Source organism: Halohasta litchfieldiae, assembly GCF_002788215.1.
GTDB lineage: Archaea > Halobacteriota > Halobacteria > Halobacteriales > Haloferacaceae > Halohasta > Halohasta litchfieldiae.
The window spans coordinates 109151-562890 of the sequence record NZ_CP024845.1 but is presented as its reverse complement, the minus strand read 5'-3'; the positions used below and the strand labels follow the sequence as shown (position 1 = coordinate 562890).

Sequence of the window (453740 nt, the reverse complement as noted above, 5' to 3'; positions counted from 1 at the left end):
ATCGCCGCGGCGTTTGCCGACGGCCCCGCCTTTATTCCGTATCTCGCAGTTGGCGATCCATCGTATGAGGCCTCCAAAGCGTATGTCGAGGCACTCGCCGAGGGCGGCGCGGATATCATCGAACTCGGGCTTCCCTTTTCGGAGCCCATCGCTGAGGGGCCGACGATCCAGAATGCGATTGTCCGTGCACTGAAAGGCGGGATGACGCCCTCGAAGTTTTTCGAGTTCGTCGAGGAGTTGGATGTCGACGTGCCACTCGTCTGTATGACATATTATAACCTCATTTACCAATACGGTCGCTCCCGTGGCGGTGAGGCCGGTCCCGAAGCCTTTGTCAAGCGGGCCGCCGAGGTCGGGATTTCTGGCTTTGTCGTCCCTGATCTCCCGGCAGAGGAGGCTGACCCGCTCCGTGAGGCGTGTGACAAACACGGACTGGATCTGGTCTTTATTGTCGCTCCGACCACGGAAGGCGAGCGACTCGAAGGGATGATGGACCGCGTTTCGGGCTACGTCTACGTACAGGCGCGACTCGGAACGACCGGCGCGAAAACGGATGTCTCGGACCAGACCTCCCAGAGTTTAGCGCGGCTCTCCGAATGGGACGTCCCGAAAGCGGTCGGCTTCGGGATCTCCTCGGGCGATCAAGCCGCGCGGATCGTCGCCAATGGAGCCGACGGAATTATCGTCGGCTCTGCCTTAGTCGACATCGTCGCGGAGGGAGCCGACTCCGACCGGCCGGTCGACGAGACCGCCGCACAACTCGAAATGAAGGCTCGCGAACTCGCAGACGGCACACACAAGGGTGCGGCGCGTCAGTCGCCGGACGTTGACACCGTCTGAGACGGTGTCGGAGTCGCAAGCTACATAGCCCACTACTGACAGAGAGTGACACAACAACTATGTCCGCAGGACTCAGCGCACGACTCGAACGCATCTCCACAGACGGTCGCTACCTGATCGTCCCAATGGATCACGGGATCACACTCGGGGCGGTCAATGGCCTCAAAGATCTCGAAGGAACGGTCGACAGTATCACGAGCGGCGGCGCTGACGCCGTCCTCACCCAGAAGGGCGTCGCCGACCGCGTCCACCCGCACAAAAACGGGAGCGGCTATATCGTCCACATGAACGCCTCGACCTCGATTGGGCCCGACGAAAACGACAAACGCGTCACCTGCAACATCGAGGAGGCGATCCGCGCAGGTGCCGACGCCGTTTCGTTCCATATCAACGTCGGCTCCAACTACGAGCCCAAGCAGATCGAAGATCTCGCCGAACTCACCAGTGAGGCTGCCCGCTACGGACTCCCCGTCCTCGCGATGGCCTACGCTCGCGGACCGGGCATCGAAGGCGACGAGCCGGAGTATCTCGGTCATGCGGTCCGACTCGCCGAAGAACTCGGCGCGGATGTGGTGAAAACCGGCTACAGCGGTGACGCCGAGAGCTTCCAGCACGTCTGTGATTCGACGAACCTCCCAATCGTCATCGCTGGCGGGAGCCGCGGGACGGACTTCGAAACCGCCGAAATGGTCCGTGGGGCGATGGATGCCGGTGCATCGGGTGTCTCGATGGGACGGTCGATCTTCCAACACGAAGATCCCGAGGCGATCACGCGTGCAGTAGCAGCGATTGTTCACGACGACCACGACGCTGAGGACGCACTTGCTGCGGCCGGACTTACTGTCGAAGCCTGATTTTGCTACTGACGAGACTGTCGTTCCGTCACGTTCAAGCCGTCCGGCTTTGACCAACAGGTAATGACGCGAACGGTTTGGCTGAAGGCCGACGACACGGTCGGCGACTGGGAGACTCGCAAGCAACGAATCACCACCGCAATCGAGGCGGGCGTCGACTGGATCCTCGTCGACGAACACGACGTGGGGCGCGTCCGGGAGCTCGGCGACATCAACGTCGCCGCATTCCGCTCGGACGCCGACATGGTCGACGAGGCCGAAACCGAGACCGCAGTAGCCGATGCCTACTTCGTGGGCAAAGACGGCGAGGGCGACGGGACAGTCGACCTCCCCTCCGACTTCTCGGGCTCCGCTGATCTGACGACACTTCGACACAGCGATGATCGGGCACAGGGAGCCTACGTTCGGATCTTCGATCAGGACTACGAGGCCTTCGCCGAGGCCGCGGCCCTCGATGCCGACTACACCATCGTCATCGGCGAGGATTGGACGATTATCCCCCTCGAAAACCTGATCGCCCGAATTGGCGAGGAAACCGATCTCTTGGCTGGTGTGACAACCGCCTCCGAGGCACAGACCGCCTTCGAAACGCTCGAAATCGGCTCTGATGGCGTCCTGCTCGACACAGACAATCCCGACGAGATCCGCGAGACTGTCGAAGTCCGCGATGCCGCCGAGCGCGAAACACTCGATCTGCAGTACGGCGAAGTCTTGGAGGTCGAACGAACCGGAATGGCCGACCGCGTCTGTATCGACACGGGAAGCCTGATGGACCACGACGAGGGGATGTTGATCGGTTCGATGTCCCGCGGGCTGTTCTTTGTCCACGCCGAAACCGCCCAGTCGCCGTACGTCGCCTCCCGACCGTTTAGAGTCAACGCCGGCGCGGTCCACGCCTACGTTCGCACGCCCGACGGCGGTACGAAGTATCTCGCCGAACTCAAAAGCGGCGACGAGGTCCAGGTCGTCGACACCGAGGGCAACACGCGCGAGGCGATTGTCGGCCGCGTGAAGATCGAAAAACGACCGATGTTCCGGATCGAACTCGACGTCGACGGCGACCGGATCGAGACACTGCTCCAGAACGCCGAGACGATCAAGGTCGCAACCAGTGAGGGTCGAAAAGCCGTCACCGACCTCGAACCCGGCGACGAGATGCTGGTCTACTACGAAGACGTGGCCCGACACTTCGGTGAGGCGGTCGAAGAAAGTATCATCGAAAAATAACGCGATACATACCACTCAGTCCAATATCACTGTTCTTTATACCACATCAGCACACAGGATGGTGTATACTAATGATCGGCGTATCCGAAACCGGATCAATCACAGAGGAGTATCCGCGGATTGGTCCCTGTTTACTCGGTCCGATCAGCGAGGAGACGACCTATCGCCGCGCTGCGTCGGTCGCCCATGCACTCGCCACGAGCCGAGAGTGTGACCTGCTTGTCAGCGCCGAGGCTGAAGTGGCTGACACGGCCGACAACCCAGACTCGCTTCCCGAAAGCCATCGTGACGGTCACTGCTCGCAGACGTCACCAGTCGAAACCGAACTGTCGCTTGACCCGGTGGTCAGCCAGCACAAGCCCTCGGCGCTCGTTATCGAACGGGACGCCAAACAGCATCTGATCGGCGAACTGTTCTCGGATTGCGCCGAGCGACTTTCCTCGAAAACTGATGTCCTCACCGTCGACGGTCGGGGGACCACCGACCGGATTGCCTCGATTCTGGTCCCGATTGCGGGCGGCCACCACAGCCAGTTGGCCGTCGAAACCGCGGTTGCGGTCGCCCGCGCCAACGATGCCGCAGTCGACCTGTTTCACGTGATCGAATCCGACGACGACGAGAGCCACGACCGGGGGAAGACCGTACTGAACTCGGCGCTGGCCACCATCTCCGAGGAGGACGCCGAGCGCGTCGACACCTGGCTCTACGAAGCGTCGGATGCAACCGAGGCAATCACCGAGCAGTCGAGTTACTACGATCTCACTGTCATGGGGGCGCCGACGGTCGGCCCGCTCGAACGGTTCGTCTTTGGCTCAACCACAAAACACGTCCAGCGAGAGGCCGACTCACCCGTTATCGTCGCCCACGCCAAGGATTCGGAGTGACCGGTTCGCGACGCTACTGAGTAGTCGTTTTCTAAAAGTCGACACCTGCGTTACTTGATCTCTACTCCCGTTAGTCACCGACTACGATCAGTCGTCGACTTGGTCGACCAACTCGTCGGCAACGCCAGTGTAGCCGGTCGGCGTCAGTGCGAGCAGTTCCTCACGAACTGACTCGTCGACATCAAGCGACTCAAAGAGGTCGTAGAAGTCTTCGATTGTCACGTGTTTGCCGCGAGTGAGGTCCTTGACACGCTCGTAGGCGTCGGTGTCGCCCTCTCGTCGGAGGATCGTCTGAACCGCCTCACCGATGATCTCGGGGGTGGCCTCCAGCTCCTCGGTCATTACCTGCTCGTTGGGGACGATCTTGTCCAATCCGGCTTGGGCCTTTTTATACCCGATCAGACAGTGACCGAAGGCCGCACCGATGTTGCGTTTGACCGTCGAATCCGAGAGATCCCGCTGGAGTCGAGAGGTTGTGATGTAGTCAGCGAGGAACGTGAGATCCGAGTTGGCTTTCGAGAGGTTGCCCTCGCTGTTCTCGAAGTCGATGGGGTTGACCTTGTGGGGCATCGTCGACGAGCCGGTTTCGCCTTTGACGGTCTGTTGACCGAGATAGCGATCCGAGATGTAGAGCCACATATCCCGATCCATATCTGTTAGAACGTTATTAACGCCGCGCAGGGCGTCGAATACCGCGCTCAGATCGTCACAGGGGTTGACCTGCGTGGCGAGTTCGGTGTGGTCGAGACCGAGGTCGGTGACAAAGGATTCCGAAAAGGCCTGCCAGTCGACATCGGGATAGGCGGCGTGGTGGGCCGCGTAGGTCCCAGAAGCCCCTGCGAGTTTGCCCGAGAGGTCGTCAGTGGTGGCCTGCACACGCCCGATGGCCTTGCCGAGCCGGGAGGCGTAGACGGCCATCTCCTTGCCGAACGTGGTCGGCGTCGCGGGCTGGCCATGGGTCCGGGCCAGCATCGAGAGGTCGCTGTGTTCGTGGGCGAGGTCGACCAGTTCGTCGCGGAGATCCTGCAGCGTGGGGACGAGCACGGTCTCAACAGCCGGTTTGACCAGCAGTCTGTGAGCGAGATTGTTGACGTCCTCGCTGGTGAGGCCGAAATGAATCCACGGGTAGAGTCGTTCGGCGTCGTCGACAGCCTCCGAGTCGTCCAGCTTGATGCGGAGGAAGTATTCGACCGCTTTGACGTCGTGGTTAGTCGCTGTGTACCCGGCGGCGCCGTCGACTTCGAGTTCTTTGATCAGTCGGGCGTCCTCGGCCTTGAAGCTCTCGTAGGTCTCACGGAGGGTGGTCGACTCGGCGTCGCTCAACTCGATTGGGACGGCATCGAGATCGGCGAGGGCGAGCAGGTAGTCAGCCTCTACGTGGACACGAGCGCGCATGAGACCGGATTCGCTGGCGTACGGTGAGAGTGGGGCCGTCCGGCGGGCGTACCGACCGTCGAGCGGCGAGACCGCCGCCAGTGGGTCGGATCGCGGAAGTTCAGTCATGGCTGAGTCAGGTGGTGGTACTCCCAAAAGAATGTCGAAAGCAACCCTCAGCCTCGTGCATATTTTCCAGCGTTCGGCGGTGTTCAGTGCGCTATCTATCCACAAACACGTACAGGTCGCAGTCGACCGCAACTGTTTTTCGGTCGCCACGGGTGGCTCACATATGGTCAAAATCGCTGGCTTAGCGAGCAATCGCGGCCGAAATCTGCTGCATATCGCCGACCGGATGCCGGGCGGTGCGGAGCTGTCTATCGTTCTCACAAACGAAGACGGTGCACCGGTTCTCGAAGGGGCCTCCGAGCGCGGTATCCCAACCGAGGTCGTCACCCGCGATGAGGGTGAGTCCCGCGAGTCCCACGAAGAGCGTATCCTCGAAACACTCGACAGCTACGATTTCGATATCGTCTGTCTGGATGGCTACATGCGTGTGCTGACCGAGGCGTTCGTCGACAACGCACCAACCACGCTGAACATCCATCCCTCCCTCCTGCCTGCGTTCCCCGGCATGGACGCCCACGAGCAGGTCTTGGACTCCGGAGCGAGGATGACCGGCTGTACGGTCCACGTCGTCACCGAGGAGGTCGACGCCGGACCCATCGTCACCCAAGAGGCCGTCCCGGTCTACGAGGACGACGAGACGGACGATCTCAAAAAGCGTGTGCTGTACGATGCCGAGTTCACGGCCTATCCCCGAGCCATCCGATGGGTCGCCGAGGATCGTGTAAGCGTCGACACCGACGCCGAGACGGTCGAAATCGAGGGCGACACTGGCGGGGACTTCCCACAGCGTCGACTGGTCTCTGACGACCTCTCGAATACGCTGCGATACGGCGAGAATCCCCATCAGGACGGTGCCGTGTACGCCGACGGTACCTGCGAGGAAGCCAACGTCGTCTCTGCGCCGCAGCTCAACGAAGGCGCGAAAGCGCTGTCGTACAACAACTACAACGATGCTGACGGCGCGCTCAACCTGATCAAGGAGTTCGACGAGCCAGCCGCAGCGGTGATCAAACACACCAACCCGGCGGGCTGTGCGACCGCCGACTCACTGTCAGAAGCCTACGACAAGGCCCTCCGAACCGACCCCAAAAGCGCCTTCGGTGGCGTCGTCGCGCTCAACCGCGAATGTGATGCCGAAACCGCCGAGCAGGTCGTCGACTCGTTCAAAGAGGTCGTCGTTGCGCCGGGGTATACCGACGCTGCACTTGACGTGCTGACCGATAAAAAGAACCTCCGCGTGCTCGACGTCGGCGAACTCGGCGAGATTAGTGAGCGCCTCACCGAAAAACCGATTGTTGGTGGTCGACTCGTCCAAGAGCGAGATCTGGCATCGCCGTCGATAGAGGAGTTCGAGGTCGTCACCGAGCGGGAGCCAACCGACGCGGAACTGAAGACGATGAAGTTCACGTGGCAGACGCTCAAACACGTCAAATCGAATGGGATCGTGTTTGCATCGGGGACCGAGACGGTTGGCCTCGGTGTGGGCCAAGTGTCGCGTGTCGACGCTGTTGAACTGGCTGGCAAGAAAGCAGGGCGTGACGCCGAAGGCAAGAGTGCCGAGGGTGCCGTGATGGGGTCGGATGCCTTCTTCCCGTTCCCGGATGGAATCGAGGCCGCCGCAGAGGCCGGAATCGAGGCCGTGATTCAGCCCGGTGGCTCGGTGAACGACGAGGACGTGATCGAGGCGGCCGACGAACACGGGATGGCGATGGTGTTTACCGGGATGCGTTGTTTCCGACACGATTGAGCGAAGCGAAAGCGTGTCGGAAAGCAGTGAGTGAACGAAGTGAACTCACGCGCCTTCCGCCACGACTGAGCAGCGCGAAGGAGTTGCAGAAGTCAGCGAACGAGCGGAGCGAGTTCGCGCGATTTCAGACATGACTGAACGAAGTGAAGAAATGTCTGAAGCCTGTTGGGTGAGCAGTGAACCGTGATATTATATCTTCAACGCTATCTTTGGACCGGCAGTAGCCGTCGACTACCTGTTTAAAGACCGAGCATAGCCGTCGACTACCTGTTTAAAATCGTGAGTAGTCACCGACTACGTTTTTAAACGCCGGGAACGCCGAACGCACCGATGCCGAGGCCGAGGATCGAGTTCACGACGAACAGGATGACGAGTGCGGAGAGCCACGCACCGAGTCCGATGATCGCGGCCTTCGTCCAGCCGCCGGGGTAGCGCCAGTTGATGACGCCGACCCAGACGATCAGTGCGATGACGGGCCCAATGAGCGGAATCCACGACGTGAGCGCCCAGCCGACTGCGCCAAGGACCGCCGTGACGACGGCGTGACTGTAGTCGTCGACGTCAATCAGGAGTCGGGCGCTGATGTAGATGGCCAATCCACCAATCAGCAGCGCGATGACGAACGCAACAAGAGAACCGATAATTGCGACCATGAAGAGATACTGGCCGCACGCCCGGTATAGCTGGTGATGTCGACTGAGTCGGTAAAACGGGGTAGTGTACCGCTACAGGAAGTCTTCGATGGCGTCAGCGACCTCTTCGGGGGTGTCGCCGACCGGAACGCCTGCATCGTTGAGTGCGTTGATCTTCGACTCTGCGGTGCCGGTACCCGAACCCGAGACGATAGCGCCAGCGTGGCCCATGCGCTTTCCTGGCGGTGCGGTCCGCCCGGCGATGAAGCCAGCAACCGGGGTGTCCATGTTCTCGGCGATGTACTTTGCTGCCTGCTCTTCGTCCTCGCCACCGATCTCGCCGCACATCACGACTGCTTCGGTGTCGGGGTCGGCCTCGAAGGCTTCGAGGGCGTCGATGAACGACGTTCCGATAATCGGGTCGCCACCGATTCCAATCGCGGTCGTCTGGCCAATGCCGCGCTCGGTGAGATTCGAGACGACTTGGTAGGTCAGGGTACCAGACCGGGAGACCAGACCCACATTCCCTGACTCGAAGATGTTGCCGGGGAGAATGCCGAGTTTGGCCTCGCCAGGGGTGATGATGCCCGGACAGTTCGGGCCGAGCAGTTTGGTGTCGACCTCACTGAGTCGTTTGTTCACTTTGGCCATATCCTGCGTTGGGACACCCTCGGTGATCGCAACGACGAGATCGAGGTTCGTGTCGAGGGCCTCGAAGATCGCGTCGCCCGCGAATGCTGGCGGGACGAACACGACCGAGGCGTCGGCGTCTTCGGCTTCGACGGCCTCGTAGACGGTGTCGTAGACGGGGACGCCTGCGACCTCTTGGCCGCCCTTGCCGGGGACCGCGCCAGCGACGACGTTGGTGCCGTACTCCAGCATCTGCTCGGTGTGGAACTTGCCCTCGCCGCCGGTGATTCCCTGCACTACTACTCTGGTGTCGTCGTCAACGAAAATGCTCATTGTGCCACCTCTTCGGCGTTTTTAACCGCACGCTGGACCGCTGACTCTAGGGTTGCTTCGACCTGCACGAGGTCGGTGTTCAGGATCTCCATCCCTTCTTTGGCGTTGGTTCCGGCCAGTCGAACAACGACCGGTTTGGGAATCTCGTCGAACTGTTCGAGTGCTTCGTTGATTCCTTTCGCTACTTCGTCGCCGCGGGTGATCCCACCGAAGATGTTGAAGACGACGCTGTCGACGTTCTCGTCGGAGAAGACGACATCCAGCGCGTTGGCCACGCGCTGGGCCTTCGCGCCGCCGCCGATATCGAGGAAGTTCGCGGGCGTCCCGCCGTAGTAGTCGACCAGATCGAGGGTGGTCATCACGAGTCCGGCACCGTTGCCGATGATGCCTGTATTCCCTGAGAGTCGAACGTAGTCGAAGCCGTACTCGCCAGCTTTTCGTTCGAGGTCGTTCTGGTAGGCGTCCTTTTCCATCTCCGCGAGGTCCGAGTGCCGGAACAGCGCGTCCTCGTCGATGTTCATGACGGCGTCGGCGGCGATCACGTCGTCGTCGGCAGTGCTCATCACCGGGTTGACCTCGATGTCGCTGGCGTCGTTGTCCTCGTAGAGATCGTAGAGTTTCGAGAGGATCGCGGTGACATCGCGGGCGTACTCTGCGGGCACACCAGCATCGTAGACGACTTTTCGGGCCTGATATGGGTGCAGGCCAAATGCGGGGTCGATGTGTTCCTGTGCGATGGCCTCAGGGTCTTCTTCGGCGACCTGCTCGATGTCGACGCCACCCTTGGTGGAGACCATGGCGACGGCTTCGCCCTCGCTGCGGTCCATCGTCACGCCGACGTAGTACTCGTCGACGAAGTCGACGCCCTGCTCGACGAGCACTTCGTTGACGTGGTAGCCTTTGAGATCCATGCCGAGGATCGATTCGGCTGCCTCGCGGGCCTCGTCTTCGTTGGTTGCGATCTTGATGCCGCCGGCCTTGCCGCGGCCGCCGACGTGGACCTGTGCCTTGATAGCTGCTGGATACCCAATCTCGCGGACAGCGTCGAGTACACCCTCGACACTGTCTGCGAGTTGAGATGCAGGGACTGGAATCCCTGCGTCTGCAAAGATTTCCTTCGCCTGATACTCGTGGAGTTTCATACGTCAGTATGACCTCGGTTGTCATGCTTAAAGCCGTCCATTCGGTGCGATTCAGGGTTGGTCGACTGTCCAGTAAACCGGACTCTCAGTGCTGATTGAACTGTGCCTTTTGGGGTGTCGGCGCGAAAAACAGAGTATGGTTCGACAGATACTGGTCCCCCTCGATGGCTCACCGCTCGGGAACAACGCCCTCTCGGTGGCGCTTGACGACTACCCCGACGCTGAGATCCATCTGCTGCACGTCATCGACCCGACCGAACCGGGGTACAGTTACGTGTCGCTGGGTGTCGAGGCCTACGACACGCCCCAGCACGGCAGCGAGGCGTGGTACGACCGCGCCGAGGAGTACGCCGAGGAGTTGTTCGAGACGGCCCGCGAGCAGACTGATGAGGATATCGAGTTAGATACTGAGACGCGGGTTGGTCGACCAAGTCGAGAGATCGTCAACTACGTCGAAGACAACGACATTGAACACATTGTCCTCGGCAGTCATGGCCGAGATCGTGAATCGCGAAATCTCGTTGGCAGTGTGGCCGAAGGAGTCGTTTTTCGGTCACCGGTGCGGGTGACGCTGGTAAAGTAGGGTGGTTAGGGTTTAGTCTTCGGTCGACCGGTCTTGGAGGACGCCGCCGAGACCGACAGCGAGGCCAGCGACCGTGAGGAGTCCACCGCCGGTGACCAGTGGGTTGACGGTCTTTTCGTTACAGCCATCGGAGTACTGGACCGAGAGACCGTCGACGCCAGCGAGGCTGTAGTCGGGCTCGTGATCCTCGCAGAGGGCTTCGGTGCTTGCGGAGACGGTGCCGAAGGCGACCGCCGAAAACAGCGACAGACAGAGGCCAACGCCCACCAAGAGGACGCCAACGCGTTTGAATCCCATACGTCACCCACAGGAGACGACATTAAATGTGCTGTGGGTTCAGTTGTCGTCGACATCTGCATACCACCGAACGAGTCCACATTCGGGGCAGATGTAGCCGAAGACGTCGACCGTTTCTTTCGCGCCGAGCGAGCCGAGGATTCCCTTTCGCGGCTCATCAGTTCGGAGTTTGATTTTCTCGCGGTCGAGGGCCGTCATGGGTGTCGACCGTTCGAGGCTGACGCCGCAGTCGGGACACCGGGGGTCCATGGGTGGTGATTGGTGGCTGTGAGCCTAAGACTGTGGGTGGGTGTCGACCGGAGCGTGAAAAGAAAGGACTATGTAAATCGGCGGTCCGAACTGTAGACGGAGTCCCGTGGTGTAGTGGCCAATCATATGGGCCTTTGGAGCCTATGACGGCGGTTCGAATCCGCCCGGGACTATTCTGCCGCAAGCAATACTGCGAGCGGCGAATATCGCTCTGCGGATTCGGAACAGGGAGCGACTGAAAGGAGCGACCGTGGTTCGAATCCGCCCGGGCTATTTTGCAACGAACAACGTCGTGAGCCGTAAAATCGCTCTGGGAATTATTCCTGATCGAAGACCTCAGTAACCTTCTCCCGTGGAATCCAGTGCGTACCGGGATCGTCTTCAATTTTGACCCAACTGGGGTAGATTTCGACCGCAACGTCGTTGTACTCACCCATCTGTGTCTGCACAGCCGCCACTTCGATCCGCGTTACAAAGTCGGTCTCACTCATCGATTGTCACCACCACTCGAATTATCGTCAAGATACCTTACTGTTTTGCCCGTCACAGTCTTGTTATGCGAACGCTCTTTTGATACGATACCCGACTATTCACCAACGAATGAGCCCGTCGACCACACCTGAGACAGTCCTCAAAACCGCCGCGAGTCGCATCCACAGTCGACTCACGGAGACTGTCGACCCCTCGCTCGACCGCGAGGTCGACGCATGGTGTGAACTTCAGGGTCTCGACCGACTCGACAACCCCCACAAAATCGTCGCCCGCCAAGCCTCCTTCAACACGGTGCTCAAGGCGACCCTCTACGAGCGATACCACCAGCAGGGTCGACTGCCCGAACTCCCCGCAGACCCCCAGACGGCCTTTAAAAAGGCCCATGCCGAAACCGACGACTCGGCGTTTGCACCGTACGTCCTCGATAGGGTGGCCGGAGTGGTCGACGCTGACGCCCTCGCAGACCTCCTCGATGCTCGCCACAGCCTCATTGCGGCCGACGAACCGGCCGAGATGATTGGCCACCTGTTTGAATCCCTGACGCCGCAGTCGGCCCGCCGCAAACTCGGCCAGTTCAGAACCCCGCTGACGATCGCCTCGCTGATGGCTGAATGGCTGATTCAGGACGGCACCGAAACCGTCCTCGATCCGGGGATGGGCGCTGGCGCGCTGGCGGCGGCGGCCTACCAGACGAAACAACAACACGTCGACCAGCCACCGCTGACTGACATCCACGGCGTCGACCTCAATGAACTGTCGCTTGTGATGGCCGCGACCTCGCTGGCCCTTTTAAATCATGGCGAGCCACACAGCCTCCGGATCGATGACTTTCTCTCTGTCGAACCGAACGAGATCGAAAACGGTGCAGTCGACGCGATCATCTCGAACCCACCCTACTCGCGGCATCACGAACTCGATGCCGACTACAAGCAGCGTATCAACGACCAAGCCGAACGCGAGACCGGTCAGACCATCAGCGCGCTGTCACCGATGTACGCCTACTTCTACTACCACGCCGCTGCGTTCCTCAAACCGGGCGGTCGACTCTCGTTTATCACTCCCAGCGAGTTCCTCGAAACCGGCTACGGCGAATCCCTCAAACGGTTTCTGGTCGAGGCGTTCGACATCAGGGCGCTCGTGCTGTTCGACCGCGACGACAGTTCAAAATTCGATGAAGCACTGACCACGAGTCTGGTAAGCTTTCTGGAAAAACCCGACGGCGAGGCCAGCGACCTGACACGAATGATTCGCGTCGACGGCGACCCCAGCGAAGCCGAGTTGCTGGCCGCAATTCGTGGTGAGCAGGAGGGCGAGACTGACTGGGGTTTCGTCAACGTCGTCCCGCAGACCGAACTGGAGCCAAGCGACAAGTGGACTGGCCTCTTCGACCCCCTCAATATCGATACGACCGATCTCGTTGCCCTATCGGACCTCGCAACCGTCACCCGCGGCATCGCCACCGGCCAGAACGACTACTACTGTCTCACAGCTGAGGACGTTGCGGCGTGGAACATCGACGAACGATATCTTTCGAAGATCATCCGCAACGCCCGACACGTTCCCGGCTATGAGTACACCGTCGACGACTGGACCGTCGACCGCGAGGCTGGCGAGGAAGTCTGGGTACTGTATCACCTGACGGCTCTGGATTCCGAAATCGCAAGCGCACTCCAGTCGACCGAGATCGAGGGCAACAGCACGCTCGCAGCCTACGAGGATCGTGCCCAACCGGGTGGCGAGACCGAAGGAATCGTCGACTACCTTCGCCACGGTTGCAGCGAGGATATCGGGGCCCACAGTGGCTATCTCGCCGAGCATCGGACGCCGTGGTACGTGGTCGACCGCCGTGATCCACCGCCGGTCGTCTTTACTTATATGAGCCGCGGTGGAAGCCGCTTCATCAAAAACGAGACCGACGCCCGAACGCTGAGCAACCTCCACGGGATCTATTTCGACGTCGACCTCAGCGAATCGGAACAAAAAGCGCTGTTGGCCTACTTGAATAGTGGGTTCGCAAGCGAGGTCGTCCGGCGGTCAGGACGGACCTATTCGTCGGGCATGGACAAAATCGAGCCAAAAGAGTTGGAGGGGGTGCCGGTGCTCGATCCCCGAACCCTTGATAGCGAGACGGTGGCCGAACTGGCCGAGCGGTTCGACGCGTTGCGGCAGGCCGCCCGTGAGGAACGGGCGACTGAGCCAGCCGTCGACGCCATCGACGATCTGTTAGAGCGCGTTCGGTAGCCCTTAGGTCGGTATGCTGAGGTCAGTATACTTAGGTCGACAGTTCAAACGTCCACGAGCGGTTCGAGAGGATTTCGACATACCCTACGCCCGATATCGGGCGGGTCACGGTCTGCTCATCTTCGCCGTTGAACTGGGCGACCGTGAGCGAATCAGCCCCGTCGCGGTCGGTGAGGAAGACCCTGTGGAGACCGGGGCCCGTTGCCGAGAAAGAGGGTGTCATAGAAAGCGTCACACACGAAGACGCAGGATGTTGGAACTGTGTCTACGAGCGCCAGCATCCTGCAAGAGGAGACTTCTATCGACGAGTTCTTCAATGTAATGGCGACCGAGACGCTCGCGTTGTTCGAGCATCTTGAGTTCGACTTTCTCGAAGAATTCGATGTGTTCGCCCCCGCTCGCCGGGGGCGAACACGAGATCATCACCCACCAGCACTCTTCCGAGCGTTCCTGCACTGCTACTACAAGAACGTCTACGGCATCCGTCCAGTCACGCGAGAACTCCAGAACACGGTCGTCTGGCTCAGCTGTGGCTTCGATCGACCGCCGTCGAGAGACGCGGTCGATCGCTTCCTCACCGACCTCGAACACGTCGTCGACGAGGTCTTCGACCGCCTCGTCGAGCAGGCCGCCTGCCGCGGCCTGCTCGACTTGACCTACTCCATCGATTCCACCGACGTGAGGACGATGCCCGCCGACCAAGACGCGTCGAAAGGCTACGATCCAACCGCCGAAGAGTACTACCACGGCTACGGCTGTACGATCGTCTCGACCGGGCAAAAGATCCCGATTGCCGCGGAGTTCACCGAGAGCAAGCAAGCGCCAGAGGAGACGGCGATGCGCGTCACGTGTGACGCGCTCGCCGTCGAGAAACCGATCTGGATGCTTGGAGACAGCGCCTACGACACGCTCGGCTGGCACGACCACCTGCTGGCCGCAGGGGTCGTGCCAGTCGCTCCGTACAACGCACGAAACACCGACGATCCGAAAGACATCGAGTACAGGGTCGAAGCCCGCATCGACGAACACAGCGAGGACGTTCAGCTGAAGCAATCGACGCTAGACGAGACGTACAACCGCCGGAGTGGAGTCGAACGAACCAACGACGCCGTCAAGGACTGCGGCCTCGGGCACGTTCGCGCCCGAGGCCGCGTCCACGCACGAGCACAAGTGTTCCTCGCGCTGTGCCTTCGTCTCGTTATTGCGATCACCAACGACGAACGCGGAGACAATCCAGGAAGCACCGTCATCACGCTATGAGAACTATTCTATGACACCCTCGAGAAACTGAACTCCGTCTCTGTCTGTTCGCCGAAGTTGATCGGGCCGATCACATCGTACTGCTCGCTTTCACGTTTGAGGGGAAGGTCGATACCCACACCGTCCTCGTACGACGGGAGATCGTAGATCGTCGCCGTCCATTCGGCATCCGCCTCCAGTACGCTGAGTACGTACGAGCCCGTCGAAACCGGCAGCAGTGACCGCCCATCGTAGGGACCGATCGCATCCACGACGGAGGCAACCACCGGGTCGGGTTCGGCTTCGTCCGTCGACTCGTTCGTCTCTGTAGACTCAGTTGTCACGTTGGACTCGTTGGACTCGTTGGTCTCGTCGTCCGTTTCGATATCAGGATCGTCGAGAACGACGATGAAGTTGTCCGATCCCATATGCTCGGCGTCGACGAGCGTCGGCCCATCCTGCGTGATCTCGAAGCGCTCTGTGGTATCGGGTCCATCCCCTGACAACTCAATCGTCTCAGCATCCGGATACGGTGGATACTCACTGCCATTGGCTGCCGAGGTACAGCCAGCCACCGACCCAATCACACCCGTCGCCGCAAGCCCAAGATATGTGCGTCGCTGCATACTCGGAGCAGTGAGTATTCGGGCCTAAGCCTGTTGCTCCGATTCTCAGTGCTGAAAGACGGTCGCGTGCTACGACTCGGTCGACGACTCGACGTAGTCGACGGCCTCGCTTGGCGTCGCAACCGCTTCGATCCACGGCAGGTCGTGGGTTCGGAGTCCGGCCACTGGCCGGTCGTAGACGTTCGCAAACCCGATCTCTGAGAGCGTTCCACCGCTTCCAGAGATGGCGATTACCGCCTCGCCATTGAGTGGAACGAGAACGTTTCGGGCGTGGCCCATCCCGGTCGCAATCGGGGTTGAGACCCACTCGTTGGCCGCCGAAGGGTCGTCGACCGGCAAAATCCCAATCGTCTCGCCGCCCGCCTCGCTCGCGCCCCGACAAACCGCTTTCATCACGCCACCCATCCCGCCGCAGACGACGGTATGACCTCGCTCTGCGAGGAGTCGACCTACTGCCTCGGCATCTTCCGCCGTCGACGCGTCGAGTTCCGAACCGCTTCCAATCACGCTGATTCGCATGGTGAGTGGTCGACTGGCCCGCACCAAACCGTTACTGATCGAACAGACAGCAAATACCACCAAATGACATATTTTGGTAGCAGATGGTAACAAATGGTATTTGCTACCGACCAGTCGTCTGTGAGTGGTGGTCCCACGAGACAACCATCTCAGTACGTGGGAATCCGGGGGTGATTGATTACCCCGTGGACTGATCTATCAACTATGGCAAGAGTAGTCGTGAGCGACGACGCGATGATTCGGACCGAGACGCTGGCGTCGGTGCTCGGTGAGCGGGCAACAGTCGACTCGGCTGCGTTGGAGACGACCGAGGATATCATCGACGCCGTGGGCGACGCCGAGGCGCTCGTCGTCGACGTTAACACGCCGGTTCCGGCCGCGGTGTTCGAGCAGTGTGACCGACTCGAAATCGTTGCCCGCGCAGGGGTCGGCGTCGACGGGGTCGACATTCCGGCGGCGGCCCACGGCGTGACCGTTACCAACGTGCCGGAGTACTGCCGGGAGGAGGTCTCGACGCATGCCGTCTCGCTGCTATTGGCCTCGGTGCGTCGACTCAACGTCTACGACCGCGCAGTAAAGCGCGGCCAGTGGAGTTGGACCGACGGCCAGCCGATCCACCGGTTGGCTGGCGAAACCGTGGGCTTTCTCTCGTTCGGCCAGTTGGCAAAAGCGACCGCCGAGAAACTCGCGGGCTTCGACTGTCGACTCGTCGCGACCGACCCCTTCGTCGACAGCGAGGCAATGGCAGAGTACGGCGTCGAGAAGGTCGGCTTCGACGACCTGTTGGCGGAGGCCGACCACGTCTCGATCCACGCGCCGCTGACCGACGAGACCCGTCATTTGTTCGACCGCGAGGCCTTCGAGCGGATGAGCGAGACCGCAGTGGTGGTCAACGTCGGTCGCGGTGGGATCGTCGACGAGGAGGCCCTCGCATGGGCACTGCGGAACGATGAGATCGCCGCGGCCGCCCTCGACGTGATCGAAGACGAACCGCTGACCGACTCGCCGCTGGCCGACCGCGACGAGGTAATCTTGACACCGCATGCCGCCTTCTACTCGGAGGAGTCGGTCACGGAACTCAACAGATGGATCGCCACCGACATTCTGGCCGTCCTCGCGGGCGACCGGCCCGAAGGCTACGTCGACCCCGAGGCCGACTGGCTCTGAGTAAGTAACGTTTAGGAGTGGTCGGTCCGCATTCTCGGTCATGACAGTAAGCGACTGGGGCGACTGGCTCCCGAAGGCGGTTGCGGATGCCGACCCCGAAACCGTCTCACTCTGGTATTTGGGCTGTAACGGCTTCGTGATCAAAGGCAGCGAAGGCACGACGCTGTGGATCGACCCCTACGTCGGACTGGGCGACCCACCGCGAACCATCCGCATGGTTCCGGTCCCGTTCGACCCCGAAGACGTGACCGAAGACGCGGTCGACGCCGTCCTCGCAACCCACGAACACACCGACCACACTCACGGCCCGAGTCAGGGTCCGATTCTCGAAAACACAGGTGTCGACTTCTACGCGCCCGACGACAGCCTCGCGGTCGCCTTCGACGACGAGGAGTGGCTCGAAACCTACGACGTGAGCGAGGAGCAGTTCACCGAAGTCACCGAGGGCAACAGCCTCGACATCGGCGAGTTCACGATTGACGTCGTCGAGACCGAAGACGCCGACTCGACCCACCCGGTCGGCTACATGATCCAACACGAGTCGGGAACGATTTTCCACGCGGGCGACAGCAAACCGTCGAGCAGCTTTGTCGACCACGGCGAGAACTACGATATCGATCTCGGTATTCTCGCATTCGGCGCGATTGGCAACATTCCCGACAAGGAGACCCGCGAGCCGGTCCGAACCAAGTGGTACGCCACCGAAAACGAGACGATCAAATCCGCCTCGGATCTCCAGCTCGACCGCCTGCTGCCGAGCCACTGGGACATGTGGAAAGGGATGACCGCCGATCCGACCGCGCTCCACCACCACGCACAGTCCTACGAGTACCCACAGCGACTCGACATCGCCGAGATCGGCGACCGCGTCGACCTGTAAGTAGCTGCCATCGGGTGATCGTGTGCTGGCTCCGATACCCATCTAAAACGTTCATGACGAATCTGTCTGTGACGCTGTATTTCAACATTCCAGCAACCTAACTGGACAAATAATTCCTTATATTTGTTTTAGCGAAACATTTTGTAACAAGATTGTATGTTAAGAATATGAACGGTCAATTTAAGTATCATGGCATCGCATACCATGGTGTAGACAAACACGAATCGCAGACAACCATCCTACAGTATGTAGGAGGAACCAACAATGACAACAGATTACCAATTTCCCACGTGGTTTTGGGACCCGGAAACAACAGATGAAGACCGGCACATCTGGATGACACAGGACCGCTGTCGACGACAGGCGATGCGACAGGACACGCCGTATGCCCGAGCGGTCCGCAAGCAGATCGAGCGCGAACAGCGTCGACAAGAAGCCCGGTCGGACACGGTCAACGTGGCGGACTACTGCTAAGTCGGCATCCTATCGACGACAATTTTTATTTGGTCCACAGTAGCCAGCGACAGCCTTCTTCGAGGTCGGACAGGGCGTCGACCTGCATCGAGGCGTGGGAGTTTGTAACAGTGCCATTCTGAGTCACCTCGAACAATCGAACATGAACGGATTGTTCGCGGTTCTACAAAATACAAATTAAATATTTATAGTCAGAGTAAATAAATTTCATATAACCTTCACTCATGTCAGTTGGAGAGTAGTTGACTATCAAACACGAAAACTGGCCCGTACAATTTAAGATGCTGGTGTGAAACACCCTTTTATGAGCCAGGGGTCAAACAGCAACGAGTCTGTGACAGTCTCGAAAGACGGGATCACCGTCGACAAAACTGTCACTGCCGATGAGTTCCCCGTCCCAGCGGTTGTTTTTCTGCTTGAGTCGACGAAATCGGAGCCAACCCACGTGCGGTTGACCGATGAGATCCCCGAATCGTTCCCGATGGAACGAGTCGGGTTCCACCCCGACTTCGAGAGCGACCGCTGGACGGCCTACAAAGATCACCGCGTCGAGTTCGAACGGGATATCGATCCGGGCGAGACAGTCAAAACCGTCTACGGGATTCGAACCGACGACACGAGCGATCTCTCCGAGTTCCTCATCGAGCCGAAACTCAAGGAGCTGTCGCCCCGCGAACAGGAGGAGGCCGCCGACATCGAGGGTGTGCTCGGTCCCGACAACAGCCAACTCGTCCGCGACGTGCTCTCGGGTGACCGAAGCTCGCTGCCGGGCGTCGACGGCGAGGAGCCCGCGGACCCACTCGGTACCGACGCCGACGACCCGCTTGCGGGTGCGACCGGTGGCGCGTCGGCCGAGGCTGATCTCGGCGAACTGGCCCCTGAAATGGAGTCGGAAGACGTCGAACCCGCCGATCCGTCAGCCGTGAATGGCGATGGAGACGGCGCGGCTGTCGACATCGAATCCGCCGATACTGCGGCCGCCGACAGCGAGGAGTCGGCCGTACCTGAGGCCGAACCCGACGCCACCGATGAGGCTGACCCGGCAGTCGACGATGAGGAGATCGACGACCAGCCGGAGACGGACGAGCAGCCCGAAATAGATGACCAGCCGGAGACGGACGAGCAGCCCGAAATAGATGACCAGCCGGAGACGGACGAACAGCCGAAGACGGATGACCAGCCGGAGACGGACGAACAGCCGGAGGCAGACGAGCCGACCACCGTCGACGATACCGAGCCGGACCCAGAAGCCACCACTGAGCCAGTGACAACAAGCCCCCGAGCAGTCAACGACGATCTCGAATCGGCAGTCAGCGCCACAGCAGATGGCGACGACGAGGACTCCTCGTCGGTCGTGGCCGTGGAGGGCGGTATCGCTGCCGTCCTCGCCGCCGAACTCCGAAACGGCAACGTCTCGGAGGAAGACCGCGCGCTGCTGAAAAAAGAACTCGGATCGGGCGTCCCACGGAGCGTCGAGGTCCGACTCAGCCGGGTCCAGTCGCAGGTTGAGGATCTCTCGGCGTACACTGACGCCCTCGAAGAGTTCATCGACGAAAACGGCACCGCAACGGAGATCTTCGGCGACCTGCGGTCGGATGTTGAGGAACTCTCCTCGGAACTCGACGAGATCACCGTCGACCTCGATTCGGCAGCCGCCGAGCGCGCTGATCTCAGCGCGGATCTGGCGACGGTCCGAACCGGCGTCAATACGGTCGAACGTGATCTCGAAGCACTCGACGAGCGGGTGGCCGGCAACGAGGAGTCGGTCGACGACATCAACAGGCGCATCCAAGAGACCGAAAACACAGCCGACGACGCCGCAGCAAGAGTCGACGATCTCGATTCGTCGGTCTCGAAGCTCTCCAGAGACGTCGAGACCGCAACCGAGACCGCCGAGGGTGCCGAATCCACCGCGAGCGAGGCAGCCAACACCGCAGAGACTGCGACCGCAGAGGCCGAGGAGGCCACCGAAGCCGTCGCGGATCTGGATACGGATCTCGACCACGCCTTCGACAACATCAGCGACATCGGCGAGACGGTCGACGACCTCAACGCGAGAGTCGGAGACCTCAATGCCGATATCGGTGGGATGGACGACGACATTGTGGACGTCCAAGACGACATGGAAGCCCTCGACGACTCCATTCGATCTATCAAGCGGCGGCTTCGAGCCGATATCGACGATCTCGAAGAGACGGTCGCAGACGTCGACGAACGGAGCAAAACCGCGGCCGACGCCGGGGAGGTCGACGCACTCACCGACCGCATCGAGGAGCTAGAGGCCGAAATCGAGGCTCTCGAACAGTTCCGCAACCAACTCAGTAGTGCCTTCGGCGGTGTCGGCGGTGGCGGCATGGGCGGCGGCGACGGCGACAACTGAGTTGTCATCGCGACTGTGGCCGCGACCGAAGCCGGGTGTCAGCCACTGACGCACAGCCAGCGAAACGGAATCTGTTTAGGAGGTGGTTCCGACACTCCGGTAATGAGCCGAACGGTTCCGGTGGCGGTTCCCAGGAAGGGTCGACCGCTCGAAGCGGTGCTCGAACGACTCGCAACGGTTGCAGACTGCGAGGCACTGGCTGATTCCGTGAGTTCGACACTCCGCTACGAGAAAGCGATCACCAAAGGCACCACCGAACCCGAGCATGGTCCCTACGAACGACTTGCTGACTACAGCGACCCCACCGACCCCGAAGCCCCCGAGTACACCCTCCTGCGCGATAGCCGCGATGGCTTTCCGCGACGCGTCGTCTTCGACAGCGCGACCGTCGACTGCGGCGACACCAAACTCCAACTGATCGGCCGCGAGGAGCCGTTCCGCGCGCTCCGAACCCACGAGTTCGCTCTCGGCTTCGACAGCGCCGATCTGGTCCTCGAAGAGGTCGTCGAACTCCAACCTGAGGGGTTGGGCTCGCTGGCCGAGATCAACCAGCGGATCAATCCGAAAGACACCGACGTTCGTGTGGTGACTGGCCTCGGCGACACAGTCTACCACACGCTGATGGCGATGCCGGAACTGCTCAACGGCGCAGATCTTGACCGCGCGTTCGTCGACGCCCACACGGGACCGCTCTGTATCTCGCCCCGATACGAACGACTTATTGAAGCGGTCTTGGGCACGGATGTTACCGACGACATCGAGTTCGTCTATCCGAGCGAGGACGCCGAAGAGGAGGCCGCAATCGCCGACAGTGGACTTGGCGTCTATCTGACGATGACGGGTTCGACAGCCCGGGAGTACGGGCTGGTGCTGGGCGAGCATCTGTTCCCCAGCGAGACGGTGCTGATGGAAAACGCCTCGGAGGGCGGCGAGACGGTCGACCAAATTAAGGCCCTGTTGAGCGAGGCCGTCGAAGAGACCGAACTCCGCGTGCAGTAATACCCCACTACTCCTGTCCGGAGGTGTCTCAGGCGTGGCGCTGTCTCACCGCTCAGCAAGCGTGGTGTACTGTGCCCACGAAGGCTCGATTGCTGGAGCGACGATCTGCATCGGTACCCCACGCTTGTCGACCGGCGGCTCTGCCGGCACTGACGCCAGCGGCTGCTGGCCAGCAGCACACAGGATCATCGCGTCGACGATATCATCTCGGGCGACATCCTTCCGATAGTACGCCGCAAGCGCGTCCTCGTAACACGACTGCCAGCCCGCAGTCCACTCAGCAAACACCCCGAACCGCGCCGCACGGCCCCGCTGACTGGATTTCGGCTGGGGAATGGGGTAGCCGTCGTTAAGGGCCGCAAAACAAAGCTCCGGGTGGCTCTCGTAGACGTCGACTGCCGGAGAATCCGCTCGTAGATACGTATCCATCGCCGCAATCTTCGGCGTGATGTTCCATGCCTGCCGCGAGATCCCCGAGTTGAGTTGCTCGCGCTGCATCTCGTTCGCCCGCTCGTAGGTGGCCGCCTCGCCCTCCTGCTGGCGGTATTCGACAACAGCTCGGCAGGGAGCCGGAAACACAGAGGTTCCACGCGCGCCGAGTCGACGCCGAGCGATCCGGTCGCAGTCCCGAGCGGTCGACGATTCGAGCCCAATCGGAATGTCGACGAGCAGACGGTCGGCATCACCGTGGGCCTCAAACAGCGCCGAAATGTCGACGTAGAGGCCACTCTCAAATCCGTGCTCGTCCGGCTCGGTCCAGACTGCGAACCAGCCACCGGCACAGCCGTCGACGCCGACGACCCGACCCGTCGACTCGCCTGCCAGTCGCTGGTCAGTCATCGGCCCCACACAAGATTGTCGTCGGTAGTATCCAGTGACATCGGTGTTATCTAGTGACATCAGTATCCGCGAACTGATATATGGAGTGGACGCCTCGTGTCGGGTGTGACGACTCGCGATGGAACCCCCGACGAGTTCGGCTCTGCCTATCGACTGCTGTCGACCGCCGTTACCCCGCGCCCAATCGGCTGGATCAGCACCACGAGCACCGAGGGCGTCGACAACCTCGCGCCGTACAGCTTTTTTAACGTCGTCGCCGTCGACCCGCCGGTCGTGATGTTCGCGCCGGTCGGCAGTGGCGAGTTAAAAGATACGCCGCGGAACGTCCGGGAGACCGAACAGTTCGTCGTCAACACGGTGACACGGGAGCTGGTCGAGCAGATGAACGCCACGAGCGCGACGCTCGGACCGGGCGAAAGCGAGTTCGATGCGGTTGAGATCGACCGAGCCGACTCCGTGTTGGTCGACCCGCCTCGCGTCGCCGCCGCGAAGGTCGCCTTCGAGTGCGACCTCTACGACTGGATCGAGGTCGGCGGCAGCGTCCTCATTCTCGGCGAGGTCGTCCATGCCCACGTCGACGACAGTGCCCTCACCGAGGGAAAACTCGACATCGAGAAACTCGACACGGTGGGTCGACTGGCCGGAAGTCAGTACGCCTCAACCGCGGATCGGTTCGCGTTCGACCGCCCCGATTGAGTCTGGCTATCAGTCGCTGTATTTCAGGCCGTGCGTTTTTGTACTCATAGACAACAGGTTCGGTATGATACGGGTCTCGGGCTTACGGAAGACCTACGGTGATTTTGCCGCCGTCGTCGACAGCTCCTTCGAAGTCGAAACGGGCGAAATCTTCGGCGTCGTCGGGCCGAACGGGGCTGGAAAGACGACGACGTTAAAAATGCTCGCCGGGCTGATCGAGCCGACGACGGGCAGCGCCGAAGTCGCGGGGTTCGACGCCGAGGACTCGGCGATGCGCCACCGCCTCGGCTTTCTGCCCGAGGAATCGCCCTTATACGAGGATATGACCCCCAAATCATACCTCCGCTTTTTTGCCGATTTATATGATGTGCCACGGTCGACGGCCAACGACCGAATCGCCGAAACCCTCGACCGACTCGAACTGGAGTACCGCGACCGACGCATCGGCGACATGTCGAAAGGGATGAAACGCAAGGTCGCCATCGCCCGCTCGCTGATCAATGATCCTGACGTCCTGATCTACGACGAGCCGGCAAGTGGACTCGATCCCCTCACCACGAACTCGGTGCTCGAATTCACCCGCGAACTCCGGGACGATGACAAGACGGTGATCTTCAGCGCTCACAACCTCTACCACGTCGAGAGCGTCTGCGACCGGATCATTATCATGAACGAGGGGCGGATCGTCGCTCGGGGGACGGTCGACGACATCCGCGCAGAGTACGGCGAGACGACCTACCACGTGTATACGGATATCGATCTCCCCGAAACAGAACCCACGAGCGATGGTCGACGGCGAGCGATAGTCGACACGATGGACGCGGTCGAATCACTGCAGGACGACGCCGAAACTGCGGGTGGCTCGGTCGTCGACATCCGAACCCACGAGCCGAGCCTCGAAGAGCTGTTCTTGGACATCACGGGTCGACAGATGGCCGGAGCACGAACCGCGACCGCCACCGAAACAGAACCACCAGTCGAAGAGCCACCAGTTGAACCGGAGGAGCCACAGTGAGCGTCAGGAGCCGTCTCCGCCAGATCTGGCGTATCGCACGGTGGGAGGTCAGCATGGGGTCGACGAGTCTCGACCGCCAGACAGTGGTGATCGCAGTCGTCCTCCTGCTGTTTGCCGGTGGGGTCGCCGGTGCGGGTCTCGTCTTCGGTCTCGGGGAACTCTCGCCGACCCAAGACATCTATCGTGTCGGCGTTGAGGCCGACAGCCCCTACCATGACGTGGTCGACCGCCACCCCGCACTCGCCCCACGGGAACCCGACCGCGAGAAACTCACAACCGGCGAACTCGATCTCATCGTCTCTCCATCGGGCGGCAGTAACACCGTCTCGCTTGCCGTCGGGGGAGTCAGCGAGGGAGCGGTCGACGTCGGCGCGCTCAGCCCGTCGACGGTGTCTGTCGCCCACGCACCCACTGAAAAGGGAACCGCGGCACTCACCGCCTTCAGATCGGCTGTGCAGGGGTACAACGACCGGCTGATGGCACTCGAATCCAACGCGACTGCCGCCTACCCGGTGAACGTTCGACTCCAGTACAGAACCCAAGAGTCACTCGTCACGGGTGGGCAAAACCGGCGTGTCGACGGTGGCGACAGCACACAGGGGTCGACTGACGACGACAGTGGGAGCACGGATGCCGAAGGGAGTACCGACTCGTCGACCGATGGCGAAGATGGGTCGACCGGCAGCGATGAGGGGTCGACTGGGAGCGACGACCCGAACCGAGACAGTCGACAGGACGATCCCGAGTTGGCTGATGACGACAGATCGCTGCTTGATCGGCTACTCGGCAGCGGCTCCGCAAGCGGCTCACCGGCCGAGATCAGCCCGCCGTTCCCGTTTCAGTCCCTCGTGTTGGCGTTCGTCTTCCTCGTGCCGATGAACTTCATTATCCAAGCCTACGGCGGGACGATCCTCAACGAGCGGATCAACCGCCGCGGTGAACTCCTGTTGGTCGCACCTATCAAGCGACTGGATATCGTCGCCGGCAAAACCCTACCGTATCTCGTGGCGGCAGTCGTCGCCATCAGTGGGGTCAGTTACGGCGTCGACGGGGGTATCCTCTCGGTGGCGGCCGTCCTCCCGGTTGCGCTGGCGTTCCTCGCGTCGACGTTCGTCGGCGCGATGTTCGCCCGCTCGTTTAAGGAACTCACCTTCGTCACCGTCACCGTCTCGGTGGCGCTGACGAGCTACGTCTTCGTCCCGGCGATCTTCACGAACGTCACGCCAATCGCGCTCATCTCGCCGCTCTCGATTGTCGTGATGGAGCTTCAGGGCGAAACGGTCGGTCTCGGAGGGTACATCTTCTCGACTGCACCCTTCTATCTCGGCTCTGCGATCCTCTTTCTGCTCGGGGTCGGCGTCTACCGCGAGGAGGATATGTTCACCCAGAAGCCGGTGCCGCTCAAGTTCCTCGATGCAATCGATGCCCGGCTTCGCGGGCCAAAATCGGTCGCGGTCGCCTCGGCGCTGACGATCCCGTTTGTCTTCATCGCCGAACTGCTGGCGATTGCGGTGCTGTTCGTCATGCCGGTCGACCTCTCGGTGCCGCTGATTCTCGTGGTCATCGCGGCCATCGAGGAAGTCGCCAAAAGTATCCACATCTACGCCGGCTTCGAGAGTGATCGGTTCGGTCGGTCGACGAAGATGGCCCTGCTGTTGGGCGGACTTTCGGGGCTCGGCTTCTTCGTCGGCGAGAAGTTCACCGTCATCGCGCAGGTGGTTGGGCTCCCGGAACTCGTGTTGGGACAGGCAACGCTGACGCCTTCGGGGGTGACACCGTCGGCGACAGCGGTGCTCTTCTTTGCGCCGCTGGTGTTGCACGCCGTGACGGCGGCCATCTCCGCGCTAGGTGCAAAGAAGAATCTGCGGTGGTATCTCCTCGCCATGCTGGTGGCGACGGTGGTTCACGCTGCCTACAACTTCGGGGTGGTGAGCATCTATGGCTGAGCAGGGTCTCGGCCAGCGATTGCGAGCATGGCTCCGCAACCAGCGGCTCACGATTGCCAAACGAGAGCTGTGGGTACTCGGCCGCGAGAAGACCATCATCCTCGCGCTGGTGATCCAGCTGTTCGTCGCTGGCTTCTCGGGATTCCTCGTCGTCGGGCTCGTCTCGCTGTACGATCCGGGAAGCGTCGACGGCTACCAGATCGAGGCCGCCGTGACCGGCGACGCGAGCGAGGAGATGCTGACGGCGCTGGACGAGGAAGATGCGATCAGCGGGACCGCATACAACTCCTCGGCGGCCGCGTTCGAAGCCTTCGACGAGAGGCGGGCACAGGCGGTGTTCGAAACATCGGTCCAGAACGACCGGATCGACGTGGTGTTGACCGCCCCAGAGGGATCAATCGAAACGACGCTTGTGGTCTCCGAGAGCCAAAGCGCCCTCCGGGCGCTCGAACGCCAACAGCGAGTCGACCGGTCGGCGTCGCTCTCAGTGGTCCCGCTCGAACTCCCACCGGACCGCGGCGGCAACCCGTACTTTGATTTCACCTACACCATCCTGCTGCCACTGCTGGTGTTTTTGCCGGTGTTTATCAGTGGCTCTATCGCCGTCGACTCGATCACCGAGGAGGTCGACCGCGGCACCCTTGAGTTGCTTCGGGTCGCGCCGGTCTCGCTGACCCAAATTGTCGACGGCAAAGCCCTCGCCATGATCGCCATCGCCCCGCTGCAGGCGATGACGTGGCTGGCGTTGCTCTCGCTGAACGGCGTGAGTATCGCCAACGGCGGCTGGCTGTTTGGGCTCGTGACCGCCTCGACGGTGATCGTGGTCGCCTTCGCGGTCGCCACCGCGCTGCTGGCGTCGGATCGTCGGTCGGCACAACTGCTGTTTTCGGTCGGTGTGCTGCTACTGTTCGCGGCGGCCTCGTTCCTCCCCAGCGCCCCGGCGAACATGGCGGCACTGCTGGCGATTGGGAGTGCGACCACCACAACGTTCGCGGCTGTCGGTGGCTACGCGCTGGTGGCGGTTATCGCGGCTGTTGGAGTCCGGTGGCTGGCGGGGCAGGTCGACCCCAACGGGTTGTGAATGCGTAGCAATCACAACCGTTAGGAATTCGTAGCCCCCAGCAGTAGCACATGGTCGAACCCGCGCCCCGTCGACCGCTACGGGACCCACAATGACTACCCACACGAATCCGGACGCGCTCCCGCAGGCAACGCATCTTGGACGGACCGCCCTCCGTGTTACCGACGTCGACGAGATGACCGAGTTCTATCGGGATGTTGTCGGACTCAGTGTGCTAAACCACTCCGAGACGCGTTCGGTGCTCGGGAGTGCGGACACACCGCTGCTCGTCTTGGAAGGCGATGAAACCGCCCCCGAACGACACCGCTCGGGTGCGGGGCTTTTCCACAACGCGTTCAGAGTTCCCTCGCGCGAGGCGCTGGGTGATGCGTTGGCCCGAGTGCAGAATCACTGGCAACTCGCCGGCGCATCCGATCACGGCGTCAGTGAGGCGCTGTATCTGACTGACCCGGCGGGCAATGGTATCGAGATCTACCGAGATTACCCGCGTGAGCAGTGGCCTCGCAGCGACGACGGGACGATTCAGATGGGTACCTACCGCCTCGATCTTGACCCGGTGAAAGCCGCAGCCACGGGCCAGTCGACGGTCCCTGCTGGGACGGATGTCGGACACGTCCATCTCGAAGTCTCCTCGCTTGCTGCGTTCAGCGAGTTCTACGTGGATCTCATCGGCTTTGAGCTGCAAGCGTCGATGCCCGAGGCACGCTTCGTCTCGGCCGGTGGCTATCACCACCATCTCGGCGCAAACACGTGGAATCAGCGCTCGGGGCCAGTCGACGGCAGCGGGTTGTCGTGGTTCGAACTGGTAGTTCCCGACACAGCATCCCTCGCGGAGATCCGAGACCGAACGGCGGACAGTGGGTATCCGGTAACTGAGACGGACGAGGGGTTCTCGGTCAGCGGGCCGGACGAGATCGAGGTACGGTTCCGCGTCTGAATGGTTTCGGCCCCGTTCAGCACGCGCTTCTCACACCACGATTTCCAGATTGAATAGTCGGTGTGCAACTCGGTGCTATCGCATATCCGTGGTGGACCAGACGGTGTGCTGGAACGTAGAAAACAGCTCGCCAAGACGTGGGCGAGTTAGTACCCTAACTGCTCGCGGACCAGTACAACTGTCGTTCGGCCCTCGTCGAGTTCCTGTCGGAAGATGAGTTGTTTGGCGATCTCCGACTCAACTCCGTAGGCCTCTTTCGCTCGTTCGTTTTCGAGCGGATAGGCCACCGATTCGAGCCGATCAAGCGCATCCGAAAGCGTCGACACGATCTTGTTCGCGCCACTGACAATGACGACGTTGCTCGCAGCGAACGGATAGGCACCGATCCGACTGCCGGAGCGGTCGGCCGCCACGAGTTCGCCAGTCTGGGCGATGGCGTTGATCCCGCCGAGGAAGTAGTCAGCAGTCTGGGACTGTCGACGAGCGGCTTGACGCTCTGCGTCATCGTCAATACCCCAGATTTCGTCGGCCAGACTCTCCCATCCGTGGTCGGCCTCCGAGAGATACTCGACGAAGCCAATCTCTTCGAGCGTCGTCGAGTGACCGTTCATCACCGAGACGCCGTCGGGGATCTGCGACTGTACTGCCTCAAGGGCTTCTGTGGACGAGTCGGCAACGACAACCTCGAAGCCGTTGGCCCGCAGGTTTTCGACGGTCGCGTCGAGCGTCTCGTCGTCCGGCAGTTCGTCGAGCGTTGTGTCGATTTCGGTATCAGCCGCGTAGGTGGATTTCTCTTGGGACATCGGTGACTGTACTGTATGTAGCACCAAGACCATGTTAAGCGCTCGCTGACACCGATGTCACGTGGTTACACTAGCGTTACTGGGTCAGCAATCCGTGTTCGGACCGATCACGTCGACCCGAAACGCGTCTCTGCGATTACTCCGAGGCGTCGACGATTTCTGGCGGGGCGGCCATCTCGATGTCGCCGGAGAGTTCCCGCTGTGGGTACGGGATGTCGATGCCCGCCTCGTCGAACCGCTGTTTGACAGCCTTGACGTACTCGGCGCGGGTCCGCACGAAGTCCGACCGCTTCGGCTGGCTGATCCAGATCCGCGACTTGAGACCGACAGACGAGTCGGCTAACTCGGTCAACCGAACCGATGGCGCTGGGTCGTCGAGAACATCGGGATGGTTTTCGGCCTCCGCAATAATGATTTCTGTGGCCCTGTCGATGTCGTCATCGTAGCCGATCCCGAACAGGAATTGGAGTCGGAGTTTCTCGCCGTCGACGGGGTTTTTCACCACGTCCTCGGTGAGCGTCGAGTTCGGCACTGTCAGCAGTTCGTTGTCGAACGTCCGCACGCGAGTGACCCGAAAACTGATGTCTTCGACGACACCGGAGTACTCTTCCCACTCGATCCAGTCGCCGATCTTGAACGGCTTGTCGGTGAAGATGAAGACGCCAGCAACGAAGTTCTTGAGCACGTCCTGCATCGCAAAGCCGACCGCGAGTGTGGCTGCGGCTGCAATCGTCGCCAGCGAGGTGAGAAAGTTGCCGAAACCGGCCAGCCCGAAGGCAACCGAGACGGCGAGAAACACCATGACGATGTGGGCGATCTTTTTGAGCGGTCGCCTGGCGTGTGTTTCGAGACCACGGCTGGTCAGCATGCGACCGAACAGTGGTAACAGGATGAGTTTGCCGACCGCATACACTAGCAACAATGAGATGACGAACGTCAGTGCCGCCCCGATTGTACCACCCGCTGGAACGCCAACGTTTGTCAGCAGATCACCGAGCGGCGTCCCCGCTCCCGATGGCGCTGTGGCAGTCATGTAAGAACGGCTGTGTTACCCCGCGTTTCGACCAGTTCGGCGTTCACCATCTCAGCCAGTTCTTCGGCCAGCTCGTCGGTCTCTTGGCTCCCGCGGGCCGCTCGCAGGAACTTGACTTTCACCAGTTTGCGACTCTGGAGCTGGTCGTGAAGCTCATCTATTACTGAGTTGATACCGCTCTTGCCGACCCAGACGGTGACGTCGAGATCGTGGGCCTCCTTGCGGAGCTCGTGGTCTACCATATGGCCCATAGAGGCAGTCGACGGGTTTCAAGCGTTCGACTCACTGACGGCAAACTGCGGCTCAGCAATACACCCCACATATCGGCGTCTGGGACCCTCAGTGTGGGATAATCATTGGCTCACACTGCAGGAAGGACGGAGCGCTACGAGTCGACAGCGGGCTCGGTTGGCGGCGGACTCACGTATTTGAAATAGCCGAACAGACAGACGACGAGAGCGAAATAGTAGATGATTTGGGGCCACGCAGCCGGTGCGCGAGCCCAGACCATCGAGATAATCGCGAAAATCAGCCCCGACATGAACAGGTCCTCGATGAGGTGCGTCTCGTACTGTTGAATGCGGCCGAACAGCGATTTCGGTCGGCTCATGGCGACAGCTCCCAACTCAGTAGCGAATACGACATCTATGCATAATTGTTCTGTAGCACTGATAAATAACTACGTGTCGACAACAGCCTTGATGCCGTCGTCGGTCGACTGTGGCTCGCCGCGATAGAGGACCACGAGGAGACCAGCCAACAGGAGTTCGAGCAGCTTCGAGACCATGTCGAGTGGGCTGGCCAACAGATGCTCGGCGACGAGACTGACCGTCGACTGGTCGTGGGTGATCGGTGCGGGGGCCCACGGCCAAAAGAAGCCGCCGTGGCCCGAGTAGGCGTGCCACGCAACGTACCCCCCGAGGTAGACGATCATCAGCCCGAGCCCAGCGAGATAGATCGGCTTGGGGTTCCGGCCGTCGAGAATCTGGGCGATGCCGAACAGGATCGCCACGCCGGAGCCGATAAACAGCAGTGGCCGTGGGTCCGGCACCATTCCGGCCTGTATCTGTGTCAATAGCCGTGGAAACGCCCAGTAGAGATGAATCGCGGCCACCGCAACCGCGAGGGCTCCTGCAGCATACCGGAGTCCAGCCCGTGTCATGACTGACGATAGTGAGTCGACGCTACTGAGCGTTTCGAAGGGGCGATTCTCTGTGTGGGTCGCGTACTCGCAAAACCGAGGAGTTCCATACCGTAGAGCACCTACCGATAGTGGGTACCGGTTCAGTGATGAACTGAGATAACAGCTACTCTTGGAGTTGCCCGTGGTCGTCGGCTTCGTACTCCCAGCCTTGGGCTTCGACGAATTCCACTACGTCTTCGAATGCTTCGTCGACGAGGAGTGCAGTGTCGTCACGTCTCTCCTGGTTGAATTCGTCTTCCAGTAAGTGAATCTGCAGATAACGGTATTTTAGGAACCACTGTTGAGAGACGCAACTCTGCGAGAATCAAGTATCAATATTCGAATAGTGGTGTAATTCACATGCAAAATCGAAGGCGCACGTCGGTCAAAAACCAGTAGTTCGACACCCTTATTCATGTCATTGGTAGATTATTTGTATGGGTATCCCCGCATCACGACGCCGATACCTCCAGTTCGTCGGAGGAGCCGGAGTAGCCAGTCTCAGTACTTCACAAAGCCGCTTAGTTAGAACGTCTGCTTGCTGAAGGTGTGTCTAAAACCAAACAAGCAGACGGTGAGATCCACGAGGACCAGCTTCTTAACTTTCTCGTCAACCGCCTTGACGAGGAAGTTTCGCTCTCGTTAGCCAATAACGCTGAAATCACTGCTGAAGACATCTATGAGGTCCTCGTCGGCGCTTGCGCCGACGGGACCTCTGTCTCTACGCTCTGTGCGTCGAGCCAGAACTCACCCGCTGGGAACACGGTCCTCTACCATCTTCGGACGAAGTTCGAGCCGGAACGGCTCGAACGAGTCGCTAACACGCTCCTGCGAAAGGATCTCGATGAATTGCTCCCCGAACAGGTGGAGGTCTGCGCAGACCTCCACCTGCGGCCCTACTACGGTGACGAAGACGACACAGACGGCCTCTATCACTCGGTAGCGAAGCGTGGAACCACTGCGTTCCACGCCTATGCCACACTCTACGCGCGTGTGAAGAACAAACGCTACACGCTGGCGGTACGCCGTCTCAAAGACGGCGATACCGCAAGTAGTGTCCTCGCTGAGTTCTTCGGTGTCCTCGACGGCCTTGACGCCGGGGTCAAGGCCGTCTACCTTGATCGCGGATTCTACGACAGTAAGTGTCTCACGCTGCTTCAGGCGCACAATTACGCGTACGTGATCCCGATCATCCGGTGGGGTGAGGCGATTCAGCAAGAGCTCTCGGAAGGATGGAGTCGCGTCATTCAGCATGATCTGACGGGGAAACTCGACGGTCACAGCTGGACCGTCGATTTTCCCGTCTACATCGACTGTACGTACCTAAATGGGAAGTATGACGAGAACGGTGTGGCGCGTCACGGCTACGCCGCTGACGCGCCGTTCATCGACTCACCACGGGACGCTCGATACCACTACTCGAAACGCTTCGGTATCGAGTCAAGCTATCGCTTGTTTGAGCAAGCGATAGCGACAACGACAACACGAGATCCAACGGTACGGCTGCTGTACGTGGTGGTGAGTCTCCTCTTACAGAACGTCTGGCGGTACCTTCACTACGAGTATGTGGCGACGCCCCGCCGAGGCGGGCGTCGCCTCTGGTGGTGGCCGTACAAGGAGTTCGTCAATATGATTCGACGAGCTGCGTGGACGGCCCTCGCGGTGCGTCGGGCCGTCCCCGCGAATCGGCCACCTGACGACCGATTCCACCGCTAACCACCGACCGAGCAAGCCAGCGGAGTGAGTGGCGACGCTGTCGCGTCGGCGGCTGACCGCCGCCGACAGCGACAGCTCTCCGTCGATCCGTCCGTAATTCTCTCGTCGAGACCGTCAGTACAACCGCTTCGACACAGAACTCAGGCCGCAGAAACAGCTAGCCGAGGATGCTTTGTGAGGTACTGATTATATGATAAAGTGGGCTGACAGCGTCGTGGATCAAATAGCTAGTTACACCAACCAAGGAGCATCGATTCTGAGTGCGACAGGAACTCGTGAAGGGTGGCGGCTTCGCTTTCGATTTGCAAATCGCGACCATTTCGAATCCTTCGTTGAAGCCCTGAACGAACGGAACCAATCATACTCTCTATTGGAACTAATAGAACCAGACAAACCTCGCCTATCAGTGGGAAGTTTGACACCCCGACAGCGAGAAGCCCTTGTAGCAGCGTGGGAGCATGGCTACTATAACATTCCACGAGAGACTTCGGGCGAGGAAATCGCAGCAGAACTCGATATATCTCACCAAACGCTCTCCGAGTTACTTCGACGTGGGACGGAGAAGCTCATTAAGTCGCAATTGGTGACAACCGGATAATCCTGCCCCAGTTTCCGTGAGAACATTCGCTCCCCTATTTAAAAGCCAGAATGAGCAGGGGCGGAAGTCATGCCGTTAGAGTACCCGAGTTAGTTTGGGAGTCCCCCATCCCGTTAGGTGATTACTCCCCCAAAATCACCAATCGCCCTCCTTCCACAAATCAGAGTGCCAAATGCCCCCACATTGGGCACTCTTTGATAGAGAAACCACTCCGCTAGTGCCCCTGTTTCTCTATCAAATGATGGCTTAGCTTGAAAAGATAAAAATAGTTGTTTCAGATTTTTCCCTGATCGAATATTTCTGCATATTAACTTAGATTAATCACGGCTATGTGCTGGCCAGCAGCCGATCACATCGACATCACCGGAAGCTTCTGTCGACGGATCTCTTCGCTAGTCGTAAGGTTCCCGTCGACGATATCCTCGTCCTGGATGGTCTGGTCGCTCGGGTTCTCGCTCGGCGAGTTCTGCGTCCGTCGGCCGCTTTGACGACTCCCGGCTCGGGGGCTCATACTGCTCCCACCTCTGGGCCTCCTGGGAGTCATATCGGCAGGCAATCGAGCAGTACTCAGCACGGAATGACGGCGTCGGGTGCCCACACTCGGGACAGTGACCGTTCGGGTGACCACAGGCTCGTCGGTCAGTGAGATCGAATGGTCCCATCACAGACCACCCTCGAAGACAGGAAGCTGGTGGATCGCGCCGATACCATGACCGCGGCGGGTGAGTTCCGAGCGGATCTTATCCCAATCGGTGATGTTCGCAAAACCGAGCAGTTGGCGACCAATCTTGACTTCGCGGTGAAGGTGAGCGCGGTGTTCGGTCCGAACGTCGTAGACTAACGTGCCGCCGTCGACGAGGTCGTATTCTCGGAACATTAGCGCTCCAACTCTCGAAGCGGCCTCACACGGAAGGTATCTAGCTCCTCAACCGACTCCTGGATACCTCGCTTCGTCCCGACCGTTTCACGCGATAGTCGATTGATTAACTCGCGGCGCACACGCCGCCTACTGAGCAGCGTATTGTGGCTACCCAGTCGGTCATCAGAATATCGCTTCTGGAATCTCTCGCCCGAATCGTCGACGGCGAAGAACTGCGTTCGCTTCGTACCCCAGATCTCCGATGAGACGTATTCGGCAGCCACTGGTTCATGGGTGAGCTCAACGAGGACACACTCGACGAAAGAAATAATCGAGATCGGGCTCCGATCGTTGGGCACAGTGAGTTCGAGATTGGCCCACGGTGGATCGGTCGTATAGTCGGTCTGTTTCGGATTCAGTTGATACTGCTGTAGATTGTATTCAGTCGACATAGTTTGTAGTTCAGAAGGCGTTTTTGTGCGCCCTCACCCCCTCAGGGGGCGATAAAATGCTGAGTCGTATACAAGCACAAACACGGATAGCTCGGTATGCCGACCGAAGCCACTAGGGTGGATTCGGTTATTGGAGTTGACGAAGGTCACCAGTCTCGACCATCTCGCCACAGTTGGGGCACACTGAGTGTTACTCCAGAATTTCGAACACCTCGACTGCTTTGTATTCCTTCCCGCGTTCTTTACCGGTCACTTCCTCAATGAGGCCATCCGATTCGAGGTCATCGACGACCTTGTAGGCAGTCCGGCGTGAGACGTCGAGATACTCCACGAGGTCTAGTGCCGTGAAATACGGATACTGGAGTAACTGCCGAGCAAATGTGTCCGTATTCGTGCTGCCGGGGTACTCCTTCTCGTAGCGCTCTTGGAGATCTCGGAGTCGGTGAGTCCGGTCGTACGACGTCTCAGCTTGACTTCTGAGTCCTTCGAGGAAGAACGTGAGCCACTCATTCCATGCCCCTTTCTCGCTCACCGCACGCATCCGCTCGACGTACTCGACTTTGTGACGATTGAAGTACGCACTCGGGTAGATGTATGGACTTTCGAGGTACCCTTCGCTCGCCAAATACAGAATAATGAGTAATCGACCGAGTCGACCGTTCCCATCCGAGAAGGGGTGGACTGTCTCGAAGAAATAGTGAATGATGGCGGCATCGACGAGGGGATGGTACTGTCCACCCATCTGGATGTACGACTCAAGTGAGGCCATGAGTCCAGTGAGTCCCTCCGGAGTCGGTGGGACGAACGGACGCTGTCCTGACTCTGGACTCGTGAGATGAACCATATGGTCACGGAAGTCACCGACAACGTCACCCTCGTTTCGGACATCCTCAAGCAGCATCGAATGGAGTTCATTGAGAAGCGAGAGTGTTATCGACGCTCCGCTCTCGATTCTGTCGAGTCCGTATGTGAGTGCAGTCTCGTAATTGAGGGCCTCTTTCAGGTCTTTCTCAATTGTCGCACTAGCCCCGCCTTCGGGATGCTTTGTGTGGTATGATTCGACGTCTTGATATGCGACATCTGCTCCTTCGATACGCGCTGACTCGACGGCCTCGATACGTATGAGAGAGGTATACAGAACAGCTGAGAAGTCGACTGTCGAGCTGATGCCGTCGACACGACCGATTTGATACGCTGCATCGGCCACCAGATCGTTTGTCTGTTCGGAGAGTTCGAGCTTCGGCTCTACTGGGAGCGGATCCGGTGAATAGTATGGATTCGGATGATAGGAGACATACTTTCCCGGTGCACTATCGGGGAGCTCTTTCGGGGGCATTTCAGTGATACCACTATCTGCTTCTATTGGTATAGTTGTTTTTATAGTGAGTATACGTAGAGGCTGTGCGAGCGCTATCGTAGAAGATCAAGCGCGAATAGTATACATGCGAACACCGGCACGGCCCCTATGTATAGTATATTTATAAACGAGTATACTAAAGTCGAGGATTTCAGGGCTACTGTGTCACGGTCATCAACGCAGCATCTTAACCAACAAAATAGAGCCCACCCAGCAAACGTTGGTTAACGCAGCTTCGATTAGAGCTACGATTCGTGGACTGTACTGAGAAAGAAGAGATCTGGATCGTCGAAAGTAATTTTATAGAATGCTTTAATTAGTCTCGAAGCTTGGCAACGGATCGGCCAACCTCTCGGACGTGCTCACTTCGCTCGAGATCCAGTTCCTTTGCGAGGTAGTCGACAGTCTCTTCGAGATTCATACTGATAGACAGTCCACCAAGCAGTATAAATTTGCTATTGAGCAGCCAACCAAACAGATTCCAGACTAGTCAGTCGCAAGCAGAACGAGGCAGTCCCCACACCAAATCAGTGTTCAAAACACCCCACGAATTGTAGCTCCGCTAATTATAGTTCAAACTATAATAGTTGAGACTATAATCTTGGAACTCCACTCGAATCAGCTATCTCATATACTCAAACCCCCAAACGGATACTGATACAGCAAGACGGCCGTTCCCCCCAGAATGGCCGGTTGCTGGATTATCAGTCTGCCCGGTTTCAATACGACTGCTGCATTCCCCCATACAGCAGTCTGAGTGGAACTCAATCCACGTTTGTATTCAAGACGGCTAAGAATATAACGAGCGAAGCTGACTAGTCAGTGTGTGGCTTTCCCGGATGCTTTGAATAATTTTTCGAAGACCGCATGTTCGGCTTTGCGGAGGTGGCGATTATATGTTTACCGGGTGATTCCCAAGCGATCTGCTAACTCGTTGCCGGAGCTTGTCCGTGGGGTCTCAAAGTAGCCGCCATAGTAGGCTATCTGTACGGCCGTGAGCTGCTTTTCGGTCAGAACATCCTCGATGATATTGTACAAGAGCCGCGGCGAGTAGTCGAGTTCGTGAGACACTAGTTCAATATCCGAATGCACACGCCGAATCTCTCCAAGCGCAGTTCGCAGATCAAGATCTCCCGGTATTTTTCCAGTACACACAGGTTGACCATCCGACTGTGTTTTGATCAGAGAGATCATTTTCCCTCCGAGTTGGTCAAAGACCAACGGTATACTCAAGCCATCTACATGAACTTCTAGGCGACAGCCTTCGTCAGTCGACTGGAGTAATTTCGTATCAAGGACAGTGGGATCTTGGGCGAACACTTCGTATACTGTTTTTGTTGGAATGCCAGTTGCGGTGAGGTACTCAAGTGCGGTCCCATTAGGGAGTCTCACAACCTCATCGATATCGATCTGGAACTCGGAATCAGCAACGGCCACGAACGGCTCGAAAAGCTGTTCTGAAGAAAGTTCGATCAGTCGTGTCTCTTCGCTCGTCAATTTCTCTTCGCGGTCTTTCAGCGCTGTCGCATCTTCAATGCCGACAACAACATAGTCGACATCTCCACTCTCGGTAACTACGGGTGCTGAGTTACTCGACAACCATCGTTCAGTCCCATCTGGGAGTTCGATCCCGTGTTCGAATCCATACACAGCCTGTCTCGTTTTCAAAACTCGGGTGATTGGGTGTTCATCCACAGGTACTGGCGTTCCATCGTCGTAATAGATGTTCCATTCTGGTTGTTTGTAGGTCCGGCTCGTGATCTCACTCCGTTCGAGGCCTAACATTTCCTCAGCACGTTCGTTCGCAAATTCGATCGTACCAGAAGGGGCGACAACGACGATACTCACTGGGCTGGCCTCTAGAATCTGCTTGATTAGCGTATGTTCATCTAGACCACGAACAACTCCACCAGTGCTGTCGGATTCAGTACGTCGATGAGCCAGATCATTCACTTCCGGTGGTCGCCACCAAACCCGTGTGTGCTCGCCAATCGGTTTGGACTTCAACAGGCCTTGACTGCCCAGAGAATCCAATGTGGCCTGCACTACAGATAGCTCACATCCCACGGCACTGGCAACCTCTTCCGTAGTGAGAGGCTCTGTAGGATTACTCACCGTATCGAAGGCCTTGAAAATCGCTTGCGTATCGAATTGGCCCGAACGATCCATTATTTACTCTAGGTGTGTACGCAAATAGACGTTGTTGACTATTTTCTTGGTAGTCGGACTTCGGGTTCGCTAAATAGAGAAAAGTGGGGCTACCCACCGGACTCAGTAGTCGACTGTTTTTTCGAGTTCCTCGGGGAGTCGGTCGAGACATATCTCAAAGAAACTCAGCGGTGCTTCAACCTCAATCTCTCCTGGATCATGGACTGATTCGTCGGTCGTTTCGAGTTGGAAGTGCGTTGTTCCAAGATCCGAGTGATCATCGTCTTTGTGCCAGCCAAGACTGACACGATCATCTGCCCAGTGCACACGCTGGACGTCAGTACCCTCACGCGGTCGCCAGAGTATCTCAAGTGTTGCGTCTGTCCGTGGAAATGAGTCACTAAGGAAGATCTCAATGTCGACATCAGCAATAACGTTCCGAGGACGGATTCGAGACGGTTCATATCGAACGCTTTTGAATCCAGGAACGTTCTCCATTCGTTCTTTGAGTCGACGAAGACCCTCACGCCGGGTGAATCCCCGGCCACCTGCGAGAAAAATCACCATCTAGTGACTACCCTTCCTGCGGGAGTGTTGTCGACGAACTACCAGACAGCGAGTCAGTACCGAGTGTCGACAGCGAACTTTTGAGACTGATTGCAAGCTGAATTGATTCGCGTATTTCGACGTTGTATTCCCACTCTTCGATTACCTCTAAGCGCTCATGGCGATCCTCGCCAGTAAGGTCCTCACTACCGATACTTTTGCGCAGCTCGGCGAGTGAGTCGACCCCGAATCTCTCTTTCCATCCATCGATTTCCTCCCCGATCGCGTTGAGCTCCTGGGTGAGTTCGTCGAGTGTGTGTTCTTCGGCCAGCTGTCGAACCTCTCGAAGCAACTGGGTGACGCTATCTGGCTTGTAGCACATCCCTTCGGCTGTTTCAGTGACTTCGAGTTCGCCGCGGTCGACCATCCGGGTGAGGTACTTCACAGCCGTATCGCGTGAGACGTCTGCTTCGGTGGCGATCCATCCTGCATTCTGTGGCTCCGTCTGAGTCAGCACAACGTGGCGGACGCGTTCTGCTGCATCCGCTCCAGGAGGCCAACTCGGTTCTTTCTCACTCATGAGTAGAATCTTCGTCACCAGTACACTAATAATTTCGTACTAGCATGGAATATTTGGTATTAGCTCTCAACCGAGTTGAGGGGCTGAGTAGTAATCAATACTATTGACCAACACCTTTTCACCCATCAGTAGGAGACAAATCACAAAACAAATTGGGCTGTTATCGTCTGAGTGTTCTCTGATACATCATCCGTATGTCTTAATCTCCTGATGGCCTTTCGGCCGGAGAGAGCCAGCGGCGTTTGCACCGTTGTACCCTAGCCTTCCTTTGGACGATTCTGGAGGTGCAAAGTGATCTGATACGGGCTTAGATTTAGCAAGAGGTCCGTCGGGCAGTTCTCAGCCGTTATTGATGTCCTCGACGAACTGCAAGACACGGTTCTCTGGGATAATTGTGCTTGACGGGGTAGTTAGAGTCCTGAATTCGAGGGAATTGGTGTCATATATTGGGCGAAATCCAACGACAGCGAATTACAGCAGTTGACGGTATTTCGTTGCAACTCGTGGCTAATTTCCCCATTTCAGACGAAGACAGATAATACAAGGCCTGAAAAGCACATGACGAGAGTTCTGACCTCTTCGAACCATACCTTTCATAAAATATAGTAATTATGGCAGATTTCTCACGGATGACGAAACGTGACGACTAATCGATCGGCGTAAAACGACAGCCAGTCCTCCTCAGGATATTCATTCGAGAAGAAACTTCTGCGTCAGGAAACAACGGATTCGATCCATTCCCAGTATCGAAGCCGGCAGACCTACCATCTACTAAGGACTTCAACAGAGCCGACGGACTGCTTCAATCTATACCAGTGAAGGGTCCATGCGGACTTTTCAGTCGACCCGTCCAAGGATACCGTATGGACGATCTCCAAATCGACGACGTGGACCGGAGCATCTTGCACCAACTCCAGCTCAACGCTCGCCAGACCGATACGGAGATCGCCGAGAAAGTGGATGTGACCTCCACGACGGTCCGGAATCGCCTCGACAAACTCGAAGACGGGGGCGTCATCCGGGGCTATTACCCCGATATCAACTACGAGCAAGCGGGCTACCCCCTCCACGTCATGTTCGTTTGCACCATCAATCCGAATAATCTGGATTCACTGGCCGAACAAATCCTCGACGTTCGCGGTGTGGTGACCACCCGGGATTTGCTTGGTGGCGAACGGAATGTCCACGTCGAGGTCGTCGCTGGCACGGTCAGGGAGATCGAAGAGATCCGCAACGAACTAGCGGATTTGGGCATGATGATCAACAGTTCTGAGATCATATCCGAGACGGAGGTCCAGTCATGGGACCACTTCTATCCACGGCCGGGTCCCGACGCGGACCAGGACGACGACACTGACGACGCGTCGGTCACTGATCAAGGATAGCCGGGAGATCAATTGAAATTTTCAAATTTAATGGCGTCTATCAGCCCTCATCTCACATTCAGATTTCAATATATCCACTAAAAACCGGATTAGTTTGGATTTTACAAATGTGACGGTTATATGGATAAAAGAGTTTATTCGTGTGGGAATTCTTGCCACGGTATGGCCCAATCAACCGAGGCGGTAACCAATACTTTCAGTATTGGCAGACCCCGTTCGTCGGTACGTCCTGTACTACTTCGACGAGCAGGAGACTCCAGTCTCCTTCGACCGCCTCGCCACGCGGGTTGCCGCCTGGCACACCGACAGCGACCCGTACATCGTCGACGACGCCACCCTCACCGAGATCCGCACGGCCCTGTCTGCGAGAGAACGTACATCAACAAAGCGATGGACGCCTGCTCGAAGTGTGGAGGATCAGTCGCCCAAATCCCGACCGAGCGTGAATTAGCCGTCTCAACCAACCGAACATGACCGGACCAGCTATGACCGCTGAGCAACATAAAGCGGAGACGGTGAGTCTGTTGCAGGACCTCGGGTTGAAGGAGTACGAGGCGCAGAGTTTCCTGGCATTGACCCAACTCACCACGGGGACTGCCAAGGAAATCAGCGAGATCTCGGAGGTTCCTCGGACCCGGGTGTACGACGCCGTCCGAGTGCTGGAATCGAAGGGGCTGGTCGAAGTACAGCATTCCAGCCCGCAGCAGTTTCGCGCGGTCAGCATCGAGGAGGCAACCGCGATCTTGCATCAGCAGTACGACACGCGGATCGACGACCTCCAGTCACACCTCGAAGCGCTCGATCTCCAACCAGAGATCGACGACAGCGACCGAATGCAGGAGGTATGGGCGCTATCCGACCACAACGCCATTGAGTCCCGAACACACACGGTGCTGGAGGACGCCGAATCGGAGATCGTCCTGCTGGTCGTCGAGGAGGAGCTCCTGACAGAGGCGTTGTACGATCGGCTCCACGACGCAGTCGACCGCGGCGTCGACGTGATCGTCGGTGGCGAGACGGACGCGATCATCGCCAAGCTCGATACCGAGCTGCCATCCGTGAAGGCGTTCGAAACCGAACTGGACTGGCTCTTGGGACCCGCGAGCGACGACGAGATCGCCATCAGCCGCCTGCTATTGGTCGACCGCACAACGTTGCTGGTCAGTTCCTTCTACCCGGACGACGACCACGACGAATCACACGAGCAGGCGGTCTTCGCCAACGGCCTGGAGAACGGTATCGTCGTCCTCCTTCGCCGGATAATCTCCTCGGGGGTGCTCCCCGTGGCGACCCCGACGCGGTAGCCGGTCACCGGTTCTCTGACCAGACTGCACGGACAGAGTGATGACTACAGGCTCTCAATTCAGCACAGCCTCAACGAACCGTCAGCGATTGAGAATTCCATCAGGCCGCTTTGGTCGCATCCAATTGGTTCCCAGCGGAGCTAGAACTCCTCTCCGGTAGATCTGGCCTCATCCAGCTGGTCGTACATCTCATCTGGGAAGGGGAGACTTCCCCAGATAGAGTATGGACACTGGTCCTGTCCGATACAGTACCGCTGCAGATCGTCGTTGTCGCAGTTCATCGGAAGCGGGGTGTCGCCACCGATCGTGTTCGAGAACTCGTAGCGAACTTGGTAGTCGGTGACCTGTTCGTCGTACCACGGCCACCGCGAAAAGACGTTTTTGAGGTCTGCGACGATCGTTTCAAGATCACTGTCCTGATACTGTGGCAGCCACATCACCATTCGGGCAAAGTTGTACAGGTCTTTTCGGACTGGCTTCTTCTCGTGGAGGCGTTCGGCCATGTTCGCCATGCAGGGGAGTTCGAACAGATCTTTGATCGACTCGACCTCAAGCGGCTGGACACCACGCGAAGACTCCTGAATCCGATAGTGGTTCGTATTTCCGTGCTGTCGGATAGTGAGATTCCGGTGGTCGCGCTGGGATGCAAGGAGATTCCCAAGACACCGAGGACTCGAGATGCGATTACACATGTCTCGCTTCCAGCTCGCTTCCGGGTCGTACGCCTCTACTGCTTCAAACAGCTCCTTCGCCGAGTTGAACTCCCCCAGTGAGACGATCTCGTCCGGAGCGTCTCGAATCGCGTCCCGGAGCACACGGATTGTCCGTTCACCGGGGTCCCAGTTTCGCCAGATACGCTCGTTGTGTCCGGTTTCGGTGAAGCGATCAATACGCTCAGAGATAGCCGTCTCGTTCGTCGTCAGCCATGTAAGTTGATCCTCAGAGAGGTTCTTCTCGTGGGCCCACAGCAGTTTCTTGAACGCACGTTTGGCGTACTCTCGATACTTGGTATCGAAATCGCTGACCGGAACATAGAGCCGGTTGTTCTTCACCTGAGTGAGTAACTCACCGGGTTCACCGATCTCAATTCAAGTGTAACGAGCTACCTGTTTTAAATTCGATAGATCACACACATCAGTTCATCTGTAACAGTTTGATTTCGAATCGCGGAATACCTACCACACACCCCAGTCCATCTGTAAGTCGAGGGTAGACACACACCTCAGTCCAAGTGTAACGAGTCATGGGTAGGGACCACTTGAAGGACTGGTCGACGTGGTCAGCGGTGCTCAATAGTCCTGAAAACAATCGGTAGAGTATCTGTACCCGACCTGTGGTTCATGTAGAGAACACCGAAAAGAATTCGCTGATAACTATATGCTGAAAAGGTACTGCAGTGTCCTACGTCAACACACCACATAAAACACTAGCATTCAACTACAACCACACAACCGCATTAAACTGTCGACAGCCACCACAGACAGCCGACCGCCTCCGCATTTGTCTGGTTTACACTTGGACTGGGGTGTGTCTGTAACAGCATCGAGAAACGGCAACCTTCGTTACTAACGTGACATCCTTTGTGAAAGCGATTATTGATCCCCGTCTGCTGTGTATGTCGTCAAATCCATCTTTTGAGTTCCTGTGAGTTCCCGTCGAATGTCTGTTCGGTCCCACCCAAACGGTAAGAGGACACTTTCGACAGCGTGGACGAGTTGCATCTCATAGTACGACGGATCATACGTCCCAACATCCTCGTGAGTAAGAGACACACGATCTCGTGAGGATTTCTCGTCGTCGACAACCATGTATTCGATATCCTGTCCAGGATGAACACTGAGATCTTGATCGCGAGCTCGTTTGAGTGCTGCAACGTTCTGTGTATTCTGTGAGTATCCATCGAGTGGTTTTGAGACACGATTCCGCTTTACGAGCTGTTCTATCTCCACATCACTGGTATATAGCTCCTCAATAGCTTGTTTGAGACAACCAAGAACGGCCTCTGGAGATCATGTTTCGTCGAGGCGGTCGAGACACTCACGCTGGACATCCTCAATGAACGGTGGTGTTGACCGTTGTCTCCTAGTACGTTGCTGGTGAGCGCGTTCGTAATATTACAGCACCTCTAGAGCCTCACTCAATGCGATTGATGTCGCTGAACCTGATGTGTATGTAAAATAGTAAAATTGAGATTAGTAAAACTCAAATTTAGATAACTAACGCTATTATAATGACCTCTCACTAAGTAATTGTATGCCAACGTCCCCATTCATCAACCGTCGTGATGAGTGGAATCCAACGCCCTCGGAGCGTATCTCTCGAAACTCCGTCGACTGAGGCTGGTTGAGCGTGATATTCCTGTGACTGCGAATCCAAACGCTACTCGAAAGAGCCGATACCGGCTGAAGGAACCACTCTTCCGCTTTTGGTTCCGCTACGTCTACGGCCAAACAGGCGAAATCGCACAACTCGGTGATGATGCCTACGAGCAACTTATCGAACCATCCTTCACAGACTACATGGGTCCGATGTTTGAGTTGGTCTGCCAGAATGCGCTCCCTTCACTGATCCCGAAGACGTACCGACAAATCGGGTACTGGTGGCATCAACACCATGAACTGGATGTCGTTGGTCTCGCAAGTGATGGAACGCTCGTTGCCGGTGAGTGTAAATACACGACACGAGCGATGCATGAGGGTGATCTTACAGATCTCGAACGAAGTGCTTCCCAAGTAGAATGGACACCGCCCGAGGGAGCAGAGCGAACCTATCATTACTGTTGTTTCTGCCGCTCTGGTTTTTCAGATGGACTGCAGAACGCCGCTGACAAACGAGACGATGTCTCATTGTTCACTCCTGATGATATCGTTTCTGCGTGAGAAGGCCGTTTGTGGTCTTCCTCACAAGATAGCGTACCTCTAAGCTGGGTTAGTCCTTCTCAAGCAGTTGCTGGTTATTTGGGTCGTGGTACTCGGGGTACATATCGAGGAGTGTGTACGCGACCGTAGCCTTCAGACGACCATTGCCGAGAACACGGAACTGTTCGGGTGGCTCAACTCCCATGCCGATAAAGCAATCACGTATCTGGCACTTGAGGTGATGATCGAGGTATTCGCGGAATTCCGCGAGTGGACCCGGATTGATCGGCGGGAGTTCGATTAGCGTGTCGGGGTCACGATCAAATGGATCGGTTTCAGGGTCGGTAACGGTGACTTCGCTGTGGTCGTCCAGATACGACGCATAGAGCGACGACACAGCGTCGATATACATCCCGGAATCAAGTTCGATCTCCCTGTCGGTAGCTCGTTCAGCAATCTCATCTGTCACCGACTTCCAGTCTTCGATAGCAGCCGCCGAAAGATCATCCAGCGACTGTGTAAGTGTCTCGTCGGATAGATCCAGATCGTAGGCACTGGCGATATCCGTTGCATCGGCAGCAATATCGGTTTCGAGTGGATCGACACCGAGATACACATTCTGGCGGTAGAGGACACTGTCCTGTCCCGCTGCCTGGGATGGCACCGAAATCCGCCGATCAACATCTTCGTGATAGCTCAGCATCTACGTTTGCAGATCCCCGAACAACGCCTCGAATTCCGTGTCGTTGAGTTCCCGGATGGCAAGCCTGACGGCGTTAATTCGTTCAGGATGATCTGTCGACGGAACGGTGTCGTACCTTCGGTCGACGTAGACATAGTACTGAGCGAATCGACGGGCCTGCTCGACGTGTTCGTTTCCTTCAGCCGTTCGGTTGGCTGCCTTATCTGGGTAGCCCCCCTGTTCATGGTAGGTGATCTCGCCGTCGAATGCAACGTGGATTCCGTGGCTCACGTCGTTGTTGTCGATAACTCTTAGACCTACTCCATTTGTGTCTTCATCTCCAACAATTCCCTTCATTTTATACACCTTCTAAATTCGGCACGCTCTCTGGACGGTCACCTGAGACAGTATCAGACCTATCGAGATATTTCTCAAGTTTCTTCTCGATAAGCCGGTCGACGTACTCTTTCGCATCGCTTGCTTTCCCGCTTACAACCTCACTGCCTTTTTCGTAGGCGCTACCGGTGAGCATTTTCGTGACATCACCGGCAATACCCTTGGCCATCTCCGCGAATAGCTTCGCCTGATTTGCCTTGATCTGCTTGACCTCCTCGGCAAGTGCCTCAGGATCGGCTGTGACTTCATCAGCAACCAGATTCACCTTCTCATTGGTGGATGAGGTTGCCTTACCAGCACTGTCACCAAGGTTCCAGGTACTGTTTGAGGACAGATTCCCGAGTCCGGCCCGCTGAATGTGGACCTCGGCATCAGCTAATCGCTGAATCCCGAGTTTCTCTCCCTCCATCACCTGCTGGGCGGTTTCCTCGGCCTCACGTTCGAGGGCTGGTTCGGGATCAATCTCCAACTCTAAGTCCTCATGTGGCAACATACTTGCCGAACAGTTAGTATTCTAACATTCGGACACAATAATTAATCACAGTTGTCCGAATAGGCTTCCAGACTCTGTATCAGATTTGTGGAATTTTGGGTACAGATCGTAGTGGTCGTACCGACGAGCATACATGAACTTCCCGTATCCAATCGTCTGGAACGGCTCTGGTGGAAGCAGCCCCATACCAACAAAGCAGTCCCGAACCTGACACCGTAAGTGGTGATCCAAATACTGACGGAATTCGTTGATTGAACCAGGTTCGGCGGGCATCAGTTCAAGTCTTGCGTTGGGTTCTCGGTCCAGTGGCCGATCTGCCCATTGAACCTCATGTTCTCCACGGCTATTTGGATAGCCGACATGGATTCCTGAGACAGCACTCAGATCGAGTTCGATACTGTCCGGGTTAGCGAGGTCGGTCAGGTGCTCTCCAAATTCGGCCCAGTTCTGTCTCTGACTTTCGTCGACCATTGCACCGGATCGTGCGGTGGTACCACTCTCATAATCGAGCCCATGAGCCTCGGCCAGCGATCTCGCCTGATCTGTGAGGCCGCTCTCGGCAATATCAACGCCGAGATATAGATCTAACTCGTAAATAACGGCATCTGGTTTCTGGACTCCGTCTGGTAGGTCGACTGGTCGCTCAACATCCTTATGATGACTCTGCAATTGGGTGTACAGCGGGCCAAAGAGTTGTTCGAATGCTTCGTCGGATAGCGTCAGGATGGCCTGACGGACTGCGTTGACGTAGTCTGGATTGTCGATATGGTCGACTGTGTCGTAACCGCGTTCACGATAGACGTAGTATTTTGCATACCGACGGGCCTGTTCGTTATGTTCGTTCTCATCAGATGTTCTGTTTGCGGGTTTGTCAGGATATGCATCACATTCATGTGTTTGAAATGCTCCATCGAAACTTAACGCAATTCGGTGTTCTGAATCGTTATTGTCGATTACTGTGACGCCGATCCCTCTTTCATCTTCTCCATCAATTGTTGCATTCATAATTTAAAATCGGTAACTCTCTCCACCATTCGCAGACCCTTCTTTGAGTTCCTGATACATCCGAGAGATCTCTTGATACATCTGTTCGAGTTCTTCACCCTTTCCACCTGGGCGGTTTGAATCCATGAACTCGACAGTTTCCTTCATCACGTCGGATACAGCAGCACCAGTAACGGCGCCGACTGTTGTCCCTATTCCTGGAATCACTGAGCCAGCAGCAGCACCGAGCAAGGCACCGGTTCCAGCACTAGCAAGTGAGCCAACGACACCTTTTGTGGCTGCCTTTCCCCACTCACCATCGGTTGCTGCTCCGGGTTGGGCCGTCGTCAGCGTCTCCATCATCTGCTCTTGACGCTGTTTGATCTCTTCGACTTCTTTGGCTAGGTCCTCTGGATCAGCTGAGACACTATTGTTTTGATCGTCCTGCAACCGTTCTGTAATTTGCTCGCGGGCCTGTTCAACGCGTTCTTGGCCGGGATACCGCTGGAGATGGACCTCTGTGGCAGCCATCCGTTGAATTCCTAACTCACCACCCTGCATCACCTGCTGGGCAGTAGCTTCGGCCTCTCTCTCCAACTGTGGGTCTGGATCGATCTCCAACTCCAATCCCTCTTGTGGCAACATCGACACGGCTCCGCCAGTCTGCTGGCGGACGTGCGCCAGTTCATGAGCCAAGACGTGCTGGCCCTCCGGTGATTCCGGATCATATTCTCCCTGATTGAACGCGACATGATTCCCGACGGTGAACGCACGGGCATTGATCGATTCACACGCGCTGGCTGCTGTCGGACCGGTGTGAACCTGAACATCCCCGAACGAATCGCCCATACGGTCTTCCATTGCGCGCTGGATCGAGGCATCGAGCGACTGGCCCGTCGACGAGATTACGTCCCGAACCGAATCGGGAACGCCCGTCTCACCCGATGGCCCTGTCTTCGAAGCGGCTTTTTCACTCCGCTGGACCGACCGCTTGTTCTGTCGTTCGATATTCGTGGGCACCTCTGGTGGACGCTCGGCCTGGCGTTCTCGAAACGCCTCTATCGTGAGTGGGTTGCCCATATCCTCGATGGTCATTCCCTCATCGACCCAGCCACGAACACGCTCGGTCGTGTTCATCGCTTCGAGTCGTTGGAGCCGAAACATGGTGTCTTTGTCCGGAACATCCATCCCGAAGTGGGCTTCAGTCTCTTCGAGCGTCGCCTGCCGTGACCAGCCTCCTGAGTCGGATGACGCCTCCGTCGCAGTTCTATCCACGACACGATTCGTCGTCACCCCTGTGTCTGACTCTGATGTGTTTTCGTTTCGCTTCGAGGCTCTGAATACCATGAGTGTGATTTGGGGATGCTTGCCTCTCAATGAATTATAAATATTCGCACGAGCACATGTTTGCCCAATCGACGGTTAATCCCTACAGAACCCATGGCCTACACCAGTACCCAAGCCCACCTCCTGGACGAACTGCGTCGTATCGATGCGATCCTGGACGCCTATGCAGAGACACAGCAAGCAGACACAACTGACAATCGATCGGAAATCGAACCCGAGACCGTCGTTGACGATCCGAGTCGGATACCGTTGGCACTCCCTGAAGCGAGCCGCGAGGAAATCGCCACACTGACCGACCGGATCGAAGGGCAGTGCAACCAAACCGAATCAGTCAGCCTTCGACTTCGGGTTCTTGCAGAGACGTTCGATCTCTCTCGTCGCCATCTCGATGTGCTGCTGCTCGCGCTTGCGCCACGAATTGATGAGGACTACACCCAACGGTTCGAACGGCTTCACGAGGACACAGCACTGTCGCGGCTGACCGTAATTCTCGTCGAGAAGCTGTTTAGTCGGACATCCACTGAAGCGCTCACTGCGGGTGTGTTGCTCGGAAGCGACTCTCCGCTTCGGGAGCATGATCTACTCACGTTCAGGCCAGCACCCGATGGATACGAATCCGAACGCGGTCGACTCATCACCGTTCCCGACCGAATCACCGACTATCTCAAAGGCTCCGACGGTGTCGACCCTAATCTCAAAGCCACACTCGCCGACCATTCTACTACCCAAGATACCGCCCTCACCACACACGAGGCCACCACGACGCTCTCCGAACTCACTATCAGCGACGACCTCTCCGACAGACTCAACAACTGCTCAGTCACTGCCGGCAGTCGACGATACTACTGGTATGGTCCTGCCGGAACCGAGAAACACCGGGCTGTTGAGACACTGTGTCCGACAGACTACTATCTCAAAGCCGATCTTAGAGCCGTCTTGGATGCCGGTGCACTGGAGGGGCTCAGTCGTGAGACAGCCCTGCTCGGTCGACCGCTCCATCTCACGCATGCAACGGCTGCAGTCACGGCCCACGGAGCGACGAACACGACACTCGAATCCGTTTTTCGCGCACTTTCCGAGCTGGATGTCGACGTGTTCGTGACTGGCTCGGAGTCCTGGACACCAACTGAATCGACGACAGGCATCGACGAAATCATCGAGTTTCCCTACCCATCAATCGAACTGCGCCAGCAGTTCTGGGAGTCCCACAGCTCCGAACTGCCAGACGACGTCGACCCAGCAGTTCTTGCGGGCACGTTTCGACTCACCCACGGACAACTCAGAGCAGCCCTGTCGACTGCACACTCGTTGGCTGACGACGAACTGACTTCCGAAGATATCTATGCGGGCTGTAGTGCCCAGTCGGCCGACGGCCTCGGTGAGCTAGCCGAACGGATCGACCCAGACAGCGACTGGGACGAGATCCAACTGCGAGCCAAAACGAGGCGGAAACTCCGACTCGTTCGCACCCATATCACACAGCAGGCGACGATCTACAGCGACTGGGGGTTTGCCGAGCAGTCAACTCGTGGAACCGGAGTCGTCGCCTTGTTTGAGGGGCCATCGGGAACGGGGAAAACGATGGCTGCCGAAATCCTGGCTGGCGATGTTGGGATGGACCTCTACCGGATTGACCTCTCGTCGGTTGTTTCGAAATACATCGGCGAGACCGAGGAGAACCTCGAAGAGATCTTCGAGGCGGCAACCAACTCGAACGCCGTGTTGCTCTTTGACGAGGCTGACGCCGTGTTTGGCGACCGAGCCCAGGTGTCGAATGCCACCGACCGGTATGCGAATGCCGAGGTGAACTACCTGCTCCAGCGAATCGAGAGCTACGATGGGATTGTGCTGCTGACCACGAATTACTCCTCAAATATCGATTCGGCCTTCCAGCGACGTATCGACCATACTGTCTCGTTCAAACAGCCACAACAAGACACTCGCACTGCCATCTGGCAAGAGATCTTCCCCGAAGATGCACCACTAGGCGAGATCGACTACGAATTCCTCTCGTCGTTCAAATTCACCGGCGGCCAGATCAAAACGATTGGCCAGACAGCGGCGATCCTGGCGGCTGAAGATCGTGAAGCCATCGAGATGGAACACCTCATCCAGGCCGTGCAACTGGAATACGATGAAAACGGTCGTGTGATTGATCCGAGTGAGTACGAAGAGTATCAAGAGTTGCTCTACAAGGAGTCGGAAGACACTGAAGCCGACCAGACGGATGTGAGAGACGATGAGAGGATAGTCAGTACCGAGAGAGACTCGGAAGATGACATCGATTTCGACTCTAAATCAACCGATGAGCAAACAGTCGACGACACAACTGAGACAGATCACGACTTGGAAGTCGACCCTGCAGACAATGACGATGTGTCTGACTCAGCGGTCGACACTAGGAGTGACGACGAACGAGAGTCTGCCGACGAACCACAGTCACCGGATCGTACTCCCGAGGAGATTGTGCGTATGTTCATTGATCGACTCGCGATGGGAGATGGGAACGGGGTGGCTGAACTCTACCATCCGAAGGCCGCTATTGATCGGTTTTCTCGGAAGGATCTGGTACGGTTGAAGCAGGGAGAGCTCTCGATTGTCAGCGAACTCAAGCAAGTCCGCGAGGATCCCAGTCGAGTTGTCATTGAGTTTGTCCAGGAGATGAATGGGACAGAAGAGACGGTCTCATACGAACTCCGGCTAGATGATTCTGTCTGGCAAGTGTTCAACATACAGCGAACATCGAATAATCATAACCGTGTGACTGAATAATCCAATTACATTTTGATCTCCAGCGTCAAACGGCCCTTCTAGGGATATCCATTGCCATTGGTATCGAAATCTAGTAAACCGACCATCAGAGATAACACGCTTCGGGACGCGAACGGTTCTATGGCACCGACAAACGAGAGCGGCACATTCGATCTCGATGGCGAATTAACAGTGAACCGACTGGGCTTCGGCGCGATGCGTCTCTGTGGCGAGGATATCATCGGGCCACCTGAGGATGAACAGTCTGCCAAAGAAGTCGTCCAACAGGCCGTCGACCTCGGCGTCGACTTCATCGACACCGCAGACTCATACGGACCGGGTGTCAGCGAACGCCTACTGCGTGACGCCGTCGATACGTCCGAGATAACGGTCGCTACGAAGGCCGGGCTGCTTCGAAACAGCGATGGCGAGTGGCTCAACCACGCCGATCCCGACTACATCCGCAATCAAGTGTTAGTCAGTCGTGACCGCCTCGGCGTGGATTCAATTGATCTCTACCAGCTGCACAGCCCCGATCCGGACACGCCGTTCGAGGACAGTGTCACAGCGTTCGCAGAGCTCAAAGACGAGGGATTCATCGATCACATCGGGCTTTCGAACGTCAGCGTCGACCAGCTCGAAGCGGCCAAAGAGCACGTTGAGATTGCAACCGTCCAGAACCAGTACAACGTGTTGAACCGCGACCACGAGGATGTTCTTGAAGCCTGTGAGAAGTACGGGATTGGCTTTATGCCTTACTTCCCGATCGCCGCCGGGTCGATCTCTGGCATTGATGCCATCCAGGAGGTGGCCGATGCACACGAGGCATCAGTCTACCAGATTGCGCTTGCGTGGTTGCTCGAACACTCGGATGTGACGCTGCCGATTCCAGGTACCGCAAGCCTCGAACACCTCAAAGAGAACGTCGCTGCCTCTTCGATCTCACTCTCGAATGAGGAGTACAGCCAGTTAGTCGGGATCGCGTCGACCAGTCAGTAGATTCCGGTACGCGGCTGGATTGACATCCTCCCCGCCCTGAAGGGCAAGGATTCCCACGGCACCGCGCCGCTGGGTTGGGATATTGTGGTTTACGATGTTACCTGTTCTTGAGGCGCGAATGCGCCAGTTTCCTTGTCAAACAGGAACGTCGATGGCTGTGCCAACCAGCCGTTACTCCTATCTCGCCCATCGCAGGCAAGACTCGGAGATACTTTCTGTCGAATATTTTCGGCTCCGTTCACATCAGCATTCGCCACCGTATCACACTCATTGCAGACGTACAACCCACGTTCAACACGGTTCGCGTCACGCGTACGACCACAGCACGAACACGACTTCGAGGTATCGCGTTCGGACACCTGCTTGACCGTGATGTCTTTCATCTTGGCTTTGTGACCGTGATGTCTTTCATCTTGGCTTTGTAGATGAGCAAGTCTGTGAAGCGGTCGAACGCCCACGAATGCAAGTCGAGGTTTCCGTTCTTGCCCCAATTCTTTGACTCGTCATTGTCCTCATCCTCACGGATCCCCGAGAGATCGCCAATTACGATGGTTCCAACACCGTCTTCAACACACCGCTGAACGATGTGTTTTGAGAGGGTATGGAAGTGGTGTGTGCGGCGCTCCGATTTCTTGTGGTTCAACCGGTCGACTATCTACAGTCAGCCGAGGTGTCTCGATCATCTCACCGTCGAGACTGAACTGCACGGGGTCGCCCTTGACTCGCACTGCGAGATGGTCGGATTTGAGTCGGGTGAGATGGCTCGCGCCACGTCGAAGTAGTTTGTCAGCCGCACCTTTCGAGAGGTAGTCCATCGTTGGTGCATCCTCCATAATCACGACGTTGACGAGCCCGTCTTCCATGTTCGCCTGTCGCATTTGCTCGCCGGGGAAGCGTCGACCGTTGCGCATAAGCATCATCAGTGCGGTGCCGGTCCAAATCGGCTCGGCGTCAGGGCCGACCGAAATCTTCAGTTCAAGTCCTTCGAACGTCCGCATCGTCGACAGTGTGGTGAGCACGTAGGCCAACACACCGAAGTCGACGTTTGTGGTCCGGGGAGGTCCGACTGCTCGACTCGGCGGTCAGCGATCAATCTACGTAGCGAGGACTCTTTTCGAATGTTCGCTATGAAAACCACGCTGGACCATCCGGAAATTCATTTTCCGACAACTAAAATACAGTTTTTTGTTTCAGTTCGGTCTAGGGTTAAATCGTCGACAGCAGTAACTTGTTCGGACTGTATTCAACGAGCAAACCACGAGCGTTCGTCCACAAAGAGTTCGACGGCGAGTGGACGCCCAGTCGACTGGGCAAACAGACGAGCAGGCAGTAACCAATCGGACAGCTATTTTTGCGAAGTCTGTTTATAAACAGAGACCACTCCCTGATGAGAGCGATGAGAAAGGCTGTCAAAACAACGAATTAAAAAGATAGCTTCCTATCAGTTGGATTCGTAGACACTCATAGAATTATGTATTTTTATGGGTTACTCGCGTATGGAGGCTCAGCAGTCATTGGGGGAGTGCTTGCGATTTCGTTACTTACCAAGCATGACTGGCGACAGCCCGCCTTTGCGTTTGGACTGTTTATGTTCTCGATTAGCTTCTGGGCGGCAATCTACATCGGCTATCTCACTGCCTCGACGGAGTCGTGGCTGCTGTTTTTCACCATGCTAACGTATCTATCGGTCGTCTCTGCGCCGGTCACCTGGTTCGTCTTTGCACTCCGATACACTGACCGTAGCGAGTGGTTGTCGACGATCCGAGTTGGACTCCTGTTGGTCGTTCCGGTCGGGGTTCTCGGCCTCGTGTTTACAGTCCCGTTTCATTCGCTTTTTTACACCGAGATCACCGTGATTACGGTCGACGGGGTAGAACTACTCGAAACGACAGGCGGCCTTGGCCATACGATCAATATCATCTACGCCTACGGCCTGTTGTTGGTCGGCAGTGGCCTGATCGTCAGTGAGCTATTTACGACGAACCGGCTCTACCAACGTCAATCGGTGGTCCTACTCGCCTGTCTCAGTGCGCCCTGGGTTGCCAACGGCCTGTTTCACCTCGGATTCCAACCGATTCCGACAGCAGATCTCACACCGGTCGTCTTTGTGTTGGTCGGGATCCCACTCGCCGTGATCGTCCACCGGGCCGAACTAACCGGGTTCGTCCCAGTCGCACACGAACAGGTCTTTCACACGCTCGAAGATCCGGTGTTTGTTGTCTCCCCAAAAAACCGGATTCTCGATGCGAACCGCACTGCACGGCGCCTCGTCACCGAGACCGACTCTGAGACGGAGTGGACCTCGATTGAGGGAACACACATCGCTGCGGTCCTTCCCGAGACACTACTCGAAAACAGCAGCCTCAATCCGGAGTTGGAGACGACACTGGAGTGTGAACTGACTATCGGCGGGAGACCACGTCAGTACATCGCCCGTCTCCGTGGGACCGACTCCGACCACCGAGATGATCCGCGTGGTACCATCGTTTCGCTAACGGATATTACACTACAAAAAACACAACAGGAGCGTCTCGCGAGGAAAAACAGCAGACTTGCCACCCAAACAACCAAGCTCGAAGCGAAAAACGAACAGTTAGAACGGCTCGCGGGCGTGGTTTCTCACGATCTGGCAACACCGTTGGCGACCGGTGAAAGCCTCCTCCACCTCATCAAAGCCGATCTGACCGACCCACCACATGAGGTCCAGCAGTCGCTTGCTGATCTCGAAACCGTCCACGGTCGACTGCGGACGTTTGCCGAGGCCTTACCCGCACTCGCCCGCGAGAGTACCGATGTCGCAACGCCGACCGACTGCGATCTCGAAACGGTTGTCCGTGCCGCATGGCGTGTCGTCGACACCGCGGATCTAGAGCTAGACGTCCAAGAGAGCTGCCAACTCAGTGCCGACCCCAACCGACTTCAACAGGCCTTCGAAAACCTGTTTCAGAACTGTGCCGACCACGGCTCCGCCACCACAGACGCCGCCTCAACCGTCACTGTCGGGCTGCTTTCGTCGACGCAGGGGTTTTATATTGAAGACGACGGGCCGGGGATTCCAGTCGACCGCCGCGAGGACCTCTTGGAGTTCGGTGTCAGTACCGGCACCGGATCGGGATACGGACTGGCAATCGTCCGGACCATCGTCGAAGCACATAGCTGGGTGCTCTCAGTTACGGAATCGACTACCGGTGGGGCACGGTTCGATATCATAACTGAACCGTTCGATCCGCCGGAACACTGATTTGTAGCATACATACTGATCGCCATCAGAGCAACCGGACTTCGATCAACACCACAATACCACCATATAGTGGTATATGTATTAAGAGGTGGTTCAGAGATTGTAGTAGTAGATGAAACAGAGTCCTCCTTCGACCAGTAGCTCGAATCACAGTCGACGGCAGGTGAGCTGAGGCGATGATAGAACGGCCCGAGACTGTCGACCCACCACTCACAGACCCGGTCTCAGTGCTTCTGATCGATGATGACGAGACGTGGGTTCGGACACAGCGTCGGCTGCTCGAACGATACGCCGACGTGCTCGATGTGTCGACAGCAACGAGTTACGCCGAGGCCCAGAAAAAACTCCAGTCGACAGCGCCAGACTGTATTGTCTGTGATTACCAACTCGGAGATGGAACCGGAATCGAGTTACTGGCGAGCGTCCGTGAGCAGACACCGACGCTCCCGTTTATACTCGTTACCGGCGAGGGTGATGAAGGGGTTGCCAGCGATGCGATCAGCCACAGCGTGACGGACTATGTCAGAAAGATCGAGCTCGGCTCACAGCCGACCCAACTGGCCCAACGGATCGAAACCCTCGTGTCGGCCACTCGAACCCAACAGGCTCTCGACCGAGAGCGACGAAGCAAAGAGACACTTCTTCAACTGGTTACGTCGGGGTCGACACGAACCGAAATCGGACACCAGCTTTGTACGCAACTGGTCGACGAGCGAGGCTACAGCTGTGCATGGGTTGGCATCCTCGACGAGCAACAAGGGGTTGTGCCGCTGTCGAGTGCCGGGACGACGGGGTATATCGAAGCCGCAATCAAACCCGGAACTCGACCAGCAGAAAGCACCGAGCCGACGTTCACCGCCCTCTCGGAGAACAGATCCGTCGTCAGATCGCTCACGGAATCCTTATCGTCGACCGACAGTAACCCGACGCCCACACCGGACTCATCGACCGAAGACGCGCGGTGGATAGATCATGCACACGCACAGGGCTTCGAAACGATAGTCGCAGTTCCGATCCGGTACAACGAACTCACGTTTGGTGTCCTCAGCGTGTACAGTCGAGCAGCGACACAAATCGACGACCACGAACGCGAGCTGCTCGAAGAGTATGCCGAGACGCTCGGCTACGTGTTCCACACGACGGCGTGGAAACGGACGCTTCATTCGTCGACGATCACCACGGTTCGGTTTCGATTCACAGACGACCGACTCCCACTTGTTGCTCTCTCGTCGGAGCTCCCGGCGGAGACCACGATTCGGACACGAACCGTCATTCCGAAAACGGACACCACAGTGTTCTATCTTGCGACCATTGAGGGAGCGACGAGCGATGACCTCTTCGACGCAGTCGACGAGACCGAGGCGATCCACTCGGTCGACGTGTATCGGACGGACGGCGAGATCCGGTGTGGACTCGTCGTCGACTCGCCGGTCCCCGAGCAATGGATCTTGGATAATGAGACACAGTATGTCCAGACGGTCGCCGAGGATGGCCATACGGATCTTATCGCCGTACTGGGCGACCAGACGACGGTCCAACAGTGTGTCGACGGCCTCACAACGGTCACTGGGTCGACACCCGTCGCAACACTCTATGCGGATGAGACGCCGTCCAAAGCGGCTGATACAACCCCAATCAACCGCCTGACAGACCGGCAACAACAGGTACTCCAGCTTGCGATTTCGGCGGGGTACTTCGAGCGGCCTCGCCACAACAACACCGGCGAGCTCGCCGAGACGCTGAATATTACGCGGGCCACGTTCACGCAGCATCTCCGCGCTGCACAACGAAAAGTGTTCGAACAGTACACAGAACTCAGATAGAGGGAGCCGTCGAACGGCGCTCGCTACGGTCAGCCGCCAGCGGGCTTCGGAGGTCTTTCCACGTCGCGGTGATCCGTTCGCCCGACTCGTCTAATTCGATCAGGTATTCGTCGACCGTCGGGTCGTGGTCGACGACAATGCCGTGGAGTCCGTGGTAGTCGTAGTCGAGGACACTCTCCCGTGTAATATCGATTCGAACCCGGCTCGTTACGTCGTAGGCAGGCCCACTGCCACTAATGTCCGATCCCCAGTCGATCTCGTGTCCGCAGTCGGGACAGTGACCGGTTTCGTACGACGAGCTCTCGATAAACCCGGACGCCATGATCGATGCCGGGAGGGCGAACAGCCCGATTCCGAGAATTGCGACCACACTGCCGATGACCTGGCCCAGCGGCGTAATGGGTGTGACATCACCGTAGCCAACAGTTGTGAGGGTGACAATTCCCCACCACATAGTCCCCGGAATCGAGGGGAATGCCTCGGGCTGAGCAGCGTGTTCGGCAAAATACATCAGCGAGGAGGAAACGACCAACAAAATTAGATTGCCGGACATGGCCACGACGAGCTGGCCGCGTTTGAGATAGAACGCCCGCCCGAAGGCTTGCATCGACTCGCTGTACCGAACGAGTCGGAACAGACGGAGAAACCGCATCAAGCGGAGCGCACGCAGAAACCGGAGATCCGAGACTCCGCCTAACATTGTAATATAAAACGGCGCGATGGCGATGAGATCAAACAGCAACAGTGGCCGCGTGGCATACCGCAGTCGACCCACAATCGGTCGCTCGTAGGGTTCGCCGGCTTCGACGGCACTCCAGATTCGAGCCAGATACTCGATGGTAAAAACAGCGACCGAGACCGTTTCCAACAGGAAAAACTGCGTGCTGTAGGCTGCATATATCGAGTCGACTGTCTCAAACATTACCGCAAGGACATTCAGAAGAATGACACACATAATGACCCAATTAAAGAGCTGTCCACCCCCACCAGTGTGCGTTGGGTCGACCAACTGGCGCGTTCGTTCTCGCAACGAGATATAATCCATTTGCTACCACATAGTAGCAGGATATAATATTCCTTCGCAATAAGCCAGATATCGCGACCCTCTAGCCTTCTACCGCACGATTTCTCGATACCACTATGCGCTGGTATTGGCTATATTTACTCCGTCTGAGACAGTCACATAAGAACGGTAGTCTGGATCGTCTGCAGTATTCTCGGTGGACACCGCTACTGGTCGACAACCCATGAACCCCATCGCTAATCACTCCTGGAACGACAGACCCGAAAAAGACGTGCAATTCTATTTGTCACCCTTGGCTAGCAGCCTCGGGGGACGGCTGCTGGCAGCGAAGACCACCAGTCGACGGGACTGTGGTGGTCAATGAGTCGCCGAGGCTGCTGGTATGCCATCTTCGCCGTCGTCGTTGGGCTGACGCTGTGTTCAGGGGTGGCGGCTGCCGAGCCGCTCGTCGACCTCGATCCGGAGACGGATTTAGCGGGGAACGGAACCGAATCGGATCCCTACCAGATCGGCAACAGTTCGGAACTCCAAGCCATAACCGGGAATCTGAGTGCGAACTACACGCTGACGTCGAGTATCGACGCGAGCAATACCTCGGCGTGGAACGGCGGGGCGGGGTTCGAGCCGATCGGAAATTCGACCGACCCGTTTACCGGTTCGTTCGACGGGCGCGAGCAGACGATTTCGGGGCTGTATATCAATCAGACCACTGATGACGCCGTTGGACTGTTCGGTTCTGCTGACGGTGCAGAGATCGAACGGGTCGGTCTTGACAGTGTTAGCATCGTTGGGAACGCATCCGTCGGTGCCGACATTTTCGTCGGGGGGCTGGTCGGTAACATGAGTGGGACGGTCTCCAACTCGTCTGTCACCGGCACCGTCGACGGATCCGATACTGCCGGTGGATTGGTCGGTCACCTGCGTGGGACCGTAACGAACTCGTATGCCAACAGCTCGGTCGACGGCGGCTCGTTTGTCGGTGGACTGGTCGGCCAAACCGCCACTACCGGCGAGATACGCACCTCGTATGCCGTCGGCAGGGTCGACGAAAGCGGCTTGGCGACCGATGCTGGCGGGCTGGTCGGCACTAACGGTGGCAATGTCGTCGACTCCTACTGGGATACCGAGTCGACCGGCCAAGCGACATCTTACGGTGGCACCGGTCTGACAACCGCCCAACTGACCGGTAACAACGCCACCGTCGACGGCACCATGGATGGCTTTGCGTTCTACGATCACTGGATTCCGACCGAAAGCTATCCGGCGTTGACGTGGCAGTTTGTCGCCGAGTCGACCGGTGATGGCACGGAACAGAACCCGTATCACATCGAGGATTCCTACGGCCTCCAGGCGATCACCGTCGACCTCGCTGCGAACTACACGCTGTCGGAGTCTGTTGATCTGAGCGAGACCGCGGAGTGGAACGATGGAGCCGGTTTCGAGCCGATTGCCAACAACTCCGATTTCAGCGGCTCGTTCGATGGTGATAATCATACGATCAGTGATCTCACGATCAATCGGTCGACTGCATCAAATGTTGGGTTGTTTGGCAGCATTGGCTCTACAGGCACGATTTCAAACGTTACACTAACGGACGCGACAGTGTCGGGGAATCGAGATGTTGGTACGCTCGCGGGAGCTAATCAGGGCTCGATTTCCGATGTCCAGGTCTCTACAGTTGTACAAGGTAATCGGTCACCCGGTGAAGGAAACGCAAGTTCGATCGGTGGTTTCGTTGGGGAGAATGCCGGAAACATTACTCAGTCAACGGTAGACGGAAATGTCTCAGCGGATGATGGCGGTGGTTCTATTGGAGGATTTGTTGGTGTTCTTTCATCGGGCGGACAAATCGCCGACTCTCACGCAACCGGAACCGTCTCTGTAACCGATGGTGGAAGTGTCGGTGGGCTTGTCGGATCTGCGTCCGGGGACCAAGATTCTGACGAGATTTCGAATTCTACCGCAAACGTTTCTATCGATGCTGTTCGAAGTGACAACGTCGGTGGACTTCTCGGTAGTGGCTCTGCTTTCGCTGTTATTACCGATTCGTCCGCGAGAGGGACTGTCAGCGGTGAGATGAATGTCGGCGGGCTGGTCGGTAAGACAGAAAGTGACATCTTCCGATCGTTTGCGACTGGTGATGTGATTGGGAATGATACCTCTGGCCAGAACATCGGTGGGTTGGTTGGTTCTACTAACGGGCCAACCCGAAACTCTTCAGCGCATGGTAATGTCACTGGTCATGAGTATGTTGGCGGGCTTGCCGGAGAAATAACTGATACGGCATCAACAGTTGCTATGTCGACTTCGTTCTCAGTCGGCGATGTTGATGGCAACGCTACCAATGGTTCGTTCGCCGGTCGTGTCGCTACAGGCGTCACTGTCGACGATTCGTACTTCGATTCGTCGACCAGCGGCGTTTCGGCGGCTGTCGGCGACGGCCCGGACGACGGCATCACCGGTCTCACAACGAGCCAACTGCAGGGATCGGCGGCGACAGAAAACACGAATCTCTCGTTCAACCCGGTCTGGATCGCCACCGACGGCTATCCCCTCCACGTCTGGCGCGTCGACGACTACACGCTCTCGTTGAGCGGGACCGATATCGACACCGACGACACCGCCATGTCGACGGTTACGCTCTCGTTGTCGGACGACTCGACACAAACGGCCACCGAGCCAGCGGCGTATTTGAGCAGCGATAGCTCGGTTGCGACTGTCGATGACGGCGGCGAGGTCACGGCCGTTGATTCGGGGTCGACGGTGATTTCGGCTGAAGCCAGCGGGTTCGATGCTTCCATCTCGTTGTCGGTGAGTTCACCCTCGACTACTGGCTCTTCATCTTCTTCGTCCTCGTCGTCCTCGTCAGACGACCCTGAACCCGAAGACGACCCTGAACCCGAAGAGACTCCTGAAGACGAAGACGAGCCAGCGGACTCGTCCCCACCGTCGTCTGGGGCCGACGGATCCAGCGAGCCACCGACCGAAGAGGACGACGAGACAGAGGCCATCCAGTCGGTGCCGTTCTTGACGCCGACGCGAGTACTCGGTGGCGGTGCGGCCGCCATCGGGTCGTATGTCGCGGTCGTGCTGGTCTCACGCACCGAACTGTTTGTGGCTGCCGCACCGGCCAGCGTCGCCAAGGCTGTCGCGGCTATGCCGGGAACGGCTGGCTTCCTGTTGTCTGAACCCGAGCAGGCGGCGTTCGTCGTTGGTTCGGTCACACTCGCCGACAACGATGATGATACAGACGACGAAACCGACAGCGACGTGGCCGCTGGTGAGACGATCGCTATCGACGTGACAATCGAAAACAAAGGGGATATTCCGGGTGCAAGGGTAGTCACACTCACACTCAACGAGGCTGAGGATTCAGCCACCCTCGATATCCCGGCCCACACAGCCCACTCGGTGGTCTTAGAGTATCAGACCTCACTCGCCGACGCCGGCAAAACACTCGGCTTTACGATCGACTGTGAGACCGATTCGACTGATATCGATATCACTGTCGCCGAGCTGACCCACGAGGACGACGAATCAATGAACGAGACGACAGCAGACCCAGACGACGCAGGTACCGACGACGACCAGACATCCGGTGAGACAGTCGACCCGGACACAACCGACGACGAGGAGATCGACACTGAAGTATCTGAAGACGAACTCGATGAGGGCACTCGAACCGGGTTCGTCGACCGGCTCTGGCTCCAGAAAGGCAAAATTCTCAGCTACACCGCCGGGCTGATAATCATCTACATCGGGACGACGAACCTCGAAACCAACGTCTTTGCCGGTGGACTGGGAATTTTCCTTGGCGTGATGGCACTCCCCATTGTTCGTGCCCAACTGCCGACCTCAACGCGGGTGTTGATCAGCCGCTACGGCAAGGTCGTGGTTGTTATCATCGCCGCCCTGTTCAGTGGCGTCCTAGTCGACCCGGCAGTCGTTTTCGAAAGGATCCAAGAGCTATTTCGGTGATCGTGGATCCGTTGATTCAGCAGTGATCCCACCGGAGAGAACGGTTCGGCGATTCAACACTCCCTGCGAATCACTCGACTTTTGAACCCTGAACAGATCGTTCCGGATTCGTCGATCTGCGTTGGCCCAGGGATCGTGTGCTGAACTGACTCCAGATGAGGGAGAAGCTCCGGTGAACCGCAGCTTCCACCTCTTTGATTGCGTAGAACACCGTTTGTACGCTCGATCCAGGGCTCCGTGTTCACGGATTATAACAGCAACCAATGCATCAGTGTCGACTTTTCGCGGGAGTTCCGCTACTGTCTAGAAAGCGGGATTGACCCAATGCCAGCGAGCGACCTGTCGAAGCTTCGGCTCAGCGTCCCGATGACTGAAACCAGCGGTGAGATGTACACCGAACTGTCCGTTGGTGGCAACACCGTCACTGGCTCACCAGCAGAGATTCTGACAGCCGTCGAGGCAGCGGTCGACGACTGTAATCCAGACATTCTCGTCTGCTCAACGAGCCAGACCATTCCCACCTTATATGAGATGGCTACGAGTGCAGGCATCGAGGACTTTACGCTGAGTCGGTGGTCCGATGTCGGCTACCAGCAGCTCGCGAGTCGGTCGACGTACTCAAGCTACGGTCGCGTCGGCCACTCGCCGGCGCGGTACAACGTGCCCGGTCGCGCGATCATCGACGAGTCGAACACGTTCTTCTACGGCAAGACGAACCTCGACGGCGTCCTCGACCTTGTGTCGCGCTCGAAGAAGCCGATCCAGGAACTCGCCTGGACGAGATCGTGTGGCTCTTGGACACGAGGATGTCGAGACGTATGATCCGTCGTACTACGAGACACAACTCGTCCGAGCTGTCGAAAGTGTCCTCTCACCGCTTGGGTGGGACCGAACAGATATCCGACGGGAACTTGCAGAGACTCAGAAGACGGATTTGACGACATTCACAATAGACAGACAGTAGTAATTAGTTTCACAGAAGATGTGACCCCACTCCCTCCCCCCGTCATCGATGTGTAAAACCCTGCGAGGGGAGTGGGGGTTCGAACGTGAAGAACGTAATAACAGGCGAGAAACCGGGTAAATAGGCGAGAGAAGCTCTCAAACCTCCGAACCATATACTAACTCACGTCCTTCTTTGATTTAAGGAAGATTTATGTAGTAAGCGTATAAACCAAACCCGTAGTGGATCTAATTACGAGGTTAGGAGGAAACTGTCTCCGACTAACCGAGTATTAGTCTGTTTTCTTGTCGATAGCGTCAAACCGACTGTTCGTCCTGATATCGTTATCCTTGCGGCTCCTATTGTCGACTGAGTCTGTCATTCCGTGTTTGATCCCCTCCCTTCGACTATTATTTACACATCGATGACGGGGGGTGGGTGTTCACGAGATCGTCTAAACACAGTATTCATTCACGGATTTGAGTAGGTATAATGAGCTACATCTTCTGTTTCTCACTCATCTCTCGTCAGTTATGATTCGTTGATTTTGATACGTGTCTTTACACATCGATGACGGGGGGAGGGTCTTCAGAGAAACGTATGGACACAGTCCTCTTTACACATCGATGATGGGGGGAGGGGCTCAAGAACCTCCACGGCGTCGACCCCCTACTGATTGTGAAATTCTTTGAGCTGTGAGTTGACAACAGATCGGAGCAATTCTTTTTGATTGGATATTGCTTCCAATCGAGTGTCGTCGACGATTCGGTTCATCATCGCTGCGGGATCTCCAGTGAAAGTAAACTCCATATACATTCCACCGCCACGCCCTCGACTCTTCCGAGAGGTCGAGATAAGACCATACGTAGAGAGTTCTTTGACATACTTGACGTAGGTTTCGCGAGTCATCTGGTCTGCATCGAGTTCATTGGTCACCCACTGGTAGACTTTGAAGCCAACAGGACTCGGAACTGAACTTCGTGATCGATTCGAGTGACAGGCAACAGCAGCCGTAGCGTACAGTGAGATTTTTTTCTGTGTCGTCAATCCCTCTACGAGTTTCAGCGAGCGATCTTTGTCGATTTCCTCTTGAGACTCACGGACGTGATCTTCGGTAACTCTGCTATCGTCTCGCTCATCTGTGAGATCTCCAGCGCCACGGAACAGATCAATTGCCTTCCGGGCATCACCGTGGCTTTGTGCCGCAAACGCCGCAACGAGTGGAATCACATCATCTTTGAGTGCATCCTGGCGGAATGCGTCACGTCGGTTTTGGAGTATTTCGCGCAGCTGCGTAGCATCGTAGTCAGGAAAGTAGATGTCTCGAGGATTGAACGAACTCTCGGCACGACCATCGATGTCCTCCATGAACTTCGGGTCGTTGGTCAGCGCCGCAACCGACACGCGGCCTTCAATCTCATTCGTGTTACTCGCTCGCGATAGCTGGTACAAAAGTTTCGAGTACGCTGGCTCATCATTTGCTCGTCGACCGACTAGCAGGTCAATCTCGTCGAGGATGAAAATAACCGAGTCGTAGTGTTCATTGATGAGTTCATACAGGCGTCGGTACTTCCGCTTCGTAGATACACCTGTCTCAGGGACACCGACCTCTGCACCGACGTCTTTCGCGACAGTCTGAACGAGATCGTAGACGGCTTGATCGAGCGTATTGATTGGCTGGCAGTTGATGTCGACCACACCGAAACGTTCGCCCTTCGATTGACAGAGTTCGATGATTTGTTGTGTGACTGCTCCAATGATGAGGGATTTCCCTGTCCCAGCAGGACCATACAGCAGCATATTTGGAGGACGATTTCCCTGAAGCGTCGGTTTCAAAAATGAGACAACAGATTCGAGTTGATCGTCGCGCCCGACAATCCTCTCTTCATCGATAATCGTATCTGGCTCAACGAGATCCCGATTGACGAAAACCGATGCCTCCCCCTCATCATCGAGCATATCCCGGATTGACCGCTGGGTATTATCTTCAGCAGCCACTCCATCTTGATCTAGCATCGTGTCTCCGGTAGGGCCCTCGTGAGCGGCTTCTATTTGTTCGTCGTCGTCTCTAGAATGAGTTCTTTCATCAAGGGTAGATTGATCCGCCCCATTCTGATCACCACCGGCCATACGGCTTCTGTACGCCGGAGTACTAAAAAGGTTAACCTACGTCGATGTTTATACACTAGATAAGGCCAATCTATCACCCGTATTCTACGGTTCTATATATCTGGGTTAGAACCAACACCGATGTATATTGGTTGAGGGCCTCCCCGTCGTCGAAGTGTAAGCTGTGCGTCTGACACCCCGGCATCGAAGTGTAACTTCTCATCCCACACTCCCCGTCATAGATGTGAAAAACACCCTTCTCTACCCTTATTGTCGGTGTTTATGGCAGATTTCATATCGCACACGGAAGTCCCTAATCGTTGGATTTGACTGGACCTTTATATTTGGACTTGATTTTGTCTCCCTCCCGCCACTGCCAGTAGTAGTAGCGATTGTCGTTGATCTCCTTGATCGTAATCGTGGCCTTCGTCGGAACATTATCTGGAAGGTCGTCCGGCCGTTCCTCGATCTCGTCGTCATCTGACTCCTCCTCGAGGCGGGCCCTGCGACCTTTGTGCTCGGCCAGTGCCTCGGCGTAGCGGGCAATGTCTTGGAGTTGGTCTGGAGAGAATCCGTTGAGTATGTCGACGGTCTCTGTCGGAAGTTCTGCTGGTGGCGTCGGTGGCTCGTAGGACATCAGCGGTCGCCTCGTGTTAACCAACACAGCGGCCGACTGCATAGTTTTGTTGGTTAAGCAGCGGCTGAATACGAAATCGAACGGTGATCGAGTACTGATACGGAGCCGGTCCTGCAGGAGTTAGGCTTCGTCCGGTCGGGGGGCGTTCTCGTACTTGACCATCTTCTCGGGCTTGTCGGAGATGGTCTCGTAGATCTGTTGGAGGGTTTCCTCTGCAGCGAGGAGGTTGTGTTCGTCAAGGAAAGTTCGGCCTTCCTCTGTAAGGCCATAGAACTTCCAGGGGTAGCCCTGTCGACGCTCGTCGTCGTCCAGCGCGACTTCTTTCACGATGCCAGCGTCGATCAGCTTCTGGATGTGCTTGTAGACGGTGGCATCGCTCACGCTGAGGTTGAGCTCTTCGAGCTCGTACATCGAGGGGAGCTGATCGGGATGCTGGAGGATGTTGTTGATGAGGGCAAATCGCGTCTGCTGGGTGACGAAGTGAACGAGTTCGCGCGGTTCCATCTCCTCAGCAGTCTCAGGCTCTGTGCTCATACCGTGCAGTACACGGCGTGGTGACAAGTAGTTTGCCCTTGGGTAAACTACCCTAGAGTAAATCAGACAGTTGAACAAGTAATTTACTCCATAAATCATATCTCTCTGCTCGAGAGACATTCAGTATGTCCGATGAGGAGTCGCCTGTTCCTGAGGACGTTCTCAAAAGTGCCAAAGACCAACTTGATGAAGAGGAAATAACGCTGGCTGACAATGAGGAGATCCTCCACGCTTTGAGCGAGTTAACTCCGGTCTACGAGAACGACCGGTCGTACTTTGTGCTCGGGAACTACGACCGAGAGCCGATCCGACGTCTGAACTTGGTGGTTGACCGCCTCAACCGTCGCACTGACGGGTACGCCTTCCGGATGGTCGACATCCGCGGTGAGTGGGACAACAGCATCCAGAAGTTCTGTCTCATCGCCGATATCGTGACGTACCTCGTCGGCGTTGCCGAGAAGGATCCGAGCGACTTCCTCGTCGAGCAGGGTCTGCTCGTCGGTACGACCGAGTACTTCGCAAAAAGTCACGTCCTCAAGCGGACGTACGAGGATGAGGAGCATCCGTTCGGCTGGATGCAGGATGGTGTCTTCGAGTTGTTTGACCGGGAAAGGCGGCTGTATCGGTGGCGAACCGAGGAGGATCTCGTCGACATGACCGGCGAGCTACCGTAACCTGGCTCCGAACAGCCTACGTAGTATCATTCTATGGTGATTGAATCCATCGATGCCAGTTAATCATTGGTCACCCTTTCGACCGGGGGGCTGACCATCCGGCTGGGAGACGCGTCCCTGCTTGATCTCGTGGTCGACACGGCGCAGATGCTTGCAGCCACCTTCGGGTGCTCGCTGCTGCCAATCGAGACAAGTACAGGATTCGCCGCCGGCGTCGATCTCGTACCAGTTCCCAGACTCAGACTCAGTACTTCACAAAGCCGCTTAGTTAGAACGTCTGCTTGCTGAAGGTGTGTCTAAAACCAAACAAGCAGACGGTGAGATCCACGAGGACCAGCTTCTTAACTTTCTCGTCAACCGCCTTGACGAGGAAGTTTCGCTCTCGTTAGCCAATAACGCTGAAATCACTGCTGAAGACATCTATGAGGTCCTCGTCGGCGCTTGCGCCGACGGGACCTCTGTCTCTACGCTCTGTGCGTCGAGCCAGAACTCACCCGCTGGGAACACGGTCCTCTACCATCTTCGGACGAAGTTCGAGCCGGAACGGCTCGAACGAGTCGCTAACACGCTCCTGCGAAAGGATCTCGATGAATTGCTCCCCGAACAGGTGGAGGTCTGCGCAGACCTCCACCTGCGGCCCTACTACGGTGACGAAGACGACACAGACGGCCTCTATCACTCGGTAGCGAAGCGTGGAACCACTGCGTTCCACGCCTATGCCACACTCTACGCGCGTGTGAAGAACAAACGCTACACGCTGGCGGTACGCCGTCTCAAAGACGGCGATACCGCAAGTAGTGTCCTCGCTGAGTTCTTCGGTGTCCTCGACGGCCTTGACGCCGGGGTCAAGGCCGTCTACCTTGATCGCGGATTCTACGACAGTAAGTGTCTCACGCTGCTTCAGGCGCACAATTACGCGTACGTGATCCCGATCATCCGGTGGGGTGAGGCGATTCAGCAAGAGCTCTCGGAAGGATGGAGTCGCGTCATTCAGCATGATCTGACGGGGAAACTCGACGGTCACAGCTGGACCGTCGATTTTCCCGTCTACATCGACTGTACGTACCTAAATGGGAAGTATGACGAGAACGGTGTGGCGCGTCACGGCTACGCCGCTGACGCGCCGTTCATCGACTCACCACGGGACGCTCGATACCACTACTCGAAACGCTTCGGTATCGAGTCAAGCTATCGCTTGTTTGAGCAAGCGATAGCGACAACGACAACACGAGATCCAACGGTACGGCTGCTGTACGTGGTGGTGAGTCTCCTCTTACAGAACGTCTGGCGGTACCTTCACTACGAGTATGTGGCGACGCCCCGCCGAGGCGGGCGTCGCCTCTGGTGGTGGCCGTACAAGGAGTTCGTCAATATGATTCGACGAGCTGCGTGGACGGCCCTCGCGGTGCGTCGGGCCGTCCCCGCGAATCGGCCACCTGACGACCGATTCCACCGCTAACCACCGACCGAGCAAGCCAGCGGAGTGAGTGGCGACGCTGTCGCGTCGGCGGCTGACCGCCGCCGACAGCGACAGCTCTCCGTCGATCCGTCCGTAATTCTCTCGTCGAGACCGTCAGTACAACCGCTTCGACACAGAACTCAGGCCGCAGAAACAGCTAGCCGAGGATGCTTTGTGAGGTACTGACTATTCGATAGGCGTAGTTTCATGAAGATAGTACCGACCTGTTTCCAGAGGATAGAATGGTAATGAGGCAGAGATTCTTGACATCCTCCCCGCCCTGAAGGGCGAGGTTTTAGCCTTGAAATTTCTAATAAATGTCGACGTCATCTGGAGCAGCGCGGTTTCGACACGACAGTCGTGAGACGAACCATCGAACGGCACGAGCCTCGTTCAGCCGTTGTTGAGTCCGAATGGTGGTGTCGTCTTGCAGGTATCTGATCGCTCGAACGAACAGGGTAATTGAATTGCTAACAACGCATTCATCCAAGCAAAAATCATTATCAGAAATTATTGGTTAAGGGGTGTACGAGGTTGGAACGAGGTCCAGTATTTCGTACACAAGGTAAGGCACCCCCATCGTACACTCGTACACATGCACGTACATCTTGGTCAGACGGGTATTTTCAAATGTAGATTTAGAGGGTGTACGATCCACACTTATTGGTGTATATTTGACTCACGAAGCTATTTTGGGGTCTCTTTTTATTTATGAACGTAGGATGATATTACTTCGTTTGAGGAATTCGAATGCGTCTACAAGACTGGCCTCTATTAATCCAGCTATAGTCCAACAAGCGTCAATCGAATTGTATTTACCTGCTCCTTCGGATGTCCGGTGAAGCCGATCATTTACTCGCTTCGGAGCCCAATTCTTTTCGTTGCCGCCGAAGCGTCCTCCATCTAGCTCAACAAACCCGTGCGTAACGAGGTGGTTCCAGAAACGAATCATCGTCTGTCGGTTGGGGAATACCCATATCGTTGGACCAGCTTTCGGCTGCGACCAGTGTTCAAACTTAGATTCCCAGCTTTCAGTATTCCGGTGAGCAGTTAGCACCTCCACCCGTGCGAGTTGGTTACCGTTGCTCCACAGACGGAGGTCTGGCCGCTGTGGGAGGTTTACCCGAGGATACACATCTATACCAGTGCAACGCTCCAACCGGGAGAACACGTTTGCTGCCGCCATGGTCCCTTTTCTGTGCTCCAACAACTCGCTTCCATCACGGAATATCGGTGGCGTGGGTGTTCGTCCAAGACCCACTTCGGGTAAATACCATCTGAGTGAGCGAAGATGTGTTCAATAATCTTCATACATTTTTCAGTTGGTGACCACTGGCAGCGACGCCCTGCGACGTAAGTATCCTCGCCTCTATCCTTGCTTTTGAAAACCCCACGGTCAACTAACAATTCATGTTCGTGGTCAACAGCTGGCTCCCACCTCTCGCCCATAATCTGTCGGAGTGTCGGCTCATAGTCGGCTCCAATCGACATCCTCTGGTTTTGAACTTTGAAGACGGTTGCGTTAAACCAAGCTGTGACCCGGTAAAGAATATCTACTTGGTGGTTTGAAAGGCTGTACGTCTGTGCTTTTTCGTACGGGGATCGGCTGGACATACATTATTTAAGTCGCGTTATATTTAAAACTCAGCAAAATAGACCAGAAGCATTGTTCTCTTGAATAATGAGAAAAAATATGAGACAGAGAATATTGTGTAGTGTGCTATTTCCATAGATGAGATAGGAGTAGCACGAACATTGGATGTTCTATCATGGAGAATCGTCGTTTTTACCACCCGTTGATAGAATCATTGCTTATTTTTGACCATCTTCGATGGCTCAATAATTTAAATAGCCCGTCTCTTCACCTCTCAGAGAGCATATTCTCTTATGACAAATATCTATTTGTCCGACGCAAACACCAAGTATATAAGCACATAATACGTACAGGATTTTAGAAATCACCACCGGACAGCCAGCAACTTTGTGGATGCGTAATCCCTGCATCCGTAGTTTTTGAGGGAGAGTCCGGCTCCCTCGCTAGCAGATCATGTAGAAAAATCTGTAAACAAACAAACTATGAAAAAGTACAACATAAGTAATCCAGACTGGTTGGATGAAGATTTAACAAAAGAACTAGAAACTGCTGGCTCAAATGAGTATGGAACACCACCACAAATCATTGAACCGTTAAAATATGCAGTTGGAGGACAGTTCGATCTCGATGCTGCGACTTGCAAAAAAATAACGCACATCGCAAAGAACTACTACACCAAAGAGGACGACGGACTGGAGAGTCCTTGGTTTGGTAGGGTGTTCGTCAATCCACCGTACTCAAGAGAAAAGAAGAAGTGGGTGGCAAAGGCACGCAAGGAACTAACAAAAGACCGCGTTGAATTCATTGTATTCCTTTGTCGCGGCGACTCATCAACTAACTGGTGGCATGGCTTGTTCGAAGACGCATCGTACGTGTGCTTCCTTGATTCTCGAATGAAATTCATCGGTGCGAAGTCATCAGCTCAATTTCCAAGTCACATCTTCGTACTGGGCGATGCACCGAGTAAATTGTCAGATGAATTAGATGAATTAGGTTCAGTGAAAAGACTGACTGAAAGAAAGCCGCTAGCAGACTAAGATCAGCGACAATTAAATTTTAAAATCGTTATTCACTAATTATTTGTTGAACATGTTTCTAATAGAATTTTAAATCACGTTGTTCATTATAACTCACATTGGCGGCTCGTGTTATTATCATATTATTTAACCTAAGTTTTTAAAGCAACTGGTTTCTGTCATTGTGTACTCGATGAATCAAACAGACAAACAAAATAATCGACAAACGCGTGAAAACCACGCAACGGCCGACAAAACCACAGACCACCGAAACCTCCGGGAAATCAACCCAACCTGTTCAGGCAACGAGGATGGTGACGATGAGTAATCGCACGAAAAATGAACTGAGCCAGTCATTCTCAGAGTTGGGTCAGCGGCAACAGGACATCTTTGAATCGAAGGTTGAGCGATTTAAGCAGTACTTGCGCTCGGAAGGTAAAGATCCATTAAAACAAAAGGGATATGCAGAAAAATCGATTGGCACGCGAGTGTCACGAGTGCTGCAAGCTATTCAATGGATTTGGGAGCAAGATGGTGCTACGACGGAAATCACACCTGAGCAAGCAGATCAAGTAATTGAGTCACTCGCCACCGACGATTTCCGTCGTCAAGATAATGGGCGATACCGGGAAGATAGCAAGCGAAAGATTTCGGACGCGCTAGTCAACTGGTTTCAATTCAAAGACTCTGACTGGGAGCCAGATATCACATTTCAGGGAGAGGCGTCTACGGATAATGCGGACCCATTTACAAAAAATGAGGTTAGTACACTTTGGGAAGCATCACTGACCTACAAATCCATCCCGAAGTACAACAATCTCACTCCAGAAGAGCGGGATCGCTGGCGGAGGTACCTTGCACAGGAACTCGGTAAGCCTAAAAACGATGTCAACCCTGCAGATTGGGAAAAAGTAAATACGAGCTGGAAAATCCCGTCAATAATCGGAACCGAAAGAGCAGCGGGTTGGCGGCCAGCACTCATTGAACGAATGAAGGTCGACTGGTACGACGCTAACTCAAAAACAATCATAATTCCTGGAAGCCAGGCGGTCAAAAATGACTCACAATGGGTGCAACACCTCCCAAACAAAGCGACAGACCCATTAGAGCGCTGGATTGAGCAGCGAGAAAACATTAAAAAATACGACAACTCAGACTATATGTGGTTGAACCGGAAGGGTAACCCGTATAATTCAAAAACCCTCAACGACCTCCTTGATGGACTTATAGAGGAAGCAGAAGTCAGTGTCGGGGGTCGGAAGATTTCCTGGTACTCATTCCGGCATACACTCGGGACATACACGTACGAGGAATTCCACGACCTCGAAATCGTTGCTGAGACACTACGACAAAACAGCACGGCATCAGCCGCTCGATACGTTCACCCGACTGACGAAATCCTGCGAAATGCCGCGAATATTCTTTGATATTCACCCCATCCGATCTAATGCGTCTTGCCGGTCTTCGACTGGTGCTTGATCATACTTCATCGTCGTCTCAGCACTCTTGTGCCGGAGCTGAGCTTGCGTCGCTGCCAAGTCCTCCTCTCGCGTCATATACGTCCCGACAGAGTGACGAATCGTGTACCAGCTCATTTGCCGGTGGGTGGTGTCAATATCGGCAACCTCACAGAGTTGTTGAAGCAGGTAGCGAAGTGATGTTGTTTGGTACGAATTCGAGTTTCGAGTAAGCCAGATCGCGTCTGTATCGTCGTACTTTTCATATGTTTCACGCTCTGCAAGCCAATTATCGAGTGCTTCTGCAGTCCTGGATTGAAGACCGATGACCCAGTGTTCTCGATTTTTTGAACTGTCTTCCTTCGGGATGCGGAGAACTGCGTTGTCGACATCGATCCAACTAATTGTTGACCGTTGTACTTCGATTGGGCGGAGCCCGGCATCGAGACTCGTCCAAACCAGCGACGGGACTTTCCACCCGTTTGCGCGCTCCCAGTCGGCTGGTTCAACCTCTGATTTTGGTTTCTCGAATCGCTGGGCGAGATACTGCTTCCAGCGGTCTCGCGCCGCCGGTGTGAGGTTGTTGTACTTGGGAACGGAACCGTATTCGAGTGCGGCTTCACGCACAGCAGAGCGCTCGTCACGAGTCAGGTAATCTCGGGGACTTGTACTCGTCTCGGCTGCGAACGTGATTTCTGGGTCCCACACGCTGAGCCCGTGTTCATGATGCCGCCATTTGAACAGTCGTTTAACGGCTTTCTGGCAGTTTCGTTTGTGGGTCACACTCACGTTCTCGCGCGCGAGATGTTTCATCCACGCGTCGGCATTCTCATGTGTGACGTTCACTGTGTACCCGCCTTCTTGCTCCCAAACGAACCGGTAGAACCGGTCCATTCGGTACGCACCGGGTTTCAGGGTACCGAGAGCATACCCACTTGCTTGGTCAGGGCGTTTTCCGAACGTAAGCAACCATTCGAGGCAGGCTTCACGCTCGTTGCGGTAGTCGAGTTGCTGGCGCGGGTTGAGGTATTCTGTCGACGTTTCGGTGACGACGGGGAGTTCGTCGAGTTCGTCCATCACTCCCGCCTCCGTCGACGGGTTCGTGTCCACTTGGCGAATCCTTTGAATCTACTTGGTGGGGCAAAACGGCTAATCGCAAGACTGCGTCGGGGTCGTCGAATCCTGGGAATTAACTTGGCCTGAATCATTGGCTATCAGCTCTGAGTTCACGGCCAATAATCGCAAGACGGCGGTAGAATGGAATGCTCGATCAGGGATTCGAACCCTGGTCCTCGGCTCGAAAGGCCAAGATGATTGGCCGGACTACACCAATCGAGCTTCCGCATTACATCGGATGAAGCACGGACATATAAATCTCATCAATCGCCGGTCCTGTGGGTCGGTGTATCAGACCACAGCCGTGACTCATTCGCGTTGGAAATCAACACCGACGGAGACCGCTACTCGCCGGTGAAATCCGGCTCTTCGTCGTTCATGAACGCCGTGATCCCTTCGAGCAGGTCGTCAGTATGCATCAACTGGCCGAACGATTGGGCTTCGATCTCCAGCCCGGCGTCGGTATCCTCGCGGCCAGCCAGCATCGCTCGCTTGGTGAACTTCTGGGCAATCGGCGGTCCGGCCGCCAGTTTTTCGGCCAGCTCCATCGCTGCCGCTTCGAACTCCTCGCTGTCGACGGCCTTCGTCAAGAACCCATAGTCGACCATCGTCTCGGCGTCGTACCGATCACCAGTGAAAATGATCTCCTTGGCTCGGCTCTCGCCGATGAGGTGGCTGAGCCGCTGGGTGCCGCCCCAGCCGGGCAACAGCCCGAGGTTGTGTTCCGGCTGGCCAAACGTCGCCCGCTGGCTGGCAATGCGGAGATCAGCCGCCGTCGCCAACTCCATCCCACCACCCAGACAGAAGCCGTTGATTGCGGCAACCACTGGCGTGTCGCAGGATTCGAGTTTCCCAAACGTCTGCTGGCCGGTCCGCGACAGTTCGACTGCTTCAAGCGGATCGGCGTCGGTGGCAAAGCTCGAAACATCGGCTCCGGCACAGAACGCCCGGTCGCCTGCACCCGTGATCAGGAGACACCGAACGTCGCTGTCGGCATCCAGTTGGTCAATCGCGGTCGACAGCTCGTCCAACAGCTCGGGGGTAACCGTGTTCATCTGGTGGGGGCGGTCAATAACGACTCGCGCGACTGTCCCTTCGCGTTCGATCTGAAGTGTTTCGAACTCCATGGAGCCATCTGTGTCGCTGGTGGGATAGAACTGTTCGTCCTCGCCTGCCAGTTCGCGGAGTCGGTCGACTGGCTCGTACCGTGGCTCCCCAGTGGTCTCGTAGCGATCGTCGAGCGTCTCAACAAGCGGCTTCAGGCCTCTGTTGTCGGCCATCTTCGCTGGGCCATCGGGGAACCCCGCGCCCAACTGCATCGCTCGGTCGATAGCCGAGGCGTCGGCTACATCGTGCTGGATCAACCCCGCAACTTCGTTCGCCATCAGTGCCAGTAGGCGGTCGGCAATCTCCTGTCGACCGGCATCGGGTTGAATGTCGACGCCGCCGTTATCGTATTTATAAAACCCTTCTCCGGCCTTCTTGCCGACCTGTTCGGTTTCGACCTTCTCGGCGAGCAGCGGACAGGGCCGATAGGCATCGCCTAACGTCTCGTGCATGTAGTCCAGCACGTGGTAGCTCACGTCGATGCCGACCTGATCGGCGAGTTCGAAGGCTCCCATCGGGAGTCCCATATCGAATTTGGTGGTCGCGTCGACCTCGCCAATCGTCGCGGTTCCCTCCTCGACCAGCCACGCGGCCTCGTTGAGCAGCGGAATCAGGACCCGATTAACAATAAAGCCGGGACTGTCCTTGTGGACTCGAACTGGCGTTTTGTCCATCGATTCGGCCAGCTCCTCGACGACGGCGAGTGTCTCCTCGCTGGTGTGGTCGCCAGCGATTACTTCGACCAACTGCATCCGGACCGGCGGGTTGAAAAAGTGCATTCCACAGAACCTCTCGGGCCGGTCGGTGGCCTCCGAGAGTTCGGTAATCGAGAGACTGGAGGTGTTGGTTGCGAAGATTGCGTGGTCGGGCGCGTACTCGTCGACCTCACTATAGACGTCGCGTTTGATATCCATCACCTCCGGAACCGCTTCGATGATCACGTCGGCCTCGGCGACGGCGTCTTCCATGTCGACCACGGGCGTAATTCGCTCGCGTGCGGCGTCGGCCTCTTCGTCTGAGAGCTGATCTTTCTCGACGAGTTTGTCGAGGCTCCACTCGATCTGCTCGTAGCCCTTCTGGACCAGTTCCTCGTTGATATCTCGCAACGTCACATCGTAGCCTGCTAACGCACTGACCTCGGCGATTCCGTGGCCCATGTTCCCGGCTCCAAGCACTGAAATCGTCGTCACGTCAGCTAACTCCATACGGGTGGGTCCACGCCAAGGTGATTCAACGTTTCCCCCGAACTTTTTTCGCCTCGGGTTCGCCGGAGGCGAACCGCTCGGCGCAAAAACTTCGATGAAAAAGGCCGAGGGCTCGGCCTTCGGCCTCGCCCTCGGAGAACCGCGCTCGCTCCGCTCGCGCGGATGCGAGTGAGAGTTTTAGCCTTTGAATATAGTAAATCACAGTCGACTAATAATATACCGCACCTATGCGGTATCTTAAAAGGGCCGTGACGGGGATGCATCGTTCAGTACTCATCCGTCGACTGCTCAGTGCCGGTTGATCAGTTGCAAGACTGCGAGCGCCTGTGAAGCATTGCACTGTATTGCTCCAACTATTCACAACTTTCGCTGGTACCATCTGGAGAACGTTAGCTTAGTACGTCTGGGTTCAGCTACCCGCAGTCGACATTTGTTGTAGAAGTCACGCCCAGAGTCCTTCTTGGGTCCCGTCAACGAAGATTCCTCCATCACTTGTGACGGTTACTTCATGCTCAGAGAGTTCAAATGTCAAGGTCCATGATGCAGTACCATGTGATGCCAACCGGTGAATTGCCTCGGGGTCAATATACTCGTAGAGAGTAAGATCGAGTTTGGAAGGTTCAGTCTCTTTTGCCTCTGCAATAGCTTCGACAATATCCGGAACCGGAGACTGTTCCATACGACAATATAGAAATTGAGCACGAATAAATGTAAGACCCTATTTATATGTGTGTCAAAAAGTGAAAATGACTTAAGAATCAATTAGTAGAGTATCGCTACACCTATTCCCTATATCTTGCACGCTATCCGGTAGAAATATTAGTAGACTTAACTTTTTCACTGGATCTGCCTTGATTTATGTGAACTTTGGATTCTATAGAGTACAAAGTTTGACTTAACGGTTAGCACGGCTCGATCACGGGGCGTGACCAACTAACCCATCTGGATTCTATCAGAACGTCCCGTGCAAGATAGAACGCGCGTATACAGCAAAAAGTAACTCCGGTCGGAGACTACTCAAATTTACTCTAATCGCTCCTTGTCAAACTGAGGGCCCTTCGTTACGAGATGTTCGTCTGTATCCCACTCAACGAGTCCCTTTGATTCTAACTCTGGAAGTGAGAAATGCTTCAATTGGAGTCGAAGCTTCGCTACATCCTCGTTAGCAGATGGTGGGTCGTTACCCAGCACATCGTGCGGTGCGATGGAATCGCTCATTACGTTCGATAACACTCCCCATACCAATCAAATACATAGTATTTGATGCAATTAATAAACGCGACTTGGATGAAAATCGAACCAACGCATGCTGCATCTATGCTCTGTATCTTGCACAGCCCTCTCTGTCAATTCTGAAGCAGCTACTCTTATTTCACTATCTTCGATACGAACCGACATCGACACACCCGACAGCGATGGCTAGCCACGGTGGACTGTTCGGTTTGGGGCCGCAAACGTGTGGCCGTCGGGAAGGTCGCGCCCGGCGGCCCGCCCATTGAGTTTCGCCGCCGCCGGTGACTCACGAACGTCCGCAGCGTCGTAACCGGCGTCCTCAAAGGCATCCAAGATCGCCCGTTTGGCTCTGAGACTGTGTTTCTGGTGATAGTCCTCAGCGAGATGGAACCGCGAGAGCTGCTCGATACGGGTTTCGATCCCATCGCGGCCCAACCCTCGTGCGTCGAGATAGCCTTCGACTGTTTCGGCCTGCTCGGGTGTCGACACAAACAGAATGTTCTGGTACTGGACGTTCGAGGACTGTCGGTTGAGGTCGTGACTCCGGACGGCAAGATCAAGTAGGTCTCGGTACGACCGCTCGGTGGGATCGTAGTCGACCTGAAAGGCCTCAGTATGCTCGCCGAGGTCGTGGTAAGTTGGGTCGACCTTCGACCCACCGGCGTAGCCGACGCGGGTGCGGATGACGCCATCCAGCGCGCCGAACCGTCCGTCCGGTCCCCAGAAACAGCCGAGGGCGAACGTTGCGGTTTCGGTTTCTTCCCGCGTCGGTGCCTGCTGATCGTACTGCTTGATTGTGGTTGGTGTCGGACTCATGCTGGGGTGTGCTGATTCAGGGTGCGCTATTCGTCCTCGAAATCCAGCGCGATACCGTTGATACAGTAGCGTTTGCCGGTCGGTTCGGGGCCGTCATCGAACACATGGCCGAGATGGCCCTCACAGTTGCTACAGACGACTTCGGTTCGGGTTCGACCGAGGCTGTGGTCCGGTCGCGTCTCGACGGCATCGCTGTCGGCCGGATCGTAGAAACTCGGCCAGCCAGTGCCGGAGCCGAACTTTTCGTCGCTCGTGAACAGCACCGCTCTACAGCCAGCACACCGGAACACGCCGTCGTCGTCGACTTTTAAGAGGTCGGATGTGCCACTCCGCTCGGTTCCGGCCTCTCGGAGAATACGGTACTCTTCGGGCGACAGTTTTGCTTTCCACTCCGCATCCGTGTTCGGTTGCTCAGTGTCAGACGATTGGTCGACCATACTACCCATTGGCATCACACGACCATAACCATCCGGGCTCTGACCAGCGGACGCACACAATCGCGAAACGCAGTCTCCGTCTCGGAGCTGCAGATTGGTCGGGGAGAAAAGAGGATGTTTCGACTCAGCTGTGTCGTCGGAATCGGCCAAAAGTGTGGGAAGGGGGGTCGAAAACTGCCAAGAGTATGGAAGGGGTAGGGAGGATTGTGTGGGAGTTCCCTTGGCAGTATTCGGTATGGGGCACTTGATTATAGTGTTATCCCGTGGGTTCTGTGCATACCACTCACACTATTCACCTGATTTACAGATTCGTGAGCCGCTTAACCGACGACTCACGGTACTCAGCAAACAGCGATTCGGCCCAGCGATAGACGGTTTCGTTTTCGGTTTCAAGAAGCGCTTGCGGAAACCCATCGTCGTCTTCGACACCGATCTGCGTGGTTCCGGTCTCGTTGATCCCCAAATAAAAGGGGACACTGTCGACGACCGAGAGGGTTAGCCCACCAGTCGAAATCATCTCGTTGAAGAGGGGGACGAACTGCTTGCCGTGGATCGTGTCTTCGACATCGGAAGAAACGATGATTTCGGCATCGAACTCGCCGTCGACGATTCGCTCGTGGACCAACTCGGAGCCACGGAGGTCCATCGATGGAAAGAAGCCGCGGAATCGGTCGGTCGTCCGCAGCATATCGATCTGTTTTCGCGCCGGAGCAAGTGGATCGCCATCCGAAATCATGGTGATCTCACCGTCACGTAGATCCGCAACCTCGATATCGAACTCGGAAAGCGGGAACCATTCGAGAAACGGTGACAGCTCTTCAGCAGTCGACATCGTCTCGGAGAACTGGAGGAACGACTCGATGACGATTTCGCCAACCGGTGTGAGTCGAACCTCACCACTCCGTTCGGTCACCCAGCCGACCTCGGCCAGCGAGTCCAGCGAACGAGCAACCGTAGATCGGGACAGCGACAACTGATCTCGGAGTTCCCGTTCAGTTACCGGTACCGAATCCGAGAGAAACTCCATAATACGAACCCGAGATTCAGCCCGCGACAGAAAGCAGATTTGATCAATAACAGTCTCTGGAGTCTCCATATACGGTGGGCTTTGACCATCAACTCAAATATACTGTCCGGTTGAACACCGGATACGGAGCTCGGTTCGGCGAGCCGCTCATCGTGCTGAGCCGTCGAGCGATCTTAGAGTCGCGACTCACGGACGACGACGTTGACGACCGCACCGATCAACACGGTGAGCGCACCGATGTAGAGCCACGTAATAAACAACAGCAGGGCACCCAGAACCCCGTATACCTGATATTCGGCGGCATAGACCGCGTACAGTTCAAACCCGAGCCGCAGCAGTACCCAGCCGGTAGCCGCAACCAGCGCGCCCGGCAGGACCTCCCGCACGCGGAGTCGACCGGGTGGCAACAGCGCGTACAGCGGGAGCAGCGCCACGAGAAGCGAGACGAACAGTGTCACCTGTTCGAGCGGACCGACAATCCACTTCGGTACCCGTCCGAAGGTGAGAGCGAGATCGAAACCGATCAGCACTGTCACCGCAACCAGTAGGGAGCCGAAAACGATGCCGATGTTGACGATCTCTCTCCGAATCGTGATCGCCGACTCGTAGTCGTAGAGTTCGCCAAAAGCCCGTGAAAGCCCACGTGAGAGTTTGAGTGTCCCCCAAATGAACCCGAGGGAGCCGACAACACCCGCACCGGTTCGCCCGGTCGTATCCGCGAGTGCCTCGGTCAGGAGCTCTTGGCCGGTGTTGGTAAGCAGGTTTTCGACGACACCCAAAATCTGTTCCAACACGAGTTCGAGACCGACCGCGGTCGTGATTGCGAACGTCAAAAGCAACATTGGAACCAGCGAAGCCAGTGCGTAGTAGGCAACACCCGCAGCAACAAAGGTGATGTTTCGGTCGAGAGCCAGCGAAACGACCTGCTCACCCAGTCGAACCGGGGTTAAATTGGTGAGTCGGTCGACGAACCGGGTTACGCCACCCATCTATTGTTTTTCGTGCGCGAGCCTCAAGGGTGTTTGTTAGACAGTACCTGACTGTCAGTAGCCAGTTCATATATCGACCCCCCGACCCCCCGACCCCTCGACCCCTCGACCGCGAAGCGACCCCGTGGCAATAAATACGAGTGGGCAGTAGCCCCCGATATGTACGCGGTCGTCGGCTGTAACAACTGTAGCATGCTGTGGTTGGTGTCCGATCCCACGAGTTCGACCACCGCTCAGTGTCCACGCTGTGGGAAGACCCACCAGACGAAAAAACTCAACCGCTTTTTCGAGTCCGACGACCGGACGGCCGCCCAGCAGGCGCGGTCGGCGCTGCTCGCCAAGAAACAGGGCGACTCCGAAGCCTTTGCCGATGTCGACCACGTTGCCGATCTCGAAGCCCAGACCGACGAACCGGTAGTCGAGGACCGGGAGTATCTCGAAGCGAGTGGAGTCGATGCCGACGCGGCCGCAGCGGCGGGCGACACCTCGGCTGGCGGCTCCAAATCCCGCGACGAAATCATCCGCGAAGCCGTCCGCGAGGCAGGTGGCAAGGATCGACCCACGGAAGCCGAGATCGTTTCGTATACCGAACAGCGGGGCGTCCCGGCGGAGAAAGCGGCGGAGTTACTTATAAAACTGTGTCGACAGGGCGAAGCCTCCGAGAGCGGCGGTCGGTATCGGCTGCTATGATTCTACATTATAAAAAACACATAAACCGGCGCTATGAAATGTCTATTTTTAGATCTTTAGATCGTCGGATCGCTCCGCGTCGAGTGCGTGGTCGGAGTCGACCAGACGGGAGAGTAGCATGCGGATACCGGCATGAAACTCGACGAGGATAACGATACTCACGATGATCGTTAGAACTTGGAGTGGCGTCGACAACAGCCCAAGCGAGACGATGAGCGTCGTTGCGCAGGCTGGAGCGTGGACCCGATTGGTTGCGATCATTCCCCAACTCGTCAGGATCATCGAGACGACAGCACTCAGCGTGAGCCGCAGCCCGTCGGTCGACAGCTCGGGCGGGATCGTGGTAAGCGAGACATCCCCCGCAATAACCGCGTAGGCAACCAGTCCAGCAACCCCGCCGATGAGATGGCTCCCGACGATCCGGGAGCTGTCGGTTCGTTTTCCCCGTTGCTCGAAGGCGAGAATGAACGCGGAGGGACCGAGACTCGGGAAAATAAACGGCTGGCCGCTCACCCACGCGAGAAGTCCAAGGACGGTGAACAGCAGCCCTGCATAGAGGCTTGTCCCGAGTTGGCGACGTAACACAGCTACCGCTCACAGTTCCTGATTTAAAAAAACATCCAATCTCTGCGAAAATACGGCTCGAAATTCTGTCTTTGTCAAAGAATCGTCGACAACTTACCGGCCGAGCGACTCGTGGGCGCTCGACAGATGCAGGGGCAAGGCTTCCGATAATTGTGGGCAGTTTGACTGTTGTGCTCTCGTTCGAATTCCATAACACACATAAATTAGTTTATTTTGGCAGATTATTTTTGCTATGATGTGTGTATATTTTGACCCGACAACTGTCGAGAGATGTTTCAGTGTGGACAGTTGTTTCAATTACTAGTTGTGCAAAATATCGATAAATAACATACAAAATATAAATATCATATTAGCAGGTGGTTATTTGTATCTAACCGCTATTAGTACGGTATAAACAGTGAACCGTGAAAATAGATGCGCCACTGTTTGTAGCTTATGGGTCGTGTTGCAAAGCGGTCTAGACTTTGCCGCTGGTACTCTCAATTGAGAGGTCACAGTTGATTGCTGTTTTGGTCGAACGTTGGAGCAGTTCGTCGAGGAACGCTTGGTAGTACTCGGGGTCGGCGTACTTCACCAACCGAAGTTGGAGTATCGCTTCCAATCCCTCTGCTGTCCAGCGCATCCACTGGTTCTTGCACCGCTTGCTGACCTCGCCCATCAGTCGTTCGACGGGGTTCGAGGTCCACGGAACCTCGAACCCCTCGACAGCGTGCTCGGCGAACGTCACAATCGACGGCAGCCACCGCCGAAGATACCCTGCAGCCTTTGCTGACCCGAACTGCTCCAGTTGCCACGCTGTCTTCTCTAATCGCTCTCTCGTTCGCGCGATCCGCGAGCGGATCGCCGCGAACTCCTCCGCTGGACGATGCTTCGCCACAGAGTTCTTCAGATGGAACACCTCGTCGATCACCTCCGAAACGATCTCCTTCCGACGGTCCAAGGAGAAGACGCCATCGTCCCAGAGGGTGTAACCCAGCGTTCGGCCGACGTGGACGAGATCGAGCTGGTGGTCACGGTTTTCGTCGGTAAAGGCTGTGACGATGCCGCTATCAGCGTCACTGACGACCGTCGCGTCGTCAGTGACTGCGCCGATATCATCGAGTTCGGCGGCAGTTTCGTCCCAGTCAGCGTTGACCGACAGATCCAGCAGGGAGCGTGACTCTTCGGCGGTGTCTTCGCCGAGCGTTGCTTGGACGGAGTGGGACGAGCGGTCGTCGTCTTGGCTGTGGCACTTTGTCCCGTCAGGAATGACGGCGTCAGCGTCTGTGCCAGCGACACAGTCTGGAAGGAACTGTTTGAGCTTGTGGCCGTATTTCTTGGCACGGCGGTTGATGGTGGTCGGCGACGGCATCGAGACGAAGCTGTCGCCGTGATTGGCAGCGTCTCGATAGCTGAGCGAGGTAGCGAGATCGACGCTTTTGGCGGCGATGTCCTGCTGATAGCGGTTCTGCCCGTCGAAGTCGAGAACGTCTTCGACGGGCCGGAAGTAGCTGGATTCGTCTGGGGAAGCGGCTGTATCTTCGACGTAGTGGAGAGAGAACTCGTGTTCTCCGGCAGTTGTGACAGCTGTGCGGGTGTCGGTGCCGGCGCGTTGGAAGCGCTGGTCACCGTTGCCATGTGCGTGTTTCTCACCACAGAGCGCCTCGACGCTGGCGGCGTCGAGGCTCTCGACCAGCGATTCGAGAAGGACTGCTTCGAGGTTCTGGTCAGTGACGGCCTCGGCAAGCGTGGCGAGCGGTAGCGTTTTGTCGTCGTCGATACTCAGTTCGAACCGCACGTCGATTGTGGCGTGCATGGGGTACCTCGGTTTGGACACCAGAGGCAACCCCGCCTTCACGGGAGTCAGTTACTACTGAACTCTAGAGGACTTTGCGACACGACCAGCTTATGTTGACAGTAAGAGATTGAATTATGCAAATCGAGTTTACACCTGTCATCGCAGTAGTACTGATGTCTGTCGGTATCCTCCCATCACTGGTCGTCGTCAACTCACTGTACGATGAGTGGCAGAAACCGGGTGTTCTGTGGTTCATCGTCTCGATGATCACTGGGGGCCTCTGGGCACTCATCTATACACTGATGACGCTGATTCCGTCTCCCGAGATAACACGTCTCCTTGCCAATTTTTTCTGGCCAGTTGTCACCACAGCTGCAGTGTCGCTATTCCTTCTCGCCTACGAGTTCGTTTTCAAGGAGATTGCTTCGCGTCGACTCGTGATTTTCCTGTTTGCTCCTGTGGTGATCTTGTTTCTGTTGTCGTGGGGCAATCCGGCAAACATCGTCTTCGGATCCAACTACTATGTCGACGCCAATGGCTATCTTCGGTTCTCGATGTTCGGCGATCCACTCCGTCTACTCGTGGTTCAGATCTACGGCTACTCGCTTGCGTTTTTGGCTGCCGGAATGTTCGTCGGTGACATGATACGGTCCGATGGAATCCACCGCCAACAGGCCTCGTATTTGTGTGTCGTGTTCGTGATACTGGTGTTCTCGTCGATGATCAAAGTCGGGGAGTTGGTACCGATATACTATGACCCCACCTCGACAGTGTATGCCTTTTCGGGGCTGCTGTTCGCCCACTCTATCCAGAAACACGGCCTGTTACAGTACGGTCCCGTTGCCCGGGAGTCCGCGTTCGAAGAAATCGAGGACATCATCCTCGTCGTCGACGCCAACGATGTCATAATCGATACGAATCGGGCAGGCCGCCAGCAGTTCGGCTCCAAAATTTACGACAGATCGATACAGGATCTCCGCTCGGAGTATGCGACTGCCGAAGACGACAACCCACACGAGACCGTTCAGTTGGACTGCGGCGATGAGCAACGGATCTTTTCGGTACACAGTTCGGTACTCAACTACGGACGTGGCATCCAAGGGAAGATCATCATACTGAGCGATATCACCGATGTAACCGAACGTGAGCGTGAACTAAATCTCCTCAAAGAGATTTTTTCGCGAGTCTTCAGACACAATATCCGCAACGATCTCACAGTGATCACTGGCTATGCTGATCTCATTACAGAACAGCAGCAAGACAACGAGCGCGTGGCTGAGTTGACCGCTGGAATCGTTCGGAAATCGAATCATCTACTCAAACAGTCAGAGAAGGCCCGATCCATTGAAACAGTCATTATGGATGATAATCTGGTGACTGGATCGATTCAGGACGCGGTCGACGATGCGATCTCGTCCTGTGAACTGACCGACAACTATACTGTTCAGTCTACAGTCGAAGCTATTCGTGTCGAATTCCATCCACAGTTTCACCTCGCAGTCGTCGAACTTATCGAAAACGCAGTTGTCCACCACGCCGGTCCTGAACAGCCCGAAATAACCCTCTCTACGGAGTCGACAGACACCCGTGTTTGTCTGATCGTCGAGGATACCAGCGGCGGTATTCCACAGGCCGAAATAGATGTCTTGGAGGCCCAAGAGGAGACAGACCTCCAGCACAGTTCCGGTATCGGACTCTGGCTCGTCCGATACATCATCAAGCGATCAAACGGACAGCTTTCGGCGACAAACACAACGGAGGGAACACGTATCAGAATTCACCTTCCGAAAGCCAATGACTGAAACCGAGTCGGATAACTAACAGAATGTTGCCAGTATATGTGCCAGTGGCATCGTTTATCAGCAGAGTCCACTCAGTCACGTGATAATAGGGTAATAAAGATACATACAGTCTTGGATTAAATATACGTCACATGATGAATGGTGCTCCCACATACTTGTTTCTAAAACTTAATATTTGGTTATGCATGACGGCGGTCATCATGGTTGTCGCATCCGCCATGGCGCTATCGATCCCGTTGCACGCTGTGGGTGGTGGCCTACTGCTAGCCCCACTTTTGTTTTATGTTATTTATGTCGAAGATCGTCGGACAGTGAGTGACGAAGATCAGATCAACAACCCACACCGAACGCGACTCGTCCAACGGTATCGCACCGAGCTTCTGGCTACAGAGATCTTTGCCTTGATCTGTTACGAGCTGCTTCTCGTCTGGCTCGTCGCTGTCACTCCTGGCCGAGGGGTCGGGTTTCTGCTGCTTGGACAGCTTCCGTTCGGTGTCCTCCTGCTGTACGGATCGCTGAAACAGTATCCAACGTTTGACTCGCTGGCTGTCGGGGGGACGTGGGCGTTCATGATCGTCTTCTCGGTAGTGGTCTCGACGACCCACGAGGTGACGATGGATCTCTTCGCTGTGTTCGGTGCATGGTTCCTCATCGTATTCGCTGGCGTCGAATCACGAAACCTTCAGGATCTCGATGGCGATACAGCAACCGACAAAACCACATTAGCAGGCCATCTCGGCAGACCAGCGACAACGATTATGGTACGAACGCTCAAGTCGACAGGTGTTATTATATTCTGGTATATCGCCGGGATCTGGGTCGCTGGCATCGTCATTGGATACCTACTGCTTCTAACTCTGTTTCGGAGAATTACACAGAATCAAGACGAACGAATCGAGATCAGAACCGATCAGACGAACGCCGAACAGCTGTAGGTGTGATCTCGGTCCATGCCTCTCTGTTCACAATATGTTATATATTTATACGATTGATTTAAATTATTTACTTTGAATTAATAATACGCATGAGAGACAATTCTACAAACAATGAGCAAGCACCTACAAACGGGCAGTCCAAGACGTCCCTTTCTCGGCGGCGGTTTGTGGCCACAAGCGCGGTCACAGCCAGCGCCCTCATCGGTGGGCTCGCTGGGACTGCTGGAGCAACCAAAGAAACGGGACGGTTCAACGACTCGCCTGGACGGGGTGGAGAGTCAATTGTGCCTGAAACAGACTACCGTGAACAGGCGTTCCACATCACCGGTCGGACTGGCGATACCGCAACCGAGATCGATGGCGCGGTGTTCAACTGCAACGAAGGCAACGGAGAGAGCATCTTCTTCGTCGGCTGGTATTTCGAATACGTCGACGAAGATCAACAGCGGCTTTTGTTCACCCGGTCGAATAATATCGATACGGAGCGAACCTACAACTGGAGCACCAACGGCGCAAAGGAGTGCGGCGATTCGGGTGTCGTGTTATCAGTCGGCGGAGAGAGAGTCGACTTCGTGCAGACTGCCTACAAAGCGACTGGTCCGCAGTAATATACTCGCAGGCTGATCACTGATCGGTCAGATTTTCTCAGTACATTGGATTATACAGACGTCTCTCTGTCGACGACTTACCGACCCAGCGACTCGTGAGCGCTCGACAGGTGCTGTGAGCCGAGCGCGGCGAGCAGTGAGAGTTCGCCAGCCAGCGAGCCGACAGCAATCGCTTCAGCGAATGCGTCGGCATTGCTTCCGGCCGGATCACCGCCCCCGCGGACCCCGAGAATGTCGAGGGCCTCCGACTGGGTCGGCAGTTTGGTGCCGCCGCCGACGGTACCGATTTCGAGACTCGCCAGCGAGACTGAGAAGTAAAGATCGCCGTCATCGGTTACCTCGGCAGTCGTGATCGCGTTTGCGCCTTCGACGACTTGGGCCTCGTCTTGGCCGGTCGCCAAAAACATCGCCGCAACCGGATTGGCGACATGGGCATTGAATCCGAAGGAGCCAGCCTTTGCCGAGCCGACGAGGTTTTTGCGCGTATTTATTTCGGTGATCGCCTCCGGCGTCGTGTGGAGTTTGGCCTCGACGACCTCGCGTGGAACAACGACATCCGCCGTCACTGACCGACCCCGTCCCTCGACGGCGTTGATCGCGGCGGGCTTTTTATCCGTACAGAGGTTGCCAGAAAGCGCGACCAGCGAGGCAGTTGTCTCCGCCTCAATGAGACTGCAGGCTTCCTTGGTTGCGATGGTGACCATGTTCATTCCCATCGCGTCCTTCGTGTCGTAGCGGAAGCGGAGATAGACGTTGTTGCCAACGACGTAGGGGGTGACCTCTTTGAGTTCGCCGTGGTTGGTCGTCGACTCGGCGGCCTTGCTGAGCTCCTCGCCGTGGTTGCGGACCCACTCGACGAGGGCGAGCCCCTCGGCCACATCGCCGACCTTGAACACGGGCGCACGCGTCATGCCGGATTTGGTGACGCGGGCGGTTGCACCGCCAGCACGATTGATAACTGAACAGCCACGGTTGACTGAAGCAAGTAGCGCGCCCTCAGTTGTCGCCAGTGGGAGATACCGTTCGTCGTCTAATGCGGCCCCGTTGATGTCGACCGGGCCAACGACACCCATCGGGACCTGCACGGTGCCGATCATGTTTTCGATGTTTGGCTCGGCGGTTTCGGCGGGGAAACCATACGAGCCGGTCGACGAGAGATCAGCGCCCGACTGGTCTTCGACGAGCAGTCGACGGGCGGCGGCGGCCGTATCTGGATCGGTGTGGTCTTCGAGTTCGTGGAGACGGCGCGTTCCGTCTTCGACCTCGGCTGCGAGTTCGGCCGCGCGCTCGTAGTCGACGGCGTCTGGACCCCCCTCTGAATCTGGATCGGCGTCTGCGGTCATGCCACACCATGGTTGGGGCGGTTGCTAAGGGTTGTCGGTCCACCTCGGCTGGGCGGTAGTCGCCGCCTACCGATGGCCGACGACCGTTCGCAGGAACGCCAACTGGTGGCCAACGATGGTCTCGAAGTCTTCGCCGAAGACGCTCATGTGGTCGACCGGCAGTTCGAGATACGTCGAGTCGGCGATCTTGTCGGCGGCGGATTCCGCCTCCTCTGCCGGTATCACCTGATCGTCGCGACCGCCGATCACGAGCGTCGGACACCGAATCTCTTCGACGCCTGTAATCGGTCGGTACCGTGGCAACGCGAGCAAAATGCGGGCCGGAACTCGGTTCTGCCAGTCGGCGTGTCGGTCGACCAGATCAAAAACGGCGCGCTTGGCACCCGGCGCGGTGATCACAGCAAAGCCGTCTTCGTCGTCGACGATCCGAACGTCGGTGCCAAACCCGAGGCGGTGACCAATGGCGTCCCGCAGCCCGGCGACCAGCGATTTCAGCAGGCGTTTCGGCTGGCGAATCCGCCCCAGTGTTTGGGAGCGCCCGTCGACGAACGGATTGGTTGCGATCACTCCGGCAACACGGAAGTTCTCGGCGGCCACCGACAGCACGTGACCACCCGACAGCGAGTGGCCCCAGACGACCAGTCGGTTGCTGTCGACGTCTTCTTCGCGACCCATGGCCTCGATAGCCGCCTCGTAGTCAGCGATCTGTTTGGGTGGGCTTACGAGGCCACGTGGCTCGCCCTCGCTGTCGCCGTGATGGCGGAAATCGAACGTGAAGGCGGCATACCCCGACTCAGCGAACCGTTCGGCGACCGCCGGGAGCGCGAACGTCCGCCAGAATCCCAGTCCCGGTGCCATCACGATGACCGGCGGGCTCTCTGGGCGATCCGGCAGATACAGTGTCCCGACGCAGGTCTCGCCATCGCTGTCGAACTCGATAGTCCGTGTCGAGTACGCCTCGCGTGAGGGTCGACGCAACGATTGTTGGCTCCGGTTTTGTGGTTTGCGCCGACTACTGGGTCGACTACTCACCTGTCGTGGCTCGCTGGCGGCCGACCGCTCTTGGTCCGCGCGAACGAACTCGGTCATCGTGCCGCCTCCGCGGCCATACTCCCGTTCATACGCTGTCTACAACTGCAAGTGGGTTAATGATTACCCGCTCAACATGCGAAGAGATGAGTTGACGTCCGGTCGACAGAATACAGGTTTTCGAACTGAGTCGGAGGCCACTGTCTCGAAGACGCTTTTTATAAGGAAGTATGTGAACAAAATGAACAATTCAGACATTCATCGTCAGCCGATGTATTTTTCATGAGTTGGTAACTGAGTCGACACAGACACCTCCATGAAGCGCCTCCTAACCAAAGGGTTCGAGACTGCGGGGTCTGCCGGCGTCTTTCTGACGTTACTGCTGCTCGGGCTCTATCAGGGACTCCAACAGACGGTCCTCTCGCTGAATCTGGTATGGCTCTCCTTCGAAATCGTGTGGATGGATGCGGTTGCGACGAGTATCGTGTTTATCGGCTTTGTGGCGCTTTCCGGTGGGTTGTTGCTCCGTGAAGTGTGGACACCGGCGACAAACGTCTCGTCGCGAGACGACGGTCCACAACTGACGGCGATCATCCCGGTGTACCGGGATGGGGCCGTACTCCACCGAAGCGTCGAGAGCCTCAAACGGGCCAACTACGAGAACCTCGAAATAGTCATCGCCTGCGAGCCGGACGATAAGGAAACGCTGGCGGTCGCCCATGAGTTGGCCGGCGGTGCGGTGTCGGTCATCGAAAGCCGATATCCCGGTTCGAAAAGCGGCGCGATCCAGACCGCCGTCGAAGCCTCGATTGCCGACTCGTTTGCGGTGTTCGACGCCGACGAAATCGTCGACGAAGATTTCCTCTCGGCCGGCATGGGCGCGCTCGTCGACGGGGGGTACGACGTCTTTCAGGGGCGGCGGATTCCCGAACCGACCGGCTTCGTCGAGGCACTCGCCTACTGTGAACGCGTCATGTTCCACGCGAGCTACAAGATCGTCGAACCCAGCGGCTTCTACAACTGCCGCAGTTCGTCGACGCTGTTTTCCCGCGAAGCCTTCGAGACGGTTGGCGGCTTCGACGACCTGCTGACCGAGGACCTCGCGTTCGCCCACAAATGCTTTCGTCATGGGCTCGACGTCCGACAGGCGCGGAACTACACGAACGTGATGGAGGCCCCCCACACGTTGGCGGACTTCTGGGGACAGCGGAAACGCTGGCGGATCGGTCAGGTCGAAGTGCTGGACGCGACGCTCCGTGGCAGGCTGACCGATGGCCCACTCCACCGACGCGTGCTCTCACTCGGACGCATGGTAACGAGCCTCGGCGGGAGTATCTTCACCGTCGTGATTCTCTCGAAGTGGAGCCTGTTGGTGCTAACCGATGCCGAACTGTTCTATCTGCTTCCCATCGTTGCGGTCGCGGTGCTCGCCATGGGCGTTGGGTTGGCCGACTCCCGGAGCGGATCTATCGACTCCGTGGTTCCGATCACTCTCTGTGCCCCACTGGTGTATCCAGTATTCGGGCTGCTCTCGATCAAATCCATCCTTGAGTACACCGTCAGCTGGGATGGGACGTGGTACCACGTCGAGAAAACCGGCAGCTAAGGCCGCTTCGGTCCCGGTGACTTATTTTCTGCCGTGCTGAAAGCTCTGTATGGGTTGGATTCCGAGCGGTCGACAGCTGCCCTCACGAGACCGTCTCCCACGTTGGCTTGCGCCGGTGCCGTCGGTTCTCGAAACCATCGGCCTCCGGCTCGTCTGGCTCGTCGTCGCGATCAATCTCGCGGGGACGGCCTTCGGCTTCTGGTACTACTTTCCACAGCTCTCCCGCACGGCTCCAGAGATGTGGATTTTCGTCCCCGACAGCCCGATGGCGACGCTGTTTATCGCTGGTGCGTTCGCCCTGTGGGCGGTCGACCGATCCAACGACTATCTGACTGCACTCGCCTTCTTCGGCAACATCAAACTCGGCCTCTGGACGCCATGGGTGCTTGTCATTTTTGCTGACGCGTTTTTGGAGTTCACCGCGCCCGCGATGTACGCCTTCCTGCTGGTGAGCCATTTGGCGATGGTCGTCCAAGCGTTCGTCCTCCACCGCATCACCGACTTTCCGGTGGCGGCTGTCGGCCTCGCGGTGGGGTGGTATACGATTGATCTGACCGTCGACTACTTCATCCCTATTGTCGGCGAGCCACACCATACCACGATTCCGGTGGCCCGCGGAACGGAGATCGCCGCCGGGGCGACAGCATTCCAACTGGCGGCGTGGGGTGCGGTCGTCCTCACGATTCTCCCGCTGTTTTGGGCGCTGGCAACACGGATCAACAAATCGGAGCCGGCAGACGCCTGACTGCCGCACGCAAACGACTCTTTCAGTCATACACGTATTGATAGGAACCGGTCTCATAGCAGGAGATATGCAACGACGACAACTCCTCGTTGGCAGTGGAGCCGTAGCAACAGCAGCACTCGCGGGCTGTATTGGGAGTGCCCAGACGAACGAGAGTGATAGTAGCCGGACCCTAACCGTCCGCAAATCCGGCGAGGTAACCGCCGAGCCGGATCAAGCAGTCGTCCACGTCAGTATCGAAGCCACTGGCGACGATCCCGCGGCTATCCGGGACGAACTCTCGGATCGCTCCCAACAGCTCACAGATGGACTTGTGACGTCCGGACTCGATGAAGCCCAAATTACGACCGGCCGGTTCAGCATCCGAGAAGACGTCGACCGAGAGCCGAGGCCAGTAGACGACACTGAGCCAGCGGCCAGCGAGTCGACTCGCTACGCCGGAACCCACGCGTTCCGGATCGCAGTTGACGATGTGGAGTCGACCGGGAATGTGGTCGATACGGCCGTCGAATCGGGAGCCGACACCATCGAATGGATCGAGTTTACACTTTCCGCCGAGCGCCGGGCGGAGCTACGGCAGGAGGCCCTCGACACAGCGCTTGAGGCTGGCCGAACTGAGGCAGAGTTCGTCGCTGGAGAGGTAGACAGATCGGTCGTCGATGTGCAGCACGTCGACACGGGCGACGGTGGCGTGTCGACGGTTCGCCAGGAGTTTGCGATGGACGAAGCGAGTGGCTCCGGGCGGTCGACGGAGCTACAGCCGGACGATGTAACGGTTCACGCGACAGCAAAAATAACCTACACGATTGAGTGAGGACCGCGAGCCAGTGTCGAGAGCGTCGTTAGCTGCTTTCGTTTTCGCTATCCGTCTCGTTGCCCCCCATTCCGTCTTCGCTGCCCAGATCCATCCCAGCGGAGTCCTCGACGACTTCGACCGAGAGCTCCTCGTCGGCTGGTGCATCGTCGGGTTCGAGGTAGCCGACGACGAACGCCGTATAGACGCTTCCGGCCTCGACGCTCGCATCGAACGTTGCCACCGGATCCTCGTCTTCGCCGGTCGGGAAGATTTCGAGCGTGTAGTCGCCCGGCGGTGCGTCGCCGGTTTGGTCCTCGCCGAAGGCGAGGTCCTCGAACAACAGGTCACCGGTCTCCTCGTCGGCGATGTCGACCGCTGGCGCGTCGGGAGCCGCGTGAATGCCGCGGAGACGGGCACTCTCGCCCGGATCGCTCAGGTCGTCCTCGTACACTTCGACTGCGAACGGCTGGTTCTCCTCGCTGATCTCGCCGACCGCCGCAACCGTGTAGTTGGCCGCCTCGACTTCAAGGGACTCGTCGTATACGGCCTCCTCGGTGCCGGCTTCGGTGATCTGCACGTCATAGGTGCCGGCTTCGAGTTCGAGATAGTCGCTGATGGTGCTGAACGACACGTCTTCGAGCACCGCCTCGTCGTCGACGTAGACGTCGACGTTCGGCGCGTCCGGTGCGAGATGGGCCACACGGACGTTGGCCATCTGGCTGCCATTGTCCATCCCCTCATCGGAGCTATTCGTCTCGTTGCCGTCGTCCATCTCCGAGTCGTTTGTCTCGTTCGTCTCGTTGCCTTGTCCCTCGCCGCCAGCACAGCCAGCGAGACTGCCGATAATCGCAACGCTACCTGCCGTCTTCAGTACTGCTCGTCGGTTGTGAGTCTCTATATGATACAAAACTACAAATGAGTGGTATACGTATAAACTATTCGACACATTCACCAAATATTATCATATTAACCTATGATATGAAGCTGATATGAAATATACTAGTGTTATATGTACGTTAGATCGCCTCTAGCGGCAGTATACTCATCTCATATATCCACATCTGTCAGACATTCTTAAATATAGATTCGTCTCTGCGTGGATTTTATACAGAATATATCAGTTTTTGAGGATGCGATCTCAGACTGTTGCGGACCGACAGAGGTCGACGATATCGTGGAGATCTTCGACGATATGTGTCGGTCTTGGCGAGGGGTCGTGGCTCCGGCGGTGGGGTCTGCGGATGAACGCCGAGTCGAGTCCGGCATTGTTGGCGGCGGCGATATCCGAGTCGTTGTCCCCAACAAACAGTGCCGAGTCGGCATCGAGGGCGTCGACCGCCTGCGTGAGATAGTAGGGGTCAGGTTTCTGTCGGTCGAGTGCCTCGGGCGTCGGTTCGCGGCCGAGTGCGACCGAAAAGTAGGGCCGAAGGTCGAAGTAGCTCAGCAGGAAGTCGACGGTCGCCTGTTGGTTGGAACTCACGACACCCATTGGCATCGACAGGCGGTCGAGCGCACTGAGATCCTCGTAGGGGGTTTTGCGTCCGGCGCAGGCCTCGGTCTGCTGTCGCTCGCTGGACAGTTGGTCACGTTGGGCCCAGAACGTCTCGGGATCGACCCCATAGCGTGCACAGACGTCTTCGACCTCAGTCGAACTCACGTCGACCACCATCGCCTTCACGTCGTCGGGATCGGGATCGGAGACACCGGCCGCGTCGAACGCCGCCCACGTGGCCTCGTGGAGCACATCGTAGGACGTCCGGGAGACCAACACTCCATCGTTATCGAATATCACCGCATCGTACATACCAGTACCAATGAAGTCAGACGGGAAAACAGTGTGCAACGGGGATTTTAGCCGCTGGCTGCCGTTTGGGACCGTATGGAAGCAGACCAACCCACTCACAGGCTCTGTGTCGTGGGTGCAGGGCTGGCGGGTGTCGGTGTCGCCGATAGGCTCCGAAATCAGCCGATTGAGGTAACGATCCTCGAAAAGAGCCGGGGTGTCGGCGGCCGCGCGGCTACCCGTCGCAAACACGGCTGCCACTACGACCACGGCGCGAACTACATCAAGGACCCCGACGGTCGGACCACCGAGTTGCTCCACGAACTCGGCGAGGAGGGACTAGTCGACATCACAGAGCCAGTTTGGACGTTCGACAAACACGGCGAGATCAGCCCCGGTGACCGCCGAGAGGCCCACAAGTGGACGTGGACTGAGGGGATCACCCAGTTCGCCAAACGACTCATAGCGCGGACCGATGCCACAGTTCACAACACGACACGCGTCGACAGCCTCGCCCAAACCGCGGCTGGCTGGACGTTGACCGACACCGATGGCGACGATCACGGACCCTTCGAGAACATCGTCCTCACGCCACCGGCCCCACAGACCGCCGATCTGCTGGCCTCTACCAGCTTTGCCGATGGTTCTGCCACCGACCAGCTCACCGAGGCCGTCGACGCAATCCGGTCGGTTCCGTTTCGGACGATCCGAACGGTCGTTCTGCAGTACCCTTTCGAGATCGACCGTCCCTACTACGCGCTGGTCAACACCGACCGCGCCCATCCGATTGGCTGGCTCGCCCGGGAATCCTGTAAGGCGGGCCACGTCCCTGACGGTCAGAGTTTGCTCATCGCCCAGATGGCTCCCGACTGGTCGACAAATAACTACGACGTGCCGCTTGCGAAGGCAAGCGAGGAGGTGGCCGGAATGGTTGCCGATCTCCTCGATGACGACCGTCTCGACGAACCGGAGTGGGTCGACGATCAGGGCTGGCGGTATGCCCTCCCTAACGCGGGACTCGACGGCGAGATCGTCGACCCACTCCGCGAGGAGGGACTGTTCGTCGCCGGCGACTGGCTCAGCGGCGAGGGTCGCGCACACGAAGCCTACTGGAGCGGCGTCGACACGGCCGAGGAACTGTTAGCCACTCGCTAACTGTCGACTGTGGTATATCGCAATCAGTAATAAAGTGTCATCTGAGTGCTCTCAAAGGGCCGTATCTGTCAATATCTGACGAGTGACTTTTTCCCTGTCGGCTTGATAGTGGTCGTCGACATGGATATTCCGCTCCAGATCGATTTACATGTACATTCGGACGGCTCCTACGACGGGAGCGAACCGGTCGATCTGATTTTAGAACACGCCGCAGACATCGGACTCGATGGGGTCGTGATCACCGACCACGACGCAATCGGCGAGTCGCTCCGGGCAGCGGAGTTGGCACCCGAGTACGGCCTGATTGGGATTCCCGGAGTCGAGGTGTCGACGGCTCACGGTCACCTGCTTGCGATTGGCGTCGAGGAGATGCCACCCCGTCGCGAGCCGTACGCAGAAACTGTCGACTGGATTCGCGACCACGGCGGCGTCGCTATCGTTCCCCATCCCTTCCAGCGAACCCGCCACGGTGTTCGGAAGAAGAACATCCCCGATGTCGACGCCATCGAGTCGTTCAACGCGTGGCTGTTTACCGGATATAAAAACCGCCGCGCCCGGCGGTTTGCCGACGCCCACGGCTATCCGGCGGTGGCGGCCAGCGATGCCCACACCCTGCCGTATGTGGGGCGTGCCTACACCGAGATCACGCTGGACGCCGAAAGCAGGGACTCAGTTACGGCCAGCGATGTCTGTGCGGCGATCCGCGAGGGGTCGACCGCGGTACAGGGTCGACGCGCCCCGATCCCGATGGCGGCCAAACACTACTGTATCGGTGCGGCCCGCAAAAGCGGCTACTACGCCAAAGCAGGTGCGGTCACGACCGCGTCGTACGCCAAATTTGGCGCGCTGAAAGGTGGCTCGCTGGCGAAACTGGGCGCGGTGAAAAGTGTGCGTGGCGTTGCTGGCGTCGTTTCCGCGATCAAATAATCCTTGGCGTCTCTGTTGAAATCCTCTTCTTTGAGATATTTTTGTCTGAAACAGCTGGTCACTGAAGTCTGCGTCTTGAGCATAGTCAGGAGAATACATCAACTGCCGAGTGTTTCGGTAGATCCAAAACAATAAATCCTAACAGTTGACATGAAGTGAAATGATTGATAATACTTGTCGTCCAACTGGAAGTCAGTAGGTAGATGAGTTACTTACTCGCTTCACTGTTATTCATAACGATGGGTATTATTGGGTTTCGCAGACCAGAATTAGGTGGTCGTACATGGGGAAGTGTTGAAGAAGTTAGAAACGATCCTGTGAAAGTCGGTGAACGAACAAGGAGACGGAACAAACAGCTCTCAGTGATTATCCTACTGTTTGGTGTGGTGCTTTTGATACTCGTTTTGACTCAGTAGAATCCACATATATGCTAAACAAGAATCCTTGCTGGCCTTAGACCGCGGACCACGACACGGCGTCGGAGGTGTCAGATAGACCGAGTCTCAGTGAAACGGTGTAACTGTGACTTCGGGAAGCGTTCATCTAGTCGAATTACAGGACGAACGTGTGACTCTCTGAGGATTTCAACAGGGCTCCTCGGCAGCTACTCTTGACTCGCGGCGGGCCAGTCGAGAACGTCGGCGAACTCGTCGCGGAGTTTTTTGGTGTTGACGGGTTTGGTCACATAGCCGTCAGCGCCCGCCTTGGCGGCCTCTCGCATCTTCTGTTTCTGCTTGACGCTTGTCACCATCACGATAATCGTCTCCGGCGAAATCTCCTTGATGTTCTTGACTGCCGTGATGCCGTCCATCTCCGGCATCATGATATCCATCGTCACCACGTCGGGCCGTTCCTTCTTGAACTGCTCGATGGCCTCCTTTCCGTTTTCGGCGGTCGCGACGATGTCGAACCAGTCCTCGATGGTGTTTGAGACGATAGTTCGCTGGAACGAAGAGTCGTCGACGACAAGGGCCCGGTCGCTCATGCCACTGGATTGTCGGGAGGATATAAAGTAGTTACCCCCTCCCTATTTTTTATGATTTTCACCTCTTTTTGGCTATAGGTTAAAAGCTGTTTTAGGATTATTAGTGACCAAATAATTAGGAATAGTACAAAATTTGTTATTCTATATTATAATAACCGATATAATTAAATGATCATAGTATCCAGAACAGTCAGGAAGGACAGACTGTGACGGATTCTGATGAGGACAAGCCGATCAGCGGGCCAGCAGATCCGGGTCGACGAGAGACACTCAAACTCCTCGGCGGGGTGGTCACCGCGCCGTTCGGGATCGGTACGACGGCATACAGTCTCGACCGCTCCTATGAGGACGCCGACAGCGACGCGATTCCCGACTCCCTCGAAGGCTCCGAGGAGTTCACTGCGTGGCTGACCGACCTGTTCGGGGTCGATCAGTTCGAGGGGTTCGATCCCGACCGGCGAGATCTGTTGGTCGACATCCGGTATGTCGGTGCAACGACCGTCAGCGAACGGACGAAGACGGCGCTGGTCGAGTTGTTTCGGTCCAACGGGATCTATCTCCAGTGGCTCGACTATCCCGAGCGCTACGACCGCGCATGGTTCGAGCGGCGGTATGGCTACGACGCCCGGCGAATCCTCTGGTCGCCGTGGAGTTTCTATCACCGGACCGTCGAGCGTCGACTGAAAAACGTTGCCCTCCAACTGGTCGTCGTTCCGGGGTTCGGTGAGGGACCCCATCACGGCCGACTGTACAGTCCATGGACGAAGTTCCACACCGGGTCGGGTTACGTCAGCGGTCTCAGCACGGGCAACCGTGCGGTGGTCGCTGATCGCCAGAGCCCCGAAATCGAGGCCAAACTGATTCTCCACGAGATCGCCCACTATGCAGTGTGTCACTCGACGGACCCCGAAAACACGGGCGTGATGGGTACCAACGAGAAGTTCAACCTCATGGCCCACGAATGGGAAGCCCTCCGGACGGGTCTCGGGTCGATTCGGGATACAACTGGGTTCGACGTCGCCTTTCAGCGCTGTCTCTGGGCGGAGCTCCAGCCCTCGATGTTTGGGCTTCCCGACCAACTCGATGGACGGGTCGACTGCGACGGCTGTCGCCCTGAGTGAGGCGAACTCAGATCTCGCGGATACGGATTTCGTCGTCGTCGACTCCCTCGATCTGGTCGGCCTCAACCGGGTAGCTGTCCTCGGTTTCGCCCCAGTCGAGGGCGGCTTTGATTTTGTCGGCCAGACTCGGTTCGGGATCGACGTACAGCCTGTTGGCATCGGTGTCGACATCGCTTACCATCCCAACCTCCTTGTCGCCTGAGACGACCTGTTTGCCGATCTCGTCGTCGGTGATTTCGGTTGCGGTCGACATCCCGGCCTCGTCGGTTGTGGTCGTTCCGGCCTCGCCCGTTTCACCACCGGGTTCGGCCGCCATCTCCGCGTCGGCGTCTGCAGTGGTCGCGGACTCCTCGGCGGCGGTGATCTGATCGTCGGTCGTCGCCACACCGGCTTCGGGCTGGCGAAGCATGACCTCCTCACCGGCCTCTCGGTCGACAATCGCTCGCTCGACGATGCTGCTTCGGCTGTCGACGGTATCGACCAGCTTGTGATCGGCGATATCTGCTGTCACCCGGTGATGTTCGGTCGACTCCGTTTCGATCAGCCGGCGTTCGACGAACTGGCTTTGGACTGTATCTCCTTCGGTCTGCTCGCTGGTGATCGCTCCGCTCGGCAGGCCTGCTGTCGTGGTCTCGCCGGTCTCGTCGCTGACGATCTGCCCGTCGATCAGATCGCTCTCCAGCAGACTTTCTTCGATACCCTCGATGTTGATCGCGTCGCTCTCGACGGTGTCCGTTTCGGTGATTTCCTGTTCGACGATGCGGCTCTCGACGGTTTTCCGGTCGAAGATCTCCATCGCTGTCCGGACGGTGTCGTTGACATCGAGGACGACGGTATCGTCGACCGCGAGTCCAACTGTCGGCTCTTCTTGCTGTCGGTTACTCACCCGTCGCTCGCTTGGCTGTCGATCACTCGTTTGGTCGTCACTCTCCCGGTGCTCACTCGCCCGTCGGTCGCCGGGCTGTTGGCCGGTCGCCGCACGCTGGCTGGACTGTTCGCTGGTCGCCGTTCGGTTTACCTCCTCGCGGTCAGTCGACCGTCGGTCGACTGGTGGCTCGGGTGTCGTTTTGTCGGCTGGCTCGTCGACCGGACTGTGTTGTGGCCCACCGCTTTCTCCCTCGGTGTCCATCCGTGTCGTCTCAGTCATTCCGTCGTCGGTCATCTCTTCGTCGGTGTCCATCCGTGTCGTCTCTGTCGTCTCCGATCTGAGCCTCGCTGAAAGCTGGTCCGGACTCCCCTCGAAGGAGACGCCAACGATCTCCCGTGAGATCGTCTCCCGGTCGACGAGAGTACTGTCGATGATCTCGCTGTCGACGACTTCGCTTTCGATCTGGTCGGTTTCGACCACCGTCGTCTCGATAACTTTTGTCTCGGTGATCTCGCTGCGGACAACGTCGCCTTCGACCAGCGACTGCTCGACATCGGTGGTTTCGAGCGAGGCCCGTTCGGCGACTTCGTTGCGGTCGATCAGGTCGTAGAGCCATTCGTCGGTCTCGCCGACATCCCGATCCTGATAGACGAACGCCAACCCCTCGGCGTCGAACGTCTCGAAGAACTCGTCCCACGAGAGGGGATCGAGTCCCTCCATCTCCTCGTCTTCGCGGACGATATAGAGGCTGCTGGCGTCGTCGTCGACCTGACCAGTAATATGGGCGGGTGTCCCGCTCCGTTGTTCGACCCACTGTCTGATCGTCTCATGATCCGTTGTAATGTCGCGGGGACCGGTGTCTGTGTCTGCCATAATGTCCATCTAATACAGCCGCCGCTGAGTTACTTAGCTCTGATTTCCGAACGAAAGATAGATCCATTTGGGGGAGTCTCTGTGCGGATCGACAGTCGACGACAGCGGTGCAATCTCGGTGACCAGACTGGTGTCACAGTTCTCGCCAGAACTCTCCGGCACCACGCCACCGCCTCGGTAACCATTTTGAGGCTCCACCACCTCACCTTGTGTACTCTCCCCTCGCCTCTCAATGGAACCCGCCACCACCGTCGACAGCGTCGTTGTGTGCAACCCCGAGAGCGGTACGGGCGACTATCTCTCGACAGTTCGGCAGCAGGCCGCCGAACACGGCTATCGGGTTCGTAAAACCGAGCGAGCGGGCCACGCGGTCGACCTCGCGGGCGAGGCCGTCGACGCCGGCGCGACGTTCATCGCTGCAGCCGGTGGGGACGGCACGCTCAACGAAGTCGTCCGGGGCATCGAGGCCGTAGGGGCCCTCGACAGCGTCACAGTTGGTGTCATCCCCTGTGGGACTGGCAACAATTTTGCACGAAACATCGGAATCACGGGAATCCACCAAGCCTTTGAGACCTTTGAGTCCGGCGAGCGCCGCTGGGTCGACCTCGCGTTCGCCGACGGTCGACCCTTCGTGAACTCCTGTGTCGGCGGTCTCACCGCGGAGGCGAGCGCGGAGACGAGCGCCGATCTGAAACGTCGGTTCGGGACCACGGCCTACGTGATTTCGACGCTGCGGACGGTTCGGAGCTTCGAGAGCATTCGGGTCAGTGTTGAGATGTACGACGATCCACATGTTGCCCCGGTTTGGTCCGGGGATGCCGTCGGCGTGCTGATCGGTAACGGTCGACGGTTTCCGCCGAGTGGCAGCGAGCAGGCGAACATGGAGGACGGACGGTTCGACGTCACCCTCGTCAGGGCAACCGGCTCGGTCGGGCTGTTGCGAACTGTCGCCGCCGAACGCCTATTTAACCAACACACACCCTGGACCTCCCGATACACGGTCTCGGCGGTCGACATCAGCGTCGCCGATGACCAACCGGTCGCGTTCAGTCTCGACGGCGAGATCATCCGCCGGACGCAGCTCTCGCTTCGTCTCCAGCCCAAGACACTCCGCATCGCTGTCGGTGACGGTTACGAGCCAGCCCCCACGTAGCGGCTGTCGACGGAACCCAGTCTGGGTTCCGAATCCAATCAGTCGTCGACCGCAGCCGGACGGTAGGCCCGACTGACCGCCTTCCACCGGTCAGTGCGGAATCGCCACAGAGAGATTCCCGCCGGAACGGTCGTCTCAACGACGAGTGCGATATACAACGCCGAGACGCCCAGCGGCGTCAGGAGTCCCAAATACGCTGTCGGCAGCGCACAGAGATAGAGACCGATAAGGGAGGCATAAAAGGGGATTCGGGTATCGCCCGCACCGCGGAGCACGCCAGTCGCCGAGCCGCCGACGCCGAGCGGGATCACGCTTACCGCCGCGACGAGTACGAAACTCGTCGTCAGCGCGACTGCGGCCGGATCGTCGACGAAGACAGTCGCAATCGGTTCGGCCAAGCCCGCGACACCGGCGGCGACGAACAGATAGATCACCAGCGAGAGCGCGATAATCTCTCGGCCGAAGGCTCCTGCTTCGGTCTCCTCGCCGCGGCCGAGTCGCTGGCCAACCAGTGTGCTCGCGGCAATCGAAAACCCCCACGTCACGCTGTTGGCGAGGTTTCGGACTCGCCTGCCGACTTCGAGGGCGGCCACCGCGTCGGCACCGAAGCTGTCGGCGATCCCCAACAGCGGGAAGACGACCAGTCCCTCGGACAATCGGCGGGCGACCAACGGCGTCGACACCGTTACCAACTGGCGCATCAACCCGACATCGAACTGCGGCCCGCCCATCGAGAGCGCGACCGGGCTTGCTCCGGTTCCGAAATACGTTCGGCCGAACATCCCCCATGAGAAGACGAGCGTGACGAGTCCGGTCGAGACCGCCGTACCGAGGGCGGCTCCCATGACACCGAACCCGAAGCCGAAGATGAGGACCCCGCTCAGCAGGATGTTCATTATCGCGCCGCCAGCGCGAACGATCATCGGCGTGAGCGTGTCGCTGACGCCAGCGTAGGTCCGGCTGGCGATCATGTTCAGGAACTCAAAGACGAGTGCGGGCGCGACGACCACGAGATAGGTCGTGCCGTGGCCGATAGCCGCTTCATTCCCACTCAGGAGACCGATCAGCGATGGGGCAAACACGACGTAGCCGACGACAATCGGAACCGAGAGGCCGAGGGCGATCCAAATGCTCTGTTTGACGACCAGTGCCGCCCGGCTGGCCTCGTCACTGCCGTAGTTCTGTGAGACGAGACTGACCGTCCCCCCAGCCACGCCGATAGCGACGAACTTGCCGACCGACCAGTAGGCTCCGGCGAACGCCAGTCCTGCGACGGCGGGCGCACCCAAGACGACGCCAACCATGGCGAGATCGGCGGTCTGTTTCGACATGATCGCAAAGCCGGTGATCACGCGGGGCCACGCGAGGTCGACCGTCTCTCGGAGTCGACTGCGCTCGATAATCCCTGCTCGTTCGAACAGCGCGGCGACGAACCCGAGCAGTCGGCCGAGCAGGTCGATCATACAACCGTTGGGTTTCGGCTCCCAGCGTTTGCGTTTGTTGGTTTCGACGATCACACAGGCCGTAAAATGATAGCAACGGACCGTAACCCGCTTCCGTGATGACTGTTGACTACCATGCATGAATCCAGACCAGTGGCGAACCTATCTCGTCACACAGGAGTCGCTGTCGGAGGGTCGGTCAACAACCGAAATCGTTGAGGCAGCCATCGAGGGCGGCGTCGACGCCATTCAGCTCCGCGAGAAGGACACCGACGCCCGCACGCGCTACGAACTGGGTCGTGAACTCCGCGAACTCACAGCCGAAGCCGACATCGACCTGATCGTCAACGACCGCGTCGACATCGCCCGCGCCATCGATGCCGATGGCGTCCACCTCGGCCAATCTGACCTCCCCGTTTCAGTGGCCCGTGAGCAGTTGGGTGACGACGCCATCATCGGCGCGTCAGTGTCGACCGTCTCCGAGGCCCGATTGGCGGCGATCACCGGCGCGGACTATCTCGGTGTCGGAGCCGTCTACGGCACAAACTCGAAAGTCGACGCCCCGACAGCCGATGACGGACTCGGGGTCGACGAGCTCTCCAACATTGTCGAGACGGTCAAGATCCCGGTGGTCGCAATCGGTGGCATCACGCCCAACAACGCGGCGGCGGCCATAGAGGCCGGTGCGACCTCGGTCGCAGCCATTAGCGCGATCACTGCCGCCGACGATCCGGCGGCCGCCACCCGCGAGCTTCGAGCCGCAGTCGACAGTGCGATGGGTGACGAGGTAACGGCCGAAGATGCTGTCGAGGCCGACGATGACTAAGGGCTCAGAGGTCTCGACGACCGCGCTGGCCGATTCGTTGTCGGCCATCCGGGAGACCGAACCACTGGTCCAGCATCTCACCAACCGCGTGACGATCAACGATCTGGCCAACATTACCCTCCACTGGGGAGCGTTGCCGGTGATGGCTGACTCACCCAACGACGGCCCGGAAATGGCCCAAGCCGCCGGTGCAGTCCTACTTAATACGGGCCAGCTCAGCGAGTCGATCAACGAAGCCCTCCTCGAAACGGGGCTGGCGGCCAACGAGCGTGGCATTCCGGTCGTTCTCGATCCGGTCGGCATGGGGTCGACGCCGAGCCGAAACAACCTCATCAAACGGTTGGTGGCCGATATCGATATCGCGGCGATCAAAGGCAACTACGGCGAAATCACCGCGCTGGCTGGCGCGGAAGCCGAAGTCAAGGGCGTCGAATCGGTCGGCGACTACGAGGAGATTGAGGCGACCGCCCAAGCGCTCGCCGAGTCGACCGACACCGTCGTCGTCGCCTCCGGGGAGGTCGACATCGTCGCCTCCAGCGAGGCGGTCTACCGCGTCGACTCCGGCCACGAGATGATGGGCGAGGTCGTCGGCACGGGCTGTATGCTCGGCAGCAGCGTGGCGACGTTCTGTGGGAGCGTCGACGACCCCCTTACTGCGGCGCTACATGCAACGCTCGCCTTCGGGCTTGTCGGTGAACAGGCCGACGACCTCGACTACAACGGTCCGGCAAGCTACAACGTGAACTTCCTCGATACCGTCTGGAACTTCACGCCCGATGTGGCACGCGGGCTGGATGTCGACCTCGTCGAACGGGTCGATCACGTCGACTAAACAAAAAAAGCGGCGTCGATCAGACGCGGTCGACATCCGGCGGCGACAGCGGCTCACCGATGGCTGCAATCGCCCGGTCGACCGCATCGTCAGTTACTGATGGCCTAATTCGGGGGTTCGTTTCGCGTGTTTCGAGTCGTTTGTACCAAGCGTCGGCGTCGTTCATGGGGATCATGTGCCCGTGGCACTCCGTCACAGGTTCGTCGACAGAATGCATAAATCGATGGACGCGACCGATCTCGCGACTGTCTTTTTAAGTGTTAGTCGGCGACTACCGCGTCGACTGCTTCCACAGTTTCAGGTCGACGATCTCGCCGTTAATCGTCTCGGGGTCGGCCTCGCTGGCGGCCCACAGGTACATCGGTGCAACGTCGCTCGGATCGCGAGCCTTCTCGATGCCTGTCAGATCAGTCGCCACGAGGCCGGGGTCGACGACACACACTGGCTGGTCGAGGTCGACTGAAAAGCTGCGGGCCACCGCCTCCGCACCGGCTTTCGAGATCGCGTACGCACCCATCCCGGCCTTTGCCTCCCGAGCAACTCCACCGGAGGGAACTAGAACGCGGCCATCAGCCGCGAGATGCGGCACGGCCTCCGTGATTGTTGCAAACACGCCGCGGAGGTTGGTCCGCATCGTGTCGTCGAACCGGCTGTAGGACTCCTCGTGGGTCGGCATCTCGCCGGGTGTCCCGTGGTTGACCGCCGCGTTGGCGACGACGATGTCGATACCACTGCCGCGCCGCGCGGCGTGTTCCATCAGCCGCTCGACCTCGTACTCGTCGCGAACGTCTGTCCGGAGCCCCGAGACGCGGGCTTCTTCATCTGGGTCGGTGTGTGTATCGTTCAGTTCGTCGACCGTCTCGTCGATGTCGGCAGTCTCTCGTCCACAGATCACGACACGTGCACCAGCGTCGACGAACGTCTCGGCGACGGCGCGTCCAATGCCTCGGGTCCCACCAGTAATGACTGCTGTCCGGTCGTCCATAGCAATTGATGGTCGCGGGTGACCCTAAAACTGGGCCTCGGTCGGCTCGAAGTCCGTTCTTTTATACTGATGTCGAACTTATTTGACCTATACATGGTCACCGCCTCAGGAGACGACAGCGACGAACACGGCGGTAACGAAGGACGATACGATGGCGACCTCTCGGTGGTCGACGACGAGGATATCGTCATCATCGGCAGCGGCTTCGGTGGGTTGTCGACGGCCTGCTATCTCGCCGACGCTGGCGCGAACGTGACGGTCGTCGAGAAAAACGAACAGTTGGGTGGCCGCGCGAGCCAACTGGAGATGGACGGGTTCACCTTCGATATGGGACCGTCGTGGTATCTGATGCCCGACGTCTTCGAGCGGTTCTTCGGTCATTTCGGCAAGCAGCCAGACGACTACTACAGCCTTTCGCGGCTCGATCCCCATTACCGGATTTTCTTCAAAGACGGCGATCAGGTCGACCTCCTACCGCATGTCGAGGCCAACAAGGAGCTGTTCGAGAGCTATGAACCCGGCGCAGGAGAGGCGCTTGATCGGTATCTCGACAAATCCCAGTACACCTACGAGGTCGGCATGGAACACTTCGTCTACGAGGACCGCCCCCGACTACGGGACTACATCGACCTTGACGTAATGCGCTACTCGTGGGGACTCTCCTTGCTCGGCAAGATGCAGGGCCACGTCGAGAGCTACTTCGAACACCCGAAACTCCAGCAGATCATGCAGTACACCCTCGTTTTCTTGGGTGGTGCGCCAACCAACACGCCCGCGCTCTACAACCTGATGAGCCACGTCGACTTCAACATGGGCGTCTACTACCCCGACGGCGGGATGGGGGCGGTTGTCGACGGCATCGTCGAACTCGCTGAGGAGTTGGGGGTCGACTTTGTTACCGACCAGCCAGTGACCGAAATCGCAGGCCGAAAGGGAGCCTTTGCGGTCCGAACCGAACACGGCGAAGAGTATCTCGCGGATCGGGTGGTCTCGAACGCGGACTACGCCCACACCGAGCAAGAAATGCTCCCACCCGAAAAACGGCAGTACGACGCCGACTACTGGGACTCTCGAACCTACGCGCCCTCTGCATTCCTGCTGTATTTGGGTGTCGAGGGCGATGTCGACGAACTGGCCCACCACAGCCTCGTTTTGCCAACCGACTGGAGCAACCATTTCGAGACGATTTTCGACACCCCAGCGTGGCCCGACGATCCGGCCTACTATCTCTGTGTCCCCTCGAAAACCGACGATTCGGTCGCCCCGGAGGGCCACAGCAACCTCTTTGCCCTCGTGCCGATTGCGGCTGGACTGGAGGACACCCCTGAGCTACGCGAAACCTTCCGTGATCTCGTTCTCGATGATATCGCCGACAACACGGGCGTCGACCTCCGAGATCGGATTGTTGCGGAAAAAACGTTCTGCGTGAACGATTTCACCGACCGCTACAACTCGATGCAGGGCACTGCGCTGGGCATGGCTCACACGCTTCGCCAGACCTCGCTGTTCCGTCCTTCGCGGAAGTCCTCGAAAGTAGACGGCCTCTACTTCACTGGATCGTATACGACCCCCGGTATCGGCGTTCCGATGTGTCTGATTAGTGGCCAACTAACTGCGGATGCCGTCGCGGAGTGATGTCATCTGTGACCACTGACGAACAGGCGGACTCGGGACTGGTCGACCGACTCAGCTATCTGGTAGCACTCTCGCGGCCACGCTTCTGGTTCTACCTCGCTGGCCCGGTGGTGGTCGGCGTCGCGGTCGCCGCAACCAGCGTCGACGAACTGTTTGGCTCGACCGCAGTCGCGCTGTTCGCGTACTTTCTGCTCCCCGCCAATGTGTTACTGTACGGTGTCAACGACATCTTCGACGCCGAGGTCGACACCGAGAATCCGAAAAAAGACGACAAAGAGGTTCGCTGGCAGGGCGACCGTAGCGTCACCGCAGCAGTTGTCCTCTCTGGGCTTCTCGGCGTTGGGTTGCTCGGAGTGACTCCACCTGCAGCGTGGCCGTGGCTAGTTGGGTTTCTGTTCCTCGCGGTCGAGTACAGCGCCCCACCGCTCCGATTTAAGACGACACCGCTCTTGGATTCGGTCTCCAATGGCCTGTATATCCTGCCGGGGATCGCTGCCTACGTGGTTGTCGCGGGAGGACAGCCACCCGCACTGGCCGTCGTCGGAGCGTGGCTCTGGACGATGGGGATGCACACGTTTTCGGCGATCCCCGACATCGAACCGGATCGACAGGCCGGTATCCGGACGACCGCTACTGCTCTCGGCGAACGACGGACCTACGGCTACGTCGCGGGCTGTTGGCTGGCCGCGTCGCTGGCATTCGGGCTGGTCGACCTACGACTCGGTGGCCTGCTCGCAGTGTACCCCGTGTTCGTTGTCTGGGTCACCCAGTCGTCGGTGGCCGTCGACCGAGCCTACTGGTGGTTTCCGGCGCTCAACACCGCCGTTGGCACCCTGATCACCCTCGGCGCGCTGTGGCAACTCGTCCCCGTCTGGGAGGTGCTGCCGTGAGCGAGTCGGTTACTGACAGCGAGTCGCCCAGGCCGCAGATTCGTGAAGCTGAGGGGCTGTCTGCAGTCATATCCGGTCGACCGCGAACCCGCGAGGAGACCGAGGCATGGCTGGATGCCTTCGTCGACGGGAACCGATTCACGATAGCCGTCTTTTTCCCGCTGATCGGCGCGCTCATGCTACTGGGAAGCGCCGAAGGCTGGTCGTTCATCCCTGAACTACTCCAGTTCAACGCACCCCTAATCCTGTTCGGAACGGTGGTGATGGCCGCCCCGCTGATCGTGGGCGTGATTCCGGCGATTGATCGGCGGGCACTTGGTGGGATCGGGCTGTTGACGGGGTATACCTACCTCATCGAGTACGTCGGCGTGTCGACTGGCTGGCCCTACGGCGAGTTCGTCTACGGGATCAGTCTCGGGCCGATGGTCGGTGAGATTCCGGCGGCGCTGCCGGTATTTTTCCTCCCGATAGTACTCAACACCTACATCCTCTCACTGCTGTTGCTCGGCGACCGAACAACTTCGCGTCTGGTCCGGCTTGCAGTCGTGATTCCGGCGGTCGTGGCGATGGACGTGGTGCTCGATCCGGCGGCGGTCTCGCTAGGCTTTTGGACCTACTCGGCTGGAGGTGCATTCTACAACGTACCGGTGTCGAACTACGCGGGGTGGGTGCTGAGCGCGGTCATTTCTGTGGGGGTCCTCGACTGGACCGTCGACCGAACGATGCTCAAAGAGCGACTCTCGCAGTGTGAATTCATGCTGGACGATCTGGTTAGCTTCGTGATCCTGTGGGGCGCGATCAATGCTTGGTTCGGCAACTGGATTCCGGTCGGGGTTGCGCTCAGCTTCGGTGTGGCAATCTTACGAGCCAAACGGTTCGATACCGGACTGCTTCGTCCCTCACGAGGACTCTACATTCCGCGTGTCGACAAGCCGTAACCTCCCGTTGTAGCCACAGCCTACCGTCGAGAAGGCAGTGCCTGAAACGAGAACCGTAATGTAGCTGGTCGGCGTCTGAGTGGGTATGGGAGAGGCAGAAACACCGCCGGGTCGACCCTGTCCGATCTGTGAGGCGTCGATGGACCACCGCCACTGTAAGTACATCTGTCCGACGCATGGAGTGGTCTACGACTGTTCTGATACCTTTTATTGAGCGACACCTCCACAAGTTACCAAACAACAGTGACAATCTGTTCATGTACGAACTGTTATGTTGATTGCGCCCGTATACAGATCATATGCTGTGCCGCCGGAACCGGCCGACGAGACGACCGACGGCTCTGAGAGAGCTATGGTAGGAGACGACCAAATCGCCCGTAGCAAGGCGATCCAACAACAGACAGGCAAAACCTTCCACGTCGCCACACGGCTGTTGCCGCCACGGATCAGAGAGGCGACCTACGTGTTGTACGCGTTTTTCCGTGTCGCCGATGAGGTAGTCGACGATCCGGGCGACAACACACCAGCCCAACAGCGAGCGGAACTCGAAACGATCCGGGCGGCCGCCCTCGGAGAGACCGAAACTGACGATCCGGTGCTCGCGGCGTTCGCCGAACTCCGCGAGGAGTACGATATCGACCCCGACGACGTCGACACGTTCATCGATGCGATGGCGTCGGATATCGACACCGACCGGTACGAAACGTACGCCGAACTCGAAGCCTACATGGATGGCTCGGCCTCCGCTGTCGGGCGAATGATGACCGCGGTTATGGCTCCCGACAATCCCGAGCAGGCACTCACCCACGCGACCGCACTCGGCGAAGCGTTCCAACTCACCAACTTCCTTCGGGACGTCCGGGAGGACATCGTCGAACGCGACCGGATCTACTTGCCGCAGTCGACGCTTGACCGTCATGACGTTACCAACGACCAGCTCAGAAACTTCGAGATGGATACGGGCGTCGCCGCCGTGATGCAGGACGAACTCGCCCGAGCCGAAGACCTCTACAGTGAGGGTGTCGCCGGAATCAAATATCTCCCCGAGGACTGCCAGCTTGCGGTGTTGCTGGCGGCAGTGCTGTACGCCGACCACCACCGGCTCATCCGTAACCGAGAGTACGACGTCCTCTCGGAGACCCCACAGCTCAGTACGGCCCGCAAACTCGCCCTGCTGGCTCGGACGCGGTGGCAGTGGATCTGGAATAAAGACCCCGAAGCTGTCTTCCGAAATATCACCGAAGGCAAAGGTCGCGGCGGCATGTTCACCCGCGGCGCAAAGTTAGTCGACAGGCTACCCGTCCGGTAGCCGGTCGTTACTGCCATTCAGCACCAGTGACATCCTCCTCGCCGTAAACGGCGAGGCTTCCCCCGCACGAGGAAACCCGGCCCGTTACCGAGCAGGTTTCAGGACCTTCTCTCCCGAGGTCGGTGGGACGGGTTTCGTCCCTCGCTCGGGAGCGTCCTGTGGCGCTGTCACGGGCGCTCCCACCCGCGAGCGAGTCATCGACGCCCGGTTTCTCGGGGCGTCTCTCTCTCAAGCGGTCATGCCTCACGGCACGGTCGGTTCGGTCACACTTCCCCGACCCGTAGGCCGGGTTCCCGTGCTGACGAACGACGCGAACCCCGCAGTCGGTTGCAGAACCGACCCGTGGGAACCGACGCCCGGAAATACTCGGGACGCTAGTTTCAGCGCGTCTCGTACTCCCGCGCAAGTGCCGAGAGCCGACGCAACCCTTGCTAACGTGTACGAGACGGCGTGTACTAAGCATTTGGGTTTCGGTGAGCAATCGTCGGCGGTTGCTCAGCACCGTGTCGGATTCACGCCCGCCGTGAACGGCGGGATTCTCTCCTTGAATCAAGATAGATACCATCTACTACCATTTTATACCCTCTGCTGAGATCACAGGATTCACAAGATTCGTTTTCCGAGTGCGCTTGCGGCGAGTTCGGTCGCCAACTCGGCGGTTTCGTTGTGTTGATCCAACGTCGGATTGACTTCGACGAGATCCAGCGACCGGACTGCTGAGGTCGCTGCAACCTGTTCCATCGCCGAATGGGCCTCACGGTAGGTGACACCGCCGCGAACCGGCGTCCCAACACCGGGAGCTTCGGTTGGATCGAGCCAGTCGAGATCGAGACTCACGTGGATCTCATCGACGCCGTCGGTCGCCACTGCAAGGGCCTCCTCGACGACAGCAGTGATGCCGCGGCTATCGATTTCGGACATCGTGAACACGGTGAAATCCCGCTGTTCGATGAGTCGCGTTTCGGCCTCGTCGACGCTCCGTAGTCCGACGAGGACGAGGTTTTCTTCGCGGAGATGTGGGGCAGTGGCCCACGATTGGTCGGCGAACTCCCCGATTCCGAGGAGCGCTGCCAGCGGCATGCCGTGGATGTTTCCCGACGGCGACGTAGCAGGAGTGTTGAGATCCGCGTGGGCATCGAACCAGATCGCGCCAAGCGGTCCGGCTGCGGCCGAGCCACGCACCGAGCCGATAGCCACCGAGTGATCGCCGCCGAGAACAATGGGGAGTTCGTCAGTTTCGAGCGTCGACTCGACGGTGTCGGCGAGCTGCGTGCAGACGGTTTTCGTCTCCTCGAAGAATTGGGCGGTGCCGGTGGGTACCGACCGCGTGTCGGGATCACACTCCTCAGCGTGCGGTGCGCGGATATCGCCCGCGTCGACCGGCTCTGTGTCCGCCGACCGGAGCTGATCGGCCAGTCCGGCGTATCGGATCGCCGACGGTCCCATGTCGACACCCCGTCTGTTTGCCCCGTAGTCGGTTGGCGCGCCGATGATGCGGACGGTCCGTGTCATACAGTCGCCTCACCCGGCGGCCTCTTAGCAGTAGGGGTGGACGACTAGTCATCTCTCGGATGGCTCACCGAGGCTATTCGTATAGAGAGTCACTACCGTATGACAGTCGACACCGTGAGTCGCTTCATACCACCCAAATGGTGACCGGAAGACATAACGAGCGGGTTTCTCGCACTGAATTGTTACTAGTTTTCCATCGGATTTATGAACGATCCGCCCTAACCGGCTCATATGTCATCAATCGAACTCACGCCGAGTCAGAAAACCATACTGACAGCACTCACGAACCTCCACCGCCAGAGCGAAGACGCCGTCAAAGGCGAAGATATTGCCGAGGAGGTAAATCGAAATCCCGGAACGATCCGCAACCAGATGCAGAGTCTCAAAGCCCTCCAACTCGTTGAGGGCGTCCCCGGACCCAAAGGCGGCTATAAGCCGACCGCCAATGCCTACGAGGCGCTGGATGTCGACGAGATGGAGGAGCCAGCAGCGGTCCCGCTTACGCACAACGACGAGAAAGTCGAGAACGCGAACGTCGAGAGCATCGATCTCTCGAGTGTGCACCACCCAGAACTCTGTCGAGCCGAAATCCACCTGCAGGGCTCAGTCCGAGACTTCCACGAGGGCGACGAGGTAATCGTCGGGCCGACGCCGCTGTCGAAGCTCCGTATCACCGGCACGCTGGATGCGAAAGACGACACGAACAACATTCTCATCCTGCAGATCGACGATATGCTCGCTCCCGCAGAAGAACCGGCTCACTGATCACGCGACTGCAGTTCGGTTTTATTCCCGCTATAAAAGAGATAGCAACGCGAACTGTCGACTGTCTATATTCAGTGCCCCGGCTGTTACATATCGCTCCACGCCTTCGCGGCGCGTTTGAGCGAGGTAACATCCGAGATCCAGCGGCAGGCGATGCCTTTCTTGAGTGCTTTGGCGGCAGGACCGCCGAAGGTGTTGATCGGCAGCCCCATCACGTTGTGAGCGACAGCCTCGTCACCGACCGAGATGACCGTCCCCTTGTCTTTGTGTTTCCACGATTTGAGTGGTGCGCCGCGAACCGCTCGCGCGAGGTTCTCACCGGCGACCTCGGCGGCGGTCCAAGCGGCCTGTGCGGTCGGTGGCGCGACGTCGTCGTTGCCTTGGTCGACCAGTGCGGCGTCACCGATGGCGAACACGCGGTCGTCGCTGGTCTGGAAGTCAGACTCTGCGAAGACGCGGTTCGAGCGCTCGTCTTTGTCGAGGTCGGCCTCAGTAATCTCTTCGTGGCCGGTGATACCGCCGGTCCAGACCAGGACATCATAGTCGAGTTCGCTGTCCTCGCCGAGGGAGACGGTCTCGGCGTCGACTTCCGAGATGAACTCGCCGGTGAGGATCTCGACATCGCGATCCAAGAGTCGCTTTTTGAGTGCGCCTTGGACCTCCGGATCGTTGCCGGGGAAGATCTCTTCGAGCCCCTCGATGAGTTTGATGTCGAGCGGCGCGCGCGTATCGTCGCGGTAGCCGGCGATCTCGCCGGCGGTCTGAATTCCCGAGAGTCCGGCCCCACCGACCAGAATCTGGGCCGGTTCGCTTTGGGTTGCCTCCTCGCCAGCAGCGCGGACGGCCTCGTGGATCTCGCGGACGTCGTCGAGACTCTTGAGCGTCAGGGAGTGTTCTTTGAGCCCGTCGATGCCGAAAAAGGCGGTTGCACTGCCGATGCCGACCAGCAGGTAGTCGTAGTCGACGCTGTCGCCGTCACGGAGTTCGACCGTTCGCTCGTCGGTGTCGACGCCGGTGACGCGGTCTCGAACGAAGTTCGTTTCGGGAGCCTTGATTTCGTCGACCGGGATGGTGACCTTCGATTCGGCCTGCGGGTTGCGGATGACGCGGTGGGCCTCGTGGAGGACGAGATGGTAATCGTGTTCCGAGATCCAGGTAAGCTCGGCTTCGCCCTCCTCGATCTCGTCTTCGAACGATTTGACCGTGCCAGCACCCGCGTAGCCAGCACCAACGACCACAACTTGTTCTGTCATGTGTGTGTATCCAACGGCATCGAATAAATCGGCTTTGAAACGCTGGGCGGAAGCACTGTGCGACGATTGTCAGCTTAAATCCGATTTCAGGCCCCAAAACAGACGAGACAGGGTGTTTCAGTTAATCAAGTGAAAGCCCGGCATGCCACTGGCTCACACCCACCTCACGTTTCCGCCGATCCATCTCGGCCAGCAGGGCGACCGCGAGACTTGCAGTTTCGGCCGCTCGTGAGTCACCTTCCGTCCGGAACTCGCCAGTTTGGCGGTTGGCGTACACCGCACAAACGGCTCCCGCCCGGAGTCCGTAGATCGAAGCCAGCGTCAGAATCGTTGCGGCCTCCATCTCGATGTTTTTGACGTTCGCATTCCGCAGGGAGTCGACGAGATCGTCGCTCCCGGGGGCTTCGTAGCCGTCGAATCCGGGTCGACCCTGACCAGCATAAAAACTGTCGGCACTCATTGTGACGCCGACGTGGTAGTCGTAACCTAACCGCTCGGCGGCGGCGATCAGCGCGGAGACGACCTCGTGATCGGCAGTTGCCGGATAGGTGGGGTTGACGTACTCCTCGCTGGTTCCCTCTTGGCGAACCGCGCCGGAGGTGATAACGAGATCACCGACATCGATTTCGGGCTGGATTGCCCCACAGGAGCCAACCCGGATGAACGTCTCACTGCCAACGCGGGCGAGTTCTTCGAGCGCGATTGCCGCCGATGGACCGCCGATTCCGGTCGACGTCGCCGAAATGGGAGTTTCATTGTAGTTCCCGGTCGCAGTGCGGTACTCTCGATGGGTAGCGACGGTGGTGGCATCATCCCAGAGATCCGTGATTGTCCCGATCCGGTCGGGATTCCCCGGCAGGAGAACGCTGTCGGCGACATCCTCGCTGGTGACTTCGAGATGGTACTGGCGGTCGGCGTTGGGATCTTCGCTGTCGCCCGGAACAGCGGTATCGTTGGGGGCGTCTTCGGTGACCGTAGACTCCTCGACATCCGAGGGCGTGGTCATTGGTCGGCTCCCTGCTGGCTGGCAGCATCAAGTGTTTCCTCCGAGATGGTGTTCGGCAGCAGTTCGCCGAGCGTGTAGGTCGCCGTTTCGTCGCCGAGATCGCAGACGATTTCAAGGTCTTCGTTGGCGAACTCCGATAGCGTCTGTCGACACATTCCACAGGGGGTAACGCCATCGCGGGCCGCAGAGGTAACTGCGAGTCGGTCGAACTCCGTGTGGCCGGTTTTGACCGCCTCGGCGACCGCAACCTCCTCGGCGTGGAGGCTGTTGGAGTAGTTGGCGTTCTCGATATTACAGCCGACGAACACGCTGCCGTCGACGGTTCGAAGCGCTGCACCGACACGGTACTCAGAGTAGGGAACGTGGGCAGCATCCAGCGCGCTCCGAGCCCGGTCGATCAGTGAATCGGTCATACCGTATGCGTGAGGTCAGTCGGTATATAACTCCGGGCTGGAACGGAAACGTGCTTTAGTAGTGGCTGCCTACGGGCATATATGAGCGACGACACGCCACAGCCCGGGGTTGCAGGGTTAGGTCGACGCATTCTGCTCGGTCTCGGTGGACTGATGGTTCTGTTGGGCGGGCTTCTCGGTTTTATCGTCGGTGCCAACGGCGGTGAGGCCCTGTCTGAACTGACGGTGTTCGGTATTGTGACCGTGCCGATCTCACCGGGGGCGATGACACTGTATGGAATGGTCGTCATTGCGGTCGCCATTACGGTCCTCTACAGCGCAGTGTCGCTTGCCTCGCGGTTCGACAGCAATGCACAGTGAATGTGTGACTGTTTTTGCCCCTTCGCCCCGTAGCCGGGGTATGGACTCTCCGACCGGCGATCCCGACGACTCCGCGACAACAGCACAGCCGTCTCGGGAGGAACTACTCGACAGCGAGGTGCTCGACTCCGGCCGGAAACGGAAACGGGCGATACTGTACTCGTTGCCGTTCTTACTGCTTGGACTGGGCAACGCCACGTTAATTCTGATCTGGGGGATCGACCCACTGTGGGCGTTTTTACTCCTGCCGCCAATTTTGTTCTGTACGGGGCTGACCTACATCGTGTTCAGCACCGACTTTCTCGAAGGGCGTGAAGGCGTCCAGTAGTACGCTATTGAGCCAGTAGTCGACGGCTACTCCCCGGTATCGTACTTATAGGTCGCCGTCTCGGGATCGATGCCGAAATCTTCGGGCGACTCTTCAGGCTCGCTGTCGCCATCCTCGGCGTCGGCGTCTTTGAACGCCTCGCGGAGTCGACGCGGCATCTCGAAGGCCTCGACGCCGAGCGCCAGCGGGACGACCTCATCGTCGAGTTGGTCGCGTTTGCGGTCGAGTCGAGCCGACAGCTGGTCGGGAAGTTCGTCGACGTCGATCCGACCAAATCCGAACTGGGTGAGATACGCCGGCTGGTCGGTCAACACGTAAACCGTTTCAAATTCGTCGTCTCCGGCCTCGGCGACCAATCGCTCGATGACGTGGCCACCCACACCCTGGTCACGCCACGTGGGCACTACGCCGATGCCCGTGAGTTCGCAGACGTCCGGCTCCCCGGAGTGAATCCGGCGTCGACCGAAGCCGACCCGCGTGTTGGATTCCTCGTCGACCGCGAGCACGTAGTCGCGGGACCGAAACGACTCAGCGTCGACTCCCAGCGCCTCGATCTGGTCCAACAGCCACGGCTCATCACGGTTTTTGGCATCGCGGACGTACATGCGCAGTCCTACGCGCCCAAGCGCTAAACGTTCTGGGAGGTGTCACAGTCGAAACCTATATGAATGATTATGAGGGTTGGGAGCGAACGACATGGCATGTCGACTCCGCCAATGACCGACGACGTGGTTCACGAGCCGGACCCCGAGTTCATCGACTCGACGAACGTCGCCGCGTTCATGGATAGCTATGGGATCGACGACTACGAGGAGCTGATCGCCCGCACGGGTCCGGGTCTGGAGGGCGAACCCGACTCCGGCGTCGAGTGGTTCTGGGACGAGTTGGTCGACTACCTCGACATCGAGTTCGACAAACCCTACGAACAGGTCCGGGACAACACCGAGGGGCCGCAGTTCACCCAGTGGTACCCCGGTGGTCGACTCAATATTGCGCACAACACCTTGGATCGTCACGCTACGGTCGACAACCCACATCGCAACCGCGTGGCCTGCATCTGGGAAGGCGAACCGGGTGAGACTCGCGAATACACGTTTCACGAACTCCACCGAGAGGCCAATCGCGTCGCCAACGCCTTAGAGGAACGAGGGATCGAAACCGGCGACACGGTCGGCCTTTATATGCCGATGGTGCCGGAGGTTGTCTCGATTCTCTACGGCTGTTTCAAAGTCGGCGCGATTGCGGTGCCGATCTTCTCGGGGTTCGGCGTCGACGCCACGGCCACCCGGATTGACGACAGCGAGTGTTCGATGCTGTTCACCGGCGACGGCTTCTATCGGCGCGGCGATCCCGTCTTTCTGAAGGAAACTGCGGACAAAGCAATCGAACAGACCGAGTTCGTCGAGCACTGTCTCGTCTACGACCGACTCGGCTCGGCCAACCAGTCGACCGAACACGAAATCGCCTTCGACGAGTCCCGCGACGAGTGGTGGCACGACGCTATCGCCGAGCAGTCCAGCGAGTACGACACCAAATCGCTCCCGGCCGACCAAGAGTCCATGCTGTTGTACTCGTCGGGAACGACCGGGAAACCGAAGGGAATCGTCCACACCCACGCGGGCATCCTCATGCAGTGTGCCAAGGAGATCTACTTCGGCTTCGATCACAAGCCCGCCGACCGCTTCTTTTGGGTTTCGGATATCGGTTGGATGATGGGGCCATGGATGCTGCTCGGCAACCACACCTTCGGCGGCACGGTCTTCATCTACGAGGGTGCACCGGATTATCCGGAGCCTAACCGGTTTTGGTCGATGATCGACCGGCACAACCTGACGGTCTTCGGCATCTCACCAACTGCGATTCGGGCGCTTCGAAAACACGGAGATCACTGGGTCGACAACCACGATCTATCGAGTCTCCGCCTGCTCGGGTCGACCGGCGAACCATGGGACCCCGAATCTTGGCAGTGGTTCTACGAGCAGGTTGGGGGTGGCGAGGCACCGATCATCAACATCTCCGGCGGCACCGAGATCTGTGGCTGTTTCCTGATGCCGATGCCAACACAGCCGCTGAAACCCTGCACGCTCGGCGGTCCCGGCCTCGGAATGGATGTCGACATCGTCGACGAGGCGGGGAACTCGATCACAGACGATCACGAGCGCGGCTATCTCGTCGCCCGCGACTCCTGCCCATCGGTGACGAAATCACTCTGGAGCGGTGACGAGCGATACCTCGATGAGTACTGGTCGACGTGGGACGATCTCTGGGACCACGGCGACTGGGCCCAGCAAGACGAGGATGGCTTTTGGTTCCTCCACGGGCGGGCCGACGACGCACTCAACGTTGCGGGTCGAAAGATCGGTCCTGCCGAGATCGAGGGCGTCCTGACCGACCACGAAGCGGTCAATCAGGCCGCTACAATCGGCGTTCCCGACGAAACCACCGGAACCGCAGTCGTGGTGTATGTCGTCTGTGAGAACGGCGTCGACCCGAGCGACGAACTGCGAGGGGAGCTCCGGGAGGTAGTCGGCGAAAAACACGGCAAACCGTTCCGTCCCCGTGAGATACGGTTTGTCGAAGGATTACCCAAAACCCAGAGCGGTAAAATCGTTCGGCGGGCGATTGCGGCGGTCCACACCGGACAGGAGTTGGGTGATCTATCGAGTATTGAAAACCCCGAACTACTGGAGACACTCGCCGATCAATCCTAAGTGGTCGACACAAAAGTAGGGAGCCACTACCCTCCCAAGTAGCGACTCCCGCTGACAGAGACATGCGAACCCCCCAGAGGTACACTCAATCCCTGTCATTTGACTAGTCGGATTGGATTAATAAAAGTGCTGTGGTGTATGACAATACAACGTCAGTTGCGGCATCGTGGGACTGTGTTGGGATGGTACTTGTAGCTGGAGGCAGACAACCGGGTATGGACAGACGGAGTTTCATGCAGGCTGCTGGGGCCACGACTGGAGCAGTCGCGCTTGGTGGCTGTCTCGGTGACAACGAGGATTCAGTCCCAGAACTCGGGGATGGCCCCCAGCGATACGATCTCCCGACGTACAGCGAGCTCACACCCGCCGAGACGCAAAGTGGCGATGGCGTCGTGTTCCTACATCTACGGCTTGCGGTGGTTGGGGCGGTCCAACGGGCAGCGACAGCCGGTCGACTACCTGACGGACCGCTCGTGGAGTTCCCGCTATCCGGTATCGAGACGGTTGCCGACGCCGTCGAGACGCTGTCGAGCTATCCGGTTGCAGCCCCTCTCCGTCGGGCAGTCATCGACGCCGCCGGACCACTTCCCGATGGGACTGCGTTCGGTGCCAACGGGACAGTCGCCCCCGACAACGAACGTATCGACAGAAATACTACGATCAACGAAACCGAAACGGAAAACGAAACGGAAAACGAAACTAAAAACGAGACGAACGGTGGGATTCTGTCGGGCGAGAGCACTGAGACTGGTACGCCCGGGATTGGCGTCACCGATCTGACGCTGACCGACGAACTGGTGCTCTTCCACGGGAGCTTCGACCGGCAGGTCATTGCGGATCGGTACACTGAGGGGTTCCAACAGGTCGACCAACAGCGTGGGCTGCGGATATACGAAGGGACTGGCGACCGCTCGGGACAGGCGTTCGCAGTTGCTGAGGATATGCTCATCATCCCAACCGAGAACAGCAGTCGGTCCTCGGCCGCCGAAACCCTCCTTGCTCACAGTCTGAGCGGCTATATCAACACACTTGATCGTGTCGTCGACGACGAAGACGGCCAGTGGCTGTTCGAAACCACCGGCCCGGCAGCGTTGAGCCTCGGCGTCTGGGGTACCGATACCCCACTCAGTCTCACTGCTGACAGGGTCGGTGTTCGGACCGACATAGTCGACGGACTGGGCCCGGTGTTCGGGACCGTCGACGGCTTCATTAGCGCACTGGCGGTGACTGTCGATACTACGGGGACAGTATCAACCCTCGAGGGGCGGTTCGCTGGGCTGTTCGAAGAATCAATGCCAACCGAAGACGAACTCCGAACCAGCCTTGTCAGCGACGAAACGGCTGCCGAAATCGTGCTTGACGCACCGCGGGCACACCTGACAACCACATTTGAGGATGCCTAACGCCCCTCAGTAAGTAGCATCGAGATTCTGTTTGCTGATTTCCTCTCCCGATTTGTGATTTCTATTGCTTCGAATTCTTGGAATGAATGACCTCGTTTGTCGACGCCTACCACCTCGTAGCCACCGCTTACCGGTGTCGCGAACCATGGTATCTCACCTCGCGCAAGCCTTATTCATCCCCCGGCGTTGTACACAAAGGCAATGGCAAACGGCACGGTTGATTTCTTCAACGACACTGGCGGCTACGGTTTTATCGAGACAGAAGATGCTGACGACGACGTGTTCTTCCACATGGAAGACGTTGGTGGTCCGGATCTCGAAGAGGGTCAGGATGTCGAGTTCGACATCGAGCAGTCCCCGAAAGGCCCACGCGCAACGAACCTAACCCGTCTGTAAGTTCGCTCACGCGAACAGTCACAGACAACTACATTTTCCCTTTATTTTCACCCGCTGAGAGAGATCACCGCCACACAGACTGCCTCTAGTGTCCGCTGTACCCAGCCATCGATAGCGATGTCACTCCGGCGCGCTGGGAACGCCCGCTCGGGCAATCAGCATCTGTCGCAGTGACGACGAATGCGACACCTGACGAAACATCTTTGTATCATCCGACTAATCTAAAGATTAGATGAGTCTAATTAGTTTGCGGGCGACTACTGTCGACGGGAGGTCGATCCCCGATGGCGGGTGAGGTCGTCGACATCTTCATCGCTTCTGTGAGAGACGGCTATGTACAGGTGAGTGCGTTCGTCGCCGTGACCGTACTGCTGTTTAGCTACATTCAGTACCGGACCCGCGGAAAACTGACTGCCAAACTCGGCGACAACAGCCGAATCCAACCGCTCGTTGGGGCGCTCATGGGACTCACACCGGGCTGTGGGGGGGCTATCGTGATGATGCCGCTCTACCTTCGGGGAACGGTGAGCTTCGGGACCGTTGTGGCGACACTGATTGCCACTGCTGGCGACTCGGCGTTCGTCATCCTCGCGTTGGCGCCGAAAGCCGCTGCCTACTCATACGGACTAGCGTTCGCTGCGGCAGTTATCTTTGGCTATGCAATAGATCAGTTTGGGTTAGGCGTTGGCTACGTCGACCGTGCGGTGAGCCAACTGAGTCGACCGGTCACCGACGGCGGCTCCTCGGTCAGTGTGCTCGGGCGGAGTTCAAACCCGGCCCACGAGTACGAGGGCCCCTCACCAGGACACTCCCACGAGACGGGGCCTGACAGAGAGTCCACGGTTCTCACACCGCTGACTCACGGGGTCCACGGGCTGTGGTGGCTCGCAGCCGTTGGGGGACTCGCACTCGGCACGACATATCTCCTCCGTGGCGCACCCGAGGTCCCACTCTCGACGGGCATGTCCTTTTCAGGACTGTTCACTATCGTCGGGATCACCGGGACGTCACTCTCGTTTTACCTGTATTTCGTCGGTCGACACTACATCGGCGAGGGGGGTGTCGGCCGGGCCAAAGACACGTTTGGGAGCCTCTACGAGACGTTCCAGCACGCGGCGATGGAGACTAGCTTCGTTACAGTCTGGGTGTTGGTTGCCTATCTGCTCTACGAGTATCCCGTCTTCCTGTTCAATCTCGATATCGCGGCCATTGCAGCCGCGGCTGGTATATTCGCACCGATAGGGGGTGCCCTGCTCGGATTAATCCCCGGCTGTGGACCACAGATCGTGTTAGCCAGTGCCTACGCGCAAGGTGGGATTCCGTTTTCCGCATTGACGGCCAATGCAATCAGTCAGGACGGTGACGCGCTGTTCCCACTGATCGCCATCGACAAGAAGGCTGCCATCATCGCCAGCCTCTATACGACTGTGCCCGCGCTCGTCGTCGGTATCGGGTTACATCTCCTCTGGGGACCGCTGTTCGGCTTCGGCGTGCTTGGGTCCTGACGACAGTCGACCGCTCACCCGTTCGGATTCATCGGTAGCCCGAGCCTCGATGGCTCTAGAACAAAAAGCCAGTCGACCGCAGCGGTGGCCTATAGGGCCGTAATACCGGTGAACTCGAACCGCGCGCCGCCGTCGGCGCTCTCAGTGATCTCGACGCTCCAACCGTGAGCTTCGGCGATCTCACGGACAATATTCAACCCGAAGCCGGTTCCGTCTCGGTTGGTTGTGTAGCCTGCCTCGAAGACTTCCTCCCGCTTGTCTTCGGGAATCCCCAGCCCATCGTCTTCGACATAGAAGCCACCGTCAACACGGCCGATATGGATCGAGACGTCCTCGCCAACGTGTTCTACGCTGTCGTCGGCCTGTGGCCGACTGCCCGTGGAACTGTGTTCCACGCTGTTGCGAATCAGGTTTTCCAGTAGCTGTCGACACCGGCTCTGGTCGGCCATGATGGTTATCTCGTCGTCGGTCGACAGCGAGGCACTGGCGGTCTCGACGTTCTCCCAGCATTTGACCGCGAGCGACGAGAGGTCGACGGGTTCAGTCTCCTCGACGGATTTTCCCTCGCGGGCGAGCGTCAGGACGTCCTCGATAATCGTCTCCATTCGGTCAAGGTTCCGTTCGATGACGTCGGCGTGGTCGTCGTCGACCATCTCGATGCGGCCTGTGGCGACGCTGAGGGGGTTCCGCAGGTCGTGGCTGACGACGCTGGCGAACTGCTCTAATCGCTGGTTCTGTCGACGAAGCTCTTGCTGTTGGGCGTGGCGCTCCAAGGCGTAGCGAAGCGTCCGGTGGAGGACGTTCTCGTCGACGTTATCCTTGACGAGATAATCCTGCGCGCCGCGTTCGATGGCTTCGACCGAGGCGGCATCGTCTTTCAGTCCCGTCAGGACGACCACCGGCACCGGCGTTAGCTCCTCGCGCTCGATGGCCTCGTTGTACCGATTGAGGGTTTCGAGGCCGCTGCTCTCGGGGAGTCCCAGATCGAGCAACACGAGGTCGTAGGGTTCGGCTTCAAGTTCGTTGACGGCCGCCGCGAGCGACTCGACATGGCTGACGGTCGCGGGCGGAAACGCTTCGCTCCGGCTGGTTGTAAGGTGGTGTTCGAACAGTTTGGCGTCGCCGGGGTTGTCCTCGACGAGGAGCAGATGGAGTTCGTCGTCCGGGCTGATCGACATCTTACTTCTCCGGGAATTTCACGACCTTGAACCAGAAGTTCTCCAGTCGGTTGACAATCTCGATGAAGCCATCGAAGTCGACGGGTTTGGTGAGATAGGCATTCGCGTTGAGTTCGTAGGATTTGGCGATATCCTCCTCGGACTCGGAACTGGTCAACACGACGACCGGAATCCGACATAGATCGTCGTCGTTTTTGAGTTCTTTCAGTACGTCTTGGCCATCCTTTCGGGGCATGTTGAGGTCCAACAAGATGATATCCGGTCGGGGTGAATCCTCGTACTCACCCTCCCGTCTGAGGAATTCGAGGGCCTCGACACCATCGGTGACGACGTGGAGGTTGTTGGCGAGTTTTCCCTTTTCGAGAGCCTTCTTGGTCAACATGACGTCGCCCGGATTGTCCTCGGCCAGCAGTATCTCGGCGGTCTTGTCCGAATCAGTCATCGTGACACACCGACCCCACAGTTATTCAGTCGACATGAGAGACTCATTATTCCCACTACACACTCTTCTGATTTAGGTATTCGTGTCCAAAATATTAAGTATTCTACAAAAGATGGATGATAATCTTGCAGAGACAGTCGACACAGCCCGACAGTTTATATTTCGGCTACTGTTATCACGTCACATTCAATGAAAGAGACTATTTCGACCGTGTTTGACGATCTGGAGATCGGGATTACGTTACACGATCCGGAGACGGGCGCGATTGTCGGCGTCAACAGTCGACTCGAAGAGCTGTATGGCTACAGTTCGGCTCAGCTCAAGGAGATGGAGGTCGCAGACTACACGCCTGCGGACTCCCCGTTCACCCAGGCGGATGCTGTGGAGCGAATTCGGGCTGCTGCCGAGGGCGAGCCACAGACATTCGAGTGGCAGATCGAGCGGTCGAATGGCCAGCAGGTCTGGGTCCGAGTCCGGTTGGCCGAAACCCAACTCGACGGCGACCGCTATGTAATCGCGGAGATTCGGGATATCACCGAGCGAAAGGAGCGCGAGCAGGAACTCGCGGTGAAAGATCAGGCCATCGAACAGGCTCCGGTTGGGGTCACAATGACTGATCCAGCCCAGGAAGACAATCCGCTCGTCTATGCGAACCCGGCGTTCACCGATCTCATTGGCTATTCCGAGTCGGAGATCACCGGCTGGAACCATCGGAAGCTGCAGGGAACCGACACGGATGAGGCGGCGACAGCCGAGTTCCGGACTGCAATCGACACCGAGGAGTCGACGACGGTCCAGCTCCGGAACTACAGGAAGGACGGAACGATGTTCTGGAACCGGGTTTCGCTGGCACCGCTATACGACGACTCGGGGAGGCTGACTAACTGGGTTGGCTTTCAGCAGGACGTCACCGACCGAAAGAACTGGGAAAACAAGCTGACAGCGCTCCATACGGCCACCCACGAACTCATGAGTGCGACGACATCCCAAGACGTGGCTGAGATTGCCTGTCAGATGGCTGAAAACGTGCTCGGGTTTCCGATAAACAGCGTCAATTTCTACGACGAGGCTGAAGGTGGGCTGGCACCCATAGCGGTCTCTGAAGGTGTCACCAACCTCTTAGACAGCCCGCCCGTACTCGACTCGGGGCTTGCATGGGAGGCCTACCAGCATGAGGACGCTCATATTCGTCACAATCTCGATAAAAGCGATGATCTATACAATCCAGAGACCGAGATCAAAAGCGAAATATTCGTTCCATTCGGGGCCTACGGCATTATGATCGTCGCCTCAACCGAGGCGGAGGCGTTCGACGAGACCGACCTCAGTCTGGCCAAGATTCTGGCTTCGAACATCGAGAGCACGCTGGACCGCACCGAACAGGAACAGCAGTACCGCCAACTGACCGAACGCATCTCGGAGGGCTACTACGCCGTCGACACCGACTGGACGGTCACCTACTGGAACGAGGTGGTTGCCGAACGTGTTGGGATCGCAGCCGACGACATCCTCGGTGAGAACATTTTCGAGCAGTTCCCGCAGATCAACGGCACAGAGTACGAGGAGGTACTCCGGGAAGCAATGGAGTTACAGACCCCTCAGTCTCGTGAGTTTTACTACGAGCCTGGAGCGTACTGGATCGAGATTCACGCCTATCCTGACGAAGACGGGATTGCAGTCATTTCCAGCGACATCACCGAGCGCAAGGAACAACAGCATCAGCTCGAAGCCGAGCAGGCGTTTATCCAGCAGAGCCTCGAAGCGCTCGACGACTCGTTTTATATGTTGGATGCCAATGGGTATTTGGAGCGGTGGAACCCGGCACTTACTGAAATTACGGGCTACTCCGATGCAGAACTCGCTGAGATCAACGCTATAGAGCTGTTTTCCGAGGTCGACCACGAACGGGTCACTGAGGCAATTGGAGCGGTGTTGGAGACCGGATCGGCCGTCGTCGAGGCCGAACTGCTCACCAAAGAAGGGAAGCCGATCCCCCACGAGTTCACCGGCACACGACTGACCGACGCCGAGGGGAACGTGCGGGGAATCATCGGCATCGGCCGCGACGTCTCCGAGCGACGGGAACGGCTCCGTCGACTCCAGAAACAAGAGACTGCGTTCCGTCGACTCCACCAGACGGCCTCAACATCCGCACCGTTCGAAGAGAAGATCGCCGACCTGCTGAACTTCGGGCGGGAGTATATGGGTGTCGAACAGGGCTTTTTCACTCGGTTCGAGAACGGCACACAGCGAGTCGTTGTCGGTGTCGGCCCGAACGAGCAGCTCCAAGACGGGGCCGAAGCACCGTTTTCGGAGTCCTACTGTCGGTACACTGTCGACCCAGACTCGGAGAGCCCACTGACGGTGACGAACGCGGCCGAAGAGGGCTGGAAGGACGACCCTGCCTTCGAGCGATTCGGACTGGCCTGCTATGCTGGCTCGAAGATTACCGTCGACGGCGAGACCATCGGCACCATCTGTTTTGCCGACCGGAACCCACAGGATCGGGAGTTCACCGAGATTCAGGAGACGTTTATCGAACTGCTGACCGAGTGGGTGAGCTACGAGATCGAACGCGCCGAGCGCGAGCGGAAGTATCGGCGGCTCACTGAACGCATTTCGGATGCCTACTACGCCGTCGACACCGATTTCACGGTCACCTACTGGAACGACGTGATCGCGACCCGGATCGACGCCCCGGCCGAGGAGGTTCTCGGGACAAATCTCTGGGAGTACTTCCCCGAAATCGAGGGGACTGTCGTCGAAGAGCGGCTCCGGGAGGCGATGGAAACACAGGAGCCGACAAGCTGTGAGTACTACTACGAGCCAGCCGACTACTGGACGGCCCTCCAGATCTATCCTGACAAAGACGGACTCGCCGTCATCTCGAAGGATATCACCGACCGAAAGGAGTACGAGGCCCAACTGGAGCGCTCCAACGAGCGACTCCAAGAGTTCGCCTACATACTCTCGCATGACCTCCAAGAACCCCTCCGGATGGTTTCAAGCTATATCGATCTCCTGGAGGTCGAACTCGATGAGTATCTCGACGAGGAGACACAGGAGTACATGAACTTCGCCGTCGACGGCGCAGATCGGATGCGCGGGATGATCGACGGCCTCCTGCAGTACTCGCGGGTCGAAAGTGAGGGCGAGGAGTTCTCTGAAACAGACGTTGAAGATGTCGTCGACGGGATTCAGGATGACCTCCAGCTCAAGATCGACGACGCCAACGCCGAGGTCGTGGTCGACGAGCTCCCGACAGTGCAGGCCGATTACGATCAGCTGGGCCAGCTGTTCCAGAACCTCCTTAAAAATGCTATCGAGCATGGCGGATCGGGAACACGGATCGAGATCTCAGCCGCGAAGACGCCATCGGGCTATCAGTTCGCAGTCAGTGACAACGGGCCGGGGATTCCGGTCGACGAGCAGGACGACATCTTTGGACTGTTCGACAAAGGTGGCGACAGTGAGGGAACTGGAATCGGGCTGGCAGTCTGTGAACGGATCATCACCCGACACAACGGCGATATTTGGGTGGAGTCGGACGGTGAGTCAGGGACGACGTTCCACTTCACGATTGAAACCGAGTAGTTCGGGTCGACTGCTGTGCGAACGCATGGCGGTGCAGTCGTGGAACGAAACCCTTTATTATACCTGTCCGGTAGAGAGAGGTAGAGGGTTCGTGGGTTAGCTTGGCCATACTTCGGGCCTTGGGTGCCCGTGACCCCGGTTCGAATCCGGGCGAACCCATTTTTGCGACGAACTACGTAAAGAGTGTGAACTGAGTCACAGGATTTGAACCAGCGAGCAGCGCGCGGCGTAGCGCCACGCTGGCGAACGGCGAAGCCGTGAGCAACTTTGCTGCGAGTGATGTTCGAATCCGGTCGACCCTTATTCAACTAGTCGACACGCGGTCTAGACACCGTTGGGTGAGATAATGACAGTCATCTGCTGGTCGTCTCGGCCCATCGCTTGGACAGTCCAGCCGTGACGCTCGACAGCCGTCCGAAGGTCGTTGGGAACGAGATCCGGGTCGCCCGCGTTGCAGTAGACTCGTGAGAGGAATCGTCGCAGGCCCGTTGGTGGGTCCCGACGATGCTGTTCGGGGAGTCGGACCTGTCCGCTTGCCTCGTCCGGATAGCCGTCGGTCGACGTGATATCATCGTATCCGAGTGCGTGGACCGAATCAAGAACCGTCTCAAACGGGACCTTCGTCTCACTCATCTGTGACCACACTCCTGTTATACTACTTGACACAAAAACGGTCGACACGAATACCCGGTCGATGCTGTTCTACGGATAACCTCATAGCGACTGCTTGCAGTCCGTCCGCCGAACGACACCGATCAGGCCAACGCGTACCGCTCGCCGTCTTTCGAAACCATGTCGTCTTTTTCGAGGGTTTTGAGAATGCTGTAGAGAGAGATTTTCTTCATATTCAGTCCGTCCTGCAGTTCGCTGATCGATGTCGTCCCGTTCATTGAGAGAAAGAGATAGATCAGCTTTGCCTGCGGCGACCGAAGATCGGTTGGAATGTCGACTGCGGGCTTCTGCTGTGTGATCATACAACTGAATTAGGTTCGACAATAATAAAGGTACCCTACGACAGTCGTCGAAAGGCCAGATATTGCCTGACGCGGCCGATTTCTGGCAGTTGTGGTTGAGAGGCGGAGTTGGGCCAGTGTCGACGCTCCCCGAAACAGCCGAAAATCGCCGGTCGATTTCGACTCATGACGAATCCATGTGAGAGGCACTCAGACACGGGATCGAGCTACAGGATGCCGTAGACCACACCCCACCATGCGGCGGTCTGTCCGACCGCCAACACAACCATCGCTCTCACCCACGCCAGCGCTGCACTGATACCCATCGCGTAGACGACACCAGTAGCAGCAGTTGGTCAGGTCGACTCATCCGAATCAGGGCCACGGCGACCGTTGAGAGAGACACGTCGGTGTCGGTCGACTGCCAACCGAGAGCAGTAAAAAGACGCGGCAAAATGGGAATCCAGATCAGTAGCTACGGATCTTCGGCTCGTATTTTTTGTCCTCGCCTTCGAGGATGACAGGTCGGTACCAGAGTTCCGGCGTGCCGTCGTTCCACGACAGCAGCGTGTGTTTCAGCCACTCGTCGTCTTTTCGCTCTTGAGCCTCGGCGCGCCAGTGAGCACCGCGGAACTCCTTGCGGGCGAGCGCACCAATCGTGATCGACTCGGCGAGATCCAGCAGGTTCTGGGTCTCGATGGTCTGCAACAGATCAGTGTTGAACGTCTGTGATGGGTCCATCACCGTCACGTTCTGGTACTCGTCGCGAGCCTCTCGAATATCGCGGAGCGCCTGCTTGAGGCCTTCTTCCTCGCGGAAGACGTTGACGTTCTGGGTCATCGTCTTCTGGACCTTGTCGCGGACCTCCGAGTGGTGGATTCCGTCTTCGCCCTCTTGGAGTGTTTCGATTCGCTGGCGTTCAGCGTCGACTGTCTGTTCGAGGAGCGTGTCGGGATCGGCCGAGCCACCGGCGGCGACTGCGCCACCATCAGCCACGGCGTCACCGGGCGAGCCGCCCTCGCCGAGCTCTACGGGGCTGTCGATAGTCGCGGTTTCGTACTCGCCGCGTTTGCCGGTCTGGACCTCTGCGGGCTCCATCTCCTTGCCAGCAGCGTGATAGCCTGCGCGCTTTCCGAGGACGATCAGTTCCGGCAGTGCGTTGCCACCGAGGCGGTTCGCGCCGTGAACCGATGCACAAGCACACTCGCCGGCGGCGTACAGATTGCCGACGCAGGTCTCGCCGTTCTCGTCGGTTTCGATGCCGCCCATCGCGTAATGCTGGCCGGGTTTGACCGGCATCGGCTCCTCGATACCATCCGCGCCCTCGAAGTCCTCTGCAAGGTGGAGGATGTTTTCGAGCCGGTCGATGATCCGCTCCTCGCCGAGATGCCGCATGTCGAGGTGGACGTACTCGTCTTCGATCCCGCGGCCCTCGTTGACCTCTGTCAACTCGGCACGGGAGACCACATCACGCGAGGCGAGTTCGCCGTCGTTGTTGGCGTAGCCGCGTTCGAACATGAACCGTTCGCCCTCTGCGTTGTACAGAATGCCACCCTCGCCGCGGACACCCTCGGAGATGAGGACCCCGGTCGACGGAAGCGTCGTCGGGTGGAACTGAATGAACTCCATGTCTTCGAGTGGGACACCAGCGCGGTAGGCCATCGCCTGGCCGTCGCCGGTACAGGAGACCGCGTTGGTCGTGTGGTCGAAGGCCTGTCCCGGACCACCGGTTGCGAGAATAACGCCGTCACGAGCCTTGAAGCCCGCGACTTCGCCGGTTTGGACGTCGTAGGCGACGACGCCGTGGCAGTCACGGTCCTCGGGTTTCTCCTCGTCGGAGACCGCGAGGTTCGAGACGTACCATTCGTCGTACACCTGAATGCCGCGTTTGACGAGCTGTTCGTACAGTGTGTGTAGGAGCTGGTGGCCGGTTTCGGCTCCCGCGTAGGTGGTTCGGGGGAACGAAAGTCCGCCGAACGGTCGCTGTGAGACGCGGCCATCTTCCTCGCGGGAGAAAGCCATCCCCCAGTGTTCGAGTTGGATTACTTCGTAGGGGCTGTCTTGGCACAGTGTTTCGATAGCCGGGGCATCGCCCAGATAGTCCGATCCTTTCATCGTATCGTAGGCGTGGTCCTCCCAGGAGTCGCCCTCCCGGAGTGCGGCGTTGATTCCGCCCTCGGCCGCGCCCGTGTGGCTCCGAACCGGGTGGAGCTTCGAAACGATGGCCACGTCCGCGCCTGCCTCGTCGGCAGCAATCGCTGCTCGAAGCCCGGCACCGCCCGCACCGACCACGATTACGTCGTGTTCGTACATAATTGGTTGTTGGTTTGTGTTGGGTCTGGAGGCTATTCAGCGTACCTACCAGAACTTGAGGTTGTTTTTGACTGCTTCGCGTTTCAGTTCCTGGATATGCTCGGTGAGCGGGATATCCTTCGGACAGACGTTGGTACAGGAGAACTGGGTCTGACACCGCCAGACGCCGTGTTCCTGCTCGATGGTTTCGAGCCGCTGTTGTTTTTTGCCGTCGCCCTCGCGGTCGTCCATCGCAAACCGGTAGGCCTTGTTCAGGGCCGCAGGGCCGAGATACTGGTTGTCCCCGGCGGCGATGTTACACGAGGAGAAACAGGCTCCACACCAGATACACCGCGTCGACATCTTGACCTTCTCTCTGTTTTCTCGTGACTGGCGCTGCTCTTCGAGTTCGCCCTCCGGCGTCTCGTCGGGATCGAAGAAGGGGTCGACGGCTTCCATCTCGTCGTAGAAATGGTCCATGTCGACGACCAGATCCTTGACGACCTCCTGATGCGGCAGCGGCTCGATCCGGACTGGCTCCTCCAGCTCCGAGAGCTGGGTCTTGCAGCCGAGTCGCTGGTCACCGTTGACGAAGAAGGCGTCCGAGCCACAGACGGCCTGTCGACAGGAGTGCCGGAAGGTGAGCGAGGGATCGTAGTTGTCCCGGGCGTAGATCAGCGCATCGAGGACGGTCATTCCCTTCTCGAAGGGAACATGGAACGTATCGAACCGCGGCTCCTGTTTGTCCTTGATCTCGGGATCGTAGCGGAACACCCGGATTTCGCGTGTTGGCTCGTCGCTTTTGGCCGCGGCGTCGTCTTCGGCCTGTCGCTGGGCGTCCCGACTCCGCCGGTCGGCTTTGGCGTCTTCGCGTCGCTGTTGGGCGGGCGGCGTCGACTCGGCCTCCTCGACTGGCTCCTGTTCGGCGGGCGATTCCTCGGTTTCTTGCTGTGGTGGGTGTGTGCTCATGGTTAGAAGAACCCGATTCCGGCCCAGGCGTTTGCCGTCCGGACTCCTTGGGTGAGGAGCACGACGCTGGCGGCGACGAGGGTCCATTTAACGACTTGGCGCTTGGTGCCTGTCAACCCTTGGTTGATCAGGGCGTTGTAGACGCCGTTGACGCCGTGGAACGTCGCCGCAAACAGGAACAGGATCATCAGCGAGTAGTAGCTCAGCGTCTCCATCCGAGCCTGACTCAGCGCGAAGGTCACCTCGTCGGCGTGGTAGACGAAGTGGAGCAGGAAGAAGTGGAACGCGAGCACGACGACGAGGAACGCCGCCGTAATTCGCTGCCAGAGCCAGAGTCTCCCGCCCTTCGTGAACGAGGAATAGTGCTCTGCCATCTCAGAACGCCCCCGCGACGAACGTTGGGACGGAGGCCACCGTGATCGCTCCCGTGAGGATCAAGGAGGCATAAAAACTCTTGTCCTGTGATTCCAGCCCGATACCAAGGTCGACGAACAGTAGGCGAAGCCCGTTGAGGATGTGGAAGACAGCGACCGCGAGCAGGCCCACTTCGAGGATTCGAACCACAAGTAGGCTTTCGAGCGCGACGATCGTTGTCGTGTAGATGTCCTCGTTTGCGGCCAGCGTCGCAGCGTCCTGGCTTGATGCCGGGATCGCCGTGCTGAGAACCGCAATGTGGGTGAACAGATAGCCCACAAGCACCCAGCCGGTGAACTTGTGGAAGATCCACGCCCACATTCCCGCGGAGAACTCCCGCCAGCGGCCGAAGTCCTCGATAAGGCCCCGATTGTACGACTGACTCATGTCGTATGTGGATCTGTACCGGGGTAGTATAGAAGTTACGTCGTAGGGCTGTCAGCAGCCCAACGGTCACCGGAGAGATGGATGCAAAAATAGACAGGTGTCCGGTTTTGTCGACCTCAACCCTCCTGACTGGTCGACCCGCGTTTGAGTTCGACCACGCGCTTGGTCTGGCCGCCGAGTTCGACCAGATGGCACAGCGGGTTCCCGGGATAAACGACCGGGTTTTCGAGAATCCCGACCATCAGCCCTGTAAACGGCGCGCTGACGCTGATATCGTCGTCCTTGAAGGGATTCGTGATCGTACAGATCACGTCGCCCTCGTGGACCAGCGCGCCGCGGTCGTGATGCATGTCGACGATCCCACCCACGTCAGCGCGGATCCACGTCTTTTCGTGATCGCCGGTGATGATCGTCCGCCAACCGGGCCACCGGACGGTGGTCTCATCGAGCATCTCGTACTCGGCAAACACGCTTTCGACGCCTCTGAGCGCCTCGTCGATCAGTTCGCGCTGGAAGCGGTGTGCCTCGCCCATCTCGATGGTGATCGTTGGAACCTCGTCTGCGGTCGCCTCCCCGCGGAGCGTTCCGTCGGGGCCCTCGCTGTCGATAATGACGTTGGTGCCGAACGCGAGCGCGAGTCGATGGGTGCCAGCATCGGCCATGTCGGCCCGGACGTGGAGCATGTTCGACCGCCCACGCGTGGAGGTATGGAGATCGATCCCGAAGTCACAGGGTTCGATGAAGTTGGTATAAATCTGGTAGGCCATCCGTTTGGCGCTCGTCGAGCCCTGTCGACCCGGAAACGAGCGGTTGAGATCCCGGTCGTAGATCGGGAGATAGCGCTGTTGGGCCAGAAAGCCGGGAACATTAAGCACTGGCATGCAGACGAGCGTGCCAGCGAGGTTCGAGAGGTCCCAGTCGTGGGCGACCTCCCGAACGACTTCGATGCCGTTGAGTTCGTCGCCGTGGGCCGCCGCCGAGAGAAAGGCGGTGGGGCCGGGTCGACTACCGTTGATGATGGTGACCGGAATCCGAACCGGATCGCCGAGATACGTCTCGCTGATCCCATACCGGATGTTTTGGGTCTCGCCGGGGTCGACCTTCCCCCCGTTGTAGGTGAAGGCCCCGTCATTGCTCATGGCTGTCTGGTTAGAGGGGCTGTATATAAATCCACGCGCGGTCGGACTCGCAGTGGCCGCTCTAGAGCCACGATACGTCGACTTTGTATCGAACCGGAATCTCAACAGACTCGGCTGCCCTGCGGCTTTTTAACTAAAATTTCGTCCCCAGCTACGACTAATCGACGCCTGACTCATCGGTCGACCAGCCCGACACGTCGCGGGCCACAATCAGGTGCAGTGCGGTAAACAGGACACAGGCACCGAGGCCACCGTATCCGATATCGGCAAGCAGTAGCGTCGGAACCACCGGGGACTGTGCGCCGACTGCAACCCCGATAGCAAAGAGGACGATGAGTGTCCCCCGGCCGCGGTAGCCGATAGTTCGAAACCAGTCGCCGACTCGGCGGCCGACAGTCGAGTTCGCTACGGGACCGATTGCCAGAGAAAACAGGACGAACCCAGCGAGTACTGCGGGGAGCCACGGCGATCTGAACTGAAGGGACAATCCATGGGTGACGACGACTAACACTGCGAGCCCGACTTCTGTCCACGTCGGCGGGCGATCCGGGACGTATGTCGACAGTCGAAGCCATTGAGCCATACAGTACCTACCACGCACAGATAAATAACAGTTGCTTAGCAGGTCCGTCTGATCGATTCCAGAACGGTCGACAGCTATTCGAGGTGGTCGATGTGCCCTGAGAAGTCCAACTCCCACTCGCCGTCTCGCTGGTCTATCCGTGTGATGCCACACAGCGGCGCGTCGACGCCCTCAGTCGACCCAACCAATCCTCGCACAACCCCACCGATGGTCAGCCCGTGGCCGACCATCAGAACCGGGCCATCGTGGGCGTCGACGATCCGCCGGGCGGTCTCGCCAGCCCGCCGTTCGGCCTCGTGATGCTCCTCGGGGAAGTCGGGGATGACAAACGGCTCGTGATCGCTCCGGATCGGCTCGAAGTAGTTAGCCAGCGTCCGGTGTGAGAGCGTCTCCGGCTCGCTGTCGAACCACTCGGCGTTCCGGTGCTCGCCGAGTCCGGGCTCCAGCCGCGCTTCGTGGCCGGTCTCCCCGTAGATTTCGGCTGTGGTCTGGACCGTCCGCAAAAACGGCGAGCAGTAGACGGCCTCGAATTTGATGCCTCGGTCGGCGAAGAACCGACCGCATCGCCACGCCTGCCACCGACCAAGTTCGGTCAGTCCGGGATCGTGAATCCGGTCTGCGGTGAGTTCCCAGTCGGGGTCGACCGTATCCTGTCGCTGTCCGTGTCGAACTACCCAGACGTCCTGTGCCATGTGAACACCAACCGTGCGAGGCTACAATTAGCTGTCGACCGTCACGTAGGCGATCCGACCAATCAATAGCAATGGAGGTCGGCTCAAGCCGCCTACCGGTGTCTCTTTCCCCATGTATCCGGTATGTATCTCTATGACTGACGACACCCCTGTTCGGGTTGGCGTGCTGTCGCTCCACACGAGCAAGGAAACGAAGGCGATTCTCAACGCAGTCGACGATCTGGGCCACGAGTCGGTCTGGCTCCGACGTGAAAACACCGCGATCAGCATCGAGGACAGCGAAGTGACTCTGGAGCCGGACGTCGACATCATCGCAAATCGGCTCCTGCTGTCGAACACCGAGGAGCCAGCCGAGGGACTGGGCCTCGCCGCAACGTTTGAGCACATTCGCCCGATGCTCAACACCCCCGATGCCGTGCTTGGTTCGATCCACAAGTTCGCCACCGGCGCGACGCTGGCCGACTGGAACATCCGGGTGCCCGATGCCCTGCTGGCGCTCTCCAACGAACGGCTCAACGCCGGCCGCGAGCGGTTCGGCGACGTCGGCGTTTATAAAACCGCCATCGGCACTCACGGCGGCGGCACGTGGAAAGTCGACCTCACCGAGCCGGTGAATCCGAAGGTCGGCAACCGACAAGCGTTCCTCCAAGAGCTGATCGACCGCGATGATCAGAAACATCGTGATCTCCGGATATATACCGTCGGCGACGAGGTCATCGGCGCGATGTACCGCTATGCGCCGGAGGGCGACTGGCGAACCAACGTCGCCCTCGGTGGCTCGGTCCAAGACGCCATGCCCGAACTCCCCGAGGAGGCCGCCGAAACCGCGCTCTACGCGGCCGACGTGTTAGGACTCGACTACGCCGGCGTCGACCTCGTCGAGGGCCACGACGGCTGGTTCGTCCTCGAAGTCAACCCCACGGCAGGATTTAAAGGATTGTACGAGGCGACGAACAAGAGCCCCGCGCCCTACATTGCCAAACTCGCCATCGAGCGCGCCGGGGGGACTGTCGACGACGAACGCGTCGAGGGGTTGTCGACCAGCCTAGACGATTCGCGGCCGAAATCGATGCCGAGACCGGAGCCCCAATCGAGTGAGGAGACGCCGTTGATCGGCTACATCGAGGAGGTAGTCGTCATCGGCACCAGTGGCTCGCGGCAGACCCACGCCAAATCGGATACGGGCGCGACCCGGAGCAGTATCGACACCAGTCTCGCCGCCGACATCGGGGCGGGACCGATCAAAAGCATGACCCGCGTTCGCTCGGGGAGCAGCAAAACCGGGAAAGCCCGACCCGTGGTCGACCTCGTGATCGGGGTCGGTGGGAATCAACACACTGTCACCGCGAGTGTCGAGGATCGTGGGCATATGGACTATCCGCTCCTCCTTGGGCGGGATATTCTCCAGCATTATCAGGTGGACGTCCGCAGGCGTGCCGACAGCGAGCATGCCGGGCGTGACGAGGACTATCTCGAAGAGTAATCGGTTGCGGGACAACGGGCCTAACAAACCCGTAGTTCACCCGCCAGTAATGAACTCGTTTCGCGTATCGTTCAGCACCTCACGGGCATGCCCTGCTGGGTCGGCGAGTTCGGGATTGTACGTGGCGAAAATCTCACCATTGGCGAGGACGAACGTCCGGCGATCCGTGTGACCCTCCGCGGTGTCGAGACCGAAAGCTTCGGCCACAGCACCGTCCGGATCGGCGAGCAGATCGAACAGAATTCCCTCCTCGTCGGCGAACTCGGCGTGGCTGTCGACGTCATCCATCGAGATGCCATAGACGGTGATCCCTGCTTCCCGATATTGGGGGAGCACGTCTTGGAAATCGTTGGCTTCGATGGTACAGCCGCCGGTGAAGTCCTTCGGGTAGAAGTAGACGACTGTTGGCTCCTCGAATGTGGGCGTAATTTCCTCGCCGTACTGGTTGGTGGCGGTAATCTCGGGTGCTGGGTCACCGGATTCAAGCATACTGGACAATCAAGCCCATCCTACTTGATGGCTTTCGTCCGTCGACGCTCCCACCGCATAGCCGAGGTAATCACGACAGTGGTGGCGAGAATTGGGTGCTGCAGACCGAGCAGCGAGGCACACGGCGTCGACTGCACCGATTGGTCGACCATCTGGACGGAGGAGTTAGATCGAGTCGCCACAGTGGTCACATGTCTCCGAAGTGGGTGGGTTCAGGCTCCCACAGGCAGGACAGTTTTCCTTATCAGAACCACCTGTGGGCGACTCTTCGAGTAACGAACGGAGTACCATAGCACCGATTGCGATGAATACGACAGTAAACCAGCCAATGGGGCCTGTAAGGAGCAACAAAACCACGATGAGAAGAATCGGGCCACCGACAACCACGTAGAGCAGGAGTTCAGAAATGTCGGCCATATGTCCGTGGTTTACCACAGTAATATAAAATGTTTCGTAGGCACAAACGCTGGTTTCTGCGTTTCGACGAGGATTCACACAGAGGGAGAATACGGTACAAAAGTGAGCATCCACGACTGAATCGTCGACACTGCGGTCGCATACTGGAACGGTGAAGTAACTGTTTACCTTTCAGATAAAACTACATAGAGAGGGTGGCTACGATAAGCTATGGACCACGCACGTCGACGGTATCTCCGCTATTTCGGTGGAACCGGGGCTGTACTGCTGGGTGGGCTTGCTGGCTGTACCGGCCGTAGCCCAGATGGCCTTCCGCCATCGGAAACGAACGGCTCCGATAACAGTGCTGGTGGCACGCGCCCTGAGGGAACGGGCGGCCCCGGCGTCACGCTTGTCTCGACTGACGAGGACCCGGATATTCCCGTTCAACCCTCGGTCGAGATTGTTCGTGATACCGCCACCGAAGACCACCCGCCACGGCTCCGGACGACGCTCGAAAACACCAGCGACGAGCCACTGCGAGTCGGGGAAGGCCGCGCTGTTCATTTCGAGCATGTCACCGCCGACTCTGGATTGCTCACACTCCTGCCGGGCGACGGCGAGTATCCCGCAGAGGCCGACTGCTGGCGGCTGACCGAACTGATCGCCACTACCGATGAGTATCAGACCTTCGAGATCGACGCCGGTGACTCCAGCAGTCGACTCGTCGATCTGTATGCCACGCCCGACGCTGATGGCTGTCTGCCTGTTGGGGAGCATCGCTTCGAGTCGACGATTTCGATTGTCTCGGACAATGCCGAGCCGCAATCGTCCGCAGAGTGGGGATTCTCTGTCATCTTAGAGTAGCCGTTTGAAGCTCTGTATTCGTTGGTATGAAGAGAGGACTGCTTTTATCCAAATCCTACTCGCCCAACTGTTCACGAGCCGCAGCCACGATCAGCGGGAGATGCACCGTCGCATCCCCAAGCACGGTCACGTTGCGCGCCTCCTTCGTCAGTTTCCCCCATGACCGCGCCTCGTCGAGCGTCGCCCCAGAGAGCCCGCCAGTCGACGGCGAGTCCATCGTGATCTGGACCCCGTAATCGTAGGCCCCGGGCGTCACCAGCATCGTCTGGAGCGTGAAATTCTTCGGCACGCCGCCGCCGACGAGCAGACAGCCCGCAGTGTCAGCCTCGTAGGCCAGATCCGTCAGCGGCGTCATATCCGCCAGCGCGTCGAGGGTGAGATCCGAAATTTGGGAGTACATCCACGCCTGCAAGCCAAAGACCGAATCCTGCACTGCCGGGCAGTAGATCGGCACGTCGTTCTCGTAGGCCGCCGCGGCGATGCCAGCGTCTTCGTCGATTCCTTCCTCATCATTCCGCTCCGAGTTCGCCTTGCCGAGTTCGGCGCAGAGTTCCGCAATACTGACCGACTCCTGGTCGGCCAGCGGCGGGAACACGTTGTCACGGAGATGGGCTTCGAACAGCGAGAAGTGTTCCTGCGGGAGATACACGTTATAAATTCGGTCGACCTGCTCGTCGCGGAGCTGTTCGTCGAACTCCCGGTCGTCGAGATCGGGATGCTCATGCTCGCCATGGTGGTGTTTGCCGCCGATGGCCTCGATGGCGTCGTGGGTCAGGTTCGCGCCCGTGGTGATCAGGGCGTCGACGTGGCCATCCCGAATCAGATCCGAGACGATCCGCCGCATGCCGGTCGGCACCATCGCCCCCGCCAGCGACATGAAGACGGTACAGTCGTCGTCCGCGAGCATTTCGGTGTAGATGTCGACTGCTTCGTGGACGCCCGCCGCGCCGATGCCGGCGTGTCCGTACTGGTCGGCCAGATCGCCGACGCTCATGCCGGCCCAGACGTGGCTGTGGTCGACTGGATCGTGGTCGAAGGTGGTTCGTTCTGGCTCCTCGTACTCGTCGGCTGCGTCGGCCTCCGCGTCGGAATCGTGGCTGTCTGTCATGGCTCGGTCTGGGTCGGCCACCCGTTTGAAGCGTGCGGTTCAGCCAGCCGCTGCGGTCCCGAGAGCCGCAGTAACCGACCGAGTCGCCCCAAATCGAGTGCGCGAGTGGTCGACCACCACAGATAGTTATGGTCCTATCTGTAGTAGACCGTTCTACTCGTGGGTAATAAACAGACAACGACTAGTCAGGTAGCACAACATATAACGAGTTGCCCACGAATTATGACTTGTTTCGTATGGGTATGAGTGACCTCACAGTAGGTGGCATCTACATCGCTGCCACTGTGATTGCGCTGTACACCGGGGGCGTCCTCTGGCGACACCGCGAAAAGACGGCTGCCCTCCCGTTGAGCATCGCCGGGTTTTCATCAGCCGTCTGGTCGTTCGGACTGTTCATAACGACGCTCCCGTGGGGATCGGTCGCACTCTCCGGAATTACGGTGGTGTATATCGGCGTCGCCGTTGGGCTGGCGGCGGTGTTCGTGTTCGCACTCGAATACACCGGTCGCGAGCGATACGTCACACCGACCCTTCTGGGACTGCTGTCGATTCATCCCATCTTCCTTCTGGGATTCGTGATTTTCAACCCCGGCGATCTCTTTTTTATCGGGCTCGATCCGGCCGCCCCAATCGGCGTCGACCAACAGTGGGGCCCGGCATTCTGGCTCCACTCGACCTACGCCTATCTGCTGGTATTGGTCACCTCGCTGCTCATTGTCGAACGACTCGTCAGGACCAACCGGGCGCTGTACAAAGGGCAGGCGATTCTGTTGGCAGCCGGGTTGTTCGCTCCGTTGCCGATGAACGCGGTCTTCATTTCGGGGGTGATTAGCTTCGATACCACGCCGTTAGGGTTCGTGATTATGTGTTCGCTTTTTGCGGTCGCAATCATCAAATACCGATTCGTCGACCTCTCGCCGATTGCCCGCGAGAAAGTCATCGACAGCGTCCGAGACGGAATGGTCGTCGTCGACACCGATGACCGAATCATCGACATCAATCCGGCGGCCGAACGGATGATGAACATCGAGACGTCGGTTCTTGGGGCCAGTGTAAGCGAGGTCCTCAATCTGTCCGAGTCAGTGGCGGCCTACGAGGAGTTGACAGCGACCACCGACACCAGCGAACTCACGGTCGAACTCGGGGACGTCTACTACGCTATCGAGTCGACGCCGATCTTCGATGGGCGGGACCGCCACGTCGGCTGGCTATTCTTGCTACAGGATGTCACCGAGCAGAAGCGCCGCGAGCGGGAACTCGAACAGCAGATCGAGAAACTCGATGAGTTCGCCAGTCTCGTCAGCCACGACCTCCGCAGTCCGATCAACGTCGCCAACGGCTACATCGAACAGACACGAATCACCGGCGATCTGGACAATCTCAATGAGATCGAGCGGGCGACCGAGCGCATGGAGGAGATCATCGACGACGTCCTGGAGTTGGCCCGCGAGGGACAGGCAGTGACCGAGCCGGAAGCCGTCTCGGTCGACACCATCGCCCGAGAGGCGTGGGACCACACCGAGGCCAACGGAGCATCGCTCTCGGTCGACGGCGACACAAAAATCGTCGCCGATCCGGATCGACTCACGCGATTGTTTGAGAACCTGTTTCGGAATAGCGTGGAACACGGCACCGAAACCAAAGGCGACGATTCGACACCCGAATCGCTTGCGATCACCGTCGGAACCGCCGACGAGACGTCGACGAAGTCGACGCTCTACGTTGCCGACGACGGGGTTGGGATTCCGACAAACAGGACCGAGTGCTCGAAGACGGCTACACGACCGACGCCGACGGGACGGGGCTGGGTCTCGCAATCGTCGAACAGATCGCCGACGCACACGGCTGGACCGTCTCGGTAACTGACAGCCACACCGGCGGCGCACGCTTCGAGATTGGCAATATCAGCAAGGAGTGGTAGGCCGCAGTTCCGCCTCAAGATCCATGTACCCGGAGAGTCACGCATACGTATGTATCTCGCCGACGAAACGTGGCCGGATCTGGGAGCGTACTTCGAGGACGAATCACTCGCCATCGTACCGCTGGGGTCGACCGAACAACACGGTCCACACCTCCCCGAAGGAACCGACCACATCATCGCCGAGGGGTTCGCCACCGCTGCCGCCGAGCGCACAGGCTATCTCCGGACGCCAACGATCAACATCGGTGTCAGCCCCCATCACCGCCAGTTCCACGGCACGATGTGGGTCGAGCCGCCAGTGTTCCGCGACTACGTCGAGTCGTTCACGCGAAACCTCGCGTACCACGGTATCGACCGCGTCATCTTCGTCAACGCCCACGGCGGCAACGTCCAGCACCTCCGTGAAGTCGGCCGTCGACTCCGCGATGACAACGTCATCTACGCCATCGAGTGGATGTGGAACGACAGTATTCCCGAGTTGGTCGAGGAGTTGTTCGCCCAGCCCGGTCCGCATGGAGGACCGAAGGAGACGTCGATGATTCAGCACCTCCAACCGGAGTTGGTCCACGACGACCAGCTCGAAGCTGCCCGCGACGGTGGAATGACGAGCTTTGATCCCCAGTCGGTCCAAAAACACGGCTCGCGGACGTTCTACGATGCCATCGACAACACCGCAAACGGTGTGCTCGGCGATCAGACCGATGCCAGCGCCGCCAAAGGCGAGCAGCTGTTCGAGGCCGCCAGCGATCAGCTGGTCGACCTCTGTGAGTGGCTCGCTGCCCAGCCGTTTGAGGCTCTGATGCCGAAAGATCACGTCTAAACGGGATCTGTGACGTTCTAATGGGAATCACGGAACCCAGTCGGTCGACGCGGTAGTATATCGATATAAAAGACGAGTCGGAGTCGGGCCACCGTCTCGGAGAGTCAGTCGATGAGCTGTGTGAGCGTTTCGGCTTTCGCTTTAATTTTGTTCGCCACGTCTACAGTATCGGTTTCGGCTGGGTTCGAGCGCAGTTCCTCGGCCAGCGCGATGATTTCGGTGAGCTCGTCTTGCTGCTGGAGCTCGCCGGTCACGTCCGTATAAATGGCAAATCCGTGATCGTCATCGTACGGAATCCCTCGGTAGAGGAACGTCCGGTTCCCTTCGGTCGTCGTTCGCTCGACGAACGCGACGTTGGAGCGTCCATCCGACGTACGCTGGTCGAACTGCTTGGCTTCTTCTTGTTTGGTTGCCGGGACAATGAGATCGTTCAGCGGGAGCCCGATTACGCGTTTCATATCCGGACTGAAGATGTCGCGAAACGCGTGGTTGGCGTCCACAATCACCGGCTCGCCATCGCCGGACTGCGTCCGGCTGCCTGAGGAACTCCGTTCCTCTCTGTCGACAATCTCGAACTCGACAACCGCATCGTCGATCTCGTGGAGCAACTGCTCGAACTGCGTCGGTTTGTGAGCGTTCATATCGTCTCACCTCTGGATGTCGACCGCGGTTCGGGAACGAGTCGCCACCGAGAACCGTCTCCGGTGGGTCGAGGCAACGGATTCGCTGTGGGTCGCGTGTGTGTGGTGTGAGTCATAGGGATTGTCTGACTGTGGTCGACCCGTGCAGAGCGGACGCCATCGCACTGGCTCGCTGCAGGGCGTCGACCATGGTCCGGGAAGCAACACCGGGTGTCGAATTCCGAATACAGAATTTCCATTTTTCTACAGTCAAACGTATTACCTATTCGTAGTTAACCCATCGACGAGTAAAAGACTTTATTCACGAACTATAAACGCAGTTCGCATACTATATCCAAATATTTGAGCCGGAGTTCGAAACTGTGTGCTTCTCGTCGTCTACGACGAGTGGATCGACTCGCCCTTCGCAGCAGCCGCGGCATCCGACAACGCTTCGGGGAACGTCGGATGGGCGTGCATCGTGTTGGCGAGGTCGTCGAGTGAGCCACCCATCTCCAAGGCAAGCGTTGCCTCGCCAATCGTGTCGGAGGCTCGGGCGCCGACGATCCGCACACCGACCAACTGCTCGTCGCCATCGGCGATCACTTTGATATAGCCCGACGGCTCGTCGGTCGTGAGAGCGCGTCCCGAGGCAGCCAGCGGGAATGTGCCGACCATGATCTCCTCGTGTTGCTCGGTGGCCTCGGCCTCCGAGAGCCCGACGACAGCCACCTCGGGATCGGTGTACATCACTGCCGGCGTGTACTGGGCGTCGGCCGGTGGCTCCTCATTCGCGGCCACGCTGGCTGCGCGTTTCCCCTCGTGGTAGGCGATGTGGGCCAGATACGACGGCCCGGCGGCATCACCGATACAGAGAATATTGTCGTCGGTTGTCTGCTGCTGGTCGTCAGTCCGAATGATCCCGTCGTCGTTCAGTTCGATATCGGTGTTGTCCAACTCCAGCGCCCGATAGGAACTCCGCGGCTCTCGCCCCGCAGCGACGATGATATAGTCGCCCGACAGCCGGAGTTCGTCGCCATGCTGTTCGGCAACCAACACTGGTTTCCCCTCATCGTCGTACTCGATATCTTGGGCCAGCGCGGCGGTATAAATGTCGTCGCTGTACATCTCGCTGGTCTCTTGGATCGAGTCGACGATCTCCTCCTCGAACCCGGTCAGCACACGGTCGAGCGCCTCGACGATTTTGACGTGGGAGCCGAACTTCGAGAACTTGGTCACCGCCTCCATCCCGATGTAGCCACCGCCAACGACCACGATCTCGGCGGGAACCTCGTCGACCTGCAGGATCTCTCGGGAGGAGATCACACCCTTCTGGTCGAACTCCAGACCGGGGATCTCGATGGGCTGGGAGCCGGTGGCGATGATCGCCGTTTCGAAGCCGATAGACTGCTCGGTTGTGTTCTGTTCGACCCTGATCGTGTTCGAATCCTCGAATCGGGCGGTGCCCGTGATATAGTCGACGCCGTGGTGGTCTAACTGGTCGAGGATCCGGTTGTCGAGTCGGGTGACTACATCGTCTTTCCAGTCTTGGATCGCGCTAAAGTCGGCCTCGACGGGACCGGTCTCAATCCCGATCTCGTTCCAGTGGGCGATGTTTCGCTGGAACCCCGCGGCGTGGATCAACGCCTTGGCCGGAATACAGCCGTGGTTCAGACAGACGCCGCCGACAGTTTCTTTCTCGATGAGGGCAACGTCGAGCCCCTTCTGTGCGCCGCGGATCGCGGCGGTGTAGCCGCCAGGCCCCGCGCCGATGACGGCGAGATCGACAGTCGAGGCAGTATCGCTTGCAACCATTCTGTGTACACTATTCACCCTTCAGGTTGTTTACAGTTTGGGTCAGACCGTGTATCAATGTAGATTCCGTCTGAGACAATCACCGAAACGAGAGAGTCAGTTTGCTGTGGCAACAGGCTATCTACGGTGTTCGGTGTACAGGGTGTATGCGTCTCGTCGAAGTATTTGTGCTCCAAGGCGACCGCGAACTCGTCGTTGATACGGCCGAGACGATGGGCGTCGACTACGCCGTCACCGAGGAGGTGAGTCGCGGGGAGTTCGAGGCAGTTGTCTCGATGCCTGTCCCACCGGCTGCGGTCGAGCCGCTCGTCTCGGCGCTTCGGTCGGCCGGTCTGGCTGAGGAGTCGTATATCGTCGTCACGGCCGCCGAAACGGTTATTTCGGATCGATCCAAGGAGCTGTTCGAGCAGTTTTCGGCATCCCGGATCTCTCGGGAGGAGTTGCAGTCGCGGGCCGAGGAGCTCGCACCCGCCACCTCCACCTATTTTATACTCCTCGTTGTGAGTTCGGCGATTGCCACGGCCGGACTGTTGATCAATTCGGCGGCCACGATCATCGGAGCGATGGTGGTTGCCCCCCTGATGGGGCCGGCACTCGCCGCCAGCGTCGGTGTCGTGGTCGATAACGATGAACTCACGACCCGTGGCGTGGGTTTGCAGATCGGTGGACTCGTGGCCGCGATAGCGACCGCAGCGCTGATCGGCTGGCTGCTCAGAGGGACCGTGTTGCTCCCGCCGGGGTTCGATATCACGACCGTGCCGCAGATCCGCGAACGGATCACCCCGAACCTGCTGGCGGTGTTTCTCGCCCTCGGTTCGGGCGTGGCTGGTGTCGTCAGTCTCACCCGTAACGTCGGCTCGGTGCTTGTCGGCGTCGCCATCGCCGTCGCGCTCGTACCGCCGGCGGCCACTGTCGGCCTCGGTATCGCTTGGGGACACCCCGAGGTCGTCGCCACCGCCGGCGCACTCGTGTTGGTGAACATGCTGTCGATCAATCTCACCGCGCTCATCCTGTTGTGGCTCTCGGGGTATCGCCCCCACCAGTCAGCGCGGATCGACCATGTCTATGGTCGACTGCGCTCACGTGTCGCCGTGCTCGTCGTTGCAATCCTACTCTTATCAGCGGTGCTCGGCGGCGTCACCTACGCCACCTACCAGTCGGCTGCGGTCGAGCACGATATTCAGACCGAACTTCAGACGATGAGTGCAGATCCGATCTTCGGCGACCTCCGGTTCCGCGAGGGGGTGGTCGACTACCAGCCGTTCGACGTATACGCTGGCACCCACCCGTCGGTAACTGTAATCGTTGAACGTCCGCCCGGCCAACAGGAGCCTGTCGACTTCGCCGACGACGTCCGCGCTCGGTTGGAATCGGTCACCGGCACCGAACTCACGGTCACTGTCGAACTGATCGACAGCCAGCGAAGCGGCTGACTCCGGCTCCGGAGCAACGAGACCGACCGAGTGACCGAAGCTTCATAAGACAGCTCTGGGATGGTGATCCATGGCTACGGCGTCGACGCTGTCGGAACCGCAAGTGTTGGCCCACACGAAGCGTCGACTGTTCCCCGACGACGAGGCCGAAAACGCCTACGCAGTCGTCGACACCCAGTTCGCACAGGACGAGTGGCTGCCGAACAGGCCGATTCCCGAAGCACTCCGCAAGCAACTCGCCCCGTTCAATCACGTCCGGATCGGCTCGGGGTATCCGGATCTGGTCGGTGTCCGACTGCTCGATTCGGAGTTGCTTGCGGTCGACCGAGTCGGCGATGAGCCACCGCTTGTCGCAATCGAGGCGAAAGGCTACACCGGCGATGGCGCGGTCGACGTCGAAACCGGCGTCGTGCAGGCCTACGACCGACTCAACGAGGTCAACGCCGCCTACGTCGCCGCACCGGGGGCGGCCATCTCCCAGTCGGCCCGCACGCTCGCCCGCGAACTCAACGTCGGCGTCCTCGCAGTCGACGTCGATGGCGAGGTCACACCGTGTGAGGTTCCGCGCATCGTCGGCAACCACACCGCCGAGGAGGCGACTGCAATCCGATTTCAGGCGACTGCACAGGGCGTCGCCGACAAATCCTTCGGTCTCAACCATCCCAAAAACTACCTCGGCTATCCGCTGGCGATCTATCACACCGCTGAAACAGAGACCGTGCTCGCCGAGCGCGTGGTTGGGGCCGTCGACAGCGCCCGACAGGGAGCCACCTTTCTCGGACTCATAAATAACGAGCCGGACGGCGAGCGACTTACGCCGCTCGGCCAGGAAGTCGTGCGATTCGCCCTGAACCGGTACGGATCGGTCGACGCAGCCCTGAACGAATTTGCGGGCTGGAAACGGTCACGCAAGCGATTCTGCGAACTGGCCCCTGAGTGGGGATTAGTGACTCGGCGCGTGGTCTGGGCGTATCCGGCGACCCAGCTACTCGTTGAGGAACTCCAGACGATGCACGATGACGGTATCAGCAAACCATCGCTTGTCGACCTCGTCGAGTGGCTCCACGTCCACCATCCCACCTTTACGGTCGAACTCTTTTTAAAAGGGAGCGACGACGTGCGGCGTCGGGTGCTGACCGAAGACGGTGAGCTTCGCCCCAGTGAACTCGCAGATGGGGCCGTATTTCACTCGCCGACAGTGTTCCAACTGAAGGCGATGCTGTACCATGCAGGCGTCCTCACCGAGCGCGGAGCCGAACCGAATCGGCTTGATCCTCATGCCGACGACTGGGCGCTTCGACAGCCCTTGGATCGGTTTCGGTGACTGCCTAGATCGGTTTCCGGTGACCATCCGCTGGCTCGACTGATTCGTCCACAACAGATTAGACCGCGGCCGCCGTCGGCTGTCGACAATGACTGACTCACTCGATGGACAGACCGCGATTGTCACCGGGGCGAGCGCAGGAATCGGCGCGGCGACCTGTCGACAGCTTGCGGCCGAAGGCGCGAACGTCGTGCTCGCGGCCCGGAGCAAAGACAAACTCGCAGAGCTTGCAGACGACCTCGAAACCACCCACGGCGTCGACACGCTGGTGGTCCCGACCGACGTCCGCAAGGAGTACGCGGTCGACGCCCTGCTGACCGAGACTGTCGACACCTTCGGCGGCATCGATATCGTGGTGAACAACGCCGGACTCGCCCGCGGCAGTGACGTCGAAGAGCTGACCAACGAGCAGTACGACACGATGCAGGAGACCAACGTCGACGGCGTCTTCTATATGACTCGCGCAGCTATTCCCCACGTCCGCGAGCGCGAAGGACACCTGATCTTCCTCGGGAGCTTCGCCGGACAGTACCCTCGGTCATTTAATCCCGTCTACGCTGCCTCGAAGTGGTGGGTTCGTGGCTTTGCCAAAAGCGTCGCCGCCCAAGTCGGCGACGAGGGGGTGGGTGTCACCGTGGTCAATCCCTCGGAAGTTCGGTCGGAGTTCGAGGCAACCGACGGGCGGACGTTCGCTGAGGTGTTCGACGAAGACGAAGCCACCGAACCCGAGGAAGTCGCTGAAGCCATCGTCTTCGCGGCGACCCGCGAGGGATCGAGCCTCAGCGAGATCGACATCAACCGCCGGGACAAGTTCGCCGACGGGTTCTAATTCGGAGCGCCAGCAATGAGCGAAATCCGACTCTGTGATGATCACGGTCCCTTCAGCGGTGGGCAGTGTCCCGTCTGTGATGCCGCGGGAACACAACGTCTGTCGAGTCGACGGCGAACCCGCGTTTCGAAGTTTCTGAGCGGCGCGTTACGCCATTTTCCCGAGGACGTTGGCCTCGATCTCGACGCCGCAGGCTGGGCCAATCGGTCGACTGTCGTGAGCCGAGCCACGGAAAAATACGACTGGGTCGACGAGACGGCAGTCGACGCGGTCGTCCGAACCGATCCCAAAGGTCGGTTTGAGGTCGACGACGACCGGATTCGAGCCGCCTACGGCCACTCGGTGCCGGTCGACCTCGAATCGGGCGACAGGCCCGTGCCAGCTATCTTGTATCACGGCACGGCCCCCGACAACGTCCCGTCGATTCTGGATGGGGGACTCCGCCCGATGTCGCGGCAACACGTCCATCTGAGTGGCTCGGTCAAGGCGGCACGCGAGGTCGGTAGTCGACACGCCGCCGACCCAGTGGTGCTTCGGGTCGACGCCGCAGCGATGGTCGACGACGACAACTCGATTACGAAGCGTGGCCGGGACGTGTATACGACAGACCACGTACCACCGAGCTACCTTTCACGCCACGACTGACCGAAGTGGATCATCGGGCAGTCAGTTACCGTACACCTGATAGACGGCATCAGCAAGCTGATTCACGCGGGCAGCGTGTTCGTAGGACTCCTCACGGATGCCGTTGCAGACGTAGGCGAACGTGAGATTGGTTGTTGGATCAGCCCACGCAACGACACTGCCCAGTCCAACGTGGCCGAATGTTTCGGGCGACGAGAGCGTCCCAAAGAGATCCGAGACAGCGCCGCCGCGCCAGTAGCCCATCGCGTACCGCATCGGCCGCGAGAGCGTGCCGTCGTCGGCCGTCTCGATTTGAAGTTCGGTTGCTTTGTCGACGGTCTCGGGCTCCAACAGGCGAGTCCCGTCCAGTGCGCCGCCGTTGGCCATACAGGCGAAGAATTTGCCCAGATCACGGGCCGTGCTGATCCCGTTTGCGGCCGGGACCACCGACTGCAGGACGCCCGGACTGTTGCCGAGTCCGGCGGCGTCCTCGGGCGTGAGGTCGACTAGTCCCTCCGTAGGATCTCGACAGCGGTCGAAGATATCGAATCCCGCAACATCAGCGACCGTCTCCGGCCGGCCGTCGCGGACGCCGACGCTCGTCTGATCTAATCCGAGTGGCTCGAACACGTTCTCGGCTGCATACTCTTCGATCCGCGTCCCGGTGACCTGCCGAACGAGTTCACCCACGAGCCAGCCGTAGCTCATCGTGTGGTAGGCCGCGGTGGTCCCCGGTTCGTCCTGAAGCTCCTGTTGTTCCATCGTGTCGACGATCCCCTCCCAGTCGCCCCACGCTGCAGGGTCGCCATCGAGCGGGCTCGTCGGCATCCCGGTCTGGTGGCTCAGCACGTGCCGAACAGTCACCTCCTGCTTTTGCTCGTCGCCGCGGTCGAACGATGGCCAGTGGTCGACGACCGGATCGTCGTAAGCGATCTGGCCGTCCTCGACGAGTTGGTGGACACAGGTGCCGACCAAGGGTTTCGTACACGACCAGATGAGATGCCTCGTGTCGGGCGTCGTCGCCTCGCCATCGGGACCGGTCGTGCCGCCAGCGAGGTCGACGACGCGCTCGGTGCCGTCATAAACGACAAGCTGAGCTCCATGCTGGAGTCCAACCTCCAACTGCCGGTCGAACAGTGCCTCGATTCCGTCCTCTCCGTGCGTGTTAGTAACTGATGCCATGGTAATCAATCATGAACAACAGGGAAAATAGTTGGTGCGTACAGTACAGAATGTATTTATTTATGATATTTTAGGTTCGGGATTCCGGAGCCGTCGACCGGCAGACGTCTTTTGATCCTGCCACTGCTACGGGCGGTATGGACGTACCGCTGTACGACACGCTGGAGGGACAGGTCGCACTCGTCACCGGTGCGACGCGTGGCATCGGCAAACGAATCGCTGATGGGCTTGTCGACCACGGGGCGACAGTTTACGCAGGGGCACGAGATACAGGCGATATCACCGCCACCGACCGGCGGGCTATCGAACTCGATGTGACCGTGGCCGACCAGCGACAGGCCGCAATCGAGCACATCGAGTCGGAGACCGGTCGACTGGACGTCCTTGTCAACAACGCTGGCGTGATGGACAGCCGCGAGTCGCTCGACGAAATGTCGACCGAGGGTGTCGACAGAACGCTCGATACGAACCTTCGTGGTCCGATCCACCTCACCAAGCAGGCACTCAGCCTGCTGTTGGACCAGCCCGGCGGTCGGGTGATCAACATGTCGTCGGGACTCGGTGCGATTACCCAGCCACAGTCCGGTGGGATGCCAGCCTACCGCATCTCGAAGACCGGACTGAATGGGCTGACCTGCTATCTCGACGGCGAGTACAGCAACGATGGCCTCCTTGCCAACTCCGTCTGTCCGGGCTACGTCCAGACCGATATGGCCGACGGCAACGCACCGCGAACACCCGAGAAAGGAGCCGAAACCCCGATTTGGCTCGCCCGGTTCCGCCCCGAGGCTCCCAGCGGGCAGTTCTGGCGAGACAAATCACCGAAAGATTGGTAGCGAGTTCGGCGTCGACGGTCGACTGAACACTGACTGTGGTGCCAGACAGTCCCGACACAGCGTGATGTTTTGTATCCTGCTCGAAAAGAGGCGGTTGTGACGGCCTTTGACGCAGTGGTGTTCGATCTGGACAACACGCTCTGTCGACACGACGGCGATCTGGCGGCGGCCTACCGGCGTGCCTTCGAGGCGGTCGACAGCGAGCCGTTCGGCACTCCCGAGGCGCTGTGGGCCGAACTCGACGGTCCGCTCGATCCTGACGACGAACGCGGCTATCTGGGTGCGGGGTTCGCTCGGCTGTCGGCTCAGCATGGGCACTCGGCAGTCGACCCCCTCGCGCTGGCGGCCGCCCTGATCGCAGAGATCGATACCACCGCGGTTTCGTTCCTGCCGGGGGCGGAGGCGGCGCTGACCGCCGCCCGCGAAACCGGACCGATCGGGATTCTCACGAACGGTCCCGCCGACCGCCAGCAGGGAAAGCTTCGGGCGCTCGATCTCGAATCGCGGGTCGACACGGTCGTCTACGCCGGTGATCTCCGGCGACGGAAGCCGCATGTCGACCCGTTTGAGACGATACTCGCTGAACTTGGCACAGCGGTCGACCGGACGCTGTACGTCGGCGACTCGCTGAAATTCGATGTCGCTGGCGCACAGAACGCTGGCCTGCCAGTTGCGTGGCTCCGCGAGGAGGGAGCCGAGGCTGGTCGGTACCAACCGGAGTACGTCCTCGATTCGCTGCATGACCTCGAAGCGGTATTACGCGAATAGTAACGCCGTGTCGACTACTCGGCCGAAACGAGTCGCTCAATGAACGTATTCGTCATCTTGATCTCGTCGTCGTTGATCGCATGCCCCAGCTCATCGTAGAGCCGGGCCATAACCTCCCCACCGAGCTGTTCGAACACAGTCTGAGACTCATAAATTCGCTCGGCAGCGACGTACGGATCGTCGGTACTACAGCCGAAGAAGACCGGACTTCCCTCCAGTGAACCTGTGTACTCGGTCCCTGTTTCCGGGCCGAGGAGACTCCCCGATAACGCGATGAGACCGCCGTACTGCCGCGGGTTGCGTGCGACGAACTCGCTGGCCAGACAGGCACCCTGTGAGAATCCGAACAAGAGGATCTGTTCAGGGTCGATATCGAGATCAGTAGCCATCTCGACTGCAGTCGACACATGCTCAAGCGCGGAGGAAAACCACGGTTCGTTGTCCGCAATCGGCCCATAGCCGGAACGGGGATACCACCGATTACGGGCGGCCTGCGGCGCGAGATAGATCACCCCGTGGTGGTAGAACTCGTCGACGAGCCGGAGAATCTGCTGGGCCGTCGACCCACGACCGTGGAGCATGATCACCGCCGCCTCGGCCGCCTGCGAGGGTGCGCCAGCCGTTTCGATTGGCTGGCCGCGGTGTGGGTCATCCGAATCTCCCGATTGTGGAAGATGGGCCATTAGGTTCGCTCCGACTCAGTCGACAGTTCGATTGGTGGGAGTTGGTCTTCGATTAGCTGTCGGTCTGCTTCGAGCCAATCCGGTAGATACAGCGACTGGCCGAGCGTCTCGATATCCTCGGTGGCCGTCAATCCCGGTTTCTCCGTTGCGAGTTCGAACAGAATTCCACCCGGCTCGCGGACGTACAATGAGTGGAAGAAGTGTCTGTCAGTCACCCGCGAGACGTCGTAGTCGCGCTCCCGAAAGAGGTCGTGCCACTCGTAGAGTTGGTCGACGTCCGGGACACGCAGGGCGACGTGATGGATCGAGCCTGCGCCCTCACGGCCGAACTGGCTTGCTGTGTCGAGTAGGTCGACGATAGTCGCTCGATCACCCGCCGCCCGGTACCGAACCTGCTGGCCGTCTTGGTCGTGGAGGTCGAAGCCAAGCGTCTCCAGAACGCTCGCAGTCGCAACGGTGCTCGCTGACAGCAGCGTCACGCCGTGAATCCCGCGGATTGCGTGCTGGGTCGGCACCGGGCCTCCAGTCCACGGGTCGACCGACGACTCGCCGGTGACGAGTTCGAGCTGTGTGCCATCCGGATCACGAAACCGGATCGCCGTCTCGTCGAACCGTTGGGAAATCTCGTCGACGGCGACATCGTGGGCAGCGAGTCGGTCCCGCCAGTAGTCGACCGACTCCGGCGGGATGACGAGCGCGGCGGTGCTGACCTGTGGTTTGCCGATCCGACCGCTCTCTTCGTAGGGGTAGGCAAAGAACGTGAGACTCGTGCCGGGCGAGCCGGTTTCGTCGCCGTAAAACAGGTGCCGCGTGAACTGGTCGTTGAGGTTCACCGTCTGTTTGACGAGCCGGAGTCCGAGGGTGTCCGTATAAAAGTCGACGTTCTGCTGGGCATCACGAACGATGCCGGTAATGTGGTGGATGCCGGGTGTATCTGTGAGCATTGAAACTGACGACAGTGAGTGTTCCACGGCGGTTCGTCTTCACTCTTTGTGTGGTCACGGTCGACCGGCGGCAGGTTGTGATTCGGTCAGTAGTCCGGCTCACCGCTTGTCGCGGAATAGGTCGTCATGAGCAGCCATGCGACCCATGTGCCCGCTCCGATCAACCCGATCCACACGGCAGTCGGTAGATCCACACCGATCCAGACGCCGCAGCCAGTCAGGAGCGCTATCAACAGGAGGGCCAACAGGCGATGACTGTCGGCACTGGTCACTGCCACACGCTTGTCGTTCAGCGCTACATCATCGCGTGTCTCCTCCAGAAGGTCGTTTTCGGTGACTCTCCCCCCACACAAACAGCGGTTCGTCGCGTAGTTCAGTCGACCACACTCCTCACATCTCCCCGTTTGGCGGTCCCTGATCGCCTCGTAGTAGGCGACTATCGCCGCACTGAGCATTGCTACTGGTTGTTGCAACCTCTTTGAGTCCACTATCCGTTCGTCCGGGCGCTGAGAGCATCCTCTTGTCGGATCGGTGCAACCGAGTGAGTAGCTGACTGTCAATCCTCACTGTCCCGCCAGCGTTCCGGACTATCTGGGCAGTGCCGAGTTCCCAATCAACTACCTCCTCGACTGAGATTCGTTCGTCCATGCAGTCGACGCGGAGCAAACGTCAATTCAGCCTACACATTGCTTATGCGAATGGGTCACATACTCGCAGGTGATGTCCCAACAGATCCAACAAGAACTCGATGTCGACCAGTTTACCCTCGGTCTGGTCGGCCCTGATCAAGAGTGGGCGGGCACGGTTGCCGATGGTGGCACCGTTCGAACTCACACCCCAGCCGGCTGCTGGGGACCGATGATCACACCCTCGTTCCGCGGCGGCCACGAGGTGACCCGACCGATCCGTGTCGAAAATGCCGAGCCCGGTGACGCACTCGTCGTCCGAATCAAAGACGTCCAAGTGACGAGTGTCGCCACCAGCACCGGGAGTATGGCCGAGCGGAGCGAGGCCTTCGGTGACGATCCATTCATCGACCATCGATGTCCCGACTGCGGAACCGAGTGGCCCGACACCGTCGTCGAGGGAACTGGCGAAGGGTCGATTCGCTGTGCAGAGTGTGGAGCCAACGCCTCCTCATTCGGCTTCGACTACGGCTATACCGTCGTCTTCGACGAGGATCGAACAGTCGGGTTGACCGTCGGCCCAGAAGGAGCCGACCAACTTGCCGAGAATGCCGAGGAGAACATGGCTCTCCCGGAAAACTCTCGACAGCACCCCATCTTGCTCTACAAACCCGACGAGATTCCCGGCGCACTCGGCCACCTCGCTCCCTTCATCGGGAACATCGGAACCACCCCGACAGTCGAACTGCCGGACTCACACAACGCTGGTGACTTCGGTCAATTCCTCATCGGTGCCGAGCACGACTGGGGGATCGTCGACGAAAGCGAACTCGACGCGCGGACTGATGGCCATCTCGACTCGAACGACGTTCGACCGGGTGCGACGCTCATCTGTCCGGTCGAAGTCGACGGCGCGGGCCTCTACGTCGGAGATCTCCACGCTAATCAGGGCGATGGCGAACTCTCGTTGCACACGACCGACGTGAGTGGGACAACCGAACTCGAGGTCGAGGTCATCAAAAACGTCGACATGGACGGGCCACTCCTCCTGCCGAACGAATCTGATCTTCCGGATATTGCCAAACCCTACACCGACGAGGAACGCGAGGCAGGCAGTGGGCTTGCAGCCCAGTACGATGTCGACACGGTTGCCGACGCCATGCCACTCCAGTTCATCGGGTCAGGGGCGACGATCAACGACGCGACTGACAACGCCTTCGACCGGGCTGGCTCGCTGCTCGGCATGACCGAAGGCGAGGTTCGAGCGCGCTGTACGTTTACCGGCGGCGTCGAAATCGCTCGCCTGCCGGGCGTGGTTCAGCTCTCGATGCTCGTGCCGACCGATCTGCTCGAAGCAATCGGGTTGGATTCGGTAGTCCGAGATCAGTACGGTCTCTAAACAGCGATCTGTCACGCATCACGCGACGACTACGATTATCCGCCCTGGGCGGCCGGAATAAGAGACACCTCGGCAGTCGACGGACACGGTGTGTCCGGCGCTGCCCGTTCGCCGTCGACCAAAACGCGGACACTTGCCCGGAGTGTTCCAGCGTCGTCGAACAGTTGGGCGTCGGCTCCGGGATACTGTTCGACAAACCGTTCGAGCACGGTTTGAACTGACGCTTGGTGGTCGACGTCAGGAAGTGAGGCCGTTTTCGACCCCGTCACCCCGCGGAGTGGCCCGTAGACAGTCAGTTCCATGTATGATTCACGGTGTCACACTACATGATTGTTGTGTCTTTTCGACTCATGGTCGGAACTACTGGGAGAGCGTCTCACGCTGCTGCCAGTCGACAGCATCAGCTGTCGCGGGATGGCCATAGTCGCTGTCGTCGCTTGCTCTACTCGGAGGTGATCGTATTCACGCCCACTGGACACATCGAGACCAGCCCACTCGACGAGGCGACCAAATTCGTTCGAGTCTGGCCAGCACAGCGACAGCGAAGCCACAATGTTTGTACAAGCGATTTGTTAAATTGTGTGTGGATTGATGCCAAATCCGGCAAAAATTGATAAACATGTTTGTTTAATGGACAATATTAATATGGCAACGGAATAACTATTTGGCGATGACTGCATCCAACCACGACTGGTGGCCGAATCAGTTGAATCTGGAAATTCTCGATCAGAACGCCCGCAATGTTGGTCCTATGGACGAGGAGTTCGACTACGCTGAAGCGTTTCAGACACTCGATCTCGAAGCGGTAAAGGCGGACCTCGAAGCGCTGATGACGACCTCCCACGACTGGTGGCCAGCCGACTACGGCCACTATGGGCCGCTTTTCATCCGGATGGCATGGCACAGCGCCGGCACGTATCGTACAGCCGACGGTCGTGGCGGCGCGGCCGGCGGTCGACAGCGCTTTGGGCCGATCAACAGTTGGCCTGACAACGCGAACCTCGACAAGGCGCGTCGACTCCTCCTGCCGATTAAACAGAAGTACGGCCGCAAACTCTCGTGGGCCGACCTGATGGTGTTGGCGGGCAACGTCGCCATCGAGTCGATGGGGTTCAAAACGTTCGGCTACGCCGGCGGGCGCGAGGACGCCTTCGAGCCCGACGACTCGGTCGACTGGGGACCGGAAACGGAGATGGATACGAACGAACGGTTCGACGAGCCGGGGGGAATCGAAGAGGGACTCGGGGCCTCGGTGATGGGGCTAATATATGTGAACCCGGAGGGGCCGGACGGCAACCCCGATCCCGAGCTGTCGGCGAAAAACATCCGCCAAACGTTCGACCGCATGGCGATGAACGACAAAGAAACAGCCGCGCTTATCGCTGGCGGCCACACCTTCGGGAAAGTCCACGGTGCCGACGATCCCGACCAACACATGGGCCCCGAACCGGAAGCCGCACCCATCGAGCAGCAGGGCTTCGGCTGGGAGAACGACCACGGCACCGGCAGCGGCGCTGATACGATCACCAGCGGAATCGAGGGCCCATGGACCGGATCACCAACGGAGTGGGACATGGGGTATCTCGACAATCTACTCGACTACGAGTGGGCCGCCCAGAAGGGACCCGGCGGCGCATGGCAGTGGCTCCCGGTCGACGCCAGCGACGTCGAGAGCGCCCCGGATGCCCACGACTCCGACAAGGAGGTCACACCGATGATGCTCACGACCGACATCGCCCTCAAACGGGACCCGGAGTACCGGGAGATCATCGAGGAGTTCCAACAGAACCCGATGGCGTTCGGAATGGCCTTCGCAAAGGCGTGGTACAAGCTGACTCACCGCGATATGGGACCACCGTCCCGGTTCCTCGGCCCGGAGGTCCCCGACGAGGAGATGCTGTGGCAGGACCCCATTCCCGACGTCGACCACGACCTGATCGGCGACGAAGATATCGCCGCGCTCAAAACCGACATCCTGGACTCGGGGCTGTCGATCCCACAACTGGTGAAAACCGCGTGGGCATCGGCCTCAACCTACCGCGACAGCGACAAGCGCGGTGGTGCCAACGGTGCCCGCATCCGACTCGAACCCCAGCGAAGCTGGGAGGCCAACGAGCCCGACCAGCTGTCGACGGTACTGGAAACCCTAGAAACGATTCGAGAGGAGTTCAACGGCTCCCAGTCCGACGGGACACGAGTCTCGCTGGCCGACCTGATCGTTCTGGGCGGCAATGCGGCCGTCGAGGAGGCGGCAGCCAAAGGTGGCTACGATGTGACAGTCCCATTCGAACCGGGACGGACCGACGCTTCGCAAGACCAGACCGACGTCGACTCCTTCGAAGCGCTCAAGCCGAGCGCCGACGGGTTCCGGAACTACCGTGCGGATGGGGTCGACCGACAGCCCGAGGCGTTACTGGTCGACAAGGCCCAGCTACTGACGCTGACGGCCTCCGAGATGACGGTGCTGGTCGGCGGGATGCGGACGCTGGGCGCGAACTACGGGGAGTCTGATCTTGGCGTCTTCACCGACCGGCCGGGGACGCTGACCAACGACTTCTTCGTGAATCTACTCGATATGGACACCAAGTGGGAACCCTCGTCGACGTCGGACAACCGGTTCGAGGGGCGAGACCGTGACACGGGCGAACTGAACTGGGAAGCGACCCGCGTGGATCTCATCTTCGGGTCGAACTCCCGGCTGCGAGCCATCGCGGAGGTCTACGGTTCTGACGACGCCGAAGCGAAATTCGTGCACGACTTTGTTTCTGCGTGGCAGACCGTGATGCGTCTGGATCGGTTCGATTTGGAGATCTGATCGGCTGTCGGTACGTGAATCCATCTCACGACTCTCCTCTGTTTCCCAACCCGCATTTGTCGGGACAGAGGCGGCCGATTTTGTGGTCGGAGCCGAGCCACCGAAGCGTTGTGTGGAGGAGAGATCCCGCTGGCGGGCTTTCAGACTACGGCGAGATCGTCGACGCCGGCGTTCGTTCGGACCTCGGCCTCAACGCTCAAGATCCGAATTCGGATCGGGAATCAGTAGCTGGTCGAACCGAGCCGATCACACGGGCGATGTACACCCCCGGAGACATACTATCTCTGATATATTTCTGTTGTCTTTTCATTATTCTTTGATAATAATACTGTTATTTATCATCAACGGTGTAGATATGCTCCCATGGGCTTGGACGAAGACGCGTTAGAGTACCACAGTACTGACCCGCCCGGAAAAATAGAGATTGCGACGACCAAACCGACCAACACCCAGCGGGATCTCTCGCTGGCGTACTCACCCGGCGTCGCCGCACCCTGTGAGCGAATCGCTACCGACGTCGACCAGGTGTTCGACTATACCGCGAAGGGGAACTTGGTGGGCGTCGTCTCGGATGGGTCGGCAGTGTTAGGTCTCGGCGACATCGGCCCCGAAGCCTCCAAGCCGGTGATGGAGGGGAAAGGCGTCCTTTTCAAACGGTTCGCCGATATCGACGTCTTCGACATCGAGATGGACTCGGATGACACCGACGCGATGATCCAAGCGATTGCGATGATGGAGCCAACGTTCGGCGGCATCAACCTCGAAGACATCGCGGCACCGAACTGTTTCGAGATCGAACGTCGACTCGGCGATCAGTTGGATATCCCCGTCTTCCACGACGACCAGCACGGCACCGCCATCATTTCGGGCGCTGCACTACTCAACGCCTGCGAGATCGCCGACAAAGAGCTCTCGGAGCTCGACGTCACCTTCGCCGGTGCCGGTGCCGCCGCGACCGCCACCGCCCGGTTCTACGTTTCGCTCGGCGTTCCCCGAGAGAATATCACGATGTGCGATGTCGACGGGATTCTAACGACCGAGCGCGCGGAGGCAGGCGAACTCAATCAGTACACCCGCGAGTTCGCCAGCGATGTCCCCGAGGGCGAGCTGGCGGAGGCGATGGCTGGCGTGGACGTGTTCGTCGGCCTCTCTGTGGGCGGCATCGTCGACCAAGAGATGGTCCGGTCGATGGCCGCCGATCCGATCATTTTCGCGATGGCAAATCCGACTCCCGAGATCGGCTATGAGGAGGCCAAGAACGCCCGCGATGACACTGTTATCATGGCGACAGGCCGCTCGGATTACCCGAATCAGGTCAACAACGTGCTGGGGTTTCCCTTCATCTTCCGCGGCGCACTCGACGTTCGGGCCACCGAGATCAACGAGGAGATGAAAGTCGCCGCCAGCGAGGCACTGGCCGAGTTGGCCCGTCAGGACGTCCCCGATGCGGTCGTCAAAGCCTACGGCGATCAGCCACTCCAGTTCGGCCCCGACTACATCATCCCCAAGCCGCTCGATCCACGGGTCCTTTTCGAGGTGACCCCCGCGGTCGCCGATGCGGCCATGGAGTCCGGCGCGGCCCGCAGGTCGCTCGACGTCGAGACCTACGTCGAGGCACTTGAGGCTCGTCTGGGCAAATCCCGCGAGATGATGCGGATCATCCTTAATAAAGCCCAGACCGACCCCAAGCGCGTCGCGCTGGCCGAGGGCGACGACGAGAAGATGATCCGGGCGGCCTACCAGCTCGTCGACCGGGGAATCGCCGAGCCGATCTTGCTGGGCGACCGCGACCGCATCGAGGCGATCAGCGAGACGCTCGGGCTCGATTTCGACCCCAAGATCATCGACCCCAGCGAGGGCGATCTCGACGCCTACGCCGACCGACTGTACGACCTGCGCAAGCGCAACGGCGTCACGCGCAGCGAGGCGGGCAAACTCGTCGAGGACAGCACCTACCTCGGCAGCGTGATGGTCGAGACCGGTGACGCCGACGCGCTGCTCACCGGCCTGACCCATCACTACCCGTCATCGCTGCGGCCGCCGCTGCAGGTGATCGGGACGGCCGACGATGCCGACTACGCTGCCGGCGTTTACATGCTCACCTTCAAAAACCGCGTCGTGTTCTGCGCCGATGCTACCGTCAATCAGGACCCGGATGCGGACGTCTTAGAGGAGGTGACGCGTCACACCGCCGACCTCGCTCGGCGGTTCAATGTCGAGCCACGGGCGGCGCTGCTGTCGTACTCCAACTTCGGAAGCGTCGACAACGAGGGGACCCGCAAACCCCGCGAGGCCGCCCGTCGACTCCGCGAGGACCCCACAGTCGAGTTCCCCGTCGACGGTGAGATGCAGGCCGATACCGCGGTTGTCGAGGACATGCTTTCAGGAACCTACGAGTTCGCCGAGCTGGACGAGCCCGCGAACGTTCTCGTGTTTCCGAACCTCGAAGCCGGCAACATCGGCTACAAACTCCTCCAGCGACTGGGCGATGCGGAGGCCGTCGGGCCGATGCTCGTCGGGATGGACAAACCGGTCCACGTCCTCCAGCGCGGCGACGAAGTCAAAGACATCGTGAACTTAGCTGGCGTTGCCGTTGTCGACGCCCAACATGAGTAGCGAGCAGACCACCTATTGTTGACTTGACTGGTGAATAGTTTACCGCTCAACGGCGACTAAATACGCTATCTACCGCGTTCTGCTTCCAGTCGACGAGATCATATCCCGAACTGGATCGGGAACACCAAATTTACCAGCAGAGCTGGTATCAGCCGGAGTCTGTCGTTGTTGTGCTAACTATCGAGAGGGGATTACCGATATCTTCGACGATCATTCCTTCATTGACCCAGCCACGAACACGCTCAGTCGTGTTCATCGATTCGAGCCGCTGGAGGCGAAAGACGGTGTCTGTGTCCGGGACTTCCATCCCGAAATAGGCTTCAGTCTCTTCGATAGTCGCCTGCCGTGACCAGAGCTGCCTGTCGCGGATGTCGAATCCGCTGCGGTGCGATTTGCGACCCGACTCGTCGTCACCCCCGTCTCTGTATCCGAGGCGTTCTCGTTTCGGTGCGATGATCTGTATACCATGAGTCCGATTTACCGATGCTTGCCTCTCAATGAATTATAAATATTCGTGCGAGCACATGTTCGTCCAGTCGACGCTCTCATTCACGATAGAATCATGGCCTACACCAATACTCAAGCCCACCTCCTCGACGAACTGCGCCGTATCGATGCGATCCTCGATATATATAAAGAGACACAGCAAGCAGGGAGAACCGATGAGCGACCGGCAATCAAACCCCAAACCGTCGTCGACGAGCCTAGCCGGGTTCCGTTGGCACTCCCTGAAGCGAGCCGCGAGAAAGTCGCCACACTAACCGACCAGATCGAAGAGCAGTGCCACCAAACCGAATCAGCCACCCTTCGGCTCCGAGTTCTTGCAGAGAGTTTTGATTTCTTCGACAGACTCGCCAACTGCGCTGAAACCGCTGGCTATGGATCTCAGAGAGTTTACTCTCTGTTCGATTATCAAACGAAAGTAACGGCACTGTGATTTCCCGGGATATAGACTCGACGCTGTCTTGCGATTAGACTGCCGAAAAACTGAATGGGCGCTGCAGGCTCTCGTTCCACTGCGGAACGATTTGTCCTTTCAGCCGTCTGTCGGCTGATTTGAATGGTTTGAGATTGGGGTAAATCGGGCCTTTCTCCGATTCAGAGGAGATCAATAATGAAGCTCGAACCAATCGCACCCGAGACAGCACTCGAAATGTATCTAACTGACCGCGAGAATGAGGTCGCACAAGCAACCCTGTACTCTCACCGTTCACGACTCAGCCACTTTGTCCGATGGTGCGATGAGAATGAGGTTGGGAACCTCAATCAGCTCACTGGCCGCATGCTACACCAGTATCGTCTATGGCGACGTGATGAGGGCGACATCGGCGTTGTGACGGAAAAGACACAGATGGATACACTCCGTGTGTTCATCAGGTGGCTCGAATCAATCGATGCCGTCGAACCTGACCTCCATACCAAGGTTCTCTCGCCAACTCTGAGCTCCGGTGACAATGTCCGGACAGAAATGCTGGAGACGGAGCGAGCAGAGCAGATACTCAGTTACTTCGGCAAGTATGAGTATGCATCACGACCGCATATCGTCGTCTCGCTAATGTGGCACACAATGATGCGTGTTGGTGCGATTCATTCGCTGGATCTTGAGGACTACAATAGTGATGGTCAATATCTCGAAGTAGTTCATCGGCCAGAGACAAAAACGCCGATCAAGAATGCAGAGGGTGGAGAACGACACGTTGCCCTCTCAGAGTCGATCAGTGAGTTACTCGATAGCTGGATTTCTGACCGTCGACCCAGTATAACGGATGAGAAAGGGCGTCAACCACTGGAATCCACAAGTCAGGGACGTGCACACATCACCACCCTCAGAGGAGATTGCTACCGGAGTACCCGCCCGTGCGAGTACACTGGTGAGTGTCCGCATGATCGCTCTATTTCTGACTGTGATGCCGCCGAATATGGGTCTGAATCCGAGTGCCCATCGAGCGTGAGTCCACATGCATTGCGGCGAGGAGGAATCTCTCACCATCTCAATTGTGATGTCCCGAAAGATATTGTAAGTGATCGGGCTAATGTATCGAAAGATGTGCTTGACACACACTACGATAAGCGAAGTGAACAAGACAAAATGGAGCAGCGCCGAAAATATTTAAATAATATATAATTCGCTCTTCATCGCGGCTGTAAGACTGCGAACGCGAATACAGCACAGAACTTCGTCAATTAGGACTCTCGTTCTCGTTTTTGTTTCTCTTTACACCAATCAAATAGTCTCTGTCGCTGGTCATCGTCTGTTTCGCCAAATATGCTTCCAAGGCGGTACCCGAGATTATCCCACGTAAGGGTTTCTGGTGGTGGACCCTCAGAATATTTTGATGATTCTCCATCGTCATTGAGATCTTTCACAGCTGCTGTCCAGCCTCGTTTGAACGCTCCTTGCCGGTCGCTTCCGGGATCTCTCTGTCGAATATCTCCGAGAGGAATCGTTGGATCATCTACCATACTATTAGCCGAGCAGTCCAATTGAAAAAAGTCTGATGCCGGTAGCCCGAGAAATGTAGCCTCTGTGTATAGCACGGAGAACAAAAATGTGAGTTAATTAGTATTCCAACAGGATCCTTCAGGACCACATTCGCTATTGGCTACTCCAAGAAAGTGATTCGACGGTCGGGAACTGTTTTTTTGCTTTCTGTGGTGGGTTGTAGTACCGTGATTCAATATCGTAGTATCCAAATTCAGGCGGAATACGGGCGCAAGCCTGAGCCAGAGTCTTATCTGCTGTGTGAGTGATAACGCGGATTCGAGTGTTTTGTTCAAACAATCGTACAGCCAACGCAACCACAGATGCGTCTCGCCAGTTATTGGTATTTGGATACTTGCTCTGTTGGTTCAAATATTCGTCTGCGAGATGCTGTGCTTGTTCAACAGGGTCAGTAACCGAGTCAAATGCCGAATTCCGATTATTCGGTAGCGGAGTTGCGACGCGAATCCATCCTTCCTTGATGCCTGTATCAAGATATGGATTTCTCGGAGGATCTTCCCCATAGTTCGTCAGCTCACGGTAGATCGATGGTGAAACCCAGAGTTCTGTATCCGCCTCAGCGACGGCTTGTTTCAACGACCGTAACTGAGGACTTGGTGATTTACCCAGACTCCGGAAGATAACTGTATCCACAATATTCGCCGTGTACAGTTGCTCTGACCGAGGCATCTATTCGTCGGCCAACTCTGACTGTAGATCGTCGTCGACCACGTCATCGGGAGTATATGTCGTTGGGCTCGGATCGTCGCCACCGAGATCGTGAATCTCGTAGAGTGCCTCGACGAGATCATAAGTTGTTCCGTGTGAAAGGTCGGTCAGCGTACCGATTTGTCGGATCGTGACATCGCCGTCGCTATGTGCGTTGATCAGATCGTGAGCAAGTGCGAATGTCACAAATCCGTGTTCGTCACAGACACGCTTGATAATTGGATATTCATCAGACTGTGCGATGACTGCAACGAGCTTGGGGGTGATCGTTATCTCTATCCCACGAATTGTGAGCGTCAGTTCGAACTCCTCTGCGTCGTACGCACTTGTACCACCGCTATTTTCTGTTTCACTGATTAGCCCTGCACGTTCTAACCTATGTAGATACTCGTAGACGGTCTTTTTTGAGACCGCTACTTGATCGATGAGTTCGGGAGCAGTCACACCTGGCGACTGGCGAATAGCGGTGTACAGCTCAGCGAGGTTCGCATTTGTGAGTAGGTCTGTGAAGGTAGGAAGCCCAGTAATCATCGCGGGACCGTTGCCCGCATTACGCACATGTTCTGTATCGTAACTCATTGTATAGAGTTACGAAACTCGAAACAATAAACGTTGGCATCAATCAAGCGGCATAATCTTGGACACTGCAGGCTCTCGTTCCACTGCGGAACGATTCGTCCTTTCAGCCGTTCCCCAGCTGATTTGAGAGAACAGTTCTATTTGAGTACTTACTCATTGTAACAGTTTGAAATGAAAAATACTTACTCAATAAATGTGATAAAAATCATGTATTTGAGTTTGTGTTTCGTCACCCAGATAGCTACTGGCGATGAGATACTAGAGCCCGTTCTCACTGTCGTGAACTGGAACTCACACCCAGTATACGATGGGAATTCTCCTCTGTTGAAAATGTGCCACGCGGCATGCTAGGCTGCCCCATACTCTGATCTCTATTAGCCGCTAATCGTGTAAATTAGGTAAGGACTTGATACTAATGAGATTGGAACTGAGAAACTGTATTATGGTCTCTAGAATTAAAAACAAGCAATCTGTTTGCATACCGGCTGGTCTCGATTCGAGGAGTTACTCCTGTGTGCGATCACTGTCGAAACAAGGGATCCACACAATTTTGGCTTCGATAGAGGCTGAAGTTGCGGCAGGTGCATCACGATTCTGTGACGAACAGATTCAAATCCCATCTCCAAAGCAAAATATACTCGCCTATAGGGATGCCCTGCTCGACATTGCTTCTCGCCGGGATGTAGAGACGATACTCCCTGTACGACCCCACGATGCGTATCTGTTTGCACGGTACAACGACTTGTTTGATCCTCACGTCTCGCTGACCACACCCTCGTCCGACCTACTTGAGACTGTTACCGACCGGTTGCAGCTCGCAGCGGCAGCCGAATCAGCAGACGTTGCCGTCCCTCACACCAGGCTAGTAACAGATGTCGACGATTGGAGCCCAGAACTCATAGTCAAATCCCGGTTCAATTTATTGGTCGTGTTGCAAAGCGGTCTAGACTTTGCCGCTGGTACTCTCAATTGAGAGGTCACAGTTGATTGCTGTTTTGGTCGAACGTTGGAGCAGTTCGTCGAGGAACGCTTGGTAGTACTCGGGGTCGGCGTACTTCACCAACCGAAGTTGGAGTATCGCTTCCAATCCCTCTGCTGTCCAGCGCATCCACTGGTTCTTGCACCGCTTGCTGACCTCGCCCATCAGTCGTTCGACGGGGTTCGAGGTCCACGGAACCTCGAACCCCTCGACAGCGTGCTCGGCGAACGTCACAATCGACGGCAGCCACCGCCGAAGATACCCTGCAGCCTTTGCTGACCCGAACTGCTCCAGTTGCCACGCTGTCTTCTCTAATCGCTCTCTCGTTCGCGCGATCCGCGAGCGGATCGCCGCGAACTCCTCCGCTGGACGATGCTTCGCCACAGAGTTCTTCAGATGGAACACCTCGTCGATCACCTCCGAAACGATCTCCTTCCGACGGTCCAAGGAGAAGACGCCATCGTCCCAGAGGGTGTAACCCAGCGTTCGGCCGACGTGGACGAGATCGAGCTGGTGGTCACGGTTTTCGTCGGTAAAGGCTGTGACGATGCCGCTATCAGCGTCACTGACGACCGTCGCGTCGTCAGTGACTGCGCCGATATCATCGAGTTCGGCGGCAGTTTCGTCCCAGTCAGCGTTGACCGACAGATCCAGCAGGGAGCGTGACTCTTCGGCGGTGTCTTCGCCGAGCGTTGCTTGGACGGAGTGGGACGAGCGGTCGTCGTCTTGGCTGTGGCACTTTGTCCCGTCAGGAATGACGGCGTCAGCGTCTGTGCCAGCGACACAGTCTGGAAGGAACTGTTTGAGCTTGTGGCCGTATTTCTTGGCACGGCGGTTGATGGTGGTCGGCGACGGCATCGAGACGAAGCTGTCGCCGTGATTGGCAGCGTCTCGATAGCTGAGCGAGGTAGCGAGATCGACGCTTTTGGCGGCGATGTCCTGCTGATAGCGGTTCTGCCCGTCGAAGTCGAGAACGTCTTCGACGGGCCGGAAGTAGCTGGATTCGTCTGGGGAAGCGGCTGTATCTTCGACGTAGTGGAGAGAGAACTCGTGTTCTCCGGCAGTTGTGACAGCTGTGCGGGTGTCGGTGCCGGCGCGTTGGAAGCGCTGGTCACCGTTGCCATGTGCGTGTTTCTCACCACAGAGCGCCTCGACGCTGGCGGCGTCGAGGCTCTCGACCAGCGATTCGAGAAGGACTGCTTCGAGGTTCTGGTCAGTGACGGCCTCGGCAAGCGTGGCGAGCGGTAGCGTTTTGTCGTCGTCGATACTCAGTTCGAACCGCACGTCGATTGTGGCGTGCATGGGGTACCTCGGTTTGGACACCAGAGGCAACCCCGCCTTCACGGGAGTCAGTTACTACTGAACTCTAGAGGACTTTGCGACACGACCAATTTATTGACCGAAGAGTCGATTGAATCGTTTGGTCCTCATGATGTAGCCGAGGTGAATACTATCAAGCATCTGTATCCGGGTGAGACACCCGACGTCGAGGTGATTATCGAGGAGATGAACCACGTCCCTATCGTTCAGGATTACATTCGGAGCGCCGACGAGTACGTCTTCGGCGCGCTCTACGATCACGGCCAGCCGCTGGCGACGTTCCAACACCGTCAGATTCGGGGGGATTCCTACATCGGTGGTGGCGGCGTCTACCGTGAGGCGGTCTCGATGCCGGCCCTCGAAGAGGCAGGTCGAACCCTACTAGACAGTCTGGAGTACCACGGCCTCGCGTGTATCGAGTACATGGAGGACAAAGAGACCGGAGAGTTCGTGTTGACCGAAATCAACCCGCGCATGTGGCAGTCGCTGCCTTGTGCAGTTCAAGCCGGGGCTGATTTTCCATACTACTATTGGCTCTCGACGCAAGGATTGAGTTCCAAGATCAACCACGAGTACGATGTGGGCGTCGGAAGCCACCTGCTGTACGGTGAACTCGGCTATCTACTCAGTATTTTGCGAGAGGAGTCTCCACTGGTCGACCGACCGTCTCTAGCCACGGAACTACATGCAGTCCTTCGATCGTGTTACGACATGCCCCGGTTCGATACCCTTCGGGCCGATGATCCACGTCCGTTCCTCCGTGGGTTGAAATATGTTATTGAGAAAAAACTCACTTAGTAACTATTAGATGAACGACTTCTATGCCGTTAGGTTAAAGATTTAATACCAGATATATGTGCTCGATGATACCACTTTTGTCAGATGGTGTCGATTAGCTGACAATGGCTATTGGTGAAGGCCTCAAAAAGTTATTAGTAGGTTGTAAGAAGTCTCTACCAGCAGATCTTGTAGCAACTGCAATATTCACAATACTGATGATTATCGCAGTTTCGCTACCGACAGTCAGAGAGTCTGTCCTCAGATTCGTTCTGGGTCTGGCCTTCGTGGCCTTCATTCCCGGGTATGCGTTTATTGCGGTTCTGTTTCCAGAATCATATCTTTCTGCCGACCCCGAAGCTGAAGAGACAACTACTGAAGAGGCAAGTAATATGTTGGCTGCTCGCTTGCCTGGCACCGGCGGCATAGACAGAATCGAAAGAGCCGCCTTAGCATTTGGGACAAGTATCGCCATCGTCCCGCTCACCGGGATTGGCCTCAGTTTCACACCGTGGGGTATCCGTCTGATTCCAGTTATTTTCACACTCGCCGGAGTTACGTTGGTGGGAGTGGTGCTCGCCGCGTATCGTCGACAGAAACTCCCTGAAGACAGACAGTTTACCGTCTCGTTTCGACAGTGGATGGACACTATGTGGACACAGAATTTGAAGCCGGACACGCGGCTTGATTCTGTTCTCGTGATTGTCCTTGCGATTAGCGTCGTTTTCGCCTTCGGTACTATTGGTTACGCTGTGGCTGTGCCCCCCGACGGAGAACAGTTTACGGATTTTTATATCCTGACAGAGACTGCTGAGGGCGAACTCGTAGCCGAGGAGTATCCGAGCGATCTCGTAGCCGGTGAGCCCGAACCGATCGTCGTCGGCCTAGAAAATAATGAGAACGTCGGGACGGAGTACACGATTATTGTCGAGATACACAACACAACGGTTCCAGAAACCAACAAAGCGGAGATCGTCGACCGACAGCGGGTGACAACTTTCAAACCGGTTGTCGAACCTGGAGAGGAGTGGCGTACCGAACACAACCTCACCGCGGCGATTACTGGAGAAGACCTCCGTGTCACCTACCTGCTTTATATTGGTACTCCTCCGGCCCAGCCGACGCCCGACAACGCGGATCAATCATTACATCTGTGGGTTGATGTACGCAATTCAGAAGGTTCGGTGGCTACGTGAGTTGTGATCAACAGTCCGTATACACGGTAATTGACGGAGGAACGAAAACTCCCCAATAATACTATTTATATCCATAAAAATAGTTTGTAATTGGATATTAAGGTAGTAATGGAACATCCTACATAAATAGTAAAAATGGTAGAACATAAATAAAAGTAATATAGAGATATTATAGCTACTTGTACTATCGAAATATATATGATGGCCTATGTAGATTATGTAATCTAGACGACAGCAATACAGTCCCTGTCTGACCCGAAAGGAGTGAGATTACATGGATATCCCAAAAGCAAGACATCGCGATGTATCGGACCAATCACTGTACAAAATTTGCATTGTTGGACTCGGCTACGTTGGCTTACCGTTAGCGACGGAGTTTGATCAGGCAGGCTATGATGTAGTCGGATTCGATATCGATGAAGACAAGATCAATCAGCTAAAAACGGGACAGGATCCAACCAATGATGTCGGTGCCGAGAGGGTCGAACGGTCCGATATCGACTTTACGACCGATACGGCATCATTTACACATGCGGAATACGTTATCATTACAGTTCCAACTCCCGTCGACGAACTCAAGAAACCGAATCTGAAGTACGTCGAACGGGCCGGCGAACTTGTTGGTCATACCATACGACCCGGAACGAAAGTGGTCCTTGAATCGACCGTGTATCCGGGGGCAACACGAGAGATTCTCGGACCGGCGATCGAACGTACATCCGAACTGGAAGCTGGCGAAGGGTTTTATCTCGGTTACTCACCGGAGCGATTGGTTCCCGGTGATGAGGACAACGGATTTCGTGATATCGTCAAGATCGTGAGTGCAGAGAATGACACCGTACTCACCGAGATCGCCGAACTCTATGAGTCGGTAGTGGATGCGGGCGTCCATCGAGCACCAAGTCTCAGTACTTCACAAAGCCGCTTAGTTAGAACGTCTGCTTGCTGAAGGTGTGTCTAAAACCAAACAAGCAGACGGTGAGATCCACGAGGACCAGCTTCTTAACTTTCTCGTCAACCGCCTTGACGAGGAAGTTTCGCTCTCGTTAGCCAATAACGCTGAAATCACTGCTGAAGACATCTATGAGGTCCTCGTCGGCGCTTGCGCCGACGGGACCTCTGTCTCTACGCTCTGTGCGTCGAGCCAGAACTCACCCGCTGGGAACACGGTCCTCTACCATCTTCGGACGAAGTTCGAGCCGGAACGGCTCGAACGAGTCGCTAACACGCTCCTGCGAAAGGATCTCGATGAATTGCTCCCCGAACAGGTGGAGGTCTGCGCAGACCTCCACCTGCGGCCCTACTACGGTGACGAAGACGACACAGACGGCCTCTATCACTCGGTAGCGAAGCGTGGAACCACTGCGTTCCACGCCTATGCCACACTCTACGCGCGTGTGAAGAACAAACGCTACACGCTGGCGGTACGCCGTCTCAAAGACGGCGATACCGCAAGTAGTGTCCTCGCTGAGTTCTTCGGTGTCCTCGACGGCCTTGACGCCGGGGTCAAGGCCGTCTACCTTGATCGCGGATTCTACGACAGTAAGTGTCTCACGCTGCTTCAGGCGCACAATTACGCGTACGTGATCCCGATCATCCGGTGGGGTGAGGCGATTCAGCAAGAGCTCTCGGAAGGATGGAGTCGCGTCATTCAGCATGATCTGACGGGGAAACTCGACGGTCACAGCTGGACCGTCGATTTTCCCGTCTACATCGACTGTACGTACCTAAATGGGAAGTATGACGAGAACGGTGTGGCGCGTCACGGCTACGCCGCTGACGCGCCGTTCATCGACTCACCACGGGACGCTCGATACCACTACTCGAAACGCTTCGGTATCGAGTCAAGCTATCGCTTGTTTGAGCAAGCGATAGCGACAACGACAACACGAGATCCAACGGTACGGCTGCTGTACGTGGTGGTGAGTCTCCTCTTACAGAACGTCTGGCGGTACCTTCACTACGAGTATGTGGCGACGCCCCGCCGAGGCGGGCGTCGCCTCTGGTGGTGGCCGTACAAGGAGTTCGTCAATATGATTCGACGAGCTGCGTGGACGGCCCTCGCGGTGCGTCGGGCCGTCCCCGCGAATCGGCCACCTGACGACCGATTCCACCGCTAACCACCGACCGAGCAAGCCAGCGGAGTGAGTGGCGACGCTGTCGCGTCGGCGGCTGACCGCCGCCGACAGCGACAGCTCTCCGTCGATCCGTCCGTAATTCTCTCGTCGAGACCGTCAGTACAACCGCTTCGACACAGAACTCAGGCCGCAGAAACAGCTAGCCGAGGATGCTTTGTGAGGTACTGAGTCTTGCCGGGTGTATGCGCGCCACTGACGACGGGACAGGGACCGAAAGAACCGCCGGCCCCACCGGCGCGCCGATGTTCCGATACACCCCCGCCCGGACCGGTGGACCGCCCGACGCGACCGGCCCAACTGACTCGGTCACCGAACAGTGGGCCGTCGAAATAGACGAGAATCCCGCGGAGTGGCTCGTTGTCGACGACGACACCGTTTACGTCGTGAGTCACGACAACGCGATCTACGCCCTCGCTGCAAGTGATGGGTCCGAACAGTGGTCGGTTGCAGTCGATGGAAGGATCGCCTCGTCGCCGGCGGTCGTCGACGGCACCGTCTACGTCGGACGCGGCGGCGGAAATCTGTGTGCGTTGACTGCGAACGACGGCACCGAACAGTGGCGCTTCGATACCGGCGCATACGTGACGCCGTCACCAGCAGTGGGCGACGGCATCGTCTACGTCGGGGGCGGCGACGGGCTGTTGTATGCACTGGACGCCACCGACGGCACCGAACAGTGGTCCCGCGAGCTACGCTATTTGGGCGGCCCAACGCCAGCGGTGGCCGATGAGACTGTCTACTTCAAACTGAGTGGGGAGGTTTGGGCAGTGGATGCCGCCGACGGTACCGACCGGTGGACGTTCGATCTGGATAGGGGGGTTCTCAGGTCCGGTATAAGTGAACTAGCCGTACTGGACGATACCGTCTATGCAGGGACTGGCCACGGCGTCTACGCGCTGGCCGCGAGCGACGGCACTGAACGGTGGTTCTTCGAGACCGATGTCGGATCGCCGCTCGCAGTGACAACCAATGCGGTCTACGTCGGCGATATGGAGGGCACCGTCTACGCCCTAGATCCACGTAACGGCACCGAACACTGGCGCTTCGAGACGGGAGATCGCTGGGTGTGGTCGACGGTGGTGGTCGACGAGACTCTCTACATTGGGACTTCCAATGGCACAGTATACGCACTTACAGAACAGTAGCGACCATTGTAAGAGAGAATCGACACCTTGCTTTAGATACCCTCTGTATCTTGCACAGCCCTACCTACTAACTTCTGAACATATACTACTGTTACGCTGCCTTCGGTACGTGCCTCAGAGACAAACAGGCGCTCAACGGAGGTTCGACGAGGAGTCCAAACGTGGCCCCGCCGTTCCCAGACAGTTCGAACGAGCGACCCGGTACTGGGTCGCCCATCGAATGTAACAAAAGCTATCCTGTCGGCCGAGAGCATAGGGAGTATGACAGAGTTCTCCTCACGTGTCGAGCGCATCTCGATCAGTGGCATCCGCGAAGTGTTCGAAGCCGCCAGCGAAGACGCCATCAACCTCGGCTTGGGCCAGCCGGATTTCCCAACGCCAGAGCATGCCCGACAGGCCGCCGTCGACGCCATCGAATCAGGCAAGGCCGACGGCTACACGGGCAACAAGGGGATCGAACCGCTCCGCGAGGCAATCGCCGACAAACACCAGCGAGATCAAGGCATCGACGTCGACCCAGCCGACGTGATCGCCACCTCAGGAGCCAGCGAAGCCCTGCACATCGCTCTCGAAGCCCATGTTGATGCGGGCCAAGAGGTCATTATTCCAGATCCGGGGTTCGTCTCGTATGACGCCCTCACGAAACTCGCTGACGGTGAGCCAGTCCCAGTCGACCTCCGCGAGGATCTAACGGTCGACCCCGCTGCAGTCGAGAAGGCGATCACCGACGACACCGCGGCGTTCATCGTCAACTCGCCTGCCAATCCGACCGGCGCGGTCGCAAGCGAGCAGGACATCAAAGAGTTCGCCCGCATTGCCGACGAACACGACGTTCTGTGTGTCTCCGACGAGGTCTACGAGTACACCGTCTTCGAGGGCGACCACCACTCGCCAATCGAGTACGCCGACAGCGACAACGTGGTTGTCGTCAACTCCTGTTCGAAACTGTACTCGATGACCGGCTGGCGACTCGGCTGGGTTACCGGCTCCACCGAGCGCACAGAGCGCATGCTCCGGGTCCACCAGTACGCCCAAGCCTGCGCCAGCGCTCCCGCCCAGTACGCCGCTGAGGCCGCGCTCACTGGGCCACAGGAGATCGTCGAGGAGATGACCGACTCGTTCAAACGTCGACGGGATATCCTGCTCGATGGATTAGCTGATCATGGCATCGACTGTCCGACCCCCCACGGCGCGTTCTATGCGATGCCGAAGGTGCCCGAGGGATTCGTCGACGAATGTATCGACCGGGGTGTGATCGTGGTGCCGGGCGAAGCCTTCGGCGAGGGCGGCGAGGGGATGGCGCGGATCTCGTATGCGACCGACGAGGAGACGCTGCGTGAGGCCATCGAAATCATGGGCGAGGCGGCTGCTGCGGCGCGGTCAGCCTAACGCGTTTTGAGTGGACTGTCTCGGGAGCCGGACGGTGCTAACAGGCTTTAGCGTGGCGACCCCTGACTGTGATATGGATGACCGACTGCTCGTACTCAACCGGGACGACGACTGCGTCTCAGTTGTCGACCCCGAATCCGGCGAGACGGTCACCGAAATCGAGACGGATTTCGGCCCGTGGACGATAGAAACTTCGCCTGACGGTGCCAAAAGCTACGTTACCTGCTCGCAGGGTGATGCGCTGAATATTATCGACAACGAGAGCTATTCGGTGACTGCTCAGGTCGAACACGATCTGTTCGACGGCCCACGTGGGATTGCGGTCCGCGAGCAGTCGACCGAAATCTGGGTCGTCTCGCGGAACAACAGCCGGGTGTTCGTGTTCGATATTGAAACAGACGAACTGCTGGATGTGATTCCGACCCACCAGTCCCAGTCGAATTCCCTCTCGTTGAGCGGCGACGAGTCGCTGGCCTACGTCACAAACAGCAGTGGCAACACACTCACGATCATCGACTGTGAGGAGCGTCGGATCTCAGTCGACGTCCCGGTCGGCGACGGGCCCGAAGGTGTGGCGGTCAACCCCAATACCGAAAACGTCTATGTGACGATCCAAAACGAGAGTCGACTGACCGTCCACGACCCGGAGCACCACGAAATCATCTACAAAACGGGACTCGGCGACGCGCCGATGGGGATCGTCTTTTCGCCGGATGCCAGCGTCGCGTTGGTTCCCAACCGGATGTCGAACGATGTCTCGGTCATCGAGACACGGTTCCACCGCAACGGCACCGGTCGACCGTGGGAGGTCGAACGTATTCCGGTCGGCATCTGGCCGAGCGAGGTCGTGTTCAACACCGACGGCTCGATGGCCTACATTACGAACAACAAAACCAACGACGTCTCGGTGATCGATATGAACGCCCGCCAAGAAGTCGACCGCATCGATGTCCGGACCCATCCCGACGGTATTACCTATCTGTCGCGGGGGTCGGACTGAGAGGAGCGAACGAAATCCCTCGGACGGCCAGCTATCCGGTGTTTTTCATGCCGGCTGCGATCCCATTGACGGTGAGCCGGAGGGTGCGTTCCTCGGCTTCGGTCAGGTGGGTCTGACTCAGCAGGTGGGTCTGCAGCAGGTTGAGTGGGTCGACGTAGGGGTTCCGGCGTTCGAGACTCTCGTCGAGCCAGTCGCGGCGAAGCAGGTCCTCGCGACCAGTGATCTCGGCAGTGAGGTCGACGGCCGTCTCGTACTCACCTTCGATTCGCGGTTGGAACTCCTCGCGGAGTTCCGTGTCGGCCAACGCAGCGTACTCGTCGGCGATTTCGAGATCTGTCCGGGTCAAAGACAGCGCCGCCCGGTCGAAGGTGGTCTGGAAGAACGCCCACTCGTCGTACATCTCTTGGAGCGTCTCCATGTCGCCGCCATCGTCGAGGTAGGCCTCGACGCCGGCCGCAAGCGAGAACCAGCCGGGGAGAATACACCGCGACTGGGTCCACGAGAACACCCACGGGATCGCCCGCAGGTCCTCGACCGAGCGATCATCCGACCGCGAGGCCGGACGCGAGCCGAGGTTGAGATCCTCGATGACCGTAATGGGCGTGGCCTGCTCGAAGTAGCTGACGAAGCCATCAGTTTCGAGCAGGTCACGGTAGGCCGACCGCGCCGCGGCGGCCATCGTGTTCATCGCTTCGGCCCACTCGTCGGGCACCTCTTCGACCGGCTCGTTGAGTGCGTTGTGGCGGGCACGGATCTGGGCGTCGAGCATCTGTTCGAGATTCCGCTCGGCGATCCGTTCGTTGCCGTACTTCTCGGCAATCGCTTCGCCCTGCTCTGTGAACTTGACCTGACCGGTGACGGTCTCATTCGGCAGCGCCAGCAGTGCCTTGTTCATCGGGCCGCCACCGCGGGAGATAGAGCCACCGCGACCGTGGAACAGCCGCATCGTCACGTCGTAATCGTTGGTGATTTCGGCGAGGCGTTTCTGGTTCTTATAGAGGTCCCAGTTGGCCGCGAGGAAGCCGTTTTCCTTGTTGGAGTCGGAGTAGCCCAGCATGATCTCCTGGGTGTTGCCACGGGCTTCGAGAACCTGTTTGTAGGCCTCGTTTTCGAACAGCGTCCCCATGATCCGGTCGGCACCGTTGAGCGCCGACTCGGTTTCCAGCAGCGGCACCACATCGAGACCGGCGTGGTCCGGCAGCGAGACTGCGCCGACCTGGTCGGCGAGGAACAGCACTTCGAGCACGTGGCTCGGCTCCTCGGTCATCGAGATACAGTAGGTGTCGATGGCTTCGACGCCGAACTCGTTTTGCCAGTCGCCGAGTGCGGCAAACCGCGTGAGCACTTTCTCGGCCACTTCGGAGACATCGCCGGGGTTCTCGGGGTCGATCAGCGGCTCGTCCTGCAGGATCGCATTAGTTAGGAGGTCGACGCGCTCGTCTTCGTCGAGGTCACGGTATTCGATGCCTTCCTCGGCGAGTGCCTCGTCGATGGCCTTGGTGTGCTGAATCCGGTGGTCCCGTAGATCGAGGCTCGCCAGTGAGAAGCCGAAGGTGCTGACTTGGCGGAGCAGGGGTTCGACGAAGGCTTCGGCGATGTCGCTGCCGCCGTAGGCCCGAAGGCTGGAATCGATGGTTTCGAGATCTTCGAGGAGTTGATCGTCCTCGTCGTAGCCGCCGGGGCGAACGTCACTAATGCGGTTGAGTCGTTCCCGCATGAGCCGCAGCTTCTGGCGGTATGGCTCGTCCGGATAGCGTTCCTCGGCCTCCCCGGTGATCATCGGGAAGTCTTCGAAGTCAGCATCGAGAGAGGCTTGGAAAGCCCCAGTCGTCGGATAACGGTCGCCGTCCTGACTCAGGACCGCAGACAGCTCTTTGAGAAGCGTGCGGTAGCGTTCGAGGACGATCTCTCGCTGGCGTTCGAGGGTGTCTTGGGTGACGTCGACGGTCACGTATGGGTTGCCGTCTCGGTCGCTGCCGGCCCACGAGCGGAACTCGAAGAGCTTCGGTAGGTCGATGTCGGGGTACTCGTCGGTGACGACGTCCTCGAACTCGGAGTAGACCTCGCCGGTAACATCGAACAGCGTGTTTTCGAGGTACCACTGAATGTTTCGGGCCTCGTCCTGTGGTTCGGGCGGCCGCTGTCGAACCTGTCGCGTCTGCCAGAGACTCGTTACTTCGGCGTTGATATCCTTCCAGACCGAGTTGGATTCGCGGTCGGTCAGCGATTGGGAGTCAAGCGTTTCGAGGTGGTCCGCAATCGAGCGGAGTTTTGCTTTGACCGTGCCGCGGCGGGCCTCGGTCGGGTGGGCGGTGAACGTCGGCTCGATGAGCACGTCGTCGAGGACGCTTTTGACGAGTTCGCTGTCGGCTCCGGCCTCCGAGAGCTCTTCGATGGTGTCTTCAAGGCTGTCATCGAGCGTGCCCGCTTGGGAACCTTTGCGGACTGCGCGGACCCGCTCGCGCTCCTCAGCGAGATTGATGAGTTCGAAGTACGTGGTAAACGCCCGCGCCACGTCGCCTTCCTCGCTGGCCGACAGCTGTTCGAAGGTGTTGCGAAGCTCCTCGCGGGAGTCGATATCGCCCTCTCGGTAGGCAATCGCGTTCTTCCGGAGCTCCTCGACGGTTTCGAAGGATTCGGTCGACGTCTGTTCTTTGAGTACGTCCCCGAGCAACGCACCCAGTTCACGGACGTCTTGGCGCACGCCCCGATTGTGTAATTTCATACCATATGGTAGATGCACCCACTGGTAAAAGTCTCACCAAGTTTGGAGAGCAGTTACTAATGATAAATGATAGTAGTTCGCCGCCGACAGTGACGCTGCTCCGGGAGAAGCACGTGGTCGACGATCTAAAAATGTGGCCGACAGCAGCGGTCGGAGTGCCGATACCTACTCCACAGGAAGCGTCAGTCCGCGGTCAGTCCGCGCTCAGTACGCACCTAGTCCGAGATGAACTCGTTGTCCCGCCAGTCGACGCCCGTCTTACCGGAGTTGTTTTTCCGTGGGTTCTCGACGACCTCGACGGTCGCCGACCGCTTTTCACCCTCGACGATGCGTGTGGCTTCCAGATCACCGTCGTGTTCGGTGATCGCGGTCAGGGTTCCCTTCTCGGAGAGCAGTGCGATCTCTCTGAGCACGAGGAACATCGCGTACTGGACGGCGGTGTTTTGGAGGACGGTCTCGCGGTCGCCCTTGAAACAGGCGAACTCGACGAGTTCGGAGGGGATCTCCTCTTCTTCCTCGTCGCCCCAGCGCGGGCCACCGGCTCGCGGTGGCTCTTCCTCGTAGACCCGTGTCTCGGTCACGCTGGCCTTCAGCTGGGCGGTTGGCGTGTACTTGCTGAGACTCTCATCAGTGGCGACGGCCTTGATGATCAGCGTGTTGTTGCGTCGAGTGATGTCGACGTCCTCGATCTCCTCGGGGAGATCCGGGTCCTCGTCGAAATACGAGTGGACGTCTTCGAGTGGCAGTTCAAGCGTCGAGTGGAGACGGAATACGCGACCTGTCATAGTGGATTAGGTTGACGAGTACTTCCCCGCGGCTGCGCCGATACCTACTGTCAGTAGGGGACGGTGATTATTTATATCTGGTGAGAATACTGTACTAGTTCTCTTGGTACAGACTCTCACTGAACTGTGAGGGTCGACCGCGCTCAAGCTGTGAGTTCGGTTTCGAGTTCGCCGCGTTCCTCAAGCTCTTCGAGAATGTCGCTGCCGCCGATAAACTCGCCGTCGACGTAGGTCTGTGGGATCGTCTCCCAGCCGCTGTGGGCTTCGAGTGCGGCTCGATACTCGTCGAGTGCGGGGAGGACGTCGACCGTTTCGAACTCCTCGACGTGGCTGCCGATGAGTTCGACGGCTTTCGAGGAGTAGCCACACTGCGGCATCAGTCGGTTCCCCTTCATGAAGAGGACGACGTCGTTGGAGTCGAGTGTCTCGTCGACCTGCTTTTCGACCGACTCGGCGTCGAGATCGCTGTCGGGCTGGAATGTCATACCTGTAGTAGGAGCCGTGTCCTGAAAGGTATTGCGTCCCTCGGTGGCTCCCGTCGCGATAGGCGTCGCCGCTACTCCTCGCGGCCGACGCTGACGACGTTGATCAGCGAGTACACCGGGACGCCGTCGATCTCTTCCAGTCCCTGTTTGTCGACTAGCACCACACAGCCGACGGGTTCGCCACCCCGGGCGCGGATCGCCTTGATCGTCTCTCGAAGGGTCGTCCCCGAGGTGATCGTATCGTCGACGATGTAGCATTCCTGATCGTTGATCGGCGAGAAGTTCCGCGAAAAGCCACCGCCGAGGTCGTCGATGTCGCCCTCATCCCACTGGTGTTTGGCCGGGGCGTAGGCGCTCAGATCGGTGTCGAGTTCACGGGCGACGATTGTCGCCAGCGGGACGCCTGCCTTCTCAATACCGACCGTGAGCCTGACATTCTTGCCCTCTTTCGAGATGATGTCGGCCATCGCTTGGCTCACGTGTGTCAGCCGGTTGCTGTCCCGACCGATATCTTTCCAGTCGACGTGGATATCCTGTGGACTCGTCGCCTCAGTGATTCGCGGTTCGGGCTCGCTCGTGGTGCCGCTGCGTTCGACCAGCCAGCTTGCAGTCTCGCGCGAGACGTTCAGTTCGTCCGCAATTTCTCCCTTCGAGAGTCCTCGCTCGGCCAACTCGGCTGCGCTTTCGATGAGCGTGTCAACGTTTTTCATATGTACTGAATTGGACCGCGTTTTTTATAGTCGTGTCGTCGTCCACAAACGCCCCTTCGAACTCGTCGAGTTCGTAAATGCCAGTGACGAGATCCGAAATGAACGAGTCAGAAAGCGACGAAAGCGAGTCGACGGCGGCCTCGAACTGGCTGACGTTGGAGTTGACGCTGCCGACGATAGCCTTGTTGTGCAACACGAGCTCGCGGTGGAGTTTGCCGCCGTTGATTTCGAAGGTCCAGTCACCGGGGACGCCCAGCGCCGCAAGCACGCCGTTGGGTGCGAGTGCCTCAATCGACTCGAAGGGATGTTTGGCGTAGCCGGTGGCTTCGTAGATCAGATCCGGGGCCTCGTACTGCTCTGGGATCTCCGGCACGGGAGTGTCGTTGCTGTTGATGTAGGTGCTGTCGAGCGATTCGATGATGTCGATGGTCGGATCGGGCCGTTCGCGTCGACCCAGACAGTAGGTCCGGTCGAAGCGCTGTTCGAACATCGCCAGCGTCAGCAGCCCCAGACTCCCGTTGCCCAACACGAGAGCGGATTCGGGGCTCCACTCGAAGGCCGACCGACTGGCCATCGCGTGTTCGACCGCTTTTTCGGTGATCGAAATCGGTTCGACCAGAAAGCCGAGTTCGGCGAGTTCGGGCGGCAGGCTGACGAGTTTTGATTCGGGGCTGGTGAAGTATTCGGCCATGAAGCCGTGTGCGCCCACGATACCACGTTCGTAGTACTGGCCTTCGGGGGCCATATCCGGTTCCTCGTTGTCGAAATATCTGTTCGAGCCGTTGGGTGGTCGACGCACTGTCGGGACAACCACGTCACCGACAGCGAGGTCTGTATCGTTGGGGTCCTCGACGACGCCGACTGCCTCGTGGCCGAGAATCAGGTAGTCCTCGCCGTCGGGCGCGCCGCCGTGGGCCCCTGAGATCACTTCGTGGTCGGTGCCGTCGACGCCCACCCGAAGCGTCCGAATCAGTGCCTCGCCCGAGTCGGGTTCCGGTTTGGGAATCTCCAAGAGCTCAGCCCGCTCTGCACCCTCTCTGACGCCAATTGCTTTCATTGAATCATCGTACTCGGTCGACGGTAAAAGAGTTATTCGTTTGTGAGTAAATTTTTATATGCTCAATTAGACAGTCAGGACAGACACGGACGGTCGACCTGAAACGGCGTTGTATGGTAGTTGGACTGACTGTATGGGTTATAACGACTTGGTGAGTCGATATTTCAGGGTCGACAGTGGCGACCGGTCGGTGGAGCCAGTGGGTGGTCGACTGGAGTCAGAAATTCTGTCGCTACCACTCACCGAGTTTGGATCGAAACAAGCAGGTCTGCGTCGCAGCCAACAGCCGCAGTTGGGGTGCCCAGGGTGGGGGCTGACGGGTCGAAAACCCGTCGGGACCACGAGACGGCACCCACAACTGCGGGCCGTGTGACTGACCAAGCCACTGTGGGAGCACTAGTCCACAGCGTATCGGCGCACCTGACGTAGCCGCGTCAGCACGCCACCAGAGTATCGAACGTATGTCGTCAAAAAGGCTTGTGTTACACTAAATTCGACCATTGTACGCACTGATTCTGTCTGGGTCGTGGATATATGTGGCATATTTCAACGCATCACCGATTCGAGCGTTGGTTATCGGACATTTGTCCGTTTGGCCACGGTCACCGGACGTAGTAGGGGTCGCTGCCGGCAATAAAACGCCCGAGGTCGGTTTCCCGTCGGAAGTCAGTCGACCGAAGCTCTCGGATCGCCTCGCCGAGTCGGGTTTCGTCCTCATCCGACCAGTCGGTGGGCTCTTTGATCGGGATCACGAGCCAGCCGCTGCCGCGGAGTTCGGTGGCGTGGAGCCGGTCCATGTCGACGGTCGTCTTCCATGCCTGAGCGGTGTACTCTTCGAGGACGTGCCGTGTGGCTCGCTCGCCGACCGGAAACAGGACGTGGGCGGCGATGGCCCGCAGTTCGGCGTCGAAAAACCGCTCCATATCGGTGTACTCGGCCTCGGTGGGGTCCCCACCGGGATTGGGGACGCACATATGGAGATACGAAAAGAACGTCTCGTCGACGATTGGCTCCGAGCCGGTGGTTCGAAGCAGCCCAGTCGTCCGGAGGACCTCCTGAAGCCGCATGGCTGAATCGAGATCGGTAAACGGCACGCCGCTTTCGGCACCGCCGTGGACGCCCGGATGGTCGCCGATGACGTGGAAGGCGGCGTTTGCGTCACCGTAGCCGGGGACAAACTGGCCACACGATGGCTCCATCCCGAACGGATTGCTCGTGCGGTCGGTAACGTTTTTCACGGTAGCTGGTATCTGAGGACGGAATAAATGTCGACCGGTTCGGTTCGATGACGGTGCGGCTACGACCGATTCAGAGTTCGACGCCCGAGGGAATCAGACTCTGTGCGCGCAGGAGATCACCCTCTTCGTCGTAGACGAGGAAGGTCCCTTTGTCGTAGGTAACCGTCTCGCCGTCGACGACGATTTCGATCCGGTAGCGGTCGCTGGTGTTGGTTTCCCGGCCGTACTCGCGGGCGGCATGGATAAACTGGAAGACGTCGTCGGCGTCCTCGTTGGTTTCGAAGATGAAATCGCCGGTCAGTCGGTTGGCGACGCTGACGACGCCATCGGCGGTCGGATCGTCATCCATGGACTCGGTGAGCCGGAAGGCGACGTCGATCATATCCGCAGAGAGGCGGTCGCCGTCTGCGCCTTTCAGTCGGGACTGGAGCTGTTCAGTAGTGCCGGTGACCGAGATCCGAGCCAGCGGCTGGCGAGGATCGTTGTCGGTGTCGACCCACTCATGGTTTCGAACGTCAAGGTCAAACTGTTCTCGCCGCATTCGGTACCACTACTTTCGTGTCCGGGCGTATCAACGTAACGCCTCCCTCTTGGCAAGTATGTATCAAATCTGTCGACTGTCCCTTCGATATGGGCCGGGGTCGGTGCTGGCGTCGACGGGACGACAGTCCGAGATAATGGAGTCTCGACTCAGCCAAACAGCCGAACTACTGCCGGGCGAAGTAGGTGATGTCGCGTTCGAGTGTGAACCCCTGTGGAACGCCAATGTCTTCCAGACAGTCCGTACAGAGCGGTTTGAACATCGTGCTCGAATCCTTGTCGAGACCGACTGCGTCTTCGAGATCGATCACGTCCTCACATTTGCTACACTCGATTTGGTTGCCCTCCAAAATCTCCATGGCATTCCTTTCATGCCATCCATAATAACACTTTTTCTGTCTTGTCAGCTAGTGTATGATAGTCGACAGGGCCATCGGTTTGTGGCCCTGAGCTATGGGCTATCAGTTTGGGCCCCCGAGCTATTTGCGTTAGCCGCGTGTTGAGGGGTGTATGTCACTCTACGACCGAGTTGCGGATCTGTCGCTCGACGTCGACGCGGTCGACTACAGCCGCCACGAGCGGGAGACGACCAGCGATTTTACCCGGACGACAACGGTCATCAGTCTTCACGGCGACGGTGAGACCGGTCGCGGCGAGGACGTGACCTACGAGACCGCCGACCACGATGCGCTACAGGCGGCCGCGCCCTCGTTCGATCTGGCTGGAACATACACCGTCGACTCGTTTTCGGAGACGCTCGCCGAGCGGGATCTGTTTCACGGCCGAACCCCCGATCAGGACGCCTTTCGCAACTACCGGCGGTGGGGGTTCGAAAGCGCAGCTCTCGATCTCGCCCTCCGGCAGGCCGACACGGATCTCGCCAGCGTACTCGACCGGCAGTATGACTCCGTGGAGTTCATCGTCAGCACCCGGTTGGGGAGTCCGCCGTCGACCGACAGAATCGAAACGCTGCTCGGTCGCAACGCCGCCCTCGAATTCAAACTCGATCCCACCAACGAGTGGACCGCCGAGCTAATCGGGGAGGTAGCCGACACCGGTCGGGTTCGAATCCTGGATCTCAAGGGCCACTACGAGGGGACGGAGGTCGACCAAGAGCCTGACCCGGAGCTATACAGTCGACTGCTCGAATCGTTCCCGAACGCGATTATCGAAGACCCTGCACTGACCGCCGAGACCGAACCGCTGTTCGATGGTCACCGCGAGCAGGTCTCGTGGGACGCGCCGATTCACGGCGTCGACGACGTCCAGTCGCTCCCGTTCGCCCCCGACTGGCTCAACATCAAACCCTCGCGGTTCGGCTCGCTGGCCTCGCTGTTGGCGACCATTGAGTACTGCACCAGCCACGGGATTCGCATGTATGGCGGCGGTCAGTTCGAACTCGGTGTCGGTCGCCAACAGCTCCATCTCATCGCCTCGCTGTTCTATCCCGAGGCCCCGAACGATATCGCCCCGGCGGCGTACAACGTCCCCGCACTCGACGCCGAACTACCACGTAGTCCGCTTTCGCCGCCGGAGGCTCGCAGAGGCTTTGGGTGGCCGCCAGCGTCGGTCGACCACTGAGCGGTCGACACTCCGTGGCCGAGAACAGCCGACCAGAAACGCGGTCAATTCACCTACATTGGGACAGACCAAACAGATTTCAATCAAGTCTGATTTGTCCGAATACACCACCAATACGACTGGTAACCATACTATACGTGCGCCTATTACCGTTGGGCGACAATTAGCGTCTGATGGACGAGTATGGAGAAAGATTCCGGATGACGAGAGCCGACGACGCCCAGCAGGCAGTCGACGGCTCGGCAGTGTTGGCGGAACTGGTCGACGAGGCCGTCTTCAAACTCGACAGCGATGGCAGGATTAGCGCCGCAAACAGCCGCTTCGAGATTCTGACCGGCAGGAAGCGCCAAGAGCTGGTCGGACGTCAGCTGTCGGCGTTCGTTGTCGAAAGTAAGGCCGACAACGTGGCGGCAGTCGTTCGTGCGCTCCGAACGCGTCCCCAGGGCGAGCAGACAACGCTTGCGGTGAGTGTGCAAACCGGGGGCGACGAGCCGATTGCCTGTCAGCTCTCGCTTGCGGTCGTTTCCCGAGCCACAGCCGGCGATAACGGCGAACTCGTCGGCACAGTCCGGCCAGTCGACACCGCCGGTGCCGAACTCGAACGCCGCGCGAACCAGCAGGCTGCCGTCGCAAGGCTCGGCCAGCTAGCGCTCGAATCCGACGACCTCGACGACCTCATGCTGGATGCCGCCCGGCTCGTCGGGTCGACGCTCGACTGTGCGTACTGCAAGGTTCTGGATCTCGATCTTGACCGCGAGGAGCTACTGCTCCGACAGGGTGTCGGCTGGCAGGACGGTATCGCCGGGACTGCGACTGTCGAATCGAACACGAACTCGCAGGCTGGCTATACACTGTCGACCGAGGAGCCGGTGATCGTCGACGATCTCGACACCGAAACGCGGTTCAGCGGACCGGAGCTGCTGACTTCCCACGACGTGACAAGCGGCATTAGCGTCAGTATCGGCTGTATCGAGAACCCGTGGGGCATCCTCGGCGTCCACGACACGCGCAGTCGAGCGTTTGCCGAGGACGATGCCAACTTCGTCCAGAGCATGGCCAACGTTCTGGCCTCGGCTATCGACCGCCACGACCGCACCCAAGAGCTCCAGCAGTACGAGCGGATCATCGAGACAGTCAACGATGGTGTGTATACGATCGGCCCCGAGGGCCGGTTTACGATGGTCAACGAGGCCTACTGTGAGCTGACGGGGTATGATCGCGAGCAACTCATCGGTGCGCAGACCTCCTTAGTGGTCGACGAGGGGGTACGCTCGGACGTCGTGGAGTTGGAGGCAGAAATGGCAACGGGCAGCGTCGACTTCCCATCGATAGAGGCCGAAATCAGGACGGCTGACGGTGAGACTCGGGTTGTCGAAGCGACGTTAGCACTGCTCCCGACCGGCGACCAGTGGGAGCGAGTTGGCATTGTGCGGGACGTGAGCGAACGGAAAGCATGGGAGAAACGACTCAAAACCAAACGGACGAAACTGGCTGCGCTCAACGAAGTGAACACGGTCGTCCGAGAGGTTACCAATGGGATTCTCGACCAGTCGACGCGCCACGAGATCGAACAGTTGGTCTGTGAGTCGCTTGCCTCGTGTGGCTCCTACCTGTTCGCGTGGATCGGCGAGGTCAACGCTCGCACACAGGAGCTAGAGCTCCGCGCAGAGGCGGGCATCGAAGGCTATCTCGACAATATGACGATCTCGGTCGTCCCCTCGAATCCGATGAGTCAGGGGCCCGCAGGAAAGGCGGTACTGACCCAAGAGATACAGGTCTCACAGAACGTGTTCACCGACCCGGCCTTCGAGCCATGGCGACCCATTGCCAACGAGCGAGGCTACCAGTCGGTAGCCGTGATCCCGATCACCTATAACGGAACGTTGTACGGGGTTCTCGGGCTGTACTCGGATATCGCCGACGCCTTTGTGGACGAAAAACAGGCCATCATCGAGCAGTTGGGCGAGATCATCGGCCACGCAATCGCCGCGGTCGAACGTAAACAAGCACTGATGAGCGATGCGGTCACTGAACTCGAATTCGAGATCCGAGACGTGTTTGCGGCGTTCGATGTTCCCGAGCTCTCTGGCACGATTACGTTCGACCATGTGGTGCCGGTCGACGGTGACAGCTATCTCCAGTACGGCCGAACAACGCCGGAGCTGATGGCCGTGCTCGAAACGCTCGAAGCACGGCATCCCTCGTGGGAGTCGTGTACCGTGCTCTCGGCGTCCGAGACGGAGGTGCGGTTCGAACTCCGTATCACGGAGCCGCCAGTCACCTCACTCGTCGCTGATGCGGGGGGCTCGATCAAACAGGCAATCATTGAGGACACTGATTTCCGAATGACGATCCATCTGCCACAGTCGACGGATGTCAGAGGGGTACTCAACCGGATTCGTGAACGGTATCCGACCACTCGTCCTGTCGCCCGTCGACAGGTCAAACGATCCGAGACCAACCCGGAGCAGATCATCAGCACGTGGACCGAAGCACTGACCGACAAACAGCGTGCCAGCCTCGAAGCCGCCTACTTTGCGGGCTTTTTCGAGTGGCCACGGAACAGTTCTGGTAAAGATCTCGCCAACGCGATGGATGTCTCACCGGCAACCTTCCATCAGCATCTCCGCCTCGCCGAACAGAAGCTGTTTCGGATTCTCCTCGACAATCCCGAAACACGCCCATCAATCCCGCAGTGACCACTCACCGAGAGCCCGTCGACTGCCCGCTACCTGTCGCATCGACTGTGCGATCCATTCAAGCCCACTCGAAGCCTCAGTCGAGTTCAGTAAGCAGGTTGTAGACATAGATCGTCTGTAACATCGCTGCGGATGCGCCGCGGTCGAAGACGAGTCCATCTGTCGACCGAACGTGGTCGAGCACACCCGCTGAGGAATGGTCGGGAGCCGCACTCAGCCCGCAGTTGTCGGCTGCGACCCATTCCATCACCCGCAGATCGGATTTGCTGTCGCCCATCACGAGCACGAACGGATCGTCGACGTCGACCACGTCCAGTGCGGCCTCGACACCGGCGGCCTTGTTGAGTTCCAGCGAGCCGATCTCGGCGGCATCGGCGTGGTAGTAGGCGACATCGATTCGGTCGAACGTCGACCGGAGGGTCTCGGGGATATCGTTCACCGAACAGTCGGGCAGCGCGTCTTCGCTCGCCAACACGTCGTGGATTTCGGGGTCCGCGTCGGCGTAGTAGGCGCGGGCTACCGCCGGTAGCGAGTGGCTACCGTCGACAGCCTCAGTGTCGACGGTGATGCCGACGGCCTTCGCCAGCAGATCGATCAGATAGACGAGCCCGGCGTCGATCACACTCGCTGCGCGCTGGCTGCCGGTCTCGAAGTTCGGCTTGAGCGTGATGTTGAACTCGTTGCCCTGCAGGTGACAGCCGCGGCGGAGCTCTGGGGGTGCCTCGGGCAGCACGCGACTCCGAACCGAATCGAAGATTGCCTGGATGTCGTCGTCAAGCCCTTCGTACAGCAGCTGTTTGGTCTCCGAGCCGTGGCCGGGTGTAAACACGCCCGTTCCGGCTTCGTAGACGATGCTCAGTTCGCCGGAGTGGACGATTTCGCTGCCCAGTCCCTGAATCATGAACCCCTTGACGTTTTCGAGCGTCTGGCCCGTACAGATGATGATCGGCACCCCGGCCTCGTGGAACTCGACGAGGGCGTGGAGCGTCTCCCGTGGGATTTCGTTGTCGGTCCCGCCGGCCGACCGGAGCGTTTCGTCGACGTCCAAGACGAGCGCGTTGACCGCACGGTCGTAGCTGCTGTCGAGATCAAGTGCGGTAAACGCCTGATCGTGATCCGCGCGGGCGGCGATCTCGGCGAACGTCTCGCCCGCGGTGACATCGTCACCGGCAGTGAAACTGGCGGCGATCTCGGCTTTCAGTCGACCGAGTTCCTCGGAGGCTTCCTCCCAGTGGGAGAGTGCGACCGGCGAGTCGACCGGCGGAAACAGGTCGACAAAGCGCTGGTGGGCCTGCAGCGTCTCGGTATCGAACTCCTCGTAGAGCCGATGGAGGCGGTCGTAGCGTTGGGGTGCCATTGGTGAGGACTCCCGGCCACCGATACAAGAAATGATCGACCCACCGGAACAGTCGACTGTCTCAGGAGTGGTCCGATGTCGCCCGCCCCACCGCAGCCGAAACCGTATCCGGGCTGAGTTTCGACAGTGGAACGGTCTGGCCGTCGGTTTCCTCGGCAATGAGCGGAAGCAGCCCGCTGCGCCCGTTGCTGCCCGCGTCGACGATCACCACCTGCGCGCCGCTGGCGGCCAACCGCTGAGCAGCCTGCCGAGTGGCCTCGGTCGGACTTCCCTCGGCGACGTTCGCTCGACCGTCAGTTACCAGCACGACCACGCCAAACGAGCTATCAGTGCTATCGAGAACCTGTCGAGCGTTTATAAGTCCGTCCGGTAGCGGCGTCCGGTCGCCGGTCGGCAGGGTTTTTAAATGTCGAGCCGCCAGCGAGACGCTCCGGGTCGGCGGCAGTAGCACCTCGCTCTCCTCGCCACCGAACGCAACAAAGGCCACCTCGTCGCGCTGCTGGTAGGCATCCCGAAGCAGGTCGAGAACCACCCCTTTGGCGGCCTCCATCGCCGGACGCATCGAGGCACTGGCGTCGACCGCGAACACAATGGTTGCGGCGGTCTCGCGCTCCCGGACCGACTGGCGGAGGTCGTCGCGTTCGACCCGGTCGTGGCCGCTGGTCGCGGCGGCCCGGACCGAGGCCGCGGCGTCGACCCCGTCCTCGCCGGTGGCCTGCTCGGTGTGGATGCGGGTGCCACGGCCGCCAGCCTGCTGGCTCCGGCCGCGTCGACCCGACGCGGCTGACTCGTCGGTTTGTCTCTCCGGGTCGTCGATGTCGGGAGCCGCACCCTCACCGATAGCTGCGCGCTGCTGGCCGGGGATGAGGGGTGTTCCCTCGGTTTCCTCGTCTCCCTCGTCGGGAGCCTGCTCCTCGTCGCCCTCATCGGCAGGGTCGCCCTGCGACATGTCGGTCGACTCGGGGTCACTCCCTCCGCCGTTTCGGTCACCTACCGCTGGGCTGTCGCTGGCCCCATCGTTCTCGTTTCCCTCGTCACCGCCCTCATTCGATTCCTTATCCGATTCCTCATCGGCCTCGGTCGACTCATCGCCGTTTCCGTCAGTCGACTCGTCATCGGACCCTTCACCAGTCGACTCGCTGTTGTCATCGGCTGGTTCCGAGTCATCTGTCGACTCCGAGTCGTCTTCATCGTCGCCGTCCTCGTTATCAAAATGGTCGTCCAGTAGCTCCTCGGGATCGGGTGGCTCCTCGAAGGGCTGGCTCTGGAGGCGGTGTGGCAGGGTGTAGCTGGCGGCCTCCTGAATATCCGATTCGATGACTTTCGGTCGACCATCCAGCGCGGCCAATGCCAAAGCCGCCCGGGCAGTCGCAATATCGGCACGGTGGCCGTCGACCTCGGCGTCGGTACAGAGCTCCGCAATTGTCCGTTTAAATTCCGCGGGCAATGAGACGCTGTCGACTGACTCGCGGGCGTCTTGGATCGACTCGCGGAGGACGTCGATCTCCTCGCTGAACTTCTCGGTGGCCGCCTCGTCGTCAGCACCGAGCGCACGGTCGATGATCTCGACACGGTCGTCAATCTCTTGGCTCCCAGTCACGGTTGCCTGCAGATCGAACCGGTCTCTGAGCTGGGGCCGCAGCTCGCCCTCCTCGGGGTTCATCGTCCCAATAATGGTGAACTCCGCGGGATGGGAGACGCTGATTCCATCGCGTTCGACCGTGTTGACACCGCTTGCGGCCGCATCGAGCAGGACGTCGACCAAGTGGTCGTCTAAGAGATTAATTTCGTCGACGTACAGAATCCCACGATTCGCGCGGGCGAGCAGACCCGGATCGAACTCCGCTTCGCCAGCCATCGCATCCTCGATTGAGAGCGTCCCAACCACGCGATCCCGCGTTGCACCCAGCGGCAGCGTCACCAGCGGGACGGACCGCGTCTCGACCGGCAACTCCGCTGTTGGCCGCGCTTGGCACTCGGCACACTGCCCACCACGGTCGTCAGGATCGCAGCCGTAGGGGCAGTCGGCGACCACCCGCTGGTCGCCAAGGAGGTCGACCAGCCCCCGAACCGCGGTCGACTTGGCGGTCCCCTTCTCGCCCGAAATCACGGCGCCACTGAGGTCATCGTGGGCCGCAGCAAGCAGCAGGACCTGTTTGAGATCCGGCTGGCCGACAATCGCGGGGAAGGACACTGTCGACGGCTTTTTGCTCGCGGGATCTGCAACCATACTTGCGCTAATACAATAGTGGTTTATAAATATGACACGGATCGGCCTCTACACGGCAACTGAAAACGAACTCGGCTCCGTCCAGCGGGCGGCGGGCCGACTCGATGGTATCGAACTCGTCGTCCGCTCCGAAAGCGATCTCGACGAGCAGACCGACGTTGAAGACTTCGTCGACGACTGCGAGGACGCCGCGGCGGTCTGTTTCTGGCTCCACGGCGGCGAGGACAGCATGCCCGGCTACGAGTACGCCGTCGAACGCTTGCGGGAGATGGGCGTCCCCCTGATCGTCAAGGCGACCGGCGATGCGTTCGCCTTCGAAGACACCTCCGTCGCCGATTCGGACCGAGATCTCGTTTATGAATACCTCGAACGCGGCGGCACGATAAACATCGAGAACTGTTGTCGGTTTCTGGCCATCGAGTACGGGACCGACGACCTGGATTCGATGGTCTATGATACGCCGACCGAACTCCCAACAGAGGGTGTCTATCACCCCGACCATCCCGGAATCGGCTACGAGGAACTACTCGACAGCTTCGATCCCGACGCGCCGACCGTGGCGGTCTGGTTTTATGAATCCCACTGGACCCACGAGAACACCCGCTACGTCGACGCCCAAGTTCGCGCCCTCGAATCACAGGGTGCAAACGCACTGCCGATCTTCTGCAATCCGGCTGCCGATGAGGAGGGCCAGGAGAACGCAGAGTGGATAACCGACAACTGGCTCCTGCAGGATGACGAGCCGATTGTCGACGCGGTTCTCTCCTCGTTTATGTTCTCACTCTCGATGGACGAACGCGGTCGGTCGGCCAGCGATGAAGGCGACAGCGCCGAAGACGTCTTTCTCGACCGGCTTGGCGTCCCCGTCCTCCAGACGATTACGACCATGCGCTCGCGCTCGCGCTACGAGTCCAGCGATACGGGCGTGATGGGCTTCGAACTCGCCTTGTCTGTCGCCCTCCCCGAATTCGACGGGAACGTGATCACCCACCCGATTTCGGGCAAGGAGCGAATGGACGACGACGCGGGGATCGGCAGCGCGCCGAAACAGCATTTCCCCATCCAGGATCGGGTCGACCACGCCGCCCGACTCGCGGTCAACTGGGCCAATCTCCAACACACGCCGAACGAAGACAAGCAGGTCGCGGTCGTCCTCCACAACTACCCGCCGAGTGATGACGGGATCGGGACCGCCTTCGGCCTCGACTCCCCCGAAAGTACGGTCAATCTTTTAAAAGAACTCGACACACGAAACTACGATCTCGGCGGTGCTGTACCGGACTCCGGCCAGACGCTTATAAACACGCTCACGAGCCAACTCACCCTCGACAACCGCTGGGTTGCGCCCGAAGACGTGCGAGAGCGGTCGGTCGACGTTGTTTCCACCGACCAGTACGCCGAGTGGTTCGAACAGGCCGACGAGCGGTTTCAGGATAATATCGTCGACGAATGGGGCGAGCCACCGGAGCGACCCTTTGCGATTCCGGGAGCCGAGTTCGGCAACGTTCTCGTCACGGTTCAGCCACCGCGAGGGTTCGGGATGGACCCCTCGAAGGTCTACCACGATTCGGATCTCCAGCCGCCACACGACTACTACGCCTTCTACGCGTGGCTCCGCAACTCCTTCGAAGCCGACGCAGTCGTCCATCTCGGCACGCACGGCTCGCTCGAATGGCTGCCGGGCAAGACGGTGGGTCTCAACGGTGCAAGCGCGCCGGACCAACTGATCGGCGACCTGCCGAACGTCTACCCATACATCGTTAACAATCCCGGCGAGGGAACCCAAGCCAAGCGACGATCCTACGCCGCGATTGTCGACTACCTCACACCGGTCATGAGCAACGCCGGCACCTACGACGAGCTGGCCGACCTCGAAGAACTCGCCAATCAGTACCGCGAGGCCGGAATGGAAGACGCTCGCGAGGATGACGGCGACCATCTCGAAGACCTCATCCGAAGCCGCGTCGACGAACTCGATCTCGCAGTCGAACTCGGAACGACAGGCACCATCGACCAGCAGATGGAGGTCCGTGGGCCCGACGAAACGGGGTCGACGCTGGCTGAGGGCGCAGTCGACGGCGAGGACCTCGCTATCGACGAACTGGTCGAACGTATCCACGAGTATCTCACGGATGTCAAAACGACTCAGATTCGGCTGGGGCTGCACACGATGAGCGAACCGCCGGTCGACGACCGCCTCGTGGAGTATCTGGTCGCACTCACGCGACTCGAAAACGGCGACGCGCCGAGCCTCCGAGAGAGCGTTGCAGGTGTGTTAGGCGTCGACTACGACCGCCTGCGCAATGCTCCCGGCGAGTACGACGAGGCGTTGGGCATGACCTACGCCGAGGCCGCCGACCACGTCCACGAGACGAGCCTCGACCTTATCAACACCCTTGCAGAACACGAGTTCGACGTGCCTGATTCGGAGCGAGAGGCGGGGCCAGATGACGAGGTCAACGTCAATCTGCTCGTGGTCGACATCGACACGCTGGGCGATGGCCGAGCAAAGTCCGGCGCACACAACGACCTCCGGGAGGCACTGGCGTTCATTTGTGAGGAAGCCGCACCCAGAGTCCAAGGTGCCGAAGACGAGATCCCTCGAACCGCCGACGCCCTGAGTGGCGAATACGTCCCACCGGGCGGTTCCGGTGCGCCAACGCGTGGAGGTGTCGACCTCCTACCGACGGCCCGAAACTTCTACACGCTCGACCCGCGGAAAGTGCCCGCCAAATACGCGTGGCAGGTCGGCCGCAATGTCGCCGAGGGCGTGCTTGACCGCCATCACGACGAACACGACGCCTACCCCGAGGAAATCGGCGTCGTCGCATGGGGGACACCCACAGTCAGAACCAAAGGTGAGACCATCGGCCAGGTGTTGGCCATGATGGGCGTCAAACCCGAGTGGACCGAAGCGGGTCGGATTGACGATGTCGACCCGATTCCGCTCGACGAGTTGGGTCGACCACGAATCGACGTGACGACCCGCGTCTCGGGACTGTTCCGGGATGCGTTCCCCGCCGCGGCGGGTGTTATCCACGACGCCGTCTCGGCAGTGGTCGACCTCGACGAGCCACACGAGATGAACTACATCAAAAAGCACGTCGAGGAGGAAGCCGAGGAACTGGAGGCCAACGGCATGGATGCCACGGAAGCCAAAAGCGCGGCGACCAACCGCGTGTTTACCACCCGGCCCGGCGGCTACGGCGCGGGGACGAACAAGGCCGTCGACGAGGGCAACTGGGAGGACCGATCCGATCTCGCCGACGTGTATGTCCAGTGGGGCGGCTACGCGATGGGCAAACGCGGGAAAGTGAGCGAGGCCCACGATAGCTTCGAGCGGCGACTGTCGAGTGTCGACGCGACGGTCAAAATCGAGGACACGATGGAACAGGACGAACTCGATTCGTCGGACTGGTATGCCTTCCACGGTGGCTTCATCTCCGCCGTCTCGGGAATCTCCGGCAGCGAGCCAGCCTCCTATGTCGGCGACTCCTCGGACCCCGAAAACGTCTCGGTGTACACCAACGAGGAAAAAGTTCGCAAGGCAATGCGAGCACGCGTGCTCAACCCAGAGTGGCTCGATTCGATGGAGGAACACGGCTACAAGGGAGCCGGAGACCTCTCGACGACGGTCGACGTCGTCATGGGGTGGGATGCCACCACCGGCGTCATCAGCGACACGCTCTGGGAGGATGTGGCTGACAAATTCGCCTTCGACGAGCACCGACAAGAGTGGATGCGGGAGGTGAACCCGTGGGCGCTCGAATCGATTTCTGATACCCTTCTGGAGGCCATCGAGCGCGGCCTCTGGGAGGCCGACGAAGAGACGGTCGACCAGCTCCGAGATATCAACCTCAGCGTCGAGGGTGATCTCGAAGCACGTGCCAGTACCCCGGCTGCGGAGGTATCCGATGACTGAGCAAGAAACCGAATCCGACGACGATTTCGAAGAGGAGTACGCCGATCTCGGCGCGACGACCCAAGAGGCGATGGACATTGCGGAGACGAGCATGGACATCGTTCGGCAGTTCGTTCCCGACGAGACGCTGGCCGACCGCTTTCGCCAAAAATCGGTCCACTCGATGGGCGATATCGAGTTTCAGCACCTCCTGCGGTTTACCGGCACCGACGAGGCAGGCGAGCCGGACGACGAGGCTCCGATTCGGGCCGGAGCTAACGCAGTGCTTCGGGAGTCGACAATCGTCACCGACATCACGATGTCGAAAGCTGGCGTCACGGGGCGGGGTCACAACTGCGAGAAACGCAAGGCAATCGGCAACGGTGCGGAACTCGCCAAGAAAACAGGGATGACCCGCACTGCGGCCTCTGTCCTCGAACTCGACAAACAGAGCGTCTACGACGACGCAATCGCGGTGATCGGCAACGCCCCAACCGCGGCGTTCGCGCTCGCGGATTGTATCGAAAACGGCACTCGCCCGGCGGTGATCGTCGCTACACCGGTCGGTTTCGTGAAGGCCGTCGAGAGCCGCGAGCGAATCCGCGAGGTTGCCGAAGAGTACGACGTGCCCGCGATCACGAACGTCGGTCGACGTGGCGGCAGTGGACTGGCCGCCGCGCTCACGAACGAACTGATTCACGTCGCCAAAGACGTCCGAACCGGTGAACTGGATCTTGATCTCGGCGTCGATATCGAGGTCGACCAGTGAGCGACTACGACCTTGATTCGGGTCCCGATCCGGCAACAGTTGCGGCAGCCGCGGCTGAAGCCGATCCGGACTCAGTCGACTCGCCAGTGTACGCGGTCGGTATCGGCCCCGGAAATCTGGAGTATCTCACGCCCCGCGGCCGCAGAGCTATCGAGGAAGCCGATGTCGTCGTCGGCTTTTCGACAGTGGTCGACTTCATCGCTGATCTCACCGACGCCGACTTGTTAACCTGTGGCTACCGAGACGAAAGAGAGGCCCTAACCACCTTTGCGGATCGCGTGGCCAACGGTGAGCAGGGGACGGCGGTGTTGATGGGCGATCCGAACCACTCGGGCTACCAGTTCGTCGGCAAAGTACAGGGGGTTGTCGACACCCCCGTCCGCGTGATTCCAGGAATCTCCTCGCTCCAGATGGCCGCGAGTCGTGCCCGGACGCCGATGGAGGACACCGAGTTCGTCACGCTTCATAAAAGCGGAGACATCACGCCGGGACTGGATCGACTTATAAATAAAGTCGGAAGTCGACATCTGCTTGTGCTTCCGCGACCATTTGACTGGATGCCCGGCGATATTGCGGCGCATCTGCTGGACCACGGAGCCGACCCCGATCTGGAGGCGCTGGTCCTCGAACAACTCACCCACGACGACGAGTCAATCTCTCGGTTCTCGTTGGCAGAGCTGTCGGAACACGCCGGTGGCTCGGGAGTCGACGACACGCCGTTTTCGGACCTCTCGGTGCTGGCTGTTCGACGGACTGAACCGCAGAGCGACTCAGGGGGCGACCAATGAAGGGATTCGTCCTTGGGGGCGTCAGCTCCGGCGTCGGCAAAACGGTCGCCACGCTGGCGATCATCCGCGCCCTCGATGAGGCTGGCTACGCGGTCCAGCCAGCAAAAGCAGGTCCCGACTTCATCGACCCCAGTCATCACGAGGCCGTCGCCGGTCGACCCTCTCGAACACTCGATCTGTGGCTCGAAGGCGACGACGGATTGGCTCGCAACTACGCCCGCGGCGAGGGCGACATCTGTGTCGTTGAGGGTGTGATGGGACTGTACGACGGCGACGGCTCAAGTACGGCGATGGTCGCCGAAGCCCTCGATCTGCCGGTCGTCTTGGTTGTCGACGCCAAAGCAGGCATGGAGAGCGTCGCCGCCACCGCCTACGGCTTCCGGGAGTACGCCGAGACGATTGACCGCGATATCGATGTGGCAGGGGTCATCGCTCAGCGTGCCCATGGTGGTCGACACCAGCAGGGCATTCGTGATGCGCTCCCCGAGAGCATGACCTACTTCGGGCGGATTCCACCGTCCGGCGATCTCGAAATCCCCGACCGCCATCTCGGACTGGAGATGGGCGCGGAAGCCGCGCTTCCCCACGAGGCACTCTCGGCGGCCGCCGAACATCTCAAAACCGACCGACTGGTCGACGTGGCACGCCAACCACCGCAAGTCGACCCCGAGCCCTCACCGCGCGGCAAAGCGGGTCCAACAGTCGCGGTCGCCAGCGACGCCGCCTTCTGTTTTCGGTATCCAGCCACCATTGAACGACTCCGCGAGCAGGCTACTGTACGGACTTTTTCACCCATTGCTGGCGACCCAGTGCCGGACTGCGATGGGGTGTATCTGCCGGGTGGCTACCCCGAACTCCATGCCGAGGAGTTGGCGTCGACGGACACACTCTCGGACCTCGGCGAGTTGGCCAGCGACGGCCTGCCGGTCTTCGGCGAATGTGGCGGCCTCATGGCGATGAGTCAGTCGCTGACGACTGTCGAGGACCAGATGTATGCGATGGCCGGTATTCTCCCGGCGGACGTAACGATGTGTGATCGGTATCAGGCACTGGATCACGTCGAACTCGAAGCCACGTCGGGCACGCTGACTGCACGGTCGGGAGAGACGATCCGGGGCCACGAGTTCCACTACTCGACGGCGTCGGTCGACAACGATGCCCGATTCGGCTTTAAAACTGTCCGCGGCGACGGAATCGATGGAGATCATGACGGCCTGCTCGAATACGAATCACTGGGAACCTACGCCCACGTCCATGCCGAGAGTGGGGCGTTTGACCGGTTTGTCGACCGGCTTGGATAACCGTCTGCAGTCAATCTGCGACAGAACCTCTCGTATCCGAACCAGTCTGGAACGGCCATACTACTTGGTCGCCATCTACTGCTGCTGTACTGGTGTATTGAGCTTCGATACTCCGAACAGGTTCTCAGCTCCGTTTATAATACCGACATATTCGGAACACCAAATACGACCCATGGTATCATTGCACATGGAGTGTGGACCAACACAGCGGTAGCTGTGGTGCCAACACACCAGAAACGGAGGTAATCACATGTCGACACAACAATCAGTACAACAGGAACAAGCAGTCGAGTTCGGTTCAACGCTCTGGAACGGTGCGTTGTTGATGGCGCTTGCCGGTGTCGCGTTCATCGGCTACGGGATCGTCTTTCTCGTGTTGAACTTCGTTGGTGGCGGATTTGAACTCGGTGTGAGCCATCTCGGTGGCATGACGCCCGCCCAACTGGACCCCACGGTTGCGTTCTACATTAGCCACCTCCATGTCGCCACAGCGGCGTTCATTATCTCGACCGGAATCGCCGTGACCGCTCTCTCGTGGTTCGGGGTCCGCCAGCGACTCCGGTGGGCATGGGCCACCGCCGTCATCACCGCAGTCACCGGACTGGCAATCGCACTGCCGATGCACTACATCGGTGGCTTCGCCCACGACTGGGTGACTCATCTCGGACCGATCTATCTGGCTACGGCTGTCTTCGTCGGCGGTGTCGTACTGGCGTACAAAGGGATGTCGACGCCAGCGCAGTGAGATCTCATTGCGACCTATTTTTAGGTGTCGACACAGTTTCCGAGACAACTGCGCTTAAACAAGTAATCGAGTGCAACTGAAGAGAGGTGGGCGGCGAGACTACTTCAACCGTTCCTGCAGGAAGGAGGGATGGGCCGCGGTCACTCCCTCGATCTGGAGGATGTCATCGCTGATCACATCGCCCAACGAGTCGCCGTCTTGGGCACGGACCTCGGCCATTAGCATATGGTCGCCCGACGAGGTGTAGAGCGATTCGACAGCAGCCAGCGATTTGAGCGCGCGGGTGGCTTCGACATACAGTTCGCTGGCGACGTCGATGCCAACGAGGGCAATCGTCTGCGAGGAGAGTTTTTTCGGGTCGACGTCGGCCGAGTAGCCGACGATCACGCCCTCGGACTCCAGTTTCTGAATGTATTTGCGAACCGTCGGCTTCGAGACCTCCGCACGGTCGGCAATCTCGGAGTAGGAGGCCTGTGCGTCGTCTTCCAGCACAGAGAGAATACGATCCTCCGTTGCGGTAGTGCTCATGAGTAACTGTTTTGCTCCAACAAAAAAATATCTTGCGAACAGAAAAACGCTTTCGGTACAGCAAACCGGAGCGGTCGACCCGCTCTATTTGTGTTTGTCGAGGAACAGGTCAGCCGACCGTTCCCACTCGTAGTCGTCGTCGAAGTAGCGCTCTGCCAGTGGTTCCTCGGGCATTTCGCCGATTGCGCGCTTTTCTTGACCGTAGGATGGTCGATCCTCGTCGACGTAGAACCGACCGGTGAGGACCTTGCCCTCGTGGAGGGCTTCCTCGGTTTCGGTCATCATCTCGGATGCCTCACGTCGGTCCGTTGGGTCGAAGTCGTAGTCGTCGGACTCGTTGACGTCGATGTACGGGACGTACTGACGGGCGTCCTTGTTCCAGGTCGGACACTGGGTGAGGAAGTCGATGTGCGCAAAGCCGTCGTGCTCCATCGCCTCGATGATGATCTCTTTGGCCTGGTTCGGGTTGACGGCGGCCGTCCGGGCGACGTAGGAGGCACCCGAGGTTAGACTCAACGAGAGCGGGCGAAGCGGCTCTTTGGCGCTGCCGTGTGGCTGGGTCTTCGACTTGTGACCTTTCGGGCTCGTTGGCGAGGTCTGGCCCTTCGTGAGGCCGAAGATCTCGTTGTTGAACACGATGTAGGTCATGTCGTGGTTCTCGCGGGCGGTGTGCATGAAGTGGTTGCCACCGATCCCGTAGCCGTCACCGTCGCCACCCGCGGCGATCACTTCGACGCCGGGATTGGCGAGTTTGGCCGCTCGCGCGACCGGCAGCGAACGACCGTGGATCGTATGGAACCCGTAGCTGTCGAAGTAGCTGTTGAGTTTGCCTGAACAGCCGATCCCCGTCGTGAGCAGCATCTCTTCGGGGGATTTGCCGAGTTCCTGGGCGGCGCCCTTCAGTGCCTTCAGGACACCGAAGTCACCACAGCCGGGACACCAAGTCGCCTGGGGTTCGAGCCCCGGCGTGTACTCGTCCTGTTCGATCTCGCGTCCTTCACCGATTGCTGAAAATGCACTCATAGTTAGTCACCTGCGGCTGGTACGAACTTGGTCTCGATGCCAGTTAGCTCTTCGTCCTCGACGATTGTCGTGGTAAAGCCCTCGACAATGTCGGCTGGCTCGAAGGGGTTGCCGTTGTACTTGAGCAAGCTCGATAGTTTCTCGCCGTACTGACCCAGTTCTTTCTGGGTTAGTCCGCGGAACTGTGCGGAGGCGTTCATCTCGACGACGAGCACCTCGTCGACGCTCTCGATGAACGCCGTGACTTCCTCAACTGGGTACGGTGCCATATCCGAGACACCGAGGGATTTGACCGAGTAACCCTGATCGTTGAGTCGGTCGACAGCCTCTTCGACGGTTCCCTGCGAACTGCCGAAGGTCATCAGCCCGTAGGTCGCCTCGTCGGGACCGTTGTAGGTCTGGTGACTCTCGTCCTGAGAGGTCAGGTCGTCAGCGATGGCGTTGAGCTTCTGCTCGCGGCGGTCCATCTGAGCGACACGGTTTTCCGGGGACTCTTCGATGTGTCCCTCCGGCGTGTGCTCGTTACCGGTTGCGAGGAAGCGACCGCCCTTCTGGCCGGGGATCGACCGCGGGCTGACGCCATTGTCGACGTCGTGCTGGAAGCGACTGTACTTCCCACTCTGGTCGTGTGGTGCGTCTTCGAGCTCGGCTTCGGTGAGCGTCGAACCCAGCGATGGGTTCGGTGCTTCGTCGAAGACCGAGGCGTCGACGTTCATCAGTTCGCCGCCGAGCTTCTGATCGTAGAGCACGATCACTGGGATCTGGTACTCGTAGGCGATCTGGAACGCTCGGCGGGTCTGGGTGTAGGCCTCGGCGACGGTGCCGGGGGCGAAGACGACGCGCTGGGAGTCACCCTGTGAGGTGTACAGCACGTGTTCGAGGTCGCCCTGTTCGGGCTTCGTCGGCATCCCCGTACATGGTCCCGCGCGCATGGCCTCGATGAGGACCAGCGGCGTCTCGGTCATCTCTGCGAGACCGAGCGGTTCGCTCATCAGGGCGAAACCGCCACCGGACGACCCGGACATCGCCTTCGCACCAGCGTGGCTGGCACCGATGGCGAGTGCGGCTGCGGCGATCTCGTCTTCGACCTGCTCGGAGATCCCGCCCAGTTCGGGCAGGTTCTGGGCCATGATGGTGAACACTTCGGTCCACGGGGTCATCGGGTAGCCCGCGATGAACCGACAGCCCTCGTCAATCGAGCCGTAGGCGATTGTATCGGAGCCCGACAGTAGGACCTGCTCTTCATCGTGGCTGCCCTCGGGAACCTTGATGTCGTGGGCGTCGACGTCGTACTCCTCGTTGACCATCTCGTAGGCGTTGTGGAGAATCTCGAGGTTGGGGTCGAGAATCTTCTCCGGCATCGCCTCGGTCATGAGGTCTTCGATCCACTGGAGTTCGATGCCTGCGAGCGCGCAGGTCGCGCCGACACCGGCGGTGTTGCGCATGACCTCGCGGCCCTGTTCGCGGGCCATCGTTCGGAGATCGAGATCGTAGACGTGCCAGTTGTTCTCCTCGACGCGCTCGTCGAAGTTTTCGATCTCCGAGGCGTCGAGAAGCCCGGAATCGTAGATGATGACGCCGCCCTCGCGGAGTTCGTCGAGGTTCTCCGAGAGCGGTTTGATCTCCTCGTTGCCGTAGACGGAGCCTTCCTTCGGGTTGCGCGCAAAGGAGTCACCCAGCGCGAGCAGGAAGTTGTAGCCGTCACCACGGGATTTCACCGTCTCCGAGGCGGCACGAATTTCGGTATAGGTGTGACCACCGCGAATCCGCGATGGATAGTGTCGATGCGTGAATACGTCCAGCCCTGAACGCATCAGTGCTTTGGCGAAGTTCTGGCTTGTTGAGGCAATTCCGTCACCGGAACCTCCTGCAATTCGCCAGATAAGTTCGTTGTCAGTCATAATTTGATCTCACGGCCCCTCTGGGCCACTCGTAGGCGTTGTTTGCCAGTCCGGGGTAAAAGAGTTTGCTATGGATTGACAAGGAACAATAATGAAAGATTTAGTTTGTTGAATAAATGTCCAGTGGTTAGTCGTGTCTGTGCAGATATACAGAATGTAATGGCACATTGAGTTTAACTATACTTAATTACGATAGTGAATGTCATACGAATTCCCACCGAATCTGGCCGTCGACACGTCAAATTGAGCCGAGGCGGTACAGAACGGGTCAGATTAGTCACAGATAAGCTCCAAATAAATGTCTCAAAATTGTCAAGTGAAGGTCGACACCCCATTCGGCTGTACCACAGACCGTTTCCGAGAACAAATGTCGCCGAGAGCCGTCGATGGCGACCGAAACGACGCCGTGGAGGCAACTTTCTTGAGAGTTACAACCCCGAGCGTGGGAACACTGTCGACCGATCGCTTGAAAATAGATATAAACTCGACAGCGGCAGTCGATCAAGCAGTGACAAAGAGGAACGAAATTCGAGTCCGACAGTCGACCCTCAGTCCATATTGCCCGGACTGCGTGGGTGGTAGTCCGTATCGTACTCGCCGACGTCGCCGTCGAGTCGGTCGGGATTAATCTGCCCCGACAGCAGCATGAAGTCGACGATCAGCAGATTCAGCATGGCCTCGACGACCGGGACGCCGCGTGGCGGGAGGACAGGGTCGTGTCGACCAACCACTTGGATCTCTTTGGACTCGCCGGTCTCCCAGTCGACGGTCTCCTGTTTTTTCGGAATCGACGTCGGCGCGTGCCACGTCGCCTCGCCCCAGATCGGCTGGCCGGTGGTGATCCCGCCCTGCAGGCCACCGTGTTTGTTGCCCTTCGGAACCGGGTCGCCGTTGTCGTCGAACGCCCAGTCCTCGTTGCGGTCGCTGCCGGTCCATTCGCGGGCCTCCTTGCCGAGGCCGAACTCGACGTGGGTACAGGCCGGAACCGAGAACATCGCTTGGCCGAGCCGCGAGGGGAACGAATCAAATCGGGGCGATCCCAGACCGCGGGGAACCCCGCGGGCCTCGAAGTAGATCGAGCCACCGATGGAGTCACCCTCCTGCTGGTATTTATCCGCGAGATCTCGCATCTCCTCAGCGGCTTCGGGGTCAGCACACCGGATCTCGTTGTCCTCGGTGTGTTCGAGCATGTCTTCCCACGTCACGTCGCCAGCTTTCACGTCGCCGATCTGGTTGACGTGGGCCTTGACCTCGATGCCGTGGGCTTCGTTGATCTGCTTGGCAATCGCCCCGGCGGCGACCCAGTTCACCGTCTCCCGTGCAGAGGATCGGCCACCGCCACCCCAGTTTCGGGTCCCGAATTTCGCGGAGTACGTGAAGTCGCCGTGTGAGGGCCGCGGCGCGGTGACGTACGGTTCGTACTTGCCCGATTGGGCGTCCTTGTTTTCGATGACCATCCCGATGGGAGTGCCGGTCGTGTAGCCGTCTTGGGTTCCAGAGTTGATCTTGACTGCATCCGGCTCCCCACGAGAGGTTGTGATCATCGACTGGCCGGGTTTCCGCCGGTCGAGTTCCGCCTGAATGTCGTCTTCGTCCAGTTCAAGCCCTGCTGGACAGCCACTGACAGTGACGCCCATCGCCTCGCCGTGGCTCTCGCCGTAGGTCGTCACCTGAAAAAGTCGACCGAACCGATTGCCATTCATACCGAGTGGTCTGTTCCCATCCCATTTGAACCTTACAGTACGCGAGGAGCTGGTGCTGTCGACGTGCTCGGTCGTAACCCAATATAAAAAGAATCCAGCGAGACTGACTCTCGCGTTAGTCGTTGGTGACTGGCCCGGTCGGCTCGAACTCCGCGGAGTCGACTTCGACCGATCCAGTGAGTTCCGTGTGCGGGTACGGCATCCCGACTCCCTCTGCATCGAAGCGGTTTTTGACAGCCTCGACCCACTTCGTTTTCACGCCACCGGCACCCGTCTCGCGTGGGTTGATCCAGACGCGACCGTTGAGGACGACCGCCGAGTCTGCGAGCCCGGTAACAGGTGCGGTCGGTGCTGGGTCAGCGAGAATGCCATCGATCTTGTTTGCTTCGTCGATGATGATGTCACGAGCCAACTCGATGTCAGCGTCGTACTCGATGCCGAAGTCGAACGGCACCCGGCGCGTCTCGTTGGCGACCGGATTCATCACGACGGAGTTGGCCAGATCGCTGTTCGGCACCGTGACCTGTTCGTTGTTGAACGTATCGAGTTTCGTGACCCGGAGGTTGATCTCGCGGACGATCCCGTCGTTGCCACTCCACTGGATGTGGTCACCGACGGTAAACGGCTTGTCCTTGAGAATGAAGATGCCCGCGACGAAGTTCTCGATGATATCGCCCGCGGCGAACGCAAAGCCCAGTGCAAGCGCACCGGAGATCGTTGCGAACGCCGTGAGGATCGCCGGAAACCCGGCGACGGTCGCCGCGATTGCCACCGCGCCGAACAGCGCGACAATCCCGGCAATACTCGATCCGAGACTGACGACCGCCGTGGAGAACTCACGTGCGTTGAGCGCTCGTTTCGTCGCCCGAACGAGGACCGACTTTCCGATTCGGTAAATGACGAAAAACGCAATGATGAACGTGAGTGCTGTAACCGCGACCGATAGCAATGCCCCGCCGTACTGTGTGAGAATGCCATCTACACTGGTTGGAATCCCCTGAAGTATCAATGATAACGCCACATTCGTATCAATTACTGCGAAGACATAAACCTACGCTGATGTATACAGGTAGACAAAACTTGGTTATCGAAATTACACGTCTACGAGGCGTCGACAGCTGATTGTCCACGAATTAGTATATCGTTGATCAGGTGTCAGCAGACTGAACAACATGCTTTTTGAGAGGTACCCCTGTATACAATTCAGATGAACCGTCGGCGCACGATACTCAGCGTCCTGCTGGTGTTGCTGGCTGGCTCCTACGTCGTAGCCACCGGTATCGGAACGACCGTAGACGAACCCGGAGACGGTGTCTCGACAGTGCGGGAGTCACAACTCATCCAGCCCGTCGACAACGGAAGCTATCTGTGGCCCTACACCAGTCGTTCGGCGTCGGCCAGTGGGCGGACACTCGCGGTCAACGTCATCATCTACGGCCCGCCGGATCGGACGCGAACTGCGCTCGTCGACTCCGCGAATCTAGATTGGGAGCCGGTCAACGACTCCGAGACCGACGCCGACGCCGAGAGCTATGTCGTCGACGACGGCGTCGACTGGGACGATGCGGCCGGGTCGACGCGCTACAGCTACGTCGACCAACGACTCGATGACGGCCAACAGCAGTGGGTCGACGAGAGCTACCAACTCCACACCGGCTCCTATCTCGGCTCGCGGTCCCATATCCGAGCCTACAGCCCTCCATCCGGCGAGTGGACAGCCATCCAAGTTCACGAGGAGTACTTCGATTGGTTCCGGCTCCGACACACCGTGACCGACATTCACGACTCCTCGCGGCTCATCGAGCGGACGTTTATCGACCAGCCGTTCGTCGACGGAGTGAGTCGGACCTACTACGGCACCACTGGGGGCTGGAACGACGGCTGGATCACCGAGATCCAACTCACTGTTGGCCTCTTGCTGTCGACGATCCTCGCCCCACAGAGCCGGCAGCAACTCCGGCGTGCCGGGCATGATCTCAGCCGTGCGGCGATCAGAAACCGATACGGGTTCCTGCTGGCGGGAGCGTTGGCCGGGCTTCTACTTGGGGTTCGGATCGCCGGAATCGCACTCGAAACGGCGATTCCAACCCAGTCACCACAGCTGTTTGCGGGGCTGTTGTACCCCCTTATCGCCCTTGGTCCACCAACTCTTGTTGCCCTACTGGCCCCGCGGCTCCGCCCGCAGGGGGCGTTTGGATTTACAGTTGCTGGGCTGGGTGCCGGCTTCGTCTACGATTTCGCCGCCATCGATGTCGGCACGGTGCCGCTCCAGCTTATCTTACATCGACTTGGCCTGCTATTCACGTTGGGTCTGCTCGCAGTCGGGGTCGTGAACTCACACAATTCGGGACGATTCGGCGAGGAGGGAACGGTCACGGAGTCGGATCCGCCACTGATCGTGATCGCCTGTCTCGGCTGGTTTGTCGGGCTTGGACTCCCGCTGTTCGGCTATCTTTGAGAACCGATACCACTGCAGGGTTATGATCGTAGTCTTATTATATCTACCTGCGAACAATACATGACGAACAGATTTCGCCATATTTGATGACTCCCCCCAATACATCTTCGTCGCTCTCCCGCCGTGCAGTAATTGCTGGAGCCGCGGCCTCGACAGTCTCGACAGCAGGCTGTGTGGGCCAATTTCAGAACATTGGCGACGATTCCGAGCGATCACAGCTCTCGCTCGATATCAAGGTGCTGCCTGCCGACAGCGACCCCTTTGGGATTCAAATCGCTCAACAGCTGCGGTCGAACCTCGAAGCGGTCGGCATCAATGTCCGCCTGAGTCTGGTCAGTATCGGACAGTTCACCCAACAGGTGCTGTTGAACCACGACTTCGACATCTACGTTGGACAGGCCCCCTTCGCACGCCCACCCGATCCTGACGCACTGTATCCATTATTCAACTCGGCGTACACAACTGAAAACGGCTGGCAGAACCCCTTTGGGTTTACCAATCAAACTTGTGATACCCTTCTGGCGGCCCAACGCTCACACACAGGAGATAAGCGACAACAGGACGTGACGGCACTCCAAGAGGAACTCGCCCGCTCCCAACCGATATCGCCAGTTGTCTTTCCGGACCTGCTCACGGGGGTTCGGACCGACCGGTTTACGGGCTGGGATCCCGAGGAGCGTGATCCCGCGCTTGGAGAACCGACACGGCCACACAACCTCCTGTTGTTAGAGGGAGGCGACAACGAACAACCCACGCTCCGACTTGCGACCGCCAACGACCGACTCACCTCGAACCGGAACCCGATTGTGTCGACCTATCAGGGCGAGCAGTCGCTGCTCGATCTCGTCTACGATTCGGTCGCTCTCGAACAGGGCTCGGAGTACGTTCCGTGGCTCGCTCGCGAGATTAGCTGGGTCGACGGCACGGACACACCTGAGGTCGAAATCAGGCTCCGGGACGAGTTGCTGTGGCACGACGGCAAGCAGCTGTCGGCCTTCGATGTCGGCTTTACCTACGAGTTCCTCCAGGACACCTCGCTCGGAGCGGCGAGCAAACCGATCCCCTCGGAACGGTTCGGTGGGGAGGTCTCAGTTGTCGACGAGGTGACGGTGAAAAACTCCCGGCGACTGCGGCTCACGTTTACCGATACCACGCGGGCTGTCGCCCAGCGAGCCCTCACCGTCCCAATTTTGCGTGAAGACATCTGGGAGCCGCGGACACAAATCGGCCGACCGTCGAGTCGCGCAGGCCCGACGACCGAGGCACTCACGACGAACAACAGCGCGGCAATCGGGAGCGGGCCACTCCAGTTCGAAACCGCAGACAGCAGCGTTGTCGAGTTCTCCCTGTTCGACGATCACTTCCTCTGGCCGTCAGAGACGTCGACCCCAGACGGGACTGGCGATTCGAACGAAAACGGGTGGTCGTTCCCGTTTTTCGGCGGCGACGATGACAGCACCGCGTCGACGACAAACACGACAAACAAGACAAACACGACAAACAAGACGAACACAACGAACACGACGAACACGACGAACACGACGACCAACAGCACTGCCCCACAAACCGATTCGCAGCTGACAGCTGACAGCGACCTCGCGCCGCCGCCAGAACCGTATGGTGGCCGCCCGCCGTTCGAGACGGTCACGCTGGAGTCGGTGTCGACGACCGCGGTTGTCGGCCTACTCGCCTCGGGCAGTGTCGACGCCACGCTGGGGCCTGTGAGTCCGCAGATCGCGTCGATTGCCGACAATAGCTCCGATATCGAACTTATCGAGAATCGGTCAAACGCGTTTTATCATCTCGGCTTCAATACTCGTCGAGAGCCGCTTCGGGATCCGGACGTTCGACAGCTTGTCGCCCAGCTCGTCGACAAGTCGACACTCGCTCAAGAGAACTTCGATGGCTATGCCTCGCCGGCAGCGAGTCCGCTTGCCGGGACCGACTGGCTTGCCGACTCCCTCCAGTGGGACGAGGACACAGACACTGATCCGACGGTCCCGTTTCTCGGCACTGATGGTGAGCTGTCGGTCGAAGACGTACGTGACCGGTTCCGCTCGCTCGGCTACGAGTACAACAGCGATACCGAACTTATTTCAAAAATATAACTATGTTACGTGCAATCCTCGTGGAAGTCACAGCCGTCGTTGCGACACTCTGTCTCATCGGTGCAGTTACCATTGTCGGCCGGAACCGGCTCATGGAACTCCGCACGGAACTACAGCCACGTCTCCGTGACTCGGCTCCCTATCTGGCGGTCCTCACCGCCGTGCTGATACTCAACTCGGTTATCCGTGACTCGGCTCAGGATCTCTCCTGGCAGATCGGCTTCGAAATCACGTACTTGCTGGCGGAGTACGACGCTGGTATCGTCGCTGCGATTCAATCCTTCAAATCCGACGCACTGACGACGTACTTTTCATCCGTCTACGTCTATGGCTACGTCTTCGTGCTCGCCTTCCCGGTTTTGGCGTACATCGCGCTGTCGGATCGCAAGCACTTCCAGCGGCTCGTCGTCGCCTACAGTATCAACTATTTCATCGGCTTAACGTTGTACATTCTCTTTGTTGCGTACGGTCCACGAAACTGGTATTTAGGGGTAGATGCAGGCGCAGTTGTCTATGAGAACCTCCTGTACAGTGTGACGAACTCGGGAACTGCAAACGAGTTACTCACCAGTGAGGTCAACAGCCGCACCAACGTCTTCCCGTCGCTGCACACCTCGCTTTCGGCGACCGTCGCGCTGTTCGCCTACAAAACACGCGAGGACTATCCGATATGGCTCGGCATCGCGACCGTCCTCGCGGCCAGCATCATCATCTCAACGATGTACCTCGGTATCCACTGGGCCGTCGACATTCTCTTCGGCCTCGGACTCGCGGGGTTCTCGGTGTACATTGCCGAGCGGTATATCGACTGATCGGACCGTGGGAGCCGGTCAGCCGAGGTTTTCGAGCGAACTAAAATCGTCGACCGGCATCACCGAGTAGTCGACTGTCAGCGTGTCCTTGGTGGCCCGGATCTTGCCGACGAACGTCGAAATCTCGTCCAATCGGCCTTCGAGGACGAACAGTTCCATACAGTAGTGGTTGCCGACGTGGCTGTGGAAGTTCGACGAAACGAGTTCTTCGTGTTCGTGCCGCAGATGCATCATGCGTTCCTCGACAGTGGTCGTCTCGTAGTTGAACATCACCGTCACAATCGAGATCAGATCTCGGTCTTCGAGTCGCTTGTCCTCGAACTCGCCCAACAGGTTCCGGGCGGCCTCGCGGACGACCTCGCTTCGCCCTGTGTAGCCGTGTTCATCGGCAAAGGAGTCGATTCGGCTGAGTAGATCTTCCGGCATCGAAACGCTGACAACGGTCATATATTAACACATGGTGCGTCGAATAATAGACCTTATTATTAATTCGACTGACAGCCGCCGCTCATTGTGAATCGTGCCAAACAGTAGTCCGGATAGAAACCGTCGACCGCTCTTAGGAACTGTAGTTGTCTTTGAGATACGTCGAGATCTCACCGCTGTCAGCAATGAAGCCGTCAGAGTGGGTGTCGTCGACCAACACCGGGACGCCACGCTGGCCGGTAATCGATTCGAGTTCGTTCCGGTCGTCCCTCGACTCGGGGACGACGACCTCCTCGTAGTCGACCGAGAGCACATCGAGGACACGTCGCACGCGTTTCGAATACGGACAATCCGGCCGGTCGTACAGTTCGAGTGGTGGCATATGCATCCGTATGTGTCTCTCAATTATATATGTATTTCTGCGATGTATGAGTGGTACACAACCGCCAAACGCGGCACCGACAGCGAACACAGATCCACGTCGTATCGGACAGGACCGGTCGACACAGATGGTCGACTTACGGTATCTGATCGTGTTTCGGCTTCGTCAAACAGCGCGGAGCAAAGCTCCGCTGGCTTGACGAAGCTTACGCCTCGTCGAACAGGGAAAATCAAAGATTTTCCAGCACGACTTCGCTACGCTCAGTCGAACAGCGCAAATCGGAGATTTGCTGGCTCGATGAGGCTATGCCTCATCGAACAGCGTTTCGCCGTCGACCATGTGTTCCTCGACGGCATCCATGTCGAGGGTCACGCCGAGACCCGGCTTTTCAGGGATCTCGATGTAGCCGTCCTCGATGACGTCCTCCTCGACCAGATCCTCCCACCAGCCGAGTTCGTAGCTGTGGTACTCGACAGCCAGCGAGTTGGGGATCGCCGCGCCGACGTGGGCCGAGGCCATCGTCGCCACCGGCGAAGAGACGTTGTGCATCGCCACGGGGATGTAGTACTGGTTGGCGACATCGGCGATTTTGCGGGTCTCGCGCATTCCGCCGACCTTCGGCAGGTCTGGGGCAATGATGTCGACGGCTTGGTTCTCGATGAGTCGACGCTCCTCGGTGACGCGGTAGCGGTTCTCGCCGACAGTGATCGGGGTGATCGTGGATTTGGTGACTTCCTCTTGGACTTCGAGGTTCTCCGGCGGGACGGGGTCTTCGAGCCACCAGACGTCGTACTCTTCGAGTTCGGCCGCGAGCCGCTTGGCACTCCCACCGGAGAACGTCCAGTGGCAGTCGAAGGCCACGTCGGCCCGGTCCTTGACGCGCTCGGTGACGGCCTCGACGATCTCGGCTTTGTGGCGGATCTCGCCGGGTCGGAGATGGCGGTTGGCGCGGTCCTTTTCGAGCCCCGAGGGGACGTCGAGGTCGAACTTCAGGGCGTCGTACCCCAGTTCCTCGACGACGCGCTCGGCCTCGTCGGCGCAGGCCTGCGGGTCGGCCTCGTCGGCGGTGTGGCAGTCACAGTAGACCCGGACCTGATCGCGGTACTTGCCGCCGAGCAGCTGGTAGGCCGGAACGCCGAGGATCTTGCCCGCCAGATCGTGGAGCGCGATCTCGATACCGGAGATGGCGGTGACGGTGACGCCCTCAACTGATCCCTCGCCGGACATCTTCTGGACGAGATGTTCGTAGAGGCGGTCGATGTCCAGCGGGTTCTCGCCGATGACGAACGGTTTCATCCGCTCGATGAGTTCCGGGACGCCCGCGCCCCAGTAGGCTTCGCCGGTGCCGACGACGTCCGCGTCGGTGTAGATCCGGACGAGCGTCCACGGGAAGTTGCCGTCGACCATCGTCGTCTGTACGTCGGTAATCTCGACGTCGCGGCCGCCGCCGCGCTCGCCGGTAACACCCATCGTTTCCGAGGAAAGTTCCCGCATCGTGTACTCCGCGTTCGGATCGTGGAGTTCGTCGTAGCTGACCATACTCCGGTATCTATTCCTAACGGTAAATAGTACTGGCGTTCGTCGACAGGCGTCATACCCCGCATAAACGCCTGGTAGAGAAAATTTATTGTACTTCGAGTAAATATTTTCATGTTGAGGCGACTTCTCGGAGATCTCGTCGACGAACCCGAAGATTCACTCCCTCGGCAGCCTGAACGACACCAATGAGCGGGACGGAACTCTCACAAACCCGTGCGTGGGTGCTGGCAGCCAGACCTCAGACGCTGCCAGCGGCCGCGGCACCCGTCGTCGTCGGTGCTGGGCTCGCGTGGCACGACGGCATCTTCGCACTGTTGCCGACGCTGGCGGCGTTCGTCGGCGCGGCACTCATCCAGATCGGCACTAACTTCGCCAACGACTACTACGACGCCATACAGGGCGCGGATACCGACGCCCGCGAAGGGTTCACCCGCGTCACCCAGTCGGGGCTGATCGCACCCAAGAGCGTCAAACGGGCGATGTACCTTACGTTCGCCGCCGCCATCGGCGTCGGCAGCTACCTCGTCTACGTCGGTGGCCTCCCCATCTTGGTTATTGGCCTCCTATCAGTTCTTTCAGGCATCGCCTACACCGGCGGTCCCTACCCGCTGGGCTACCACGGACTCGGCGATCTGTTCGTCTTCGTCTTCTTCGGCGTGATCGCCGTCATGGGGACCTATTATGTACAGGCTACTGCCGTTCTCGCTGCGCCACTGTCGACCACAATCCCTCCAAATACGATCACGTGGACGGCGTTTCTCGCTAGCCTGCCGGTGGCGGCCCTGTCGACGAACATTCTGGTCGTCAATAACATCCGTGATCGGAAGGAGGACGCCACGACCGGCAAACACACTCTCGCAGTTCGGTTCGGCTACCGGTTCAGTCGACTCCAGTTTGCCGGGCTTGCAACGCTTGCTTACCTGATCCCGGTTTGGCTCTGGCTGGCCGAAGGCTTTGGGTCGACAGTACTGCTCCCACTGCTTACGATCCCGATTTCGGGACAGGTCACACGGACGGTCTGGAACCAGACCGCTGGCACGGCACTCAATCCGGCGCTCGAAACGGCAGGGAAACTGCTGGCGGCCTACTCGCTGCTGTTCGGGCTCGGGTTGGCATTCTAATGTGGGTCGACGCGTTTTCGCTCCGGCTCGACTCGCCGCTGACGACCGCTGCTGGACAGATCACCGAGCGTCGGGGGTTTCTTGTCGGCATCCAACAGGATGGCGTCTCGGGTCTCGGCGAGGCGACCCCACTACCCGGCTGGACGGAATCCTACGATGCCTGTCGGACTGCACTTGAGACCGTTGCTCAGTCGACCGACTCGGAGACCGAGCCGCCGGATCCAACCGACACGCCGGCGGCCGCCCACGCGGTCGAACTCGCCCACCTCGATGCAATTGCCCGGCGCGACAACCGACCGCTGGCCGCGGTGCTCCGTGAGGGTGTGTTCGATGCCGACCGCCCGCTTCCCGACTCGGTCCCTGTCAACGCAACCATCGGCGACGGAACTGTCGCGGAGACAGTGCATGCGGCTACTACCGCTGTCGACGAGGGGTTCGACTGGCTCAAACTCAAAGTTGGCGCACGCGAGCCGGATCAGGATCTCAGGCGGGTTCAGGCAGTCCGTGAGGCGGTCGACGACGGTGTTAGCCTCCGCCTAGACGTCAACGGTGGGTGGGATCGCTCGACGGCGCGAGCGATGGTCGACCAGCTCGCGGTAGTCGACATCGAGTATCTCGAACAGCCGCTTCCAGCCGACGACATCGAGGGGCTTGCCGAACTCCGCGGCCACGGTGTCGACATCGCAGTCGACGAATCGCTGGCCGAGCGGTCGCTTTCGGCGGTGCTTGCGTCGGGGGCGGCCGATGTCGCGGTGCTCAAACCGATGGCAGTCGGTGGCCCACGTCGGACTGTTGAGGCCGCAGCCACCGCCCGAGCCGCGGGTGTCGAGCCAGGCGTGACGACGACAGTCGACGGTGTGGTTGCCAGAACGGCGGCCGTCCACACGGCGGCCGCGATTCCTGCTGTGACTGCCTGTGGGCTGGCAACTGGCTCACTGCTTGCAGGTGATCTCGCAACCGATCCGGTCTCGATAGCTGATGGGCGCGCACAGCTACCGGTAGGTGACGGAGTTTGTGGGGACGGGTTTGCCGAGTTGCGACGCTAGAAAATAGATTAGTCAGTGGCTACTCGTCGACGACTTCGACGACGCCGAGCATACCCTGTGTCTGATGGGGCGTACAGACGTACCGATACTGTCCAGAATCGGTGAACGTGTGGGAGAACGTCTCGCCCTCTCCGGACTGGATCTCACTTTCGAAGACGCCGTTTTCCTCGGCAACGTTGTGGCCACCGCCGAAGCTGGTCCACTCCCACAGAACCTCTGTCCCCGTTGTGATACGAACTGCTGCCGGATCGAAAGACAAGCCGTCGACGGCTCCCACGGCGACGGTCACTGTCTCTTGGCCCGTCCGGTCGACCATGCCATCGTAGTTGTTCGCGTTGCTCAGCCACTGTTCGGTGGTCCCGCCGTCGCCGCCGAGACAGCCTGCGGTTGCGGCCGCAATCCCACTGGCAGCGGCTGTGAGCACGGCACGTCGACGCGGAGCTTCGTCCATAGACGGCGTAGGAACTCAGTACCAAAGAGTCATGCTTTTCAGGTCGACGACTGCGATCCCGTAGGCTGAAACGCTGGGGGTTCGTAGCCGTGCCCATGAGCCACTGGACGGATGCGATCATCGGCGAGCGAATGGCCGTCGACCAACAGTTCAGCGACCGCGTGGCGGCCTCGCAGTTCAGCAATGCCGAATGGGACCTGATCATGACCGCAACTGACCTCGACATGGAGAACGCCGACGACCCCGAAGCCGCACGGATCGTCGCCGACACCGACAGCGTGGCGGCGATCATTCCGGAGCTTGCGAGTATCCGCGCTCAAACGGCCTCAATGGCTGGCCAGCCCGGCGGTGACAGTCAGCAATCGGGTGGCGGTATTCTTGAATCGATTAAGCGGGCACTCGGATTCGGCGGTGAGGACAGTGACGAAGATGAGGTCGACGCCGAGAAGCTAGCGGCGGCAGAGGGACTCACACAGGAGTACGCCGAGGCTCTGCAGGCGCATCTCGAAGACAGCGGGAGCTTCGAGCAGGCCAGAGCCGCCTATCGTGAAAGCTGATCGGGGGAGAGGTCGATAAGCACACTCAGAGGTCGCCGCTTCTGAACATGGTAAGCTCCTCGGTCTCGAAGATGTTGATGAGTTCGGTGACGATCTCGTCGTACGTTTCGTCGTCCTGACGAAGCTGGTCGAGCCGGTCGACAGTCGCCTCGTCGAGTTCGATCTGGACCATGCCGACAGTACGGTTTCGGACCTCTTAGGTCGACTGGCAGTTCACATACTGAGAACACGTCAGTTAGTGTGAGTCGACGTTCGCCGCGTGAGTCGACTGATGGGCCGAGGCACGTGGGAGCGTCAGGATGATTCGCGTGCCAGCATCGTGGTCGGCTATCGTAATCTCGCCGCCGAGCAGCGAGACGGTCCAGTAGACGAGCCACAATCCCAGCCCGGTGCCGTGCTGGAGCGGCGTCTCCTCGCCGGTTTCGATAGCCCGCCGCTCGTCGTCCGGAATCCCGGGACCGTTGTCGGTGATCGTGATGTCGACCCAGTCGTCGGACCCCTTGGTTTCGGAACGACCGACAGCGACGCTGATCGCCGGCACCGCCTGATTGTTGTGGACGACGGCGTTGTCGACGATCTCCAACAGCGCCATTTTCAGGCGGACGTCGGCCCGGACCGCAACCGGTTCGAACGGTTCGATTGTCAGTCCCGCCGTGGGATGGCGCTCTTCGAACTCGCTTTTGAGCTCCGAGAGGAGTTCGCCCACGTCACAGGTGACGTTGACCTCTCGGCCCTGATCGAACAACGACCGAACGGTGCCGGCCTTCTCGCTGAGCTGCTCTAAGTTCTCGACGCGTTGTTCGATTGCGGTGACGTGTGTTTGGAGCGTCCCGTCGTCGATTTCGGCACTGAGCAGCGAGGTGTTGCCCCGAATAACGTTCATCCCGTTGCGGAGGTTGTGCCGCAACACCCGGTTGAGCACGGCCAACTGCTGTTGGCGCTCCTTCCGCTCGGTGATGTTCTGAAGCGCCAACTCGAATACCGTTTCGCCGTCTTCTTCGACGGCGATGCCGGAGATCTCACACCAGATTGGGTTGCCGTCGACCGTCTGGAGCTGGAGTTCGACCCCGTCGACCGATCCCTGTTCCAACAGCTGGTTGCTGAACCGCTCGCGATCCGTTGGGTCGACGTAGATATCGGCGACCGACAGCCCCTCGAAGTCGGCGCTGGAGTCGCCCTCGAAGATGTCGACGAACCCCTGATTGACGAGTCGAAACTCTCCTTTGGGACCCGGTGTCGTCCGGAAGACGCCAATCGGGAGGTTCTCGACGAGCCGCTCGTAACGCTCTAACTCCTGTTGGCGCTTCTTTTGGCTCGTGATGTCGACGTAGAGATGGATATACTCTCTGGACCCTTGGGAGTCGACCGGCACCCGGCGAAACAGGAACTCGCCGATACCGGTGGCGGTCTCACACCGGACCTCTCGTGGCTCCGATCCGTCGTGGAGACTGGTCGGTGAGATGTCCCCATCAGTTCCCTCGGGGATGATGAGATCGGTGATTGGCCGGTCACGGGCCGTCTGTTCGGTGTAGCCGAACGTGTTCTCGAACGGTCTGTTGACCCGTTTGACGCGCTCCTCGCCGTGTTCGATCACCGTGTTGACCACCGGCTCCGGAATCGCATCGAACACGGCTTCGAACCGGTTCCGTTCGGTGCGGAGCTGGCCTTCGACGAGCTGGCTCCGACAGGCTTCGGCCAGTTTCTCGTTGAGCGGTTTGAGTGCCGATTGGGTGATCTCGTCGATCTCGCCGCCGCGTTTGCCGAGCACGAGCACGCCGAACTCCGGCAGTTCCATCAGATAGTAGTGGGCACCGTTGTCGGTCTCGCCCGAAATCGGAAGCGCCTCGATGAACGACCGGTGGTCGTCGACCGTTCCGGGAAGGTGATCGATTGCAGCCATCAACGTGTCGTTGCCGTGTGGAGACGCAGGAATCGTCGCTGTGATGTCGTATCGAACGTCATCGTCGTTGAGCGTCCGCTGGAATATCGTCCCGACCGAACAGTTCAGTTTCTTCAAATAGCCAGAGAGTGCGTTGTCGGCGGTCGCTTTGAGCGTCTCCTTCGGCCCGATTGACAGCGAGATCTCGTACAGTGCCTGAATCCGTTGCTGTCTGTCGATCATACGTCCGAGAGTGCCCCAACGACGGCTGTTTTGTTGTAGTAGTCCAGATGCCCCGACCCATCGTTGGCGATCTCACCGATTGTCAGAGCACCAAACAGCGGTAGCGTTTCGGACCGAACGGCGTCCAGTTCACGGTCGAACTCCTCATCGAGATATAACATCCGCGACACGCAGTCGAACACGCAGAGCGCGTCGGGCCGCCGTGCCCCACTCAGCGCGTGGTCGTGGGCCGCTTGGGCCGCCGCGACAAGCGAATCGGGATCGCCCTGCAACACCGTGACGAACTCACCTTCCGGCATCTCACCGAAACAGGTCATCGAACCATCCGCGGCCACGCGGTAGGGATCACGAACGATCTGCTCGGCAGCCATCCGGCTGATACCGAACAGATAGGATTTCGCGCTCTCGAAGAAGTTCTTTTTCGTGACAGTTTCGCCTGCGGCCTCGCCGATAGCCTCACCGTAGACCGAAAAGGCGGGTTTTCCGTCGAGCGTACTGAGCGTCGACCCCTCGGCTTCGGTCACTCTAAATGGGCCGGCAATCTCCTGCCAACCGTGGTTGACGCCGATTTTGATCGGCTCTCTGAGCGTTGCGATGACGGCCCCGTCTTCGATCACGCCCTCGTTGGTGAACAACACGGGTCGTTGGTCGCCGTCCACCGTGCCAGCGCCTCCTCCAAGGAAGTTCAACTCGACGCTGTAGGTTCGGAACAGGGCCTCGATGAACTCCTCGACGTTGGTGGCGTAGGTGTCGACGAAGACGAACGCCGTTTCGTACCCCTTGGCGGGGAGATCCGGATCGAGTTCGTCCCTGAACGTTGTCGTGGGATCGCTGAGGTCCGTGACGGTGGTGACATCCGGTGTGGTCGACAGCCCAACGGTCAGTGCGCCGGTGTCTTTCCGGTCGCCCTGATACAGGATCTCCGGGAAGATGCCGCCGAAGATGGGCACGTCGAGAGCCCGGAGTACTGACTCGAAGTCGTCGGACAACAACTCCTCGTCAGGGGCCGCCAACAGCAAGATTCCCTCGACGGAATCCGAACTCGCCGTCGACGCGAGCGTCTCTCGAAGCCCGTCGACAGTCGAGTTGTACGTGACCTCCATTGTATATGATCATTCACAACAAACAGTAATATAATTGTGGTGAACCTCTCGTATACTTACCACTGAAACCGACGCCACGAGATCGGCTACTGTCGGTCGACGATTTTACAGTCGGTCGACAATTGCGGCCGTAACCTCGTCGGTGTCGGCGTCGCCGCCGAGATCGCCCGTTCGTGGGCCCTCAGCCAGCACACTTTCGACAGCGGTTTCGACCCGGTCGGCCTCCTCGGTGTAGCCGAGATGGTCCAACATCAAAGCCGCCGAGAGGATCGTTGCGGTCGGGTTGGCGATGCCCTGGCCCGCAATGTCGGGTGCGGTGCCGTGGACCGGCTCGAACAGGGCGTTGTCGTCGCCGATATTTGCGGATGGCAGCAGGCCGAGCCCACCGACGAGGCCAGCTGCGAGATCAGACAACACATCGCCCGCGAGGTTCGGACAGACGATCACGTCGAACTGCTCGGGATCAAGACAGACGTGCGTTGCAAAGGCATCCATCAGCACCTCGTCGGTGTCGACGCCCTGCTCTTCTGCGACGCCAACAACAGCATCGCGGAACCGGCCGTCGGTTTTCCGCATCACGTTGGCCTTGTGGACGACGCTGAAGTCGTCGTGGTCGTCGCTATCCTCGACGTAGTCGCAGGCGAAGTGAGCGAGTTTTTCCGAGGCCGAGGTGGTGACGACGCGCGTGAGCGTCGACAGGTCATCCGAGAGGTCGTCCTCGTGGCCCGAGTAAACGCCCTCGGTGTTCTCACGGAGAAAGACCAGATCGGTTTCGGGGCGGACGGCGTCGACGCCGGGATAGGCTTTCGCGGGTCGGATGTTGACAAAGGAGTCGACGGCATCCCGGAGCGGGAGGATTACGTCGGCGGCGGTCTCGCCAGCGGCTCCAAAGAGGGTGGCGTCGGCGTCGGCCGCGAGGTCGTAGGTCGACTGTGGGAGTGCCTCGCCCGTTGCCTCTTTGACTGCGTCGCCCGCCTCGCCCTCGACGAATTCAAAATCGAGATCGAGCGATTCGAGAACGTCGATAGCTGCCGGAATAACCTCCTGTCCAATGCCGTCGCCTTCGATGACGGCGATACGTTCACTCATGGAGTACTCTCTACGGAGGAATATAAAGAGAATGTCGATGTGTCGACCGAGTAGCTGAGAGCCGCAGCAGGTGGTCAGTTCTCAGTCGTCGGCCGGAATCTCGCTGTCCCGAACGTACGGCAGCGACTTGGCCTTCTCACGAACCGTGTTCGCGTTCGACTTCATCAGCGCGGTCGTATCCCAGACACCCTCGACCAGCGCCTTTCGCTGGGCATCGTCGACCGTCGCCTCGACGACCGTCTCGCCGTAGGAGACGGTCTCGTTTTCGACGTCGACGTCGATTTCAGCATCAGGGTTCTCATCGATGAAGTCCTGCAGGGCTTCGGCCTCATCGGGCGAAACCGTCACCGTCGGAATGCCGAGTGCCAGGCAGTTGCCCGCGAAAATCTCGGCGAAGCTCTCGCCGACGATGGCGTCGATCCCCCAGCGCATCAGCGCCTGTGGGGCGTGCTCGCGGGAGGAGCCACAGCCGAAGTTGTTGTTGACCGCCAGCACGTTCGCGTTCTGGAACTGCGGCTCGTTAAACGGATGGTCCTTCTCGTTGTCGTCGTCATCGAACCGGAGGTCGAAGAAGGCGAACTCGCCGAGGCCTTCGAAGGTGACGACCTTCATGAACCGCGCCGGGATGACCTGGTCGGTGTCGATATCGTTGCCGCGGACCGGAACACCGGTTCCCGAAACGGACGTAACGATCTCTGCTGGTCCGTCGCTCATGCGGCGACCACCTCCTCGAGTTCGCGGACGTCAGTGACCTCGCCGGTCACCGCGGCGGCCACGACCATGATCGGACTCATCAGGATCGTTCGGCCATCCTTCGAGCCCTGTCGACCGACGAAGTTCCGGTTCGACGACGAGGCACAGGCTTCGTCGCCTTCCAGCTGATCCTCGTTCATGCCGAGACACATCGAACAGCCAGCACCGCGCCAGTCGAAGCCAGCCTCCTTGAAGATCTCGTCGAGACCCTCTTTCTCAGCGGCGGCTTTGACGCGCTGGCTGCCGGGGACGACCATCGCTCGGACGTCTGGGTCGACCTCTCGACCTTCGACCAGTTCGGCGGCTGCGCGCAGATCTGGCAATCGGGCGTTCGTACAGGAACCGAGGAAGGCGACATCGATTGGGTAGCCCTCCATCGACTCGCCGGGCTCGACGCGCATGTGTTTCATCGAGCCACGGGCGGTCTCCTGTTTTTCCTTCGACAGCGTTTCTGGCTCCGGAATCTGTTCGGAGATGCCGATCCCCTGACCGGGAGTCGTTCCCCAGGTGACGACCGGCTCGATTTCCGAACCATCGATGGTGACGACATCGTCGTACTCAGCGTCGTCATCGCTGCTGATCGACTCCCAGTACTCTTTGAGTTCCGCGAATCGCTCGGGTTCGTGTTTGAACGCGTCAGTTTGTTCGAGCCACTCGTAGGTGGTCTCGTCGGGGTTGACGTAGCCCGCGCGAGCACCGCCCTCGATGGACATGTTACAGATGCTCATGCGGCCTTCCATCCCGAGGTTCTCGATGGCCTCGCCGGCGTACTCGTAGACGTAGCCGACGCCGCCGTCGGTACCGAGTTTCCGGATGATCGTGAGGATGATGTCCTTGGCCGTGACGCCCTCACCGAGTTCACCAGTCACTTCGATCTTGCGGACCTTCTGTTTCTCCATCGCAATCGTCCCCGTCGCGAGGACATCGCGGATCTGGCTGGTGCCGATCCCGAACGCAAGCGCGCCGAACGCGCCGTGGGTCGACGTGTGGCTGTCACCGCAGACAATCGTCATCCCGGGCTGGGTGATTCCCTGCTCGGGTCCGATAACGTGGACGATTCCCTGGTTGCCGGTGTTGGGGTCGTCGAAGACGATGCCCGAGTCACGGACATTTTCTTCGAGTTCGGCCATCATCGTTTCGGCCGCATCGTCGCCGTAGGGACGGGACTGGTCGGCGGTCGGAACGATGTGGTCGACAGTTGCGTGGGTGAGCTTCGGGTAGGCGACATCGAGTCCGCGCTCGCGGAGCATGCCGAAGGCCTGTGGACTCGTCACCTCGTGAATGAGGTGAAGGCCGACGAACAGTTGTGTCTGTCCGGTCGGCAGTTCAGTTACCTTGTGTTGCTCCCATACCTTGTCGTACAGTGTTCCCTTGCTCATCTGTGTGCTCCGTTCTGGGTCCCGCGATCCCAGATGTGTCGTACCGTGCCAGCCGTTGAGGTGTGGTCGACGTCTTTCATTGTAGGCGTCTCTACGTCCTCAACGGTTGATTTGTCTGTCGCCGCATCCGTGCCACCGTCGGCGGCCACCGGCCCGCGCCGGTAGACCGACCCAAACGTATCGCCGGTGTGTGGATGAGTGTGATCGGTTTCGCTCATCGTCTGGTCGTCTGTCATATATCTATTCCTCGTCGGCCCACGAGAACAGGCCGCGAAGCTCCTTGCCGACGGCTTCGATCTCGTGGTTCTTCTCGGCGTCTCGAATCTGGTTGTAGCCTGGTCGACCGGCCTGGTTCTCCAGAATCCACTGGCGGGCAAACGTGCCGTCTTGGACCTCTTCGAGAACCTGCTCCATCTGCTCGCGTGCGTGTTCGTCGACGACGCGGTCGCCGCGGGTGAGACCGCCGTACTCGGCGGTATCAGAGACTGAATCCCACATTTCGCTGAGTCCGCCCTCGTACATGAGGTCGACAATCAGTTTGAGTTCGTTCATACACTCGAAGTAGGCCATCTCCTCGCTGTAGCCTGCTTCGACGAGCGTCTCGTAGGCCTGTTTGACGAGGCTGGTGACGCCGCCACAGAGGACGGCCTGTTCACCGAATAGGTCGGTTTCGGTCTCCTCGCGGAACGTGGTCTCGATGGTGCCTGCACGGGTACAGCCGATTCCTTTTGCGTAGGCCAGCGCGCGCTCTTTGGCGTCGCCGGTGACGTCCTGGTAGACCGCGACCAGTCCGGGCGTTCCCTCGTCGGCCTCGTAGTTCCGGCGGACCAGGTGGCCCGGCGATTTCGGGGCGACGAGCGTCACGTCGATATCGTCTCGTGGCTCGATTTGGCTGTAGTGGATGTTGAAGCCGTGGGCGAACTGGAGGGTATCTCCCTCGTCGAGTTCGTCTTTGATCTGATCGTAGACGGTTGCCTGAACCGTGTCAGGGACCAGAATCGAGACGACCTCGGCCTGTGCGGCGGCTTTGACCGGGGTCAGGACATCGAGTCCGTCTGCTTTCGCGGCTTTGCGTGACGACGAGCCCTTTCGGAGCCCGACAACCACGTCGACACCGCTGTCGTTGAGGTTCTGGGCGTGGGCGTGGCCCTGGCTGCCGTAGCCGAGGACCGCAACCGTCGTGTCGTCGAGATACGTGCTGTCTGCGTCGTCGTCGTAGTAGATTGTCGCGTCGAGTTCGTCTGCCATGTATGTGTAAATTACTCCGCTGTTAGTTGGTGGTTTCGGCTTGGCTCTCGCTTTCGCCGGTCTGTTCACTGCCGCCGTCTGGCTCGACGCCGACCGCCGTTGCCTCCGCAGCGGGCTTCTCGCCGGGGGTTGTGGGCCGATCACCGCGCGAAAGCGCGGTTGGCCCCGTCCGGGCGATCTCGATGATGCCGAACTGCCGGTAGGCGTCGAGTGCGTCTTCGATCTCGTCGTGTTTGCCGGTCAACTGGACAGTGATCGTTCGCGGACCAGCATCCAGCGTTGTCCCGTCGTACATCTCGGTGATCGCCTGGACCTTGTCCGGCTCGCCGCCGTTGACCTTCAGGAGCACGAGTTCGGAGCGAATCGCGCGCTCTTCGAGTTCGCCCACCGAGATCACCGGCTTGAGCTTTGCCAGCTGTTTTTTGACCTGATCGATGCCGGGCTCGGTCTCTTCGACGATCAGCGTGATTCGGGCGTTGCCGTCGACCGTCGTTGGGCCGACGGTGAGGCTCTCGATGTTGAACTGTCGACGGCTGAACAGTCCCGAGACACGGGCCAACACGCCCGGTTCGTGTTCGACCAGCGCCGACACCATCGCGGTCCGGCTGTCAGGCTCGGCTTCGACCTCGGGGTCGATCCGAATTCCTTGGCTATTGCGCCGTCCATCTGGGTGTGGTCGTTCTTCAGGTCGTGGGCCTTCGAGACCCTGCTCGTTCTGACTCATAGCTGATCCTCCGAGAGTGCAAATTTGCCATTTGGTGCGCCGCTGGCGACCATCGGGTAGACGTTCGCTTCGGGGTCGATATGGAAGTCGATCACCGAGGGGCCGTCGTAGGCGAGTGCCTCTTCGACGGCGGGGGCGACCTCGTCGTAGTTGTCGACGCGCCAGCCCTGTGCGCCGAAGGCCTGGGCCAGTTTGTCGAACTCCGGCATCCAGTTGTACTCCGAGGCCATGTGGCGGCCATCGAAGAAGGCGTCCTGCCACTGCCGGACCATCCCGACGTACTCGTTGTTGAGCACTGCAATCGTGATATCCAGATCCTCGCGGACCGCGACCGAAAGCTCCTGCAGCGTCATGAGGAACGAGCCATCGCCGTCGAAACAGACGATGTCTTGGTCGTCGTCGGCCGCAAACCGCGCGCCGATAGTTGCCGGAAGCCCATACCCCATCGTCCCCAGTCCGTGGGAGGAAACCCACGTCCGGGGCTGGGTGAACTCCCAGTACTGGGCGGCCCACATCTGGTGTTGGCCGACACCAGATGTCACGATGGTGTTGTCGTCGGTTGCCTCGTCGAAGGCTTCGACGATGAACTCCGGTCGCAGGGGAGCGTTCTCGTCGACCGGGTAATCCATCGGATACTCGTCTTGCCACGTCAGACACTGCTCGCGCCATTCGCGGGCATCCGGGTTGTGCTCCATCTCGTCAGTCAGCTGATCGAGGACCGTGCCAGCATCCCCGATACAGGGGTAGTCGGCGTGAATATTCTTGCTGATTTCGGCGGCATCGATGTCGACGTGGACGACCTCCGCTTCGGGCGCGAAGGTGTCGATCCCACCGGTGAGTCGGTCGTCGAACCGCGTACCGACACCGATCAGACAGTCGGTATGGGTGATCGCCATGTTGGCGTAACCGGTGCCGTGCATGCCCGCCCACGAGAGACACAGCTCGTCGTCCTCGGGGAACGTGCCGATACCGGGCATGGTTGTGACGACCGGGATACCGTGATCGCGCGCGAAGGCGCGGGCGGTCTCGCAGGCGTTGGCCTTCATCACGCCGCCACCGAGCAGGAGAAGCGGTTTCTCTGCGCGCTCGATTGCGCGGGCGGCCTCGTCGATCTGCTCGGCGTCGGCCTCGGTCGGCGGCTCGGAGCCAGCCGGAACCTGTGGCTCGCCCGGTTCGACATCGGTCTCCTCGAAGCTCACGTCTTTCGGCAGGTCGACAAGCGTCGGCCCCGGTCGACCGGATTCGGCCAGCGCAAGCGCGTTGCCAACCGTGTTGCCGATGGTGTCGGCGGAGTTCGCAAACCAGTTGTGTTTGGTGATCGGCATCGTGACGCCGGTGGTGTCGGTCTCTTGGAACGCGTCGGAGCCGACCATATCGCTCGGCACCTGGCCAGTGAGTGCGACCATCGCGTCCGAATCCATGTTGGCGTCCGCGATCCCGGTGACGAGGTTCGTCGCGCCCGGCCCCGACGTGGCGAGACAGATGCCCGCCGAGCCAGCGACGACACCGTAGGCGTCGGCGGCGTGGGAGGCACCCTGTTCGTGGGCCATCGTGATGTGTTCGATATCGGAGTTCCACAGCGCGTCGTAGATCGGCATGATTGCGCCGCCCTGAACGCCGAAGGCGTGTTCGACGCCGGCGTTTTCGAGGGCGCGAACGACCGACGACGAGCCGTCAGTGACGGGCTCCTGTTCGTGGGCGTCGTCAGCTGCCGTCGACGCCTCGGAGTCAGCATCGGTGTCGGGAGTAGTCTGTGCGGAGTCGCTCATGTATAGGCTCCTCCCGCTGGAGTAGGTGTCAGTTTCGATCCGCTGGCTGTGCGTCCGGGCTGTGATGTGTGTGTGAATCTGGTCATATGCTGTCGGCTCGGGTTATGTTGGGAACTGACCACCAACTGGGTGGTCGGCTGGAAACTCGGCTCGTCTCGGTGGTAAAAGGTGTATGTGGGGCTTAGGCCCCTACAATACCGAGGACGTCGACAGCGACCGCTCGACGGGACCGAAGACCGCGAGTTGAGGTGCGCTGTCGCATTGTACCCGATGGAACACGGTCTGTCATTATAATACTTACGCGTTAGACGAGCCTCGGGATACTGCTGTTGCTCACCGGTAAAAGCTGTCCCGGGAGAGGCCATCAGGTCCGGACCTCCTCGGGCTCCCGCTGAACACCAACCTCGTCGGCAAACCGCTCGATGACAGTGTCGGTGACTTTCTGCTTTTCAGCACCGAACTCCTTGACGAGCTTGGTGACCGCCCGCACTTCGGAGTCAGTTGGCGCGTAGCCAGCCTCCTCCAGCCGTTTGCGCACCGAGTGGGTCCCGGTGTGTTTGCCGAGGACGAACTCTCGGGAGGCCCCGACCATCTCGGGGGTCATCACGCCGGGTTCGAACGTGTCGGTGTTTTCCATCACGCCAGCGGCGTGAATCCCACTCTCGTGGGCGAACGCGTTGCGGCCGACAACCGCCTTATTGACCGGAATCGGGATGTCCGACTTCTCTTCGACCAAGCGAGCCAACTCCGTGATCCGGGTTGTATCGATCCCGGTGTCGACGTTGTAGAGGCTCTCGGCCGACATGACGACCTCTTCGTAGGCCGCGTTGCCGGCGCGCTCGCCGATCCCGTTGACCGAGACCTGTGCCTGATGGGCACCGGCCTCGAAGCCCGAGAGGGCATTTGCGCTGGCCAGCCCGAAGTCGTCGTGGGTGTGGACATCGATCCGTGCGTCGGTGTGTTCGCCGACTACCTCGATGAGCTTCGCAAACCGCGAGGGGGTTGCGACACCGCAGGTGTCGGGGATGTTGATCCAGTCGACGCCAGCCTCGGTGACTGCCTCGACTACCTTGATGAGGAACGCCTCGTTGGTCCGGGTGGCGTCCATCGGTGAGAACATGACCTCCAGCCCAGCGTCCCGTACCATCTCGACGCAGTGGACCGCGCGATCGATTGCCTCGTCGCGGCTCGCGTGCATCGAGTCCTGGAGCTGCACGTCGCTTGTGCTCACGAAGACGTGAACCATATCCACGCCCGCGTCAATCGCCGCCTCGACGTCCTTGTCGACGACCCGGGCGAGGCCACAGGTCGTCGCATCGGTTGAGGCCGCAATGTCCGAGACCGCCTCGAACTCCGGCTCGGAGTTGACGGGGAACCCAGCCTCGATGACGTGGGTACCCATCTCGTCGAGCAGCTCGGCGATGGCGCGCTTATCATTGTAGTCGAACGACGTCCGTGGCGACTGCTCGCCGTCACGCAGCGTCGTGTCGAAAATACGTACTGACTCTATTTCGTCAGTGCTGTCTAATGTGCCCTCGAAGAACTCGATCCGCCGGTGAATCCGACGAGTCCTCCGTGTCGTTGTGAGACATGTACTTCATGGCATGGCCGACAGTGTATATAAATCCTCCGTTTTTGTGGGTCGGATGACCGTCCGTCGACCGGTACCGTTCGAATCTCTCTGGAGACATCTCGGGTTTCAGCCCTGCCCCATCCAGTTGGTCGACCACGGACTGATCGTCGAAACGGTTCCCAATCGTACATTTATATACAGCTCTCGACAGTACGAGTCCACTGTTCGGGCCACGAGATGGAGAGAGACGGTCGACCGAGGCCAGCAGTCAGCCGTTCAAATAGGTCCCTGCGTCCGAACGCTTTTCGTCTCCGGTGATAACGAACGGGTATGACCGATTTCGATCTCGATCTGCGGGACGCAGAGGCGGAACTCGGCGACCTCCCGAGCGATCAGGTAGTGCTGGGCGTACTCAACGGCGAGACATCCTCCGAGGAGTGGATTCAGGCGGTCACACAGGGCAACATCCTCGTCCTCTCGGTGGAGGGTGATCTCAACACACTGGCCTCCGGCTTCGCCCGTGAGGTCAAGGATATGGGCGGCGAACTCATGCATTTCCGAGAGTTTCTGGTCGTCACGCCGGCGGAGATACAGATCAATACCGACCGATTGTAGCCGACTCGACCGCCGCTTGCCCGGTTTTTAAGCCTGTTCGGCACCTGTATCCGGTATGCCGATGAAAGGAAACGGGTCGACAGCGCTTCGCGAGATAGACCGCTTCGAGGGTGGCGTGGGATGGATCGCCTACCCCGATGAGGCGATGGAACGCGCGAGTCACGCCCTTGCCACCGACGACGGCCTCTGGCTCGTCGACCCGGTCGACGCCGACGGTCTCGACGACCTGCTGGCGGAGTTCGGCGACGTCGCTGGCGTCGTCGTCTGTCTGGATCGCCACAAGCGCGATGCCGCCAAAATAGCCCGTCGACACGATGTTGCGGTCCACCTCCCGACGTGGATGAGCGGCGTCGCCTCGAAGATAGACGCCCCCATCGAGCGGTTCACCGGAGAACTCGGCGAGTCCGGCTACGAACTATTCGAGATCCGCACCTCGTCGCTCCCGCCGTGGCAGGAGGCTGGACTCCACAACCCCGACACCGGAACGCTCGTCGTCCCCGAGTCGGTCGGCACAGCCGACTACTTCCTCACTGATGGCGAACGACTCGGCGTCCATCCCATGCTCCGGCTGAGTCCGCCACGAGACGCGCTCGACCGATATAGTCCCGACCGAATTCTCGTCGGTCACGGCGATGGCGTGCTCACGGATGCCGCGAGCGCGCTGGATACAGCCCTGTCGACCTCGACACGGGATGCGGCCTCACTGTATGGAAAAACCGTTAAGCAGTTCCTACTGGGGTAGTAGTGGCCGTTTACGCTACTGAGGGACTCATCGAAGTCCTCATCGAGTTCGCCGAAGACCGGGAGCCACAGGAGGCAAACGTGCCCATTGCTGCCACGCCCGCCGGTGAACTGGAGGGAGTCGACGGCCACCTGTCGGGGTTAGATCCGGAGACGCCGGTGCTTACTCACTTTTATTTACCCGATGCCGCCGGCTCGGTCAACGCCGTCTTCGGGATGGATCTGGGGACGCCGTCGGGGGGTGCACAGGCACGGTTCGTTTCTCATCCAACCGGGCCACAGGCAGTGACGAAAACGGACGATCTGGCGGGAATCATGCTGGTTGCGGTTCCGCCGTGGGAGACCGAGACAGTCGCCGCCTTCGACCGGAGTGGGAATCGACTGAACCTCGTGCAGCTCGATGCGGAGCCACCGGTCGAAACAATCGACTAACGTTACTCTAGATAACCAAGATCACGAAGCTGATCGGTGATTTCGGTGAACTGGTCTTCGGTGAGTTTGCCGTCGGCTTCATCCACATCCTGTTGGTGTTGGATCACGATACTTCGCAGCAGGAATCGAACCAGATCACTCGTCGAGGTGAAACTCGTCCCCTCGATTGTCTCGTCGACACGTTCGGCGAGATCTTTTGGGATCGAAACCGTGGTATAGTCGGCCATATCGACCCAACGGTTGGCACGCTGAATAAAATACGTGTTTTTGTCGTTTCAGTCAGTGACGTACTGCCGATGTGGCTGGCTTTTTACTCCGTGAGTTCGAATACAAACTGATGGGAGCCAGACCGCCGCAGAACGATAGCTCGGAGCCCGAAGTAATCGAGTTCGGTATTGCCGCGCTTTCTGCACGGCTTGATGAGGCAGCTGTCGAGTTTCCGGCAACGAGCAGCGAACTCTGTGCAGCGGTCGACGACACCGCGATACCGGTCGACGGAGCGGGCAACACCATGGAGTTGGAGACGGCGCTCCAGCGGCTTCCACAGGACCGCTTCGACAACGAATCGGCGCTCCTCGATATGTTGCACCCGGTGTTCGAGGAGTACCGAAAGCAGGCTGGAGACAGCATTTTCGGTCGGCTTCGGACACTGCTGCCGTTCTGAACAGAACTGACTTCATTACTCTGATTACTCTGGTTACTCCGGTTACTCCGGTTTCTGCGGTGGCGAATCCGTCTCAGTCTCGGTCGACTCGCGAGGCTGAGACGGCGAGTCCTCGAAGTTATCGGATTCGAGGCGGTCGATCCGGGTAAGCTGTTCGCGGTGCAGTGACAGAATTAGATCCGCGAGTACGCCGAACATCAGCAGTTGGACGCCAAAGAGGAGCGATGCGGTGGCACCGACCGCGATGATCTCATGACCGATGCCGTCGACGATCCAGCGAAAGATGACGAAGGCGGCCAGGCCGAGACCGGTGATCGTCGAGGCGAGACCGACACTTCCGAAGTAGAACAACGGATTGCTCGTTTTGGCCTTCCGGTAGAGCTCCAGAAAGATGATGCCCCCGTCCTTGACCGGGTGAAGGTTCGTCGAGGAACCATCGGGTCGCTGGCGGTAGGTGACAGGGACGACCTCGGTTTTGACCCCGTTTTTCGCACATTCGACGGCCATCTCGGTCTCGATGCCGAATCCGTCGGCCGACAGCGTGAGCTGTCTGAACGAGTCGGTCCGAAACGCACGGTACCCCGAGAGGATGTCGCGGTAATTTTCGCCGTGAATGAACGTAAACCCGCGATTGATCATCCGGTTGCCGACCCGGTTGAGCTTCGTCATCGCGCCGGATTCCATATCCGCGAATCGGTTGCCGATAACGTGCTCGAAATCACCGACGAGCAGGGGTTCGAGCATCCGCTCGGCGTCTTCGGCCCGGTAGGTCATGTCTGCATCGGCCATCAGTACGTACTCGGCGTCGATCCGCGCGACGGCCTCGCGGATTGCCTGGCCCTTGCCGGTCCCCGACTGTTTTATCACGGTTGCACCGGCCTCGCGTGCGAGTTCGCACGTGTCGTCACCCGAACCGCCGTCGACGACGAGGATATTCCGAAGCCCAACCCCCTGATAGGCCTCGATCACGTCGACAATTGTTGCGGACTCGTCGAGGGTCGGCAGGAGAACACAGATATCCGCGCTGGGTGGCATTACCGTGGTGTCACGAGCCAGTAGGTAAAACTGTGTTCGTTTTGTGGATATCTGTCGACCGAACTGAGAGACGCAATCCCTCGTCTGAAATTCATAATACATTATAATGTGATTTAAATTTATACATTAAATACCAAATGCTATAACAAACAGAGGGAGAAATATACAGCGGATGTACGATCTAACCGGGTTCCAGCGGGATCTGATTTACACAATCAGCGGAACTGAGGAGCCATACGGGTTAGCCATTAAAGAAGCCCTCCAACAGTATCGTAACGAAGAGGTCAACCACGGTCGACTGTATCCGAACCTCGATACGCTCGTCGAAAAGGGATACGTAGAGAAACGGGCAAAAGACAGACGGACGAATCTCTACACGTTGACCGAGAGTGCCAGAACGGCAGTCAACGAACGGCGGATCTGGGAAGACAGCCAGTTGGCCGACTGACGGCCGCAGAAGGAAACGCCTTTTAGGTGGTGTCGGATAGAAGGGAGTGAGGGCTGGTAGCTCAGTTTGGCAGAGCGACGGACTCTTAATCCGTCGGTCGCGTGTTCAAATCGCGTCCAGCCCGCTTTTGCTCCGAACACTCTCGTGAGGAGCAACGCGGTTACAGTGATTTGAACGCAGCGAGCGAACGCAGTGAGCGAGTGAGTGTTCAAATCGCGTCCACCCCGTTTTTGCTCGGTTGATTCATCGAAAACAGAGCACAGAACCCAGTCGACGGAGCCAACTTTCAGATACAACCCGACTACCCACCACATATCAACGCAGTGGTATGAACCTCAGTAACAATCATCGCAAACAGGGTTATGACCGTCGAGACCCTAGTTTCGCGCATGAACGGACAGCCCTCCACAAAACAGACGCCAACGCGGCGGAAAACAGTCCTCTTCTGTCGAGGCTGTGAGTATCAGGGGCCACCCGACGGGCCGTGGATCATCCACCGGAAACCCGACAGCGACGTGTATCTCTGTCCCAACTGCAACACGACCGTTACTGTGCGTGATCGGTTCGACAACTGGGAGTAGGTTACTCGCTTTGTGTCGACTGGCGTATCGCAACTCTCGGAGCCTCGCTTCGGAGCCGGAGCTGGGTAGCGACTACGAGACCAACAGTGAGGAGATAGAGGCCGAAGTTGATCGATTGGACGGTGGTGGTGTAAAGTATCAGATCGCGTCCGAGGAGCATCGAGACGAACAGCACCGCGAGTGCGCTGCCGGCCAGCCACGCCCCGCGCCGGTCGACTGACTGAAGCCAGACAACTGTCGCAAGCAATGCGGCGACTGCGAGCAACGAGATGGCATAAAACCAAGCCTGTGCCCCCGGCGAGTAGCTCAGCAGTGGGACGCCACGGCTGAACAGCCCACTGACGAGCAGCGCGCCGAGGGCGACACCGACAGCGAGTCGACTCCGACTTCGTGGCGGTCGACGGTGGTGGTCTCGATAGGCAAACAGGGTCGTCATCGTCAGGAGCGTGAAGATCGACAGCGCGACGATGAGATGGGCCGCGTGTGTCGGCGGCGAGTAGCCGCCGGGGACGAGACCACCAATCGTCACCGTAATCGCGCCGACTGTGATCTGGAGCGGCAGCAGGACAACTGCGAGCGTTGCCGAGAACTTTGTCTGCCGGTTACCGCGTGTCCACGCCCAGCCAGCCGTGCCGAGGATGAAAAAGCCGGTAATCATCGCGACGACACGGTGGAACCATTCGATGAAGTCCGGATTGATCGTCAGTGCCGGAATCAGTTGGTCCGAACACAGCGGCCATTGGGCCTGACATGCGAGTCCGGAGCCGGTCGCTGCGGTGTACACACCGAGCGTGATCAACGACAGTGTGAGTGCGGTTGTAAACGCCGCGAACCGACGAAAAGACAGCCAATCGAGGCGGTCGGTCATTGGTTGTCTGTCGGGCCGCAGGCTACTTATCGTTATCCAACTGCAGCGAGGAGGGAGTGCTTACTGCTGTGCTTCCTGCGTGGGTGAGACGTACTGTCGTTCCCATCGACGCCGGTCTTCGATCAGCTCGTCGCCCTTCTCGGTGAGTTCGTAGTAGTTGGTTCGCTGGTCTTGACTGCCTTTCTCGACGAGGTCGTGTTCGACGAGCGCATCGAGGTTCGGATACAGTCGACCGTGGTTGACGTTGTCGACATGCTGTTCCATCTCACGGCGGATTGTCTGGCCCGAGGGCTTGTCGGAGCCTGCGATCACGTACAGGAGGTCGCGCTGGAAGCCGGTCAGTTCGAATATCTGAGTCATACAGGTGATATACTGTGTAGCCGTGTATTGTTAGTCGGTGAGAAATATGGATAATGGCTGAAAAACTCACACGCAAACCTGTTTATAATCCGTTGCGAATCGTTGCTAATATCGGCTGTTATATTCGTCACGACCACGCGTGAGTAGGAACCTCTTACTGATAGTAGAGAGTGATTAATCAGCAATATACGCCGTTTACGGCGGATCTCGGCTGTGAATAAGATCGCAGTACGGGTCGGTTCGGATTGAAGTAGCCTGCGCCTGTAGTGGACGTATGTCCAACTCACATCGTTCCTCGGAGTCAGCGGAGCGCCGAACTCACATCACAGCGTTTCTCGACGATCACGGTCTCGACGCGCTGTGGCTTGCCCGACCGGCCAACTTTGCGTGGCTAACTGGAGCATCCAACGTCGTCGACCGTGATTCGCCGATTGGTGTCGCGGCGGCTGGCTACAGTCGAGACGCGGGATTTCAGGTTCTCACAAACACGATTGAAGCACCCCGACTGCGAGACGAGGCACTTCCTGAGGGGTTTACCCTGACGGCCGCCGACTGGTACTCGGGGTCGCTGGCGGATTTGGTTGCCGCGGAGTCACCAACACCTGCGGCTGCCGACTTCGATGTTCCGGGACTCGCCCAGCCGGATTTCTCACACCTCAGACAACCACTGGCCGAGTTCGACATAGACCGATACCGCGCGCTCGGCGAGGAGACCGCTACCGCCGTCGAATCCGTCTGCCGAGAGCTCTCGTCGACCCAAACCGAACGGGCGGCGGCGGTCGACGTTCGGGCCGCACTCGAAGCACGCGGGATCGAAGCCCCGGTCGTGCTCGTCGGCGGCGACGAGCGCGCCCAACAGTACCGGCACTACACGCCGACGACCGCGGAGTTGGGCGACTACGCACTCGTCTCTGTCACGGCCCAGCGCGGTGGGCTGTATGCAAGTACAACCCGAACAGTCGACTTCGACGCGCCGGAGTGGCTTACAGAGCGGTTCGAGGCGGCCGCGAAGGTCGAAGTAAGCGCGTTGGCGGCCACCCAACGGGCCGCCCACGAGGAGTCGACAGCTGGCGATGTGTTCGGGGCGATCCAGCGAGCCTACGACGCGGTTGGGTGGCCCGACGAATGGAAACAGCATCATCAGGGTGGGGCGGCAGGGTTCGCGGGCCGGGAGTGGATCGCGACACCTACCCACTCGGCGCGCGTGGTCGAACCACAGGGGTATGCGTGGAATCCAACCGTTCAGGGGGCCAAAAGCGAGGGAACGGTGTTGGTGACCGCCGACGAAATCGAACCGTTGACGCTGACCGACTCGTGGCCGACGCGGTCGGTGTCGGCTGTCGAGTCGGTTGGGAGTGATCTCACCCTCCAGCGTCCCGCACCGCTGTCGGTGTGAGGTCGACGCCTCATTACGAACTAGTAACTTATTTTTCAGTTGAACGAAAACAGTGAGCTATGTCATGGTATGCTATCGAAAGCGTCGACGACGCTATCGAAGCCACTCGGTCGTTCCTGTTCCCCGTTGAGCTCTCCACGTGGCTGAAACTGGCCCTAATCTCGATCTTCGTCGGGGTAGGTGGCGGCGGCATCTCCTCAGTGTCAAATCTGGGTGGTGTTCCCTCGGAGACCCCTTCTGACCCCGCCACACAGCCGTCTGCGGGGGCACCAGCCGAACAAATGCCGGATCTCGTCCCGACTGACCCGGCCGTGATTGCTGCTATCGTGGGGGTCGTGTTCCTTTTCATCCTTGCGCTGACACTGCTGTCGGAGACGCTCCGACTCGTTCTGTATGATGCTCTCCGCACCCAAACCGTTCGGCTTCGGAAGCCATTCCGTCGACGGTTTGGACAGGCCGTTCGACTGTTCGGGTTTAAATTGGGAGTCAGTGCCGCCTTCGCGATCCCGTTTGTGGTGATCGGCGCGACCATTGCACTGACCGGCTTCGACCTCGGCGGTGGACCAGCACTCATCGTCGGAGCACTGCTTGCGGCAGTCATCGGCATACTGTCGTTCATCGCCTATCTTGTCATCAATCGGGCCACAAACGAGTTCGTCGCGCCGATAATGGTGCTGACCGACAGCGGTGTGCTCGACGCATGGCGGCAATTCTGGCCGGTGCTTCGAGGAAATCTGGCCCAGTTCGGCGTCTACGTCGTCGTTCATTTTCTGTTGCTGTTGGCGATCTCAATCGGACAGTCGATCCTCGCTGTCATCATCCTCGGCATCGTTGGCACGGTTGGCGGACTCATCGGCCTGCTACTGGTCGTCGGCATCTTCGGGGGACTCGGCGCGACACTCGCGTCGACGGCCGGGCTCGTTGCAATCGGCTTGCTCGTGGCGCTAACGCTGCTTGCGATGTTCGTGTTATTCCTGCCGATCAACATCGTCGTGCTCACCTACGTCTTCAGCTATGAACTGTCGGTGCTTGGGGCCGCCGACGAGGACCTCCGACTCCTTCCGGACTCCAGCGAGGACAGTACCGCACCAGCGTCGACATCGTCGGTGTAGCCCACCGGAGTCGACAGTCATCGAACCGATGAACCACACATAACTTTTTCAACTACCTTCCGCACCGCTTGGTATGAGTTTTGATGACGATACACGGGAGTATCACGTGATCCGCCCGGCAAGATCGAGATAGCAACCACGAAACCGACGAACACCCAGCGGGATCTGAGCCTCGCCTACTCGCCGGGCGTCGGTGCTCCCTGTCGGGATATCGCCGTCGACCCGGATCAGGCCTACAGGACACCGCCAAGGCTGTCGTCGAGGACATTCTCGATGGGACCTACGGCGAATATCGCCGGTATGGCCGTCGTCGACGCCCAATCGGAGTAGTTTCTCGTTGCACGAATGTATGATACATATTTATAATCTGATTGTCTATTGGTTGTCGTATGGCTGAGCGAGGCCCCGAGCTATCGGCTCCAGAACGGATCGAGAGTGGCGAGTTTGCGGGCGCACTCCGGATCGGCTCGCAAAACGAAAGGGAGGTCTACTGGTACGTCCCGAAGAACCTGATCATCGAAACCGAGGCGCCGGAGACCGCGCCGGACGACGCCGAAACCTACCGGCTCTCCGAGGAGACTGTCGGCGAGTACATTCACCGAACCGAACGTGACGGCAGTGTGTGGACACTGAACCAACTCGGCGAGTTCCTCCGGAACGTCGCCTCGTTTCGGGACGTTCGCATCCTCACGCTGAGACAGGAAGAGGCATACGCTCTCTGTCGGATCTCGGGCGTCGACAGCACAACGGCGTCGGAACTGCTTGGTATCTCCGAAACCCTGCTCAACGACCATTTGTCGACCGCACAGAAGAAGATCACCTGTGCGTTCAACCTCGTCGAAGCCGTCAACAAACACTGACTGGAACCGACCCACCTCAGCCACTGTTTGTGTTCGTGATATCCGGCTCCCACAGGCAGTAGCCACCGACTACTCGGCGGCTTCGGCCTCGATGACCGAGCCGATCATCGACCACCCGTCCTCATCTGCGCCACTGCGGCCGACCAAAATTGACTCGTTGTCCTCGCTTGAAACGAGTCGGTAGTCGGCGTCGTCGTCTTCGCGGGTCGCTTCGGCCTGAAACTCCTGTTGGAAAAACTGGGTCGACGACATCTGAAAAACTGCCTCGGTGCCGTCGTCGAGTGTGAGCCGAATCGGTTTCGGCGTCAGATTGTGAATCCGCTTTGCAATCGGGTTGAGATCCGCCATACGAGGGCGTTGGCGTCGGCTCGAATAAACGTCGACGGTTTCGACTGCTGATTACGTTCCAGCTTCCGATTGATTGTGACCAGCAACTGTACCCATAGTAATAGTATGTAGTTCCTACTGTTGTCGCAACGGTCTCAAGCAGTGCAAACGCTCTGCGGGGTATTTGTGGTTGGCCAACCGTTTCGTTCTTAGTGGTCCCACAGATGTCGCTCCCGCCTTCCATTAGCCGTCTCGGTCGCTTACTGCACAGTTTCCCGCTCTCCAGTGGCTATTTGCTTGCCTCAGCCCGTGGTATCGCGTTCTGGACTGCGATTGCCCTTCCGTTCGGCTATTTGCCGATGTTCGGCCTTGAGATGGTCCAGCTCTCCCTGGAGACGTTCGTCGTCCTCCTCGTTATTAACATCGTTGCACTGGTCGTTGGCCACTCCTACCATCGCTAATCCATCGTTTCGGCTTTTCTCACTGACGCCTAGTTTTGGTCTCCTCGAGTTCTGAGAGGAAGTCATGTCGCTTGAAACCGTGCCACTGAGACGGACCGGGCTTTCGGTGAGCGAACAGGCGGTTGGCACGGTAAGAGAGTTCCATTCCAATGGGGTTAGGTTCCCTCGGGACGGAGTGGGAACTATGACTGAGACTGACGATGAGACGCTCGAGGATGTCGACCGCTGGATGACGGAAATCCGGCAGATGCGCGCCGACAAGGACGAGTTCTTCACCGACCATCCACAGTCGCCAATCGATCCTGACTACCGCGATGCGTTCGAAGGATTGGACTACTTCGAACCGGACCCGGAGTTTCGGGTTCCGGCCCGCGTTCGCGTGTACGGCAACCCCGATCCAATCGAACTCGATGTGACCGCCGGTTCGCCGATTCGGTATCTCCGCTCGGTGATCTTCGAGTTCGAACTCCGCGGCGAGCGGATTCAGATGGCCGGCTACCGGCAGGAAAGCGACGATGACCGGACGATATTTATTCCGTTCCGCGACAAGACGACCAGCCAGCAGACCTACCACCGCGGTCGATACATGGAGATGGAACCGGACGACGATCTCGTCAACGGCGATGTGGTGACCCTCGACTTCAATCTCGCCTACAACCCTTTCTGTGCCTACGCCGAGACGTTCGCCTGCCCGCTTCCGCCGGAGGAAAACTGGCTTGAGGTCGTCGTTCCGGCCGGCGAAAAGAAGCCACCCGAAGCAATCGTCGACGAGTAATACCTGTGTGAATCGGTCGACACTCCGAGTCGACTGAAGGAAAACGCTCAATATCGTCCGCTTGTGTCGACAATGTATGGTAGACGTACCGAACCAAGCAGGCCTCGGCATCGGACTGATCGTCATCGGGACGCTGCTTTTCATCCCCGGTGCTGGAGTCAGCACCAGTGGACCTATCCTCGCCTCGTTGGTGGCTGCATCAGTGCTGTTGACTATCGGCACCTATCTGTTCGGTACTAGCGAACCCGGCCGCTCGGTCTGAAACCAACTGTTTGTCTCGGTTAGTCATCGTGTCGGCGAGCCGTGACTCGGTTAGTCATCGTGTCGGCGAGCCGTGACTCGGTTAGAGAGTTACTACTACGGCGTAAATGGTCTCTACTGTAGTTCTCAGTGTGAAGATAGCAAAGACAGACGTATCACTTAGACGTTGTGACGTGTCGGACAAAAAGTGGCCGGGGTGGGCTCCGAACCCACGATCTCCGCATAACCCAGGTACGAGGCTCGGCAGGCCTCAATGGGGCGGACGCTTCCAAGGCGATTACCGCACCGAATCTCAGTAACCCTATGAGTGCGGCGCTATGTCCAGCTAAGCCACCCGGCCTCACCTTCCTATAACCCGATTGCACTCTTTAAGCTTCTCATCTCCACCGGCTTCGTGGCATGCGATCAGGTCACTCTCTGTGAGTCAGTCACAGACGACGGTCAGTCGACAGTCCCAACCCAGCGAACAGATCAGAAATACTAATGTTCAGACCCGCGGATTTATCAGCCACGGACGGTACTCCCTCACAATGAGCCTGCCCGAGCTACTCGAGTCCGCCCTGGACGGTGAACCATCTGTTGCACAGGTCCAACTCGGCGGGGAAGACGTGTTAGTCGTCACCCCGAGCCGGACAGTGGTCTACCGCGCGGACGGACTGCTGTCGGACGAATCAATCGAGAGCTACCCGCACGATGCCGAACGGCTCGATCTCTCAGTTGGTCGACGGAAGGCCAAACTCTCCTTAGATTACGGGCTTGACGGGTCCGAAACGCTCGGGTTTCCGGCCAAGCGCGTGGAAAAGGTGCTGCATCCCATTTTGGCAGGCGTTATCAGCGCCGCAGGAATCACCGAGGCCGGCGAAACGGTTCACAAAACGTTCCGTTTCAGCGATCTCACGCTGATCGTCACGAGCAAGCGCGTCATCAAACACATCGGCTCGGCGGTCTGGGACACCGATTTCGAAGCCTTCGAGTACAGCGGACTGACCGACGTCGACTTCGAGGAAGGAAGCGTTGCGACCTCGATTGTCCTCACCCACAACGGTCGACAGAACCGATTTAAAACCCCAAACGACGACGCCAGAGCGGTCCGCGAAGCCATCGTCGAGGCGGTCTGTGAGTTCCACGGCGTGACGAGCATCGACGAACTCCGCCGGGCGATGGCCGGTCAGGGTGAGGGTGATGCCGAACCCGTCGACCGACTCGATTTCGGCGACGGTCCCGATCCACTGAGCGCCGAACCGGGAGAACTCGAAGACACACCGACGAACTCGACACAGACAGCCGCAACCGACACGACAACCGACGAGGAGCTGGCTGCCTCACTCGAGGAGACCGATACACAGTCGACCGACACGGCGCAAGCGACTAATCAGTCTCAGTCGGTCGATCAGGCTCAGTCACCCGACCAGACGGGACCGGCCGACACAGCCCAGTCGACTGAGCAGACAGAGGCCATCATCGAATCGACACCCGAATCGGAGCCAGCAGAAGCCGAGACGGTCGATGCTTTCGAGGGTTCGCCGTTCGAATCGGCTGGCCCAGTCGACGAGGAGGATCTCTCGGCCCAGATCGCCGCGCTCACCGAACGCGTCGACCAGCAGGAACGCCAGCTCGCCCGGCAGGCCGAGCTTCTTGAGACTCTCATCGAAGAACTCCGCCGCGGCCGGTAGGATTACTCCTCGCGGCCGAGAACTTTCCGAATACACGACGAGCCGAACGGTCCGAGTTCGCCCGATTCGAACTCGATGAAATGGCCCGTCGACAGCCCAGATCCACAGCGTCGACACTCGAACTCGCCCTCACGCACGGTCACCTGACTCTCGAACCGAACGAAGGTACCACCACGCCGGGTCCGAAGCCGTCCGTCCTCGCGGTCGATGATTCCCCGTTTATCGGCCGTATCCAAGATCTCCCGCGTGAGCGTGGGGTTTGTGGTGACGCACTCGAGCCGGTCGATAGCCTCGGCAAGGTCGAGTGCCTCGGTTTCGAGGTGGGCCAGCAGGTCGACGCCGAGCTCTATTTTCGACTGTCGGCTAGTTGGTATTGTCCCGTCTTCGTCGCCCGGCATCTCTGTCACACGCGGTGATTTCACGCCGGGTTACATAATCGTTCGTTTGGCGTCGAACACAAAGCGTATGTCAGTGCCTGAAAGCCGACAGGTATGCAGCGACGAACACGCCTCGGGATTGGCGGTCTGACACTGTTGGGTGTCTGCCTCATGGCGTGGTTCGTCTCACCCGCGGTCGCGCTCGCCCGGTTCGAGGCGCTCGCAAGCAGGCCGCTGTTGTTTGGGGCCGTGGTGCTTGCGGTTGCCATCGTCCGCCCGGTGTGTGCATGGCCAACGCTCCTGTTATCAATCGGCGTAGGCTATGCCTACGGGCTCGCTGGCCTTCCGCTTGCGCTGACCGCGCTCGTGATTACGAGCCTCCCGCCGTACTGGTTTGGAGCCTCGACTACCGGAGACGGTCGACTCACGACCGCGGGACAAACACTGGGGGCCGAGACCGGTGGCGTTCGTGGAATGACCGCCGCCCGCCTGTTTCCCCTCCCATCGGATGCGGTGTCGGTTGCAGCGGGGGCTGTGGGTGTTCGACTTCGTCCATACCTCGCCGGGACTGCTCTGGGTGAGCTCCCGTGGGCGATTCTCGGCGTTATCGTCGGCCGGTCGGTCGACCATCTCACCACCGGTGAGCTCTCGGGGGCGGTCGATCCGTGGCTGCTGGCTGGGATGACCGCCGTGGCTGTTCTGTTGCTGGCTGGCCCTTGCTACCGACTGCTGTCGACTGAGCAGTCGATGGAACTGCCGTCGACCGAGTAGGCCGCGCCTACTCCCCGAACGGTTACTCCAGCAACGACTCGCCGGTCATCTCCGCGGAGGGCTCTAGCTCCATCAGTTCGAGCAGGGTCGGGGCCAGATCACAGAGCGCACCGCCCGAGCGGACGGTTCGACCGCCGTTATCGCCATCGGGCGTGAGGTAGATTACCGGGGCCGGATTGAACGTGTGGGCCGTGTGGGGGTCGTCGACCGTGCCCATATCGTCGGCGTTGCCGTGGTCGGCGGTGATCAGTGCGTGGCCGCCAGCGTTCTGGATCGACTCGACGAGTCGACCGAGTTGTTCGTCGACGGCCTCGACAGCCGTGATAGCGGCCTCGTAGTCGCCGGTGTGGCCCACCATATCCGGATTCGCGTAGTTGATCACGAGGAAGTCAGGATTGTCGGAGTCAATCACCGAGAGGGCGGTGTCGGTCACTTTTGCGGCGTTCATCTCCGGCTGGAGGTCGTAGGTCGGCACGTCGGGGCTTTTGACGATCTCTCGGCGCTCGCCCTCGAATTCGACCTCCCGGCCCCCGTTGAGGAAGTACGTAACGTGTGCATACTTTTCGGATTCGGCCAGCCGGAGCTGTTTCAGCCCGGCATCCGAGACGATCTCGCCGATAGTGTTTTCGGGCTGTTCAGGCGGGTAGGCCACCGGCAGGCCGAACGTTTTGTCGTACTGTGTCAGCGTAACGAGTCTGATGTCCGGGGAAGCGGTATCAATCTCCCAGGCGGGGTCGATGTTCGCCAGCATCCGAACGATCTGGCGGGCGCGGTCCGCACGGAAGTTGAAGAAGAGCACTGAATCGCCATCATCGAGTGCGGGCTGATCGTCGATCAGGGTCGGCTCGATGAACTCGTCAGTGTCGCCGCGCTCGTAGCTGTTCTCGATAGCCTCGACCGCTGTTGGGGCCGTATACTCGGCCTTGCGGTTGACAATTGCATCGTAGGCTTTGTTGGTTCGCTCCCAGTTTTGATCCCGATCCATTGCGTGGTAGCGACCCGAGACAGTGGCAACATCGCCAGTCTCGTGGTCGTCGATCATTGCTTCGACTTCGGCGAGATAGCCAGCGCCGGATTTCGGGGCTGTATCCCGCCCATCGGTAAAGGCGTGGGTGACCGCCTCAACGTCGCGGTCACCCGCGAGTTCGATCAGCGCTTCGAGATGGCTGATGTCGGAGTGGACGCCGCCGTCGCTGACCAAGCCCATCAGGTGTACCTTTCCGTTGTGGTCGGTCGCATAGTCAAGGGCGGAGTTAATCGCCTCGTTTTCACGGAAGCTCCCGTCTTCAATGGAGTCCTGAATACGCGTAAAGGACTGTTTAACGACCCGGCCTGCGCCGATGTTGAGATGGCCGACCTCGCTGTTGCCCATCTGTCCGTCGGGGAGGCCAACTGGTCGACTGTGGGTTTGGAGCGTCCCAAACGCGCCGGTTTCGCGGAGTCTATCGAAGTTCGGGGTGTCGGCCGCACGGACGGCGTCGAGATGGTCGTGATCGCCGAGTCCCCAGCCGTCGAGTACGATGAGTGCGCCTCGCATGCGTGAATGTTCTCCCGCCGGAACTAATTACGCTTTGCTTCATTCGGTCGACTGTCCGGGAGAGAAACCGGTTTGAGTCGGCATCACGAACCAACTGTCAATGGTAGGCTCCGAGGGCCAGTCGCCGACGCTCCGTCGACCGCTCCCCGAGCAATACGCCGAGTCGTATCTCTCCGACGGCCCGAGTTTGGTCGCCTTGCTTGTCGTCACCGCGACGGCGTTTCTGGTCGGGATTCGGTTCTATGTCGACACAATGCCGGACGTGCCGACCCTGCTGTGGCCGCTGTATGCGGACTCACCGACCGCCATTGCCCTAGTGACACTGTCGCTGGCAACGCTGTTGCCGAATGTGGGGCGTCGACTGCGCTCGGCCCCGAGCAATCGACCGCTGGCCTATCTCCACACGTTGGCATTCGTCTGGCTCATCAAATACGGTCTGTGGACCGCGATTGCGCTGAACCTTCGACCCGCGCTGTATTTCGGGTTCAGCGGGACGGCAGTCTACGACTACTGGTTTATTATCGGCACACATCTGCTGTTTGTCGTGCTCGCGTTCGCAGTGCTCCACTACGGCCGGACGACACGCGGGGCGCTCGGCGTGTCGCTTCTGTTACTCGTTGTCAATGATTTGGTCGACTACGGGGTCGGCCTCCATCCACCGCTTCGGTACGAACCGGGGGTCGTGTTACCAGTAGTAACGGTCAGTCTCTCGGTCGGGGTCGTCGCACTAGCCGCATGGCAGTTTGAGCCGCTTGCTGACGGCTAAGCAGGACATCACCATCCCGTACAGCGATCTGACAATGTGTGACAGGGACTCATCAGCGTGGTAGACAACGTTTTATTCGCGCTCACGTATTATCCGGTATGGATTCGGCGGTACTCTTGGATCTCCTCGGCAACGAGAACCGTCGACGGATCCTCCGGCTGCTCTCACAGAAGCCCTGTTATGTCACCGAGATTAGCGAATATATCGACGTGAGTCCGAAAGCTGTCATCGACCACCTCCGCAAGCTCGAAGAAGCGGGGCTGATCGAGAGCCGAACCGACGACCAGCGCCGGAAATATTTCCACATTACCCGAAGCCTCCGACTGGAGGTCGACGTCTCGCCACACAGTTTCGGTGCGAAAAGCGCCTATCCAGCCAGTTCGACGCTGGATATGTCCGGTCGGTGTCCACATCTCTCGCTCGAAGAGACGGCGAAAAACGGACATGACGATGGGGACAGCGACCACACGGAGGGCGACCGGGGCGACATCGAGGAGCTTGCGGCCGAATTCGGTCGACTCCAATCACTGGATCGGGAGCTGTCGTTGGCCCAGCGCTGGGTTCACGGTCGACTCACCGAGACGCTCGAGGAGCTGACCAGTCGAACCGGCATCGATGCCGACTGCCGGTTTTACGCCAAGATACTGGCCGCAATCGTCGAAACTGATGGATCGACTGAGGCGGTCGCCGACCAGCTGACTGCGTCCAGCGACGTTATCGAAGACTCTCTCTCCCGGCTCGAACGTGCCGATGTCATCGAATACGATGGCAACTGCTGGCAGATCGGGTCGCTGGACGCCTGACCAGTTAGACCTCTTGGGTCAATCCATCGCGAAGATCTCGGCCGAAGTAGTGGCCAAGGAGGCCGACGACCACGCCGAGAGCGACACCGACGCCTCCGAAGGCGAGGCCGTACTCCCTGAAAAAGTCCATGCCGACCGGCAGGACGCCGGTCGACAGCAGACTTACTGCGAAGCTCGCGCCCACGATCCCGCCGCCAGCAAGCGCTGTTTCGAGATACCGTCGTTCGCTGGCTATGAGGCCGATGATGAACGTGGCAACAAATAGCCCACCCAGTGAGCCGAGGGTTCCCACAAGCGGGATCGCGCCGCCGCCAACGACACCGACGCCGATCAGCGCCGCCGACAACAAGAACGCTTTGAGCGAAAACAGTCCTGCAAGTCGACCAGTCGAGCCGTCATCGCTGGTGTTGGTGGCTGCCGAGCCAGTAGTTGACTCGTCGGGTGCCACCTCGTCGCTGACGATTTCGTCGACTATCTCCTCGTCGGAACGCGCCATACCCCAGTATTGGAAGCCCGAGGTATGGATGTTGTGGCGTTGTTCGCTTCACCACGGAGCGCCGGCGCTCGATCCGAAAGCATGGTTTCAAGTCAGCCGCTGGGCAACCCTGCGGTATGAATCCAGGCGACCGCATCCGCATTGAGGCCGGCGGCGTCGACAACGAGGGCGTCCTGATGCCCTCCTCGACTGCCGACCATCTCGTGCTCAAACTCGATGGGGGCTACAACATCGGTATCGACCGCGAAGACGCGACCGTCGAGGTCCTCGAAACCGACGTGTACGATGTCGGCGATGAGGACGAACCGGACGACGGCAGCGTCTCGGAGATCGAGTTCGACGACGACCTGCCGACGATCTCGCTTATTTCGACCGGCGGGACGATTGCCTCGACGGTCGACTACCGAACCGGCGCGGTCACCGCCCAGTTCACCGCCGAAGACGTGCTTCGGGCCGTCCCCGAACTCGCCGGGCGCGCCAACTATCGGGGCCGTGTCGTCGCCAACATCCTCAGCGAGAATATGGACCCCTCGATCTGGCAGCAGCTCGCTCAGGCTGTCCATGAAGAGATCGAGGCCGGAGCCGACGGTGTCGTCGTCATGCACGGCACCGACACGATGCAGTATTCGGCCTCGGTGCTCTCGTTCATGCTCGATACCCCCGTCCCAATCGTCTTCACAGGGAGCCAGCGTTCGGCCGACCGGCCGTCCTCCGACAACGTGATGAACGCGGTCTGTGCGGTCGAAGCCGCCAAAGCCGACTGCGCTGAGATCCTCCTCTGTATGCACGATTCGGCCAGCGACGATCACTGTGCGCTCCACCGCGGCACCCGCGTCCGGAAGAATCACACCTCTCGCCGGGATGCGTTCGAAACCATCGGCAACAAGCCACTGGCCCAAATCGAGTACGCAGCCGCCCAAGACGATGGCGCGGACGGCGACGTCGCCGCCGATGCCTTCGAGTTCCGTCGGGAGTACACCGAACGCGGCGCAGTCGACCTCGCACTCGACGACGACCTCGACTCTTCGGTCGAACTCGTCAAGTTCACCCCCGGTATGGACCCCGCGGCGTGGGACTACCTTGATGACAAGGCGGGCGTCATCATCGAGGGCACCGGCCTCGGCCACGTGCATACGGACCTGATTCCACGGATCGAGGAGTTGGTCGACAACGGAACCGTTGTTGCCATGACCAGCCAGTGTCTCGAAGGCCGCGTCTGTGATCGAGTGTACGACACCGGTCGTGACCTCATCGATGCGGGTGTTATCGAAGCCGGTGATACGCTCCCCGGCACGGCGAAAGTCAAACTCATGTGGGCACTGGCGAATCTCAGCGCGCCGGGCGAGGCGATGGGTCGCTCGCTCGCTGGAGAGATTACTGAAGCATCTCAGCCGTGGGAATAGCCACCGACTACTAAAGGCTAAACCGCTGGCTTCTTTCGTCTCTCGGAAAAGGAGTAGCTATGTCACCACTCACAACCACTGCACCACTGGTTGTCTCAGTCTTCCTTGACCAGCCGATTTTAGCCGTGATCTACCTCGTGACGATTGCCGTCGCAGTGTGGCTGTTCCGTGATGCTCTCCGCCGTGGAAAATCAATCATCGTCGCTGCGATATGGGCGGTTGGCGTCCTAATCCTCCCGCCAATCGTCTTTTTCGCCTATCTGTATCTTCGCCTCAAAACCGAGGGGAGCATGACCGAGCCACCGATCAGCGACTCCGAGTGACTGGGACAGAACGTCGATCAGTAGTCCTCGTCGACCGGGAGCATCACAACTGGCCGCTTGCTTTTGGTGATGAGTGCGGTCCGAACGCCACCTAAAAGCAGATCGAACCACGCACCATCGTCGCGGGAACAAAAGACAATTGAGGACCCATTGTACTCCTCGGCGACGTCGATAATCGTCTCGGAGACCGGTTTTCCGTACCTGATTTCGGTCCCGACTATCATCCCATCAGCAGCGGCCCGTGATTTGAACTGCTCGCAGGCGTCGTTGGCGTGCTGGTATTGGGCGTTGATGCTGTCGCTACCCTCGGTGTCGACGATCACATGCAACACGAGCGGTCGGCAGTCCGCTGGATCGGTGTGGGCCACCAAGGCGTTGTAGGTCGCCTCGGCATCCTCGGGTCCCGAAATCGGGACAACCGGACGGGAGAGCAGTTCGTCACTCGTCATGGGATGGGCCTCCCCAAACTGCTGGTGTCACCGTCGACGGTAGCCACTGACTACTATGCATACCGACCATTCAGCACGAACCGCAGAGACTCTTTGGTCAGTTATATGGCTGTTTACTATCCACGATCTCTCTGAGCTGTTCGGTCGCCGCCTCGTCGAACCAGAGCCGTCGACGCCACCACGGTCCCTTGCCCGAATCGTTCGAGAGCTGGGTGACGAGTCGGTTGGCCGTCGACCCACTGTCGACCGAACTGAGCGGGACGGCCCGGTCAAAGAGCTGTGAGTCCGAATCACCGACCACGAGCACCTTCGCGTCAAAGGGGTCGCGCTTGCAGTGGGCGTTGCTGGCGAGGCGTTCACGGTCGGTCTCCGAGAGGCTCGCGCAGGCCTCGGCATCGAACACGCGGTCGACCCGGAACTCGCCAATTATGTATGCACCCCAGTCGGGGGCGACCCAGTCGACTGCCGGGCCAGTGTTTAGCGAGTCGGGTGGCTCGTGGTAGCTCAGCGTGGCATAGAAGTAGAGCGAATCACCGGGCTGGAGTTCGGACAGCGGTCCGGCTTTGACGCCGTGTTCATCACCATAGGTGTACTGCGAACAGGTGGGATAGCCCGCGAACTCGGGATCGAGATGAACCGGAAGCTGTCGGATCTCATCGTCGACCACAAACGGAAGTGGATCGAGTCGATCAAGCAGGTCGGCGTACGTCGGCACCGCAGTCGTTGTCGGCTCGCGTTCCGGAATCGGTATATAAACGAACCTGCCGTCGGGATAGATCGGGCCGCGAAACCCCGGGAGGTTGGTGTTGGCGGCGACGTTGATCGCGATGCTTCGGGCCACACGGTCGACTACTGGGCGTCAGGCTGCCCTGCGTCCGGCAGGTCAGCAGCGTCGGGGTGTTCCGGAGGTTGCTTGGCATCCGGCGGCGACAGCGTCCGCTGGAACTCGTCGAAGATTTCAATCTCGTTGTCGATCTCGTATTCGATTTCGCGGTCGGTCTGGTTGGTGTCGAGTCGACCGTCATCGATGGGGTCGGCAACCGATTCCCAGCCGGGTTTGATTTTGACGCTCTTGGCTGGCATCCCGACGACAATGTGGTGAGCCGGCACGTCGCCTTGGACCACCGCACGCGCGCCGACGATAGAGTTTGCGCCGATCCGACAGCCGGCCCGAACCATCGAGTCGTAGGTGACGCGGGCATCGTCCTCGATGATCGTGTGGTAGTTTCGCACGGAGGTCTGGTCGACGATGTCGTGGTCGTGGCTGTAGATATGAACCCCATCGGAGATCGAAACCTGATCGCCAATAGTGAGTTTGCCGCGGTCGTCGAGATGGACGTCGTCGTGGACGACCGTGTTGTCGCCAACGGTGATGTTGTGGCCGTAGGTGAAACTGATACCCTTGAAGAATCGGCAGTTGTCGCCACACTCCTCGAAGAGGTGGTCGGCGAGCATGCGGCGGAACTGGAGGGCGAACTCGACGTTGTCGGCCATCGGTGTCGCGTCGAACTGTCGCCAGAGCCACTGGAGATGCTTCGAGCGTTCGAACTTCTGTTCGTCTTTTTCGGCGTAGTACTCCGCCTCGACAGTCGTGTTACAGGGATCGTACCCCTGCAGTCGGACGCGTGTCGCCGGCGAGACAGACTCTCCGGCCTGCCAGGCTTCGTAGGCCTCTCGGTCGCCAAACAGGTCGACGAGAACGTCTTCGACGACCTTGCAGGTTTCTTCATCCGAGGACAGGCGTTCATCCACCTCGTCGATGAATCCTCGGACCCCCACGGCGGCATCCGCAGGCAGTGACACGTGTCGCTTCGTCATTGCCTCTCGTTGGCGGCGAGTATGTAAAGGAATTCGGTTGTGCATTCGGTCTGTCCAGCCATCGCGCCTATTGTCCCCGAAAAATCAATATAGTTTGAGTGCGGAGTTGTTCGAATGCGCGTCAAGGAACTGATGAGTGCTGATATTGTGACAGTTCCATCGGGAGCAACGATGAAGGGGGCTGCCGGGCAGATGCTCCACAACGGTGTCGGCAGTGTCATCGTGATGAACGACGGGACGCCCGCCGGAATCATCACCGAGATGGACGCGCTGCGTGTCGGTTACGGCACTAACCGACCCTTCGAGAACGTGCCCGTTTGGAAAGTGATGAGTCGACCGCTGGTCACAATCGAGCCGAGCAAAACCATCCAGACGGCAATCGGTCGTATGGAAAAACAGGGAGTCAAAAAGCTCCCGGTAGTCTCTGGGTTCGATCTCGTCGGCATGCTGACGATGTCGGATATCGTCAGAAACCACGGCGAACTGTTGACCGAAGCCCGAAATCTCGAATCTGGCCACGGGAGCCGAGACCCCGACGAGTGGCGGGGCAACGACGACTAACCGTTCCCACTGAGTGAAAACGAACCAGTTTCGCTAAGTGGCCCGGCTTCCTACGGAGGAGTATGCAACAGCGAGAACTCGGCGAGTCCGGTGTTGAGGTCAGCGAGGTCGGCTTCGGTGCATGGGTCGTCGGCACCGACTGGTGGGGCGACCGGTCGAAAGACGAGGCTATCGAGATGATCCACCACGCTATCGATGAGGGGATCACCTACTTCGATACGGGCGATGTCTACGGCCACGGCAACTCCGAACAAGTCCTTGGCGAGGCACTCGTCGACCGCCGCGACGAGGTCACGCTCGCCACCAAGGTCGGCTACGATTTCTACAACAATCCACAGGCTGGCCACGGTGAGCTTCCCAAGGAGATCACTCCTGAGTACGTCCGCGAGGCCACCGAAAAGAGCCTCGACCGACTCGGCGTCGACTCAGTCGACGTGCTCCAACTCCACAACGCCAACGTTGAGGAGGTCGACGAAGATATCCTCGAAGTGTTTGACGAACTCAAAGCAGAGGGCACAATCGAGGCAACCGGCTGGGCGCTCGGTCCCTCGATTGGCTGGCTCGCCGAGGGCGATATGGCGATTGCCGAGGAATTCGACTGTCTCCAGTTGGTCTGGAACGTCTTCGAACAGGAGGTCGGCAACCATTTCCTGGAGACCATCGAAAAGACAGGGTCGTCGACGAGTCTGATCCCGCGAGTCCCCCACTCCTCGGGACTGCTCAACGAGCAGGTCACCCCCGAAACCGAACTCGGCGAGGGCGACCATCGCGGCTTCCGACCCGACGAGTGGTACGAGACGGGCTGGGAGAAGCTCGAAACGCTTCGGTTCCTTGAGGGCAGCAAGGATGGCGTTCCAGAACGAACGATGGGTCAGGCCGCCATCGCCTACCTGCTGAGCCACGAGGACGTGGCGACGGTGACCCCGACGTTCCGGACGAAAGCCGACATCACCGAGTGGGCCGGTGCCTCGGAGGTTCCGCTCACGGATGGGGAAGTCGACCGCGTCGACGACCTCTACGAGACGAACTTCGACATCGACCGCTTCGATGGGATGGACAGCCTTCGGTCCTCGGTCGACGGGGAGGATCTCCGAGACGCTGGGCTCGCCCGAAAAGTAGCCGGCGACTAACGATGGGTCGACTGGCAGTGCGGCGACGACTGACGGCGGTCCTGAAACTGACGACCGTGACCCACGCGATCCTCGCGGTGGGCGTGGTCATCCACAGTCGACTGACCGACCGCGAGGCCGGAATCTGGATTCCGCTTACGTTCGTTTTCGGTCTCCTCGGCGTCGCGGGCTACCTGTTGGATCGGTAGTTCACGTCGACGGCTTCCCCTCTGGTTCCGCTTGAAACCGCAGGACAGCAGCGGTGGTAGATCGTCTGTAACCACTTTCACTCCGAGGCATAAAAGCTGTCCGCGAACAACAGGTCAACTGAATCTGTGGCCAATGGCGGGAGAGACACAATCTGTAAGTGACTGTCTCACGACAGATCTAACATGTCGATTGCGTCACGGATCAAAGCTGACGGTCGACGGCTCCTCCACTCACCGTTCTGGACGGGAACTGCGGTGACGCTGTTTTTGGTCATGCCGACGTTCATCATACCGACGGTTCCGCTATGGGTTTCGATGGCGACGTTGGTCACGATGGGACCGATGATCGTGCTGGCCTGCTACCTCCTGTATGAGCGGTACGGTCGACCCGGCTCCGGGGACGCGTCGACCGAGGCCAGCGAGGAACGAGCCGACGCCGAAACGCCGTTCGACCTGCTCAAGCGTCGGTACGCAACCGGTGAGATTGACGAGGAAACGTTCGAGCGGCGGCTCGAACGGTTGTTGGAAACCGAAGAGCGGGCAGCTGAAATAGCGAATCACGAACCGGTCGACGAAGAAATGACGGTCCGAAATCGGTAGTCGGAGTGACGATCAGGCCAAGAAGACGTGTCGCGGCCGGTCGGCCAGTACATCACGGCCCCACTCGACGGTGTCGCGGAACTCCTCGGAGCCGAAGAAGCCCATCGCATCCTGTTGGGAGTTCCACTGACTGGCGATGAACATATCGTTTTCGTCCTCGTGGTTCACCATGAGATCCGTCTCAATGTGGCCCTCCGTCTCGGCGAGCACCTCGCCGACGGTGTCGAACTTGTCGACAAAGTCCTCGCGGGAATCGGGTTTGACGGTGTAGAACATCCCCATCGTGCCGAAGCCCGATTCCTCGCCTGCCCGCTCGACGATGTCGGGGAGTTCCGAGAGGAAGCCCGCGGCGGTGTCGGCGGCGCTGGCGGTTTCCCAGATGGAGACGACCGCGTTTCGGCTGTCGTCTTTCGCGCCGTAGACAGCGGTTTTGACGTGGGTATCGTAGTGATCGAAGTTCTTTCTGAGTCCGTCGACCTCCTCGAACAGCTCGGTTCGGTCGGCCTTCGAGTAGAGCACCGTCGCATACACGTCCTCGCCGTGGGGTTTGCCCGCATAGATGTCGAGATCGGCCAACTCGCCGCGGATCGACTCCTCGTCTGCTGGGTCCTCGCTGTCGGCGGTCGACTCGTCGTGACTGTGGGCGTGATCTTCGTCATGACTGTGGGCGTGATCTTCGTCATGACCGTGAGCATGGTCCTCGTCATGATCGTGGGAGTCACCGTGTGCATGGCCCTCACCGTGGCCCGCAGTCTCCCCGTGTGGGTGGCCTCCCGACTGGTCGGCCTCGCCCGTCGGGACCGTCTCGCCAGCGAGATACGCTCCCAGATCGCTCGGCGGGAAGCGTCGACCGATGTAGAAGGAGCCGAACTCGCCGTACTTCGAGGTTGCCTCGTCGAACCGCATCTCGTAGACGATATCCTTGATATCAGTCGGCTCGGCCGCAAACAGCGTCACGCCCCACTCGTGGTCGTCGAAACCGACCGACGAAGAGATGACCTGTTTGATCTTGCCGGCGTACCCTTTGCCGGTCTCGCCGTGGCCGCTCATCAGTTCGGCGCGGTCGTCGAACGAGAGGTCGTACCAGTTGTACTCCTCGCCGCGACGCTTACTCATCGGGTAAAACGAGACGTACTCGTCGTCCGGGATCTCGGGTTCGAGTTTCCCCTCGATGTATCGTTTGAGGCCCGTGTCGACCTCGCCGCCCTCGGTGAAGTAGTCGTCCGAAACGTAGCCCGAGACCTCGGTGACCGAAACGTAGGACGTCGACTGATCGGTGACGCCTGCAAGGGCAGTGGTTTCGAACTGGCGTTCGGCACGCGAGACCGCATCGAGCGTGGGTCGGAGATGCAAAATCAGCAGGTCGGCTTTGTGACCGAGGATAGAGAACACCGCCGAGGCTTCCTCGTCGACCGCCTCGTGGCGCTCGAAGTAGTCGACGCCCTCGCTGATCGCGCGCTGTCGCTCTGCGTCGGGGGTTTCGCGCCACGCGTCCCAATCAATCGTCCGAAAATCGTGCAGCACGTACCAGCCTTCCTCTGTCTGTGGAGCTTCGGGCATAGCTAACCCTTCTCTCGCTGGAAGTATGGGTTTTGCGTGTCGAGCCGACCCAAAAAGCGACGGTCCCGAGGAATCAGTTCAACAGCCGCGGCCCGAAGATCATGAGCACGAGGCTGACCAGCATAATCAGACCGACGCTAGTGGTGATCGCCCGCGTGAAGGCGGGTTTGGAGTCAATCGGGAGCCGCGAGACAATCGATTCGGTCGACGTTCGCAGAATCCGACCCCCGTCGAGCGGGAACGCCGGAATGCAGTTGAACAGCGCGAGGTTGACGTTGATCCAGCCGGTCCAAAACAGGATATTGGCCAGCAGGAACACCCCGCCCTCGCCGAGTACCGACAGCGGACCGACGACCTCGTAGAAGGCGGCGTTGGCGTCGACGAAGCCAGCGAAATTAAAGCCGAACGCTGGGTCGACAATCGAGGCAAACGGCAAGATCAGCAGGAACAACAGCGAGATTGCCAGCCCGTCACCGATATCTCCGGAGAGCACAGCGAGGAACTGATCGGCGGGGTATGACTGAATACCGAACCCGTCGACGCCGACCCCGCTCAGCGACGCACCGCCGAGAATCCCAACGATGGCCCGGTCGTCGTCGTCGGACTCACCAGTGAAAAACTCGACAGTGGACTCAACCCAGCCGTCGGGTTCGCTGGCGAGCTCGGCACTGTATTGGTCCCGCTCGCCGTCGACGTAGGCGACGACCGAGACAGTCTCGCCGGGCTCTCGATCATCGAGTACCGCTGTGACGTCCTCGAAATCAAGGATTCGCTCGCCATCGATACTGGTTATCACAATGCGCTCGCCGGTCGGTGCGCCGTCGGAGTCCAGTGGTCCACCATCCGAGACCTGTGTCAACACACCCAGCGGGCCGGTAGTCGTCCGCTCTTCGCCGGAGGTACTGTTACTGTAGGTAAGGGTGACGACTGACTCATTTGCGGCCGCCGCCTTGATCCCGCGTTCGGTCGAGACGGGCGTCTCGTTGACCGCGGTAATCGTATCGTTGACCGAGAGTCCCGTCTCGCCAGCAAACGGTGAATCCTCGGATAGTCCGGTGACGAACGCCGACCGTTCGACAGTCACTGTCCGACCGTCAGCCAGTTCGACCGACAGCGTCTCGGCGGTGGTCTCGTCGAGCACCGTCGACAGATCTGCGTTCGAATCGACGGTGACTCCGTCGACGGCAACGATCCGATCTCCTTGCTCGATGTCGGCAAACTCGGCCGCACTGTTCGGGAAGACTCCGCCGACGCCCGCACCCGGAGCGACCGCAATCGCACTCCCGACCGGGCCGAAAAGCAGTGCGAACACGAGCGCGGTGATCAACAAGTTGTTCAGCACGCCCGCGGCGAACATGCGGGTTCGGGCCCCGCGATTTGCCTCGCCGGCACTCTTCTCGTCGGGTTCGACGAACGCACCGATGGGCAGCAGGGCGAACAGCACGACCCCCATCGAGTCGATATCGATGTTCTCGACGCGACAGAGCAGTCCGTGGCCACCCTCGTGGACGACCAGCCCGACGAGGAGCCCGATGATGATTTCGGGCGCGACAGACAGCGGGAGGAACTCGTTGACGCCGGGGATGACCAGCGCGTTACGTGGGTTCTGGAGGACGGTCTCGGCGGGCGGCGACTGCAGGATCGAGACGCTCTGGACGATCAGCATGAAGAACGTGCCGACCATCGTCACCAGCGCGATCCCGACGCCGATGTTCGCAAGCGCTCGCCAAGCGCGTTTCGGGGTCGACAACCAGTTGAGAAAGGCACGGCCGCGGCCGGTGTGGATCGTCATCAGCGGGCCAGACACCTTGAAGGAGTCGGGCAACACCCCCCGTCTATCGAGGAGGACCGCAATGACCGAGTAGGCCAAAATCCCAGTGAGAATCCAGAGTAGGGTACTCATTGCCATTGCTTGGTTTCCCTAACACGAAAGCGGTTCGGGTCTCGACTGGTCGGTGATACCTGAACACACATATACCGGGAGTTCAAAACAGGAGCTATGAATGTGTTCGTCGACTTCATCGTCCGCCTGCTCACTGATGCGATCCAGATGCCGGGGCTGCTCGGCGAGGTCGCGCTTCGAAGCCCCCTGTCGGCGGTAATCGTCGCCACCGGAACCGTCTTCATCCTGCTTTCGGTCGGCGTGCTGGGATACAGCGCCCTCGGCGCGCTCGGCATCCCGCTGCCGAATCTCGGTCGGGGTCCCGGCGACCGAATCGAGTAACGGCCACAGCTGGTTCTCTGTGGAATCTATTGGTACTGAACAGTATCAAACGGTATCAGATGGTACACAAAACCAATAGCCATGACTCACACCGCAATAAAACGACAGAAGTTCGTTATTCGGCACCTACGATCGGTAAACAGTCTCTACGCCCAGTTAGTCGACGCGGTCGTAGGCTTCGGCTGCGAGGTCGATGGCGTTCTCCAGATCCGGCCCAAGCGGTGAGCCGACAACGATGCTATCGGCGTGATCGAGGACAGCGGCCATCCGGTCGCTGACCGCATCGACCGTTCCGGCCATACAGAAGGCATCGATCATCCCCGGGGTGACCAGTTCGAAGGCCTCGGAGAACTCTCCGGCACTGATGTTGTCGCCGATTTCGTTTGCGGTCTGCTTGTCGACGTTGTGCCGATCTAGGACCGGCGGAGCCGCCCCGGCCGTAATAAAGGCGACCGGCGGCCGGGCGGCCTCGCGGGCGGCTTTTCGGTCTTCGTCGACGCTCACACTCGCGTAGGCCGCGAGATCGAACTCGCCGCGGGAGTCCGGGCGGTCGGCGAGTCCCTTTTCAACTTGGTCGCGGGCCCACGCGAGGTCGGCCTCGTGGGAACCGTTAAACAGCAGTCCACCGGCGTGTTTGGCGGCCATCCGGCACATATGCGGGCCCTCGCCGCCGACGTACACTGGAATGTCGCTGCCGCTCGGTGGTTCGTAGTTGAGTCCGGCGTCGGTTGCCTCGAAGGTGCCGTCGTTGTTGACGCGCTCGCCGGCCCAGAGTTTCTGGGCGGTTTTAAACGCCTCAAGCACCGGGCGAAGGCCGCGGTCGTCGGCGTAACCGAGGTTTGAGAGCGTCGACGGATCGCCCGGTCCGATGCCGAAGACAGCTCGTCCCTCGGTCGCCTCGTCGATGGTGGCAACTTTCGAAGCCAGCGTGACGGGATGGATCTCAAAGGGGTTGGCGACACCCGGTCCGACACGAAGTTCGTCAGTGGCTGCGCCGATGTGGTGGAGCGCGGCGAACGCATCGCGGTTGTTGTAGTGACACGAGGAAAACAGGGTGTCGTAGCCAGCGTCCTCGGCCCGAACCCCGAGATCAGTGAGTCGCTCGATTGGGTGTTCGGGCGTGAGTTCGATCCCGAACATTAGGCTTCACCTTCCGTTGGGCTGTGGGACCAGCCACGCAAGGCTTGGCGAACGTAGTCGCCATCCAGATCACGGAAGTGGTTCTGACTCCCCGGCAGGTCGCCGAACTCGAACCCTCGGACGACGACAACCGGCGTGCCACCGTTGCCCTCACCGGCGACGAGGTTGGCGGCGGCGGCGAGTTCGTCGATGACGTTCTGGACCGTCACACCCATTTCGCGGCCGTCGCGGTCGACCTGTCCGCGCCAGTCGCGGCTTGCAGGCATGCCGTCCCAGCCGATGGCGACCCCGCGCTGGCCGTAGCGGAACGGTCGACCACAGGTGTCGGTGACGATCACTTGGTCGGCCGGCAGTTCGGTCTGGATTCGCGCCGCGCTTTCGCTGGGCCGCTTGGGGAGGAGAAGCAGGTCGCCGTCCGGCACGTTCGAGCGGTCGATACCCGCGTTGACGCCGACGTGACCGAACCGCGTTTCGGTGAGCAAAAACGGCGACTCCATGATGATCTCGACGCTCTCTTCGAGCACTGCCTGCGCAAATCGTGGATCTTTCTCGCGGTCTTCGAGATCAGAAAGATGGTCGGCGATCTCACGGGCGCGTGGTCCGGCAGGGTAGTCGTCGAGGTCGGCGATCCGGCCTTCGGCCTTCGAGACGACCGTGCTGGCGACACAGACGACGTCATCGGGTCGGAGGTCGACCCGCTCGCGGATGAGCGAAGCGAGATCATCGCCCGGCGTTACTTCCGGGATATCGGCGACAGCGAATAGTTCCATGGCATGTGTTTGAACTGTCGACTCAAAAAGGCCGACGATAGGGGCCGGTCGAACCGGTGTCGGCGACAACGCTCCGTCTCGAATACTGACCTCACAGATGTATAAGATACTAGAACAATGGAAACCATGGTATCGGTCGGCGACAACAGTAGAACGATGACAGAGATCGTCATTGCGTTCATCCGGAACCGTGGAGAGGTGCTGCTGACACGGCGTGGGGGCGACGTCGACATCGCGCCCGGCCACTGGGATGGGATCTCCGCGCGGATCGACGAAGGTACCAGCGCCGTCGACGCGGCCCGTCGACTCGTGCTGTCGGCGACCGGGCTGTCGTCGGTAACCTTAGCCTACGCGGGCGAGTCGTTCACCGCGCGGGAGGCGGGCCGCGAGCGAACGATTCACCCGGTCCTGTTCGATTCGCCGGGCCGTGATATCGGGGCGGTCGAGGGTGTCGAAACCGTCGAATGGGTGTCGCCGACGGCGATGCTCGAACGCGAGACAGTGGCCGGGTTATGGGAGGCCTACGAGCAGGTCGCACCCTCGCCGACGACGATTGGGGCCGATACGATCCATGGGGCGGCCACGCTGTCGATTCGGGCCTTAGAGGTGGTTCGAGACCGGGCGGCGGTCGCCAGCGACTGGAGAGAGTTGGTCGAAACGGCACTCGAACTCCAAGATGCTCGGCCGAGTATGGCGGTGTTGGAAAACCGGCTCAATCGCGTGATGACCACCGCCGAGCAGTCGACAAGCGCGGTCCACGACCGGGCCATCGAAGAGATCGGTGCGGCACTCGATGCCGATGCGACCGCGGCCGAAACCGCCGCCAACCGCATCGAGGGACCGATTGCGACGCTCTCGTGGTCCGGCACCGTCGAGGATGCACTCACCGAACTCGGTGCGCCCGTTACGGTTGCCGAATCCCGACCCAACCGCGAGGGAATCGAGATCGCCGAATCCCTCGCCCGGAAGGGCCTCGACGTGACGGTGACGACCGATGCGGCGCTCCCTGCAGTGTTGTCGGATCGAGAGTTCGAAGCTGTCCTCGTCGGTGCGGACACCATCCTCCCAAACGGTGATATCGTCAACAAGGTCGGCACGCGAGCGCTCGCGTTGGCCGCCGAGCGCGCTGATCTCCCGGTGTATGTGGTTGCAGCACGCGATAAGGTCGCCACCGACGACACGTTCCATCCCGAGCAGGGACCGGAGACGGCGGTCTACGACGGGGGTGAAGCGATCACGGTCCGGAATCCGGTTTTCGATCTGACGCCGGGCGATCTCGTGACCGGCGTGTTGACCGAGGACGGCCTGCTCGATCAGCGTGGCATCTCGGTGGTGGCGGCCCAACATCGGTCGAACGCCGACTGGGTCGACGATCTCTGAAAGGATTACTCGTAGTCGCGGAGTCGACAGAACGCGGCCATCACCGCCGCTTCGGCTTTGCGGAGGTGTTCTGCGGCCGTGCTCGTCGAGCAGTCCAGTGTGTCGGCGACAGCCTCGATACTGCCTTCGCGGGGGACCGCGTAGTAGTCGGCGTCGACGGCGGCCCGAACCGCCTCGCGCTGGCGGTCGGTCAGGCCGGGATCGAACAGCGACTGCCGCCAGTCATAGTCGCCGACGCGTTCGACGGTGACGTCGACCGCGGCCGGCAGCGACTGGAGCGTCGACTGGAGGGCTTCTGCCTCGCCGACAACGGTCAGCGTCGCTACGCCGTCAGGCAAAAACTGGATCGGCGGGACGACGATCACGCCGGTTCGCTGGAACGCGGCGAACATCGCCTCGTCGACGTCCGGCCGCTGCTGCTTCAAAAAGGTATAAAAACTCCGGTCGTCGATCTCGGTGATCTCGAAGTCGATGACACTCTCGGCGGCCGCAAGCGCGGCGGCGTAGGGGTTGCGGTCGCCGACGACGTAGAACAGGAAGGTGTCCTCGTCGCCGAGGGTGTTGCCGTGAACGAGCACGTCCCGGTCGACCGCGTCGGAGGCGTCGATGAACTGGTGGATCGGATGCCGCACCTCGGGAGCGAACCGGAGCCTGAGGTCGAGGTAGTTCACACCGGGCGTTTTCCATCTGCTTATAAATAACCGGCTGGGTGAGGCAGAACTGTCGGGTAGACGGCCGGGAGTTCATCGAGTATGTCGAGCCATGCCGCGAGCCAGTCTGTGGCGGAGTCGGATGTTCCAGCCGTTCTCGGGCCAGTTGTCGACCGGCTACAGGGTCGGGAGCAGCACCGAAACGCCCCCGCCGGGCGGGTCGCTCCGCAGGACGTGCCGGAGGTACTCAGCACGCTGAAAACCGAGGCCGGGTTGGACCATCTGGCCTGTGTTACCGCCCAGCAGTACCCCGACCGCTACGAGACGATCTACCACCTGCGGGACTACGACGACCCCACGCAGGAGGCCAGCATCGTCGTTCCGACCCCTAGCGGGGAGCCGCGGTCGACCTCCGCCGCAGAGGTATTCGAGACCGCCGCGTGGCACGAACGCGAGGCCTACGACCTCGTTGGAATCGAGTACGACGACCACCCCGACCTGCGGCGGATTCTCCTGCCCGAGACGTGGCAGGGTCACCCGCTGTCGCTGGACTACAACGACGACCAGTCCCAGATCGTCCCGCTCCGCGAGCAAGACGGGAGTCTCCACGACCGTGTTGCCCAAGCCGGCGAGGGCACGATGTTCCTCAACATCGGCCCCCACCATCCCGCTACCCACGGGGTAATGCACCTCAAACTCAGCCTCGACGGAGAGCAGGTCGCGGCCGTCGACCCCGACATCGGCTACATCCACCGCTGTGAGGAACAGATGTGCCAACAGGGGACGTATCGCTACCAGATCATGCCCTACCCCGACCGCTGGGACTGGGGCGGTGGCGGCCTGCTCAACGAGTGGGCCTACGCGCGGGCCGCCGAGGATCTGGCCGACATCGGGGTGCCGGAGTACGCCCAAGTGATCCGGACGATGGCCGCCGAGTTCAGCCGGATCCTCTCGCATATGCTCGCCATCGGGGCCTACGCGCTCGACGTCTGTGGGGATTTCACGGCGACGTTCATGTACGCGATCCAAGAACGGGAACGCGTTCAGAACATTCTCGAAGACCTGACCGGCCAGCGACTCATGTTCAACTACTTCCGGCTCGGCGGGGTCGTCTGGGACCTCCCCGAGCCGCGCGAGGACTTTTTTGAGGACGTTCGGGAGTTCGTCGACGGCCTCCCCGAACGACTCACCGACTTCCATAACCTCTTGACCGGCAACGAGATCATCCAGACGCGAACGGTCGGCACGGGTGTGATCGACGCCGAAACGGCCAAGGACTACGGCTGTACCGGCCCCGTGGCTCGCGGGTCGGGCGTCGACTACGACCTCCGGCGAGACGACCCCTATGGCTACTACGAGCATCTCGACTGGGACGTGATCACCGAACCCGACGGCGACAACTACGCCCGGCTACTGGTTCGCCTGCGGGAAGTCGAGGAGTCCGCGAAGATCATCGGCCAGTGTGTCGACCTGCTGGATGACTGGCCCGACGACGAGCGGACGATCCAGTCGAACGTCCCGCGGACGATCAAACCCGACGCCGACAGCGAGATCTATCGCGCCGTCGAAGCGGCCAAGGGCGAGTTGGGTATCTACATTCGGTCCGACGGCACCGAGACGCCGGCGCGGTTCAAGATCCGCGGGCCGTCGTTTTCCAACCTACAGGCGCTACCGGAGATGGCCGAAGGCGAGTACGTGCCCGATCTAATCGCCACCCTCGGGAGTCTGGATACGATTATGGGTGAGGTCGACCGCTAACCATGCCGCAGCGTGGCGGCGGATGCGTGGATTACTTACTCAGGGAGTTCGAACAGTGGCCGGTGGCAGTGACGACAGTTACCCCCTCCGAGCCCTTTGTGACGAGGACTTACCCTGAGCCACCAACTACTTTCCACACAGAGGTTCTATATACACGATCCGGAGTGCTTCATGACGAGGCCGGTCGACTACCGTAGCGACCCACCAGAGACCGCTTCTTTCATAGGTCCCAACACACACCCGCCGATGAGAGTCAGTAACACACGGAAAAGACGTTACAGTTCCACGGGGAGAACTTGTTGCTGATTAGCATGCCACGCTCACAACGCAGAGCGGTTCTCAGAGCGGTCGGGTCAGTAGCAGTACTTGGAAACCTCACTGGCTATACCCAACAGAACGGCACTGAAACAGCCGCACAGGACGACCAGCCGCCAGCAGCGTCCGACGAATCCGCCGTGTACCGTGTCGTGCATGCCGCACCGGCTGCACCGGATATCGACGTCTACGTCGACGACAGCAGTAGCGTCACGGATATGAACTTCGGTGATGTGAGTCCGTATTTCACTGTTGAGCCGGGAGAGTACCGAATGGAGGTCACTGAGGAAAACGACCGGGAGCAACAGTTAGCTGCCGAGGAGATCACAGCGACCGCCGGCAGTGTCACGACTGTTGTGGTCTACACTGAGACGACCGGCACGAACAGCACGGTCGCGGTCGACCGGCTCGAAGACGACCTCAGCCAGCCGGCTGACGGAACAGCCCGCGTCCGGCTCTTTCATGCCTCGCCGGACGCGCCACCGATCAAGCTCCGTGTTACTGAATCACTCGGCCCCAATACGAACGGATCACCGCGCAGTGAGGCGCTGGGTTTCGGTGAGGCAGCATCCATCGAGCTGTCATCCGGCAGACAAACGCTCGGGGTCTTCCCGGCAGACCAACAGCAACCTCCCAACGGCACTGCTGAATCGGGAGGGGCGCTTGCAGAGAGGGACCTGTTGCTCCAGAACGGCGGCGTCTACTCGCTGTTTGCAGTTGGCAACCTCAACCCCACAACAGGCGTCGCTGAGGAGGATGACGAGGAGTTCGAGTTGGTAGCGGTCCAAGACGCCGTCGACGGGACACGCTCCAAGGGAGGCATCCAGTAACTCGCTCGCGAGACGTGAGCAACGCCTCGCTTATTGAGTAACTGCTCTATCGAGTGCTTCACGGTTGACCGTCGACTCCGGCAGGCCACCCTCGTAAACTGTCCGGATATTCGCTGCGGCCCCGCGGCTCATTCGCGCTAATGCGTCGTGTGTGACGCCGCCGACGTGGGGCGTGAGAAGCACGTCGTCACGATCCAGCAGTGGATTGGCTTCATCCGGTGGCTCCTGTTCGAAGTTGTCGAGTCCGGCTCCGCCGATGACGCCCGCATCGAGTGCGTCGAGGAGTGCCCCCTCGTCGACGATGCCACCGCGGGCCGTGTTGAGGAGAATCCCCGTCTCACCGAGGGCCTCGAATTCGGCCGTCGAGACGGCGTGTCGCGTGCCGTCGACCAGCGGCACGTGAATGCTGACGGCATCCGAGCGGGCGAACAACTCGGTGAGGTCCGCAACTTGCTCGATGCCGGCCGGAACATCGTCGGCCGAAACGTACGGATCGTAGACGATGACGTCTTGACCGATGCCGCGGGCGATTGTGGCAGTCTCTTGGGCGATTGCACCGAACCCCATCAGTCCGAGGCTGTTGCCCTGTAGCTCGTGGCCGGTGTAGGCGGCCCGATCCCAGCCACCGTCGCGAACGTGGCGGTCCGCAGCTGCGAGGTTTCGTTGGACGCCGAACTGCAACGCGATAGCGTGTTCGGCCACCGACCGGGAGTTGACACCCGGCGTGTTGCAGACGACGATCCCGTTCTGCGAGGCCGCGTCGATGTCGACGTTATCCAGCCCGCTGCCGTGTTTGGCGATCACCTTGAGGTTCTCGGCGCGGTCGATGACCGCGGCGTCGAGTTCGGCAACCCTGACGATCACGGCGTCATATGTTGCAATATCATCGAGGGCAGCGTCGACGCTGTCGTACTCGTCCATCCCGGTACACTCCGCGAAGTCGCTGATCGACGATGGCCCTTCGGGGTCGATCTGAGGCGGCAGTAGTATCTGCCACGGTTCGGACATAGCATGCTGTTTCAAACAGAGGGTCAAAAGGGAACCTAAAACAGTCTGCTCGCTGCAGAGACACGTTTTCAATTGGACGCCAAACAGCGCAGTGATTTCACGTCTTCATCATAACGAGAATCCCAACTACGAGCAGTCCTACCCCCCACCACAGCGAGTCACCGGGAAGCGCCTTCAACATGAGCGTGACGATACCTGAGCTGATCAGCGACCAGCCTGCGGTCGTGTTGCGAGCCATACACCCGGTCGTGTCGCCACGCCCTTCAGAATCAGTACCGTCACGGTCGACTGAGTATCAGTAGTCGGTGCCTACTTTTTGACGAACTGGAGGAGATCGTCGCGCTTGGCCTCGTGGAGGTGATGTGAGAGCGCCTCGCGGAGCGAGTTGATCCGACCCTTTTTCGCGGTGATTGGCGCTATCGTATCGTCCTGCCACTGCTGCCACGGCGGAAAGAGACCGAGCCGATCACAGAGGTCGTTGAGCCGCTGGTCTTTGTCGTCGACTTTGTCCATCTTATTGACCGCGACGACGACCGGAATATCAAGCTCTTCGAGGAAATGGAACATCTCGACGTCGTGGGGGATGTTCCCGCGCTCGCTGTGGCGGTCGATGATATCGATCACGCTCTTGCCGTCGACCACGAGCACGGCTGCCAGAATCCCCTCGGCGTTGTCCTCCAGATAATGGACGATATCGGTCTGGATCGTCTCTTGGTGTTCGCCTTCGACGCCGGACATGAAGCCGAAGCCGGGGAGGTCGGTAAACATGAAGCTCTCGCCCGACCAGTCGAAATGGTTGGGTTTGCGTGTGACGCCGGGTTTCTTGCCTGTCGGCACTGCGTGGCCGGTTAGCTCCCGCATAATCGTCGACTTACCGACGTTCGACCGGCCGACGAGAACGATCTCGTTGTCGCGGGCGGGGCGATCTTCGAACATACAGTCGGTAGGGTGGTCAGCGGGTAAACGGCTTGCGTGTGACCGGTGTCTCTGCTACTCAGCAGTGACACGTGATCGGTTCGTAGCGCTTCCGGCGAGCGTCGGTCGGATCGGGTGATTCAGTCACGACTCCACAGTCGACAAGCTTCGACACCGACCGCTGGATCGTCTCGCGGTTGAGTCCCGTCTCTTGGACAAGAGCCGACTGTGTCCGTCCACCCTCGTGGCAGAGCACGGTGTACAGCAGTTTCGCGCTGGCGGTTGTCTCGGCCACGCAGGCGCGACCGTCGGTTGCGGTGGACATCACTGAGTCGCCAGCAGTTCCTCGAACAGCGCGTCGACGCGGCGTTCGATATCGTCACGGATCGCCCGGACGCTATCGAGTCCCTGTCCATCGGGATCGTCGAGATCCCAGTCGCGGCTCTCGCCGTTCCACGCCGCGGGACAGACGCCCTCGGCCGAACAGCCCATCGTAATCACGAGATCCATCGCCCGCAGATCGTCGGGGGTGACTTCCTTCGGAACGCGATCCGAGAGGTCGACCCCCTTTTCTTTCATCACCTCGACGACTTCAGGGTGAACATGGTCGGCAGGGTCGGTGCCGCCAGTAACGATCTCGATGTCGTCTTCAGCGCCGTGTTCGGCGCGAGCCAGTTCGGCGAAGGCGGTTGCCATCTGACTTCGACCGGCGTTTTGGACACAGACGAACGCAATCTTTGTCGACATAGCTTGATTTCGGGTGGGTGCCTCTTTGCTATTCCGCTCAGAGATTATATACTGCTCAATAGCTCTCGGTAGGCAGTGGCTACTAGCCAGTGAGGCCGCCTTGATGAACGAAACGGCAGTCGACAGACACCGTTTTCGGCGAGCCAACCAGTCACTCAATATGACCAAAGATGACCTCCGCGAGCGAATCTGGGACCATCTCGAAACCGAGGGGATAGCTCGGTTTCCGTTCCCACCCCATGGCCGGATTCCGAACTTCGAAAACGCCCGCGAGGCCGCCGACCGGCTGGCCGACACCGAGGCGTGGAAGCAGGCAGACACGCTCAAATGCAATCCGGATGCGCCACAGCTTCCGGTCCGTCGACGGGCGCTCCGCGACGGGAAAACCGTCTACATGGCGGTGCCGCGGCTCCGCGACGAGAAGCCGTTTCTCCGACTTGCCCCCGACGAGGTCGACGACATCGACGACGCAACAACGGTTTCTGGCAGTTCGAAACACGGCGTTCCGGTCGACCCCGAGGAAATGCCCCACATCGATCTCATCATCGCCGGGAGCGTCGCGGTCGACGAGACAGGTGGCCGCGTCGGCAAAGGCGAAGGGTACAGCGACTTGGAGTTCGCCGTCTTGCGGGGATTCGACCGCGTCGACCAGTCGACCACGGTTGCGACGACCGTCCATGACTGCCAACTCGTCGACGAAATCGAGACGGATCGTCACGACGTGCCGCTGGATCTGATCGTGACGCCGACCCAGACCATCGACACCGAGTCGAGTGGGCGTCGACCCGAGGGACTCTACTGGGAGGATCTCGACAGCGAGACAATCGAGGCCATTCCAGTGTTAGGTCGACTGCAACCCTAGCCTGCTAGGCGATTCGTTTTTGATCGCTAGAGGATCACCAAATCGAGGCTGTACTGAGTTCTTTAGTCGACCGCATGGAGGGATGAGTCGTGCGACTCGTTCAGGTGCGGGTTCCGGCTGGGAGCCAACAGAACGTGACCGAGACCCTCGACGATGCCAACGTCGACTACGTCGTGACCGACGAAATCAGCAGCCGCGAGTTTAGCGCCATCGTTACCTTTCCACTCCCGACCAACGCGGTCGAGTCCGTCCTCGCGGATTTGCGTGAGGTCGGGATCGACGAGGGGACCTATACTGTCGTTGTGGAGGCTGAAACGGTTATCTCCCATCATTTCGACGAACTCACCGAGGAGTACAAAGAGAAGGAATCGGGCGAAAACAAGATCGCCCGCGAGGAGATCCAGACCGACGCGAAGAATCTGGTCTCTGGGACGCAGACCTATCTGACGATGACGGTCATCAGCTCAGTGGTCGCAACGGCTGGGCTATTGTTGGATTCGGCAGCGACCGTCGTCGGCTCGATGGTGATCGCGCCGCTGATCGGCCCCGCGCTTGCGGCCAGCGTCGGCACGGTGGTCGACGACCACGCATTGTTCGTGCGGGGAGTCAGACTCCAGATCACCGGAATGATGGTGGCAGTCGGCAGTGCAGCCGTCTTTGCGGCTGTCCTCCGCTTTGGAAATCTCGTCCCACCAGGGCTTGATCCACTGACTATCGGCGAGGTCCGCGAGCGACTTGCCCCGAACATCCTCGCGCTTGCGATTGCACTCGGTTCGGGGGTCGCGGGGATTCTCAGCCTCATGACCGGTGTCTCGGTCTCACTCGTCGGCGTGATGATCGCCGTCGCGCTGATCCCGCCAGCGGCCGCCATGGGTATCGGTATCGCCTACGGGATTCCATCGCTGACGCTGGGCTCTGGCGTGTTCGTCCTCGTCAACGTGTTGTCGATCAATCTCGCAGCACTGCTCGTCCTGTGGTACTCCGGCTACCGTCCCGAAGCATGGTTCCGCGTCTCCGACGTCCGTAGCGCGGTGTTCAAACGTATCGTGATCCTCGTTGTCTCTATTCTGATCCTCTCGCTGTTTCTGGGTGGGATCACCTACGATTCCTACACCACATCCGTCGAAGAACAGGCCGTCGAAAACGCGGTTGCCGACGTGCTCTCCGAGCCACGCTACGATACCACACGAGTCGACGAGATAACCGTGAGCCGTACTGACGGGATCCTCTTCAGCCAAGTCGACCACGTGGTTGTCAGGATCTCAGTGCCGACGGGCCACCCCCTCCCAGCGATTGCCGAACCGATCCAAGATGCAGTCCTCGAAGCACTGGGCCACGAGGTCTCGGTCGAAGTGCAGTTCGTCTAGGTCGAAACAGCCGCTTAAAAATCGGCGTTTGGGGGGGACTGAATCAAGGTCGGTTAGTCGTCGTCGGCCGTCGACCCCTCGGGGCCCGACTGTCGGTTGCCGTAGGCTGGAGCAGCCTCACGAGCAGAGCCCATCCAGCGAGCGATATTCTCTTCGACGTACTCCCGACCGCCGAGTCCGATTGCGACACCAGCGCCGATGGCGATGGCGGCGGCGATTCCCCATGCCAGCGCGCGAGCGAAGATGTACAGAATCCCGACGTCGATGCCCATCGTGTCGAGGCCGATGACGATGGCCATGAAGTAGAGGAACAGCTTCGTTCCGGCGGAAAACGCCCCTGCGTAGGCGCTTTGGGTTGCTGCTTGGGTTCGTTTGATCGCATCGCCGAGGAAGTCGGCGACGACGAAGCCGAAGACGATCACTAACAGGCCAGCGATGAACGCCGGCAGATAGGAGACCGCGGTTGCGACCCACGTCGACAGCGTCTCGATGGCCAGCGCGTTGGCGGCCGCCAGCACGGCGATTGCGTAGACGAACCACGCCGCAAGCGTGCCGAAGGCGTTCGACACGGACTGTTCGGTCCCACCCAACATCTCGCCAAGCGGAGTGCTGAGGACAGCCTGATCGAGTTCGACCGCATCGGCCAGTCGACCGACGACTTTGGCCACAGCCCGGCCGACGATCCACCCGACCAGCAGAATAACAATCGCACCGATCAGCCGCGGGACGAACGCGAGCGTCGTCGCAATCGTCTCTTGGAGCCACGATGGAACCGTCTGTGCAACCGTCACCGTACTCGTCATCGGCGGTCACCTCCGATATTGATTGCACGACTGAGCTGTTCGTCGTGAACTGCGCGGGTGACTGGGGTGTGTATCTCGAACATGTGAATCACGGCAAGCTACCTTGTCGACCTGCGTATTTTGTTAGCACGTGATTTGAGATACCGCGTGGAGTGAGTGTCAACAAAGCAGGAGCCTGAATCGTCGTTCTGCACAGAGGCTTTTGGGACTGTCAGTGATTCGCTACCAGACACATCCAACAGTTACCATCAAGCGGTCTCTCAGGGGGATTCCGACCGAGAGCAAGTAAGCACAGCTTGTCTGTTGGGTCGCGTGACGAGCGTCCCAACAGGTTACTCGCCGCGGGAGGGGAGTTCGGGCTCGAAGTCGACCGCGTCGATGGCGAGATCGAGTACCTCGTCTACACCCTCGTTGTTTTTGACACTCATGTACGCGTCTGCTTCGACAGCGGTCGACTGGTCGCTCTTATTGCAGATCGTCAACACGGGAATATCACGGTCTTCGAACCGAGCAGCCACCGAGTCGCGAAGCTCCAACTGGACGTCAAGGGGGTAGCCACAGTTACCGGAGGCGTCGACGAAGAACAGAACCGTGTCTGCGAGATGCTCGATTGCGCCAGCGGCCTGTCGCTCGATATCGTTTCGCTCGTCTTCGGGGCGGTCAAGCAACCCCGGTGTGTCGATAAGCTGATACCGGATGTGGTCGCGTTCGACGTGACCGATCTGGACGTCTCTCGTGGTGAAGGGGTATTCAGCGATTTCGTTCGAGGCACGGGTGACGTGGTTGACGAACGAGGATTTACCGACGTTCGGGTAGCCGGCGATAACGATGGCTGGCTCGTCGGGTCGGATGTCGGGGAGGTTCTTCAGGGCATCGCGGGCCTGACCGATTGCCAACAGCTCGTTGGAGATCTGCTCCATAATGTCCGCGATCCGTGCAAACGCCTGCTTGCGATGTTTGCGGGCGACTTCGGGGTCGGTTTTGCGGAGCTTCGGCTGATACTCCCGGCCGAGGTCTTCGATCTGTCGACTCGCCCACGTTACTTTCGACAGCGACTGTCGGAGTTCGTCGACGTCGACGATGGCGTCGGCCAGTTCGTAATAAAAGGGATCGATGTATTCGAAATCCGGCCACGCTTTGACAACGTTCTCCAGATTGTCGGAGGTGATGTTAACCGCAATCGTCAGCATCGACTGCTGGGCTTCGAGGCCGCCTTTGGCCTTGCCCGAGCGAGCGGCCCGTGAAAAGGCCTTGTCGATGAGTTCCTCCGACCGAGGTGTCGTCGGAAGGTTCTCGAAAATCATATCCCGTAGTTAGATGCCGGGTACCTAAAAGCGCGTCCGTTTGGCGGTGCGGTCGCTCCTGCTGGAAAAACTGGGCTGAGAGGAGTAAGCCCCCTTCTGTTTCGACCCGACATTCGGCTGAGCGTCCGTCGTCGTGTTCGGACTACCTCGACGGTCGACCATCCACCTGCTGCGGACGGGGACCGACCGTCTGACGCGGACTTGCACCGGTGAGGATTCACCGTTCCATCCGTTCCTGCCCGTCAATATTATAATCATGGTGCTACGCACCACGCTCCCTCTGCGGGTTAACTCCCTTCCCTTACGGGTTGGTTCGCTCGCTCGCGGCGAGGCCGCGGGCGACGTCGGCCACCAGCGGCGGCCGCACGCGCTTCATTGGTCGGGGCAGGTGGTCTCGTTTCTGTTTCAGAGCCAGTCGTCTCCGACTCCGGGCTTGTGCCCGGTCACCTGTCCGAACGGTGGGGGGACTTTCCTCATGGCCGACGAAACTGCTCCGAACTGGAGTCAGTGTGCGCCGGGCCACGGGAATCGGGCTCTCTCTACCCTGTTAGTCTATGGCTACGGCTCAGATAAGACGTTCGGTCAGCCGAAGGCACTCCCTAACTCTGTTCCAAACAAATGGGAAGAATTCAAGTCATTGCTCTTCTTGTATATTGTTATGTCCGAGGCACAGACCGTTCAGCTGAGTTATGATGACGGCGCACGAGCAGTCGAACTCGCACGAGAAGCAGTCGAATCGTATGTCCTCCATGGACAGCGAGAGCATCCCGGCAGTATGCGGGATGCCTTCTATGCGAGAACCGGAGCGTTCGTCCGCATTCAGTCGACACGCGGACGAGGACGACTTCGGGGCTGTGCGGGAGCCTATCACGGCTCGGATCAGCTCGGTCACGCAATCGTCGACGCCGCCATTCAGGCCTCGTCGGCCGACTCGGCGGGATCGGAGATCGGCTCCAAGGAGTTGGACGATCTCTCGATTTCGGTCTGTGTCGTCAGCAATACCCTTCTCACGAACGATCCGCTGGAGGATCTGGAACTCGGAACCCACGGCGTTGCGATCGATCAGGGCGACAAACACGCGTGGCTCTACCCCACACTGCCGGTCGAGCAGAACTGGAGCAAAGAAAAGTATCTCTCCTTGGTCTGCAAAAAGGCCGGTATCTCGCCGGTCGCATGGCAGGACGACGACACCATGATTACGCTGTTTGAGGGACAGGTCTACCGCGAGCGACCTGACGGCGGCAGCGTCGAATCGCTTTAGAAGTCGACCAACGACGCATCTCGTGCGGCCCGTTCGATAGCAGTCTCAAGTGAGTAGTCGAAACTGTCGATGACGGATCCGTTCCGGATGAGTGGCTCCAGCAGTGCTTCGCTGTCGGGAGGTGCCTCAGTACCACGGAGACCGATATGGTGTTCGCCGTCGGCGGTTCTGTAGGCTGCTTTGATCCCTGAGAGTTTGCCACGTTTCGACACTGGTTCATTGTCAATGGCGACGATATCAAGGGCGAAATCGACTGGCTCGGCGTTCGAAATGTAGCTTCCGACACCGAAGCCGTCAGCGATATCTCGGAGTTCGCGCAGTTGTTGTGGTCCCAGCCCGCCGCTGAGAAAGATGTCGACGTCTTCGCGGCCGCGGGCATCGAGTTCCCACCGCACCTCGCGGATGATGTGGCGGAAATCACCACGCCGGGAGCCGGTGGTGTCGATCCGGACGCCATCGAGTCGGTCGCCGAGGGCCTCGGCGGCGCGGATCACTTCGTCTTTCTCGTCGCTGAAGGTGTCACAGAGCGCGATCCGGGGGACATCCTCGGGAACGCTCTCGTCGAAGGCTTGCCACGCATCCTCTTGATGGCCGTTGCCGAAACAGATGATCAGCGCGTGGGGCATCGTTCCACTGGCCTCCCGGCCGATCACGTCGCCTGCGGCCACGTGTGAAAACCCATCGACACCGCCCAACAGTGCGCTTCGCTCGACGACCGCCGCAATCGAGGGATGGACGTGGCGCGCGCCAAACGAGAGCACCGAGGAGTCAGGGGCGGCGCGTCGAGCCTCTAGGGCGGCGGTCGCAATACCGGAGGCATGCGAGAGCAGTCCGAGCAGGGAGGTTTCGAGGCGGGCGAATTCGAGATACGGTCCTTCGATGCGGAGCACGGGGCCGCCGTCGAACAGTCGACCCGGCGGGATCGCGTCGACGTCGAGATCATGGCCCGACAGCAGGGCGGCGGCGTCTTTGATACCCGCCAAGAGTTCGAACTCGCCGTCGGGGAACTGGTCGGCAGTTACCTCGGCGGCGACGTGTGGGTTTTTGTCAGCGGCTCGGAGCGTCGACTCGGTTCGCTCGAAGTAGGCGTCGGTTGCCCGCCCCTCTCGGATCGCTTCAGGCGAGACGATATCGAACGGGAGATCGGTCATACGCGGTGTTGGTGTGGCCGTCTCAAAAAGAGGTGGGCTGTCGGTTCAGTCGAGTCGACCCGCGATCACGACCGCGAGCAGTGCAGCCACCGCGGCCGCCACGCCGAAGCCGGGAACATCATCTTGGAACAGTCGTGACCCATCGTCGACGACCGGCGTCGGCTCAAGAGATGGCCGGAGTTCGAACAGCCCTGCCTCGGTGGGTGCGTGGACGATTGTGACGCGCGTCCCGTCGACCTCAACGCCATAGGTCCCGCTAAAGGAGCCGTTCGAGACGACGTAGGCTCCGGAATCGGTTTCGGCGGCGTCGTGGGCTGTCAGAATCTCGCCGTAGGCCTCTGCGAACTCGGTGGCATCCGCGGTGGAGTCCCATTCGAGGCTCCAGACGTAGCCGTCGTCGTCGCCGCGTTTGTAGGGGTAGAGTTCGTCACCAGCCCATCCCTCGGAGGGCTCGGAGACGTAGTCGTACCGGTCGTAGGGCTGGTCGGTGTTGGTGAACGACTGAGGGTCGATGGTATCAGCGCCGTACTCGCGGGCCTGATACCAGAACATGACGTAGATCGAGGCCTCGCCGGTTACCTCCGCGCCGCCGCCCTGCTCGGGGTAGCGTTCCCAACCGTCGGTCGACTCGTCGGGCACGTCGAGCGACGGAGCGTTCATGGGTTGCTGGTGGATGATTTCGGTGGTCGTCGTCGGTGGTGATTCGATGTGCTCGCTGACGCCCTCCCAGCCGTCCGTTTCTCTGATCTCGTGGATGTAGGCCGGGCCATCGGAATACGGCTGGAGCAGGAGAAACAGGACGCCCGGATTGCTGGTCGACTCACCGCTCCCGCCACTGCTGCCACCGGACGCTTGGGTGGTGTCGAAACAGTCCCACTGGCCGCTGGAACAGCGTTCGCTGTACAGCGAGCCGAGATAGGCAGCCTCACCCTCGACAGCGCCGTCGACCGCGAGGTCGCGGTCTTGGGTCACACCGCGATAGGTAGGTTCTGACAGGTCATGATACTGGTCCTGCATCGCGTGGCCGAGTTCGTGCAGCAGCGTCTGTTCGTTGACTGTCGGCGAGTCGGGCGTCGACGAGACGATGACGATTCGGTTTTCGCTCGGGACGTAGAAGCCGCTGACTGCCTCACCGATGGTGCCGTCGATGGCGGCGGCCGACCGCTGGTCGTCGCCGATGATGAACAGCCCTTTCCAGACCCCATCGTTCCAGCGCTCGAACGTCTCGTCGGTGCTGGTGTTGGTGACGAGGTTGTCCTCGCGGAACTCCGCGCGGCTCTGGACCTCGACTGGGACCTCGGAGTCGAACTTCTGGCCGCGGAGTTGCTCGACTCTGGCCATCGTTCGGTCGACCAGTATGTCGAGTTCGTCGTCAGTGAGGTCCGTCGCCTCGTCGAACGGGAGGTCGTCGTCGTAGCAGATCCCGTCGACACAGCCGACCGGCGCGCTCTGGTCGAGTTGGGGCTGAGACGTCGATAGCGTCCCAGATGTGGCTGTCGACGGCTCGGCGGCCACAGCCGCCGATCCGACCCCGGCAGTGAGGAGCAACAGCGAACAGAGGAGGGCAGTGAGACGAGTCATTGGAACAGTTCAGGGCCCGAGAGACTACTCGTTTTCGACCCATTCGAGGGCGTCGGATTGGAGATCGGCATCGAGTTCAGAGTCGACGGTCAGTTCCGGAACTTCCGTCGGCTTCCCGTCATCGCCCAGCGCGACGAAGACGAACACGCTCTCGGTCGTGAGGGTTCGCTCGCCGGATCGGGGCTGCTCGCGGAACGCCCGGAGTCGAACTTTGATACTCGTCTCGCCGTGGTCGAAGACGTAGGCTTGGATGAAGGCCGTATCGCCCTGTGGGATCGGTCGACGGAAGTTCATCTGGTCGATGCTCGCGGTCACACAGGTCTCGCCCGCAAATCGCATTGCCGCCATCGCGCCGACCTCGTCCATCCACTTCATGACGATTCCCCCGTGGGCCGTCTCGTAGTTGTTGGTGTGGTTGGGCTGGACGCGATGGCGGTTTTCGATAAACGTCTCTTCGACGGTTGGCATGCTGGGTGTGAGGGACTCCGGAATTAAAAGGGGCCCGTCGACCCGATGGAAACCGTCTTTTGTAGTTCACCCATTGAGTCGACTGGCCGATGACGAACGCACCGCTCTGAGACGGGGTGGCTCCTGTCGACGATGAGCCCTATGAGTGCCGAGGCTTTTTAAAACTGGATAGCTACGGACTGAGTTCCGTGTCGGCCGCCGATTCGGCGCGGTCGATCAGCGCTTGGAACCGCGGTTCGAGCGCTGCCACGGCGGCATCGCTGTAGGCCCGCTGGTCCTCGCTCGACAAAATTTCGAGGGCCTCCATCAGCAGCGAACTGACGGTCGACAGCTGTCGATCCGCCGTTCGACCATCGCCACGCTCGGCAGCCGTAGCTGCGGCGGCCGCCTCCTCCTGAGCGCGTGAGAGTCGATTGAGAATCTCGTTTTCCTCGCCATCTGCAAGACTGCGTGCCAACTCGCGTCCACCGCGGAGTTCGTCGACGAGCGTGGTTATAAGCGACTGCTTGCCGGTGTCGATGCCCTCGCGGATCGTATTGCCCTCCTCGTCGAAACTGTCGGGACCGACCCGGTAGGCACCCAGTCGACCATCCGTATCTTCGATTTCGACCGTATAGCGCCCGGCACGGTGGACCGCCACCGCAAACCGGTCGTCTTCGGCCGGTCGACCGTCGTAGACGACGCCAGCGTAGTCCTCGACCACGCGGATGTGAGCGATGCCATTGGTCTCTCGGCCATCGCCGCGAATCCACCCGGCGTCCTCGGTAGCGATCAGCGTCAACTCGCCGCCTGCTCCAGCCTGAAACAGCCCGCCCTCGTGGACAAAGCGCTGTGCGAGTGGGGCGAAGCCGGGACCGTTAACGACCAACTGATGCTCGCCGGAGTCGACGTGCAGGAGGCCAAAGACGCCATTTCGTGTCACCGTCGCCTCTGGATCGCTGGCCAGCCGGACGGCGACCTCGGTCGGGAGATCGTAGAGCGAGACGTCGACCAGTCCGTCGAGGGCCTCGCGGGGCGCCGCTGGGACGCCATTGAGGGCTCCATCAGAACCCGATCCGAGATACCGAACGCTACCGACGACGCGATTGAGAAGTCCTGCGGGGCGTTCGCCATCGATTCGCTGCCGGTGGGCGGGATCGGTGACATCGGCAAGCGGGTCGGTATAGCGTGGCTGTTCCCACGGGATGCCGACCGAGGTGATATGGCTGGCGTACAGCTCCTCGGCGAAGCCGGGTATCGCGAACTCGAAGCCCAACTGTGGGCCGACAAAGTCGTCGACCGTCTCCCGAACGCTTGCCATCGGCAGGAGGCGGTAGGTCGCATCCGACTCGGTCGGGCTGTCCGATGAGGTAATCACGAGCCCCGGCTCGCGGAGCGGGAGGTCGGTCGGCGGTCGCGGCAAGCCGCGCCAGGAGTCGACGGTAACGCGTTCATCGATGAAATCCTCGCGGTCGACCGACAGCGAGGGGTGCTGGTCAAGTCGGTAGCCGTCGAGTTCCGGCATCACGAACGGGAGTCGCGCGCCCTCGTCGCGGGGAAGCCCGTAGGCGAACGGCGTCGACAGCGACTGCGAGATATCGAGGAGGTCGTTGGTCACGTCCGAACGCCAGTCGTCGGTCGGAAGGCGCTCGAAACTCGGGAGTCGGTCGTTGAGTTCGCTGGCGCTCGAATGGGAACCGACCTCGGCGAGAATCGCGGGCCGGCGGTCGCCCGAGAGATCGGGATCGAGGAACTCGTTGTTGGGGCTCGCCCGCGAGTGGGCACTCGCCGACAGGAGAAGCGGTGTGCCGGTCTCGCGGTCGACAAAGACCTGCAGGAGTTCCCAGTCGTGCCAGTGGAAGTTCACGGTGAACTGATCGAACACCGAGTACATCCAGTACTGGATCGCGTCGACGCCCTCGGCGGCCTCGACGACACGGTAAAATACCACTGGGTCAGGTGGGGTTCCGGCGTTGTTGAACGCCGTCGTATACCCGTTGAGTGCGGTGTAGCCGTCGACGACCGAGCCACCGACCGTCTCGATGGCGTACTGTTGGGGATCGGTCGGGAACCATTTTTCGAGAGCTCCGAAGTAGAGATCCGGCGCGTGGCGGGCGACCAGTTCGGGCACCGACTCGGGGATCGCCTCCGGCGGTGCCGGGGCTGGGTCCGACGGCGCGTCGGGTTGTGAGAGCGTCCACGCCCCGGCGATACCTGTTCCGCCGAGTGCCGCGAGCGCCGCGTAGGTGAGGACGCGCCGTCGACTGTCCTCGGGTTGGTCGTCTCCCGATTTGTTCATCCCTAACATAGTTATTCTGAGACTGATAGGTGAGAGGAGTATAACTATCTTCTCTCCGAATCAGTTTGAGTGCGCATACAAGTAGCATGGACGTTGGGTTCGACGGATCAGATTCTTTCGAAACTGTGTGGAAACATCCGGCGTTTGTCGGAGGTCAACATCAATGAACACCGCCTACAGTGAGGCAGATCGGAAACAGTGTGAACCGATTTTCGTTAAATTTCAATAGTGATATTTTGAAGAGAGGATATTAGACATTTGATTTTAGATTGTACATAAATATTGGATAGTCCCGTTAAGGATCACTAAATCCAATTTTATCACAGACCACACATGTCAGTTAATATATCAAATAACCGAATCATAATTTTTGGTGTGCTGTTTGTTATTGTCTTAAGCGGTTGTGTGATCCCGTTCGTGGCCGCATCAAGCCACAGTGTAACGTATTTCTCCGTTACGGAGGACAAAATCGGTGCGGGCGATTCGTTTGATTACCTTCTTGACAATGACCAAACAGCATACGTCGTTATTGATGTTGATGGTGATGGAAACTATTCTGATGGGGATTTAAAAGATGAAGTGACAAATTTCGGGGAAGGTACGTTTCCTAGTAGCAAAACAGAGTTCTTGGATGGAAAAAACGACACGTACGATGTGTATGCTATCGAAACTAACTCACTTTCCGAAAATGACTCACTACCAACCGAATTTAAACAATCATTGATAGTTGATGGCACCACACCCTTCATTACCAATCCCAATCTCACGAACCCAGTCGACCAAGACCTCAACATCTCATTTAATTCGAGCGAGCAACTCGAAAGCGCGACCGTCGAACTCACACGCTCGTCGACGACGGTTGAAACATACACCAAATCGGATCTCGATACCCAAACCGTCGACGGCAGCTACCAGTACAACACGACCTACACCGGCAGTAGCGACGGTGACTACACGGTTGAGATCACGAAAGCCGAGGACGCGGTCGGCAACGACGCCGCCGGCAATCAGACGGAGGGACTGAGCGATTCGGTGACCGTTGAAACCACCCCGGTGGAAATCACCTCGGTCGAGGCCGAAGTTGGCAGCAATACGGTCAAGGTGACGTTCAACGAATCGGTCGTCAACAGCACCGACGAGGGACTGTCCCCAGAGGACCTGAGTTACACAAACGAAAGCGGTGATGGTGCGGGAACAATCACCGCCATCGACCACACCGCCGAATCCGATACGGCAACAGTCACGCTCGACGCCGCAGTGTCACGGACCGGTCTCGGTAACGACACCATCGCACCGGTCGACGGCCGGGTAACCGACAGGTTCGACAATCCAGCCCTACGCAGTCAAGCTACGGGATACTATCAAACCGGCAGCACCCACTGACCTCACCGCCGAACGGATCAACGCGACTACCGCAGGCGCATACAATCTAACGGTCCAACTCGAATCCGACCACGAAGCCGGGACCGTCAAAGTCGACCTCTCGAACGGTGGGACGGTAACAGCAAGCCAGTACGTCGATGCAGGCGGGAGCACGGACGTGGTGTTCGAAAATCTCGATGTCTCCGGGCTTTCGGATGGAGACGTCCCCGTCGACGCGTCGCTCACCGACGACGGCGATAACACGGCGATAAGCGGTATCGGGACCATCCAGAAAGATACGAATCCGCCGGGCGTCTCGGACGCTGGGATCACGAACGCCTCAATCGGTACGTTCGACGCCGGCGTCGAACAGACGGTGACGGTGAATTTCAACGACTCGATGGACACGACCGTCGACCCGAACGTGACTATTGAAGGGACCAATCTCAACCGGAGCTACAATGTCACCAAGCAGAGTTTCACTGGTAGCACATGGACGGGGACGGTGACCATCGTCGACGACAACGAGCAGGCGACCGCGAGGATCAACGTCTCCGAGGCTGCCGATTCGTTCGGTAACGTCATGACCGCCGACGACTCGAACAGCTTCGAGGTCGACACCCGCGGGCCACCCAAACCAGAGTCGACGACGGCGACAAACATCTCGCTGGCAAACGGGAACGTCAACGATTACGCAGTCACGGTCGGCCTCGTCGACGAGTCAGCCGAGAAGGTCCAAGTCAAACTGGAAGACGAGAACGGCAATATCGTCACCAAAAACGAGACGGTCGGGAGCACGACGGTGACGGTCTCCGGCATCGATACCGAACTGCTCGCAGAGGGCGAGATCAGCGTTACCGCCCGCGCGTTTGTCGGCGAGTACGACAACAGCGAGGGGTTCACTGCCGAAACGCTGGTCACGAAAGACACCATCCAGCCGAACGTGTCGGTTGTCTCGGTGCCGACGCTGATCGATGACTCACAGACCGGCACCAACCAATCGGTGACAGTCGAGTTTGACGAGCCGATGAACCAGAGCGTCGACCTGAACGTGACCATCGAGGGGCTCAACCGGAGCTACGATGTCAGTGGGAGCTTCGACAGCGGGACGGAGTGGACTGGTACTTTCAGACCGATAGACAACAACGAGGAGGCCACGGCGACAGTCTCGGTCGACGAGGGCCAAGACAAACTCGGCAACAGTATGACCGAAAACACCTCGACCACCTTCGAGGTCGACACGGTTACGCCCACAATCACCGATTTCAACGCCTCACACACTGGAAATCAGGATATCAACGTCTCGTTCAACGCGAGTCAGCCGCTGTCGACCGTCGATGTCAGCTTCACCAATAGTCCGGAGAATCCGACGCTCTCACTCAGCGATTTCGACAGCGAATCAGTCGACGGAGTGGAGGTGTACACCGCGACCGAAAGCGTCGGGAGCGATGGGGACTACACAGCAACACTGCAGACGGCCGCCGACGGTGCTGGCAACGACGGCGCGGCCAGCGAGACTGACTCGGTGACGGTCGACACGACCGCGCCGACGTTCAGCGGCTTCGATCCCGCAGTCGGCTCGATCACCGCCGACAACGAGTCGACGATCAATCTGACCATCACGGACACTACCACGAGCGTCGACAACGAGAGTCTCGACATCACGGTCACTGACGCCGACGGCACGGTCGTCCAGAACGCGACCGACTCGGATGCAGGGGTCTCCTACACCGGAACGACACTCAGTCTCGATCCGGCTGCGCTCACCGCTGACGGCACGTTCGCCGACGGTGACGTCGAGGTGATAGTCATCGCAACCGACACTGAAGCCAACCAGAACACGATCAGTTACAATGTTACCGTCGACACGGTGGCTCCGGCGGTCACCGTCGAGGACCCTGACGGCGATGATCTGTTCCGCGGTGGTGAGATAGTGGCGATCAACTGGACGGCGACCGACGTGGTCGACGTTGCAACCGATAGCATCACTATCGAGTACACCACCGGCGGGTCGAACTGGGAGACAGTCGAGAGCGCAACCGCAAATGACGACCCCTACTCGTGGACTGTCCCGAACGAGGATTCCGAAACCGTCCGCGTTCGGATCAATGCTACCGACACCGCCGGCAACGTCGGTTCGAATACGAGCGAGACGTTCACAGTCGACTCCACGTCGCCGACGATCAGCGATTTCAGCGCGGCGAACCCGACCGGCCAAATGCTGACGGTGTCGTTCAACGCAAGCGAACAACTCGGCTCGGTCGCGGTCGACATCCCGAACGCGAGCACGACGCTCTCGCTGAGCGATCTCACTGAAACCGACTCCGGCAGCAACTACGAGTACAACGCGACAGTGACAGTCAACGCCGACGGGATCTACGAGCCGACGCTCACCAGCGCGGTCGACCTCGCTGGCAACGACGGGGCGGGCAGTGAATCCGCCTCGGTCAGCGTCGACACGACGCCACCGGCGCTGTCGAACCTCTCGGTGACGAACCCGACTGCACAAGAGCTCTCGATCAGCTTCGACACCGACGAATCCGTGTCGACCGCCGAGATCAACGTCTCGGGGGCGGTCAACGAAACGCTCGACCGGAGCGATTTCACCGAAACCGCTTCCCAGAACGGGCTGTTCAGCTACGACCGAACGACGACCTCGAACACCGACGGCACCTACACCGTGACGGCGGTGACGGTCGCCGACGGGGCTGGCAATGATGGCGCGAGCAACGAGTCGGTAACGAACACAATCGACACGACCGCGCCGACGATCTCGAACGTCTCGGTGACGAACCCAACCGGTCGACAGGTCCGACTCGCCTTCGAGAGTTCCGAGTCGCTTTCGAGTGCGACGGTCGCGATTTCAGGAGCCGAAAACGCGACACTGGTCGTCAGCAACCCGACCGCAGTTGGTGGCGTCTACGAGATTGAGTACACCGGGAGCACCGACGGGAGCTACACCGCAACGCTCACCGCCGCCACTGACGACGCCGAAAACGACGGCGCAAGCGACGAAACCGGAAGCGTGGCCGTCTCGGTCGACGATCCGGTAATCTCCAACACCGACGTCTCGAATCCAAGCGGCCAAACCGTCGACATCGCTTTCGACAGTTCGACAGTCCTCTCGACGCTCAATGTCACGATCAGCGGCCCCGAGTCGGCCACACTCAACGAGTCGAACTTCAGCCAGTCGGGGAGCCGGTACACCGCGAGCTACGACGCCGGAACCGACGGCAGCTACACGGCGAATCTCACCGAGGCAGTCGACACCAACGGTGACAATAAAACCGATATCGAACTCGGATCAGTGACCGTCGACACCAGCGGTGGCGGTGGTGACGGCGGCGATGGCGGCGATGGCGGAGATGGCGGTGGAGACGGCGGAGGCGGCGGAGGCGGCGGTGCTGTCTCCAGCAGTTCCTCATCGAGCCCGTCAACGAAAGTGACTGTAACCGAAGACAGTTCGGGGTCGACGAACATCATCGTCCAAAACCCCTCCTCGGACCGCGTCGACGTGCCGCTCGGCAACAGCAGCCGAAGCGAGTCGCTGACCCTCCGTTCGCTCGGGCTTTCGAGTCGGGTGCAGTCGGACTAAACGCTCAGTGTGGCCGTCGACTCCGATGGCTTCGATGACACACCGGCGTTCGAGGGCCGAGCAGTCGGCTTCACGCGTGTCGACCACGGCTCGGCGGCGGGCGACACCGAAGCGGGTGACGAGGCGAGTGAGGCCGACGCGGCGGGCGAGGATTCCGAGGTCGCTTCGGCGACCTTCGAGTTCACCGTCTCGGCCAGTCGGCTCGACGAGATCGAAGTCGACGCCGACGACGCAACCGTCTACCGCCACCACGACGGCGCGTGGCAACCGCTCAAGACGGATGTCGTCGACCGAGACGCGGAGTCCTACCAGCTTCGCGCGGAGACACCCGGCTTCTCGATGTTCGCGGTCGGGCTCCAAGAGGCGGATCTGCTCTCGGTCAACGGAGCCAGCGCCACACGGTCGTCAGTCGACGTCGGAGCGCCGATTGCCGTCTCGGCGACTGTCGAAAACACTGGGCGCTGGAACGCGACTGGGTCTATCGAGTTGCTCGCCAACAACGCCACGACCGCCTCGGAGCCAGTGACAGTCGCGGCCGGTGACTCCGAGACGATTACGCTCGAAACCAGCTTCGACGAGGCCGGCGTCTACGAGCTGCGAATCGGGACGACCAACGCCGGGACGGTTGTCGTCGGCGATGGCGCGTCGACCGCTGGCGAGGGGTCGGCCGACCAAGGGTCGACTGACCGGGAGTCGACCGTCAGTGATGCCACCGGAGATGGAGAGTCACCACTCGGAGCGCTCTTCGTCGGAGTGGTCGTCACAGCGCTCGCCGGTATCGGGCTCTTATACCGGAAGCGGAATCTCGAATAGAACAGCGCAACCAGCAGGTGATTCGTTACTCGGTTTCGACGTCGGTCGACTCGTCTTTCGGCGTGCCGTCGAGATGATACTCCGCGGAGTTGTCCTGTGGATCGTAGCCCAAAATATCGCGGGTCGGCTCGATGTCGTAGTATTTGCGATTGTTGTCGGAAATGCCGTAGACGATTTCAAAGCCGTAGTCGGCAGTGACACAGCAGTCGAACAGATGCGCACAGTCCGTGTAGGAGAGCCACATCGCTTGGCCGCGCTCGTAGTTTCGCGGCGGGTGAGATTCGGTCAGATTGCCGATCCGGACACAGACCACAGAAAGGCCGTGTTCGTCGTGGTAGTAGCGACCGAGCGTTTCGCCGGCGACCTTCGAGACGCCGTAGAGGTTGCTCGGTCGGGGGAGTTCGGTGCCGTCGAGTCGATAGTCATCGTGATCGCGGTAGATATCGGGTTTGCGCTCGTCCTCATAGAAGCCGACCGTGTGGTTCGAAGAGGCGAAGGCGACTTTGTCGACGCCGACCTCGACGGCGGCATCAAGGACGGTTTGGGTGCCGTCGATGTTGTTGCGCAGGACGCTCTCCCACGGGGCGTTGGGTCGTGGATCACCCGCAAGGTGGATGATGACCTCACAGCCTTCGGCCGCGTTTTTGACCGCCTGCTTGTCAGTCACGTCGGTGACGTACACATCGCTGTTATCAATGCCGTCCGGAAGCTTCCCTCGGGGGAGCGGTTCACGATCCAGCAGTCGCCAATCGTGAGCATCACCCAGATCCCGAAGGATGGCTTGCCCGACACGTCCGCCAGCCCCGGTCAGGAGGACAGATCTCGCCATTCATTCGGCAAAGCGTGTACGATGCCTAAGTATCGCGCGGTTCCGTCCCGTCAATCATGTGGTTGTGTCTCAGTGACAACTACGCACGGAGAGTCGACAGCCCTTAGGTGGCCTAGCCGAAGGATTGAATATGGTTACCGACGCCCAGCAGGCCTGTTTCGAGGCCGGAATCAAATTCGGCTCCCTCTACCACCAGTTCGCTGGCACCCCGGTCAGCCCCGATAGCACCCGCAGCCTCGAAGCCGCGATGGCCGAGGCCATCGAGAATCAGCCGTTCTGCGAGTCGGTCGACGTCGCAATCGACGACGAACTCGTCAGGGCGGCTATCGACCACGAAAACGGCTACACGGAGCTTACTGGGAGCCTAATGACCGTCGAGATGCGAATCGCCTACGAGGGCGTCACTGCTCGCACGCGGATGGATATGGAAGATGGCTACCCGCTGATGAAGCTCGTTTCGGTCGACGAGTAATACGCGGCCTCACCCGGCGAAAGGGGCAGTTTCACTTTCACTTTCGGGCGTGTTTTTATACCAACGGGAATCAATCACTATTTATGAGCCAAACCAGCTTCGATGACGACGACCTGTTCGGCGAGGCCGCCGAAGAGATGAGCGACGACGTCGAACAGCATCTCGCGGAGGCCCGCGCGGAACTGCCAACGCCTGATTCGATCTGGGAGACCAGCGCCGACAACGTGCTGGGCGTTCTCAACGGACTCAAATCCGCCCTCGACGTGGGCGAGGCCGCCGACCATCTCCGGCAGGCCAAAAAGTGGTTCACCCTCGGCTCGCGGGCGGATGCCTTCGAGAATCCAGAGGAGCTTCAAGCAGAGATCGAAACCGTCGAAGAGCTTCTTGAGACCGTCGACAGCGCCAGCGACGAAGTAAGCGAACTGACGGCCACGATTCCGGCCCTGCGCGGTGATCTCGCGGATGCCCACGAGGCTGCCGAGGCCGCCGACGCCGACAGTGAGGAGTCTGTCGACGCTGCCGAAACAGAGGCTACCGAGGAAGGCGAAAAAGCCGAGTAACGCTCACTACGGGGATCGATCCCGCACAGCGACAGCCCCCAACAGGTCACACAGCGCGTCGGCCGCGTCGTCGATCAATGCTTCGCCGAGTTCGGCGGTTCCCTCGGTTGGATCGCCAACAACCCCATTCTCGGTGAACTCCACCGAGTCGTGAGCCAGATTGACGCCCGCGACCCACTCGCCCCAGTGATCGCTTGCGCCCTCGCTGGCCGTGTCGATCTCGTCTTCGTTTATCAGATCCGGTCGAATATGCCGGAGAACCGCCGTCTCGCGCGGGCCGCCGTGGCCCATCGAGAGTTCGCTGTCGACGCTGTCGAACCACGTAAATGCGACCGCGTAGGCGTCATCGTGGCGGGAGATTTCGCCCGTGACTTCTCGGAGCGCGTCGGTGTTGCCGCCGTGACCATTGACGATCACCACACGATCAAATCCGTGGTGGGCGAGGCTCGCGACGGTTTCCCGGACATAGTCCCGGAAGGTGTCGGGCGAGACCCACAGCGTGCCGTCGAAGGCGGCGTGTTCCTCGGCGATGCCGACCGGGATGGTGGGTGTGATTGGGATGTCGACGCCAGTTTCGTTTTTGTACGCCTCAACGCCCGCCGTAGCGACACCTTCGGCAGTGAGCATGTCAGTTCCGAGCGGTGCGTGGGGGCCGTGTTGTTCGGTGCTACCGACCGGGACGACCGCGAGATCAGTGTCGAGATCACGGACTTCGGGCCACGCTACCTCCGAGAGGTGCATGTTGCGTGGTGGGTCGGAGAGATATTTAAACTCCGGTTAGTCGACTGGTCGACGGTTCGACGGCTCCAAACCTGTTTGTGGGTGCCGAGCGTCATCTTAGGGGTATGGCTAATACAGGCACTGACGACGAGGACAACATTGAGGTCGAAGAAACCGACCAAGGGAGTCGGGAACTCGGCGTCGAGTTCGGCGAGTTGGACGACGAACTCGAAGCCCACGAGTATCCGACGCGCGTCGACACGCTGGTCGAGGAGTACGGCGACCACGAACTCGAACTGCCGAACGGCGAAGAGTCGTTTCGGGAGGTACTCAACCCCTATACCGAAGAGCCCGACCAGCAGTTCAACGACGCCGAGGAGGTCCGACAGGCCGTGCTGAGTATGGTCGGCAACGGGGCCGTCGGCGAGACTGGCTACAGTGATCGTGGGGTCGACTCGGAAGCCGACGATACCCAATCGTTCTAACTAATCTTCGGCGGCCTCGGTTCTGGCTTGTCGACGCGAGGCGCGCTCGATGAACTCCTCGGGCAGCGAGTCGATCTCGCCGGCCTGCACGCCCCAGAGATGGGCGTACAGTCCATCAGAGCCGATTAGTTCCTCGTGACTGCCGCGTTCGACAATGCGCCCGTCTTCGAGGACGACGATCTGGTCGGCGTCTTTGATCGTCGACAGTCGATGGGCGATAGCGAACGTGGTTCGATCAGCCGTCAGTTCGTCAAGGCTTCGCTGGATCAGCATCTCGGTCTCGGTGTCGACATCCGACGTCGCCTCATCGAGGATGAGAATATCGGGGTCTTCGAGCATCGCACGGGCGATACAGAGCCGCTGGCGCTGGCCGCCCGAGAGTTTGACGCCGCGCTCGCCGACCATCGTGTCGTACCCTTCCGGCAGATTCTGGATGAACGTGTGGGCCTCGGCAGCCTCGGCGGCCTCGCGGATCTCCTCGTCGCTGGCATCGAAACTCCCGTAGGCGATGTTGTCCTTGACCGTCCCGTAGAACAGATACGACTCCTGACCCACGTAGCCAATCGACTGCCGGAGCGAGGTCCGGCTGACTTCCCGGATATCCTGATCGTCGATTCGGACCGCACCCTCGTCGACATCATAGAGCCGAAGCAGGAGTTTCAGGACGGTCGACTTTCCGGCCCCGGTTGGGCCAACAAGGGCGAGCGTCTCGCCGCCGTCGACGGTGAAATCGATATCATCGAGAATCGGCTGGTCGTTTTCGTAGCTGAAACTCACATTATCGTAGTCGACGCGGCCCTCGGAAACGGCCAGTTCGTCGGTCTCCGAGTCGGACTCCAGAAGGGCGGTCTCGTCCATCAGCCCGAAGATGCGCTCGGCGGAGGCCTCGGCGCGCTGGTACATGTTGATGATCTGTCCGAACTGGGCCATCGGCCAGACGAGCTGTTGGGTAAAGAGAATAAAGACGACGAACTCGCCTGTGGAGAGGGTGCCGGTGAAGGGACCGGGGGCCGAGCCCGAAAAGACCCAAAAGCCACCGACGAGGAACGTGAGGATGAACCCTGCTCCTGAGATGAGCTGCAAGCCGGGGAAGAACCGAATTCGGATCGTAATCGCACCCCAGTTGGTTTCGTAGTAATCCCGAGAGACGTCATCGACGCGGCCCGACTCGAAGCTTTCCGTATTTGAGGATTTAATGACCTGAATCCCGCCGAGATTGTTTTCGAGCCGGGAGTTCACCGTGCCGACACTGGAGCGGACGGCGGCGTACTTGGGTTGGATCTTTTTGATAAAGATGTACGTAAAAACCGCAATGAGAGGGACTGGTGAGAGCGCGACGAGAGCGAGTTGCGGATTGAGATAGAGCAGGTAGCCAGCGATGGCGACGACCATGACGACCAGCCGGAACGCGGAGTTGAGCCCGTCATTCAGGAATCGTTCGAGCTGATTGACGTCGTTCGAGAGGATACTCATTAGCTCGCCGGTCTGTTTGTCGGCGAAAAACGACATATTCAGCCGCTGCATCGTGTCGTAGCTGTCGGTTCGGACGTCGTGTTGGATGTCTTGGGCGAACGAGTTGAATCCCCAGTTGCGGAGCCAGTGGAACCCCGCTCCCACAACGAACGAACCGGTGATCAGTCCGATGACGAGGAAAAACTGGTCGACTTCGGCGCTCGGGAGCCACGCTCCCGGCACCAGCGGGAGCGAGAAGGGTTCGACGCCCTGAAAGAGGCTGTCGATGGCGATCCCCAGCAGGATCGTCGGCAGGAGGTCGAGGAGTCGAGCCCCGAGGCTGGCAGCGATGCCGACGGCGACCGAGAGCCAGTAGGGGCGACCGTACTCGCCGACGAGTCGACGCATTGGGTCGTCGACGCGCTCCCGTTGCTCGGCAAACGGATCGTCTTCGTCCGACTCGTCGCTGCCCGCCTCAACGCCACTCATTGGCTGTGGTAGCGGGGGAGTGCCAAAGAGGGTTGGCTTCCTGGCGTGGCTCAGCGGTACTGCTCGGGGATCTCGATGCGGTCGCCTTCCTCGATTCCATTTTCGGTGGTGTACTCGTAGGGGACTTCGAGGACGTATTTGGCGGTGCCACGAAACGTCTGGTCGTCGTCGGGTTGGGCGTGGCTGATCATCGTGATTTCACCGTCGGCATCGATGTGGACGATATCGATTGGGAAGGCCATATCTCGCATGACATAGCCGTATCTGCCCTCGGAGTCGTGGATGAACAGCATTCCTTCGTTCTCACCGAGCGAGCTGGTGTTACTGAGGCCAGTATAGCGTTTCGAGTCAGTGTCTGCGATCCGGACGTCGACGGTAGCGAGGTCTTCGTCGGTGTCGGAGTCGACGGCAGTGACGGTGGTCCAGTTGTAGGCGCTATCTGCAGGTGGGTCGCTGAGCGCGACACAGCCGCTGACGGCGAGCAGACAGCAGACGGCCAAGATCGGGAGCCAGTTCGAGCGAGCAGCCATGTGGCTATCTCACCTGTGGAGCAGTATATTGGTTCCGACGCGGAAGGAAAACGTTATTCACGCGTAGGAAGTGGTTTCGAATGCGGGCTCGTGGTCTAGTGGTTATGACGCGGCCTTTACAAGGCTGAGATCGGTGGTTCGACTCCGCCCGAGCCCACTTCTGCCGACAGAATACGACGAGCGTAGCGAGTCGTCCGTGTCGGCAGGAGTGGCGACACGGAGTCAAACCAGGGAGTGAAGCGAAGCGGAACGACTGAGGTTCGACTCCGCCCGAGCCCGTATAAATAAACCAGAGCCAACACGTCGACGCTGATCAATTACTTATAAACAACCATAGAGCCCGTCGACATCTCGAAAGGCACTCAAACGAAATCAAACGCACCCAGAGACGTATGTATTCGGTCACAAAGTGTAACGAAGGGCTACGGTGGCGGCACCCGTTGGATGGATATCATGTCACGCCCCCCGGCACTCAGTCGACGGGCCGTTCTCGTTGCGAGTGGGCTGGCTGTGACGGGCTTCCAGGGGACTGCCGCCGCACAGCAGACCGGCAACCAGAACAACGAGACCGCGGGCAACGAGACCGATCCACCCACTACTGAGCCACCAGCGTTCGATCCAGCAATCGATCTCGACTGTTATGTGGCTCGCGTCGACGCCGAGGGTTACGACAGCGTCGACCTCGTATTTGCCGACGGAACCATCGAAGCGTTTACTGCGGGCTACAGCGGCACCACGCAGTTCGGCTTCAGCGGTGACGGGCGACTCGATCCGAGCGCCGAGACGACTGTCGAGGAGTTTCACGGGCCGATAGCGCGGGTCACCGTCACGAACGGCACCGCCACCGAGACAGCCACGAACTCGGGGCCCTGTGTGTTCGGCGATCTCGCGTTCAACTGTGATTCCGCCCAACACGGCCAAGCCGACGATGTTCGGCTGACGTTCGTCGACGGCTCCTCAAAGCAGTGGGACCCGCCAGCCACCGATCAGACGCAGTTCGGCTCACCCGGCCGTGTCATCGAGACGATTTCCGAGGAAAGCGTCGACATCACCGTGGAGAGCCCGACGCCGAACTGTTCGTCGGGCGCGTACGCTACCGTCTTCGACTGTATCGAGGTGACAGTCGGTCCCGAGGAGTTCGCCGCCGAGCCGACCTTCGAGCGGATTCGACTGGACTTCGTCGACGGGACCAGCCAGACGTTCGGCCAGCGCGGCACCGGGCCAAATTTCACGGCTCCCGAAACGTTCGCCGGAACCGACGACAACGCCGGCAACATCATCGAATCAGTGGTAATCGAAAAGTTGGGTGGCGATATCGTCTTCCAACTCGTGAATCCCACTGTCGAGGAGTGTGCCCAAGCAACGGGGTTCGAGCCGTCAGTTTCGGTGTCGCAGTATTCGGTGACCGTCGACGCGCCGTCCTACGACCGTGTCGTCTGTGGGTTCGGCGATGGCACCACCGAAACGTTCGAAGGCGAGTTCAGCGGCGAAAATCAGTTCGGTTACGTCGGTGTCGAGGCGCTGTGGGATGGGCCGGAAAACCGAACGTTCGAGACGTTTCACGGGCCGATTGAGCGCTGTGTGGTCGAACGGGGAGACAGCCAGTTCGAGACTGTCGTCGAGGCCACCGATCCCGCGGTCTCTGGAGTCCAGTTCAGCTGTTCGGGCGTCGAGTTCACCGGGACGACAGTCGACAGTCGACTCTACTACGCGGATGGATCGTTCGACTGGTTTGAGCGCGAGCAGTCAGGAGCCGTCCAGTTCGGCTCGCCGGGTCGACTGCTTGAGGGGATCCATCTCGTCGAGCAGGGGTTGTGGCTATCGAATCCGTCGACTGACTGCCAGCCAGCACCCGGCGACGAGGGGATCACCTTCGACTGTCAGGCAGTCAGGCTCACCGACGCGGAGTTCGGCCCAGCGTCGGGGGCGATCAACCGAATCCAACTCGTCTTCACCGACGGCAGCGATCAGGTGTTCGGGAGTCGGAACCCCGAGGCCACTGCTTTCGAGACGCCAGCAGTGTTTTCGGGCGTCGACGACCACGCCGGAAAGGTGATCGCCAGCGTGATCTGTGAACTCCCCGGCCGTGACGCCGTTTTCCTCCGCGTCAACCCCTCGATCAACGACTGTGAGACAGTCCCACAGCCGGTGGCAGTTGATCAGGGAGGCGATGGCGGGGGGTCGACGCTGGGCAGCGACGGTGAGCCGCCAGCAGTCGCCGAGAGCGAGGCCGAGGCGGTGAGTTCCTCGGCGACGGTGCTCGCGTCCGACACCGGCGAGCCGCTTCGTGGGCCGCCCGAGGTGCCGCCGGAGCCGGTCGAAGCCACCGGGGGATCGGTCGAGGCTCGCCAGCCGGCTGTCGACGCTGAGCCGACCACGGTCATGGCTGACGGGCTGCCGTGGTGGGGGTGGGTGGCTGGGATCGGCGCTGGGGGCGGGGCCCTGTCGCTGCTCGTTACGCGAGCGCTCGGCGAGCCACCCTCCGCGGAGTCGGACGGTGGGACGGACCAAGACGTCGACACAGTCAACGCGGATGATGGCGAGTCGGGTGAGACTGATGGCGAATCGAGTGCGGGCGACGGTGAGTCGGGTGCAGATGGGGCAGATAGTGGCGATGAGACGGGGTCAGACGTCGACGAGGAGCACCATTGGTGGGAGTATTTGGATGACAAGTAGGTCGACGGGTGTGTGAGGGAGGCTCTCGCCGCGCCGTCTTCGAAATCCTTTTTACTGCTATCACCCTCACTCCGAGTGCGCCGCCTTAGCTCAGACTGGGAGAGCACTCGACTGAAGATCGAGCTGTCCCTGGTTCAAATCCGGGAGGCGGCATACTTCTGTGGCCGACAACACGAACGAGCGGAGCGAGTGAGCTGTCGGCCGCGAATCTGGTTCCTGAGCGGATTTGAAGCACGGAGTGAAGTGAGCGTCAGCGAACGAAACGACTGAGGTTCAAATCCGGGAGGTGGCACCTCTTACTGTCGACCCAAAGAGTCGACTGAACAAACACCCAGACTTTCTTACGGCACGGAAATAAATAGAATTATACTAAACAAGCCTCGTGAACGATTTTATCGTTCTCGTTCGGTCGACGCGACTGCCCCGGAACAATCGGATCACTACAGATCGCACACTGCATGGCTCCCTCGTCGAGAGTCGACTCAGTCACTGGCTCTTCGGTTTCGCTCATCACGTCCAACTCGGTCGGTTCGAGCGTCGACACCGTAGAACCGACAGCGACCGCACCACCGGCCGCTACCAGCCCTCGCAGTCGCTTGCCCTTTACAAAGGACCGAACAGCAATGATTGCCAGCGCAGCAGTCGACGCAATGCGAACGAGGCTCCCGTTTTCGGTGATGGTTTTGCGTAGCTCCATACACACAGATAGGGCTCTAGACGCTTGAGTTCATGCCACTGGATATATGAGGGTCCGAAACCCGCGGCGGTCCTATTGCTTGCGTCGACATGCTGGGACCTAGCACGCTAGAGCCTATAGAGACGGTTGGAGACGTGTCGACACCACACATCTCACTCACCACGCACTCGGAGCAGGCAGCGACTACTCCGAGAGCAACTCGGGGAGGTGGTCGACCGGATCGATCTCCCGCTTTTTGAGTTCACGGATGAATCGGAGTGCCGCGACATAGCCCACGCCGCCACAGATGGCGGCGATGATGAAACTGCCGAGGAACACGCGACCGAACACCTCGGGACCGGTCGACAGCGAGAGGTCAGCCAGCGAAAATTCGGTCACTGAGACGCCGGGGACCGGGCCGAGAAGCCACGAGCCGAGCCAGAAGCCAGCCGCATAGATCGCCCACTTCACCGGCGGGTTCATCACAACGATTGCGGCGACCAGCGCGAGACTGCTTACGCGGTCGACGTACCGAGCGAGCGCCGCAAACAGGACGAGCGCGAGGCCGAAGTTCGGGAGCGCGGCAATAAAAAGGGCACCCGAAAAGCTCAGTGCGATCTCTTTCGGCGGATGGTCGGCTCCGAAGGCCGCTTCGAACTTTGCTCGAACCGTCGCTCGATACGACGATAGCCGCGTAGTGCCCACAGCAGTGACTCTCGCTCCGCGGATATGAACACTCTGTTTGCTGGTCGCTTACGTCTACATGCAGTCGACAGCGCCTCAATCTCGCTCGTGGCCTCCCGAACGAAACACAACCGCTGACAAGCGACCTTAGCTGGCAGCGCAGTCCCACTCGATGACCGTCAGCTTCCGTAACCCATCGTAGTCTCCGTCAAGCGGGCTGGGTTGGTACATCCGGTAGATCGTCATCGTGTCGACTGGCTGGCCGCGGGCGGTCGAAACCTCCTGACAGGCCCACTCGGCGTACCGCTCGGCAACCGCATCGGTGGTATCGTCCTCGCCGGAACGCCGGACTTTCTGCATATACTTCCGGTGACGGAACGTATCGTATGATTGAGATGCATCTGGCGGATGCTCGAAGCTGTCGGCGGTCCCACCGAGATCAGCAATCACGGTTTCGTTGCCCATCTCGAGGGTGTCATAGAAAGCGTCACACACGAAGACGCAGGATGTTGGAACTGTGTCTACGAGCGCCAGCATCCTGCAAGAGGAGACTTCTATCGACGAGTTCTTCAATGTAATGGCGACCGAGACGCTCGCGTTGTTCGAGCATCTTGAGTTCGACTTTCTCGAAGAATTCGATGTGTTCGCCCCCGCTCGCCGGGGGCGAACACGAGATCATCACCCACCAGCACTCTTCCGAGCGTTCCTGCACTGCTACTACAAGAACGTCTACGGCATCCGTCCAGTCACGCGAGAACTCCAGAACACGGTCGTCTGGCTCAGCTGTGGCTTCGATCGACCGCCGTCGAGAGACGCGGTCGATCGCTTCCTCACCGACCTCGAACACGTCGTCGACGAGGTCTTCGACCGCCTCGTCGAGCAGGCCGCCTGCCGCGGCCTGCTCGACTTGACCTACTCCATCGATTCCACCGACGTGAGGACGATGCCCGCCGACCAAGACGCGTCGAAAGGCTACGATCCAACCGCCGAAGAGTACTACCACGGCTACGGCTGTACGATCGTCTCGACCGGGCAAAAGATCCCGATTGCCGCGGAGTTCACCGAGAGCAAGCAAGCGCCAGAGGAGACGGCGATGCGCGTCACGTGTGACGCGCTCGCCGTCGAGAAACCGATCTGGATGCTTGGAGACAGCGCCTACGACACGCTCGGCTGGCACGACCACCTGCTGGCCGCAGGGGTCGTGCCAGTCGCTCCGTACAACGCACGAAACACCGACGATCCGAAAGACATCGAGTACAGGGTCGAAGCCCGCATCGACGAACACAGCGAGGACGTTCAGCTGAAGCAATCGACGCTAGACGAGACGTACAACCGCCGGAGTGGAGTCGAACGAACCAACGACGCCGTCAAGGACTGCGGCCTCGGGCACGTTCGCGCCCGAGGCCGCGTCCACGCACGAGCACAAGTGTTCCTCGCGCTGTGCCTTCGTCTCGTTATTGCGATCACCAACGACGAACGCGGAGACAATCCAGGAAGCACCGTCATCACGCTATGAGAACTATTCTATGACACCCTCAACACCTCGTACTGCTCTGGACCGCCACCCTTCCGAAGGTAGTCGGTGACGCCAGCCTCGATTGCCTCGCTGGCGATATCGGCCGATCCCTTGTTGGTAAACAGAATAAACGGCTTGTTGGGGTTTCGATCCCGGATCCGATGCAGGAATTCCAGACCAGTGGTACCGGGCATCTGGTAGTCGCAGACGATACAGTCGATATCTATCTCATCGAGAACCGCCTCCGCCTCATCAACGCTTCTGGCCGGCGTGACCGAAAACTCCTCCCTGTCGACAGACTCTTCGAGATACGTCTCCAGCAGGTCGCCGATGGCCTCATCGTCGTCGACATGGAGAACCCGAAACACGGACATCATCAATCGTTCAACATACAGCATAATAAATATGTATCAATATCGTATTATTTCTCCCTCTTATTAGTCGACCTTTTGACTAGTCGGTGCTTGTCGTCGACGAAGGCTACCGGAACCGCGGTATCGCAACGGCGTTCTACAACTACCTGCTCTCCTCGCTCCCGCCCGCCCTCTCCCAGCCAGCCGTGTCGACGAAAACGTGGAGTACGAACCGGCCACACATTGCGATCCTCGAATCCGTGTCGTTCGACTGTGTGCATCGCGTTGTCGACGACAGAAAAGCGGGCGTAGACACTGTTTACTACGCTCGACGGGTGCCGTAGGCAGTTCCTACCGCCTGCTACAGCGCTACTGTTCGACGCGAGTAACGTCGTCCAGTGTCTCGCGTCGACGGACGACACGTGCCTCGCCATCCTCAAGAGCAACTTCGGCGGGCCGTGGTTGGGAGTGGAACTGGCTGGCGAGTTCGTAGCCGTACGATCCGGCGTTCCCAATCGCGAGGACGTCCCGTCGCTCGGGTCGAGCAATCGGTCGGTCGGTCGCAAACACGTCCGCACTCGTACAGACTGGGCCGCCGACAGTGACGGGGTGGGCCTCACGCTCCGGCGCGGTGACGTTCAGCATGGGGTGATACGAGCCGAACATCGCCGGGCGAATCAGGGTTGCGAGACTGGCGTCGACGCCCACAACGGTCGCCGAGGGGGTCTCTTTGATTGTATTTACCGTCGTCAGAATGAGTCCGGCGTCGGCGACGATGTAGCGACCCGGTTCGAGTTTGAGCTGGGCCTCGATCTCGCCGATAGCCTCTCGAACCATCTCGGCAGTTTTCTCGAGATCGAGCGGTGGTTCGTCCTCGTGGTACGGGACACCGAAGCCGCCGCCGATGTCGACGAACTCTAGGGGACCGACCCGGCGGGCCATCTCGCCGACACGCTCGATTGCTCGGCAGTGGTCTTCGAGGTCGTCGGTCAGGACACCACTGCCTGCATGCGAGTGGATACCAACGAGGTCGAACTCCTCGCGGACTCGGTCGGCGACCTCGGGGACCTGTTCGTAGGGAATCCCGAACTTGGCGTCGTTGCCGGTGGCGACCTTCTCGTGGTGACCGGTGCCAATTCCGGGGTTGATACGGATCGCGATCCGCCCGTCGTAGCCGCGTTCCTGCAACCGGTCGAGGGTGTCGGTCGCGCCGATTGTGATCGTGAGGCCGGGTGCGTTATCAGCGAGGTCGACGGCGTAATCCAGATCGTGATCCGGCGGGTTAACCGCCGTATACTGAAGTGTGTTCGGGTCAGCACCCGCGTCGATGGAGCGCTGGAGTTCGCCCCACGCCGCACACTCGATATCGGCACCAACCGAGAGCAGGGATTCGAGTACTGACTTCCCCGTGTGGGCTTTCGCCGCATACATGACGTGCGCCTCGGGAAACGCCGCCGAAAAGCGGAGATAGTTCTCCGTGACGCGGTCGAGATCAGTGACGTACAGTGGGGTGTCGTACTCCTCGGCGAGTGATCCAAGGGTTTCGTCGTCCCAGTCAGCGAGTCGACGGACAGCAGGTGAGTTGTCGAGATCCGAATCGGCCATTATCCGGTGTGGGGTCGCTCAGCGATTGAATGCTTTGGTTCGTCAGTGTTGTGGCGTCAACGGCTGCCCGAGTCACAAGTTCGGTAAAAATGGTAACAAAAATAATCTTGACGAACTGAACAGACCAAATCACCTGAAACACATGATGGTTGTGAATCCGTTTTACTTCCGTTGACTGTTACTGTGTAGCATGGTTCATACCACGATTACTCGGAGGGTCGACTGCTTTCGGCTCGGACCTGTCGACGCGAGTTCGGAGCCCGGGCAACATGAGACCGCTACAAAACAGTGCAGCATGGGCTCCGGTGGACCAACTGCCGATGGCAGCGAGGCAGTCGGATGAATCCCATCTCACCGCTTGTCGACCGAATCAAAACGCGTGTCCACAGCGCAGGACAGCAGGTACCACCAGTTGTGCTCGTTGTACTCCTTGTGTTCGGTCTCAGTATTGCCCCACTCGGCGTCGCGGGCCAAGCGCAGACTCCATCGACTGGCCAAGAGGTCGACCAATCTACCGCCCAAACTGTCGACTACGATCCGATTAGCGAGGAGCTGATAGCACTCGCGGGGGTCGATCTGGATACCGAACCCGACATCTCAGCGGCGGCTCGTGAGGCAGCCGAAACCGGGGCCAGTGAGGGGATCGAACGCGCCGAAGCACGCGGTGTAACTCCGACGCCGGACGCCGAGGAGGCCGTCATTGCAGCGTCGGTTCACGCAGCCGCACAGAAACAGGATGCCTCGGTCGACCAGATCCAGTCCGCCAGTGCTGGTGGGAGCCATGGCGCGCTGCTGCAGAGCCAGACTGCCAACGTGACACAGCTTCAGTCAGCTGTGTACGGCGCTGCAGCCGGATCGCTCTCGCAGTCCCAAGACGCTAACGTGACACAGATACAGAACGCGGCCTACGGTGCGGCTCACGGGAGTGTAGCCCAGCATCAGGACGCCACCGTCAGCCAACTGCAGTACGCGGCGATTGGCGGGGCAGCCGGGGCAGCTCACGGAGCGGCCCAGTCCCAAACGGCGACCGTCACCCAGATTCAGGAGGCCGCACAGGGTGGCACCTACGGCGCGCTCGTCCAGCAGCAGGATGTCGCTGTCGACCAGCGCCAGGCAGCAGCCTTCGGCGCTGCTGGCGGTGGCACCGAACAGCCTGTCGAGGATCCAAAGAAGGTCCAAGAGGCTTCGATGGCTGCCGCAACCGGGGCTCTCATACAAAGTCAGGATGCCACCGTCTCACAGATTCAGGCTGCGGCTCGCGGGGCCTGTGTCGGGATACTCTCCCAATCCCAGCAGGTGACAATTATCCAGATTCAGATCATCACACAGAGTGCTGCGACTGGCGCGATTTCCCAGCATCAGGAGGCGAGCGTCGTTCAGATTCAGTCGGCTGCACAGGGCGCAAGCTTGGGGACGGCCACATTGACACAACAGCAGGAAGTGAGCATTGAACAGACCCAAAGTCAAACCCAGCGCGCGGCGGCCGACACCGTTCGGATCTCGGTCGAAAACAACGTCCAGCAGTCGACGGTAATTATCAACGAGGCCCGGAGCGTGGCCGAGACGCCCGACGCCGAGGAGCCGGATGAGCCAGACGAGCCCGAGGAGCTTCGCAGTCTCTCGGTCTCGGTCGACAACGGCTCAATAACGATTGAGAATCCGAACGACGTGGCTGTGATCGTCACGATAACGAGCGAAACCACGGACGAGGACGTGAGCCTCACGCTGCCAGCCGGGGAGTCGGTTACCGAGTCGCTTCCGCCGGGTGAGTACACCCTTACTGCCGAAACCGAAGACGGTCGCTCGGTCGACCTCTCAGGTGAGGAGTCGCTGTCGGTTACGATTGAGGAGGACGTCCAGGAACCACTTGATCTGACGGTCTCCGACGAGGGGACGAACGTCTCGATCACGAATCCTGGAGACGACGACGTCGTGGTGTTCGCTGAGAACGACGACGAGCGCGAACTATCCGTTCCGGCCGGAGAAACCGTTACCGAGACGCTTGCGCCCGGAACATGGACGTTGACCGGCGAGACAGATGCCGACCGTCCGGTCACCCTCAACGGTGAGGAGGAACTACCCATCGAAGTCGAAGACACTGAGCCGGATGCTGACGACGAAAACGGCACTGTTGCTGGATCGGTCACTGATGTCGACACTGGCGAGCCAATCGATGGGGCCACCGTTTCGGTCCAAGACACCGACAGCTCGGCGACAACCGATGCAGACGGTGCCTACACCATCGACGGCGTCCCGACCGATGGGCAGACTGTCGTCGCTGACGCGGATGGCTACGAAGACGATAGTCAAGCGGTCACCGTCGAGCCAGACGAGACAGTGACGGTCGACTTCGAACTGCAGGTCACCGAAACGGACACTGAAGAAGCGGATTCGGAAGACACCGACGCAGAAAACGGTACTGAGGCAAACGGTGATGAGTCGACTGGTGAGGGTGTGAACGAAACGGACGAAGACAGCGAGGACGTAGACGGAGAGGCGGAAAACGGCGAAAACGCGACTGAAGCTGCCGAAAACGGCGAGGAATCGAACGGAGCAGAGACAACTAGTGACGAGGAGACCGGTGACGAAGAGGAGGTGGATGAAGAGGAGGCAGATGAAGAAGAGGTAGACGAAGAGGAGGCAGATGAAGAAGAGGCAGATGAAGAAGAGGTAGATGAAGAAGAGGTAGATGAAGAAGAGGTAGAGGAAGAGGAGGCAGATGAAGAAGGGGCAGAGGAAGAAGAGGCAGATGAAGAAGAGGCAGAGGAAGAAGAGGCAGATGAAGAAGAGGCAGAGGAAGAAGAGGCAGATGAAGAAGAGGCAGAGGAAGAGGAGGCAGATGAAGAAGAGGCAGATGAAGAAGAGGCAGATGAAGAAGAGGTAGATGAAGAAGAGGAAGAGGAATAAAGTAGGACGAGGATACCGGTGAATAACGTTCACCATCACAGTGGCTGAACCATTCGCTATTCTTCTCGAAAGAGATTCTCACAGATGGTGTCGCCTCAGGGAACACGATTGTAAGCAGAAACGGGTTCTCCTCTTCGTGGTCGTTCAGTCGACTCCTACTACTGCCACGGCAGCGTTAGTCGTCGACTCCTTCGGCTGCGAGGTCGCCATCGAACTCGTGGGTAACTGCGCCGGTCAGCAGTAGTTCACCCCGGTCAGTCGCCGAGATACGGAGTTCGCCACCGGGAAGCGAGATGTCGACCGGCGCGGCCGATTCGATCAGACCGATCCGGCTGGCGGCCGCGGCAATCGCCACCGAACCGGTGGCACAGGCCTGTGTTTCGCCTTCGATACCGCGCTCGTAGCTTCGCTGGCGGAACCGCGGGACCCCCTCTCGGCGGGAATCTGTTCGCTCGGCAAACGTGACGTTTGTCCCGGCGGGGAACACGTCTGCATGCCGGACGGCGGGGGCAGCCGATTCGATGTCGACCGACTCAATGTCGTCGACGAAGGCGACCGCTTGTGGGACGCCGGTGTTGACCGTCGTCACAGTGAGTCCCTCGACGGACTCTTCGATGAGTGGCTCTGTTCGGTTGCCGGCGAGCGGAAGCCGGTCGGGAGCGAACGTCGGCTCGCCCATCTCGACGGCGATCCCGTCGTCGACGCGAGTCGCGCGGCGCGTGCCCGCCTGTGTGTCGATCATGACCGAGTCGGCATCGGTTCGGTCCATCGCCCAGACGGCCGCACACCGTGCCCCGTTGCCACAGATCGGGGCCACCGACCCATCGGGCTGGACGAGCGTCATAATGATTCGTGGCGGCGAAAACCGATCTTCGAGCTGTAAGAAGAGAACTCCATCAGCGCCGGTCTGTCCGTCGGTGTCGCTTCCGACGCCCGTCGACCGGTCGCAGTGGGTGGTCGCGAATGCGCTCCGGTCGGGGACCGGATCGGTTGCGTCTACAATAAGGAACTCGTTGCCGGTGCCGTGGTATTTCTCGAAGGCGACTGCAGTGGTAAGCGTACTCATGGATTCAACTGCTGCGTGACGGACACACTGTCGTGTGGGCTCCCTCCAACTGGATGCATTGGCGCAGTAGGGAACACCTATCGGCCGGACAGCCCGCTGCCGTGTGTCGTGCCGCACACGGGCAGTCCGTCGACGGGTTGGTAGTCGTTACCTAACCAACGACATACATACACATATGTCCACCGGATGCAACAGCAGTTGCCACGCAAATTGACATTCTGAAAAAACGACCGTCGACGGGAGGGCACGCAGTGGTAGGTGGTCCCTACTCGCGCAGTGCGTCTTCCTGCTGGGTTGCTTCGAGTGTCTCTGCTTCGACGCTGGTGGCGACGACGGCCGGTTTGTAGGCCCCGCCATCGAACAGCTCGTGGTCGCTGACCGAGGACTCCACGTAGCGGGTGAACGCTCGTCGCTCCGATGGGAGATGGCCGTAGATGACCTCTTCGTCGACGAGATCGTACACCGGAATGCGCGGTGTGAGAAGCGTGTTTTCGCCGACAATGGAGTTCTCGCCGATCTTGAACCCGGAGGTGACGCGACAGCCAGCGCCGAGCGAGACGCCGTCCTCGATGATGACCGGTGCGCCCTCGACCGGTTCAAGCACGCCGCCGATCAGCGTGTTCGCGCCGAGTTTGACATTCTCGCCAAGTTGGGCACAGGAGCCGACCGTATCACAGGAGTCGACCAGCGTGCCGTCGCCGATGTAGGCCCCGATGTTGACGAACGAGGGGCTCATCATGATGCAGTCTTCACCGAGGTAGGCTCCGCGGCGGATCGTGGTGCCGTCGGGCGTGTTGCGGGTGCCGCGGTCGTTGAGATCTGCGGTCTGGCGGAGTGGGAGGACGTCGTGGTAGTCGACGCCGCCGTGGCTGCGGACCTGTGTGTTGCGGAGGCCGAAGTTGAGGAGGATGCCCTGTTTGACCCACGCGTTGGCCTCCCACGAGGTGACATCGTCGCCGGTTTTTTCGGCCGAGCGGATCTCACCGGCTTCGAGTGCTTCGAGGAAGACATCGAGCGTGGCGAGGTCCTCGTCGGTTGCGTCGGCAGCGGTGAGGCCGTCGTCGTAGCGGTTCCAGAGGGTTTGGATTTCGGATTCGAGTGTCGACATTCGTGTGAATTCGGCTTTCTCGGCCACCCCATAAGACCCATCGGTTGCGGGTCGAGGAGTGCCGAATGGAATCGTCTCCGCGATAAATCAGCGGTCACTGTCGGTCGACATGCCAGATCACTGCCAAAGAAGAGTCTCATCAAACGGGTTAAATAGAGACATCTACCAGTTTCAGTCAATATCGATGGGGTTACAATCCTATTTCAATCTCAGTGAACACGGAACAGACGTCGAAACAGAACTCGTTGCAGGGCTGACAACGTTTTTCGCGATGGCGTATATCATCGTCGTCAACCCGGCGATTCTGTCACAGGCGATTCAAATCGAGGGCTATACTGACACGGAAGTATTCCAAATGATTGCGATTGTGACAATTGTTACATCCGCAATCGCGATGGTTGTAATGGGGCTGTACGCCAACCGGCCGTTTGGCCTCGCTCCCGGACTCGGCCTCAACGCCTACTTCACGTTCACAGTCGTGTTGGGACTCGGTATCCCGTGGGAAACCGCACTTGCAGCGGTCTTTGTCGAAGGAGTGATCTTCATCATCCTCACGGCAACTGGTGCCCGGGAGTTCATCATCAACATCTTCCCCGAGCCAGTGAAGTTCGCCGTCGGAGCGGGGATTGGTGTGTTCTTACTGTTGATCGGTCTCCAAGAACTGCAGGTCGTCGTGGCCGACGAAGCGACCCTCGTCACGCTCGGTGAGATCGGATCGAATCCGATTGCGCTCCTCGGTGCGTTGGGCGCAGCACTCATTTTGATTTTGTGGGCCCGTGGCACGACCGGGGCGATCCTGATCGGGGTGCTTGCAACCGCGATTGCTGGCTATGTACTGACGCTCGCTGGACTCGTCGAGCCGGGTGTCCTCGTCGACCGAGCCGTCCTCACCCAAGTGAGCGAGGATGGACTCGTCTCGATGGTTACCGGCATCCAGTACGATATCACGCCGCTTGCGGGTGCGTTTCTCGATGGGTTCCGAACCTCCGACCCAGTAACCTTCGGGCTCGTCGTCATGACGTTCTTCTTCGTGGACTTCTTCGATACGGCTGGTGCGTTGATCGGTATCGGTCAGTACGGGGACTTCCTCGATGAAGACGGGCAACTCCCGGAGATAAGCAAACCGCTGATGGCTGACGGTATCGGGACAACTATCGGAGCCATGCTCGGAACGTCGACGATAACGACGTTCATCGAATCCTCGGCCGGTGTGGAAGCAGGCGGGAAAACCGGATTGACCGCACTCACTATCGCTGGGCTGTTCGTCTTGATGATCCCACTCGTGCCGCTTGCCGCAGCGATCCCGACGTATGCCTCGTTCAGTGCGTTAGTTGTTGTCGGGATTGTGATGTTCAAGGGGGTTGCAGATATCGATTGGAACGATCCGTCGTGGTCAGTTCCTGCTGCGCTTACCGTCACCGTCACCCCGTTGACGTACTCGATTGCCAACGGAATCGCGGTCGGCATTATCAGCTATCCCGTGATCAAGACCATGGTCGACGGACACAGAACCGTCACTGTTGGCCACTGGGCGATGGCAGCGACACTGACCGTCTACTTTTATATCCAGACCAGCGGGTTGCTGCTATGATAGCTAACTCCTCTGCACCAGTAACGCCAACTGACTACTCGCGTCGACGCTGTTCGATCTCGTCGGCCTGCCGCTGAATCCGCGTAATCTCGCGGTTGGCCTCCTCACGACCGCCCTCGGTTCCGTACCGGACGGACCAGTCGAGTTGGGAGGGGACGAATCGGCCGTCGTTTTTGTTGTCTTCGTCGCTCGTGAAGCGATTGAGAAACCGCGCCAGCAGTGTCGTCGGCATATCGTGTTGTTCCGGTAGACGCAATATAAATGTTCAGTAATAAAACACGAACGGTCGTGGCGAGATTGTAGATTAGTCTTCGATAACCTCGAAGAAATCGTACCAGCCAGCCTCGCGTTCGGCGAGCCACTCGGCAGCATCCAGCGCACCGTCGGCGAAGATGCTCCGGTCGCCAGCCCGATGGGTCAGCGACAGCGCCTCGTTGCTCCCACCGAGCAGCACCTCGTGTTCACCTGCGATGTCGCCGGCCCGGCGAGCATGAACTCCGATTTCGTCGGTCGACCGCGGAGCTTCACCCTCCCGGCCATGCACGCGCTCGCTGAGATCCTCGCGGACTCCCTCGATATCGTCGAGCAACGTCTTCGCGGTCCCGCTGGGGGCGTCACGTTTGGCGTTGTGGTGGGTTTCGGTGAGTTCGATATCCGCATCGGGCAGCGCGGCAGTTGCTTCTTGGACCGCCAACCGGAGCGCCGCAACTCCTCGCGAAAAGTTCGAGGCTTTGAGTACGGCCGTCGACTCGCTGGCGAATTTCAACTCCGCGATTCCCTCATCATCGAAACCGGTCGTTCCGGTAACGAAGCCGACACCGGTCTCGGCGCAGGCCTCGCTGTACTCGATGGCGGATTCGGGCCCAGTAAAGTCGACGACGACATCCGGCTGGTAGTCGTCCAGCAGCGCCTCGAAGTTGTCAGTCGACTCGATGACGACCCCGGAAATCGGCTCGTCGACCGAGGTTCGGTTGACCGCGAAGTCGACCTCGCAGTTTTCGCGGTCGGCGGCCGCAGCAAGCACCTCACGACCCATGCGTCCGGCCGCGCCGGTAACTGCGATCCGGACCATCAGTCCGACGCCTCCCCGGCGGCCTCGGGGGTGGCTGGCTCGCCGTCGAGTTCGGCCAGCCGGGCAGCCAACTCCTCGCGGTGCTCGGCGGAGAGTTCAGTGAGTGGCGACCGAATGCGACCGGAGCCGTGGCCACGGATCTCCATGGCGGCCTTCACTGGGATCGGGTTCGTCTCGACGAACAGCTGTCGGGTAAGAGCGCCGAGTTCGTGGTGGATCGCCCGCGCGAAGGCGTAGTCCTCCTCTAATGCTGCCCCGACCATCGCACAGGCACGCTCGGGTTCGACGTTGGCAACGACGCTGATCGCGCCGTGACCCCCAACCGAGAGGGTTGGCAGGGTGAGTCCATCGTCGCCCGACAGAATTGCGAACTCCTTGTCGCGGGTTCGTTCGACGACTTCACTAATTCGGTTGAGGTCGCCGGATGCGGCCTTGTAGCCTGCGATGTTGTCGTGGTCGGCGAGTCGAACCGCGGTGTCGACCTCGATGTTGCGCCCGGTTCGACTGGGGACATTATACACGATCTGTGGGATGTCGACCGCGTCGGCCACCTGTCGATAATGTTCGTACATCCCCTCAGGCTCGGGTTTGTTGTAGTACGGCGAGATAAGCAGCAGGGCATCTGCGCCCGCGTCGGCGGCCTGCTGTGAGAGGTCGAGGGCTTCGGCGGTGTTGTTCGAGCCGGTGCCCGCGATGACCGGCACGTCCTCGACGGCGTCGACGACGGCCTCGATGACCTCGACGTGTTCGGCATGGCTCAGCGTCGCGCTCTCGCCGGTCGAGCCGACCGGGACGAGTCCGTCGACGCCTGCTTTTTCGAGTCGCTGGGCGTCCTCGCGGAGCGTTTCGGTGTCGATCTCGTTGGCTTCGGTAAAGGGGGTCACCATCGCCGGGAAAACCCCGCTGAAGTCGATGTTTGTCATGGGTTAGTGGATTGGTTGTCTGTTGTCGTCGGCTACTGTATAGTCACCGGACTCTGCGAGATGAATAAAAACACCCGAAACGGGACGCCACGCCCGCGACGAGCAGTCAGTAGAAACGCTTCTTTGGGCGCTTCGGACGCACTGCTGTCGAGACGCTGGCCGTGCGGTCGACACCAGTACGAATCACACCGAACAGTGTGGGGTAACTGAACTTATACGTTGTGCATTTGCCGAGGCGGCTCGTCGAAGCGTCGAAGCCCAGATACTGTCGACACACCGGATCACAAAACATACATTCTCGTTACGTGTATGATCTGTACTGCGTTACCCTGTCGACGCTCGGCGATCAGTATGGACCCAACCCAACACACCCCGAATCGGGCCGTTCGCACGCGCTTGCGTCAGCTCTGGGATCGGCTTGGGCCGCTCCGAGGTCGGATTCGCTCGCGGTTCGCGGTCGACACGCGTGCGCTGGCGGCGGTGCGTATCACCCTCGGGCTCACGCTGCTTGTCGACCTCCTGCATCGGGCCGGAAGCATGTCGCTGTTTTACACCGATCAGGGAGTGTACCCGCTGTCGGTGTACGAGGTCACGTGGGGGTTCTACAACTTCTCGATCCATGCACTCTCGGGTGAACTCTGGTTCCAACAGTTCATGTTCCTGCTGGCCGGACTGTTTGCCCTCGCGTTCATCTTTGGCTACCGAACCCGGCTGGTCGGACTCGGCTGCCTGATCTTGCTGTTTTCCTTGCACGCCCGCAACCCCGGCGTGCTCAACGGTGGGGACCGACTGCTCCGCGTGATTCTGCTAGTCGCCCTCGTCACGCCGCTCGGCGAGCGATGGTCGATTGATGCCCTTCGCCGCGGGGCGGCTCGCTCTTCGGTCGCCAGCTTCGGTACTGCAGCACTCCTGGTACAACCGCTCATTGTCTTCGGCTCGAATGCGATTTTGAAACACCGAGGAGAGCACTGGTATGCCGGTGAGGCCCTCGAAATCGCCTTCCACAACGATGTGATGGCGGTGTATCTCGGCAACGTTGTCGTCGACTATCCCACGCTTCTGACGGTGCTCAACTACGCGTGGGTGACCCTGCTTGCTGGCTCGGTACTGTTCCTGTTGGTGCCTGTCGGTCGGCTTCGAGCAGTCGCCGCGCTGGCCTACATCGGAGCGTTCGCTGGCATGGTGGTAACGATGAGCGTCGGGGTGTTCCCGCTCGGGTTGATCGCCTCGGTGATTCCGTTTCTGACGGCTCCGTTCTTGGATACCCTCTCGCGTCGCGTCCCGGCCCACTGGGTCGACCGACTGCCGACTGCTACGGCCCTCGGCCCGTTCAGTCGACCGCCCGTCGAGCGTCGACTGCTAGACACGCTTCGGGAGCGCGACCACGAGTTCGCGGCCTCCTACGCGGTCTCGTATGCCCAGTCGCTGCTGACGGTACTCGGGGTGTTGTTACTGATTTGGATGCTGATGTTCGCGGCCGAAGATGTCTCGGAGTTCAGTGTTCCTGACGAGATCGACTACTCGCACGTCGACCAGCAAAGTTGGGGACTGTACGCTCCTGATCCGTCGGATGCCTACAGTTGGTACGTCGCCGAAGCCGAGATGGAGGGTGTCATAGAATAGTTCTCATAGCGTGATGACGGTGCTTCCTGGATTGTCTCCGCGTTCGTCGTTGGTGATCGCAATAACGAGACGAAGGCACAGCGCGAGGAACACTTGTGCTCGTGCGTGGACGCGGCCTCGGGCGCGAACGTGCCCGAGGCCGCAGTCCTTGACGGCGTCGTTGGTTCGTTCGACTCCACTCCGGCGGTTGTACGTCTCGTCTAGCGTCGATTGCTTCAGCTGAACGTCCTCGCTGTGTTCGTCGATGCGGGCTTCGACCCTGTACTCGATGTCTTTCGGATCGTCGGTGTTTCGTGCGTTGTACGGAGCGACTGGCACGACCCCTGCGGCCAGCAGGTGGTCGTGCCAGCCGAGCGTGTCGTAGGCGCTGTCTCCAAGCATCCAGATCGGTTTCTCGACGGCGAGCGCGTCACACGTGACGCGCATCGCCGTCTCCTCTGGCGCTTGCTTGCTCTCGGTGAACTCCGCGGCAATCGGGATCTTTTGCCCGGTCGAGACGATCGTACAGCCGTAGCCGTGGTAGTACTCTTCGGCGGTTGGATCGTAGCCTTTCGACGCGTCTTGGTCGGCGGGCATCGTCCTCACGTCGGTGGAATCGATGGAGTAGGTCAAGTCGAGCAGGCCGCGGCAGGCGGCCTGCTCGACGAGGCGGTCGAAGACCTCGTCGACGACGTGTTCGAGGTCGGTGAGGAAGCGATCGACCGCGTCTCTCGACGGCGGTCGATCGAAGCCACAGCTGAGCCAGACGACCGTGTTCTGGAGTTCTCGCGTGACTGGACGGATGCCGTAGACGTTCTTGTAGTAGCAGTGCAGGAACGCTCGGAAGAGTGCTGGTGGGTGATGATCTCGTGTTCGCCCCCGGCGAGCGGGGGCGAACACATCGAATTCTTCGAGAAAGTCGAACTCAAGATGCTCGAACAACGCGAGCGTCTCGGTCGCCATTACATTGAAGAACTCGTCGATAGAAGTCTCCTCTTGCAGGATGCTGGCGCTCGTAGACACAGTTCCAACATCCTGCGTCTTCGTGTGTGACGCTTTCTATGACACCCTCGGTGTTGGCAAACCGGATCGCCAACGCCGTCGAGCAGGAGCGAGGACGGCTTGCACGCACCCAACTCATGGAGTCGACGGCGGTCATTTCGGGACTGTATGACGTCATCAACGAGACGGATCTCTCGTTCGAACAGAAACTCGACCGCGTCCTGACAATCGGGACCTCGGAGCTTGGCTACCCAATCGGCTACATTACGCATGTCGAGGGCGACTCGTTGGAAGTGATCGCCGCAGTCGGCGACCACGAGACGATCCAAGAAGACGCCGCGATTCCGCTGGATACGACCTACTGTAAACACACAATTGACGACAAAACGCCCAAAGCGATCAGCGATGCAGCCAGTAACCCGGAGTGGGCCAGCTCGGATGCCTTCGACGGGACTGGACTCCACTGTTATGTCGGCGCACCGATCATCGTCGACGGCGAGGTCTACGGGACGCTCTGTTTTGCAAGCCGGGCCCCGCAGAACGACACGACCGTCGACGACGACGAGCTCACGGTCAAAACGCTGGCCCAGTGGGTCGGCTACGAGATCGACCGCCACGAGTACGAACGCGAGCTCAAACGCCAGATCGACCGGCTCGAAGAGTTTACTGGCGTCGTCTCCCACGACCTTCGCAACCCGCTCAACATCGCCCAGGGGCGGATCGACATCGTCAAAGACGAATGCAACTCCGACAGTATCGGCGCGGTCAATCGGGCCTTAGACCGGATGGAGGCGATCATCGAGGACACCCTCACGCTGGCGCGACAGGGTCAGACCGTCGACGACACCGACATGGAGCCGGTCGAGATCGGGTCGGTGGTTGAGCACTGCCGAGAGATCGTCGAGACCGGCGACTCCGAAATCCGACCGGTCGACGACTTCACCGCCCACACCGACCGCAACCGGTATTATCAGCTGTTCGAGAACCTGATCCGCAACGCGGTCGAACACAGCCAGCAGCCGGTGACGATTCGGATCGGTCTCCTGGACGTGATGTTCACCTCCACCCGCGTCGAGAGCGACGGCACCTTCGGCTTCTACGTCGAAGACGACGGCCCCGGCGTTCCGGAGGAGAAACGCGAGGAGGTGTTCGAGGCCGGAGAGTCGACCAACCCACAGGGAACCGGGTTTGGCCTGTCTATCGTCAAGCGGATCGCCGAGGCCCACGGCTGGGAGGTCGACCTCACCGACAGTTTCGATGACGGCGCACGCTTCGAGTTCACCAACGTCAGGTAGCCAAACATCAGTCGAACCGAACCGCGATCCGGGTTATCGGGAGCCGAACCCGGTCCGGGCGGCGGACGGTTCCGTTTTCGGCGACGGCCAGTTCTGCAGTGACAGTCCCGTTTGCTGCGTCGACGCTCACGTTCTGGTAGCCCTCGTCGCGGAGCGTTCGCTCCCAGCCGGTGGCCCGCGGCGACTCGATCCGAACGCGGAGTTGGGTGCCTCCACCTCCAGCGTCGACGGTTCGATTGCTCAGCGTCCGCGTGTTCGGTCGATGCTCGCCGACGACGAGAACGGTTTGATCGCCGCCGACAGTGCTCGTTGTACTGCCTTGGGTAGCTATAACGGGGACGAGCGCCGTCTCCTCGTCGACGACGAACGGAAGCGGCGAGCGGGCAATGCTCGCCGAGCCGTCGGCCCGGAACACCATCCCACCTTCGTAGACGACACTGCCGCTATCGCTCCGGAAAACCAGCGGCTGAACGGTTACGTTGGTCGTGTTGGCGGTCACAAACGAGCCAGTGGCGGCGTCCCACCGCCCGACAGTGACCGTGATCGGCTCAGCAATCCCAATCGTCCCCTGGGCCAGTCGGATCTCGGTAGCCCGACTTGGGTCCTCGTAGCGGCCCATATCCTCGAAGTTGTCGGCCATTACGTCGAAGGCCCGCTCGACGTTGGTGACCTGTTCGGCGGCTTGGCGGTCTTCCAGCCCGCTAAAGCCGAAGACGCTCGCGGTCGTGATCGTCGTGACAATGATCGAAAACACGAGAATGTAGCCCAGTGTCTCGCTGACTGCGCGCTGGTCATCGCTCAGTGGGCCACGATCAGAGATCATTGTTCGACCTCCAGTCGACCAGTCGACACCGGCGAGCCAGCCGGCGGTGTCTCGTAGACGATCCGCACGTCGCCCCCATTAAATTGGCCGGTGGTCGAGACAGGGATGGCCGTCTCGGGATAGGTTACGTTTACACGCACGTCCGGATTCGAACTCCGGAGGATGATCGTGTCGCTGGTGATTTCGATGCGATACCTCGTTCCGGCGACCTGTTGGGGCAGTCGGACGTCGAGGCTGATCGCTCCCGTCGCGCTGGTGGTGTTGGCATCCGCGTGTGCGACTTGTGCAAGCCGGTCGGCCTCGTGGATGTTCGAGGCGACCTGCGTGCCGATAACGGTCAGTTGATCGTCGACGACCTGTTCGGACCGGCCCTCGATCAGCCCACTGCCGGCAGTCAACAGCGTCCCCATCAACAGCGCGGCCACCGCCAGCATGAGGACGTAGCCCACGGTCACCGAGACGGCACGCCGATCACGACGTAGGCTCATTGTGGCTCCCCCGGTGCGACCCGCACCGTCGTTTCGAAATCGAGTTCCGACGACCGATAGCCGATGTCGACGGTCGCCGAGTAGACGGCGTCCGTGGTGGCAATCGTTGATGATGCGCTATCGTCGACAGTCACCGTGAACAGCCCCTCGGCGGCATCGCCGTTGAGAAACTCGATCCGCTCGGGGTCTTCGTCGGGCCACAGTCCACGAAAACACTCGACCGTCGCGTCGTCAGTCGAAAGCTGCTCACGAGAGAGGTCGACGGTCGTATCTGACCCGCCGTGGTCGATCCGACAGCGAGTTTCGGGGTCGGCAGACGCCACTGCCGTGGCGACGACCAGATCATCACCGTCATTGTAGAGATACTGTGTCACGTTCTCATCGCTGGTGATAAATCGAACGGCGAAGGCGTTGTCTTCGATCTGGATTGCATTCGGATTGGACTCCGTGTATATCTCAGTCGGATCAACAGTAACGGTGAACGCTCTGGCGTCGGACAGACTCTCGACAAGCGTCCAGTCGGTCCCGTCGGCTTCGAAATCCGTGGACTCGATCAACTGTCCCGACGTCGTGCCGTTTCGAGCGAGGGTTGCAACCACCCCATGGCGGGCGCGCTCACGGTCGACCAGCGGTTTCATCGTCTCGATTCCCTCGGTAACGTTGGTCGTCGAGCCGTCTCCCTGTCGGTTTTCAGTTTCGATGAGATCACCGATGGCTGTGACCAGTTCACCCCGAAGCTCGATGGCCTCGGCACCCTGAGTGGTAGTGTCTCTGGTGGCGACGTTCTCGGTGAAGATGGCGGCGTTCAACAACAGCGCGACAGTCACCAAGATCACCGCCAGCGCGAGGGCGGTGATCAACAGCAGTTGGCCGCGATCCGAGGAGCGAGCCATTACATCCGCCATGTGATAATGCGCACCTCCACACGGTTGTACACCGGCCCGCTGTCGACGTTCGGTGCGTAGAACGACGCCCCGCTGTCGTCTTCGAGCTGGGCCAGCGTCGAGTCGTCACTCCCGGTGAGCGTGGTCGAGTCGTACAGCGTGACTGTCCGGCTTGCGGTCACCGCATTGTCGCTGGGTTGGCCCATCTCGACCATCGACTGGGTCCGTACCGAGGGCGTCCCGGTTGTGTTGTGATACCGTACCCTGACGTTGTAGGCGATGCGCCGATCAGCCAGTGTCCGGTTGAGCGACGCTAACAACTCGGTTTGGGAGCCGGAATCGGTGTAGTAGCCTGCCTCGGGACTGTCTTGGAACCCACCGCCCGAGGTGTTCCAGTAGAGCACCGCCTCAGTCAGCGAGCCGTCCTCGGCGGCCGTCGACAGCAGATCACCGGCCAGCGCACGCTGTTGGTTTTCGATATGCTGGTTCGAGGTGCTGGCCGACAGCGGCGTGACCGCGGTCGCCTGCATGGCGAACAACAGCCCGGTCACCAACAGCATCGCGGCGATAAACGCCTCGACCGTGTGGGCTTGGCCGCGGTCGTCAGTCGCGGCGGAGTGATTTCGTCTCATTGTGCCACCTTCACCACAAATCTGTAGCGGTCGCCCTCGATCAGGACGGCCCGGCTCGAGACCGTGACCGACGACTGAAGATCGGCCGTCCCGCGTGTGAGCATGTAGTCGACGCCGTCGACGGATCTGGTGACTGGTAGACCGGTGGTCGGCGATGCACCCAACTCCCTGACGGTGACATTGACATCGCGGCCCTCGATGCCGAGGAGCGTGGTGGTCGACGCCGAGGCGTCGAACCTACAGTCGGCGGCGTCGCCGAGGCTCTCGTTGGCACTGAAAAAGGCGGCCGTACAGGCCGCCGACAGCGTCGACGGCGTGGCTGGATCAGCGACCAACAGCGACCCAGTAAGATGGTCGGCCGTCCGATCGGCGACGATGGGAGAGCTTCCGGCGGCACTCGCAAACGGCTCGAACATCGTGGGGATAAAGGCGAAGACCACGCCCGTCGCGATCAGAAACACTCCGGCACCGACGGCGAAATCGATCACCGTCTGCCCGCGGTCAGTTGAGGCCATCAGCCAACCACCACCCAGACAGCCAGCGCAATCGTCTGGAGGATCACGACGAACTTGACCCCCGAGATCAGTTTCGCAGTTCGGATGTAGCCCGCAATCAGGCCCGCCAGCACCGCCTGAATCGTCACGGCGTGGAAGAACAACAGCGACAGCAGGCTCGGGTCGACGCCACCACCGAACTCCTGGCCGCCGCTGGCCGCCCCACCACCGCTGCCCGAGGCCTGACTGGTGAGCCCGGCCATCACGTCGATGAACTGGGTCTGCAAAATCGCCATCACACCCAGCAGCGTCAGATACGTCATCAGGATGATCGCGACCTGCATCCGGGTCCGAGAGACGCGCTCGCGTTCGATATCGTCGGCGTTCTCGCTGGCTTGGGCTGCCGTCCGCAACACGTCGGTGATCTCGCTGGAGGCCTCCTGGGCCTCGGTGATGAGTTTGACCGTCCGGGCCAGCCGCGGGAGGTGGTACTTGTTGTTGAACTCGACAAACGCCTCCCGGAGGCTCACCCCGTAGTTGACCTTCGCGTACATAACCTCGAACTCGTCGGCGAGTTTCCCGCTGGAGGTGTCGGCGACGGTCATAATCGAATCCAGCAGGGTCTGGCCGGTGTCGTTAGCACTCGACAGTTTCCGGAGGTTCGTCGACAGTTTCCCCGTGATCGCGTTCCGGGAGTAGGCGTTCCACTCGTAGAAGATCCCCAGCGGTATGCAGACCAGATAGATCGGGACGTACACCCATATGAACGTACTCCAGACGGGTCGTTCGATCCACGAGGGGATATCCAGCGGTGCCCGACCGGTTGCCACCGCAACACCAACGACGAGGAGCGCGGCAGGGACTGTCAGCGCCAGCGTTAGCAGTGGGTAGTCACGGAAAAACAGGTGCGGTGCCTTGAGAACCTCTTTGACTTTGTAGGCTCGCTCGCCGGATTTGATCCGGTCGAACACCCGGAATCGGCCAACGAATCCCTCGATGAGTCCGAGATGAGTGAGTCCCGCCTTGGTCGACTCCGTGAGGCGGTCGCTGCCGTTTCGTGGCCGGAGGTAGCCGTCGCCCGGGTCGTCCTGTTTGACCGTCGAAACCAACACCAGAAACGCCGCGCCGATGAGTGGAATCAAGACGTAGATCGTCCCGTAGAGGAGTCGCTCGTCGGCGTTGCCCAACATCCCCATGATGACCAGAATAATCACGAGCAGGAGCGGGAACAACGAGAGCGTCATATACATCTCGCCGAACAGCTCCAGGGTTTCGAGAGTCATCTCCTGTTGCTGTTTGGCCGTTCGCATGTGGGCGTCCTTCTTGTCGGCGAGGAACGACTCCATATCGCCGCCCGAGTTCACAATCGACAGCATGTCGGTCAGAAACTGCGCGAGCGGATCGCTCGGCGTCTCCATCGACTGTTTGCGGATCGCGTTCCGGTAATCAGTACCAAAGTACTCGGTTTCGTTGACGATGCTCTGGAACTCCCGAGCGATCTCGTCGTAGGTGTCTTCGGCCTCGGCCATCGCCCGCAGGATTTCGAGCTGGTTCAGCCCCCCGACCGACAGCGCATACATGAACGAAATCGCATCCGGCAGCAGGATGTTGATGTTGCGCTTTCGCTCGCCGGCCCGCATGTATGGCAGTCCGACCAGCCCGCCGAACCCAATCGCAAAGCCAAACGAGCCGAAGACGATGCCCGCAACCCCGACAGTCACCGGCACAACGAGTGCGCGGAGGAGGGCGGCGGTTTGGCCCGATGACACCGGAATGCCGAGACTGAGCATCTCCGGCGTAACGAGGCCGAACCGGAACAGTGCGAACCCCAACAGCGAGCCGATGATCCACAACACTCCACCGAGAACCGTGCCGATACCCAGCGCCCACGAGAGGTAGTGTTCGACGGTGTCGGCCATCCGAGCCTCGGTGAGTTTCCGCTCGACATCGTCGACGAAGTCGCTGCTGTCGTCGAACAGGAGTTTGTAGAGCGGGTAAAAGGCGTCCGCCAGCCCGTCAGTCTCGGCGTCGTTCGGACTCGTTTGGAGACTCATCTACTCGTCCTCGGTTGGATCGATCTCGTCTCTGTCCCGTCCCTCTGATTCCTCATCCGACGCGAAATCCATCGGATCGCTGTCCAGCGGGCCGCCGTCCGACTCCTCCTCGGCGAGATAGGAGTCAATCGCGCTCTCGCTTTCGGCCTCGGAGTCTGAGTCGGACTCGGACTCATCGGTTGTCTGCTCGTCGTCCGTCGACTCCGCCGGATCTCCCGTGCTCTCGGTCGACGTCTCGGACAGATCAGTGACCGTAGCGGTCGACGCGTCGGTATCCACGAGCGTCATTTCGGAGACCGGAGCTGTCTCTCCATCGTCCGGATCTGGCTCATCGGCGGTTGGTGCGTCCAACATCCCTTCGAGCGCCTCGCTGATCGAGGCCGCATCCCGGTCGCGGTACTCCTCGAACAGTTCCTCGCCGGTTTCGAGGATCTCACGGGCAACCGCCAGCTGTTCGTCGCCGGGCTCCGGCCGTGGCACCAACGCCTCGGTTTCGGGGTCGACGTCGATCAGCACGGACTCCATCTCCCGGAGGTCTTCCAGACTCGACTCAAGCTGGTCGGTGGCCATCAGCGCGAGGATCGTATCGGGGTCGTTGATGTAGGCCTGAGCGGTCGCTGCAACCTGCGTGTAGGTGTTGAGCCCACGGTCGATCAGGTAGGCCAATACGAGTTGGCGCTCGAACAGCTCCGACTGCAGCTCCTCGGTGGTCCAGCCGCGGTCGAACTTGATCTCCTCCAGCGTGTTCGAGGTCCCCATCTTCAGGAACTCGTCGCCCTCGGCCTGCCACTGGTAGATATCCTGAAGAGGGTGTCATAGAAAGCGTCACACACGAAGACGCAGGATGTTGGAACTGTGTCTACGAGCGCCAGCATCCTGCAAGAGGAGACTTCTATCGACGAGTTCTTCAATGTAATGGCGACCGAGACGCTCGCGTTGTTCGAGCATCTTGAGTTCGACTTTCTCGAAGAATTCGATGTGTTCGCCCCCGCTCGCCGGGGGCGAACACGAGATCATCACCCACCAGCACTCTTCCGAGCGTTCCTGCACTGCTACTACAAGAACGTCTACGGCATCCGTCCAGTCACGCGAGAACTCCAGAACACGGTCGTCTGGCTCAGCTGTGGCTTCGATCGACCGCCGTCGAGAGACGCGGTCGATCGCTTCCTCACCGACCTCGAACACGTCGTCGACGAGGTCTTCGACCGCCTCGTCGAGCAGGCCGCCTGCCGCGGCCTGCTCGACTTGACCTACTCCATCGATTCCACCGACGTGAGGACGATGCCCGCCGACCAAGACGCGTCGAAAGGCTACGATCCAACCGCCGAAGAGTACTACCACGGCTACGGCTGTACGATCGTCTCGACCGGGCAAAAGATCCCGATTGCCGCGGAGTTCACCGAGAGCAAGCAAGCGCCAGAGGAGACGGCGATGCGCGTCACGTGTGACGCGCTCGCCGTCGAGAAACCGATCTGGATGCTTGGAGACAGCGCCTACGACACGCTCGGCTGGCACGACCACCTGCTGGCCGCAGGGGTCGTGCCAGTCGCTCCGTACAACGCACGAAACACCGACGATCCGAAAGACATCGAGTACAGGGTCGAAGCCCGCATCGACGAACACAGCGAGGACGTTCAGCTGAAGCAATCGACGCTAGACGAGACGTACAACCGCCGGAGTGGAGTCGAACGAACCAACGACGCCGTCAAGGACTGCGGCCTCGGGCACGTTCGCGCCCGAGGCCGCGTCCACGCACGAGCACAAGTGTTCCTCGCGCTGTGCCTTCGTCTCGTTATTGCGATCACCAACGACGAACGCGGAGACAATCCAGGAAGCACCGTCATCACGCTATGAGAACTATTCTATGACACCCTCACGGCAGTTTCGGCTACTTCCCAACCTACTCGCTGGGGAGCGTGATGGCTGCCCAACTGTACGAGGCCGCCGAAAGCGAGATCGGTGATCTCGAATCAAAAACCAAAGCCGGCGAGTTCGAACCGCTCGGCGAGTGGCTCCGCGAAAACATCCACCGCCACGGCCAGCGCTACGAGACCAACGAGCTCGTTGTCGAAGCGACTGGCGACGATTTCTCGGCCGATGCGTTCGTCGACTACGTCACCGAGAAGTACGGCGAGCTCTACAGTCTATAACTGGCCGAAATCACCTTTTTTAGGGGGTAAATACGTGGCCGAACCCATTTACTCACTGGATACCGATTCTCGTTGAATTACAATCAACGACCCAACAATAACAACATCTGTAAAATTAAGTCGGTTACTGTGTCAGTATATTTGTCTACGTGAATCTAACAGATCACATTAAACAAAGTATCAGAAGTAATACTGTTCCTCTATTTGTAGATATCGGATTTATTGTCCCGATTGTCGCCACAAGCAAAATGATACTGACAGTATATTTACTCCAATTACCGTACACTGTTGAACCGATTGTCGTCATCTCGTTACTCTCACTCTCTATCTATCTACTTGACCGATTAGTTATCACACAAGAAGATACAAACTCGACAACGAAAACACGGCAGACACGGATATTAGATCAGTATCAGTTAGTGTTCTGGATCATCGCAATCTGCTCGCTTCTTACCTTTCTTATAATAACGTTTAGTACCCTTTCACTCGTACAGTTTTCACTACTAAATATCCCGCTCGTTGTTTTTTCTGTGTACTATTACCTCAAACAAACACTGTTCTTGGATACTGCTGGCATCGCAGTCGCTTGGGCGTCGTGTCTGCTGTGTACGGCAGTATTCTTCACAGACACACCTCCCAATCACGCAGCAATAGTTCCGACCTTCTTTGCACTCGGGTGTATGAAGGCATCCGAGACAGAGCTCGGCAACATCAGAGATATGTCAGCGGACGCTGCTGAAGGGAACAAAACGCTACCAATGGTAATCGGCGTGGAAAATACGAAAGTATGTATTGTAATTGGAGAGACAATTTCTGTTTTACTTTTCGCCTATATATCGAACTCACGTCTCTTTTTGGCTGTTTTGGTAGGATACCTGCTTCTGATCGGCGGGTTACTGAACAGCGCTGATCAAACGGTTGCTTCACAAACGATACTCAAGAATAGACTCACCAAAATCGTGTTCGGGGTCGTGATTCTCTTGGCGTTTTTGTGATCTAAGAGAGTACGTTCACTGCAACCATGTTTGTCGACTACGTCACCGAGAAGTACGGCGAATTATACGATCTCTAACGTCACATAATCACTCTCTAACAGTGGTACCATCCTGTTCGGCAGAAGGATTTACCGGGTCGACGCCAATTGGGGAGCATGACCCCACGCGAACTCCGGGAGTCGATTCCGGCGCTTGCAGAGACGACCTTTTTCAATACGGGCGCAAGCGGACCGAGCCCACAGCCCGTAATCAATGCCGCGACTGACTGTCTTAGGCATCACAAAGCCGAAGCCCCGGCGGCCGAAGGAATGTACACCGCCGCCCGCGAGGCGCGCAGCGAGAGCCGCGAGACGATCGCGGCCCATCTCGGCGTTGCTCCCGACGAACTCGCGCTCACCGAGTCGACCAGTGACGCGATCAGCGCGCTGGCAGCCGCCATTGATTGGCAGCCCGGCGATACAATCGTCCGCACTGATCTCGAACATCCCGCCGGTGTGCTGCCGTGGCAACGCGCCGCCCGGCAACACGGAGCGAGCGTTAGAGTACTCGAAACCACCGATGGACGCGTCGACATCGACAGCTACACCGAGGCGGTCGCAGATGCACGCTTGGTCTGTTTTAGCTCGCTGTCATGGAACTACGGCACGCAGTTGCCCGTCTCCCAACTCGTCGACATCGCCCACGACGCCGACTGTGAGGTACTCGTCGACGCGGTCCAGTCGGCCGGGCAGACGTCAGTCGATCTCGATGCGTGGGGCGCAGAGTACGTCGCCGGATCTGGCCACAAATGGCTTCTGGGGCCGTGGGGATCGGGCTATCTCTACGTTCGGGAGGGCTGTGGGGCTGATCTGCATCCGGCACAGGTCTGCTACAACAGCGTCGAAGATCCGGATGCCGACGAGTATACGCTGAAGTCGACCGCGCAGCAGTTCGAACGCGGGACAGCCTCACCAGCCCCCCACGTCGGGATGGCCGCAGCGGTCGACCTGTTCGAAGCAGTCGGCATGGACGTACTCGAAGATCGAATCGAAGAACTCACAGATCGGCTGAAGGCGGCGGTTCCAGACGGCCAGCTGCTGAGCCCCACAGGGTTCGAATCCGGACTGGTGACGATTGACGTGGCCGAACCCGAGTCGGTCGTCGAGACGCTTGCAGCCCAAGAGATCCGCATTCGATCCCTGCCGGAGCCGGATGCAGTTCGGGCCTCTGTGCATGCGTTCAACACCGAGGCGGAGGTCGACGCCCTCGTTGCAGCCCTCGACGACTGTGGCGCGCTTGACTGACCCAGTCGACCCATTTGGATACTGAACTTACAAACCATTGGACACCGTGAGTGACTGTATGGCATCCGAACTCGCCGACGAACCCTGTGAAGCCTGCACCTCCGAGGACGAACCGCTCCCGGAATCCGAATACGAGGAGTATCTCGCAGAACTCGACACCGAGGTGTGGGACGTGATCAACGGCCACCATCTCGAAGGCACCTACGAGTTCGAGGATTTCCGCGATGCCCTTGAGTTCACCTACGAGGTCGGCGAACTCGCCGAGGAGGAGTGGCACCACCCCGACTTTCATCTTCAGTGGGGCGAGGTTCAAATCGAGATGTGGACGCACAAAATTGACGGCCTCCACAAGGCCGACTTCGTGATGGCCGCCCGCATGGATCGAATCCACGAGGATTATTCCTAACGCCCGTCTGTCGACTCCAGAGCGAGTATGTTACATGGCCTTCTGATTTTCTTTTTTATTGGCGCACTTATCATTGGTATTCACAAGCTAGGCCACTATCTCGTGGGGCGCTGGCTCGTCGGTATTCCCAGCACAAATATCAAATTCGTGGTAGCGAACCTACCGCAGTACGTCGCACTCCGGAACGGTGATCGGTGGGCCAAGCCAACGGATTTTAAGGATTATCTGACTGCATACCACCAGCAGGACGCTGATCTGAGCCACGTGGTGGCGTTTCTCGCTGCTGGCGAACTCTTCCAGACGGTCGGTGTCGTCGCCATTGCTGGCGTCGGTGTACTGAGTGGTGTCGATATCGTGGGCCAGTCAGCGGTCCTGGTCTCGCTGATACTGACCAGCTACCACCTGTTTTCCGATCTTGGACTCAATTTCCATATGGGACATCCGACGGGTGATTTTTCAGCCCTCTGGAGCCACTCACCGATCACAGCCGTCGCTGTCTTTTTGTTGTTTGCAGTGCCGCACGGTATCCTCTATGCCGCCCTCATCTAACGTCGGTCATTATCTACGAGTTGTCAACCGCTCGTATGTCCGGAGACCCTCAGACGGTACGCTCGGAGGCAGTGAGATAGATTCCGAACAGAACAACCACCCCACCAGCGACCGTGTAGAGCGTCGGTGATTCCGAAAGGAACACGGCCGCAAGGATGGTCGCTCCGACTGGTTCACCGAGCAGCGACACCGAGACCACACTGGAGTCGAGATGGGCGAGTGCCCAGTTGATGACGGTGTGACCCAACAGCCCCGGCCCGACTGCCAACCCCACGAAAAGCAGCCACTCACGAGGTGGATACCCAGTCAGCGCGTGGCCATCGAGAACAACGATGCCAAGCAGTGTGGCTGTACAGACGCTGTAGACGACGACCACGTAGGGGATCAGGTCGACGCGCTGTCGGAGCGACCGCCCGGCGAGTACATAGCCGGCGGCCATCACCGCGCCGACCAGTGCGAGCACGTTCCCGTACAGCGGACGCGGGCCGACAGCTACCCCGCCGAGGAAGTCGCCGACCGACATTGCGGCCATCCCCGAGACGGCGACGGCGATTCCAACTGCCATCCGTCGGGTAACTCGTTCTCGGAGCAGGAGCCACGCGCCGAGTGCGACGAACACTGGCTGGGCCTGAACGAGGGTGACACTCGCCGCGACGCTCGTCCATGACAAACTCTCGAACCACGCCGCGAAGTGCACCGCGAGTGCGATTCCCGATAGGGTTGCGAACACGAGATCACGACGGGTTATCCGGCCGAAATGGTCGTGGTATCGCCAGACTGCAATCGGGAGCAGTGGAACTGTTGTGAACAACACGCGGTAGAACGCAGCGACGGAGCTCGGTGCTTGACTCCAGCGGATCAGTATCGCGCCCCCACTAATCGCAACGATTGCTGCAACGAGACCGAGTGTTGGCGATACTTGAGTGTTCGTCTGCACACCTAGTGGTTGCAAGTCGACTACTTACGGATTGTGAGGCTCGCGTGACAGTATCGCTGGATCAGTAGGACACCATCCCACCTAGGAGGCCGTGCTGACGATTTTGATCACGTCGCCGTCTTCGAGTTCGTAGCTATCCGAAATCCGGCGTTTCGTCTTACCGTTGACCGCATGCAAATACCCCTCGGCAATATCGGTATGCACTGCTTCGGCGAGATCCGTCGGCGTCGACCCCTCCGGAAGCAGGAAGGCATCCGGCAACACGTTGCCTTGGGCGTCGGTCCACTTCGTCTCGTTTTGGACTGGGTAGGCGGTGATCTGATCAAGGAGGTCGTACACGGCCGCGTTGAGCGCGCGCTGGACGCCGGTCCCGCCGTACTCGGTCAGTACCTCGCGGATCTGTTCGAGCCCAGCCTCTTGGGCATCGCTAATGTCGCCTGTAATTTCGAAGTCGACGTCGCCCGGCTTGTAGTCGACAACCCCTGCCTCAACTGCCCGACGCAGGGCGAGTTCACCGTCCGCAGTCGCTGGAATCACGATCTCGGCAGCCTCCTGCAGTCGGTCGAGCGTTTCCTCGGAGGCGATGTCGACCTTATTGGCGACCAGAATGATCGGCTTGGTTCGTGAGCGAACGGTTTTGGCCAGTGCCTCTCGGTCCGCGTCGGTCCACTGGATTGGGTCCTCAGGGTACTCAAGCGACCGCAAACAGGCCGCCACGTCGGCGGTCGACGCGCCGAACCCGGTCAGCAGGTCCGAGAGCGCGTCGTTGATATCGAAATCAGGCGAGCGGGATTTCCGCTTGACGGACTCCCAGTTGCGGTCGATGATGCCGGTCAGCCAGAGGTTCATCTCCCGTTCGATGAACTCGACGTCCTCGACGGGGTCGTGGCTCCCCTCCTCGACGGGTTCGCCCTCCTCGTCGGTGCTGCCGGAGGCATCCAGCACGTTGAGAATGGCGTCGGCGTTGGTGAGTTCATCGAGGAACTGGTTGCCGAGGCCCTTCCCCTCGTGGGCACCGGGAACGAGGCCAGCGACATCGATCAGTTCGATTGGGACGTAGCGCGTGCCGTCCCGGCAGCGGTCGTTGCCACACCGCTCGTCGAGATCCAGACAGGGACAGTCGGTGCGGGCGGTTGCGACCCCGCGATTGGAGTCGATTGTCGTAAACGGATAGTTGGCCACGTCGACGTCGGCCAGCGTGGCTGCGGTATAAAAGGTCGACTTGCCCGCATTCGGTTTCCCGGCGAGCGCAAGCGAAAGCATACCACGGCGTTCGTGGGTTGGGTGGAATTGCCTTTCGGTCCGATTGGGCCGTCTAGAGGATGTCGCCGATCCGCGCAGGTTCGCCCGACAGCGCCGGCTGTTTTTCGACGATCTGTAACACTTCGTGGTCGGTCACGTCCCGGTAGGATTTCTCGGTTGCCTCCTCGATGAGATCTTTTTCGAGGCGGAACTCGGTGCCCTCGTAGACGACGTCGACGCCGGTTTTGTCGAACGAAAGTACGGTCATACCCCATCTTAGATGCCGACACTCAAAAGGACGACGAGGTGGCCGCGCCACTGAATCGGTACCAACGGCCCACGTCTGCCACCCGTCTTACGGACTGTTTATTAGTGCTCAGCTACTGATTTGGCCTGTGTCATCTCCCGGCGACCCGCTCGACGAACTCTCGATTCCCGACGGCACGACCGTCGAGGAACACGACATCGTCACCGACAGCGACGTGTTGATCGGGAGCAACAGCCAAATCGAGTTCGGAATCCGGAGCCGAACAATCGCGGCCGGCGAGCGCGTCGAGTTCGGTCGACAACTCGAAGTCGACGGCGACTGTCGACTCGATATGCTGTGTGAGGTCCACGACAGCGTGCTGGTCGGCTCCGACGCCTACATCGGTGCCCGCACCCACATCGGCGGCCAACTCCTCGTGTCGGGCGACCTCGATATCGGCGACGACGTCACGATTGACGAAGGGTTCGAAGCAAACGGGTGGATTCTCACCCGGAATCCGGTGCCGGCGCTCGTCTTTTACTTTATCGTGCTTTCGCAGTACCTCAAGTTCGGCAACGAAGCCGACGCCGACGAGTTCGCCAGCGCGATCACCGGCGAGGCGGCCGAGCAGCGACCGCCGCTGGTGATCCCGCGCGGTGCGGAGCTCTCCGACGACGCCTGGCGCGTCTCGACGCCCGCGACAATCGGCGACGGCTGTCGACTCCACGGCAACATCCGCGCCGAGGCGATCACCGTCGGCACCGACACCACGGTCTTTGGGAGCCTTCGAGCGCGCGAGGATATCGAAGTCGGCTCCGGAACCGTCATCATCGGCGACGTGACGACTAGAAACGGTACCGTCACGCTGCACGCGGGGTCGGAGGTTCGTGGTGATGTCTCCTGTCAGGATCTCGTCGTCCACGAGGGCGCCGACGTCGACGGCGCGCTCCGAGCGAAAGGCGATATGAAACTCGTTCGGCAAACTGAGCAGCCAGTGTCGACGGACGAACCCGAACCGTCGACCGACGAAGACGAGATAGATACCGACGACGAGACAGAGACGGAAGAAACGGGCACAGAGACGACCAAAACCGAGTCGACGAAACCCGAGTCGACCGAACAGCCAACCGAGCAGTCGGCGGATTCGGCGTAGCTACTCGACCGACCGCTGACAGGCCTGTTCGAACACTGACTCGTGGAGTTCGTCAGTGACGGTCTCGGCCAGTGTTTCGAGGTTGACTGCGTCTTCTCGATTATATGAGATCAGCGTGTCGAGTGCGCCGTCGACACCGGCCCCGTGTTCGTTCCAGAGCCGGACTGCATCCCGACCGGAAATGTCTGGCCGGTCGCGTTCGAGTCCGATTTCCTGCTCGATCTTTTTTAATCCTCCTGAGAGGCCGAGTGTCTTGCAGGGGTACATCAAGTCGAGATGCGGGCAGTCGACGTCGATACCGAAGGAGGTCTCCAAAAACGGCTGATCGAACCGGATGCCGTTGAAGCTGACGAGTAGGCTCGCGTCGTCGACGGCGGCTTGGACTGCCTCGGCGGTCAGATCGTCGCCACGAACGAGCGTGGTCGTCTCATCGGCCTGATGGTAGCTGACGGTAGTGACCTTGTCGTACTCCTGATTGAGTCCAGTCGTCTCAATATCGAAGAAACAGGCGTTGTCGCGGAAATTCTCGTACAGTCGCCAGCGCTCGCTGCTTGGAAACACCTCGTCGAAGTAGGCTGTGTCGCCCGCGTCGAGTCGCTGGCGGGCGGTGTCGATGAAGGTCTCGATGTTGTCGGCGGTTTTCGGACCCACGAGCGACTGGTCGAAACAGTCCCAGTCGGTTGCCCCCTCGGCCCACAGCGTTCGCTCTGTCGTCTCCCCAACGCCACTGACCGGGATGAAACTGTTCTCGATTCGCACATCCGAGCAAGGGTAGTCGGCGAACCTAAAGCTCACGTCTCAGTGATCGACTACCCCGGTGGTCGACATCGCCGCTGCTAAGACCACGTCCTGCGTCGACCCATCCATGTGTGGTCGCTACACGCTCGCTACGGCTCCCGACCGGCTCAGCGAGCGGTTCGATGCCGACCCGGACCGACCGCTGTCGAGGCGGTACAACTGCGCTCCGGGCCAAGAGCTGCCGGTTATCACGGGCGAGGAGCCGAACCGAATGCAGTTCTTTAAGTGGGGATTGACGCCGGAGTGGGCCGATGAGGAGCAAGGGCTGATCAATGCCCGATCCGAGACCGTCCAGCAGAAGCGAAGTTTCGCGGATGCCTACGAATCCCGACGCTGTCTCGTCCCCGTCGACGGCTTTTATGAGTGGGTCGACCGCGACGGCGGCAAGCAACCCTACCGTGTCGCCTTCGAGGACGACCGCCCCTTTGCTGTCGCCGGGCTTTGGGAACACTGGCAGGAACCGACCCGCCAAACCGGGCTCGCGGAGTTCGGGAGCAGCGGGGACAGCGGTGAATCGTCGACGCTCGAAACGTTCACCATCATCACGACTGAGCCGAACGATCTCGTTGCCAACCTCCATCACCGAATGGCAGTCATTCTTCCGCCGGACCGGGAGTCCGATTGGTTGCATGGCAGCTCCGAGTCGCTGGTCGACCTCCTCGAACCGTATCCTGACGACGAACTCACGTCCTACCCGGTCTCACAGCGAGTGAACAACCCGGCCATCGACGAACCATCGCTCGTCGACCGAGTATCTACCTAACTACTGCTAGTAAAACGAGCCTACGCTCAGTCAGAGTGAGGCTACCGCGTCACTTACTGCGTCGTAGTCGGGGAAGTCGGGCCACTCCTCGGCGGCCCACGCATACTGGACCGTGAGTTCGCTGTCGACGAGGAAGACGGCGGGGCGTGGCTCGCTCACGCCGGCCATCCCGTCGAGATCGTTGACGATGTCGTAGGCTTCGGCCACACCGTTCTGTGGATCACTAAAGAGAGCAAACTCCATCTCTCGGTCGTCGATCAGCGTCATGTGTTCATACGGTGAGGAGATCGAAACCCCAACGACCTGCACGTCGTGGTCGTCCTCAAAGGCCCGGTCGCGGAGTTCGTTCCACATATAAGTCGACGGGAACGCCCCGTCCATCGGATGGAATACGAGGAGGACGGGCTGGTCAGCCGCCAACTCCGAGAGGCTGACGTCCTCCCACTGTTCGTCGGTCACCAGCGGGCGGGTGAAATCCGGGGCCTGCTCGCCCTCGGTAGGGTAATCGGTCTCGGGGAGGTCGACGACCTCGAAGCCGAGTTCCATTAGTTGGCTCCTCCGTAGGTTTTGTCGAGATATTCGACGATGTTGGCGCTCTCGGACATGGTGACGCCCGTCTCTTCGTCGACAATCGCTGGGACGGTTCGGGCACCGCTGACGCGTTTGACCACGTTACGGTCCGAATGCATCGGCTCGACGAACCGCGAGTGGTAGTCGAGATCGTACTCGTCGAGTTTCCGGACGACACGCTCACAGAACGGACAGGCCTGCAGTCGGTACAGCGTGATCGGCGGCTCGTCAGTTGCTTCGCTCATGGTTGCTAGTTGGTCGGTAGATAGGTAAGAACTTCGCTGAACTATGAGGTCGGCCTCAGTTGACGTCGACGATCTCGACGTCGAATTCGAGGGTTTCGCCCGCGAGGTCAGGGTTGAAGTCCACTTTGACGACCTCGTCGTCGACGTGGGTGATTTCGCCGTGCTGGCCGTTCTGGGCTTCGAGGAACGCGCCTTCCTCGGGGGTCTGGCCGAGCATCTCGACGAGTTCGTCGGTGTCGAACTCTTGGACCTGCTCTTGGCTCCACTCGCCGTAGGCCTCTTCGGGTGGGATTTCGAGGGTCGTCTCCTCGCCTGCGTCGAGACCGACCAGTCCGTCTTCCATCCCTTCGATGATCTGGCCTGCGCCGATTTCGACGGTCAGCGGTTCGTACTCTCGATCCGGCTGCGCCTGCGCGATTCCTTCTTCTTTGGCAACCGACTCTTTCGAGGTATCGAAAACGGTCCCGTCGTCCAGTCGACCCGTGTATTCGAGGGTGACAGAGTCACCGGTAGCAATCGTCATGGGCGAATGACGTCCGACACGCGGAAAAGCCATTGGATACGATCAGGAACTCATCTAGGGATTGATTGGTACGTCGCTCGGCTCCATTCTGTCATGTCTTCGTCACGTAATCGAACCTCCGCGCAGATACCACCGTTAGCTGTCCGCCTCGTCGTCAGGAGTTCGCCAGCGGATCGTGACCGACTGCTCCCGTCCATCGGTGTGGCTGGTGTGTTCGATCACCGACACGGTGTCGTCCGGTGTGGTAATCGGTCGGTATTTCCGGAGCGTGCCGTCGCGGTCCTGAATCTCGACGTTGTTCTCCGGTTGGCGTTCGGCCCATACCATCGCCTCAGGCTCCATCTCCTCGTACTCGCCGGTGAGTTGCTGCCGGAGTTCACGCAGGTAGCTCGCCAGCTCCGCACGATCAAGTTCGGTCGCGTCGACTGGACGCTCTGCACCTGTGGCGGCACTGCCAACGCCACCGGCTGCGCCCGATGAGTGGCCCCCGACGACAGCATTCAGAACCGCACCCAACAGGAGCACCAAACCCGAGAAATACAGCCACGTGATGACGACAATCACGCCACCGAAGACGCTATCGGAGCCACTGGTGAACGCGAGATACAGTTGGAACAACCCTTGGAGTGCCGCCCAGCCGACTGCAGCGAACACCACTCCCGGAAGGACGTCTCGCCAGCCGAGGTCGGCGTCGGGAAAGCGATAGTAGATCGGGAAAAATGCAACGACGAGCCCCGCGATAAGCACGAGCGGTGTCAGAACGCCGATGTACGGGATGGTGTCCGCAAAGATCCCAAACACGGTCGTGGCGACAATGGTCGCAATGATCGCGATAACGAGCGCGACCAACACGACGAGTCCGTCGACGATCTGGTCGACGAACGAGTTGTCGTCTTCGGTCTCGTAGATCTCCGAAAAGGCGGTGTCGAGGCCGCGGAAGACCTTGAGCGTCCCCCAGATGAGGACGATGAGGCCGATAACCGAAACGCCGGTGGCCGCACCGGCGGTGAAAATCTGTGTGACGACATCGGCTATCGGTCCCGGCAGCGATTCTTCGGCGGCCGACACCAATCGATCCTCCAACCCCCCGCCGACAAACGAGACCGCAAGGACAAGTAAGATCAAAAGCGGAGCCAACGAAACCAACGCGTTGTACGCGATGCCGCCCGCCATGAACGTGACGTTCTTCTCGGAGAACTCCGTCTTGACCCGTTTACCGAAGGAAATGGACTGGGAGACGCTGGGCATAGACACCAACTATGTGCCCCTCAACTAAGAGACTGACCGCCAACTGCCCGATTTCACGACAGTCGACCGCAGGGAACGATGAGCGTCGAGGCTGTCGACCGTAAATGGGCCATCTGCCAGTGGAATAATTCCCCGCTCTTAGATCCACTATGAGACCTATATTAGTATAGCAGTATATGATTTATGAGTCGTAGATGAAACAGCAATTGCTGTTTTTGAATTTATATACAATACCTAATCTTCTGGCAATATTATTGTCGACCGGTTAGCGTGTAGATGTTGGCCTCGTACGTTTCGCGGACCTGATCGCCCCAGTTGTGGGTGTAAGTGTCGATGATGTCGTCGGCCACGTCGCCACGGAGGTATTTGACGATGCCGCGGTCGCCGGTTCGCTCACGGAGGTGAGTTGTGAAAAAGTGCCGGAAGTAGTGGGGCGTGACGTTTTCGGAGGCGTCACCGCCCGTGCGATACCAGCCCATCTCGCGGGCATGGTCGGAGACCACGTTTCGGACTGCTCGCGGCGTGAGTCGGTCCCCCCAGTCGCCCACGGTGTAGACGAACAACGGTTCAGCAGTCGACTGGCTATCGGGCCGTACCGCAAGCCAGCGTTTGAGTTCGGTTTTAAGCTCGTCATCGATAGGTATCACCGTTGGTCGTTTACGTTTGTTCGAGGCGGTTCGCTCCTCGCCGTTGACTACTGTACCGCGCGAGGGGTCGCTGTCGACGTAGAGCGAATCCGGACGGGTATCGAGCTGTGGCCGGGGATCTGTCTCGAAGGCGGCCGCAACTGCTGAATCGTCGAGGGCGATATCACGGAGATCGAGGTTGCAGAGTTCGCCAACACGCATTCCTGTTTTAAGTAGGGTAACGATGAGCGCACGGTCGAGTGGGTGGTGGATTCCGGAGACAAATGACCGCATTCGGTCGACGCCGATCTCACGGCGTGCGGGGTCTTTCTCGATGGTTTCGTCCATCTCCTCGACGACCAGCGTCATCGGGTTCGCCTCGAAGACGCCGACTTGGGTCATGTAGGCGTAAAACCGGTGGAGATAGGCGGCGTAGCTGGCAATCGTGCTGTCGGCGACTGTTCCGCGAAGGCTATGGACCCATGCCATACAGTCTCGGTGTGTTGCTTCGGCGGGGGTTGCTGTCGAGCCAGCGGTGCGGTCGGCTAGAAACGACTCGAACCGCCGGAGGACTCTGCCGTAGGCCTCCCGAGTCCGCTCGGTTTTCCCATGGAACGTGAGATCTTCGAGGAAGTACGCAATCGGATCGTCCGGATCGTCGTTGGTAGCAGTCGAACTCATTGGTCGACCACCCGATACCCGCCGTCGCGGCCACTGTACCGAATCCGGTTTGTATCCTGTAACGAGTCGAGCGTCTCCTCCAGTCGATCCTCAAAATCGTTCGAAAGTGAGTCGACTAACTCGTCCCACGACAACGAATCGGCCGAATCGAGCGCATCGAGGACCCGTGTTTCGAGGCCGCTACCCCTGGGGTCAGAGGGGTCAGAAGACCCCTCCATATCTGGGCTCTCAGTGTCGATCTCGAACCCCTTTCGCCCGGCTTGTACCATAGTTCTGACATACTCGGCCTGACTCATCCCGAGCTCTTCGGCGTGGGCTTTCCACTCCTGTTTTTGATACGCTGGGACGTACGTCATGACAGTCGACCGTTCAGTATCCGACTCCTCGGCCATACAGAGGAGTTCGCACACACTCACTTCAATCTGACTGTACGACAGTCGATAAGGGATCTTATCCGCTGTTCTACAACCACTTAGTACCGGTGTGAACAAGAATATCGTCTGAGCTGCAATCACAAAATCCGCTATTTGTTATTACTACAGACGATATTACGTTAGCACAGTTATTCGGAATCGTGATTTCGAATTAATAGATATTGGTATCGTGATTGACTCGGCTCCGTTCAACTCACGCCAACAACCGTGTCGAATCGGAACGGGTAGTCGGCAACGCTCGATTGATGTGAGAAATGAGGTCGACTTCCGAACACCTCTAACGGCAAAAAAGTCTGAATTCTGATACTGGTTGCGGAGTGGGCTACGTACGGACTGCCTCGACGGCAGTCATCAACGCCTCGACCCGGTCGACATCGATCGGATTCGTGGTTTGGCCACCGTCTTTCAGTGCAGTGCCGACGATCGCGCCGTCAGCTACGGCCAGCAGTTGGTCGACCGAGTCGGCGGTGAGGCCGCTGCCGACGAAAAGCGGCGTCGACAGACCCCGGTCGGACCGAGCCGCGGCGATCCGTTCGAGGGTGTCTGTGTCGACCGCCGCACCGGTCCCAGCGCCGCTGACGATCACGCCGTCGGCCAGCCCTCGCTCGACGAGATCGGCGAACTGGTTGCCGACCGAGCGCTCGGCAGCGAGCGGCGTGTTTGACGTCGACATCGGCCAGAATCTTCGTGTCGACACCGAGCTGCTCGCGGAGTCGCAGGGTTTCGTGGGCCTGGCCCTCGATGACGCCCTGATCAGAAACTACCGCACCGGTGTGGACGTTGACCCGAACGTAGTCGGCGTCGATGACTGCGGCGACCGAGAGCGCCGCCTCGGCGTCGTTCCGCAGGACGTTGATGCCGACGGGGCAGTCGACAGCCTCGCTAACCGCAGTCCCAACGCGTGTCATCGCGGCGACGGTGTGTTTCGGCACGCCGTCGGGGTAGAACGGGGCGTCACCGTAGTTTTCGATCATGAGGCCGTCGACGCCGCCTGTGGCTAGTCTATCAGCATCCCTGCGGCCTCACAGACGATTGCAAGCCCATCTGTGGCTCCTGGAGCCCCGGGAAGCGGGTCGAGATGCACCATCCCGACGATCGGCCTGTTGGTTCCGAACCACGCGCGGAGTGTCATAGTTCGCGGTTCGGCTGCCGACTACCTACATCCGACGGTCGACCAACAGAGGGCCAACAGCTACAGCGACCACCTCCCGCTTCCAAAGGTCGGCCTCGCGTCTTGGAGTGCCAAAAATCGCTCCCAGGTAGTCGGCCCGGGGCTCCGTCTTCGGTTCGATCAATCGACTGCGACGATATCGCGTCCGTCACACGATATGTGTGCTACTGCAACGTCGTCATCGGTGCGATGTGTCGAACGCGAAGAGTCAGCGACCCGTTTGTGGAGTCTGTTACCTATCGTGTCGACGTTCGATCCAGTGATTGCCGATGTGTAGCCGACACATAAATTATATGCTGCTATACGAAGTTCGAAGGTGTCGATTGACTCGACGGAATGCTGAGTATTTTATACTGGCTTCAACAAAGGGCGAGCCAATGAACGTCCGTCGGATTCTGTCACTCGTGTTCCTGTGGCAACTCGCGGCGAGTATCTGTTACTACACCGTCTTCGCTGCAACACCCTTTTTCCGGGACGAGTTCGGGCTCTCGGGAGCACAGGTCGGATTGGTTCTGACAGCGCTGTCGCTCGGCTACGCTGCGTTTCTGCTCCCGCTGGGTGCGATGACAGACCGGTTCGGCGAGCGGCGGATGCTCACGATCGGCCTGATCGGGCTCTCGATTGGCTCGGTGCTCGTCGCCGGTGCGTGGTCGTACCCGACGTTACTCATCGGGACCTTCCTCCTTGGATCGCTGTACGGAACGGCGATGCCGGGAACGAACAAGGCCATCTTCGACAACGTACCCGTGGGTCGACAGAACCTCGCGGTCGGCATCAAACAGGTCGGCGTGACTGCCGGCAGCGGCGCGAGCGCGCTGCTGGTGACCGGGATCGCAGGGATACTGTTCTGGGAGGCTGGGTTCTACGTTGCCGCGGCGGTCGGAATCGTCGTCGCGGCCGCCTTCTGGATCGCCTACCGGGGCCAACCGGTCGACGACGAGGCCGAGTATCCCGAGTATCGTGCCCTCCTGGACAACACCCCCTACCTGTCGCTGACGGTGGTCGGGGTCTGTCTCGGCGCGGGACTGTTCACAACGACCGGCTACACGATTATCTACATCAATGAGTCGGTGGGAGCGACAGTCTCCTTCGGCGGATTGGTGCTCGCTGCGATCCAGGTCTCGGGCAGCGCCGGCCGTGTCGTCACCGGCTGGCTGAGTGATGTACTGCCGGGCGAGCCCCGGCGACGAATCGGGACGATTCTCCTTGTTCAGGCCGCCGCCAGCGCCGTGCTGTTCGTCGCTGTCGGTCTCGTCGACAGTCGGCTGCTCGCGGCTGCGCTGTTCGTTGGAGTCGGCTTTTTCGCACTGGGTTTTACCGGCATCTACTTTTCCTGTATGGCAACGCTGGTCCCGGCCGAGGAGATGGGGAGCGCGACCGGAGGCGGACAGCTCGCCCTCGTCACCGGCGCGCTCGTCGCCCCGCCGACGTTCGGCTATCTGTCGGACGTGATGGGGTATCGGGCCAGCTGGTTCATGCTCGCCGGGCTCTCGCTGTTTGCAACCCTGTTTATCGTCCGGGTGATCCGCCAGGAGCCGCCAACTCAGTCTCAGGCGGCGGTCGGTTCCACGGATTCCCAAGAGTAACTCGGATGTAAGGGGTTGGGCAAGGCGCTACTGTCGCCGGAGCAGCGTAATCCCCAGCGAGACACCGATCACAGAAAAGCTCGCAAGGACGAGGAACATGACCGAAACGGAGCTGTAGGTGAGCACTGTGCCGGTGATCGCCGCGCCGAGGGCACCGATCCCGAAGATGGCGAGGTAGGTGTAGCCGAACGACAGCCCGCGGGACTCCGGCAGGGAGTATTTGGCGATCGTCGCCTGCGACAGTGGCTGGATCGCAAACAGAGCGACGCCGAGGACGAAACTCCCGACCAACAGCCCCGCAAGCCCGGTTTCGACCAGGGGAACGAACACGATGGCGATAGTCGTGAGCACACCGAGCATGATCGTCAGCCCACGGTCCGGTTCGATGCGGTCGGTGAGCCGACCGCCCAGATACTGACCACCGATGCCGACGGTCAGCAGTCCGGCATACAAATACCGCGAGAGGTCGAACTCGGCGGCCACCGGGCTGTCGGGATCGAAGAGGCCGAGCTGGAGGTCACCGACAGCCGCTGTCAGGAAGTCACCGAGGAGCTCCGGCAGGAAGGTTAGCACCCCTCGGTAGTAGAGCCCGTTGAACGAGACGATACAGAACACCAACAGAAAGCCGATCGTAAACAGCCGCCGTGTCTCGCTGCCGAACGCTGCGAGGCTCGCCGGAGAGCGTTGATTCTGATCGCCGTCATCGACGCCGACGGCGGCGGTCGGATCGAACGAGACCGTGAGTCCGATGACGGCCGTGATCGCGGCCGGAACAGCGAGGATTGCCGCCACGAGCCGCCACTCGAAGGTGAGCAAGAGCAGCGCCGTCACAAGCGGGCCGCCAGCGATGCCAGCGTTGCCAGCCATCCCGTGGTAGGCGAAGGCCTGCCCACGATCCTGGACCCCGTTGCTGATGAGTGTCAGTCCGGCCGGGTGGTAGACGCTGGCGGCAAGTCCCCACAGCGCGAGGGCGACCGTGATGCCGACGACCCCCGGTGCGAGGCTCAGGACGATGAAGGACGCAGACATCCCGACCAGACAGGCGACGATGAGCCGACGGGACCCGAACCGATCGACCAACAGCCCGCCAGGCAGGGCACCGACGCCGAACAACCCGTAGCCGATCGCCGCCGCCGTCCCCAGGACAGCCGATGTCGTCGAAAACTCCACCAGCCACACCGTCATCAAAATCGGCACCGACAGCTCGTAAATGTGGACCATCGAGTGGCTAACCATTACAAATCCGACAATTGATCGGTCGTTGGTGTCCACGAGATTTGATAGTTACACTGGGTGGCTAATAATTATTGATCCGGTCGTGACCGCCAACCGACGCAGTTCGCCGGTAGCGGCCGAGAGCCGCGAGCGGCCCCTCGCAGATAGCGAACCGATTCCCGATTCATACATTCATCCTGTTGTCAATTTTTCACGATGCCAATGTCTCGAAACATATATTATATATCGTGATGAATCCTGAGCTATGTATCACGTGCTGCTACCGGTCGACGGCGATGAAGATCGACTCGCCAAACAGCTCGAGACGCTGACGACGCTGCCGGGAGACGACGAGATCACCGTGACCGTGCTTTATGTTCACGAGGAGGTCGACACGATGCCCGACGAGGCGGGCAAATCCATCATCGACTCGGTCAACAAGGCCATCGGGGAGCTCCAGGGTGTTCCAGAGACCGTCGAACAGGCCGTCGACGAAATCGAAGCCGCCGGCATGCCGGTCGACGTCGTCGAGACACAGGGGAAACCGACCGACCGCATCATCGAGGCCGCCGAGGAGCTCGATGTCGAGGCCATCCTCATCGCCGGTCGGCGACGAACGCCGGTCGGCAAGGCTGTGTTCGGGAGCGTCACGCAAGGCGTCATTCTGCAGGGCGAGCGGCCGGTCTTCGTCGCCGGATAACACCACACTGATAGCCGACAAGAGCAGTATATGGTGATAAATAGTGTTACTTATTTTAAACTTTCGCATACCACAAACCTGTATTATGGGCTAATCATTCAAATTATCTATCTTTTTTAACTACAACCGTTAGATTTATACTGACTTTCGAAAATGGGTATAACGTTCATGACAGAACATAACCTCGGCCGTCGGGACATGCTCAAAGGTGCTGCAACACTCGGTGTGATCACGACCGCGGGCTGTACCGGTGGTGGCGATGGCGAGGGTGACAGCGAGAGTTACCAGATCTCCATCGGCGGAACGTCCTCGGGGAGTTCGACACAGCAAGCCGGGCAGGCGCTTGCTCGTGCGGCAAGCCAGCACAGCGATATCCTCGATATCTCGGTGCAGGTCACCGACGGCTGGACGGCGAACCTCTACGAGTTCGACGGCGACAACATCTCCAGCATGGGTGTCGACAACAACTCGCTGTCGAAGGCGATGAACGAGGAGGGGCCGTTCGCCGAGGAGCCCGTCGACTCGCTGCCGATGCAAGGGTTCGTGTTCACGAACCTCGAGATGCACTGGGTTGCGATGGAGGACTCGGGCATCGAGTCGACCGCCGACCTCCAGGACGGCGGCTACACGATCTACCCGATCCAGCCCGGCTTCGGGACGCGACTCCTCACCGAGGAGATCATCAAAGAGGCAGGGCTGTGGGAGAACAACGAGATCAACAACTCCAACACCAGCGACATTCCGGGCGCTGTCGAGGAGGGCCGGGTCGACGCGCTCTGTGTGTACGGGGCCAACGGCGCGGAGCTCTCGAGTTGGGTCCAGGAGGTCGACGTCCGCAGTGGTGGCAACCTCAACCTCATGGAGGTCGACCAGAACTTCGAGGACGCCATCGACGCGACGCCGGGCGCACTCAAGAAGACGCTCGAACCCTACGGCTGGGAGCAGGACGTCACCGGCATCACCGATTCGACCACCTCGTGGGTGCTGGCCGGTCAGTGGGCCTTCGGTCCGGACGTGCCCGCCGAAGCAACCGAGGAAGTCGCTCGCCTCTCGGCCGAACACGGCGATACGATCCGTGATGCCGACCCGACGGCCCTCGACCACTCGGGCGTCGACTCGATGACCGAGGCGGTTATCCCCGATCTGGAGGTCCACCCCGGTGTCGCCGACTACTGGGAGGCCAACGACGCCTGGAACGACGAGTGGACACGCGGCGAGACCAACGAGTAGCGCGTCTCACCCCGTCGGTCCCCTCACGGAGTACACACGACCAACCATATTTCAACCACATAGCATGCAAAGAGACAATTATCGGTCGAACGGGCAGCGTGGCGTGATAGGAACACGGATCGACCAATTATGAGTGATACAACCGACGAGTCGACTGAGACCGACACCGAGGTCGGGTTCGATACCGAACAGCCAGGGGATGCAGAGACGTTCTCGCTGCGGAACCTGCTGATCCTGTGTTCGCTCCCGTTCTGGGCGGTCATTATTTGGTACGCATGGGACCAGACGTGGGCACGGGCCTACTACGGGGTGATTTTCCTCGGTGGGGTCCTCGAACTGTACGTCCTCTCGGAGCTCATGGATATGGCGGGCGGCGGCCGCGGACACATCATCGAGGATTTGAAGACGGCCTACGGACCCGGGAATCGACTCCATGCCGGGCTACTGACGTTTTCGGCGCTCGATGTGTTGGTGACGATCACCTACATCGCGACGAACTTCCAGGAGCTGTACGTCTCCGGACTCGGCCGGGCGGCTACCAACGAGTACATCATGGCGATCGTGTTCACGTTCGTCATCATTTATCTCACGTGGCGTTCCTTCGGACTCACGTTCCTGTCGGTGATCTTCCTCGGCATTCTGTACGGGCGCTACGGGGCGTTCGCACCGGGAGCGCTCTCACACGGCGGGCTCACGTGGGAGCGGATCCTGCGGACGCTCGTCATCAGCGTCGACGGCTTCTTCGGCTTCCTGACCCAGCTCGTCGCCGCGTGGATCGCGTTGTTCCTGCTGTATGCGGGCTTCCTGAAGTCCTACGGCGCGTTCGACCTCATCATGCGGCTGGCGTTCCGGTCGGCCCGGTACATCGATTCGGGGATTGCCCAAACCGCGGTTCTCGCGAGCGCAGTCATCGGCTCGGTCAACGGGAGCCAGACCGCAAACGCCGGGATGACCGGTTCGTTCACGATCCCGCTGATGAAGCGCAACGGGATGAAACCCGAAACCGCCGGAGCCATCGAGGCTGTCGCCTCGACTTCCGGCCAAGTGCTGCCGCCGGTCATGGGTGCGGCAGCCTTCATTATGGCGTCGCTCATTACGGGCGTCACCTACGCCGACGTGATCGTCGCGGGGCTGATCCCGGCGGCGATCCTCGTGGTGACGATCGCCATCGCGGTCCACTACGTCTCGGTGCCGCAGCTCGACGACGTCGACCCTGAGATCCTGATCCAGGATGCGATGCCACGCAGCGAGTTCCTCACCGAACTCGTCAAATACGGCCTCCCGCTTGCCATCCTCATCTACCTACTGGGCATCGTGCAGGTCACCGTGATGACCGCCGCGCTCTACACCGCGGTCTCGATGGTCGCCACCGGGACGATCATCCCGATGCTGCAGTCGCTGACTGGTGTTAGCGACGAGACGGCTGGCGAATCCGCCACGCGGAGCGTCTGGGAGACGCTCAACGGGATGCGTGAGGGCGTCGTCGTCCTCGCGCCAGTGACGATCATCCTCGCGGCGATCAACGGCGTCGTCGACATCCTCACTGCGACCGGCGTGCCGACCAAGATCTCGCTGACGCTGATGGATCTCTCGGGCGGCATCCTGCTGGTGGCGGCGATCTTAGCAATGATCATCTGTATCGTCCTCGGACTCGGTATGCCGACGACCGCCTCGTATACGATCGTCGCGTTGCTGATCGCGCCGACGCTGACAAACCAGTTCCTGCTGCCGCAGTTCGCGAGCCACTTCTTCGTGTTCTACGCGGCGATCCTCGCGGGGCTGACGCCGCCGATCGCGACCTGTGTGGCGGTGGCCTGCGGGATCGCGGGGGCGGACTTCTGGAAGAGTTGCCTGGAGGCGATCAAGATCTCCGCGCCGCTGTTCATTCTGCCGTTCACGTTCATCTACCATCCGGAGATCGTCTCGGCGGAGTTCGGCACCCAGACGTTGATCTCGGGGTCGCTGGCGATGATCGGCGCGATCGCGGTGATCCACGGCATCAACTACCGCTTCGGCTTCGGCAAGGCGGTCTCGCTCGGTGCCGGTGTCGCCTTCTTCGTGCTCGGAATCGTGACAATGGTCCACCCCTCGCGGGTCGTTCAGTTCGGGTCGTTCGCGGCCATCATCGCGATGTACGTCCTCCAGACGATCACCGGCAAACCGAACCCGGTTGCAAACATCCGAAACCTCGTTGGTTCGTCCGGTGGGTCGACAACCCCCTCGGTCGAGCCTGACACCGAGTAACACCGGCGGAACCCTTTTTTTGACACCCAGCCGAGCACAGCCATGCATATCGCAATCGTCGTCTTCGAGGGCGTCGACGAACTCGACGCCATCGCTCCCTTCGAGGTCTTCGAGAACGCCCGAAATGCGGGCGCGGAGCTCGAAGTTACGCTCTGTACACTCGACGACGCAACGGAGATCACCGCGAGCCACGGGCTCCGGATCGGCATCAACCACCGACTCGACGACCTCGATCCCCATCTCCTGGTCGTGCCAGGTGGCCAATGGGGGGCCCGCGGCGAGACCGGCGCGTGGGCTGAAGCCGAACGGGGCGACCTGCCTGAGGCAATCGCCCGACTTCACGACGAGGGCGTCGACCTCGCAGCGGTCTGTACCGGCGGGATGCTGCTGGCGCGGGCCGGAGTGACTGACGGTCGACCAGCAACGACACACGCGAGCGCACGCGACGAACTACGAGACTCACGGGCCGATCTCGTCGACGGGCGGGTGGTCGACGACGGCGATCTCGTGACCGCTGGGGGTGTCACCGCTGGGCTGGACCTCGCATTCCATCTCGTCGCCCGCGAGTTCGGCGACGAAGTGGCCGCGACTGTGGCGACACAGATGGAGTACGACCCACAGGACGCTGTCGTCATGCGGTAGCGAGTCGCCAGCACCGGGTTAGGACCCAACCGACTCGGTCTCAACGATCCCGCGGTCGGCAGGCTGTTGGCCGCGCTCTTCGGACACTACGTACTCGACCTCGACGAGGAGTGGCTCGCCGATCCGGTCGGCGAGGGCCTGATAAATATCGTCCGCGAGTGGCTGGTTCGGCCCTGGTTGCCGGCCAGTGACGGTGACGACGATCCGATCGACCGACCGGACCGGATAGTCGTCGTCTAGGACGACTTCGATCTCATCGCTTTCGATCCCGTCGTACTCGGGATTGTCGAGGACCGCCTCGACGCCCTCCTCCGCGCTGGCTTCCATCTGTGTCGTCTGGAAATCCAGCAGCGTGATACTGCCCAGTGGGGCCGCAAGCACCAGGAGGCCGACACCGAAGATCGCCGCGTAGGTCAGCGTCGGCCGCCGGGTGGGCGAGACCTCGAACAGCCCCTGCGGGCGGTAGCCCGCGACCCACAGCGTCGCCAGTGCGGCGACGTTGATCGACAGCAGATTGACGATGACCAGCGTGAACGCTCCCAGTGTCGCGCCGTCCATCCCCCACGCGGCGGTGATTCCGACGGCGGCCGACGGCGGAATGAGCGCGGCGGCGATCATCACGCCGACGATGGCTTCCGAAAAGCCGCGCGTGAGACTCAGAATACCGGCGATTCCCGCTCCCAGCGCGACCAAGATCGAAAGCAGATTCGGCGAGACGCGTTCTTCGAGTTCGGCGACGACGACGATATCGACGCCGCCCGGTTCGAACCCCGCCAGTCGAGCGAGCAACCCGAGGCTGACGGAGGCCGCGATCACGACTGCAACACCGATCACTTGGTAGCGGAACCCCTCCCGGCGGAGGTCGTCGTCGCCGGTGACGATCCCGATGCTGGCGGCGAGCGCCGGGCCGAGCAGCGGCGCGATCACCATCGAGCCGACGACGACGGCGGGCGAATCACCCAGCAGCCCCGCGGTGGCGACGACCGCACTGATCAGCAGCATCACAATATAAATGGGAAACGCGGGGGTGAACTCGTCGGCCTTCGTTCGGAGCACCTGCCGAGAAGTGCGTTCACCTTTGGCCCCACCTCCGCTGTAGCGGTCGCGGACAGCGTCGAACTCCTCGGAGATCACGGTTTCGGCGTTGATAACAACCACGCGGGCGTCTTCGATATCGACCTGCGCGAGTTTGTCCAGGATCGGTTCGACCGCCCGATTCGGCAGTGGGAACCGGACGACGTCGCTGTACTTCTCGCCGCTGGTTTCGTCGCTCATCACGTAGTCGACGCCCGCCTCGTCGAGCACGCCGAGGACGGCCCGTCGGCGACCCTCTGGGATCGTGATTTCGAGATAGCGCATTGGCAGGTCGTCGGCGACCAGATGGGTAGTTCTAGTTCGAATCGAGTGAGTGGTCGACGGGACGAACTGTAGCGGCCGTCTGTAGATCGAGCAAGGGACCCGTGTGACGATCCGGTTATAAAAGACGCACCAGTCGTGGCGTCGTCACTGGTCCGTGCTCGCGGGCTCGTCGGTGTTCCAGTCGCGGGAGACTGGTGTATCGCTCGCGTTGATGTTCGACAGCAGCCAGTCGACGGCCCCAGTCAACACCGCCTCGTCGGTCGCCGTGAGCTTCAGCCGGTTGTGGTCAGCCTCCCGGTCGGGATAGCAGCCGACGGTCACCGCGAAGCGATCCATCGCCTCCTCAAGGGCCCACACGATATTGGCCTCCGGTTCGACCGTATACAGGAACTCCGAGCGACGATCCCCGGCGAACTCCTCGGCAACCGACTCGAACATCGCTTTCAGTTCCTCCGGAATGCCGGGCAGCACGTAGACGTTGGCGACGACACAGCCCGGCGCGAGCCCGGCCTCGTTTATAAGTGGTCGGCTCTCGGCCGGAATCGCGGCCTCGGCCTCGCGGTCGACATCGATCTCGCGGTCCGGAATGCGCTGTTCGATCTCGGCGAGTCGCCGGTCTACAGCCTCGCGGGTCAGCTCCGAGGCAGCCAGCTCGCGGCCGAAGGCGTCGGCGACCGCCTCCATCGTCACGTCGTCGGGCGTCCCACCGATGCCACCGGTGACGATCACGCGGTCGAAGGCCTCGCTGTACTCCGTGACGTGGGAAGTGATCGTCTCACGGCTGTCGGGCAACGTGAGCACCCGGGGTACCGTCGCGCCGCGGTCGGCGAGCCGCGCGGCGAGCCAGTTGGCGTTCGTGTTCACCGTGTCGCCCGACAGCAGCTCGTCGCCGACGGTGATCAGGGCAACCTCCATTGGCGAGTGAAAGACCGGCCGAAAAATAGCTGTTGTGACTCGAAGCCCAGGCTTACAGCGGCTCCGGCTCGTCGGCCTGTCGAGCCGCTGTGTCGACCGAGGACAGCGCCGTCGCGGCGTGGGCTGCCAGGATCTCGAAGAGGTCGACGTTCTCGGTGTCGGGCTCGGCGAGGTCGTAGTAGACGGCGAACAGGACGACAGTGTCCGCACCGTAGGAGATCGGCACCGCCAGCGTCGACCCGGGCTCGCCGTTTCTGATCCCGTCGAACCCCTCGCCGTCGGTGAGCGTCTGGAGCTTCTCGCGGTCGCTGGCCTCGCGGGCGGCCCGGCCGAGCGCGCCGTCGGTGTCGACATCCGGGAGCGTGGTGTCGACGACCCGCCACGAGTCGCCGTCGCCATGGACAAACACAGCCCCGTCGCTATCCAGGACGAATTCGAGAACTTCGATACAGAGCGCGCTGACCGATTCGACGTTCGAGGACTCGTTGAGCACCTTGCCGTACTTGTTGAGCCCCTTCAGTTTCTCGGCCGACCGCTCGACGGTGGCCAGCGTTTGTCGACTCTGGGCGTCGTAGAGGCCGATCAGGAGTCCGGCAAGCCCACCAGCAGTCCCTGCGTCGGCGGCCCCGAACAGCAGCGTCAGGCCCGCCTGCTGACTGATGCCGGTGATGAGCGTAAAAACGGCAACGAAGGCGACCGCACTCCCGACGCTCCAGGAGATAATGAGCGTCGCGTACTCGCCGTAGGCGTCGTCGCGGACGATGGTGACGCCAGTGAAGACGATCGCTGCCGACACCAATATAAACGGGACCGTGTTGAACAGGAGGGTCGTCGCGGCTGCCGGGAACTGAAGATACTGCAACACCTGAAGCACTCCGAGGAGGACGCCGGAGACGACGAGGCCACCGCCGATAGCTGCTCGATACTGCATTTAAAATCACCAATGTCAGATAGGAACATAAAACCGCCTGCTCGTCGGTCCTTCTATTCGGGGCTGTTCGAAAGAATCACGCCGCTCGGCGACATACCAGCAGTCGTGAGTAGCCCACTGTCGGTTCTCGTCTACGACGGCCGCAAAGAGGCGTTTCGAACCGCGGTCGACGTGTTGACCTACGGGATGGACGACGTGATTCCGGTCCCATGGGAGTCCGACGTGGTCCAGGAGTTCCTCGAAGCCCAGTTCGGCAGCCGACCGTTCGTCTTCGTGCTGATCGAGGGCGATGCTGTCCACGCTGGCGAGACGGCCGTCAAGCGGGCGATGGATGCCCGCGGGATCGCCTCGCCGGTGGCCCGCGGGTTCGAAGCGCTGTACCCCAAAATCGCCGCGCCCTTCGGCCGTGTCGTCCACGGCGAGGCCCCCGCCGAGATCCACGGCACCTACAGACTCGATCCCGACGCGCGGGAGTTCGTCGAGACGATCCGACAGGACCACGCCGACTCCCGGCGGAAGTAGGTCGACCACTGACGGTCGTCGGTCGACTGGCAGGCGTCGTCGACCGCCGTCTCAGCGTTCGGCGGCCGCTCGGAGTTCGGCCAACGCGTCCTGGACTGCGGTCTCGATCGAAGTTTGGTCGATCGGCACGACGGTCTGCAGGTCGCTTGCGGCCTCGACGGTCACCGGATTGCGCATACTCTCGGCCAGCGCCTGGGCGATGTCGAACTGCACGTCGGTCGTCAGCCGGAGCCAGTACGACGAGAGCTTCGGCGTCATCACCGGCACCGGCACGATGTACACCGTCTTGCCTTTTGCTTTCGCGGTCAACTGGAGCAACGACTCGTAGTTCCAGACGGAGGGGCCGCCGATGTCGTAGGTCTCGCCGCGGGTTTCCTCGGCATCCAGGACACCGACCAGATAGCTGATCGTATCCCGAATCCCGATCGGCTGACAGGGGGTGCGAACCCACTGGGGGACCGCCATGATCGGGAGCCGGTCGGTCAGGTCGTGGAGGATTCTGAAACTCGCGCTCCCGGCCCCGATGATGACCGCCGCCCGCAGGACGGTCAGATCGAACTCGCCGCCGGTCAGGATCGACTCGACCTCGCGGCGCGATTCGAGATGCGGCGAGAGGTCGACCCCGGTGCCGCTGATGCCACTTAAATAAACGACGCGGTCGACGCCCGCTTCGGAGGCGACATCCCGGAACCGCCGGGCGTACTCCCGGTCGCGGGCGGCGAAGTTGTCGGCGGTCAGCGAGTGAATCAGGTAGTAGGCGACGTCGACGCCCGCACAGAGATCAGTGAGCGAGTCGCCGTCGGCGAGGTCACCCTCGAAGACCTCGACGCCGTCGGGGAACGATTCCTGGCTCGCGCTCCGCGAGAAGGCGACAACATCATGACCCAACTCCGCGAGCCGAGCGACCAGTCGACTACCGACGAACCCAGTCGCTCCAACAACGAGAACACGCATTGTAACTCCCTACGTTCGACACGGTCAATAGCGTTTTCCCATACTGATAGATCCGTTCTCTGTCTTTCCAAGGTGGCTAAGTCGGGGACACGACTTTATAACAGTCCTGTGAAAGCAAAACTGTATGTCAGAAAAGACAATCTACGAATCCGAAACGAAGCGGAGTCGACGATCAATTGCGTCCTATTTGCGCCGGTTGGCAACGGCGCTCGGTCGGGGGGAGCCAGTGCCGGTCGACGACGAACAGACGGTGACGGTCACCCCGGCGGCCGAACCCGAGTTGGAAGTCGAAATCGAACAAGACGGCGAGACACTCAGCCTCGACATCGAAATGGAATGGGAGGGTGACATCGAGGACGTCGACACCGAGACGAACGTGAGCAAAGCCCGGTTCGAGCTGTACGAAGACAGCGAGGGCAAATGGCGCTGGCGGCTCGTTCACCGCAACGGCAACATCATCGCCGACGGCAGCCAGGGGTATGCCTCGACCCAGAAGGCCAAACAGGGCCTCGACAGCGTCGTGGGGAACGCGCCGGGTGCGTACGTGGTCGACACCTCGAAGGACGATCACGAGAACACTGTTGAGGACGGTGGCAGTAGCGCGACGTTCGAACTGTTCGCGGACAAGGGCGGCAAATGGCGCTGGCGGCTCGTCCACGACAACGGGAACATCATCGCCGACGGTGGCCACGGGTATGCCTCGAAGCAGAAGGCAAAACAGGGGCTGCGGAGCGTCAAGCAGAACGTCCGCGGCGCACCAGTCGAAACAGAGTAGCGACAGTATCGGTCGTCGACGACCTGGAGAGTCTCACTTGTAGTCGTACTCGGTGTCGACGTTCTCTGTTCCTTCTGTTCGAGAACCGACCCACGCGCCCAGAGAGATCCCGTAGACGAGATGCCCGGCGTGAAACAGCGTGAGTTCGTCGGCCTCTAGCTGTGTATCGAGGAGTTCGTTGAGGACGACCTGCGTCCCAAAGACGGACAGCACCATCCCGAACACGGACCCCCAGACGATGCCCCGCTGTTCGGCCTCGATTGAGCGTTCTGCAGACAGGAGCGCGAACAGACTACCGAAGAGAGCCCCACTCGTGGTCCCGTACAGCAAGTGCAGAATAAGCCCAATACCGGGGTAGTCGTTGGTATCACCGCTGCCGACGTACATCGCCCAGAAGTTAGCAGAGGGCGGCAGCGACCGCATAATTGGGAGTCGAAACGCGGTCATAATGAGCGTCGCCACGAACCCCGCCTGCAGTCCACGGAGAGCGGCGACCACAGCGTGAATTCCACGCGGGCTATCCGGGAGTCGGTCGTCGGTCTGGGTCGTTTTGTGGAGCCGTTCCTCAAGCGAATTTTCGAGTGACATGCGGAGGGCTACCACGAACCGCTACCTAAGCCTTCTCGCCAACGCGGTCGACCGACGACCAAGCAGAAACAAACCGGCCACAATAGACGACTCCGAGGCGGCCAAACGTTGCTCTGCATTGTCTCTGACAGACACCCGTGGGTGTGCAGTCAGTTACACGATGGGGTCAGTGGAGCCGCCCCGACAGTGACGCAGTTCAAACCGCTGGACGCCTACGGGGTCGTCGGGAACCTCGAAACGGTCGCGCTGATCGGACGCGACGGCGGGATCGACTGGCTGTGCCTCCCGCGAGTCGACGATGCGAGCGTGTTCGCGCGCCTGCTCGACGGTCAGGGTGGCCACTGTACCATCGCTCCCGCGGAATCGTTCGAGGCGGCCCAGACGTATGTCGACCGAACCAACGTCCTCCAGACCCGGTTTTCGACAGCCTCCGGGGCAGCGACCGTGACCGATTTCATGCCCGTTCAACACCGGACAGCTGATGACCGCCATCGAACACTCTACCGAGAGGTCACGGGAAACGCGGGCACCGTCGACCTCGCAGTCGAGTTCGAACCACGGTTCGACTACGCAGCAACGATGCCAACGCTCGACCACACCACCCACGGCGTCACCGCGACCGGCGATGGCGAGACACTGACGCTCTCGGGGACCGTTCCCTTCGAGATCAGCGACGGGTCGGCCACAGCCAGCCTCAGCCTACAGGCAGGCGAAAGCCAGTGGTTCGTTCTCGGCTACGATCAAGCGGTTCGGATCAATCCCGACGCCCACCGGGATCTGCGTGCAGGGGTCGTCGACTACTGGCAGGAGTGGTCCCACACCTGTTCGGCGTCGTCCTGTCCCGTCGCGGGCCCGTGGCACGATCTGGCTGTCCGGTCGACGCTCGTCCTGAAACTACTGATTCAGAAGGCCGTCGGGACGATTGCGGCCGCACCCACCACCTCGCTGCCCGAAGCCATCGGCGGCAGTCGAAACTGGGACTACCGGTACAACTGGATTCGTGACGCCGCATTCACGGTCCAAGCCCTCGCGGAGTTGGGCCACATTGAGGAGATCGAGGCGTATTTCGAGTTGTGTCTCGCCCACTGCGGGCAGGATACACCCGCCGAGATGCAGCCAGTCTACGGCCTCTATGGCGCGACGGATCTCACAGAGCGGACGCTTGATCACCTTGATGGCTACCGTGACTCGACCCCCGTGCGGGTCGGCAACAGCGCAGCCACCCAACGACAACTCGACGTCTACGGCGAACTCGTCGTCGGCGTTTACGAGGCGGTTCAGTACGGGGCTGATCTGCTCGTCGACCACTGGGTGGTGATTCGAGATGTCGCGGATCACGTCTGTGAGGTATGGGACGAACCCGACGTTGGTATCTGGGAGATTCGCGGCGAGCCAGAGCAGTTCGTCTACTCGAAGGTGATGTGTTGGGCAGCTCTCGACCGCGCCATTCGGTTCATCGAAGAGGCTGATGTCGGGGAGGCTGACATCGAGGGACCAGTCGACCACTGGCGGGAGACACGTCAGACGATCCGCGATGCTGTCCTCCAGCGGGGATACAACGATGAGTTAGGAAGCTTTGTGCGCTCGTTCGAAGCCGACGAGCAACTCGATGCGGCGCTGCTGCGACTTCCCCAAGTCGACTTTCTGCCCGCCGACGATCCACGGATAGCGGGGACGATTGAGGCGATTCGCCGCCGCCTCACGACCGAGGATGGGTTGGTGCGTCGACTGGAAGGCAGCGACGGGCTGCCGGGGGGTGAAGCGAGGTTCGTCGTCTGCTCGTTTTGGTTAGTCAATGCGTTGGCGGCGGCGGGCCGAATCGAGGAGGCGACCGACATCTTCGAGCGTGTCTGTCAGTGTGGCCGCCCGCTGGGCCTGCTTGCCGAGGAGGTGACGCCGGAGGGAGAGCAGTTGGGGAACATCCCCCAAGCGTTCAGCCATATCGGTGTGCTCACGAGTGCAATGGCCCTCACAACCCATGGCGGGCACCACTACGCTCAAAAGGGGTATCCACCCTACTCGCTTGCAGACCAGTCGTCGACGGCGTATCCGGGGCTGAGACAGGCAGACGATCACTGATACCAGATCATGAATCAATCAGATAGCCACGACGAAGACGATATGCAAGAGCCGGGAACGATGATGTTCAACCATCCACGCAAAGAGACGTGGATTCAGTACGGCGTCATCTCGCTGGGGATCTGGCTCGTCTTCTCTCCGATGTCGCTCGGCTACGAAAGCATCTGGATGACCTGGAGCGACATACTTACGGGAGTTGTACTGATCGCCCTGAGTGGCCTCACCGTCTGGCGAGGCAACCGGTGGGCGTCGTACGCCAACGGCTTCGTCGGCTTCTGGCTGCTGTTGGCCCCAGTCGTCTTCAGCGCGCCGACAGCCGCCGCCTATGTTAATGACTCGCTGGTCGGGATTCTGGTGATTACGTTCTCGGTTATCATCATGATGCGGATGGAGATGTCTGGCGGGAGTGTGCCACAGGGATGGACATACAATCCGTCGACGGCGGCCCAACGGTTCCCACTGGTCGTCCTCGGTTTTTTCGGATTTTTCGCTTCACGGTATATGGCCGCCTACCAGTTGGGATATATTGATTTCGTCTGGGACCCTGTCTTTGGCGACGGAACGGTCCAGATTCTCGAATCCTGGGTCTCGGAGGCCTTCCCCGTCTCGGATGCTGGGTTGGGGGCGGTGGCCTACGCAATCGAGGGACTGATGTCGTTTATGGGCGACAAAACGCGCTGGCGGACGATGCCGTGGATGGTGGCGTTTTTCGGCATCGTCGTTATCCCGCTGGGCCTTGTGCAGGTCCTCCTCGTTGTTTTCCAGCCCCTGCTGGTCGGCACGTGGTGTACCCTCTGTCTGCTGTCGGCGTTCGGGATGCTTTGGATGATTTCGCTCACGTTCGACGAGGTCGTCGCCATGTTCCAACTGCTCCGTCGACGGATGAGCGAGGGCGTCTCACTGTGGCATGCGTTCTGGATGGGCGGCATGCTCTCAGAGGAGGAGGCCGGGCTTCCTGAAGGAACCCGAGAAGACCCGGACCGCGCGGCAGGAATGTTCTGGGGGGTGTCGCTGCCGTGGACGCTGCTGGCGGCGCTGGCACTCGGCTTTTGGCTCATGCTGTCACCGACTGTCTTCGGCTCGGAGGGGTTGCTTGCCGACAGTAGCCATCTCGTCGGGTCGCTTGTCGTCTCGGTGTCGGTGATCGCCACCGCCGAACCGGCCCGCCTGCTTCGGTTCGTCAACATTCCGCTTGGTGGGTGGATCATCCTCGCACCATGGCTGTTCGGCGCGCCGCTACTCACAGTTCTCAACGGTGTTGTCGTGGGTGCACTGCTCATCGCTGCCAGCATCCCACGGGGTCAGATTCGGGATCAGTACGGCTCGTGGTGGCCGCAGTATGTCAGATAAGTCGAGACTATGTCAGCAAACACAGACCCAACGGTCGTTATCACAGGTGCATCGGCTGGCGTTGGACGAGCGACGGCGCGTGCCTTTGCCGAGAAGGGCGCACGGATCGGTCTCCTCGCCCGCGGTGAGGCAGGGCTCGAAGCCGCCAAACAGGAGGTCGTCGACGCCGGGAGTGAGGCCGTCGTCGTCGAAACGGATGTCGCCCACCCAGAGCAGGTCGACACTGCCGCCGAGGCTGTCGAGGAGGCGTTTGGTCCAATCGACATCTGGGTGAACAACGCGATGACTTCCGTGTTTTCCCCAGTGAGTGAGATGGAACCCGACGAGTACGAACGCGTCACCGCGGTCACCTATCTCGGCTACGTTTACGGCACGCAGGTCGCCTTGGATCACATGCGCCCGCGTGACGAGGGAACCATAATTCAGGTCGGGTCGGCGCTGGCCTACCGCGGGATTCCACTTCAGTCGGCCTACTGCGGCGGCAAACACGCCATTCAGGGGTTTACCGAGTCGGTTCGGACCGAACTCATCCACGAGGACAGCAACATCCAGTTGACGATGGTCCAGATGCCCGCGCTCAACACGCCACAGTTCGAGTGGGTCCGGAGTCGACTCCCCAACAAACCACAGCCAGTGCCACCCATCTACCAGCCCGAAGTTGCCGCCGAGGCCATCGTTTGGGCGGCCCACAACGACCGCAACGAACTCTGGGTCGGTGGGTCGACGCTGAAAGCTATCCTCGGCAATCGAGTGATTCCCCGTCGACTCGACTACCTGCTGGCTCGCACCGGCTGGAACGCCCAGATGATCGACGAGCCTGTGGACTCCGATAGGGCCGACAACCTTCGAGAGCCAGTCGACGACGACACCGATTTCGGAGCCCGTGGCTCGTTCGACAACAAAGCACGCGAGCGGAGCTATCTGCTGTGGGCGATGACCCATCCCAAGCAGGTGGCCGCCCTCACTGTCGGCGTGGCGTTCCTTCTTTGGGACCTGCTCGGTCGACTGGGAGATGGGAGCGCCTAAACATTCGCTCACAGTCGACATACCCATTTATTCGGGATGTCGTTGTACGTGGCTGTATGACGCTCGGCGTGCTCACTGTCCCCCTCGGCGACCGAAGGCTTCGAAAAGCCAGTCGACGTGCTCTCACGTGCGATGTTCGAAACCGAACCCGGCGACGCCTACTGGGCGGAGTGAGAAGTCGTGACTGAGCCACTTACCATCGGCATGCTCGGCTACCGGTTTATGGGTCGTGCCCACTCGAATGCCATCGCTCGGTTGCCGATGTTTTTCCCCGACGCACCCGAGATCGAGCGCCACACACTCATTGGACGCGATAAGGAGGCCTTGGCCGAGGCCGCCGACCAATTTGGGTTTGCACAGACGGCGACCGATTGGGAAGCTGTCGTCGAGGAGGTCGACGTGTTCTACAATCTCGGGCCGAACCATCTCCACGCCGAGCCCTCGATTGCCGCCTTGGAGGCCGGAACACCCGTGCTCTGCGAGAAACCCCTCGCGCCAACGCTGGAGACCGCCGAACGAATGCGCGATGCGGCGAGCGAGGCGGGCGTCCCGGCGGGCTGTGCGTTCAACTACCGATTTCTGCCCGCGATCCAGTATGCAAAGCAGCTGATCGCCAACGGTGATCTCGGGACGATCCAGCACGTTCGAGGTCGATATCTGCAGGATTGGCTCGTCGACCCCGAGGCACCGTGGGCGTGGCGGATGGATTCCGAACTGGCTGGCTCCGGCGCGCTCGGTGATCTGGGCGCTCACACCGTCGACCTCGCGCGCTTCCTCGGCGGCGACCAAACGGGCGACATCGAACGTGTCTCGGGCCACCTCGAAACGTTCGTCGACGAACGACCAGTGTACGACGACGAGGAGGCTATCGAGGAGTACCGACCGGTGACCGTCGACGACGCCTACACTGCCCAAGCCGAGTTCGCCAACGGCGCGGTCGGGAGCTTCGAGGCCTCACGGGTGGCGACCGGTCACAAAAACGACCACACGATAGAGATTCATGGCACGGAGGGAAGCCTGAAGTTCTCGCTGGAACGGCTCAACGAACTCAAGCTGTTGACCGGCGACAATCGCGGCTACGAGACGATTCTCGTGACCGACGAAACCGACCCCTACGTCGACCACTGGTGGCCGCCGGGCCACACCATCGGCTGGGAACACAGTTTCGTCCACGAAAACTACGAGTTCCTCTCGGCGGTCGCCGATGGAACGGAGTTCTCGCCGTCCTTCGACGACGCCTACGATGTGCAGGTCATCCTCGATGCAATCGAGCGAGCCGACGATATCGGTCAGTGGGTCGACGTGAGAGAACAGTAACCACGTCTCCGATCAGTCTTCGGCGTCGATCTCTTTGGATTCGGTCGACAGATCCAGATTCCGCTCCAACTCGTCGGTAAAGACGCGGTCGGTGAATGTGGCAAACCCGTAGTCGATCCCGTCACTCTAGGCGGCCGTCTCGTTGGGGATGCCCGGCTGACATGGCCGTCAACCACTGCCTTGACTGTGTCGTGATGAGTGTAACAACAAACGGAGTGTTCTTCCAGAAGTGCCAAGTCGCTTAAGTTTGGGGCAGGTGTAGCAGTAGGCGGTCAGGTCGACTTGGCCTGTCCGTCTCCCCTGCCGGCCCTGCACGCCCCTCAGCCACCTCTCCCCCAAAGGCTGGCGCGTGTAGCACCGACACGACGCAGCCACGACATTCTCAGTGCGATCCGTCCCCCGGATGCTGCATGCGTCGTGTCGTGCCGGGCGGGTGACTTCATACTCTCATGCTCCCCCCGAGACCGAAACGGTTTTTCATGAACACGGAGAGTGGTAGCTATGGTTGAGGTTAGTGGGTTCGAAATCGTCATCGCGAGCTTTTTTATTCTGATCGCCGGCGTGGTTCTATCGGCCGCCGGACTGCTCGAACAGGGGATCACGCTGTTCGTCTTTATGTTGATGGGACTGCTTGGCTTTCTGACTGTGCGAGCGATTCGTGGCCGAAAATTCGACTGGCGGTGAGCGTTAGAACTCGTGGATGCCGGTCTCGGTGATAAGCTGGTCGATGTATTCGACCGGCGTCGCATCGTAGGCGGGGTTCTCGATAGCGATTCCTTCGACCGGTTCGAGCATCACTTCCGACGGCGAGCGGTGCTGATTTTGGAAGGCAAACCCTTCTTCGATCACTTTGGCCCCCGAGCCGACGACGACGACCGGCACGCCGAGTTCTTGGGCGGTCGCCGCCAGCGGTAGGGTGCCGACTCGGTTGTAGAGCGTGTCGTCGACGATACAGTCCATGCCGATCACGACGCGGTCGCACTCCGAAAGGAAGTGACCCAAGGCACTGTCGACCATGAGATGCGGTTCGACGCGGTCGATTGCGGCCAGCATGCGGGCGGTTCCGCGGCCGATGTATCGAGGCCGGGCTTCCATCACGTAGGCCGTCAGATAGTTGCCGTCGAGGGCGGCGGCCTCGACGGCCGCCAGTGCAGTCGTCGAGAAATCGTGTGTCAGAAAGGTTTCGCCGTCTTCGAACGTTTCGGCGGCGTTGGCGGCAGCGCGGCGTTTGCCGGTTTCGATATCCTCGACGACGCGGTCGATCATCTCGCGGGTGAATTCCTTGGCCTCGTCGACGGAGCCGGAGACGTCGAGTACCGAGCGTTCGACCGCCCGAACCGCGTTGTGGAGCGAGGCGTGCGATGGATTGGCTCGCCGGAGTGCGCCCGCGTTGCGTTCGAGGTCTCGCTCGAACTCCTCGACGGAGGCGTACTCGCGGTCGAGTAGCTCCGATAGCGCCTGTGTCGCCTTGATAGCGATCAGCGAGGAGCTATGACTCTGCATCCCTTGGATCTCCTCGACTGTTTCGTCGATCATAGCTACATCTTTTCGCCTCGGCTGAAATGTGTTCCGGGGTTCGAAGGGGCAACCCCAATTATCAAACCCGTTATCTGCTACGGAAGATTTTTGAGACGATGGTTCATCCGACACATAACCACCAGCGATGCCTTCAACGCCGACTCCCCGACGGTCGCCCTGCAGTATCTGTGGAACCCCCGTCGGGAGTGCCGCCGCGCACGTTCCGAACCCGGTCTGCGATGTCTGTGATAGCCGCGCCGAAACGGTCGACGGTCGGCCCGCCGATGCAGCTGGCGAGCCAAACCCGGTCGTCATCGACGGTCACACTTGCTGGCGACAGTATACACTCCCGGCCGATGTCGACGCCGGCGGTGTCGACCACCTGACGATTCGGGATGCGGTCGGCTGTGACTCGGTTCACGACTGTATTCGTCGCCACACCGACGCCGACGGCGAGCCACTGCAGTGGTTCGCCCCCGGCCCGACCGGCGAGCCGATGCAGATCCGGTCGGCTCCCGACTCCGGGGAGGCCTTGGAGGCGTTTTTCGACCAGTTCGATAGCTCGACGGCGTTTCGGATCGTGAGCGAGGAAGGCGGGTCGACATCAGTGACGGCCGACCAGCCGGTTGCCGGCCCGACGCGTCTGCCGGCGGCGGCCGTTGGACTAACGGCTCCACCCACGTTCGAACTGATGACCGTCGAAGCTTCTCCCCAGCGGGTTCAGCTCTCGGTGCCCGAAATTACGGCCGTCGAGGTCGTCACGCGGGCCTCGCTGCCAGCACTCGACGAGGGGTCGCCGGACGACCGCGTCGACCGTTACCGGCAGTTGGCGGCGGTCGCTCCCGGCCTGCTGAAAACCGAGTCGCTGTGGCCCTTGATCGACGACGACAGTACTGCGGTCCGGTACGACGCGATCCGCACGGTCGAATCTGTGGTTGAGGACCGCCCCGAGGTCGGGCTGACGGCGGTCGACCGGCTTGTCGACCGGCTCGATGACGACCGCCCGATCCGGCTGTATGCCGTCCGGAGTCTGGCGACCGTTGCCGAGCGGTTCCCCGAGGCCGTCGTGGATATCACTCCAGAGATCATCGATCAGCTGAACACCGAGAGTTCGCTGTTGAACGCGGCTGTTACCCAGTTCCTGCTGCCGGTTGCCGAACACAACCCCACCGCCGCGCTGGATGCCACCCCGGCGATTGCCTCGCTGTTGTCGCCGACGCCCACGCGGGCGCGTCGACAAGCCTTGGCCGTCCTGAGTGTGATCGCCGAATCGTTCCCCGAGGAGGTCCGGCCGCTGGTCCCCCAGCTGTGTTCGATTCTGGATGCCGACGACGCGCCCTACCGGATCAGCTGTACGGCGGCGCTCGGCCACGTCACGGCGGCCTATCCCGACGCCGCAACGCCGGTCGTCCCGACGCTGTTGGATCAGTTGACTGCTTACGATCCCGAACTCCGGGGGAACTCGGTCGGCGTGTTGGGCGACATCGCACAGGGGTTCCCGACGGATGTCGCACCCTACACCGACGAAATTGCGCCGCTACTGGATGACTCAGATCCGACGGTGCGGTCGAATACGGCGGGAACGCTGGCGCGAATCGCCGACGAGTTCCCCGGCCGGATCGATCCGTTCGTCCCGCAGGTCGTGGAGCTTCTGGAGGATAGCTGGACCCAAAGTCGAGTCCACGCCTGCTGGGTGTTGGGCCACTGTGAGGCCAGCGAGGCCGTCGACTCGCTGACCGAACACCGGCGTGAGGACCCCAGCGACGCGGTTCGAGCGCGGGCGGCGTGGGCGCTCAAACAGATCGACTAACCACAGCGCTACGTTGACCGGTATTACTGTCACTACTTGGTAAGAGATGGTACTTGCTGCCATCAAATGGTAACAAATGGGTCTTTGACTGGGTACGGTCGACAGTGTGTAGCGATGAGTCCGGGGGTGACCGGTCAAAGTAAGCCCGTCGACGCCCAACGAGTCAGTATGGGATATCCGGTCACCTACTACTGTCCAAAATATGTACGAACGTATGCACAATCATATTACGTTGGCATGAGAAATACCGTAATATGGCCTCTGACGATTCGGAGCATGACAAACAGCCAATCTCACTGAGAGTTCCTCAATCTGAACTCAATGCCTGGGATGAAGCTGTTGAGAATGACGAGTACAATGACCGGACCAAACTCATTCGCCGTGCAACAAATTTGGAAGTTAGTGGTGGATTTGATAAGCAATCTGAGCTTGAAAGTGTAGATGTTGACCTCGCTCCTGTAGAGAACCGTCTACAATCGCTTGAGAACCGATTCCGGGACATAGAGGAAACACTCAGTCGTTTGGAGACAAACATTGCTTATCTCATTGATTTAGAAGGAGAAACGGTTAACATAAAGAGTGAAGTCTACGAGACACTGCCTCGCTTTGAATCACAGCGGGATGCTGAGAACACTATCAAAAATAACGCCTATGAACTGACCAATCCTGATGGATTACGTTCAGACGAGTATGGCTGGGTACAAGATATTCAAACTAAATTCGCAGGATACAGTGACCAAGATGTCCTGAGTACGTTAGATACACTCATTTCAGATATTGGCTCAGTCAATCAATTCTCAAAAGATGGCAAGAGATTCATTTTTGAGGTAGAAGAATGAGCCAACAAGAGTCGTTCGAACAACTTAAATCAGATTTTCTTGCAGGTCTTCCAGAGAAATTAGCAGACAAGTCGGTTGTTAGTTATAAGCAGTCAATAAAACGCCTTGAGTGGTTTCTAGATTATGCCGATTTAGATTACACTGCAATAAATAAGCGGTCAGACCTTGTAGTTCATATACCCAAAAAAGAGACAAGTCTTGGAACTTCTAATACACTCTTAGATTACTGGGCAAAGTGGATGTTACATGAGAAAGGGTATGCTGAGAGCACTATAGAAACAACGTACAGTTATGCTCGTTCATTCTTTCTGTATCTCTATAATGAAGGCCATGTCACAAAGAATCTGACAGAAGATTTTGTGATTGGTAGCTATATTGATTACGGAGCTACACTCCAGCAAAATAAGTGGCCTGAAAATTACGTTGTTATCTCTCCTGAGCAACATAAAACAATGATTGAAAATGTAGGACCACCGAAATTCAGAAATAAAATGGTTCTAAATTTGCTTTATGAAACAGGGATGCGAAGAGCTGAGATTAGTTCACTTGAAAAACAGCATGTCGATTTGAAGAAAAACGAAATTATAGTACCTGCAGTAAAGTCCGACAAAACAAGACCAGCAAGTATCTCTAAAAAATTATCTACTCAACTTGAAATCTGGAGGGATGTCCGTCGGGAAGCATACATTAATTCTGATTCTGATTATTTCTTTATCACAGATGACGCAAGGTCTGAAAATGGAATGTCACCTCGTACCGTTGGTGATATTGTCTCGTATGCAGCCGAGTCCTTAGAAGAGCAGGACACAGTTACAACTGCAGACGACACAGAACGATATAAATATTCAACTCATTCATATCGTCACGGATTCGCAGAGCAATTTATCCAATCATCAGGAGAGGCCTCAATATATTCGCTTAAAGAATTATTAGGTCACAAAGATGTATCCACTACTGAACAGTACTTGCTCAGTGAGAAAGATGATTTCTTGCGAAGTGAGGCGGATAGACACGCACCGAGAATAGATTAATAATATTTATTCAAGATTGAGTATATTTGAAGCACAAGACCAACTCGATTAATTTTGGGTGGTGGCGGGGTTGGTCTCGGTATTGCTTTACGCTGTTTTCGTACAGCCAGCATCGGGCTAGTCCTGACCGTTCGGTTACTGGAACTTCACTGATTACGATTTGCCATTTCTCTTCTGGTATCAAAGAACACAAAGAGGGACGAGATATTTGAGTGCTCGCCGCGGGTGAGAGTGGGTATGATTGTCGGATTCTGAGCTATTCTACAACACTACCAACTTCGAATCCAAAGTCTTTATCGCTAATCTATTTCCCAGTTACGTTCATTGAGACATTTATGTTCGACTCCCTGACGAGATTTCGTCTAAATATTTATCCATTTCGTCAGAAGTTACTCTCTCAATAATATCTCCGTACCTCTCGACTATCAGAGCACAGTAGCTCGGAGAGACATTTGTTTCCTTAGCTAATTCAGACACCCCAATAGACGTGTCTTTCGCATAGGCTTTGAGAATACGTTGTTTGAGTTTAGTGAGTTCCTCAAATTTTGCACCTTCTGTCCGACTGAGCTCAAAGAAATCATTTAGTTTTTTCAGGATTATTACTGATGAGGGTACATCTGTTTCTCCTCGATGAAGAGCAGAGTCTGTTGGTTCAATTGCTAATCCCGCATCATCAAGAGCAGCGTTTGTGAGTCGAATAAGTTCTGAACTATCAACAGTGTTTGAATTGACTGCCGTCTTGATTATTACTGCATCAACTCTGTCTAATTCATCAGGAACCTCACTCTTCAATAGGTTCGCTGCCTCTGGGTTTCCTTTTCCGTTAATTCTATCTACAATTTCATTATTCTCATTAATCACAGAAACTGAATCAGCTGGCGAGAAACCGGTTTTGTTTTTATGGCCATAATGTTCTGAAAGAGAGATATGCGTCCGAACTAGCATCTCATTATCAAACTTTGCCTCACAAATTGAACATACGTATTTTTCCATGTTTAATCACCTTGATTAATTATAAGTCTAAGCATATGTAAACATACCGATTTGATTTCTAGATGAACATACTAAGTTATTCTTTATCCCAGAGATGTCTTCTACGCGCATATTAACAGAGATTCAATAAAAACTTACAACAGTAGAGTAGACCAACTGTTTTGTATCATGATAGAATCGTTCCAGTATGACCGAACAGCCTGAATCAGGTGAACTTCTCGTCGGTTCGTACCTTCGACTCGTAGAAGGATGCGAGTTGGTAATGTACAACCAGCGGTCGCAAAAGCAAGGTGACCAGCTCGAAATCGACGTGATAGGCGTGAAAAATACCGAACATGGCGAACAGGTCGTCTATACCTGTGAGGTTGTAACCCACATTGACGGTCTTCACTATTCGGGGACACCTAACACTGACCGATGGGCGGAATACGGGAACGAAGACTACCAGCATACTCTCGAACGCCTGTGGCAGAAATTCAAGTCGGACAAAGAGTATGTCACCGAACTCTTTGACTCGGATGATTATTCCTTCATTTTCCAATTCTGGTCGCCCGTCGTACGCGGGAACCGTGACGAAAAGTACCTGCTAACGGGCCTCTACGACATGACTAATGAGTTCGACGAGCAAACCGGTACCGAACTCGAACTCGTAATCAACGAGGAGTACACTGAATGTATGAAAGCATTGCGCGAAAAGGCAGGGCAAACCGAGAAGGACTACGGTGAGCTCGGATTCCGTATCCTACAGATACTTGAACATCTACGGTAAAGTGGGCTATTCGTCAGTGGCTAACTCATGGAACTACTGCCACGACCAGAAATATGTTGACTTGTCAATTATTTCTCCCGAATGTCTTTGAGGAGAATGTTCCATATCGGGCTCAAGTCCGTAACCAGTTTTTATCTCACACAAAATTTGGCACATCGACCTGACAATTGATGTTAGGTAAGGATGTCACGGGGGGCCAACTGCGCTATAGACTCCAAACGGGAGTATTATAGCTTGTTTCTAAGTTACACCCTATAGTTTCTTTTCGTTCCCTACTGTTATAAGTATTACCCTAAATTAACTAAATAAAATTCGTATTTATTGAAGATAAATTGGTTTGAGGATTCGGTTTCGAATATGGTTCGTCGTGAAATATTTTGTGACTCTTATCAAAACCCGTAAAATCTCTTGTTTTAACGATTTTAACTCTTTAGAATAGCCTTAGGTGACATTCATACCTGACACCAATCGTCAGACACTATATAGAATAATCCTAGAATCTAATTTTCTTAAGTTGACTTCGCTTCCTTCCTAAGTTCTTGTTCTGTTGTAACGATTTTTTTGTTAGAGGGAAGGTAAAGTCCGTGTCCATTCTTCCGTCTGTGTTCAAATTTCCCGTTACTAAGGTCCACTGCAGCCCTGAATGCACGTCCAATTTGTGTACTTGCTAGATGCTCTCCGTATTTTGATTCGTATAGTGTTTTCAAGTTGTTATTTTTAACATTTAATTTGCTGCCACCTGGTGTTTTCGAAGACCACTTAGAGAAATTCAGAATAATCCGTGCTGCTCTTATATCTCTTTGATGTTTGATGAAATCAGATTTTTCAGGGTCATTATATTTCACAATTGCATTTTCAATTGGAGACAAAGTAACGTTTCCTGCACCTACTGCTAAAGAATCAATATCATCTTCAATAGAATCCAAACTACGTGTGATACTATTAATTCGTGATTCTCTGAGTGTACAGTTATCTTCTAATTCTTTGAGACGTTCGGCTTGCGACTCAATTTGTTTCTGTTGCTCTTCAATTTGGGTTTGCTGTTTCTCAATGAGGTCAGATAGTGCCTCAATATCAGCTTTTGAATTAGTCATCTAAAATTAGTAAGGACAAATGGTTATTAAAACCTTTGCCGATTTTATAGAAAATTCTTAGATTTATTCATTTATTTGAGATTCTAACTCTGTTGAGAGCCAGCTTGTTGATTGAAATCATACTATCTAACGACAGATAGCCATTCAATGGTTGTCGTTCAGCTCAGCATACCATGTGATATGGTGTACTACACGGTCAGAGTTACACGGTCTACACACGGTTAACACGGTCAACCATGTAGAGAATAAATCACCCCTTGTAAGAAACTGGAACTATATTTTAGATGGTAGAGAACGCTCGTTTTCGTGGAATCTAGCTTTGAAAAACAATATAATTTGAATAAGTAAGGAATTTAATCTTATTTATAGAAATAAAAATGAATAGAAGTGAAATACATGTCTAGTTGAGAAATGGTGGGTAAAAATAACAGTGAAATTGACCAGAACGAGCAAGAATCAAAACTACTCACAGAAGTTGACTATATAGCACCAAAAGATTGCTTACCATATTATCATTCAGATTCAGACAGTGCAGATTATAAAGTCATCTCACGCAAGAATGACAGATTTGGGAATACCTTGTCTGGGATATTATCTGATGGAGAGAACTATGCATTTGGATATCGACGCGACGACTGTCAGAATCGAGATGGCTCTAAACCAAGTTGGAAAATATACCAGGCAGGGTCGGAAGTCAAGGTAATGCATGTAACGGGTCTACCAGAGCACATCAAATCCCAATTTAATTCCGTTGGAGAAGAGATTGAGGATTTGATAGAACATGAACTCGTGGAGAGGTTCACACGTGGTGAAGACGGCTGTGAGATACTCCAAATTGAGAATGGGTATTTAAAATTGAGAGAAGAATATAAAAATATTGGTGTATTTGAAGTAGAACTCCAATTCGAGAGTAAGTGATTTTAATAGTGACTAAGAGAGATTTTTCGGGGTTCTATGTTCCCTTTTGAGGAATTATTTGGGCTTGTTGGACAATGCTTCGCGGGTCTCTGGGGTCGTTGTGATTTCCTCTCGAATGCGGTCCTCACCTTTCCACTTGATGTATCGATACCAAATTCCACTTGCATCGGGTGTGGTCTGGTTGAGTTCTCGGCGGTCATTGCTGAGCCGATTAAATTCTGCCCTTACTTCCTCTGTACTCACTTCGTTTGATGCAACGGTAATAGAGAGAAAGTCACGGTATTCATCAAACAACGCGTGATACCGACGCGCCGACCGTCGAAACTCCTCTGCTCTGTCTTGCAAATTCGTACCTCTCCGATATCCGGTGATAGCTGCAATGAGCAATGCAGGTATTGCGATATAGCGATTCGGCATAACACCCCAAAAATTGGTGGCAAGAATGAGAGCTGCGGCAGCGAATATTAGACCATCCAGAGCCCGTGATAGAGCACGGTAGAAGTTAGCTGCTGCAAAGTGTTGCTTGTACGTATGAGGGTGTCATAGAATAGTTCTCATAGCGTGATGACGGTGCTTCCTGGATTGTCTCCGCGTTCGTCGTTGGTGATCGCAATAACGAGACGAAGGCACAGCGCGAGGAACACTTGTGCTCGTGCGTGGACGCGGCCTCGGGCGCGAACGTGCCCGAGGCCGCAGTCCTTGACGGCGTCGTTGGTTCGTTCGACTCCACTCCGGCGGTTGTACGTCTCGTCTAGCGTCGATTGCTTCAGCTGAACGTCCTCGCTGTGTTCGTCGATGCGGGCTTCGACCCTGTACTCGATGTCTTTCGGATCGTCGGTGTTTCGTGCGTTGTACGGAGCGACTGGCACGACCCCTGCGGCCAGCAGGTGGTCGTGCCAGCCGAGCGTGTCGTAGGCGCTGTCTCCAAGCATCCAGATCGGTTTCTCGACGGCGAGCGCGTCACACGTGACGCGCATCGCCGTCTCCTCTGGCGCTTGCTTGCTCTCGGTGAACTCCGCGGCAATCGGGATCTTTTGCCCGGTCGAGACGATCGTACAGCCGTAGCCGTGGTAGTACTCTTCGGCGGTTGGATCGTAGCCTTTCGACGCGTCTTGGTCGGCGGGCATCGTCCTCACGTCGGTGGAATCGATGGAGTAGGTCAAGTCGAGCAGGCCGCGGCAGGCGGCCTGCTCGACGAGGCGGTCGAAGACCTCGTCGACGACGTGTTCGAGGTCGGTGAGGAAGCGATCGACCGCGTCTCTCGACGGCGGTCGATCGAAGCCACAGCTGAGCCAGACGACCGTGTTCTGGAGTTCTCGCGTGACTGGACGGATGCCGTAGACGTTCTTGTAGTAGCAGTGCAGGAACGCTCGGAAGAGTGCTGGTGGGTGATGATCTCGTGTTCGCCCCCGGCGAGCGGGGGCGAACACATCGAATTCTTCGAGAAAGTCGAACTCAAGATGCTCGAACAACGCGAGCGTCTCGGTCGCCATTACATTGAAGAACTCGTCGATAGAAGTCTCCTCTTGCAGGATGCTGGCGCTCGTAGACACAGTTCCAACATCCTGCGTCTTCGTGTGTGACGCTTTCTATGACACCCTCTGTACGTATAGCAAACTGACTCAGCCTTGTTCTCGGCCCTATAGCGCAGTTTGCTCCGGATTCCGTCCATCAATCGATATCCTCCCCAAGAGCATCACCATATTTTTCATTTGCCTCTCTGCTGTCTCCGTCTCGACGACGTGTTCTCGCCTCACGCATCTTCTTCCGGGCAGCCTTTGCCTTCCTGATAGCTTCTTTCCGATTCGCCTGGTCCATATTCGAGTCCAATCGGTCCCCATTGACAGGGTCCCGAGTACCCCGCGAAACTCGACGAGGTAGTTCCTCGACGAATCCCTCGGTCAACTCCTCTGTCGTGGCATCCTTATTGGGATGATTATGGACGTAATCATACGCCATCACCTCCATGTGATACGAACTGACCGGTATATTCCGATTCTCACGGAGTTTCTTTGCAACGCGGGCGACCTTCTGAAGCTTGCCTCCACGAGCGTTATCGATGGCTTCGAACCGTTGCTTGTATCCTCGTGGATTTGTCCGTACCCAAGACTGTCCGTCACTATACGTGTCTGGGATTTTGTATCCACCTGTGTCATCTTTAAACGCTGGTGCAACGTCCACTGTGAAATCACTGAATTGGACGCTTACGACGTTTCGGTCGATGCTAACATTCGAATTAGGATACCGCTTTTCAAGTACTCGCTTTACTGCCCGAAGACAGTTACTTGACCCATTTTCTCCACGTTCCCATTGGCCGTGCTTCTCACGGCTCAGCACGAACATCACATCTGTATCGGAATCTTCCGAAAGAGGTCCAACCATTGTTCCGCGCGTAAAGGACCCGAACTGATGACTTTCAACAATCACCATCTCCTCTTCTAGAATCTGTTCCAGCCGCTCACGACGTTCGTTGATTGTCTTACCCTGCCGATTCGTAGGACCAGTCTCATCGGCATAATCATCTAACGAAGTCTGACCGGATTCATCGTGGCCTGGCCCATGCTCATCTTGATTTCCAGGGTGACTCGGCGGTGCAATACCAGACCCCATCAGGCCCACCCCTTCGAACTCGTAAACGTATGAAGCTGTGACTGCCCCGTACTCAGAGCAGCGGTAACCTGTCGGCTCCATTCGTCGTATTGATGTGCGGCCTCGACAACCGACACATCACGAGGGTTGCAGTTACGTAGCCACCGTTGACCAGCTGCTCCGGTCACACATGGTGGGAAGTCCGATACTAGGTTCTCCGATTGAAGGCCAATTAATATCATGTTCTCTGGTTCGTATTCGAATGAAATTTGTTGGACACGCTCAAGCAGTTCATTATACCGAAACCCGTAGCTGAAATACTGGACACAGTAGTAGGCTACTCTTGTACAGCCGAGCTCATCGAACGCATCATAACACAATCGACGTTCGTACTCGGTCTCACCTTTCACTAAAGGAACTACTTCGATACCAGCATCCCGGAAGTGAGGGACGATATCCCGGAGGTCCGCTACATACGTCTGGATGGTTTCAATCCGCTGAGCACGCGCGTCACGATTGTACACTGGTCGGTCGCAGGGGACAATAGCATCAGCACCGACTCGTTTGGCAAATGCTAGTTCACGGTCGGGGAACCATTCCTCCAGTGTTTCGTCCGGAATCGTAGATGCAAGAATGAGTTTGGCATCAATGTTTTCGAGGTCAATACCATTCTGGTCCAAACGACGGGCGTGAGGATAATCAAGCATCACAGCCTCAACTGTCTGCGCCTTTGAGACGAGGTTGAGATGCTCATCTTTTGCTTCTATCCGGGGGATAGGACCTGACAGATAGCTGCTCATCATCTACCAACACCTCTCATCTTATTTTCCTGCATTATCGGGGACAGTTACGTAGACGAACGGGTAGGGTTTATAACATAACCTAAACAACACAAATCATTGTATCATTAGCACAACTAAACAATGTTTTAATATACAACCACACAAGTGGTTGTTACTGTGTCAGACACCTCCGACCTTGATGAATCGCTCCAAACAATAATGGAGTGGGGAAAGTACGAAGCAGCTGCTTATCGGGTTCTCGTTCGATATGGGCCACTTGAGGCGTCAGATGTCGTAGTTCGAGCCGAGATTCCCCAAGGTCGTGTCTATGACATCTTGAACAAGTTACACAGCCAAGATGCGGTCGTGAAACAGGGCATCCAGCCGACGAAATGGGATGCTCAGAATCCACGTAAGCTCATTGAGCCAAACCAGCGGCGGTTCGAAGAAATGGCAGTTGAAGCCATCGAACGTTTGGAGCCTGCCTATGACCTGAATTTGGAATCCCAATCACATCCAGCATGGGTGACGACTGGAATTGCAGATACATCAACCAAAGCAAGCGAATTCTTTGAACAGGCTGAAAATCGAATTTGGATTCTTGAGCGCACTTTTTGATTCTCGAAACAAGATAAGAAATTACTCCAATCTAAAGCTGAATCGGGCGTTGATGTCCAGATTGTCGGATGGAGCGGCCGACCAGAGCTCCAGGATGTTGCCGAAGAGATGCCCGCTACCGAGTTTAGAGAAGCTGATGAGGTCGAAACATCGTTCTACATGTGCGACGAAGGGGCAGTATTGATTAATCTCAACCAAGGCGAGACTGGAATGCTCTTCCATGATACTGGTACGGCAAAGATTTTCACAGAGTATTTCCAATCTATATATAAGGACGCGAATGAGGTGACACCTAATGCATAGAAAAATGCTCCCAATGGCACTCTTGGATGCCTGCGAAGGAGACCAAATTGAGGGACGCACACGCCTACAGAAGCTTGTTTTCCTCATGGAGCAGGAGTTAGAAGATGATTCGACTGCATCGCTTGATAGCTCCGATTATAATTTCATCCCCTATGACTATGGGCCATTCTCGAAGGAACTGTACGACGACTTAGATTCACTTGAGGATGCTGGGCTGATTAATATGGAAGAAGAGGATATGGCGGACGGTAAGGTAAAATACAGCTATCGGCTCACAGAGGAAGGTCAGTCGTGGGTCCAGTACCAATTAGCAGATAAGAGTGCTGCCACAGCGCATTCATTAGCGGAGGACCTTGCTTCGGAGTACAACGGAATGTTACTGTCTGAGCTGATTGATGAGGTTTATGCTGAATATCCCGAATATGCCAAGAACAGCGTTTGGTAACAGTACGTTTTCTAATCAACTCTAGCTTGCTAATTAAATGTCCAACTCTTACAAGTTAGACATTATCTACATTTTACTAGTGACTCGATTCCGTGAGAATCCCTGCAGTTGTAGCTCGCGCCGTTAGTTGGTTATCAATATCTGTTTCAAGGAGTAGGGCATCTTGTGCCCAAGTCCAGTCATTGCCTTTTCCTACGTAGTAACCACGCCGAGTGATTGTACTATCTCCATCTTTGATGCGCTGAATTACCTTCCAATAGTTTTTATCGGAACCTCGTTCAAACACTCCTTCTTCCTCAGTTACCGTGCCGTGTTCGGAGCTACGCGGCGTCGGTTTGATTGCGTCTGGTCTATTTCCAAATTGGTATCGTTTCTCATTTTTCATCTGCACGCCTCGTACTTAGTAAGAGTATATAAATCAAGATTGAGAATGATACTGTATGATTGAGTGTGAGAAAGTATTAACCATTAATACAAAACCCGTACCGCTCGTTTCTAACAATACCAACAGCTATTCTGGTTTACTCAGAACAAGAATATTTTCCTTAACATCGTCGTAGTCTGCTGTGGTTGCGGCCATGTTTCTCCAGAGCTTGATTTCAGCATTAACAAATCCGACTCGTTCTTCAGCAAGTTCTTTGAGAATTTTCGCAGTCGGAATCTCGAACTGCCAATATGAACCAGAGTCACCTACAACATAGGCCGCCTTTCCACCCGGTGACATGATGTCGTAAACCTGCTCGAAGTGATGTTGCATTCCTGCAAAATACTCTTCGACGACACGAGGATAGTAATTTCCAAATCCATGTGAAATATCCTCATCGATAATATACTGCTCCATCTTAGACGCGATTTCATCTACGTGCTCATTTTCTCGAATATTGACTTGCTCACCTTCATTATCAGCTACGTAGATATTCTTAGTGTGTGAACGGATATTCGCCTTCTTGATTTTCTGAAGGTCTTTGTTATCGTCAGCAGCGTTCAACCAGATTAGTTCAAGACGCTGATTCCGAGTGTAATCATGTTCTGCTGGATACGGTGGAGATGTGATTAAATAGTCAATCTCACCTTCGTGTTTCTCACTATTCAGTAGAGTAGATTCTTCTCGAAGCTGGTCTCCAATTTGCCTCGCATCTCCACGAATAATTTCAACATCACCAACAACGACATCATCCTTATTGGTGGTCTGTTGGACTTTCTCTAAGTCATCCTCCATTTGCCGGAGCTTCTGTTCGAAATACAGGAGGACATCTTTATCACCCTCTTGTTTCCGGTCACGCGTAGCTTCTGGTCCAAACCGAACGTTACCGACATCCTCTGGAAGAATAGCAATCATAGCCAATTTGAAGAGGTCAGTCACATCATTATCGGGCATCTCCTCGATGTGGTATTTCATGACCTTCATCTTCTTCAGCGGCTTTTCACTGAGCCAACCTTTCGGCGTTTTCTTCGGCTCTGTGAAATCATATTTTTCAAGAGAAATTTCATTCTCTTCTTCACTGCTGGAAAAGTCACCTAATGTTTTGTTCTCTCCTGAACCAATTTGACTAAATATCGGTTCAAGAGTATCAAGAAGCTCCTTACGTCTTTTCCTGAACTCGTCAAGGTCTACATCCCAATTAGTCTTAGTTCGAGCAGAGAGAACGCTTGCAGGACTAGTATCTGTTCCAATAGCATCGATACCTAATTTCTTGGCCGCTAGCGTAGTTGTGCCTGTTCCATTAAATGGGTCTAAAATCAGGTCATCTTGTGTGATTCCAAATTCATCAGCCAACCCAGTAATTACTCTATCAGAATACGCATAGACGAATCTGTACCAACTGTGGATACTAACATCATCAAGCCGCCCGATATTGCTCTGGTGCTTCAACTTATCTACCTCGTTGTCTCTGACTGTATTCATAGTTCCGAGTAGGATTTACGGTTACTATCTTTGATATAATTCGATTCTTCCATCGAGATTCTACAAAGACAAATAACGTATAGATTCATAGTATCTTCGTTTTAAGGAAGCTATTTTATACTTCTATTATGAGTCGCTACTGTGTCTGAAGAAGAACAAAATCTAGCTCATCAAGAAAAGCTGCATAAGGTTCTGAGTTCAGAAGTACGGCTTAGACTCTTGATGAAAGCAACAGAGAGTAATGCAATTTCGGCTCCTAAGTTAGCTAAGACTGGTGATTTCGATATTACGCCAGAAAGCATCGTGAACAATCTCAATCAGCTTGAGAATGTGGGACTGTTAAAATCTAAAAATGTGCGCGGCCCCGGTAACAGGCCAAGGAAAGAATTCTATATCCCTGAAGACGGCAAAACACTCCGGTTTGAATTGGTTCCAGACGATTACCACTTCAGCTTCGAAGATGCTGGTGTAGCTAAATTCTGATTTTTTAGTATATCGAGTTTCTTCAAAGATATCTGTTAGTAGTCTTCGAATATATAAAATCAAAGACATGTTTAATTCTCATCTGTGTGACTGTCTGGTTGCATGGCAAAGTATGAACCTGTGATTAAACGGGTATTTGAGAAGAAGGCTGAGGAGTATGGAACTGAAGAAGAACTACCGTTCCGTCGTAGCGATATTGAAGACGCAATGGACGAGCTTGACATTAGTGTAGGCAACGTTCCAGACATTCCGTACGCATATCGGAGCCGTCGTCCACTCCCTGATGAAATCGCAGAATATGGGTATACAGCAGTAATCATCGATGACACGCGCGAAGGCTCAGACCCGACGTATATGTTCACCAAGCAGGACCAACTAATTCCTGTTCCAAGTGATGATGATGTTGATGAAATCTATACCACAACTACAGCAGCTCTTCCAAAACCTGTTCGAGACTACATCGGACAGGACGAACAGGGAGCACTAACCCAAGTTCGATATGCAGGTTTGCTCGAAGACTTCACTGGGCTGGAGGCGTACCATCTCCAGAGTCACCTTCGAATGAGAGTCAATGGACGTGAAGCTGAACTGGATGACCTATACGTAGGTGTTGATGAGTATGAGGAACATCATGCAATCACTGTTGAAGCCAAAGGAGAGGGTGAAACACTGAATCGGAATCAACTGATTCGCAACACGCGTGGAATTGAGAATAAATCAGACTATCCAAACTCTGTCGAGACAATCGCTGTCAAAGTGGACGAGAACGGTTACTTCTACCTATTCGAATTCGACGTATACCAAGAAGACGGCGAAGACAAGCTGAGCACAGAGCGTGTTTGGAAGTATGAATTCGAAGCTAAATCTACGGATTCAACTCTAAATAGTTTCTAGGATAGTAGAGTCCTGGATAATCATTACTCCACATATTGAAATACGAAACCGAATCCACGTTGGCGTATGCAACAGTACCGCTTGGCCGACCGCGTACGTATAGACATACCTGATGTGAGAGATTCAGATTTCAGATTTCACGGAGAGCATGGGATGGTACTCTCACGCCAAGATAGAGTCTATGAAGTTGCGCTTGACGAATTCAGTGTCGTGCTGGAGGTCACTAAGGAAGAAGTTCGACCACCGTTCTATTAATCAATAATCTGTTTGTTCAAACGTTATCCATATTCCAAACCTCACAGATTATATCTGCCATCTTTTCACTACGGTGTTTAATTTGTTCAATTCTCCACTCATCGTATTCTTCAGCAACAGCTTGAGTCATGAGGAAGTCTGTTTTATGTTTGTAAATTTGACGTTTTTGTTCAAATGGATTATCTGACGCAGTTTGATTTAGACTATCGTTTAGCAGAGTAAGATTCCCAATCCTCTTTTTGTACTCTTGGAATTCCTCTTTAGTACAGTTAAGGTATTTTTCCCATTCATCATATTTGTCAGCACCAATCCGTTGTGGAGCAATATGCTCAATATCTACCGTATCTCTATTAGCAACCGATTTTTCATTCCCACTAGAACGCATATAGTGTTCTTCTTCAATTCTATCAAGAATGTATTTCGTAAAGTCGTTGTTTTTGAAATCTCGATTAATAATCCGCTCCTTCATTATCGTATTATTTGGTGACCGTTGTTCTGCAATCCGTCGTAAGTACATATTCGGATTATCATGTTGATTCATCTTAGAACATATTTTAGACCAGAATCTATCACGACTAGTGTTCGAATCTCGTCCTGCAATCTTATCTCGTGTATTCAATATCTCTAAGATGTTGAGAGCTTCAAGAACCTCATCAGCACTCTCATACTCAATGACAATCTTCAGTAAGAGAGTTCGAATCCGGTCATTCTTAATCTGCGTTGAACGTAGTTTTGAGTTGAGTTCCTGAATCCTACTCTTCTGGAAATTCTCACTGACTTCACAGTTTTTGATATCAACATACACTTCAGCTTTTGTACGCATATCCTCTAGCATCTCTTCAAGAGAAATACCATTGTTCGCTAATTCACCAGATAGAAGCTCATCAACATAGTCATAGAGTTTGTTTTTGGAAACGTTATCTTTGATTTCGGGAGAAGGTATGGACATATAGTAGTGAGTGAAGAACCGATACATCTGGTTAATTTCAGGACGAATGATAGTCATTATATCTTCCCAGAGGGCCTTCACTCTCTCTTCATCAATAGAATCATTTTGATTGGCTTCCATAAACACTCGATTCTTCACCAAGTCAACAGCACTGAGGTCAAGCCCTTTATCGTTCAAGCTCTCGAAAAGCCGGAATGCAGAAACTTCACTACCACACTCAATCTGAACTAGGTAAATTGAATTGACTAGCTCATTATAAATTTCACGTACTTTCTCAATCTTGTGAGGTTCAATAATATCAATTATATATTTTTTTAAATCATCATCCATAATAGATAATACATTTTAAACTATTAAATTGTTGTGATAGTCCAAAATAACAAATTGATAGTTTAAATGTAAAAATTGAACTAATTTTTACACATTATCGATATGAACCAACTCACTGAAGTCCATCCATTGACTACTAACGAAACCAACATCGAATGGGCCAGACATTTCAATGTATGAATACTCAACACCGTCAATATCTAAAGTACCCAACGTTCCACCGAGTGGTTCACCAACATTATCAATTGACAGTTCATCGAGTCCAAGTTCAGATGATGGAACTGCTGTCGTAACGTGACCCACAGCATTCACATCACCTTCCTCTGCGATATATTGGTAAACCTCTGGGATACAGATTACATCAGGATTCATGTTGAACGGCTCCTGCTGTAGAATCGCATTACCAAGAACCGTATAATCCTTACAGTCCCCAAGCCCTCGTGCTAGAGTTGCTACAGGATGTGCTGTTCCGGGTAGTAGGTTACTTGGACGACCAAATGGGAGAGCATCTTCCGAAGTGTGTGAGAAATACTGAACAAAGTCAGCAACAACACGAAGTTGTTCAGATGGATGCGTAGCATTCATCATCTCACAAACATCACCGAGTTTAGATGCAACTTCCTGAACGACATCATGGTTCATTACTTCTGGAGCATTCACAAGAGCCTTTACATCGTTGGTCTGTTTTCCTCCAACTTTATACGAAGCAGCCGTTTTCTGAGCTTCTTCAAATGTAGAACGGTCAATTTCGTATGATACAGTCCATGGGTACTGAAGGTGAGCATCAAAGTATTCTGGACCCTGAGCACTTGCTACCTTTACAGAATTAGCATCTGCAAATTCATTGCGAATTCGCGGACTGAAACGCCCATAGTTCGATAATCGGGTGATGTGAGCATCAAACGAGTCCCCCGATTTATCAATATTATCTCGATAGATATCGCTCATTTTGTAATCTCGATTGTCGTTTCGGATGAAACCCTTACTATCCCAATTAGGGTTGATAATGAAATTTCCATTGTGTGTTCGTAGGTAAATATAATCATCTTCACCAACGCGAAGCATCGGTGCTGTATTAGCGATTACTTCTCCACCACGAGGGCTGTCCGTATTCTCATCTTCCCATGTAAGTGTATAAACGAATGTTTCATACATTTCTGGTGGACTTTCGAGTGAGAATTCGTTTACACGACTCCATCCATGACTATAGATATCTTGTCGGTAAAATGCTCGGTTATTGATACGTTCTTCTCCCACCGTAACATCTTCATTCCAATATGCTTCGCTTGGAACCGTCAGTGAAGAAACATGTTCTCCGACTTCTGTGTTTTTGAAATCATACTGAAGTGTCTTCGTTGCATCCTGATTTGATGGAATCCATGTATCTGTTTCAGAATCATATTCTGCATCTTGTCCATAAACTGGGTCTGTAGAATTCTTGAAGACCCATTCCCCATTATCATTAGCCGTTACAGGATTATAGTGAACCGTGATATTATAGTCCTCGATTGGGTTTAGGCTAATTGTCGTTTCGATAGTTACACTGTTATCCGTAATTGTGTCTACGCTCGCAACATCAAGATTATGTCCTTTAATCAAGGAACCATCTTCCACACGCTGATTATACACTTCATCTAATTCTTCATTAAGCAGTTCTTCCTGCTTTTCTTCGGAGAGGTCATCATAACTAGTGGACTCTTCGCCCCCCATAGGTTCTGCATCTGAATTACCGCCCATACATCCAGCAAGAGCGGTCACCGTACCAACACCAAGGGACGTAAGTAGTTCTCTTCGGTTCATACTTGTACTTTATTTTATTTATTAATAAGTGTTATGATATCGTTTTAACTATAAGTAAATAATATTTATATACAAAATGTGTTTTAATTTGTACAATAAAGAGTCTTATATTACCCTATATCTGAAGTTACATCGATACTAAGTTTTTCTCCGAATATAAGGTTTTGACTATTCTATTCGCATAATATTCATAAGCATCCTTGATTTCCGAATCGTCAATAAGGTCAAAGTTCCCATCTAAAACACGTTTGAAATCATCATTATGGAACTTATTCAATTTCAATTTATTATGGGTCTCTCCTGTGGTTGGATTCTTTATTTGTAAGAAGTTGCTGTTAACCAATTCAGGTAAATTAGAATAATCATCGTCATCTTCAGCCTCAAATCGGTCTCTAATAACGCAGAGTAAAATTGAGATAGTCGTCAGTCTTTGTTGGCCATCCACAAGCTCCAACGTTTTGATGTCTTCACTCTTGTTATTGATTACAACTATCGAACCTAAGAAGTGATTATCTCTCTCACGGGTAAGAGCATACACATCATCCCATAACTCTGCCCACTGGTCTTTCGACCATGAATACTCCCTCTGATAATCTGGAACACGAATCTGATGAGACCCTTGTAGTATCTCATTGATGTCGTAATCGTCGGCTGAAAGATTGAAACCTGATGTCGGCATTATATACTATCCAAGTAGCAACAATATATAAACCCTGTATACTATGAATTACGACTAACGAAGTTCAACTCGCATTCTATTAACCAACGTTCCATGTATTTTGTTGGTTAAGACCAGTCAATAGATAGATTGGATTATACACTGGAAAGCAGGGAGTAAGCTCGAATTTATTGTATTATCTGCGGAGGATGCCTCTCACCACAGGAACAAGGATACCCACCTTTACTTTTATATTTTAGAATGAGATTATGTGAGATTCGTCCCCCGTCTGGACACCGATAGTAGAGTTTTCGTAGAGTCCATTGTCGGTCTTCGTCATACCATGGGTCTCTTCCATCGACCTCGTCAAAGTGACCCCAACAGAGTTTCCATTCACCATTGGGGTGTCCATTTTGGCTTGAGATTGCGTGTGTTGCTGTTGTTTCGCACCCTTTTGCTTGGCAGATTGGAGAGACTCTAATCTGGTTCGTAGAACCTGTTCCAGAGTTGGCTTCAGTCATTCTTCCTCCTTATTTCATTCTGCTCTTCTTCATCGTACAATACGAGTCGGTTATTTGTATCTCTATTTTCAATTTCAGTCAGTTGGAGAGAGTATTTCTGATTATAGGTTATCACACTCTCAAACATTTCAGCCTTCTCAGTATGCGTCTCAAACCTACCTACATCAGCACCAACGGGCACATGATATAAGATGTGACATTTGTTTTGCGAGAATGTACCTTGGTCAATAGCAATAAAGTCGCTCCCAGCATTGTACAGGAGCTCAGTTATTATATCGAACGTTGCTTCATCAGGTGATAAGAAAAGATACTCATTATCGTTTTTAAAATCGTACTTGTTCATGATTACCGTAATCTCGCAGTCATTTTGTGTGTCTTCAAAAGTACTCATTATTGCTCACCTCCATTAGAATATGCTTCTGCAGAGCGAGGACAACCATCTGCAACATACGCTTCTGATTTTGAAGAAGCTACACTAACGTGCAACAAGCTGCCGAACTGTTCTACAATTTTTTCTGAAACCTCTACCATTTCTCGACTCGTATATTTTCTTAGCATATAATATCATAAAGAAAGTATTAATATAAAGGTTTCGGTGTAAATACAATAAAAACAATTTATTGAGATTGTTTCAACCGTTATTATTAGAATATTAGTTTTAAGTCGCCCTATATTGGCATAGTGCGGAATCAGACTCTGTAATTGCCATCTGCAGGGTTGAATACAGTTTCATTCTGCTCCAATTTTTGCACGAGTGTAATTTATTGGAGCTGACTGAGGTGAGGGCCGAATGCAGCGGGGGCAACTGCGGTGGAGGCCGAATGCAGCGGGGGCAACTGCGGTGGAGGCCGAATGCAGCGGGGGCAACTGCGGTGGAGGCCGAATGCGGTGGGGGCCGAATGCAGTGGGGGACTGCGGTGGGGGCCGAATGCAGTGGGGGACTGCGGTGGGGGCCGAATGCAGTGGGGGACTGCGGTGGGGGCCGAATGCAGTGGGGGACTGCGGTGGTAGAGGTAGGTTTTGTTCTAATGGGCTATCCTGGTTTCACCAGTCCTCTTCTTCGATTTCATTTTTTAGCTTGAGCAGTTTGAAGGATGATTTCATTATTTTTGATATCACATATAGACATATACTGGTTAACTACTTAAGTATAATGATTTTATTTTAGATTTGTAGTAGATACGAGTGTATAGTTAAACAAATCTAGTGGAAATAAGTTAGTTTGTAAATTAGGTACTTACAGAAATCTGGTATTGGCAAATAAACTAACACTACCGGTACTCTATGGACTGTTTTCATACGGGTGTCTTTCTCACTGTACGAAAAGCGCGTCTTTTAAATATAATTCACCCTGTACTTTAGGTATAGAACAAATAAAGAACAAAGAGAGAATTGTCGCCACCTATGTCCGCGTATCAACTGAAGACCAACAGCCAGAGAATCACCGTTCAGAAGTAATCGAATTCATAGAAAGCGAATTTCCTGAGCATGACCAACGAGAGTATGCTGACATATATACGGGGACAAGCACCGTTGGACGGGGAAGAGTATAACAGATTACGAGATGATATTAAAAAAGAAAATATACACTCAGTAATCACGACCTCTGTATCTCGTGTCGCTCGTTCGATTCGAGACTTTAGCGATTTCGTCCATGTATACGAAGAGAATGAAACTGCATTGTACTTCATCAGAGAATCTATTAAGTACGACCCACGAACCAACTACCCTTATCAAAGAGCTATGTTGCAGATGCTCGGAGTATTTGCTGAGCTCGAAGCCAAAATAACTCAGCAACGAACCAAGGAGTCTATCAGGCAGATGAGGGCCAATGGGTACAAATGGTGACGGTCTCCGTTAGGATTCTCAAAAAATAGTGGAGACCTGTATCCGACCGATGATTTTGACCGTATCTGTGGGGTTCTCGATTTGATTGATAGTGGTGAGTTGAGTCAATCGAAAGGAGCACACATGTTGAACACTTCAAGAACCACTATTAAGCGGATTCTGGAAGACAATGAACGACGCAAGTTGTATGATTTATCAGTTTCAAAATGATTATTGTTGTGCTCGAATCATTTCTTTACCAATGTCTACCTGCAAATATGAGAGCATCCTAGCACCCTCCGGCGTGAGATGGTGATAATATCCATTTCCTCCAGTTAGACTGACCTTGCTAATTAGGCCAATCTCGTCCAAGTAGTTCCCATACCAATCAACCAACGAACTTGGAGATTCCCCACTCCAGCTCCGACCAGATTTTTTTGGATACCACTCTTCGAGAGCGTCTGAACTCACTCGGTCTGACGAGCGCGAAAGGTCATAGACAGTATCAAGGAAGACGACCATACCAGTAGTGACATCTGAATAAAAGGGCCGTTCGTAGAGCAACTCAGTGATAACATCTGCCTGTGAGACGCTGAGTGGGGGAACCCGTTCTGGCCCGTCTAGCATCTCTTGGTAATAGGTTTGTCCTCGCTCGGTTAGGAGCAGTTTGTCATCGTGAGATACTCTGAGCTGGCTCACTTGTGTAAGAGGTGGCTTTCCTATCTGTTGAATAAGATTAAGGCGAATACCTAACCGAATGAATTGTCCCATCCGGGCGTCTGGATGATTCCAACTAGGCCTCTTTGCGATTCGTTCGAGATTGTTTACACAGTCGTTCTTAGTTTTCGGTACATCAGATTCACCAAGGAATCCAATGAGGCCACTAATCAGATGAAGTGACGCTACTCCGGTACTCACCGGCTTGTTCTCAAACATCGCGTGGCCAGTGAAGAGCTGATTCTCAAACTGTTGTAGAACATCGCCAATATCAAAATCTACAGCTCTCAGGCCTCGGTTGCTACACGCAGAGCGAATACGGTCAGATATTTCAGGTGCCAGTAGAATCGGTACTAAATTTGATGCTGAAGGATACTTCTCGCCGATTACGACCTGCTCGTAATGGTCGCGGTACTCCTCAAGCTGCTCTACGTGAGCCTGGGTAGCGGACTCAGCTTTCAATTCAATAAGAAGCAATTCGTCTCCAGACAGGAACAAGAGGTCTGTCCGACCAACCTTGACCGATTGCTGGCGAGCTAGGAAGGTGAGCGAATCTGGCTGATAGTTGAGCACAGATTCAGTTATATTGGGATATTTGGCCAGTACATCCTCAATCGCTTTTTCGCTTGCATTTCGGTTGTCTGATGACATTTGATGAATGGAGACAGAGTATGAGTCTGTATAATGATGTTGACTATGAATCAAACGCCTGTTGATATACACTCATTCTTCGTTCGATAAGGTGAAGAGCATCAGAGACACCTTCCTCACAGCTTTGACGGTACCAATTATACTCAAACTCAACCACATCTAATCCCCGTGCCATTATGATTCCGACTTCAGCAATTGTCATTCCAGTAAATGTGATAAGTCGAAGAGCTTCGTCAATTGATTTGATATATCCTTCACCATAGAGTCGGCTAAATATACCTCCATTCTGATAATTTGCCCAATGACGAAGCACCAGCAGTAGGTCGTAGAAAGTAATGATATGTTGATTATCTTCCCAAGTGATTTCTGAGGCTTGGGGGTGTATTGTAGACAATGAGTTCTTAGCAATACTCTGAAGTGTGTCCTGCTGGTCTTCGTAGAACTCATCTTGGATAGGATATGGGACAGTCCAATCAAACCATTTACTTGAATGAGGGCCACAATCTCGTGGAAAGAACATAAACGGAAATACGTACAGTTTGTTTCCCAACACTTCCATGAATTCCGAACGATGCTTCATCCACATTCCAGAATGGGGAGACCCATCTGTTATTTCGTCAAACTGTGTTCGCATTAAAGCGCTATGAGATTTGAAAATCGCATAATACGCCATCGAAATCCGCCATTCTGTCGTTCGCATTCGGTCCGCCGCAGAACCACTGATGGGGTCGTTCAGTGCAAACTCGTCACGCCATGCATTAGAAAGGTTATCTCGAACTTGTTGGATTTGAGAGACGGGCCGGACGTCTTCAAAAAAGTTGTCTAATTCTTGTTCGTGTCGAATAGCGTTTGAAACGACATGATACAATACATGGTTCTGAACATCAATCAAACTATCCCCCCACGTACCACGTGGTGTACTCTTTTTTGAAAGGTCTAAACCCCATTTTTCACGAGGAGCCCCCTCACCATCATCTGCCGCGATTCCGCCTTCTGCATAGTCATGTTTATCAAATTCATACGCACCATAGAAGCTATCGTTAATTGAGCGCAGTAGCTTTGCAACCGGGACGGCCTCCCGCATGAATTCCTTGGCACTATGGACCATTGACTACTTGCGAGGTCACGTTATCAGGCTATCAATCTTCATACATAGGACAGTTCCATCAAAGATAGAGAATCGTCCCCACTATAACCCGAACAACAAGGACTTATCCACGATTCACTGCAACATCTGACAATGGATAAGGAACGAGCGAAAGAACTGATGCTTAATGAACGGGAGGACGATGAGGGATTCAAAGACTCGATTGTCGTCCTCGAAATGGAACTCATTGAGGAAGACGCCGGTATCATTCGGGGTGAGCTGTTAATCGAAGGCGAAGTTGATTCTACTGGGAGTCTCCTCGTACCACTTAACGAGCCAAAGCCAGAGAGTTGGCGAGACCTCAAAGTCGGTGAAACGAAAGCGTACGGCCTTCGGGTTGATTCTCGGAAAGAGACTCTACGAGAGAAGATGAACTCTTTCTTCAGTCGGAGTTTAGAGGAGGGACGCGTGCAAGACTTCGTTCCTGGGACACCTCCCGGAACTTAGATATACTCTCTCTCGAATGCCCAAAAGCTACAGAATAGGGCGTAGCTCTTCTTTGCGGTTGTTTCTCGGTCTTTATTTCACTTTCACCTCGCCACCGTTATGTTTTATATGAATGTCTGCGTAACATCACTTGTCTCCCAACGAAACACATCGGAGACAGAATACCATGGCTGCCACGAAACTCATTCCGTACACTGTACAGGTACATCCACCTAGAAAAACCAGCGAAGACGACCTCTGGGATTTGCGAGATTTCCAGCAGTACGATACGACCTACCAGAGCCGTCTCAGTGACTTGAACAATCAGGACCAAGTCACAAACGTCAACTCATTCATTGAACTGTTCTGTGAGTTCTGTCGGCAGTATGAATCGGACCTTGAGGACTTGGGTGAAACATTTGAGCGGATGTCAAACAAAACGTTAGCAGTAAGCTCAGAGTGGAAATCGTCTGAGCTGATTGTCGAAGGGAATCTCTTTCTTGGCAATTATGGTGTCAAGCGAAATCTCACCAATAGGCAGAGCGGTGAGCGAAGAGAAGGTGAGCGCGATTTCGATGACGCTGAAGAGAAACCCCTCTACTTCTTGTTGTATATCCCACCAGAAAGCACTACGACAAGATACCTTCTTCTTGAGCGGTCCCGCCGATACGGTATAAAAGAGCCGTTCCATGTTACGCTTCGTAAGTGGGTCTGGGACAACTATTCTAACGATATCAATGTCAAGATGGACCCCGTCAAAACTGAGGACATCTTTCCCAAGATGCGTGAAGCCGACCGAACTTCTCGGCTTCGACTAGAGAAGGACGGGTCTCCAGACCAGCTTCATTCTGACTTTGACTCAGTCTTCGACCAAGAAGAGATGAAGCAGGCAATCGAATTCCGGCCAGAGGGCGGTGACGATATGAACCTCATCGTTGACGAACTAGAAGCTTGGCACAACGAGTCGGAGACTGCATTCGAGACGATAGACGGCGTCTCGTACAACAACGTCAAGGTCACTATCGAGAAGAATAATTCCGACGAAACCATCTCCCTTACAAAGGGTGAGACGGAACTACGGAAGAATATTGACCTTAGCGATATAGCCGAAGAGGGGGATATCCCAGCCCTGTCGGAAATTTCCTCACGAGCCCACGGCTTCCTCACCACAGTTACAGGGGGCAGAACTGGGACAAGTAGCCTGTTTAGGTAGTCGGGTTTACGTTATGTAGGGTCTGAATAGCGAACCCAATCCGATAAGGTGCATCTCCAGATTGCAGTCAATTTTGTTTATTGAACGATTAACATCCGACATTAGTAATATACAATATATGCCCACAGTGAGAAGATTCTGACGTCGATGGGAGAGCTATTATAAATCGAGAAAGTATTAGTCTCAAACAAGGATGAAGGAACCACCTGAAGGCATAGAAATCAGCCACAATTACACTCAGGAGGAAATTGAATCTGCGTTCAACACTGGTTTCGGCTATCGAATCTCCGGAATCAATCCAAGACGCGACGAACAGGATAGGCGCTATATCCTCCTCTTTGCAAACGAAAATGGGCCGTACAGCGATTCGGTAACGCAAGGGCGATTCGAGTACATCGGGGAAGGGTTGAGTGGTGACCAAAATAAGAAGTCTCCTGGCAACTCCACCCTCATCGACGCCATCAGTACCGACATTCCTATTTACTTCTTTTATAAGAGAGCGAGAGATGACGGATGGGAATATCAAGGCCTCGTCGATGTGATTGACTACGAGTTTAGAGAGCAGGATGAGAGAAACATTTTAGCTTATATAATGGAGTATAGAGAGGACTTTTCTTCAAATGGCCTCTACCTGATTCCTGTCAGCCAAGAGTGGCGAATGCGATTTAGAAATTCCGTCGAAAATCCTCACAACCTAAGCGGATATGAGGAAGTACCTCCACAGTTGGTAGGCTATGAAGAACTACGGATTTGGGGGACGACTGAGACAGACTCCGCAAAGAAGCAGGCCGCTATCGAGAAGATGGAGGCTGGTGACTACATTCTCTTCTACCACGGCGGAGATTTCATATTGGGTGCTCGCGTGCAACGCACCTTCGACAACTCCGACGTAGGCGCTCTCATTTGGAGTCAGCCAGAGAGTCGCCATATCTACATCCTCGATGAAGTCACCACTGACGTTCCTTCCGTCGAACAAGTGTGGGACTGGTTAGGCTACGAGGGGAGGGAAGTCGTCCAAGGATTCACCCGAGTCGCCAATGAGAGGTTAGCCCGCTTGAGGCAGGAGCATGGTTCACTCCAAGCTGCTATCTTCAATGTCGAACGAGAACCGACTGAGGACGAGATAGAGGAAGAGAAGTCGGCTTTGGAGAAGGTAGTTGATTCCCCGCCACAACTCACAGAGGACGAGGAATTATATACGGTGAGTCGGCGGAGGGCGAGAGATTCTGCCTTCGCACGATTGGTGAGAGAGGCCTACGATTCCCAGTGCGTCTTCTGTGGAAGTCAGAGAGAAACCCCTAAAGGAAATCCCGAGACAGAGGCCGCTCATATCTACCCAAAAAAGGAAGGCGGAAGCGATGATGTTAGAAACGGAATATCACTTTGCAAACTTCATCATTGGGCCTTCGACACAGGATGGCTTTCAATCTCGGATGAGTACAAGATATTAGTGAAAGAGGAACCAGAACGAAACGGCTATGATGAATTTAAAGAACTGGGAGAGAATAAGATGCGACTTCCTAACGAAGATGCTGTGAAACCTCATCCAATGTTCCTTGCAGAACATCGCCAACTCAACGGATTCCATGATGACTGAAATTGGCCTCGTCAGTTGCGTGAAGACCAAGCGAGATGAGTCAGCTTCTCCGAGGTATCTCTACACCTCTCCGTATTTTGAAAAGATGGGTGCCTATGCTGAACAGAATCACGATGAGTGGAGTATACACTCAGCCAAACGCCTTACACAATCGTGATACAAATTCTATCTACCCCTACGATAAGTTTTGATTAATTTCACCAATTTAAGATTGTTATTCTGATAATAGGGAAATCAATAGGTGAACACACTTGGGCCATAATTATGCACTAATGCTTCTGCTATGCATAAGTTTTAATTTATTGTAGACCATCGAATATAGTAGATGAGAACAACAATCAACCTTGACGACAATATACACGAGCAAGCAAAAGAAGAGGGAATAAACATATCTCAAGTCTGTAATAAGGCGCTGAGACACAAATTAGATAAATCTCAGTGTTATATTTGGAACACAAATAAGCAGCATTTCCCGGAAGGAGAGGACGGAACAGAAGCACTTTACCAAGGTGTTGCTGCAGCGTATGGGGATTATGACCAATGGGGAAGTCAGTTAGAGGAGCCGTCGATTGGTGACCAACTCATCGCATACGTCAACCGAAAAGGGTACTGCGCAACCGGTCGTGTAGTCGGCCCATTCAATGGTCAAGAAATCCAAAACGAAGATGAAAAAATTGACCCAAGGGTCCCTGAGTGGCACCTCCCAGTCCGATGGGAAGCGGTTCTTGACTTGGAAGATGCTGTGTCAAGACAGCATGGAAATGGTATTCTGGATTACAAAGAGAAGTATTCGCCCAGTGAGACCGTTCGCAGAATCAAAGATACCGAACGAGCCCAACTATTAGTTGACCTCATTCGGGGACGCGCATAGGTTCGCTGTTCGAAAGAAACAGACGAAGTGAGAATTGAAGAAGCCACCACTTCCCGATTCCAAGACCAAATTAAAACTCACAATAAGGGGTAGACGCAGCCCCTAAGGCCGTTAGTGCACTGGGCTATGTCTATAGAGTAGACCTCCGCTACGTTGCGGGGAAAGGTATACCTGATAGGCTAGGTCTGCTTGAATACAACCCCGACGACTGGCGACTCCGAGACCGCAGATAAAGATGACGACGCTTAATGTAGCGGATGGTCCGCATACTCAAGAATTTCGACATGCTGTACCTCCCCTGTTGAGACAGGCTGCCCATCCGTAGGGCTGATATGATATATCTTGATTCGCTCTCCTGTATCCGTGAATCGGTATGTCGCTCCACCGGAGTTCTCTGCAATGATGTGGCGAGGGAATTGGCTCTCAGGCGACCGTTTTTGTGTGAATACTTCGTAGCCTGCGTAGAGACAATAGTGGTCTGTGGTGAATCCTAGCACATCACCTATATTGATACGATAGAACAGTTTCCGAAGTTGCTCAGTGGACATCTGCCTCTCATCAATCCGAACCTTGTTCAGTGCAGTTCTTGGCTGTGATACCATACATCTATATTTATGTTACAACCTAATGAATTTATCCGGAGATTTACATATATTTTATCTGGACACAGGGTCTGATATGGAGATTTTGTCTATATGGCCTTGGATTACTGTACCACTCCTGTTCAAATAATCGTGTATTCGGGTACCGCCACCTTGTGCTACAGAGACTTTTTAGTTAGGAGATTCAATCGAATGCGCAAGGCTGAGGACAAGCATTATTGTATTACGGCTTTATGTTAATTGTATGTACGGAGTAACATATTACTGTCCACACTGCGAGGCGCTCGTCGAACTCCAGCGCGAGGGCTACCTCGCGGACAAAGCGGTGACGCCGTTCCCGTTCGAGGGCTGGGCCTACGTCTCGCCCGACGAACCGTTCGAGGACCGCGAGGACGTCGACGGCGTCGCCTTCACCTGCGGCGAGGACGGTCTGTTAAAAGATGAGGAAAGCGAGGGCTGCGGCGAGTCGTTCTATCTCAGTTTCGTCAAATTCGAGGACGGCGAAGAACTCGATCCCCGCAAGCCGAGCGAGCGTGTCGAGATCGCCGACGAAGGACCGCAGTCGACGCGCGGGCCGAGCGGTCCAAGTGGACCATCCGGTCCGAGTGGCGGGTTCTGGTGACCAAGCAGGCGCTTACGGCGCTGGGGTCGCGACGCGGCTCGGTTGCTCGTCGGTGTCGTCGACCCCATAAATTGCTTCGAGTTGATCGATTGTGTGTTCGACCGAGAACTGTTCGACGGCTGCTCTCGTGTCCCGCTGGGTCGTTAGGCAGTCCCTAACCGCACGCTGCATGTCGTCGACGTTGCCGTATTCGAACCGAGCCCCGTTCTGCTCGCCGATGGTCGTCTCGAACGGTGGGACGTCGGCCGCCACAACCGGGGTGCCGCAGGCGTTGGCTTCGAGCGTCGACAACCCCAGCGTGTCGCAGGTCGACGCCGTAATGAAGACGTCTATTGAAGAGTAGTAGTTCGGCAGCCTATCGCGCGGCAGGAACTCCCGAAACTCCACGTTGTCCGGAGCCATGCGTTCGAGTTTGGCCTTCGCCGGTCCTTCGCCACCGAGAACGAACCGATACTCCGGACAGGCTTCAGCCAGCCGAAGGATTTCGTCGATATTCTTCTTCTCGTTCATGCGACCAGTGTAGCCGATCACCGGTCGCTCGCCGTCGAACATCGTGCCCGCTTGTGGCTCGAAGACGTCCATCTCGATGCCGACCGGGAGTTGGCGATGGTCGACGTTCCGCCGGATGCGGGAGGTCGAGGCGGTCACGCAGTCGAACGACTGGAGGAACCGATTCTCGTAGGCGACATACAGATCACCCACCAGCTGGGAGAGCGATTCGAACTTGAGCGCGCCGATCAGGTAGTCCTCGATTGGCGTATGGTGGGTATACACCGATTTAACGTCGTGTTTCTTCGCGTAGCGTCGACCCAACAGGCCGGTCGTCGCCGGGCCGTGACAGTGGACGATATCGAGCTCCGGCAGCTTCGAGAGCGGGGTGTAGATTGGGAGTCGGTACTGGCTGTAGAAGGGGTTGGGGAGCGAGCGAACGGGGATTTCGTGTTGACTGGGGCTGTAGCTACTGTCGGGGTAGATGACGTACACCTCGTGGCCGCGGGCTTCGAGCCGCTGTCGCCACGCCTTGATCGTGTACGTTACCCCATCGATACCGGGAAAGTAGCTATCGGTGAAAAACCCGATTTTCATTTATTGTTTTTCCCTTCTGTGTCGACTTCCTTATATCATCTGTCCTGACCTGCGTCCCCAGCGCTACTCTCTGTCGGCCAACACACGGTCGACGAACGCCGGAGCACCGTTGTCGTAGCTGGGCTGGACGTCCGACCCACAGTACTCAACCACCCGGTCGATGACGTGCTCGACTGAGGTAGCTTTTGAGATCCCCTCGATCCCCATCGTGTCGGCCCTGTCGGCAATCGCCTTCTGGAACGGTAAGAACGGATAGATGACACAGGGCGTGCCCGCAACGACGGTATCGGCAATCGAGGAAAAGCCGGTACAGACGACGACATCCGCTGCCGCAGTGTAGGGCGTCATCGTGGGTTTGGTCTCCCACTCGTCGTCGCCCACAGTTCGCACATCGTACCCCATTCGCTCCAAGCGACGCCGGATTTCGTCGAAATCCTCGCCGTGGGTGCCCGGATTGAGCAGCACATCGTAGGGCTCGATGGTCGACTCGGCGTTGGCTTCACCTTCCTCGGCGTCACCCTCCTGAGCGAGTGGTCCGACGCGCGTGATTCCGGGGGGATCGGGTTCGTCTTCCCACAGCGAAGTGACAATGATCCCGTCGCTGAACTGGAGTGAGACCGCGTTATAGATTTTGAGCGGTGTGCCCCATACTGGGCCAAAGAGATCCGTCGTCAGATGGTCGATGCGGTAAAAGTCGATGCCCAACAGCACGGCGGCGAACATCGCAAAGATGTCGTCGGTGACAAGCGTCTCCGGCTCCTCGGTTTTCAGCCAGCGGTAGATCTCCCGAAACCGTCGCACTGCGGAGGGGATAAGATCGAATAGGGTGTGTTCGAGAAACGCCCGTGGTGTGCTGCCCGCGACCGAGACCTTGGTGAACGGCGGCTGGTCGAAGCCGTTCATCGAGACGAATTTCTCGCCTTGGCCGCCGCCGCCGATGACGACGTCGACGCCCCGAGATTCCAACTCCTTGGCGACTGGAATACTTCTGGCTGCGTGGCCGGCCCCGTCACACCAGTAGACAATCGCAACTTTCGGACTCATAGACGGCTCTTGTCTTTGCTCATCGGATGCGTGCTTATAAACTACGCGTAGGAGCCCAGTCACTGAAACTGAACCACGGTTACTAACTGCGTGCTACTGTAGAGAATACTATATGGACGCTGTTTCGGGCCGAAAAAACGTCGTCTTCCTCGTTTTGGACTCCTTGCGTACGGACCGGGTCTCGGCGTACAACGAGGACGTCGACTTCACTGAGCACATTCAGGCGGTCGCCGACAGATCGGTCGTCTTCGAGAACGCCACCACACAAGCGCCGTGGACGCTGCCGTCCCACGCATCGATGTTCACTGGACTGTATCCGTGGGACCATGGCACGACCCACGCGCGAAGCTACGCCACCGGGGATCACGAGACGTTTATTTCGGCGCTCAGCGACGCCGGATACACCACCAGCGCGATCACCCCGAACGTCTGGATCACGCCACACAAAGGGATGACCGACGGCTTCGACACCGTCGAGAATTTTCTCGCGGCCGACAACTCGCTCAGTCGACGGATCGCCAAACTCTCGACCAAACTGTACGACAAACTCGGCACGCTCCCCAAGCGAATCCTCGGTCGACAGATCGACCGGACCTTCCAACTGTTCGGCATCGATGACTCCTGTAAATCCGAGGAGACCGTTGGGGCCGTCGAGCAGTATCTCGCCGAGCGGAACCCCGAGGAGAACTTCTTCTGCTATGTGAATCTGATGGAGCCCCACGAGCCGTATCATCCCCCGCAGGAGTACGTCGACAAACACGGAGTGACCGATGAGTCGGCTGTTCCCCATCGGCAGAAAGACATGTTCACGAAGGATGATATCGACTTCGGGGAACTCGAAAAGATGTACGACGCATCGGTCGACTACACCGACGATCTCGTGGGCCGAATTACTGATGCGCTCGATACCAACGATCTCAGCGAGGATACCGTCGTGGTGTTGCTGTCGGACCACGGCCAAGCGTTGGGCGAAGACGGCGTCTTTGGTCACCAGTTTACCGTGGCTGAGTCGGTTATTCATCCGGTGTTGATGGTCGCACATCCAGATATAGAACCTGGGCGAGAACCGCGGCCGATAGAGCTACGGGCACTCCACGACCTCATTCCCTACTACGCAGGCATCGAGTCGACGCGGCCCGAGGTGTTTCAGGAGACCGTTAGAGGTGGCTACGAGTTCCCCGAGAACTTCACCGGTTACATTCCAAGCGCGGAGTGGGACGACTACTACAGACAGCAGCGATACGTCACGCGCGACGGGACGAAAGTCGTCAAATCAACCGGTGAGGACGGCAACTCACGCTACGAGGCGACCGATCTCGACACGGGCGAGACGGTCCCGGTTCCGGCCGATCTCAAGCAGGCCGTCGACGAGATCGGCGAGGTTGATGTTGGAGACGGTAGCGAGAGCGGACCTGACGCCGACGAGGCGGTAGAAGAGCGGCTCGAAGCCTTGGGCTACCGCTGACACAGAAGTGAGACATGATTGTGCAGTGATCTGTAGGTAGTAACAAAGACATCTTATATGTGAGGGCAGAACCCTCCCCTGAGAACCCGATCCATAGCATGGAGACAAAACGTGATTGACCGATCCCTACGAGATGGCTTGACGAGACGAGAGTGGCTCTGGTACGGAGTCACTGGGCTGCTGTTCGTCATTCTGCTCTACTTTGCGGACCTCGGGGAGTTTCTGGTCTCCCTTCGAGACGCTGATCTTTCGCTGTTTTTGGTGGCACTCGGCGTCGGCTTTTCGTCACTCCTCGTCTGGGCGTGGGTCTGGCACCGGTTTTTCGACAAGTTGGGGATTCCCGCAACCGTCTCCCAGACGATTCGCATGTTCCTCACGGGGCATTTTCTGAACTCGATTACCCCGCTGGGACAGTTCGGCGGCGAGCCGATCATGGCCTATATCATCTCGGAGTCGACCGGCACCGACTACGAGCGGGCGCTGACCTCGGTGGTGTCGTCGGACATCATCAACGCCGCCCCGTTTTTTACGTTCACACTCGGTGGGATTCTCTATCTCTCGGTGATCACGACGCTGAGTGAGTTCCTGTTTCGGATTGGTGTGATCGCCGCGGTCATCCTGACGGTGGGCGGTATCGGTGCGTATCTGCTGTGGTCCGACACCAAGACGCTTGGCGGCACTGTAATCGGCGTCGTCGACTGGATCGAACGCCGAATCGGGCGGGGTGAGAGGCTGTTCGAGTCGATTCGGGAGAGCATCCTCGAAGTCGAAACCATATTTCACGAGGCAGGCAACGACCGAATCTTCCTGCTGGAGACCGTCTTGATCTCACATCTCGCAATCGTCGCCCAGATCATCTCGCTGTACTTCGTATTCCTCTCGATGGGAATCGAACCGCGGTTCGTTCCGATCTACTTCATCGTCACCCTGTCGACGATTGCCACGCTGTCGCCGACGCCCGGCGGGTCGGGCACCTACGAGGCCGCCTTCTCGGGGTTGATGACGATCTTCTACTCGGTTCGACTGGCGACTGCGCTGACCGCCGCCGTTCTCTTCCGACTGACGACCTACTGGCCCGGACTCGTCGTCGGATATATCGCGATGCTCACGTTGAATAGCGCTGAGACGGACGAGACGGTCGACGAGGATGGCGAGAATATCGAGAGCGACGACCACACCCTCCACGACAACGAGACCACTGCCAACCGAGAGTGATCGGTCGACCGCGAGTTAGCCTTTGATATTACAGACCGGGAACGTCCGAGCGACTGCATCGCCAATTCCGAGTTCTTCGGAGACCCGAACCACTTCGTCGACGTCCTTGTAGACGCCGGGAGCCTCCTCGGCAATCGTTGCGCCGCTTTGGGCTTTGACGTAGATCTGATTTCGTTCTTCGAGGTCGTTCTGGACAGTCTCGCCCCTGTAGTCCTTTTTTGCCTGCGTTCGACTCATCGTCCGGCCCGCGCCGTGGGCCGTCGACCCAAACGTCTCGTTCATGGATTCGGCCCCACCGCGAAGCACGTAGCTGCCCGCGCCCATCGACCCCGGAATGATCACTGGCTGGCCAACGTCGCGGTAGGCTCGCGGCACCTCCTCACGGCCCGCGGGGAACGCCCGCGTTGCGCCCTTACGGTGGACGTAGAGCTCGCGGGTGTCGCCGTCGACGTCGTGTGGCTCTTTCTTGGCGATGTTGTGAGCAACATCGTACAGCAGTTCCATCTCCATGTCTTGCCAGTCGCGGTCGAACACGCGCTCGAAGACCCGCCGCGTCTGGTGGGTGATGAGTTGGCGGTTGACCCACGCGAAGTTGATTGCCGCACCCATTGCGCCGTAGTATTCGGCCGCAAGTTGGCTTTTCGCTGGTGCGGCGGCCAGATCCTTATCCGGAAGCGATTTGAGGAAGTCGCCGTGTTTCTGTTCAATTCGGCGGACGTAGTCCGAACAGACCTGATGGCCCAAACCGCGGCTCCCACAGTGGATCAGGACGACGATCTGGTCGGGCTGGAGCCCGAAGGCGTCGGCCACGTCAGCCTGATAAATGTCGGTGACGCGCTGGACTTCGAGGAAATGATTCCCTGAACCGAGGCTGCCGAGTTGGTTTCGGCCGCGGTTTTTCGCTTTCTCGGAGACGTAGTCGGCCACAGCATCCGGCCTACGACCCTCGTCCTCGCAGTGGAGCATGTCTTCGCGGGTCGCATACCCTTCCTCGACGGCCCAGTCGAGGCCGCGTTCGAGGACTTCGTCGACCGTGTCGACGTCGGTCTGGACGATGCCACCGCCGCCGAGCCCGGAGGGGATGTTTTCGAACAGGGAGTTGACAAGCTCACGCTCCGTGCCTTTCAAATCGTCGTAGGTGAGGTTCGTCCGGATCATTCGGACGCCACAGTTGATGTCGAAGCCAACAGCTCCGGGCGAGATACAGCCGGTTTCGGCGTCAATAGCGCCGACGCCGCCGACCGGGAACCCGTAGCCTTGGTGGCCGTCGGGCATACAGAGGGCGTATTTTTGCATGCCGGGGAGCTGGGTGGCGTTTTTCAGTTGTTGGAGTGTTTTGTCGTCGCCGATCTGTTCAAGCAGCTCCTCGCTGGCGAGGACGCGCGCAGGGACGCCCATTGGCTCCTCTTGGGGGATCTCCCAGACGTGTTCCCGAAGTCGTTCCAGCGTAATCCCCTGGAACTCGCGTGTCGTTGTCATACCTGAATATCTGCGGCGAAGGTGAAAGAGGATTGCGTCCGCCGCCGCGACGATCGACCGAGATCGGGTGCTCGGGAGTGTCGACCGTTGTCGTCAGTCGTCAGTCGACGCTCAATCGTCAGTCGGCGTCTCGTCGACCGACTCCCGCTCGGTCGTGGGACCGGCCTCCCGTTTGGCGACCGCGCTGGCCGTCCGCACCCGCTCTTTGAGCCAGTGGTCGACCGAGTACGGTCCAGCACCCGTAATGAGGAGCGCCGAAACCAGCCCGAAAAGTGAGATGTGGGCGACGACCGGATCGTCCGGCAGGCCGAACAGCGTGGTGGTAAACAGCCCGAAGGCGACAAGCGAGAAGCCGCGGGTGAACGCCCCAGCGATGAGCATGACGCCGACGAGGGCTTCGGTGAGTCCGGCGCCGATCACCCAGAGTGCGGGGTCGACCGGGACAACCGATGTGAGGTTGTATTTGGCGACGACACCGAGTGCTTCGCCCGGTCGCAGCAGCTTTTGGGTGATACCGAGGTAGATGAACGCGATACCGATGCCGACCCGAAGGATGACCGGAGCCAGTTCCTTGTACGGTTTGATTCGTCCGGCAAAGGGAACCGCAACGCGGCGGTAGAAGGGATCGAACTGCGAGTACACCGTCTTGTCGTCGTCAGCCATCCGGGCGATGACGGCATCAGCACTGGGTCGACCGCCACCGACGAGTGCGACCGCCAGCAGGCCGGGGACGTACTCGAAGGCCAACAGGAGCTGTGGGTGGGACGGAAGTGCAACCAGATACACCGCGAGTGCCCAGACGGCAGTCACGCGTGTTGCGAGCCCAAAGAGGAGGAAGAAACCAACCGAGATGCCGAACAGCCGGAGGGCTGTCGGAAACGGTAGCGTGACCGAGGGGCTGAACAGATACCCCTCGAACCCGGCGGCGATCAGCGGCATACCCATGCTGAGTCGGAGCAGCCACCCCAGCAGATCCCGGTAGTCGTCCATTGCTGCGCGGAACGCTGCGATATCGGCCGGAAACGGCCGGAGATACAGATAGCCCGCAATTCCCCCGACGACAGCGAGAAAGCCACCGATTAGCGTGGCGATGATGAATGGGGTCGTGAACGCCGCGACGAGGAAGTCGACGACGTTCGCTGGCTGACTGCCGGATGGCTTGACATACTCAACGTGTGCGGTTACGGAGCCGACGAAGGCGGCGAGTGTGGCCACCATGGCGGCACAAACACCGAGGCTACGACGAAGATGGGTGGTCATACCCGAGATAGTAGCTTCGGGGTCCTAACTGCAACGATCTCTTCAGTTCTGACGAGTGTTCAGCTCAGACATCAAAAACAACGTAGCCGTACCAACCAGCATCGCGCCGGTCGACGTCCATTTCGGAGTAGGTGACGGCTTTGATCTCGCGGGCAGAGACCTCGGCCAGTGGCACACCGCGCGCGCTGGCGGTAACAAGCCATTCGTTTTGATCAGGTTCGCGGACTTGGGCTTCGTTGTCGACAGGCAGCACCAGTCGCACGTCCCGTTCGTAGATGAGTTGGTCGAGATACTCATACAGCAGTGCCTCGACCGATTCGGCGCGACACTCGATCTCGAAGCGGTCGCCGCAGTCTTCGGAGATCGACTCGCACATCGCGGCGGCCAGTCCGTCGGCAATCGCCCCGAAGAGGCCGCCGAGATCCGGCGCGGTCGCCTCGACAGCGATATCGGCGGTGTGCTCCCGAAGCCTGTAGCCCATTGCTGGCTATTTGATCGCTGTCGACATGACGGCTTCGACTCGGCTGGTGAGTCCGTCTCGGAGCGCGCCGTGGATCAGGAACAATCTGGGTCGGGAAACTGTGTGGATCGGGAGATAGCTTCGGGGCGAGTCGGGCCTCGATAGCCCGGAGGAGTTAATATGCTTGTGGGCAATATACAGGTTAGTGAGCGCGACCGTCGAGAAACGAGTCGACGCGGCGGGTGAAACCGACTACGTCGACGCCGCCTGGCAGCTGAAAGAACACATCCACAATAAAGAGGGTGTGCTCAAACAGCGCCGCGGCTTCTTTATCGACGCCTATCGACGGTCGTCGACGCATCTGTTTTTCGAGGACGGCGAGCTGGTCGCCTTTGCCTCGGTTCGCCGCGATGGCTACATTCTGTTTTTGGCTGTCCGACCCGATGCCCGCGGGCGAGGCTACGGCCAGCGACTGATTGCCGAAATCGCCACCGAACACAACACGGTGACCTGCCACGCGCGCACGACAAACGAAGACGCACTCGGGTTCTACGAACACCTCGGCTTTCGGATTACGCGCCATATCGAGAACTACTACGAGGACAGCGGCGACGCCTACTACCTCAAACTCGGCGAGGACAGCTCCATTCGGGACAAGGTCTCGGAGTTTTTTAGCCGCTGAGGGTCGACCGTGGGGGTAAGTGACGTGGCAGGCGCGGAACGCACGTTTTATAAGCGAACCGCAAGTATTCGAACCCACGACTATGCCGAGTTCCAATGGGCCCATGAAGGGGACGCGAGGAAAGCTATCGAACGACCCACGCGACCGTGGCACATCGCCGCCACAGCGCGCAATCCAGGAGTTCGAGGCGGGCCAGAAGGTCCACCTCACACTCGACCCGAGCGTGCGAGAAGGGCGGTTCCACCCGCGCTTCAACGGTCTCACCGGTGAGGTAACCGGGAAACAGGGCAGCGCCTTTACGGTCGCAATCAACGATGGCGGCAAGGACAAAACGGTCATCGCCCGCGCCGCCCACCTCAAAGAACAGACTGAATGACTATCTTCAAGGAGAAAGTCGACGAGGAGTACATTACCATCTCGGAGGTCAAACCACTCCTCGGCGAGGTCGAAGCCGAGCGCGCGGCCGACGAGGACCGTGAGCTGCGCTACGAACTTGCGCGTGCCATCGAACACGTCAACCGCTATGCGGTGCTCGACCCCGAGGAAGCCCGCGAACTCGTCGACCAGCTGATCGAACTCGACAAGGTCAACGAGAAGACCGCCCACAAGATCGTCGACATCCTCCCGCAGGACCGCACCGAACTGCGGTCGATCTACGCCAAAGAGCGCTTTGCGCTCGACGGCGACGAACTCGACGAGATCCTGAATCTCGTCTCGAAATACGTCTAACTGCTGTGGGCCACGGGACTCATTCCCGTTGTGGACCACGTGCTTCGTCTCTTCGGCGCTCCGTACAGATAGCGACGCCCATGTTGTATCAGCCGTAGGCGATTTTTTAAGTGGCTTGTCGCCGTACCATCCTGTATGTCCAACTCCGAGAACGGTACTGGTGATGACGACGAGTCGACGACCCACGCCGTTGTTCTCGATTATCTCCCTCACGGTCGGTCCGACGACAACCGACCACAGTATCAGAAAAACCCCGTCGCCTACGCCCTCACCGAGGATTCTTTCGATCTCTTCGAACTCACGCTGACCGACGAGGCGGATATTAATATCGTCGACCGCGTGGCGGTCGATCCGCTGGATGACGAACAGATCGACACCCTCCAACAGATCGAGTTCGACGACCTCACCAGTTCGGCCCAATCTGAACTGGAGTACGCAATCGAGGCGATCATCGACGCCGACGAAGGGCGCTTTGTCGACTTCTACAACGAGGCCCAGCCGATCACGCTCCGGCTCCACCAACTGAATCTGCTGCCCGGGATCGGCAAAAAACTCCGAAACAAGATCCTCGACACACGGAAGCGGGGACCTTTCGAGAGCTTCGAGGAACTCTCCGAGCGCGTGGGCGGGCTCCACCGACCCAAGGAGGTCCTGATCGAGCGAATCGAAGAAGAAATTCGGGACGAGGATCTGAAGTACAAAATCTTCGCCAGATCGGAGTAACCCGTCGACGCTCGACCGATGGCAACGATCAGACGATAGGTCACAGACCCACCCACCGAGAAGCGGGATGTTTAGGCCGACAGAGCCGGAAAGTGGGTCAATGACTGTTTCCGACCACTCTGACCCCGGAACCCGCGATCCGGACGCCCTCATCCGGCGGGCTGGCAACCGCGGCAACCCGGATTTCGACCAACACTTTCTGGTCGACGACCGCGTCGTCGACCGCATCCCCGGCTTTCTGCCCGACGATGCAGACACCTCCCACGTCCTCGAAATCGGTGGCGGACCGGGCGTACTTACCGACCGCCTGCTCGCGGTCGCCGACCACGTCACGGTTATCGAGCGCGACCCGAACTTTGCCGCCCATCTCCGCGAGGAGTTCGCCGAGGCTGTCGATGCGGGGCAACTAACTGTGATCGAAGGCGATGCGCTCGAAGTCGACCTTCCTGACTTTTCGGCTTGCGTCTCGAATCTCCCCTACAGCGCCTCCAGCGAGATCGCGTTTCGACTCCTGCCGCTCGACAAGCCGCTCGTCTTGATGTTTCAAAAGGAGTTCGCCGACCGGATGGCCAGCGAGGTCGCCGCCGATGAGTACGGTCGACTCTCAGTGAGCGCCCAACACTATGCTGACGTCGAGATCGTCGAATACGTTCCCAACACAGCATTCGATCCCCAGCCAGCGGTCCAGAGTGCGATTGTCCGCCTCACGCCGCGGGACCCCGATTACGAAGTCGACGACGAGCAGTTCTTCCTCGATTTCGTGAAAGCGATCTTCACCCAGCGCCGCAAGACGATCAGAAACGGGATTCGAAACACGGCCCACATCTCCGGGCTGGACGATCCAGCGGCGGTTGTCGAGGCGGCCGACGAGGAGATCCTGCGGCGGCGGGCGGGCAAGGTCGCGCCGCGGGAGTTCGCCGCGCTGGCGACGCTGGCGGCCGACCACGGGATCACGGATGGTGAGTAGTCAGTAGGCGATGGCGACAGAACTGCTTGCTGGCATTGTCGGGGTGGTCGACGTGGTTGGGTCGAACGCCGGGAAAATTCTCATCACGGTCGCCGTGCTCGGTGGACTCGGCGTTCTCAAACAGTTCGTCAACCGGTGGCGGCGGGACCGAGAGGTGAGTTCGCGGCTCGCGCTGGCGGTGTCTGCGGTGCTCGCGGTGCTTCTCGCCAGTGGCCTCTTTGGGCTTGTGGCAGTCTGGGGACTCACTGGCGTGCTGTACAACGCGTATGCCGGGCTGGATCTCGGGACCCAAGTCGCCAACATCGTGCTGTCGGTTGTGATCATCGGTGTGAGCTATGCGCTGTCGGATTTCCTCGGCCACGTGATCAAGGATCTCGCCAAAGAACAGACCGCGATCAGCGAACACGAACGGGAGATCCTCCACCGAATTTCGCAGGTGACGATCTACACATTCGCGCTGTTGGTCGTCGTCGGGCTGTTTACCGACAATATCGGCAGCCTACTGGTCGGGGCTGGGTTTCTCGGCATCGTCGTCGGGATGGCCGCCCGCCAAACCCTCGGCGCGGTGCTTGCGGGCTTCGTCCTCATGTTTTCCAAACCGTTCGAGGTCGGCGACTGGGTCGAAATCGGCGAGGACGAAGGGATCGTCAGCGAGATCACAATCGTCAACACGCGAATCCAGTCAGTCGACGGCGAATACATCGTCATCCCAAACGATCTGGTTAGTGGCAATCCCGTCATCAACCGCACGCGCCGCGGTCGACTCCGCATCGAGGTTGAAGTCGGCGTCGACTACCGAACTGATCCCGACCGCGCGGGCGAGATCGCGGTCGAGGCGATCTCGGAGCTCGACCGCGTGCTGAACGGGCCGAGTCCACAGGCCGTCTCCAAGGAGTTCAGTGACTCCTCGATACTGCTTGGAATTCGCGGCTGGATAGACAACCCGAGCGAGCGGCGGCGCTGGCGGGCCAGAACCCAGATGATCGCTGCGATCAAGGAGGCGTTCGCCGACAACGGGATCAAGATTCCGTACCCACAGCGGGAACTCTCGGGTCGCGCCGAGACGGGCGGGTTCCGGCTGGCTGACGGCGAGCAGTCGACCGAACCGAGAGAGGTCGACGGTGAGGAGTCGACGCCAGCTTCTCCCGACGGCGAGTCGACTGCCACCGACGGCGAGTCAGTTTCCGGCGACGGACAGTCGACTCGAAAGGGTCAGGCCGAGCCACGCGAGAGGGGAAACAATGACTGACTCGCAGCGCGAGGACTCGAAGTCCGCACTGGCCGAGCGTCGCGGCGTCGACCCCGACGTCTACCAGCCAGCCGAGGATTCGGGACTGCTGGCCGAGGCCGCCATCGAGTCGCTGTCGGAGCCGGAGCTCGTATTGGAGGTCGGCACCGGCTCGGGGTGGGTCGCCGAGCAGGTCGACGCCGAAACCGGAGCCAGAGTAATCGGCAGCGATCTGAACCCCTATGCCTGTCGACAGGCTCAAAATCGGGGCATCGAGGCAATTCAGGCCAACCTCGTCGCGCCTTTCGCGGATGGCGTGTTCGATGCCGTGCTGTTCAATCCGCCCTACCTGCCGACCGATCCCGACAACAAGTGGGACGACTGGATGGAACACGCCCTTTCGGGCGGCGAAGACGGTCGACGGCTCATCGTCCCCTTTTTAAAAGATGTGAGCCGCGTACTGGCACCCGGCGGCGAGGTTTACCTGCTCGTGAGTAGTCTCACGGGGTACGATATCGTGGTTGAGCTGGCCGAGGAAGCCGGGTTTTCGGTCGACGATATCCGCCAAGAATCCTACCCCTTCGAGACGTTGTCCATTCTCAAACTCACCGCAAAATAACTACAGCGCATAGAATACATTAGTAAATATTAAGCGACGTCATCACTAATCCGTGTGTATGACAGAGCGCGTTGCCACGACACCGGGGCTGTTCCCGCTTCCCGATCAAGCGAAACAGCAGCTCTCGGACCTGAAGGGCCACCAGAAACACGATCTGATCTCCGGCGCCGAAAGCGCCCAGATCGCATCGGCCTACGAGGAGTATCGAGGAGAGGTCATTGGCCAACAGCAGTCGACCGGGCTTGATCGAATCGTCGAGGGCCAACTCCGCTGGGACGACATGCTCGCCCACCCGCTGACGACCCACGACAACGTCAACCCCGACGGGATCGTCCGCTACTACGACAACAACAACTTCTACCGCGACCCAGTCGTCGAGGGCGATCTCACCTTCTCGGGCGATGTTGCCGGAGAGCTTGAAGCCGCAGCCGAACTGCTCGGCGAGGATGACTCCCTGCAGGCCACCCTTCCGGGCCCCTACTCGCTGATGGATCTGGCGACCGACGACCATTACGGCGACGAAGGCGACTTTTTCGAAGCCATCGCCGACTTCCTCGGCGGAGAGGTCGAGGCGTTCCCCGACCACGAGACGCTGTTCCTCCTTGAGCCGTCGCTGGTCGAAAACCCACCCGACGAAGACACCCAAAATCAGCTCGCAGAGGCCGTCGACACCGTCGCCAGCCAGACTGACGCCGACGTTGTCGTTCACACCTACTTCGGCGCGCTCGACGAGAAAACCTACGCCCACCTGATGGATGCCGACGTCGAGGCGCTGGGCTTCGATCTCGTCGCGGGCGACCGCGACCAGACGCTCTCGAACATCACCGAGTTCGGCACCAAGGACGCCGCCGCCCTCGGCATCGCCGACGGCCAGAACACGCTCGTCGAATCGCCCGAGACGCTCGAAGAGCGCGTCGACTGGTTCAACGACCAGATTCCGGTCCAAGAGTTCGACCGACTCTACCTGACGACCAACACCGAGCCGTTCTACCTGCCAGTGAACAAACACCGCGAGAAACTCGCCGCCATCGCCGCTGCGGCCAACAACACCGACACCGAAGAGGAGGTAACAGCATGAGCCGACCAGCCGACAACCGAGAGCAGTTCCGCCCGGATGACCACCCCCACGACAACTTCCTGCTGACGACCGTCGTCGGTTCGTATCCGAAGCCCAAGTGGCTCAACCGAGCCGACGAACTGGTCGACGACCAAGATTCAAAATTCGACGCCGAGGATCTCGAAGAGGCCCACGACGACGCTGCCCGCGTCATCACTCACGAGCACGAACGTTGCGGATTGGATACCGTAGTCGACGGCGAGGTCAGGAGGAATGAAATGGTCGAGTTCTTCGCCGAGCGTATTCCCGGCTACGAGTTCAACGGCCCAGTCAAGGTCTGGGGCCACAACTACTTCGACAAACCCTCGGTGTCGTCGCCGGTCAGCTACGACGAACCGTGGCTCGTCGACGAGTTCGAGTTCACTGACAACGTCGCCAGCAAGCCAGTGAAGGTCCCGATTACGGGCCCCTACACGCTGGGCAACTGGGCGTTCAACGAGGCCTACGAAACCGAAGAGGAACTCGTCTACGAGCTGGCAGATCTCGTGAACATCGAGGTCGAGCGTCTCGTCGAAGCCGGAGCCAAATACATCCAGATCGACGAGCCGGCCCTCGCGACGACGCCGGACGACCACGCCATCGTTGGCGAGGCCCTCGACCGGATCGTCAGCGGAATCCCAGACGACGTGCGGATCGGTCTCCACGTCTGTTACGGCGATTACTCCCGTATCTATCCGGAACTCAACGACTACCCAGTCGACGAGGTCGACCTCGAACTCTGTAACGGCGGCTACGAGCAGATCGACGTGTTCACCGACCCTGAGTTCGTGCCTGATCTCGCGCTTGGGGTTGTCGACGTTCACACCGCCGAAGTCGAGAGCGTCGAAGAAATCAAGGAGAACATTTTGCAGGGCCTGAAGGTCGTGCCACCGGAGAAACTCACGATCAGCCCCGACTGCGGTGTGAAGCTGCTGCCGCGAGAGGTTGCCTACGGCAAGATGGAGAACCTCGTGAAAGCAACCCGTGAAATAGAGGCCGAACTCGACGCCGGCGAGATCGATCTCGACGAGCCAGTGCCGCTGGCCGACTAACGCAACTACCGGCTCTTTTTAAACTGCGACTGGTAGCTCTCCGAAGATCGTGTCCATGAGTTTCTGCTGTCCGACGCGGAGGTGCTGGTGAAAGGTTGGCGGCGCGATCCCGAGGCTCTCGGCGATCTCCGCGCCGGTTGCGTCCCGCGGCCACTGGAAGTAGCCCGCCGCGTAGGCGGTCTGGAGCACAGTTCGCTGGCGGTTGGTGAGTTCGGCCACCGCCGACTCCTGGATCTCCATGTCGACCTGTGAGTCGACGTGGATCTGCCTGCGGGCCAGCAGTTCCGTGTTGGGAAATACCTCACAAACGGTCTCGACCATCTCTCGAACGTTATCACCCGAGGGGAGATGGACCGTCAGATAACAGTCGCCGTTGGAGAGCACTGCCGTCTCGGTCGACCAGCCATGCGATGCGAGCAGCGGGATCACACACTGCTGAGAGAGTCGGAGTGCGATCCGAACCGACTCACCCGAACCGCCGATAACGGTCACCGCCGCCACATCCAGGGGATCGATGACTGCGGCAACCGCCTCGATCTCGGCTTCGGTCGTCGTTCCGTACATCGTGTAGTCGTCATCCGGGCCAGCGACGGTTTGGGTGATCTCAACGGTCCAGTCGGTCGACGGGGATTCGTGGGGAAACAGATCCCGAATCCGGAGTTCGACCTCGATGAGCTCGTCGCTCATCAGGGCCTGTGTCCGCTCGCTGGCAGCGATTGCGTGGCCGACGACCTCCCCGAGTTCCGAGAGCGTGGTTCGCTCCTCGGTGCTGAAGGCGTCGGGTCGCACCGTATAGATCGTGAGGACGCTGTACAGCGTCTCGGCATGCCTGATCGGCACCGCCGCAACGGCACGCTTTGTCGCGACCGGTGGCGCGTCCTGTCTCCAGTCGAAGGCCGTGTTTTCCCGCCTGTGGGTGGTCGTCTGTAGCTGTCCGGTCCAGACCGCTTCCCGAATCACGGTCGCACCGAACAGCTCGTCGGACTCGGTGCACTCCTGGATCGATCCAAAGCGGCCCGCACTGGCTCGAACAGTGAACCTCCCGGTTCGGCCGTCGACCTCGCCGATCCGCGCACAGTCGTAGCCGTTTGCTCCGGCCAATTGGTCACAGACTGCCTGTTCGATCTCCGACCGCGTCGACTGGCTGATGACGGTCTGGGTGATCTCTCTGACCGCAGCCGTGAGATCGGTGAGCGCTTCCAGACGCGCGACCTCCGCTTCGAGTTGCCGCTCGCGGCGTTTCTGGTCGGTGATGTTGATGTGGGCGACGACAGCGTGTCGCTTTTGATCGAGTATCACCGGCACCGCCACGAGCAGAAACCAGCGCTGTTCGACCGGCGAATGACAGGGGTACTCCAGCTGGAACTGTTGGCGTTCCCCTGCGAGTAGCTCCGTGAGCCCCCGGCGTGCGGCTGTCGCTGTCTCCGTCTTCGACCGGTCACAGACGTTTAGATAGTTGACACCGGCGGTATCCGGTCGCATCCGAATCCCGTTTTGTTCGCCGAACTCCTGCCACGATTGATTGGTCTGGAGGATCATTCCCTCGGGGTCCAACACGGAGACGTTCACCGGGAGCGCATCCAGTGATTCTCCCAACAACTGCATGCGATTGCTCATATTCCTGTTTCGGGGACCGACGGGAATAAGCCCATACTGATACATAGTAGACACTCTTTTTCCATCATACAGTTGAAAAGAGTCGTTTGCATACAGATACATTCTATAACTACTTCCTACTATTTGGACAGAAGTAGTATGCATACCTGTCGTGATCTAAATTAGACAATTAACGTTATAAATCACACAGTAATACCAGCCAGATAGTAGTCCCCAGCCGAACAGTTAATCCGTTGGCTCGACTCGAACAAAATATAGACCATGACATTTCGACATGGGACAAACCGGGCAGCTGGGCCACACGAAGCCGATGGGACCGGTGGCTCACCGATAGATTCTGAGCGTACCGACAACGCGTCCGAGACTGTCGACGACGTTCCACCGGCGGACTCGGTCAGCGACGATCAACGCCGCGAGTGGCGACGCTGGGTCGTCGAGGCGTTTCTGACTGCCGACTACGCTGTCATCCCGGTCGACCACCTCGTTGAGACGATTCTGGACCGCGAACCTGAGAAAACCGACCGGTCGACCGTCCGGTCGACACTCACTGAAACGGTGCTGCCAGCGTTGGACCGCGAGAGCGTCTTGGAGTATGATGTCGACCGCGAACTCCTCATTAAGTACGACAATTAATCCTGATAAATCCCGCAGGCTCTTGTACCCCGACGTGCTACAGGCAGGGAGATGTCGAATCCACAGCTCCATCCGGACATCGAGGAGACCGCCGCCAAGATCGCCTCGATGGAGATTCGGGGGGCCGCAACGATTGCGGCGGCCGCCGCCACCGCACTCCGGACCCAGGCTATCGAGTGTACGGCGGCCACACCGCAGGATTTCGAGTCGACGCTCCGGGCGGCGGCCCGCCGACTCCATACCACGCGACCGACGGCGGTCAGTCTCCCCAACGCGCTCCGATATGTCCTCCGGCGGATGGCTGGCGAAACCGTCGGCACGCTCCGAGCAGGGGTAATCAACGCAGCCGACGAGTTCGTCGACCGACTCGACCGGGCACAGGCCGATCTCGGCGCGGTCGGTGCCAACCGACTCCGGGACGGCGACACCGTGATGACCCACTGCCACTCGACGGACGCGCTGGCCTGTATCGAGACCGCCGTCGACCAAGGAAAATCGATCTCGGCGATTGTCAAGGAGACCCGGCCCCGAAATCAGGGCCATATTACGGCGCGTGAACTCCGTGAGATGGGCGTCGACGTGACGCTGATCGTCGACAGCGCGGCCCGTCGCTATTTAAATGCGGTCGACCACGTCATCGTTGGTGCCGACAGCATCGCCGCCGACGGCAGCGTCATCAACAAGATCGGGACCAGCGGGCTTGCAGTCAACGCGCGAGATCGTGGCACGCCTGTCATGGCCGCCGCCCAGACGATCAAGCTCCATCCCGACACGCTGACCGGTCACACTGTCGAGATCGAGATGCGGGACGAACGCGAGGTGATCGACAGCGAGACCCGGGATTCGATTGGCGACATAACTGTCGACAACCCCGCCTTCGACGTGACGCCGCCGCGTTACGTCGACGCGATCATCACCGAACGCGGTCAGTTCCCGCCCGAGAGCATCGTCACGCTGATGCGGGAGCTGTTCGGCGAGAGCGTCGACGAGCCGTGGGAGGAATCCAAGCGGGAGAAAGACGTGTGAGTGTCGTCTGTGCGGGTCACATCAACTGGGACGTGACGATGCACGTCGACAGCCTGCCCGAGGCCGACGGCGAGGTCCAGATCCACCAGCTCGTCCAGTCGGGCGGCGGCTCGGCGGCCAACGTCGCGGTCGGGCTCGTCGGCCTTGGTCTGGAGGCGTCGCTGTACGGCAGCGTCGGCGGCGACGACACCGGCGCGCTTGCCCTGCGGGAACTCGACGGGGTCGGCGTCGACTGCGGCCACGTGTTCATCGATGCCGAAGGGACCACCTCGGTCAAATATCTGGTCGTCGACGCCACTGGCGAGGTGATGGTGTTCGCCAACGAGGGGGCCAACGAGGCATTCTGTGAGGCCAATATTTCGGCCGAACTGTTCCGCGGTGTCGACCACCTCCACCTGACGAGCCAGTCGCCGGAGATGGCCTCGCTGTTGGCGACGCTGGCGAGCGATCTGGGCCTCTCGGTGAGCTTTGATCCCGGCCGCCGAGTGGCCGACCGTGGGTACAGCGAGGCGCTGGCGGCGACTGATCTGCTGTTTTTAAATCAGCGGGAGGCCGATCTCGTCGCCGAAAGCGGGACCCTGTCGCCGACCGAGCCCAGCGAGATGACCGTCGTCGTCAAACACGGCGGCGATGGAGCGACCGTCTACACGCCAACGGAGAGCCACACCCATCCGGGGTTCGTCGTCGACCCAGTCGACCTGACGGGCGCTGGCGACGCCTTCGCGGCGGGCTTTCTGGCCACGCTCGCTGATGGCGAGTGGGTCGACGACTCCGGGGCGACTACCGAGGTCGCACAGTACGTCGACGCGCTGGGGGTCGGCAACGCCTGCGGCGCGCTGGCCGCCCAAGACGTGACCGCTCGAACCGAACTCTCGTGGGCTGCGGTCGAGGAGTTCGTCGACGACGTGTGAAGGTCGTTCTCGGCTTGCTAAGTACAGTTAACTAAATATAATCGTAGAAACAGATCGGCTTGAGACTGACTCTTATATTGGTCTCAGAACGCCCGGTCGTACTGCGGCGACACTGCAACCTGGTCTTCACGGCCCAACGCTCGGGCCGCGTGGAGCGTGAAGTACGGATCGCGGAGGTGTTCGCGGCCGAGAATTGCCATATCTGCCCGCTCGTTGCTGATCAGTGCATCGGCCTGTTCTGGAGCGGTGATCCCGCCAACCGCACCGACTGCGATATCGGATTCGGTCTCATCCTTGATCCGGTGAGCGTAGGGTACCTGATACCCCGGTCCAGTCGACGGAATCTCTTGGTCGGGATGAATCCCACCCGCGCTCACATCAATGAAGTCGACGCCCGCCTCCGCAGCGCGATCAGCGAACGCGATTGATTGGTCGACGTCCCACGACTCCCGATCAGCGAGCCAGTCAGTCGCCGAGATGCGAACGAACAGTGGTTTCTCGTCGGGCCAGACCGCTCGGACTGCTCGAATGACCTCCAGTGGGAACCGAATCCGACTCTCGAAATCGCCGCCGTACTCGTCGTCGCGGGTGTTTGTTACCGGCGAGAGGAACTCGTGGAGCAGGTAGCCGTGGGCGGCGTGGACTTCGGCGATTTCGAAGCCCGCCTCGTTGGCTCGCTTGGCGGCGTCGACGAACGACTCGGTGACTGCGGCCATCTCTTTCTCGCCCATGCGGCTGGTCTCCGGGGATGTCTGGTCGCCGTAGGGGTATGGCTCGTCGGTCGGTCCGAGCACGTCCCAGCCGCCCTCGTCAGGCTGGAGTGGATCGTGGCCCTCCCACGGTCGACTGGTTGAGGCTTTTCGGCCAGCATGCGCCAACTGCATCGCCGGGACGCTCCCCTGTTCTTTGATAAAGGACGTAATATCGGCAAGCGCGTCGACGTGGTCATCGGACCATATCCCGAGATCTTCCGGCGAGATACGGCCCTGTGGGTCGACGGCGGTGGCCTCGGTCATGACGATGCCAGCGCCACCAACTGCCCGGCTGTTGAGGTGCTGGGCGTGCCAGTCGGTGGCCCGACCGTCACGATCCTCACAGGAGTACTGACACATCGGCGAGACCATTACCCGGTTCGGAATCGTTGTTTCCCGAAGCGACAACGGTGTAAAGAGATCAGCAGTCATCACCGGACGAAGGTATCCTGCGGCCAAGTATGCACGGATTGGGGGAGTATCGTCAGCTTCTACTGACCGGTAGCGTCCAACCACTCAGTCGACGGTAGGAAACTGCGAGCACAACAAACGCGGAATGGTCAATATAGTATAGCATAATGCTGATTGACATATATCTATCAAGCTAGTATATAAGTAAATAGATGAGTTACCGATATTATTCTCATATCTACACGTACGACCGATACAATCGAACAAAAATCGCCGTAGCTGTCTTTTCTACGGGGTAGTCTCGAATCTCATTCATACGTCTCCAACCACTATCTGGTCTCTCTATTTCAATTTCACGATTTAAATAATTGAATAAGTATTATATGCCAATAATACCATGGATCGGTGGTTATATCATAATTGATGATTGTGTTCGGGCTGCATGCTCGAAGGATTACCACTGGTACTGTTGCTCGCTGCATCGGTAGCGTTTATCATCATTGCCACGGCGAAGTTGGACCTGCATGCGTTTCTTGCACTCCTCATCGCCGCCTATCTGACCGGTCTCGCCGCGGGAATCGATCCTGCAGAGGTCGCCTCACTGGTGACAAGCGGGTTCGGCGGCATCCTCGGCTACATCGGGATCGTCATCATTGCCGGGACGATCATCGGCACCTGTCTCGAACGGTCCGGTGCGGCGATTGTCATCGCCGAGACGATCCTCGATTACGTCGGTGAAGAGTACACGACACAAGTAATGGCGATCACGGGGAGTTTCGTCTCCATTCCGGTGTTCTGTGACTCCGGCTTCGTCATCTTCTCGGGACTGAACCGCTCGCTCGCCGAACGCTCGGGGCTCTCGCTGTCGACGCTCGGCGTGGCGCTCGCCGGTGGGCTCTACGTCACACACGTCTTCGTGCCGCCGACGCCCGGCCCGATTGCGGCGGCGGGGATCATCGGCGCAGATATCGGCCTCGTCATGCTCGCCGGGATCATCGTCAGCGCGCCGATCGTCTTCGTCGCCGCGCTGTGGGCCGACAAGGTCGCATCGAACTACCACATCGATCCCGATCCGGAGATGACAATCGAAGAGATCAAAGACGAGTACGGGAGAATGCCCTCGCGTGCCGCGTCGTTCGCGCCACTACTCATCCCGATTCTGCTTATCGCGCTCGGATCGATTGCCGCCTTCCCCGAAGCGGCGAACCCGGAACTCATCACCGGGCCGCTCCAGCGCTGGCTCCTGTTCATCGGTGATCCGGCCGTCGCGCTGCTCATCGGCGCGTTCATCGCCTTTGCAATCGTGCCCGATTTCAGTAGCAAAGTCACCGATGACTGGGTTTCCGACGGGATCAAGAGTGCCGCGGTCATCCTCGCGGTGACCGGCGCTGGCGGCGCGTTTGGCGAAGTCCTCTCGGCGCTGCCCCTTCAGAACTTCATCACCGACACATTGGGCGGCCTCGGCATCGGGCTGTTGGCCGCGTTCGTCGTCGCGGCGGCGATGAAGACGGCGCTCGGCTCCTCGACGGTCGCAATCTTGACCACGGCCAGCCTCGTCGCGCCGCTGCTCGGTTCACTCGGACTGAACACGGAGCTCGGTCGGGTGTTCACCGTCCTCGCGATCGGTGCCGGGAGCATGACCGTCAGCCATGCCAACGATTCCTACTTCTGGATCATCACGGAGTTCTCCGACATGGAGACGGCGACGGCCTATCAGGCGTGGACGCTTGCGACGCTGGTGCTCGGCGTCACGAGTATCATCTGGATCGTCATCCTCCAGAACATCGCGGGAGTGATCTTCTAGTCGACGACCATCACTCGCAGATCGTTGAGGTTCGTCCCGGTCGCTCCTGTCAGGACGAGGGCGTCCCGGGATTCGAGATACGGATACACGTCGTTTTCGGCGAGGGCCTCCCGAGCCGCCTCGGGGTCCTCGACGGTCGTCTCGTCGATCAGTGCGCCCGCCACGTCGGTCGCACCGTCGATGCCGTCGGTGTCGACCGCTGCAACCACGATTTGTCCCTCGCCGTCTTCTTTGCCGTCGTCGAGTTCGAGCGCCGCGCTCGTCGCAAACTCCTGATTCGGGCCGCCAGACCCGTTTCCGCGGATCGTTACCGTCGTCTCGCCGCCGGAGAGGACCACGGCCGGTGGCGAGATCGGCGTGTCGGTCGCCCGTACCTCCTCGGCGATGGCGACATGCGTCGTGGCCGCATCGCGGGCTTCGCCGCGAACCCGCGAGGAGAGTACGAGCGTCTCGTATCCGCGTTCGGCCGCCGCCGCTTGCGCCGCTTCGAGCACCGTCATCCCGTCGGCGACCACATGGTTCGAGACGGCCGCGAGCGCGGGATCGTCCGCGCCCGGCGTTTCGTCGACCTCGCCGGACGCGCCGCCTTCGAGGTGCGCGACAACGGCTTCGGGCGCGTCGATCCCGTACCGTTCGAGCACCGCGAGCGCCTCGTCAAACGTCGACTCGTCGGGCGCGACGGGGCCACTCGCGATCACGCTCAGGTCGTTGCCGACGACGTCGCTGAATATCAGCGAGACCACCGTCGCAGGGGCCGCACGACGTGCCAGCCGACCGCCTTTCAGCGCCGAGAGGTGTTTCCGGACGGCATTGATTTCGTGGATGTCGGCCCCGCTGGTGAGCAACGAATCGGTCGTCGACTGGAGATCCGCGAGCGAGACGTCCCCCGCCGGTGCGGGGAGAAGCGCACTCCCGCCGCCGGTGATCGTCGCGAGGACGAGCGTGTCCTCGTCGGCCGCATCCGCCGCCGCGAGCAGCTCTCGCGTCCCGTCGACCGCCCGCTCGCTCGGCACCGGGTGGTCGCCCTCGTGCACCGTCACGCGCTCCGTTTCGACGGGGTCGTCCGTGACAACAACGCCACGGTCGATCCGGTCGCTGAGGATGGCTTCGAGTGCGACCGCGACGTGTGCCGCGGCGTTGCCGCCGCCGAGGACGACGATCTCCTCGTAGTTGCCGAGATCATACGTCGACTCGGCGATTCGGAGGCTGTCTCCGTTGAGCCCCACGGCGTCTCGGACGATCCGCCGGGGGTGGCCCGCCTCGATGCCCGCCTCAACGCACTCGACTGCCGTCTCGTGGGCCTCAGTGGTGGTGAGGCGATCTCGGTTCTCGATCATGCGTAGATACCGCAGGCGGCTGGTGTGGTGGCGCTGCTGCTCGGGGACTCGTCGACTGAAAGCGGCGTCGGATCTCGCGTCATCGACGCTGTCGTGATCGAGTCGACTGTTCGACTGACGGGTTTCAGTTCGTCCATGGACCAACGGTATTTCGGAAATCGCTAAAAGCTATGGTAGTGAGTGAAACTCCTTGTGGAGGGTCGCTTGAGACGTCCCTCACCGAGCTATCGAAAGTAGCGAAAACCCAGTCGACTACGCCGAGGCTATTCGTACTGCCACTCGGCGGTGACCTGCTCGTAGTCGAGCAGTTCGTCGTCATCGAAGAACAGCTCGATTTCGCGTTCGTTCGAGCCGGGGTCCTCGTGGTCCGAGGCGTGGATCAGATTGCGGCCGAGATCCAGGCCGTAATCCCCGCGGATCGTGCCCGGCGGGGATTCGGCGGGGTCGGTTTCGCCGACCATCCGCCGAACCTGGTGGGTCGCGTCTTTGCCTTCCCACACCATCGCGAACACCGGTGCGGAGGTGATGAAGTCGACCAGCCCCTCGAAGAAGGGTTTGCCCTCGTGTTCGGCGTAATGCTCTTCGGCCAGCTCACGGTCGAGCTGGATCGCTTTCGCGCCGACCAGTTTGAGCCCCCTATGCTCGAACCGCGAGGTGATTTCGCCGATCAGGCCGCGCTGGACGCCGTCCGGTTTGACCATAACAAAGGTCCGTTCGTCGTTGCTCATGGGTACTGTATTCGGTGGGGGTAGTTACTACTGGCGGGTTGGAGTCGCGATAAAAGAAGGAGAATACTGCCGGTGAGTAGCTAGTTGCCGCTGTTTTCGCGGCCTGCTTCGGTCCACTCGAGGTCTCGGGCTTCGCGGCCGAGCAGATAGTTCTTCTCTGCTTTCGAGTCCTTGAAGTGGAGGATCGTTCCGTCCTTTTTGACGAACATCGTGCCCGTGCCGGGCTCGATATCGTCGCCTGAGTAGTCGCACGTACGTTGTTCAACCATTATTGGCCTCCAATCGAGTCCGCATCACGCTGGGTCTCGCGAAGCTGCAGGACGTCGCCTTCGCGGATCGGACCCAGTACGTTGCGGGTAATGATACGGCCCTTGTCCGAGCCTTCGCGGATGCGGCATTTGACCTGCATGGCCTCGCCGTGCATCCCGGTCTTGCCGACGACCTCGATGACCTCTGCGGCCGTCGAGTCGGTGGCGTTCTCCTCTGCGCTCATGGTGAGTTACTGGAGTTCCTCGACCTTCGAGCCGATGTCTTCGATGTCGTCCGATGCATCGCCAGCGTCGACGATGGCTGCGGCGGCCGAGCCGACTTCGAGGCCGGCGGCGTGACCGACATCGTCCTGCGTCTCGACGAAGACGACCGGAATGCCCTTCTCCTCGGCGATCTCGGGAAGGTGCATGACGATCTCCTCAGGGGAGACGTCTTCGGCGACGTAGACGAGCTGGGCGTTCCCGCGCTCGACGGCCTTCGTGGTCTCGTTGGTTCCTTTCTTTACACTGCCTGTGTCTCGGGCGACTTCGAGAGCGTCAAGCGCGCGCTCTGCGAGGTCGGCTGGGGTGTCGTAATCTACGTAAACTGGCATATTTTACCTCTCCTATCTTCGGGCTCGCACATCCTCGCCGAACGGTAGGTCCCTGACGGCGAGGAGTATCATCAACCCGGATAGGCTGTACACTCTCGTTTGACGCTCCCCCATAAAAGCGCTTTCAAAGTCCCTTCACCGTGTGAGGGCGAACCACGGTCTCTCGCGGCTGTCTATCGGTTAGTTATCCGTGACTATTTCGGTAGCAGACGCTCACTCCTCGCGGCGTGCGAACATCACAATGCCGACCATCGTACAGACGGGTTCGTCGTCCCCATTCGTTGTTTCGATTCGGAGCCGAACCGTGCCTCGGCTTTCGCTGTCGACGGCTTTGTCCTCGACTGTGGCCTGAATCGAGAGGCTGTCGCCTGGTTCGACCGGTCTGCGCCAGCGAAGTTCGTCGACGCCCTTTGCGCCCATGGTGGCTGCATCGCTGAGAAAGTTGTCGACTAAGAGTCGCATCGTCATTGCGGTAGTGTGCCACCCACTGGCGATCAGTCCCTCGTATGGTGACTCCTCAGCCGCGCGGTCGGGGTCGGTATGGAACCACTGGGGATCGTACTGGTCGGCAAACTCTCGGATTTCGGCTTCCGTAACTGCGTACTCGCCGCTGGTCCACTCGTCGTCGACCGCAAGGTCGTCGAAAAAGATCGTCATGGGTTGGCTTACGGTGCGACCGGCAAGAACCTTGACCACTGCTACAGCAGGCGAGGAAGGTTGTCCAACAGCGATAGCCCGCTGTCGGCTCCCAGAACGCCGCTATTCGATGTCGACGGAGTCGATTTCGTCACCGTCGTGGTAGAGGTAGACGGTTCCCTCCTCGTCGGCGTCGACGTGGAACGTGTCGCTGGACTCGCCGTCGACGGTGAGTTTCTCGCGGTGCTTGGTGTCGCCCAGTCCCCACGAGAATTTTATATCGTGGTCCGTGTCGTTACAGATCTTGAGTTCGTACGTGTCGCCCTCGTCGCCTTTCTTTTTCGAGACAAGCTTGAGGTCGACGTCGTCCTCGACATCCGGCTTTTTCTTTTTGTCGTCATCATCATCCTCGTCACCATCGTCGTCCTCGTCGCCGTCGTCATCCATGTCATCATCGTCATCATCGTCATCATCGTCGTCGCCGTTATCCATGTCGTCGCCAATGATCACGAGGAGGATGGCTCCTTCGAACCGTTCGCCGTCCGCCACCCCGACCGCCCGGAACTCGTAGGTGGTACCGGGTTCGAGACCCTCGATCTCGGCGTCGAAATCGCCGGGTTCGTCCAGCGTCTGGGTGTCGGTGGTGTTCCACTCTTCGGTGCCGACTTCACGCCACTCGAAGAAGACGTCGACCTCGTCGAACTCGCCGAGGTCGGTCAACTCTCCGTTGAGCGTGGCCGATGATCCGTCGATGTCCGTCGCTGGTGTCGTGATGACATCGGGTATGTCCGAATCACAACTAACGTCGAGTGTCGTGATATCGAGGCCGATCTCGCTGTCGTCCGTTTCGAGCGAGTACGTTCCATCCGCGAGCCCATCCACCGTTGCCGAACTCTCCGCGGGAACCTCTATCGTCTCTTCGAACCCATCGGGACCAGTGATCGTGACCATCACCGGGCTGTCGTTGGTGTTCGTTAGCGTGATCTCACCGTCGCCATCGACACACTCTAGGCCCACTTGTAGGTCGACGACATCGCAGTCGCAGCCGGTAACGCTCGCCATCTGAAGGTTGACATCGGTTTGGGCGTACAAACAGCCGTCGACCGACGCGTTGGTGAGGACGTTGATCCCCGTTTGGGCCAACACGACTCCCGTAAAGTCAGCGTCTGTCCCGATCTCGACACCCGCACCGCCATCGACTACCCAGACAATGTTTTCGGCCTGCGCGCCGCCGGCCAGATTGACTGTCACCCCGCTCGCCACGGTGAGATCCCCTGAAATCTGGAAGATCCAGGTGTCGTCCGGGCCACCGTCGATGGTAATATCGTCGTCGATCAGGACGTCCGTACTCCAGTTATAGATCCCGGGCGTAAGCGTCTCTCCACCGATGTTGCCGCTGGCCAACTCCGTAACGTCCGGCGGGACGCGGCCGAATGCATCGGTGTACGCAGCTTCCAGATCGTTCACAGCCGTGGTCAATCTGGACGGGGTCGGCTCCGCATAATCGGCCGCGTACACCCGCCCGCCCACCTGCGTCGATGTCGCGAAGACGCCCGTCGCATCCAACGTCAAATCGAATCCGGTTATAGCAGTCGACGCGATGGGGCTCACGCCAATGTCGCCTGCGATATCGGAGTCTGGAACGCTTGATATCCCGGACTTTGCCAAGATCGAAAACTCACAGGCCGTCCCGAGGTCGACCGGTTCTGGACCCTGTGGATCGTCGTTTTCTTGAGCGGAACCCACACAGCCAGCGAGGCCAACTGTGAGCAGCCCACTCGATGTGAGGACTGTTCGTCTGGTAGGAGTGTACTCCATACCCGAGTCTCACCAGACATGGCTATTGTAAGTCAGATCTTACCCACGCGAGTTTACATGTTGTTTCGTTTGATTGTTTTGATTGTGGTTTATGTATTGAATAATAGCTAATTAACAGCACGTTACCGAGGGTGTCGGTGTCTGTGGAGTGTCGGTAGGTCTATCGGGGCAGCTGAGCGCCACACCCGGAGAGGGTGTCAACGAGCGGATTCCGATTGGCCTGCGTCCCCGTCTGGTTGTGCCGTCCAAAACGAATACAACGCAACCAAAAACTCACAGACTGCGACTATCTAGATACATACCATACTACTGTAGGATACTTCAAAAATAGGTAAGTCATCCCTACTCGGGGTGTTCGTGGCGGAATTATCCGAACGACAACAGTCGACCCTCTCCGAGCGATTCGCCGCCTAGCTTCGTTTGCCGATCTCTTCGCGGAGCAGTGAACTGATCGTCTCGCCGTCGGCTTTCCCACGGAGTTGGCCCATACATTCGCCCATCAGTCCCGAGAAGGCAGCCATTCCCTCCTCGTCGACCTGCTCGCTGTTTCGCTCGACGACACTGACAATGACCTCACGAACGTCATCTTCGTCGACGCCACCAAGTCCGGCCTCTTCGACGGCTTCCTCAGCAGTCATCTCTGGCTGTTCGGCCAGTACCGTCAGCACGTCTTCGACGCCCTCCTTTGCGAGTTCGTCGTCGGAGACCAACTCGAAGACGCCCAAGAAGTGGGCGTCCGCAAGGTTCTCCACCAGAACGCCATCGCGGCGGAGTTCGACGACCGTGCTTTCGAGCACTGACGCGGCGAACGTAGCGTCGACGCCCTGCGCGACGGCTTCCTCAAACAGTGGCATGCGTCGACCGTAGGCGACCTGTTCGGCCAGCCCGCTGTCGAGGCCGAACTCGGCTTGATAGCGCTCGACCTTCTCGGTGAGGAGTTCCGGCTCCTCTACTTCGCTCGGATCGGGTTCGACCGGCGGCACGTCGGTTTCGGGGTACATTCGGGCTGCGCCGGGGAGTGGGCGAAGATAGCGCGTTGTTCCCTCTTGGGTCGCATCGCGGGTCTCCTCCGGGACACCCTCGATTGCGGTCTCGGCGCGCTCGGCGACCGCCTCGATAGCAAGCTCTGCGGTCTCGGGGTCGTCGGCAACGATAGCCACCGCGTCCTCCGGACCGGCGTCGACCGCCTCTCGGAGTGCCGCGACTTCCTCGTCAGTCACGCCGTAGGCCGGGAGTTCGTCGGTGTGGAAGATCCCGCCCGCACCGTGGCGTTTAGCGTGATCCGAGAACTCCGTGCCGAGTCGACGGTCCGGCTGGATCTCGTGGCCCACGAGCCCATCAAAGCCGAACAGCGGGACTGCTGTCACGTTGCCACCGGAGCCGAGCGCACCGCCGATGACACCGGAGTCGGTATCCTCAAAGACAGCGGTTACATCTTGGGTATCGCCGACGCTGGCGCCTTGCTCGGCGAGTTCGGCGGCGATGTCGACCAACTCGGACTGGCGCTGGACCTCCAGTTCGACGATTTCGTCGATCTGATCGAGTGCCTGCACGCCTTTGACTTCGACGCGCGCGCCCTCCGCGATGGAGACGTTGACGTCCTGCCGAATCGTTCCCAGCCCGCGTTTGACTTTGCCAGTCGACCGAAGGAGCATCCCGATGCGTTTGGCCGCCTCCTTGGCCTGCTGTGGGCTTCGGATGTCCGGGCCAGTGCCGATTTCGACCAGTGGGATACCGAGGCGGTCGAGGCTGTAGAGCACGCCGTCGTCGCGCTCCTCGATTCGCTGGGCGGACTCCTCTTCGAGCAAGAGGTCGACCACCGAAACGGGACCGTCGCTGGTCTGGATTTCGCCCTCTTGGCCCAAGAGCATGGTGCGCTGGAAGCCCGACGTATTCGAGCCGTCGATGACCAGCTTTCGCATGACGTGGAGTTGGTCGACGATGCTCATATCCAGTAGGGAGGCGATCTGCATGGCGACAGCGAGGGCTTCGTCGTCGACCTCGCTTGGTGGTTCGTCGTCCTCCTCGACGAGACAGGTCGTGTCGTACGAGAGGTATTCGAACTCGCGGTCGACGCGGCTCTCTTCGAGGGCGGCGTCGTCGAGTTCGCCCAGTTCGCTTTTGGTTGGGTGCAAAAAGCGGGTGATCGTGCGCTCGGACTCCTCGGGCTCGCGGATCGCGGTTGGCGACGCACAGAACAGCTTGGTTTCGGTGTTGAGCTGTTGGTGGATCTCCAGACCGGCGACGAGGCCGAGTGACTCGTAGTCGTACTCGGAGCTACTCATTAGGCGAACGTGGGACACGGGGGCGTAAAAAGGATGGAGATGCCGGCGCGAGCCTGAAAAATGAACGCCGGGGTCACCCCACGGGGCGGGTGGCCGGTTGGCGGTTGTTAGTTGGAGGATTGTACGCGTCGGAGACCGTCTCCGAGCCCCTCGGAGTTGCAGTCATCGGTTGGGCACTCATAATGCCACCCATCGCGGGTGGCCTGGCCCTCCGGGAACGTCGATCCACATTTTCGGCACAGTAGCAAGTCGCGTCCCCGTGTCTGAAGCTGAGGCATACTTCTCAATTCTATAGGTAAGGGCTTCAAAATATCGTTTTCGGGGCTAACGGCCAGTTAGTGGTACTAACCCCGCCACGTCGTGTGGTTTAACTGGTTATCTGATGGACTGTGTGTCACAATTTCAAGCACAGTCAGTGATAGTATCTTTTGAGTATTCGTTCGTATCCATCAGTACAGCAGATTCGACCGCCACGATCAATCGTGTAGATTATGGCGCAGGTAGGTACAGTCGACTGGTCGGGTTCCGAGACCGACCACAAACCTGTCGACGGGGTCGAAGTAAGAAAATGAAACCGAGGGGACTCGCTATTCGTCGGTGCCCAGAATCCCGCGGTGGGTCATCGCTTCGGGATCAAGTACCTCGTCGGCCTCCTCGGCGGTGAGGTATCCTTCATCGATTGCGACCTGCCGAACGGTTTTGTCTTCGGCGAGCGCCTTCTTGGCGACTTTCGAGGCCTTGTCGTAGCCGATGGCGGGGTTGAGCGCTGTCGCCAGCGCCATCGACTGTTCGACCTGTTCGGCGCAGTACTCCTCGTTGGCTTCGAGTTCGTCGACGAATCGCTCGGCGAAAATCTCCGAGCCGTTAGCGATGAGTTCCGCGGATTCCAGCAGATTGTGGGCCAAGACGGGCTTGTAGAGGTTGAGGTCGATCTGACCCTCGCTTGCGCCCGCGGCAACCGCGGCGTCGTTGCCGACGACCTGTTTGTGAAGTTGATTGACCGACTCGGCGACGACCGGGTTGATCTTGCCGGGCATGATCGACGACCCGGGCTGGTTTTCGGGCTGTTCGATCTCGCCGAGACCGTTGCGTGGGCCCGAGGCGAGCAGGCGGAGATCGTTGGCGATCTTATTTAATGAGCCAGCGACCGTGCGGAGTGCACCGTGGGCTTCGGCCATCGCGTCGTGGGCGGCCTGTGCCTCGAAGTGGTTGTCGGCCTCTTGGAAGCCGAGGCCGGTCTCCTCGGCGATGTAGTCGGCTGCACGCTCGGGGAACTCCGGATGAGTGTTGAGGCCGGTGCCGACCGCGGTGCCGCCGAGTGCGAGTTCGCTGAGGTGGTCGGTGACGTTATCCGCGCGGTCGACTCCCTTTTCAATCTGGGCGCGGTAGCCGCCGAACTCCTGGCCGAGTCGGACCGGGGTGGCGTCTTGGAGATGCGTGCGGCCCGTCTTCACGACGCCATCGAACTCCTCGGCCTTGTCGGCGAGCGAGGCTTCGAGCGTTTCGAGCGCCGGAATCACGTCTTTGACGACCGCTTCGAGCGCCGAAACGTGCATCGCGGTCGGAATTACGTCATTGCTCGACTGACCGTAGTTGACGTGGTCGTTGGGGTGGACGACGCGGTCACCGATCTTGTGGCCCATGAGCTCGGCAGCGCGGTTGGCGATGACCTCGTTGGCGTTCATGTTCGAGGAGGTACCGGAGCCCGTTTGGAAGATGTCGACCGGGAACTGATCGTCGAGGTCGCCAGCGATGACCTCGTCTGCGGCCTCGATGATCGCCTCGGCGATTTCCTCATCGAGCAGGCCGAGGTCGCGGTTGGCCTGTGCGGCGGCCTTTTTGACGATGCCCAGCGCGCGGACGAAGCGTCGACCGAATGAAATTCCAGATATGGGGAAGTTCTCGACGGCGCGCTGTGTCTGTGCGCCCCAGTAGGCGTCGGCTGGGACCTGCATCTCTCCGAGACTGTCGGATTCAGTTCTGAATGAATCGCTCATAGGGTCCGCAAGGACAGAAACCGACCTAAAAGCTACTACTCACGCCGATAACTGTCCGGCTGTCAGTCGACAAGAGCGAACGGTTTGAAGTCGTTTTTAAATCTCTTGATCGGCGTACTCTTCGGGCGTGTAAGTCTTGAGTTCGATAGCGTGAATGTCGGTCGTCATGCTTTCTCCGAGGGCGTCGTATACCTGCTGGTGTTGGGCGACGAGGCTCTGGCCTTCGAAGGCGGGCGAGACGACGACGGCGGCGTAGTGGGCGTCTTCGTGTTCTTCGTCGACTTGCCGCGGGAGACTCACGGTCGCCTCTGCCTCGGCGATTTCGGCTTCAATCGCGGCTTCGATGTCGTCTGCGTTCATGTCTTTATTTTGTATTCACCCGGTAAAAACAGGCGGGCTTCGGCTGGCTCACTCTTTGACAATCGTCCCATTGAGATAGGCCTCTGTCTTGTCGTTCGTCCGCTGGATTCGTTTCGTAAACGTGAGCAGACGCTCGCCCTCTATGCGGCGATCAGTCTCGATACTGATTGTCAGGCCCTGATCCCGAAAGTGCTCAAGCAGGGCGTCGACAACCCGCGGCTCAGCACGCACCGTGTGCTGTTCACCGATTCGCTCGCCGCTCTCGATTTGCTCGATAGACTCGGTCATTGGCAACAGCAGTGACTCACCGAGACCGTGGGCGCGCTCTCGTCGACGGGACGCCGACTCCTCGAACTCAACTGACTGAAACCCCTCGCGGATCAGCCGCCGGAAGGAAAACTCTCGACCGTAATCAAAGGGAAACGTAAACGCGAACGCCAGATCACCCTGATTGGCCGCCGACGTGGTGTATTTCAACTGTTGGCTCCCGCTGAGCGTCTGCATCACAATTCCCTCCCGTCGCTCGGCATCGAGTTCACGGACGATTTCGGGGGTCGACTCGACGGCCTCGGCGGGCTCATACGTGCCGAACAGCTCCGTCTGTGGAATGTCGAACTCCTCGCATATCTCGCGGCGATCAAGCACTGGCAGTGGTTCGCCGCTTACGTGGTCTCGAATATCGAACGCCCGGAACGCAATCGAGTCGACATCGTAGCATTCCTCGACAGTATAGGGATTTTCCGGCCCGATCATCTCCCCGCAGAGCATGCGGTCTGGATGGTGGTCGAAAAACCGGTCGACGGGGAGCAGCGACCGCACCTTGTGAGTCGTAAACGGACAGACGATTCCACTCCGTGTGAACCCCAGTACGTCGCCCTCGATGCGTGCGACCCGGACATTGTAGCCGTTGAGCTTCTCTTCGACCGCAATCGACTCGTCGAACTGCTGTGGAATCCCGGCGTCGAGAACCAGACACCGAGGAATCTTCGGAAAGCCACGTACCACTGTGTCATCGATAAGCACAGTCCCTTTTTCGACCGACTTTCGGTAGCCCGGCAGATGGCGGTAGGCTCGGCCCTCGTAGCTATTCTCGTGGAGATACTCCGAAATCTCCTCGAACTTCTCACGTGAGAGTCCAAGCTTGTCGTGGTATTCCATAACACATCCTACGCCATCGGCGTACATCAATCTCTTCGCCAACCCTGTCACGTCGTGCGAATTTCACGGATTCCAATGTCGACATAGCCCACAGATGTGGAGCTACAATACGGATGGGGTCGTAGTCGACGCCATGGTCGAGCGCTCGTTCAAACAACGGTTCGTCCTCGATACCTCGCTGTTTATCACCGAGGAGATCCGTCGCGACGAGGAGACTCTCGAAGAGGCCATCGACAGGCTGTTGGATCTGATTGCTACTGCTCGATTGGAGCTGGATATCTCCTGTTACATGCCGCCGTCGATCCACAGCGAGCTGACGACGATGTTGGACGACAGACCGGTCTCCGAGGCCACGCGCTCGAAACTCAACACGTGGGTGATCCGCAAACACCCCGACCGCTACACGGTCTCGATTCCGGCGGACGTGGTCTATCGGTTCGTCGACGAGATGAGCGACCGCGTCGACAGAGGGCTGCGGGTCTCCGAGGAGGCGGTCCGCCGGGCCGAAACCTCGGCTGATGAACTCGTCGACGACCACAACCACATGACCGAAATCGACGCCGTTATCTCGGATCTCAGAGACCGGTATCGGCGCGCGCTCAGGCAGGGTGTTCTCGACTCACGCGAAGACTTTGATCTCCTCATTTTGGCCCGCGAACTCGATGCTGGCGTCGTCACCGAGGATACGGGCATCATCGCGTGGACTGAGGATTTCGGACTCCGGTATCTGCACGGTAAGGATTTTCCGGCACTGCTCTACGATTATCTGGAGGCCGTCGACGCTGTCGACCAACTCAACCACAAACGAGAAGAGTAAACGAGCCGCTAGCTCCAGCGATCCAGTCCGGTCTGGACTATCGAGGACTCGATGCGCTCGAAGCCGCGGTCGACCTCGCCAGCGTCGACATCCCATTCCTCGGTCACATACGCCCGCGCGGCTTCCAGATCCGGCTCAATCGACCCCTCGAACTCGTAGTCGTCGGTTACAGGTGGCTCGAAAAACAACTCGCGAATACGGTCGGCAAACTCGATATGCTCGCCGCGGGCTTCGAGGACCGCAAACAGATCGCCGTGTTCTTTGATGAGTTTGATCGCGGTTTTCGGGCCGATTCCGTTGATTCCCTCGTTGAAGTCGGTCCCGCAGAGCATGCCGACGTCGACTAACTGCTCGTAGCTGATCTCGTGGTTCTCAAGGGTTGCCTGGAGTTCCATCAGTTCGGGGTGGCCCTTGCTCGTCAGCCCGCGCAGAGTTCGCGGCGCGCCGAACAGCAGCGTGTCGTAATCCTCGCTGCCGACGTAGTCGACGTCGCCGATCCGGTTCATATAGGAGGCCTGAGCCTCCCCCTCGGCGGGCGCGTCGATGTAGGGGACGTCAAGGAGGTCCAGCAGTTCGCGGCTCGTTTCGTGGATCGTCTCGGTGAGTCGGACGGTTCGGGCCGACAGTCGGGCGGCCTCGACCGCGTCGCCGTCCTCTTTCGCCTGTTCGAGTCGTTCTTCGGCGTCCTTGCGGTTCTCGCGTCGACGCTCGACTTCGTCGTCCTTGAGGTCGGTCACGCCGCCATCGAACACGAAGACGGGCGTGAGATCGTTCTCGAAGAATTTCGGGAGGCCTTGAATGATCCCGACGAGGTTGGCGACTTCGGTGCCGTCGTCGGTCGTATAGATCGAATCGTTGGTCCATTTGACCGTCGTCGTCAGGTAGCGATACAGCCAGTTGTGGGCGTCGACCGCGATGACGCTGCCTTCGATATCGGCAAACGGGCACTCCGAGAGCGCCGCCAGCGAGCGAAGATCCGAGTTTCCCATGGCTACTCGCTGGTGCCCGGTGGATTTGAAACCCCCGAGTCGACGTGCTGTGCTGATCGGCCAGTGTGAATCGGCTCCGGCGGGTCGACCGACTCGTGTTCTTGAAGGAACGTCTCCTCGGCATCCGACAACCCCTCGCGCTTGCGGAACTGATCGAGACCGCATTGGTAGGTCGACATCGACACGTTGGCCTGCGCGTCGGTGGGGGCTTCGAGAATCAGTTCGGCCAGTCCCGTCTCACGGCCCGTGGCGGCGAACCCTGATTTATAAAGCGCATGGTAGGAAAAGACGTTGTTAACCGCGATACGGACTGTTGTATACCCTCTTTCGGCTGCACGCGCTTTTATAAAGGCTGCCAGCCGTGGGCCAAGCTCAAGCCCGCTGCCGCGGAGATCACTGCGGACGGTGAGATAGCGGAGCCAGAGCGCCTTCGGGTCGGTTCGGTCGGCGTTGAACGCGACCGCAGCGAGAATCCCGTCGTCGAACTCGGATTCGCTGAGATCCTCGGGGAGCGGCCCAAGGGAGTCGACGGAGGTCGACTCGTGGTCGGCGGGTGGCTCGCCACGAACGACGGCGATGCCGGTCTTGCCAGTGACGAACTTCCCGGCGTAGCTAAACCGGCGGTAATCGAGCCGGAGCCGTGGTTCATCGACCGGCCAACCGAGGAGGGCGAACTCCATACTACTCTGTTTGTGATCCAATCACAAGAGGACTGGTATGTGGCTGCTCTCAGTGGGATCACACAGTCGGTCGACACCGGTAACACTCGTGTCACCGCGAACTCAAGTAGGCCGAGAACCTCATAGCAGCTAATGACAGATGCGACACCGACACCGGGTATTCACCACGTGACAGCCGTTGCGGGCGACCCCCAGCAGAACATGGATTTCTGGGTCGAGACGCTCGGCCTTCGGCTGGTCAAGCGGTCGATCAACCAGGACGACCCGTCGACCTATCACTTCTTTTTCGCCGATGCCGAGGGGACCCCTGGCACGAGTATGACGTTCTTCCCGTGGGAGAACCTCCAGCAGGGGCAGGTCGGCACCGGACAGGTCTCCCGGACTGCGTTCCGGGTTCCTGAGGGGAGCCTCGACTACTGGGAGGACCGCTTCGACGAGTACGGCGTCGACTACCACGACCGCGTCGACCGATTCGGTGAGACCGTGCTTCCATTCCGCGACCCTGACGGCCTCCCAATCGAACTTGTCGAGGTCGAGATTCCCGACGACGACCCCACAGTGCCGTGGACCGAGTTCGTCCCCGAGGAGTCGGCGATTCGCGGCTTCCACTCGGTGACGCTCTGGCTGGCCGACCCCCACCAGACCAAGGAGCTACTGCGGACGATGGGACTTGAGGAAGTCGGCACCGAGGAATCGCCGGGCGACACGCCGGGTGACGAGCGCACGCGGTTTGCGGCCACCGGGCCAGTGGGCAAATACGTTGACGTCCTGCCGACGATAGAGGGGAGTCGACAGGGCCACGGGACGGTCCACCACGTCGCCTTCCAGACGCCGACCGACGAGGATCAGGCGGCGATGAGAAAGGCGGTCAGTACCCACAGCGTCCGGCCAACCAACCAGATCAATCGTCACTGGTTCCGGTCGGTGTACTTCCGCGAGCCAAACGGGGTGCTGTTCGAGCTGGCGACGAGCGGACCGGGCTACACCAGCGACGAGCCGCTGGACGAACTCGGCGAGACGTTGATTCTCCCCGGGAAATTCGGCGGCCAGCGCGAACAGATCGAAGCCGGGTTGACCGATGTGACGATTCCGCGAAAAGAGTAACCAACCGTTCAACTCACGTATTCAAAACGCGTCGACCGGAACCCGGATCAGTTTGTCATCGCCCTCTCGTTCCTCTCCCCGCCCATCGGTATTACTGGTCGACAGATACAAATTCTCACCGTCGGGACCGAGCGCCACTGCCCGCAGCCGGCCGAAATCGCCAGCAAAGTGGGCGACGAAACTGGTGACCTCGCCGTCGACGATACTGGCTTCGTACAGTCGCTCGCCACGCAGTCCGGCGAAGAAAACGCTCCCATCAGTGGCGGCCGCGCCAGCCGGAGCCCACGTCGTGTACTGTGAGGAGTGGAAGGCGGGCGTGGCCATCTCGGGGGTGGTCTCGCTGCCGGTGATGGTCGGCCAGCCGTAGTTGGTGCCTCGTTCGATCCGGTTGAGTTCGTCTTTCGCGTTCGATCCGTGTTCAGTGGCCCACAGTCGACCCTCATCGTCCCACGTGAGTCCCTGCGGGTTCCGATGACCGTAGGAGTACACCGCGTTGTCGAAGGGGTTGTCCGCGGGAACCGAGCCGTCAGGGTTCAGTCTGAGGATTTTGCCCGCCAGCGAGTCGCGGTCTTGGGCCAACGTCGAGTTGGCCGAATCGCCAGTGGTGATGTAGAGCTTGCCGTCAGGCCCGAACGCGATTCGACCGCCATTATGAATGCGGTCGCTCGGAATCCCGTCGATGATGACAGTCTCGTTTTCGAGTGCTCGGTTCTCAAAGTCGACCTCGAAGCGTCGGACCGTGTTTTCGACCGACTCGCGGTCGACGGTCTGGTAGACGTAGAGGTACTGGTTTTCCGAGAAATTGGGGTGGAGCGCGATGCCGAGCAGGCCACCCTCACCGAGCACTGGACTCTCTAAATCGTCAAAGCTCTCGATGACGTGCTGGGTTCCGTTCTCGACCAGTAGGAGGTCACCGGTGCGTTCGGTGACGAGATAGCGGTCCTCGTCGAGGACGACGATTTCCCATGGCACTTCGAGGTCCTCAGCGACGACTTCGTGGTCGACGTCCTCGGCGGCCATTCCAGCCGTGGCCCCGCTCCCAGTCGGCGTAAACAGCAGGTGGGTCGGTAGCCCGAACACCGCAAGCGAGCCGATCAGCAGGACGGTGACGCCGACCGCGAGTCCGAGTCTGCGTCGGTTCATGAGTTGTCGACAGGTCGGTCAGTAGACTGATAAATACCGCGGTGGCACACCGGCGACGAAAAGACGGTCGCATGGTCGACTGTCGATTACGTCGACAGCCTGTCGCAGGTCCAGCCGGGGTCCTCTCCAGTTACCGTAATGTGGTCGGCTCGGCAGGCCGGACAGTAGTCGGGGGTCACAGCATCGTTACGGGGGACATACACCGCGCCGCCGCACTCCACGCAGCCATCCACCTCAATAGTGACGCAGTCCGCACAGACGTTAAAATCGTCGACCGTCAGCTCTCGCAGCGGTTCGAGTTGTTTATCCAAGATGTACTCGTCGATGACCGTCTGGCAGCTGTGACATGATTGCATAACGATCCAGTTTGGCCCATGTGACCATGACACATATACTTGTCTCCTCCCGCAACCAGTCGGCAGTCGACTGAGCGTCCGCTGTTGTGTGGTTAAAGCCTCCTTATCGGGTGTTTCAGGGCCTGAGGAGCCCAAATCTGTAGTTCGCAACCATTATGCCTGTCTCGGGTGTATGATTGATTGCAATGGCAAAAGGTACGGTTGACTTCTTCAACGACACGGGCGGCTACGGATTTATTTCGACAGATAGCGACGAGGTAGACGATGACGAGGACGTTTTCTTCCACATGGAAGACGTTGGCGGTCCGGACCTCGAAGAGGGCCAGGACGTCGAATTCGACATCGAATCATCCCCTAAGGGACCCCGCGCAACGAACCTCACGCGCAACTAATTTCGGAGCTATCTGTCGCTCGCAGTGAGTGACGGTATCTTCGCTTTTTCAACTCTCTACACACCTACCAGTGGTTTCGCTACTAATTAGGTGTAATCTACCCGAAGAGCCTACGCTGGCGGCTCACATCGCCAATAATCAGCTTGTTCGACAATCGAATAGTCGACCCGCTCTAAGATATCTCGTACCTCACGGCCAGTCTCGGTCGACAGCCCTTCCTCGTGGACCTCGATAAACAGCGTCGGCTGGTGAGTTTGAAGTGTCTCATGTGCACCGTGAAGGACGCCCGGACTCGCGCCTTCGACGTCAATTTTGATCGCATCGGGAGCGGGATGGTCCTCGGCAACCGTGTCGACGCGCCGAACAGGAACCGTGATGGTCTCGGCAAGCGAGGCCTCCCACCGACTCGCGCTCTCGCGGTCGAACCCCGAGAGTTCGGGGTACGTCGAGAGGTAGAACGGGCGGGTGCCGTCCTCGTCGCCGACGCCGCAGTCCAGCACGTCGACCCGATCACCGAGGTCGTTGCAGTCGACGTTGGCTTGGAGTTGTGCGCGAATCCGGGGTGCCGGCTCAAATGCGAGCAGTCGACGCCCCGGCGAGTCGGCCGTGAGTGCCAGCGAGTAGACGCCGACGTTGGCTCCGATATCGTAGATGGTGGCGTCGGGCCCGCAGTGGTCGTGGATTTCGGCGAGCATCGGGTCGCTGCCGTGACGGTTGAGCAGGTCGTAGCTTCGGAACTGGCCAGCCGGGGTTTGTTTTTGAGTGGCTAGCCACTGATAGTCGTAGTTGGCCTCAACCAGTCGGTAGTAGCTCCGGTAGCCCACCCACCGGGCCCGCTGAAACAGCCACGTCGAGAGTGAACTGGACACAGCTACGATACTGGTCCGACAGCTAATGTGTGTTTGGAGCAACGAATATACACCACGCCCGCCAGTCGACGGTATGCACGGACTCGGCGACGTGCGGTTTTTCGACCGGTTGGCACCGCTCTACGATCTGGTGATGCCAGCCGCCGACCGCGATGCGCTCACCGCAGCACTCGCCCGCGTCGACGGCCCCCTCGACCGACTGCTGGATCTCGGCGGTGGCAGTGGTCGCGCGACGATTGCGGTCGACGTCCCCGAGCGAATCGTCCTCGATGTCTCCCGACCGATGCTCCAGCGCGCCCGTTATCGACAACCCAACCAGACAGGTCGACGCAGTCGCCCTGCCGGGACTGTCGGCCCCCTCTCAGCAGTACAGGGCGATGCCGGTCGACTCCCGGTAGCCGACGACGCGGTCGACGCCGCGATGGTGGTCGACGCCTTCCACCACATGCCGGATCAACAGGCCGTGATCAAGGAGGCTGCGCGGGTGGTTCGGCCCGGCGGCGTGTTCGTCATCCGCGAGTTCGATCCGAGCCACCCTCTCGGCTGGTTGCTCGTGCGCGCTGAACACACGATTGGGATGGCGTCGACGTTCCATCGACCCGCCGAACTTGCCGAGCGACTGGCTGATGGTGGCTTCGATGTCTCACTCCTAACTGGCGGCTTCGAGTACACGTTGGTCGGCCACGTCGACTGAGACGAAGCTATCCCCATCGTCGACCATACCGACAACCACACACAGCGCGCATATAATACTGTCATTCAGCAGGTAGATAAGGCAGTGTGTGGGGTGGCACCATACCGACCGAGTCAAACCACTGATGATTTTACCTATCAGGCAAACGGTCGACCATGGCAGCACTCAACGGGCGCGTCGACGCGAGCGCGCTACCGCTTGCAGTCGGGGATCTACTGGCGATCCTCGGGGTACTGACGATTGGAATGCTCCAACACGGGACGCTGATTCCCGGCCGGGCAGCCGGTGTCTACGCACCGTTCCTGATCGGCTGGGGCGTGGCAGCCCTGCTCATCGGGGCTTACTCCGCCGGCGCGGCCGAGTCAGCGAAGGCGGCCATCCCACTGGGCGTTCGAGCGTGGGTACTTGCGGCCCTCGCTGGCTTCGGACTCCGGGCAACAGCCGTTTTCCCCGGCGATCTCGCCATCGCCTTCGTCCTGATTACGCTCGTCCTCACGGGCGTCCTGCTCGGCGGCTTCCGCTGGCTGTTCTTCAAAATCACGGGCTAAGTCGACTCTCTTTTTCTCAGTCCCAAGCAACACATCAACAGAGCCAATACTCTTATCGGCCCGAGTAATCGTCCAAGCGTCGTATAGCGACGTTTGCCAGCACAGAAAGCGTAATAAAAACACTCACCAAAATCAAGGGGAACCATCCGGTGAGTAAGAAATAAATGGCTAGTGTCATAAACAGAACGTCTTTCTCGATTCCATTTACTGTTGACATACGATCACGTTCAGTAGAGTGTATATATGTCTTATTGTGTAACCGCCGTTTAGAGACGGCACTAAACCCAAGCTAGCGATTTCGTCTGAGGTAATTTCTCCGTCCCTGAGCCGCACAAATGGGCACAAAACGACGGCGCAAATGGATCAACACTCACTTTATCAACCAGATTGTAACTTGAATAGTTACATGAGGAAACATAATATCTACCAGGCGCTTACGCTCTGGTTCGTTATTTTGATTTTCATCCAAACGGGTTCGGACCCGTCGTCTGGACTGCTCATGAGAGGTGCCGGGATGGTTGCAATCGCCCTCGCATACGTAATTCCCGGCTTCGTAGTTGTCGACCTTCTATCTGCATACACCAACGAACGAGCCACAATGTGAGTTCGGAGATGGCCATACACTACCTCTCGAACTATCAATCGAACTGGAACCGATCGACACGCCGCCGCGCGTAGAGCGCTGAGACGAGGCTGAACGCTGCGGCCAGTATCACCGTCGCGGCCAATCCACCAAGCCCGACAGAGACTGGCGAAACCCCGGCTATCGAGGAGATCCACTGGCCAACAAGTCGACTGTGGCCGAGCAGTAGCGGCAGTGAAACGATCCCAATCACCAGCGAGTAGCCGATAAAAGCGAGCGTGCTCGGAATAATCGCTTTTCGGCTCCGAGAGACACTGACAGCCTCGTAGCGTGGGAGTGCCGCCCCGATGCCGGTTGCAATCGCCGCCGCGGCAGTCCCAACGAGGAGGGTGCCGAAGGTTAGCGAGAGCACAGAGATCGTCGACAGCGGGCTGAGGAACCCAATGAGGACGACCGCACCCGCAGTGACCGGGAGGCCGACCAGCGTGCCAGCGAGGATATGGCCGCCGACGATTGCTCGGCCGGACGACGACGCAAGCAGCGTCGACGGCAGTACCGCGCCCTCGTTGCCAACGATGTTGAGCGTGAACAGCACGCCGGTGATCCAGATGCCAGAGAACGCAACCAACAGCACAAAGCCAGTGCCGACAGTCCCGGTTTCAATCGTCTGGACAAGCGGTGTCATCAGCAGAAACAGCGGGTAGACCGCATACGACAGCGAGATCGGCGCGCGCCGGGCCCGCCGCCAGTCGACTGTCACGACGCCGACCATCGGCTGTGGCAACAGCCCCGAGAGCCGCGAGTCGCCGGTCGAACTGGATGTCGACTGCTCGATTTCCGGCCCGTCAGCATACCAGAACCACGGGACCAGTCGATTGATCACCGGCAGCCCGACGCCGAGGCCGACGATGCCGACCACCAGCGCGCTCCCACCCCGGAGCACCGAGGCCTCGATGCCAGCCGACACCAACGTGAGTTCGCCGAGCCAGCCGAGTGGCGTCGGCGTGAACAGGACGTAGAGCGGATCGAGCACGGCTCCAACCGAGCCAGTGAGAAAGACGCCCATGTAGACGATGAAGACGGTGACGCCTGCTGCAGTCCGGAACCGGCGCAGCAGTCGGGATCGGGCACCGCCGGTTTTGATCAGCAGTGCAACGCCGATCCCGGTCAGAAACCCGGTCGACACCAGAAGACCGACCGAGACGAATACGGTCGGTGCAGCGAGGACTGAGCCGACAGCCACCGCGAACAGCACCGCGGCCGCCGCCACCACGAGACTTGCGGGCACGCCGTAGATGATCGCTTCGGTAAGCAGCAGCCCAGCGATGAGCTGTTGGTGCGAGATGGTCGTCAACAACCCATCTCGGCGGTCGGGGTCGAGCACGGTCGCAAAGCCACGGAAGGCGGCCGCCGCCAGCCAGAGTGTGACACTGAGTTGGCGCAGCCGAAAAATCGGTGTCGAAACCTCGCCCGACACGAGGTAGGTGCCACCGAAGTAGGCACCCGCTGGAATCCCAACCGCCATCGGCAGGAAGAACAGCGAGACGACCGCGAGGCTGAGTAGCTGGGTCGGATTGGCTTTGATCGCCCGCCAGCGACGCCGGAGCTCAGTCCGACTGATCGCCCGCGTCCGGGACCACGTCACTGACATCGGTATCACCGACATCGCTACTGACCCGTCGACCCGTCGTCGACTGCTGATTCTGTGGCTATCTCACCGTTTTCTGCCTCCGGCGCGGTCGACTCACGACCTCGCGGATCGGGCCTGTGGGAATCAGTCGCCCGCGAGCCGGTCGTCACCGCGAGGAACACGTCTTCGAGCGTCGAGCCGTGGTCCTCGCTGTCGGCGTCGACCTGGGCGACGAGCTCTGCTGGCGGCCCCTCAGCGACGAGTTCACCATCGAACAACACCCCCACGGTGTCGGCGAGTTCCTCGACGACCGAGAGGATGTGTGTCGACAGAAAGACCGTTTGCCCATTATCGGTCAGCTCCCCGATCACGTCGAGGACGGTGCGGGCCGCCCGCGGATCGAGTCCGCTTGTCGGCTCGTCGAGGAAGACGACCGGCGGCTCGTGGAGGAGCGCTCCGATCAGGCCGATTTTCTGTCGCATCCCTTTCGAGTAGTCGTCGATCCGCTTGCCGGCGTCGTCGGTGAGGTCGAACCGGTCGAGCCAGTCGGCGATCCGGTCGTCGGCCTCGTCGGCCGGAATATCCCGCAGTCGGGCGACGTACTGAAGCTGTTCGTGGCCGGTGAGTTCATCGAACACCGGCGGCTCCTCGGGGAGATAGCCCAGATTGCTTCGCACGCCGTCGCGGTCGGTCACCGAGGCACCCATGATCTCGGCCTCCCCGTCGGTCGGCGCGGTGAGCGTCGTCAACATCCGCATCGTGGTTGTTTTGCCCGCGCCATTAGGGCCGAGAAAGCCGTAGACGGTCCCGGGTTCGACAGTGAGGTCGACGCCGTCGACGACGGTCGTCGTGCCGAACTGTTTGGTCAGTCCGGTGGCGTGAATCGCGGGCTCCGAACTGTCATCTACTGTCTGGTCAATCGATGAGGAGAGCGGATCGTTCAATTTATCGAACTGTTCGTTCGAATCGTATTTTAATTGTCTGGTTGATTCCCAATCCGACACTGGCCGTTCAGTTCGAGAGCGTCGACAGCGAGAGCCGTCTTTGCTCCGGTGCTGACTGTTCAGTACCGATGAGCGCCGCATCAGCGTCGACAGCAGTCGTCGGATCGTCGACCAAGACGGCAGTGGCTCCGGCAAGCAGCGCTGCGACGAGTCCGCCGCCAATCGTTTCGGGCCGTGATAGCGGTGTCCGGATCGCCAGCCGTGATTCGGTTGTCAGTTCGAGTTCGTCGACAACCTGCTCAGCCATCGCAAGCAGTCGCTGGTGGCTGTAGGCCTCGTCGCCAGCGAGGAGCACCGTCGACTCGGGGTCGACCTGCGTCGGCGGGAACGCGGGGTTCTCGCTCCAGACCTCCTGTTCCCAATGGGTCGTTGTGGTGGCCTCCGGCGAGCCACCGAACACCGCGAGTCGACCCTCGCTGGACTCGTAGGCGGACTCGTCGTCGACTGGCACCAGACGCACGCGAGCGTCGGCCTCAGGATCGAACGTCGCTGTCGCACCGAGTTGGGCTGCCCCTAAAAAGGCAAGCAGTGGTTCAGGACGAGGCGAGGGGTCGACCGCGAGCGTCGAGTCGGCACTCAGTCCCAAATAGCGAAGCACGTTGCCCGATTTATAGGCAGTCGTAATGAAATCCCGATAGCTCATCGCTCGGTCGACGGCCGGACACTCGACGGCGGGCTGGCTCCGCCGGTTATCACGAGCCAACAGGTCGCCGACTACTGCCGCATTCATACGTCGTATTGGCAACTCCCACTCAAAAACACCCCGCCTGTTGGGACGTATGCGAACGCGCCCCATACACACCACGCTTCCGGTGAAATGCGGCGGTAGCGCCGCTACAGGGACTAAATATCGTCATCTGAGAATTGAACAGTCGACCGGAAATAGATCGCCGACGGTGAGAGTGCCGACTATTTAAAACGAGTTCTTGATTTTCTCGAAGAAGCCTTCGGAAACGTCGACTTCCTCGCCACCGGCTTCGGCGAAGGCTTCCAGCGCCTCGCGCTGGTCTTTATTAAGCGAGTCGGGCGTGACGACTTGGACGGTCACGTAGAGATGACCGGAGCGTCGACCGCGGAGCCGTGGCATCCCCTCGCCGCGGAGGCGGAACTGCTCGCCGCTCTGGGTGCCGCCGGGAATATCCATCTTCTTCGTGCCGTCGAGGGTTGGGATCTCAACTTTGTCGCCGAAGACGGCCTGCGGGAACGAAATCGCGTGGTTGTAGTGGAGATCGTCACCGTCTCGCTCGAAGGTCGCGTGGTCTTTGATCTCGATATCGATCAGCAGGTCGCCGTTCGGCCCGCGGTTCTCGCCGGGTGCGCCCTCGCCGTTCATTCGGAGCGTCTGGCCCGAACGGATTCCCTCGGGCACTTCGACGGTGAGGGTGACCTCGTTTTCGTCGATCCCGTCGCCGCCACAGGTCGAACACTGTTTGTCTGCGGTCTCGCCCTCGCCGCCACAGCGTCGACAGGTCGACCGCTGCTGGACGCGGCCGAACGGCGTCTGCTGGACGCGGGTGACCTGTCCGGTCCCGTCACACTCGCGGCAGGTCGACACCTCGGCGTCGTCGGGGTGGCCCTTGCCGTCGCAGTCCGAACAGTTCTCGGGCCGCGTGACGGTGAACTCCTTTTCGGCCCCGTTGTAGGCCTCTTCGAGGGTGATCTCCATCGCGGTCCGGAGGTTGCGACCCTGTCGGGGCTGGTTTCCGCGTTGGCCGCCGCGGCTACCGCCAGCGCCGCCGAAGAACTGCTCGAAGATGTCTTCGACGCCGCCCATCCCGCCTGCGCCGCCGCCCATACCGCCCATTCCTCCCATGCCACCTGCGCCGCCACCGCGGCCCTCATCGAAGCCGCCGCGTTTCTCGGCCTGCTCGAAGCGGTCGTGGCCCATCTGGTCGTAGGCCTGCCGTTTTTCCTCGTCGGAGAGGACCTCTTTGGCCTTCTCGATCTTCTTGAACTTCTCCTCGGCGTTCGGTTCGTCGCTCACGTCGGGGTGGTGTTCGGCCGCCTTTTTCCGGTAGGCCTTCTTGATCTCGTCTTCGGACGCATCGCGTGACACGCCGAGTGCCTCGTAGAAGTCCTCGCTCATTAGTTAACCACTGTTATTAGCCCGGACTACTTGAAAAACGCGGCTCCCGCTTCGTGTGTGAGACATCCGCGTGAAAAACGAAAATCGGCGTGAGCGATCGAACGACTACTCGGCGAATTACTCGTCGACTTCGACAACGACGACGTCGTCGACGGTGAGGCCGTCTTCGGCCGCAACCGAGTCGCCGGAGACGAGATCGGTTGCGTCGACGGTTTTGTCGATGCCAACCGTCGTGGTCTCCTCGCCGAAGTTCAGCAGGACGACGTACTCGCCGTCGTCGCTTTTCCGACCGAAGGCGACGACCGAATCCTGATCGTCGGCCTCGTAGTTGATCTGCAGGAGCTCGCCGTTCTGACCGAGCGAGGGGTGGTTCTCCTTGAGTTTGATGAGGTTGTCGTAATGCGAGCGGATCTCGTCGCGGGCGTGATCCCATGCGAGATGGTCACGTTTGCCGCGCTGGCCGAGTTCTTGGCCGCCGTACAGCATCGGAATCCCCGGCAGCGTGAACAGCGCGCCGGCGGCGGCCTTGGTGGCTTCGTCGCCACACTCGACGAGGTAGCGCGTTTCGTCGTGGTTTTCGAGGTAGAGCATGAAGGCGGCGTGGTCCGGGAAGCCCGAGCGTTTCCGGCCCTCGACGGCGTCGAGAATCGCCTCGGCTGGCTGGTGGCCGTTGCCCACTTGGCGAAGGGTGAAGTAGAGCGTCGTATCGAAGTGGATGTCGAACATCCCCTCGTGGAAGTCCGCGATGTACGGAATCGTCTCGTCGAGCAGCAGGAACTCCGGATCTTTGGACTTGAGTCGCTCCCGCATCTCTTTCCAGAAGGATTCGGGGACGGCCCACGCCATGTCACACCGGAAGCCGTCAGCGACCTCGGCCCACGTGTCGACCGCCTGAAGGAGGTGCTGGCGAACTTCGAGGTTCGTGAAGTCGAAGTTGGCGATGAACTCCCAGTCGAAGTAGGTGCCTGGCTCGCCGCTGTCCTGCCATTCGTACCAGTCGTAGTACTCCGAGGCCGGATTCTGGTAGGCGTCTTGGAAGTATGGATGGTCGCGTGCAGAGTGGTTCATCACGAGGTCGAAGAGGATCGACATGCCGCGGTCGTGGGCCGCATCCACGAACGCCTCGTAATCCTCGCGGTCGCCGAGGTCGTCGGCAATCGACAGGAAGTCGGTGATGTTGTAGCCGTGGGGCGCGCCGTCGTGTTGGAGCACGGGCGTGAGCCAGAGGCAGTCGACGCCGAGTTCTTCGAGGTAGTCGAGGCGTTTTTCGAGCGCCTCGAAGGTCGTTTCGGCCTCGTCGTCGTCGGCCGCAAAGCCGCGAACGTAGATCTCATAGAGCGTGACCTCTTTGCCCCACTGCGGCGGCTCGTTGAGCCGGTGGACGGCGAAGTTGCCGGTCGCGGCCACGCCGCCGTCGGCTGCGGCCACACCGCCGTCGGTGGCGATCTGTTCGTCGCCCAGTCGGTCGACGCTGACGGCGTCGGCCACACTGTAGCTGTCGCCGACAGCGACCGCGTGAACGCGTGCCTCGTCGCCGATGGCATCGAGCGGGATGCGAAGTTCGCGGTCGCCGATGGTGACATCGCTTTCAGTAACGCCGTCGCGGTCGTCCAGCAGGAACTCCACGTCGAGTTCGCTGGCGTCCCGCTCGGAGTCGGGGTGTGTTTTGACTGTCGCGGTGATGACTGCCTCGTCGCCGACGATCTCGCCGTCGAGTCGGATCCGTGGTCGACCCTCGCCGTCGCCGCTGGACTGGCCGAGTGCGGCCGAGCCGGAGCCTGAGCCGCTGACGCCACCGCTCTCGAACGGTCGCGCCGAGCCGCTCTGGCCACTCATCCCGCTGTAGCCGCTCATCCCGCTTCGGCCTGCGCCGGAGCCTTCGCCGGTCGGTCGACGGTCGCTCGGGAAGACGCGGATCGTCAGATCGAACCGATCAGAGGGGGTGCGGAGCGTTGCGGTGTAGCGACCGGGCACGTCGGGAACGAACTGCTCGACGGCCTCGTCGCCAACGCTGGCCTCGCTGGCAAGCGGGGCTTCGCTGATCGTCCATTCGTACTCGGCCTCAGGGTCAGGATCCCGAGGGGCGAGCTGTAGGCTATCGCCGACTGCAATGAACTGCGGAGGTCCTGGATGGTCCATATCGGTACTAAAAACACTCTCTCACTTTGGTCTTATGTATTTGGAAACTACTAATAATCGAGATGTTGGATGATTTATTTATATTTTTCATAACTATCTTCTGTTGTTTTAATACTCAAACGGGCGTTCTCAACCGGCGTGTTTATCACAGTTATTCACACTATACGGCGGGAGTGAGCCGCCAATACTTAGTTGTGGACCCCCAATCAGAGGGTACATGCGACTTCGAACAGCGTTGAACGAGTACAAACGCAACGGTGGTCGACGCTTTCCCGAGGAGTGTCGGACCACCGATGGCGCGTTTTCGGCTCACGGAGATCGGCTCGTGTACGTCGATCCCGAAGGCAGTCTCCGCGACTATTCGTCTGCGCTCTCTGGACTCTACGGCATCGATAGATCACGACTGGGCATCGAAACCGCCGACGGCACCCAGTGGTTCGATGAGTTTTCGACGGTCAGACAGCACTACTACCGGGAGACCAATGTGGTCGAAACCGAGTACGACGCGCGTGGATTCACGGTCCACCAGTACGACCTCACGCTGGGCCGGGCACATCTCACCCACGTCGAACTCCGCGGGGCGATCCCGCCGGAGGCCGAACTGACGGCGTTTCTGACGTTCGCCCCCGAGGGCCGGGAGACACAGGTCGGTCGACTCATCCACGAGGATGTCGGCCCCGACGATACCAAGACCGTCGAAGTGTTCCACCGCGCCGAACACGATTACGTCACCGCATCGAACGGTATTACTGATGTCCGAGGACAGATCCCCGAGCGGTTCGAGGAAGTCATCTCGGAGGAAGCCCTCGACTTCCCGCGGGATGCGGTTATCGACCGCTACGAAGACACCCACCTCAGCGGTGATGTCGTCGTCAACGCGCCGCTCAAACGCAGTGGACGAGCCGCCCGAACGACGCTCGTCACCCAGCTGTCGGACCACGACAGTCTCGGTCGGGAGTCCGCACTCGACGACATCCGCCGCTGTGCGGAGGCCCACCAGACTGCCGACGACATCCGCGCCGCGGGCCGCGAGCGCGCGACCGTCTCGGTACCGGATTCAGCACCGAACGGCACGGTCGTTCGGTCGGACCTGCGGGCACTGTCGCTTTTGACCGCGCCGACTGGCGCTCACATCGCCGCCCCGGAGTTCGACCCGTTCTACAGTCACTCCGGCGGCTACGGCTACACCTGGTTCCGCGACGAGGCCGAAACCGGTCGACAGCTCCTTGAGGCCGACAGTCTGCTGGATCTGGACCTCCAGCGGGATATCGAGGCCACCGCGCAGTTCTTCTGTGACACCCAACGCACCGACGGCTCGTGGTCACACCGCGCGTGGGCCATCGACGGCTCGCTTGCCCCCGGCTGGGCACACAGTCGCGTCGAGGGGGCGGGCAACGACGAGTATCAGGCCGACCAGACCGCCAGCGCGGTTGCCTTCCTTGCGACCCTTTTGACCGAGCGCGAGGAGACTCTCTCCGAAGAGCTGCGGAGTTCGGTTCGTGAGACGATTCACGACGGCCTTGCGGTCCTCGACGAAACGCTCGAAGACGACGGGCTTCCAAGCGCCTGCCAGAACCTCTGGGAGAATATGGACGGTCGCTTTACCCACACCGCGGCGACCTATCTGTTGGCCTACGCGACGGTGGCCAACGCGCCAGTCGACCACCACACTGCCGAGCACGCCCACGAGCAGGCCGCCACAGTCGTCGACAGTCTCGATCTGCTGTGGAGCGAGAACCGCGAAATCTATGGGCTCCGGCTCAACAAAAGCGGGAAGATTGACAACCGTATCGACTCGGGGACGTTCGCCATCGTCGACGCACTCGTCGCCTACAATCGAGTTACAGAACTGGATGAGGCGACCGTCGACCGGCTGACCAATCACATTCGACACGTCTTCGATGGGCTCTACCGTGACCCAGATGACACCGATGTCGCGGGACTGGCCCGCTTCGAGGGCGACACGTGGCGCTCTGAGGGCCAAGCCGGCGAGAAGATCTGGAGCGTTGCGACCGCATGGGGGGCAAACGCGGCCGCGGACCTCGGCGTTCTCTTGGAGGAGTACGACCGCGAGGACGATGCCGAGGAGTATTTCGACATTGCCGAAACCCTCTACACGCTCCTGTTGCCTGATGGGCCGCTGACGACCGATGCGGGCTATCTCACCGAGCAGGTGTTCGACGACGGCACGCTCGACGGGGCCTCGCCGCTGGGCTGGTCCCACGCGCTGCGACTCCGGGCGACTGCCGCCCTCAGAGAGCAAAATGCACTCCCTGTGTCGACGCCTGCACCATCGGGTCCCGAAAGTCGACCGCGCTGGACCACCGGCGAAAAGTACGGCGTCGGCACGGTTGCGGACCACGGTTCCGACGAGGCCTCGAAGGTCTGGTACACGCTGACCGAGGGTGCGCTGACCGAGGTGCGGTTCCCACGCGTCGACCTTATGAACCTCCGAACGGTCGACTTCCTCGTCACCGACACCGGAGAGAAGTCGACCTACACCGCCCGAACGCACAACGAAACGCGGGTCGACGACGATACCGAGACCATCGAGCGGCGCGTCGAGCCGACCGACGACGACGCGCTGCTGTTCCGTCACGTCGTCACCGAGCGGGGTGACGGTCGGGGTCACAAGTGGGAGCTGTCGGTGGAGTACTCCATCGATCCAAACCACGACGCCATTCTGGCGAGCGTCGACTTCGAAGCCGACGACGACAACGAGTACGAGGTGTACGCGATTGCTGACGTCGCACTCACAAACACCGGCAACCGGGACCGTGGCTATCGGCTCGGCGAGACCGGCAACTACCATCTGGCCGCCCGCGATGCCGAGGCCTACGACACCGGCTCCGAGCCGATTTTGACCGACGAGAACGGCGATGTCTACAGCGTTGCGGCAGCGATGACGACATCCAGCCGCTTCGATTGGGCAACCGTCGGCTCCGCGGGCTCCGATCACCTCTCAGAGCTATTTTCATCCGGCAAGCGACCGGTGCCAAACGACCGACTCGACGACGACAACATCGTGCTCGTCGGTCGGATCGGGACTGGAAACGTCGACGAGACGGTCGCTATCGGCTTCGGCGAGAACGCCGACACCGCCGCCGCTCTCGGTGAGGCCGAGGGTGCGCTGGCTCGCGGCTACGAAAACGTTCGGTCGGCCTACGCAGACACGTGGGAGTCATTCCTCGCGGACAAACCGTTCCCCGAATCAGTGAGTGGGAGCGACGAGATGTTGGCCCAGTACAAGAGCTGTCTGATGGCCCTGCGTGCCGTCGAGGACAAGACGTACATGGGCGCGGGCATCGCCAGTCCCTCGGTGCCATGGGGCGAAGCTGTGACCGCTGACGAACCGAAAGGCTACGGCTACAACTTCGTCTGGTCGCGGGATCTGTATCAGGTCTTTACGGTCTTCGAGGCCGTCGGCGACCTCAAGACGGCGACCGACGCCCTGCAGTACATCTTCGAGTACCAGCAGGACGACGAGGGGTTCATCCCACAGAACACCTACGTCAACGGGCTGACCCGGTGGGGTGGCAAGCAGATCGACAACATCTCGTTCCCACTGATTATGGCCTATCAGCTGGGCGAAAACAGCGTCGACTTCGCCGACGTCGAGTACGACTACATCAACGTCAAACGGTCGGCCGACTACGTCGCCCGCAACGGGCCGGCAACCGCCCAAGAGCGATGGGAGGAGGAGGCCGGCTACTCGCCGTCTTCGATTGCCGCGGAAATCGCCGGGCTCGTCTGTGCGGCGGATCTCGCCATCGATCAGGACCAGCCGGGCGACGCCCTGCCGTGGCTTGCGCTGGCGGATGAGTGGACCGAGCGCGTCGAGGAGTGGACGGCGACCGAGACCGGCACCGAACTCCACACCCACACGCCGTACTACACGCGCGTGACGCGAGACGGGAATCCCGAGGCGGGCCATCTCCGGACGCTCGCCAACGCGGGGCCGACCCTCGACGAGCGGGAGATCATCGACGGCGGCTTCCTCGAACTCACGCGGTTGGGGATCAAGCCGTACGACGACGAGATCATCAACAACTCCCTCACGGAGGTCGACGAGACGATCCGCGTCGACACGCCACAGGGACCAGCCTTCTACCGCTACAACGGCGATGGCTACGGCGAGCGTAGCGAGGAGGCCGAGGGTGCGCCGTGGTCGGTTGCTACGAAAGGCAAGGGTCGACTGTGGCCCATCTTCACCGGCGAGCGCGCGGAGTACGAACTGCTCGCAGGGACCGACGAGGGACCACTCGAACCGCAGTCGATGCTGGAGACGATGGCCGGCTTCGCCAACAGCGGCCGGATGATCGCCGAGCAGGTGTGGGACCGCCACATCGAAAACGACTACAACTGGAACATCGGCGAAGGGACCGGCGCTGCAACCCCACTGGCCTGGAGTATGGCCCAGTTCATCCGGCTGGCTCACGGTATCGACGCCGGGGAGCCAATCGAGATGCCGTCGGCGGTCAGCGAGCGGTATCTCTCCGGCCAGCAGGGCGAGTCGCCCACGCTTCGCGTCGAGACGCGGATCGTCGACGACAAACTGCAAGTCACCGGCGAGACCGACGCGGAACTCGTCGCCGTGAAGGTGACAGCCGACACCGTCATCGCCGACGTCGAAGACGGCGAGTTCGAACTCACGATCCCGATCAGTCACGGTGAGGTGCCGGTGACGGTGGCCGCCGCCAGCGACACCGATCTGCGGACGGCTGGCACTGCGGTCGAACGGTTCACAATCTAGACGTGTCGTACTAGCGTCGCACCCCTTTTTTTGATGCCCCTCGTAGGACAGCTATGGCGACTTATAGACGCCGCACGAGGGTTCGGGCACCGCTCGATGAGGTCTGGGCCTTCCACTCGTCGACCGACGGGTTGGAGGCGCTCACCCCCGACTGGATGGGACTCACCGTCTCGTCGGTTCGCGGCCCTGATGGGATCGCCGATCCCGACGAACTCGTCGAAGGCAGCGAAATCTCGATGCGATCCAAACCGTTCGGGGTGTTCCCCGAGAGTCGATGGATCTCCAAGATTACCGACCGCCGCGAGGGAGAGGGATACCGGATGTTCCGCGACAGCATGCTCGGCGGCCCGTTCGACCTCTGGATTCACACCCACGAGATGTACGGCGACGGCCACGAGACCGTGCTGATCGACACCGTCGAGTACGAACTCCCCAGTCCCCTCGGCGGCCGGGTCGACCCCGCTGCTATCGTCGGCTTCGAGCCGATGTTCCGCTACCGACACCGAAAGACCAAGGAGATACTGGAAGACGACACGTCGACTGCGGAATCCAAAACACGGACGCCCGACGCCTGAGCGTCGACACCGGCGAGCGATGCGGTGGGCTACCGATTTTTGTCACCGGCGACCGAACCTCGTGTATGGATCTCGATGTCGTCGACCTCGACCACGTCGCCGTTCGCGTCTCGGACCTCGATGCCGCCCTCGATTTCTATCACGACCTGCTGGGGATGGAGGTTCGGGACCGCCAGCGGTACGAGCAGGGCGAGGTCCCCTACGTCGCGGTCGTTGCAGGGGGTCGACACATTCACCTCGTGCCAACCGACGAGCCGATAGATGTCTCAAGCGACCATCTCTGTCTGTTGGTTCGCTCGGAAACGATGGAAACCGAAGCCGAAATCGAAGCCCTGATCGACGACCTCCGCGAGGCAGGCGTCACTGTCGAGGACGGCGAACCATACAGACGGTACGGGGCCTACGGCCGCGACTGGGCGGTCTACGTCCGTGATCCCGACGGTCGACGGGTTGAACTCAAACTCCACTGAGGCCATTAGCGGCCGAGGTCGATGTCGAACCGTGCGCCGCCCTCGTTGCTTTCGCCGGCGCTGATCTCCCAGTCGTGGCCCTCGATGATCGACCGAACGATAGCGAGACCAAGTCCGGTACCGTCGCCCCCTGTGTGGCCGTACTCGAAAACGACCGACTGTTTGTCCTCAGGGATACCCGGCCCGTCGTCGGCGACGTGGATTGTTCCACCGTTTGCCTCGACGCGCATGTCGACGTCCTCGCCAGCGTGGACGATGGCGTTTTTAAAGAGGTTCTCGAAGGCTTCCTGAAGCCGCGAGTCGTCGGCCATCACGGGGTCGAACTCATCGAAGCCATCGAGTTCGACGGTGGCGTCGTGGGTTTCGACGTTCTCCCATGCCTCCTCGACGATGGGTTTCAGATCGACTTCCTCGGTGTCGCCGACCGCTCGGCCCTCGCGGGCGAGCGTCAACAGATCGTTCAGCATTTCCTCCATTCGGCCGGCGGCGTCGACCGCGGGGTCGAGTCGGTCGAGGTTGCCGGTCTCCATGGCGAGTTCCAGATACCCCGAGATGACGTTGAGCGGGTTCTGGAGGTCGTGGCTAATCACCGAGGCGAACTGTTCGAGCTGTTCGTTCTGCCGTTTGAGTTCCTGTCGCTGGCGGCGTCGACGCTCCATGTGGCCGACGAGTTCGCCGACCGCCTGCAGCCGCTGGCGGGCCTCTTCGGTCCACTCCTGAGGGTAGTCGACGGTGATGACAATCGCCCCCGAGAGCTGCCATTCGATGACGACCGGCAACGCGAGCAGGGTCCCGGTCTCGGCGTCGGCAGTCAGATCATCAGTGATCTCGGCCGATGCAACAGTAGTTGTCCCGCCCTCACTGTTCGCTGTTGCTGCTGTCGCGTCGGACCCACTGGCCGACAGCTCGCTGTCGACTGCTGTGACGTCGACACAGGCTGGCTCGAACTTCTGAAGCTGTGAGCGAAACCCCGGGAACTGCTCGGCGGGCACTTCCTCGGTCCCGATACCGAACAGCCTGCGATGGGGTTCAGTCTCGACGAGCTCCTCGTCGCTCCAGCCGTGTGTGAGTTCGAGCGTCTCCCCGTCGTCGACCTCGTAGATCAGACACTGGTTGGCATCGATTTCCTCGGCCAGCGACTTGAGTGCCCACTCGGTTTTCATGTCGACCTCGTCGGCCGCCGCCCCCATCAGCGACCGCGAGACGTCGAGTGTGATCCCGTTGAGATCGGCCGAACTGGTCTCCAAGGCGTCGAGACAGTTCCGAAGCCCGACGAGCCCGTCAGTGATGTCGGCTCCGTCCTCGGCATCGCTGGTCCCTGATTCGACGGTTGTCTCCGGCGACTGCTGTTTATAAATAACGTCAGTGACACCTGCTCGAAACGCCCCCCGCAGGAGGTCGACGCCCTCATCGCTCGCAAACAGCACGAACGGCATGGCCTCGTCGACGGTCGCAAAAAAGTCGAGCCAGTCGGTCTCCGACAACGTGTCGGCCGCAACGAGACAGTCGAACGAGCCGTCCATCGCCGCCGTCGCCGCTTCGGCCGACTCCACCGTCGTCACCGCCCACTCCGGCTCGAACGCCGACGTCACCTTCCGCCGGTAGACCGCATCCGGGTCGACATAAAGTAGATGAGACCCCCCCTCTCGTCGAGTCATGTGTACCAACTCACAAAGCTGCTGTATAAACCTTCCCGTCTAGTTATCAGTGCTGATCATATTCTCACCCGCTAGACCCCATAAATCCATCCAATTGACAGCGTTGTAACAACTGCCAACAGCAGTTGGAGCGGCGCACCGACCCGGAAGAAATCGGAGAACCTGTAGCCGCCGGGACCGTACACCATCAGGTTCGTCTGGTAACCGACCGGCGTAATAAAGGCCGTCGACGCTGCGAAGGTGACTGCTAACACGAATGCGAAGGCGTTGGCTCCGATGGTGGTGGCGACATCGAACGCAACTGGGATCATCAACACGACGCTGGCGTTGTTGCTGACGAGGTTCGTCAGCAGCGAGGTGAGCAGATAGAAGACGCCAAGAATCAAAAGCGGCGCAAAGTCGGTGCTTCCGGCGACGACAAGCGCAGCCAGCCACTCGGCGGCACCAGTCTGTTCCATCGCAATCCCGAGCGGAATAACCCCCGCAAGCAGGAAAATGACGTTCCAGTCGACGGCGTCGTAAATCTCGGTGGGCTTCAAGCAGCCGGTCAAGACCATCGCCACGACGCCGGCGAGCGCTGAGACGACAATTGGGAGCAGACCCGCCCCGGCGACAGCAACGACAGCGGCGACGATCCCCAGCGCGAGTGGGGTTTTCGAGCGGCGGTAGGTCGGCTCGGACTCTTGAGCGACGACGAACGCACGGTTTTCGACCAGCCGCTGGATCGCCTCGTCTGTCGCCTCCAAGAGGAGCGTATCGCCGCCGCGGAGCGGGGTGTGGTCCATCCGCTGGCGGATCACCGCGCTGCCGCGGCGGATCGCCAACACGGTCGCGTCGTACCGCCCTCTGAAGTTCAGCGAGGCCAGCGTCTCGCCGATCAGGTTCGTTCCCGGCAACACCACGACCTCGATCAGCGTCCCGGCGTCGGTCTCGAAATCCGCGTCGTGGTGGGTCGTCTGTGGGAGCAGGTCGACGCCCTCGGTGTCGATCAACTCCATGAGTGTCTCGCGGTCGGTGCGAACGAGCAGAATATCGCCCTCGTTGAGTTCCTTCCGGGCCAGCGGTTCGCCGAACGTCTTGCCATCCCGAACGAGGTGGACGATATCGATGTCGACATCCAACGTCCGGAGGCTTTCGCGGACCGTGCGGTCGATCAGTGGCGACTCCTCGCGGACGACCACCTCGGTCAGGTACTCCGCCATCTCGAACTCCTCGGTGAGGTTGAGTTGGGGCTTGATGCGTTCGGGGGTGAGATACCGACCCACCGTGAGCAGATAGACGGTTCCGACCGCGAGGACGATCAGTCCAACCGTGGTGAACTCAAACATCGAAAACGGCTGGGAGGCCGCGCCGCCAACGCGGTCCCAGACATCGGAGGCCAGAATATTGGTCGACGTGCCGATCAGCGTCAGCGTCCCGCCCATCATCGAGGCAAACGAGATCGGCATCAGCAGCGTCGACGGCGAGCTGTTGGTCCGTTTGGCGATGCGGATCGCCATCGGGATCATCACCGCGACGACCGGCGTATTGTTTATAAATCCAGCCGAACCGCCGGAGATGCCGACGACTGCCCCCAGCTGTTTGAGGGGACTGTCTTTGGTCCAGTCGACGACCAGATCGCCAAGCTGTTCGACGACGCCGGTTCTGCGAATGCCCTCGCTGAGGATAAACATCGCCAACACGGTGATGGTGGCCGAACTCGCAAAGCCCGACAGTCCCTCGACAGGCGTAATCGTCGTCCACGGCTCTAAGACGATCAGGACGACGATCAGCGCGATAGCCGTGATGTCAATTGGGACCGGCTCAGTGACAAACAGGAGGAGTGCCAGCAAAATCACCGCAAACACGACCACCATACCGGTCGTTACTGGCGGGATTTGGAGGAGAGAGACGGTCGACACCACACCAGAGACACTCACAGTTCCCTATAGAAGACGTCCGAACGGAAGGATGATTCTCCCCGGCGGGTTCTCGATCATCTCCTCGGGTGCGAGAACGAGCATCCCGACGACCCCCGCGACGGCGACGGCGACGAGAATCAGTAACAGGAGGCTGATTTTGTTCATCGCGCTTGTCCCGTCGAGAACCGACCTAGAGCCATCGGTGAGCAGTTCATTGGGCACATATTTGTCTACGATACTGATAAATCCTTTTGAACCAGTCAGTCCAGTTCATGCGACGTCGAATTCGTTAGGCGATATCCCGACTCGTGTCGATGGAGACGCCGGTCGACAGTTTGAGCTTGATCGTCTCGTCGAGCGCGCGGCCACCGCGGAACTTGGGCACTGAGAGCCGGTTGACGATTTCTGTCCCCTGAATCTCCGTATTGAGGTGGAAAACGACATCGGCCATATGCTCGGTCACATCCCGAAGCTCCGGCACTGACCGACCGTCCATCGCATGCAGAATCGCGATGCTCTCGGTGTTCCGCATCTGGGTCTGGAGCTGGTTGAGAAAGTAGCGGTAGCGGCTGGCTTCTTGGCGCTCCAAGGGATCAAGCGTGTCGATAATCAGCGTCGACTCCGTGGGCAGGGTGCCCAGTAGCTTGTTGCCCTGATCGAGCGGAGCCTCGACGCCGATATCCCGGATCGTTGGCTCGCCGACCTTCGTATACCGGCTGGTCCGGTCCAGCGCGTCTTGGACGGCCTGATCCGACCGAATCGTGGTGAGATACAGTGCCATCCGAACCGCAGTTACCTCGTACAACAACAGCTCCGACTGGCTGGCTGGGTCCGCAGAAAACAGCACGATACTCCCGGTTGGAATCCCCCCGTCGAGCTGCCGGTCGAGCACGTCGATACCCGTCGAGAGGCGTCTGCTCATCACGGAGTGGTTGGCTCGGGCGTAAGTAAGTCTACCCCTCAAATTATCGCTTGGAATAATACTGGCGTCGACCGCGTTTCCGCCCGCTGGTGACCGTCACCGGGCAGTTGAACCGATCTGCGAGCCGTCGCTTTACTGTTGATCCACGCTGCCCACCACGGACGATCAGGCCGTCGACCGACTGGCCACCGGCGAGTCGCTCGCGGAACCGGTCGGCGGCGTGGAGTGAAACACCACAGGGGACGACCGCCAACCGGAGCCGGGTGGCGTGGATCGGGTCGACCGCCGTCGACCCACAGCGCGTCGCGCGTTCGACAACCAACTGACAGTCCGAGGTCGATGCCGAACCGAGCTCCGCACGAAGCTGTGCTGTCTCCACACCGGGTGTTGTCACAACGAGATCCATACAGCCGATGCTGTCGGTTTGGTATCTAAACCTACGCGTCGACGGCGACCAGCGATCCGTCGAGAGCGATCAGTCCTGACAGCAGCCGCCAGCCTCGCCGCCGAAGTCGACGGCGGGCTCCTCGGAAATGGCCATGTTGACCGACTCCAGTTTGTCTTGGAGCTCCTCTTGGGCGTCGAGATATTCAGCCATCACCGGCAGGTTGTGGAGTTCCCGCTGGGCCGCCTGGACGTCGCGCATCGACTCACGGTCGGCACGGCCGGCCTCTCGGTCGACCATGAACTCGTGGCGGAGCTCTTCGAACTCCCGGATCATCTCTTGGGCTTCGGCATCGTTTTCGACGGCCTCGTTGGCCTCGACGAACGCCTTGTGTTCGGGGCTCTCGGCGATCTTCTCGCCCAGTTCGCGACCGAGATCTTCGAGTGTTGCGGCTTCGATGCTCATACCTCGTATTGGAAACCGAACGGTATAGATTTGCCGGAAGCGGTGGTGGGCCACCCGCCAGACAGCCGGTCGACCCGCCACAGTTAGTCGACTACCTAGTGCTGTCGACCCACAGCTGATCGATGGTGTAAGTGAGACAGAGTCCGCTTAAAAATATCCCAGCCGAGAGACCGTCTCTGGGTCGTTCGAGCGAGAGACCGACAAGCAGGCTGGCCGAGAACGTGACACTCATCCAAATAATCGTCAGGACGAGCCACGAACTGACTGTATCCGGAGCGATCAGTAACCGGCGAATCATGTCCACCGCCACTCCCAAAGAACATTCCCCATATCGCTCTATCTGAACGGAGCACTCAAAAGTATAGTTCGGCTACAGCGGACTAAGCACAGCTTACACTCCTGATCCCGGCCGTCTACAGCTGGTTTTCGACGAACGCAACCAGATCTTCAAGCTCGGGGGGACTCACGCCATGGGGAGCGTCGTACACGTTGTATGTGACCGTTGCACCCAGCTCTTTGAACCGCTCGGCGGCGGCCTCCGAACGCGCTGCCGGAATGATCTCGTCGGCGTTCCCGGCGGCGATGAAGACCGGTTTGTCGACGATTCCCTCGGGTTCGATCTCGTGGTGGGAGGCAGGCAGATAGCCGTGGAGCCCGACAACCCACTGATACTCACTGGGAGCTTCGAGCAGCAGCGACATACTGGTAATCGCCCCCTGACTGAAGCCAAGCAGTCCCAGCCGGTCGCTATCGAGGTCGTAGGCGTCGACTGCGGCCTTGACGCTTTCGTCGACGAGCCCCAGACTCCGGTCGAAATCGGCCGCGTCGGGCTGGCTCTGGTGGAGCCCACCCGCCGACAGATCGAGATCGTACCACGTGTAGCCACCCTGCAGTCGGTCAGGTGCGCGGAAGCTCACGATGTGGAGTTCGTCGGGCAACTCCTTGGCAATCGGAAGCAGATCCTGCTCGTTGGCCCCTCTTCCGTGGAGCACGAACACCGCGGGTGCCGCCCCATCGCTCGGCGTTTCAGGCTCGATATGAACGTGTTCGAGTGGCATCTCGGACATGACTAAGTTATTGGGACCGACCGTCTTAAACTGAAAGTAACATCGGTGTCACCGGTCGCGGGCAGCAGCGAAATCGACGTTTGTAGAAATTAGCGGCTGATTACCGACCGCTGTCAGCGCTAATCTATCTTTACCATCAGCTATCTATCTCTACTGCTGTTTGCTTACCAACTACTGCTGATTGGGACCGTGATTGTCAGCTGCTATCGATGCTATCCAACGCTGATGTCGCGCTAACGAAGGTCGACTACGGGCGGTGATCGCTACAGGTTGTCCGCGAGTCGTCGCGCGATTCGCTGGGCCCCTTGGGCGGCGGCTAGATCCGGTCTGTCGGCCGCAACGACGGTGATATCGCGGTCGAGTTCCTCGGAGAGTCGCTCCTCGAAGACGTCTTCAATTCCCGGGATACAGGCCATCCCACCAGTGAGTGCAATCGGCTTCCCGAGTGCAATCTGGTAGGGTTTCATGTGGGTGTTGGCCAGCTCCGAGAGGAAGTTGTTGGCGATTTCGTCGACCGCCTCGTCGACGTACTCGTTGAGCGCGTCCATCACGCTGCGTTCGATGGTGAACTCGTGGGAGCCGCCGCCGGGCTGCTGGATGACGTCGGTGAACGGTTCGAAGTCGACGAAGTCGCCGTGCTGTTCTTTGTACTCGCGGGCGGTCGTCAGATCGATGTTGACCCGGCCTTGGGTCTCTTCTTCGACCGCGTTGGCGATTCGGCGGTCGACCTCGCTGCCGGTCACCGCGCCCGTTGAAAACGGTTCGAGCTGTTCGGCGTGGCGGTAGGCACAGGCTTCGAGGTTGGTCGACCCCATGTTGACCGCGATGAATACCTCGTCGATAGCCTCAAGCTCGTCGCCCATCGCCGGCACCGAGCCACAGAGCGATTCGGGGAAGCTCCGGACGAGCCGCTTGCCGATGGGGCTGCCTTCGATGACCTCGGTGAGGTTTTCGAGTCCCTCGTCGTTGTCGATGGTCGGGATCGCATACACCACAACGCTGTCTTCAGGGATTTCTTGGGCCCGGACGAGTTCGTTGAAGAACTTGCCCGCGAGGGCTGCTCGGTCGTCGTCTTCGGGGAGTCCCGACCGGAGCATGAACTCCACGGTGTCGGGGAACTCTTGGGCGGCCTGCTCGCCATACAGTACCTTCTCCTCACCGGTAATGGCGTCCTCGTAGGTCGCCAGACAGGTGAGTGTCCGGACGGTTTCGATCTCGCCGTCCTTCGGGTACTGGAGTACTGTTCGTGTGCTGCCGAGTTTGACGCCGACAGGGGTTATTTCGCTTGCGTCGCTCGTACCGTCAAATGCGCCGTCGTCTGTATCGTCTGCCATGGTTAGTGATGTGGGTCACGCAAGTGACGCCAGCGTGGCGATATACAGCAGGCTGAGACGATGATCCCCCGCGGTCAGCGACCGGTCGTGGGTCGGCTCTGGAAACCGGTCGACAGAGCCACGGAGATCGGCTTCGACTGCCGGGGTGATCCACTGGAGCCGTCGGTAGTAGCCGAGTGCCTGTTCAGTCCGGTCGTGTCCGCCGACGTGGACGAGAAAGTCGAGCCACTCCTCGCGGACTCCCCTGCCGAGTTCCGACTCGGGGAGGGCCGTCAGAAACGGCCGCGAGAGCTGATCGAGCTGTTGGCGTTCGGACTGGAGTGCGAGTAGCTGCCGAAACTGCTCGTCGCGGACCGACTCGTCGGGCTTCATCGCCTGAGATGTCGCTTGTGAGCCGTCCTCGACCGGCTCCGCGCCAGCCAGCTCCCGCAGTTCGTCGGCATCGTACTCCCGTGGGTTTACTGTCATCGTCTGTGGGCCGTGCTATCGCCGGATGGTCGTCCGTGTCGTGCCCTGAACAACAGTATCTCACGGAAGAATATCAGCATTCTGGTGGATGTGTCGACCGAATCTGTCAGCTGTGGCAGACCAATAGTGTTGTCGTAACGCCTAAGAGTGAAACGGCCGTTTTATTACGTAATGAAACAATCGATTCGCTCTCTTTGGTGGTGGTCCCATGGGTGTTGAGATCAAGGAGTCGGGAGTCACCGACCAAGAGGTCGCTGATATGGAGCAGTTCGTCTACGACTATCTCTCTGCGAGCGTCCAGACCGAAGACGACGGCGGCCGGATGCGATGGTATCCGTGGCACAGCGCCGACTACCGGTTCAACCACATCAAAAACGTCGTCGACCTCGCCAGAAAAATCGGTAAAAAGGAGGGTGCAGACCTCGATGTCATCACGGTTGCGGCGCTGTTCCACGACATCTCGAAACTCGAAGCCCCCCAAGACGTCCACGCCGAGGAGGGTGCAAGCGTCGCCCGCGAGTATCTCTCCAGTCGGTGTGAGTTCCCCCAGTCGTTCATCGAGGAGGTCTGTACAGCCATCGAGGCCCACTCCCACCAAGGATCGTTAGCCGAACTCCCGCTGGAAACCCAGTGTCTGATCGAAGCCGATATCCTCGACAAAATCGGGGCCAACGGCACCGCGCTGATGCTCCTCCGAATGGGCTATGAATCCCGAACGCACATGGATTCCGCCCGGATGGTCGACCGGGTCTTCCAGCGCGGCAAAGACCACGTCGACCGACTGGAGTCCGACACCGCCGATTCGATTGCCCACCAGCGGCTCAAACGCGTCAAATGGTTCCGCGAGTGGCTCGAAGAGGAAGTAAGCGAGATGGACCGGGACTGTGAGTTCTAACCCCGCAGGTAGGCCCCGACTACTGTCGGTAGTCACTGTTTAGGCCAGCCAGCACCTCGCGTCGAACACGGATGCAGCATCTCACAGTACATCTCGCGTTCGTCGCCATTCTGGTTGGCACACAGGCGTTTTTCACCGCGCTGTCGGTGCTCAACGTCCGCCATGCCGACCGGCTGGTCGACCGTAAAACCGCGTGGCTCGACGATGTGTTGGGTGTCGACGATCCGACCGAACTCAGCGACTACCACCGACTCACCACCGCGTTTTCCGAACTCCAGTCGTGGGTTGGTCTCGGTGTCCTCCTTGTCGTTCTGTATGCCGGAGGTCTCGAATGGGCGGTGGGACTCCTCGCATCGACTGGGCTGTCGACCGTCAGTCAGGGTATCCTCTTTTTTGCTGGGCTCGTTGTCGCCGCGCAGCTCTTCTCGCTCCTCTTTAGCATTGTGTCGACGTTCGGGATCGAGGAGATATTCGACTTCAATCAGCAGACACCGTCGCTTTTCGTCCGGGATACGCTGCTCACACTCGTGATTTCGCTCGGTTTCACAGCAGTTCTCGGCGGGGCAGTCCTCGCAGCTGTCAACGCGCTGCCGACGCTGTGGCCCGTCGCTGCGTGGCTGCTGTTCGTCGCCTTCTCACTTGTCATGCAGATTCTCTACCCGCGTGTGATCGCGCCGCTGTTCAACGAGTTCGAGCCCGTCGACTCCGGCGAGCTTCGGGAGGTCGTCGAGGACGTCTTTGAGCGGGCCGGGTTCTCCACGAGCGATATCTACACGATGGACGCCAGTCGACGCTCCTCGCAACTCAACGCCTACTTCATCGGCTTCGGCCGCACCAAGCGGGTTGTACTGTTCGATACGCTGGTCGACTCGATGGCGATTCCCGAACTCCAAGGAGTACTGGCCCACGAACTCGCCCACTGGAAGGAAGCCCACATCTGGAAACAGTTCGCCAGTAGCGCCGTCCGCATGGGAATCGTCTTCGGGCTGCTCGGCGTGCTCGTCGACTTCGGCCCCTTATATACCGCGTTCGGAATTCCCGAAACGGCGACCTACGCGGGCCTCCTGCTTGCGGTGCTGATCGTCGGCCCGATCCTCCAGTTCACTGCGCCGCTGACGAACAAACTCTCGCTGAAACACGAACGGGAGGCTGACTCGTTTGCGGCCGACGTGATGGGTCCGCAGCCAATGGTCGACGCACTGGCACGCTTGGCGACCGAAAACCTCGCCAATCCCTTCCCGCATCCGTGGTATGCGACGTTCCACCACAGCCATCCACCGATTCCCGAGCGGATTCGGCTCCTGCAAGAGCGAAGCGATGCCGACGAGCCCGCGACCGATCTCGACGGAGCCACCCCAGCCGACGACTGATGGCCGACTCCGGCTCCTATCTGTTGATCATCGAGTGTGAGCAGTCGACCGAAATAGCGGTCGGCGCGCTTGGAACCCTCGCGTTCGATGCGGGCTACTACGGCTATGTCGGCAGCGCGTTCGGTCCGGGCGGACTCTCACGTGTCGACCGCCACCGCCGGGTTGCGGCTGGTGAACACGATGTGCGCCACTGGCACATTGATTATCTCCTCGGTGCAGACACCACTCGGTTGGTAGCTGTCGAAACGTTCGTCGACCGCGATGTCGAGTGTGCGTTAGCGACCGCCTTATCGGAGGCAGGCTGTCGACACGTCGACTCGTTTGGAGCCTCCGACTGTGACTGCGTGAGTCATCTGTGGGGGCCGACCAGTCGGTCGACGCTGGTGGCTACTGGAGACTCAGTCCGCAAATAACAGTCGACTACCACTTTTCAGGGGCTGCCGGACGACCGTTAGTCGTCGCTTGAGACGGCTTCGGCGTCGAGTCGAGCGTCGGCTGCTGCCGAGGCAGTTTCCGGAAGCTCCTCGCGGACGTCGTCTGCGCCCTCGTTTTCGATCACGTTGGCGTAGGCGTCCGGGAAGACGCGGACGAAGTTCTCGATTTCGGTCGCCCACTCATCGAGCAGTTCGGCCGCGCGCTCACTGCCGGTGTACTCGGCATGGTTCTCGACCATCCGGGTCAGCATGCGTTCGTCCTTCTCAGTCAGGGATTTCGAGAGCGACGCCATCCCCGTGTTGAGTTTGGACTCGAACTCGTCGTTGGCATCGTAGACGTAGGCCACACCGCCGGACATCCCGGCGGCGAAGTTCCGGCCCGTCTCGCCCAGCACGGCGACGACGCCACCGGTCATATACTCACAGCCGTGGTCGCCGACACCTTCGACGACAGCCTTCACGCCGGAGTTCCGAACCCCGAAGCGCTCGCCAGCGACGCCGTTGATGTAGGCTTGCCCCTGCGTTGCGCCGTACAGCGCGACGTTGCCGATCAGGATGTTCTCGTCGGCTTTGTAGGCAGCCGAGTCGGGCGTCTGGACGATCAGCTTTCCGCCCGACAGCCCCTTGCCGACGTAGTCGTTTGCCGCACCGGTGAGGTCCATCGTCACACCAGAGGCAAGGAACGCCCCGAAGCTCTGGCCCGCGATGCCGTCGAAATCAATCGAGATCGTGTCGTCGGCCAGCCCCTCGCCGCCGTACTCGTTGGCGATGGTGTTCGACAGCGTCGCGCCGACCGCACGATCGACATTGCTGATCTCGTGATCGAGTTGGACGCGTCGACCCTCCTCAAGGGCGGCTTCGGCCTCGTCGATCAGCTCCCAATCGAGTTGGTTCTCGATATCTTCGTGGTCCTGCTCACGGGTCTTGCGGCGTTGGTCGCCCGCCGTCTCTGCGATGACCGTCGAGAGATCGAGGTGTTTGGCTTTCGGATGGTCGGTCTCGCGCTGGTCGAGGAGTTCCGGTCGACCGATCATCTCGTCGAGCGAGCGGAAGCCGAGGTCGGCCATGATCTCCCGGAGTTCCTGAGCCATGAACGTCATGTAGTTGATGACGTGGTCCGGCTGGCCGGGGAACCGCTCTCTGAGGTTCTCGTCCTGCGTAGCGACGCCGACCGGACAGGTGTTGGCGTGACACTGGCGGGCCATCACACAGCCACCGCTGACCAGTGCGGCGGTCCCGAAGGTGTACTCCTCGGCACCGAGCAGCGCGGCGATAGCCACGTCGCGGCCGGTTTTCATCCCACCGTCGGCGGTGATCTTGATCCGGTCGCGCAGACCGGTTCCGCACAGCATCTGGTTGGCCTCTGCGAGGCCGAGTTCCCACGGCAGACCGGCGTTTTTGATCGATGTTTTCGGCGAGGCTCCGGTCCCACCGGAGTCACCGGAGATGTGGACGACATCGGCATTTGCTTTGGCGACACCGGCTGCGATGGTGCCGATGCCGGCCTCCGAGACCAGTTTGACGTTGATGTCGGCCTCGGGGTTGGCGGCTTTGAGGTCGTGGATCAGCTGTTTGAGATCCTCGATGGAGTAGATGTCGTGGAGCGGTGGCGGCGAGATGAGGCCGACGCCGGGAGTCGCATACCGGACGTGAGCGATCATCTCATTGACCTTGCTGCCGGGCAGGTGGCCACCCTCGCCGGGTTTCGAGCCCTGTGCCATCTTGATCTGGATCTCGTCGGCCGAACTCAGGTAGTGGGAGGTGACCCCGAAGCGGCCGGAGGCGACCTGCTTGACGGTACACTCCTTTTCGGTGTCGAACCGTTCGGGCGGTTCGCCACCCTCGCCCGTGTTGGATTTCCCACCGAGACGGTTCATCGCCATCGAGTTCGTCTCGTGGGCCTCCGGCGAGATGCTTCCCAAACTCATCGCGGCCGTCGAGAACGTCTCGACGATTTCGTGAATCGGCTCGACTTCATCGAGTGGGACCGATTCGCGGTCCGAATCGAATTCGAGCAGGCCGCGCAGCGTCTGGAGGTTCTCGGTCTGTTCGTTGATGAGTTCGGCGAACTCCAGATAGCGGTCGTAGTCACCGCTTCGAACGGCCTGCTGGAGCGTGCCGACCGTCTGTGGGTTCCACTGATGGTAGATCCCCGAGGAACGGTGTTCGTACTCGCCCTGCGTTTCGAGCTTCGGATCGGTGCCGAAGCCGACTTTGTGGCGGGTCCGAACGTCGTCTTCGATCACGTCGAGACCGATTCCTTCCGTTCGAATCTCGGTGCCTTCGAAGTATTCGGCAATGAGATCCGAACTGAGTCCCACTGCTTCGAAGATCTGGGCTCCCTGATAGGATTCGACCGTCGAGATCCCCATCTTGGCCATGATCTTCAGCAGGCCGTGTTCGAGGGCGTGAATGTAGCCGTCGATGGCTTCGCTTTCGTCGACGCCGTCGGGACCCGCACAGAGGTCCGAAATCGTCTGGTAGGCCAGATACGGGTTGACCGCGCCCGCGCCGTAGCCGACCAACGTCGCGAGGTGGTGGACCTCGCGTGGGTCGCCGGATTCGACGACGAGACCGACGTCGGTTCGGAGCCCGTGGCGGACCAGGTCGTGATGGACGCCACCGGTCGCCAGCAGGCTCGGGATCGGAATCCGATCTTCGCCGGCACCGCGGTCCGAAAGCACGATGATGTCCGCGCCCGCGTGGATCGCCTCGCGGGCGTCGTCTCGGAGTTCCTCGACAGCCGTTTCGAGGTCCGTCTCCGGATCGTAGGTCATATCGAGGGTGGTCGACTCGAAGCCGTCGTCGTCGCGGTCGAGACCTTTGATCGACGCCGTCTCCTCGTCGCTGAGGACCGGCGATTCCAGAACCAGCTGATGGGCGTGTTCCGGCGACTCATCCATCAGGTTGCGCTGTTTGCCGAGTCTGGACTGGAGGCTCGTGACGAGTTCCTCCCGGATGTAGTCAATAGGCGGGTTCGAAACCTGGGCAAAGAGCTGTTTGAAATAGGTAAACAGCGGGCGGTTGAACTCGCCGAGCACCGACAGTGGCGTGTCGTCACCCATCGAGCCAACTGGGTCCTTCCCTTGGTTGGCCATCGGTTCTAGCAGGTGGTTGAGCTGATCGGTGGTGTAGCCGAAAGCCGCTTGATGGGCGCGAAGCTCCGAGACGTCGCCCCGTGGTTCGAGACTATCACCTGATATATCTTCGAGGTGCTGCTGGTGGTCGTCGACCCACTCGCCGTACTTGTCGTCGACGAGGTCGTCGAAGACTTCGGCGTCGGGGATGACTTTACCTTCCTCGGGGTCAGCAACGAAAATCTGGCCGGGCTGCAGTCGACCGCGTTCCTGAATCTCGCTGGGGTCGGTCTCGATTGCGCCGACTTCGCTGGCGACGATCAGCTGGTTGTCGTCGGTGATGTCGTACCGGCAGGGACGGAGCCCGTTGCGGTCGAGGACCGCCGAGATCTTGTCGCCGTCGGTGGCCGCGACGAGCGCGGGGCCGTCCCACGGCTCGATCAGGCTGGCGTGGTAGTCGTACCACTCCTTTCGGTCGGGGTCCATCGCGTCGTCTCGCTCGTGGGCCTCCGGGATCAACATTCGCAGGACGTGCGGGAGATCCCGTCCCGAATGAAGCAGGAGTTCGACCGCGTTGTCGACGCTTGCGGTGTCGGACTGTCCGGCCTGTGTGATCGGTTTGAGCGTCTCGATCTCCTCGCCGAAGTTGTCGTCTTCGAGGGCCGACTCACGGGCGCGCATCCAGTTGATGTTGCCGCGGATCGTGTTGATTTCGCCGTTGTGGATGATCTTCCGGTAGGGGTGGGCGAGATGCCACGCGCCGAGGGTGTTGGTCGAGAATCGGGCGTGGACCAACACGAGCGTGCTTTTGACGCGGTCGTCACTCAGATCTGGGTAGTAGTCTTCGAGTTGTTCGCCTTTGAGCAACCCTTTGTAGACGACTGTTTTGCGATCCAGCGAACAAACGTAGAACCGGCCCGAATCGTCGACGTCCTCGATATCGGCTTCAATGGCCTTCCGCGAGACGTAGAGCGCACGGTCGAACGCATCGTTCGACATTGCCTCAGTCGGCGTGACAAAGACCTGCTGGACGTTCGGTTCGGAGTCGACGGCGGTCTTACCGAGGTCGCTGTTGTCGGTCGGGACGTCCCGCCACTCGACGGTTTCGAGATCGTACTCGGCGAGTTTCGCTTCGACAAAGTCGACGATCTCCGCGCGAATATCGTCGTCCTGTGGCATGAAAATCGAGCCAACAGCGTACGTTTCGGGCAGGTCGTCGACGACAGCCTCGAAAAATTCGTCGGGTCGCTGGACGGTGATTCCGGCTCCGTCACCGGTGTCTTTCTCTGCGCCCGTCGTTCCTCGGTGTTCGAGGTTACAGAGGAGTTCGATCCCGTCTTGAACGACACTGTGCGATGCACCGCCGTCGAGGTCTACAACTGCCCCGACACCGCAGTTCGACCGCTCGTCAGTCGGGTCCGCGAGTCCGACTGCCCCATCCTGCGCGTGTTCCTCACGCGCATGGGTATCACTGTGTGGCTTGGTCATACATGGACAGAGCGAGGGGTGAAATAAATGCCTACTGATGAAGGGATAAGGGTTCCTTAGCCACATATTAGGACATCAAAGGTCATTGATCTTAATCATATGACCTGATTGTGGCCCAAAACGTCCTGTCGACTCTGTTGTTAGCAGTTAGTTTAGATCGGGATGAAATAAAGCTACTGGACGCTACAGACAGCTAGTAATTCTTTGCAAAGTAGGCTGTCTGGGTTGCAGACTCGCCACAAATTGCACATGTTTCGTCTTCGTCTACTGTCTCTTCGTCGTCAAATGGACACATGACGATCTCAGCGGAGAGCGGTTCTTTGATCGGGTCCTCGCAGTCCTCGTCGCCACACCACGGGACGGCGACGTAGCCGCCGTGGGGACCGAGCGTACCGAGGATCTCCTCGCGGGAGTCGGCCTCTCGGACGTTTTCGTTGAGGTTCTCTTCGGCAGTGGCGTACAGTTTGGCGTACACTTCGTCGAAATGATCGTGGACTGTCTCGGCGATATCCTCGCGGTCTTCGACTGTCTCCTCGCCGTCAGGACGATGGACAACTGTGATTTCGTCGTCCTTTACTTCGTGAGGGCCGATCTCGAACCGGACGGGAACGCCCTTGAGCTCCCACTCGTTGAATTTGAAGCCGGGGTTGCGTTCGTCGCGGTCGTCGAGTTCGACGCGGACGCCGGCCTCTGCGAGTTCGTCGCGGACGGATTCGGCGTAGTCGAGTACCTCGTCTTTGGTGTCTTCCTGCCAGATCGGGACGATAGCGACCTGTTCGGGCGCGACTGTCGGCGGAAGGACGAGCCCTTGATCGTCGGAGTGAGTCATGATCAGCGCGCCAATCGCGCGCCACGAGAGGCCCCACGAGGTGGTGTGGGCTGGCTGAGTCTCCTCGTCTTCGTCCGAGAAGGTGATGTCGAAGGCCTCGGCAAAGGAGGTGCCGAGGTGGTGGCTAGTTCCAGCCTGCACGGATTTCCCGTCCGGCATCAGTGCCTCGACGGTCGTTGTCGTGTGCGCGCCGGGGAACTTGTCGTGGTCCGGCTTCTGGCCCTTAAGAACGGGGATCGCAAGGAGATCTTCGTAGAGTTCGGCGTACTGATCGAGGCGAGTCATTGTTTCGTTCCACGCCTCGTCGTGGGTCTCGTGGGCGGTGTGGCCCTCCTGCCAGAGGAACTCCTTGGTTCGGAAGAACGGTTTCGTCTCGGTGGCTTCCCACCGAACGACCGAACACCACTGGTTGACGCGGAGTGGGAGATCACGGTGGCTGCGGACCCACTGGGCCATGTACGGGGCGATAATGGACTCGCTGGTCGGGCGGACAGCGAGGCGTTCTTCGAGTTCCTCGTTGCCGCCGTGGGTGACCCACGCGACTTCGGGATCGAAGCCTTCGACGATATCCTTCTCGCGTTCCAGATAGCTCTCGGGGATGAGCATCGGGAAGTAGGCGTTCTGGACGCCCGTCGACTTGAACTTACTGTCGAGTGCGTTCTGGATGTACTCCCAGAGGGCGTAGCCACGCGGGCGCGTGACAATGAATCCGCTCATGCCTTCGGGACCGTAGTTTGCGAGGCCAGCCTTCTGGACGACTTCGGCGTACCAGTCGCCGGTGTTGTACTGCTTGCGTTCGGTAATACCGAGGTCTTGGTCGCTATCGCTACTCATTACCTGAAATCCGCAAGCGGGACAAATAAACTCGGTGTGTTCGCGGTCGACGACGACTGTCGAGGGCTGTCGACGGTCGTGGTATCACGACTCAGAGAAGTCTTATCCCTGAAGGGGCCATACGTTTGTTTGCAATGGCACACGGTAAAGTTGATTTCTTCAACGACACAGGCGGCTACGGTTTCATTTCGACTGACGATTCTGACGACGATGTATTCTTCCACATGGAAGATGTCGGCGGCGAGGATCTTACAGAGGGCGAGGAGATCGATTTCGATATCGAGCAGTCTCCCAAAGGCCCACGAGCGACCAACGTCGTTCGTACCGAATAAATTACAGACTGTCGCCATCCGGCGACACTGTCTACACTTCATTTTTTGAGTACTCAGCGCCCCAGAGACGACAGTCTCTAACTGACCTACTGATCGAGGATTGCAGCTTCGAAAGTGGCGACGGTCGACAGAATTTTGTCGACATTCGTCTCACTGACCCCGTTTTGAGCAAGCGCTCGCTGTAAGTACTCGGTGATCAACGTGAACTCGGCCTGTATAATATCGAACTCAGCGTGGGCCTCGCGCATCTCCGCGCCGGAGTAGTCGACCGGGCCACCGGTGACCATACTGAGAAACTCGATCTGATGGTCGCGGAGCGAATCCATATCAGTCTCATCGAAGTACTGGTTGAGCTGGTGGTCGTAGCACACCATCTGGTAGAAATCCGTGACGACGGCCTCGATGGTCTCCTGACCGCCGATTGCAGCATACACCGACTCAGACATAAGCCGACGTATACTGTTCAAGCAGATAATGTTGTCTGTTGGTCACCTACACGGGGAGCGATCCATACAGCAGTGTCATCGTAGACGTTCCGCGACCTTCCGAAGCATCTCGTAGTCGACTTCTGAGTAAGCGATCACTTGCACATCGGTCAGCGTCGACGGCTGATAGTCGTCGACTGTCGAACAGACGAGTTCCGCCCCGCGCTCGAAACTAAATCCAGCCGCACCGGTTCCGAGAACTGGGAGAACGACTGATTTACAGCCCAGTTCGTCGGCCTTTTTAAGCGCGTTTTCTGTCGCCGACTGAATACTCTCCTCGGTTGCCTTCCCATCCCCGTAGTGTGGCATCGCCGCCGCGTGGATGACGTACTCCGCATCAAGATCGTAGGCGTCGGTGACCGCGACCTCGCCGAGGTCGACGGGTCCCTTTTCAGTGGCTTCCTCGTTGAGTTCCTCGCCAGCGGTGCGGCGGAGCGCGCCAGCGACGCCGCTTCCCATTTCGAGACTCGTTCCGGCCGCGTTGACCAATGCGTCCGCACTCTGGGCGGCGATATCACCCTGAATAACTGAGTACTCCATACCGTAGTCTCTGGCTACTATCCCGTAAACACTGGCTACTCACGGGAAAACGGACTGTCCCGTTCGCGCCAGTCCCACCCCGGCAACCGCGTCTGGAACCCCGCCGCCAGCGCCGCATCCAGATCGTCGACACCCGCATTCTCGCCATCCTCGCCGTGCGTGTGAATATCCGCGAAGTGGAACGTCGCCTGCGCTAACAACGCCAGCGGTTGGCCGCCCGCAATGGTCGCGGCCAACTCTCGACCTAAGATTTCGTCGACGATGAAGCCCGGATAGTCGTTTTCGACATCCAACTCCCGCAGTAGTCCCACATACCCCGCGATGTTGACCGCCACCTCGCCGTCGGCGAACACGGTGTCGACCTCCTCTTTATAAACGTCCCTGCTCACGCTGTCGACCTCTGTCTCAAAGAGGGTTCCAAGCTGTCGTCGGGTGTCGTTGAGCAGTGGGACGACGACCGGCGCGCGGTTGCGGACCCACTCGTATTCGGCGTCGACGCGGTCTGGTGTCAACTGCATACGCCGTCTCTCACAGGCGAGTTGCTTACGTCTTTGCGAAGGGTTTTATAACACGGATCGTATAACCCCGAGTAAGCGGGTTTTCGCAGTCTGTTCCCGCATCCGTACCTATCGGAGAGTCTTTCGAGTATGTTCCATACCGACCCACAGTTCCGGACGGCTACCCAGTTAGACGTGCAGACAGCGATGGCCACCCGGTCGACGATAGGCAGTAGATCCAGACGCGGTCCCGATTTCTTCGACTTATGAGTTCAGTAGACAAGCAGCTCGACGATCTGAAAGCAGAGATAGATACCGAGGTTCCAGCCGATATCACCGTCTCCGATGTCACCTACGAGGGGCCGGAGTTGGTGATATACACACCGCATCCGAAACGATTTGCGCAGAACGGTGATCTGGTCCGCAACCTCGCCAGTAAACTCCGAAAACGCATCACGGTTCGGCCGGACCCCGAAGCATTGTCCGCCCCAAAAAAGGCCGAAAACGAGATCATGTCGGTGGTCCCAGAGGAGGCTGGCGTCAGCGACCTCGACTTCCATCAAGACACCGGCGAAGTCATCATCGAGGCCGAAAAGCCCGGCATGGTGATCGGTCGACACGGCTCGACGCTCCGGGATATCACCAAACAGGTGGGCTGGACCCCCGAGGTCGTCCGCACCCCGCCAATCGAGTCCTCGACAGTCTCCAATGTCCGCAACTTCCTCAAACAGGAGCGCGACGAGCGACGCGACATTCTCGAACGCGTGGGTCGACAGATCCACCGCGAGGAGATGGGCCGCGATCAGTGGGTTCGAATCACCACACTCGGCTGTTGCCGCGAGGTCGGTCGGGCCGCGTTTATTCTGTCGACGGCCGAAACGCGCATCCTGATCGACTGCGGTGACAAACCCGGCGCTGAGGGCGAAGTTCCATATCTCCAAGTCCCTGAGGCACTTGGCTCAGGACCAAACTCGATTGACGCGGTTGTCCTCACCCACGCCCACCTCGACCACTCGGCGCTGATGCCACTACTGTTCAAGTACGGCTACGATGGTCCGATCTACTGTACGGAGCCGACGCGGGACCTGATGGGGCTGCTCCAGCTCGACTATCTCGATGTCGCTTCCAAAGAGGGTCGGACCCCACCGTACGATTCCGAGCAGGTCCGAGAGACGATCAAACACACCATCCCGCTCGAATACGGCGACGTGACTGACATCGCCCCGGATGTCAAAATCACGTTCCACAACGCGGGCCACATTCTTGGCTCGGCGGTCACTCACTTCCACATCGGCGATGGACTGTACAACGTTGCTTTCTCGGGCGATATTCATTATCAGGATACGCGCCTGTTCAACGGGGCAGTCAACGACTTCCCACGAGTCGAAACGCTTGTTTTGGAGTCGACCTACGGCGGTCGCAACGACTACCAGACCGATCAGGAAGACTCCGAGGAGAAACTGCTCGAAGTAATCAACGAGACCTACGACGAGGGCGGGAAGGTGGTGATTCCGGCGTTCGCGGTCGGCCGCTCACAGGAGATTATGCTCGTTCTCGAAGAGGCGATGCGGACCGGGAAGATCCCGGAGATGCCGATCCACCTCGACGGGATGATCTGGGAGGCGACCGCGATCCACACAACCTACCCCGAATACCTGCGTGACGACCTCAGAGATCGAATCTTCCACGAAGACAAAAACCCATTCCTCGCCGATCAGTTCAACCACATCGACGCCGGTGAGGACGAACGGCAGGACGTCGCCGACGGCGACCAGTGTGTCATTCTTTCGACATCCGGGATGGTCACCGGCGGCCCAATCATGTCGTGGCTTCGCCACATCGGTCCAGATCCGGACTCCCGACTCGTTTTCGTCGGCTATCAGGCACAGGGAACGATGGGTCGACGCATCCAGAACGGCTGGGACGAAATTCCGATGAACGATAGCTACGGCGGCGGCCGGTCGAACACGCTGTCGCTCAATATGGATGTCGCCACCGTCGACGGTTTCTCCGGCCACGCCGACCGCAAGGGGCTGATGGATTTCGTCAAAACGATGAATCCTCGGCCCGAGAAAGTGCTCTGTGTCCACGGCGACGAACGCTCGGTCCAAGACCTCTCGTCGGCACTCTACCACGAGTTCAACATGCGAACGTTCGCGCCGAAAAACCTCGAAACGTTCCGCTTCAGATAATCGTCGACGCCGCAACAGGGGGACTGAGTCGATTCAGCGGAGTTCCTTCCACTCGACGGCACACTCCGGACAGGTGCGCACTGAAAACACTTCGTCGGGGTTGTTCGCTTTTTTTAGTGTCTCGTTGCACTCTGCACAGACGATGCGGCCGTAGTTATCCTTCTCCAACTCGTCGTCACGGAGTCCTTTGCGGGTCGACTTCATTACAAACCACTAGGAACCCCACGGTAAAAACCTCTTGCCTGTTCTGATCTGTTTACAAACAGTACGGAACGGGAGTCCAACCGCTTTGGCTCTACTGCCACCACCCCGAGCTGTGTCTCGCCGTCGACTGTTTGGGTCGCTGTGTGGCTCAGTCTTCGCCCGTGAGAGAGCACAACCGAGGGGCATATTACCACGGGATTCCAAGCGGTAGCAACGAATGGAGTACGTCCAAGAGCGGATTACGACGCTCCACGAACTCCGGGAGCCAGAGCCGACCGCCCCCACCGACCGGACGGCGGTCGTCGTCCCGATGACCGAACGGGAGTATGGCGGACTCGCCGCCGAAGGCGTGCTCTCGGAACTGGAAGCCGTCGACCCCGCGCGCGTCGTGATCCCGCTTCGCGCCCCACCAGAAGCTGTCGGTCCCTTCTGCGAGTGGCTCGATAGCTTCGATCTCTCCTTGGAGGTGATCTGGTGTAGCGGTCCCCGTGTCACCGGTTTGCTGGCCGATCATGACCTCAATGGAGGGGCCGGGAAGGGTCGGGACGTCTGGCTTGCACTCGGGCAAGTGTTAGACGCCGACTACGTTGTTTGCCACGACGCCGACACCAAAACCTACGACCGGTGGTATGTCCCGCGGCTACTGTTCCCGCTCCAACACGGCCACTCCTTCACGAAGGGGTACTACGCCCGCGTCGAAAACAACCAGCTGTACGGTCGACTGTTCCGACTGTTCTATGCCCCCTTGATCCGGACGCTTGCCGACGAGACCGACGCACCGATTGTCGACTATCTCTCGGCGTTCCGCTACGCTCTGGCGGGTGAGTTCGCCGCGACTGGCGAGTTGATTTCAAAACTTCGCGTCCAACGCTCGTGGGGGCTCGAAATCGGCACGTTAGGTGATGCCTACGCCCATGCTGGCTTCGACGGAACTGCTCAAGTCGACCTCGGGGCCTACGAACACGACCACCGTGCGGTCAGTGGTCCAGCGGGACTCTCGGAGATGTGTACCGCAGTTGGCGACGCCCTGTTTCGAGTCGTCAGCGACCACGGTGTCGACCCCGACTACGACACGTTAGCCGGTCGCTACCGGTCGGTGGCCGAGCGGTTCGTCGACCAGTATGCGGTCGATGCGGCCTACAACGAGCTGGATTACGATCC

At 58.8% G+C, this 453740-nt stretch carries 441 protein-coding genes, 7 tRNA genes, 1 other RNA gene and 11 pseudogenes (2 of these 460 running past the window's edge); 210 read left to right on the top strand and 250 right to left on the bottom strand.

Annotation, left to right across the window (positions count from 1 at the left end):
* From trpA to HALTADL_RS02795, 4 genes are all read left to right on the top strand, one after another.
* Positions 1-840: the 3' portion of a tryptophan synthase subunit alpha gene (gene trpA / locus HALTADL_RS02810; protein WP_089672573.1), read on the top strand. 18 nt of this gene lie to the left of the window's left edge; 840 of the gene's 858 nt are visible here — the last part of the coding sequence; its start codon lies off the left edge, out of view; its stop codon occupies positions 838-840.
* 59 nt (positions 841-899) lie between these two features.
* Positions 900-1694 carry a 2-amino-3,7-dideoxy-D-threo-hept-6-ulosonate synthase gene (locus HALTADL_RS02805; RefSeq protein ID WP_089672574.1) on the top strand — a complete coding sequence of 265 codons (795 nt, stop codon included), beginning with the start codon at positions 900-902 and terminating at the stop codon, positions 1692-1694.
* A 63-nt stretch (positions 1695-1757) separates the two neighbouring features.
* Entirely contained in the window at positions 1758-2921 is a 1164-nt protein-coding gene (locus HALTADL_RS02800; protein ID WP_089672575.1) for a 3-dehydroquinate synthase II, read from the top strand.
* A 71-nt stretch (positions 2922-2992) separates the two neighbouring features.
* A complete protein-coding gene (locus tag HALTADL_RS02795; RefSeq protein WP_089672576.1) occupies positions 2993-3805 on the top strand; it encodes a universal stress protein in 813 nt (270 codons plus the stop codon).
* Between the two features lie 87 nt (positions 3806-3892).
* On the opposite strand, the gene purB is transcribed toward HALTADL_RS02795, so the two are convergent.
* A complete protein-coding gene (purB, locus tag HALTADL_RS02790) occupies positions 3893-5308 on the bottom strand; it encodes an adenylosuccinate lyase (protein ID WP_089672577.1) in 1416 nt (471 codons plus the stop codon).
* Positions 5309-5471: 163 nt separating this feature from the next.
* Between purB and purH the strand changes: the two genes are divergently transcribed.
* Entirely contained in the window at positions 5472-7055 is a 1584-nt protein-coding gene (gene purH / locus HALTADL_RS02785) for a bifunctional phosphoribosylaminoimidazolecarboxamide formyltransferase/IMP cyclohydrolase (protein WP_089672588.1), read from the top strand.
* 302 nt (positions 7056-7357) lie between these two features.
* Here the strand turns inward: purH and HALTADL_RS02780 are convergent, their stop codons facing one another.
* From HALTADL_RS02780 to sucC, 3 genes are all read right to left on the bottom strand, one after another.
* On the bottom strand, positions 7358-7708 hold the full coding sequence (locus tag HALTADL_RS02780) for a hypothetical protein (RefSeq protein WP_089672578.1): 351 nt from the start codon (positions 7706-7708) through the stop codon (positions 7358-7360).
* A gap of 72 nt (positions 7709-7780) precedes the next feature.
* The gene (sucD, locus tag HALTADL_RS02775) at positions 7781-8650 is read right to left on the bottom strand and encodes a succinate--CoA ligase subunit alpha (protein WP_089672579.1); all 870 of its coding nucleotides are present in this window, start codon (positions 8648-8650) and stop codon (positions 7781-7783) included.
* Positions 8647-9792 carry an ADP-forming succinate--CoA ligase subunit beta gene (sucC, locus tag HALTADL_RS02770; protein WP_089672580.1) on the bottom strand — a complete coding sequence of 382 codons (1146 nt, stop codon included), beginning with the start codon at positions 9790-9792 and terminating at the stop codon, positions 8647-8649. Before sucC ends, sucD begins: the two co-directional genes overlap by 4 nt.
* A 136-nt stretch (positions 9793-9928) precedes the next feature.
* On the opposite strand from sucC, the gene HALTADL_RS02765 reads away from it, so the two are divergent.
* Entirely contained in the window at positions 9929-10375 is a 447-nt protein-coding gene (locus HALTADL_RS02765; RefSeq protein ID WP_089672581.1) for a universal stress protein, read from the top strand.
* Between the two features lie 12 nt (positions 10376-10387).
* Here the strand turns inward: HALTADL_RS02765 and HALTADL_RS02760 are convergent, their stop codons facing one another.
* Positions 10388-10672, bottom strand: coding sequence for a hypothetical protein (locus tag HALTADL_RS02760; RefSeq protein ID WP_089672582.1), 285 nt, complete (start codon positions 10670-10672; stop codon positions 10388-10390).
* Positions 10673-10711: 39 nt separating this feature from the next.
* Complete coding sequence (locus HALTADL_RS02755; RefSeq protein WP_089672583.1) at positions 10712-10921, bottom strand: hypothetical protein; 210 nt, start codon at positions 10919-10921, stop codon at positions 10712-10714.
* Between the two features lie 100 nt (positions 10922-11021).
* Here HALTADL_RS02755 and HALTADL_RS02750 point away from each other — a divergent pair.
* Positions 11022-11094 (top strand) — tRNA-Gln (locus HALTADL_RS02750).
* A 144-nt stretch (positions 11095-11238) separates the two neighbouring features.
* Here HALTADL_RS02750 and HALTADL_RS17155 read toward each other — a convergent pair.
* Positions 11239-11412 carry a hypothetical protein gene (locus HALTADL_RS17155; RefSeq protein WP_162551659.1) on the bottom strand — a complete coding sequence of 58 codons (174 nt, stop codon included), beginning with the start codon at positions 11410-11412 and terminating at the stop codon, positions 11239-11241.
* 109 nt (positions 11413-11521) lie between these two features.
* Between HALTADL_RS17155 and HALTADL_RS02745 the strand changes: the two genes are divergently transcribed.
* Positions 11522-13654, top strand: coding sequence for an HsdM family class I SAM-dependent methyltransferase (locus HALTADL_RS02745; RefSeq protein ID WP_089672584.1), 2133 nt, complete (start codon positions 11522-11524; stop codon positions 13652-13654).
* Positions 13655-13685: 31 nt separating this feature from the next.
* On the opposite strand, the gene HALTADL_RS02740 is transcribed toward HALTADL_RS02745, so the two are convergent.
* Positions 13686-13877 (bottom strand): hypothetical protein, encoded by a 192-nt coding sequence (locus HALTADL_RS02740; RefSeq protein ID WP_089672585.1) that lies wholly within the window; start codon positions 13875-13877, stop codon positions 13686-13688.
* 98 nt (positions 13878-13975) lie between these two features.
* Between HALTADL_RS02740 and HALTADL_RS02735 the strand changes: the two genes are divergently transcribed.
* The gene (locus tag HALTADL_RS02735; RefSeq protein WP_015911568.1) at positions 13976-14914 is read left to right on the top strand and encodes a transposase; all 939 of its coding nucleotides are present in this window, start codon (positions 13976-13978) and stop codon (positions 14912-14914) included.
* Positions 14915-14922: 8 nt separating this feature from the next.
* On the opposite strand, the gene HALTADL_RS02730 is transcribed toward HALTADL_RS02735, so the two are convergent.
* Together HALTADL_RS02730 and HALTADL_RS02725 are read right to left on the bottom strand one after the other, a co-directional pair.
* Positions 14923-15519, bottom strand: a complete 597-nt coding sequence (locus tag HALTADL_RS02730) for a hypothetical protein (protein WP_089673794.1) — start codon at positions 15517-15519, stop codon at positions 14923-14925.
* 69 nt (positions 15520-15588) lie between these two features.
* Complete coding sequence (locus tag HALTADL_RS02725; protein WP_089673793.1) at positions 15589-16038, bottom strand: TIGR00725 family protein; 450 nt, start codon at positions 16036-16038, stop codon at positions 15589-15591.
* Positions 16039-16242: 204 nt separating this feature from the next.
* Between HALTADL_RS02725 and HALTADL_RS02720 the strand changes: the two genes are divergently transcribed.
* From HALTADL_RS02720 to HALTADL_RS02700, 5 genes are all read left to right on the top strand, one after another.
* Positions 16243-17205 carry a C-terminal binding protein gene (locus tag HALTADL_RS02720; RefSeq protein WP_089673792.1) on the top strand — a complete coding sequence of 321 codons (963 nt, stop codon included), beginning with the start codon at positions 16243-16245 and terminating at the stop codon, positions 17203-17205.
* Between the two features lie 40 nt (positions 17206-17245).
* A complete protein-coding gene (locus tag HALTADL_RS02715; RefSeq protein WP_089673791.1) occupies positions 17246-18085 on the top strand; it encodes an MBL fold metallo-hydrolase in 840 nt (279 codons plus the stop codon).
* Between the two features lie 264 nt (positions 18086-18349).
* Positions 18350-18559, top strand: a complete 210-nt coding sequence (locus HALTADL_RS02710) for a hypothetical protein (RefSeq protein WP_089673790.1) — start codon at positions 18350-18352, stop codon at positions 18557-18559.
* A 304-nt stretch (positions 18560-18863) separates the two neighbouring features.
* Positions 18864-20939: an alanine-zipper protein gene (locus tag HALTADL_RS02705; protein ID WP_089673789.1), complete on the top strand. Its 2076-nt coding sequence runs from the start codon at positions 18864-18866 to the stop codon at positions 20937-20939.
* A gap of 102 nt (positions 20940-21041) precedes the next feature.
* Positions 21042-21938, top strand: coding sequence for a hypothetical protein (locus tag HALTADL_RS02700; RefSeq protein ID WP_089673788.1), 897 nt, complete (start codon positions 21042-21044; stop codon positions 21936-21938).
* A 45-nt stretch (positions 21939-21983) separates the two neighbouring features.
* On the opposite strand, the gene HALTADL_RS02695 is transcribed toward HALTADL_RS02700, so the two are convergent.
* Complete coding sequence (locus HALTADL_RS02695) at positions 21984-22778, bottom strand: DUF429 domain-containing protein (RefSeq protein ID WP_162551658.1); 795 nt, start codon at positions 22776-22778, stop codon at positions 21984-21986.
* Between the two features lie 105 nt (positions 22779-22883).
* On the opposite strand from HALTADL_RS02695, the gene HALTADL_RS02690 reads away from it, so the two are divergent.
* From HALTADL_RS02690 to HALTADL_RS02670, 5 genes are all read left to right on the top strand, one after another.
* Positions 22884-23474, top strand: coding sequence for a flavin reductase family protein (locus HALTADL_RS02690; RefSeq protein ID WP_089673796.1), 591 nt, complete (start codon positions 22884-22886; stop codon positions 23472-23474).
* Positions 23475-23538: 64 nt separating this feature from the next.
* The gene (locus HALTADL_RS02685; RefSeq protein ID WP_089673786.1) at positions 23539-24489 is read left to right on the top strand and encodes an ABC transporter ATP-binding protein; all 951 of its coding nucleotides are present in this window, start codon (positions 23539-23541) and stop codon (positions 24487-24489) included.
* A 53-nt stretch (positions 24490-24542) separates the two neighbouring features.
* Positions 24543-26435 (top strand): ABC transporter permease family protein, encoded by a 1893-nt coding sequence (locus HALTADL_RS02680; RefSeq protein ID WP_177171966.1) that lies wholly within the window; start codon positions 24543-24545, stop codon positions 26433-26435.
* Positions 26428-27516: an ABC transporter permease gene (locus tag HALTADL_RS02675; protein WP_089673784.1), complete on the top strand. Its 1089-nt coding sequence runs from the start codon at positions 26428-26430 to the stop codon at positions 27514-27516. Before HALTADL_RS02680 ends, HALTADL_RS02675 begins: the two co-directional genes overlap by 8 nt.
* Before the next feature lie 91 nt (positions 27517-27607).
* Complete coding sequence (locus tag HALTADL_RS02670; protein WP_089673783.1) at positions 27608-28453, top strand: VOC family protein; 846 nt, start codon at positions 27608-27610, stop codon at positions 28451-28453.
* Positions 28454-28599: 146 nt separating this feature from the next.
* Here the strand turns inward: HALTADL_RS02670 and HALTADL_RS02665 are convergent, their stop codons facing one another.
* From HALTADL_RS02665 to HALTADL_RS02645, 5 genes are all read right to left on the bottom strand, one after another.
* On the bottom strand, positions 28600-29256 hold the full coding sequence (locus HALTADL_RS02665) for a lactate utilization protein (protein ID WP_089673782.1): 657 nt from the start codon (positions 29254-29256) through the stop codon (positions 28600-28602).
* Between the two features lie 136 nt (positions 29257-29392).
* Positions 29393-30289 (bottom strand): mechanosensitive ion channel family protein, encoded by an 897-nt coding sequence (locus HALTADL_RS02660; protein ID WP_089673781.1) that lies wholly within the window; start codon positions 30287-30289, stop codon positions 29393-29395.
* Positions 30286-30531 (bottom strand): YhbY family RNA-binding protein, encoded by a 246-nt coding sequence (locus tag HALTADL_RS02655; RefSeq protein ID WP_089673795.1) that lies wholly within the window; start codon positions 30529-30531, stop codon positions 30286-30288. The genes HALTADL_RS02660 and HALTADL_RS02655 overlap by 4 nt, the downstream gene beginning before the upstream one ends.
* A gap of 143 nt (positions 30532-30674) precedes the next feature.
* Positions 30675-30899 (bottom strand): hypothetical protein, encoded by a 225-nt coding sequence (locus HALTADL_RS02650; RefSeq protein ID WP_089673780.1) that lies wholly within the window; start codon positions 30897-30899, stop codon positions 30675-30677.
* A 69-nt stretch (positions 30900-30968) separates the two neighbouring features.
* The gene (locus tag HALTADL_RS02645; RefSeq protein WP_089673779.1) at positions 30969-31451 is read right to left on the bottom strand and encodes a hypothetical protein; all 483 of its coding nucleotides are present in this window, start codon (positions 31449-31451) and stop codon (positions 30969-30971) included.
* A 570-nt stretch (positions 31452-32021) separates the two neighbouring features.
* Here HALTADL_RS02645 and HALTADL_RS02640 point away from each other — a divergent pair.
* Both HALTADL_RS02640 and HALTADL_RS17985 read left to right on the top strand, forming a co-directional pair.
* Positions 32022-33188 carry an ISH3-like element ISHla1 family transposase gene (locus HALTADL_RS02640; protein ID WP_009486633.1) on the top strand — a complete coding sequence of 389 codons (1167 nt, stop codon included), beginning with the start codon at positions 32022-32024 and terminating at the stop codon, positions 33186-33188.
* Positions 33189-33378: 190 nt separating this feature from the next.
* On the top strand, positions 33379-33786 hold the full coding sequence (locus tag HALTADL_RS17985) for a helix-turn-helix domain-containing protein (RefSeq protein WP_089673397.1): 408 nt from the start codon (positions 33379-33381) through the stop codon (positions 33784-33786).
* Between the two features lie 349 nt (positions 33787-34135).
* Here the strand turns inward: HALTADL_RS17985 and HALTADL_RS17150 are convergent, their stop codons facing one another.
* The 7 genes from HALTADL_RS17150 to HALTADL_RS02605 all read right to left on the bottom strand — a co-directional run bounded on the left by HALTADL_RS17150 (position 34136) and on the right by HALTADL_RS02605 (position 39728).
* Entirely contained in the window at positions 34136-34297 is a 162-nt protein-coding gene (locus HALTADL_RS17150; protein ID WP_162551657.1) for a hypothetical protein, read from the bottom strand.
* Positions 34298-34447: 150 nt separating this feature from the next.
* Positions 34448-34663 carry a hypothetical protein gene (locus HALTADL_RS02630; RefSeq protein WP_089673396.1) on the bottom strand — a complete coding sequence of 72 codons (216 nt, stop codon included), beginning with the start codon at positions 34661-34663 and terminating at the stop codon, positions 34448-34450.
* The gene (locus HALTADL_RS02625; protein WP_089673395.1) at positions 34663-35097 is read right to left on the bottom strand and encodes a hypothetical protein; all 435 of its coding nucleotides are present in this window, start codon (positions 35095-35097) and stop codon (positions 34663-34665) included. Before HALTADL_RS02625 ends, HALTADL_RS02630 begins: the two co-directional genes overlap by 1 nt.
* 190 nt (positions 35098-35287) lie before the next feature.
* Entirely contained in the window at positions 35288-36433 is a 1146-nt protein-coding gene (locus tag HALTADL_RS02620; RefSeq protein WP_089673394.1) for a Fic family protein, read from the bottom strand.
* A gap of 921 nt (positions 36434-37354) precedes the next feature.
* Positions 37355-38623, bottom strand: a complete 1269-nt coding sequence (locus HALTADL_RS02615) for a PAS domain S-box protein (protein WP_089673393.1) — start codon at positions 38621-38623, stop codon at positions 37355-37357.
* Between the two features lie 102 nt (positions 38624-38725).
* Positions 38726-39169, bottom strand: coding sequence for a hypothetical protein (locus tag HALTADL_RS17575; protein WP_245708478.1), 444 nt, complete (start codon positions 39167-39169; stop codon positions 38726-38728).
* A 7-nt stretch (positions 39170-39176) separates the two neighbouring features.
* Positions 39177-39728, bottom strand: coding sequence for a DUF7342 family protein (locus HALTADL_RS02605; RefSeq protein ID WP_089673392.1), 552 nt, complete (start codon positions 39726-39728; stop codon positions 39177-39179).
* Positions 39729-40591: 863 nt separating this feature from the next.
* On the opposite strand from HALTADL_RS02605, the gene HALTADL_RS02600 reads away from it, so the two are divergent.
* The 3 genes from HALTADL_RS02600 (at position 40592) to HALTADL_RS02590 (ending at position 42417) form a co-directional block, all read left to right on the top strand.
* Entirely contained in the window at positions 40592-41113 is a 522-nt protein-coding gene (locus tag HALTADL_RS02600) for an Lrp/AsnC family transcriptional regulator (protein WP_089673391.1), read from the top strand.
* Positions 41114-41315: 202 nt separating this feature from the next.
* Positions 41316-41564, top strand: a complete 249-nt coding sequence (locus HALTADL_RS02595) for a DUF7344 domain-containing protein (RefSeq protein WP_089673390.1) — start codon at positions 41316-41318, stop codon at positions 41562-41564.
* Between the two features lie 34 nt (positions 41565-41598).
* Positions 41599-42417 carry a TrmB family transcriptional regulator gene (locus tag HALTADL_RS02590; RefSeq protein WP_089673389.1) on the top strand — a complete coding sequence of 273 codons (819 nt, stop codon included), beginning with the start codon at positions 41599-41601 and terminating at the stop codon, positions 42415-42417.
* 140 nt (positions 42418-42557) lie between these two features.
* On the opposite strand, the pseudogene HALTADL_RS02585 reads toward HALTADL_RS02590, so the two are convergent.
* Positions 42558-43502, bottom strand: a pseudogene (locus HALTADL_RS02585) (primase-associated protein); the annotation flags it as partial.
* A 507-nt stretch (positions 43503-44009) separates the two neighbouring features.
* A pseudogene (locus HALTADL_RS17570) lies at positions 44010-44498 on the bottom strand (type B DNA-directed DNA polymerase); the annotation flags it as partial.
* Positions 44499-44705: 207 nt separating this feature from the next.
* Between HALTADL_RS17570 and HALTADL_RS02575 the strand changes: the two are divergent.
* Positions 44706-45296: pseudogene (locus HALTADL_RS02575) on the top strand (DUF234 domain-containing protein); the annotation flags it as partial.
* A 49-nt stretch (positions 45297-45345) separates the two neighbouring features.
* Here the strand turns inward: HALTADL_RS02575 and HALTADL_RS02570 are convergent.
* The 5 genes from HALTADL_RS02570 to HALTADL_RS02555 form a co-directional block, all read right to left on the bottom strand.
* Positions 45346-45978: a hypothetical protein gene (locus HALTADL_RS02570; protein ID WP_245708476.1), complete on the bottom strand. Its 633-nt coding sequence runs from the start codon at positions 45976-45978 to the stop codon at positions 45346-45348.
* Positions 45979-46248: a hypothetical protein gene (locus HALTADL_RS17565; protein WP_245708474.1), complete on the bottom strand. Its 270-nt coding sequence runs from the start codon at positions 46246-46248 to the stop codon at positions 45979-45981.
* A gap of 67 nt (positions 46249-46315) precedes the next feature.
* Positions 46316-46846, bottom strand: a complete 531-nt coding sequence (locus HALTADL_RS02565; protein ID WP_218143697.1) for a hypothetical protein — start codon at positions 46844-46846, stop codon at positions 46316-46318.
* Positions 46847-46891: 45 nt separating this feature from the next.
* Positions 46892-47851, bottom strand: coding sequence for a hypothetical protein (locus HALTADL_RS02560; protein WP_089673388.1), 960 nt, complete (start codon positions 47849-47851; stop codon positions 46892-46894).
* Positions 47852-47854: 3 nt separating this feature from the next.
* Positions 47855-49105, bottom strand: coding sequence for an eCIS core domain-containing protein (locus HALTADL_RS02555; RefSeq protein WP_245708472.1), 1251 nt, complete (start codon positions 49103-49105; stop codon positions 47855-47857).
* A gap of 165 nt (positions 49106-49270) precedes the next feature.
* Here HALTADL_RS02555 and HALTADL_RS02550 point away from each other — a divergent pair, with 165 nt between their 5' ends.
* On the top strand, positions 49271-51949 hold the full coding sequence (locus tag HALTADL_RS02550) for an AAA family ATPase (protein ID WP_089673386.1): 2679 nt from the start codon (positions 49271-49273) through the stop codon (positions 51947-51949).
* Between the two features lie 120 nt (positions 51950-52069).
* The gene (locus HALTADL_RS02545; RefSeq protein WP_089673385.1) at positions 52070-52927 is read left to right on the top strand and encodes an aldo/keto reductase; all 858 of its coding nucleotides are present in this window, start codon (positions 52070-52072) and stop codon (positions 52925-52927) included.
* An 89-nt stretch (positions 52928-53016) separates the two neighbouring features.
* On the opposite strand, the pseudogene HALTADL_RS02540 reads toward HALTADL_RS02545, so the two are convergent.
* Both HALTADL_RS02540 and HALTADL_RS02535 read right to left on the bottom strand, forming a co-directional pair.
* Positions 53017-53573, bottom strand: a pseudogene (locus tag HALTADL_RS02540) (zinc ribbon domain-containing protein); the annotation flags it as partial.
* Positions 53494-53958, bottom strand: a complete 465-nt coding sequence (locus HALTADL_RS02535; protein ID WP_089673384.1) for a diacylglycerol kinase family protein — start codon at positions 53956-53958, stop codon at positions 53494-53496. The gene HALTADL_RS02535 and the pseudogene HALTADL_RS02540, both read right to left, overlap by 80 nt.
* Before the next feature lie 440 nt (positions 53959-54398).
* On the opposite strand from HALTADL_RS02535, the gene HALTADL_RS02530 reads away from it, so the two are divergent.
* Positions 54399-56168 carry a histidine kinase N-terminal 7TM domain-containing protein gene (locus HALTADL_RS02530; protein WP_089673383.1) on the top strand — a complete coding sequence of 590 codons (1770 nt, stop codon included), beginning with the start codon at positions 54399-54401 and terminating at the stop codon, positions 56166-56168.
* Between the two features lie 176 nt (positions 56169-56344).
* Positions 56345-57991 (top strand): bacterio-opsin activator domain-containing protein, encoded by a 1647-nt coding sequence (locus HALTADL_RS02525; RefSeq protein WP_089673382.1) that lies wholly within the window; start codon positions 56345-56347, stop codon positions 57989-57991.
* Here HALTADL_RS02525 and HALTADL_RS02520 read toward each other — a convergent pair.
* Entirely contained in the window at positions 57984-59036 is a 1053-nt protein-coding gene (locus HALTADL_RS02520; protein WP_089673381.1) for an ion transporter, read from the bottom strand. The two genes, HALTADL_RS02525 and HALTADL_RS02520, sit on opposite strands and share 8 nt — an antisense overlap.
* A 339-nt stretch (positions 59037-59375) precedes the next feature.
* Between HALTADL_RS02520 and HALTADL_RS02515 the strand changes: the two genes are divergently transcribed.
* Complete coding sequence (locus tag HALTADL_RS02515; protein ID WP_089673380.1) at positions 59376-62993, top strand: beta strand repeat-containing protein; 3618 nt, start codon at positions 59376-59378, stop codon at positions 62991-62993.
* 74 nt (positions 62994-63067) lie between these two features.
* Here the strand turns inward: HALTADL_RS02515 and HALTADL_RS02510 are convergent.
* Positions 63068-63224, bottom strand: a pseudogene (locus tag HALTADL_RS02510) (IS1595 family transposase); the annotation flags it as partial.
* A 93-nt stretch (positions 63225-63317) separates the two neighbouring features.
* Here HALTADL_RS02510 and HALTADL_RS02505 point away from each other — a divergent pair.
* Positions 63318-63815, top strand: coding sequence for a hypothetical protein (locus HALTADL_RS02505; RefSeq protein WP_394327362.1), 498 nt, complete (start codon positions 63318-63320; stop codon positions 63813-63815).
* Between the two features lie 790 nt (positions 63816-64605).
* Here the strand turns inward: HALTADL_RS02505 and HALTADL_RS02495 are convergent.
* The 3 genes from HALTADL_RS02495 to HALTADL_RS02485 form a co-directional block, all read right to left on the bottom strand.
* Positions 64606-65895, bottom strand: a complete 1290-nt coding sequence (locus HALTADL_RS02495) for an orc1/cdc6 family replication initiation protein (protein ID WP_089673379.1) — start codon at positions 65893-65895, stop codon at positions 64606-64608.
* Positions 65896-66358: 463 nt separating this feature from the next.
* Positions 66359-66682 (bottom strand): hypothetical protein, encoded by a 324-nt coding sequence (locus HALTADL_RS02490; protein WP_089673378.1) that lies wholly within the window; start codon positions 66680-66682, stop codon positions 66359-66361.
* 120 nt (positions 66683-66802) lie between these two features.
* The gene (locus HALTADL_RS02485) at positions 66803-67216 is read right to left on the bottom strand and encodes a MarR family winged helix-turn-helix transcriptional regulator (protein ID WP_089673377.1); all 414 of its coding nucleotides are present in this window, start codon (positions 67214-67216) and stop codon (positions 66803-66805) included.
* A gap of 125 nt (positions 67217-67341) precedes the next feature.
* Here HALTADL_RS02485 and HALTADL_RS02480 point away from each other — a divergent pair, with 125 nt between their 5' ends.
* Entirely contained in the window at positions 67342-67890 is a 549-nt protein-coding gene (locus HALTADL_RS02480; RefSeq protein ID WP_089673376.1) for a hypothetical protein, read from the top strand.
* A gap of 63 nt (positions 67891-67953) precedes the next feature.
* Here the strand turns inward: HALTADL_RS02480 and HALTADL_RS02475 are convergent.
* Positions 67954-68136, bottom strand: a pseudogene (locus tag HALTADL_RS02475) (hypothetical protein); the annotation flags it as partial.
* 46 nt (positions 68137-68182) lie between these two features.
* Between HALTADL_RS02475 and HALTADL_RS02470 the strand changes: the two are divergent.
* From HALTADL_RS02470 to HALTADL_RS02455, 4 genes are all read left to right on the top strand, one after another.
* The gene (locus HALTADL_RS02470) at positions 68183-69349 is read left to right on the top strand and encodes an ISH3-like element ISHla1 family transposase (RefSeq protein WP_009486633.1); all 1167 of its coding nucleotides are present in this window, start codon (positions 68183-68185) and stop codon (positions 69347-69349) included.
* Between the two features lie 2076 nt (positions 69350-71425).
* The gene (locus tag HALTADL_RS02460; RefSeq protein WP_089673899.1) at positions 71426-71980 is read left to right on the top strand and encodes a DNA N-6-adenine-methyltransferase; all 555 of its coding nucleotides are present in this window, start codon (positions 71426-71428) and stop codon (positions 71978-71980) included.
* Positions 71981-72152: 172 nt separating this feature from the next.
* Complete coding sequence (locus HALTADL_RS17560) at positions 72153-72287, top strand: hypothetical protein (RefSeq protein ID WP_265472939.1); 135 nt, start codon at positions 72153-72155, stop codon at positions 72285-72287.
* The gene (locus HALTADL_RS02455; protein WP_245708533.1) at positions 72280-73386 is read left to right on the top strand and encodes a tyrosine-type recombinase/integrase; all 1107 of its coding nucleotides are present in this window, start codon (positions 72280-72282) and stop codon (positions 73384-73386) included. The genes HALTADL_RS17560 and HALTADL_RS02455 overlap by 8 nt, the downstream gene beginning before the upstream one ends.
* Before the next feature lie 3 nt (positions 73387-73389).
* On the opposite strand, the gene HALTADL_RS02450 is transcribed toward HALTADL_RS02455, so the two are convergent.
* The 9 genes from HALTADL_RS02450 to HALTADL_RS02410 form a co-directional block, all read right to left on the bottom strand.
* A complete protein-coding gene (locus HALTADL_RS02450; protein WP_089673897.1) occupies positions 73390-74493 on the bottom strand; it encodes a tyrosine-type recombinase/integrase in 1104 nt (367 codons plus the stop codon).
* A 186-nt stretch (positions 74494-74679) separates the two neighbouring features.
* A tRNA-Glu gene (locus HALTADL_RS02445) sits at positions 74680-74754 on the bottom strand.
* 122 nt (positions 74755-74876) lie between these two features.
* A complete protein-coding gene (locus tag HALTADL_RS02440; protein WP_089673896.1) occupies positions 74877-76844 on the bottom strand; it encodes a 3-hydroxyacyl-CoA dehydrogenase/enoyl-CoA hydratase family protein in 1968 nt (655 codons plus the stop codon).
* Between the two features lie 442 nt (positions 76845-77286).
* Entirely contained in the window at positions 77287-77523 is a 237-nt protein-coding gene (locus HALTADL_RS02435; protein WP_089673895.1) for a HalOD1 output domain-containing protein, read from the bottom strand.
* 344 nt (positions 77524-77867) lie between these two features.
* The gene (locus tag HALTADL_RS02430; RefSeq protein ID WP_089673894.1) at positions 77868-78062 is read right to left on the bottom strand and encodes a hypothetical protein; all 195 of its coding nucleotides are present in this window, start codon (positions 78060-78062) and stop codon (positions 77868-77870) included.
* A gap of 201 nt (positions 78063-78263) precedes the next feature.
* Positions 78264-78893, bottom strand: a complete 630-nt coding sequence (locus HALTADL_RS02425; RefSeq protein ID WP_089673893.1) for a peptide-methionine (S)-S-oxide reductase MsrA — start codon at positions 78891-78893, stop codon at positions 78264-78266.
* Positions 78894-78919: 26 nt separating this feature from the next.
* Entirely contained in the window at positions 78920-79330 is a 411-nt protein-coding gene (gene msrB / locus HALTADL_RS02420) for a peptide-methionine (R)-S-oxide reductase MsrB (protein WP_089673900.1), read from the bottom strand.
* 301 nt (positions 79331-79631) lie between these two features.
* On the bottom strand, positions 79632-80426 hold the full coding sequence (locus tag HALTADL_RS02415) for a helix-turn-helix transcriptional regulator (RefSeq protein ID WP_089673892.1): 795 nt from the start codon (positions 80424-80426) through the stop codon (positions 79632-79634).
* Between the two features lie 104 nt (positions 80427-80530).
* Positions 80531-81346: a YihY/virulence factor BrkB family protein gene (locus tag HALTADL_RS02410; protein WP_089673891.1), complete on the bottom strand. Its 816-nt coding sequence runs from the start codon at positions 81344-81346 to the stop codon at positions 80531-80533.
* Between the two features lie 159 nt (positions 81347-81505).
* On the opposite strand from HALTADL_RS02410, the gene HALTADL_RS02405 reads away from it, so the two are divergent.
* The gene (locus tag HALTADL_RS02405) at positions 81506-82036 is read left to right on the top strand and encodes a DUF5817 domain-containing protein (protein ID WP_089673890.1); all 531 of its coding nucleotides are present in this window, start codon (positions 81506-81508) and stop codon (positions 82034-82036) included.
* Positions 82037-82084: 48 nt separating this feature from the next.
* Here the strand turns inward: HALTADL_RS02405 and HALTADL_RS02400 are convergent, their stop codons facing one another.
* Positions 82085-82621 (bottom strand): HPP family protein, encoded by a 537-nt coding sequence (locus HALTADL_RS02400; protein WP_089673889.1) that lies wholly within the window; start codon positions 82619-82621, stop codon positions 82085-82087.
* 457 nt (positions 82622-83078) lie between these two features.
* The gene (locus tag HALTADL_RS02395; RefSeq protein ID WP_012659191.1) at positions 83079-84416 is read right to left on the bottom strand and encodes an ISH6-like element ISHla10 family transposase; all 1338 of its coding nucleotides are present in this window, start codon (positions 84414-84416) and stop codon (positions 83079-83081) included.
* 155 nt (positions 84417-84571) lie between these two features.
* Here HALTADL_RS02395 and HALTADL_RS02390 point away from each other — a divergent pair, with 155 nt between their 5' ends.
* From HALTADL_RS02390 to HALTADL_RS02380, 3 genes are all read left to right on the top strand, one after another.
* Complete coding sequence (locus tag HALTADL_RS02390; RefSeq protein WP_162551655.1) at positions 84572-86200, top strand: sensor histidine kinase; 1629 nt, start codon at positions 84572-84574, stop codon at positions 86198-86200.
* A 311-nt stretch (positions 86201-86511) separates the two neighbouring features.
* A complete protein-coding gene (locus HALTADL_RS02385; protein ID WP_321166918.1) occupies positions 86512-87135 on the top strand; it encodes a UbiA family prenyltransferase in 624 nt (207 codons plus the stop codon).
* A gap of 167 nt (positions 87136-87302) precedes the next feature.
* Positions 87303-87743: a hypothetical protein gene (locus tag HALTADL_RS02380; protein WP_089673580.1), complete on the top strand. Its 441-nt coding sequence runs from the start codon at positions 87303-87305 to the stop codon at positions 87741-87743.
* 77 nt (positions 87744-87820) lie between these two features.
* On the opposite strand, the gene hmgA is transcribed toward HALTADL_RS02380, so the two are convergent.
* Positions 87821-89086, bottom strand: a complete 1266-nt coding sequence (gene hmgA, locus HALTADL_RS02375; protein WP_089673581.1) for a hydroxymethylglutaryl-CoA reductase (NADPH) — start codon at positions 89084-89086, stop codon at positions 87821-87823.
* A gap of 66 nt (positions 89087-89152) precedes the next feature.
* Positions 89153-90175, bottom strand: coding sequence for an alpha/beta hydrolase (locus HALTADL_RS02370; RefSeq protein ID WP_089673582.1), 1023 nt, complete (start codon positions 90173-90175; stop codon positions 89153-89155).
* A gap of 256 nt (positions 90176-90431) precedes the next feature.
* Between HALTADL_RS02370 and HALTADL_RS02365 the strand changes: the two genes are divergently transcribed.
* The 3 genes from HALTADL_RS02365 (at position 90432) to HALTADL_RS02355 (ending at position 93280) form a co-directional block, all read left to right on the top strand.
* Positions 90432-91721, top strand: a complete 1290-nt coding sequence (locus HALTADL_RS02365; protein WP_089673583.1) for a glycosyltransferase — start codon at positions 90432-90434, stop codon at positions 91719-91721.
* Between the two features lie 49 nt (positions 91722-91770).
* Entirely contained in the window at positions 91771-92466 is a 696-nt protein-coding gene (locus HALTADL_RS02360; protein ID WP_089673584.1) for a DUF1405 domain-containing protein, read from the top strand.
* Between the two features lie 67 nt (positions 92467-92533).
* Entirely contained in the window at positions 92534-93280 is a 747-nt protein-coding gene (locus HALTADL_RS02355) for an SIMPL domain-containing protein (protein WP_089673585.1), read from the top strand.
* Positions 93281-93308: 28 nt separating this feature from the next.
* Here the strand turns inward: HALTADL_RS02355 and HALTADL_RS02350 are convergent, their stop codons facing one another.
* Together HALTADL_RS02350 and HALTADL_RS02345 are read right to left on the bottom strand one after the other, a co-directional pair.
* On the bottom strand, positions 93309-94169 hold the full coding sequence (locus HALTADL_RS02350) for a DUF4397 domain-containing protein (RefSeq protein ID WP_245708503.1): 861 nt from the start codon (positions 94167-94169) through the stop codon (positions 93309-93311).
* Positions 94170-94400: 231 nt separating this feature from the next.
* Positions 94401-95066: an HAD family hydrolase gene (locus HALTADL_RS02345; RefSeq protein WP_089673586.1), complete on the bottom strand. Its 666-nt coding sequence runs from the start codon at positions 95064-95066 to the stop codon at positions 94401-94403.
* Positions 95067-95141: 75 nt separating this feature from the next.
* Between HALTADL_RS02345 and HALTADL_RS02340 the strand changes: the two genes are divergently transcribed.
* Together HALTADL_RS02340 and HALTADL_RS02335 are read left to right on the top strand one after the other, a co-directional pair.
* A complete protein-coding gene (locus HALTADL_RS02340; protein ID WP_089673587.1) occupies positions 95142-96200 on the top strand; it encodes an NAD(P)/FAD-dependent oxidoreductase in 1059 nt (352 codons plus the stop codon).
* Between the two features lie 120 nt (positions 96201-96320).
* Entirely contained in the window at positions 96321-97127 is an 807-nt protein-coding gene (locus HALTADL_RS02335; protein WP_089673597.1) for a CehA/McbA family metallohydrolase, read from the top strand.
* A gap of 604 nt (positions 97128-97731) precedes the next feature.
* Here the strand turns inward: HALTADL_RS02335 and HALTADL_RS02330 are convergent.
* Positions 97732-98112, bottom strand: coding sequence for a response regulator (locus HALTADL_RS02330; protein WP_089673588.1), 381 nt, complete (start codon positions 98110-98112; stop codon positions 97732-97734).
* Positions 98113-98318: 206 nt separating this feature from the next.
* Here HALTADL_RS02330 and HALTADL_RS02325 point away from each other — a divergent pair, with 206 nt between their 5' ends.
* Positions 98319-99233, top strand: coding sequence for a hypothetical protein (locus HALTADL_RS02325; protein ID WP_177171956.1), 915 nt, complete (start codon positions 98319-98321; stop codon positions 99231-99233).
* A gap of 7 nt (positions 99234-99240) precedes the next feature.
* Here the strand turns inward: HALTADL_RS02325 and HALTADL_RS02320 are convergent, their stop codons facing one another.
* Positions 99241-100974 (bottom strand): hypothetical protein, encoded by a 1734-nt coding sequence (locus tag HALTADL_RS02320; RefSeq protein ID WP_143054185.1) that lies wholly within the window; start codon positions 100972-100974, stop codon positions 99241-99243.
* Positions 100975-101206: 232 nt separating this feature from the next.
* Here HALTADL_RS02320 and HALTADL_RS02315 point away from each other — a divergent pair, with 232 nt between their 5' ends.
* Positions 101207-102127 carry a diacylglycerol/lipid kinase family protein gene (locus tag HALTADL_RS02315; protein WP_089673590.1) on the top strand — a complete coding sequence of 307 codons (921 nt, stop codon included), beginning with the start codon at positions 101207-101209 and terminating at the stop codon, positions 102125-102127.
* 38 nt (positions 102128-102165) lie between these two features.
* Here the strand turns inward: HALTADL_RS02315 and HALTADL_RS02310 are convergent, their stop codons facing one another.
* Positions 102166-103590: an MATE family efflux transporter gene (locus HALTADL_RS02310; RefSeq protein WP_089673598.1), complete on the bottom strand. Its 1425-nt coding sequence runs from the start codon at positions 103588-103590 to the stop codon at positions 102166-102168.
* A gap of 118 nt (positions 103591-103708) precedes the next feature.
* Here HALTADL_RS02310 and thiE point away from each other — a divergent pair, with 118 nt between their 5' ends.
* A complete protein-coding gene (gene thiE / locus HALTADL_RS02305) occupies positions 103709-104395 on the top strand; it encodes a thiamine phosphate synthase (RefSeq protein WP_089673591.1) in 687 nt (228 codons plus the stop codon).
* Complete coding sequence (thiM, locus tag HALTADL_RS02300) at positions 104388-105227, top strand: hydroxyethylthiazole kinase (RefSeq protein ID WP_089673599.1); 840 nt, start codon at positions 104388-104390, stop codon at positions 105225-105227. The genes thiE and thiM overlap by 8 nt, the downstream gene beginning before the upstream one ends.
* A gap of 19 nt (positions 105228-105246) precedes the next feature.
* Here thiM and HALTADL_RS17145 read toward each other — a convergent pair whose 3' ends face one another.
* The gene (locus tag HALTADL_RS17145; protein WP_162551654.1) at positions 105247-105393 is read right to left on the bottom strand and encodes a hypothetical protein; all 147 of its coding nucleotides are present in this window, start codon (positions 105391-105393) and stop codon (positions 105247-105249) included.
* A gap of 105 nt (positions 105394-105498) precedes the next feature.
* Positions 105499-106212 carry an SDR family NAD(P)-dependent oxidoreductase gene (locus HALTADL_RS02295; RefSeq protein ID WP_089673592.1) on the bottom strand — a complete coding sequence of 238 codons (714 nt, stop codon included), beginning with the start codon at positions 106210-106212 and terminating at the stop codon, positions 105499-105501.
* Positions 106213-106305: 93 nt separating this feature from the next.
* Between HALTADL_RS02295 and HALTADL_RS02290 the strand changes: the two genes are divergently transcribed.
* The 5 genes from HALTADL_RS02290 to HALTADL_RS02275 all read left to right on the top strand — a co-directional run bounded on the left by HALTADL_RS02290 (position 106306) and on the right by HALTADL_RS02275 (position 110984).
* On the top strand, positions 106306-107847 hold the full coding sequence (locus HALTADL_RS02290) for a phytoene desaturase family protein (RefSeq protein WP_089673593.1): 1542 nt from the start codon (positions 106306-106308) through the stop codon (positions 107845-107847).
* Positions 107847-108737, top strand: a complete 891-nt coding sequence (locus tag HALTADL_RS02285; protein WP_089673594.1) for a prenyltransferase — start codon at positions 107847-107849, stop codon at positions 108735-108737. Before HALTADL_RS02290 ends, HALTADL_RS02285 begins: the two co-directional genes overlap by 1 nt.
* On the top strand, positions 108734-109675 hold the full coding sequence (gene cruF, locus HALTADL_RS02280; protein ID WP_177171958.1) for a bisanhydrobacterioruberin hydratase: 942 nt from the start codon (positions 108734-108736) through the stop codon (positions 109673-109675). The genes HALTADL_RS02285 and cruF overlap by 4 nt, the downstream gene beginning before the upstream one ends.
* Before the next feature lie 85 nt (positions 109676-109760).
* Positions 109761-109889, top strand: a complete 129-nt coding sequence (locus tag HALTADL_RS17555) for an HVO_2523 family zinc finger protein (RefSeq protein ID WP_265472938.1) — start codon at positions 109761-109763, stop codon at positions 109887-109889.
* Positions 109890-110027: 138 nt separating this feature from the next.
* Positions 110028-110984, top strand: a complete 957-nt coding sequence (locus HALTADL_RS02275) for a phytoene/squalene synthase family protein (protein ID WP_089673601.1) — start codon at positions 110028-110030, stop codon at positions 110982-110984.
* Between the two features lie 7 nt (positions 110985-110991).
* Here the strand turns inward: HALTADL_RS02275 and HALTADL_RS17140 are convergent, their stop codons facing one another.
* Positions 110992-111216, bottom strand: a complete 225-nt coding sequence (locus HALTADL_RS17140; protein ID WP_162551653.1) for a hypothetical protein — start codon at positions 111214-111216, stop codon at positions 110992-110994.
* 371 nt (positions 111217-111587) lie between these two features.
* Complete coding sequence (gene rocF, locus HALTADL_RS02270) at positions 111588-112496, bottom strand: arginase (protein ID WP_089673144.1); 909 nt, start codon at positions 112494-112496, stop codon at positions 111588-111590.
* Positions 112497-112727: 231 nt separating this feature from the next.
* On the opposite strand from rocF, the gene HALTADL_RS02265 reads away from it, so the two are divergent.
* Positions 112728-113261, top strand: a complete 534-nt coding sequence (locus HALTADL_RS02265; RefSeq protein WP_089673143.1) for an Rrf2 family transcriptional regulator — start codon at positions 112728-112730, stop codon at positions 113259-113261.
* Positions 113262-113347: 86 nt separating this feature from the next.
* On the opposite strand, the gene HALTADL_RS02260 is transcribed toward HALTADL_RS02265, so the two are convergent.
* From HALTADL_RS02260 to cdd, 3 genes are all read right to left on the bottom strand, one after another.
* Positions 113348-114514 carry an NAD(P)/FAD-dependent oxidoreductase gene (locus HALTADL_RS02260; RefSeq protein WP_089673142.1) on the bottom strand — a complete coding sequence of 389 codons (1167 nt, stop codon included), beginning with the start codon at positions 114512-114514 and terminating at the stop codon, positions 113348-113350.
* Between the two features lie 121 nt (positions 114515-114635).
* Entirely contained in the window at positions 114636-115520 is an 885-nt protein-coding gene (locus tag HALTADL_RS02255; RefSeq protein ID WP_089673141.1) for a nucleoside phosphorylase, read from the bottom strand.
* Positions 115517-115933: a cytidine deaminase gene (gene cdd / locus HALTADL_RS02250; protein WP_089673140.1), complete on the bottom strand. Its 417-nt coding sequence runs from the start codon at positions 115931-115933 to the stop codon at positions 115517-115519. Before cdd ends, HALTADL_RS02255 begins: the two co-directional genes overlap by 4 nt.
* Positions 115934-116014: 81 nt before the next feature.
* Between cdd and HALTADL_RS02245 the strand changes: the two genes are divergently transcribed.
* Positions 116015-116293, top strand: coding sequence for a DUF7520 family protein (locus tag HALTADL_RS02245; protein WP_089673139.1), 279 nt, complete (start codon positions 116015-116017; stop codon positions 116291-116293).
* 40 nt (positions 116294-116333) lie between these two features.
* A complete protein-coding gene (locus HALTADL_RS02240) occupies positions 116334-116621 on the top strand; it encodes a hypothetical protein (protein ID WP_245708457.1) in 288 nt (95 codons plus the stop codon).
* 26 nt (positions 116622-116647) lie between these two features.
* Here the strand turns inward: HALTADL_RS02240 and HALTADL_RS02235 are convergent, their stop codons facing one another.
* Positions 116648-117226, bottom strand: a complete 579-nt coding sequence (locus HALTADL_RS02235; RefSeq protein WP_089673137.1) for a GNAT family N-acetyltransferase — start codon at positions 117224-117226, stop codon at positions 116648-116650.
* Between the two features lie 96 nt (positions 117227-117322).
* Here HALTADL_RS02235 and HALTADL_RS02230 point away from each other — a divergent pair, with 96 nt between their 5' ends.
* The 4 genes from HALTADL_RS02230 to HALTADL_RS02215 all read left to right on the top strand — a co-directional run bounded on the left by HALTADL_RS02230 (position 117323) and on the right by HALTADL_RS02215 (position 122636).
* Entirely contained in the window at positions 117323-119332 is a 2010-nt protein-coding gene (locus tag HALTADL_RS02230; protein ID WP_089673136.1) for an AMP-binding protein, read from the top strand.
* A 215-nt stretch (positions 119333-119547) separates the two neighbouring features.
* The gene (locus HALTADL_RS02225; protein WP_162551652.1) at positions 119548-120735 is read left to right on the top strand and encodes a twin-arginine translocation signal domain-containing protein; all 1188 of its coding nucleotides are present in this window, start codon (positions 119548-119550) and stop codon (positions 120733-120735) included.
* 201 nt (positions 120736-120936) lie between these two features.
* Positions 120937-121131 (top strand): cold-shock protein, encoded by a 195-nt coding sequence (locus HALTADL_RS02220; RefSeq protein ID WP_089673134.1) that lies wholly within the window; start codon positions 120937-120939, stop codon positions 121129-121131.
* A 284-nt stretch (positions 121132-121415) separates the two neighbouring features.
* On the top strand, positions 121416-122636 hold the full coding sequence (locus HALTADL_RS02215; RefSeq protein WP_089673133.1) for a putative manganese transporter: 1221 nt from the start codon (positions 121416-121418) through the stop codon (positions 122634-122636).
* A gap of 89 nt (positions 122637-122725) precedes the next feature.
* Here HALTADL_RS02215 and HALTADL_RS02210 read toward each other — a convergent pair whose 3' ends face one another.
* Together HALTADL_RS02210 and HALTADL_RS02205 are read right to left on the bottom strand one after the other, a co-directional pair.
* Complete coding sequence (locus HALTADL_RS02210) at positions 122726-123814, bottom strand: ATP-binding response regulator (protein ID WP_089673132.1); 1089 nt, start codon at positions 123812-123814, stop codon at positions 122726-122728.
* A gap of 1 nt (position 123815) precedes the next feature.
* The gene (locus tag HALTADL_RS02205) at positions 123816-124256 is read right to left on the bottom strand and encodes a response regulator (protein ID WP_089673131.1); all 441 of its coding nucleotides are present in this window, start codon (positions 124254-124256) and stop codon (positions 123816-123818) included.
* 189 nt (positions 124257-124445) lie between these two features.
* On the opposite strand from HALTADL_RS02205, the gene HALTADL_RS02200 reads away from it, so the two are divergent.
* Both HALTADL_RS02200 and HALTADL_RS02195 read left to right on the top strand, forming a co-directional pair.
* Positions 124446-127850, top strand: a complete 3405-nt coding sequence (locus HALTADL_RS02200; protein ID WP_089673130.1) for a PAS domain S-box protein — start codon at positions 124446-124448, stop codon at positions 127848-127850.
* Between the two features lie 85 nt (positions 127851-127935).
* Positions 127936-128009: transfer RNA gene (locus tag HALTADL_RS02195), tRNA-Pro, on the top strand.
* A gap of 165 nt (positions 128010-128174) precedes the next feature.
* Here HALTADL_RS02195 and HALTADL_RS02190 read toward each other — a convergent pair.
* The 9 genes from HALTADL_RS02190 to HALTADL_RS02150 form a co-directional block, all read right to left on the bottom strand.
* A complete protein-coding gene (locus HALTADL_RS02190) occupies positions 128175-128483 on the bottom strand; it encodes a hypothetical protein (protein ID WP_089673129.1) in 309 nt (102 codons plus the stop codon).
* A gap of 122 nt (positions 128484-128605) precedes the next feature.
* The gene (locus tag HALTADL_RS02185; protein WP_089673128.1) at positions 128606-128824 is read right to left on the bottom strand and encodes a TrmB family transcriptional regulator; all 219 of its coding nucleotides are present in this window, start codon (positions 128822-128824) and stop codon (positions 128606-128608) included.
* Positions 128825-129271: 447 nt separating this feature from the next.
* Positions 129272-131116, bottom strand: coding sequence for an FAD-binding protein (locus HALTADL_RS02180; protein WP_089673127.1), 1845 nt, complete (start codon positions 131114-131116; stop codon positions 129272-129274).
* Between the two features lie 45 nt (positions 131117-131161).
* On the bottom strand, positions 131162-132064 hold the full coding sequence (locus HALTADL_RS02175; RefSeq protein ID WP_089673126.1) for a succinate dehydrogenase/fumarate reductase iron-sulfur subunit: 903 nt from the start codon (positions 132062-132064) through the stop codon (positions 131162-131164).
* 2 nt (positions 132065-132066) lie between these two features.
* A complete protein-coding gene (locus HALTADL_RS02170) occupies positions 132067-132438 on the bottom strand; it encodes a succinate dehydrogenase (protein ID WP_089673125.1) in 372 nt (123 codons plus the stop codon).
* A gap of 1 nt (position 132439) precedes the next feature.
* On the bottom strand, positions 132440-132865 hold the full coding sequence (gene sdhC, locus HALTADL_RS02165) for a succinate dehydrogenase, cytochrome b556 subunit (RefSeq protein ID WP_089673124.1): 426 nt from the start codon (positions 132863-132865) through the stop codon (positions 132440-132442).
* Between the two features lie 116 nt (positions 132866-132981).
* The gene (locus HALTADL_RS02160; protein ID WP_089673123.1) at positions 132982-134004 is read right to left on the bottom strand and encodes a succinylglutamate desuccinylase/aspartoacylase family protein; all 1023 of its coding nucleotides are present in this window, start codon (positions 134002-134004) and stop codon (positions 132982-132984) included.
* A gap of 157 nt (positions 134005-134161) precedes the next feature.
* On the bottom strand, positions 134162-134587 hold the full coding sequence (locus HALTADL_RS02155; RefSeq protein ID WP_089673122.1) for a hypothetical protein: 426 nt from the start codon (positions 134585-134587) through the stop codon (positions 134162-134164).
* 74 nt (positions 134588-134661) lie between these two features.
* Positions 134662-135279, bottom strand: a complete 618-nt coding sequence (locus HALTADL_RS02150; RefSeq protein WP_089673121.1) for a histidine phosphatase family protein — start codon at positions 135277-135279, stop codon at positions 134662-134664.
* Positions 135280-135406: 127 nt separating this feature from the next.
* Here HALTADL_RS02150 and HALTADL_RS02145 point away from each other — a divergent pair, with 127 nt between their 5' ends.
* Entirely contained in the window at positions 135407-136762 is a 1356-nt protein-coding gene (locus tag HALTADL_RS02145; RefSeq protein ID WP_449271730.1) for a putative ATP-dependent zinc protease, read from the top strand.
* 36 nt (positions 136763-136798) lie between these two features.
* Here HALTADL_RS02145 and HALTADL_RS02140 read toward each other — a convergent pair whose 3' ends face one another.
* The 3 genes from HALTADL_RS02140 to HALTADL_RS02135 are packed head-to-tail and all read right to left on the bottom strand — an operon-like array spanning position 136799 to position 137668.
* Positions 136799-137251, bottom strand: coding sequence for a peroxiredoxin (locus tag HALTADL_RS02140; RefSeq protein ID WP_089673119.1), 453 nt, complete (start codon positions 137249-137251; stop codon positions 136799-136801).
* Positions 137252-137271: 20 nt separating this feature from the next.
* Complete coding sequence (locus HALTADL_RS17550) at positions 137272-137403, bottom strand: hypothetical protein (RefSeq protein ID WP_265472937.1); 132 nt, start codon at positions 137401-137403, stop codon at positions 137272-137274.
* Between the two features lie 13 nt (positions 137404-137416).
* The gene (locus HALTADL_RS02135) at positions 137417-137668 is read right to left on the bottom strand and encodes a hypothetical protein (protein WP_089673118.1); all 252 of its coding nucleotides are present in this window, start codon (positions 137666-137668) and stop codon (positions 137417-137419) included.
* Between the two features lie 210 nt (positions 137669-137878).
* Here HALTADL_RS02135 and HALTADL_RS02130 point away from each other — a divergent pair, with 210 nt between their 5' ends.
* Positions 137879-138514, top strand: a complete 636-nt coding sequence (locus HALTADL_RS02130; RefSeq protein ID WP_089673117.1) for a hypothetical protein — start codon at positions 137879-137881, stop codon at positions 138512-138514.
* Positions 138515-138569: 55 nt separating this feature from the next.
* Here HALTADL_RS02130 and HALTADL_RS02125 read toward each other — a convergent pair whose 3' ends face one another.
* Positions 138570-139622, bottom strand: a complete 1053-nt coding sequence (locus HALTADL_RS02125) for a deoxyhypusine synthase (protein ID WP_089673116.1) — start codon at positions 139620-139622, stop codon at positions 138570-138572.
* 236 nt (positions 139623-139858) lie between these two features.
* On the opposite strand from HALTADL_RS02125, the pseudogene HALTADL_RS02120 reads away from it, so the two are divergent.
* The 3 genes and pseudogenes from HALTADL_RS02120 to HALTADL_RS02115 all read left to right on the top strand — a co-directional run.
* Positions 139859-141064, top strand: a pseudogene (locus HALTADL_RS02120) (histidine kinase N-terminal 7TM domain-containing protein); the annotation flags it as partial.
* Between the two features lie 320 nt (positions 141065-141384).
* Positions 141385-141543: an ATP-binding protein gene (locus HALTADL_RS17980; RefSeq protein ID WP_162551650.1), complete on the top strand. Its 159-nt coding sequence runs from the start codon at positions 141385-141387 to the stop codon at positions 141541-141543.
* Between the two features lie 49 nt (positions 141544-141592).
* Positions 141593-142363: a creatininase family protein gene (locus HALTADL_RS02115; protein ID WP_089673114.1), complete on the top strand. Its 771-nt coding sequence runs from the start codon at positions 141593-141595 to the stop codon at positions 142361-142363.
* A gap of 104 nt (positions 142364-142467) precedes the next feature.
* Here the strand turns inward: HALTADL_RS02115 and HALTADL_RS02110 are convergent, their stop codons facing one another.
* Both HALTADL_RS02110 and lpdA read right to left on the bottom strand, forming a co-directional pair.
* Positions 142468-143004, bottom strand: a complete 537-nt coding sequence (locus HALTADL_RS02110) for a PAS domain-containing protein (protein WP_089673113.1) — start codon at positions 143002-143004, stop codon at positions 142468-142470.
* 378 nt (positions 143005-143382) lie between these two features.
* Positions 143383-144798, bottom strand: a complete 1416-nt coding sequence (gene lpdA, locus HALTADL_RS02105) for a dihydrolipoyl dehydrogenase (RefSeq protein ID WP_089673112.1) — start codon at positions 144796-144798, stop codon at positions 143383-143385.
* A gap of 146 nt (positions 144799-144944) precedes the next feature.
* On the opposite strand from lpdA, the gene HALTADL_RS02100 reads away from it, so the two are divergent.
* From HALTADL_RS02100 to HALTADL_RS02085, 4 genes are all read left to right on the top strand, one after another.
* The gene (locus HALTADL_RS02100) at positions 144945-146231 is read left to right on the top strand and encodes a TIGR00341 family protein (RefSeq protein ID WP_089673111.1); all 1287 of its coding nucleotides are present in this window, start codon (positions 144945-144947) and stop codon (positions 146229-146231) included.
* A gap of 70 nt (positions 146232-146301) precedes the next feature.
* Positions 146302-147555: a hypothetical protein gene (locus HALTADL_RS02095; RefSeq protein ID WP_089673110.1), complete on the top strand. Its 1254-nt coding sequence runs from the start codon at positions 146302-146304 to the stop codon at positions 147553-147555.
* 88 nt (positions 147556-147643) lie between these two features.
* Entirely contained in the window at positions 147644-148384 is a 741-nt protein-coding gene (locus HALTADL_RS02090) for an SDR family oxidoreductase (protein ID WP_089673109.1), read from the top strand.
* Between the two features lie 15 nt (positions 148385-148399).
* Entirely contained in the window at positions 148400-149029 is a 630-nt protein-coding gene (locus HALTADL_RS02085; protein ID WP_089673108.1) for an RNA 2'-phosphotransferase, read from the top strand.
* Positions 149030-149050: 21 nt separating this feature from the next.
* On the opposite strand, the gene HALTADL_RS02080 is transcribed toward HALTADL_RS02085, so the two are convergent.
* Positions 149051-150190: a serine hydrolase domain-containing protein gene (locus tag HALTADL_RS02080; protein ID WP_089673107.1), complete on the bottom strand. Its 1140-nt coding sequence runs from the start codon at positions 150188-150190 to the stop codon at positions 149051-149053.
* A gap of 137 nt (positions 150191-150327) precedes the next feature.
* Here HALTADL_RS02080 and HALTADL_RS02075 point away from each other — a divergent pair, with 137 nt between their 5' ends.
* Both HALTADL_RS02075 and HALTADL_RS02070 read left to right on the top strand, forming a co-directional pair.
* Positions 150328-151026, top strand: coding sequence for an SDR family NAD(P)-dependent oxidoreductase (locus HALTADL_RS02075; RefSeq protein WP_089673106.1), 699 nt, complete (start codon positions 150328-150330; stop codon positions 151024-151026).
* A gap of 96 nt (positions 151027-151122) precedes the next feature.
* Positions 151123-151794 carry an HAD family hydrolase gene (locus HALTADL_RS02070; RefSeq protein WP_089673146.1) on the top strand — a complete coding sequence of 224 codons (672 nt, stop codon included), beginning with the start codon at positions 151123-151125 and terminating at the stop codon, positions 151792-151794.
* A 14-nt stretch (positions 151795-151808) separates the two neighbouring features.
* Here HALTADL_RS02070 and HALTADL_RS02065 read toward each other — a convergent pair whose 3' ends face one another.
* From HALTADL_RS02065 to HALTADL_RS02055, 3 genes are all read right to left on the bottom strand, one after another.
* Complete coding sequence (locus HALTADL_RS02065; RefSeq protein ID WP_089673105.1) at positions 151809-152477, bottom strand: alpha/beta hydrolase; 669 nt, start codon at positions 152475-152477, stop codon at positions 151809-151811.
* Positions 152477-153421 carry a VOC family protein gene (locus HALTADL_RS02060; protein ID WP_089673104.1) on the bottom strand — a complete coding sequence of 315 codons (945 nt, stop codon included), beginning with the start codon at positions 153419-153421 and terminating at the stop codon, positions 152477-152479. The genes HALTADL_RS02065 and HALTADL_RS02060 overlap by 1 nt, the downstream gene beginning before the upstream one ends.
* Before the next feature lie 86 nt (positions 153422-153507).
* Positions 153508-153894 (bottom strand): hypothetical protein, encoded by a 387-nt coding sequence (locus tag HALTADL_RS02055; protein ID WP_143054166.1) that lies wholly within the window; start codon positions 153892-153894, stop codon positions 153508-153510.
* Between the two features lie 247 nt (positions 153895-154141).
* Between HALTADL_RS02055 and HALTADL_RS02050 the strand changes: the two genes are divergently transcribed.
* Positions 154142-155446, top strand: coding sequence for an acetamidase/formamidase family protein (locus tag HALTADL_RS02050; protein WP_089673102.1), 1305 nt, complete (start codon positions 154142-154144; stop codon positions 155444-155446).
* A 35-nt stretch (positions 155447-155481) separates the two neighbouring features.
* Here HALTADL_RS02050 and HALTADL_RS02045 read toward each other — a convergent pair whose 3' ends face one another.
* Positions 155482-155748 carry a MoaD/ThiS family protein gene (locus HALTADL_RS02045; RefSeq protein ID WP_089673101.1) on the bottom strand — a complete coding sequence of 89 codons (267 nt, stop codon included), beginning with the start codon at positions 155746-155748 and terminating at the stop codon, positions 155482-155484.
* Positions 155749-156116: 368 nt separating this feature from the next.
* Here HALTADL_RS02045 and katG point away from each other — a divergent pair, with 368 nt between their 5' ends.
* Together katG and HALTADL_RS02035 are read left to right on the top strand one after the other, a co-directional pair.
* The gene (gene katG, locus HALTADL_RS02040; RefSeq protein WP_089673100.1) at positions 156117-158261 is read left to right on the top strand and encodes a catalase/peroxidase HPI; all 2145 of its coding nucleotides are present in this window, start codon (positions 156117-156119) and stop codon (positions 158259-158261) included.
* Positions 158262-158624: 363 nt separating this feature from the next.
* Positions 158625-160877: an NADP-dependent malic enzyme gene (locus HALTADL_RS02035; RefSeq protein WP_089673099.1), complete on the top strand. Its 2253-nt coding sequence runs from the start codon at positions 158625-158627 to the stop codon at positions 160875-160877.
* 148 nt (positions 160878-161025) lie between these two features.
* Here the strand turns inward: HALTADL_RS02035 and HALTADL_RS17130 are convergent, their stop codons facing one another.
* Positions 161026-161184: a hypothetical protein gene (locus HALTADL_RS17130; protein ID WP_162551649.1), complete on the bottom strand. Its 159-nt coding sequence runs from the start codon at positions 161182-161184 to the stop codon at positions 161026-161028.
* A 255-nt stretch (positions 161185-161439) separates the two neighbouring features.
* Between HALTADL_RS17130 and HALTADL_RS02030 the strand changes: the two genes are divergently transcribed.
* Together HALTADL_RS02030 and HALTADL_RS02025 are read left to right on the top strand one after the other, a co-directional pair.
* Positions 161440-161814: a hypothetical protein gene (locus HALTADL_RS02030; RefSeq protein WP_089673098.1), complete on the top strand. Its 375-nt coding sequence runs from the start codon at positions 161440-161442 to the stop codon at positions 161812-161814.
* A 177-nt stretch (positions 161815-161991) separates the two neighbouring features.
* Positions 161992-163002 (top strand): site-specific integrase, encoded by a 1011-nt coding sequence (locus HALTADL_RS02025; protein WP_089673097.1) that lies wholly within the window; start codon positions 161992-161994, stop codon positions 163000-163002.
* 59 nt (positions 163003-163061) lie between these two features.
* Here the strand turns inward: HALTADL_RS02025 and HALTADL_RS17125 are convergent, their stop codons facing one another.
* The 4 genes from HALTADL_RS17125 to HALTADL_RS02010 form a co-directional block, all read right to left on the bottom strand.
* Positions 163062-163340, bottom strand: a complete 279-nt coding sequence (locus HALTADL_RS17125) for a hypothetical protein (RefSeq protein WP_143054165.1) — start codon at positions 163338-163340, stop codon at positions 163062-163064.
* Between the two features lie 133 nt (positions 163341-163473).
* The gene (locus tag HALTADL_RS02020) at positions 163474-164013 is read right to left on the bottom strand and encodes a hypothetical protein (protein WP_265472936.1); all 540 of its coding nucleotides are present in this window, start codon (positions 164011-164013) and stop codon (positions 163474-163476) included.
* 36 nt (positions 164014-164049) lie between these two features.
* Positions 164050-164667, bottom strand: coding sequence for an ArsR/SmtB family transcription factor (locus HALTADL_RS02015; RefSeq protein ID WP_100190865.1), 618 nt, complete (start codon positions 164665-164667; stop codon positions 164050-164052).
* Positions 164668-165610: 943 nt separating this feature from the next.
* On the bottom strand, positions 165611-166948 hold the full coding sequence (locus HALTADL_RS02010) for an ISH6-like element ISHla10 family transposase (RefSeq protein ID WP_012659191.1): 1338 nt from the start codon (positions 166946-166948) through the stop codon (positions 165611-165613).
* A 141-nt stretch (positions 166949-167089) separates the two neighbouring features.
* Between HALTADL_RS02010 and HALTADL_RS02005 the strand changes: the two genes are divergently transcribed.
* From HALTADL_RS02005 to HALTADL_RS01975, 7 genes are all read left to right on the top strand, one after another.
* Positions 167090-167764 (top strand): hypothetical protein, encoded by a 675-nt coding sequence (locus tag HALTADL_RS02005; RefSeq protein ID WP_143054211.1) that lies wholly within the window; start codon positions 167090-167092, stop codon positions 167762-167764.
* Between the two features lie 104 nt (positions 167765-167868).
* Positions 167869-168939 (top strand): DUF1616 domain-containing protein, encoded by a 1071-nt coding sequence (locus HALTADL_RS02000; RefSeq protein ID WP_089674002.1) that lies wholly within the window; start codon positions 167869-167871, stop codon positions 168937-168939.
* A 274-nt stretch (positions 168940-169213) separates the two neighbouring features.
* The gene (locus HALTADL_RS01995; RefSeq protein WP_089674003.1) at positions 169214-169888 is read left to right on the top strand and encodes a nucleotide sugar dehydrogenase; all 675 of its coding nucleotides are present in this window, start codon (positions 169214-169216) and stop codon (positions 169886-169888) included.
* A 4-nt stretch (positions 169889-169892) separates the two neighbouring features.
* Positions 169893-171059, top strand: a complete 1167-nt coding sequence (locus tag HALTADL_RS01990) for an ISH3-like element ISHla1 family transposase (RefSeq protein ID WP_009486633.1) — start codon at positions 169893-169895, stop codon at positions 171057-171059.
* Between the two features lie 200 nt (positions 171060-171259).
* The gene (locus HALTADL_RS01985) at positions 171260-172222 is read left to right on the top strand and encodes an outer membrane protein assembly factor BamB family protein (RefSeq protein ID WP_245708402.1); all 963 of its coding nucleotides are present in this window, start codon (positions 171260-171262) and stop codon (positions 172220-172222) included.
* 261 nt (positions 172223-172483) lie between these two features.
* Entirely contained in the window at positions 172484-173611 is a 1128-nt protein-coding gene (locus HALTADL_RS01980; RefSeq protein WP_089672037.1) for a pyridoxal phosphate-dependent aminotransferase, read from the top strand.
* 73 nt (positions 173612-173684) lie between these two features.
* Complete coding sequence (locus HALTADL_RS01975; RefSeq protein ID WP_089672040.1) at positions 173685-174611, top strand: YncE family protein; 927 nt, start codon at positions 173685-173687, stop codon at positions 174609-174611.
* A 31-nt stretch (positions 174612-174642) separates the two neighbouring features.
* Here HALTADL_RS01975 and ppc read toward each other — a convergent pair whose 3' ends face one another.
* The 8 genes from ppc to HALTADL_RS01935 form a co-directional block, all read right to left on the bottom strand.
* Entirely contained in the window at positions 174643-177336 is a 2694-nt protein-coding gene (ppc, locus tag HALTADL_RS01970; protein WP_089672043.1) for a phosphoenolpyruvate carboxylase, read from the bottom strand.
* A 215-nt stretch (positions 177337-177551) separates the two neighbouring features.
* Positions 177552-178121 carry a DUF7110 family protein gene (locus HALTADL_RS01965; protein WP_089672046.1) on the bottom strand — a complete coding sequence of 190 codons (570 nt, stop codon included), beginning with the start codon at positions 178119-178121 and terminating at the stop codon, positions 177552-177554.
* Between the two features lie 143 nt (positions 178122-178264).
* Positions 178265-178606 (bottom strand): glutaredoxin family protein, encoded by a 342-nt coding sequence (locus tag HALTADL_RS01960; protein ID WP_089672048.1) that lies wholly within the window; start codon positions 178604-178606, stop codon positions 178265-178267.
* A 71-nt stretch (positions 178607-178677) separates the two neighbouring features.
* Positions 178678-179316 carry a transcriptional regulator GfcR gene (gene gfcR / locus HALTADL_RS01955; RefSeq protein ID WP_089672051.1) on the bottom strand — a complete coding sequence of 213 codons (639 nt, stop codon included), beginning with the start codon at positions 179314-179316 and terminating at the stop codon, positions 178678-178680.
* On the bottom strand, positions 179303-180373 hold the full coding sequence (locus HALTADL_RS01950; protein WP_089672054.1) for a glucose 1-dehydrogenase: 1071 nt from the start codon (positions 180371-180373) through the stop codon (positions 179303-179305). Before HALTADL_RS01950 ends, gfcR begins: the two co-directional genes overlap by 14 nt.
* Before the next feature lie 602 nt (positions 180374-180975).
* The gene (locus HALTADL_RS01945; RefSeq protein ID WP_089672057.1) at positions 180976-181611 is read right to left on the bottom strand and encodes a uracil-DNA glycosylase family protein; all 636 of its coding nucleotides are present in this window, start codon (positions 181609-181611) and stop codon (positions 180976-180978) included.
* A gap of 70 nt (positions 181612-181681) precedes the next feature.
* Positions 181682-182152, bottom strand: coding sequence for a DUF5793 family protein (locus HALTADL_RS01940; RefSeq protein WP_089672060.1), 471 nt, complete (start codon positions 182150-182152; stop codon positions 181682-181684).
* A gap of 166 nt (positions 182153-182318) precedes the next feature.
* On the bottom strand, positions 182319-182510 hold the full coding sequence (locus HALTADL_RS01935) for a hypothetical protein (protein ID WP_089672063.1): 192 nt from the start codon (positions 182508-182510) through the stop codon (positions 182319-182321).
* Positions 182511-182661: 151 nt separating this feature from the next.
* On the opposite strand from HALTADL_RS01935, the gene HALTADL_RS01930 reads away from it, so the two are divergent.
* Both HALTADL_RS01930 and HALTADL_RS01925 read left to right on the top strand, forming a co-directional pair.
* Positions 182662-183732 (top strand): enolase-like domain-containing protein, encoded by a 1071-nt coding sequence (locus HALTADL_RS01930; RefSeq protein ID WP_089672066.1) that lies wholly within the window; start codon positions 182662-182664, stop codon positions 183730-183732.
* 173 nt (positions 183733-183905) lie between these two features.
* Positions 183906-186431 (top strand): bacterio-opsin activator domain-containing protein, encoded by a 2526-nt coding sequence (locus HALTADL_RS01925; RefSeq protein WP_089672067.1) that lies wholly within the window; start codon positions 183906-183908, stop codon positions 186429-186431.
* A 76-nt stretch (positions 186432-186507) separates the two neighbouring features.
* Here HALTADL_RS01925 and HALTADL_RS01920 read toward each other — a convergent pair whose 3' ends face one another.
* Both HALTADL_RS01920 and HALTADL_RS01915 read right to left on the bottom strand, forming a co-directional pair.
* Positions 186508-187788, bottom strand: coding sequence for an HAD family hydrolase (locus HALTADL_RS01920; protein ID WP_089672068.1), 1281 nt, complete (start codon positions 187786-187788; stop codon positions 186508-186510).
* A 61-nt stretch (positions 187789-187849) separates the two neighbouring features.
* A complete protein-coding gene (locus HALTADL_RS01915; protein WP_089672071.1) occupies positions 187850-190018 on the bottom strand; it encodes a VWA domain-containing protein in 2169 nt (722 codons plus the stop codon).
* 31 nt (positions 190019-190049) lie between these two features.
* Between HALTADL_RS01915 and cobN the strand changes: the two genes are divergently transcribed.
* From cobN to HALTADL_RS01890, 5 genes are all read left to right on the top strand, one after another.
* On the top strand, positions 190050-193940 hold the full coding sequence (gene cobN, locus HALTADL_RS01910; protein ID WP_089672074.1) for a cobaltochelatase subunit CobN: 3891 nt from the start codon (positions 190050-190052) through the stop codon (positions 193938-193940).
* Positions 193933-194688 carry a precorrin-8X methylmutase gene (locus HALTADL_RS01905; RefSeq protein ID WP_089672077.1) on the top strand — a complete coding sequence of 252 codons (756 nt, stop codon included), beginning with the start codon at positions 193933-193935 and terminating at the stop codon, positions 194686-194688. The genes cobN and HALTADL_RS01905 overlap by 8 nt, the downstream gene beginning before the upstream one ends.
* The gene (locus HALTADL_RS01900) at positions 194685-195476 is read left to right on the top strand and encodes a cobalt-precorrin-7 (C(5))-methyltransferase (RefSeq protein ID WP_089672080.1); all 792 of its coding nucleotides are present in this window, start codon (positions 194685-194687) and stop codon (positions 195474-195476) included. Before HALTADL_RS01905 ends, HALTADL_RS01900 begins: the two co-directional genes overlap by 4 nt.
* Positions 195473-196777, top strand: a complete 1305-nt coding sequence (locus HALTADL_RS01895) for a cobyrinic acid a,c-diamide synthase (protein ID WP_089672082.1) — start codon at positions 195473-195475, stop codon at positions 196775-196777. The genes HALTADL_RS01900 and HALTADL_RS01895 overlap by 4 nt, the downstream gene beginning before the upstream one ends.
* Before the next feature lie 250 nt (positions 196778-197027).
* Positions 197028-197522, top strand: a complete 495-nt coding sequence (locus HALTADL_RS01890; protein WP_089672084.1) for a hypothetical protein — start codon at positions 197028-197030, stop codon at positions 197520-197522.
* A gap of 99 nt (positions 197523-197621) precedes the next feature.
* On the opposite strand, the gene lrpA1 is transcribed toward HALTADL_RS01890, so the two are convergent.
* From lrpA1 to HALTADL_RS01865, 5 genes are all read right to left on the bottom strand, one after another.
* Positions 197622-198050, bottom strand: a complete 429-nt coding sequence (gene lrpA1, locus HALTADL_RS01885) for an HTH-type transcriptional regulator LrpA1 (protein ID WP_089672086.1) — start codon at positions 198048-198050, stop codon at positions 197622-197624.
* Between the two features lie 84 nt (positions 198051-198134).
* Positions 198135-199073, bottom strand: coding sequence for a thiamine pyrophosphate-dependent enzyme (locus tag HALTADL_RS01880; RefSeq protein WP_089672089.1), 939 nt, complete (start codon positions 199071-199073; stop codon positions 198135-198137).
* Between the two features lie 2 nt (positions 199074-199075).
* Positions 199076-200974, bottom strand: coding sequence for a 2-oxoacid:acceptor oxidoreductase subunit alpha (locus tag HALTADL_RS01875; protein ID WP_089672092.1), 1899 nt, complete (start codon positions 200972-200974; stop codon positions 199076-199078).
* Between the two features lie 548 nt (positions 200975-201522).
* Positions 201523-202677: a chorismate synthase gene (aroC, locus tag HALTADL_RS01870; protein WP_089672096.1), complete on the bottom strand. Its 1155-nt coding sequence runs from the start codon at positions 202675-202677 to the stop codon at positions 201523-201525.
* A gap of 115 nt (positions 202678-202792) precedes the next feature.
* On the bottom strand, positions 202793-203698 hold the full coding sequence (locus HALTADL_RS01865) for a mechanosensitive ion channel family protein (protein WP_089672098.1): 906 nt from the start codon (positions 203696-203698) through the stop codon (positions 202793-202795).
* Between the two features lie 186 nt (positions 203699-203884).
* On the opposite strand from HALTADL_RS01865, the gene HALTADL_RS01860 reads away from it, so the two are divergent.
* From HALTADL_RS01860 to HALTADL_RS01850, 3 genes are all read left to right on the top strand, one after another.
* The gene (locus HALTADL_RS01860; protein ID WP_089672101.1) at positions 203885-205135 is read left to right on the top strand and encodes a hypothetical protein; all 1251 of its coding nucleotides are present in this window, start codon (positions 203885-203887) and stop codon (positions 205133-205135) included.
* Between the two features lie 86 nt (positions 205136-205221).
* Positions 205222-207243 carry an ABC transporter substrate-binding protein gene (locus HALTADL_RS01855; RefSeq protein WP_089672107.1) on the top strand — a complete coding sequence of 674 codons (2022 nt, stop codon included), beginning with the start codon at positions 205222-205224 and terminating at the stop codon, positions 207241-207243.
* Positions 207244-207245: 2 nt separating this feature from the next.
* Complete coding sequence (locus tag HALTADL_RS01850; RefSeq protein WP_089672110.1) at positions 207246-208055, top strand: phosphatase PAP2 family protein; 810 nt, start codon at positions 207246-207248, stop codon at positions 208053-208055.
* A gap of 18 nt (positions 208056-208073) precedes the next feature.
* On the opposite strand, the gene HALTADL_RS01845 is transcribed toward HALTADL_RS01850, so the two are convergent.
* The 3 genes from HALTADL_RS01845 to HALTADL_RS01835 form a co-directional block, all read right to left on the bottom strand.
* Positions 208074-208502, bottom strand: a complete 429-nt coding sequence (locus HALTADL_RS01845; protein ID WP_089672113.1) for a CopG family ribbon-helix-helix protein — start codon at positions 208500-208502, stop codon at positions 208074-208076.
* 112 nt (positions 208503-208614) lie between these two features.
* The gene (locus tag HALTADL_RS01840) at positions 208615-208863 is read right to left on the bottom strand and encodes a glutaredoxin family protein (RefSeq protein WP_218143660.1); all 249 of its coding nucleotides are present in this window, start codon (positions 208861-208863) and stop codon (positions 208615-208617) included.
* Positions 208864-209166: 303 nt separating this feature from the next.
* Positions 209167-210402 carry a mandelate racemase/muconate lactonizing enzyme family protein gene (locus HALTADL_RS01835; protein ID WP_089672119.1) on the bottom strand — a complete coding sequence of 412 codons (1236 nt, stop codon included), beginning with the start codon at positions 210400-210402 and terminating at the stop codon, positions 209167-209169.
* Positions 210403-210587: 185 nt separating this feature from the next.
* On the opposite strand from HALTADL_RS01835, the gene HALTADL_RS01830 reads away from it, so the two are divergent.
* Together HALTADL_RS01830 and menC are read left to right on the top strand one after the other, a co-directional pair.
* On the top strand, positions 210588-211523 hold the full coding sequence (locus HALTADL_RS01830; protein WP_089672122.1) for a 1,4-dihydroxy-2-naphthoate polyprenyltransferase: 936 nt from the start codon (positions 210588-210590) through the stop codon (positions 211521-211523).
* On the top strand, positions 211523-212569 hold the full coding sequence (gene menC, locus HALTADL_RS01825) for an o-succinylbenzoate synthase (protein ID WP_089672125.1): 1047 nt from the start codon (positions 211523-211525) through the stop codon (positions 212567-212569). The genes HALTADL_RS01830 and menC overlap by 1 nt, the downstream gene beginning before the upstream one ends.
* A 19-nt stretch (positions 212570-212588) precedes the next feature.
* On the opposite strand, the gene HALTADL_RS01820 is transcribed toward menC, so the two are convergent.
* Positions 212589-213020, bottom strand: coding sequence for a halocyanin domain-containing protein (locus HALTADL_RS01820; RefSeq protein WP_089672128.1), 432 nt, complete (start codon positions 213018-213020; stop codon positions 212589-212591).
* A 95-nt stretch (positions 213021-213115) separates the two neighbouring features.
* On the opposite strand from HALTADL_RS01820, the gene HALTADL_RS01815 reads away from it, so the two are divergent.
* Positions 213116-213577, top strand: a complete 462-nt coding sequence (locus tag HALTADL_RS01815; protein WP_089672130.1) for a DUF5799 family protein — start codon at positions 213116-213118, stop codon at positions 213575-213577.
* 25 nt (positions 213578-213602) lie between these two features.
* Here HALTADL_RS01815 and HALTADL_RS17540 read toward each other — a convergent pair whose 3' ends face one another.
* From HALTADL_RS17540 to HALTADL_RS01765, 11 genes are all read right to left on the bottom strand, one after another.
* Entirely contained in the window at positions 213603-213749 is a 147-nt protein-coding gene (locus HALTADL_RS17540; protein ID WP_177171918.1) for a DUF7557 family protein, read from the bottom strand.
* Positions 213750-213812: 63 nt separating this feature from the next.
* Positions 213813-215699, bottom strand: a complete 1887-nt coding sequence (locus HALTADL_RS01810) for a PAS domain S-box protein (RefSeq protein ID WP_089672133.1) — start codon at positions 215697-215699, stop codon at positions 213813-213815.
* Entirely contained in the window at positions 215696-216802 is a 1107-nt protein-coding gene (locus HALTADL_RS01805) for an FIST signal transduction protein (RefSeq protein WP_089672135.1), read from the bottom strand. Before HALTADL_RS01805 ends, HALTADL_RS01810 begins: the two co-directional genes overlap by 4 nt.
* Positions 216803-216907: 105 nt before the next feature.
* Entirely contained in the window at positions 216908-217891 is a 984-nt protein-coding gene (locus HALTADL_RS01800) for an isocitrate/isopropylmalate family dehydrogenase (RefSeq protein ID WP_089672138.1), read from the bottom strand.
* An 81-nt stretch (positions 217892-217972) separates the two neighbouring features.
* A complete protein-coding gene (leuD, locus tag HALTADL_RS01795) occupies positions 217973-218605 on the bottom strand; it encodes a 3-isopropylmalate dehydratase small subunit (RefSeq protein WP_089672141.1) in 633 nt (210 codons plus the stop codon).
* Positions 218602-220023 (bottom strand): 3-isopropylmalate dehydratase large subunit, encoded by a 1422-nt coding sequence (leuC, locus tag HALTADL_RS01790; RefSeq protein ID WP_089672143.1) that lies wholly within the window; start codon positions 220021-220023, stop codon positions 218602-218604. Before leuC ends, leuD begins: the two co-directional genes overlap by 4 nt.
* The gene (locus tag HALTADL_RS01785; RefSeq protein ID WP_177171919.1) at positions 220020-220259 is read right to left on the bottom strand and encodes a hypothetical protein; all 240 of its coding nucleotides are present in this window, start codon (positions 220257-220259) and stop codon (positions 220020-220022) included. The genes leuC and HALTADL_RS01785 overlap by 4 nt, the downstream gene beginning before the upstream one ends.
* A 4-nt stretch (positions 220260-220263) precedes the next feature.
* Positions 220264-221271 (bottom strand): ketol-acid reductoisomerase, encoded by a 1008-nt coding sequence (gene ilvC / locus HALTADL_RS01780; RefSeq protein ID WP_089672146.1) that lies wholly within the window; start codon positions 221269-221271, stop codon positions 220264-220266.
* 22 nt (positions 221272-221293) lie between these two features.
* Positions 221294-221995: an acetolactate synthase small subunit gene (gene ilvN, locus HALTADL_RS01775; protein WP_089672149.1), complete on the bottom strand. Its 702-nt coding sequence runs from the start codon at positions 221993-221995 to the stop codon at positions 221294-221296.
* Positions 221992-223764: a biosynthetic-type acetolactate synthase large subunit gene (gene ilvB / locus HALTADL_RS01770; RefSeq protein ID WP_089672152.1), complete on the bottom strand. Its 1773-nt coding sequence runs from the start codon at positions 223762-223764 to the stop codon at positions 221992-221994. The genes ilvN and ilvB overlap by 4 nt, the downstream gene beginning before the upstream one ends.
* A gap of 364 nt (positions 223765-224128) precedes the next feature.
* On the bottom strand, positions 224129-225325 hold the full coding sequence (locus HALTADL_RS01765; protein ID WP_089672155.1) for a LeuA family protein: 1197 nt from the start codon (positions 225323-225325) through the stop codon (positions 224129-224131).
* A 342-nt stretch (positions 225326-225667) separates the two neighbouring features.
* Between HALTADL_RS01765 and HALTADL_RS01760 the strand changes: the two genes are divergently transcribed.
* Genes HALTADL_RS01760 through HALTADL_RS01750 form a run of 3 tightly spaced genes read left to right on the top strand, consistent with a single transcriptional unit; the run spans position 225668 to position 227125 of the window.
* Complete coding sequence (locus tag HALTADL_RS01760; RefSeq protein ID WP_089672158.1) at positions 225668-225952, top strand: DUF5779 family protein; 285 nt, start codon at positions 225668-225670, stop codon at positions 225950-225952.
* A 55-nt stretch (positions 225953-226007) separates the two neighbouring features.
* Positions 226008-226694 carry a hypothetical protein gene (locus tag HALTADL_RS01755; RefSeq protein ID WP_089672161.1) on the top strand — a complete coding sequence of 229 codons (687 nt, stop codon included), beginning with the start codon at positions 226008-226010 and terminating at the stop codon, positions 226692-226694.
* A 2-nt stretch (positions 226695-226696) separates the two neighbouring features.
* Complete coding sequence (locus HALTADL_RS01750) at positions 226697-227125, top strand: hypothetical protein (RefSeq protein WP_089672166.1); 429 nt, start codon at positions 226697-226699, stop codon at positions 227123-227125.
* Between the two features lie 2 nt (positions 227126-227127).
* On the opposite strand, the gene HALTADL_RS01745 is transcribed toward HALTADL_RS01750, so the two are convergent.
* Positions 227128-227352 (bottom strand): ribbon-helix-helix domain-containing protein, encoded by a 225-nt coding sequence (locus tag HALTADL_RS01745; RefSeq protein WP_089672168.1) that lies wholly within the window; start codon positions 227350-227352, stop codon positions 227128-227130.
* A 110-nt stretch (positions 227353-227462) separates the two neighbouring features.
* Here HALTADL_RS01745 and HALTADL_RS01740 point away from each other — a divergent pair, with 110 nt between their 5' ends.
* On the top strand, positions 227463-227789 hold the full coding sequence (locus tag HALTADL_RS01740; protein WP_089672321.1) for a hypothetical protein: 327 nt from the start codon (positions 227463-227465) through the stop codon (positions 227787-227789).
* A gap of 42 nt (positions 227790-227831) precedes the next feature.
* Here HALTADL_RS01740 and aglJ read toward each other — a convergent pair whose 3' ends face one another.
* Positions 227832-228824 carry an S-layer glycoprotein N-glycosyltransferase AglJ gene (gene aglJ / locus HALTADL_RS01735; protein WP_089672171.1) on the bottom strand — a complete coding sequence of 331 codons (993 nt, stop codon included), beginning with the start codon at positions 228822-228824 and terminating at the stop codon, positions 227832-227834.
* Between the two features lie 172 nt (positions 228825-228996).
* Between aglJ and HALTADL_RS01730 the strand changes: the two genes are divergently transcribed.
* The 3 genes from HALTADL_RS01730 (at position 228997) to HALTADL_RS01720 (ending at position 229853) form a co-directional block, all read left to right on the top strand.
* On the top strand, positions 228997-229272 hold the full coding sequence (locus HALTADL_RS01730) for a helix-turn-helix transcriptional regulator (protein WP_089672174.1): 276 nt from the start codon (positions 228997-228999) through the stop codon (positions 229270-229272).
* A 50-nt stretch (positions 229273-229322) separates the two neighbouring features.
* A tRNA-Lys gene (locus tag HALTADL_RS01725) sits at positions 229323-229396 on the top strand.
* A gap of 265 nt (positions 229397-229661) precedes the next feature.
* The gene (locus HALTADL_RS01720) at positions 229662-229853 is read left to right on the top strand and encodes a hypothetical protein (RefSeq protein WP_143054133.1); all 192 of its coding nucleotides are present in this window, start codon (positions 229662-229664) and stop codon (positions 229851-229853) included.
* Between the two features lies 1 nt (position 229854).
* Here the strand turns inward: HALTADL_RS01720 and HALTADL_RS01715 are convergent, their stop codons facing one another.
* Both HALTADL_RS01715 and HALTADL_RS01710 read right to left on the bottom strand, forming a co-directional pair.
* A complete protein-coding gene (locus tag HALTADL_RS01715; protein WP_089672180.1) occupies positions 229855-230721 on the bottom strand; it encodes a COX15/CtaA family protein in 867 nt (288 codons plus the stop codon).
* Positions 230722-230781: 60 nt separating this feature from the next.
* Positions 230782-231081: a PadR family transcriptional regulator gene (locus HALTADL_RS01710; RefSeq protein WP_394327353.1), complete on the bottom strand. Its 300-nt coding sequence runs from the start codon at positions 231079-231081 to the stop codon at positions 230782-230784.
* Positions 231082-231355: 274 nt separating this feature from the next.
* Between HALTADL_RS01710 and HALTADL_RS01705 the strand changes: the two genes are divergently transcribed.
* The 4 genes and pseudogenes from HALTADL_RS01705 to HALTADL_RS01695 all read left to right on the top strand — a co-directional run bounded on the left by HALTADL_RS01705 (position 231356) and on the right by HALTADL_RS01695 (position 234449).
* The gene (locus HALTADL_RS01705; RefSeq protein WP_089672183.1) at positions 231356-232477 is read left to right on the top strand and encodes a M24 family metallopeptidase; all 1122 of its coding nucleotides are present in this window, start codon (positions 231356-231358) and stop codon (positions 232475-232477) included.
* Between the two features lie 59 nt (positions 232478-232536).
* On the top strand, positions 232537-233589 hold the full coding sequence (locus HALTADL_RS01700) for a DUF7544 domain-containing protein (RefSeq protein ID WP_089672186.1): 1053 nt from the start codon (positions 232537-232539) through the stop codon (positions 233587-233589).
* A gap of 73 nt (positions 233590-233662) precedes the next feature.
* Positions 233663-233826 (top strand): annotated as a pseudogene (locus HALTADL_RS17975) (hypothetical protein); the annotation flags it as partial.
* A gap of 152 nt (positions 233827-233978) precedes the next feature.
* Positions 233979-234449, top strand: coding sequence for a hypothetical protein (locus HALTADL_RS01695; protein WP_089672190.1), 471 nt, complete (start codon positions 233979-233981; stop codon positions 234447-234449).
* A gap of 69 nt (positions 234450-234518) precedes the next feature.
* Here HALTADL_RS01695 and HALTADL_RS01690 read toward each other — a convergent pair whose 3' ends face one another.
* Positions 234519-234797 carry a transcriptional regulator gene (locus HALTADL_RS01690; protein ID WP_089672193.1) on the bottom strand — a complete coding sequence of 93 codons (279 nt, stop codon included), beginning with the start codon at positions 234795-234797 and terminating at the stop codon, positions 234519-234521.
* A gap of 272 nt (positions 234798-235069) precedes the next feature.
* Between HALTADL_RS01690 and HALTADL_RS17530 the strand changes: the two genes are divergently transcribed.
* The 3 genes from HALTADL_RS17530 (at position 235070) to HALTADL_RS01675 (ending at position 236274) form a co-directional block, all read left to right on the top strand.
* On the top strand, positions 235070-235237 hold the full coding sequence (locus tag HALTADL_RS17530) for a hypothetical protein (RefSeq protein WP_177171920.1): 168 nt from the start codon (positions 235070-235072) through the stop codon (positions 235235-235237).
* Between the two features lie 184 nt (positions 235238-235421).
* On the top strand, positions 235422-236012 hold the full coding sequence (locus HALTADL_RS01680) for a DUF1684 domain-containing protein (protein WP_394327354.1): 591 nt from the start codon (positions 235422-235424) through the stop codon (positions 236010-236012).
* Between the two features lie 76 nt (positions 236013-236088).
* A complete protein-coding gene (locus HALTADL_RS01675) occupies positions 236089-236274 on the top strand; it encodes a hypothetical protein (protein ID WP_089672195.1) in 186 nt (61 codons plus the stop codon).
* Positions 236275-236461: 187 nt separating this feature from the next.
* Here the strand turns inward: HALTADL_RS01675 and HALTADL_RS17120 are convergent.
* A tRNA-Met gene (locus HALTADL_RS17120) sits at positions 236462-236613 on the bottom strand.
* Positions 236614-236803: 190 nt separating this feature from the next.
* Here HALTADL_RS17120 and HALTADL_RS01670 point away from each other — a divergent pair.
* Complete coding sequence (locus HALTADL_RS01670) at positions 236804-237946, top strand: DUF7115 domain-containing protein (RefSeq protein ID WP_089672199.1); 1143 nt, start codon at positions 236804-236806, stop codon at positions 237944-237946.
* A 2-nt stretch (positions 237947-237948) separates the two neighbouring features.
* Here HALTADL_RS01670 and HALTADL_RS01665 read toward each other — a convergent pair whose 3' ends face one another.
* On the bottom strand, positions 237949-238344 hold the full coding sequence (locus tag HALTADL_RS01665; RefSeq protein WP_089672202.1) for a DUF5830 family protein: 396 nt from the start codon (positions 238342-238344) through the stop codon (positions 237949-237951).
* Positions 238345-238437: 93 nt separating this feature from the next.
* Between HALTADL_RS01665 and HALTADL_RS01660 the strand changes: the two genes are divergently transcribed.
* Positions 238438-239094: a TVP38/TMEM64 family protein gene (locus HALTADL_RS01660; RefSeq protein WP_089672204.1), complete on the top strand. Its 657-nt coding sequence runs from the start codon at positions 238438-238440 to the stop codon at positions 239092-239094.
* A gap of 22 nt (positions 239095-239116) precedes the next feature.
* Here HALTADL_RS01660 and gpmI read toward each other — a convergent pair whose 3' ends face one another.
* Positions 239117-240631, bottom strand: a complete 1515-nt coding sequence (gene gpmI, locus HALTADL_RS01655; protein WP_089672207.1) for a 2,3-bisphosphoglycerate-independent phosphoglycerate mutase — start codon at positions 240629-240631, stop codon at positions 239117-239119.
* 100 nt (positions 240632-240731) lie between these two features.
* Here gpmI and HALTADL_RS01650 point away from each other — a divergent pair, with 100 nt between their 5' ends.
* Together HALTADL_RS01650 and HALTADL_RS01645 are read left to right on the top strand one after the other, a co-directional pair.
* Complete coding sequence (locus tag HALTADL_RS01650) at positions 240732-241397, top strand: DUF1405 domain-containing protein (protein WP_089672210.1); 666 nt, start codon at positions 240732-240734, stop codon at positions 241395-241397.
* A gap of 98 nt (positions 241398-241495) precedes the next feature.
* Complete coding sequence (locus HALTADL_RS01645; protein WP_089672213.1) at positions 241496-242200, top strand: ArsR/SmtB family transcription factor; 705 nt, start codon at positions 241496-241498, stop codon at positions 242198-242200.
* Positions 242201-242204: 4 nt separating this feature from the next.
* On the opposite strand, the gene HALTADL_RS01640 is transcribed toward HALTADL_RS01645, so the two are convergent.
* Positions 242205-242696 (bottom strand): hypothetical protein, encoded by a 492-nt coding sequence (locus HALTADL_RS01640; protein ID WP_089672215.1) that lies wholly within the window; start codon positions 242694-242696, stop codon positions 242205-242207.
* 116 nt (positions 242697-242812) lie between these two features.
* Between HALTADL_RS01640 and gatD the strand changes: the two genes are divergently transcribed.
* Both gatD and HALTADL_RS01630 read left to right on the top strand, forming a co-directional pair.
* Positions 242813-244099, top strand: a complete 1287-nt coding sequence (gene gatD / locus HALTADL_RS01635; protein WP_089672218.1) for a Glu-tRNA(Gln) amidotransferase subunit GatD — start codon at positions 242813-242815, stop codon at positions 244097-244099.
* Between the two features lie 59 nt (positions 244100-244158).
* A complete protein-coding gene (locus HALTADL_RS01630; RefSeq protein WP_089672221.1) occupies positions 244159-244422 on the top strand; it encodes a hypothetical protein in 264 nt (87 codons plus the stop codon).
* A 17-nt stretch (positions 244423-244439) separates the two neighbouring features.
* Here HALTADL_RS01630 and HALTADL_RS01625 read toward each other — a convergent pair whose 3' ends face one another.
* The 3 genes from HALTADL_RS01625 to HALTADL_RS01615 form a co-directional block, all read right to left on the bottom strand.
* Positions 244440-244871 carry a universal stress protein gene (locus HALTADL_RS01625; RefSeq protein WP_089672225.1) on the bottom strand — a complete coding sequence of 144 codons (432 nt, stop codon included), beginning with the start codon at positions 244869-244871 and terminating at the stop codon, positions 244440-244442.
* Positions 244872-244968: 97 nt separating this feature from the next.
* Positions 244969-245712, bottom strand: coding sequence for an Nmad3 family putative nucleotide modification protein (locus HALTADL_RS01620; protein WP_089672228.1), 744 nt, complete (start codon positions 245710-245712; stop codon positions 244969-244971).
* 8 nt (positions 245713-245720) lie between these two features.
* Positions 245721-246689, bottom strand: a complete 969-nt coding sequence (locus HALTADL_RS01615) for an acyltransferase (RefSeq protein WP_089672231.1) — start codon at positions 246687-246689, stop codon at positions 245721-245723.
* A 114-nt stretch (positions 246690-246803) separates the two neighbouring features.
* On the opposite strand from HALTADL_RS01615, the gene HALTADL_RS01610 reads away from it, so the two are divergent.
* The 4 genes from HALTADL_RS01610 to HALTADL_RS01595 all read left to right on the top strand — a co-directional run bounded on the left by HALTADL_RS01610 (position 246804) and on the right by HALTADL_RS01595 (position 249168).
* Complete coding sequence (locus HALTADL_RS01610; protein WP_089672233.1) at positions 246804-247250, top strand: CBS domain-containing protein; 447 nt, start codon at positions 246804-246806, stop codon at positions 247248-247250.
* A 62-nt stretch (positions 247251-247312) separates the two neighbouring features.
* A complete protein-coding gene (locus HALTADL_RS01605; protein ID WP_089672236.1) occupies positions 247313-248380 on the top strand; it encodes an aldo/keto reductase in 1068 nt (355 codons plus the stop codon).
* A 17-nt stretch (positions 248381-248397) separates the two neighbouring features.
* On the top strand, positions 248398-248568 hold the full coding sequence (locus tag HALTADL_RS01600) for a hypothetical protein (protein WP_162551633.1): 171 nt from the start codon (positions 248398-248400) through the stop codon (positions 248566-248568).
* Positions 248569-248751: 183 nt separating this feature from the next.
* Positions 248752-249168: an SHOCT domain-containing protein gene (locus HALTADL_RS01595; RefSeq protein ID WP_089672242.1), complete on the top strand. Its 417-nt coding sequence runs from the start codon at positions 248752-248754 to the stop codon at positions 249166-249168.
* 12 nt (positions 249169-249180) lie between these two features.
* Here HALTADL_RS01595 and HALTADL_RS01590 read toward each other — a convergent pair whose 3' ends face one another.
* Both HALTADL_RS01590 and HALTADL_RS01585 read right to left on the bottom strand, forming a co-directional pair.
* Complete coding sequence (locus HALTADL_RS01590; RefSeq protein WP_089672245.1) at positions 249181-250728, bottom strand: heme-binding protein; 1548 nt, start codon at positions 250726-250728, stop codon at positions 249181-249183.
* A 73-nt stretch (positions 250729-250801) separates the two neighbouring features.
* Positions 250802-252631, bottom strand: a complete 1830-nt coding sequence (locus tag HALTADL_RS01585) for a site-2 protease family protein (protein ID WP_089672248.1) — start codon at positions 252629-252631, stop codon at positions 250802-250804.
* A gap of 96 nt (positions 252632-252727) precedes the next feature.
* Between HALTADL_RS01585 and HALTADL_RS01580 the strand changes: the two genes are divergently transcribed.
* Positions 252728-252952, top strand: a complete 225-nt coding sequence (locus HALTADL_RS01580; RefSeq protein ID WP_089672251.1) for a hypothetical protein — start codon at positions 252728-252730, stop codon at positions 252950-252952.
* Positions 252953-253108: 156 nt separating this feature from the next.
* Here the strand turns inward: HALTADL_RS01580 and HALTADL_RS01575 are convergent, their stop codons facing one another.
* Both HALTADL_RS01575 and HALTADL_RS01570 read right to left on the bottom strand, forming a co-directional pair.
* Complete coding sequence (locus tag HALTADL_RS01575; RefSeq protein ID WP_089672254.1) at positions 253109-254092, bottom strand: 5,10-methylenetetrahydromethanopterin reductase; 984 nt, start codon at positions 254090-254092, stop codon at positions 253109-253111.
* Entirely contained in the window at positions 254092-254862 is a 771-nt protein-coding gene (locus tag HALTADL_RS01570) for a coenzyme F420-0:L-glutamate ligase (protein ID WP_089672256.1), read from the bottom strand. The genes HALTADL_RS01575 and HALTADL_RS01570 overlap by 1 nt, the downstream gene beginning before the upstream one ends.
* A gap of 156 nt (positions 254863-255018) precedes the next feature.
* Here HALTADL_RS01570 and HALTADL_RS01565 point away from each other — a divergent pair, with 156 nt between their 5' ends.
* Entirely contained in the window at positions 255019-256242 is a 1224-nt protein-coding gene (locus HALTADL_RS01565) for an NUDIX domain-containing protein (protein WP_162551648.1), read from the top strand.
* 5 nt (positions 256243-256247) lie between these two features.
* On the opposite strand, the gene HALTADL_RS01560 is transcribed toward HALTADL_RS01565, so the two are convergent.
* On the bottom strand, positions 256248-256913 hold the full coding sequence (locus HALTADL_RS01560) for a helix-turn-helix domain-containing protein (RefSeq protein WP_089672261.1): 666 nt from the start codon (positions 256911-256913) through the stop codon (positions 256248-256250).
* A gap of 81 nt (positions 256914-256994) precedes the next feature.
* On the opposite strand from HALTADL_RS01560, the gene HALTADL_RS01555 reads away from it, so the two are divergent.
* Both HALTADL_RS01555 and HALTADL_RS01550 read left to right on the top strand, forming a co-directional pair.
* A complete protein-coding gene (locus HALTADL_RS01555) occupies positions 256995-258650 on the top strand; it encodes an NADH-quinone oxidoreductase subunit D (RefSeq protein WP_089672263.1) in 1656 nt (551 codons plus the stop codon).
* 311 nt (positions 258651-258961) lie between these two features.
* Positions 258962-259795, top strand: a complete 834-nt coding sequence (locus HALTADL_RS01550) for a DUF4397 domain-containing protein (RefSeq protein ID WP_089672264.1) — start codon at positions 258962-258964, stop codon at positions 259793-259795.
* Between the two features lie 30 nt (positions 259796-259825).
* On the opposite strand, the gene HALTADL_RS01545 is transcribed toward HALTADL_RS01550, so the two are convergent.
* The 5 genes from HALTADL_RS01545 to HALTADL_RS01530 form a co-directional block, all read right to left on the bottom strand.
* The gene (locus HALTADL_RS01545; protein WP_089672266.1) at positions 259826-260803 is read right to left on the bottom strand and encodes a hydroxyacid dehydrogenase; all 978 of its coding nucleotides are present in this window, start codon (positions 260801-260803) and stop codon (positions 259826-259828) included.
* A 97-nt stretch (positions 260804-260900) separates the two neighbouring features.
* Complete coding sequence (locus tag HALTADL_RS17525) at positions 260901-261041, bottom strand: hypothetical protein (protein WP_177171921.1); 141 nt, start codon at positions 261039-261041, stop codon at positions 260901-260903.
* Positions 261042-261112: 71 nt separating this feature from the next.
* Entirely contained in the window at positions 261113-261739 is a 627-nt protein-coding gene (gene engB / locus HALTADL_RS01540; RefSeq protein WP_089672269.1) for a GTP-binding protein EngB, read from the bottom strand.
* A gap of 58 nt (positions 261740-261797) precedes the next feature.
* Positions 261798-262043, bottom strand: a complete 246-nt coding sequence (locus HALTADL_RS01535) for a MarR family transcriptional regulator (RefSeq protein ID WP_089672271.1) — start codon at positions 262041-262043, stop codon at positions 261798-261800.
* A complete protein-coding gene (locus HALTADL_RS01530; protein WP_089672273.1) occupies positions 262043-262465 on the bottom strand; it encodes an arsenate-mycothiol transferase ArsC in 423 nt (140 codons plus the stop codon). Before HALTADL_RS01530 ends, HALTADL_RS01535 begins: the two co-directional genes overlap by 1 nt.
* Positions 262466-262625: 160 nt before the next feature.
* Between HALTADL_RS01530 and HALTADL_RS01525 the strand changes: the two genes are divergently transcribed.
* Together HALTADL_RS01525 and HALTADL_RS01520 are read left to right on the top strand one after the other, a co-directional pair.
* On the top strand, positions 262626-263327 hold the full coding sequence (locus HALTADL_RS01525) for a 5-formyltetrahydrofolate cyclo-ligase (RefSeq protein WP_089672327.1): 702 nt from the start codon (positions 262626-262628) through the stop codon (positions 263325-263327).
* 89 nt (positions 263328-263416) lie between these two features.
* On the top strand, positions 263417-264694 hold the full coding sequence (locus HALTADL_RS01520) for a TIGR00341 family protein (protein ID WP_089672276.1): 1278 nt from the start codon (positions 263417-263419) through the stop codon (positions 264692-264694).
* A gap of 53 nt (positions 264695-264747) precedes the next feature.
* On the opposite strand, the gene HALTADL_RS01515 is transcribed toward HALTADL_RS01520, so the two are convergent.
* The 3 genes from HALTADL_RS01515 to rnpB all read right to left on the bottom strand — a co-directional run bounded on the left by HALTADL_RS01515 (position 264748) and on the right by rnpB (position 267345).
* The gene (locus HALTADL_RS01515) at positions 264748-265497 is read right to left on the bottom strand and encodes a mechanosensitive ion channel family protein (protein WP_089672278.1); all 750 of its coding nucleotides are present in this window, start codon (positions 265495-265497) and stop codon (positions 264748-264750) included.
* Positions 265498-265829: 332 nt separating this feature from the next.
* The gene (locus HALTADL_RS01510; protein ID WP_089672279.1) at positions 265830-266801 is read right to left on the bottom strand and encodes an NOG1 family protein; all 972 of its coding nucleotides are present in this window, start codon (positions 266799-266801) and stop codon (positions 265830-265832) included.
* A 73-nt stretch (positions 266802-266874) separates the two neighbouring features.
* Positions 266875-267345, bottom strand: an RNA gene (gene rnpB, locus HALTADL_RS01505) — RNase P RNA component.
* Positions 267346-267459: 114 nt separating this feature from the next.
* Here rnpB and HALTADL_RS01500 point away from each other — a divergent pair.
* Positions 267460-268062: a TIGR00296 family protein gene (locus HALTADL_RS01500; protein WP_089672329.1), complete on the top strand. Its 603-nt coding sequence runs from the start codon at positions 267460-267462 to the stop codon at positions 268060-268062.
* On the opposite strand, the gene HALTADL_RS01495 is transcribed toward HALTADL_RS01500, so the two are convergent.
* From HALTADL_RS01495 to HALTADL_RS01480, 4 genes are all read right to left on the bottom strand, one after another.
* Complete coding sequence (locus HALTADL_RS01495; protein WP_089672281.1) at positions 268059-269213, bottom strand: nicotinate phosphoribosyltransferase; 1155 nt, start codon at positions 269211-269213, stop codon at positions 268059-268061. The genes HALTADL_RS01500 and HALTADL_RS01495 overlap by 4 nt on opposite strands.
* A gap of 45 nt (positions 269214-269258) precedes the next feature.
* Positions 269259-270794 (bottom strand): Hvo_1808 family surface protein, encoded by a 1536-nt coding sequence (locus HALTADL_RS01490; RefSeq protein ID WP_089672283.1) that lies wholly within the window; start codon positions 270792-270794, stop codon positions 269259-269261.
* Positions 270795-270818: 24 nt separating this feature from the next.
* On the bottom strand, positions 270819-271262 hold the full coding sequence (locus HALTADL_RS01485) for an acyl-CoA thioesterase (protein WP_089672285.1): 444 nt from the start codon (positions 271260-271262) through the stop codon (positions 270819-270821).
* A 172-nt stretch (positions 271263-271434) separates the two neighbouring features.
* Positions 271435-273540, bottom strand: coding sequence for a hypothetical protein (locus HALTADL_RS01480; protein ID WP_089672287.1), 2106 nt, complete (start codon positions 273538-273540; stop codon positions 271435-271437).
* A gap of 720 nt (positions 273541-274260) precedes the next feature.
* Here HALTADL_RS01480 and HALTADL_RS01475 point away from each other — a divergent pair.
* The 3 genes from HALTADL_RS01475 to HALTADL_RS01465 all read left to right on the top strand — a co-directional run bounded on the left by HALTADL_RS01475 (position 274261) and on the right by HALTADL_RS01465 (position 279310).
* A complete protein-coding gene (locus HALTADL_RS01475; RefSeq protein ID WP_143054134.1) occupies positions 274261-274923 on the top strand; it encodes a hypothetical protein in 663 nt (220 codons plus the stop codon).
* A 157-nt stretch (positions 274924-275080) separates the two neighbouring features.
* A complete protein-coding gene (locus HALTADL_RS17115) occupies positions 275081-278497 on the top strand; it encodes a beta strand repeat-containing protein (protein ID WP_089672291.1) in 3417 nt (1138 codons plus the stop codon).
* Positions 278498-278506: 9 nt separating this feature from the next.
* A complete protein-coding gene (locus HALTADL_RS01465; RefSeq protein ID WP_089672293.1) occupies positions 278507-279310 on the top strand; it encodes a PGF-pre-PGF domain-containing protein in 804 nt (267 codons plus the stop codon).
* Between the two features lie 25 nt (positions 279311-279335).
* Here the strand turns inward: HALTADL_RS01465 and azf are convergent, their stop codons facing one another.
* Positions 279336-280139, bottom strand: coding sequence for an NAD-dependent glucose-6-phosphate dehydrogenase Azf (gene azf / locus HALTADL_RS01460; protein ID WP_089672296.1), 804 nt, complete (start codon positions 280137-280139; stop codon positions 279336-279338).
* A gap of 130 nt (positions 280140-280269) precedes the next feature.
* On the opposite strand from azf, the gene HALTADL_RS01455 reads away from it, so the two are divergent.
* Positions 280270-280611, top strand: coding sequence for a dihydroneopterin aldolase family protein (locus HALTADL_RS01455; RefSeq protein WP_089672298.1), 342 nt, complete (start codon positions 280270-280272; stop codon positions 280609-280611).
* Positions 280612-280694: 83 nt separating this feature from the next.
* Entirely contained in the window at positions 280695-281171 is a 477-nt protein-coding gene (locus tag HALTADL_RS01450) for a DUF5790 family protein (protein ID WP_089672301.1), read from the top strand.
* A gap of 6 nt (positions 281172-281177) precedes the next feature.
* On the opposite strand, the gene HALTADL_RS01445 is transcribed toward HALTADL_RS01450, so the two are convergent.
* The gene (locus HALTADL_RS01445) at positions 281178-281912 is read right to left on the bottom strand and encodes a creatininase family protein (protein WP_089672303.1); all 735 of its coding nucleotides are present in this window, start codon (positions 281910-281912) and stop codon (positions 281178-281180) included.
* A gap of 104 nt (positions 281913-282016) precedes the next feature.
* Between HALTADL_RS01445 and HALTADL_RS01440 the strand changes: the two genes are divergently transcribed.
* On the top strand, positions 282017-282376 hold the full coding sequence (locus tag HALTADL_RS01440; RefSeq protein WP_218143661.1) for a DUF5789 family protein: 360 nt from the start codon (positions 282017-282019) through the stop codon (positions 282374-282376).
* Here HALTADL_RS01440 and HALTADL_RS01435 read toward each other — a convergent pair whose 3' ends face one another.
* Positions 282377-284317 carry an ABC transporter ATP-binding protein gene (locus HALTADL_RS01435; RefSeq protein WP_089672305.1) on the bottom strand — a complete coding sequence of 647 codons (1941 nt, stop codon included), beginning with the start codon at positions 284315-284317 and terminating at the stop codon, positions 282377-282379.
* A 50-nt stretch (positions 284318-284367) separates the two neighbouring features.
* A complete protein-coding gene (locus HALTADL_RS01430) occupies positions 284368-284847 on the bottom strand; it encodes a DUF192 domain-containing protein (RefSeq protein WP_089672307.1) in 480 nt (159 codons plus the stop codon).
* Positions 284848-284931: 84 nt separating this feature from the next.
* Between HALTADL_RS01430 and HALTADL_RS01425 the strand changes: the two genes are divergently transcribed.
* The 3 genes from HALTADL_RS01425 (at position 284932) to HALTADL_RS01415 (ending at position 287676) form a co-directional block, all read left to right on the top strand.
* A tRNA-Val gene (locus HALTADL_RS01425) sits at positions 284932-285004 on the top strand.
* A 296-nt stretch (positions 285005-285300) separates the two neighbouring features.
* Complete coding sequence (locus tag HALTADL_RS01420; RefSeq protein ID WP_143054135.1) at positions 285301-287523, top strand: hypothetical protein; 2223 nt, start codon at positions 285301-285303, stop codon at positions 287521-287523.
* A gap of 79 nt (positions 287524-287602) precedes the next feature.
* Positions 287603-287676 (top strand) — tRNA-Phe (locus HALTADL_RS01415).
* 211 nt (positions 287677-287887) lie between these two features.
* Here HALTADL_RS01415 and HALTADL_RS01410 read toward each other — a convergent pair.
* The 3 genes from HALTADL_RS01410 to HALTADL_RS01400 all read right to left on the bottom strand — a co-directional run bounded on the left by HALTADL_RS01410 (position 287888) and on the right by HALTADL_RS01400 (position 289348).
* Positions 287888-288220, bottom strand: a complete 333-nt coding sequence (locus HALTADL_RS01410; RefSeq protein ID WP_089672311.1) for a hypothetical protein — start codon at positions 288218-288220, stop codon at positions 287888-287890.
* A gap of 183 nt (positions 288221-288403) precedes the next feature.
* Positions 288404-288904, bottom strand: coding sequence for a DUF2062 domain-containing protein (locus tag HALTADL_RS01405; RefSeq protein WP_162551647.1), 501 nt, complete (start codon positions 288902-288904; stop codon positions 288404-288406).
* Positions 288905-289030: 126 nt separating this feature from the next.
* Positions 289031-289348, bottom strand: a complete 318-nt coding sequence (locus HALTADL_RS01400; RefSeq protein WP_143054136.1) for a hypothetical protein — start codon at positions 289346-289348, stop codon at positions 289031-289033.
* 112 nt (positions 289349-289460) lie between these two features.
* On the opposite strand from HALTADL_RS01400, the gene HALTADL_RS01395 reads away from it, so the two are divergent.
* Entirely contained in the window at positions 289461-290399 is a 939-nt protein-coding gene (locus HALTADL_RS01395) for a transposase (protein ID WP_015911568.1), read from the top strand.
* Positions 290400-290407: 8 nt separating this feature from the next.
* Here HALTADL_RS01395 and HALTADL_RS01390 read toward each other — a convergent pair whose 3' ends face one another.
* The gene (locus HALTADL_RS01390) at positions 290408-290776 is read right to left on the bottom strand and encodes a response regulator (RefSeq protein ID WP_245708538.1); all 369 of its coding nucleotides are present in this window, start codon (positions 290774-290776) and stop codon (positions 290408-290410) included.
* Positions 290777-290859: 83 nt separating this feature from the next.
* On the opposite strand from HALTADL_RS01390, the gene HALTADL_RS01385 reads away from it, so the two are divergent.
* Complete coding sequence (locus HALTADL_RS01385) at positions 290860-291096, top strand: hypothetical protein (protein ID WP_089673909.1); 237 nt, start codon at positions 290860-290862, stop codon at positions 291094-291096.
* Positions 291097-291121: 25 nt separating this feature from the next.
* On the opposite strand, the gene lysA is transcribed toward HALTADL_RS01385, so the two are convergent.
* The gene (gene lysA / locus HALTADL_RS01380; RefSeq protein ID WP_089673908.1) at positions 291122-292357 is read right to left on the bottom strand and encodes a diaminopimelate decarboxylase; all 1236 of its coding nucleotides are present in this window, start codon (positions 292355-292357) and stop codon (positions 291122-291124) included.
* Between the two features lie 339 nt (positions 292358-292696).
* On the opposite strand from lysA, the gene HALTADL_RS01375 reads away from it, so the two are divergent.
* A complete protein-coding gene (locus HALTADL_RS01375) occupies positions 292697-295264 on the top strand; it encodes a carboxypeptidase regulatory-like domain-containing protein (protein ID WP_089673907.1) in 2568 nt (855 codons plus the stop codon).
* Between the two features lie 175 nt (positions 295265-295439).
* Here the strand turns inward: HALTADL_RS01375 and dapF are convergent, their stop codons facing one another.
* Together dapF and HALTADL_RS01365 are read right to left on the bottom strand one after the other, a co-directional pair.
* Positions 295440-296330, bottom strand: a complete 891-nt coding sequence (dapF, locus tag HALTADL_RS01370) for a diaminopimelate epimerase (RefSeq protein ID WP_089673906.1) — start codon at positions 296328-296330, stop codon at positions 295440-295442.
* A gap of 265 nt (positions 296331-296595) precedes the next feature.
* Positions 296596-297438, bottom strand: coding sequence for a 2,3,4,5-tetrahydropyridine-2,6-dicarboxylate N-succinyltransferase (locus HALTADL_RS01365; RefSeq protein ID WP_089673911.1), 843 nt, complete (start codon positions 297436-297438; stop codon positions 296596-296598).
* Between the two features lie 184 nt (positions 297439-297622).
* Between HALTADL_RS01365 and HALTADL_RS01360 the strand changes: the two genes are divergently transcribed.
* Positions 297623-299029: an NCS2 family permease gene (locus tag HALTADL_RS01360; protein WP_089673905.1), complete on the top strand. Its 1407-nt coding sequence runs from the start codon at positions 297623-297625 to the stop codon at positions 299027-299029.
* Positions 299030-299063: 34 nt separating this feature from the next.
* Here the strand turns inward: HALTADL_RS01360 and HALTADL_RS01355 are convergent, their stop codons facing one another.
* The 3 genes from HALTADL_RS01355 to dapA form a co-directional block, all read right to left on the bottom strand.
* Positions 299064-299261: a hypothetical protein gene (locus HALTADL_RS01355; protein ID WP_089673904.1), complete on the bottom strand. Its 198-nt coding sequence runs from the start codon at positions 299259-299261 to the stop codon at positions 299064-299066.
* 72 nt (positions 299262-299333) lie between these two features.
* Complete coding sequence (gene dapB, locus HALTADL_RS01350; RefSeq protein WP_089673903.1) at positions 299334-300101, bottom strand: 4-hydroxy-tetrahydrodipicolinate reductase; 768 nt, start codon at positions 300099-300101, stop codon at positions 299334-299336.
* Positions 300101-301024, bottom strand: coding sequence for a 4-hydroxy-tetrahydrodipicolinate synthase (gene dapA, locus HALTADL_RS01345; protein WP_089673902.1), 924 nt, complete (start codon positions 301022-301024; stop codon positions 300101-300103). Before dapA ends, dapB begins: the two co-directional genes overlap by 1 nt.
* A gap of 351 nt (positions 301025-301375) precedes the next feature.
* Between dapA and HALTADL_RS01340 the strand changes: the two genes are divergently transcribed.
* Complete coding sequence (locus tag HALTADL_RS01340; protein WP_089673901.1) at positions 301376-302647, top strand: HTTM domain-containing protein; 1272 nt, start codon at positions 301376-301378, stop codon at positions 302645-302647.
* A gap of 3 nt (positions 302648-302650) precedes the next feature.
* Here HALTADL_RS01340 and HALTADL_RS01335 read toward each other — a convergent pair whose 3' ends face one another.
* On the bottom strand, positions 302651-303589 hold the full coding sequence (locus tag HALTADL_RS01335) for a transposase (protein ID WP_015911568.1): 939 nt from the start codon (positions 303587-303589) through the stop codon (positions 302651-302653).
* Positions 303590-303687: 98 nt separating this feature from the next.
* Between HALTADL_RS01335 and HALTADL_RS01330 the strand changes: the two genes are divergently transcribed.
* A complete protein-coding gene (locus HALTADL_RS01330) occupies positions 303688-304923 on the top strand; it encodes a GAF domain-containing sensor histidine kinase (RefSeq protein WP_089673965.1) in 1236 nt (411 codons plus the stop codon).
* Between the two features lie 7 nt (positions 304924-304930).
* On the opposite strand, the gene HALTADL_RS01325 is transcribed toward HALTADL_RS01330, so the two are convergent.
* From HALTADL_RS01325 to HALTADL_RS17520, 7 genes are read right to left on the bottom strand one after another with little or no spacing between them, the layout of a single operon-like run.
* Entirely contained in the window at positions 304931-305746 is an 816-nt protein-coding gene (locus tag HALTADL_RS01325) for a DUF7289 family protein (protein ID WP_089673966.1), read from the bottom strand.
* Complete coding sequence (locus HALTADL_RS01320; RefSeq protein WP_089673967.1) at positions 305743-306234, bottom strand: DUF7266 family protein; 492 nt, start codon at positions 306232-306234, stop codon at positions 305743-305745. The genes HALTADL_RS01325 and HALTADL_RS01320 overlap by 4 nt, the downstream gene beginning before the upstream one ends.
* The gene (locus HALTADL_RS01315) at positions 306231-307139 is read right to left on the bottom strand and encodes a DUF7261 family protein (RefSeq protein WP_143054206.1); all 909 of its coding nucleotides are present in this window, start codon (positions 307137-307139) and stop codon (positions 306231-306233) included. The genes HALTADL_RS01320 and HALTADL_RS01315 overlap by 4 nt, the downstream gene beginning before the upstream one ends.
* Entirely contained in the window at positions 307127-307750 is a 624-nt protein-coding gene (locus tag HALTADL_RS01310; RefSeq protein ID WP_089673969.1) for a DUF7288 family protein, read from the bottom strand. Before HALTADL_RS01310 ends, HALTADL_RS01315 begins: the two co-directional genes overlap by 13 nt.
* Positions 307747-308265 carry a DUF7287 family protein gene (locus HALTADL_RS01305; protein WP_089673970.1) on the bottom strand — a complete coding sequence of 173 codons (519 nt, stop codon included), beginning with the start codon at positions 308263-308265 and terminating at the stop codon, positions 307747-307749. Before HALTADL_RS01305 ends, HALTADL_RS01310 begins: the two co-directional genes overlap by 4 nt.
* Complete coding sequence (locus HALTADL_RS01300; RefSeq protein WP_089673971.1) at positions 308265-310298, bottom strand: type II secretion system F family protein; 2034 nt, start codon at positions 310296-310298, stop codon at positions 308265-308267. Before HALTADL_RS01300 ends, HALTADL_RS01305 begins: the two co-directional genes overlap by 1 nt.
* Positions 310299-311057: a hypothetical protein gene (locus HALTADL_RS17520; protein ID WP_177171975.1), complete on the bottom strand. Its 759-nt coding sequence runs from the start codon at positions 311055-311057 to the stop codon at positions 310299-310301.
* A gap of 156 nt (positions 311058-311213) precedes the next feature.
* Between HALTADL_RS17520 and HALTADL_RS01290 the strand changes: the two genes are divergently transcribed.
* The 6 genes and pseudogenes from HALTADL_RS01290 to HALTADL_RS01265 all read left to right on the top strand — a co-directional run bounded on the left by HALTADL_RS01290 (position 311214) and on the right by HALTADL_RS01265 (position 315681).
* The gene (locus HALTADL_RS01290) at positions 311214-312152 is read left to right on the top strand and encodes a transposase (protein WP_015911568.1); all 939 of its coding nucleotides are present in this window, start codon (positions 311214-311216) and stop codon (positions 312150-312152) included.
* Between the two features lie 20 nt (positions 312153-312172).
* Positions 312173-312448: pseudogene (locus HALTADL_RS01285) on the top strand (carboxypeptidase M32); the annotation flags it as partial.
* A gap of 248 nt (positions 312449-312696) precedes the next feature.
* Positions 312697-313443: a UbiA family prenyltransferase gene (locus HALTADL_RS01280; protein WP_089673229.1), complete on the top strand. Its 747-nt coding sequence runs from the start codon at positions 312697-312699 to the stop codon at positions 313441-313443.
* A gap of 155 nt (positions 313444-313598) precedes the next feature.
* A complete protein-coding gene (locus HALTADL_RS01275) occupies positions 313599-314726 on the top strand; it encodes an aminotransferase class V-fold PLP-dependent enzyme (RefSeq protein WP_089673230.1) in 1128 nt (375 codons plus the stop codon).
* Positions 314727-314784: 58 nt separating this feature from the next.
* Positions 314785-315132 (top strand): 4a-hydroxytetrahydrobiopterin dehydratase, encoded by a 348-nt coding sequence (locus HALTADL_RS01270; protein ID WP_089673231.1) that lies wholly within the window; start codon positions 314785-314787, stop codon positions 315130-315132.
* Positions 315133-315279: 147 nt separating this feature from the next.
* Complete coding sequence (locus HALTADL_RS01265) at positions 315280-315681, top strand: hypothetical protein (RefSeq protein WP_162551645.1); 402 nt, start codon at positions 315280-315282, stop codon at positions 315679-315681.
* Positions 315682-315730: 49 nt separating this feature from the next.
* Here the strand turns inward: HALTADL_RS01265 and HALTADL_RS01260 are convergent, their stop codons facing one another.
* The 3 genes from HALTADL_RS01260 to HALTADL_RS01250 all read right to left on the bottom strand — a co-directional run bounded on the left by HALTADL_RS01260 (position 315731) and on the right by HALTADL_RS01250 (position 318128).
* A complete protein-coding gene (locus HALTADL_RS01260; protein WP_089673233.1) occupies positions 315731-316618 on the bottom strand; it encodes a DMT family transporter in 888 nt (295 codons plus the stop codon).
* An 81-nt stretch (positions 316619-316699) separates the two neighbouring features.
* On the bottom strand, positions 316700-317881 hold the full coding sequence (locus HALTADL_RS01255) for a redox-regulated ATPase YchF (RefSeq protein WP_089673234.1): 1182 nt from the start codon (positions 317879-317881) through the stop codon (positions 316700-316702).
* Between the two features lie 52 nt (positions 317882-317933).
* Positions 317934-318128, bottom strand: coding sequence for a DUF5800 family protein (locus tag HALTADL_RS01250; protein ID WP_089673235.1), 195 nt, complete (start codon positions 318126-318128; stop codon positions 317934-317936).
* Positions 318129-318255: 127 nt separating this feature from the next.
* Here HALTADL_RS01250 and HALTADL_RS01245 point away from each other — a divergent pair, with 127 nt between their 5' ends.
* Entirely contained in the window at positions 318256-319260 is a 1005-nt protein-coding gene (locus HALTADL_RS01245) for a polymer-forming cytoskeletal protein (protein WP_089673236.1), read from the top strand.
* On the opposite strand, the gene HALTADL_RS01240 is transcribed toward HALTADL_RS01245, so the two are convergent.
* Complete coding sequence (locus tag HALTADL_RS01240; protein WP_089673237.1) at positions 319261-320019, bottom strand: ribonuclease H-like domain-containing protein; 759 nt, start codon at positions 320017-320019, stop codon at positions 319261-319263.
* A 106-nt stretch (positions 320020-320125) separates the two neighbouring features.
* Between HALTADL_RS01240 and HALTADL_RS01235 the strand changes: the two genes are divergently transcribed.
* Entirely contained in the window at positions 320126-320821 is a 696-nt protein-coding gene (locus tag HALTADL_RS01235) for an SOS response-associated peptidase (protein WP_089673238.1), read from the top strand.
* A gap of 30 nt (positions 320822-320851) precedes the next feature.
* On the opposite strand, the gene HALTADL_RS01230 is transcribed toward HALTADL_RS01235, so the two are convergent.
* The 7 genes and pseudogenes from HALTADL_RS01230 to HALTADL_RS01200 form a co-directional block, all read right to left on the bottom strand.
* A complete protein-coding gene (locus HALTADL_RS01230) occupies positions 320852-321367 on the bottom strand; it encodes a redoxin domain-containing protein (RefSeq protein ID WP_089673239.1) in 516 nt (171 codons plus the stop codon).
* Positions 321367-321636, bottom strand: a complete 270-nt coding sequence (locus tag HALTADL_RS01225) for a glutathione S-transferase N-terminal domain-containing protein (RefSeq protein WP_089673240.1) — start codon at positions 321634-321636, stop codon at positions 321367-321369. The genes HALTADL_RS01230 and HALTADL_RS01225 overlap by 1 nt, the downstream gene beginning before the upstream one ends.
* Before the next feature lie 55 nt (positions 321637-321691).
* On the bottom strand, positions 321692-322159 hold the full coding sequence (locus HALTADL_RS01220; RefSeq protein WP_089673241.1) for an FKBP-type peptidyl-prolyl cis-trans isomerase: 468 nt from the start codon (positions 322157-322159) through the stop codon (positions 321692-321694).
* A 135-nt stretch (positions 322160-322294) separates the two neighbouring features.
* Positions 322295-323407, bottom strand: a complete 1113-nt coding sequence (locus HALTADL_RS01215) for a YihY/virulence factor BrkB family protein (RefSeq protein ID WP_089673242.1) — start codon at positions 323405-323407, stop codon at positions 322295-322297.
* A gap of 251 nt (positions 323408-323658) precedes the next feature.
* Entirely contained in the window at positions 323659-324714 is a 1056-nt protein-coding gene (locus tag HALTADL_RS01210; RefSeq protein ID WP_089673243.1) for a tyrosine-type recombinase/integrase, read from the bottom strand.
* Entirely contained in the window at positions 324711-325106 is a 396-nt protein-coding gene (locus HALTADL_RS01205) for a DUF5805 domain-containing protein (RefSeq protein WP_089673244.1), read from the bottom strand. The genes HALTADL_RS01210 and HALTADL_RS01205 overlap by 4 nt, the downstream gene beginning before the upstream one ends.
* 364 nt (positions 325107-325470) lie before the next feature.
* Positions 325471-326280: pseudogene (locus HALTADL_RS01200) on the bottom strand (BtpA/SgcQ family protein).
* Between the two features lie 416 nt (positions 326281-326696).
* On the opposite strand from HALTADL_RS01200, the gene HALTADL_RS01195 reads away from it, so the two are divergent.
* Entirely contained in the window at positions 326697-327905 is a 1209-nt protein-coding gene (locus HALTADL_RS01195; RefSeq protein ID WP_089673245.1) for an MFS transporter, read from the top strand.
* Positions 327906-327932: 27 nt separating this feature from the next.
* On the opposite strand, the gene HALTADL_RS01190 is transcribed toward HALTADL_RS01195, so the two are convergent.
* Positions 327933-329141, bottom strand: coding sequence for an MFS transporter (locus HALTADL_RS01190; RefSeq protein ID WP_089673246.1), 1209 nt, complete (start codon positions 329139-329141; stop codon positions 327933-327935).
* A gap of 244 nt (positions 329142-329385) precedes the next feature.
* Here HALTADL_RS01190 and HALTADL_RS01185 point away from each other — a divergent pair, with 244 nt between their 5' ends.
* The 4 genes from HALTADL_RS01185 to HALTADL_RS01170 all read left to right on the top strand — a co-directional run bounded on the left by HALTADL_RS01185 (position 329386) and on the right by HALTADL_RS01170 (position 333936).
* On the top strand, positions 329386-329820 hold the full coding sequence (locus HALTADL_RS01185) for a universal stress protein (protein WP_089673247.1): 435 nt from the start codon (positions 329386-329388) through the stop codon (positions 329818-329820).
* Positions 329821-329988: 168 nt separating this feature from the next.
* Complete coding sequence (locus HALTADL_RS01180) at positions 329989-331050, top strand: TAXI family TRAP transporter solute-binding subunit (protein WP_089673266.1); 1062 nt, start codon at positions 329989-329991, stop codon at positions 331048-331050.
* 129 nt (positions 331051-331179) lie between these two features.
* The gene (locus HALTADL_RS01175; RefSeq protein WP_089673248.1) at positions 331180-333294 is read left to right on the top strand and encodes a TRAP transporter permease; all 2115 of its coding nucleotides are present in this window, start codon (positions 331180-331182) and stop codon (positions 333292-333294) included.
* Positions 333295-333336: 42 nt separating this feature from the next.
* Complete coding sequence (locus HALTADL_RS01170; protein WP_089673249.1) at positions 333337-333936, top strand: DJ-1/PfpI family protein; 600 nt, start codon at positions 333337-333339, stop codon at positions 333934-333936.
* Positions 333937-333954: 18 nt separating this feature from the next.
* On the opposite strand, the gene HALTADL_RS01165 is transcribed toward HALTADL_RS01170, so the two are convergent.
* The 3 genes from HALTADL_RS01165 to HALTADL_RS01155 form a co-directional block, all read right to left on the bottom strand.
* Complete coding sequence (locus tag HALTADL_RS01165) at positions 333955-335295, bottom strand: TIGR00341 family protein (protein WP_089673250.1); 1341 nt, start codon at positions 335293-335295, stop codon at positions 333955-333957.
* Between the two features lie 144 nt (positions 335296-335439).
* Positions 335440-336210, bottom strand: a complete 771-nt coding sequence (locus HALTADL_RS01160; protein ID WP_089673251.1) for a competence/damage-inducible protein A — start codon at positions 336208-336210, stop codon at positions 335440-335442.
* 52 nt (positions 336211-336262) lie between these two features.
* Positions 336263-337141 (bottom strand): hypothetical protein, encoded by an 879-nt coding sequence (locus HALTADL_RS01155; RefSeq protein WP_089673252.1) that lies wholly within the window; start codon positions 337139-337141, stop codon positions 336263-336265.
* A gap of 105 nt (positions 337142-337246) precedes the next feature.
* Between HALTADL_RS01155 and HALTADL_RS01150 the strand changes: the two genes are divergently transcribed.
* Entirely contained in the window at positions 337247-337663 is a 417-nt protein-coding gene (locus HALTADL_RS01150) for a hypothetical protein (protein ID WP_218143691.1), read from the top strand.
* Positions 337664-337714: 51 nt separating this feature from the next.
* Here HALTADL_RS01150 and HALTADL_RS01145 read toward each other — a convergent pair whose 3' ends face one another.
* Positions 337715-338617, bottom strand: coding sequence for an NAD(P)H-binding protein (locus HALTADL_RS01145; RefSeq protein ID WP_089673253.1), 903 nt, complete (start codon positions 338615-338617; stop codon positions 337715-337717).
* A 124-nt stretch (positions 338618-338741) separates the two neighbouring features.
* On the opposite strand from HALTADL_RS01145, the gene HALTADL_RS01140 reads away from it, so the two are divergent.
* Positions 338742-339392, top strand: a complete 651-nt coding sequence (locus tag HALTADL_RS01140) for an HVO_2922 family protein (RefSeq protein WP_089673254.1) — start codon at positions 338742-338744, stop codon at positions 339390-339392.
* A gap of 33 nt (positions 339393-339425) precedes the next feature.
* On the opposite strand, the gene HALTADL_RS01135 is transcribed toward HALTADL_RS01140, so the two are convergent.
* Positions 339426-339980 carry a DUF6789 family protein gene (locus HALTADL_RS01135; RefSeq protein WP_089673255.1) on the bottom strand — a complete coding sequence of 185 codons (555 nt, stop codon included), beginning with the start codon at positions 339978-339980 and terminating at the stop codon, positions 339426-339428.
* 186 nt (positions 339981-340166) lie between these two features.
* Between HALTADL_RS01135 and HALTADL_RS01130 the strand changes: the two genes are divergently transcribed.
* The 5 genes from HALTADL_RS01130 (at position 340167) to HALTADL_RS01110 (ending at position 346436) form a co-directional block, all read left to right on the top strand.
* A complete protein-coding gene (locus HALTADL_RS01130) occupies positions 340167-342059 on the top strand; it encodes a glycoside hydrolase family 15 protein (RefSeq protein WP_089673256.1) in 1893 nt (630 codons plus the stop codon).
* A gap of 9 nt (positions 342060-342068) precedes the next feature.
* Positions 342069-343409, top strand: coding sequence for a vitamin K epoxide reductase family protein (locus tag HALTADL_RS01125; protein ID WP_089673257.1), 1341 nt, complete (start codon positions 342069-342071; stop codon positions 343407-343409).
* A 9-nt stretch (positions 343410-343418) separates the two neighbouring features.
* Entirely contained in the window at positions 343419-344435 is a 1017-nt protein-coding gene (locus tag HALTADL_RS01120) for an SDR family oxidoreductase (protein ID WP_089673258.1), read from the top strand.
* A gap of 180 nt (positions 344436-344615) precedes the next feature.
* Complete coding sequence (locus tag HALTADL_RS01115) at positions 344616-345752, top strand: Gfo/Idh/MocA family protein (protein WP_177171945.1); 1137 nt, start codon at positions 344616-344618, stop codon at positions 345750-345752.
* Between the two features lie 501 nt (positions 345753-346253).
* Positions 346254-346436, top strand: a complete 183-nt coding sequence (locus HALTADL_RS01110) for a hypothetical protein (RefSeq protein WP_089673259.1) — start codon at positions 346254-346256, stop codon at positions 346434-346436.
* A gap of 3 nt (positions 346437-346439) precedes the next feature.
* Here the strand turns inward: HALTADL_RS01110 and HALTADL_RS01105 are convergent, their stop codons facing one another.
* Positions 346440-347288, bottom strand: a complete 849-nt coding sequence (locus tag HALTADL_RS01105; protein WP_089673260.1) for a translation initiation factor eIF-2B — start codon at positions 347286-347288, stop codon at positions 346440-346442.
* A gap of 127 nt (positions 347289-347415) precedes the next feature.
* On the opposite strand from HALTADL_RS01105, the gene HALTADL_RS01100 reads away from it, so the two are divergent.
* The 3 genes from HALTADL_RS01100 (at position 347416) to HALTADL_RS01090 (ending at position 350950) form a co-directional block, all read left to right on the top strand.
* Positions 347416-349080: a HEAT repeat domain-containing protein gene (locus HALTADL_RS01100; protein WP_089673261.1), complete on the top strand. Its 1665-nt coding sequence runs from the start codon at positions 347416-347418 to the stop codon at positions 349078-349080.
* Positions 349081-349334: 254 nt separating this feature from the next.
* A complete protein-coding gene (locus tag HALTADL_RS01095) occupies positions 349335-349919 on the top strand; it encodes a hypothetical protein (protein WP_089673262.1) in 585 nt (194 codons plus the stop codon).
* Entirely contained in the window at positions 349916-350950 is a 1035-nt protein-coding gene (locus tag HALTADL_RS01090) for a tyrosine-type recombinase/integrase (RefSeq protein WP_089673263.1), read from the top strand. The genes HALTADL_RS01095 and HALTADL_RS01090 overlap by 4 nt, the downstream gene beginning before the upstream one ends.
* 333 nt (positions 350951-351283) lie before the next feature.
* On the opposite strand, the gene HALTADL_RS17110 is transcribed toward HALTADL_RS01090, so the two are convergent.
* Positions 351284-351943: a hypothetical protein gene (locus HALTADL_RS17110; RefSeq protein WP_143054174.1), complete on the bottom strand. Its 660-nt coding sequence runs from the start codon at positions 351941-351943 to the stop codon at positions 351284-351286.
* A gap of 187 nt (positions 351944-352130) precedes the next feature.
* Between HALTADL_RS17110 and HALTADL_RS01085 the strand changes: the two genes are divergently transcribed.
* Positions 352131-352712 carry a hypothetical protein gene (locus tag HALTADL_RS01085; RefSeq protein WP_089673264.1) on the top strand — a complete coding sequence of 194 codons (582 nt, stop codon included), beginning with the start codon at positions 352131-352133 and terminating at the stop codon, positions 352710-352712.
* A gap of 509 nt (positions 352713-353221) precedes the next feature.
* Here HALTADL_RS01085 and HALTADL_RS17105 read toward each other — a convergent pair.
* Positions 353222-353806, bottom strand: coding sequence for a SlyX family protein (locus HALTADL_RS17105; RefSeq protein WP_143054175.1), 585 nt, complete (start codon positions 353804-353806; stop codon positions 353222-353224).
* A gap of 411 nt (positions 353807-354217) precedes the next feature.
* Between HALTADL_RS17105 and HALTADL_RS17100 the strand changes: the two genes are divergently transcribed.
* The gene (locus tag HALTADL_RS17100) at positions 354218-354724 is read left to right on the top strand and encodes a hypothetical protein (RefSeq protein ID WP_143054176.1); all 507 of its coding nucleotides are present in this window, start codon (positions 354218-354220) and stop codon (positions 354722-354724) included.
* A gap of 54 nt (positions 354725-354778) precedes the next feature.
* Here HALTADL_RS17100 and HALTADL_RS17015 read toward each other — a convergent pair.
* The 4 genes and pseudogenes from HALTADL_RS17015 to HALTADL_RS01065 all read right to left on the bottom strand — a co-directional run.
* Positions 354779-355246 (bottom strand): annotated as a pseudogene (locus HALTADL_RS17015) (SLATT domain-containing protein); the annotation flags it as partial.
* A 32-nt stretch (positions 355247-355278) separates the two neighbouring features.
* Entirely contained in the window at positions 355279-356217 is a 939-nt protein-coding gene (locus tag HALTADL_RS01075; RefSeq protein ID WP_015911568.1) for a transposase, read from the bottom strand.
* Between the two features lie 178 nt (positions 356218-356395).
* Positions 356396-357415 (bottom strand): CBASS oligonucleotide cyclase, encoded by a 1020-nt coding sequence (locus HALTADL_RS01070; protein ID WP_245708389.1) that lies wholly within the window; start codon positions 357413-357415, stop codon positions 356396-356398.
* A complete protein-coding gene (locus HALTADL_RS01065; protein WP_143054125.1) occupies positions 357334-358116 on the bottom strand; it encodes a hypothetical protein in 783 nt (260 codons plus the stop codon). The genes HALTADL_RS01070 and HALTADL_RS01065 overlap by 82 nt, the downstream gene beginning before the upstream one ends.
* A 156-nt stretch (positions 358117-358272) precedes the next feature.
* Between HALTADL_RS01065 and HALTADL_RS01060 the strand changes: the two genes are divergently transcribed.
* Together HALTADL_RS01060 and HALTADL_RS01050 are read left to right on the top strand one after the other, a co-directional pair.
* The gene (locus tag HALTADL_RS01060; protein WP_143054124.1) at positions 358273-358713 is read left to right on the top strand and encodes a TrmB family transcriptional regulator; all 441 of its coding nucleotides are present in this window, start codon (positions 358273-358275) and stop codon (positions 358711-358713) included.
* A 316-nt stretch (positions 358714-359029) separates the two neighbouring features.
* Positions 359030-359461, top strand: coding sequence for a helix-turn-helix transcriptional regulator (locus HALTADL_RS01050; protein ID WP_162551644.1), 432 nt, complete (start codon positions 359030-359032; stop codon positions 359459-359461).
* A gap of 76 nt (positions 359462-359537) precedes the next feature.
* Here HALTADL_RS01050 and HALTADL_RS17095 read toward each other — a convergent pair whose 3' ends face one another.
* Complete coding sequence (locus HALTADL_RS17095; RefSeq protein WP_143054123.1) at positions 359538-359846, bottom strand: hypothetical protein; 309 nt, start codon at positions 359844-359846, stop codon at positions 359538-359540.
* 126 nt (positions 359847-359972) lie between these two features.
* Positions 359973-361367, bottom strand: coding sequence for a DNA methyltransferase (locus HALTADL_RS01045; protein WP_089671590.1), 1395 nt, complete (start codon positions 361365-361367; stop codon positions 359973-359975).
* A gap of 141 nt (positions 361368-361508) precedes the next feature.
* On the opposite strand from HALTADL_RS01045, the gene HALTADL_RS01040 reads away from it, so the two are divergent.
* Together HALTADL_RS01040 and HALTADL_RS01035 are read left to right on the top strand one after the other, a co-directional pair.
* The gene (locus HALTADL_RS01040) at positions 361509-361850 is read left to right on the top strand and encodes a helix-turn-helix domain-containing protein (RefSeq protein WP_143054122.1); all 342 of its coding nucleotides are present in this window, start codon (positions 361509-361511) and stop codon (positions 361848-361850) included.
* A 102-nt stretch (positions 361851-361952) separates the two neighbouring features.
* On the top strand, positions 361953-362744 hold the full coding sequence (locus HALTADL_RS01035; protein WP_089671588.1) for a hypothetical protein: 792 nt from the start codon (positions 361953-361955) through the stop codon (positions 362742-362744).
* Positions 362745-363015: 271 nt separating this feature from the next.
* On the opposite strand, the gene HALTADL_RS01025 is transcribed toward HALTADL_RS01035, so the two are convergent.
* The 4 genes from HALTADL_RS01025 to HALTADL_RS01010 form a co-directional block, all read right to left on the bottom strand.
* Positions 363016-364278: an HNH endonuclease family protein gene (locus tag HALTADL_RS01025; protein WP_089671586.1), complete on the bottom strand. Its 1263-nt coding sequence runs from the start codon at positions 364276-364278 to the stop codon at positions 363016-363018.
* Positions 364279-364365: 87 nt separating this feature from the next.
* Positions 364366-366078 carry a hypothetical protein gene (locus HALTADL_RS17090; RefSeq protein WP_143054121.1) on the bottom strand — a complete coding sequence of 571 codons (1713 nt, stop codon included), beginning with the start codon at positions 366076-366078 and terminating at the stop codon, positions 364366-364368.
* A 127-nt stretch (positions 366079-366205) separates the two neighbouring features.
* Complete coding sequence (locus tag HALTADL_RS01015; RefSeq protein ID WP_089671584.1) at positions 366206-366757, bottom strand: DUF262 domain-containing protein; 552 nt, start codon at positions 366755-366757, stop codon at positions 366206-366208.
* 492 nt (positions 366758-367249) lie between these two features.
* On the bottom strand, positions 367250-367648 hold the full coding sequence (locus HALTADL_RS01010) for a hypothetical protein (protein ID WP_089671583.1): 399 nt from the start codon (positions 367646-367648) through the stop codon (positions 367250-367252).
* 1097 nt (positions 367649-368745) lie between these two features.
* On the opposite strand from HALTADL_RS01010, the gene HALTADL_RS17970 reads away from it, so the two are divergent.
* Positions 368746-369105 carry a recombinase family protein gene (locus HALTADL_RS17970; RefSeq protein ID WP_089671582.1) on the top strand — a complete coding sequence of 120 codons (360 nt, stop codon included), beginning with the start codon at positions 368746-368748 and terminating at the stop codon, positions 369103-369105.
* 210 nt (positions 369106-369315) lie between these two features.
* Here HALTADL_RS17970 and HALTADL_RS01000 read toward each other — a convergent pair whose 3' ends face one another.
* A complete protein-coding gene (locus tag HALTADL_RS01000; RefSeq protein ID WP_089671581.1) occupies positions 369316-370452 on the bottom strand; it encodes a hypothetical protein in 1137 nt (378 codons plus the stop codon).
* Positions 370453-370495: 43 nt separating this feature from the next.
* Positions 370496-371560 (bottom strand): hypothetical protein, encoded by a 1065-nt coding sequence (locus HALTADL_RS17085; RefSeq protein ID WP_143054120.1) that lies wholly within the window; start codon positions 371558-371560, stop codon positions 370496-370498.
* 132 nt (positions 371561-371692) lie between these two features.
* On the opposite strand from HALTADL_RS17085, the gene HALTADL_RS00990 reads away from it, so the two are divergent.
* The 6 genes from HALTADL_RS00990 to HALTADL_RS00970 all read left to right on the top strand — a co-directional run bounded on the left by HALTADL_RS00990 (position 371693) and on the right by HALTADL_RS00970 (position 376930).
* Positions 371693-372046: a hypothetical protein gene (locus HALTADL_RS00990; RefSeq protein ID WP_089671579.1), complete on the top strand. Its 354-nt coding sequence runs from the start codon at positions 371693-371695 to the stop codon at positions 372044-372046.
* A gap of 166 nt (positions 372047-372212) precedes the next feature.
* Entirely contained in the window at positions 372213-373238 is a 1026-nt protein-coding gene (locus HALTADL_RS00985) for a hypothetical protein (protein ID WP_089671578.1), read from the top strand.
* 193 nt (positions 373239-373431) lie between these two features.
* Positions 373432-374835, top strand: a complete 1404-nt coding sequence (locus HALTADL_RS00980) for an HNH endonuclease (protein ID WP_089671577.1) — start codon at positions 373432-373434, stop codon at positions 374833-374835.
* Positions 374825-374992, top strand: a complete 168-nt coding sequence (locus HALTADL_RS17945) for a DUF6884 domain-containing protein (RefSeq protein ID WP_343123816.1) — start codon at positions 374825-374827, stop codon at positions 374990-374992. Before HALTADL_RS00980 ends, HALTADL_RS17945 begins: the two co-directional genes overlap by 11 nt.
* A 168-nt stretch (positions 374993-375160) precedes the next feature.
* Positions 375161-375706 carry a type II toxin-antitoxin system CcdA family antitoxin gene (locus HALTADL_RS00975; RefSeq protein WP_089671576.1) on the top strand — a complete coding sequence of 182 codons (546 nt, stop codon included), beginning with the start codon at positions 375161-375163 and terminating at the stop codon, positions 375704-375706.
* A gap of 846 nt (positions 375707-376552) precedes the next feature.
* Positions 376553-376930 (top strand): hypothetical protein, encoded by a 378-nt coding sequence (locus HALTADL_RS00970; RefSeq protein WP_089671574.1) that lies wholly within the window; start codon positions 376553-376555, stop codon positions 376928-376930.
* Between the two features lie 12 nt (positions 376931-376942).
* Here HALTADL_RS00970 and HALTADL_RS00965 read toward each other — a convergent pair whose 3' ends face one another.
* Together HALTADL_RS00965 and HALTADL_RS00960 are read right to left on the bottom strand one after the other, a co-directional pair.
* Positions 376943-378016 (bottom strand): glycosyltransferase, encoded by a 1074-nt coding sequence (locus HALTADL_RS00965; RefSeq protein WP_089671573.1) that lies wholly within the window; start codon positions 378014-378016, stop codon positions 376943-376945.
* A 63-nt stretch (positions 378017-378079) separates the two neighbouring features.
* On the bottom strand, positions 378080-379060 hold the full coding sequence (locus HALTADL_RS00960; RefSeq protein WP_089671572.1) for a hypothetical protein: 981 nt from the start codon (positions 379058-379060) through the stop codon (positions 378080-378082).
* Positions 379061-379172: 112 nt separating this feature from the next.
* Between HALTADL_RS00960 and HALTADL_RS00955 the strand changes: the two genes are divergently transcribed.
* Together HALTADL_RS00955 and HALTADL_RS00950 are read left to right on the top strand one after the other, a co-directional pair.
* Positions 379173-380525 (top strand): sulfatase, encoded by a 1353-nt coding sequence (locus tag HALTADL_RS00955; protein ID WP_089671571.1) that lies wholly within the window; start codon positions 379173-379175, stop codon positions 380523-380525.
* A 111-nt stretch (positions 380526-380636) separates the two neighbouring features.
* Positions 380637-381740 (top strand): lysylphosphatidylglycerol synthase transmembrane domain-containing protein, encoded by a 1104-nt coding sequence (locus tag HALTADL_RS00950; protein ID WP_162551643.1) that lies wholly within the window; start codon positions 380637-380639, stop codon positions 381738-381740.
* Between the two features lie 15 nt (positions 381741-381755).
* On the opposite strand, the gene HALTADL_RS00945 is transcribed toward HALTADL_RS00950, so the two are convergent.
* The 3 genes from HALTADL_RS00945 to HALTADL_RS00935 form a co-directional block, all read right to left on the bottom strand.
* Positions 381756-383219 (bottom strand): RtcB family protein, encoded by a 1464-nt coding sequence (locus HALTADL_RS00945; protein ID WP_089671569.1) that lies wholly within the window; start codon positions 383217-383219, stop codon positions 381756-381758.
* 111 nt (positions 383220-383330) lie between these two features.
* Entirely contained in the window at positions 383331-384479 is a 1149-nt protein-coding gene (locus tag HALTADL_RS00940; RefSeq protein ID WP_089671568.1) for a DoxX family protein, read from the bottom strand.
* Between the two features lie 64 nt (positions 384480-384543).
* A complete protein-coding gene (locus HALTADL_RS00935) occupies positions 384544-384960 on the bottom strand; it encodes an archease (RefSeq protein WP_089671567.1) in 417 nt (138 codons plus the stop codon).
* A 184-nt stretch (positions 384961-385144) separates the two neighbouring features.
* Between HALTADL_RS00935 and HALTADL_RS00930 the strand changes: the two genes are divergently transcribed.
* The 9 genes from HALTADL_RS00930 to HALTADL_RS00890 all read left to right on the top strand — a co-directional run bounded on the left by HALTADL_RS00930 (position 385145) and on the right by HALTADL_RS00890 (position 392035).
* Entirely contained in the window at positions 385145-385621 is a 477-nt protein-coding gene (locus tag HALTADL_RS00930) for a GNAT family N-acetyltransferase (protein ID WP_089671566.1), read from the top strand.
* Positions 385622-385703: 82 nt separating this feature from the next.
* Positions 385704-385997, top strand: coding sequence for a 50S ribosomal protein L21e (locus HALTADL_RS00925; RefSeq protein ID WP_089671565.1), 294 nt, complete (start codon positions 385704-385706; stop codon positions 385995-385997).
* Positions 385994-386350 (top strand): RNA polymerase Rpb4 family protein, encoded by a 357-nt coding sequence (locus HALTADL_RS00920; protein ID WP_089671564.1) that lies wholly within the window; start codon positions 385994-385996, stop codon positions 386348-386350. Before HALTADL_RS00925 ends, HALTADL_RS00920 begins: the two co-directional genes overlap by 4 nt.
* A gap of 135 nt (positions 386351-386485) precedes the next feature.
* Positions 386486-387073, top strand: coding sequence for a DUF655 domain-containing protein (locus HALTADL_RS00915; RefSeq protein ID WP_089671563.1), 588 nt, complete (start codon positions 386486-386488; stop codon positions 387071-387073).
* Positions 387074-387173: 100 nt separating this feature from the next.
* Positions 387174-388040, top strand: coding sequence for a 16S ribosomal RNA methyltransferase A (locus tag HALTADL_RS00910; RefSeq protein WP_089671562.1), 867 nt, complete (start codon positions 387174-387176; stop codon positions 388038-388040).
* 10 nt (positions 388041-388050) lie between these two features.
* Positions 388051-389289, top strand: a complete 1239-nt coding sequence (locus tag HALTADL_RS00905) for a mechanosensitive ion channel family protein (RefSeq protein ID WP_089671561.1) — start codon at positions 388051-388053, stop codon at positions 389287-389289.
* On the top strand, positions 389282-389887 hold the full coding sequence (locus tag HALTADL_RS00900; protein WP_089671560.1) for a HemK2/MTQ2 family protein methyltransferase: 606 nt from the start codon (positions 389282-389284) through the stop codon (positions 389885-389887). The genes HALTADL_RS00905 and HALTADL_RS00900 overlap by 8 nt, the downstream gene beginning before the upstream one ends.
* A gap of 58 nt (positions 389888-389945) precedes the next feature.
* Positions 389946-390965 carry a 5-methyltetrahydropteroyltriglutamate--homocysteine methyltransferase gene (locus tag HALTADL_RS00895; protein WP_089671559.1) on the top strand — a complete coding sequence of 340 codons (1020 nt, stop codon included), beginning with the start codon at positions 389946-389948 and terminating at the stop codon, positions 390963-390965.
* Complete coding sequence (locus tag HALTADL_RS00890; RefSeq protein WP_089671558.1) at positions 390962-392035, top strand: methionine synthase; 1074 nt, start codon at positions 390962-390964, stop codon at positions 392033-392035. The genes HALTADL_RS00895 and HALTADL_RS00890 overlap by 4 nt, the downstream gene beginning before the upstream one ends.
* An 18-nt stretch (positions 392036-392053) precedes the next feature.
* Here HALTADL_RS00890 and HALTADL_RS00885 read toward each other — a convergent pair whose 3' ends face one another.
* Positions 392054-393652: a bacterio-opsin activator domain-containing protein gene (locus HALTADL_RS00885; RefSeq protein WP_162551642.1), complete on the bottom strand. Its 1599-nt coding sequence runs from the start codon at positions 393650-393652 to the stop codon at positions 392054-392056.
* A gap of 261 nt (positions 393653-393913) precedes the next feature.
* On the opposite strand from HALTADL_RS00885, the gene HALTADL_RS00880 reads away from it, so the two are divergent.
* Genes HALTADL_RS00880 through HALTADL_RS00870 form a run of 3 tightly spaced genes read left to right on the top strand, consistent with a single transcriptional unit; the run spans position 393914 to position 396222 of the window.
* Complete coding sequence (locus HALTADL_RS00880) at positions 393914-394285, top strand: hypothetical protein (RefSeq protein WP_089671556.1); 372 nt, start codon at positions 393914-393916, stop codon at positions 394283-394285.
* Between the two features lie 51 nt (positions 394286-394336).
* Entirely contained in the window at positions 394337-395311 is a 975-nt protein-coding gene (locus HALTADL_RS00875) for a ribose 1,5-bisphosphate isomerase (protein WP_089671555.1), read from the top strand.
* A complete protein-coding gene (locus tag HALTADL_RS00870; protein WP_089671554.1) occupies positions 395308-396222 on the top strand; it encodes a carbohydrate kinase family protein in 915 nt (304 codons plus the stop codon). The genes HALTADL_RS00875 and HALTADL_RS00870 overlap by 4 nt, the downstream gene beginning before the upstream one ends.
* A gap of 83 nt (positions 396223-396305) precedes the next feature.
* Here the strand turns inward: HALTADL_RS00870 and HALTADL_RS00865 are convergent, their stop codons facing one another.
* Positions 396306-397406 carry an NADH:flavin oxidoreductase/NADH oxidase gene (locus HALTADL_RS00865; protein WP_089671553.1) on the bottom strand — a complete coding sequence of 367 codons (1101 nt, stop codon included), beginning with the start codon at positions 397404-397406 and terminating at the stop codon, positions 396306-396308.
* Positions 397407-397827: 421 nt separating this feature from the next.
* Between HALTADL_RS00865 and HALTADL_RS00860 the strand changes: the two genes are divergently transcribed.
* On the top strand, positions 397828-399189 hold the full coding sequence (locus HALTADL_RS00860) for a GntP family permease (RefSeq protein ID WP_089671552.1): 1362 nt from the start codon (positions 397828-397830) through the stop codon (positions 399187-399189).
* Here the strand turns inward: HALTADL_RS00860 and HALTADL_RS00855 are convergent.
* The 13 genes from HALTADL_RS00855 to HALTADL_RS00800 form a co-directional block, all read right to left on the bottom strand.
* Positions 399186-400526 (bottom strand): glycerate kinase type-2 family protein, encoded by a 1341-nt coding sequence (locus tag HALTADL_RS00855; protein WP_089671551.1) that lies wholly within the window; start codon positions 400524-400526, stop codon positions 399186-399188. The two genes, HALTADL_RS00860 and HALTADL_RS00855, sit on opposite strands and share 4 nt — an antisense overlap.
* A complete protein-coding gene (locus HALTADL_RS17080; protein ID WP_162551641.1) occupies positions 400523-400663 on the bottom strand; it encodes a hypothetical protein in 141 nt (46 codons plus the stop codon). Before HALTADL_RS17080 ends, HALTADL_RS00855 begins: the two co-directional genes overlap by 4 nt.
* Before the next feature lie 126 nt (positions 400664-400789).
* Complete coding sequence (ndk, locus tag HALTADL_RS00850; protein WP_089671550.1) at positions 400790-401254, bottom strand: nucleoside-diphosphate kinase; 465 nt, start codon at positions 401252-401254, stop codon at positions 400790-400792.
* Between the two features lie 80 nt (positions 401255-401334).
* Positions 401335-401523, bottom strand: coding sequence for a 50S ribosomal protein L24e (locus HALTADL_RS00845; RefSeq protein WP_089671549.1), 189 nt, complete (start codon positions 401521-401523; stop codon positions 401335-401337).
* Positions 401523-401747 (bottom strand): 30S ribosomal protein S28e, encoded by a 225-nt coding sequence (locus tag HALTADL_RS00840; RefSeq protein WP_089671548.1) that lies wholly within the window; start codon positions 401745-401747, stop codon positions 401523-401525. The genes HALTADL_RS00845 and HALTADL_RS00840 overlap by 1 nt, the downstream gene beginning before the upstream one ends.
* A 6-nt stretch (positions 401748-401753) precedes the next feature.
* Entirely contained in the window at positions 401754-402116 is a 363-nt protein-coding gene (rpl7ae, locus tag HALTADL_RS00835) for a 50S ribosomal protein L7Ae (RefSeq protein WP_089671547.1), read from the bottom strand.
* A gap of 213 nt (positions 402117-402329) precedes the next feature.
* Positions 402330-402773 (bottom strand): MaoC family dehydratase, encoded by a 444-nt coding sequence (locus HALTADL_RS00830; RefSeq protein ID WP_089671546.1) that lies wholly within the window; start codon positions 402771-402773, stop codon positions 402330-402332.
* Between the two features lie 102 nt (positions 402774-402875).
* Positions 402876-404570 (bottom strand): ice-binding family protein, encoded by a 1695-nt coding sequence (locus HALTADL_RS00825; RefSeq protein ID WP_089671545.1) that lies wholly within the window; start codon positions 404568-404570, stop codon positions 402876-402878.
* Positions 404571-404980: 410 nt separating this feature from the next.
* Entirely contained in the window at positions 404981-406855 is a 1875-nt protein-coding gene (gatE, locus tag HALTADL_RS00820) for a Glu-tRNA(Gln) amidotransferase subunit GatE (RefSeq protein WP_089671544.1), read from the bottom strand.
* A 107-nt stretch (positions 406856-406962) separates the two neighbouring features.
* Positions 406963-407133, bottom strand: a complete 171-nt coding sequence (locus HALTADL_RS17915; RefSeq protein ID WP_303645180.1) for an HVO_2901 family zinc finger protein — start codon at positions 407131-407133, stop codon at positions 406963-406965.
* 309 nt (positions 407134-407442) lie between these two features.
* The gene (locus HALTADL_RS00810) at positions 407443-408852 is read right to left on the bottom strand and encodes a class II fumarate hydratase (protein ID WP_089671542.1); all 1410 of its coding nucleotides are present in this window, start codon (positions 408850-408852) and stop codon (positions 407443-407445) included.
* A 96-nt stretch (positions 408853-408948) separates the two neighbouring features.
* A complete protein-coding gene (locus HALTADL_RS00805) occupies positions 408949-409212 on the bottom strand; it encodes a BolA/IbaG family iron-sulfur metabolism protein (protein ID WP_089671541.1) in 264 nt (87 codons plus the stop codon).
* Between the two features lie 48 nt (positions 409213-409260).
* The gene (locus HALTADL_RS00800) at positions 409261-410370 is read right to left on the bottom strand and encodes an RNA ligase (RefSeq protein ID WP_089671540.1); all 1110 of its coding nucleotides are present in this window, start codon (positions 410368-410370) and stop codon (positions 409261-409263) included.
* Between the two features lie 133 nt (positions 410371-410503).
* Here HALTADL_RS00800 and HALTADL_RS00795 point away from each other — a divergent pair, with 133 nt between their 5' ends.
* A complete protein-coding gene (locus HALTADL_RS00795; protein WP_089671599.1) occupies positions 410504-411187 on the top strand; it encodes an RNA ligase partner protein in 684 nt (227 codons plus the stop codon).
* 8 nt (positions 411188-411195) lie between these two features.
* Here the strand turns inward: HALTADL_RS00795 and fen are convergent, their stop codons facing one another.
* A complete protein-coding gene (fen, locus tag HALTADL_RS00790) occupies positions 411196-412176 on the bottom strand; it encodes a flap endonuclease-1 (RefSeq protein ID WP_089671539.1) in 981 nt (326 codons plus the stop codon).
* Between the two features lie 2 nt (positions 412177-412178).
* On the bottom strand, positions 412179-412856 hold the full coding sequence (locus tag HALTADL_RS00785; protein ID WP_245708386.1) for a GNAT family N-acetyltransferase: 678 nt from the start codon (positions 412854-412856) through the stop codon (positions 412179-412181).
* A gap of 132 nt (positions 412857-412988) precedes the next feature.
* On the opposite strand from HALTADL_RS00785, the gene HALTADL_RS00780 reads away from it, so the two are divergent.
* Positions 412989-413960, top strand: coding sequence for a VOC family protein (locus tag HALTADL_RS00780; RefSeq protein ID WP_089671538.1), 972 nt, complete (start codon positions 412989-412991; stop codon positions 413958-413960).
* A gap of 21 nt (positions 413961-413981) precedes the next feature.
* On the opposite strand, the gene HALTADL_RS00775 is transcribed toward HALTADL_RS00780, so the two are convergent.
* Both HALTADL_RS00775 and HALTADL_RS00770 read right to left on the bottom strand, forming a co-directional pair.
* Positions 413982-415103 carry a PQQ-dependent sugar dehydrogenase gene (locus HALTADL_RS00775; RefSeq protein WP_089671537.1) on the bottom strand — a complete coding sequence of 374 codons (1122 nt, stop codon included), beginning with the start codon at positions 415101-415103 and terminating at the stop codon, positions 413982-413984.
* A gap of 86 nt (positions 415104-415189) precedes the next feature.
* Entirely contained in the window at positions 415190-415459 is a 270-nt protein-coding gene (locus HALTADL_RS00770; RefSeq protein ID WP_089671536.1) for a DUF7571 family protein, read from the bottom strand.
* Between the two features lie 185 nt (positions 415460-415644).
* On the opposite strand from HALTADL_RS00770, the gene HALTADL_RS00765 reads away from it, so the two are divergent.
* A complete protein-coding gene (locus tag HALTADL_RS00765; protein ID WP_089671535.1) occupies positions 415645-415851 on the top strand; it encodes a cold-shock protein in 207 nt (68 codons plus the stop codon).
* A gap of 110 nt (positions 415852-415961) precedes the next feature.
* Here the strand turns inward: HALTADL_RS00765 and HALTADL_RS00760 are convergent, their stop codons facing one another.
* Positions 415962-416720, bottom strand: coding sequence for an FkbM family methyltransferase (locus HALTADL_RS00760; RefSeq protein WP_218143652.1), 759 nt, complete (start codon positions 416718-416720; stop codon positions 415962-415964).
* A gap of 73 nt (positions 416721-416793) precedes the next feature.
* Between HALTADL_RS00760 and HALTADL_RS00755 the strand changes: the two genes are divergently transcribed.
* Both HALTADL_RS00755 and HALTADL_RS00750 read left to right on the top strand, forming a co-directional pair.
* Positions 416794-417414, top strand: coding sequence for a class I SAM-dependent methyltransferase (locus tag HALTADL_RS00755; protein WP_089671534.1), 621 nt, complete (start codon positions 416794-416796; stop codon positions 417412-417414).
* Positions 417415-417569: 155 nt separating this feature from the next.
* Complete coding sequence (locus HALTADL_RS00750; protein WP_089671533.1) at positions 417570-417962, top strand: DUF3054 domain-containing protein; 393 nt, start codon at positions 417570-417572, stop codon at positions 417960-417962.
* A gap of 638 nt (positions 417963-418600) precedes the next feature.
* Here the strand turns inward: HALTADL_RS00750 and HALTADL_RS00740 are convergent.
* From HALTADL_RS00740 to malA, 5 genes are all read right to left on the bottom strand, one after another.
* On the bottom strand, positions 418601-420196 hold the full coding sequence (locus HALTADL_RS00740) for a hypothetical protein (RefSeq protein WP_143054119.1): 1596 nt from the start codon (positions 420194-420196) through the stop codon (positions 418601-418603).
* 17 nt (positions 420197-420213) lie between these two features.
* The gene (locus tag HALTADL_RS00735) at positions 420214-421119 is read right to left on the bottom strand and encodes an ABC transporter ATP-binding protein (RefSeq protein ID WP_394327351.1); all 906 of its coding nucleotides are present in this window, start codon (positions 421117-421119) and stop codon (positions 420214-420216) included.
* Between the two features lie 67 nt (positions 421120-421186).
* A complete protein-coding gene (locus HALTADL_RS00730; RefSeq protein ID WP_089671529.1) occupies positions 421187-421909 on the bottom strand; it encodes a class I adenylate-forming enzyme family protein in 723 nt (240 codons plus the stop codon).
* A gap of 183 nt (positions 421910-422092) precedes the next feature.
* Entirely contained in the window at positions 422093-423265 is a 1173-nt protein-coding gene (gene dnaJ / locus HALTADL_RS00725) for a molecular chaperone DnaJ (RefSeq protein ID WP_089671528.1), read from the bottom strand.
* 117 nt (positions 423266-423382) lie between these two features.
* The gene (gene malA, locus HALTADL_RS00720; RefSeq protein ID WP_245708385.1) at positions 423383-425404 is read right to left on the bottom strand and encodes an alpha-amylase MalA; all 2022 of its coding nucleotides are present in this window, start codon (positions 425402-425404) and stop codon (positions 423383-423385) included.
* A gap of 217 nt (positions 425405-425621) precedes the next feature.
* Here malA and HALTADL_RS00715 point away from each other — a divergent pair, with 217 nt between their 5' ends.
* The 3 genes from HALTADL_RS00715 to HALTADL_RS00705 all read left to right on the top strand — a co-directional run bounded on the left by HALTADL_RS00715 (position 425622) and on the right by HALTADL_RS00705 (position 431202).
* Positions 425622-430157: a glycoside hydrolase family 15 protein gene (locus HALTADL_RS00715; protein ID WP_089671527.1), complete on the top strand. Its 4536-nt coding sequence runs from the start codon at positions 425622-425624 to the stop codon at positions 430155-430157.
* Positions 430158-430210: 53 nt separating this feature from the next.
* Positions 430211-430732 carry an SRPBCC family protein gene (locus HALTADL_RS00710; RefSeq protein WP_089671526.1) on the top strand — a complete coding sequence of 174 codons (522 nt, stop codon included), beginning with the start codon at positions 430211-430213 and terminating at the stop codon, positions 430730-430732.
* 65 nt (positions 430733-430797) lie between these two features.
* Positions 430798-431202, top strand: coding sequence for a VOC family protein (locus HALTADL_RS00705; protein WP_089671525.1), 405 nt, complete (start codon positions 430798-430800; stop codon positions 431200-431202).
* 5 nt (positions 431203-431207) lie between these two features.
* Here the strand turns inward: HALTADL_RS00705 and HALTADL_RS00700 are convergent, their stop codons facing one another.
* The 10 genes from HALTADL_RS00700 to HALTADL_RS00655 all read right to left on the bottom strand — a co-directional run bounded on the left by HALTADL_RS00700 (position 431208) and on the right by HALTADL_RS00655 (position 439402).
* Positions 431208-432860 (bottom strand): ATP-binding response regulator, encoded by a 1653-nt coding sequence (locus HALTADL_RS00700; RefSeq protein ID WP_089671524.1) that lies wholly within the window; start codon positions 432858-432860, stop codon positions 431208-431210.
* Positions 432861-432931: 71 nt separating this feature from the next.
* The gene (locus tag HALTADL_RS00695) at positions 432932-434737 is read right to left on the bottom strand and encodes an SLC13 family permease (protein WP_089671596.1); all 1806 of its coding nucleotides are present in this window, start codon (positions 434735-434737) and stop codon (positions 432932-432934) included.
* Positions 434738-434785: 48 nt separating this feature from the next.
* Complete coding sequence (locus tag HALTADL_RS00690) at positions 434786-434983, bottom strand: hypothetical protein (RefSeq protein WP_100190861.1); 198 nt, start codon at positions 434981-434983, stop codon at positions 434786-434788.
* A gap of 67 nt (positions 434984-435050) precedes the next feature.
* Positions 435051-435683, bottom strand: coding sequence for an RAD55 family ATPase (locus HALTADL_RS00685; RefSeq protein ID WP_089671523.1), 633 nt, complete (start codon positions 435681-435683; stop codon positions 435051-435053).
* A gap of 43 nt (positions 435684-435726) precedes the next feature.
* Entirely contained in the window at positions 435727-436089 is a 363-nt protein-coding gene (locus tag HALTADL_RS00680) for a hypothetical protein (RefSeq protein ID WP_089671522.1), read from the bottom strand.
* A 69-nt stretch (positions 436090-436158) separates the two neighbouring features.
* A complete protein-coding gene (locus HALTADL_RS00675) occupies positions 436159-436533 on the bottom strand; it encodes a YlbF family regulator (protein WP_089671521.1) in 375 nt (124 codons plus the stop codon).
* Positions 436534-436624: 91 nt separating this feature from the next.
* Positions 436625-436831: a hypothetical protein gene (locus HALTADL_RS00670; protein WP_143054118.1), complete on the bottom strand. Its 207-nt coding sequence runs from the start codon at positions 436829-436831 to the stop codon at positions 436625-436627.
* Positions 436832-436946: 115 nt separating this feature from the next.
* On the bottom strand, positions 436947-437600 hold the full coding sequence (locus HALTADL_RS00665) for an alpha/beta hydrolase (protein ID WP_089671519.1): 654 nt from the start codon (positions 437598-437600) through the stop codon (positions 436947-436949).
* A 263-nt stretch (positions 437601-437863) separates the two neighbouring features.
* Positions 437864-438934 (bottom strand): acetate and sugar kinases/Hsc70/actin family protein, encoded by a 1071-nt coding sequence (locus HALTADL_RS00660; protein WP_089671518.1) that lies wholly within the window; start codon positions 438932-438934, stop codon positions 437864-437866.
* A 15-nt stretch (positions 438935-438949) separates the two neighbouring features.
* Positions 438950-439402 carry a FlaD/FlaE family flagellar protein gene (locus HALTADL_RS00655; protein WP_089671517.1) on the bottom strand — a complete coding sequence of 151 codons (453 nt, stop codon included), beginning with the start codon at positions 439400-439402 and terminating at the stop codon, positions 438950-438952.
* Positions 439403-439610: 208 nt separating this feature from the next.
* Here HALTADL_RS00655 and HALTADL_RS00650 point away from each other — a divergent pair, with 208 nt between their 5' ends.
* From HALTADL_RS00650 to HALTADL_RS00640, 3 genes are all read left to right on the top strand, one after another.
* Positions 439611-440297 carry an HD domain-containing protein gene (locus HALTADL_RS00650; RefSeq protein ID WP_089671516.1) on the top strand — a complete coding sequence of 229 codons (687 nt, stop codon included), beginning with the start codon at positions 439611-439613 and terminating at the stop codon, positions 440295-440297.
* Between the two features lie 71 nt (positions 440298-440368).
* Complete coding sequence (locus HALTADL_RS00645) at positions 440369-441667, top strand: M48 family metallopeptidase (protein WP_089671515.1); 1299 nt, start codon at positions 440369-440371, stop codon at positions 441665-441667.
* Positions 441667-442080: a GIY-YIG nuclease family protein gene (locus tag HALTADL_RS00640; protein WP_089671514.1), complete on the top strand. Its 414-nt coding sequence runs from the start codon at positions 441667-441669 to the stop codon at positions 442078-442080. The genes HALTADL_RS00645 and HALTADL_RS00640 overlap by 1 nt, the downstream gene beginning before the upstream one ends.
* 38 nt (positions 442081-442118) lie before the next feature.
* On the opposite strand, the gene gltB is transcribed toward HALTADL_RS00640, so the two are convergent.
* Positions 442119-446666, bottom strand: coding sequence for a glutamate synthase large subunit (gltB, locus tag HALTADL_RS00635; RefSeq protein ID WP_089671513.1), 4548 nt, complete (start codon positions 446664-446666; stop codon positions 442119-442121).
* 193 nt (positions 446667-446859) lie between these two features.
* Positions 446860-448329 carry a proline--tRNA ligase gene (gene proS, locus HALTADL_RS00630; RefSeq protein WP_089671512.1) on the bottom strand — a complete coding sequence of 490 codons (1470 nt, stop codon included), beginning with the start codon at positions 448327-448329 and terminating at the stop codon, positions 446860-446862.
* A 134-nt stretch (positions 448330-448463) separates the two neighbouring features.
* Between proS and HALTADL_RS00625 the strand changes: the two genes are divergently transcribed.
* Positions 448464-448661, top strand: coding sequence for a cold-shock protein (locus HALTADL_RS00625; protein ID WP_089671511.1), 198 nt, complete (start codon positions 448464-448466; stop codon positions 448659-448661).
* Positions 448662-448747: 86 nt separating this feature from the next.
* On the opposite strand, the gene HALTADL_RS00620 is transcribed toward HALTADL_RS00625, so the two are convergent.
* The 3 genes from HALTADL_RS00620 to HALTADL_RS00610 form a co-directional block, all read right to left on the bottom strand.
* Entirely contained in the window at positions 448748-449107 is a 360-nt protein-coding gene (locus tag HALTADL_RS00620; RefSeq protein WP_089671510.1) for a group I truncated hemoglobin, read from the bottom strand.
* Positions 449108-449182: 75 nt separating this feature from the next.
* The gene (locus HALTADL_RS00615; RefSeq protein WP_089671509.1) at positions 449183-449686 is read right to left on the bottom strand and encodes a macro domain-containing protein; all 504 of its coding nucleotides are present in this window, start codon (positions 449684-449686) and stop codon (positions 449183-449185) included.
* 35 nt (positions 449687-449721) lie between these two features.
* Entirely contained in the window at positions 449722-450204 is a 483-nt protein-coding gene (locus tag HALTADL_RS00610; protein ID WP_089671508.1) for a hypothetical protein, read from the bottom strand.
* A 245-nt stretch (positions 450205-450449) separates the two neighbouring features.
* On the opposite strand from HALTADL_RS00610, the gene HALTADL_RS00605 reads away from it, so the two are divergent.
* Positions 450450-452375, top strand: a complete 1926-nt coding sequence (locus HALTADL_RS00605; protein WP_089671507.1) for a beta-CASP ribonuclease aCPSF1 — start codon at positions 450450-450452, stop codon at positions 452373-452375.
* Between the two features lie 33 nt (positions 452376-452408).
* Here the strand turns inward: HALTADL_RS00605 and HALTADL_RS17515 are convergent, their stop codons facing one another.
* On the bottom strand, positions 452409-452579 hold the full coding sequence (locus HALTADL_RS17515; RefSeq protein ID WP_177171909.1) for an HVO_0758 family zinc finger protein: 171 nt from the start codon (positions 452577-452579) through the stop codon (positions 452409-452411).
* A gap of 217 nt (positions 452580-452796) precedes the next feature.
* Here HALTADL_RS17515 and HALTADL_RS00600 point away from each other — a divergent pair, with 217 nt between their 5' ends.
* Positions 452797-453740 carry the 5' portion of a glycosyltransferase family protein gene (locus HALTADL_RS00600; RefSeq protein WP_245708382.1) on the top strand. 202 nt of this gene lie beyond the right edge of the window, so the window shows 944 of its 1146 coding nt (coding positions 1-944); the start codon lies at positions 452797-452799; its stop codon lies off the right edge, out of view.

Excerpts from the sequence above, each read along its gene's own strand:
- HALTADL_RS02485 (WP_089673377.1), bottom strand. The coding sequence starts at position 67,216 with ATGAGCACAGAGCCTGAGACTGCTGAGGAGATGGAACCGCGCGAACTC.
- HALTADL_RS02315 (WP_089673590.1), top strand. The coding sequence starts at position 101,207 with ATGGAACCCGCCACCACCGTCGACAGCGTCGTTGTGTGCAACCCCGAG.
- lrpA1 (WP_089672086.1), bottom strand. The coding sequence starts at position 198,050 with ATGAGCACTACCGCAACGGAGGATCGTATTCTCTCTGTGCTGGAAGAC.
- HALTADL_RS02035 (WP_089673099.1), top strand. The coding sequence starts at position 158,625 with ATGGGCTTGGACGAAGACGCGTTAGAGTACCACAGTACTGACCCGCCC.
- gfcR (WP_089672051.1), bottom strand. The coding sequence starts at position 179,316 with ATGAAAAACGTTGACACGCTCATCGAAAGCGCAGCCGAGTTGGCCGAG.
- HALTADL_RS02805 (WP_089672574.1), top strand. The coding sequence starts at position 900 with ATGTCCGCAGGACTCAGCGCACGACTCGAACGCATCTCCACAGACGGT.
- HALTADL_RS01490 (WP_089672283.1), bottom strand. The coding sequence starts at position 270,794 with ATGACTCGTCTCACTGCCCTCCTCTGTTCGCTGTTGCTCCTCACTGCC.
- HALTADL_RS02015 (WP_100190865.1), bottom strand. The coding sequence starts at position 164,667 with ATGAGTTACGATACAGAACATGTGCGTAATGCGGGCAACGGTCCCGCG.
- HALTADL_RS17575 (WP_245708478.1), bottom strand. The coding sequence starts at position 39,169 with ATGGTGATTTTTCTCGCAGGTGGCCGGGGATTCACCCGGCGTGAGGGT.
- HALTADL_RS01535 (WP_089672271.1), bottom strand. The coding sequence starts at position 262,043 with ATGTCCACCGCAACCGACGGTCGCGCCTGCGTGGCCGAGACAACCGCC.
- HALTADL_RS01445 (WP_089672303.1), bottom strand. The coding sequence starts at position 281,912 with ATGCACCTCTCGGAGGTAGCGTGGCCCGAAGTCCGTGATCTCGACACT.
- HALTADL_RS01110 (WP_089673259.1), top strand. The coding sequence starts at position 346,254 with ATGGTTGAGGTTAGTGGGTTCGAAATCGTCATCGCGAGCTTTTTTATT.
- HALTADL_RS01800 (WP_089672138.1), bottom strand. The coding sequence starts at position 217,891 with ATGAGTGAACGTATCGCCGTCATCGAAGGCGACGGCATTGGACAGGAG.
- HALTADL_RS02395 (WP_012659191.1), bottom strand. The coding sequence starts at position 84,416 with ATGCACGCCACAATCGACGTGCGGTTCGAACTGAGTATCGACGACGAC.
- HALTADL_RS00800 (WP_089671540.1), bottom strand. The coding sequence starts at position 410,370 with ATGGAATACCACGACAAGCTTGGACTCTCACGTGAGAAGTTCGAGGAG.
- purH (WP_089672588.1), top strand. The coding sequence starts at position 5,472 with ATGGTCAAAATCGCTGGCTTAGCGAGCAATCGCGGCCGAAATCTGCTG.
- HALTADL_RS02460 (WP_089673899.1), top strand. The coding sequence starts at position 71,426 with ATGAAAAAGTACAACATAAGTAATCCAGACTGGTTGGATGAAGATTTA.
- rocF (WP_089673144.1), bottom strand. The coding sequence starts at position 112,496 with ATGACACGGACCGTCCGCATCATCGGCGCGCCAACCGACTACGGGGCA.
- HALTADL_RS02115 (WP_089673114.1), top strand. The coding sequence starts at position 141,593 with ATGTATCTCGCCGACGAAACGTGGCCGGATCTGGGAGCGTACTTCGAG.
- HALTADL_RS01105 (WP_089673260.1), bottom strand. The coding sequence starts at position 347,288 with ATGATCGACGAAACAGTCGAGGAGATCCAAGGGATGCAGAGTCATAGC.
- HALTADL_RS00865 (WP_089671553.1), bottom strand. The coding sequence starts at position 397,406 with ATGACTGCTGATCTCTTTACACCGTTGTCGCTTCGGGAAACAACGATT.
- HALTADL_RS02175 (WP_089673126.1), bottom strand. The coding sequence starts at position 132,064 with ATGAGCACACACCCACCACAGCAAGAAACCGAGGAATCGCCCGCCGAA.
- HALTADL_RS00920 (WP_089671564.1), top strand. The coding sequence starts at position 385,994 with ATGACTATCTTCAAGGAGAAAGTCGACGAGGAGTACATTACCATCTCG.
- HALTADL_RS00895 (WP_089671559.1), top strand. The coding sequence starts at position 389,946 with ATGACAGAGCGCGTTGCCACGACACCGGGGCTGTTCCCGCTTCCCGAT.
- HALTADL_RS01960 (WP_089672048.1), bottom strand. The coding sequence starts at position 178,606 with ATGACATTCCAGCCCGACAGCGATCTCGACGCCGAGTCGGTCGAAAAG.
- HALTADL_RS02780 (WP_089672578.1), bottom strand. The coding sequence starts at position 7,708 with ATGGTCGCAATTATCGGTTCTCTTGTTGCGTTCGTCATCGCGCTGCTG.
- HALTADL_RS00780 (WP_089671538.1), top strand. The coding sequence starts at position 412,989 with ATGACAGATGCGACACCGACACCGGGTATTCACCACGTGACAGCCGTT.
- HALTADL_RS01860 (WP_089672101.1), top strand. The coding sequence starts at position 203,885 with ATGAACCGTCGGCGCACGATACTCAGCGTCCTGCTGGTGTTGCTGGCT.
- ilvB (WP_089672152.1), bottom strand. The coding sequence starts at position 223,764 with ATGAGCGACTCCGCACAGACTACTCCCGACACCGATGCTGACTCCGAG.
- HALTADL_RS01145 (WP_089673253.1), bottom strand. The coding sequence starts at position 338,617 with ATGCGTGTTCTCGTTGTTGGAGCGACTGGGTTCGTCGGTAGTCGACTG.
- HALTADL_RS01830 (WP_089672122.1), top strand. The coding sequence starts at position 210,588 with ATGAGCGGGACGGAACTCTCACAAACCCGTGCGTGGGTGCTGGCAGCC.
- HALTADL_RS01045 (WP_089671590.1), bottom strand. The coding sequence starts at position 361,367 with ATGAATACAGTCAGAGACAACGAGGTAGATAAGTTGAAGCACCAGAGC.
- HALTADL_RS02725 (WP_089673793.1), bottom strand. The coding sequence starts at position 16,038 with ATGCGAATCAGCGTGATTGGAAGCGGTTCGGAACTCGACGCGTCGACG.
- leuD (WP_089672141.1), bottom strand. The coding sequence starts at position 218,605 with ATGAGCGACGGACCAGCAGAGATCGTTACGTCCGTTTCGGGAACCGGT.
- aglJ (WP_089672171.1), bottom strand. The coding sequence starts at position 228,824 with ATGCCACCCAGCGCGGATATCTGTGTTCTCCTGCCGACCCTCGACGAG.
- HALTADL_RS17080 (WP_162551641.1), bottom strand. The coding sequence starts at position 400,663 with ATGGACGAACTGAAACCCGTCAGTCGAACAGTCGACTCGATCACGACA.
- HALTADL_RS01435 (WP_089672305.1), bottom strand. The coding sequence starts at position 284,317 with ATGAGTGGCGTTGAGGCGGGCAGCGACGAGTCGGACGAAGACGATCCG.
- HALTADL_RS02340 (WP_089673587.1), top strand. The coding sequence starts at position 95,142 with ATGGAAGCAGACCAACCCACTCACAGGCTCTGTGTCGTGGGTGCAGGG.
- HALTADL_RS02455 (WP_245708533.1), top strand. The coding sequence starts at position 72,280 with ATGAGTAATCGCACGAAAAATGAACTGAGCCAGTCATTCTCAGAGTTG.
- HALTADL_RS00770 (WP_089671536.1), bottom strand. The coding sequence starts at position 415,459 with ATGCAATCATGTCACAGCTGCCAGACGGTCATCGACGAGTACATCTTG.
- HALTADL_RS17540 (WP_177171918.1), bottom strand. The coding sequence starts at position 213,749 with ATGGTCCAGATCGAACTCGACGAGGCGACTGTCGACCGGCTCGACCAG.
- HALTADL_RS02495 (WP_089673379.1), bottom strand. The coding sequence starts at position 65,895 with ATGCTCGATGATGAGGGGGAGGCATCGGTTTTCGTCAATCGGGATCTC.
- HALTADL_RS00740 (WP_143054119.1), bottom strand. The coding sequence starts at position 420,196 with ATGTCAGTGACGTGGTCCCGGACGCGGGCGATCAGTCGGACTGAGCTC.
- HALTADL_RS02275 (WP_089673601.1), top strand. The coding sequence starts at position 110,028 with ATGGTAGGAGACGACCAAATCGCCCGTAGCAAGGCGATCCAACAACAG.
- HALTADL_RS01580 (WP_089672251.1), top strand. The coding sequence starts at position 252,728 with ATGAATGTGTTCGTCGACTTCATCGTCCGCCTGCTCACTGATGCGATC.
- HALTADL_RS02440 (WP_089673896.1), bottom strand. The coding sequence starts at position 76,844 with ATGGAGTTAGCTGACGTGACGACGATTTCAGTGCTTGGAGCCGGGAAC.
- HALTADL_RS01575 (WP_089672254.1), bottom strand. The coding sequence starts at position 254,092 with ATGTTCGGGATCGAACTCACGCCCGAACACCCAATCGAGCGACTCACT.
- HALTADL_RS02295 (WP_089673592.1), bottom strand. The coding sequence starts at position 106,212 with ATGGACGACCGGACAGCAGTCATTACTGGTGGGACCCGAGGCATTGGA.
- HALTADL_RS01070 (WP_245708389.1), bottom strand. The coding sequence starts at position 357,415 with ATGGAGCCGACAGGTTACCGCTGCTCTGAGTACGGGGCAGTCACAGCT.
- HALTADL_RS00650 (WP_089671516.1), top strand. The coding sequence starts at position 439,611 with ATGGGTGTTGAGATCAAGGAGTCGGGAGTCACCGACCAAGAGGTCGCT.
- HALTADL_RS02200 (WP_089673130.1), top strand. The coding sequence starts at position 124,446 with ATGAAAGAGACTATTTCGACCGTGTTTGACGATCTGGAGATCGGGATT.
- HALTADL_RS00755 (WP_089671534.1), top strand. The coding sequence starts at position 416,794 with ATGCACGGACTCGGCGACGTGCGGTTTTTCGACCGGTTGGCACCGCTC.
- HALTADL_RS02075 (WP_089673106.1), top strand. The coding sequence starts at position 150,328 with ATGGACGTACCGCTGTACGACACGCTGGAGGGACAGGTCGCACTCGTC.
- HALTADL_RS01315 (WP_143054206.1), bottom strand. The coding sequence starts at position 307,139 with ATGGCGGATGTAATGGCTCGCTCCTCGGATCGCGGCCAACTGCTGTTG.
- HALTADL_RS00710 (WP_089671526.1), top strand. The coding sequence starts at position 430,211 with ATGGCGACTTATAGACGCCGCACGAGGGTTCGGGCACCGCTCGATGAG.
- HALTADL_RS01235 (WP_089673238.1), top strand. The coding sequence starts at position 320,126 with ATGTGTGGTCGCTACACGCTCGCTACGGCTCCCGACCGGCTCAGCGAG.
- proS (WP_089671512.1), bottom strand. The coding sequence starts at position 448,329 with ATGAGTAGCGATAGCGACCAAGACCTCGGTATTACCGAACGCAAGCAG.
- gatD (WP_089672218.1), top strand. The coding sequence starts at position 242,813 with ATGAATCCAGGCGACCGCATCCGCATTGAGGCCGGCGGCGTCGACAAC.
- HALTADL_RS02570 (WP_245708476.1), bottom strand. The coding sequence starts at position 45,978 with ATGCTGAGCTATCACGAAGATGTTGATCGGCGGATTTCGGTGCCATCC.
- HALTADL_RS01940 (WP_089672060.1), bottom strand. The coding sequence starts at position 182,152 with ATGCGGCGAGAACAGTTTGACCTTGACGTTCGAAACCATGAGTGGGTC.
- dapB (WP_089673903.1), bottom strand. The coding sequence starts at position 300,101 with ATGGTCCGGATCGCAGTTACCGGCGCGGCCGGACGCATGGGTCGTGAG.
- HALTADL_RS00860 (WP_089671552.1), top strand. The coding sequence starts at position 397,828 with ATGCTCGAAGGATTACCACTGGTACTGTTGCTCGCTGCATCGGTAGCG.
- HALTADL_RS01815 (WP_089672130.1), top strand. The coding sequence starts at position 213,116 with ATGAGCCACTGGACGGATGCGATCATCGGCGAGCGAATGGCCGTCGAC.
- HALTADL_RS01355 (WP_089673904.1), bottom strand. The coding sequence starts at position 299,261 with ATGCCGACGACACTGCTGGCGCGGTTTCTCAATCGCTTCACGAGCGAC.
- malA (WP_245708385.1), bottom strand. The coding sequence starts at position 425,404 with ATGGACCATCCAGGACCTCCGCAGTTCATTGCAGTCGGCGATAGCCTA.
- HALTADL_RS02345 (WP_089673586.1), bottom strand. The coding sequence starts at position 95,066 with ATGTACGATGCGGTGATATTCGATAACGATGGAGTGTTGGTCTCCCGG.
- HALTADL_RS01905 (WP_089672077.1), top strand. The coding sequence starts at position 193,933 with ATGACTGAGCAAGAAACCGAATCCGACGACGATTTCGAAGAGGAGTAC.
- HALTADL_RS01375 (WP_089673907.1), top strand. The coding sequence starts at position 292,697 with ATGAATCCCATCTCACCGCTTGTCGACCGAATCAAAACGCGTGTCCAC.
- HALTADL_RS00925 (WP_089671565.1), top strand. The coding sequence starts at position 385,704 with ATGCCGAGTTCCAATGGGCCCATGAAGGGGACGCGAGGAAAGCTATCG.
- HALTADL_RS01135 (WP_089673255.1), bottom strand. The coding sequence starts at position 339,980 with ATGTCACTCGAAAATTCGCTTGAGGAACGGCTCCACAAAACGACCCAG.
- HALTADL_RS00670 (WP_143054118.1), bottom strand. The coding sequence starts at position 436,831 with ATGATTCGCCGGTTACTGATCGCTCCGGATACAGTCAGTTCGTGGCTC.
- HALTADL_RS02665 (WP_089673782.1), bottom strand. The coding sequence starts at position 29,256 with ATGTCCCAAGAGAAATCCACCTACGCGGCTGATACCGAAATCGACACA.
- HALTADL_RS02050 (WP_089673102.1), top strand. The coding sequence starts at position 154,142 with ATGTCCCAACAGATCCAACAAGAACTCGATGTCGACCAGTTTACCCTC.
- HALTADL_RS01935 (WP_089672063.1), bottom strand. The coding sequence starts at position 182,510 with ATGGAGATTTTGGAGGGCAACCAAATCGAGTGTAGCAAATGTGAGGAC.
- HALTADL_RS01270 (WP_089673231.1), top strand. The coding sequence starts at position 314,785 with ATGGCATCCGAACTCGCCGACGAACCCTGTGAAGCCTGCACCTCCGAG.
- HALTADL_RS02415 (WP_089673892.1), bottom strand. The coding sequence starts at position 80,426 with ATGGAGACTCCAGAGACTGTTATTGATCAAATCTGCTTTCTGTCGCGG.
- engB (WP_089672269.1), bottom strand. The coding sequence starts at position 261,739 with ATGTTCGAAGATCGCCCCGCCCGCGACAACGAGATCGTTCTCGTCGGC.
- HALTADL_RS02530 (WP_089673383.1), top strand. The coding sequence starts at position 54,399 with ATGTATTTTTATGGGTTACTCGCGTATGGAGGCTCAGCAGTCATTGGG.
- HALTADL_RS02225 (WP_162551652.1), top strand. The coding sequence starts at position 119,548 with ATGGACAGACGGAGTTTCATGCAGGCTGCTGGGGCCACGACTGGAGCA.
- HALTADL_RS02650 (WP_089673780.1), bottom strand. The coding sequence starts at position 30,899 with ATGAGCCGACCGAAATCGCTGTTCGGCCGCATTCAACAGTACGAGACG.
- HALTADL_RS01230 (WP_089673239.1), bottom strand. The coding sequence starts at position 321,367 with ATGGAACTCGGCTTCGAGGTCGTCGACCTCCCCGAGACCGATTACCCT.
- HALTADL_RS00810 (WP_089671542.1), bottom strand. The coding sequence starts at position 408,852 with ATGAGCGATTCATTCAGAACTGAATCCGACAGTCTCGGAGAGATGCAG.
- HALTADL_RS01760 (WP_089672158.1), top strand. The coding sequence starts at position 225,668 with ATGACCGATTTCGATCTCGATCTGCGGGACGCAGAGGCGGAACTCGGC.
- HALTADL_RS00955 (WP_089671571.1), top strand. The coding sequence starts at position 379,173 with ATGGACGCTGTTTCGGGCCGAAAAAACGTCGTCTTCCTCGTTTTGGAC.
- HALTADL_RS01410 (WP_089672311.1), bottom strand. The coding sequence starts at position 288,220 with ATGGAGCTACGCAAAACCATCACCGAAAACGGGAGCCTCGTTCGCATT.
- HALTADL_RS00605 (WP_089671507.1), top strand. The coding sequence starts at position 450,450 with ATGAGTTCAGTAGACAAGCAGCTCGACGATCTGAAAGCAGAGATAGAT.
- menC (WP_089672125.1), top strand. The coding sequence starts at position 211,523 with ATGTGGGTCGACGCGTTTTCGCTCCGGCTCGACTCGCCGCTGACGACC.
- HALTADL_RS01300 (WP_089673971.1), bottom strand. The coding sequence starts at position 310,298 with ATGAGTCTCCAAACGAGTCCGAACGACGCCGAGACTGACGGGCTGGCG.
- HALTADL_RS01195 (WP_089673245.1), top strand. The coding sequence starts at position 326,697 with ATGAACGTCCGTCGGATTCTGTCACTCGTGTTCCTGTGGCAACTCGCG.
- HALTADL_RS01715 (WP_089672180.1), bottom strand. The coding sequence starts at position 230,721 with ATGACCGACCGCCTCGATTGGCTGTCTTTTCGTCGGTTCGCGGCGTTT.
- HALTADL_RS02615 (WP_089673393.1), bottom strand. The coding sequence starts at position 38,623 with ATGGATCGTTCGGGCCAATTCGATACGCAAGCGATTTTCAAGGCCTTC.
- HALTADL_RS02245 (WP_089673139.1), top strand. The coding sequence starts at position 116,015 with ATGAGCGACGACACGCCACAGCCCGGGGTTGCAGGGTTAGGTCGACGC.
- HALTADL_RS02170 (WP_089673125.1), bottom strand. The coding sequence starts at position 132,438 with ATGGCAGAGCACTATTCCTCGTTCACGAAGGGCGGGAGACTCTGGCTC.
- HALTADL_RS17145 (WP_162551654.1), bottom strand. The coding sequence starts at position 105,393 with ATGAACGACGCCGACGCTTGGTACAAACGACTCGAAACACGCGAAACG.
- HALTADL_RS01710 (WP_394327353.1), bottom strand. The coding sequence starts at position 231,081 with ATGACTCAGATATTCGAACTGACCGGCTTCCAGCGCGACCTCCTGTAC.
- HALTADL_RS01590 (WP_089672245.1), bottom strand. The coding sequence starts at position 250,728 with ATGCCCGAAGCTCCACAGACAGAGGAAGGCTGGTACGTGCTGCACGAT.
- HALTADL_RS00705 (WP_089671525.1), top strand. The coding sequence starts at position 430,798 with ATGGATCTCGATGTCGTCGACCTCGACCACGTCGCCGTTCGCGTCTCG.
- HALTADL_RS01190 (WP_089673246.1), bottom strand. The coding sequence starts at position 329,141 with ATGGTTAGCCACTCGATGGTCCACATTTACGAGCTGTCGGTGCCGATT.
- HALTADL_RS02030 (WP_089673098.1), top strand. The coding sequence starts at position 161,440 with ATGGCCTACACCAATACTCAAGCCCACCTCCTCGACGAACTGCGCCGT.
- HALTADL_RS02260 (WP_089673142.1), bottom strand. The coding sequence starts at position 114,514 with ATGACAGAACAAGTTGTGGTCGTTGGTGCTGGCTACGCGGGTGCTGGC.
- HALTADL_RS01840 (WP_218143660.1), bottom strand. The coding sequence starts at position 208,863 with ATGCCACCACTCGAACTGTACGACCGGCCGGATTGTCCGTATTCGAAA.
- HALTADL_RS00875 (WP_089671555.1), top strand. The coding sequence starts at position 394,337 with ATGTCGAATCCACAGCTCCATCCGGACATCGAGGAGACCGCCGCCAAG.
- HALTADL_RS02025 (WP_089673097.1), top strand. The coding sequence starts at position 161,992 with ATGAAGCTCGAACCAATCGCACCCGAGACAGCACTCGAAATGTATCTA.
- HALTADL_RS02520 (WP_089673381.1), bottom strand. The coding sequence starts at position 59,036 with ATGGATTATATCTCGTTGCGAGAACGAACGCGCCAGTTGGTCGACCCA.
- HALTADL_RS01625 (WP_089672225.1), bottom strand. The coding sequence starts at position 244,871 with ATGACGAGTGACGAACTGCTCTCCCGTCCGGTTGTCCCGATTTCGGGA.
- HALTADL_RS01610 (WP_089672233.1), top strand. The coding sequence starts at position 246,804 with ATGCGCGTCAAGGAACTGATGAGTGCTGATATTGTGACAGTTCCATCG.
- HALTADL_RS17560 (WP_265472939.1), top strand. The coding sequence starts at position 72,153 with ATGAATCAAACAGACAAACAAAATAATCGACAAACGCGTGAAAACCAC.
- HALTADL_RS01185 (WP_089673247.1), top strand. The coding sequence starts at position 329,386 with ATGTATCACGTGCTGCTACCGGTCGACGGCGATGAAGATCGACTCGCC.
- HALTADL_RS01480 (WP_089672287.1), bottom strand. The coding sequence starts at position 273,540 with ATGAACAAATCGGGAGACGACCAACCCGAGGACAGTCGACGGCGCGTC.
- HALTADL_RS02255 (WP_089673141.1), bottom strand. The coding sequence starts at position 115,520 with ATGACCACGCCCTCGGATGTCGAGGAGTCTACGGTCACCGAAGACGCC.
- lpdA (WP_089673112.1), bottom strand. The coding sequence starts at position 144,798 with ATGGTTGCAAGCGATACTGCCTCGACTGTCGATCTCGCCGTCATCGGC.
- HALTADL_RS01510 (WP_089672279.1), bottom strand. The coding sequence starts at position 266,801 with ATGATTTTCGAGAACCTTCCGACGACACCTCGGTCGGAGGAACTCATC.
- leuC (WP_089672143.1), bottom strand. The coding sequence starts at position 220,023 with ATGAGCAAGGGAACACTGTACGACAAGGTATGGGAGCAACACAAGGTA.
- HALTADL_RS02190 (WP_089673129.1), bottom strand. The coding sequence starts at position 128,483 with ATGAGTGAGACGAAGGTCCCGTTTGAGACGGTTCTTGATTCGGTCCAC.
- HALTADL_RS02230 (WP_089673136.1), top strand. The coding sequence starts at position 117,323 with ATGTCGACTCCGCCAATGACCGACGACGTGGTTCACGAGCCGGACCCC.
- HALTADL_RS01640 (WP_089672215.1), bottom strand. The coding sequence starts at position 242,696 with ATGGCGCGTTCCGACGAGGAGATAGTCGACGAAATCGTCAGCGACGAG.
- HALTADL_RS01305 (WP_089673970.1), bottom strand. The coding sequence starts at position 308,265 with ATGGCCTCAACTGACCGCGGGCAGACGGTGATCGATTTCGCCGTCGGT.
- HALTADL_RS02310 (WP_089673598.1), bottom strand. The coding sequence starts at position 103,590 with ATGATCGACCTGCTCGGCCGACTGCTCGGGTTCGTCGCCGCGCTGTTC.
- HALTADL_RS02150 (WP_089673121.1), bottom strand. The coding sequence starts at position 135,279 with ATGGCACAGGACGTCTGGGTAGTTCGACACGGACAGCGACAGGATACG.
- HALTADL_RS02680 (WP_177171966.1), top strand. The coding sequence starts at position 24,543 with ATGGGGTCGACGAGTCTCGACCGCCAGACAGTGGTGATCGCAGTCGTC.
- HALTADL_RS00905 (WP_089671561.1), top strand. The coding sequence starts at position 388,051 with ATGGCGACAGAACTGCTTGCTGGCATTGTCGGGGTGGTCGACGTGGTT.
- HALTADL_RS00975 (WP_089671576.1), top strand. The coding sequence starts at position 375,161 with ATGAGAACAACAATCAACCTTGACGACAATATACACGAGCAAGCAAAA.
- HALTADL_RS02065 (WP_089673105.1), bottom strand. The coding sequence starts at position 152,477 with ATGGCCCATCTTCCACAATCGGGAGATTCGGATGACCCACACCGCGGC.
- HALTADL_RS17915 (WP_303645180.1), bottom strand. The coding sequence starts at position 407,133 with ATGCCTCAGCTTCAGACACGGGGACGCGACTTGCTACTGTGCCGAAAA.
- HALTADL_RS02320 (WP_143054185.1), bottom strand. The coding sequence starts at position 100,974 with ATGGCAGACACAGACACCGGTCCCCGCGACATTACAACGGATCATGAG.
- HALTADL_RS02645 (WP_089673779.1), bottom strand. The coding sequence starts at position 31,451 with ATGACACGGGCTGGACTCCGGTATGCTGCAGGAGCCCTCGCGGTTGCG.
- ilvC (WP_089672146.1), bottom strand. The coding sequence starts at position 221,271 with ATGGCAGACGAACTCGACGCGACAATCTACTACGACGACGACGCAGAC.
- HALTADL_RS01335 (WP_015911568.1), bottom strand. The coding sequence starts at position 303,589 with ATGGCGACCGAGACGCTCGCGTTGTTCGAGCATCTTGAGTTCGACTTT.
- HALTADL_RS00945 (WP_089671569.1), bottom strand. The coding sequence starts at position 383,219 with ATGACAACGACACGCGAGTTCCAGGGGATTACGCTGGAACGACTTCGG.
- HALTADL_RS01155 (WP_089673252.1), bottom strand. The coding sequence starts at position 337,141 with ATGCAGTATCGAGCAGCTATCGGCGGTGGCCTCGTCGTCTCCGGCGTC.
- HALTADL_RS01875 (WP_089672092.1), bottom strand. The coding sequence starts at position 200,974 with ATGACTGACAACGAACTTATCTGGCGAATTGCAGGAGGTTCCGGTGAC.
- HALTADL_RS00680 (WP_089671522.1), bottom strand. The coding sequence starts at position 436,089 with ATGGATCTCGTTGTGACAACACCCGGTGTGGAGACAGCACAGCTTCGT.
- HALTADL_RS02425 (WP_089673893.1), bottom strand. The coding sequence starts at position 78,893 with ATGAGTCCGACACCAACCACAATCAAGCAGTACGATCAGCAGGCACCG.
- gltB (WP_089671513.1), bottom strand. The coding sequence starts at position 446,666 with ATGACCAAGCCACACAGTGATACCCATGCGCGTGAGGAACACGCGCAG.
- HALTADL_RS02730 (WP_089673794.1), bottom strand. The coding sequence starts at position 15,519 with ATGCAGCGACGCACATATCTTGGGCTTGCGGCGACGGGTGTGATTGGG.
- HALTADL_RS02625 (WP_089673395.1), bottom strand. The coding sequence starts at position 35,097 with ATGTCGACTGAATACAATCTACAGCAGTATCAACTGAATCCGAAACAG.
- HALTADL_RS01755 (WP_089672161.1), top strand. The coding sequence starts at position 226,008 with ATGCCGATGAAAGGAAACGGGTCGACAGCGCTTCGCGAGATAGACCGC.
- HALTADL_RS01550 (WP_089672264.1), top strand. The coding sequence starts at position 258,962 with ATGCCACGCTCACAACGCAGAGCGGTTCTCAGAGCGGTCGGGTCAGTA.
- HALTADL_RS00805 (WP_089671541.1), bottom strand. The coding sequence starts at position 409,212 with ATGAACGCAGACGACATCGAAGCCGCGATTGAAGCCGAAATCGCCGAG.
- HALTADL_RS02360 (WP_089673584.1), top strand. The coding sequence starts at position 91,771 with ATGGGTTGGATTCCGAGCGGTCGACAGCTGCCCTCACGAGACCGTCTC.
- HALTADL_RS02080 (WP_089673107.1), bottom strand. The coding sequence starts at position 150,190 with ATGGCATCAGTTACTAACACGCACGGAGAGGACGGAATCGAGGCACTG.
- aroC (WP_089672096.1), bottom strand. The coding sequence starts at position 202,677 with ATGAATGGCAATCGGTTCGGTCGACTTTTTCAGGTGACGACCTACGGC.
- HALTADL_RS01175 (WP_089673248.1), top strand. The coding sequence starts at position 331,180 with ATGAGTGATACAACCGACGAGTCGACTGAGACCGACACCGAGGTCGGG.
- HALTADL_RS01965 (WP_089672046.1), bottom strand. The coding sequence starts at position 178,121 with ATGACAGGTCGCGTATTCCGTCTCCACTCGACGCTTGAACTGCCACTC.
- HALTADL_RS01785 (WP_177171919.1), bottom strand. The coding sequence starts at position 220,259 with ATGACAGACGACCAGACGATGAGCGAAACCGATCACACTCATCCACAC.
- HALTADL_RS02755 (WP_089672583.1), bottom strand. The coding sequence starts at position 10,921 with ATGGACCCCCGGTGTCCCGACTGCGGCGTCAGCCTCGAACGGTCGACA.
- HALTADL_RS01180 (WP_089673266.1), top strand. The coding sequence starts at position 329,989 with ATGACAGAACATAACCTCGGCCGTCGGGACATGCTCAAAGGTGCTGCA.
- HALTADL_RS02390 (WP_162551655.1), top strand. The coding sequence starts at position 84,572 with ATGTCTGTCGGTATCCTCCCATCACTGGTCGTCGTCAACTCACTGTAC.
- HALTADL_RS02450 (WP_089673897.1), bottom strand. The coding sequence starts at position 74,493 with ATGGACGAACTCGACGAACTCCCCGTCGTCACCGAAACGTCGACAGAA.
- HALTADL_RS01690 (WP_089672193.1), bottom strand. The coding sequence starts at position 234,797 with ATGGCGGATCTCAACCCGATTGCAAAGCGGATTCACAATCTGACGCCG.
- HALTADL_RS01250 (WP_089673235.1), bottom strand. The coding sequence starts at position 318,128 with ATGACCGTACTTTCGTTCGACAAAACCGGCGTCGACGTCGTCTACGAG.
- HALTADL_RS01395 (WP_015911568.1), top strand. The coding sequence starts at position 289,461 with ATGGCGACCGAGACGCTCGCGTTGTTCGAGCATCTTGAGTTCGACTTT.
- HALTADL_RS17985 (WP_089673397.1), top strand. The coding sequence starts at position 33,379 with ATGATAAAGTGGGCTGACAGCGTCGTGGATCAAATAGCTAGTTACACC.
- HALTADL_RS02000 (WP_089674002.1), top strand. The coding sequence starts at position 167,869 with ATGGCTATTGGTGAAGGCCTCAAAAAGTTATTAGTAGGTTGTAAGAAG.
- HALTADL_RS00855 (WP_089671551.1), bottom strand. The coding sequence starts at position 400,526 with ATGATCGAGAACCGAGATCGCCTCACCACCACTGAGGCCCACGAGACG.
- HALTADL_RS02125 (WP_089673116.1), bottom strand. The coding sequence starts at position 139,622 with ATGACAGACAGCCACGATTCCGACGCGGAGGCCGACGCAGCCGACGAG.
- HALTADL_RS01545 (WP_089672266.1), bottom strand. The coding sequence starts at position 260,803 with ATGTCCGAACCGTGGCAGATACTACTGCCGCCTCAGATCGACCCCGAA.
- HALTADL_RS01320 (WP_089673967.1), bottom strand. The coding sequence starts at position 306,234 with ATGAGCCTACGTCGTGATCGGCGTGCCGTCTCGGTGACCGTGGGCTAC.
- HALTADL_RS01255 (WP_089673234.1), bottom strand. The coding sequence starts at position 317,881 with ATGCTTTCGCTTGCGCTCGCCGGGAAACCGAATGCGGGCAAGTCGACC.
- HALTADL_RS02220 (WP_089673134.1), top strand. The coding sequence starts at position 120,937 with ATGGCAAACGGCACGGTTGATTTCTTCAACGACACTGGCGGCTACGGT.
- HALTADL_RS17125 (WP_143054165.1), bottom strand. The coding sequence starts at position 163,340 with ATGGTAGATGATCCAACGATTCCTCTCGGAGATATTCGACAGAGAGAT.
- HALTADL_RS01450 (WP_089672301.1), top strand. The coding sequence starts at position 280,695 with ATGAGCCAAACCAGCTTCGATGACGACGACCTGTTCGGCGAGGCCGCC.
- HALTADL_RS17155 (WP_162551659.1), bottom strand. The coding sequence starts at position 11,412 with ATGAGTGAGACCGACTTTGTAACGCGGATCGAAGTGGCGGCTGTGCAG.
- HALTADL_RS00910 (WP_089671562.1), top strand. The coding sequence starts at position 387,174 with ATGACTGTTTCCGACCACTCTGACCCCGGAACCCGCGATCCGGACGCC.
- HALTADL_RS01050 (WP_162551644.1), top strand. The coding sequence starts at position 359,030 with ATGGCACTCTTGGATGCCTGCGAAGGAGACCAAATTGAGGGACGCACA.
- sdhC (WP_089673124.1), bottom strand. The coding sequence starts at position 132,865 with ATGAGTCAGTCGTACAATCGGGGCCTTATCGAGGACTTCGGCCGCTGG.
- HALTADL_RS02410 (WP_089673891.1), bottom strand. The coding sequence starts at position 81,346 with ATGGGTGGCGTAACCCGGTTCGTCGACCGACTCACCAATTTAACCCCG.
- HALTADL_RS02700 (WP_089673788.1), top strand. The coding sequence starts at position 21,042 with ATGAGCCGAACGGTTCCGGTGGCGGTTCCCAGGAAGGGTCGACCGCTC.
- HALTADL_RS17105 (WP_143054175.1), bottom strand. The coding sequence starts at position 353,806 with ATGACTAATTCAAAAGCTGATATTGAGGCACTATCTGACCTCATTGAG.
- HALTADL_RS01455 (WP_089672298.1), top strand. The coding sequence starts at position 280,270 with ATGGTTACCGACGCCCAGCAGGCCTGTTTCGAGGCCGGAATCAAATTC.
- HALTADL_RS01365 (WP_089673911.1), bottom strand. The coding sequence starts at position 297,438 with ATGTCGACACTCGAATCCGAAATCCAAACCCTCTGGAACCGCTACGAC.
- HALTADL_RS01170 (WP_089673249.1), top strand. The coding sequence starts at position 333,337 with ATGCATATCGCAATCGTCGTCTTCGAGGGCGTCGACGAACTCGACGCC.
- HALTADL_RS00795 (WP_089671599.1), top strand. The coding sequence starts at position 410,504 with ATGGTCGAGCGCTCGTTCAAACAACGGTTCGTCCTCGATACCTCGCTG.
- HALTADL_RS02240 (WP_245708457.1), top strand. The coding sequence starts at position 116,334 with ATGGACTCTCCGACCGGCGATCCCGACGACTCCGCGACAACAGCACAG.
- HALTADL_RS01645 (WP_089672213.1), top strand. The coding sequence starts at position 241,496 with ATGGATTCGGCGGTACTCTTGGATCTCCTCGGCAACGAGAACCGTCGA.
- HALTADL_RS02735 (WP_015911568.1), top strand. The coding sequence starts at position 13,976 with ATGGCGACCGAGACGCTCGCGTTGTTCGAGCATCTTGAGTTCGACTTT.
- HALTADL_RS01700 (WP_089672186.1), top strand. The coding sequence starts at position 232,537 with ATGTCATGGTATGCTATCGAAAGCGTCGACGACGCTATCGAAGCCACT.
- HALTADL_RS00885 (WP_162551642.1), bottom strand. The coding sequence starts at position 393,652 with ATGAGCAATCGCATGCAGTTGTTGGGAGAATCACTGGATGCGCTCCCG.
- HALTADL_RS01340 (WP_089673901.1), top strand. The coding sequence starts at position 301,376 with ATGGACCCAACCCAACACACCCCGAATCGGGCCGTTCGCACGCGCTTG.
- HALTADL_RS01280 (WP_089673229.1), top strand. The coding sequence starts at position 312,697 with ATGATACTGACAGTATATTTACTCCAATTACCGTACACTGTTGAACCG.
- HALTADL_RS02045 (WP_089673101.1), bottom strand. The coding sequence starts at position 155,748 with ATGGAACTGACTGTCTACGGGCCACTCCGCGGGGTGACGGGGTCGAAA.
- HALTADL_RS02655 (WP_089673795.1), bottom strand. The coding sequence starts at position 30,531 with ATGGTAGACCACGAGCTCCGCAAGGAGGCCCACGATCTCGACGTCACC.
- HALTADL_RS01570 (WP_089672256.1), bottom strand. The coding sequence starts at position 254,862 with ATGGAACTATTCGCTGTCGCCGATATCCCGGAAGTAACGCCGGGCGAT.
- ndk (WP_089671550.1), bottom strand. The coding sequence starts at position 401,254 with ATGAGCAACGACGAACGGACCTTTGTTATGGTCAAACCGGACGGCGTC.
- hmgA (WP_089673581.1), bottom strand. The coding sequence starts at position 89,086 with ATGACCGCAGACGCCGATCCAGATTCAGAGGGGGGTCCAGACGCCGTC.
- HALTADL_RS01995 (WP_089674003.1), top strand. The coding sequence starts at position 169,214 with ATGGATATCCCAAAAGCAAGACATCGCGATGTATCGGACCAATCACTG.
- HALTADL_RS01805 (WP_089672135.1), bottom strand. The coding sequence starts at position 216,802 with ATGGAGGTCACGTACAACTCGACTGTCGACGGGCTTCGAGAGACGCTC.
- HALTADL_RS00620 (WP_089671510.1), bottom strand. The coding sequence starts at position 449,107 with ATGTCTGAGTCGGTGTATGCTGCAATCGGCGGTCAGGAGACCATCGAG.
- HALTADL_RS02600 (WP_089673391.1), top strand. The coding sequence starts at position 40,592 with ATGGACGATCTCCAAATCGACGACGTGGACCGGAGCATCTTGCACCAA.
- thiE (WP_089673591.1), top strand. The coding sequence starts at position 103,709 with ATGAATCCAGACCAGTGGCGAACCTATCTCGTCACACAGGAGTCGCTG.
- HALTADL_RS01330 (WP_089673965.1), top strand. The coding sequence starts at position 303,688 with ATGACACCCTCGGTGTTGGCAAACCGGATCGCCAACGCCGTCGAGCAG.
- azf (WP_089672296.1), bottom strand. The coding sequence starts at position 280,139 with ATGGCGAGATCTGTCCTCCTGACCGGGGCTGGCGGACGTGTCGGGCAA.
- HALTADL_RS01160 (WP_089673251.1), bottom strand. The coding sequence starts at position 336,210 with ATGGAGGTTGCCCTGATCACCGTCGGCGACGAGCTGCTGTCGGGCGAC.
- HALTADL_RS00675 (WP_089671521.1), bottom strand. The coding sequence starts at position 436,533 with ATGAGCATCGAAGCCGCAACACTCGAAGATCTCGGTCGCGAACTGGGC.
- HALTADL_RS02525 (WP_089673382.1), top strand. The coding sequence starts at position 56,345 with ATGATAGAACGGCCCGAGACTGTCGACCCACCACTCACAGACCCGGTC.
- HALTADL_RS01565 (WP_162551648.1), top strand. The coding sequence starts at position 255,019 with ATGACAGAGATCGTCATTGCGTTCATCCGGAACCGTGGAGAGGTGCTG.
- HALTADL_RS02630 (WP_089673396.1), bottom strand. The coding sequence starts at position 34,663 with ATGTTCCGAGAATACGACCTCGTCGACGGCGGCACGTTAGTCTACGAC.
- HALTADL_RS17085 (WP_143054120.1), bottom strand. The coding sequence starts at position 371,560 with ATGGTCCATAGTGCCAAGGAATTCATGCGGGAGGCCGTCCCGGTTGCA.
- HALTADL_RS02365 (WP_089673583.1), top strand. The coding sequence starts at position 90,432 with ATGAAGCGCCTCCTAACCAAAGGGTTCGAGACTGCGGGGTCTGCCGGC.
- HALTADL_RS02135 (WP_089673118.1), bottom strand. The coding sequence starts at position 137,668 with ATGGCCGACATTTCTGAACTCCTGCTCTACGTGGTTGTCGGTGGCCCG.
- HALTADL_RS02155 (WP_089673122.1), bottom strand. The coding sequence starts at position 134,587 with ATGGCTCAATGGCTTCGACTGTCGACATACGTCCCGGATCGCCCGCCG.
- HALTADL_RS17100 (WP_143054176.1), top strand. The coding sequence starts at position 354,218 with ATGGTGGGTAAAAATAACAGTGAAATTGACCAGAACGAGCAAGAATCA.
- HALTADL_RS02705 (WP_089673789.1), top strand. The coding sequence starts at position 18,864 with ATGAGCCAGGGGTCAAACAGCAACGAGTCTGTGACAGTCTCGAAAGAC.
- HALTADL_RS01705 (WP_089672183.1), top strand. The coding sequence starts at position 231,356 with ATGTCCAACTCACATCGTTCCTCGGAGTCAGCGGAGCGCCGAACTCAC.
- HALTADL_RS02090 (WP_089673109.1), top strand. The coding sequence starts at position 147,644 with ATGACTGACTCACTCGATGGACAGACCGCGATTGTCACCGGGGCGAGC.
- HALTADL_RS02565 (WP_218143697.1), bottom strand. The coding sequence starts at position 46,846 with ATGTTGCCACATGAGGACTTAGAGTTGGAGATTGATCCCGAACCAGCC.
- HALTADL_RS01390 (WP_245708538.1), bottom strand. The coding sequence starts at position 290,776 with ATGATGTCCGTGTTTCGGGTTCTCCATGTCGACGACGATGAGGCCATC.
- HALTADL_RS02685 (WP_089673786.1), top strand. The coding sequence starts at position 23,539 with ATGATACGGGTCTCGGGCTTACGGAAGACCTACGGTGATTTTGCCGCC.
- HALTADL_RS01920 (WP_089672068.1), bottom strand. The coding sequence starts at position 187,788 with ATGGCACCCCAACGCTACGACCGCCTCCATCGGCTCTACGAGGAGTTC.
- HALTADL_RS01075 (WP_015911568.1), bottom strand. The coding sequence starts at position 356,217 with ATGGCGACCGAGACGCTCGCGTTGTTCGAGCATCTTGAGTTCGACTTT.
- HALTADL_RS00700 (WP_089671524.1), bottom strand. The coding sequence starts at position 432,860 with ATGACTCGACGAGAGGGGGGGTCTCATCTACTTTATGTCGACCCGGAT.
- cobN (WP_089672074.1), top strand. The coding sequence starts at position 190,050 with ATGACACGGATCGGCCTCTACACGGCAACTGAAAACGAACTCGGCTCC.
- HALTADL_RS01010 (WP_089671583.1), bottom strand. The coding sequence starts at position 367,648 with ATGAGTACTTTTGAAGACACACAAAATGACTGCGAGATTACGGTAATC.
- HALTADL_RS01745 (WP_089672168.1), bottom strand. The coding sequence starts at position 227,352 with ATGGCCGACTATACCACGGTTTCGATCCCAAAAGATCTCGCCGAACGT.
- rpl7ae (WP_089671547.1), bottom strand. The coding sequence starts at position 402,116 with ATGCCAGTTTACGTAGATTACGACACCCCAGCCGACCTCGCAGAGCGC.
- msrB (WP_089673900.1), bottom strand. The coding sequence starts at position 79,330 with ATGGTCGACCAATCGTCTGACACTGAGCAACCGAACACGGATGCGGAG.
- HALTADL_RS01420 (WP_143054135.1), top strand. The coding sequence starts at position 285,301 with ATGTCACGCCCCCCGGCACTCAGTCGACGGGCCGTTCTCGTTGCGAGT.
- HALTADL_RS17095 (WP_143054123.1), bottom strand. The coding sequence starts at position 359,846 with ATGAAAAATGAGAAACGATACCAATTTGGAAATAGACCAGACGCAATC.
- HALTADL_RS02695 (WP_162551658.1), bottom strand. The coding sequence starts at position 22,778 with ATGACTGACCAGCGACTGGCAGGCGAGTCGACGGGTCGGGTCGTCGGC.
- HALTADL_RS01730 (WP_089672174.1), top strand. The coding sequence starts at position 228,997 with ATGTACGATCTAACCGGGTTCCAGCGGGATCTGATTTACACAATCAGC.
- HALTADL_RS17525 (WP_177171921.1), bottom strand. The coding sequence starts at position 261,041 with ATGGCTCGCAACACGACCGCAGGCTGGTCGCTGATCAGCTCAGGTATC.
- HALTADL_RS01555 (WP_089672263.1), top strand. The coding sequence starts at position 256,995 with ATGTCGAGCCATGCCGCGAGCCAGTCTGTGGCGGAGTCGGATGTTCCA.
- HALTADL_RS00715 (WP_089671527.1), top strand. The coding sequence starts at position 425,622 with ATGCGACTTCGAACAGCGTTGAACGAGTACAAACGCAACGGTGGTCGA.
- HALTADL_RS01850 (WP_089672110.1), top strand. The coding sequence starts at position 207,246 with ATGTTACGTGCAATCCTCGTGGAAGTCACAGCCGTCGTTGCGACACTC.
- HALTADL_RS01915 (WP_089672071.1), bottom strand. The coding sequence starts at position 190,018 with ATGGTTGCAGATCCCGCGAGCAAAAAGCCGTCGACAGTGTCCTTCCCC.
- HALTADL_RS02100 (WP_089673111.1), top strand. The coding sequence starts at position 144,945 with ATGCGTCTCGTCGAAGTATTTGTGCTCCAAGGCGACCGCGAACTCGTC.
- HALTADL_RS01890 (WP_089672084.1), top strand. The coding sequence starts at position 197,028 with ATGTCGACACAACAATCAGTACAACAGGAACAAGCAGTCGAGTTCGGT.
- HALTADL_RS00880 (WP_089671556.1), top strand. The coding sequence starts at position 393,914 with ATGACATTTCGACATGGGACAAACCGGGCAGCTGGGCCACACGAAGCC.
- HALTADL_RS01100 (WP_089673261.1), top strand. The coding sequence starts at position 347,416 with ATGCCTTCAACGCCGACTCCCCGACGGTCGCCCTGCAGTATCTGTGGA.
- HALTADL_RS00625 (WP_089671511.1), top strand. The coding sequence starts at position 448,464 with ATGGCACACGGTAAAGTTGATTTCTTCAACGACACAGGCGGCTACGGT.
- lysA (WP_089673908.1), bottom strand. The coding sequence starts at position 292,357 with ATGGCCGATTCGGATCTCGACAACTCACCTGCTGTCCGTCGACTCGCT.
- HALTADL_RS01595 (WP_089672242.1), top strand. The coding sequence starts at position 248,752 with ATGTCGATTGCGTCACGGATCAAAGCTGACGGTCGACGGCTCCTCCAC.
- HALTADL_RS02180 (WP_089673127.1), bottom strand. The coding sequence starts at position 131,116 with ATGTACGAACACGACGTAATCGTGGTCGGTGCGGGCGGTGCCGGGCTT.
- HALTADL_RS17945 (WP_343123816.1), top strand. The coding sequence starts at position 374,825 with ATGATGACTGAAATTGGCCTCGTCAGTTGCGTGAAGACCAAGCGAGAT.
- HALTADL_RS01835 (WP_089672119.1), bottom strand. The coding sequence starts at position 210,402 with ATGGTCAGCTACGACGAACTCCACGATCCGAACGCGGAGTACACGATG.
- sucC (WP_089672580.1), bottom strand. The coding sequence starts at position 9,792 with ATGAAACTCCACGAGTATCAGGCGAAGGAAATCTTTGCAGACGCAGGG.
- HALTADL_RS02760 (WP_089672582.1), bottom strand. The coding sequence starts at position 10,672 with ATGGGATTCAAACGCGTTGGCGTCCTCTTGGTGGGCGTTGGCCTCTGT.
- HALTADL_RS02550 (WP_089673386.1), top strand. The coding sequence starts at position 49,271 with ATGGCCTACACCAGTACCCAAGCCCACCTCCTGGACGAACTGCGTCGT.
- HALTADL_RS02505 (WP_394327362.1), top strand. The coding sequence starts at position 63,318 with ATGCCAGCGAGCGACCTGTCGAAGCTTCGGCTCAGCGTCCCGATGACT.
- HALTADL_RS01660 (WP_089672204.1), top strand. The coding sequence starts at position 238,438 with ATGCAGCGACGAACACGCCTCGGGATTGGCGGTCTGACACTGTTGGGT.
- HALTADL_RS01515 (WP_089672278.1), bottom strand. The coding sequence starts at position 265,497 with ATGACGAGTACGGTGACGGTTGCACAGACGGTTCCATCGTGGCTCCAA.
- HALTADL_RS17970 (WP_089671582.1), top strand. The coding sequence starts at position 368,746 with ATGACCAACGAGAGTATGCTGACATATATACGGGGACAAGCACCGTTG.
- HALTADL_RS01985 (WP_245708402.1), top strand. The coding sequence starts at position 171,260 with ATGCGCGCCACTGACGACGGGACAGGGACCGAAAGAACCGCCGGCCCC.
- HALTADL_RS01720 (WP_143054133.1), top strand. The coding sequence starts at position 229,662 with ATGAACGGACAGCCCTCCACAAAACAGACGCCAACGCGGCGGAAAACA.
- HALTADL_RS01095 (WP_089673262.1), top strand. The coding sequence starts at position 349,335 with ATGGCCTCTGACGATTCGGAGCATGACAAACAGCCAATCTCACTGAGA.
- HALTADL_RS01880 (WP_089672089.1), bottom strand. The coding sequence starts at position 199,073 with ATGAGTGCATTTTCAGCAATCGGTGAAGGACGCGAGATCGAACAGGAC.
- HALTADL_RS01845 (WP_089672113.1), bottom strand. The coding sequence starts at position 208,502 with ATGACCGTTGTCAGCGTTTCGATGCCGGAAGATCTACTCAGCCGAATC.
- HALTADL_RS00940 (WP_089671568.1), bottom strand. The coding sequence starts at position 384,479 with ATGACCACCCATCTTCGTCGTAGCCTCGGTGTTTGTGCCGCCATGGTG.
- HALTADL_RS01000 (WP_089671581.1), bottom strand. The coding sequence starts at position 370,452 with ATGTCATCAGACAACCGAAATGCAAGCGAAAAAGCGATTGAGGATGTA.
- HALTADL_RS01430 (WP_089672307.1), bottom strand. The coding sequence starts at position 284,847 with ATGGCTGCTCGCTCGAACTGGCTCCCGATCTTGGCCGTCTGCTGTCTG.
- HALTADL_RS02355 (WP_089673585.1), top strand. The coding sequence starts at position 92,534 with ATGCAACGACGACAACTCCTCGTTGGCAGTGGAGCCGTAGCAACAGCA.
- HALTADL_RS17110 (WP_143054174.1), bottom strand. The coding sequence starts at position 351,943 with ATGGAAAAATACGTATGTTCAATTTGTGAGGCAAAGTTTGATAATGAG.
- HALTADL_RS01975 (WP_089672040.1), top strand. The coding sequence starts at position 173,685 with ATGGATGACCGACTGCTCGTACTCAACCGGGACGACGACTGCGTCTCA.
- HALTADL_RS17090 (WP_143054121.1), bottom strand. The coding sequence starts at position 366,078 with ATGAACCGAAGAGAACTACTTACGTCCCTTGGTGTTGGTACGGTGACC.
- HALTADL_RS00980 (WP_089671577.1), top strand. The coding sequence starts at position 373,432 with ATGAAGGAACCACCTGAAGGCATAGAAATCAGCCACAATTACACTCAG.
- dapA (WP_089673902.1), bottom strand. The coding sequence starts at position 301,024 with ATGACAAACATCGACTTCAGCGGGGTTTTCCCGGCGATGGTGACCCCC.
- HALTADL_RS01810 (WP_089672133.1), bottom strand. The coding sequence starts at position 215,699 with ATGATCGACAGACAGCAACGGATTCAGGCACTGTACGAGATCTCGCTG.
- HALTADL_RS17555 (WP_265472938.1), top strand. The coding sequence starts at position 109,761 with ATGGGAGAGGCAGAAACACCGCCGGGTCGACCCTGTCCGATCTGTGAG.
- HALTADL_RS02670 (WP_089673783.1), top strand. The coding sequence starts at position 27,608 with ATGACTACCCACACGAATCCGGACGCGCTCCCGCAGGCAACGCATCTT.
- HALTADL_RS02215 (WP_089673133.1), top strand. The coding sequence starts at position 121,416 with ATGGCGGGTGAGGTCGTCGACATCTTCATCGCTTCTGTGAGAGACGGC.
- HALTADL_RS01165 (WP_089673250.1), bottom strand. The coding sequence starts at position 335,295 with ATGCGCTATCTCGAAATCACGATCCCAGAGGGTCGCCGACGGGCCGTC.
- HALTADL_RS01855 (WP_089672107.1), top strand. The coding sequence starts at position 205,222 with ATGACTCCCCCCAATACATCTTCGTCGCTCTCCCGCCGTGCAGTAATT.
- HALTADL_RS00730 (WP_089671529.1), bottom strand. The coding sequence starts at position 421,909 with ATGAATGCGGCAGTAGTCGGCGACCTGTTGGCTCGTGATAACCGGCGG.
- HALTADL_RS01525 (WP_089672327.1), top strand. The coding sequence starts at position 262,626 with ATGACCAAAGATGACCTCCGCGAGCGAATCTGGGACCATCTCGAAACC.
- HALTADL_RS01670 (WP_089672199.1), top strand. The coding sequence starts at position 236,804 with ATGAGCCTGCCCGAGCTACTCGAGTCCGCCCTGGACGGTGAACCATCT.
- HALTADL_RS01085 (WP_089673264.1), top strand. The coding sequence starts at position 352,131 with ATGACCGAACAGCCTGAATCAGGTGAACTTCTCGTCGGTTCGTACCTT.
- HALTADL_RS01065 (WP_143054125.1), bottom strand. The coding sequence starts at position 358,116 with ATGATGAGCAGCTATCTGTCAGGTCCTATCCCCCGGATAGAAGCAAAA.
- cdd (WP_089673140.1), bottom strand. The coding sequence starts at position 115,933 with ATGACCGATTCACTGATCGACCGGGCTCGGAGCGCGCTGGATGCTGCC.
- HALTADL_RS00645 (WP_089671515.1), top strand. The coding sequence starts at position 440,369 with ATGCAGCATCTCACAGTACATCTCGCGTTCGTCGCCATTCTGGTTGGC.
- HALTADL_RS01605 (WP_089672236.1), top strand. The coding sequence starts at position 247,313 with ATGCAACAGCGAGAACTCGGCGAGTCCGGTGTTGAGGTCAGCGAGGTC.
- HALTADL_RS00970 (WP_089671574.1), top strand. The coding sequence starts at position 376,553 with ATGTACGGAGTAACATATTACTGTCCACACTGCGAGGCGCTCGTCGAA.
- fen (WP_089671539.1), bottom strand. The coding sequence starts at position 412,176 with ATGGGAAACTCGGATCTTCGCTCGCTGGCGGCGCTCTCGGAGTGCCCG.
- HALTADL_RS00960 (WP_089671572.1), bottom strand. The coding sequence starts at position 379,060 with ATGAGTCCGAAAGTTGCGATTGTCTACTGGTGTGACGGGGCCGGCCAC.
- HALTADL_RS02060 (WP_089673104.1), bottom strand. The coding sequence starts at position 153,421 with ATGCTCACAGATACACCCGGCATCCACCACATTACCGGCATCGTTCGT.
- HALTADL_RS01615 (WP_089672231.1), bottom strand. The coding sequence starts at position 246,689 with ATGACGAAGCGACACGTGTCACTGCCTGCGGATGCCGCCGTGGGGGTC.
- ilvN (WP_089672149.1), bottom strand. The coding sequence starts at position 221,995 with ATGAGTCAGAACGAGCAGGGTCTCGAAGGCCCACGACCTGAAGAACGA.
- HALTADL_RS00890 (WP_089671558.1), top strand. The coding sequence starts at position 390,962 with ATGAGCCGACCAGCCGACAACCGAGAGCAGTTCCGCCCGGATGACCAC.
- dnaJ (WP_089671528.1), bottom strand. The coding sequence starts at position 423,265 with ATGAGCGAGGACTTCTACGAGGCACTCGGCGTGTCACGCGATGCGTCC.
- HALTADL_RS02675 (WP_089673784.1), top strand. The coding sequence starts at position 26,428 with ATGGCTGAGCAGGGTCTCGGCCAGCGATTGCGAGCATGGCTCCGCAAC.
- HALTADL_RS01440 (WP_218143661.1), top strand. The coding sequence starts at position 282,017 with ATGGCTAATACAGGCACTGACGACGAGGACAACATTGAGGTCGAAGAA.
- HALTADL_RS01820 (WP_089672128.1), bottom strand. The coding sequence starts at position 213,020 with ATGGACGAAGCTCCGCGTCGACGTGCCGTGCTCACAGCCGCTGCCAGT.
- HALTADL_RS00640 (WP_089671514.1), top strand. The coding sequence starts at position 441,667 with ATGGCCGACTCCGGCTCCTATCTGTTGATCATCGAGTGTGAGCAGTCG.
- HALTADL_RS00655 (WP_089671517.1), bottom strand. The coding sequence starts at position 439,402 with ATGACAGTAAACCCACGGGAGTACGATGCCGACGAACTGCGGGAGCTG.
- HALTADL_RS02160 (WP_089673123.1), bottom strand. The coding sequence starts at position 134,004 with ATGAGCAATGACGGGGCCTTCACCTACAACGGGGGGAAGGTCGACCCC.
- HALTADL_RS02130 (WP_089673117.1), top strand. The coding sequence starts at position 137,879 with ATGGACCACGCACGTCGACGGTATCTCCGCTATTTCGGTGGAACCGGG.
- HALTADL_RS02405 (WP_089673890.1), top strand. The coding sequence starts at position 81,506 with ATGTACGCGGTCGTCGGCTGTAACAACTGTAGCATGCTGTGGTTGGTG.
- HALTADL_RS00775 (WP_089671537.1), bottom strand. The coding sequence starts at position 415,103 with ATGAACCGACGCAGACTCGGACTCGCGGTCGGCGTCACCGTCCTGCTG.
- HALTADL_RS02620 (WP_089673394.1), bottom strand. The coding sequence starts at position 36,433 with ATGCCCCCGAAAGAGCTCCCCGATAGTGCACCGGGAAAGTATGTCTCC.
- HALTADL_RS00845 (WP_089671549.1), bottom strand. The coding sequence starts at position 401,523 with ATGGTTGAACAACGTACGTGCGACTACTCAGGCGACGATATCGAGCCC.
- HALTADL_RS02430 (WP_089673894.1), bottom strand. The coding sequence starts at position 78,062 with ATGAGCGATTCCATCGCACCGCACGATGTGCTGGGTAACGACCCACCA.
- HALTADL_RS01930 (WP_089672066.1), top strand. The coding sequence starts at position 182,662 with ATGTCACTCTACGACCGAGTTGCGGATCTGTCGCTCGACGTCGACGCG.
- HALTADL_RS02800 (WP_089672575.1), top strand. The coding sequence starts at position 1,758 with ATGACGCGAACGGTTTGGCTGAAGGCCGACGACACGGTCGGCGACTGG.
- HALTADL_RS01035 (WP_089671588.1), top strand. The coding sequence starts at position 361,953 with ATGGCAAAGTATGAACCTGTGATTAAACGGGTATTTGAGAAGAAGGCT.
- HALTADL_RS02710 (WP_089673790.1), top strand. The coding sequence starts at position 18,350 with ATGACAACAGATTACCAATTTCCCACGTGGTTTTGGGACCCGGAAACA.
- HALTADL_RS01650 (WP_089672210.1), top strand. The coding sequence starts at position 240,732 with ATGGTAGGCTCCGAGGGCCAGTCGCCGACGCTCCGTCGACCGCTCCCC.
- HALTADL_RS00840 (WP_089671548.1), bottom strand. The coding sequence starts at position 401,747 with ATGAGCGCAGAGGAGAACGCCACCGACTCGACGGCCGCAGAGGTCATC.
- HALTADL_RS00825 (WP_089671545.1), bottom strand. The coding sequence starts at position 404,570 with ATGGAGTACACTCCTACCAGACGAACAGTCCTCACATCGAGTGGGCTG.
- HALTADL_RS01205 (WP_089673244.1), bottom strand. The coding sequence starts at position 325,106 with ATGGCCGAGGAGTCGGATACTGAACGGTCGACTGTCATGACGTACGTC.
- HALTADL_RS02590 (WP_089673389.1), top strand. The coding sequence starts at position 41,599 with ATGACCGCTGAGCAACATAAAGCGGAGACGGTGAGTCTGTTGCAGGAC.
- HALTADL_RS01360 (WP_089673905.1), top strand. The coding sequence starts at position 297,623 with ATGGGGTTACAATCCTATTTCAATCTCAGTGAACACGGAACAGACGTC.
- HALTADL_RS17150 (WP_162551657.1), bottom strand. The coding sequence starts at position 34,297 with ATGAGCCCCCGAGCCGGGAGTCGTCAAAGCGGCCGACGGACGCAGAAC.
- HALTADL_RS01950 (WP_089672054.1), bottom strand. The coding sequence starts at position 180,373 with ATGAAAGCAATTGGCGTCAGAGAGGGTGCAGAGCGGGCTGAGCTCTTG.
- HALTADL_RS01400 (WP_143054136.1), bottom strand. The coding sequence starts at position 289,348 with ATGGGCAACGAAACCGTGATTGCTGATCTCGGTGGGACCGCCGACAGC.
- HALTADL_RS01025 (WP_089671586.1), bottom strand. The coding sequence starts at position 364,278 with ATGGATGATGATTTAAAAAAATATATAATTGATATTATTGAACCTCAC.
- HALTADL_RS01495 (WP_089672281.1), bottom strand. The coding sequence starts at position 269,213 with ATGACCGATCTCCCGTTCGATATCGTCTCGCCTGAAGCGATCCGAGAG.
- HALTADL_RS00615 (WP_089671509.1), bottom strand. The coding sequence starts at position 449,686 with ATGGAGTACTCAGTTATTCAGGGTGATATCGCCGCCCAGAGTGCGGAC.
- HALTADL_RS00750 (WP_089671533.1), top strand. The coding sequence starts at position 417,570 with ATGGCAGCACTCAACGGGCGCGTCGACGCGAGCGCGCTACCGCTTGCA.
- HALTADL_RS01225 (WP_089673240.1), bottom strand. The coding sequence starts at position 321,636 with ATGAGCGAAGCAACTGACGAGCCGCCGATCACGCTGTACCGACTGCAG.
- HALTADL_RS00985 (WP_089671578.1), top strand. The coding sequence starts at position 372,213 with ATGGCTGCCACGAAACTCATTCCGTACACTGTACAGGTACATCCACCT.
- HALTADL_RS01325 (WP_089673966.1), bottom strand. The coding sequence starts at position 305,746 with ATGATCTCTGATCGTGGCCCACTGAGCGATGACCAGCGCGCAGTCAGC.
- HALTADL_RS02140 (WP_089673119.1), bottom strand. The coding sequence starts at position 137,251 with ATGCTTGAATCCGGTGACCCAGCACCCGAGATTACCGCCACCAACCAG.
- HALTADL_RS02720 (WP_089673792.1), top strand. The coding sequence starts at position 16,243 with ATGGCAAGAGTAGTCGTGAGCGACGACGCGATGATTCGGACCGAGACG.
- HALTADL_RS00610 (WP_089671508.1), bottom strand. The coding sequence starts at position 450,204 with ATGCAGTTGACACCAGACCGCGTCGACGCCGAATACGAGTGGGTCCGC.
- HALTADL_RS00660 (WP_089671518.1), bottom strand. The coding sequence starts at position 438,934 with ATGGCAGACGATACAGACGACGGCGCATTTGACGGTACGAGCGACGCA.
- HALTADL_RS17515 (WP_177171909.1), bottom strand. The coding sequence starts at position 452,579 with ATGAAGTCGACCCGCAAAGGACTCCGTGACGACGAGTTGGAGAAGGAT.
- HALTADL_RS00785 (WP_245708386.1), bottom strand. The coding sequence starts at position 412,856 with ATGGAGTTCGCCCTCCTCGGTTGGCCGGTCGATGAACCACGGCTCCGG.
- HALTADL_RS02335 (WP_089673597.1), top strand. The coding sequence starts at position 96,321 with ATGGATATTCCGCTCCAGATCGATTTACATGTACATTCGGACGGCTCC.
- HALTADL_RS02095 (WP_089673110.1), top strand. The coding sequence starts at position 146,302 with ATGGCTACGGCGTCGACGCTGTCGGAACCGCAAGTGTTGGCCCACACG.
- HALTADL_RS01680 (WP_394327354.1), top strand. The coding sequence starts at position 235,422 with ATGACTGAGACTGACGATGAGACGCTCGAGGATGTCGACCGCTGGATG.
- HALTADL_RS02605 (WP_089673392.1), bottom strand. The coding sequence starts at position 39,728 with ATGAGTGAGAAAGAACCGAGTTGGCCTCCTGGAGCGGATGCAGCAGAA.
- HALTADL_RS02515 (WP_089673380.1), top strand. The coding sequence starts at position 59,376 with ATGAGTCGCCGAGGCTGCTGGTATGCCATCTTCGCCGTCGTCGTTGGG.
- HALTADL_RS02205 (WP_089673131.1), bottom strand. The coding sequence starts at position 124,256 with ATGACTGATTCGGACAAGACCGCCGAGATACTGCTGGCCGAGGACAAT.
- HALTADL_RS01015 (WP_089671584.1), bottom strand. The coding sequence starts at position 366,757 with ATGCCGACATCAGGTTTCAATCTTTCAGCCGACGATTACGACATCAAT.
- HALTADL_RS01740 (WP_089672321.1), top strand. The coding sequence starts at position 227,463 with ATGGGAGCCAGACCGCCGCAGAACGATAGCTCGGAGCCCGAAGTAATC.
- HALTADL_RS00900 (WP_089671560.1), top strand. The coding sequence starts at position 389,282 with ATGACTGACTCGCAGCGCGAGGACTCGAAGTCCGCACTGGCCGAGCGT.
- HALTADL_RS01220 (WP_089673241.1), bottom strand. The coding sequence starts at position 322,159 with ATGACGATTGCTACCGGTGACTCTGTCACCCTCGAATACACGGGTCGA.
- HALTADL_RS00765 (WP_089671535.1), top strand. The coding sequence starts at position 415,645 with ATGGCAAAAGGTACGGTTGACTTCTTCAACGACACGGGCGGCTACGGA.
- HALTADL_RS01925 (WP_089672067.1), top strand. The coding sequence starts at position 183,906 with ATGGACGAGTATGGAGAAAGATTCCGGATGACGAGAGCCGACGACGCC.
- HALTADL_RS02560 (WP_089673388.1), bottom strand. The coding sequence starts at position 47,851 with ATGAATGCAACAATTGATGGAGAAGATGAAAGAGGGATCGGCGTCACA.
- thiM (WP_089673599.1), top strand. The coding sequence starts at position 104,388 with ATGACTAAGGGCTCAGAGGTCTCGACGACCGCGCTGGCCGATTCGTTG.
- HALTADL_RS02660 (WP_089673781.1), bottom strand. The coding sequence starts at position 30,289 with ATGACTGCCACAGCGCCATCGGGAGCGGGGACGCCGCTCGGTGATCTG.
- ppc (WP_089672043.1), bottom strand. The coding sequence starts at position 177,336 with ATGAAATTACACAATCGGGGCGTGCGCCAAGACGTCCGTGAACTGGGT.
- HALTADL_RS01630 (WP_089672221.1), top strand. The coding sequence starts at position 244,159 with ATGTCACCACTCACAACCACTGCACCACTGGTTGTCTCAGTCTTCCTT.
- HALTADL_RS00830 (WP_089671546.1), bottom strand. The coding sequence starts at position 402,773 with ATGACGATCTTTTTCGACGACCTTGCGGTCGACGACGAGTGGACCAGC.
- HALTADL_RS02490 (WP_089673378.1), bottom strand. The coding sequence starts at position 66,682 with ATGTCCTACGAGCCACCGACGCCACCAGCAGAACTTCCGACAGAGACC.
- HALTADL_RS01485 (WP_089672285.1), bottom strand. The coding sequence starts at position 271,262 with ATGCCAACCGTCGAAGAGACGTTTATCGAAAACCGCCATCGCGTCCAG.
- HALTADL_RS01980 (WP_089672037.1), top strand. The coding sequence starts at position 172,484 with ATGACAGAGTTCTCCTCACGTGTCGAGCGCATCTCGATCAGTGGCATC.
- HALTADL_RS01090 (WP_089673263.1), top strand. The coding sequence starts at position 349,916 with ATGAGCCAACAAGAGTCGTTCGAACAACTTAAATCAGATTTTCTTGCA.
- HALTADL_RS00665 (WP_089671519.1), bottom strand. The coding sequence starts at position 437,600 with ATGTCCGAGATGCCACTCGAACACGTTCATATCGAGCCTGAAACGCCG.
- gpmI (WP_089672207.1), bottom strand. The coding sequence starts at position 240,631 with ATGCGAGGCGCACTCATCGTACTCGACGGCTGGGGACTCGGCGATCAC.
- HALTADL_RS02210 (WP_089673132.1), bottom strand. The coding sequence starts at position 123,814 with ATGTCGATCAGCCCGGACGACGAACTCCATCTGCTCCTCGTCGAGGAC.
- HALTADL_RS01530 (WP_089672273.1), bottom strand. The coding sequence starts at position 262,465 with ATGTCGACAAAGATTGCGTTCGTCTGTGTCCAAAACGCCGGTCGAAGT.
- HALTADL_RS02285 (WP_089673594.1), top strand. The coding sequence starts at position 107,847 with ATGTCATCTGTGACCACTGACGAACAGGCGGACTCGGGACTGGTCGAC.
- gatE (WP_089671544.1), bottom strand. The coding sequence starts at position 406,855 with ATGAGTAGCTCCGAGTACGACTACGAGTCACTCGGCCTCGTCGCCGGT.
- HALTADL_RS01120 (WP_089673258.1), top strand. The coding sequence starts at position 343,419 with ATGTCAGCAAACACAGACCCAACGGTCGTTATCACAGGTGCATCGGCT.
- HALTADL_RS02740 (WP_089672585.1), bottom strand. The coding sequence starts at position 13,877 with ATGACACCCTCTTTCTCGGCAACGGGCCCCGGTCTCCACAGGGTCTTC.
- HALTADL_RS01310 (WP_089673969.1), bottom strand. The coding sequence starts at position 307,750 with ATGAGACGAAATCACTCCGCCGCGACTGACGACCGCGGCCAAGCCCAC.
- sucD (WP_089672579.1), bottom strand. The coding sequence starts at position 8,650 with ATGAGCATTTTCGTTGACGACGACACCAGAGTAGTAGTGCAGGGAATC.
- HALTADL_RS01665 (WP_089672202.1), bottom strand. The coding sequence starts at position 238,344 with ATGCCGGGCGACGAAGACGGGACAATACCAACTAGCCGACAGTCGAAA.
- HALTADL_RS02765 (WP_089672581.1), top strand. The coding sequence starts at position 9,929 with ATGGTTCGACAGATACTGGTCCCCCTCGATGGCTCACCGCTCGGGAAC.
- HALTADL_RS02545 (WP_089673385.1), top strand. The coding sequence starts at position 52,070 with ATGGCACCGACAAACGAGAGCGGCACATTCGATCTCGATGGCGAATTA.
- HALTADL_RS02235 (WP_089673137.1), bottom strand. The coding sequence starts at position 117,226 with ATGTACGTCCGCGATGCCAAAAACCGTGATGAGCCGTGGCTGTTGGAC.
- HALTADL_RS01290 (WP_015911568.1), top strand. The coding sequence starts at position 311,214 with ATGGCGACCGAGACGCTCGCGTTGTTCGAGCATCTTGAGTTCGACTTT.
- HALTADL_RS01210 (WP_089673243.1), bottom strand. The coding sequence starts at position 324,714 with ATGAGTTCGACTGCTACCAACGACGATCCGGACGATCCGATTGCGTAC.
- HALTADL_RS01895 (WP_089672082.1), top strand. The coding sequence starts at position 195,473 with ATGAAGGGATTCGTCCTTGGGGGCGTCAGCTCCGGCGTCGGCAAAACG.
- HALTADL_RS01275 (WP_089673230.1), top strand. The coding sequence starts at position 313,599 with ATGACCCCACGCGAACTCCGGGAGTCGATTCCGGCGCTTGCAGAGACG.
- HALTADL_RS02370 (WP_089673582.1), bottom strand. The coding sequence starts at position 90,175 with ATGACCGAGTTCGTTCGCGCGGACCAAGAGCGGTCGGCCGCCAGCGAG.
- HALTADL_RS02330 (WP_089673588.1), bottom strand. The coding sequence starts at position 98,112 with ATGAGCGACCGGGCCCTTGTCGTCGACGACTCTTCGTTCCAGCGAACT.
- HALTADL_RS02110 (WP_089673113.1), bottom strand. The coding sequence starts at position 143,004 with ATGAACGCTCACAAACCGACGCAGTTCGAGCAGTTGCTCCACGAGATC.
- HALTADL_RS02435 (WP_089673895.1), bottom strand. The coding sequence starts at position 77,523 with ATGGAACAGTCTCCGGTTCCGGATATTGTCGAAGCTATTGCAGAGGCA.
- dapF (WP_089673906.1), bottom strand. The coding sequence starts at position 296,330 with ATGAGTACGCTTACCACTGCAGTCGCCTTCGAGAAATACCACGGCACC.
- HALTADL_RS02010 (WP_012659191.1), bottom strand. The coding sequence starts at position 166,948 with ATGCACGCCACAATCGACGTGCGGTTCGAACTGAGTATCGACGACGAC.
- HALTADL_RS02185 (WP_089673128.1), bottom strand. The coding sequence starts at position 128,824 with ATGATCACACAGCAGAAGCCCGCAGTCGACATTCCAACCGATCTTCGG.
- HALTADL_RS02085 (WP_089673108.1), top strand. The coding sequence starts at position 148,400 with ATGAGCGAAATCCGACTCTGTGATGATCACGGTCCCTTCAGCGGTGGG.
- HALTADL_RS00685 (WP_089671523.1), bottom strand. The coding sequence starts at position 435,683 with ATGAGCAGACGCCTCTCGACGGGTATCGACGTGCTCGACCGGCAGCTC.
- HALTADL_RS00965 (WP_089671573.1), bottom strand. The coding sequence starts at position 378,016 with ATGAAAATCGGGTTTTTCACCGATAGCTACTTTCCCGGTATCGATGGG.
- HALTADL_RS01215 (WP_089673242.1), bottom strand. The coding sequence starts at position 323,407 with ATGCCCAGCGTCTCCCAGTCCATTTCCTTCGGTAAACGGGTCAAGACG.
- HALTADL_RS00990 (WP_089671579.1), top strand. The coding sequence starts at position 371,693 with ATGGATAAGGAACGAGCGAAAGAACTGATGCTTAATGAACGGGAGGAC.
- HALTADL_RS00915 (WP_089671563.1), top strand. The coding sequence starts at position 386,486 with ATGTCCAACTCCGAGAACGGTACTGGTGATGACGACGAGTCGACGACC.
- HALTADL_RS01585 (WP_089672248.1), bottom strand. The coding sequence starts at position 252,631 with ATGAGTACCCTACTCTGGATTCTCACTGGGATTTTGGCCTACTCGGTC.
- HALTADL_RS01500 (WP_089672329.1), top strand. The coding sequence starts at position 267,460 with ATGTCCGAGGCACAGACCGTTCAGCTGAGTTATGATGACGGCGCACGA.
- HALTADL_RS17550 (WP_265472937.1), bottom strand. The coding sequence starts at position 137,403 with ATGGTCGACCAATCGGTGCAGTCGACGCCGTGTGCCTCGCTGCTCGGT.
- katG (WP_089673100.1), top strand. The coding sequence starts at position 156,117 with ATGACTGCATCCAACCACGACTGGTGGCCGAATCAGTTGAATCTGGAA.
- HALTADL_RS17520 (WP_177171975.1), bottom strand. The coding sequence starts at position 311,057 with ATGGGGACCTCGAACACGCTGGAGGAGATCAAGTTCGACCGCGGCTGG.
- HALTADL_RS02715 (WP_089673791.1), top strand. The coding sequence starts at position 17,246 with ATGACAGTAAGCGACTGGGGCGACTGGCTCCCGAAGGCGGTTGCGGAT.
- HALTADL_RS01695 (WP_089672190.1), top strand. The coding sequence starts at position 233,979 with ATGGCTGAGCGAGGCCCCGAGCTATCGGCTCCAGAACGGATCGAGAGT.
- HALTADL_RS02795 (WP_089672576.1), top strand. The coding sequence starts at position 2,993 with ATGATCGGCGTATCCGAAACCGGATCAATCACAGAGGAGTATCCGCGG.
- HALTADL_RS02480 (WP_089673376.1), top strand. The coding sequence starts at position 67,342 with ATGTCCGATGAGGAGTCGCCTGTTCCTGAGGACGTTCTCAAAAGTGCC.
- HALTADL_RS02290 (WP_089673593.1), top strand. The coding sequence starts at position 106,306 with ATGGTCACCGCCTCAGGAGACGACAGCGACGAACACGGCGGTAACGAA.
- HALTADL_RS02745 (WP_089672584.1), top strand. The coding sequence starts at position 11,522 with ATGAGCCCGTCGACCACACCTGAGACAGTCCTCAAAACCGCCGCGAGT.
- HALTADL_RS17130 (WP_162551649.1), bottom strand. The coding sequence starts at position 161,184 with ATGGAAGTCCCGGACACAGACACCGTCTTTCGCCTCCAGCGGCTCGAA.
- HALTADL_RS00935 (WP_089671567.1), bottom strand. The coding sequence starts at position 384,960 with ATGGGCTACAGGCTTCGGGAGCACACCGCCGATATCGCTGTCGAGGCG.
- HALTADL_RS01675 (WP_089672195.1), top strand. The coding sequence starts at position 236,089 with ATGGTAGACGTACCGAACCAAGCAGGCCTCGGCATCGGACTGATCGTC.
- HALTADL_RS02265 (WP_089673143.1), top strand. The coding sequence starts at position 112,728 with ATGTCATCAATCGAACTCACGCCGAGTCAGAAAACCATACTGACAGCA.
- HALTADL_RS01140 (WP_089673254.1), top strand. The coding sequence starts at position 338,742 with ATGTCAGAAAAGACAATCTACGAATCCGAAACGAAGCGGAGTCGACGA.
- purB (WP_089672577.1), bottom strand. The coding sequence starts at position 5,308 with ATGACTGAACTTCCGCGATCCGACCCACTGGCGGCGGTCTCGCCGCTC.
- HALTADL_RS01125 (WP_089673257.1), top strand. The coding sequence starts at position 342,069 with ATGAATCAATCAGATAGCCACGACGAAGACGATATGCAAGAGCCGGGA.